This window comes from Rhizobium sp. CIAT894 (genome assembly GCF_000172795.2).
GTDB lineage: Bacteria > Pseudomonadota > Alphaproteobacteria > Rhizobiales > Rhizobiaceae > Rhizobium.
In genome coordinates, this window is the sequence record NZ_CP020947.1 from 1,799,509 (window position 1) to 2,248,786 (window position 449,278).

The 449,278-nt window shown below is 61.5% G+C and carries 430 protein-coding genes, 10 tRNA genes and 7 pseudogenes (2 of these 447 running past the window's edge); 222 read left to right on the forward strand and 225 right to left on the reverse strand.

Annotated elements, in window-relative coordinates; all coding sequences use genetic code 11:
• The 7 genes from RHEC894_RS08915 to RHEC894_RS32940 all read right to left on the reverse strand — a co-directional run.
• Positions 1–766, reverse strand: the 5' end (the start) of a protein-coding gene (locus RHEC894_RS08915; protein WP_085736991.1) for a nitrate reductase. Its footprint begins 1,892 nt before the window's first position; the window shows 766 of its 2,658 coding nt (coding positions 1–766); its start codon is at positions 764–766; the stop codon falls past the left edge of the window.
• On the reverse strand, positions 766–1,116 hold the full coding sequence (gene nirD / locus RHEC894_RS08920; RefSeq protein ID WP_085736992.1) for a nitrite reductase small subunit NirD: 351 nt from the start codon (positions 1,114–1,116) through the stop codon (positions 766–768). The genes RHEC894_RS08915 and nirD overlap by 1 nt, the downstream gene beginning before the upstream one ends.
• Positions 1,117–1,120: 4 nt before the next feature.
• Entirely contained in the window at positions 1,121–3,571 is a 2,451-nt protein-coding gene (gene nirB, locus RHEC894_RS08925) for a nitrite reductase large subunit NirB (RefSeq protein ID WP_085736993.1), read from the reverse strand.
• A 17-nt stretch (positions 3,572–3,588) separates the two neighbouring features.
• The gene (locus tag RHEC894_RS08930) at positions 3,589–4,830 is read right to left on the reverse strand and encodes a nitrate/nitrite transporter (protein WP_085736994.1); all 1,242 of its coding nucleotides are present in this window, start codon (positions 4,828–4,830) and stop codon (positions 3,589–3,591) included.
• Positions 4,831–5,222: 392 nt separating this feature from the next.
• Positions 5,223–6,506 carry a CmpA/NrtA family ABC transporter substrate-binding protein gene (locus RHEC894_RS08935; RefSeq protein WP_206427905.1) on the reverse strand — a complete coding sequence of 428 codons (1,284 nt, stop codon included), beginning with the start codon at positions 6,504–6,506 and terminating at the stop codon, positions 5,223–5,225.
• Between the two features lie 34 nt (positions 6,507–6,540).
• The gene (locus tag RHEC894_RS08940; RefSeq protein ID WP_037092785.1) at positions 6,541–7,128 is read right to left on the reverse strand and encodes an ANTAR domain-containing response regulator; all 588 of its coding nucleotides are present in this window, start codon (positions 7,126–7,128) and stop codon (positions 6,541–6,543) included.
• Between the two features lie 155 nt (positions 7,129–7,283).
• Positions 7,284–7,505: a hypothetical protein gene (locus RHEC894_RS32940; RefSeq protein ID WP_010068783.1), complete on the reverse strand. Its 222-nt coding sequence runs from the start codon at positions 7,503–7,505 to the stop codon at positions 7,284–7,286.
• A gap of 171 nt (positions 7,506–7,676) precedes the next feature.
• Here RHEC894_RS32940 and RHEC894_RS08950 point away from each other — a divergent pair, with 171 nt between their 5' ends.
• On the forward strand, positions 7,677–8,336 hold the full coding sequence (locus tag RHEC894_RS08950) for a peroxiredoxin (protein ID WP_012483577.1): 660 nt from the start codon (positions 7,677–7,679) through the stop codon (positions 8,334–8,336).
• A gap of 59 nt (positions 8,337–8,395) precedes the next feature.
• Here RHEC894_RS08950 and RHEC894_RS08955 read toward each other — a convergent pair whose 3' ends face one another.
• On the reverse strand, positions 8,396–8,965 hold the full coding sequence (locus tag RHEC894_RS08955) for a hypothetical protein (RefSeq protein ID WP_085736997.1): 570 nt from the start codon (positions 8,963–8,965) through the stop codon (positions 8,396–8,398).
• A gap of 182 nt (positions 8,966–9,147) precedes the next feature.
• Here RHEC894_RS08955 and RHEC894_RS08960 point away from each other — a divergent pair, with 182 nt between their 5' ends.
• Both RHEC894_RS08960 and RHEC894_RS08965 read left to right on the forward strand, forming a co-directional pair.
• Positions 9,148–10,104 (forward strand): lytic transglycosylase domain-containing protein, encoded by a 957-nt coding sequence (locus RHEC894_RS08960; protein WP_085736998.1) that lies wholly within the window; start codon positions 9,148–9,150, stop codon positions 10,102–10,104.
• Between the two features lie 97 nt (positions 10,105–10,201).
• A complete protein-coding gene (locus RHEC894_RS08965) occupies positions 10,202–11,155 on the forward strand; it encodes an NAD-dependent epimerase/dehydratase family protein (RefSeq protein WP_085736999.1) in 954 nt (317 codons plus the stop codon).
• A gap of 9 nt (positions 11,156–11,164) precedes the next feature.
• Here the strand turns inward: RHEC894_RS08965 and RHEC894_RS08970 are convergent, their stop codons facing one another.
• Complete coding sequence (locus tag RHEC894_RS08970) at positions 11,165–12,430, reverse strand: glycerate kinase (RefSeq protein ID WP_085737000.1); 1,266 nt, start codon at positions 12,428–12,430, stop codon at positions 11,165–11,167.
• A gap of 194 nt (positions 12,431–12,624) precedes the next feature.
• Between RHEC894_RS08970 and RHEC894_RS08975 the strand changes: the two genes are divergently transcribed.
• Positions 12,625–12,924 (forward strand): DUF6074 family protein, encoded by a 300-nt coding sequence (locus RHEC894_RS08975; protein ID WP_085737001.1) that lies wholly within the window; start codon positions 12,625–12,627, stop codon positions 12,922–12,924.
• A gap of 14 nt (positions 12,925–12,938) precedes the next feature.
• Here RHEC894_RS08975 and RHEC894_RS08980 read toward each other — a convergent pair.
• Both RHEC894_RS08980 and RHEC894_RS32945 read right to left on the reverse strand, forming a co-directional pair.
• Positions 12,939–14,031, reverse strand: a pseudogene (locus tag RHEC894_RS08980) (PHB depolymerase family esterase).
• Positions 14,032–14,045: 14 nt separating this feature from the next.
• Positions 14,046–14,210, reverse strand: a complete 165-nt coding sequence (locus RHEC894_RS32945) for a hypothetical protein (protein WP_164517678.1) — start codon at positions 14,208–14,210, stop codon at positions 14,046–14,048.
• A 29-nt stretch (positions 14,211–14,239) separates the two neighbouring features.
• On the opposite strand from RHEC894_RS32945, the gene RHEC894_RS08985 reads away from it, so the two are divergent.
• Entirely contained in the window at positions 14,240–14,647 is a 408-nt protein-coding gene (locus RHEC894_RS08985; protein ID WP_085738911.1) for a low affinity iron permease family protein, read from the forward strand.
• A 27-nt stretch (positions 14,648–14,674) separates the two neighbouring features.
• On the opposite strand, the gene RHEC894_RS08990 is transcribed toward RHEC894_RS08985, so the two are convergent.
• The 5 genes from RHEC894_RS08990 to RHEC894_RS33335 all read right to left on the reverse strand — a co-directional run bounded on the left by RHEC894_RS08990 (position 14,675) and on the right by RHEC894_RS33335 (position 19,059).
• On the reverse strand, positions 14,675–15,034 hold the full coding sequence (locus tag RHEC894_RS08990) for a low affinity iron permease family protein (RefSeq protein WP_010065992.1): 360 nt from the start codon (positions 15,032–15,034) through the stop codon (positions 14,675–14,677).
• A gap of 140 nt (positions 15,035–15,174) precedes the next feature.
• On the reverse strand, positions 15,175–17,289 hold the full coding sequence (locus RHEC894_RS08995; protein WP_085737002.1) for a catalase: 2,115 nt from the start codon (positions 17,287–17,289) through the stop codon (positions 15,175–15,177).
• Between the two features lie 164 nt (positions 17,290–17,453).
• Complete coding sequence (locus RHEC894_RS09000; RefSeq protein ID WP_085737003.1) at positions 17,454–18,365, reverse strand: hypothetical protein; 912 nt, start codon at positions 18,363–18,365, stop codon at positions 17,454–17,456.
• A gap of 215 nt (positions 18,366–18,580) precedes the next feature.
• Entirely contained in the window at positions 18,581–18,844 is a 264-nt protein-coding gene (locus RHEC894_RS09005) for a hypothetical protein (RefSeq protein WP_010068200.1), read from the reverse strand.
• Complete coding sequence (locus RHEC894_RS33335; RefSeq protein WP_245339514.1) at positions 18,841–19,059, reverse strand: hypothetical protein; 219 nt, start codon at positions 19,057–19,059, stop codon at positions 18,841–18,843. Before RHEC894_RS33335 ends, RHEC894_RS09005 begins: the two co-directional genes overlap by 4 nt.
• A gap of 359 nt (positions 19,060–19,418) precedes the next feature.
• Here RHEC894_RS33335 and RHEC894_RS33340 point away from each other — a divergent pair, with 359 nt between their 5' ends.
• Complete coding sequence (locus RHEC894_RS33340) at positions 19,419–19,598, forward strand: hypothetical protein (protein WP_085737005.1); 180 nt, start codon at positions 19,419–19,421, stop codon at positions 19,596–19,598.
• A gap of 540 nt (positions 19,599–20,138) precedes the next feature.
• The gene (locus RHEC894_RS09025; protein WP_085737007.1) at positions 20,139–20,453 is read left to right on the forward strand and encodes a hypothetical protein; all 315 of its coding nucleotides are present in this window, start codon (positions 20,139–20,141) and stop codon (positions 20,451–20,453) included.
• A 669-nt stretch (positions 20,454–21,122) separates the two neighbouring features.
• Here RHEC894_RS09025 and RHEC894_RS09030 read toward each other — a convergent pair.
• Complete coding sequence (locus tag RHEC894_RS09030) at positions 21,123–21,875, reverse strand: hypothetical protein (protein WP_085737008.1); 753 nt, start codon at positions 21,873–21,875, stop codon at positions 21,123–21,125.
• A gap of 286 nt (positions 21,876–22,161) precedes the next feature.
• Here RHEC894_RS09030 and RHEC894_RS09035 point away from each other — a divergent pair, with 286 nt between their 5' ends.
• Positions 22,162–22,782, forward strand: a complete 621-nt coding sequence (locus RHEC894_RS09035) for a hypothetical protein (protein ID WP_010067611.1) — start codon at positions 22,162–22,164, stop codon at positions 22,780–22,782.
• 147 nt (positions 22,783–22,929) lie between these two features.
• Entirely contained in the window at positions 22,930–23,193 is a 264-nt protein-coding gene (locus RHEC894_RS33765; RefSeq protein ID WP_085737009.1) for a type IV toxin-antitoxin system AbiEi family antitoxin domain-containing protein, read from the forward strand.
• 367 nt (positions 23,194–23,560) lie between these two features.
• Here the strand turns inward: RHEC894_RS33765 and RHEC894_RS09050 are convergent, their stop codons facing one another.
• The 5 genes from RHEC894_RS09050 to RHEC894_RS09070 are packed head-to-tail and all read right to left on the reverse strand — an operon-like array spanning position 23,561 to position 31,995.
• Positions 23,561–24,475, reverse strand: coding sequence for a restriction endonuclease (locus RHEC894_RS09050; RefSeq protein WP_085737010.1), 915 nt, complete (start codon positions 24,473–24,475; stop codon positions 23,561–23,563).
• Positions 24,475–27,480, reverse strand: coding sequence for a type I restriction endonuclease (locus tag RHEC894_RS09055; RefSeq protein WP_085737011.1), 3,006 nt, complete (start codon positions 27,478–27,480; stop codon positions 24,475–24,477). The genes RHEC894_RS09050 and RHEC894_RS09055 overlap by 1 nt, the downstream gene beginning before the upstream one ends.
• The gene (locus tag RHEC894_RS09060) at positions 27,477–28,067 is read right to left on the reverse strand and encodes a hypothetical protein (protein WP_085737012.1); all 591 of its coding nucleotides are present in this window, start codon (positions 28,065–28,067) and stop codon (positions 27,477–27,479) included. The genes RHEC894_RS09055 and RHEC894_RS09060 overlap by 4 nt, the downstream gene beginning before the upstream one ends.
• On the reverse strand, positions 28,064–29,968 hold the full coding sequence (locus tag RHEC894_RS09065; RefSeq protein ID WP_085737013.1) for a restriction endonuclease subunit S: 1,905 nt from the start codon (positions 29,966–29,968) through the stop codon (positions 28,064–28,066). The genes RHEC894_RS09060 and RHEC894_RS09065 overlap by 4 nt, the downstream gene beginning before the upstream one ends.
• Complete coding sequence (locus tag RHEC894_RS09070) at positions 29,965–31,995, reverse strand: class I SAM-dependent DNA methyltransferase (protein WP_245339506.1); 2,031 nt, start codon at positions 31,993–31,995, stop codon at positions 29,965–29,967. The genes RHEC894_RS09065 and RHEC894_RS09070 overlap by 4 nt, the downstream gene beginning before the upstream one ends.
• Positions 31,996–32,344: 349 nt before the next feature.
• Here RHEC894_RS09070 and RHEC894_RS09075 point away from each other — a divergent pair, with 349 nt between their 5' ends.
• Positions 32,345–32,617: a type IV toxin-antitoxin system AbiEi family antitoxin domain-containing protein gene (locus tag RHEC894_RS09075; RefSeq protein ID WP_085737014.1), complete on the forward strand. Its 273-nt coding sequence runs from the start codon at positions 32,345–32,347 to the stop codon at positions 32,615–32,617.
• A 12-nt stretch (positions 32,618–32,629) separates the two neighbouring features.
• Here RHEC894_RS09075 and RHEC894_RS09080 read toward each other — a convergent pair whose 3' ends face one another.
• From RHEC894_RS09080 to RHEC894_RS09110, 7 genes are all read right to left on the reverse strand, one after another.
• Positions 32,630–33,577 (reverse strand): LysR family transcriptional regulator, encoded by a 948-nt coding sequence (locus RHEC894_RS09080; protein WP_164517679.1) that lies wholly within the window; start codon positions 33,575–33,577, stop codon positions 32,630–32,632.
• 208 nt (positions 33,578–33,785) lie between these two features.
• Positions 33,786–34,499 (reverse strand): DJ-1/PfpI family protein, encoded by a 714-nt coding sequence (locus RHEC894_RS09085; protein WP_085737016.1) that lies wholly within the window; start codon positions 34,497–34,499, stop codon positions 33,786–33,788.
• A gap of 142 nt (positions 34,500–34,641) precedes the next feature.
• Entirely contained in the window at positions 34,642–35,535 is an 894-nt protein-coding gene (locus tag RHEC894_RS09090) for an NAD(P)H-binding protein (RefSeq protein WP_085737017.1), read from the reverse strand.
• A gap of 103 nt (positions 35,536–35,638) precedes the next feature.
• Positions 35,639–36,067, reverse strand: a complete 429-nt coding sequence (locus RHEC894_RS09095) for a limonene-1,2-epoxide hydrolase family protein (RefSeq protein WP_085737018.1) — start codon at positions 36,065–36,067, stop codon at positions 35,639–35,641.
• 111 nt (positions 36,068–36,178) lie between these two features.
• On the reverse strand, positions 36,179–37,018 hold the full coding sequence (locus RHEC894_RS09100) for an SDR family oxidoreductase (protein WP_085737019.1): 840 nt from the start codon (positions 37,016–37,018) through the stop codon (positions 36,179–36,181).
• A gap of 415 nt (positions 37,019–37,433) precedes the next feature.
• Entirely contained in the window at positions 37,434–38,333 is a 900-nt protein-coding gene (locus RHEC894_RS09105; RefSeq protein WP_085738914.1) for an AraC family transcriptional regulator, read from the reverse strand.
• Between the two features lie 168 nt (positions 38,334–38,501).
• Positions 38,502–38,942 (reverse strand): limonene-1,2-epoxide hydrolase family protein, encoded by a 441-nt coding sequence (locus RHEC894_RS09110; protein WP_085737020.1) that lies wholly within the window; start codon positions 38,940–38,942, stop codon positions 38,502–38,504.
• A 165-nt stretch (positions 38,943–39,107) separates the two neighbouring features.
• Between RHEC894_RS09110 and RHEC894_RS09115 the strand changes: the two genes are divergently transcribed.
• Positions 39,108–39,515, forward strand: coding sequence for a helix-turn-helix domain-containing protein (locus RHEC894_RS09115; protein ID WP_085737021.1), 408 nt, complete (start codon positions 39,108–39,110; stop codon positions 39,513–39,515).
• Between the two features lie 13 nt (positions 39,516–39,528).
• Here the strand turns inward: RHEC894_RS09115 and RHEC894_RS09120 are convergent, their stop codons facing one another.
• A complete protein-coding gene (locus RHEC894_RS09120) occupies positions 39,529–40,407 on the reverse strand; it encodes an NmrA/HSCARG family protein (RefSeq protein ID WP_085737022.1) in 879 nt (292 codons plus the stop codon).
• A gap of 40 nt (positions 40,408–40,447) precedes the next feature.
• Between RHEC894_RS09120 and RHEC894_RS09125 the strand changes: the two genes are divergently transcribed.
• Entirely contained in the window at positions 40,448–40,843 is a 396-nt protein-coding gene (locus RHEC894_RS09125; RefSeq protein ID WP_010069279.1) for a helix-turn-helix domain-containing protein, read from the forward strand.
• Here the strand turns inward: RHEC894_RS09125 and RHEC894_RS09130 are convergent.
• The 33 genes from RHEC894_RS09130 to RHEC894_RS09285 form a co-directional block, all read right to left on the reverse strand.
• The gene (locus RHEC894_RS09130) at positions 40,818–41,036 is read right to left on the reverse strand and encodes a DUF2274 domain-containing protein (RefSeq protein WP_010069280.1); all 219 of its coding nucleotides are present in this window, start codon (positions 41,034–41,036) and stop codon (positions 40,818–40,820) included. The genes RHEC894_RS09125 and RHEC894_RS09130 overlap by 26 nt on opposite strands.
• 1 nt (position 41,037) lies before the next feature.
• Positions 41,038–42,258 (reverse strand): TrbI/VirB10 family protein, encoded by a 1,221-nt coding sequence (locus RHEC894_RS09135; protein WP_010069281.1) that lies wholly within the window; start codon positions 42,256–42,258, stop codon positions 41,038–41,040.
• The gene (trbG, locus tag RHEC894_RS09140) at positions 42,255–43,304 is read right to left on the reverse strand and encodes a P-type conjugative transfer protein TrbG (protein ID WP_085737023.1); all 1,050 of its coding nucleotides are present in this window, start codon (positions 43,302–43,304) and stop codon (positions 42,255–42,257) included. Before trbG ends, RHEC894_RS09135 begins: the two co-directional genes overlap by 4 nt.
• Positions 43,301–43,984: a conjugal transfer protein TrbF gene (gene trbF, locus RHEC894_RS09145; RefSeq protein ID WP_085737024.1), complete on the reverse strand. Its 684-nt coding sequence runs from the start codon at positions 43,982–43,984 to the stop codon at positions 43,301–43,303. Before trbF ends, trbG begins: the two co-directional genes overlap by 4 nt.
• Positions 43,984–45,348, reverse strand: coding sequence for a P-type conjugative transfer protein TrbL (gene trbL, locus RHEC894_RS09150; protein ID WP_085737025.1), 1,365 nt, complete (start codon positions 45,346–45,348; stop codon positions 43,984–43,986). Before trbL ends, trbF begins: the two co-directional genes overlap by 1 nt.
• Positions 45,349–45,352: 4 nt before the next feature.
• Positions 45,353–45,742, reverse strand: a complete 390-nt coding sequence (trbK-alt, locus tag RHEC894_RS09155; protein ID WP_085737026.1) for a putative entry exclusion protein TrbK-alt — start codon at positions 45,740–45,742, stop codon at positions 45,353–45,355.
• A gap of 10 nt (positions 45,743–45,752) precedes the next feature.
• Positions 45,753–46,529, reverse strand: a complete 777-nt coding sequence (gene trbJ, locus RHEC894_RS09160; RefSeq protein ID WP_085737027.1) for a P-type conjugative transfer protein TrbJ — start codon at positions 46,527–46,529, stop codon at positions 45,753–45,755.
• Positions 46,526–48,982, reverse strand: coding sequence for a conjugal transfer protein TrbE (gene trbE, locus RHEC894_RS09165; RefSeq protein WP_085737028.1), 2,457 nt, complete (start codon positions 48,980–48,982; stop codon positions 46,526–46,528). The genes trbJ and trbE overlap by 4 nt, the downstream gene beginning before the upstream one ends.
• Before the next feature lie 12 nt (positions 48,983–48,994).
• Positions 48,995–49,276: a VirB3 family type IV secretion system protein gene (locus RHEC894_RS09170; RefSeq protein WP_085737029.1), complete on the reverse strand. Its 282-nt coding sequence runs from the start codon at positions 49,274–49,276 to the stop codon at positions 48,995–48,997.
• The gene (locus RHEC894_RS09175) at positions 49,276–49,608 is read right to left on the reverse strand and encodes a TrbC/VirB2 family protein (protein WP_085737030.1); all 333 of its coding nucleotides are present in this window, start codon (positions 49,606–49,608) and stop codon (positions 49,276–49,278) included. Before RHEC894_RS09175 ends, RHEC894_RS09170 begins: the two co-directional genes overlap by 1 nt.
• Positions 49,605–50,588, reverse strand: coding sequence for a P-type conjugative transfer ATPase TrbB (gene trbB / locus RHEC894_RS09180; RefSeq protein ID WP_085737031.1), 984 nt, complete (start codon positions 50,586–50,588; stop codon positions 49,605–49,607). The genes RHEC894_RS09175 and trbB overlap by 4 nt, the downstream gene beginning before the upstream one ends.
• Positions 50,589–50,758: 170 nt before the next feature.
• A complete protein-coding gene (locus RHEC894_RS09185; protein ID WP_010069303.1) occupies positions 50,759–51,193 on the reverse strand; it encodes a ribbon-helix-helix protein, CopG family in 435 nt (144 codons plus the stop codon).
• An 8-nt stretch (positions 51,194–51,201) separates the two neighbouring features.
• Complete coding sequence (locus RHEC894_RS09190; RefSeq protein WP_085737032.1) at positions 51,202–53,187, reverse strand: conjugal transfer protein TraG; 1,986 nt, start codon at positions 53,185–53,187, stop codon at positions 51,202–51,204.
• Between the two features lie 25 nt (positions 53,188–53,212).
• Positions 53,213–54,952, reverse strand: a complete 1,740-nt coding sequence (locus RHEC894_RS09195) for a VirD2 family relaxase/mobilization nuclease (RefSeq protein ID WP_085737033.1) — start codon at positions 54,950–54,952, stop codon at positions 53,213–53,215.
• A gap of 244 nt (positions 54,953–55,196) precedes the next feature.
• Positions 55,197–55,958, reverse strand: a complete 762-nt coding sequence (locus tag RHEC894_RS09200; RefSeq protein ID WP_085737034.1) for a lytic transglycosylase domain-containing protein — start codon at positions 55,956–55,958, stop codon at positions 55,197–55,199.
• Between the two features lie 3 nt (positions 55,959–55,961).
• Entirely contained in the window at positions 55,962–56,309 is a 348-nt protein-coding gene (locus RHEC894_RS09205) for a DUF736 domain-containing protein (RefSeq protein ID WP_010065862.1), read from the reverse strand.
• A gap of 46 nt (positions 56,310–56,355) precedes the next feature.
• Positions 56,356–56,901, reverse strand: a complete 546-nt coding sequence (locus RHEC894_RS09210) for a S26 family signal peptidase (RefSeq protein WP_085737035.1) — start codon at positions 56,899–56,901, stop codon at positions 56,356–56,358.
• Positions 56,898–57,416 carry a DUF2840 domain-containing protein gene (locus RHEC894_RS09215; RefSeq protein WP_085737036.1) on the reverse strand — a complete coding sequence of 173 codons (519 nt, stop codon included), beginning with the start codon at positions 57,414–57,416 and terminating at the stop codon, positions 56,898–56,900. Before RHEC894_RS09215 ends, RHEC894_RS09210 begins: the two co-directional genes overlap by 4 nt.
• A complete protein-coding gene (locus tag RHEC894_RS09220) occupies positions 57,413–57,667 on the reverse strand; it encodes a hypothetical protein (protein WP_010068358.1) in 255 nt (84 codons plus the stop codon). The genes RHEC894_RS09215 and RHEC894_RS09220 overlap by 4 nt, the downstream gene beginning before the upstream one ends.
• Positions 57,664–58,302 (reverse strand): ParA family partition ATPase, encoded by a 639-nt coding sequence (parA, locus tag RHEC894_RS09225; RefSeq protein WP_010068359.1) that lies wholly within the window; start codon positions 58,300–58,302, stop codon positions 57,664–57,666. Before parA ends, RHEC894_RS09220 begins: the two co-directional genes overlap by 4 nt.
• Before the next feature lie 208 nt (positions 58,303–58,510).
• Positions 58,511–59,395, reverse strand: a complete 885-nt coding sequence (locus RHEC894_RS09230) for a replication initiator protein A (protein WP_085737037.1) — start codon at positions 59,393–59,395, stop codon at positions 58,511–58,513.
• An 11-nt stretch (positions 59,396–59,406) separates the two neighbouring features.
• Entirely contained in the window at positions 59,407–59,688 is a 282-nt protein-coding gene (locus tag RHEC894_RS09235; RefSeq protein WP_085737038.1) for a helix-turn-helix domain-containing protein, read from the reverse strand.
• Between the two features lie 133 nt (positions 59,689–59,821).
• On the reverse strand, positions 59,822–60,310 hold the full coding sequence (locus RHEC894_RS09240; protein ID WP_089152728.1) for a DUF2285 domain-containing protein: 489 nt from the start codon (positions 60,308–60,310) through the stop codon (positions 59,822–59,824).
• On the reverse strand, positions 60,264–60,575 hold the full coding sequence (locus RHEC894_RS33350; protein WP_245339507.1) for a DUF6499 domain-containing protein: 312 nt from the start codon (positions 60,573–60,575) through the stop codon (positions 60,264–60,266). The genes RHEC894_RS09240 and RHEC894_RS33350 overlap by 47 nt, the downstream gene beginning before the upstream one ends.
• A gap of 131 nt (positions 60,576–60,706) precedes the next feature.
• Complete coding sequence (locus RHEC894_RS09250; RefSeq protein WP_085737040.1) at positions 60,707–60,970, reverse strand: DUF2285 domain-containing protein; 264 nt, start codon at positions 60,968–60,970, stop codon at positions 60,707–60,709.
• 92 nt (positions 60,971–61,062) lie between these two features.
• Complete coding sequence (locus RHEC894_RS09255) at positions 61,063–61,320, reverse strand: hypothetical protein (protein ID WP_085737041.1); 258 nt, start codon at positions 61,318–61,320, stop codon at positions 61,063–61,065.
• Positions 61,321–61,506: 186 nt separating this feature from the next.
• On the reverse strand, positions 61,507–61,833 hold the full coding sequence (locus RHEC894_RS09260) for a DUF736 domain-containing protein (protein WP_085737042.1): 327 nt from the start codon (positions 61,831–61,833) through the stop codon (positions 61,507–61,509).
• 562 nt (positions 61,834–62,395) lie between these two features.
• Positions 62,396–62,839: a hypothetical protein gene (locus tag RHEC894_RS09265; protein ID WP_085737043.1), complete on the reverse strand. Its 444-nt coding sequence runs from the start codon at positions 62,837–62,839 to the stop codon at positions 62,396–62,398.
• 141 nt (positions 62,840–62,980) lie between these two features.
• On the reverse strand, positions 62,981–63,145 hold the full coding sequence (locus RHEC894_RS32950) for a hypothetical protein (RefSeq protein ID WP_164517680.1): 165 nt from the start codon (positions 63,143–63,145) through the stop codon (positions 62,981–62,983).
• 218 nt (positions 63,146–63,363) lie between these two features.
• Positions 63,364–63,882, reverse strand: coding sequence for a hypothetical protein (locus tag RHEC894_RS09270; RefSeq protein ID WP_245339508.1), 519 nt, complete (start codon positions 63,880–63,882; stop codon positions 63,364–63,366).
• Between the two features lie 139 nt (positions 63,883–64,021).
• Positions 64,022–64,945, reverse strand: coding sequence for a DUF2493 domain-containing protein (locus tag RHEC894_RS09275; RefSeq protein ID WP_085738916.1), 924 nt, complete (start codon positions 64,943–64,945; stop codon positions 64,022–64,024).
• A gap of 307 nt (positions 64,946–65,252) precedes the next feature.
• The gene (locus RHEC894_RS09280; protein WP_085737044.1) at positions 65,253–66,287 is read right to left on the reverse strand and encodes a toprim domain-containing protein; all 1,035 of its coding nucleotides are present in this window, start codon (positions 66,285–66,287) and stop codon (positions 65,253–65,255) included.
• Positions 66,287–70,612, reverse strand: coding sequence for a strawberry notch family protein (locus RHEC894_RS09285; RefSeq protein ID WP_085737045.1), 4,326 nt, complete (start codon positions 70,610–70,612; stop codon positions 66,287–66,289). The genes RHEC894_RS09280 and RHEC894_RS09285 overlap by 1 nt, the downstream gene beginning before the upstream one ends.
• 323 nt (positions 70,613–70,935) lie before the next feature.
• On the opposite strand from RHEC894_RS09285, the gene RHEC894_RS09290 reads away from it, so the two are divergent.
• Positions 70,936–71,274, forward strand: a complete 339-nt coding sequence (locus RHEC894_RS09290; protein WP_085737046.1) for a hypothetical protein — start codon at positions 70,936–70,938, stop codon at positions 71,272–71,274.
• Between the two features lie 38 nt (positions 71,275–71,312).
• Here the strand turns inward: RHEC894_RS09290 and RHEC894_RS09295 are convergent, their stop codons facing one another.
• The 3 genes from RHEC894_RS09295 to RHEC894_RS09310 form a co-directional block, all read right to left on the reverse strand.
• Positions 71,313–73,451: a ParB/RepB/Spo0J family partition protein gene (locus RHEC894_RS09295; RefSeq protein ID WP_085737047.1), complete on the reverse strand. Its 2,139-nt coding sequence runs from the start codon at positions 73,449–73,451 to the stop codon at positions 71,313–71,315.
• 173 nt (positions 73,452–73,624) lie between these two features.
• On the reverse strand, positions 73,625–74,818 hold the full coding sequence (locus RHEC894_RS09300; protein WP_085737048.1) for a DUF932 domain-containing protein: 1,194 nt from the start codon (positions 74,816–74,818) through the stop codon (positions 73,625–73,627).
• Between the two features lie 195 nt (positions 74,819–75,013).
• Positions 75,014–75,517 carry an SOS response-associated peptidase gene (locus RHEC894_RS09310; protein ID WP_206427920.1) on the reverse strand — a complete coding sequence of 168 codons (504 nt, stop codon included), beginning with the start codon at positions 75,515–75,517 and terminating at the stop codon, positions 75,014–75,016.
• Between the two features lie 57 nt (positions 75,518–75,574).
• Between RHEC894_RS09310 and RHEC894_RS09315 the strand changes: the two genes are divergently transcribed.
• The 3 genes from RHEC894_RS09315 to RHEC894_RS09325 are packed head-to-tail and all read left to right on the forward strand — an operon-like array spanning position 75,575 to position 77,251.
• A complete protein-coding gene (locus RHEC894_RS09315) occupies positions 75,575–76,165 on the forward strand; it encodes an SOS response-associated peptidase (protein WP_085737051.1) in 591 nt (196 codons plus the stop codon).
• A 32-nt stretch (positions 76,166–76,197) separates the two neighbouring features.
• Positions 76,198–76,842 carry a hypothetical protein gene (locus RHEC894_RS09320; RefSeq protein WP_085738917.1) on the forward strand — a complete coding sequence of 215 codons (645 nt, stop codon included), beginning with the start codon at positions 76,198–76,200 and terminating at the stop codon, positions 76,840–76,842.
• Between the two features lie 52 nt (positions 76,843–76,894).
• Complete coding sequence (locus RHEC894_RS09325) at positions 76,895–77,251, forward strand: hypothetical protein (protein ID WP_010065373.1); 357 nt, start codon at positions 76,895–76,897, stop codon at positions 77,249–77,251.
• 5 nt (positions 77,252–77,256) lie between these two features.
• Here RHEC894_RS09325 and RHEC894_RS09330 read toward each other — a convergent pair whose 3' ends face one another.
• The 11 genes from RHEC894_RS09330 to RHEC894_RS09380 form a co-directional block, all read right to left on the reverse strand.
• Positions 77,257–77,757 carry a hypothetical protein gene (locus RHEC894_RS09330; RefSeq protein WP_245339509.1) on the reverse strand — a complete coding sequence of 167 codons (501 nt, stop codon included), beginning with the start codon at positions 77,755–77,757 and terminating at the stop codon, positions 77,257–77,259.
• Positions 77,758–77,792: 35 nt separating this feature from the next.
• Positions 77,793–78,299, reverse strand: coding sequence for a GIY-YIG nuclease family protein (locus RHEC894_RS09335; RefSeq protein ID WP_085737052.1), 507 nt, complete (start codon positions 78,297–78,299; stop codon positions 77,793–77,795).
• Positions 78,300–78,334: 35 nt separating this feature from the next.
• Complete coding sequence (locus RHEC894_RS09340) at positions 78,335–79,273, reverse strand: hypothetical protein (RefSeq protein WP_085737053.1); 939 nt, start codon at positions 79,271–79,273, stop codon at positions 78,335–78,337.
• Complete coding sequence (locus RHEC894_RS09345) at positions 79,266–79,952, reverse strand: TauD/TfdA family dioxygenase (protein ID WP_085737054.1); 687 nt, start codon at positions 79,950–79,952, stop codon at positions 79,266–79,268. Before RHEC894_RS09345 ends, RHEC894_RS09340 begins: the two co-directional genes overlap by 8 nt.
• Before the next feature lie 9 nt (positions 79,953–79,961).
• Positions 79,962–82,937: a TrlF family AAA-like ATPase gene (locus RHEC894_RS09350; protein WP_085737055.1), complete on the reverse strand. Its 2,976-nt coding sequence runs from the start codon at positions 82,935–82,937 to the stop codon at positions 79,962–79,964.
• A gap of 204 nt (positions 82,938–83,141) precedes the next feature.
• Complete coding sequence (locus RHEC894_RS09355; RefSeq protein WP_085737056.1) at positions 83,142–86,411, reverse strand: error-prone DNA polymerase; 3,270 nt, start codon at positions 86,409–86,411, stop codon at positions 83,142–83,144.
• On the reverse strand, positions 86,408–87,931 hold the full coding sequence (locus RHEC894_RS09360; RefSeq protein WP_085737057.1) for a DUF6504 family protein: 1,524 nt from the start codon (positions 87,929–87,931) through the stop codon (positions 86,408–86,410). Before RHEC894_RS09360 ends, RHEC894_RS09355 begins: the two co-directional genes overlap by 4 nt.
• Positions 87,846–88,598, reverse strand: a complete 753-nt coding sequence (locus RHEC894_RS09365) for an ImuA family protein (protein ID WP_085737058.1) — start codon at positions 88,596–88,598, stop codon at positions 87,846–87,848. Before RHEC894_RS09365 ends, RHEC894_RS09360 begins: the two co-directional genes overlap by 86 nt.
• A 119-nt stretch (positions 88,599–88,717) precedes the next feature.
• Positions 88,718–89,746, reverse strand: a complete 1,029-nt coding sequence (locus RHEC894_RS09370; protein WP_085737059.1) for an SMEK domain-containing protein — start codon at positions 89,744–89,746, stop codon at positions 88,718–88,720.
• Between the two features lie 25 nt (positions 89,747–89,771).
• A complete protein-coding gene (locus tag RHEC894_RS09375; protein ID WP_206427906.1) occupies positions 89,772–90,200 on the reverse strand; it encodes a PIN domain-containing protein in 429 nt (142 codons plus the stop codon).
• A complete protein-coding gene (locus tag RHEC894_RS09380) occupies positions 90,200–90,502 on the reverse strand; it encodes a hypothetical protein (protein WP_085737061.1) in 303 nt (100 codons plus the stop codon). The genes RHEC894_RS09375 and RHEC894_RS09380 overlap by 1 nt, the downstream gene beginning before the upstream one ends.
• A gap of 292 nt (positions 90,503–90,794) precedes the next feature.
• On the opposite strand from RHEC894_RS09380, the gene RHEC894_RS09385 reads away from it, so the two are divergent.
• Both RHEC894_RS09385 and RHEC894_RS09390 read left to right on the forward strand, forming a co-directional pair.
• Positions 90,795–91,028: a hypothetical protein gene (locus tag RHEC894_RS09385; protein WP_085737062.1), complete on the forward strand. Its 234-nt coding sequence runs from the start codon at positions 90,795–90,797 to the stop codon at positions 91,026–91,028.
• Between the two features lie 51 nt (positions 91,029–91,079).
• Positions 91,080–92,726, forward strand: a complete 1,647-nt coding sequence (locus RHEC894_RS09390) for a recombinase family protein (RefSeq protein WP_245339515.1) — start codon at positions 91,080–91,082, stop codon at positions 92,724–92,726.
• Here the strand turns inward: RHEC894_RS09390 and RHEC894_RS09395 are convergent.
• Positions 92,685–92,759 (reverse strand) — tRNA-Asn (locus tag RHEC894_RS09395). The two genes, RHEC894_RS09390 and RHEC894_RS09395, sit on opposite strands and share 42 nt — an antisense overlap.
• Positions 92,760–92,876: 117 nt before the next feature.
• Between RHEC894_RS09395 and RHEC894_RS09400 the strand changes: the two genes are divergently transcribed.
• Together RHEC894_RS09400 and RHEC894_RS09405 are read left to right on the forward strand one after the other, a co-directional pair.
• The gene (locus RHEC894_RS09400; RefSeq protein ID WP_085737063.1) at positions 92,877–93,194 is read left to right on the forward strand and encodes a hypothetical protein; all 318 of its coding nucleotides are present in this window, start codon (positions 92,877–92,879) and stop codon (positions 93,192–93,194) included.
• Between the two features lie 101 nt (positions 93,195–93,295).
• Positions 93,296–93,595: a hypothetical protein gene (locus RHEC894_RS09405; RefSeq protein WP_085737064.1), complete on the forward strand. Its 300-nt coding sequence runs from the start codon at positions 93,296–93,298 to the stop codon at positions 93,593–93,595.
• 10 nt (positions 93,596–93,605) lie between these two features.
• On the opposite strand, the gene RHEC894_RS09410 is transcribed toward RHEC894_RS09405, so the two are convergent.
• Positions 93,606–93,941, reverse strand: coding sequence for a KTSC domain-containing protein (locus RHEC894_RS09410; protein WP_010068981.1), 336 nt, complete (start codon positions 93,939–93,941; stop codon positions 93,606–93,608).
• A 187-nt stretch (positions 93,942–94,128) separates the two neighbouring features.
• Between RHEC894_RS09410 and RHEC894_RS09415 the strand changes: the two genes are divergently transcribed.
• The gene (locus tag RHEC894_RS09415; RefSeq protein ID WP_010068980.1) at positions 94,129–94,431 is read left to right on the forward strand and encodes a hypothetical protein; all 303 of its coding nucleotides are present in this window, start codon (positions 94,129–94,131) and stop codon (positions 94,429–94,431) included.
• A 76-nt stretch (positions 94,432–94,507) separates the two neighbouring features.
• On the opposite strand, the gene RHEC894_RS09420 is transcribed toward RHEC894_RS09415, so the two are convergent.
• Positions 94,508–94,581 (reverse strand) — tRNA-Cys (locus tag RHEC894_RS09420).
• A 536-nt stretch (positions 94,582–95,117) separates the two neighbouring features.
• Between RHEC894_RS09420 and RHEC894_RS09425 the strand changes: the two genes are divergently transcribed.
• The 6 genes from RHEC894_RS09425 to exoR all read left to right on the forward strand — a co-directional run bounded on the left by RHEC894_RS09425 (position 95,118) and on the right by exoR (position 103,062).
• On the forward strand, positions 95,118–95,783 hold the full coding sequence (locus tag RHEC894_RS09425) for a protein-L-isoaspartate O-methyltransferase (protein WP_206427907.1): 666 nt from the start codon (positions 95,118–95,120) through the stop codon (positions 95,781–95,783).
• Positions 95,784–96,038: 255 nt separating this feature from the next.
• Complete coding sequence (locus RHEC894_RS09430; protein WP_085737065.1) at positions 96,039–96,920, forward strand: DUF2497 domain-containing protein; 882 nt, start codon at positions 96,039–96,041, stop codon at positions 96,918–96,920.
• Between the two features lie 115 nt (positions 96,921–97,035).
• Positions 97,036–99,879, forward strand: a complete 2,844-nt coding sequence (locus RHEC894_RS09435; protein ID WP_085737066.1) for a valine--tRNA ligase — start codon at positions 97,036–97,038, stop codon at positions 99,877–99,879.
• 398 nt (positions 99,880–100,277) lie between these two features.
• A complete protein-coding gene (locus RHEC894_RS09440; protein ID WP_085737067.1) occupies positions 100,278–101,540 on the forward strand; it encodes an OmpP1/FadL family transporter in 1,263 nt (420 codons plus the stop codon).
• Between the two features lie 267 nt (positions 101,541–101,807).
• On the forward strand, positions 101,808–102,239 hold the full coding sequence (locus tag RHEC894_RS09445; RefSeq protein WP_010068082.1) for a hypothetical protein: 432 nt from the start codon (positions 101,808–101,810) through the stop codon (positions 102,237–102,239).
• A 19-nt stretch (positions 102,240–102,258) separates the two neighbouring features.
• A complete protein-coding gene (gene exoR / locus RHEC894_RS09450; protein ID WP_085737069.1) occupies positions 102,259–103,062 on the forward strand; it encodes an exopolysaccharide production regulator ExoR in 804 nt (267 codons plus the stop codon).
• Between the two features lie 15 nt (positions 103,063–103,077).
• Here exoR and xth read toward each other — a convergent pair whose 3' ends face one another.
• Together xth and erpA are read right to left on the reverse strand one after the other, a co-directional pair.
• Complete coding sequence (gene xth, locus RHEC894_RS09455) at positions 103,078–103,869, reverse strand: exodeoxyribonuclease III (RefSeq protein ID WP_085737070.1); 792 nt, start codon at positions 103,867–103,869, stop codon at positions 103,078–103,080.
• Between the two features lie 190 nt (positions 103,870–104,059).
• On the reverse strand, positions 104,060–104,392 hold the full coding sequence (erpA, locus tag RHEC894_RS09460; RefSeq protein WP_010068483.1) for an iron-sulfur cluster insertion protein ErpA: 333 nt from the start codon (positions 104,390–104,392) through the stop codon (positions 104,060–104,062).
• A 222-nt stretch (positions 104,393–104,614) separates the two neighbouring features.
• Between erpA and RHEC894_RS09465 the strand changes: the two genes are divergently transcribed.
• From RHEC894_RS09465 to RHEC894_RS09530, 14 genes are all read left to right on the forward strand, one after another.
• The gene (locus RHEC894_RS09465) at positions 104,615–105,832 is read left to right on the forward strand and encodes a deoxyguanosinetriphosphate triphosphohydrolase (protein ID WP_085737071.1); all 1,218 of its coding nucleotides are present in this window, start codon (positions 104,615–104,617) and stop codon (positions 105,830–105,832) included.
• A gap of 62 nt (positions 105,833–105,894) precedes the next feature.
• The gene (gene argS, locus RHEC894_RS09470; protein ID WP_085737072.1) at positions 105,895–107,652 is read left to right on the forward strand and encodes an arginine--tRNA ligase; all 1,758 of its coding nucleotides are present in this window, start codon (positions 105,895–105,897) and stop codon (positions 107,650–107,652) included.
• Positions 107,653–107,713: 61 nt separating this feature from the next.
• Positions 107,714–110,989 (forward strand): SPOR domain-containing protein, encoded by a 3,276-nt coding sequence (locus RHEC894_RS09475; RefSeq protein ID WP_085737073.1) that lies wholly within the window; start codon positions 107,714–107,716, stop codon positions 110,987–110,989.
• A gap of 114 nt (positions 110,990–111,103) precedes the next feature.
• Complete coding sequence (gene nagZ, locus RHEC894_RS09480; protein WP_085737074.1) at positions 111,104–112,117, forward strand: beta-N-acetylhexosaminidase; 1,014 nt, start codon at positions 111,104–111,106, stop codon at positions 112,115–112,117.
• Positions 112,118–112,135: 18 nt separating this feature from the next.
• Positions 112,136–112,993 carry a ScpA family protein gene (locus RHEC894_RS09485; RefSeq protein ID WP_085737075.1) on the forward strand — a complete coding sequence of 286 codons (858 nt, stop codon included), beginning with the start codon at positions 112,136–112,138 and terminating at the stop codon, positions 112,991–112,993.
• Positions 112,990–113,706, forward strand: coding sequence for an SMC-Scp complex subunit ScpB (gene scpB / locus RHEC894_RS09490; protein ID WP_085737076.1), 717 nt, complete (start codon positions 112,990–112,992; stop codon positions 113,704–113,706). Before RHEC894_RS09485 ends, scpB begins: the two co-directional genes overlap by 4 nt.
• 181 nt (positions 113,707–113,887) lie before the next feature.
• The gene (locus RHEC894_RS09495) at positions 113,888–114,079 is read left to right on the forward strand and encodes a twin-arginine translocase TatA/TatE family subunit (protein WP_085737077.1); all 192 of its coding nucleotides are present in this window, start codon (positions 113,888–113,890) and stop codon (positions 114,077–114,079) included.
• A gap of 51 nt (positions 114,080–114,130) precedes the next feature.
• Positions 114,131–114,757 carry a Sec-independent protein translocase protein TatB gene (gene tatB / locus RHEC894_RS09500; protein ID WP_085737078.1) on the forward strand — a complete coding sequence of 209 codons (627 nt, stop codon included), beginning with the start codon at positions 114,131–114,133 and terminating at the stop codon, positions 114,755–114,757.
• Positions 114,754–115,581, forward strand: a complete 828-nt coding sequence (gene tatC / locus RHEC894_RS09505) for a twin-arginine translocase subunit TatC (protein ID WP_085737079.1) — start codon at positions 114,754–114,756, stop codon at positions 115,579–115,581. The genes tatB and tatC overlap by 4 nt, the downstream gene beginning before the upstream one ends.
• Before the next feature lie 97 nt (positions 115,582–115,678).
• Complete coding sequence (gene serS, locus RHEC894_RS09510) at positions 115,679–116,962, forward strand: serine--tRNA ligase (protein WP_085737080.1); 1,284 nt, start codon at positions 115,679–115,681, stop codon at positions 116,960–116,962.
• 4 nt (positions 116,963–116,966) lie between these two features.
• Positions 116,967–117,740 carry a 5'/3'-nucleotidase SurE gene (surE, locus tag RHEC894_RS09515; protein ID WP_017964058.1) on the forward strand — a complete coding sequence of 258 codons (774 nt, stop codon included), beginning with the start codon at positions 116,967–116,969 and terminating at the stop codon, positions 117,738–117,740.
• Positions 117,737–118,390, forward strand: coding sequence for a protein-L-isoaspartate(D-aspartate) O-methyltransferase (locus RHEC894_RS09520; protein WP_085737081.1), 654 nt, complete (start codon positions 117,737–117,739; stop codon positions 118,388–118,390). The genes surE and RHEC894_RS09520 overlap by 4 nt, the downstream gene beginning before the upstream one ends.
• A 252-nt stretch (positions 118,391–118,642) precedes the next feature.
• Entirely contained in the window at positions 118,643–120,238 is a 1,596-nt protein-coding gene (locus RHEC894_RS09525) for a peptidoglycan DD-metalloendopeptidase family protein (protein WP_085737082.1), read from the forward strand.
• A 276-nt stretch (positions 120,239–120,514) separates the two neighbouring features.
• The gene (locus RHEC894_RS09530; RefSeq protein ID WP_085738921.1) at positions 120,515–123,490 is read left to right on the forward strand and encodes an NAD(P)-dependent oxidoreductase; all 2,976 of its coding nucleotides are present in this window, start codon (positions 120,515–120,517) and stop codon (positions 123,488–123,490) included.
• A gap of 124 nt (positions 123,491–123,614) precedes the next feature.
• Here RHEC894_RS09530 and RHEC894_RS09535 read toward each other — a convergent pair whose 3' ends face one another.
• Positions 123,615–124,487: an ATP-binding protein gene (locus RHEC894_RS09535; RefSeq protein ID WP_085737083.1), complete on the reverse strand. Its 873-nt coding sequence runs from the start codon at positions 124,485–124,487 to the stop codon at positions 123,615–123,617.
• Between the two features lie 177 nt (positions 124,488–124,664).
• Between RHEC894_RS09535 and yajC the strand changes: the two genes are divergently transcribed.
• From yajC to RHEC894_RS09560, 5 genes are all read left to right on the forward strand, one after another.
• On the forward strand, positions 124,665–125,012 hold the full coding sequence (yajC, locus tag RHEC894_RS09540) for a preprotein translocase subunit YajC (protein WP_085737084.1): 348 nt from the start codon (positions 124,665–124,667) through the stop codon (positions 125,010–125,012).
• Positions 125,013–125,060: 48 nt separating this feature from the next.
• Positions 125,061–127,601: a protein translocase subunit SecDF gene (gene secDF, locus RHEC894_RS09545; protein ID WP_085737085.1), complete on the forward strand. Its 2,541-nt coding sequence runs from the start codon at positions 125,061–125,063 to the stop codon at positions 127,599–127,601.
• A 4-nt stretch (positions 127,602–127,605) separates the two neighbouring features.
• On the forward strand, positions 127,606–127,992 hold the full coding sequence (locus RHEC894_RS09550) for an Mth938-like domain-containing protein (RefSeq protein WP_010068245.1): 387 nt from the start codon (positions 127,606–127,608) through the stop codon (positions 127,990–127,992).
• Positions 127,993–127,994: 2 nt separating this feature from the next.
• Positions 127,995–128,852 carry a phytoene/squalene synthase family protein gene (locus RHEC894_RS09555; protein WP_085737086.1) on the forward strand — a complete coding sequence of 286 codons (858 nt, stop codon included), beginning with the start codon at positions 127,995–127,997 and terminating at the stop codon, positions 128,850–128,852.
• Positions 128,853–128,926: 74 nt separating this feature from the next.
• Positions 128,927–129,394 carry a hypothetical protein gene (locus RHEC894_RS09560; protein WP_085738922.1) on the forward strand — a complete coding sequence of 156 codons (468 nt, stop codon included), beginning with the start codon at positions 128,927–128,929 and terminating at the stop codon, positions 129,392–129,394.
• Between the two features lie 76 nt (positions 129,395–129,470).
• Here RHEC894_RS09560 and trmFO read toward each other — a convergent pair whose 3' ends face one another.
• The 3 genes from trmFO to RHEC894_RS09575 form a co-directional block, all read right to left on the reverse strand.
• The gene (gene trmFO / locus RHEC894_RS09565) at positions 129,471–130,883 is read right to left on the reverse strand and encodes a methylenetetrahydrofolate--tRNA-(uracil(54)-C(5))-methyltransferase (FADH(2)-oxidizing) TrmFO (protein WP_085737087.1); all 1,413 of its coding nucleotides are present in this window, start codon (positions 130,881–130,883) and stop codon (positions 129,471–129,473) included.
• A 119-nt stretch (positions 130,884–131,002) separates the two neighbouring features.
• The gene (locus tag RHEC894_RS09570; RefSeq protein WP_003573524.1) at positions 131,003–131,146 is read right to left on the reverse strand and encodes a DUF1127 domain-containing protein; all 144 of its coding nucleotides are present in this window, start codon (positions 131,144–131,146) and stop codon (positions 131,003–131,005) included.
• A 302-nt stretch (positions 131,147–131,448) separates the two neighbouring features.
• A complete protein-coding gene (locus RHEC894_RS09575; RefSeq protein WP_010067591.1) occupies positions 131,449–131,595 on the reverse strand; it encodes a DUF1127 domain-containing protein in 147 nt (48 codons plus the stop codon).
• 872 nt (positions 131,596–132,467) lie between these two features.
• On the opposite strand from RHEC894_RS09575, the gene RHEC894_RS09580 reads away from it, so the two are divergent.
• The 5 genes from RHEC894_RS09580 (at position 132,468) to RHEC894_RS09600 (ending at position 136,664) form a co-directional block, all read left to right on the forward strand.
• Positions 132,468–133,571, forward strand: coding sequence for a DUF2157 domain-containing protein (locus tag RHEC894_RS09580; protein WP_085737088.1), 1,104 nt, complete (start codon positions 132,468–132,470; stop codon positions 133,569–133,571).
• Positions 133,568–134,158: a GDYXXLXY domain-containing protein gene (locus RHEC894_RS09585; protein ID WP_085737089.1), complete on the forward strand. Its 591-nt coding sequence runs from the start codon at positions 133,568–133,570 to the stop codon at positions 134,156–134,158. The genes RHEC894_RS09580 and RHEC894_RS09585 overlap by 4 nt, the downstream gene beginning before the upstream one ends.
• A 152-nt stretch (positions 134,159–134,310) precedes the next feature.
• Positions 134,311–134,395: transfer RNA gene (locus tag RHEC894_RS09590), tRNA-Leu, on the forward strand.
• Positions 134,396–134,572: 177 nt separating this feature from the next.
• Positions 134,573–136,057: a trigger factor gene (gene tig / locus RHEC894_RS09595; protein WP_085737090.1), complete on the forward strand. Its 1,485-nt coding sequence runs from the start codon at positions 134,573–134,575 to the stop codon at positions 136,055–136,057.
• 178 nt (positions 136,058–136,235) lie between these two features.
• Positions 136,236–136,664, forward strand: a complete 429-nt coding sequence (locus tag RHEC894_RS09600) for a nuclear transport factor 2 family protein (RefSeq protein ID WP_010066844.1) — start codon at positions 136,236–136,238, stop codon at positions 136,662–136,664.
• Between the two features lie 53 nt (positions 136,665–136,717).
• On the opposite strand, the gene RHEC894_RS09605 is transcribed toward RHEC894_RS09600, so the two are convergent.
• The 8 genes and pseudogenes from RHEC894_RS09605 to map all read right to left on the reverse strand — a co-directional run bounded on the left by RHEC894_RS09605 (position 136,718) and on the right by map (position 145,797).
• Positions 136,718–138,487 carry a radical SAM protein gene (locus tag RHEC894_RS09605; protein WP_085737091.1) on the reverse strand — a complete coding sequence of 590 codons (1,770 nt, stop codon included), beginning with the start codon at positions 138,485–138,487 and terminating at the stop codon, positions 136,718–136,720.
• A gap of 151 nt (positions 138,488–138,638) precedes the next feature.
• Positions 138,639–139,442 carry an endonuclease/exonuclease/phosphatase family protein gene (locus RHEC894_RS09610; protein ID WP_085737092.1) on the reverse strand — a complete coding sequence of 268 codons (804 nt, stop codon included), beginning with the start codon at positions 139,440–139,442 and terminating at the stop codon, positions 138,639–138,641.
• Between the two features lie 62 nt (positions 139,443–139,504).
• Positions 139,505–140,911, reverse strand: coding sequence for a Si-specific NAD(P)(+) transhydrogenase (gene sthA, locus RHEC894_RS09615; protein WP_085738923.1), 1,407 nt, complete (start codon positions 140,909–140,911; stop codon positions 139,505–139,507).
• An 85-nt stretch (positions 140,912–140,996) separates the two neighbouring features.
• A pseudogene (locus tag RHEC894_RS09620) lies at positions 140,997–141,176 on the reverse strand (JAB domain-containing protein); the annotation flags it as partial.
• A 143-nt stretch (positions 141,177–141,319) separates the two neighbouring features.
• Positions 141,320–142,507, reverse strand: coding sequence for an alpha-hydroxy acid oxidase (locus tag RHEC894_RS09625; protein WP_085737093.1), 1,188 nt, complete (start codon positions 142,505–142,507; stop codon positions 141,320–141,322).
• Between the two features lie 190 nt (positions 142,508–142,697).
• Complete coding sequence (locus RHEC894_RS09630; protein WP_010069375.1) at positions 142,698–144,059, reverse strand: hypothetical protein; 1,362 nt, start codon at positions 144,057–144,059, stop codon at positions 142,698–142,700.
• A 75-nt stretch (positions 144,060–144,134) separates the two neighbouring features.
• Positions 144,135–144,953: a DNA repair protein RadC gene (radC, locus tag RHEC894_RS09635; protein WP_085737094.1), complete on the reverse strand. Its 819-nt coding sequence runs from the start codon at positions 144,951–144,953 to the stop codon at positions 144,135–144,137.
• Positions 144,954–144,960: 7 nt separating this feature from the next.
• Positions 144,961–145,797 carry a type I methionyl aminopeptidase gene (gene map, locus RHEC894_RS09640; protein WP_085737095.1) on the reverse strand — a complete coding sequence of 279 codons (837 nt, stop codon included), beginning with the start codon at positions 145,795–145,797 and terminating at the stop codon, positions 144,961–144,963.
• Positions 145,798–146,045: 248 nt separating this feature from the next.
• On the opposite strand from map, the gene RHEC894_RS09645 reads away from it, so the two are divergent.
• The 3 genes from RHEC894_RS09645 to RHEC894_RS09650 all read left to right on the forward strand — a co-directional run bounded on the left by RHEC894_RS09645 (position 146,046) and on the right by RHEC894_RS09650 (position 147,337).
• Positions 146,046–146,705, forward strand: coding sequence for a TetR/AcrR family transcriptional regulator (locus RHEC894_RS09645; protein WP_085737096.1), 660 nt, complete (start codon positions 146,046–146,048; stop codon positions 146,703–146,705).
• 132 nt (positions 146,706–146,837) lie between these two features.
• Positions 146,838–147,011, forward strand: coding sequence for a hypothetical protein (locus tag RHEC894_RS32955; RefSeq protein WP_164517681.1), 174 nt, complete (start codon positions 146,838–146,840; stop codon positions 147,009–147,011).
• Positions 147,008–147,337 carry a DUF6105 family protein gene (locus RHEC894_RS09650; protein WP_085737097.1) on the forward strand — a complete coding sequence of 110 codons (330 nt, stop codon included), beginning with the start codon at positions 147,008–147,010 and terminating at the stop codon, positions 147,335–147,337. The genes RHEC894_RS32955 and RHEC894_RS09650 overlap by 4 nt, the downstream gene beginning before the upstream one ends.
• Here RHEC894_RS09650 and ruvX read toward each other — a convergent pair.
• Entirely contained in the window at positions 147,277–147,768 is a 492-nt protein-coding gene (gene ruvX / locus RHEC894_RS09655; RefSeq protein ID WP_085737098.1) for a Holliday junction resolvase RuvX, read from the reverse strand. The two genes, RHEC894_RS09650 and ruvX, sit on opposite strands and share 61 nt — an antisense overlap.
• Before the next feature lie 227 nt (positions 147,769–147,995).
• On the opposite strand from ruvX, the gene RHEC894_RS09660 reads away from it, so the two are divergent.
• The 4 genes from RHEC894_RS09660 to RHEC894_RS09680 all read left to right on the forward strand — a co-directional run bounded on the left by RHEC894_RS09660 (position 147,996) and on the right by RHEC894_RS09680 (position 151,315).
• Positions 147,996–148,700 (forward strand): metal-dependent hydrolase, encoded by a 705-nt coding sequence (locus RHEC894_RS09660; RefSeq protein WP_010067898.1) that lies wholly within the window; start codon positions 147,996–147,998, stop codon positions 148,698–148,700.
• A 69-nt stretch (positions 148,701–148,769) separates the two neighbouring features.
• Entirely contained in the window at positions 148,770–149,057 is a 288-nt protein-coding gene (gene gatC / locus RHEC894_RS09665; protein ID WP_010067897.1) for an Asp-tRNA(Asn)/Glu-tRNA(Gln) amidotransferase subunit GatC, read from the forward strand.
• A 58-nt stretch (positions 149,058–149,115) separates the two neighbouring features.
• Complete coding sequence (gene gatA, locus RHEC894_RS09670; protein WP_085737099.1) at positions 149,116–150,597, forward strand: Asp-tRNA(Asn)/Glu-tRNA(Gln) amidotransferase subunit GatA; 1,482 nt, start codon at positions 149,116–149,118, stop codon at positions 150,595–150,597.
• Positions 150,598–150,928: 331 nt separating this feature from the next.
• Complete coding sequence (locus RHEC894_RS09680) at positions 150,929–151,315, forward strand: response regulator (protein ID WP_085737100.1); 387 nt, start codon at positions 150,929–150,931, stop codon at positions 151,313–151,315.
• Between the two features lie 27 nt (positions 151,316–151,342).
• On the opposite strand, the gene RHEC894_RS09685 is transcribed toward RHEC894_RS09680, so the two are convergent.
• Positions 151,343–151,840 (reverse strand): sigma-70 family RNA polymerase sigma factor, encoded by a 498-nt coding sequence (locus tag RHEC894_RS09685; protein ID WP_085737101.1) that lies wholly within the window; start codon positions 151,838–151,840, stop codon positions 151,343–151,345.
• Between the two features lie 139 nt (positions 151,841–151,979).
• On the opposite strand from RHEC894_RS09685, the gene RHEC894_RS09690 reads away from it, so the two are divergent.
• The gene (locus RHEC894_RS09690; RefSeq protein WP_010066836.1) at positions 151,980–152,255 is read left to right on the forward strand and encodes a hypothetical protein; all 276 of its coding nucleotides are present in this window, start codon (positions 151,980–151,982) and stop codon (positions 152,253–152,255) included.
• 49 nt (positions 152,256–152,304) lie between these two features.
• Here the strand turns inward: RHEC894_RS09690 and RHEC894_RS09695 are convergent, their stop codons facing one another.
• Positions 152,305–152,562 (reverse strand): YjhX family toxin, encoded by a 258-nt coding sequence (locus RHEC894_RS09695; RefSeq protein WP_085737102.1) that lies wholly within the window; start codon positions 152,560–152,562, stop codon positions 152,305–152,307.
• 307 nt (positions 152,563–152,869) lie between these two features.
• Between RHEC894_RS09695 and RHEC894_RS09700 the strand changes: the two genes are divergently transcribed.
• Positions 152,870–153,379, forward strand: coding sequence for a GNAT family N-acetyltransferase (locus tag RHEC894_RS09700; RefSeq protein WP_010066465.1), 510 nt, complete (start codon positions 152,870–152,872; stop codon positions 153,377–153,379).
• 4 nt (positions 153,380–153,383) lie between these two features.
• Here RHEC894_RS09700 and RHEC894_RS09705 read toward each other — a convergent pair whose 3' ends face one another.
• Positions 153,384–153,695: a DUF1294 domain-containing protein gene (locus RHEC894_RS09705; RefSeq protein ID WP_085737103.1), complete on the reverse strand. Its 312-nt coding sequence runs from the start codon at positions 153,693–153,695 to the stop codon at positions 153,384–153,386.
• Between the two features lie 147 nt (positions 153,696–153,842).
• On the opposite strand from RHEC894_RS09705, the gene gatB reads away from it, so the two are divergent.
• The 5 genes from gatB to RHEC894_RS09730 all read left to right on the forward strand — a co-directional run bounded on the left by gatB (position 153,843) and on the right by RHEC894_RS09730 (position 157,384).
• Entirely contained in the window at positions 153,843–155,345 is a 1,503-nt protein-coding gene (gene gatB / locus RHEC894_RS09710) for an Asp-tRNA(Asn)/Glu-tRNA(Gln) amidotransferase subunit GatB (protein WP_085737104.1), read from the forward strand.
• 3 nt (positions 155,346–155,348) lie between these two features.
• The gene (locus tag RHEC894_RS09715; RefSeq protein ID WP_085737105.1) at positions 155,349–155,852 is read left to right on the forward strand and encodes a GNAT family N-acetyltransferase; all 504 of its coding nucleotides are present in this window, start codon (positions 155,349–155,351) and stop codon (positions 155,850–155,852) included.
• A 3-nt stretch (positions 155,853–155,855) separates the two neighbouring features.
• On the forward strand, positions 155,856–156,326 hold the full coding sequence (locus RHEC894_RS09720) for a GNAT family N-acetyltransferase (RefSeq protein WP_010065787.1): 471 nt from the start codon (positions 155,856–155,858) through the stop codon (positions 156,324–156,326).
• A gap of 103 nt (positions 156,327–156,429) precedes the next feature.
• Positions 156,430–156,828: an NADH:ubiquinone oxidoreductase subunit NDUFA12 gene (locus RHEC894_RS09725; protein WP_085737106.1), complete on the forward strand. Its 399-nt coding sequence runs from the start codon at positions 156,430–156,432 to the stop codon at positions 156,826–156,828.
• 115 nt (positions 156,829–156,943) lie between these two features.
• A complete protein-coding gene (locus RHEC894_RS09730; protein WP_085737107.1) occupies positions 156,944–157,384 on the forward strand; it encodes a DUF2155 domain-containing protein in 441 nt (146 codons plus the stop codon).
• 180 nt (positions 157,385–157,564) lie between these two features.
• Here RHEC894_RS09730 and RHEC894_RS09735 read toward each other — a convergent pair whose 3' ends face one another.
• The 7 genes from RHEC894_RS09735 to RHEC894_RS09765 all read right to left on the reverse strand — a co-directional run bounded on the left by RHEC894_RS09735 (position 157,565) and on the right by RHEC894_RS09765 (position 163,320).
• Positions 157,565–158,230 (reverse strand): GNAT family protein, encoded by a 666-nt coding sequence (locus RHEC894_RS09735; RefSeq protein ID WP_010066999.1) that lies wholly within the window; start codon positions 158,228–158,230, stop codon positions 157,565–157,567.
• A 250-nt stretch (positions 158,231–158,480) separates the two neighbouring features.
• Positions 158,481–159,410: a DUF2167 domain-containing protein gene (locus tag RHEC894_RS09740; protein WP_085737108.1), complete on the reverse strand. Its 930-nt coding sequence runs from the start codon at positions 159,408–159,410 to the stop codon at positions 158,481–158,483.
• Positions 159,411–159,486: 76 nt separating this feature from the next.
• Positions 159,487–160,101: a leucyl/phenylalanyl-tRNA--protein transferase gene (aat, locus tag RHEC894_RS09745; RefSeq protein ID WP_085737109.1), complete on the reverse strand. Its 615-nt coding sequence runs from the start codon at positions 160,099–160,101 to the stop codon at positions 159,487–159,489.
• Between the two features lie 7 nt (positions 160,102–160,108).
• Positions 160,109–161,464 carry an acetyl-CoA carboxylase biotin carboxylase subunit gene (gene accC / locus RHEC894_RS09750; protein WP_206427908.1) on the reverse strand — a complete coding sequence of 452 codons (1,356 nt, stop codon included), beginning with the start codon at positions 161,462–161,464 and terminating at the stop codon, positions 160,109–160,111.
• Between the two features lie 4 nt (positions 161,465–161,468).
• Positions 161,469–161,942, reverse strand: coding sequence for an acetyl-CoA carboxylase biotin carboxyl carrier protein (accB, locus tag RHEC894_RS09755; protein ID WP_085737110.1), 474 nt, complete (start codon positions 161,940–161,942; stop codon positions 161,469–161,471).
• Between the two features lie 20 nt (positions 161,943–161,962).
• A complete protein-coding gene (gene aroQ, locus RHEC894_RS09760) occupies positions 161,963–162,400 on the reverse strand; it encodes a type II 3-dehydroquinate dehydratase (RefSeq protein WP_085737111.1) in 438 nt (145 codons plus the stop codon).
• A 161-nt stretch (positions 162,401–162,561) separates the two neighbouring features.
• A complete protein-coding gene (locus RHEC894_RS09765) occupies positions 162,562–163,320 on the reverse strand; it encodes a DsbA family protein (protein WP_085737112.1) in 759 nt (252 codons plus the stop codon).
• A 204-nt stretch (positions 163,321–163,524) separates the two neighbouring features.
• Between RHEC894_RS09765 and RHEC894_RS09770 the strand changes: the two genes are divergently transcribed.
• Positions 163,525–164,682 (forward strand): aminotransferase class I/II-fold pyridoxal phosphate-dependent enzyme, encoded by a 1,158-nt coding sequence (locus tag RHEC894_RS09770; RefSeq protein WP_085737113.1) that lies wholly within the window; start codon positions 163,525–163,527, stop codon positions 164,680–164,682.
• Positions 164,683–164,721: 39 nt separating this feature from the next.
• Here RHEC894_RS09770 and RHEC894_RS09775 read toward each other — a convergent pair whose 3' ends face one another.
• Together RHEC894_RS09775 and phaC are read right to left on the reverse strand one after the other, a co-directional pair.
• A complete protein-coding gene (locus RHEC894_RS09775; RefSeq protein ID WP_085737114.1) occupies positions 164,722–166,083 on the reverse strand; it encodes a tlde1 domain-containing protein in 1,362 nt (453 codons plus the stop codon).
• A 207-nt stretch (positions 166,084–166,290) separates the two neighbouring features.
• The gene (phaC, locus tag RHEC894_RS09780; protein ID WP_085737115.1) at positions 166,291–168,141 is read right to left on the reverse strand and encodes a class I poly(R)-hydroxyalkanoic acid synthase; all 1,851 of its coding nucleotides are present in this window, start codon (positions 168,139–168,141) and stop codon (positions 166,291–166,293) included.
• Between the two features lie 147 nt (positions 168,142–168,288).
• On the opposite strand from phaC, the gene RHEC894_RS09785 reads away from it, so the two are divergent.
• From RHEC894_RS09785 to recJ, 5 genes are all read left to right on the forward strand, one after another.
• On the forward strand, positions 168,289–168,702 hold the full coding sequence (locus RHEC894_RS09785) for a hypothetical protein (RefSeq protein WP_085737116.1): 414 nt from the start codon (positions 168,289–168,291) through the stop codon (positions 168,700–168,702).
• A 221-nt stretch (positions 168,703–168,923) separates the two neighbouring features.
• Positions 168,924–170,141, forward strand: coding sequence for an LL-diaminopimelate aminotransferase (locus RHEC894_RS09790; RefSeq protein ID WP_085738927.1), 1,218 nt, complete (start codon positions 168,924–168,926; stop codon positions 170,139–170,141).
• A 60-nt stretch (positions 170,142–170,201) separates the two neighbouring features.
• Positions 170,202–171,527 (forward strand): homoserine dehydrogenase, encoded by a 1,326-nt coding sequence (locus RHEC894_RS09795; RefSeq protein ID WP_085737117.1) that lies wholly within the window; start codon positions 170,202–170,204, stop codon positions 171,525–171,527.
• A gap of 156 nt (positions 171,528–171,683) precedes the next feature.
• Positions 171,684–171,932 (forward strand): hypothetical protein, encoded by a 249-nt coding sequence (locus RHEC894_RS09800; RefSeq protein WP_085737118.1) that lies wholly within the window; start codon positions 171,684–171,686, stop codon positions 171,930–171,932.
• Positions 171,933–172,012: 80 nt separating this feature from the next.
• The gene (gene recJ / locus RHEC894_RS09805) at positions 172,013–173,815 is read left to right on the forward strand and encodes a single-stranded-DNA-specific exonuclease RecJ (RefSeq protein ID WP_085737119.1); all 1,803 of its coding nucleotides are present in this window, start codon (positions 172,013–172,015) and stop codon (positions 173,813–173,815) included.
• Between the two features lie 46 nt (positions 173,816–173,861).
• Here recJ and RHEC894_RS09810 read toward each other — a convergent pair.
• The 5 genes from RHEC894_RS09810 to gloA all read right to left on the reverse strand — a co-directional run bounded on the left by RHEC894_RS09810 (position 173,862) and on the right by gloA (position 176,847).
• Positions 173,862–173,936, reverse strand: a tRNA-Glu gene (locus RHEC894_RS09810).
• Between the two features lie 806 nt (positions 173,937–174,742).
• Positions 174,743–174,817, reverse strand: a tRNA-Glu gene (locus RHEC894_RS09820).
• 82 nt (positions 174,818–174,899) lie between these two features.
• Positions 174,900–174,974: transfer RNA gene (locus RHEC894_RS09825), tRNA-Glu, on the reverse strand.
• 198 nt (positions 174,975–175,172) lie between these two features.
• Entirely contained in the window at positions 175,173–176,240 is a 1,068-nt protein-coding gene (locus RHEC894_RS09830; RefSeq protein WP_089152709.1) for a D-Ala-D-Ala carboxypeptidase family metallohydrolase, read from the reverse strand.
• A gap of 166 nt (positions 176,241–176,406) precedes the next feature.
• Positions 176,407–176,847 carry a lactoylglutathione lyase gene (gene gloA, locus RHEC894_RS09835; protein WP_089152710.1) on the reverse strand — a complete coding sequence of 147 codons (441 nt, stop codon included), beginning with the start codon at positions 176,845–176,847 and terminating at the stop codon, positions 176,407–176,409.
• Between the two features lie 195 nt (positions 176,848–177,042).
• Here gloA and RHEC894_RS09840 point away from each other — a divergent pair, with 195 nt between their 5' ends.
• Positions 177,043–177,621 carry a cold-shock protein gene (locus RHEC894_RS09840; RefSeq protein WP_010067665.1) on the forward strand — a complete coding sequence of 193 codons (579 nt, stop codon included), beginning with the start codon at positions 177,043–177,045 and terminating at the stop codon, positions 177,619–177,621.
• A gap of 1 nt (position 177,622) precedes the next feature.
• Positions 177,623–178,111 (forward strand): DUF192 domain-containing protein, encoded by a 489-nt coding sequence (locus tag RHEC894_RS09845; protein WP_085737123.1) that lies wholly within the window; start codon positions 177,623–177,625, stop codon positions 178,109–178,111.
• A 66-nt stretch (positions 178,112–178,177) separates the two neighbouring features.
• Here the strand turns inward: RHEC894_RS09845 and RHEC894_RS09850 are convergent.
• Together RHEC894_RS09850 and RHEC894_RS09855 are read right to left on the reverse strand one after the other, a co-directional pair.
• Positions 178,178–178,254: transfer RNA gene (locus RHEC894_RS09850), tRNA-Arg, on the reverse strand.
• A 57-nt stretch (positions 178,255–178,311) separates the two neighbouring features.
• Positions 178,312–178,617, reverse strand: a complete 306-nt coding sequence (locus RHEC894_RS09855; protein WP_085737124.1) for an ETC complex I subunit — start codon at positions 178,615–178,617, stop codon at positions 178,312–178,314.
• 654 nt (positions 178,618–179,271) lie between these two features.
• On the opposite strand from RHEC894_RS09855, the gene RHEC894_RS09860 reads away from it, so the two are divergent.
• Together RHEC894_RS09860 and RHEC894_RS09870 are read left to right on the forward strand one after the other, a co-directional pair.
• Positions 179,272–179,348, forward strand: a tRNA-Pro gene (locus RHEC894_RS09860).
• Between the two features lie 720 nt (positions 179,349–180,068).
• Positions 180,069–180,644 (forward strand): AAA family ATPase, encoded by a 576-nt coding sequence (locus RHEC894_RS09870; protein WP_085737125.1) that lies wholly within the window; start codon positions 180,069–180,071, stop codon positions 180,642–180,644.
• A gap of 227 nt (positions 180,645–180,871) precedes the next feature.
• On the opposite strand, the gene RHEC894_RS09875 is transcribed toward RHEC894_RS09870, so the two are convergent.
• Positions 180,872–182,935 carry a right-handed parallel beta-helix repeat-containing protein gene (locus tag RHEC894_RS09875; protein ID WP_085737126.1) on the reverse strand — a complete coding sequence of 688 codons (2,064 nt, stop codon included), beginning with the start codon at positions 182,933–182,935 and terminating at the stop codon, positions 180,872–180,874.
• 477 nt (positions 182,936–183,412) lie between these two features.
• On the opposite strand from RHEC894_RS09875, the gene RHEC894_RS09880 reads away from it, so the two are divergent.
• Both RHEC894_RS09880 and RHEC894_RS09885 read left to right on the forward strand, forming a co-directional pair.
• Positions 183,413–183,991: a shikimate kinase gene (locus RHEC894_RS09880; protein ID WP_010069458.1), complete on the forward strand. Its 579-nt coding sequence runs from the start codon at positions 183,413–183,415 to the stop codon at positions 183,989–183,991.
• Positions 183,992–184,175: 184 nt separating this feature from the next.
• Positions 184,176–184,571: a hypothetical protein gene (locus RHEC894_RS09885; RefSeq protein WP_085737128.1), complete on the forward strand. Its 396-nt coding sequence runs from the start codon at positions 184,176–184,178 to the stop codon at positions 184,569–184,571.
• Positions 184,572–184,707: 136 nt separating this feature from the next.
• Here RHEC894_RS09885 and RHEC894_RS09890 read toward each other — a convergent pair whose 3' ends face one another.
• Both RHEC894_RS09890 and RHEC894_RS09895 read right to left on the reverse strand, forming a co-directional pair.
• On the reverse strand, positions 184,708–185,019 hold the full coding sequence (locus RHEC894_RS09890; RefSeq protein ID WP_085737129.1) for a hypothetical protein: 312 nt from the start codon (positions 185,017–185,019) through the stop codon (positions 184,708–184,710).
• A gap of 210 nt (positions 185,020–185,229) precedes the next feature.
• The gene (locus RHEC894_RS09895) at positions 185,230–185,664 is read right to left on the reverse strand and encodes a DUF3597 domain-containing protein (protein WP_085737130.1); all 435 of its coding nucleotides are present in this window, start codon (positions 185,662–185,664) and stop codon (positions 185,230–185,232) included.
• A 504-nt stretch (positions 185,665–186,168) separates the two neighbouring features.
• Here RHEC894_RS09895 and RHEC894_RS09900 point away from each other — a divergent pair.
• Positions 186,169–186,738, forward strand: a complete 570-nt coding sequence (locus tag RHEC894_RS09900; RefSeq protein ID WP_085738928.1) for a hypothetical protein — start codon at positions 186,169–186,171, stop codon at positions 186,736–186,738.
• A 58-nt stretch (positions 186,739–186,796) separates the two neighbouring features.
• Here RHEC894_RS09900 and RHEC894_RS09905 read toward each other — a convergent pair whose 3' ends face one another.
• From RHEC894_RS09905 to RHEC894_RS09920, 4 genes are all read right to left on the reverse strand, one after another.
• Positions 186,797–187,570: an amino acid ABC transporter ATP-binding protein gene (locus RHEC894_RS09905; RefSeq protein ID WP_085737131.1), complete on the reverse strand. Its 774-nt coding sequence runs from the start codon at positions 187,568–187,570 to the stop codon at positions 186,797–186,799.
• 15 nt (positions 187,571–187,585) lie between these two features.
• Positions 187,586–188,731 carry an amino acid ABC transporter permease gene (locus RHEC894_RS09910; RefSeq protein ID WP_085737132.1) on the reverse strand — a complete coding sequence of 382 codons (1,146 nt, stop codon included), beginning with the start codon at positions 188,729–188,731 and terminating at the stop codon, positions 187,586–187,588.
• A 1-nt stretch (position 188,732) separates the two neighbouring features.
• Complete coding sequence (locus RHEC894_RS09915) at positions 188,733–189,935, reverse strand: amino acid ABC transporter permease (RefSeq protein ID WP_085737133.1); 1,203 nt, start codon at positions 189,933–189,935, stop codon at positions 188,733–188,735.
• Positions 189,936–190,030: 95 nt separating this feature from the next.
• Positions 190,031–191,056 (reverse strand): amino acid ABC transporter substrate-binding protein, encoded by a 1,026-nt coding sequence (locus tag RHEC894_RS09920; RefSeq protein WP_085737134.1) that lies wholly within the window; start codon positions 191,054–191,056, stop codon positions 190,031–190,033.
• A 362-nt stretch (positions 191,057–191,418) separates the two neighbouring features.
• Between RHEC894_RS09920 and RHEC894_RS09925 the strand changes: the two genes are divergently transcribed.
• Positions 191,419–192,609: a cystathionine beta-lyase gene (locus RHEC894_RS09925; protein WP_085737135.1), complete on the forward strand. Its 1,191-nt coding sequence runs from the start codon at positions 191,419–191,421 to the stop codon at positions 192,607–192,609.
• A 44-nt stretch (positions 192,610–192,653) separates the two neighbouring features.
• Here RHEC894_RS09925 and RHEC894_RS09930 read toward each other — a convergent pair whose 3' ends face one another.
• On the reverse strand, positions 192,654–193,805 hold the full coding sequence (locus RHEC894_RS09930) for an FAD-dependent monooxygenase (RefSeq protein ID WP_085737136.1): 1,152 nt from the start codon (positions 193,803–193,805) through the stop codon (positions 192,654–192,656).
• A gap of 27 nt (positions 193,806–193,832) precedes the next feature.
• The gene (locus tag RHEC894_RS09935) at positions 193,833–194,078 is read right to left on the reverse strand and encodes a zinc-finger domain-containing protein (protein WP_085737137.1); all 246 of its coding nucleotides are present in this window, start codon (positions 194,076–194,078) and stop codon (positions 193,833–193,835) included.
• Positions 194,079–194,235: 157 nt separating this feature from the next.
• On the opposite strand from RHEC894_RS09935, the gene RHEC894_RS09940 reads away from it, so the two are divergent.
• The 6 genes from RHEC894_RS09940 (at position 194,236) to clpA (ending at position 200,096) form a co-directional block, all read left to right on the forward strand.
• Positions 194,236–195,021, forward strand: a complete 786-nt coding sequence (locus RHEC894_RS09940; protein WP_085737138.1) for an alpha/beta hydrolase — start codon at positions 194,236–194,238, stop codon at positions 195,019–195,021.
• A gap of 129 nt (positions 195,022–195,150) precedes the next feature.
• Entirely contained in the window at positions 195,151–195,984 is an 834-nt protein-coding gene (gene cysE / locus RHEC894_RS09945) for a serine O-acetyltransferase (RefSeq protein WP_085737139.1), read from the forward strand.
• A gap of 135 nt (positions 195,985–196,119) precedes the next feature.
• Positions 196,120–196,323 carry a DUF3126 family protein gene (locus RHEC894_RS09950; RefSeq protein ID WP_085737140.1) on the forward strand — a complete coding sequence of 68 codons (204 nt, stop codon included), beginning with the start codon at positions 196,120–196,122 and terminating at the stop codon, positions 196,321–196,323.
• Positions 196,324–196,594: 271 nt separating this feature from the next.
• Positions 196,595–196,966 (forward strand): phasin family protein, encoded by a 372-nt coding sequence (locus RHEC894_RS09955; RefSeq protein WP_085737141.1) that lies wholly within the window; start codon positions 196,595–196,597, stop codon positions 196,964–196,966.
• Between the two features lie 276 nt (positions 196,967–197,242).
• Positions 197,243–197,593, forward strand: a complete 351-nt coding sequence (gene clpS, locus RHEC894_RS09960) for an ATP-dependent Clp protease adapter ClpS (RefSeq protein ID WP_037094677.1) — start codon at positions 197,243–197,245, stop codon at positions 197,591–197,593.
• 10 nt (positions 197,594–197,603) lie between these two features.
• Positions 197,604–200,096, forward strand: coding sequence for an ATP-dependent Clp protease ATP-binding subunit ClpA (gene clpA, locus RHEC894_RS09965; protein WP_085737142.1), 2,493 nt, complete (start codon positions 197,604–197,606; stop codon positions 200,094–200,096).
• 71 nt (positions 200,097–200,167) lie between these two features.
• Here the strand turns inward: clpA and RHEC894_RS09970 are convergent, their stop codons facing one another.
• The 4 genes from RHEC894_RS09970 to RHEC894_RS09985 all read right to left on the reverse strand — a co-directional run bounded on the left by RHEC894_RS09970 (position 200,168) and on the right by RHEC894_RS09985 (position 203,103).
• Positions 200,168–200,593: an HIT family protein gene (locus tag RHEC894_RS09970; RefSeq protein WP_010068625.1), complete on the reverse strand. Its 426-nt coding sequence runs from the start codon at positions 200,591–200,593 to the stop codon at positions 200,168–200,170.
• A gap of 57 nt (positions 200,594–200,650) precedes the next feature.
• A complete protein-coding gene (locus RHEC894_RS09975; RefSeq protein ID WP_085737143.1) occupies positions 200,651–201,841 on the reverse strand; it encodes a GNAT family N-acetyltransferase in 1,191 nt (396 codons plus the stop codon).
• 78 nt (positions 201,842–201,919) lie between these two features.
• Complete coding sequence (locus RHEC894_RS09980; RefSeq protein ID WP_085737144.1) at positions 201,920–202,636, reverse strand: glycerophosphodiester phosphodiesterase; 717 nt, start codon at positions 202,634–202,636, stop codon at positions 201,920–201,922.
• Positions 202,633–203,103, reverse strand: coding sequence for a RidA family protein (locus RHEC894_RS09985; protein ID WP_085737145.1), 471 nt, complete (start codon positions 203,101–203,103; stop codon positions 202,633–202,635). The genes RHEC894_RS09980 and RHEC894_RS09985 overlap by 4 nt, the downstream gene beginning before the upstream one ends.
• Positions 203,104–203,239: 136 nt before the next feature.
• On the opposite strand from RHEC894_RS09985, the gene RHEC894_RS09990 reads away from it, so the two are divergent.
• The 18 genes from RHEC894_RS09990 (at position 203,240) to lpxB (ending at position 221,974) form a co-directional block, all read left to right on the forward strand.
• Positions 203,240–204,076, forward strand: coding sequence for a cell envelope integrity EipB family protein (locus tag RHEC894_RS09990; protein WP_085737146.1), 837 nt, complete (start codon positions 203,240–203,242; stop codon positions 204,074–204,076).
• 201 nt (positions 204,077–204,277) lie between these two features.
• Positions 204,278–205,354 (forward strand): toxic anion resistance protein, encoded by a 1,077-nt coding sequence (locus RHEC894_RS09995; protein ID WP_085737147.1) that lies wholly within the window; start codon positions 204,278–204,280, stop codon positions 205,352–205,354.
• Positions 205,355–205,368: 14 nt separating this feature from the next.
• Entirely contained in the window at positions 205,369–206,937 is a 1,569-nt protein-coding gene (locus RHEC894_RS10000; protein ID WP_085738929.1) for a substrate-binding domain-containing protein, read from the forward strand.
• Between the two features lie 7 nt (positions 206,938–206,944).
• Positions 206,945–207,562 carry a 5-bromo-4-chloroindolyl phosphate hydrolysis family protein gene (locus RHEC894_RS10005; protein WP_085737148.1) on the forward strand — a complete coding sequence of 206 codons (618 nt, stop codon included), beginning with the start codon at positions 206,945–206,947 and terminating at the stop codon, positions 207,560–207,562.
• Positions 207,562–208,668 carry a substrate-binding domain-containing protein gene (locus RHEC894_RS10010; protein ID WP_085737149.1) on the forward strand — a complete coding sequence of 369 codons (1,107 nt, stop codon included), beginning with the start codon at positions 207,562–207,564 and terminating at the stop codon, positions 208,666–208,668. Before RHEC894_RS10005 ends, RHEC894_RS10010 begins: the two co-directional genes overlap by 1 nt.
• Before the next feature lie 186 nt (positions 208,669–208,854).
• Positions 208,855–209,622, forward strand: a complete 768-nt coding sequence (gene rpsB, locus RHEC894_RS10015; protein WP_003573382.1) for a 30S ribosomal protein S2 — start codon at positions 208,855–208,857, stop codon at positions 209,620–209,622.
• A 242-nt stretch (positions 209,623–209,864) separates the two neighbouring features.
• Complete coding sequence (gene tsf / locus RHEC894_RS10020; protein WP_085737150.1) at positions 209,865–210,791, forward strand: translation elongation factor Ts; 927 nt, start codon at positions 209,865–209,867, stop codon at positions 210,789–210,791.
• 96 nt (positions 210,792–210,887) lie between these two features.
• The gene (gene pyrH, locus RHEC894_RS10025) at positions 210,888–211,610 is read left to right on the forward strand and encodes a UMP kinase (RefSeq protein ID WP_085737151.1); all 723 of its coding nucleotides are present in this window, start codon (positions 210,888–210,890) and stop codon (positions 211,608–211,610) included.
• 50 nt (positions 211,611–211,660) lie between these two features.
• Entirely contained in the window at positions 211,661–212,221 is a 561-nt protein-coding gene (gene frr, locus RHEC894_RS10030) for a ribosome recycling factor (RefSeq protein ID WP_010066125.1), read from the forward strand.
• A 37-nt stretch (positions 212,222–212,258) separates the two neighbouring features.
• Positions 212,259–213,002 (forward strand): isoprenyl transferase, encoded by a 744-nt coding sequence (locus RHEC894_RS10035; protein ID WP_085737152.1) that lies wholly within the window; start codon positions 212,259–212,261, stop codon positions 213,000–213,002.
• Positions 213,002–213,832: a phosphatidate cytidylyltransferase gene (locus tag RHEC894_RS10040; RefSeq protein WP_010069543.1), complete on the forward strand. Its 831-nt coding sequence runs from the start codon at positions 213,002–213,004 to the stop codon at positions 213,830–213,832. Before RHEC894_RS10035 ends, RHEC894_RS10040 begins: the two co-directional genes overlap by 1 nt.
• 28 nt (positions 213,833–213,860) lie before the next feature.
• A complete protein-coding gene (gene rseP, locus RHEC894_RS10045; protein ID WP_010069544.1) occupies positions 213,861–214,994 on the forward strand; it encodes an RIP metalloprotease RseP in 1,134 nt (377 codons plus the stop codon).
• Positions 214,995–215,190: 196 nt separating this feature from the next.
• Complete coding sequence (bamA, locus tag RHEC894_RS10050) at positions 215,191–217,530, forward strand: outer membrane protein assembly factor BamA (protein WP_085737153.1); 2,340 nt, start codon at positions 215,191–215,193, stop codon at positions 217,528–217,530.
• A 50-nt stretch (positions 217,531–217,580) separates the two neighbouring features.
• The gene (lpxD, locus tag RHEC894_RS10055; protein WP_085737154.1) at positions 217,581–218,648 is read left to right on the forward strand and encodes a UDP-3-O-(3-hydroxymyristoyl)glucosamine N-acyltransferase; all 1,068 of its coding nucleotides are present in this window, start codon (positions 217,581–217,583) and stop codon (positions 218,646–218,648) included.
• Positions 218,641–219,108 (forward strand): 3-hydroxyacyl-ACP dehydratase FabZ, encoded by a 468-nt coding sequence (gene fabZ, locus RHEC894_RS10060; RefSeq protein WP_085737155.1) that lies wholly within the window; start codon positions 218,641–218,643, stop codon positions 219,106–219,108. Before lpxD ends, fabZ begins: the two co-directional genes overlap by 8 nt.
• On the forward strand, positions 219,105–219,923 hold the full coding sequence (gene lpxA / locus RHEC894_RS10065; RefSeq protein WP_085737156.1) for an acyl-ACP--UDP-N-acetylglucosamine O-acyltransferase: 819 nt from the start codon (positions 219,105–219,107) through the stop codon (positions 219,921–219,923). Before fabZ ends, lpxA begins: the two co-directional genes overlap by 4 nt.
• A gap of 3 nt (positions 219,924–219,926) precedes the next feature.
• The gene (locus RHEC894_RS10070; protein WP_085737157.1) at positions 219,927–220,808 is read left to right on the forward strand and encodes an LpxI family protein; all 882 of its coding nucleotides are present in this window, start codon (positions 219,927–219,929) and stop codon (positions 220,806–220,808) included.
• Positions 220,805–221,974 carry a lipid-A-disaccharide synthase gene (gene lpxB / locus RHEC894_RS10075; protein ID WP_085737158.1) on the forward strand — a complete coding sequence of 390 codons (1,170 nt, stop codon included), beginning with the start codon at positions 220,805–220,807 and terminating at the stop codon, positions 221,972–221,974. Before RHEC894_RS10070 ends, lpxB begins: the two co-directional genes overlap by 4 nt.
• A gap of 28 nt (positions 221,975–222,002) precedes the next feature.
• Here lpxB and gltA read toward each other — a convergent pair whose 3' ends face one another.
• Complete coding sequence (gene gltA, locus RHEC894_RS10080) at positions 222,003–223,292, reverse strand: citrate synthase (RefSeq protein WP_085737159.1); 1,290 nt, start codon at positions 223,290–223,292, stop codon at positions 222,003–222,005.
• Positions 223,293–223,582: 290 nt separating this feature from the next.
• Between gltA and RHEC894_RS10085 the strand changes: the two genes are divergently transcribed.
• Positions 223,583–226,015: a ComEC/Rec2 family competence protein gene (locus tag RHEC894_RS10085; protein WP_085737160.1), complete on the forward strand. Its 2,433-nt coding sequence runs from the start codon at positions 223,583–223,585 to the stop codon at positions 226,013–226,015.
• On the opposite strand, the gene lexA is transcribed toward RHEC894_RS10085, so the two are convergent.
• The gene (gene lexA, locus RHEC894_RS10090) at positions 225,996–226,715 is read right to left on the reverse strand and encodes a transcriptional repressor LexA (protein WP_029873161.1); all 720 of its coding nucleotides are present in this window, start codon (positions 226,713–226,715) and stop codon (positions 225,996–225,998) included. The genes RHEC894_RS10085 and lexA overlap by 20 nt on opposite strands.
• A 196-nt stretch (positions 226,716–226,911) precedes the next feature.
• On the opposite strand from lexA, the gene RHEC894_RS10095 reads away from it, so the two are divergent.
• The 16 genes from RHEC894_RS10095 (at position 226,912) to RHEC894_RS10170 (ending at position 241,364) form a co-directional block, all read left to right on the forward strand.
• Positions 226,912–227,808, forward strand: coding sequence for a VOC family protein (locus RHEC894_RS10095; RefSeq protein ID WP_085737161.1), 897 nt, complete (start codon positions 226,912–226,914; stop codon positions 227,806–227,808).
• Positions 227,805–228,650 (forward strand): 3-deoxy-8-phosphooctulonate synthase, encoded by an 846-nt coding sequence (gene kdsA, locus RHEC894_RS10100; RefSeq protein WP_085737162.1) that lies wholly within the window; start codon positions 227,805–227,807, stop codon positions 228,648–228,650. Before RHEC894_RS10095 ends, kdsA begins: the two co-directional genes overlap by 4 nt.
• Before the next feature lie 142 nt (positions 228,651–228,792).
• On the forward strand, positions 228,793–230,067 hold the full coding sequence (gene eno, locus RHEC894_RS10105; RefSeq protein WP_085737163.1) for a phosphopyruvate hydratase: 1,275 nt from the start codon (positions 228,793–228,795) through the stop codon (positions 230,065–230,067).
• Positions 230,068–230,201: 134 nt separating this feature from the next.
• Positions 230,202–230,522, forward strand: coding sequence for a septum formation initiator family protein (locus RHEC894_RS10110; protein ID WP_010065356.1), 321 nt, complete (start codon positions 230,202–230,204; stop codon positions 230,520–230,522).
• Positions 230,523–230,666: 144 nt separating this feature from the next.
• Positions 230,667–231,713 carry a pyruvate dehydrogenase (acetyl-transferring) E1 component subunit alpha gene (gene pdhA, locus RHEC894_RS10115; protein ID WP_064838360.1) on the forward strand — a complete coding sequence of 349 codons (1,047 nt, stop codon included), beginning with the start codon at positions 230,667–230,669 and terminating at the stop codon, positions 231,711–231,713.
• Positions 231,714–231,729: 16 nt separating this feature from the next.
• Positions 231,730–233,115 (forward strand): pyruvate dehydrogenase complex E1 component subunit beta, encoded by a 1,386-nt coding sequence (locus RHEC894_RS10120; protein ID WP_085737164.1) that lies wholly within the window; start codon positions 231,730–231,732, stop codon positions 233,113–233,115.
• A 15-nt stretch (positions 233,116–233,130) separates the two neighbouring features.
• The gene (locus RHEC894_RS10125; protein ID WP_085737165.1) at positions 233,131–234,483 is read left to right on the forward strand and encodes a pyruvate dehydrogenase complex dihydrolipoamide acetyltransferase; all 1,353 of its coding nucleotides are present in this window, start codon (positions 233,131–233,133) and stop codon (positions 234,481–234,483) included.
• A gap of 19 nt (positions 234,484–234,502) precedes the next feature.
• Positions 234,503–235,144, forward strand: a complete 642-nt coding sequence (locus RHEC894_RS10130) for an SGNH/GDSL hydrolase family protein (RefSeq protein ID WP_025416111.1) — start codon at positions 234,503–234,505, stop codon at positions 235,142–235,144.
• The gene (locus RHEC894_RS10135) at positions 235,145–235,726 is read left to right on the forward strand and encodes a GNAT family N-acetyltransferase (RefSeq protein ID WP_085737166.1); all 582 of its coding nucleotides are present in this window, start codon (positions 235,145–235,147) and stop codon (positions 235,724–235,726) included.
• Positions 235,727–235,744: 18 nt separating this feature from the next.
• Positions 235,745–237,190: a dihydrolipoyl dehydrogenase gene (gene lpdA / locus RHEC894_RS10140; protein ID WP_085737167.1), complete on the forward strand. Its 1,446-nt coding sequence runs from the start codon at positions 235,745–235,747 to the stop codon at positions 237,188–237,190.
• Between the two features lie 75 nt (positions 237,191–237,265).
• Complete coding sequence (locus RHEC894_RS10145) at positions 237,266–237,520, forward strand: GlsB/YeaQ/YmgE family stress response membrane protein (protein WP_085737168.1); 255 nt, start codon at positions 237,266–237,268, stop codon at positions 237,518–237,520.
• A gap of 37 nt (positions 237,521–237,557) precedes the next feature.
• Positions 237,558–237,806 carry a GlsB/YeaQ/YmgE family stress response membrane protein gene (locus RHEC894_RS10150; protein WP_085737169.1) on the forward strand — a complete coding sequence of 83 codons (249 nt, stop codon included), beginning with the start codon at positions 237,558–237,560 and terminating at the stop codon, positions 237,804–237,806.
• A gap of 46 nt (positions 237,807–237,852) precedes the next feature.
• On the forward strand, positions 237,853–238,824 hold the full coding sequence (lipA, locus tag RHEC894_RS10155) for a lipoyl synthase (protein ID WP_085737170.1): 972 nt from the start codon (positions 237,853–237,855) through the stop codon (positions 238,822–238,824).
• Between the two features lie 209 nt (positions 238,825–239,033).
• A complete protein-coding gene (locus RHEC894_RS10160; protein WP_010069540.1) occupies positions 239,034–240,179 on the forward strand; it encodes an IS4 family transposase in 1,146 nt (381 codons plus the stop codon).
• 168 nt (positions 240,180–240,347) lie between these two features.
• Complete coding sequence (locus RHEC894_RS10165; RefSeq protein WP_085737171.1) at positions 240,348–240,902, forward strand: AAA family ATPase; 555 nt, start codon at positions 240,348–240,350, stop codon at positions 240,900–240,902.
• 9 nt (positions 240,903–240,911) lie between these two features.
• Positions 240,912–241,364, forward strand: coding sequence for a type II toxin-antitoxin system RatA family toxin (locus RHEC894_RS10170; RefSeq protein WP_085737172.1), 453 nt, complete (start codon positions 240,912–240,914; stop codon positions 241,362–241,364).
• Positions 241,365–241,383: 19 nt separating this feature from the next.
• Here the strand turns inward: RHEC894_RS10170 and RHEC894_RS10175 are convergent, their stop codons facing one another.
• Together RHEC894_RS10175 and RHEC894_RS10180 are read right to left on the reverse strand one after the other, a co-directional pair.
• Complete coding sequence (locus tag RHEC894_RS10175; protein WP_085737173.1) at positions 241,384–241,884, reverse strand: CinA family protein; 501 nt, start codon at positions 241,882–241,884, stop codon at positions 241,384–241,386.
• Positions 241,884–243,101: a bifunctional 2-C-methyl-D-erythritol 4-phosphate cytidylyltransferase/2-C-methyl-D-erythritol 2,4-cyclodiphosphate synthase gene (locus RHEC894_RS10180; RefSeq protein ID WP_085737174.1), complete on the reverse strand. Its 1,218-nt coding sequence runs from the start codon at positions 243,099–243,101 to the stop codon at positions 241,884–241,886. Before RHEC894_RS10180 ends, RHEC894_RS10175 begins: the two co-directional genes overlap by 1 nt.
• A 142-nt stretch (positions 243,102–243,243) precedes the next feature.
• Here RHEC894_RS10180 and dusB point away from each other — a divergent pair, with 142 nt between their 5' ends.
• From dusB to ntrC, 3 genes are read left to right on the forward strand one after another with little or no spacing between them, the layout of a single operon-like run.
• Positions 243,244–244,263 carry a tRNA dihydrouridine synthase DusB gene (gene dusB, locus RHEC894_RS10185; protein ID WP_085737175.1) on the forward strand — a complete coding sequence of 340 codons (1,020 nt, stop codon included), beginning with the start codon at positions 243,244–243,246 and terminating at the stop codon, positions 244,261–244,263.
• A complete protein-coding gene (locus RHEC894_RS10190) occupies positions 244,260–245,414 on the forward strand; it encodes a nitrogen regulation protein NR(II) (RefSeq protein ID WP_085737176.1) in 1,155 nt (384 codons plus the stop codon). Before dusB ends, RHEC894_RS10190 begins: the two co-directional genes overlap by 4 nt.
• A complete protein-coding gene (ntrC, locus tag RHEC894_RS10195; RefSeq protein WP_085737177.1) occupies positions 245,411–246,862 on the forward strand; it encodes a nitrogen regulation protein NR(I) in 1,452 nt (483 codons plus the stop codon). The genes RHEC894_RS10190 and ntrC overlap by 4 nt, the downstream gene beginning before the upstream one ends.
• 429 nt (positions 246,863–247,291) lie before the next feature.
• Here the strand turns inward: ntrC and RHEC894_RS10200 are convergent, their stop codons facing one another.
• Positions 247,292–248,242, reverse strand: a complete 951-nt coding sequence (locus RHEC894_RS10200) for a formylglycine-generating enzyme family protein (protein WP_164517682.1) — start codon at positions 248,240–248,242, stop codon at positions 247,292–247,294.
• Positions 248,243–248,857: 615 nt separating this feature from the next.
• Here RHEC894_RS10200 and RHEC894_RS10205 point away from each other — a divergent pair.
• Positions 248,858–249,607, forward strand: a complete 750-nt coding sequence (locus RHEC894_RS10205) for a hypothetical protein (RefSeq protein ID WP_085738931.1) — start codon at positions 248,858–248,860, stop codon at positions 249,605–249,607.
• 63 nt (positions 249,608–249,670) lie between these two features.
• On the opposite strand, the gene RHEC894_RS10210 is transcribed toward RHEC894_RS10205, so the two are convergent.
• Positions 249,671–251,155 carry a DUF1254 domain-containing protein gene (locus tag RHEC894_RS10210; protein ID WP_085737178.1) on the reverse strand — a complete coding sequence of 495 codons (1,485 nt, stop codon included), beginning with the start codon at positions 251,153–251,155 and terminating at the stop codon, positions 249,671–249,673.
• 598 nt (positions 251,156–251,753) lie between these two features.
• Here RHEC894_RS10210 and RHEC894_RS10215 point away from each other — a divergent pair.
• Together RHEC894_RS10215 and RHEC894_RS10225 are read left to right on the forward strand one after the other, a co-directional pair.
• A complete protein-coding gene (locus tag RHEC894_RS10215; protein ID WP_085737179.1) occupies positions 251,754–253,253 on the forward strand; it encodes an arylsulfatase in 1,500 nt (499 codons plus the stop codon).
• Between the two features lie 386 nt (positions 253,254–253,639).
• Positions 253,640–254,629 carry an aldo/keto reductase gene (locus tag RHEC894_RS10225; protein WP_085737180.1) on the forward strand — a complete coding sequence of 330 codons (990 nt, stop codon included), beginning with the start codon at positions 253,640–253,642 and terminating at the stop codon, positions 254,627–254,629.
• A gap of 122 nt (positions 254,630–254,751) precedes the next feature.
• Here RHEC894_RS10225 and RHEC894_RS10230 read toward each other — a convergent pair whose 3' ends face one another.
• From RHEC894_RS10230 to RHEC894_RS10255, 6 genes are all read right to left on the reverse strand, one after another.
• The gene (locus RHEC894_RS10230; RefSeq protein ID WP_085737181.1) at positions 254,752–256,074 is read right to left on the reverse strand and encodes a D-serine ammonia-lyase; all 1,323 of its coding nucleotides are present in this window, start codon (positions 256,072–256,074) and stop codon (positions 254,752–254,754) included.
• 28 nt (positions 256,075–256,102) lie between these two features.
• Positions 256,103–256,861 carry an amino acid ABC transporter ATP-binding protein gene (locus tag RHEC894_RS10235; protein WP_049735604.1) on the reverse strand — a complete coding sequence of 253 codons (759 nt, stop codon included), beginning with the start codon at positions 256,859–256,861 and terminating at the stop codon, positions 256,103–256,105.
• Between the two features lie 25 nt (positions 256,862–256,886).
• Positions 256,887–258,014 (reverse strand): amino acid ABC transporter permease, encoded by a 1,128-nt coding sequence (locus tag RHEC894_RS10240; RefSeq protein ID WP_071086602.1) that lies wholly within the window; start codon positions 258,012–258,014, stop codon positions 256,887–256,889.
• Positions 258,011–259,225, reverse strand: coding sequence for an ABC transporter permease subunit (locus RHEC894_RS10245; protein WP_085737182.1), 1,215 nt, complete (start codon positions 259,223–259,225; stop codon positions 258,011–258,013). Before RHEC894_RS10245 ends, RHEC894_RS10240 begins: the two co-directional genes overlap by 4 nt.
• Before the next feature lie 56 nt (positions 259,226–259,281).
• Positions 259,282–260,313: a transporter substrate-binding domain-containing protein gene (locus RHEC894_RS10250; protein ID WP_071086606.1), complete on the reverse strand. Its 1,032-nt coding sequence runs from the start codon at positions 260,311–260,313 to the stop codon at positions 259,282–259,284.
• A gap of 305 nt (positions 260,314–260,618) precedes the next feature.
• Complete coding sequence (locus tag RHEC894_RS10255; RefSeq protein ID WP_071086608.1) at positions 260,619–261,515, reverse strand: LysR family transcriptional regulator; 897 nt, start codon at positions 261,513–261,515, stop codon at positions 260,619–260,621.
• A gap of 126 nt (positions 261,516–261,641) precedes the next feature.
• On the opposite strand from RHEC894_RS10255, the gene glyA reads away from it, so the two are divergent.
• The 8 genes from glyA (at position 261,642) to hflX (ending at position 271,401) form a co-directional block, all read left to right on the forward strand.
• Positions 261,642–262,919: a serine hydroxymethyltransferase gene (gene glyA, locus RHEC894_RS10260; protein WP_085737183.1), complete on the forward strand. Its 1,278-nt coding sequence runs from the start codon at positions 261,642–261,644 to the stop codon at positions 262,917–262,919.
• An 86-nt stretch (positions 262,920–263,005) separates the two neighbouring features.
• On the forward strand, positions 263,006–263,902 hold the full coding sequence (gene folD, locus RHEC894_RS10265) for a bifunctional methylenetetrahydrofolate dehydrogenase/methenyltetrahydrofolate cyclohydrolase FolD (protein ID WP_085737184.1): 897 nt from the start codon (positions 263,006–263,008) through the stop codon (positions 263,900–263,902).
• 22 nt (positions 263,903–263,924) lie between these two features.
• Positions 263,925–264,821, forward strand: a complete 897-nt coding sequence (gene purU, locus RHEC894_RS10270; protein WP_071086614.1) for a formyltetrahydrofolate deformylase — start codon at positions 263,925–263,927, stop codon at positions 264,819–264,821.
• Positions 264,822–265,087: 266 nt separating this feature from the next.
• A complete protein-coding gene (locus RHEC894_RS10275) occupies positions 265,088–267,358 on the forward strand; it encodes a PAS domain-containing sensor histidine kinase (RefSeq protein ID WP_085737185.1) in 2,271 nt (756 codons plus the stop codon).
• The gene (locus tag RHEC894_RS10280) at positions 267,348–268,712 is read left to right on the forward strand and encodes a sigma-54 dependent transcriptional regulator (RefSeq protein WP_085737186.1); all 1,365 of its coding nucleotides are present in this window, start codon (positions 267,348–267,350) and stop codon (positions 268,710–268,712) included. The genes RHEC894_RS10275 and RHEC894_RS10280 overlap by 11 nt, the downstream gene beginning before the upstream one ends.
• Positions 268,713–268,780: 68 nt before the next feature.
• A complete protein-coding gene (locus tag RHEC894_RS10285) occupies positions 268,781–269,644 on the forward strand; it encodes a D-amino-acid transaminase (RefSeq protein WP_010068528.1) in 864 nt (287 codons plus the stop codon).
• Positions 269,645–269,755: 111 nt separating this feature from the next.
• Entirely contained in the window at positions 269,756–269,998 is a 243-nt protein-coding gene (gene hfq / locus RHEC894_RS10290; protein ID WP_003539403.1) for an RNA chaperone Hfq, read from the forward strand.
• 77 nt (positions 269,999–270,075) lie between these two features.
• On the forward strand, positions 270,076–271,401 hold the full coding sequence (gene hflX / locus RHEC894_RS10295) for a GTPase HflX (RefSeq protein ID WP_085737187.1): 1,326 nt from the start codon (positions 270,076–270,078) through the stop codon (positions 271,399–271,401).
• A 254-nt stretch (positions 271,402–271,655) separates the two neighbouring features.
• On the opposite strand, the gene mazG is transcribed toward hflX, so the two are convergent.
• Both mazG and RHEC894_RS10305 read right to left on the reverse strand, forming a co-directional pair.
• A complete protein-coding gene (mazG, locus tag RHEC894_RS10300; protein WP_085737188.1) occupies positions 271,656–272,495 on the reverse strand; it encodes a nucleoside triphosphate pyrophosphohydrolase in 840 nt (279 codons plus the stop codon).
• Between the two features lie 6 nt (positions 272,496–272,501).
• Positions 272,502–273,089, reverse strand: a complete 588-nt coding sequence (locus RHEC894_RS10305; protein WP_085737189.1) for a nucleoside deaminase — start codon at positions 273,087–273,089, stop codon at positions 272,502–272,504.
• Positions 273,090–273,139: 50 nt separating this feature from the next.
• On the opposite strand from RHEC894_RS10305, the gene RHEC894_RS32355 reads away from it, so the two are divergent.
• The 6 genes from RHEC894_RS32355 to RHEC894_RS10330 are packed head-to-tail and all read left to right on the forward strand — an operon-like array spanning position 273,140 to position 278,563.
• Positions 273,140–273,373, forward strand: coding sequence for a hypothetical protein (locus RHEC894_RS32355; protein WP_125460954.1), 234 nt, complete (start codon positions 273,140–273,142; stop codon positions 273,371–273,373).
• On the forward strand, positions 273,357–274,793 hold the full coding sequence (gene cysG, locus RHEC894_RS10310) for a siroheme synthase CysG (RefSeq protein ID WP_085738932.1): 1,437 nt from the start codon (positions 273,357–273,359) through the stop codon (positions 274,791–274,793). The genes RHEC894_RS32355 and cysG overlap by 17 nt, the downstream gene beginning before the upstream one ends.
• Before the next feature lie 2 nt (positions 274,794–274,795).
• The gene (locus RHEC894_RS10315; RefSeq protein WP_010014500.1) at positions 274,796–275,110 is read left to right on the forward strand and encodes a DUF2849 domain-containing protein; all 315 of its coding nucleotides are present in this window, start codon (positions 274,796–274,798) and stop codon (positions 275,108–275,110) included.
• A gap of 8 nt (positions 275,111–275,118) precedes the next feature.
• A complete protein-coding gene (locus RHEC894_RS10320) occupies positions 275,119–276,789 on the forward strand; it encodes a nitrite/sulfite reductase (RefSeq protein ID WP_085737190.1) in 1,671 nt (556 codons plus the stop codon).
• 10 nt (positions 276,790–276,799) lie between these two features.
• Positions 276,800–277,312 (forward strand): DUF934 domain-containing protein, encoded by a 513-nt coding sequence (locus RHEC894_RS10325; RefSeq protein WP_010066564.1) that lies wholly within the window; start codon positions 276,800–276,802, stop codon positions 277,310–277,312.
• A 39-nt stretch (positions 277,313–277,351) separates the two neighbouring features.
• Positions 277,352–278,563, forward strand: a complete 1,212-nt coding sequence (locus tag RHEC894_RS10330; protein WP_085737191.1) for a UbiH/UbiF family hydroxylase — start codon at positions 277,352–277,354, stop codon at positions 278,561–278,563.
• Here RHEC894_RS10330 and RHEC894_RS10335 read toward each other — a convergent pair.
• Both RHEC894_RS10335 and RHEC894_RS10340 read right to left on the reverse strand, forming a co-directional pair.
• Positions 278,531–279,493 carry an AEC family transporter gene (locus RHEC894_RS10335; RefSeq protein ID WP_085737192.1) on the reverse strand — a complete coding sequence of 321 codons (963 nt, stop codon included), beginning with the start codon at positions 279,491–279,493 and terminating at the stop codon, positions 278,531–278,533. The genes RHEC894_RS10330 and RHEC894_RS10335 overlap by 33 nt on opposite strands.
• Positions 279,494–279,537: 44 nt before the next feature.
• Entirely contained in the window at positions 279,538–280,287 is a 750-nt protein-coding gene (locus tag RHEC894_RS10340) for a cytochrome c biogenesis CcdA family protein (protein WP_085737193.1), read from the reverse strand.
• A gap of 252 nt (positions 280,288–280,539) precedes the next feature.
• Between RHEC894_RS10340 and RHEC894_RS10345 the strand changes: the two genes are divergently transcribed.
• From RHEC894_RS10345 to RHEC894_RS10365, 6 genes are all read left to right on the forward strand, one after another.
• A tRNA-Lys gene (locus RHEC894_RS10345) sits at positions 280,540–280,615 on the forward strand.
• A gap of 259 nt (positions 280,616–280,874) precedes the next feature.
• Positions 280,875–281,165, forward strand: coding sequence for a ribbon-helix-helix domain-containing protein (locus tag RHEC894_RS10350; protein WP_010068084.1), 291 nt, complete (start codon positions 280,875–280,877; stop codon positions 281,163–281,165).
• Positions 281,152–281,478: a type II toxin-antitoxin system RelE/ParE family toxin gene (locus tag RHEC894_RS10355; RefSeq protein ID WP_010068083.1), complete on the forward strand. Its 327-nt coding sequence runs from the start codon at positions 281,152–281,154 to the stop codon at positions 281,476–281,478. The genes RHEC894_RS10350 and RHEC894_RS10355 overlap by 14 nt, the downstream gene beginning before the upstream one ends.
• A gap of 145 nt (positions 281,479–281,623) precedes the next feature.
• Positions 281,624–281,827, forward strand: a complete 204-nt coding sequence (locus RHEC894_RS10360; protein WP_010065472.1) for a CsbD family protein — start codon at positions 281,624–281,626, stop codon at positions 281,825–281,827.
• A 289-nt stretch (positions 281,828–282,116) separates the two neighbouring features.
• Positions 282,117–282,290 (forward strand): hypothetical protein, encoded by a 174-nt coding sequence (locus RHEC894_RS32960; protein WP_164517683.1) that lies wholly within the window; start codon positions 282,117–282,119, stop codon positions 282,288–282,290.
• Positions 282,291–282,581: 291 nt separating this feature from the next.
• Complete coding sequence (locus RHEC894_RS10365) at positions 282,582–284,075, forward strand: FAD-dependent monooxygenase (protein ID WP_085737194.1); 1,494 nt, start codon at positions 282,582–282,584, stop codon at positions 284,073–284,075.
• Between the two features lie 121 nt (positions 284,076–284,196).
• Here RHEC894_RS10365 and RHEC894_RS32965 read toward each other — a convergent pair.
• Positions 284,197–284,930, reverse strand: a pseudogene (locus RHEC894_RS32965) (hypothetical protein).
• A gap of 574 nt (positions 284,931–285,504) precedes the next feature.
• Positions 285,505–285,687: a hypothetical protein gene (locus RHEC894_RS10375; protein ID WP_085737195.1), complete on the reverse strand. Its 183-nt coding sequence runs from the start codon at positions 285,685–285,687 to the stop codon at positions 285,505–285,507.
• A 340-nt stretch (positions 285,688–286,027) separates the two neighbouring features.
• On the opposite strand from RHEC894_RS10375, the gene RHEC894_RS10380 reads away from it, so the two are divergent.
• A complete protein-coding gene (locus RHEC894_RS10380) occupies positions 286,028–286,321 on the forward strand; it encodes a DUF982 domain-containing protein (protein WP_010068704.1) in 294 nt (97 codons plus the stop codon).
• A 256-nt stretch (positions 286,322–286,577) separates the two neighbouring features.
• Here the strand turns inward: RHEC894_RS10380 and RHEC894_RS10385 are convergent, their stop codons facing one another.
• The gene (locus RHEC894_RS10385; RefSeq protein WP_085737196.1) at positions 286,578–287,402 is read right to left on the reverse strand and encodes a nickel-binding protein; all 825 of its coding nucleotides are present in this window, start codon (positions 287,400–287,402) and stop codon (positions 286,578–286,580) included.
• A 431-nt stretch (positions 287,403–287,833) separates the two neighbouring features.
• Here RHEC894_RS10385 and RHEC894_RS10390 point away from each other — a divergent pair, with 431 nt between their 5' ends.
• From RHEC894_RS10390 to RHEC894_RS10400, 4 genes and pseudogenes are all read left to right on the forward strand, one after another.
• Positions 287,834–288,091: a DUF982 domain-containing protein gene (locus RHEC894_RS10390; protein WP_010069036.1), complete on the forward strand. Its 258-nt coding sequence runs from the start codon at positions 287,834–287,836 to the stop codon at positions 288,089–288,091.
• A gap of 133 nt (positions 288,092–288,224) precedes the next feature.
• Complete coding sequence (locus RHEC894_RS32115; RefSeq protein WP_010069037.1) at positions 288,225–288,395, forward strand: hypothetical protein; 171 nt, start codon at positions 288,225–288,227, stop codon at positions 288,393–288,395.
• Complete coding sequence (locus RHEC894_RS10395) at positions 288,395–288,658, forward strand: hypothetical protein (RefSeq protein ID WP_010069038.1); 264 nt, start codon at positions 288,395–288,397, stop codon at positions 288,656–288,658. Before RHEC894_RS32115 ends, RHEC894_RS10395 begins: the two co-directional genes overlap by 1 nt.
• Before the next feature lie 189 nt (positions 288,659–288,847).
• A pseudogene (locus RHEC894_RS10400) lies at positions 288,848–289,066 on the forward strand (MarR family winged helix-turn-helix transcriptional regulator); the annotation flags it as partial.
• 23 nt (positions 289,067–289,089) lie between these two features.
• Here RHEC894_RS10400 and RHEC894_RS10405 read toward each other — a convergent pair.
• The 7 genes from RHEC894_RS10405 to RHEC894_RS10435 all read right to left on the reverse strand — a co-directional run bounded on the left by RHEC894_RS10405 (position 289,090) and on the right by RHEC894_RS10435 (position 295,545).
• Complete coding sequence (locus RHEC894_RS10405) at positions 289,090–289,482, reverse strand: RidA family protein (protein ID WP_085737197.1); 393 nt, start codon at positions 289,480–289,482, stop codon at positions 289,090–289,092.
• 39 nt (positions 289,483–289,521) lie between these two features.
• A complete protein-coding gene (locus RHEC894_RS10410; RefSeq protein ID WP_085737198.1) occupies positions 289,522–290,103 on the reverse strand; it encodes an NAD(P)H-dependent oxidoreductase in 582 nt (193 codons plus the stop codon).
• A complete protein-coding gene (locus RHEC894_RS10415; protein ID WP_085737199.1) occupies positions 290,103–291,509 on the reverse strand; it encodes an FAD-binding oxidoreductase in 1,407 nt (468 codons plus the stop codon). The genes RHEC894_RS10410 and RHEC894_RS10415 overlap by 1 nt, the downstream gene beginning before the upstream one ends.
• Position 291,510: 1 nt before the next feature.
• Positions 291,511–292,824, reverse strand: coding sequence for a cytosine deaminase (locus RHEC894_RS10420; protein WP_085737200.1), 1,314 nt, complete (start codon positions 292,822–292,824; stop codon positions 291,511–291,513).
• Entirely contained in the window at positions 292,824–293,672 is an 849-nt protein-coding gene (locus RHEC894_RS10425) for an ABC transporter permease (RefSeq protein WP_085737201.1), read from the reverse strand. Before RHEC894_RS10425 ends, RHEC894_RS10420 begins: the two co-directional genes overlap by 1 nt.
• The gene (locus tag RHEC894_RS10430) at positions 293,672–294,496 is read right to left on the reverse strand and encodes an ABC transporter ATP-binding protein (RefSeq protein WP_085737202.1); all 825 of its coding nucleotides are present in this window, start codon (positions 294,494–294,496) and stop codon (positions 293,672–293,674) included. The genes RHEC894_RS10425 and RHEC894_RS10430 overlap by 1 nt, the downstream gene beginning before the upstream one ends.
• A 71-nt stretch (positions 294,497–294,567) precedes the next feature.
• Positions 294,568–295,545: an ABC transporter substrate-binding protein gene (locus tag RHEC894_RS10435; protein ID WP_245339516.1), complete on the reverse strand. Its 978-nt coding sequence runs from the start codon at positions 295,543–295,545 to the stop codon at positions 294,568–294,570.
• A 220-nt stretch (positions 295,546–295,765) separates the two neighbouring features.
• Here RHEC894_RS10435 and RHEC894_RS10440 point away from each other — a divergent pair, with 220 nt between their 5' ends.
• The gene (locus RHEC894_RS10440) at positions 295,766–296,716 is read left to right on the forward strand and encodes a LysR family transcriptional regulator (RefSeq protein WP_085737203.1); all 951 of its coding nucleotides are present in this window, start codon (positions 295,766–295,768) and stop codon (positions 296,714–296,716) included.
• 15 nt (positions 296,717–296,731) lie between these two features.
• Here the strand turns inward: RHEC894_RS10440 and RHEC894_RS10445 are convergent, their stop codons facing one another.
• On the reverse strand, positions 296,732–297,529 hold the full coding sequence (locus RHEC894_RS10445) for a creatininase family protein (RefSeq protein WP_085737204.1): 798 nt from the start codon (positions 297,527–297,529) through the stop codon (positions 296,732–296,734).
• Positions 297,530–297,771: 242 nt separating this feature from the next.
• Between RHEC894_RS10445 and RHEC894_RS10450 the strand changes: the two genes are divergently transcribed.
• On the forward strand, positions 297,772–298,251 hold the full coding sequence (locus tag RHEC894_RS10450) for a DUF2938 domain-containing protein (RefSeq protein WP_085737205.1): 480 nt from the start codon (positions 297,772–297,774) through the stop codon (positions 298,249–298,251).
• 173 nt (positions 298,252–298,424) lie between these two features.
• Here the strand turns inward: RHEC894_RS10450 and RHEC894_RS10455 are convergent, their stop codons facing one another.
• The 4 genes from RHEC894_RS10455 to RHEC894_RS10470 all read right to left on the reverse strand — a co-directional run bounded on the left by RHEC894_RS10455 (position 298,425) and on the right by RHEC894_RS10470 (position 302,631).
• Positions 298,425–299,501, reverse strand: a complete 1,077-nt coding sequence (locus tag RHEC894_RS10455; protein ID WP_010069694.1) for an ISAs1 family transposase — start codon at positions 299,499–299,501, stop codon at positions 298,425–298,427.
• Between the two features lie 136 nt (positions 299,502–299,637).
• Entirely contained in the window at positions 299,638–300,279 is a 642-nt protein-coding gene (locus tag RHEC894_RS10460; protein WP_010065671.1) for a ThuA domain-containing protein, read from the reverse strand.
• Between the two features lie 17 nt (positions 300,280–300,296).
• Positions 300,297–301,397 carry a Gfo/Idh/MocA family oxidoreductase gene (locus RHEC894_RS10465; protein ID WP_085737206.1) on the reverse strand — a complete coding sequence of 367 codons (1,101 nt, stop codon included), beginning with the start codon at positions 301,395–301,397 and terminating at the stop codon, positions 300,297–300,299.
• A gap of 34 nt (positions 301,398–301,431) precedes the next feature.
• On the reverse strand, positions 301,432–302,631 hold the full coding sequence (locus RHEC894_RS10470; RefSeq protein ID WP_085737207.1) for an ROK family transcriptional regulator: 1,200 nt from the start codon (positions 302,629–302,631) through the stop codon (positions 301,432–301,434).
• 199 nt (positions 302,632–302,830) lie between these two features.
• On the opposite strand from RHEC894_RS10470, the gene RHEC894_RS10475 reads away from it, so the two are divergent.
• From RHEC894_RS10475 to ugpC, 4 genes are all read left to right on the forward strand, one after another.
• Positions 302,831–304,135: an extracellular solute-binding protein gene (locus RHEC894_RS10475; protein ID WP_085737208.1), complete on the forward strand. Its 1,305-nt coding sequence runs from the start codon at positions 302,831–302,833 to the stop codon at positions 304,133–304,135.
• Between the two features lie 78 nt (positions 304,136–304,213).
• Positions 304,214–305,152: a sugar ABC transporter permease gene (locus tag RHEC894_RS10480; protein WP_085737209.1), complete on the forward strand. Its 939-nt coding sequence runs from the start codon at positions 304,214–304,216 to the stop codon at positions 305,150–305,152.
• The gene (locus RHEC894_RS10485; RefSeq protein ID WP_085737210.1) at positions 305,145–305,993 is read left to right on the forward strand and encodes a carbohydrate ABC transporter permease; all 849 of its coding nucleotides are present in this window, start codon (positions 305,145–305,147) and stop codon (positions 305,991–305,993) included. Before RHEC894_RS10480 ends, RHEC894_RS10485 begins: the two co-directional genes overlap by 8 nt.
• A gap of 23 nt (positions 305,994–306,016) precedes the next feature.
• Positions 306,017–307,090 carry a sn-glycerol-3-phosphate ABC transporter ATP-binding protein UgpC gene (gene ugpC, locus RHEC894_RS10490; protein WP_010068257.1) on the forward strand — a complete coding sequence of 358 codons (1,074 nt, stop codon included), beginning with the start codon at positions 306,017–306,019 and terminating at the stop codon, positions 307,088–307,090.
• 238 nt (positions 307,091–307,328) lie between these two features.
• Here the strand turns inward: ugpC and kdgD are convergent, their stop codons facing one another.
• The 3 genes from kdgD to RHEC894_RS10505 all read right to left on the reverse strand — a co-directional run bounded on the left by kdgD (position 307,329) and on the right by RHEC894_RS10505 (position 310,037).
• Entirely contained in the window at positions 307,329–308,255 is a 927-nt protein-coding gene (gene kdgD / locus RHEC894_RS10495; RefSeq protein WP_085737211.1) for a 5-dehydro-4-deoxyglucarate dehydratase, read from the reverse strand.
• A gap of 31 nt (positions 308,256–308,286) precedes the next feature.
• Positions 308,287–309,261, reverse strand: a complete 975-nt coding sequence (locus RHEC894_RS10500) for a mannonate dehydratase (RefSeq protein ID WP_010069456.1) — start codon at positions 309,259–309,261, stop codon at positions 308,287–308,289.
• 65 nt (positions 309,262–309,326) lie between these two features.
• Entirely contained in the window at positions 309,327–310,037 is a 711-nt protein-coding gene (locus RHEC894_RS10505; protein WP_085737212.1) for a FadR/GntR family transcriptional regulator, read from the reverse strand.
• 135 nt (positions 310,038–310,172) lie between these two features.
• Between RHEC894_RS10505 and RHEC894_RS10510 the strand changes: the two genes are divergently transcribed.
• The 5 genes from RHEC894_RS10510 to RHEC894_RS10530 are packed head-to-tail and all read left to right on the forward strand — an operon-like array spanning position 310,173 to position 315,303.
• On the forward strand, positions 310,173–311,768 hold the full coding sequence (locus tag RHEC894_RS10510; protein WP_085737213.1) for an ABC transporter substrate-binding protein: 1,596 nt from the start codon (positions 310,173–310,175) through the stop codon (positions 311,766–311,768).
• Between the two features lie 20 nt (positions 311,769–311,788).
• A complete protein-coding gene (locus tag RHEC894_RS10515) occupies positions 311,789–312,817 on the forward strand; it encodes an ABC transporter permease (RefSeq protein ID WP_085737214.1) in 1,029 nt (342 codons plus the stop codon).
• Positions 312,814–313,716 carry an ABC transporter permease gene (locus RHEC894_RS10520; protein WP_085737215.1) on the forward strand — a complete coding sequence of 301 codons (903 nt, stop codon included), beginning with the start codon at positions 312,814–312,816 and terminating at the stop codon, positions 313,714–313,716. The genes RHEC894_RS10515 and RHEC894_RS10520 overlap by 4 nt, the downstream gene beginning before the upstream one ends.
• Before the next feature lies 1 nt (position 313,717).
• A complete protein-coding gene (locus tag RHEC894_RS10525) occupies positions 313,718–314,563 on the forward strand; it encodes an ABC transporter ATP-binding protein (RefSeq protein WP_085738934.1) in 846 nt (281 codons plus the stop codon).
• Positions 314,560–315,303 carry an ABC transporter ATP-binding protein gene (locus RHEC894_RS10530; RefSeq protein ID WP_010068810.1) on the forward strand — a complete coding sequence of 248 codons (744 nt, stop codon included), beginning with the start codon at positions 314,560–314,562 and terminating at the stop codon, positions 315,301–315,303. Before RHEC894_RS10525 ends, RHEC894_RS10530 begins: the two co-directional genes overlap by 4 nt.
• 104 nt (positions 315,304–315,407) lie before the next feature.
• Here RHEC894_RS10530 and RHEC894_RS10535 read toward each other — a convergent pair whose 3' ends face one another.
• The gene (locus RHEC894_RS10535; RefSeq protein ID WP_085737216.1) at positions 315,408–315,590 is read right to left on the reverse strand and encodes a hypothetical protein; all 183 of its coding nucleotides are present in this window, start codon (positions 315,588–315,590) and stop codon (positions 315,408–315,410) included.
• Between the two features lie 372 nt (positions 315,591–315,962).
• Between RHEC894_RS10535 and RHEC894_RS10540 the strand changes: the two genes are divergently transcribed.
• From RHEC894_RS10540 to RHEC894_RS10565, 6 genes are all read left to right on the forward strand, one after another.
• Positions 315,963–316,172, forward strand: a complete 210-nt coding sequence (locus RHEC894_RS10540) for a hypothetical protein (protein ID WP_085737217.1) — start codon at positions 315,963–315,965, stop codon at positions 316,170–316,172.
• 9 nt (positions 316,173–316,181) lie between these two features.
• Positions 316,182–316,556 carry a GFA family protein gene (locus RHEC894_RS10545; protein WP_010068808.1) on the forward strand — a complete coding sequence of 125 codons (375 nt, stop codon included), beginning with the start codon at positions 316,182–316,184 and terminating at the stop codon, positions 316,554–316,556.
• Positions 316,557–316,756: 200 nt separating this feature from the next.
• A complete protein-coding gene (locus RHEC894_RS10550) occupies positions 316,757–318,049 on the forward strand; it encodes an efflux RND transporter periplasmic adaptor subunit (RefSeq protein ID WP_085737218.1) in 1,293 nt (430 codons plus the stop codon).
• Between the two features lie 12 nt (positions 318,050–318,061).
• Positions 318,062–318,778 carry an ABC transporter ATP-binding protein gene (locus tag RHEC894_RS10555; RefSeq protein ID WP_010065033.1) on the forward strand — a complete coding sequence of 239 codons (717 nt, stop codon included), beginning with the start codon at positions 318,062–318,064 and terminating at the stop codon, positions 318,776–318,778.
• Entirely contained in the window at positions 318,768–319,970 is a 1,203-nt protein-coding gene (locus RHEC894_RS10560) for an ABC transporter permease (protein WP_085737219.1), read from the forward strand. The genes RHEC894_RS10555 and RHEC894_RS10560 overlap by 11 nt, the downstream gene beginning before the upstream one ends.
• Positions 319,971–320,310: 340 nt before the next feature.
• Positions 320,311–320,925 (forward strand): GntR family transcriptional regulator, encoded by a 615-nt coding sequence (locus tag RHEC894_RS10565; RefSeq protein WP_085737220.1) that lies wholly within the window; start codon positions 320,311–320,313, stop codon positions 320,923–320,925.
• Between the two features lie 50 nt (positions 320,926–320,975).
• On the opposite strand, the gene RHEC894_RS10570 is transcribed toward RHEC894_RS10565, so the two are convergent.
• A complete protein-coding gene (locus RHEC894_RS10570; protein ID WP_085737221.1) occupies positions 320,976–321,788 on the reverse strand; it encodes a ferredoxin--NADP reductase in 813 nt (270 codons plus the stop codon).
• 360 nt (positions 321,789–322,148) lie between these two features.
• Between RHEC894_RS10570 and pcsA the strand changes: the two genes are divergently transcribed.
• From pcsA to RHEC894_RS10645, 14 genes are all read left to right on the forward strand, one after another.
• A complete protein-coding gene (pcsA, locus tag RHEC894_RS10580; RefSeq protein WP_085737223.1) occupies positions 322,149–322,877 on the forward strand; it encodes a phosphatidylcholine synthase in 729 nt (242 codons plus the stop codon).
• A 9-nt stretch (positions 322,878–322,886) separates the two neighbouring features.
• A complete protein-coding gene (locus RHEC894_RS10585) occupies positions 322,887–323,867 on the forward strand; it encodes a quinone oxidoreductase (RefSeq protein ID WP_085737224.1) in 981 nt (326 codons plus the stop codon).
• 39 nt (positions 323,868–323,906) lie between these two features.
• On the forward strand, positions 323,907–325,475 hold the full coding sequence (locus RHEC894_RS10590; protein ID WP_085737225.1) for an ABC transporter ATP-binding protein: 1,569 nt from the start codon (positions 323,907–323,909) through the stop codon (positions 325,473–325,475).
• Between the two features lie 11 nt (positions 325,476–325,486).
• On the forward strand, positions 325,487–326,572 hold the full coding sequence (locus RHEC894_RS10595) for an ABC transporter permease (RefSeq protein WP_085737226.1): 1,086 nt from the start codon (positions 325,487–325,489) through the stop codon (positions 326,570–326,572).
• Positions 326,569–327,489 carry an ABC transporter permease gene (locus tag RHEC894_RS10600; protein WP_085737227.1) on the forward strand — a complete coding sequence of 307 codons (921 nt, stop codon included), beginning with the start codon at positions 326,569–326,571 and terminating at the stop codon, positions 327,487–327,489. The genes RHEC894_RS10595 and RHEC894_RS10600 overlap by 4 nt, the downstream gene beginning before the upstream one ends.
• A 48-nt stretch (positions 327,490–327,537) precedes the next feature.
• Positions 327,538–328,614: a BMP family ABC transporter substrate-binding protein gene (locus RHEC894_RS10605; protein WP_085737228.1), complete on the forward strand. Its 1,077-nt coding sequence runs from the start codon at positions 327,538–327,540 to the stop codon at positions 328,612–328,614.
• A 143-nt stretch (positions 328,615–328,757) separates the two neighbouring features.
• On the forward strand, positions 328,758–329,720 hold the full coding sequence (gene ytfQ, locus RHEC894_RS10610) for a galactofuranose ABC transporter, galactofuranose-binding protein YtfQ (RefSeq protein ID WP_085737229.1): 963 nt from the start codon (positions 328,758–328,760) through the stop codon (positions 329,718–329,720).
• 215 nt (positions 329,721–329,935) lie between these two features.
• Positions 329,936–331,459 (forward strand): galactofuranose ABC transporter, ATP-binding protein YtfR, encoded by a 1,524-nt coding sequence (gene ytfR, locus RHEC894_RS10615; protein WP_085737230.1) that lies wholly within the window; start codon positions 329,936–329,938, stop codon positions 331,457–331,459.
• Positions 331,456–332,469 carry an ABC transporter permease gene (locus tag RHEC894_RS10620; RefSeq protein WP_085737231.1) on the forward strand — a complete coding sequence of 338 codons (1,014 nt, stop codon included), beginning with the start codon at positions 331,456–331,458 and terminating at the stop codon, positions 332,467–332,469. The genes ytfR and RHEC894_RS10620 overlap by 4 nt, the downstream gene beginning before the upstream one ends.
• Positions 332,466–333,434: a galactofuranose ABC transporter, permease protein YjfF gene (gene yjfF / locus RHEC894_RS10625; protein ID WP_085737232.1), complete on the forward strand. Its 969-nt coding sequence runs from the start codon at positions 332,466–332,468 to the stop codon at positions 333,432–333,434. Before RHEC894_RS10620 ends, yjfF begins: the two co-directional genes overlap by 4 nt.
• Before the next feature lie 16 nt (positions 333,435–333,450).
• On the forward strand, positions 333,451–334,227 hold the full coding sequence (locus RHEC894_RS10630) for a FadR/GntR family transcriptional regulator (protein ID WP_085737233.1): 777 nt from the start codon (positions 333,451–333,453) through the stop codon (positions 334,225–334,227).
• Between the two features lie 174 nt (positions 334,228–334,401).
• Complete coding sequence (glmU, locus tag RHEC894_RS10635; protein ID WP_085737234.1) at positions 334,402–335,763, forward strand: bifunctional UDP-N-acetylglucosamine diphosphorylase/glucosamine-1-phosphate N-acetyltransferase GlmU; 1,362 nt, start codon at positions 334,402–334,404, stop codon at positions 335,761–335,763.
• Between the two features lie 111 nt (positions 335,764–335,874).
• Complete coding sequence (gene glmS, locus RHEC894_RS10640; RefSeq protein ID WP_085737235.1) at positions 335,875–337,701, forward strand: glutamine--fructose-6-phosphate transaminase (isomerizing); 1,827 nt, start codon at positions 335,875–335,877, stop codon at positions 337,699–337,701.
• A gap of 134 nt (positions 337,702–337,835) precedes the next feature.
• The gene (locus RHEC894_RS10645) at positions 337,836–338,543 is read left to right on the forward strand and encodes a DUF502 domain-containing protein (protein WP_085737236.1); all 708 of its coding nucleotides are present in this window, start codon (positions 337,836–337,838) and stop codon (positions 338,541–338,543) included.
• Positions 338,544–338,608: 65 nt separating this feature from the next.
• Here the strand turns inward: RHEC894_RS10645 and recG are convergent, their stop codons facing one another.
• Entirely contained in the window at positions 338,609–340,714 is a 2,106-nt protein-coding gene (recG, locus tag RHEC894_RS10650) for an ATP-dependent DNA helicase RecG (protein WP_085737237.1), read from the reverse strand.
• A gap of 92 nt (positions 340,715–340,806) precedes the next feature.
• On the opposite strand from recG, the gene RHEC894_RS10655 reads away from it, so the two are divergent.
• Genes RHEC894_RS10655 through RHEC894_RS10665 form a run of 3 tightly spaced genes read left to right on the forward strand, consistent with a single transcriptional unit; the run spans position 340,807 to position 345,093 of the window.
• Positions 340,807–341,112, forward strand: a complete 306-nt coding sequence (locus RHEC894_RS10655) for a succinate dehydrogenase assembly factor 2 (protein WP_004680228.1) — start codon at positions 340,807–340,809, stop codon at positions 341,110–341,112.
• Positions 341,109–344,609 carry a transcription-repair coupling factor gene (mfd, locus tag RHEC894_RS10660; RefSeq protein WP_085737238.1) on the forward strand — a complete coding sequence of 1,167 codons (3,501 nt, stop codon included), beginning with the start codon at positions 341,109–341,111 and terminating at the stop codon, positions 344,607–344,609. The genes RHEC894_RS10655 and mfd overlap by 4 nt, the downstream gene beginning before the upstream one ends.
• Positions 344,610–344,625: 16 nt before the next feature.
• Complete coding sequence (locus RHEC894_RS10665) at positions 344,626–345,093, forward strand: OsmC family protein (RefSeq protein ID WP_085737239.1); 468 nt, start codon at positions 344,626–344,628, stop codon at positions 345,091–345,093.
• A 1-nt stretch (position 345,094) separates the two neighbouring features.
• On the opposite strand, the gene RHEC894_RS10670 is transcribed toward RHEC894_RS10665, so the two are convergent.
• The 4 genes from RHEC894_RS10670 to RHEC894_RS10680 all read right to left on the reverse strand — a co-directional run bounded on the left by RHEC894_RS10670 (position 345,095) and on the right by RHEC894_RS10680 (position 348,768).
• Positions 345,095–345,895 (reverse strand): DUF4261 domain-containing protein, encoded by an 801-nt coding sequence (locus RHEC894_RS10670; protein WP_085737240.1) that lies wholly within the window; start codon positions 345,893–345,895, stop codon positions 345,095–345,097.
• 169 nt (positions 345,896–346,064) lie between these two features.
• Positions 346,065–346,223 (reverse strand): hypothetical protein, encoded by a 159-nt coding sequence (locus RHEC894_RS32970; protein WP_164517656.1) that lies wholly within the window; start codon positions 346,221–346,223, stop codon positions 346,065–346,067.
• Positions 346,224–346,231: 8 nt separating this feature from the next.
• Positions 346,232–346,903, reverse strand: coding sequence for a DsbA family oxidoreductase (locus RHEC894_RS10675; RefSeq protein WP_085737241.1), 672 nt, complete (start codon positions 346,901–346,903; stop codon positions 346,232–346,234).
• A 62-nt stretch (positions 346,904–346,965) separates the two neighbouring features.
• Positions 346,966–348,768 carry an extracellular solute-binding protein gene (locus RHEC894_RS10680; protein WP_085737242.1) on the reverse strand — a complete coding sequence of 601 codons (1,803 nt, stop codon included), beginning with the start codon at positions 348,766–348,768 and terminating at the stop codon, positions 346,966–346,968.
• Positions 348,769–349,053: 285 nt separating this feature from the next.
• Here RHEC894_RS10680 and RHEC894_RS10685 point away from each other — a divergent pair, with 285 nt between their 5' ends.
• The gene (locus RHEC894_RS10685; RefSeq protein ID WP_085737243.1) at positions 349,054–349,716 is read left to right on the forward strand and encodes an invasion associated locus B family protein; all 663 of its coding nucleotides are present in this window, start codon (positions 349,054–349,056) and stop codon (positions 349,714–349,716) included.
• A gap of 385 nt (positions 349,717–350,101) precedes the next feature.
• Here the strand turns inward: RHEC894_RS10685 and hspQ are convergent, their stop codons facing one another.
• From hspQ to RHEC894_RS10700, 3 genes are all read right to left on the reverse strand, one after another.
• Positions 350,102–350,431 (reverse strand): heat shock protein HspQ, encoded by a 330-nt coding sequence (gene hspQ, locus RHEC894_RS10690; RefSeq protein ID WP_003539613.1) that lies wholly within the window; start codon positions 350,429–350,431, stop codon positions 350,102–350,104.
• A 157-nt stretch (positions 350,432–350,588) separates the two neighbouring features.
• Positions 350,589–351,998, reverse strand: a complete 1,410-nt coding sequence (gene glnA / locus RHEC894_RS10695) for a type I glutamate--ammonia ligase (protein ID WP_028756888.1) — start codon at positions 351,996–351,998, stop codon at positions 350,589–350,591.
• Between the two features lie 79 nt (positions 351,999–352,077).
• Positions 352,078–352,416 (reverse strand): P-II family nitrogen regulator, encoded by a 339-nt coding sequence (locus RHEC894_RS10700; protein WP_003539626.1) that lies wholly within the window; start codon positions 352,414–352,416, stop codon positions 352,078–352,080.
• Positions 352,417–352,760: 344 nt separating this feature from the next.
• On the opposite strand from RHEC894_RS10700, the gene RHEC894_RS10705 reads away from it, so the two are divergent.
• Positions 352,761–354,233 (forward strand): NAD(P)H-hydrate dehydratase, encoded by a 1,473-nt coding sequence (locus RHEC894_RS10705; RefSeq protein ID WP_085737244.1) that lies wholly within the window; start codon positions 352,761–352,763, stop codon positions 354,231–354,233.
• A 69-nt stretch (positions 354,234–354,302) separates the two neighbouring features.
• Here RHEC894_RS10705 and RHEC894_RS10710 read toward each other — a convergent pair whose 3' ends face one another.
• Genes RHEC894_RS10710 through uvrA form a run of 3 tightly spaced genes read right to left on the reverse strand, consistent with a single transcriptional unit; the run spans position 354,303 to position 358,513 of the window.
• Positions 354,303–355,109 (reverse strand): DUF72 domain-containing protein, encoded by an 807-nt coding sequence (locus RHEC894_RS10710; protein WP_085737245.1) that lies wholly within the window; start codon positions 355,107–355,109, stop codon positions 354,303–354,305.
• A 24-nt stretch (positions 355,110–355,133) separates the two neighbouring features.
• Positions 355,134–355,595, reverse strand: coding sequence for a GNAT family N-acetyltransferase (locus RHEC894_RS10715; RefSeq protein WP_085737246.1), 462 nt, complete (start codon positions 355,593–355,595; stop codon positions 355,134–355,136).
• Complete coding sequence (gene uvrA / locus RHEC894_RS10720; RefSeq protein WP_085737247.1) at positions 355,592–358,513, reverse strand: excinuclease ABC subunit UvrA; 2,922 nt, start codon at positions 358,511–358,513, stop codon at positions 355,592–355,594. Before uvrA ends, RHEC894_RS10715 begins: the two co-directional genes overlap by 4 nt.
• A 282-nt stretch (positions 358,514–358,795) precedes the next feature.
• Here uvrA and RHEC894_RS10725 point away from each other — a divergent pair, with 282 nt between their 5' ends.
• From RHEC894_RS10725 to RHEC894_RS10740, 4 genes are all read left to right on the forward strand, one after another.
• A complete protein-coding gene (locus tag RHEC894_RS10725) occupies positions 358,796–359,311 on the forward strand; it encodes a single-stranded DNA-binding protein (protein WP_004671899.1) in 516 nt (171 codons plus the stop codon).
• Positions 359,312–359,472: 161 nt separating this feature from the next.
• Entirely contained in the window at positions 359,473–359,748 is a 276-nt protein-coding gene (locus RHEC894_RS10730) for a hypothetical protein (protein WP_085737248.1), read from the forward strand.
• Positions 359,749–359,782: 34 nt separating this feature from the next.
• A complete protein-coding gene (locus tag RHEC894_RS10735; RefSeq protein ID WP_085737249.1) occupies positions 359,783–361,054 on the forward strand; it encodes an abortive infection family protein in 1,272 nt (423 codons plus the stop codon).
• Between the two features lie 345 nt (positions 361,055–361,399).
• Positions 361,400–361,795 (forward strand): hypothetical protein, encoded by a 396-nt coding sequence (locus RHEC894_RS10740; protein WP_085737250.1) that lies wholly within the window; start codon positions 361,400–361,402, stop codon positions 361,793–361,795.
• 172 nt (positions 361,796–361,967) lie between these two features.
• On the opposite strand, the gene RHEC894_RS10745 is transcribed toward RHEC894_RS10740, so the two are convergent.
• Positions 361,968–362,615, reverse strand: a complete 648-nt coding sequence (locus tag RHEC894_RS10745) for a MarC family protein (RefSeq protein ID WP_085737251.1) — start codon at positions 362,613–362,615, stop codon at positions 361,968–361,970.
• A gap of 236 nt (positions 362,616–362,851) precedes the next feature.
• Between RHEC894_RS10745 and gyrA the strand changes: the two genes are divergently transcribed.
• Positions 362,852–365,674, forward strand: a complete 2,823-nt coding sequence (gyrA, locus tag RHEC894_RS10750; protein ID WP_085737252.1) for a DNA gyrase subunit A — start codon at positions 362,852–362,854, stop codon at positions 365,672–365,674.
• Positions 365,675–365,855: 181 nt separating this feature from the next.
• On the opposite strand, the gene RHEC894_RS33770 is transcribed toward gyrA, so the two are convergent.
• From RHEC894_RS33770 to RHEC894_RS10755, 3 genes are all read right to left on the reverse strand, one after another.
• Positions 365,856–365,990 (reverse strand): hypothetical protein, encoded by a 135-nt coding sequence (locus RHEC894_RS33770; protein WP_259671381.1) that lies wholly within the window; start codon positions 365,988–365,990, stop codon positions 365,856–365,858.
• A 36-nt stretch (positions 365,991–366,026) separates the two neighbouring features.
• On the reverse strand, positions 366,027–366,182 hold the full coding sequence (locus RHEC894_RS32975) for a hypothetical protein (RefSeq protein WP_003539654.1): 156 nt from the start codon (positions 366,180–366,182) through the stop codon (positions 366,027–366,029).
• A 131-nt stretch (positions 366,183–366,313) separates the two neighbouring features.
• Positions 366,314–366,604 carry a hypothetical protein gene (locus tag RHEC894_RS10755; RefSeq protein ID WP_085737253.1) on the reverse strand — a complete coding sequence of 97 codons (291 nt, stop codon included), beginning with the start codon at positions 366,602–366,604 and terminating at the stop codon, positions 366,314–366,316.
• A 90-nt stretch (positions 366,605–366,694) separates the two neighbouring features.
• Between RHEC894_RS10755 and coaD the strand changes: the two genes are divergently transcribed.
• From coaD to tgt, 5 genes are all read left to right on the forward strand, one after another.
• Entirely contained in the window at positions 366,695–367,189 is a 495-nt protein-coding gene (coaD, locus tag RHEC894_RS10760) for a pantetheine-phosphate adenylyltransferase (RefSeq protein ID WP_085737254.1), read from the forward strand.
• A gap of 73 nt (positions 367,190–367,262) precedes the next feature.
• On the forward strand, positions 367,263–367,835 hold the full coding sequence (locus RHEC894_RS10765) for a peptidylprolyl isomerase (protein ID WP_085737255.1): 573 nt from the start codon (positions 367,263–367,265) through the stop codon (positions 367,833–367,835).
• Between the two features lie 28 nt (positions 367,836–367,863).
• On the forward strand, positions 367,864–368,373 hold the full coding sequence (locus RHEC894_RS10770; protein ID WP_085737256.1) for a peptidylprolyl isomerase: 510 nt from the start codon (positions 367,864–367,866) through the stop codon (positions 368,371–368,373).
• 69 nt (positions 368,374–368,442) lie between these two features.
• A complete protein-coding gene (queA, locus tag RHEC894_RS10775) occupies positions 368,443–369,528 on the forward strand; it encodes a tRNA preQ1(34) S-adenosylmethionine ribosyltransferase-isomerase QueA (RefSeq protein ID WP_085737257.1) in 1,086 nt (361 codons plus the stop codon).
• The gene (gene tgt, locus RHEC894_RS10780) at positions 369,525–370,655 is read left to right on the forward strand and encodes a tRNA guanosine(34) transglycosylase Tgt (RefSeq protein WP_085737258.1); all 1,131 of its coding nucleotides are present in this window, start codon (positions 369,525–369,527) and stop codon (positions 370,653–370,655) included. The genes queA and tgt overlap by 4 nt, the downstream gene beginning before the upstream one ends.
• A gap of 106 nt (positions 370,656–370,761) precedes the next feature.
• On the opposite strand, the gene RHEC894_RS10785 is transcribed toward tgt, so the two are convergent.
• The 10 genes from RHEC894_RS10785 to RHEC894_RS10830 all read right to left on the reverse strand — a co-directional run bounded on the left by RHEC894_RS10785 (position 370,762) and on the right by RHEC894_RS10830 (position 381,351).
• Positions 370,762–371,847: an acyltransferase gene (locus RHEC894_RS10785; RefSeq protein WP_085737259.1), complete on the reverse strand. Its 1,086-nt coding sequence runs from the start codon at positions 371,845–371,847 to the stop codon at positions 370,762–370,764.
• Positions 371,848–371,955: 108 nt separating this feature from the next.
• Positions 371,956–372,384, reverse strand: coding sequence for a DUF4864 domain-containing protein (locus RHEC894_RS10790; RefSeq protein ID WP_010069016.1), 429 nt, complete (start codon positions 372,382–372,384; stop codon positions 371,956–371,958).
• Positions 372,385–372,465: 81 nt separating this feature from the next.
• Positions 372,466–373,731 (reverse strand): beta-ketoacyl-ACP synthase II, encoded by a 1,266-nt coding sequence (gene fabF, locus RHEC894_RS10795; RefSeq protein ID WP_085737260.1) that lies wholly within the window; start codon positions 373,729–373,731, stop codon positions 372,466–372,468.
• 12 nt (positions 373,732–373,743) lie between these two features.
• The gene (locus RHEC894_RS10800) at positions 373,744–374,247 is read right to left on the reverse strand and encodes a helix-turn-helix domain-containing protein (RefSeq protein WP_010066091.1); all 504 of its coding nucleotides are present in this window, start codon (positions 374,245–374,247) and stop codon (positions 373,744–373,746) included.
• A 37-nt stretch (positions 374,248–374,284) separates the two neighbouring features.
• Positions 374,285–374,839 (reverse strand): NUDIX hydrolase, encoded by a 555-nt coding sequence (locus RHEC894_RS10805; RefSeq protein WP_085737261.1) that lies wholly within the window; start codon positions 374,837–374,839, stop codon positions 374,285–374,287.
• Between the two features lie 130 nt (positions 374,840–374,969).
• Entirely contained in the window at positions 374,970–375,791 is an 822-nt protein-coding gene (locus tag RHEC894_RS10810; RefSeq protein WP_085737262.1) for an inositol monophosphatase family protein, read from the reverse strand.
• Positions 375,792–375,837: 46 nt separating this feature from the next.
• On the reverse strand, positions 375,838–376,899 hold the full coding sequence (locus RHEC894_RS10815; RefSeq protein WP_085737263.1) for an ABC transporter ATP-binding protein: 1,062 nt from the start codon (positions 376,897–376,899) through the stop codon (positions 375,838–375,840).
• Positions 376,896–379,127: an iron ABC transporter permease gene (locus RHEC894_RS10820; protein WP_085737264.1), complete on the reverse strand. Its 2,232-nt coding sequence runs from the start codon at positions 379,125–379,127 to the stop codon at positions 376,896–376,898. The genes RHEC894_RS10815 and RHEC894_RS10820 overlap by 4 nt, the downstream gene beginning before the upstream one ends.
• 88 nt (positions 379,128–379,215) lie before the next feature.
• On the reverse strand, positions 379,216–380,241 hold the full coding sequence (locus RHEC894_RS10825) for an ABC transporter substrate-binding protein (RefSeq protein ID WP_085737265.1): 1,026 nt from the start codon (positions 380,239–380,241) through the stop codon (positions 379,216–379,218).
• A gap of 117 nt (positions 380,242–380,358) precedes the next feature.
• Positions 380,359–381,351 (reverse strand): ABC transporter substrate-binding protein, encoded by a 993-nt coding sequence (locus RHEC894_RS10830; protein WP_085737266.1) that lies wholly within the window; start codon positions 381,349–381,351, stop codon positions 380,359–380,361.
• A 235-nt stretch (positions 381,352–381,586) separates the two neighbouring features.
• On the opposite strand from RHEC894_RS10830, the gene RHEC894_RS10835 reads away from it, so the two are divergent.
• Together RHEC894_RS10835 and RHEC894_RS10840 are read left to right on the forward strand one after the other, a co-directional pair.
• Positions 381,587–382,327 carry a response regulator transcription factor gene (locus RHEC894_RS10835; RefSeq protein ID WP_085737267.1) on the forward strand — a complete coding sequence of 247 codons (741 nt, stop codon included), beginning with the start codon at positions 381,587–381,589 and terminating at the stop codon, positions 382,325–382,327.
• Positions 382,324–384,405, forward strand: coding sequence for an ATP-binding protein (locus RHEC894_RS10840; RefSeq protein WP_085737268.1), 2,082 nt, complete (start codon positions 382,324–382,326; stop codon positions 384,403–384,405). Before RHEC894_RS10835 ends, RHEC894_RS10840 begins: the two co-directional genes overlap by 4 nt.
• 25 nt (positions 384,406–384,430) lie before the next feature.
• Here the strand turns inward: RHEC894_RS10840 and RHEC894_RS10845 are convergent, their stop codons facing one another.
• The 3 genes and pseudogenes from RHEC894_RS10845 to RHEC894_RS10855 all read right to left on the reverse strand — a co-directional run bounded on the left by RHEC894_RS10845 (position 384,431) and on the right by RHEC894_RS10855 (position 385,682).
• Positions 384,431–384,724, reverse strand: a complete 294-nt coding sequence (locus tag RHEC894_RS10845) for a hypothetical protein (RefSeq protein WP_085737269.1) — start codon at positions 384,722–384,724, stop codon at positions 384,431–384,433.
• A 127-nt stretch (positions 384,725–384,851) separates the two neighbouring features.
• A pseudogene (locus tag RHEC894_RS10850) lies at positions 384,852–385,100 on the reverse strand (calcium-binding protein); the annotation flags it as partial.
• A 393-nt stretch (positions 385,101–385,493) separates the two neighbouring features.
• Entirely contained in the window at positions 385,494–385,682 is a 189-nt protein-coding gene (locus RHEC894_RS10855) for a hypothetical protein (RefSeq protein ID WP_010068214.1), read from the reverse strand.
• 189 nt (positions 385,683–385,871) lie between these two features.
• Here RHEC894_RS10855 and RHEC894_RS10860 point away from each other — a divergent pair, with 189 nt between their 5' ends.
• The 6 genes and pseudogenes from RHEC894_RS10860 (at position 385,872) to RHEC894_RS10885 (ending at position 391,538) form a co-directional block, all read left to right on the forward strand.
• Positions 385,872–386,267: a hypothetical protein gene (locus RHEC894_RS10860; RefSeq protein ID WP_010068213.1), complete on the forward strand. Its 396-nt coding sequence runs from the start codon at positions 385,872–385,874 to the stop codon at positions 386,265–386,267.
• 202 nt (positions 386,268–386,469) lie between these two features.
• Complete coding sequence (locus RHEC894_RS10865; protein ID WP_085737270.1) at positions 386,470–387,300, forward strand: metallophosphoesterase; 831 nt, start codon at positions 386,470–386,472, stop codon at positions 387,298–387,300.
• Positions 387,297–388,526, forward strand: a complete 1,230-nt coding sequence (locus RHEC894_RS10870; RefSeq protein WP_085737271.1) for an ABC transporter ATP-binding protein — start codon at positions 387,297–387,299, stop codon at positions 388,524–388,526. The genes RHEC894_RS10865 and RHEC894_RS10870 overlap by 4 nt, the downstream gene beginning before the upstream one ends.
• The gene (locus RHEC894_RS10875; protein WP_085737272.1) at positions 388,519–389,442 is read left to right on the forward strand and encodes a sugar ABC transporter permease; all 924 of its coding nucleotides are present in this window, start codon (positions 388,519–388,521) and stop codon (positions 389,440–389,442) included. The genes RHEC894_RS10870 and RHEC894_RS10875 overlap by 8 nt, the downstream gene beginning before the upstream one ends.
• A pseudogene (locus RHEC894_RS10880) lies at positions 389,439–390,274 on the forward strand (carbohydrate ABC transporter permease). Before RHEC894_RS10875 ends, RHEC894_RS10880 begins: the two are co-directional and overlap by 4 nt.
• 40 nt (positions 390,275–390,314) lie before the next feature.
• Complete coding sequence (locus RHEC894_RS10885; RefSeq protein WP_085737273.1) at positions 390,315–391,538, forward strand: ABC transporter substrate-binding protein; 1,224 nt, start codon at positions 390,315–390,317, stop codon at positions 391,536–391,538.
• Positions 391,539–391,607: 69 nt separating this feature from the next.
• On the opposite strand, the gene RHEC894_RS10890 is transcribed toward RHEC894_RS10885, so the two are convergent.
• The gene (locus RHEC894_RS10890; RefSeq protein ID WP_010069672.1) at positions 391,608–392,576 is read right to left on the reverse strand and encodes a substrate-binding domain-containing protein; all 969 of its coding nucleotides are present in this window, start codon (positions 392,574–392,576) and stop codon (positions 391,608–391,610) included.
• A gap of 313 nt (positions 392,577–392,889) precedes the next feature.
• Here RHEC894_RS10890 and RHEC894_RS10895 point away from each other — a divergent pair, with 313 nt between their 5' ends.
• Positions 392,890–395,733, forward strand: a complete 2,844-nt coding sequence (locus RHEC894_RS10895; protein WP_085737274.1) for a M16 family metallopeptidase — start codon at positions 392,890–392,892, stop codon at positions 395,731–395,733.
• A gap of 359 nt (positions 395,734–396,092) precedes the next feature.
• Here the strand turns inward: RHEC894_RS10895 and RHEC894_RS10900 are convergent, their stop codons facing one another.
• The 3 genes from RHEC894_RS10900 to RHEC894_RS10910 all read right to left on the reverse strand — a co-directional run bounded on the left by RHEC894_RS10900 (position 396,093) and on the right by RHEC894_RS10910 (position 400,453).
• A complete protein-coding gene (locus RHEC894_RS10900) occupies positions 396,093–396,773 on the reverse strand; it encodes a peroxiredoxin-like family protein (RefSeq protein WP_010069676.1) in 681 nt (226 codons plus the stop codon).
• A gap of 73 nt (positions 396,774–396,846) precedes the next feature.
• On the reverse strand, positions 396,847–400,092 hold the full coding sequence (locus RHEC894_RS10905; RefSeq protein ID WP_085737275.1) for an adenylate/guanylate cyclase domain-containing protein: 3,246 nt from the start codon (positions 400,090–400,092) through the stop codon (positions 396,847–396,849).
• A 106-nt stretch (positions 400,093–400,198) separates the two neighbouring features.
• Complete coding sequence (locus RHEC894_RS10910; RefSeq protein WP_085737276.1) at positions 400,199–400,453, reverse strand: hypothetical protein; 255 nt, start codon at positions 400,451–400,453, stop codon at positions 400,199–400,201.
• Between the two features lie 368 nt (positions 400,454–400,821).
• On the opposite strand from RHEC894_RS10910, the gene RHEC894_RS10915 reads away from it, so the two are divergent.
• A complete protein-coding gene (locus RHEC894_RS10915) occupies positions 400,822–401,313 on the forward strand; it encodes a GAF domain-containing protein (RefSeq protein ID WP_085737277.1) in 492 nt (163 codons plus the stop codon).
• A 4-nt stretch (positions 401,314–401,317) separates the two neighbouring features.
• On the opposite strand, the gene RHEC894_RS10920 is transcribed toward RHEC894_RS10915, so the two are convergent.
• From RHEC894_RS10920 to RHEC894_RS10945, 5 genes are all read right to left on the reverse strand, one after another.
• Entirely contained in the window at positions 401,318–401,527 is a 210-nt protein-coding gene (locus RHEC894_RS10920; protein WP_085737278.1) for a molybdopterin-binding protein, read from the reverse strand.
• A 330-nt stretch (positions 401,528–401,857) separates the two neighbouring features.
• Positions 401,858–403,285 (reverse strand): ISNCY family transposase, encoded by a 1,428-nt coding sequence (locus RHEC894_RS10925; protein WP_085737279.1) that lies wholly within the window; start codon positions 403,283–403,285, stop codon positions 401,858–401,860.
• Between the two features lie 325 nt (positions 403,286–403,610).
• Positions 403,611–405,761: a mechanosensitive ion channel family protein gene (locus tag RHEC894_RS10935; RefSeq protein ID WP_085737281.1), complete on the reverse strand. Its 2,151-nt coding sequence runs from the start codon at positions 405,759–405,761 to the stop codon at positions 403,611–403,613.
• Positions 405,762–405,894: 133 nt separating this feature from the next.
• The gene (locus tag RHEC894_RS10940) at positions 405,895–407,205 is read right to left on the reverse strand and encodes an epoxide hydrolase family protein (RefSeq protein WP_085737282.1); all 1,311 of its coding nucleotides are present in this window, start codon (positions 407,203–407,205) and stop codon (positions 405,895–405,897) included.
• Between the two features lie 65 nt (positions 407,206–407,270).
• Positions 407,271–407,714 (reverse strand): VOC family protein, encoded by a 444-nt coding sequence (locus tag RHEC894_RS10945; protein WP_085737283.1) that lies wholly within the window; start codon positions 407,712–407,714, stop codon positions 407,271–407,273.
• 239 nt (positions 407,715–407,953) lie between these two features.
• Between RHEC894_RS10945 and RHEC894_RS10950 the strand changes: the two genes are divergently transcribed.
• A complete protein-coding gene (locus RHEC894_RS10950; RefSeq protein WP_010069123.1) occupies positions 407,954–408,889 on the forward strand; it encodes an alpha/beta hydrolase in 936 nt (311 codons plus the stop codon).
• Positions 408,890–408,902: 13 nt separating this feature from the next.
• Here RHEC894_RS10950 and RHEC894_RS10955 read toward each other — a convergent pair whose 3' ends face one another.
• Positions 408,903–409,793 carry a LysR family transcriptional regulator gene (locus RHEC894_RS10955; RefSeq protein WP_085737284.1) on the reverse strand — a complete coding sequence of 297 codons (891 nt, stop codon included), beginning with the start codon at positions 409,791–409,793 and terminating at the stop codon, positions 408,903–408,905.
• Positions 409,794–409,854: 61 nt separating this feature from the next.
• Positions 409,855–410,547: a DUF599 family protein gene (locus tag RHEC894_RS10960; protein WP_085738935.1), complete on the reverse strand. Its 693-nt coding sequence runs from the start codon at positions 410,545–410,547 to the stop codon at positions 409,855–409,857.
• Positions 410,548–410,776: 229 nt separating this feature from the next.
• Between RHEC894_RS10960 and RHEC894_RS10965 the strand changes: the two genes are divergently transcribed.
• Entirely contained in the window at positions 410,777–411,301 is a 525-nt protein-coding gene (locus tag RHEC894_RS10965; RefSeq protein ID WP_085738936.1) for a PAS domain-containing protein, read from the forward strand.
• A 59-nt stretch (positions 411,302–411,360) separates the two neighbouring features.
• Here the strand turns inward: RHEC894_RS10965 and RHEC894_RS10970 are convergent, their stop codons facing one another.
• On the reverse strand, positions 411,361–411,738 hold the full coding sequence (locus tag RHEC894_RS10970; protein WP_085737285.1) for a hypothetical protein: 378 nt from the start codon (positions 411,736–411,738) through the stop codon (positions 411,361–411,363).
• Between the two features lie 76 nt (positions 411,739–411,814).
• The gene (locus tag RHEC894_RS10975) at positions 411,815–412,522 is read right to left on the reverse strand and encodes a hypothetical protein (protein ID WP_085737286.1); all 708 of its coding nucleotides are present in this window, start codon (positions 412,520–412,522) and stop codon (positions 411,815–411,817) included.
• Positions 412,523–412,793: 271 nt separating this feature from the next.
• Between RHEC894_RS10975 and RHEC894_RS10980 the strand changes: the two genes are divergently transcribed.
• Positions 412,794–413,402, forward strand: coding sequence for a TerC family protein (locus tag RHEC894_RS10980; RefSeq protein WP_010065724.1), 609 nt, complete (start codon positions 412,794–412,796; stop codon positions 413,400–413,402).
• Positions 413,403–413,417: 15 nt separating this feature from the next.
• On the opposite strand, the gene RHEC894_RS10985 is transcribed toward RHEC894_RS10980, so the two are convergent.
• The 3 genes from RHEC894_RS10985 to metG are packed head-to-tail and all read right to left on the reverse strand — an operon-like array spanning position 413,418 to position 416,584.
• Positions 413,418–414,242, reverse strand: coding sequence for an MBL fold metallo-hydrolase (locus tag RHEC894_RS10985; protein WP_085737287.1), 825 nt, complete (start codon positions 414,240–414,242; stop codon positions 413,418–413,420).
• Positions 414,243–414,246: 4 nt separating this feature from the next.
• Positions 414,247–415,029: a TatD family hydrolase gene (locus tag RHEC894_RS10990; protein ID WP_085737288.1), complete on the reverse strand. Its 783-nt coding sequence runs from the start codon at positions 415,027–415,029 to the stop codon at positions 414,247–414,249.
• 4 nt (positions 415,030–415,033) lie between these two features.
• Positions 415,034–416,584 (reverse strand): methionine--tRNA ligase, encoded by a 1,551-nt coding sequence (gene metG / locus RHEC894_RS10995; RefSeq protein ID WP_085737289.1) that lies wholly within the window; start codon positions 416,582–416,584, stop codon positions 415,034–415,036.
• Positions 416,585–416,818: 234 nt separating this feature from the next.
• Between metG and RHEC894_RS11000 the strand changes: the two genes are divergently transcribed.
• Positions 416,819–417,607, forward strand: a complete 789-nt coding sequence (locus tag RHEC894_RS11000) for a sulfite exporter TauE/SafE family protein (RefSeq protein WP_085737290.1) — start codon at positions 416,819–416,821, stop codon at positions 417,605–417,607.
• Between the two features lie 14 nt (positions 417,608–417,621).
• Here the strand turns inward: RHEC894_RS11000 and RHEC894_RS11005 are convergent, their stop codons facing one another.
• The 4 genes from RHEC894_RS11005 to RHEC894_RS11020 all read right to left on the reverse strand — a co-directional run bounded on the left by RHEC894_RS11005 (position 417,622) and on the right by RHEC894_RS11020 (position 421,876).
• Complete coding sequence (locus tag RHEC894_RS11005; protein ID WP_085737291.1) at positions 417,622–418,647, reverse strand: DNA polymerase III subunit delta'; 1,026 nt, start codon at positions 418,645–418,647, stop codon at positions 417,622–417,624.
• Between the two features lie 8 nt (positions 418,648–418,655).
• Complete coding sequence (tmk, locus tag RHEC894_RS11010) at positions 418,656–419,336, reverse strand: dTMP kinase (RefSeq protein WP_010068953.1); 681 nt, start codon at positions 419,334–419,336, stop codon at positions 418,656–418,658.
• 135 nt (positions 419,337–419,471) lie between these two features.
• On the reverse strand, positions 419,472–420,698 hold the full coding sequence (locus tag RHEC894_RS11015; RefSeq protein WP_010068954.1) for a D-alanyl-D-alanine carboxypeptidase family protein: 1,227 nt from the start codon (positions 420,696–420,698) through the stop codon (positions 419,472–419,474).
• 74 nt (positions 420,699–420,772) lie between these two features.
• Positions 420,773–421,876, reverse strand: a complete 1,104-nt coding sequence (locus RHEC894_RS11020; protein WP_085737292.1) for a septal ring lytic transglycosylase RlpA family protein — start codon at positions 421,874–421,876, stop codon at positions 420,773–420,775.
• Positions 421,877–422,516: 640 nt separating this feature from the next.
• Between RHEC894_RS11020 and RHEC894_RS33775 the strand changes: the two genes are divergently transcribed.
• Entirely contained in the window at positions 422,517–422,642 is a 126-nt protein-coding gene (locus tag RHEC894_RS33775; RefSeq protein ID WP_280955287.1) for a hypothetical protein, read from the forward strand.
• A gap of 169 nt (positions 422,643–422,811) precedes the next feature.
• Positions 422,812–422,901, forward strand: a tRNA-Ser gene (locus RHEC894_RS11025).
• Positions 422,902–423,268: 367 nt separating this feature from the next.
• Here RHEC894_RS11025 and RHEC894_RS11030 read toward each other — a convergent pair.
• A pseudogene (locus RHEC894_RS11030) lies at positions 423,269–424,445 on the reverse strand (hypothetical protein).
• 201 nt (positions 424,446–424,646) lie between these two features.
• Here RHEC894_RS11030 and RHEC894_RS11035 point away from each other — a divergent pair.
• Positions 424,647–424,871 carry an alkylphosphonate utilization protein gene (locus RHEC894_RS11035; protein WP_010035073.1) on the forward strand — a complete coding sequence of 75 codons (225 nt, stop codon included), beginning with the start codon at positions 424,647–424,649 and terminating at the stop codon, positions 424,869–424,871.
• Positions 424,872–424,885: 14 nt separating this feature from the next.
• On the opposite strand, the gene RHEC894_RS11040 is transcribed toward RHEC894_RS11035, so the two are convergent.
• The 3 genes from RHEC894_RS11040 to RHEC894_RS11050 form a co-directional block, all read right to left on the reverse strand.
• Complete coding sequence (locus tag RHEC894_RS11040; RefSeq protein WP_085737293.1) at positions 424,886–425,704, reverse strand: transglutaminase family protein; 819 nt, start codon at positions 425,702–425,704, stop codon at positions 424,886–424,888.
• Positions 425,705–425,807: 103 nt separating this feature from the next.
• A complete protein-coding gene (locus RHEC894_RS11045; RefSeq protein WP_085737294.1) occupies positions 425,808–426,680 on the reverse strand; it encodes a transglutaminase family protein in 873 nt (290 codons plus the stop codon).
• A 504-nt stretch (positions 426,681–427,184) separates the two neighbouring features.
• Positions 427,185–427,340, reverse strand: coding sequence for a hypothetical protein (locus tag RHEC894_RS11050; RefSeq protein WP_010067617.1), 156 nt, complete (start codon positions 427,338–427,340; stop codon positions 427,185–427,187).
• 557 nt (positions 427,341–427,897) lie between these two features.
• On the opposite strand from RHEC894_RS11050, the gene RHEC894_RS11055 reads away from it, so the two are divergent.
• Entirely contained in the window at positions 427,898–428,152 is a 255-nt protein-coding gene (locus RHEC894_RS11055; protein ID WP_010067678.1) for a GlsB/YeaQ/YmgE family stress response membrane protein, read from the forward strand.
• Positions 428,153–428,285: 133 nt separating this feature from the next.
• Here RHEC894_RS11055 and RHEC894_RS11060 read toward each other — a convergent pair whose 3' ends face one another.
• Positions 428,286–428,567, reverse strand: coding sequence for a hypothetical protein (locus tag RHEC894_RS11060; protein ID WP_085738937.1), 282 nt, complete (start codon positions 428,565–428,567; stop codon positions 428,286–428,288).
• Between the two features lie 219 nt (positions 428,568–428,786).
• Between RHEC894_RS11060 and RHEC894_RS11065 the strand changes: the two genes are divergently transcribed.
• The 5 genes from RHEC894_RS11065 to glp are packed head-to-tail and all read left to right on the forward strand — an operon-like array spanning position 428,787 to position 434,245.
• Positions 428,787–430,679: a peptidylprolyl isomerase gene (locus RHEC894_RS11065; protein WP_085737295.1), complete on the forward strand. Its 1,893-nt coding sequence runs from the start codon at positions 428,787–428,789 to the stop codon at positions 430,677–430,679.
• A gap of 8 nt (positions 430,680–430,687) precedes the next feature.
• Entirely contained in the window at positions 430,688–431,704 is a 1,017-nt protein-coding gene (gene trpD, locus RHEC894_RS11070) for an anthranilate phosphoribosyltransferase (RefSeq protein WP_085737296.1), read from the forward strand.
• Between the two features lie 9 nt (positions 431,705–431,713).
• Complete coding sequence (gene trpC / locus RHEC894_RS11075; RefSeq protein ID WP_010066987.1) at positions 431,714–432,526, forward strand: indole-3-glycerol phosphate synthase TrpC; 813 nt, start codon at positions 431,714–431,716, stop codon at positions 432,524–432,526.
• Position 432,527: 1 nt separating this feature from the next.
• A complete protein-coding gene (gene moaC / locus RHEC894_RS11080) occupies positions 432,528–433,025 on the forward strand; it encodes a cyclic pyranopterin monophosphate synthase MoaC (protein WP_085737297.1) in 498 nt (165 codons plus the stop codon).
• Positions 433,022–434,245, forward strand: coding sequence for a gephyrin-like molybdotransferase Glp (gene glp, locus RHEC894_RS11085; protein WP_085737298.1), 1,224 nt, complete (start codon positions 433,022–433,024; stop codon positions 434,243–434,245). Before moaC ends, glp begins: the two co-directional genes overlap by 4 nt.
• Before the next feature lie 18 nt (positions 434,246–434,263).
• Here glp and RHEC894_RS11090 read toward each other — a convergent pair whose 3' ends face one another.
• From RHEC894_RS11090 to RHEC894_RS11110, 5 genes are all read right to left on the reverse strand, one after another.
• A complete protein-coding gene (locus RHEC894_RS11090; protein WP_085738938.1) occupies positions 434,264–434,923 on the reverse strand; it encodes a 50S ribosomal protein L11 methyltransferase in 660 nt (219 codons plus the stop codon).
• Positions 434,924–435,072: 149 nt separating this feature from the next.
• Positions 435,073–437,058, reverse strand: coding sequence for a DEAD/DEAH box helicase (locus tag RHEC894_RS11095; protein ID WP_085737299.1), 1,986 nt, complete (start codon positions 437,056–437,058; stop codon positions 435,073–435,075).
• Positions 437,059–437,156: 98 nt separating this feature from the next.
• Positions 437,157–439,013 (reverse strand): adenylate/guanylate cyclase domain-containing protein, encoded by a 1,857-nt coding sequence (locus tag RHEC894_RS11100; protein ID WP_085737300.1) that lies wholly within the window; start codon positions 439,011–439,013, stop codon positions 437,157–437,159.
• Positions 439,014–439,016: 3 nt separating this feature from the next.
• Positions 439,017–439,535, reverse strand: coding sequence for a FecR family protein (locus RHEC894_RS11105; RefSeq protein WP_085738939.1), 519 nt, complete (start codon positions 439,533–439,535; stop codon positions 439,017–439,019).
• Positions 439,536–439,672: 137 nt separating this feature from the next.
• Complete coding sequence (locus tag RHEC894_RS11110) at positions 439,673–440,818, reverse strand: citrate synthase (protein ID WP_085737301.1); 1,146 nt, start codon at positions 440,816–440,818, stop codon at positions 439,673–439,675.
• Between the two features lie 83 nt (positions 440,819–440,901).
• Here RHEC894_RS11110 and RHEC894_RS11115 point away from each other — a divergent pair, with 83 nt between their 5' ends.
• Positions 440,902–441,990, forward strand: coding sequence for a citrate synthase/methylcitrate synthase (locus tag RHEC894_RS11115; RefSeq protein WP_085737302.1), 1,089 nt, complete (start codon positions 440,902–440,904; stop codon positions 441,988–441,990).
• Positions 441,991–442,106: 116 nt separating this feature from the next.
• Here RHEC894_RS11115 and RHEC894_RS11120 read toward each other — a convergent pair whose 3' ends face one another.
• From RHEC894_RS11120 to RHEC894_RS11130, 3 genes are all read right to left on the reverse strand, one after another.
• On the reverse strand, positions 442,107–443,024 hold the full coding sequence (locus RHEC894_RS11120) for a formylglycine-generating enzyme family protein (RefSeq protein WP_085737303.1): 918 nt from the start codon (positions 443,022–443,024) through the stop codon (positions 442,107–442,109).
• Between the two features lie 164 nt (positions 443,025–443,188).
• Complete coding sequence (locus RHEC894_RS11125) at positions 443,189–444,133, reverse strand: HAD family hydrolase (RefSeq protein ID WP_348630124.1); 945 nt, start codon at positions 444,131–444,133, stop codon at positions 443,189–443,191.
• A gap of 165 nt (positions 444,134–444,298) precedes the next feature.
• On the reverse strand, positions 444,299–445,933 hold the full coding sequence (locus RHEC894_RS11130) for an arylsulfatase (RefSeq protein WP_085737305.1): 1,635 nt from the start codon (positions 445,931–445,933) through the stop codon (positions 444,299–444,301).
• A gap of 504 nt (positions 445,934–446,437) precedes the next feature.
• On the opposite strand from RHEC894_RS11130, the gene RHEC894_RS11135 reads away from it, so the two are divergent.
• Positions 446,438–447,415 (forward strand): AraC family transcriptional regulator, encoded by a 978-nt coding sequence (locus RHEC894_RS11135; protein WP_164517684.1) that lies wholly within the window; start codon positions 446,438–446,440, stop codon positions 447,413–447,415.
• A 248-nt stretch (positions 447,416–447,663) separates the two neighbouring features.
• On the opposite strand, the gene RHEC894_RS11140 is transcribed toward RHEC894_RS11135, so the two are convergent.
• Positions 447,664–449,278, reverse strand: partial view of a CTP synthase gene (locus tag RHEC894_RS11140; RefSeq protein ID WP_085738940.1) — the 3' portion only. It continues 14 nt past the right edge of the window; 1,615 of the gene's 1,629 nt are visible here — the last part of the coding sequence; its start codon lies beyond the right edge, outside the window; the stop codon is at positions 447,664–447,666.

The window sequence follows — 449,278 nt, forward strand, 5'->3', positions numbered from 1 at the left end:
CAAGTGCTGCGGCGGCCGCAAAGGCACCCGCGAAACCTTCGGTGTGCGAGGCAATATAATTCTGGTCGATCGCGGGGCTTGTGGCCAGATGGGCGAGCAGTCCCATGAACAGCGCCACGTCGCCGTCCGGGCGGATGGCCAGATGCAGGTCGGCGATATCGCATGTCATCGTCCGGCGCGGATCGATCACAACGATCCGCATGTTCGGCCGCGCCGCCTTGGCGGCGGCAAGGCGCTGGTAGATGACGGGATGACACCAGGCGAGGTTGGAGCCGGTGAGCACCACCAGATCCGCAAGTTCGATATCCTCATAGGTCCCCGGCACGGTATCGGCGCCGAAGGCGCGGCGATGGCCGGCCACGGATGAGGACATGCAGAGCCTGGAGTTGGTGTCGATATTGGCCGAACCGATGAAGCCCTTCATCAGCTTGTTGGCGAGGTAGTAATCTTCGGTCAGCAACTGGCCGGAGACGTAGAAGGCCACGGAATCAGGCCCGTGTTCGGCGATCGTTTCGGAAAAACGCCGGGCGACCAGATCGAGCGCCTCGTCCCAGCCGCTGCGTGCGCCTGCGATTTCGGGATAAAGAAGCCGGCCGTCGAGATCGATGGTTTCGGCAAGCGCCGAACCCTTCGAGCAGAGCCGGCCGAAATTCGACGGATGCTCAGGATCTCCCTTGACGCTGACGGCGCCTGCCTCGTCGACTGTCGCGATAACGCCGCAGCCGACGCCGCAATAGGGGCAGGTGGTCTTGACCTCAGCCGCCATTATTCAGCCGCCATGAGGAGGCTTTCGAGGGCGATGAACAGGGCGCCGTCCTCATTGCGGACCGGAATGGTCCGCACCTCGCCCTGATCGGCGCCGAGCGCCTTGCCGGTTTCCAGCGAGATCACCCAGTTGTGCAGCGGGCAGGTAACGGCCTTGGCGTGCACGATGCCCTGGGAGAGCGGGCCGCCCTTGTGCGGGCAGTGGTCCTCAATGGCAAAGACCTCGTTTTCGGCGGTGCGGAAGACGGCGATCTTGCCCTGCGGCGTCTTCACGCAGCGTGCACCACGCAAGGGAATGTCGGAGATGTCGCCGATCGGATGCCAGTTTTCTTGGGGCCAGGTCATGTCCATCTCCTTATTCAGCTGCCTGCGGATAGCCGATCGTCGCCATCGGCTTGAACTCATGCTTGTCCTTGCCGGAAACACGCTCCGACCAGGGATCGACCTGGGCAAATTTCTGGCTGAAGACGAAACGCTCGTAATAGGCCGTGCGCTTCTCGGCATCACCCATGATCTGGCGGCGGATTTCCTCCAGGCCGACGCGCTTGGCCCATTTGTAGATGCGCTCGAGATAGCGGGCCTGCTCGCGGTACATTTGCGTCAGCGCCACGATATGCTCCAGCGCCTCGTCCTCGGTCTTCACGAGGCCGAGCACTTCGGTGCCCTTGATGTCGAGACCGGCCGCACCGGCAAAATGGATCTCGAAACCGGAATCCACGCAGATCACGCCGATATCCTTGCAGGTCGCTTCCGCGCAGTTGCGCGGGCAGCCGGACACCGCCAGTTTCAGCTTGGCCGGTGTCCAGGAGCCCCACATGAATTTCTCGATGCGGATGCCGAGACCGGTGGAATCCTGCGTGCCGAAGCGGCACCAGTCCGAGCCGACGCAGGTCTTCACCGTGCGCAGGCCCTTGGCATAGGCCTGGCCGGAGACGAATCCGGCCTTGCCGAGATCGGCCCAGACGGCGGGCAGATCTTCCTTCTCGATGCCGAGCAGGTCGATGCGCTGGCCGCCCGTTACCTTCACCATTGGAATCTCGAACTTGTCGACGACATCGGCGATGGCGCGCAGCTCGTTCGAATTGGTGACGCCGCCCCACATGCGCGGCACGACCGAATAGGTGCCGTCCTTCTGGATATTGGCATGGACGCGCTCATTGATGAAGCGCGACTGATAGTCGTCGGCATATTCGTCCGGCCAGTCGCAGACCAGGTAGTAGTTGAGCGCCGGCCGACACTTGGCGCAGCCGCAGGAGGTTTTCCATTCGAGTTCCTGCATGACGGCAGGGATGCTCTTCAGGCCCTTGGCCTTGATCAGGCGACGAACATCGTCATGGCCGAGTTCGGTGCAGGTGCACATAGGCTGCACGGCGGCCGGATTGTAGCTGTCTCCGAGCGTCAGTGCCATCAGCTGCTCGACAAGGCCGGTGCAGGAGCCGCACGAGGCCGATGCCTTGGTGTGGGCGCGCACGTCGTCAAGCGACGTCAGCCCTTTGCTCGTGATCGTCGAGGTGATCTTGCCCTTGCATACGCCGTTGCAGCCACAGATTTCCGCGTCATCCGGCAAGGCTGCAACGGCCGCCATAGGGTCCAGCGGCGACCCTCCCTGATAGGCCTGACCGAAGATCAGCGTCTCGCGCATCTCCGAAATATCGGTCGCTTTCTTTTTCAGATCATTGAACCAGGCGCCGTCGGCGGTCTCGCCGTACAGCACGGTGCCGATGATCTTGTTGTCCTTCAGCACCAGGCGCTTGTAGACGCCTGCGCTGGCATCGCGCAGCACGATCTCCTCGCGATCGTCGCCGTCGGCGAAATCGCCGAGCGAATAGAGTTCGATGCCGGTGACCTTCAGCTTGGTCGGCGTATCGGCGTGAACGAAAGCCGGCGAGCGGTCATCCGACAGATGCGCTGCGGCGATCCGGGCCATCTCGTAGAGCGGAGCGACGAGGCCGTAGACCATGCCGCCCACCTCGGCGCATTCGCCGAGCGCGAAGATATCGCCGTCCGAGGTCTGCATGCCGGCATCGACGACGATGCCGCGATTGACCGCCAGGCCGGCGTCCTTCGCCAGGCCGACGCTCGGACGAATGCCGACGGCCATCACGACGAGGGTTGCCGGGATGATGCGGCCGTCGTCGAGCTCGATGCCCTCGACCTTGCCGTTGCCGATAATCGCCTTGGTATTGGCCTTGCAGATGACCTTGATACCGCGTTCCTCGACCGCCTTCTGCAAGAGGTAACCGGCGGCAGGATCGAGCTGGCGCTCCATCAGCGTCGGCATGACGTGCAGGACCGTGACGTCCATGCCGCGCTGGGCAAGGCCGGCAGCCGCTTCGAGGCCCAAAAGACCGCCGCCGATGACGACGGCCTTTTCGCGCGACTGGGCGGCAAGCAGCATGGCCTGCACGTCGTCGAGATCGCGATAGGTGATGACGCCGGGCAAATCCTTGCCGGGAACAGGGATGATGAAGGGCACCGAACCGGTTGCGATCACCAGCTTGTCGTAGCTTTCGGTGACGCCGTGATCGGAGGTGACGGTCTTGGCGACACGATCGATATTGACGATCTTGTGGCCCTTGTAGAGCATGATGCCGTGTTTGATGTACCAGCCATCACCGTGAATGATGATCTGCTCGTAGTCCTTTTCGCCGGAGAGAACCGGCGACAGCATGATGCGGTCGTAATTGACGCGCGGCTCGGCATTGAAGATCGTAACTTCATAGCGTCCGGGCGCCCGTTCGAGAAGGTGCTCCAGCATGCGCCCGGGCGCCATGCCATTGCCGATGATGACGAGTTTTTCTGTCATATTTCCAAATCCTTAGATCAGGTTGCAGCCACGGGCGCCGAGTGCCCTTGGCGCGACAATTGCTTCACGGACAGGTGCATCCAGACGAGCGAGATCGCGACGATTGCGAAGAGCAGCAGGAAGCAGCTGGACCAAAGGCCGGTCATGTCCTTGAGAAGGCCGAAGGCGATCGGCAGGATGAAGCCGCCGAGACCGCCCATCATCCCGACGATGCCGCCGACGGCGCCGACGCTTTCGGGATAGTAGGCAGGAATGTGCTTGAAGACGGCGGCCTTGCCGAGGCTCATGAAGAAGCCGAGCACGAAGATGACGACGATGAAGATTACAGGCGTAATGGTCGTAGCCGGCAGCGACAGAATGAGCGTGGCCACGGCGGACACGGCCAGCATCGCATACATCACGCTGCGTGCACCTTTCTTGTCCGACAGCACGCCGCCGAAGGCTCGGAAGATGCTGCCAGGGATGGAGTAGGCGGCTGCGACCATGCCGGCAGTTTCGAGGTTGAAGCCGTAGACGCCGACTAGATAGCGCGGCAGCCACAGCGACAGGGCGACGAAGCCGCCGAAGGCGAAGAAATAGTAGAGCGAGAAGCGCCAGACCTGGACGTTCTGCAGCGGTGCGAATTCCTGGGCGAGGCTCTTGGAGGCGACGCCGCGCTCGCGGCGAAGACGGAAGGCCGGATCGTCTGTGGTCGTGAACCAGAAGACGATAGCCATCAGCGCCAGACAGACGGCCCAGATTTCCGCGACCGCCTGCCAGCCCCAGGCGAGCAGCACGAAGGGAGCGGCGAATTTGGTGACGGCCGCGCCGACATTGCCGGCACCGAAGATGCCGAGCGCCGTTCCCTGCTTCTCCGCGGGGAAGAAGGGCGAGACATAGGCGACGCCGACCGCGAAGGAGCCGCCGGCAAGCCCGACGCCGAGGCCGGCGATCAGCATCTGCGTATAGGTGTGGGCGTAGGAGAGCAGGAAGGTCGCCACTGCGGCGGCAAGCATTGTCAGCGTGTAAACGAGACGGCCGCCGTAACGCCCCGTCCAGATGCCGAGGACGATGCGCACGAGCGAACCGGTCAGAACCGGTGTGCCGACCAGCAATCCGAACTCGGCCTCGTTGAGGTTGAGCTCCTGCTTGATGCGGATGCCGATGATCGCAAAGATCGTCCAGACGGCGAAACAGAGGGTGAAGGCAACCGTGGAGATCCACAATGCTTTGGCTGGTTCGCCTGCGGACATGGGCTGCGTTTTCTCGATGACAGACATGGCTTCTCCGTGGCCCGACAAGGTCGCGCCGATCCATCGCTGGGGGTTAAAAACAAAAAGCCGCTGGTCAGGCTGCGCTGCACGAGGTGCGCGAAATATCCTGATCAGCGGCTTTGCTGGGGCGCCCGCCGTTGGACGCCGAATTTATGGTCTTCTGCGAGCGCCTAGCGGGCCCTCATACTGCGCTGATCGCCATTGATCTGTGCGATAGTATCCCTGCAAACTGCATGCCAGTTTGGTGTTTTTATTTTAAATTGTTGAATTTAAAAGGTATTTCAAAAATAAGGCCATCTGCTCGTTTTTGCGGCTGCCAAAAATCGTGCAAATCTTTTGTGCGTTGCGGTGATGTTGGGCGTCGAATTTTGCTGGCGTTTTGTGCAGGCCGGCAGGGATCAGGTCTCATCGCTGTGGGAAGCGAAGGGCAGGGCGCTTTTGACGGCAAAGCTCGCGACGTAGTCCGGCAATTGCCCCGGATCGAAGACGTGGCCGTCCATGAAGCGGTCGCCCTCGTCATTGCCTTCGATGCGGATATCGGCGTCATCGGGCGCGTTTTCGTCGCCGAGCGCCGTGCGATAGAGATCCGGGCGGTAGGCGGATGCGGCGGCGCGCGCCTTGTTGAGGCTGGCCTCGGCCTGTCCCCAGCGGACCATCTGGCTGTAGATCCAAAGCGCATGGCTCGGCCGGGGGTAGTTGGCGAAGCCGGAATGAAACTGGAAATAATCGGCGATGATGCGCCGGTTTCCTCTGGCGTCGAGGCTGAATTCGCCGGCGAGAACGCGGCGAATGATCTCGACGGGCGCGGCGATATAGCGGGGATCGGCAAGAACTGCTGCAAGTGCGTCGTGATTGTCCGGCAGGTCGCACCAGCGGGCTGCCGCATCGAGCGCTAGGATCAGCCGGGAAACGGTCTCTGGATGGCTTTCCGCCCAATCCGGCCGCATGCCGATCACCTTTTCCGGGGCCGACGGCCAGATATCCTGTTTCGCAGCGACGATCCGGCCGAGGCCACGCTCCGAAGCGACCATGTTCCACGGCGCACCGACGCAAAAACCGTCGATCGCCCCGGCCGCCAGTGCGTCCGACGTCATTGGCGGCGGCACGACGACGAGCCTGACGTCTTGGTCGGGATCGATGCCGCCGGCCGCCAGCCAGTAGCGGAATTCGTAATTGTGCGAGGAGAAGGGGTAGGTGACCCCGAAGGTCGGCAGCGGCTCGCCGCGCGCCTTCATCGCCGCGATCGTTTTTGCGAGCGCGTGCGCACTATCCAGCGCGCTTGCCGTTTCCGGCAATCCCGCTTCATCCCGCATCCTGTCGAAGAGCCGCGTCGCCAGCGTGATCGCATTGCCGCCGCGCCCCAGCGAAAACGGTGTGATCGTCGGCGAGGGATTGGAGCCGAGGCCGAGCATGGAGGCGATGGGCATCGGCGACAGCATGTGGGCGATATCGAACTGGCGGAATGCCAGGCGGTCGCGCACATTCGCCCAGGAGACGTCCTTGACGAGATCGAGCGTCAGGCCTTCCTTCTGCGCGAATCCGAATTCCGCTGCCGCAATCAGCACCGATGCATCGACGAGCGGAATGAAGCCGGCCCGCAGCACTTTCGGCCCTTCATTGTTGATATGCGCGGGCGAGGGCAGCCCGCCGCTGGAACTGGCGGTCTTCATCATCATATTCACTCCGGTTTCCTCCGGAAATTGAGGAGGCCCGCCATCACATCAAAAGTCCCGCGGCGGTGACAACGCTCTGGGCGATTTCCGACATCTTCTTTTTTTCGTTCATCGCCGTCTGGCGCAGCAGGGCGAAGGCCTCTTCCTCGGACAGTCCGCGCATCTTCATGAGTATGCCCTTGGCGCGCTCGATGAGCTTGCGTTCCTCGAGCGCCGAACGGGCATCGGCAAGTTCCCGCCGCAGCCGGTTGAAGGCATTGAAGCGGCTGACGGCCATGTCGAGGATCGGTTTGACGCGTTCCTTCTTCAATCCGTCGACGATATAGGCCGAGACGCCAGCATCGACCGCAGCCTCGATCGAGGCCGTGTCGGAGCGATCGACGAACATGGCGATCGGCCGGCTGACCGTGCGCGTCAGCTGGAACAGATGCTCCATCATGTCGCGGTTGGGGTTTTCGATATCGATGATGATCACATCGGGCATCAGCGTTTCGATGGTGCGCGCGATGCCGTTGACCTCATGCACCACGGTGACGCGCGCATGCCCTGCCTCGCGCAGCCCTTCTTCGATGATCGAGGCGCGAATGGCATTTTCGTCGATGACCAGAATCGTCAGATCGAGATGCGTCATTGCTATATTCATGACGCACTGCAGCAATTTTGGCAAGCGCGCCCGCCTGAAAAGTGTGCATAAATAGATATGCACAAAAAATGATCAAACTGCCGCTTTCTGGCGCAGTATAGCCACACGCATTCTAAGCCTATCCAAGGCTGGCGTCGATACGGTCATCTTTGGAAGTAGTCGATGAGACGGTGGAAGTTTTCGAGGAACGGCAGAAGGGTGCTCAAAGCGTCCAGGACGATTTCGCCCGCTGTCAGCGGCATCGACAGGATCAAATCATCCAGGCTGCCTGAGCGCGGGCGGCGGTTGCGCCTGCTTTTGACCCCTTTCATTGTGCGCCCGCGGGAAAAAATAATGCGGCGCCGGGCCGGAAATCGAAAGAGCATGCCTTCGGTTATCGTGATATATAACCTAGTTAAAATCCTGGGATGGGAAGCTGTTACTGTGGGCGGGCGCGATCCTGATCATCGTAATCTCGCGACCGCTTCCGGCGGACGGGTTCCATACCCTCGATTTGAGATGAACGACATTTAACACAAGGCTTTGGAGGGCCGACCATGAGCTTGCGTATCAACGATATTGCCCCCGATTTTACTGCCGACACCACGCAGGGACCGATCAGCTTCCATGAGTGGATCGGCAATGGCTGGGCGGTTCTGTTCTCGCATCCGAAGAATTTCACGCCCGTCTGCACCACCGAGCTCGGCGCCATGGCCGGCTTGGCGGGCGAATTTTCCAAGCGTGGCGCCAAGATCATCGGTATCTCCGTCGATCCTGTGGAAAGCCATGCCAAGTGGAAGGGCGACATCAAGACGGCCACCGGCTTTGACGTCGAATATCCGCTGATCGGCGACAAGGATCTCAAGGTCGCCAAGCTCTACGACATGCTGCCGGCCGGCGCCGGCGAGAGCTCGGAAGGCCGCACGCCCGCCGACAACGCGACGGTGCGTTCGGTTTTCATCATCGGCCCTGACAAGAAGATCAAGCTGATCCTGACCTACCCGATGACGACCGGCCGGAATTTCAACGAGATCCTGCGCGCCATCGATTCCATCCAACTGACGGCAAAGCACCAGGTGGCGACGCCGGCGAACTGGAATCAGGGCGAGGACGTCATCATCACCGCCGCGGTGTCCAACGAAGACGCGATCACGCGCTTCGGCTCCTTCGATACGGTGCTGCCGTATCTGAGAAAGACGAAGCAGCCGTCGGCCTGATCGCTGCTGTGAAGCCCGCCGCCGTGGCCATTGGCCCGGCGGCTTTTTTGTGATCAGGGCTATTCAGGTTTCGCTGGCGCATCCAACAACTGGACCAGAACGCCATTGCTCCCCCTGAGATCTGTGAAATCGAGAAATGTGTGAGGGCCGTAAACATCGTCCCACGTTGTCAGCGGATTGCCATTTAGGCTGGTTCGTGTGGAGCCGCTCTGGCTCAGGTGAAGAGTTCTGACCATGTCATCAAAAAATGCGCGTTTGTCCTGTGTATTTGATGCCACTCCGCAGTTTGTGGCGTTGATAGCGGGACCGCTGATCTTCTCGAGAAGCAAGCTGAAGCGACCAGTGGTGAGAGTTCCTTCAAAGACTTCGACATGACGCGTGATGTCTGCAGTTTGCTTTTCCGTCTTATCCGTTGACTTCCGCATGGACATCGCCTGCGCTGTGGCGCTGATACGTTCAAAATTTTCGGGCTCAAGCGTGCACATCACCCGAAACGTATTGATCACCGCATCGTCATGATTCGCTAGAAGACCCGCTGCCGTGGCGTGTTCGGCGTTTGCTGCAAAAGCTGAAACGGGATGAATGGTGCCCAGCAGTATTGCGCCTATAGCGATCTTGGTCACACGCATGTTTAGTCTCCACTCTGGTGGCCGGGGCGTCTAATAGATCGTCGTCGCCTGCGAGCGCTTTTTCGCATGAAAGACGAAAATTGGAAAGCTCAGACCGTCCGCGCCAAATGGGGAAGCGTCGCGCCTGGATTGATGGTATCTAAGATCGGCGTCGCGATGGAAGTCGAACCTGCCGAGATCCGATGATAGGGCGAAAGCGTCAGTCCGACATGGGGGGAAGCCTGGCGAAGGCCCTGCTTTCGCTCTGTTTTCTGTTTTGTGCGATAGGCACGCCGAAGGCGCAACCGGAAGGGAGTGCCGCCGAGCCTGCCTGCCTTTATTCTGGGCCGTCGGCGGCGGGACCGGATGAGACGCTCTGCATCCGCAAGGGCAGTTTCAATCGCGATCTCTGCGTCGCGATCGAGCATTTCGCCGGCGCCAATCGACTGCCGCCGGATTATTTCGCCCGTCTCATCTGGCGCGAGAGCACCTTTCGCCCCGATGCCGTCAGCTTCAAGGGAGCGCAGGGGATTGCGCAGTTCATGCCCGGAACGGCGAAACTGCGCGGCCTCGAAGACAGCTATCAGGTATTGGAAGCGCTCAGGAAATCGGCGCAATATCTCGATGAATTGCGCAATCGTTTCGGCAATCTCGGTCTTGCCGCCGCCGCCTACAATGCCGGCGAAAACGGTCTTGCCTCTTATCTCCAGTCAGGCAGGTTACCTTACGAGACGCGGGGTTATGTCCTGGCGATCACCGCCCATACGGTCGAGGAATGGAAGGATAATCCGCCGGAAAGTGCTGCAGCCCCGCTCGACAAGGATAAGTCCTTTCTCGATGGCTGCGTGGCGCTTGCCGAACGGCGGACGTTGAAGGACGCGCCCTGGCGCCCGGAGGGCAACTGGGCTCCCTGGGGCGTGCAGCTTGCGGCGAATGCGGATGTCGCGGTGACCCGGCGCCTGTTTCTCGACGCCGTGCAGGATCTGCCTGCGCCGCTCAATGCCGAGCAGCCGCTGATCCTGCGTCAGCGCGATCGCAGCTTCGGCTTCCGCCCGCGATATGCTGCCCGCATCGGCCGGCAGACGCGTATGGAAGCCAATAATCTCTGCAGCCAGATCCGCAAGCACGGCGGCACCTGCCTTGTTTTCAAAAATCCATAGTCGGCCGGCTTGCCCATTCTCGGTGAAAAGTCTGCTTGCAGGATCGCAGCACGGCGCAGCATAGTCGGCGCCGATCATGCCAAAGGGAGGAACGGCAATGCGGGTTTTGGTCATCGGAGCGACGGGCCATGTCGGGACCTACCTCGTTCCCCGTCTGGTGGAGGCGGGCTACGACGTCGTCACCATCAGCCGCGGCGCGGCAAAGCCCTATACTGCAAACCATGCCTGGGCTTTCGTCGATCAGCGCCAGATGGATCGGGCCGAGATGGAGCGGACAGGCGACTTCGGCCCGGCCGTGCGGGCAGTGAAAGCCGATATCGTCATCGACATGATCTGCTTCACTTTGGAAAGTGCCGAGCAGTTGGTGACGGCCCTGTCCGGGCATGTCGGCCACTTCCTGCATACCGGCACGATCTGGACCCATGGCTACCCCAGCGCCGTGCCGACACGGGAGGAGGCGCCGAAGTCTCCTTTCGGTGACTATGGTATTCAGAAGGCGACGATAGAAACCTGTCTGCTGCAGCAGGCAAGGCTTCGCGGATTTCCGGCGACCATCATCCATCCCGGCCACATTGTCGGCCCCGGATGGGCGCCGCTCAACCCTGCCGGCAATTTCAATCTGCAGGTCTTTTCGACCCTTGCCCGTGGCGAAGCCCTGGCATTGCCCAATTTCGGCCTGGAGACCGTCCATCACGTCCATGCCGACGACGTGGCGGCGATGTTCATGGATGCGATCGCCAATTGGAATGCGTCGATCGGCGAAAGTTTTCACGCGGTTTCGGAGCAGGCGCTGACGCTTCGCGGCTATGCGGAAGCCATGTCGCGCTGGTTCGGGCGGCAGCCGAACCTCACCTTTGCGCCGTTCGACGCCTGGGCCACAGGCCAGATGGCCGAAGATGCGGAGGCGACATGGGAGCATATCGCCCGCAGCCCGAATTGCTCGATCGCCAAAGCCAGACGCCTGCTTGGATATGCCCCGAGATACACCTCGCTGCAGGCAGTGCAGGAGGCGGTGGGATGGCTGGTCGGGCAGGGGCGGATCGAGACCTGATCCGCCACTTTAACGGATCAGGATCGCCCTGAAATCATTGACGTTGGTACCTGTCGGCCCGGTTTCGAAGAGGTCGCCGACGCTCGCAAAGCCCGAATAGCTGTCATTGCCGTCGAGCAGCCGGCGCGGATCGAGGCCGGCGGCGCGAAGGCGCCTCACCGTGCCGCCATCGGCAAAGGCGCCGGCATTGTCTTCGGAGCCGTCGATGCCGTCGGTGTCGGCCGCCAGGACATGAATGCCCTCCTGTCCGTCGATCGCAAGCGACATGGCAAGCGCGAATTCACCGTTGCGCCCGCCTTTGCCGCCCTTGGCTCTCAGCGTCACCGTCGTCTCGCCGCCGGAAAGGATGACGACCGGTTTGGAAAACGGTCTGTTCCGGCCAAACACCTCGCGGGCGATTGCCGCATGTACCAGTGCCACGTCGCGCGATTCTCCCTCGATCGCATCCGAGAGGATGGCGGGCTCGATCCCTTGCGATTTTGCCAGGGCAGCGGCAGCCTCCAGCGATACGCCGGCCGAGGCGATGACGTGGTGCGCGTGCCGTAAGAAGACCGGATCGTCCGGCCGCGGTGCATCGGCCTTCGGCGAATTCAGATGGTTGAGTGCCGCCTGCGGCAGCTTGAGCCCGTATTGGCGGACGATCTCCAGCGCCTCGTGCCGTGTCGAACCGTCCGGCACAGTCGGCCCGGAGGCGACATGGGCGGGGTTGTCGCCGGGAATGTCGGAGACGATCAGGCTGACGACCCTTGCTCTGGTTGCCGCCGCAAGTCTTCCGCCCTTGATGGTGGAGAGATGTTTGCGCACGACATTCATCGCCGAAATCGGCGCGCCCGAGGCAAGCAGCATTTCGTTGAGCGCAATCTCGTCTTCGAGGGTCAACCCCTCCGGCGGGGCAGGCAACAGGGCCGAGCCGCCGCCGCAGATCAGCGCGATCACCAGATCGTCTTCCGTCAGTCCGTTCACCGTCCCCATCAGCCGTTTTGCCGCGGCAAATCCTGCCGCATCGGGAACAGGATGGGCGGCCTCGATGATCTCGATGTCGCGCGTTTCGCAGCCATAGCCGTAGCGTGTGACCACCAGGCCCTCGAGCGGTCCGTTCCAGACGCTTTCGAGCGCCCGAGCCATCTGCGCAGCACCCTTGCCGGCGCCGATCACCACGGTTCGTCCCTTAGGCCTGTCAGGAAGGTTCGCCTTGATGCCGGTCAGCGGGTCGGCGGCGCGAACCGCCGCGTCGAACAGGCTTTTCAGGAAATCGCGGGGAGCGGATATCGTCATGAGTGTCTCTGCCTGGAGTGTCGATCGTGATGCGGACTGTGCCCATCGCCGCGCCGGCGTCAAGGTCGAAGGCGCGGCGGCGTGACGGCCGTAGACTGCAAATTTTGCTTCCTCGAAAGGAACGGATACGAAGGATAGAAAGCATTAACCATAGTCCCGTAGACAACGAACAGGATCAAAGGAACCCGTGTTCGATGGCTACTGAAATGACCGGCCGCCCCGTCGCCCCTCGTGAAGGCGTGGTGATTGCTTTTCCCTCCGGAACTGGAACTGCCAATATCGAGCGCTGCGCCCGTGAGCTCGGCCGGCGGCACGGCGCCGAGGCGATAGAATTCTGGAGGGCCGAATGCCGCAGGATCGCCGATCAGCTTCTGGCAGCCGGGATGCCGGAGAGTGATGTCGGCGAGCGGGTGCTGCAGTTTCAGCAGGATGTCCAGATCGAACTCGTCCTCAGCCATCAAAACGGTCCGCTGCCGAAGTCTCAGAACCGATAGCGGCAATTCGCCGACTACCGCAACAGCCCGGCGGAGCGGAGGGCGTCTTCGATGACCTTCTGAATGCCGCCGCGGTCGCTGGCCGCGGTGAATGGACCCACGGCGTTTTCAGCTTGCGCAGCAGAGGGTTTTGCGTTGCTGCGCTTTTCAAACGAGGCAACGAGACCCCAGGACCTGGCAATTTCGACGGTCGAGGAAATTCCGACGTCAAGCATGAAGGGGCCGCTTGTCCCATAGCCGGTGCCGACATCGAGCGGCGTGCCGTGATCCATACCCGGCAATCATGTAGAGTTCGATCACCTCGACACCGTGTGCATCCGTCCAGACCCTTCGCTGATGCCGCCCGAAATCGTCGACGCGCGACGGCGATACATTGACGCCGTGGACATGTCTCCATTGCTCGACGATCGCATTCGCATTGGATGGCAGGACGGTTCTGTCTGCGCTTCCCTGCCAGAGGGACAATGTCGGCCAGGGACCTTTGTGCCCTGAAGCGTTTCTCAACCGTAGCTGAAGCTCTCCGGCGCTCGGCCCGCCGTGACCGCGCATCCGGTCGAAGGCCTCGGGGATGGTCGCGGCACTGGCATAGGGCAGGCCGGCAATAATCGCGCCGCCGGCAAAAACCTCCGGATAGGTGGCAAGCATGGCGGCGGCCATGGCGCCGCCGGCCGAAAGTCCGGTGACGAAAACGCGCCTGCTGTCGATATCGTATTCCCCCACGACCTTTGCGATCATCTGGCGAATGGAAAAGACCTCGCCGTGATCCCGTCTTATGTCCCCCGGGTTAAACCAGTTGAAGCAGAGGTTGGGATTGTTTGCCCGTCGTTGCTCGGGAAACAGCAGCGCAAAACCATAATCCTCTGCCAATCGCGACCACCCTGACCCGATATCATAGCCTGATGCAGTCTGGGTGCAGCCGTGCAGGACGACGACCAAGGCCATGTTTTTCGCGCGTTTCGACGGCAGGTAAGTGTAGCCTCCCAATGCACCCGGGTTTGCACCAAATGCGTCCAAGGCGACAAGATCGGGATTTTCCTGCGTGGGGCGGGGGCGAAGCGTTCCTCGCAGCGCGGCAAGGCGTGCGATCGTGTCTGACATAGATCTCATAAAAGTCTCCGCCATCAGCTGCCGGGATGGCGGTGATGCCTGCCTAAACGTGTCAGTCGGCGGAAAGTTGCTGCGCTGCACAATATTTTCTGAATCACGGGTTTGCCGGCGCGCGGGCAGCTCGGCAGCGCGAGGAACTTCGGCCCGGAAATGGCGTTGATGTTGTCGATTGACGGCATGAATGCTGCGATCCAGCGAGGCTTTTCAAATGTCGAACAAACCCAACTTCTTCTCTTCCTTTGCAACCGTCGTCGCCGATTTCTCGGGAAAGCCGTTCACCTTTGTCGCGGCTCTGACGCTGGTGATTGCCTGGGGGGTATCCGGCCCCTTTTTCGGCTATTCTGAAACCTGGCAACTGGTGATCAATACGACCACGACCATTATCACTTTCCTGATGGTCTTTGTGTTGCAGAACAGCCAGAACCGTGACGGCAAAGCGGTTCAGGCCAAGCTGGACGAACTCATCCTGACAAGCCAGGCCGCCAACAAGTTCGTCGGCATCGAGAAGTTGGACGAGGGTGAACTCAGAGAAATGAGCAAGACGCTTGCCGCGCAAGCCGAATGCGTCGAGGAAAAAGCGGATGAGAAATCTGCCGCGGAGGCAGCCTCCACCTGATGATGCATGTCGCCTCGATGCGACTTTTCAGTTCATCGTCTCTGACATCTGGTCGTGGTGTTGCTGGCGCATTTCCTCAATGGCCTCGACTTCTTTCTTCTCAGCCGCAATCCAGTGATTTCCAGCCTTGCTTGATCGGATCAGTTCGTCGAGCTTGGTTTGGAGTGCCACCATATCCCGATTTTGGGAGTGCTGCACGAGCAGAAGAATAAAAAATATGATGAGCGTCCCTCCCATGTTGGTCAGCAGAAACCATTGCCGTGGGAAAGAAAAACTGACGCCCGCCGCCGCCCATATGGCGACAAACGCGACCAGCGTGACAGGGACCACGCGATGCCCCGCCCACAAGACGGCGAAGTCGGAAATCTGTCGAAAACGCCAGCGCATGCGGTTCTCCACAGCCCCTAAACGAAAGATGGAGCAGATGTTTCCATCATCCAAGCTCAATACATTAAGTGCTGCGAACAGTCCAAAACCCGCATTTCCGCGGGTTTTGGACGACGAGCTGTTCCCATGGCCATCGACATTCAATTCAGTTTGCCCGACGGTTCGCGGCCCCAGACACGCAGTTTGCCAAGCGCTTTGACAAAGGCCGCGACATCTCCAGCCGCTCTAAGCGCAAGCACGCCCTCATCCAGGGAATCGGCAATTCCGGCTTTTTGCATGAGGGGCCGCGCTGTTTCCACATAGCCGATGAACTTGCAATGCACGAAGGCATCCGACACGAAGTCATGGGCCGTGGCCTCCTTCAGCAGATCGCTACTTCCCGCCGACGAGGGCAGCAGCGCGACGGCGTCGTAAAGCACCGAAGGTCCGCCGTCGATCATCTGATGCGCCTCGATCCAATTGCCGTCCGAGAGCGTCACGCCGCCGATCTTTGGCGCGATCACTTCGAATGTTGCCTTCTGCTCGGTGACCTCGGCAAGCAGCGACTTGAAGATCGCGGCGTCGCTGCCGTCGGTGACAAGAATACCGAGCTTGCGTCCTTCGAACCGCTTCGGACCGCGCTCGACAATGCTGAGCGCCGGTGACGGCTCGAGATCCTGGCGCGTCGGCATGGCGGCATCGGCAGGCTTCGGCATCGATTTGAGGCCGAGAGCGTGGCCAACCTTGCTGGCCAGAGTCTCATCGATGTTCATGAGATGCGAGACCATGCGCTCGCGAATGACCGGTGTTTCGACCTTGCTCAATTCGAAGATCAGCGCTGCCGCAATATGGCGTTGCTCCGGCGGAGTCTGACTGATGAAGAACTGCCTGGCCTGGCTGTAATGATCGGCAAAGCTTTCCGGCCGCAACCGGACTTTGGCACCCTGCTCCTCGGCCGGGAAGTGACGATAGCCCTGATCCAGCGACTCTCGCGGTCCCTGATTCCAGGAGTTCGGTTGGTAATTGACCCGTCCGACAGGATTGCGCATCGCCATGTGGCCATCCTGCTGGAAATTGTGGAAGGGACATTTCGGAGCGTTGATCGGCAGATGGGTGAAGTTCGGGCCGCCCAGACGTTTCAGCTGCGTATCGAGATAGGAGAAGTTCCGTCCTTGCAGAAGCGGGTCGTTGCTGAAATCGATGCCGGGCGGAACGTTCTGCGTCATGAACGCGACTTGCTCGGTCTCGGCGAAAAAGTTCTCGGGCATTCGGTCGAGCACCAGACGGCCGACCGGTTTGACCGGCAGAACCTCCTCGGGAATGATCTTTGTCGGATCGAGGATATCGAAGTCGAACGCGTCGGCGAAATCCTGATCGAAAAGCTGCACGCAAAGTTCCCACTCCGGAAAGTTTCCTGACTGGATCGACTGCCAGAGGTCGCGGCGATGGAAATCCGGATCCGCACCATTGATCTTGACCGCCTCGTTCCAGGCCACGGATTGCAGGCCGAGTTTCGGTTTCCAGTGGAATTTGACGAAGGTCGATTCATCGGCCGCGTTGACGAAGCGGAAGGTGTGAACGCCAAACCCCTCCATGAAACGGAAAGAGCGCGGGATGGCGCGGTCCGACATGACCCACATGATCATGTGCATGCTTTCCGGGGTGAGGGAGATGAAGTCCCAGAAATTGTCGTGCGCCGACTGCGCCTGCGGAAATTGCCTGTCGGGTTCCGGCTTTACGGCATGGATGATGTCCGGAAATTTGATCGCGTCCTGAATGAAGAAGACGGGAATGTTATTGCCGACCAGATCCCAATTACCCTGCTGCGTGTAGAGCTTCACCGCGAAACCGCGCACGTCGCGCGCCAGATCGAAGGACCCCTTGCTGCCGGCGACTGTCGAAAACCGCACGAAGGCCGGCGTCTTTTCGCCGGGCCGCTGGAAAAGATCGGCCCGGGTGTAGGCGGCTAGCGATTCATAGGTTTCGAAATAGCCGTGGGCGCCGTAGCCGCGCGCATGCACGACCCGCTCGGGGATGCGCTCGTGGTCGAAATGAAAGATCTTCTCGCGAAAATGGAAGTCATCGATGAGGGCGGGGCCGCGAGCGCCGAGACGAAGCGTATTCTGATCGTCGGAAACGGGGCCGCCCTGTGCTGTGGTCAGCACTGGCATGCCGTCCTCGGCAAACTGATGCAGCTCACCGCCTGCACCGCGGTGCAGTTTCTGATCATGAATCGTCGCGTTGTCCGAGGGCGAGGTCTTCGTCTTCTTGGCCATCTATCTTCTCCGGAAAGGGTGTGACCTAACCGAAGCTCAAAAATGACGACATGTTCCGCTCACCGCGAAATAAACTGCAACCTGGCGAAGGGCTGCGTCTAAACAAGACTGCATAAAATAGGGCGCGGGGCCTTTCGACCCCGCGCCCCCGTTTCCGCCGGTTTTCAGAGCCGGCGTGCAACGATGAGATCCTCCTCTTCGTCGCGTTGCGATCCGCCAAACGCTGCGGCGGCAGAGGCGATGAAAGCCCCGATCAGAAGCGACAGCGAGCCGAGCAGGGCCGTCGTGGAGGCCGCCTTGCGTGCCTCGTCGGCAGCTTTCTGAGCGGCGACCTTGGCGTCGTCGATCCGCTTCAGCACCGTGTCGACGCGGGTGCGTGCATCGGCTTCGGAAAGGCCGGTTCGGGACGATACGATGGTGGCAAGATAGGCCTTGTCGTCATCGGGAATCTGGCCCTCTGCCGCGCCGTTGAGGAGGATGCGGGACACCTCGGATGTCGCCGCGGCATCATTGGACGTCGCCGCGGCGCGAGCCTGGTCAGGGCGCAGCAATGCGTCGGTAAAATAGGAGGTGGAAAGATCCACTGGCGAGGTTGCCGACGAAGCTGCTGCCGTGCCGGCGGCCGTGGCAGTCGATCCCACGACCGAGCCCGCGGCTTGTGCACCCGCGCCGGCCAGCGAGGTGAGCGATGATGCGAGAAACCCGGCGACGAAGACAGTAGCCAGAGCCCAGCTTAGGAAACCATGCGCCGTGTCACGGAAGAAAACCTCATCCGTGTGAACAGCCGCCCATTTCGTCCGCAGCCGGCCGGTAATATAGCCTCCGAGCGCCGAAGAGAGCCATTGCACGAGAACGAGCCAGATTGCCGCCGTCACGCCGAGTGTCCCGAGCGAACTGCTCTGCCCCGACCAGGGCGACACCATCGTCAACCCGAGGCCTGATCCGAGAAGCAAAAGGATCAGGGTCACGCCGATGGCCGCCGCGGCGCCCCCGAAGATAGGCCCCCAGGTCATGGCCGATTTGGAGGATTCGACCGGAGTGGCAACCTCTCCGGAACCTGTCATTGAAACCGACATGATCCATTCCTATCGCATAAACAGAGCCAGAAGAATGATGATAGGCAGTGGAACACCGAGCAGCCAAAGTAGAATACCGCGACCCATGAGAGACCTCCTGTCAGGGCTGACGTTACGTTGTTGATGCCACTCAACTTTTAATCACAGCGTTTGTTCCCGGCCGGCTTGGCATTGGCAGGAGGACTTTTCCAACGCCAACCGATGCGCGGTTTCAGTCAATCGCGCGGCAGCTTTTCCAGCAGCAGCAGATTGTCGAGGTTGCCGCATTCTCGGCATTTGAGGCGCTTGGCCAGTCCGGCGAGAGACAGGTCAAAGCCGCAGCGCCGGGCAATGCTCCGCCGCTCGAGAGGTGTTTGGTGACCGCACGCGCCGCAGCGGGCGTGGATGACGAACCACTGCGGCAAGGTCGCCAGGGTTTGCTTTTCCTCGAGGCCATAGCCCTCAGGGGGCGTAAGCTCGATACTGCGGCGATGTTTCATGACCGTCGGTAAGTCGCTCGCGATCCCGCCGCCGGACTGCGGCCTGTCATCTCTTCCGTGAGGGCAAGCTGAAGCCGCAAGTGACGGCAATCCAGCAACAACGTCGTGATGGCGGCACGGACGTTCCCATCATGAAAGGCGACAACCGCGTCGACCTCTTCCCTCAGTGTTTCTTCTGCCAGTGTCTCGGCGATTTGCGGACGCACGGTCTCGATCTCTTTCGGAGTTATCCAAATGCAGGTTTTCAGATGGGCGGCCGCTTCGCCGATGTTCTTATTATGTTCTCCGCAGCAAACGAGTCAAGAGCGAGATATTCCGCGCAGCCCATCCCGGTGGCTTCCGTGAACGGGCGATAGGATGACCCGCCGAAACGGACGACCTGCGGTAAGGATAGGCGATTGCGCAATATGGACGGGAAATCTTGCGCTTCGGTGCTGACGCCGACCGCGGAGAGTACATATATGTTTTCAGGCAGGGTGCTCTGGACGGAAATGAATGCGGGAAATTTCTCCTGTCATTTCCTGCTGGAGAGGCACCGATCGTTTTGGCCACAGCCTGAATTGGAGAAGCATCGATGAACGGATTACGGGCATTTCTAGCAGCCGGAGCCATCAGTCTTGCCGCCATTGCCTCGGCCTGCTCGACTGCGCCGAATTCATACGGTTCGGCATCGGGATATCAACCGGGAGATTCGATGAACCCGGCCTGCGCGGATGGATTTCGTCCCGGCGACGGCCGTTCGTGCAGCTATTAGGGTGGTCGGCTGAGCCTGCTGAGGCTTCTCCTCTTCGTTAGCGGTCGCGAGGCTGGCCGGCAGCCTCGCGATTGATTCCAGAACTCATTTCCATTTGGCGACGGCGCCAAAGCGCCCGCCGCGACATCATAGAACAACATCGGGCCGACCGCGGTGCTGCACCGAGGGCTATGGCTGACGCTATCTGATTGCTGCGGCGATGGATGCGTTCGAAGGAGCCGGCATCCAAGCTCCAATGATCGAGACAGAACGGCCACGTGATCTCGTGGCAGCGACGTGACGTCAATCTGCCGCCCGACCCCATTCTTAAGTTAATGGCAGTCGCGTCCTGCGGCAGTCTGTATACCATCAAACCGGCAACGCAAAGATGGCCGATCAGAACGGCAATTGTCCGCGACACACGTTGAAGCAATAGGGCGCGGCGCGGTCACCACCTGCGCCAACACCAGCAACGCGTCGGCCAGTGTTCCTTCAAGCGCGCAGCGTTCATCGGAGGTTAATGCCTATTAACCCAGAATCGCAGCCTGAAAGGATGCGCCGATGAAGATGCTTTTTTCCTCACTTGCAGCCATGGTCTTGTCTGCATCTTTCGCCCTGCCGCTAAATGCCACGCCGATCGTCGTGCCGAAAGCGGTTGCAATACACGCCGCCGACGTGGAGCAGGTCAAACACCGTCGCCACGGTAATGGACATGCATATGGTCACTGGAAGAAAAGCCGATACGCTTACCGCGACTGCCGGTACTACGGCTCGTGCTACCGTTCTCGGCACTATGGCTATCGCGACTATTACGGCTATCGCGACGATTACCCCTATCGTCGCCGGTCAGGTGTGACCGTGTATTTCAATTTTTAGTCGGCAGTGCTCCGGCCCCTTGAAGCCGTCGGCCTGACTTCCCCACGCCACCACAGCAGCCCGTCGACCTCCCAACTCGGCGGGCGTTTTGTTTCCGGCGCCTGAACAAAGAAAAGGTCGGGGCGAATGCTCGCGCCGACCCTTCTTTGATTGCATCAGCCCGGTGCCAGTACATCCGTGGTCACCAGCAAAAGCTATCCGGTAGATTGAATTTATGCGCCTCGTGAATTTTCGCAAGGATTAGGGAGTGCTGATTTAGGGCTAGGCGAGGGGGCGCCAGCCTGTTTGTCGCCTCACCTGCCGACGGCTTTTCCGTTTCTCGCCATTATAGTAAAAGAGGGAAAATGAACAGCACATCCGCCCACCCCCGAAAGAAACGCGTGCGCCATTGGGGCGCACCGACTTTGTTCGGAGATGGATATGCACCACAAGAGAAAGCGCCCGCGCAAAGCCGCCTGTGGGTTGTGCAAGCCATATAAAACTAACGGCAACTGCCCTCGGCATAAAAACATGCAGTGGGGTAACCTGCGCCGATATCTGTCTGGATCTGACCAGCTGCGGTGCGAGGCGATCAAGGTGTCGGACAGGGATGGGAGATAACAGCGTTAGTCCGGTTATTGGGAATTGACGTTAGCCTCGCCTTTGGGCGGGGCCTCTGACACTCTCCCGTCAAAATGGAATATCATCAAGCTCTGATGACTTCCGACTTGGCGAGGGCTCCAGAACCTCCGAAGGCCTCGGTGGAAGCACGGCCGCCGGCGGCTCAATCCGTTGAGCGCGTTCTCCTTCGGTGCCCTTTTCTTGTGCAACGGTCTGAACGACATTTGAAAGCAGTTTGGTGGCAATGTCATAGGAGCCACCCAAGGCGCCTGGAACCGCCAATATCTCTACAGTCAAGCGAGCGACAGCCAGCAAGCTCAATCTCCGTTTATCGAGGGACTCCTCAAACGTCGAAAGCTTATCGAGAAGATCTTTCCGCTTTGACTGGGGCATGTCCTCCTTGCCTATTTGCTCGCGCAAATGATGGAGGTGAGTGCGGATTCTGGTTTTAGCGGTTTCTGAAAGCGCGACGGAGTCACGACGTGACCGAGTGCCATCGTTCAATAAGAGTTGTGTCATATAATGGTCGAGGTCGGCGGTGAACTGGCGATGCTCGTCATTTGCAAATTGACCTATGCGCGGTACGTTCATTGAAGCGAATGGCTCCACTTCGTATCTTCGAGCGGCCGCCGTCACTATGTTCATGAACCCATGACGCGCATCGTTCAACTCATTCCATTGCAGTTCGTCACTGGCGTCCAGGCGTGAAGTCGCGTCGGCAAGTCTGCGGCGCGAAATTTTAACGAACGCGAGGAACGCTGCCTGATTATCTTCTGGCAGCTCGTCAATCTCTTCTTCTGTAATGAAGTCGTAAATTTGCATACTTTTTTCTCCGGCCCGTCGTGACGATATGGCGAGCGGCTCGCCGCGGCAATAACAGCCGCTAAGTGCTCCCCAGAGATTTTGCAACTAGTTTGGTCCCAGTACGACGAGAAGTACAACACCAGCTCTGAATGTGCTTTATTTGCGGCCGATCTGCCCAATCGATCATCGGCGCCTGAATATCGGGCGAGGCGGGTTGCGCAGCAGACGGCAGTTGCTTTCTCTGCTCTAACATTCATAAAAATGATCTAACGGAATTGAAACTGTGAAATTATCAAAGCTTAGAATGCATCTTGATCAGGCGCTGCAAGCAAATGCTGAAGCTATCGGCGCCCACATCGACAGCGTCCTCCAGCAGGGAAGGACAACAGGGATCGAAGCCGCGTTCGCCGGCGCGTTTCATAAGCAACTCGACAGCAAACGAATTGATTGGAAGCCGGAGCTTCCGCTCAACGTTGTTGGGGTCGATCAACGGTACCACAATCGGACACGGGGAAGGGTAGATTGCCTGATAGCCGGCAGCGCGACTGCTTTGGAATACAAAGCTGTGCGAATGCCGCGCACTCAACCGAGTCCCAAATTCGACCTTGGTCAGATCCTGGCCGATTACATGAGGCTCTCATCGGGGGCACGCCTTGAGTACGCATACCTTGTCATATTCTTCTACGGACCAATCGTCTCCGACTGCTCGTCGCCGGGTTCGCTTTATCGCCGCTTCCATAACCAGATGTTCGTGGACCAAGAGCTGTCGAGGCAGACAGATCAACTATCGGCCGCCGAAGAGGAAGCGATAGTACACCTCGGTTGGGAGAAGGCTTGGGGTGAGTCCCAGCCGCCGGAATTCGCCGCCGCCGCGTTGCGGGGAGAAATCGGAGTGGTTTGCGTTAGCGCGTTGGATCAATGGTAGCCGAGCCAGCGGGTATAGGCTGATAGCGAAATTGCAGAGGGAAAGCGGGGAAGTAAGCGCCTGTTTTCGGATTTCTCAACAAAAACAGGCGCTTATTTCTAAAAATGGCTCCCCGAGCCGGAGCAAACTGCGAACTATACGCTGCCGATTGCCGTCGAACCTACGCCAGAGCCCCCCAAGCGTCGGAAGCGCGACCGCGATCGAGAGGAGCGCGTTCGACTCGCCGGCGGCCCGCAACCTTCACTACGGGAAAAAGCATACGCTTTCGCCTCCAAACGCACCACCGTGAGGACGTGCGATTTTACCGCCATCGGTATCCCAAGGCACTATCTGACCTGGATGTGCGAGGAGGGTCTGTTGGTGAAGGTCGGCTACGGCGTCTATCGCGCAGCGGATCGCGAAGCGGCGTGATCTGGCTGGGCCTAAAGGTCAAGGTCGCGCGGAAGTTCGCGGTCGCGTGTCAGGTCGATGCCCGCTCCAACCAACGGCGATCGTAGAAGCGTTGCGACGATGCCGCCTTTGCCATCGAGTGCTTCTCCGATTTTGATTCGGGTGCGATCAGCGTCAGAGTCTCCTTCTGCGCGTCGCTTTGCCGGGGATCGGATCATGTCGCTATCGCGCTCCAATCCTGTGCGACCTCGTGGCGGACGATCTCGGTTTGTAATGTCGTGCTCGCCGCTGATCTCCCTTCCATACTCACGATCGACACCGACCAGGCTAGGTCGCGGCTTACGGTCCTTCTAGGACGCCGCTGAAATCCAGCTTATGGCGATCGATATCACTCTTCCGCGAAGAAATCCTCATCCAAGCGTTTGAACTCCAGCAAGCGGCTGGACCGTACCCCGACGCCATGCTCGAGCATGAGATCGGTTAGGCGGCGCCCATCGATCAAAACTACACGTTGTGGAATGCGAGATACAAACTCAACAGCCTGGGCGGAAAAGGTTGAGGTCGTTACGAACACTCCTTTCGACGCGCCGAGACCGACTAGACTTCCGGTGAATGCCTGGATTTCAGGCCGCCCGACTGCGCTTCCCGGGGCATAGCGCTTTGCTTGGATGTAAACGCGGTCGAGGCCGAGAACATCTTCATTGATCACGCCATCAACGCCGCCGTCGCCCGTCCTGCCAAGCTGCTCTGACGCATTCCGATGAGATCCCCCGTAGCCCATCGCTACCAGAAGCTCGATGATGACCTGTTCAAAGAAACTCGGGCTATTTTGCAGAATGCGTTCGAGGAGATCTGCCTTAAGTGCGGTATGGACAGCTTTGTACGCAGCTTCAACGACCTCCTCTGGCGTTGCGGACTGAGGGTTCACGTCGGCAGGTGTGGCAACCACCTGAGATTCCTCCCCGGCACGGTAGAAGTCGCGGAACGAGGGAATTGTAAGCAAAAATTTGGTGTCGAGAGTAGCGGGGGGATTAGCCAGTACACGCTGTCCGGCCGGGGTTATCGTAAACCGCCCGCGCTTGGGACTTTCCAGCAGTCCGGCCTTCGTAAGATAGAACTTTGCCCAATGAACTCGATTGTGAAGGACGCGCTGTTTGCCGCTCGGCAGCATCTGTTCACGCTCTGCATTCGAAAGTTCGAATTTCGTGGCAATTTCTGTTTCGGCAAAGGGTACGGAAGTCTCGGCCTTGGCTGCCACTTGCAAAACCGGGAGCATGAGGGACTGATAGTCAGGAATCGCCATTACACGGCACCCATCTCGCGCACCTCGCGCAAGGCCCGACTGAAAAGGTGGTTGAAGATGCGATCGCGGTCTTCGGCGTTGGTCATGATGATGCTTTGTAGGGTGCTGTCACGCTGATACTGCTTGATCGTCTCTTCAAGTAGACGGCGCACGAAGGTCGGGCGGGAAACATCCGGCGGATTGTTCCGCAAAACCGCCGCCATTTCGTCATCGAGCGCCTTCCGCTTTACCTGTTCAAGTCGGATGAAATCCTCTTCTGTAAACTGCGTCCCGTGCCGGTCATTGAAGGAACGGACGATCTCCGAAAGCGCCTTGGCTTCGTCCTCAGTATAGGGTTTGGCACCAAATTCACTGATTGCGGTGAGCGGGACGGTCTCGCCCGCCGCAAGCGACGCAGAGCCAGCTTCTTTCTGCTGAACGCGGAAGGCGCGCAGGCGCAACATCTCGTCCGTGATCTCCACTTCCGGCGGCTGCTCGCGGTTGGGCAACATGCGGTCCAGCCAATCGGTGTAGGCATAAAGTTTTTCCAAGCTGGTATCTCCCAGCCGGACGATTTGCGCGACGAAGCTGTAGAAGCGCTTGTAGCTTCTCAGTAGCTGCCGGAACTCTTCTTGTCGGCCTTCGTCATCCTCGGCTTCAAAGCGCGCCACGGCGTTGCGAACCAGGGATTCAAGCGTTACGCGGTCCTGTGTGGACAGCGTTCCCTTGAAGAAGGTCGTGGCGAACCGCTCGATCTCACTGCTGTCGAGATAGCCGAATGTGCGGATGCGTGTTTCCAACTGGTAGATCTGGTTCTTGTCGGAAACGGCTTCGAGGCTGGACACCTCATAGAAGGGGCGAAATGCTTCCTTGATGTCATCCGTCGTGTTCTGGAAATCGAGGATGAAGGTTCGTTCCTTGCCCTGGTAAATCCTGTTCAGCCGCGACAGGGTTTGGACGGCCTGCAACCCCGCCAGCTTCTTGTCGATATACATCCCGGACAATTTCGGCTGGTCAAAGCCGGTCTGATATTTTTCCGCGACGATGAGGATTTGGTATTCGGGGGTATCGAAGCGCTTGGGCAACTCGCCTTCGCCGAAGCCGTTCAACTCTGCCTCGGTGTAGGTATTGCCATCGACGTGCAATTCGCCGGAAAAGGCGACGAGCGCCTTGAGGTCGCGATATCCCTTGTCCTCAATGTAGGTTTTGAGCGCGAAATAATAGCGCAGGGCGCTTTCCCGACTTGAGGTCACGATCATTGCCTTCGCCTGACCGTCCAGCTCCGGTCTGACATGGCGCTGGAAATGCTCGACCATCACCTCGACCTTCTGGCTAAGGGCGGTCGGATGCAGGGCGGCGAACCGCGCGACCTTCCGTTGTGCGCGCCGCGTGTCCAGTTCCGGGTCGTTGTCGATCGTCTTTTCCAGGGCGTAATACGCCTTGTAGGTCATGTAGTTCTGAAGCACGTCGAGGATGAATCCCTCCTCGATCGCCTGCCGCATGGAATAGAGGTGAAACGGATGCGGGAGGCCATCGGCGCCCACCGTGCCGAAACGCTCAAGCGTGACGTTGCGGGGCGTCGCCGTGAAGGCGAAGTAGCTGATGTTCGCCTGCGGGCCGCGCTGGCGCTGGTATTCCGCGATCAGGTCTTCAATCTCGTCGGGCGTCCCGGCCTCCTCGTCGCGGCTGAGGGCGTCGCTCAACGCCTGGGCGCTCTTACCGGACTGAGAGCCGTGCGCCTCGTCGATCAGCACGGCGAACCGCCGTGTTCCTTGTCCGCTGATGACGCGGAGATGGTCGGTAGAAAACTTCTGGATCGTGGTGATGATGATCTTCGCCTGCGCCTCGATCGCCGCCTTCAACTGCCGTGAGGTTCCCTCGATCTTGCGGACGACGCCGGGTGTCTGCTCGAACTGGGCAATGGTGTTCTGAAGCTGGCGGTCGAGGACGACGCGATCCGTCACAACGATCGCGGTGTCGAAAATCGGCTGTTCGGACGGATCGTGCAACGTCACCAGCCGATGCGCGGTCCAGGCGATCGTGTTGGACTTTCCCGATCCAGCCGAATGCTGGATAAGATAGTTGTTGCCGCTGCCGTTGGCGCGAGCATGGGCCAGAATCTTCAGAACCGCGTCGATCTGATGGAAACGCGGAAAAATCAGCGATTCCTTACCGTTCGTGCCGTCGAGGTGGAGAAACCGCCCGATGATGTCGAGAAGGATATCGCGAGAGAAAATCGCCCGACCTTCCGGCTGATCCGCCCAGAGATAGGCGACACGAAACTCCCCGCCGATGTCCGGGTTGCCCGCGCCTCCGTCATGCCCACGATTGAAGGGCAGGAACCGGGTCTTGCCGTTCTGGAGGCGGGTGGTCATGGACACATTGTCCTGATCCACCGCGAAATGGACCAGGGCTCCTCGCTTGAACGTTAGCAGCGGCTCATTGGCGGGCGCCCGATCATGGCGATACTGGCGCTCAGCATGACGGAAATTCTGGCCGGTCAGGGTATTCTTCAGTTCCAGCGTGGCCACGGGTAGACCGTTGACGAACAGCCCCACGTCGATAGCGTTCTCGTTTTTCGCGCTGTAGCGAAGCTGATTGATGACGCTGAGGATATTGCTCTCGAAAAGCGTGACCAAAGCCGGGTTGACGCCGGACGCCGGCTTGAAGGCTGCGAGAAAGAACTTGAGGTTCGGGACCAGTTTGAGCCCGTTGCGCAGCACATCCAGCGTGCCGCGCTGCTTCAATCCCTGCTCAAGCTGCTTGAAAAACTCGGCTTCGGCGGAAGGACCATAGTGACCTTCCAGCTTCGCCCATTCGTCGGGTTGCGTCGTTTTGATGAACTCGATCGCCAGCGCCTTGTCGAGCGCTGAGACGCGATCATAGTCCTCGGAACGGCGGGGACGATAACCTTGTTCCACCAGCGCCTTGCACAGATGGACCTCCAGCACCTCTTCCCGGTGAACGGTATCTTCTGAGAAGCCCTTGGCGTAGGGGTGCGAGGTCGATAGCTGTTCGTAATTCATGGCCGATCCCCCCGCGCCATCCTGATTTCGTCGACCGCCGACACCAGTGCCGTGTTGAGCGCCAGCATCGCCGCTTGCAGGTGTGGCAGGCTGACATAAGCTTCGAATCCGATTGGCTGGTCGGCCGCGTCGATCGGTGTCCCATAAGCGCCATATCGGAACGCGGTCGAGCCGGGGTCGATCGCGGCGAGCTCCTTCATGCGCCGCACGATCCAGGAGGGAACAGCCTGACCGTAGCGCTCCTTTACCATCGCTACGAATCTGTCAGTGAGGGCGATCAGGTCGTGAACCCGCTTCGCGTCGGGCATCGCGGCCTTGAGAATGAGTTCGCAGGAATGGCGATAGAGAAACAGCGCCGCATTGCCGATCCGGTAGTCAGCGATGCGCTTATCTTTGATCGCGTCCACCAGCTCGTTGGCAGCGGCGAAATATTCCTCCGCAAGGGATGCGGCATTGGCCTGCATCATCCCGCCAAGGGCAAAGCCGTGAGGCCCGGACCATTCGTCCTCGCGCGCATGTTCGCCGGTAAGTTCCTCGAAGAGGGGCCGGGTCATGGTCTCTTCGGTGAAGATATCGGCGCGCGTCATGCGAACATATCCCGCGTCATGGTTTGGGCTGTGCGGGGGCCTTGGCCGCGCGGGGTGAGGCCATTGCGCTTCATCCAGTCTAGCCAACGGCGAAGGTCGCTGTCCTTGAACTTCTTGCCCTTCTCCTCGTGCCATTCCGTCAGGACGCCGTTGACTACCATGGAGTCGTCTGGCTGTCGGCCGTCCATCAGGGCGTCATTCCACACGGCGTAGAGAGTGGCGATGGCCTCGACCGCCTCGGTGCCGAAATCGCGCAGGAGACCGATGAGACCGTCCAGCGTATCGGCGCGCGGCCCCAGCAGGCTTTTGAGTTCAGCGTTGTGCCCCCCGGCGTTTGACAGTGGAGCATAGGTGACGATCGTACCCACCCCGTCCGCCTGGCGCGCCCTGTAGAAGCTTGCAACCTCCACCGCGCGCTCTGTCTCCTCGATCAAGGCGCGATCGAGCGGCCCCGCGGCCTGACGGAAGTAGTTACCCTGGAGTTCGCTGATGCCAAGATGGGCTTCAGCGAGATAGAGTTCCTTTTGCAGTTTCACTCGTCCGAACTTCGGATTGCTCCGATGCTGGTGGATGATCTCCGCTCCGACGAGGAGGCGGAATCTGTCTCGGTCTGACGTGGATATGGCGGCCGGCAGATTTTCGCGGATGTCGATATGGCCCGCGACAGCCGCGGTGATGAGGGCGGCGCGGTGTTCTCTCAGCAACTCTATGCTATCGGAGACCGACTTGACGATCCGCTCGATTCTCGAAGTCCGGGCGTCGATTGCTGCTGCAATCTCGGCCTGCTCATCAAGTGATGGAAGCCATGCGACAACGTCCATGAACTTGGCATGTTCGAGACGCCATTGATCGATCCTTATACCATTTGATATTGTCAAGAATAGCGAAGGCATGGGCCGAGTGCGCAGTAGATAGTGCATGTAGCGTCCGTTCATTGGCGCTACGGGTCGATAAACAAGGTAATCGGGGCTAGTTATCCCTCTGAGTTCTGAGATCCCAAGGGACCCTTGCCACGCCTTCATCTTGTTGACGACCAAATCTCCTGGTTCAACAAGCTGATACGAAGATAGGTCTTCGGGTGTCTTGTTGATGTTGTCGTCTCGAGACGATTTCAGAATGACCCCGAAATCCCGGTAGACGGACAGCACGTCGAGATCAGGCATGCCTTGCCGCTTCGCTGCGCGGAACAAAAATCGCATGCGGCGGGGTTGCCAGCCCTGTGGTATGAGAGGGAACCACGAGTTTTGGGTAGCTACACGCTCTCTACCCGCATGAAGCCCGCTATGGATGTATTCCTTGGTGATTGCGGATTTTTGCTCACGAAGAACCTCGACCTGGCGTTCCTTCGTCTCGATCAGCTTGTCGATGCGGGTGGTTTCGCGATCGAGGAAGGCGGCGATGGCTCTTTGGGCGTCGAGATCAGGAACAGGGATATTGACCGATCCTATGCCGTTCAGTGTCAGACCGTAGCGAGTTACCCCTTGGGCAGTGAGACCGAAGGATTCGCGAGTCGGCTTTGCCTTCAGGCTCCAAAATAGAAATGGACCAATGATTTCAGAGGGATTGGGCCTCAATATTGCGAGATGATATCCGCAGACAATTCCTTCCGCGCTTGAATCTACAAGTGCGGGAACTGCGATATCATCCGGCGTTTCGCTGTCCTTCGTTATGACAACGTCACCGGCGCGAAGCCCGAATTTCGTGATTTCCTGAGGCTTTGCCGAACCTTCGCTGAACTCGATGTGGCTGGCAATCCGATCATTGTAGTAAACATCGACATAGTTGCAGAGGCGGACGATTTCCTCGCCCTCATCCATAATCTTGTCGACGTTGCTGGACCTGATTGTCACCAATCGGCGCAGGGCCTTCATCGGCCAGAGGGTCGGTGCGGAAGTCGTCATCCCGCCACCTCTTTCAGGAGGTCTGCGATATCTGTCTCCAGCGTCTTCAGCTCCGCGTCGATCTCGGCCAGCGGACGCGGCGCGACATAACGATAGAAGTAGCGGTTGAAGTTGATCTCGTAACCGACGCGGCCAACGCCCTTGTCCGCGTCATCCCTGTAGGTCTCGTCTACCCATGCGTCGGGCACGAAAGGCGTCACCTCACGGGCAACATAGCTCTTCCAATCCTCCTTGAGCGGCACAAGCTCATGGTCGCGCAGTTCGGGGTCTGGTTCTGGCCTGCCGTCGCCGTCGAGGCAGATGGCGGCGGACTCGTCCCGCTCCGACAGCGCGGAAAGGATCGCCTTCCTGACCGGCGCGCCGATCTTCATGCCCGCGCCCTTGAGCGCCTTGGTCAAGGTGGCCTCGAAGGCGGGGCGGTCCTTGAACAAGGTGGTCGGCAGGCGATCGACGACTACGTTCAACACGTCATCCTGCTCGGCAGGGTCCAGCTTCAGGAACGGCTTGGCGAGCTTTAGCCGCGCTATGCGCTCGGGGCTGGATTGGAAATTCAGCCGGAGTGGACGCTCCACCCTGATCTCGCGATAGCCGAAATCGCTGGCGTCGAAAATCTTCGACACCGCGCTCCACGGCCCGCCACCGTTCGCCGTCTCGTGGAAGATATGCGTGATGGTCTCTCGGCCGTCGTCGCGGATTTCCCGACGCTTGGAGCCGAGGTTCTTGCGCATGGGCGCCCAAAAGCGTTCGCCCGATGCATCGATGAGCTGGACCTTACCGCGACGTTTCCGTTCCTTGCGGTTGGTCAGCAGCCAAACATAGGTTTGGATCCCGGTGTTGTAGAAAAGGTCGGTCGGCAGCGCGACGATGGCCTCGATCCAGTCGCTTTCCAGCATCCAGCGGCGGATTTCGCTCTCGCCCGATCCGGCCCCGCCGGTGAAGAGCGGTGAGCCGTTCATGACGATGCCGATGCGCGAACCAATCTCGTCGGTTCGCATCTTGGAAATCATGTGCTGGAGAAAGAGAAGCTGGCCATCCGAGATGCGCGGCAGGCCCGCGCCGAAGCGGCCGTCCTTGCCCTGGGTCGCCGCTTCGTCTCTGATCGGCTCCTGATACTTTTTCCAATCCACGCCATAGGGGGGATTGGACAGCATGTAGTGAAAGCGCCGGTCCTTGTGGGCGTCCTGGGTCAGCGTGTTGCCAAAGGCGATATTTTCCGGGTCATGGCCTGTTACCAGCATGTCGGACTTGCAGATGCCGAAGGACTCGCCGTTAAGCTCCTGACCGAAAAGCTCGACACGAATATCGGGGTTAAACTCCTTCAGGGCTTCTTCGGCGAGCGCGAGCATCCCGCCGGTGCCACACGCCGGGTCGTAAATCTGCCGGATAATCCCCTGACCCCGGAGCTTTTCATCATCGTTGACGATGATGAGGTCCACGATCAGCCGGATCACCTCGCGCGGTGTGAAGTGCTCGCCGGCGGTTTCGTTGGAGATTTCCGAGAAGCGGCGGATCAGATCTTCAAACAGATAACCCATCGCCAGCGTCGAGACGGCTTCCGGTCGAAGGTCGAGCGCGGCGAACTGCTCGAACACCTTCCATAGAATATTGGCGTCGGCGAGCCTCTTCAGTTGGTCCGTGAAAAGGAACTTGTCGAGAAAGACATCCCGAACCGAGTCCGAGAAGGCCGTGATGTAGGCGATGAGATTTTTGTGAACGTCGCTCGGATTCTGCGCCCTTATTTTGGCGAATGTCAGCGTGCTTGTATTGTGAACGCGGATGCCGCCGCCGATCGCGCCATATAGCATCATGTCGCGTGTCTGCTCGTCTATGCCCGGCGGTAGTCCGGCATAGGCCTTCAGTACTGCATCTTTGGTGGGCTCAAGGATGCAATCAAGGCGGCGAAGAACTACAAACGGCAAGATAACCTTGCCATATTCCGACTGCTTGAAGTCGCCGCGAAGCGTTTCGGCAATCTGCCAAACGAAGTTTGATTGAATTTTAGCTTTTGATACTACACCCTGATCCACGCAAACCACCCACTTTGGCCGATTCGCGCACATGAGCATCGGGTCGATGTTCGCTTCCGCCCGAGCCGGCATTTTTGCCGCAGCATAGTAGCCGATACGTCGTTAATAAAGTTCAAAGATGTCAGGCGTAGCGGATTCCCGGCGGCATATGCGTTCGCGCCGTGAGTCGAGGTGACATCGGAAGGTTGAAGCCCAACGCCCGCCCTTGGCGCTGAGTCACCAAGATCAGCAGCTCAAGTTGCCTTCCGAGCCGGCATCCCATCGCACTTTCGGCGGCCTTCGGCGGCTCTAGCGCGCCGTAGCGTACGAAAGACGGTGGCTCGCCGAGCAGGAGCAAACTGCGAACTTCATGCTGCCGATCGTGCGCGAATCTACGCCACAGCTTCCAAAGCGGAGAAAGCGCGATCGCGACCGTGAGGAACGCGTGCGTAATGCGGGCGGACCTAAGCCATCCCTGCGCGATCGAGCGTATGCCCTGGCCTTGGAGCGTGGGAATGTGAAAACTCGGGAGTTCACCGATATCGGCATTCCCCGGCATTACCTCACGCGGATGTGCGAAGAAGGTCTCTTGGTGAAGATCGGCTATGGCGTCTACCGCGCTGTCGAGCGCAAGGCCGCGTAGACTCAGATGCGTCTAGCGTGCGGCGGCTGTGGCCACTCTTGATGCGCGCGGTGCGCGGCGCTTCTCTCGTGAGACGCCGCCAGTGATTGACATCAGGTGCTTTAGGGCTGGGTTCGAATTCGTCGGGGACCAAACCGCGCCGACGGGTAGGTCACCTTCCGGACAGAACATCTGCTTGAACACGACGCCAGGCCACTCGATTCCAAGTGTCGATTCACTGGAGACCGTGAGCCCGTATCCCATAGCGACCAAATTCATCAGACTGTCACGGCCGACCTCGTGGATGTCGATCGTCGGGCTGAACCCCAGCCCAGCCAACCTTTGAATCAGGTAGTCGCGAACCTCTGGTCCAGCACCTTCGCTGCTGACCACAAAGGGCTCGTTCCGGGTGTCGGTCCAGACAAGGTCGTCGCGGCCCGCCAAGTCGTGCGCTTCAGGCAGAGCGAGGAATACCCCCTCGGACCAGAGGACAATCGACTCATAGCCCGGAATTGAGTGTGATCCCGTGATGAAAACCACATCGACCTCTCCGCTCGTCAGTCGCTGGAGGTTCTCCTTGGATGTCCCTTCACGGATACGGACCTTCACGCCTGGATGGCTTTGACGGAACTGACGGAAAATGCGGTTCAGCGGTTCCGCAGTGAGTGCCGTCAACATTCCAACTTTGATCTCACCTCGTTCTCCGCGCTCCGTAGAAGCGGCAAACTTGATTGCCTGCTCGAAATGACTCACACCCATCGCCGCTTGCTTCAAAAATTCCGACCCGGCTTTGGTGACCCGGATTCCGCGGTAATCTCGCTCGAAGAGACTGAAGCCGATCTTGTGCTCTAGGATTAGAATGCGTCGGCTTACCGTTGACTGCGGGACGCCGAGCACCTGAGCGACCCGACGAAAGCTCCCGTGCTCAGCGGCGATCATCGCATAGCGAAGGTAGCGGAGGTCGAGGGTCATATTTGGCATGCATCGGCATCCTAGTGTTGCTCGCGCTTTGCCAACCGGCTCGCCTGTGGTCACATTCGCCACATCAGCGTTCCGGGCGGTTGCGTATTTTCGTGGGATTGAGAGAAATTGGAGGCGATCGCCTGCAGGCTGCGCCATGCAAGGAAGTGCGCCGTTTCCGCCGTAGATCGCGTGGCGATCGCTCCAACGTGCTGGTGTCGCTCGGTGCCTAGATCCAGGCGACTGCCGAAGTCTCTGCCAGGGCCGATTCCACGAACTGCTGATTCATCTCGGACGTTGCCATTCGGGCGGCTTGAACGACCAGAGGGTCCGCCGTTCGGGGATGACCATCCGTGAAAGGTGGCTGGGGGTCATATTCCATGGCCAGTTGCGTGAATTTGGCAGTCGCTTCACCTTTAAGAGCTGCCAAGAGGGTAAGTCCGAAATCGATGCCTGCAGTGACGCCGCCACCCGTATAGCGGTTTCCATCTACGACAACGCGATCGTGGCTTGCCTCGATACCCATTGCCTCCAAGGCGTCGTAGAAAGCCCAATGCGTTGCCGCACGGTGGCCCTTCAGAAGGCCGGCCTTGGCGAGCAAGAGCGATCCAGTGCAGACCGACGTTATGAATCGGGCCGACCATCCGGCCTGCGCGAGGAACTCCAGGATGTCCTGATCCCTCATTGCGTCGCCCGTCCCATGGCCGCCAGGTACGAAAATTACGTCCAAATCAGCCGGGGCGTCCGCGAACGTGGTGGTCGGGTTGATGGAAATGCCGGTATCGGTCCAGACGGGGTCCAGGGTCTTCCAGAGAAGATGGGTCTTTCCATGCATGCCGAGAGCGGCATGCGGACCTGCGAGATCGAGGAGCGTGAAGTTGGGATACAAGACCATCCCGACATTCAAAACTTTGCTTTGGTCGAACGCGTTACTGTCGGCCATAAGGCCTCCTTACTAAATGAAATTTCCAAATGCTGTGAGATTTAGGCCGCAGGATCTTGGGGTGAGAGCCTGCGGCCATAGACCGAGTCACACATCCAGCCGGTTCGTTCTGTTAAACTTGGACCGCTGGAGGGACGCAGCCTCAGGCGGGTTCGACGCCACCTGTAGCGGGTGCGAGCGGGCGCAGCGCCTCGACCAAATCGGTGGTTCCATTGAAGACTTCGCCACCGGGCTGCACGTCGACAAGGCCACCTTTGTTGTGGGCGTCGTAAAGGTCGATCAGGAGCTTCGTCGTGCTGGGGCTCAACACTTTTTCCAGGCTTTCCTGCCACTGGTCACGAGGCAGTGCCATCGCTGCGACCTGGCGGCCGAGCAATTCGCCCATCGCCGCGGCGACGTCGGCAGCGCTGTAGCGGCGGGGACCTTCGGCATGGAGGATACGTTCGATGCCCCAAGTGCCTTCGTCCAGCAGGAGGCGCGCCGAGATCACGCCAAGATCGGGCGCTGAGATCGTGGGAAACTGCGCGTCGATCGGATGGTGCAGGCTCGGAAGCACACCCGCGCCGGCCGCGACTGGGAAGAATGCGGCCCATCCCTGCATGTGCTCAGCGGAGCGAAGGATGATTTTCGGTATCGAGAGCTGGCGAAGGCGATCCTCGAGGAGCCGGAAGGCGCTCGGCATGCCAATCCATTCGTCGATGTGAGCGCCATAGTCCGAAACGATGAGAACTCGCTTTGGCTGCGCCGTTTCTAAGGCAGCGTAAAGGCTTTCGATCGCTGCCTTCATCTCCCCAACGGCATCTTCAGCCTGAGTCGGGGGTGGAAGGATGATCTGCGCGGTGTCGGCGCCCCCGAGAGCTGTTGCCAACGCGGCTGTGTCGTGGAGATCGGCGATCGCCACATCGCAGCCGATCGAGCGCAGCCGATCAGCTTTTCCTTCATCCCGCAGGATTGCCCGGACAGGCACACCTGCCTCGCGCAGTTTCGTTGATGTTGCGAAGCCGACGTTGCCGGCTGCTCCTAGTATTGCGATCATTGTTCAGTTCCTTTTTGAAGCGCGCGGGAGCGAGTGCCCGATCAGCGGACTGACCGGGCGCTTTCTCACAGCGCTTGGATTGGGTGTGGCGTGGTAGCCCGGTTTAATGCTGGCTTTGCTCGCCTACGACGGTCATGAAGCCGGCCGTGTCGAAGTAGTCGCGCCAGCGAACGATCTTGCCGCCTTCGATCTCTAGCACGCCCAGCGCGCGGATCGTTGCGATGATGGTGCCGTCGCTTCTGCAGAAGTGGTCGAACCGTTCGGCATAGACCCGAGTGCCGGTGCCCGACAAAACCAGGCCATCGATCCGCATGTGGTCGAACTTGATCGGAAACGCCTTTGCGAAATTTTCCGCTTCCTCGGGACCGATCGTCTGCGCGACACCCACATTTTCCCAAAGCGTATCCGCGTTGAAATAGGCCGCGAACGACTTCCAGAAGCCATCGGGTGTCGCAACCGTTGCGTCAAAGAATTCCCTGACCAGCGCGACCTCCGCCGACTCGGCTACGCCTTCTCCAGTTTGTGAGGACATTTCACTAACTCCTTTCTTTCATGGACATTCCACCCTCCAAGAACCAGCCTCTTCCTCTAAGATTTCAGACGAACCAGAGGGCTGATCCTCGTTTCGGGGCGAACATCACCGTCAGGCCGCGAACTCGGCTCTGTGATCTTGCGCGTAGCTACGGAATGAATGGGGAGGCCTTCCGGTGATGCGTTCCACATCACTGGTCACGACCTCAGTCCAGCCCTCGCGAACCGGGTAATAGATGGTCGCCAGAAACTCGGCGTAATCCTCCGAGACCCCGGCATTGATCAGAAGATCGATGAAGGTTGCGTCGTCGACCGGCGTGTAGGTAATGGTTCGGCCGAGGACGTCCGACAAAATCGCCGCAGCATCGCTATATGACAGCGCCTCCGGGCCGGTCAGATTGAAGGACTGACCGTCAAAGACGCTGCTTGTCAGTACGGTAGCGGCGGCAAGCGCGATGTCGCGAGCGTCGATGAATGACGACTTGCCGTCGTCCGCGGGCACGGCGATTTGGCCAAACTTGATCGCGTCCTTCCACGAAGCATGGAAGTTGTCCGCGAACCAATTCGGCCGCAGGATGACAAAAGAATTCCCGGATTGCTCCAAGGTGGTCTCGATCACCCGGTAAGGGTTCGTCTCGTCAGCTTCCACGCCGAACACGCTGTGGAACACAACTTTGACTTTGCGAGCTATCGCAGCCTCGATGAACGGAAGGGCGAGAGAGAGTGGATCGACCGATCCAGCCGGAAGGAGAACGAACACGCGATCGACGCCGTCGAGTGCCGGGCCGAACGTATTCGGATCGCCATATTCAAACTTAACGCCTTCGGCACCATCGACTGAATCACCGATGCGCGATGCGGCTTTTACCGTGACGCCTTTGGAGATTAGCGCGCGAACAGTCGGCCTACCGACGTTACCCGTGGCGCCGAGAACAAGTATCTTGTCACTCATGCGTTGACCAAAGCTTTCCAGCGATGGTTCGACGGCACGAGACCGTTGATTTCAATTGCTTGTTTGGAGGGGAACACGATCCATTTCCTTGCTGTTGACAGTGCAAGGAGTATGGAGCTGCATGCCCGGCGTCGCTCAGATTCAGACGCCCATTTGCATGTTCGGTCGCAAATCGTACCTGGGCGTTGTCTCCGCGCAAGAAAATGCCCCGGCAGCGTGGCCGAGGCGGAAGCTAAAATCGCAGACCTTCAGATCGTTGAGATCACCAGAACGGGATAATCGACCAGATCGGCAGCATTGTTTCAGAAACAGCGGAGATGAGCGAGAGCGTCATTTTCAAGTCCTTTGGGTATAAGATTGAGCGATCAACGACGCCTATCGGTGTAGATCAGTTATCTTCCCCACGCGCTCACAATCAGGCGGTGGTTTGCAGTTTTGGTCGAAAATCACTCGACTGACGCGCGATCTCGCTTGGTGTCTGGCCGAGAACGCGGCGCATCGTCGATGTCATGTGACTCTGATGAGCGAAACCTGCAGCGAGGGCGATCTCGCTTGCCGGTATCGACGACGTCTCCATCATCGCCCGTGCGTACTCGACGCGGCGGCGGATAACATACTGATGCACCGGAGCGCCCGTGCTGTTGCGGAAGAGTGTTTTAAGTCGAGTGACGCCGACTCCTGCTACGGCAGCCAAGTCCGCAAGGTGGAGCTTTTGATCCAAATTGCTCTCTATGAAATCCGTGAGCAGTTTCAGTTGCCTCGCCGACAGCTTCGGAGCGTTCCCGTTGGCGGCATTCTCCGCGCTCCCGCTGCCGATTTCGATCAGCCGAACGGCAAGTGCATTTGCCAGAAGCTCTATATAGAGCGGATCTGAAGGCGTATCCGCTTCAAGATCCGCCTTTATCGCCCAGGCTATGCCTTCAATGCGTGCGTCCCTGACTTGGAACTGCGGCAGCAGTTCGATCGTGCTTGGATCGCGTTCCAGCTCCTCCGCCACCTGATTGAGCAGCCAAGGAAATATGCGCAGGCTCAGGATGCGAGCGTCTGCCTCATCCTCCCAGGTCCCACCGACACCAGCGGGCACGATATCAATATCGCCGGGCTTCTGGAGCCGATGCATCTTTCGTCCCCCGCAGCGGCAATACGCATTTACCGGCGGGCCGTAGTGCATTCCAAGGCTATGCATATCACTGCCTGCCACGTCCGCCACGCCGCTCGGGAACAATAGGAAGTCCGCTGCGAGACCATTCCAGCCTCTACCATTGCTGGTCAGCAAGATCTCGGGAGCGCGCGGCGGTTCGGGTTGTGGCGTCATTGCGATGATCTCTGCCTCTACTTTGTAGTCCAACCAATACTACTCTAACACCGTCCGGACAACGCTGCGGACCGAAGCGCAGCGCCGGCCCGAGCGGATCGGCTGGTGAGGATCGCGATCAACCGAGATCGCGATCCGAATTCGTCTCCGGCGAGCAGCCAGGCGGACTCAGGCTGCCAGCTTCTGGATGGCAGCGTTCGCCCCCGCGGTGTCGAAGTAGTCGCGATACTTGGCGATCGTCGTGCCTTCGATTTCAAACACACCGCTTGCCCGCACGGTAAGCACGATGGTCCCGTCTGCGGCGCAAAAATGATCGAGCCGCTCCGCGTGGACTCGGTTTCCAGCGCCGGTCAGCACAAGATCCTCGATCCGCATGCGCTCGAATTTCACCGGAAATCCCTTCGCGAATGCGATTGCCTCTTCTTGGCCCACCGTCGTTCCAAGGCCAATAGTTTCCCAGACTGAGGAACTATCGAAATAGATTTCGAAGCACCGCCAATACCCCTCCGGCGTGGCATCGATTGTATCGAAGAACCCCTGCACAATCGACAGGGCGTGATCTGTTTCGTTCTTTTCTGTTCCAGACGACATTCTTTCAACTCCTAGCATTTTGAATTGCCGGTTTTTATGCCTCCAACCGCAGAGGCATCCCGGGCTGCCCTCTCAGGCTAGGATGATGTAAGAACGACACGAACTGATCGTAAAGTACGTACATTTTTGTTAGTGTCGAGTTTTCGACGATTCCTCGTCGAAAGCTGTGATTGGAGACTGCGCATGAAGGAAACCGTGGCCGCATCATCGAGTGTCACCGAAAAGCTCGAACGAGGAGATCTACTCGATCCCCACTGCGCGTCTCGCGATATCCTGCAGCACGTAACGAGCAGGTGGGGCACGCTTATCCTCTTGGTTCTGTTGCGAGACACGATGCGTTTCGGGCAACTCCGTCGCGCGATTGGTGATGTGAGCGAGAGAATGCTTGCACAGACCCTGCAGGTGCTGGAGGCGGACGGTATCGTCGTCCGGAGGGCGTTGGACGTGATCCCGCCGCACGTAGAGTACAGCCTTTCGGCCCTTGGACGCGAAGCAGCCGTCAATGTTAGGGCCTTGGCTGACTGGGTCGAGCTTAACGCTGCCGACATTGAAGCACAGCGGCCCAATCAAGGAGTGATCCTTCAAGAGTAACGGGGCGACGGGGTCAGGACGCGCTCGACGCTTCACGGTAGTCGGAGACCCACGCCCTAAAGGTCATCAGGCCTGGCTGATCGATGCGGAGCTGAGCAAGGTCAGCTCTATAGCCAGCCTGCGAAAACCACTCGAACATTCTGCGAATGTCGACAGGTATCACTCCTAGGGCGAACCGCGGAATAGGAAAGGGAAGCGCAGCGCTATAGCCCTCTGCACGGAGGGCAGCGACGATCTCCTTCCGCGTCAGTTCATCGCCGGCGATCTCCTCTGCACGACCAATGAAGCTCTCCGGCGCAGCAAATGCGCGGGCCGCCCACTCTCCAATGTCATCGACCGCGATCATCTGCAGCGGCTTCGCATCTGGCACGTAACTCCGCATCAGCGCGATCAGGACCCAGCGGGGCACCGTGCGTGCGAAGTTGTCCATGAAGAATGTCGGCCGGACGATTGTCGCGGGGAGGCCAATGCTTCGGACATGCTCCTCGATCCGCCACTTGCTCTCAAAGTGTGGGACCGATGAGGCGCGGTCGGCCCCGCCGACTGAAGCGTAGATAAAATGCGCGACGCCTGCCTCTTTGGCAGCGTCAGCCACTGCGATGCCGCGTCGCACCTCTGCTTCTGCGCCTCCTTCGGTTCCCTGGACCGAATAGACCCCGTAGGCGCTTTCGAAAGCTTCTCGAAGTGAGGAAGGTTGGTCCAGGTTTCCAGCGCGAACATCGATCCCTTGCCGGAGAAGTCCTGCGGCTGCTGGCGAGTCCGGATCGCGAGAGATGGTCCGCAGGCTCCAGCGGTTGGTAGCCAACAGTGAGCGCGCAACGCCGCCACCTTGCTGGCCTGTGGCGCCGAGGACCACGATCGTCTTTTTGTCTGTGATGTCGCTCTTTTCCATAGTATGAAAATCAACTGTAATATCGATCTGGGCAAGTAGGATGAAAAACCAGACTGACCAAATTGATGCCTGCGACGCTCAAGTCTGTGCGCCGACGCCTGCCGAACTTGAGGAATTCCGGCACGCGGTCGGCACGATCATCGGCAAGTGGAAGATCGAGATATTGTGGGTGCTTCTTCCCGGCGCGCGTCGCTTTGGAGAGCTCCGGCGTGCGTTGCCCGGCGTTACGCAGCACATGCTCACCGCGCAGCTTCGCGCGCTTGAGGCAGACCAACTCGTCACGCGGACTGCTTACGCTGAGATTCCACCGCGCGTGGACTACGAGCTGACTCCACGCGCGCTCGCACTCAAGCCAATCTTTCTTGCCCTGATGGAGTGGGCTCAGACTACGGGCGAGCCCTCAGCTTTCCTCAGTTCGCGCGCCGTGCACGAGTAAATCCCCGGTCGGACGCCATGAAGCGTTCGACCATGGGAACGATTAATTTCGATGGTTCGGCGACCCCTTGACCGGTCTGTTGAGCAAGCGCTTCGGCGTAGGCGACCAGATCGCGATGAACAGTCGCGGGAAGTTCGATCGTCACTCGCACTGGCTTTTCCTCGGCAATCACACCGAGCTTGAGCTTGGCCATTTCAGCCTCCATAGGGTTCGAGGATCAGGTCGCGCGTCACGATCACACGCACCGGAAATCCGGGGCGGATCGTCAGTGTGGGCGCGATGTTCAACTGCCTGCGCACAATCTGCTGGCCGGCATCGTTGATTGTATCCTGACCGCCATTGCGGATTGCCTGGATCAAACGGTCGTCATCATTGGCGGCGAGCTCGGCACCGACGCTGAGCAGCGTCGATAGGCCGGCCGCCTTGGCGAGATCCCACCAATGGTAGTCGACGCCATCCTGCAAGCCGGCGTAGCCCTCGGCGTCAGCACCTGGCTGACGCTCGAGCACGATGGAGCGTCCATTCGGAAAGATCAGCCGGTTCCAGACCAACAGCACGCGGCTCTGACCGAACTGCACATTGTTGTCATATTGGCCAATGACGCGCGTACCTTGGGGCACCAGCAGGATGCGGCCGGTCGGGCTGTCATAGATGTTTTCCGTGACCTGTGCTGTGATCTGACCCGGCAGATCTGAACGGATTCCGGTGATCAACGCTGCCGAAATCACTGCGCCGGCCTGGAGAATGTTGGGCGATGCCGGCGCTGCGACGCGATCGGGCGCCACTGTCCTGCGATCGGCTGCCGCGTTGAGGAATGCGCTCTGGCGGTCCTGCGCCGATGGCGTAGCTGGCTGCGGTGCTAGCCCGAGACTTGCCAGGTCTGGCGCGGGCGGGAGCGCCGCGGCAGCTCCCGCCGCGGCGGGTGCGCCCCTGCTTTCTGAGCCCGAGAAAAGGCGGCTGGTACGGGCGGTCTCGATCTCCTGAAGCCGGCGCTGCTCCTCCGGACTGATACCGGGATTGGGCGTGGCGACGCCCGGTGTGGGCACCGGCCGGCCGCGATCTTGATTGCTGAGTATCGGTCGTCCGAGATCGCCGGGCAGCGGAGGGCCGAGTTGCGGAACGCCGCTATAGTCTCGTGGCAGCCCGGCAAGGCCATCGGCGGTCGAGCGGTTCTCTGTGGAATAGAGTTCCTCGTTCGACCGACCGCCATCGCGGGTCTGGAGCGCGTAGATGAGCGCGCCACCCAGCCCGACGCTGGCCACCAGGCCCACGCCGGCGAGAACCTTCCGCGACAACCGGGTGACGCGCGGCGGCTCGGCACGTAGGCGCATGGGCGCAGGCCCGACCGGCTCGCCGGTCAGCGGCTGCGTCTCATCATCCGGCACTTCCTCATTCCGGGGATCGGGTTCGCTCACGACGCCGGCCTCCCATCAGTGCGCGTGATGCGAACGCGCCTCTGGCGATCGCCGGAACCGAAGCGCAGTTCGGCCGCAGCAAACAGCCGGTCGACAATCATGTGGTGTCCGCGAACGCGGTAATTCACCAGTTCGGAGGTGTTGCCCTCGGGACCGACGACGAAGAGCGGCGGCATCTCACCCTGTCCGATACCGCGCGGGAATTCGATGAAGACCTGGCGGCCGTCGTCGAAGGCGCGCAGGGGCCGCCAGGGTGCGCGGTCGCCTTCGATTGCATAGCGGAAGTTGACGTTGGCGAGATCGACGCCACTCGCCACCGGCTGGGCGGCTTGGGCCTCGGCGTTCTGGCGACGCAGGGCGATGAGCTGATCCTGCGGATACTGCCAGGAGACCGACGCCATGTAGGTGCGCTCGGTGGAGCGCAGTTCCATGTGATAGGTGCGCATGTTGGTGTTGATGACGAGGTTGGTCATCAGTTCGGCGCGCGTGGGCTTTACGAGGATGTGGATCTGGCGCGTTGCGCCCGATCCGCTTTCGGTATCGCCGATGATCCAGCGCACCGTGTCGCCGGCTGCCACGGGGCCTGCGCCGACGAGCTGTTCGCCGGGTTGCAGCGCGATGTCGGTAATCTGCCCGACGGCGGTATAGACCTGATACAGCGCCCCTTGCGTCCAGGGATAGACCTGCATCGAATTGATGAAACCGTCTCGCACCGGCTGGACACGGGCTGCCTCGTTGGCCTGGTTGACGCGAGCGGTCGGATTGGCGGGCTCGGGAGCGCGGCGCGTCGTTTCAACACGTTGCAACTGGCCAGGCAGCGGCAGCGGGCGCGGCAGTTCGACCACGGTAACGGGCGCAGGCGGATCGACGGTCCGCACGGCCGGCGCTGCGTTGTCATAGGAAATCTCCGGCGGCGGATTGGTGGTCGCGCAGCCGGCGAGCGTTGTCGTCGCCAGCAGGACCATGGGGATTGCGGCTCTGCGTAGAGCCGGGAATAGGAGTATGTGTGAAGCCGGGTTTCCGGCTTTACGGAAAGACGGCTTCATTGCCCAAGCTCCCGTGACCAGTTGATGGCGTTGACGTAGATGCCGAGCGGGTTCGCCCGCAGCCGATCGGCATTGCGTGGAATCTGAACGACGATCGTCAGGATCGCGGTCCAGCGCGTGGTGTCGGCGAGCTGCCCGTTCTCGTAGCGGCGTTCGACCCAGGCGACGCGGAAACTGTCGGGCGAGGCGCGGATGACGCTTGAGACATCGATGGCGATCTGCTGCCGGCCGACTTTTGCGAACGGGTCGTTCGCGCGGGCATAGTCGTTCAGGGACATGGCGCCACGATCGGTCGTGAAATCGTATGCGCGCAGCCAGTTCTGGCGGACGATGATGGCGTCGGCGGGAATACTGCGGACCTGCTCGATGAAGCGCGCCAGATGGAAAGCGATCTGCGGATCGGTCGGACGATAGTCCGCCTCGGCAGGCGCAACGGCCTGAGCCTGTCCAAGGCGATCGACCTGCACCACCCATGGCACGATCGTTCCCCGCGCCGATTGCACCACGAGCGCGGTGGCGAACCCGGCCGACAGGATGAGTGAACCGAAGGCCATGAGCCGCCAGTTGCGCGCCTGGACGCGCGAGGCGCCTATACGCTCGTCCCAGACCTGGGCGGCGCGCTGATACGGCGTCTCGGGCTCGGGTGCCTTGCCGTAGTGGGTGGAGGGTCTTTTGAACATCAGCGATCACCTTCGGATAGATTGACGGAGGAGCCGCCGCCGTGAGCGTCACCGGATCGGACGGCATGCGCGGTGGCCTGAACGGCATGGGTCATGCGCTGGGAGCGGCGCATCCGTTGCGCCCAGGCGGGCGGCCCGCCAGCATTTGCGGGACCGGCCGGACTGGCGCCGTCGCCGGCGGAGTCACCGCCGATCGAGCCCATGGTGGAAGTGCCGCCAGTCGCCTCGAACGCGGCTTTTCCCCCGGCGTCGAAGCTGGACTGCATGCTTTCGGCGGCACGCGATGCGGCGCGACGAAGCGGAGAGACGGCGGCGCTGCCGCCAGCGCGGGCAACGCCGCCGAGCCCTGATGCGACGCCAGCGGCGCCGGATTGACCGGCTGCGCCGAGGCTGTAGGCGGTGGACGCCCCACCGGCGATAGCCGCGCCGCCGCGAGCGGCAGCCGCTGCACCACCGGCCAGTGCAGCACCACCGGATGCGGCAGCGCCAACGGCGCCGACGCCGGCGGCGACCATGCCTCCTGCGGCCAGGCCCGTACCGACGGCAGCACCGGCGCTGAGCTGCGGGCCGCCGGAGACGAGACCGCTGGCGATGCCGGGACCGAAAATACCGAGACCGAGCAGCGACAGCGCGGCGAGCACGATCGCCATGGCCTCGTCGATGGTGGGGGTTGCACCGCCGAAACCGGAGGTGAACTCGGAGAAGAGTGTCGAGCCGATGCCGATGATGACGGCCAGCACGAGCACCTTGATGCCCGAGGAAATGACGTTGCCAAGCACGCGCTCAGCCATGAAGGCAGATTTGCCGAACAGGCCGAACGGGATCAGGACGAAGCCGGCGAGCGTCGTCAGCTTGAATTCGATGAGTGTGACGAAGAGCTGGATGGCGAGGATGAAGAAGGCAAGCAGCACCAACGCCCAGGCAAGGAACATGCAGGCGATCTGGATGAAGTTTTCAAAGAAGGACCAGTAGCCCATCAGGCTGGAGATTGAATCGAGCAGCGGTCGACCGGCATCGAGGCCGGTCTGCGCGACCCTGCCGGGGCGCATGAGGTCGGCGGTCGAGAAGCTGGTGCCGCTGGCCCGCAGGCCGAGACCGGCGAAGCTCTCGAAGATGATGCGGGCCAGGTTGTTCCAGTTGCCGATGATGTAGGCGAAGACGCCGACGAAGAGCGTCTTCTTCACCAGGCGGGCGATGATGTCGTCGTCGGCGCCCCAGCTCCAGAACAGCGCCGCGAGCGTCACGTCTATGACGATCAGCGTCGTAGCGATGAAGGCGACTTCGCCGCTGAGCAGCCCAAAGCCGCTGTCGATGTAGCGGGTGAAGACCTCGAGGAAGTGGTCGATGACGCCGGTGCCGCCCATGATGCTATCTCGCCTCGTCGAGCTGCGGCGGCGCGATCGGTGCGGCGGGCTCCAAGGCCGGCTGATCGATGCGGCCCGGTTGGGGAGTGACGTCGTTTCGTGGGGCTGGTGGCATCTCCGGCAATCGCTCGGCGGGTCGCGAGCCGGGCGCGAGGAAGCGGTTGCGGTTCTCCGCCCATGCACGAAGGCAGGCGGTGTCGCGGGGGCCGGCCTCGCCGAGCGTCTGGCAGCGGACCAGCTCGTCCCGAAGAGGATCGGCCTGCGCCTGCGTGGCGCGGCCGGACGGCCATGCCTCCGGCGCTTCCTCTTTCCGGGTCATTTCGATCGCGGTTGCGGTGATCGCGACCGCGACGAACACGACAGCACCCAGCCGGGCGAGCATCTTCCCATCCATCACCGTGCCCTCAGTTGCCATTCGGGAACATGCGGGCGTTGCCGGGTTGATAGCCGCTGCCCGGCGTCAGGAAGCGGCGGCGCTGCTCGCGTCCTTGCTCTGCTGCCGCCGAGCGTTCCGCCTCGGACAGGCTCTGCGCGCGGCCGTTGGCGGCGACGACCGCGGTGAGATCGGCAAGCTGCTGTGCCTGCAAGGCGAGGAGCTGATTGCCGGCCTGCGTCGCCTGAAGCGCGCCGGTGGCGCCCTGACTCTGGCCGACCAGCGCCGACATCTGGGTGCGGTTCGTGTCGATGTTGCCAACGACGCCGGCTTGGACACGCATCGCATCCTGAAGGCCACCGACGGTATTCTGCCAGCGCTCGCGTGCATCGGTGACGAGCTGCTGATCCGAGGCGGACATCGAGGCGTTGCCGTAGGTCGTGCGAAACGCCTGGTCGATGTTCTGCACATTGTAGGCAATGCGCTGTGCTTCACCCAAAAGCTGCTGGGTGCGTTGGACGGACTGCTGGAGCTGCTGGAGAGACGAAAACGGCAGGCTCGTGAGGTTGCGGGCCTGGTTGATCAGCGAGGTCGCCTCGTTCTGAAGCGAGGTGATCTGGTTGTTGATCTGCTGGAGCGACCGCGTGGCGGTCAGAAGATTCTGCGCATAGTTGGTGGGGTCATAGACGATCCGACCGAACTGCGCGTGCGCTGGCGTCGCCACGAACAGAATGCTGGAAACAGACGCGGCGAAGAGCGCGGCGGTCATGCGCAGTGCGCGCGAGCGGGTGCGAACGGAACTGGTCATGGGTGTGCCTCCGGATTGGTTTGGGGGGTGACGTTGGTAAGGTCGGCGATGAGATCGGCGGCCCAGGCGAGCCGGTTTTCAGCAAGCCACGCTGCGAGGAATCCGTCCGTGCCGCTGCGGGCGTGGACGTCAGCGATCAGTGCCTGGTGCTGCTTTGAAGAGGCGGCGCAAAGCGCCAACGCCACGTCTGACAGACCCAGCTCGAACAGGCGATTTCCTCGGCGCGACTGGCAGTAATAGTCGCGTTTGGGCATCGCCCGCGCGAGGATCTCGATCTGACGGTCGTTGAGGCCGAAGCGGCGATAGATGGCGGTGATCTGCGGCTCGATCGCACGTTCGTTGGGTAAGAGGATGCGCGTCTGGCAGCTCTCGATGATGGCGGGTGCGATTGCCGAACCGTCGATGTCGGAGAGCGACTGGGTGGCGAAGATGACGCTCGCGTTCTTCTTGCGCAGCGTCTTCAGCCATTCACGAAGCTGGCCGGCGAAGCCCTCATCGTCGAGCGCGAGCCAGCCTTCATCGACGATCAGCAGCGTCGGCCGACCGTCGAGGCGGTCCTCGATGCGATGGAAGAGATAGGCGAGCACGGCGGCGGCCGCCCCGGTCCCGATCAAGCCTTCGGTCTCGAAGGCCTGAACGGAGGCTTCGCCGAGATGTTCGGTCTCGGCGTCGAGCAGCCTGCCGTAGGGACCGCCGACGCAATAAGGGCGCAGCGCCTGTTTCAGGTCGTTGGATTGGAGCAAGACGGACAGACCCGTCAGGGTTCGCTCGCTGATCGGTGCGGAAGCCAATGAAGAAAGCGCGGACCAGAGGTGTTCCTTCACCTCGGGCGTGACGGGCACGCTCTCGCGGCCCAGGATCGCGATCAGCCAGTCGGACGCCCATGCGCGCTCGGCGACGTCGTCGATGCGCGACAGCGGCTGAAGCGACACGCTGTCCTCGGCGCCTTCGGTCAGGCCGCCGCCGAGATCGTGCCAATCGCCACGCATGGCGAGCGCGGCGGCACGGATCGATCCGCCGAAATCGAAGGCGAAGACCTGGCTCGCGGGGTAGCGGCGGAATTGCAGCGCCATGAGCGCCAGCAACACCGACTTGCCCGCGCCGGTAGGCCCGACGATCAGGGTATGACCGACATCGCCGACGTGAATGGAAAGCCGGAACGGGGTCGAGCCTTCGGTTTTGCCGAACAGCAGTGGGGGTGCTGCGAAATGCTCGTCCCGTTCCGGTCCCGCCCACACCGCCGACAGCGGGATCATGTGGGCGAGATTCAATGTGCTGATGGGAGGTTGCCGGACATTGGCATAGACATGCCCCGGCAAGCTTCCGAGCCAGGCATCCACCGCGTTGATGGTCTCGGACATCGCGGTGAAGTCGCGGCCCTGGATGACCTTTTCGACCAGCCGAAGCTTCTCGGCAGCGATGCGGGGATCATCGTCCCAGACGGTGATCGTCGCGGTGACATAGGCCTGGCCGGCATAGTCCGCACCCAATTCCTGCAACGCCATGTCGGCGTCAGCCGCCTTGTTGGCTGCGTCGGTGTCGACCAGCGCCGAGGCCTCGTTGGTCATCACCTCCTTGAGGATGGCGGCGATCGACTTGCGCTTGGCGAACCATTGTCGCCGGATCTTGGTCAGCAGCTTGGTGGCGTCGGTCTTGTCGAGCAGTACGGCGCGCGTCGACCAGCGGTAGGGAAAGGCCAGCCGGTTCAGCTCATCGAGAATGCCGGGCGTGGTCGCGGTCGGGAAGCCGACGACGGTGAGGATGCGCAGATGGGCATTGCCAAGCCGGGGCTCGAGGCCGCCGGTGAGCGGCTGATCGGCCAGCAGCGCGTCGAGATACATCGGCGTCTCGGGAACACGGACGCGATGCCATTTCGTCGAGACGGTCGAATGGAGGTAGGTCAGCGTCTGGGAATCATCGAGCCATGCGCATTCCGGCATGAAAGCGTCGATGAGGTTGAGGATGCGATCGGTGCGATCGGCGAAGCCGCGCACGATCTCATGTGCGTCAACGCCGGTATGTTCGCGGCCCTCGTAGAGCCAGGTTTCGGCGCGCGCCGCATCCTCGGCCGGGGGCAGATAGAGAAAGGTGAGGAAGTAGCTGGACTCGAAATGCGCGCCGGCTTCCTCGAAATCGGCCTTGCGTTCGGCGTCGACCAGCGCCGAGGCGCTGTCGGCGAACATGCTGGCCGGATAGGTCGCAGCGCCGTGCCGCTGTGCCTCGACGAAGATGGCCCAGCCGGAGCCGAGGCGGCGAAAGGCGTTGTTTAGGCGGCCGGCGACCGCGACCAGCTCGGCCGATACGGCGCTGTCGAGGTCGGGTCCGCGAAAGCGGGCGGTGCGTTGTAGGCTGCCGTCCTTGTTTAGCACGACGCCTTCGCCGACCAGCGCGACCCAGGGAAGGAAGTCGGCGAGCCGGGTGTTACGATTGCGATATTCGGCAAGGTTCATCATCGGTGTCGCTCCTCAGACCGACAGGTGGCTGGGGATGCGCAGATGCTTGCGCACGACGTCGACGAACTGCGGATCGCGCTTCGCTGCCCAGACGGCCGCGAAGTGCCCCACCGCCCAAAGGGCGAGACCCACCAGCCAGAGGCGGAGGCCGAGACCGAGCGCGGCCGCCAGTGTGCCGTTGAGGATGGCGAGCGAACGCGGGGCGCCGCCGAGCAGGATGTGCTCGGTCAGCGCCCGGTGGACCGGAACGGAGAAGCCCGGCAGTTCGCCACCATGATCCGCGCCGTCCGTCATCAGACAAGCGCCCCGCCGCCGAACGAGAAGAACGACAGGAAGAAGCTGGACGCGGCGAATGCGATCGACAGGCCGAACACGATCTGGATGAGGCGCCGGGCGCCGCCTGACGTGTCGCCGAAGGCGAGCGTCAGGCCGGTGATGATGATGATCATCACGGCAATGATCTTGGCGACAGGCCCCTCGATCGATTCGAGGATTGACTGGAGCGGCGCTTCCCAGGGCATCGACGAGCCGGAGGCATGGGCGGCCGGCGCCAGCGCGAGCGTGAAGAAGGTGACGGACACCGCCGTTGCGATATGGCGGCGAAAGCGCATTGCATGCTGGATCATGACGGGTCTCCTGTGAGGGGCTGGGTTGCGGGGGTGACGCGGTAGTCGCCGTCGGGGCCGTGGCCTTCGACGCGAGCGAGTTCGGCCAGGCGACGCGACGCGCCGCGGCCGGAAAGGACGGCGACCAGATCGATCGTCTCGGCGATCAGGGCGCGCGGAACCGTGACGACAGCCTCCTGGATGAGCTGTTCCATGCGGCGCAACGCGCCGATGGCGGTGCCGGCGTGGATGGTTCCGACGCCGCCGGGGTGGCCGGTGCCCCAGGCCTTCAACAGGTCGAGGGCTTCGGAGCCGCGGACCTCGCCGATCGGGATGCGATCAGGACGCAGGCGAAGCGAGGAGCGCACGAGATCCGAGAGAGAGGCGACGCCGTCTTTCGTCCGCATCGCGACCAGATTGGGCGCTGCGCATTGCAGCTCGCGCGTATCCTCGATCAGCACGACGCGATCCGAGGTTTTCGAGACCTCAGCGAGCAGCGCATTGGTGAGCGTCGTCTTGCCGGTCGAGGTGCCGCCGGCGACGAGGATGTTGCGGCGATCGGCAACCGCCTGGCGCAGCGTCTCGGCCTGAGCTGCCACCATGATCCCGGCGGCGACGTAATCGTCGAGCGTGAAGACGGCGACGGCGGGCTTGCGGATCGCGAAAGCCGGCGCGGACACGACGGGAGGCAGCAGCCCCTCGAACCGCTCTCCCGTTTCGGGCAGCTCGGCCGAGACACGCGGAGCGCCTGGATGAACCTCGGCGCCGACATGATGAGCGACCAGACGAATGATGCGCTCACCATCCGCTGGCGATAGTCGCTCACCCGTATCGGAGAGCCCCTCTGATAGCCGGTCGACCCAGAGCCGCCCATCGGGGTTGAGCATCACCTCGACGATCGCGGGGTCTTCCAGAAACCGGGCGATTGCGGACCCGAGGGCTGTGCGCAACATGCGCGCACCACGAAGGATCGCCTCTGATTTCTGGTGAGTTGCCGCCACGTCGTCCCCGTTCTCTTGCGGGTCCGCGAAGGGCGGCCCTGGATCGGGGATGATTAAGGGAGCCAGTTTTCGGGCTTCCGCAACAGTATCGTGGGCGTAGTAGTGCTATGGCGTATGAATACTGACGATCGGCGGGATCGGCCTCGACTTGCGATCGCTGGAACCAGTGCCTATTCCGCGTCGTGCGCGGGCGCGAGGTCTTCGGAGATTTCTTGCCGAAGCTTCGGCCCTTGTGCGAGTCGGCGGCCGAGTGCGGTCACGAAAGCCTCATACCGTTCACCCGCCTTGGCGCGCGCGGCGACCTGCGCGGGTTCTGGCAGCGGCGGATTGGTCGTCAGCCAGAAGCGGACAAAGACGGCCAGCGTTTCGACCGAAATCCCGAGGTCGCGCTCCATGCGCGCCATGCGGCGGTCGAGCTGGTCGAGCCGCTTCGTGGTGGCGGCTTCCTGTCGCTCGGCGGCATCGGGCGACAGGAAGGAGGCAATGCCAGCCTCGGCGATCAGCGATAGAGATTGATCGCGGCGCGCAGCATGGGCGGTGAGCGCCTTCATGACATCGGGATCAAGATAGACGGAAAGCCGCTGCTTCTTGGGAGCCTTCACCATGATATCTCCTACAGCTCGATGCCATCGCCTGGATCGAGCGAGGCTTGGCGAGCGACCTGACGCATGGTCTGGGTCGCGCGGCTGAGCCGAGCGGCGTCCTCTTCGATATCGTCGCGAGGGTCGATCTCGAACTCGTTCTCAATGACGTCCTTGCGTTCGATGGTCCTGGTCCGGCTCAATTCGGGCTGATGCCGGCGTTCGGATTCCGTCGGATCTTCGTCCGCAGCCGCTTCGGCCGCGATCGGCACGGTCAATATCGGCACCTGTGGCAGCTCGAGCTTGCTCCAGTCGTCGGCCTCTCCGGTCTTTGGCTTGGTCAAGGTGGGCGGCGTCAGTATGCGTTCCTGAAGGCGGCGATCCTCGTAGTAGCGGGCTTTCTTGGCCCGGATCGGCGGGATGCCGGCGACCATGACGATCTCGTCGGACGGCGGAAGTTGCATGATTTCGCCGGGCGTCAGCAACTGCCGCGCCGTCTCGGACCGCGACACCATCAGATGGCCCAGCCAAGGCGAGAGCCTGTGACCGGCATAGTTCCGCATGGCTTTCATCTCCGTCGCGGTGCCAAGCGCATCGGAAACCCGCTTGGCGGTGCGTTCGTCATTGGTCGCGAAGCTGACGCGGACGTGGCAGTTGTCGAGGATCGAATTGTTCGGGCCATAGGCTTTTTCGATCTGGTTCAGCGATTGCGCGATCAGGAAGGCTTTCAGCCCGTAGCCGGCCATGAAGGCGAGCGCGCTCTCGAAGAAGTCGAGCCGGCCGAGCGCTGGAAACTCGTCGAGCATGAGCAGCAGGCGATGCCGGTTGCCCTTGGCCTGGAGGTCTTCCGTGAGACGACGCCCGACCTGATTGAGGATCAGGCGGATCAGCGGCTTGGTGCGGTTGATGTCGGAAGGCGGCACCACGAGGTAGAGCGTCGTCGGATGCTTGCCGCCGACGATATCGGTAATGCGCCAGTCGCAGCGGCGCGTGACTTCGGCGACGACCGGATCGCGATACAGGCCAAGGAACGACATGGCGGTCGACAGCACGCCGGAGCGTTCGTTGTCGGACTTGTTCAGCAGCTCGCGGGCAGCAGACGCGATGACGGGATGAGGTCCGGCGTCACCGAGATGGGCGGTCTTCATCATCGCGGCGAGTGTCGATTCGATCGGGCGCTTGGGATCGGAGAGGAAGGCGGCGACGCCCGCCAAGGTCTTGTCGGCCTCGGCATAGAGGACATGAAGGATGGCGCCGACCAGCAGCGCGTGGCTGGTCTTCTCCCAGTGATTTCGCTTTTCCAGCGATCCTTCGGGATCGACGAGGATGTCCGCGATGTTCTGGACGTCCCGAACTTCCCATTCACCCTTTCGAACTTCCAGCAGCGGATTGTAGGCGGCCGACTTCGCATTTGTCGGATCGAACAGCAGCACGCGACCGTGCCGGGACCGGAAACCTGCCGTCAGCGTCCAGTTCTCCCCCTTGATATCGTGAACGATGGCGGAGCCCGGCCAGGTCAGCAGCGAGGGCACGACCAGGCCGACACCCTTGCCGGACCGTGTCGGAGCAAAGCACAGCACATGCTCGGGGCCGTCGTGGCGGAGATAGTCGCGATCATGCCTGCCGAGTACGACGCCGTCGGGTCCAAGTAGGCCCGCGGCTTTCACTTCATCGGCCCGAGCCCAGCGAGCGGAGCCATAGGTCTCGACATTCTTGGCCTCACGCGCCCTCCAGACCGACATGCCTATGGCCACGGCGATGGCGATGAAACCGCCAGAGGCGGCGATATAGGCGCCTTCCACGAAGATCGGCGGCGCGTAGCTATCGTAGAAGTACCACCACCAGAAGAAGGCCGGCGGATAGTAGATAGGCCATCCGGCGAGCTCGAACCAAGGCTGCCCGAGCTGAGGTTGGAAGCCGAGCCGGTAAGCCGTCCATTGCGTCGCCGCCCACGTCGTCATCACCACGATGAGGCAGACGGTGATGAGTTGGCCCCAGAGGATTTTGGTCGCCGACATGGCGGGTACTCCTTTCTTGATCGGGTTACATGCCGAGCCCGCGTTTGCGGCCAAAGCTCCAGTCGACGCCCCCGTCGCCGCGCGAGACGCCGGAGACATGCTGGCCGAGTTTCCGTTCGAGGGATGGCGACCACGGCACGAGCTGGAAGCCGAGGCCATCGTCGATCATGGCGAAGCGACCGGATGCGAGCGCGAAGCGTTGCCGATAGCTGCCGGCGACATATTCGCCGGTCCCGGCTTTCGTGAACGGTCGTCCGGTCTCGGCTGCAAGCTTCTCGCCGAGGGCGTCGATCTCGCGCTGGCGGAGCGTATCGATCAGGCCGCGCGAAAAGCTGACCCCGCGAGATTGGCGTTCCGCGAGCCCCTGACCAACGAGATGCTCGGCTCGTCTGTCCATCGCCTGGCGGACCTCGGCGCCGAAGCCGCCGGCGCCGAGCGCTACCGGATCGCGGGCAATGGCTTGCCGATCGAGCCAGGTCGCGCCCGTCGCCGTGACCTGTCGTTCGACGTCGAGATCAGAGCGGACCGCGAGGGCGGCGCGCCGTCGGCCTTGGGCATCATCGAATCTGCGCAGTTCGACGATCGATCCCGGCGCGCTATCGCCAGCCGCGTCGAGGTCGGGCAGCTTGATATGATGGGTACGGCCATCCGTGCCGTCGACAACGGCATAGGCCGTTCCTTTCAATTCGTCGTCGAGACCGCGATCGACCAGCCGGCCGATGACCGGGTCGTCAAGGCTCTCACCGGCGAGCACATAGCTGGCCGCGCCGCGCTCGATGCCGCGTTCGGTCAGGCCACGATGGATGCGCTTGATGATGTCGCCGCGTTCACCCAGTTCGCGCAGCGTGCCTTCGGCATTTTCCGACATGACCCATTGGCCGGGGCCGACCTGATCCGCGAGGCCAAGCGTCTCCAGCTTGCGCAGCCGACCGACCTTCATGGCGTGGAACTCATCGGGCTGGCGATCGGGACTGGGCGCGAGATCGATTACGCCTGTCCTGTAGGCGTCGCGTGAAAGCTGGCGGTCGAGGTTCGTCCAGCGCTCGGCTTCGACCTGGCGTTCGAGATTGCGACGGATTTCGTGATCGGTTCGCGGGCCAAGCTCCAGCGTGACGAGATCCTGCGCGCGGGCGCGCATACCTTCCTTGATGTAGTCCCGCGAGATGACGAGGTCCTGGCCGTCGTCGGTGCGGCCACGCAAAATGATATGGACATGGGGATTGTCGGTGTTCCAGTGGTCGACGCCGACCCAGTCCAGCTTGGTGCCGAGGTCTTTCTCCATCTGGCCCATGAGATCGCGGGCGTAGGTCTTGAGGTCCGACATCTCGACCGCGTCCTCCGGCGAGACGATGAACCGGAAATGATGCCGATCGTCCTGGGTCCGCTCGGCGAAGGCCTTCGGGTCCGCATCCTCAGTTTCGGGTCCGAACAGCCGGGCCTTCTCCCCATCCCGGGTGACGCCTTCGCGCCGCAGGTAGCTGAGGTGGGCCGCGAGCGGCGCTGAGCGCGCAGTGTGGCGAACGACGCGCGTCTTGATGACAGTGTTGCGCGAACGGCTGGTGAGCAGCCGATTGGCTTGCACGGTAGCGCGCTGGCCGCGCCCGAAACGCGAGCGGTTGCCCGAGGTGACTTTGCCGGAGCGTGAGACTCGCCCCCCGGCACGCTGGGCGGCGGCGAGCGCCTGGGCGATGAAGGGGCGTGCCTGCTGCGCGCGGGTCGCGCGGATGCGGCCGGGCCGGATGCGGAAATCGTCCTCGCCGCTCATGGCCGAGGCCCTGCACATCGCGCAACGGAGCGGAAAACATTGGTGAAATGGCGAATGCGCAGGCTGCGCCGATCAGGCGCACATCGCGCAGATGCGCCATAAGTCTCTGAAAATACACAACCGAACCAAGGCGCACATCGCCCGCTTTTATCTCGCCATCGTTCGGTTGTGCTGCATGCTCCTCCCGTCCTGACCGCCCATCGCCCGCCAGAGCACGCTATTCCACGACAGGGCGCGAACATGGTCATCGCGGTCCCCCATCACCATTGCGGGCCACGAACAGGCCAGCAGATTGCGGAGCGGTGGTCGTAACGTCGCGCACCGGAGTTGCAGCCGGAGCCTCGCTCGATGCGCCATCATTTGCCGTAGGATCGGCATTGGCGGCGCGCTCGGATTGCGCGACGAAGAGCGGTGAGCGCGTCCAGGCATTGGGATCGGCGGTTGCGACCGTAACGGGAGCAAGGGCGTCCGAGCTGCCGATGATCGGTGCGAGCGTGGCAACGTAGGCGCGGGTTTCGGCCGGGAGTGGGCGGCCGGAGAGATATTCTTCATAGCGACCGGGACCGGCATTGTAGGCCGCAAGAAAGCCCGGCGAGCCGTAACGATCGTGCATTTCACGCAGATAGGCTGTGCCCGCCAGAATGTTGTCGCGCGGATCGTAGGGGTTCGAGCCGAGCCGATGACGGGCACTCAGATCGGTCCAGGTGGCGGGCATGATCTGCATCAGTCCCATTGCGCCGGCCGAGGAGACCGCGCGGACGTCGCCAGCACTTTCGACGCGCATGACCGCGCGAATCCAATGCTCCGGGACACCGAACCGTTGCGCGGCCTCGGTGATGAAGGTGGCATAGGGATCGACGCGCACCGGTCGTTCTGTCGGCGCGGTCTGCGCCTTTGCGGTGGCGCTCAGGGGCTCGGCAAGCAGAAGGCCGGAAAGGAGAAAGAGGGCTGCACGTCGGAGGGCGATCCTCCCTCCGACGACAGGCTGGATGCGCGCGGCGGGCATCGTTCAGTCCCGCTCGCCGCGCTTAGGCGGGCGATTCCAGTGCAGGCCCCAGGCGGACTTGTCGTCGGTCGACTGGAACAGGTTGGCGCGGATCGGATGATCGAAGGTCGGATCGTCGAGTTGCAGCGAGACGTAGTCGCCGGCCTTCTCGCCGGTGCGCTTCCAGCCCGCGCCGACCTCCGCGCCGGTTTCGTTGCTCATGGTGTCGAGCACATGGACGCGGAAGTCCGGTGCGTTCTCTGCATCGGACGGTTCGGCCGCGACGATAATGATGTCCTGATGCAATGACAGCGTCGTCAGGTGGCCGATGAAGCCATCATTCTCGCGCGTGAATTGACCGATCACGGGCATTGGTCGTCTCCTTCAAGTTGCGGTGGACAGGGTCATGGGCGTGCCGTCACCGCGTCGGCGCGCGCCAGACGAAGCGGCCATCGCCGTCCTCGTCGGTGTAGAGAGGGGTGGCCCGGCCGATCACGGCGGCGGCCGGAAGCGGCCCGAAGTAGCGACCGTCCAGGCTGTCGCGGACCTGCCAGTTCATCAGGAACAACTCGCCGCCCGCGACCAGTCGGCAGCCCTGCCACACGGGGAGCGGGCGACCACGACGATCGCGGTCGAGGGCGTCGCCCAACGGCACGCCGTCGACAGTGATGGCGAGCCCGGTCCGGCAAACGCGCTGTCCCGGGAGCGCGGCGACGCGCTTCAAAAGCGGCACGCCGCGCGGCAGGTAGCCGCCATCGGATAGGAAGGTTGCGAGCGGCTCGGGCGCGTCGAGCGCCACCAGGTCGGTCGCTTCGAAAGTGTCGCTTGGGCTGATCGCATAGAGGCCGATCGGCGTGCTGGCGGAGGCGTTCCAGATGAGTTTTTTCGGGACATCGACGAACGATGCGATCGCGATCCCCATGGTCACGAAATAGGTGACCATCACATAGGCGAAGCGGCTCATGGCATGATCCTCCGGCGCAGGAGGAAGGCGCGATGCTGCTGCTCGGAGTAAGTCCGCGGCGGTTCACCGATGGTCAGGCGGTTTTGGACGTGCCGCCAGTGATCCGGCGAGACGTCGGTTGCCTCGATGCCGCGCGCCTCGATGGCGTCGATGTGGTGGAGCACGCGCTCGACCTTCGGCCAGCCATCGGCGCGCAACAGGATGTCACCGCCTGGGCTCACGAACGGCAGCGACTGGCAGCGCTCACCGGGATGGATACTGCGCACGATGTCGAGGCGCGAGAGCACGGTGCCGTAGTCGTTCGACGTCCAGCGAACGAAGGCGAAGACGCTACCCGGAGCGAAAGACACGACGCGCCGACGCCGGTCGAGGATCTGTTCGGCGGTCTCGTGGCCGAACCTGATCCAGAACTCGATCTTCTTTTCGATCCACGTCAGTTCGACATGAGTGAGGACATCGGCCGCAAATGCGCGCGGCAAGCCGCTGCGCTGCGACGTGTCGGCGGCGCCGATCATCGCGGTTCTCCTTCGTTGCTGGCGAATTCGCGCTCGAACAGGGCGCGCAGCATGTCGGCGACCGTCTGCCCGCGCTGGAAGGCGGCGATCTTGATCCGGCCGCGCATATCGGCCGTCACATCGATCGTGAGCCGGGCGATGAAGTCGGCGCCGGCCTCCGCGCGCGGCGCTGGCCGGTCCGGGGCCTTGATCCAGCTCTCGGGATCGACCGGGCGGGATGCGAAGCTGTGTTTCGGGGACCGCTCGCTCATGCTCCGAGCCTCGCGACTTCGGCAGCGAGCGCGGTTATCTCCCGCGCGGCAGGCGATGTATCGTCCTGTTCGGCCGCAAGCTGACCGCGCTGCACCACATCTGCGAAGGCGATGCGCTGGCCTATGGTGGTCGCCAGCAGTGGCGGATCATGATCGGCGAGCGTTTCGGCGGTCTCTCTTGCGAGCACGGTGCGCGCAGCGCAGCGGTTGAGCACGAACCGCGCCTTGAGGTCCGGCCGGTAGATTCGCGCTTCGCCAAGCAGCGTGAGCATCTCGGCCGACGCCCAGCCGTCGAGTGGCGATGGCTGCACGGGGATCAGAACTAGGTCGGAAGCGAGCAGCGCCGAGCGCATCAGCCCGGCGACCCGCGGCGGCCCGTCGATGATGACGTGGTCGACATCGCGGGCGATCTCGGGCGCCTCGCGATGCAGCGTATCGCGCGCTAGGCCGACGACACCGAACAATCGTGGCAGGCTTTCGCGCGCCCGCTGCTGGGACCAGTCGAGCGCAGACCCCTGTGGATCGGCGTCGATCAGGGTGACGCGATGGCCTTGCCGAGCCCACTCGCCGGCGAGATGGAGCGCGATCGTCGTCTTGCCGACACCGCCCTTCTGGTTGAGCAGCGCGACGATCATGACGGTCTCCCGGCGATCGGGGACTCGTCCACAGCGGCCGAAAATGGCCGTTGCGTTAGAAAGATTCCGAAGGAATCTAGGTTAGAGAAGTTACAGGGCTCGCAAGTTGCTGATTTAGCAAGCGGATTCGACGATTCCGGTCCCCGATAGCACGAGGATCGGGTCCTCGATGGCACGATGGGTCCGGTCCCTGATAGCACGAGACGATTCACAGCTTATCCCCAGAGCGGGCGAGCGCGCGGCGACGCTGGCGCGGGATGCCGAGCGCGTGCGGGTCGTTGGGTTTGAAGGAGAGGATTTCGGGACCGCCGAGGCATTGCTCGATGGTCAGGCGATAGCCGGGCAGCGGCTGGCGACGGACGATGTCGCGCAGGTCGTAGGCGAAGTGCTTGAGTGGCGAGAGCGAGCCGGACTTGGCGTGGAGATGCGGAAAATCGAAGCTCCAGCCGAACTCCTGCTTTCCGCCGTGCTTGCGCACGAGCCGGTATAGCCAGCGTTCAAGGCCGCCCGTCAGACCGAAATAATCGCGGTCGATCGTCAGCACGAGCGCGTCGTCGAGGACGGCGGCGTAGAACCAGTCCGGCAGGATCAATTCGAGCCCGAGCGGCCGTCCGCGCGCATCGGCGCGCTCTTTCCACTCGTTGATCCAAGAGAAGCGGTGCAGCCGCCGTTCGGTCGGCTGGCGGATCGATGTCGCCACCGTGGTCGACTGGAGGCGGTCGAGCGCGGCCTTCAGCCGGTCGTAGTCGCGTAAGGATACGCCTCGTCCGACGAATTGCAGAATCTCGTAGGGCGTGGTCGCCATCAGGCGCGACGGCCGCAAGCCGTGGTCGCGCGCCTCGACGATCTGGGACGCAGCCCAGATCAGCACGTCGGCATCCCAGATGGTGGCCATGCCATGCTCGGGCACGGCCTCGACGCGGATGACGACGGAGCCGGCCTTGAAGTCGATCGGAGCGATCCGCTTCGACTTGCCGAGCGCGAAGAACGGGTACGCCATCAGGTCCTGCGCATCGCGCGGCGCGAGATCGCCGGGCAGCGCCCGGAAGAGATCGAGCTGCTCGCGTTCGCTGCTGTGATGGCGCGCCGACATCCGCAGATCGCTCAGCGCTGGGGCGCGTGGCTGCGTGCCGCGCCTGCCGGTTCGTGACGCTTTGCCGGCAGGATCGTGTCGGTATCCGCGGTCGAATTCTTGGTGCCACGATTGGCCCAGGCCTGCAGATCCGCGATCGCATAGACCACTCGACCACCGAGCTTTTTGAAAGCCGGTCCCGTGCCGTAGGTCCGATGCTTTTCCAGCGTGCGGCCCGACAGGCCGAGGAAGCGAGCCGCCTCCGGTGTACGCAGGAAGCGAGGGGGAACGTGGACTGTCGCGCTCTCGGCCATGATCGAAGCTCCGTGTGGTGCTGGGGTGCTGCCGGATGACGGCGGCGGTTCCAGCGCACGGTCGATCGATCGAAGGCGATCCGCGATGTCGAAGATTTCGAGAGATAATCGACACCCTGGAGGGGCGTCGTTGCTATGATTTCCGCGGGCGCCGGAGCAGGTCGCGATAGCCACCGCGCACCAGCTTCATTCCGTCGCGAGCGAGGCGTATGGTCGTCTCGCGAAGCGCGTCTCCCGCCCACGAGGCTGCGTCGATCTTGTGATTTGGGAAGAGAGCGATGGCGATCGCGCGATAGGTCTGACGCTCTAGGCGCGCGTCGACTGCTCGGAGCATTTGTCTAAGGCGCTGCCTACGCTGCGTGGTCAATCGCGGGTCTGGCGACGTCGGCGGTGACCGCAGGCCGCGCCAGTATCGCGCGATCGCCTCGAGACGATCGGGCGTCGCGTCATCGAGAATGACGATTGCTGCGATTGGGCGCCCTCCGGTCTCGGGGTCGATCAGCCGCGCCCAAATGTCCCCGCCGACGGCCTCAATCCGCTCGGAAGTAGGATTTGCAGAAGGTATGCCTGGGACGTCATCGTCCGAAGCAGGTGCTGCCCATGTGGGAGCAGCCTGAAGGATTAGCGTCCACGGGTCGGCTTCGGGCGTCCAGCTCGTGTTTGCTGACGGCGCAGGGACGTCTGGGTTGGCTGCGAAAAGACAACCCCCATTTGTCGGACAACGCCTTGAGTGCGGACGCGGAGTCGTGCCCTTCACTGCGAAGCAACGCGTAGTCCCGCTGATACTCCGGATTTCGCCTCAGGAATTCCCAGGCCAAATCTGGAGCGTCAAGCTCATCAATGTAATCATAGGCGGTTGAGATCCGCCATCTGCCTTGCTCCGGCATCGTATGGCCTCCCACCCCTCGCTAAGCACGAGGACTGCAAGCTCTAACGATGCTCGGTAGAGTCGCAATTTGGGAAGCCCGAAGACCAGAGCGGGTGATGCGATTATTGCATCACCCGCCGGCTCAAATCGTTAATGAAAGCAGGTGCGGATCAGGTCGCGAAATCCGTTCTGGGTCATCCAATGCGCACGGGCCAGATGGTTCCTATAGACCTCTTCAGCGCGGGACTTCTCGCATTTTGCGTCGATTCCGAAGATGACTTCCGCCACTTCTTCCCAAGGCGCGCCGTCCGTTTCTGCGTCGAGCAGGCGCAGATATGTCTTCAGATGCGCCCGATCGTAATCGGTCAGCCTAGCCTCCGTCGGAGGTTGGTCGAGATATTCGATTCCAGTCATCGTTAACGCCCCTCCCGGTTCATAACCGAAACGGATGGAGTTTGCACGGCGGTGATAGCGTATCGACGGCGGTGTTCGACGGTTTGCGCCACTTAGGGCCTTCGTCGTGCTCGCTCACTGTTTTGCCGGACAATCATCACTCCTTCGCCCTGGTCGGAGTTGAGGAACACGATGCCGTTTTCCTCCAGCGCCCGCCGGACCTGATCGCGCGTCGACTCGTGAACGGCGAGCCCGCTTTCGGACTCAACGCGCTTCAGAGCGGTCAGCGATACCAGGGCCTTGTCAGCGAGCGTCTCCTGATTCCATCCCAGTAACGCGCGTGCGGCCCGAGACTGTCGGGCGGTGATCATGCATGACCACCTCCTACATCCGGGACTGCGCACGCCACGAAAACGACTATAATAGTCGCCTTGGGATGGAATGGCGAGCTTAAATCACGCCTTCGCGCTGGTTTCCAAAGAACGCTGCGGCAAACCGATTCGGTCGCCTTGCATCGCTCAGGCCCCGACCTCTCGGCCGGGGCCTTGCGCAGCGCCTCAGTCGCCGCGCCGACCGTTGGGGCGGGACCAGATCAGCGAGAAAGTGTCGCCATCCTCGTCGTCGAAAAGGTTGGCGTAGATCGGGGCGTTGAAGCTCGGATCGTCGAGCTTGAGGCCCAGATAGTCGCGTCCCTCGGTGGAGCGCTTGGACCAGGCTGCACCGATCTCGGCGCGGCCGACCAGGACCCGGTGGCTGGGGGCGTTGTCACCGGTGGCGCGCTGGTCGGGGACGATACGCACGTTCTTGGCCTGGACGCTGAGGGTGACGATTTCGCCGGTGAACTCGTTCGAGCCGGTCTTCTTGAAAGTGCCGATGGTCGCCATTGTAAATCTCCTTTTTCGTTCCCGAGCCGCTCCATTGCGGCCTCGATGGCGATCGGTTGGCCGGAGGCGATCGACGGCGCACCCCGAAGGGGCCTGACAGCTAAGGAGGGCTTTCCTGTCTCGCGAGGAATGACGGCGCAGCCGGTAGGGGAAGAAAGTTCGACGCGGCTGTTGCGTCATAGGCGATCGCGGCGAAGCCGGCCTTCGGCCAGATCAAGCCATTGCAGAGGCCGTTTGGAGCGCTCGAGTGGCGGGCAGAAAGGGAGAGATGGCGGCCGCCACTTCCGCCAAGATGACATCGAAATGAACCTTACAGGCGAGCTCGTCCCTTGTCCGGGCCAATCATGGCATCACGACCAGCCGGTCTCCCGGGGGACGTCCCCGCATCACCGGATTTCGGCGCAAGCTCGGACGGCTGAAGCTGCGCCTGCGCGCGCCGTGGGTCGCTCTCAGTGCCGAACGACGGTCCGCATTCTAAGCCCCGCAACCGCCCACACTCCTGACGGAGACGCACGCCTTGATCGTCGTCCTGGGCCGTACCGCGACGGTTAGATGCGTGATCTCAGGCCCGCGCGAGGTGCCGGCCGGTGGGGCCGCCGGCCGTAGCCATTCCCGCGACCCGCACGAAGGCCGTGATGCCGACGGCGATCGCCCCGATGACGGAGAATGTGATCTGCCAGGCGTCCGACGGCATCAGGTGCTTCACGATACCATGGGTGGCGTGAAAGCCCGCGACGGCTGCAGGTGCGACGAAGATGACGGCGACGGCGAGCTTCAGCCACATCGGCCGTGCGAAGGTGATGAGTAGTTGACCGAACGCGAAGGTGACGGCCGCGGCGATCACGCCGATCAGGATTGCGCCGGGAATGCCGGCCCCGGTGCCGTGGGCCCAGGCGCCTGCTGCAAACCCCACGAAGGCCGGCAGCGCGAAGACTGCCAGCGTGAACAGCAGCCAGCAAAGCAAGCCTATTGCTGCGATGGATGCGAGTATAGCGAGAATGATCATAGTGGTGGCCTCCGTTCCAAAAGGTCTGACGGTTGCGCCTGCCACCACCACCACGGCGCGACCGGACTATAGCTCAAGATCGACCGCGCCGGGAGCGGAAATCGCGTGGGATTTCCGCTTCGGCGGACCGGGTTTCCCCGGTCAGGCGAAAGGATCGATCTCATGGACTATCGCTGCGGTGTCGCCGTCATACTCGTTGGCCGGCATGACGGAGTGGGTGCCGTCGCCGGCCTGGAAGATGACGATGGCGGCCATCAGCGAGGTGGCGAGGCTGAAGGCGAAGGCTTGCGCTTGCTTGAGGGACATCGATCCGGCTCCTGTTTAGAGCGGAGGACCATCCCCCGCTGACAGGCGCCCGAAGTGTCGGACTGGTCGCTGCAATCATCGCGAAGGCGCAGCCGTAGCGGCGGCATGCTCGCATAGCCGACCCTTTACGGGTTGATGGCGCCAAGCGGCCAGTCTGGCCAAGGATCAGCGCAGAAAAGCGGGTGTGGTGCTCGGCATCGGTAGCCGGCCCTGTCCCGTCAGTCGGGAAGCATCTGCATTCGCCATGCCGGGGCGTTGGCGATGTAGTCGCGGTAGGCATAGTTGATCAGGTCGCGCACCAGCTCGAGCAGCCCGCCGACCGGCAGACCGTCGAACGGATCGCCATGCGCCATGCCGTTGCGCCGCTGGCTGAGGCTGGGCTTCGCCTCGCCGGTGACGAACCCGATCGCCGTGCCGCCAGTGCGGACGATCATCGGGATGTGCGCGTCAGTCAGGCCGTCGACTTCCACCATGTGCTTCAGCATCGTCGCGAAGGTGCGGCCCTTCTTCGGGATCTGGCCGCCGTATCGGTCCATCGTGGCAAGTTCGAGGGCGATCAGCGCTGCGAGTTCGCCGGCCTTCACTACGTCGAGGTCGACCCAGCCCAGAAGGTAGAGCGTCTGCGCACGCGCGAATTTCGCGCGCACTATGTCAGGGATGCGCTCGTCGATGCCGAGGCCGACGATGAATCTCCGCCATGCCTGCGGATCGTCGAACTGAAGGAAACCACCGGGCATTCCCGGCGACGGCCAGGGGATGATGAGCGGATCGGTACGCGGCGGAAGGTCCAGGTCGAGATTCAGAGGCTTTTCCTTTCTGATATTCGGCTGTGCAACAATACTCGCGATCGACAAGTATTGCGAAGTCTGACGGCGCTTACGCGCCGCCGAACTTCCAGACCGGGATGCCGAGCTTCTTGGCCTTGTCGGCGAGGTTGTCGCTAATGCCCGTGCCCGGGAAATGCATCACGCCCTTCGGCACGATCTCCAGCATCTCGTCATTGCGCTTGAACGGTGCGGCACGGCCGTGCTTCGTCCAGTCGGGTGCGAAGCCGATTTGCGGGACATTGCGATTCTTCGCCCAGAGCGAGGCAATTTTCTCTGCGCCCTTCGGCGACTTGCCGTGGACGAGGACCATATTGGGGTGCTTTTGATGCACCTGATCGAGCTTGGCCCAGATGAGCCGGTGATCGTTAAAGTCGAGCCCGCCGGTGACGGCGATCTTCGGGCCTGGAGGAAGTAGGACCTCCTGATCGGCACGCTTTTTCGCCATCAGGAAGTCGCGGCTGTCGATCATCGCCGAGGTAAGATTGCGATGGTTGACCTTCGATCCGCTGCGCGGGAGCCACGGCTTGCCGACATGGCGTTCGTAGTGTTCGGCGGCCTGGTCGCGCATCAGTTCGAAGGCCGCCTGGCGTTCGAGGAGCGTCTGGCCCTCGGCGATCTGGCGCTCGAGTTCGACCGACTTCACCTCGCTGCCATCCTGTTCCCGCTGCGAGCGCTTCTGGGCCTGCTCGTTGTCGTCGAGTTCGCGTGTGATCCGTTCGGTGGCGCGGTGGAAGACATTGACGGTCGACCAGAGGAGATCGTCGAGGTCGGGTTCGAGGCGTGTGTCCTCCAGCGTGACGATCAGGGCGTCGAAGATGTCGGCGACGGCACCGGCGACTGAATTGCCGTCCGGGAGGAGCCGTTGATCCGGTTCATCGGCGAAGGGCCGGTAGCCGTGGAGCTGAAGTTCGTTGAGGACGTGATCGGTGGGTGAGGATTCGTGGTGCGGTTCGAAGTCGTCGTGCGCGTTCATGGGATGCTCCGTCGGTAGGACCGCGACCGTCGCGGCCTTCATGGCGACGAAGCCCACCGGCGGGACGGCCTTGCACCCGGAGCGCAGCGCAGGGCCGAAGCGCAGCGGAGGATGGCGAAGGACGGCTATTTTGCCTCGCGATGGAAAGGCGCGGTACGCGCCGCCGGAAAATAGTCGACCGCCGCCATTGCCGGGCCGGCCCGACTGTGGGCCGATCGCCCTCTCGAAGGCCGAGGCGCGGTCCTCTCAGGCGACTTGGGGCATCCGGACGGGCGTGGCGTCACCGCCGCCACCTTCCTCCTGCCGGCTAGGCCGCCAGCGCCATGAAACGCTCCACGTCCTGCGGTCCGATCTGCATCCGGGTTTGGCTTCTGACCGCGTCGATGCCGAGGGTGCGGAGATCCTCGTTGAAGTCGCCGAGCTGGGGCGAGATCACGATCGCCTCGATCCCGGCCGCATTCGCCCGTTCAACTAGGCTGTCGCGCGCACCATCACCGGCCGGATCGTCGTCGCGCAGGATGTAGAGCCGCCGCAGCGTGTCCGGGAACAGGATGGCAGCGAGATGGGCTGCGGAGAGCGCCGCCAGCATCGGCATGTCGGGCAAGACCTGCCTGACCGACAGCACGGTCTCGATGCCTTCGCCGGCCGCCATGACTTCGCCGCCCGTGCCGAAGCGCACCGCGTTGCCGAGAAGATCGCCCATCGCCCGCCTTGGCGTGTCGAGTGGCGCCTTGTCGCGGCGTCGCGGGTCGAGCCAGGTCCGATGCGCCCCGGTGACCCTGTCGGTGAGGTCGGTGACGGCGGCGATCATGGCGGGCCAGGTCTCGGTCGGAGAATGCTCGTCGGGTCGATAGTAGCAGCGCGGGTGGAAGCGCAGATTGCCGGTTCCGCGTAAATCAGTAATGCAGCGTTCCCGTAGATATGACTGTACGAGCGTGCCCGTAATCGGCTGCGACATGCCGATCAGACGGCGGGCCGCCTCGGGCGACCCGTGTGGAGCGGGTGCCTGACGAGGATGTTCTGGCACGGGTTCGGGCTGCGGCATGCTGAGGAAGGTCCGCGCCTCGTCCGCGACGTCCTTGAAGTCGATAAGGCCGCAGCTCTCCCGGATCACGTCGAGGAGATCGCCGTGCTCGCCTGTCGCAGCGTCGGTCCATTTGCCGGCCGGACCCTTGGGCGAGTCCTTGAGCCGCACATACATCGAGCGGCCGGGCGTGTTGCGCACGTCGCCAACCAGCCAGTAGCGGCCCTCGCGCCGCCCGCTGGAGAGGTAGTGTCGGCACACCGCCTCGGCCTGCCGGCCGAGACGGTGCGCAAGAGCGGAAGCATCGTGACGAGACATCACGCGGCCTCCCGCTCGGAGATGCGCGCTACCGGATAGGTGTCGAGCAGCTTGGTGAGGATGCTCACGCCATTGGTGTCGGCTGGCACGAAGAAGCGCAGCTTCCAGGAGATGATCTCGCTGAACAGGCCATAGGCTCGCAGCCGCTCGCGCATCGCCTCGGTGAAGCCGTTCAGCTCCAGGCGATAGGCGCTCATGACGCGGGCGCGGCGAAGCTGGAGGCCCTCGGCCAAGTCGAGGATCGTGCGGCCTTCCATCAGCGCGGCGAAGGCATGTTCCGGCGTCAGCGTGCTCGCCCCCTGAGAGGCGGCGTTCGCAGCCCAGGTCGGCGAGACGCGGCGGCCGATGATCCGCTCGCCCGCATCGGTCTGGAGCCGGTACACTCTGGTCGACTCGTCCGGCAGGCGCTTCCAGATCGGCAGCAGCAGGCCGGCAACGATATGGATCGTGCTGTCGGAGAACTCCGGCACGTCGGCAAGCTCGGCCTCCCAGGCGGCGGAGAAGCGCTCGCGGTCGGCTTCCTCCCAATGGCTCTCATCCATTATGCGCAGCGGCGCATAGTGCTGCTCCATCGGCCGGATCAGGCACACGCGGCGTTCGATCTCGCCATCGTCGAGCATCATCGACGGGGCCGTCATCTGCACGGCGGCGCGGCCGGAGCGCCCGTTGACCAGCAGCCGCGCGCGCGGATCGGCAAGGTGGTCGAGCGCGGTGGCCAGTGTGACGGGGCGATTACGCTCCCGGCGCGTGATGGTCAGCAGTCGCGTCTCCGCGCCGGTGCCGGGATGGACATGGATCACCTGGCTGTCGGTGACCACGAAGCTCTCGGCCTGCAGCGTCTCCAGCCCGACGTCATAGTGGCCGCTGCGAATCGCACCCTCGATCTTCGCAGTCAGGAGCTGCTCGAACGCGGTGAACAGGATGCCCTGCAGCTCGATGGTCAGCGCCAGCAGCCGGTTGAGGAAGGTGGTGATCGGCGGCAGCTCGTCCTTGATGCCATTGTCGTCCATCAGCTTCAGGCCGGTGGCGGTCTCGAACCGATCGAGCGAGCATCCCTCGACCTTGCCGCGCACGAGTAGCAGGTAGAGTTGGCGGAGCGCATCGCGCGCATAGTGGGATTCGAGATTGTCCTCCGGCCGGAACAGGCCCTGACCGCCGGTCTGGCGCTGGCCGCGCGTGATGGCGCCGAGCGTGTCGAGCCGCCGTGCGATCGTGGAGAGGAAGCGCTTCTCGGCTTTCACGTCGGTGGCGATCGGCCGGAAGAGCGGCGGCTGCGCCTGATTGGTCCGGTTGGTGCGCCCGAGCCCCTGAATCGCCGCATCGGCCTTCCAGCCGGGCTCCAGAAGATAGTGGATGCGCAGGCGCTGGTTTCGGACAGCAAGGTCCGCGTGATAGCTGCGGCCTGTGCCGCCGGCTTCGCTAAAGATGAGGACGCGCTTGTCGTCGTCCATGAACGACGCGGCTTCGGCGAGATTGGCGGAGGCCGCCCGGTTCTCCACGGCAAGCCGGTCGCCCTTGCGCACGACGCGGCGCGAGCGGTCGGTCACCTCGGCGACGACTTCGGTGCCGAAACGCTGGACGATCTGATCGAGCGCGCCGGGGACCGGCGGCAGCGATGCCAGGCGTTCGATCAGCTCGTCGCGCCGCGCGACGGCCTCGCGGCTCTCGACGGGCTGGCCGTCGCGATAGACCGGCCGCGACGACAGATTGCCCTCGCTGTCGGAGAACGGCTCGTAGAGCTGCACCGGGAAGGAATGGGCGAGATAGTCGAGGACATATTCGCGCGGCGTCATGTCGACGCGGACGTCATTCCATTCCTCGGTCGGGATCTCGGCCAGCCGGCGCTCCATCAGGGCTTCGCCGGTCGAGACGATCTGGATCACGGCGGAATGGCCGGCCGCCAGGTCCTGCTCGATCGAGCGGACGAGCGTCGGCGTCTTCATGCTGGTGAGGAGATGGCCGAAGAAGCGCTGCTTGGCGCTCTCGAAGGCCGAGCGCGCGGCCGACTTCGCCTGACGGTTCAGTGTGCCGGTGTCGCCTGTGATGTTGGCGGCCTGCATCGCCGCATCGAGATGATTATGAATGATGGCGAAGGCGCCGGCATAGGCATCATAGATGCGGGTCTGCTCAGGCGTGAGCGGATGTTCGACCAGTTCATATTCGACACCGTCATAGGAGAGCGATCTGGCCGTGTAGAGGCCGAGCGCGCGGAGATCGCGGGCGAGCACCTCCATCGCTGCGACGCCGCCATTCTCCACCGCCTCGACGAATTCGGCGCGGTTGGCGAAGGGAAAATCCTCGCCGCCCCACAGGCCGAGGCGCTGGGCATAGGCGAGATTGTGGACGGTGGTCGCGCCGGTCGCCGAGACGTAGACGACCCGGGCGTTTGGCAGCGCGTGCTGGAGCCGGAGGCCCGCACGGCCTTGCTGCGACGGGGCCACGTCACCCCGTTCTCCCTTGCCGCCGCCGGCGTTCTGCATCGCGTGGCTCTCGTCGAAAATGATCACTCCGTCGAAATCGGAGCCCAACCATTCGACGATCTGTTTGACGCGCGAAAGCTTCTCCCCACGGTCGTCGGACCGTAGCGTAGCGTAGGTGGTGAATAGGACGCCTTCGGGAAGCCGGATCGCCTTGCCCTGCGGGAAGCGCGAAAGAGGTGTGACCAGCAACCGCTCCATGCGAAGGGCTGACCAATCACGCTGGGCGTCTTCAAGCAGCTTGTCTGACTTGGAGATCCACACGGCTTTGCGGCGACCCTGAAGCCAGTTGTCGAGGATGATGCCGGCCGACTGGCGGCCTTTGCCGGCGCCGGTGCCGTCGCCGAGCATGAAACCGCGGCGGAAGCGAACCGCGTTCGGCGCATCATCCGGCGCGGCGGTGACGAGATCGCCGGTCTCGTCGACGGTCCAGGCCCCGGCGAGATATTCTCCATGAGCCTCGCCAGCATAGATCACCGTCTCGAGCTGGGCGTCGGAGAGGATGCCGTCGGCGACGATCGGCGCCGGCAGCGTCGGCCGATAGCTTGGCTTCGGCGGCGCGACCGAGGCCATGGCGGCGGACTGCACGAGCTTGGTCGGATGCGGATGCGCTCCACCGATGCGGATCGACTGGAGGGCGTAAGCCTCATAGATCGAGTCCGACAGGCGGCTGCTCTCCGGCGGCGTCCAGTCGATCGTCTCATAGGCAAGCGGTGCGCCTTCGACATGGGCGATGCGGCGGGCGGGCTGAGCTGTCGCTGCGCGAGCGAGATAGCCCCGCACTGTGCGCGGCGTGGCCGCAGGTATCGCGGCGGGACGCGCGATCGAAACCGGCAGGCGCGCGGGAAGCTGCGTGTCGATCCAGTCGAGCAACGTCGCGACATCGGGCGCGATTCCGGCGGAGTCTGAAAAATGCTCGGGGTCCTCGGCCGGCGCCTTATCGATCACCGTCAGGCGGGTCTCGATGGTCGTGCCATGCTTGGCATAGACCGAGCCGGCGATCGCGGCGGTGAAGACAACGCGGCCGTGATCCTGCAGCCGGACGAACGCATCCCGCCAGGCCGGAGACTCAGGCGAGAAGTTCGCGTCTGTGATAGCGACAAGCCGTCCGCCGTCGGCCAGACGGGCGAGCGCCGAGGCGACATGCCGATAGGCTGCGTCGGCGACGCGCCCAGTGACTTTCGCCATCACCGAAAATGGCGGGTTCATGATGACGACGCTCGGCACGGCGGCCGGATCGAGATGGTCGTCGATCTGGGCGGCGTCGAAGCGCGTCACGGGCACGGCCGGAAAGAGAGAGGCGAGAAGATCGGCGCGGGTCTCCGCCAACTCATTGAAGATGAGCGATGCACCCGCGGTCTCAGCTAGGACGCCGAGCAGGCCGGTGCCTGCGGACGGCTCCAAGACACGATCGGCCGGGGTCAATGTTGCCGCCGTCAACGCGGCAAGGCCCAGCGGGATCGGCGTGGAAAATTGTTGGAAGGCTTGCGCCTCTTCGGATCGGCGCGTCTGCGTCGGCAGCAGTCCGACGATCTTGGTCAGTGCGGAGAGCCGTGAAGCCGGCAATGTGGCTTTGCGGAAAAGCGGCTTTCCGTATTTACGCAGAAACAGGACGATCGCCGCCTCGCAAGCGTCATAGGCGGCTTTCCAATCCCAGGCACCGGATGCGTCGGACGCGCCGAAGGCGTCCTCCATGGCGCTGCGCAGCGTGGCGGCATCGACGGCGCGGCCCTGTTCGAGGTGGGGGAGGATGCGCTCGGCGGCGGCGAGAATGGCGGCGGCCGGCGGCGCGGCCGGGCCGAGCGGAAGCGAAGCCGCCTTGGCGGCGGGGATCGGAGCATGAAGCATGGAGGGGAACCTCGGAGAGCAGGACAGGGGCGAGCCGGCCCGGCGCTCTCTCTCGACCGGACGGGCTCAAACCCGTCCCGGCAGCCCTCGAACTCTCTCGATGGAGACGCTTGAAACTCGCCGCGCGAGACCTAATTTGATCATGTCAGGGTCGCTGTGCGCGAAGCACGGCAAGAACCGCTTGCGGCAATAGTCGCAATAGCTGAACTGCCCGAACCAACGGGCCGCCGCTGACCTGCCAACGCGATTTTCGCGGGCGGGTCTCGGCTGTGCGGTTCACCGAATCCCGTCTCCTCTCAAAGCCGCTGAAGATGGAGAAACTAGTGGGAAAGCTTCTAACATTCCCAAAGCAGTCGATAGCGCCGATCACGGTGCGAAATGGATCAAAACATCGCATCAGCGTGGAGGTCCTTGATGAAGTGCGGCCGCGGCGCACGCGGTGGGCGGTGCAATTTGAGATCCAAGAGGCGTCCGGTTACGCCGCGCTCGACGGATTTACCGACGCGGCAGTAGCGGCGGGTTACAGGCATCGATTCTTTGTCGGCACCACTCGAGCCGTTCGGCGGTTTGTCGCCGAAACCTCGGACCTCGTCGCCGATGGCCGGATTGCCCTTTGGATCGACGGCGAGCGGGTCCAGCCTCAGATTAGGAAGCTGGCATGAAAAAAGGGCCGGAGCGTCTTTACGCTCCGGCCCCTTCGTTATTCAGCCGCGACGAGGTGGCATTCCTCGTCTTCGGCAGCGGCTGTGGTTTCCTCGTCGTCGTCGCCGTCGAGGAATGCTGGCAGCGCCGCACCATCATCGTCATTGCTGTCCGCGCCCGCCCTGAGTGCTTCGGCATCGTCGATCAGCCGCAGCGGTTCGGGCAGCCAGCCGGTCTCGGCGAGCAGCCGCTCGGCCTCCTTGGCCATGTCGCCCTTCTTCAGGTGATCGATGAGCTGCGCGGCCTGTTCGCCGACGCCCTCGCGAACCGCCTGCAGGATGCGGGGCTTGGTGACGCGGTTGAGGTAGTTGCCGAAGGTCGGGCGCCAGCCGGCCTCCACCAGGTCGAGCCCGGTCGCCTTCGTCAGGCGGTCAGCCTGGGCGAGCCGCATGTCGAGTGTGTGCTGCGATACGCCGCCGGAGCTGTGCGGGTTCGGTCGCTCAAATAGCGCGTTGACGCCGTAGCTGATGCAATGCGCCAGCAGCGCCATCCGGCTGGCATCGTCGAGAGCCGCGAGCCAGTCCCACAAGGCATCGTCGTCTTTCGGGATGTCGCCCGCCCAGGCCGCGTGCCGGTCCTGCACTGCGCGGGCCGACGGGCTGTCCTTCAGCCCATCGTCCTGCGCCGGGAAGAAGACGTGCTTCACGCCGGCCTCCATGGCGCCCGTATACATGCGGGTCATGAAGGTGTCCGAGACCAGCTTGTGGAGCAGCGCGGTCATGGCTACGTGCGGGTTCTCGGCGACGGCGTTGCGCAGCGCCAGCGTGCGATAGGCCGTCAGCTCGATGACCAGGCGCTCGGGAAGCGGCTTGATCGCATCGTCCTCGTCGTCCTCCGCCTCGACCGGCTGGCCGCCGATCGTGATAACGGCGCGCTGCGCGGCCGGCGCACCGGGCTCGCGAGGCTGATGCTCGGTCTCGTTCCCATCGGCTTCGGTGCCGTGTTCGGAAACTTCGTCCTCCGGCCGGACATAGCCGCGATCGATGGCGATGCTGCCGTCATGGGCGATGCTGATGAACACGCCCGCGCGGGCGATGTCGTCGGCCTCGAAGCGGACCGGACGGGTCTCGAATGCCGACAGCGCCGTCTCGATCTCGCCGAGCCGCTGGTCGACCTCATCGGGCAGCTCGTCGGCGCCTTCATATTCGGCCTCGAGCTTCTGGTATTCGGCGTTGAGCGCCTCGATCGTCGCCCGTTCCTCGGTGGTCAGGTCGAGCGGATCGCCCTGCAGCTCGCGCAGGCCGCGCGTCGCGTCATAAGGGAAGCTGACGGCGACCTCGATCCACTTCCAGCCCTCGGCGGCGATCGTCTCGGCCGTCGCCTTCAGCTTCTCTCCCACCAGCCGATCGAGCAGCGCCGCATCCTGCAGCCAGCCGCCATCGTCGGACTGGAACAGGTCGCGCATGACGATGCCGCCGGCGGCCTCATAAGCCTCGATGCCGACGAAGACGGCGCGCTTGTCAGAGGCGCGCACCGTCGTCTCGGTGAGCATGCGGCGGATCTGATATGGCTCTTTCGACCAGGCGTCCTTGATCGCCTCCCAGACCTGCTCCTGGCGGGCATGGTCATCGGAGACGGTGAAGGCCATGAGCTGGTCGAGCGTCATGCCGTCCTCGGCATAGACCTCGTGCAAGGTGGGCGATGCGGCCGCGAGGCGGAGGCGCTGCTTGACCACCTGGACCGGCACGAAGAGCGCCGCGGCGATCTCCTCCTCGGTCTTGCCCTTCACCCGCATGTCCTGGAAGGCGCGGAACTGGTCCAGCGGATGAAGCGGGGCGCGGTCGATGTTCTCGACCAGCGAGACTTCCTCGGCCAGGACCTCGTCGTCGCGTTTGCGCACGACGCACGGCACCGGCGCGATCTTGGCGAGGCGCTTCTGCTTGACGAGCAGCTCCAGCGCGCGGAAGCGGCGGCCGCCGGCGGGCACCTCGAACATGCCGGTCTCCTGGCCTTCGGCGTCGACCACAGGCACGACGCTCAGGCTCTGGATCAGGCCGCGTCGCGCGATCGAGGCCGCCAGGTCGTCGATCGAGACGCCGGCCTTCACGCGGCGGACGTTGGACTGGCTGAGCACCAGCTTATTGAAGGGAATGTCGCGCGAAGACGACAGGACGATCTTCTGAATTGCAGTAGCCATCGGGATTTACTCCGCGACGGGTGCCGAGAGCCTCTCTCTCGACCCTAAACCCGTCACGAAGCGAAGCGCCGCCCTCTTCCTCTAAAGGGGGGCAGCGCCGGGGACCGGAATTGAGGGCACGAGGAAGCGCAAAGCCGGAGACACGGACAACCGCATCTCCGGCTTTGCGGATGTCAGGCAGCTCGATCGAGCAGCTTCTTCGCCTTTGCCTCCATGTCGAGACGGGCATCCTGATGGGGCTTGTCGCGCGCGACGGCGGTGATGCCCTGGACGAAATCGAAGATGCTCTCCGGCGGGCGGCCTTCTTCGGCCAGCACCGAGTCGATGATCTTGCCGGTCTCGGCCTTGGAGAAGCCACGGCGACGTAGGAAGTCGGTGCGATCCTCGTCGGTCTTGGCGATGATCCGTTCGCGCGCGGCCTTGATCCCGTTGACGAAAGGGAGCGGGGAGGAATTGGCGAAATTCTGTAGGGCAGGAGCGGCTTCGTGGGCGAAGCGGTTGGCTGCATATTTGGAGTGGCGGATGGAGATTTCCTCGAAATCCTCCACGCCCCACAAATTGCGATTTTGGCAAACCGCGCGGAGATAGAAGCTCGCCATGCCGAGCGTCTTGGCGCCAACCTCGGAATTCCAGCAGTAGAACCCGCGGAAATAGAGATCCGGTGAGCCGTCAGGGAGGCGACCAGCCTCGATCGGGTTCAGGTCATCGACCAGGAACAGAAAGACGTCGCGGTCGGAGGCATAGAGCGTCGTCGTATCCTTGGTGATATCTACGCGCGGATTGTAGATGCCAGTTGACCAATCCAGCACGCCGGGCACTTTCCAGCGCGTGTCGCCGGTGCCGTTGCCGGCGATGCGCTGCACCGCCTCGACCAGCTCGTGGTCATAGATGCGGCCGTAATCCGGCCCTGTAACGGCGCGCAGTTCGACCCGCCCGCTGTCGGTTTCAAGCGTCTTGATCTGCTCGGCCCGATTGGACGTCAGGCCATATTGGAGGTTGATCGCGGCGAGCGGCGCGGGGAGTTGGCGTAGATAAGCGGCCGGGGCACCGACCAGGCTGGCCAGTTGGCCGAAGCTCCAATGGGTTGGGGCGATGGGGGTATCCATGCCCGGCAAGACGAGCGCCAGTCGCTCGGCATCGCCGCGGTTCGCCTCCACATGGATGAGCGCGCTCTCCACCACCCGCGTCCGGCTACGATCGGCGCGGTCACGAACCGAGCGCGCCAGCTCGTTGAGCGACAGGTAGCGCTCGTCGGCGGGGCGCGAGAACCACTCGGAAGATACGCGACTGACCTGCGCGCCACGGCTGACATCGACCTTATAGCCGCCGACTGCGTCACGGCGCGCTTCGAGAACCTGCATGTTCATGGGACTGATCTCCATGACGGTCGTGAGAGCCTCTCTCCCACTGTTCACCCGTCACGGAAAAACCGTCCCCACTCTCACTCTCAGGGGGCGTTGCGGGGTCTCCCCGCAGAAGGGGTCGGGCGAGACGGCAGGCTCGGCCGCAGGGGAAGGCTTTCCCCTCCAAATCGCAATTCCATAGAAGCGGGTTTCAGTATGTCAGAACGCGAGCGCCGCCTGGGTTTCACGCAGCCGCGACACACGGAAACTCCCCGTCGGCAAGGGGCGCAGTATCTCCTCTTCCGGGCGGGTCAGGTCGAGCCAGTCCATGCGCTGATCCCGGCGCAGCACAGCCATCTGCCGGTCGTGATAGGGCTCGACGTCGTTGTTGGCCGCGATCGTCAGGATCGCATAGGCCTCCGGCCAGTCGAGCGTTGCCGGCCGCCAGATGCCCGCGAAATAGAACCAGTCGCCGTCCGCGAGGGAGAAGCTGTAGTGCTTGCCGTGGCTGCGGTGGCGGAATTCGGAAGCCGGTATAAGGCAGCGATAGGCGGGGAAGGTGCGGCCCTCAGCGCGCACGACGGTGAACCGCCGGCCGTCGCGCTCGCGAGGCTGAAGGCCCCACGGCAGCTCCACCATCTCAACATCGCCGCCGTCACGCCTTATGATCACACGGCGTTCGTCGAGCGATGCGTCGGAATCGAAAACCTTCGCGCTCATGATCCGCGAACATAACAAGAACAAGGCCGCAAAGGCAATGGCGATCGATACGGAGGACCGATGTGTAATGACTATAGACTGAAGGTGGATGTCGCCTCGATCATAGAGGACTTCGCCGACCTGAAGATCAAGATCCGCTTCGGCGGAGGCACCCCGAACATCGAGGCGCGGGACGACATCAAGATCACGGATGTCGCGCCGATCATCCGCACGGTCGACGGCGTGCGCGGTGAAGGCGACCTGGTCCAGCGCCGGTGGAGCTGGCCGGGTCAGAACAAGCGCCCGGTCTACAATTTCCGCTCGGATGGGCGCGAGTTTACCTCGAACCGCTGCCTGATCGTCGCCGACGGCTTCTACGAGTTCACCGATCCCACCGAGAAGGGAAAGAAGCGGAAGGACAAGTGGCTCTTCACCAAGCGCGACGAGCCGATCTTCTGCATCGCCGGCATCTGGCGCGAGACGAAGGATGTCGGCGAGGCCTTCACCATGCTGACGATGGAGCCCGGGCCTGACATAGCATCGTACCATGACCGGCAGATCGTCATTCTCGAACGCGACGCCTGGGCCGACTGGCTCGATCCGTCGGTGTCAGCGCAGTCGCTGATCCGGCCGCTTCGAGCGGGAGCCTTGCAGGTTGCTCAGGTTGGATAATATCTGCATCGACAACGGGGCTAATGATTCTGATGCAGCAAGAAGAAATCGAAAAACAGCTTGAGCAGATGCGCAAATTGGGTAGCGTCAGCTCTTCCGACTGGCAGGCCTATACATGGAAGAACGAGCTGGCCGAACAAAAACGGCGGATCGATTTGCATCTTGCTGAGGCGCTGACGGACGCAGAGACAGAACACAATCCTTATCATATGCTCGAACGGGCGATCGGGGTTGCGGCAGTCTGCATGCGACGGCTGATCGAATGTCGGCTGGTGACAGATCGCTTCCGCAACACGGCTCTTGAGGTTCACGAGGTGCTTGCGAAGGCAGACGTGGATTGGCGCGAACCGTTCGTGAGCCGCACTGCCAGCGAAATCTTCAACAACTATGATCTGACGGTCCGGCACGCGGAGAAGCGGACACCGAAGGTCATATCCGACAAGATGCTGCACGCGCGCGTCATCGGCGTGCTGTCCGGAAATGTATTTATGCCCGATGGCCTTCTCATCGCGTCGGACACGCAAAGCAAGACCCAGCTTTTTCATTTCACGCCGACCGAGATTGCATCGATCTTCGATGCTTTTCTCGACGATCAGGTTCGATCCGCGACGGACGGATACTTAGATAAGGATGGTGACTTCAAGGGAACGCGCAAGGTGTTCGCGACCAGGGATTAGTCGTCGCCTGTGTGCAGCGGAGGGCCGATAGCCCCCGAACGAGAGGATTGCCGTGCCAGACCGTAAGCTTTCGCCATGCGCCCGTCAGACCGAGGCCGAGATCGAAGACTACTACCGCAATCAGCCCGAGGGATCGGCGGCCGTTGTTCGCCGGACCCACGGAGGCATCCTGACGTACCAGATCACGGCCTTCGGCTTGCGGCGCACGCGCACCGGCCGGATCAACGTGGAGGGTGTCGGAGACTTCTACATGAAGTCCGGCAAGAACTGCTGGGAGCCGACCGGCCAGACCAGACTGGTCGTCCCGACCGAGGATGTGCTGGCTTGGGCGGCCGAAAATCCGCGCGGACAGATGGGTGTCAGCATCTATGCGGACGAACCATTCTGGCGGAAGCCGCGGAGCACCTGACGCCGTCAGGCTGCCAACTGCCCATGCCGTTCGAGGAGCCGCATCAACACGGCATTGGCGTGCGTGAAATTCGCGAGCTGGCCCTGAAGCTGGTACGCCCATTTCTCGCCGTGGAACAGATTGTTGCGAAAGCGCCAGACGATCATCATCACGGTCAGCAGCCGATCGCGCGGTTCGTTGTTGCTCCCGTCGAGGACCGCTCGAACGAGGTCGGGCTGATCGGCGGGACGCAGATGAAGGTGCGCGAAGTGGTGTGTAAACACGCCGTTCGCAAAGTAGCGCTGCCGAAAATAGGCCAGCTCTCCATCATACTGGTCGGCGTCGAGCGTGCCTGCATCGCGCCACTCGTCGGCTTTCGCGCAAATGAGATCGGCGCGCGCAAAATTGCCCATGACCTGGGCCTCGAACAGGCTCCAGAGGAAGGTGAAGTTGAAGATCGCTGCGCGGTCTTCTTCGGGCAGCGCCTGGAATCCCGGTGCGCGCGCCAACAGCCATTGCATGCTCATGTTATGCCCCCGTTCGTTGTTGGTCTTGAGGCCAGTCAGTCTCCTGGCCCCTCGCGGTCATCCGGGGACAGTTCCGAGAAGTCGGTAAGCGTGTCGCACTGGATGCAGTAGTACATCTGAGAGGCCTCCTGAAAATGCATGCCGCATAGGCATCCGCAGAAGGGACAGCATTCGTCGATTTCGAGGTCGGCCCACTCCCAAACGCCGAGATATTCGGGGATGGCGTCGCGGTCGTAACCGGTGATCTCGAAGGCATCGGCGTTCTTCGCGACGAATCCGCGCTGTCCGACCTCCATTAGGAAAGGCAGGACGTCGGCCGGCTCGACGTAGAACCACTCGCCGCGGCCGCGGCGGGATGCGAGGCGACGATGCAGATCGCGCTCGGTCTCGAAATCGTCGGCCGACATGATCCAGCCGAGGAGTTTGAGTTCGAGCGGATTGCCGGTCTGCAGGTCGCTCTTTCGCCGGCCAATATCCTTGGCAACGCCGACCTTGATCGGCGAGCACCCGTTTTCATCCTCGCCTATGAAGTAAACCGGCATAGGCCTTGCCCCATTGCGTCTGTCTGCATTTGCGATCAGTCATTCCCGTAGTCCGGCTCGTATTCCATTTCACGTTCTTGCTGGTCCTCGTGGATGTAGTTCAGTCCAGAGGCGTCGATTTCGTCGCTTCCCATCAGCGTCAAATCGCATGTTGGGCAGCGAAACTCTTCACCGACGAACTCGCGGTCGACGACTTCCCAGATCGCATGCTCATCGCGCTCCTCGCTGATGTCTTCGCCGGTTTGCTCGCCAGTCATGAAGGCGCGGCATTTGCAGGCCGGGCAGCTCTCCGACCAGATCTCGTCGTAGCGGCCCTTGAAGATGCCGACCTGGTGCTGCGGTTCGCGCAATTCGGCTTCGCCGGTCAGGCGCTCTCGCTCTGCCTTCTTCAACGCCTCGAATTGCTCCCGGGCGGCCTCGACGCGCAGCTTGACGGCGGCCGCGAGGGCCTTGGCCGCTTCATCGAGAAGCTGGCGGGGCGCTTTTGCATCGGCCGCGCCGAGCCATTGCTCCAGCGATGAACCCATCTGGTGCAAGATCGTGTCGCACGCATGCCAATAGCGTGCCTCCCAGGCGTCGAGACGCATCGTCCGGAAGGGAAGATCGGCCGAATGCAGTTCGGCGTTTCGACGTTCGGCGATGTCCTGGCAGAATTTCTGGACCGTCTTATCGAAGCGAGGGACAAGATGGGCCAAGCGCTCGAACAGGGTCTTGGCGGCGATCGTCTTCACGTCCGTGGTGACGTTGATGCCGGCGGCGACGAACATAGACTGCCAGTGCGTCGGATCGACCACGAGGCTCGGGTGCTTACGGGCGAGTGCGGCCTTGCCAAGCAGCTCAAGCGCGAGAGATGCCCAGAGCTGATACTCGTCGAGATCGCTGGCGCCTTTGCGGGCCAACGCTCGGCCGATATAGACCTTCGATTTTGCATGGAGCGCGTCGCCGTTTATGGCGATGAAGACGTCTTCAGGCATCGATGAGAATCCTTGCGAGGCGTCGGCCGGACCCTGGGTCCGACGGACTGCGCCCGTGAAGGACGCGCCAGTTGTCGATAATAAGGATGTCGCCCTTGCGCCATTGATGGGCTTGCGGCGACGCCGCGGCAATTCGATTCTCGATGAGCGCCAGGGCTACGCGGCCGCGCTGGTCGACGGCTTCAAGACAACCTGGATCGTATCGCAGGAAGGCTCCACCCGGCGCGAGGATCGTCGTGTAGAAGGAACGCCGGCCGCTACGAACTAGCACCGGTGTTTCTTCGAGAAGGTCACGCTCTTCCGACGAAAAGCCGAGGTTTCGCCAGTCGAGGAGCATCGTCGCCGCTGCGGGCGATCCTGGGTCGATACACCCGAGTAGAAGATAGCGGCATGGTCTGGTGCGATGGCTGAGTTCGGTATGGAACGGCAGGACGCCCAGGCCGTAGCTAGCGCTCAAGGATCGCGGATGCGCATCGCCGGCGCTGTGAGGTTCGATGACCTCTTCGAGCGCGCCGGCGCGGCCGCCAACACGAGTGCCTATGCGATCGCCGAGCTTGCCCAGCTCACTCATTGTCGCGTCGGCGTCCGCGCCTTCACTGCGATGAAGAGACCAGCCGCGCTCCGACAGCGGGTCGAGTGGCTGTCGCGTATCGGAGACGGCGATGTCGGGCGCAGCCATCTCGCCGTCCTATCGCTCGAGGCGGACGCGAAGACGCCGGGCGCGCTCACGGAAGGCGGCTTCGCCGCCTTCGAGGATGTCGCAGACTGCCTTCCGGATTTCCGCATTTTCAAGTCCGCCCGCCACGTAGCTGATTGGTGGCAAGCCGCCTGATGGATGCGGTCCTGCTTCGGCGACGATGATCTGATCCGCGTCGGTATTAATCACCAGATTGGCGTTGTGCGTGACCATGATCACCTGGCGCTTGGCCTTCGCCGCAATGAAGAGCGCGACCAACTCGTCGAAGACAGATTTCGGATCGAGGTTCTCCTCGGGTTGGTCGATGATCAGCGGCCGATCATCGGAATCGTCGAGCGCCAGATAGAGTAACAGCAGCACGATGCCGCGCGTGCCGGGCGATAGCTTGCGGATGTCGACGCCGTCATAAGAGATCTCATACCGGACGGTGATGTGATCGGTGCCGAAAAGCCAGTGCGCGAACTGCTTCGACCAGGCACGGAAATCGGCCTGCTGCGTCGGCGCGAAAGGCGCATGGGACAGCAGGTCTCGCAGGTATTTTGCCATGAACGCCGTCATGGCGGCCTGAACCTCGGCTGCCGATCCGGTTTCCCACGCCGGCTTGAGTGCTTCTGTGGCTGCGCCGATAAGCGAACCGCGCCCATAAAAGGGTCCGGTTTTGCGACGGTCGAGAAGCTCTTCCTCCGCGAAGTTTCCCCAGGTCTGAACGTCGGCGATCCGGCGAACGGAGAAGCTGAGCTTCTTCAGGGTCCCCGACGAAGCGGCAAGGCGCGCCATCAGGGGCGCGTAAAGTCCGGCGAGCGCGTCCTGCTCGTTGATGATCGCCTCAAAAACCCGTCCGTAGGTATCATCGCGCTCGGTTTGGAGATCCTTGCGCCTCGCGGCGGCACCCTGCGCATCTGTAAGGCGCGTTTCGAGGGTCTGAAGCGCCGAATTCTCCTGCGCGATGCGGTTGGTGAGCGCCGAGTATTGATCGCGCACCAGCTTGTCGGCGCTGAATAGTGCCTCCAACCGAGTCATCTCGGCGGCGATCGGCGCCAGCGCCAATTTCGAGACATCGGCGGTATCGGCAATCAGCGCGACGTTGGGATCGCCGGGCGGCGGCGGGACGCCCTGGAGCTTCCGGATCTCGCCATCCGCCCAGGTCACGTATGCCGTAAGGCTCTTGTCGACGTCGCCCTTATAGATCAGCAGGAACTCGTCCCACTGCGTGGCATTTAGCCCGCTATTGGTGTGACGCGCCTGGGCCTGCCGCAGCATCTCCGGCGAGCCGGTTGCCCGCATGGAGCGTACCTCGTCCTGCAGGGCTACGAAGGTGCGGCGCTGGTTCCCGAAATTCTGGATGGTACTGCGGAGCTTCTGCGCGGCTTCGCTAAGCTGCGTATGGCGGGCGACCTGGGCTTCAGTCCCTCTCACAACGAGCCTGGCACGATCGGCGGTATAGTCGGCTATCAGCTTCTTCTTCTCGCCGACCTGCTTAGTCAGCGAGGCAACGAGGCTCTCCTTTTCGAACTCAGTGGCAATGCGGTCCGAGATGTCCGCTATCGCTTGGACCTCACGTTCGCGCGCCTGCTGGAACCGGGAGGTCTGCTGCTCGCGCAGCTCAGCGAAGTCGAGTGCCCATTCGCGATCGTCCTGCGAATGCGATTCGAAGATCACACGCTCGATCTCGTCGACCAAGCCGTCGGACACGCCTTTGGCCGAGCAAAGCTCCTCGACAAACTGCTGGGACAGGTAGCGGGCCCGCGGAAACGACATATGGCCGTTGGCGTCGCTGCCATCGAGGGCGCGGGTAACCGTCGCGCCGCCGCCCCACGTCAGCGTGGTCGCCGCGTCGCCGATCAACCGGCGCGCACGCGCCAGGAATGATGGGCTAATGTTTTCGTCCGCGTCCCATCCGGATGGGGTGATCGCATCGCAGCCGGCCGCGATCACGTCGGCCAAGGCGGTCTTGCCCGAACCCCGAGCGCCGATGATGGCGACAAGGCCGGGGTTGAGCGGGATGTCCGGCGTGGTCGCCCAATCCGCATCGTCGATCCTGACGTGCGAGATCACCTGGGATGGCATCGCCGAGCTCGGCGGGTGTTCGCCGACATAGGCACGGCCCTCGGGGTCGATGCAGGCTTGGCGCAGGGCATCGAACTCAAGGGCGCCCTTGATCCACGAATAGCGGTTGTCGGTGGGTTGGCCCACGGATTTCTGGTCATGGGAATCGCTGCCGTGAAGGCAGGGTTTGCAGCCGTCATATCGAGTGCGCAGCTCCTCGATCGTCACGCCACGTTGGCCGATCCAGAACTCGCGCTGCGCCGCGCTGCTCGAAAAGATTATGTGCGCGAACTTCTCGATCTCCTGCCGCACGGTCGCGTCGGCGGCCTGCCGGACGCCGGAGGTGCCGTCTCCAGCCGCGCCAGCGACCGCGATGAGGATGTTCTTGGTCGCCCATTCGCTTTCGCCGATGACCTTGCGCAGCTGATCGAAGTTGACCTTGAACTGCGTCGCGCCGTGCCGAAGCGCCGCGCCGTCGTCGGTGATCGACTGATCGGCGCGCTTTCCAAGTTTGATCAGCTCCTCGCGCGTGCAATCGAAGCGGTCGTTAAACGCGTGGAACTGGAGGCGCTTGAGGATACGCTTCACCTCCGAGAGGTGATCAGGATCTTCCGGGCTGACGAGAAGATGGACGTTCACGAAACCCGACTTCGCCGCTACGTCCAGGCGCAGCTCGATGTTCGGGAAGACCAGCTTCACTTCTGGCAAGCGACCGGCGGCAATATGCTTAAGGAACTCCTCGTAGGTTTCGGTGACGTAGTAGTCGGTGACCGCGATTGCCTCGACCTTCGGCGTCAGACCCTCGAGCGACGTGAGGTATGCACCCCAGGGATCGGCTGCACCGAACTGGTTGTTGAGGATGGTGCCAGGGGCATGAATATGCGGCTCCCAGCGGTGCCATTCCGAACCTCGACTGATCATACGCCCCCCTGGTGCCCTTTCTTCTGTTGTCCTGCTCCGTCGCCGGTGATGCAACTGCACGGTAGCGCAGCATCGCGCATTCTATCGTAGGAATATTTCCTGAAACTAGCGCCGCGCAATATAATGTCGCTTCGTCCACTGCCTTGTTCGCGGAAAACAACAGGGCGGCTGGCGTAAGTATAAGCGAGCGGTGGAAATGCGCGGCTAATGAAAATTCCGCGCCTTCACCTTGATCGTGTCGATATGCAGGTCAGGAATGTAGATGTCGCGCGTACGCAGCCCCTTGGGCGGCAGCTCGCGCGGGTCGGGACCGGAGCCGCCGGTGCGGGCCTCGTCTCCGCGGCCGTGAGGCAGCGGGAACGCCCCGTCGCGGCTGCCGACGCTGGCAAGATCGGCCGAGAGGTCGGTGATGCGCTGTGCGACCAGGTGGACAACGTCGCCCTCGCGCTGGATGCGGCCGCGTACCGCCATCATGCTGGCCGAGAGGACGGCGCGGCGGTTTGCCTCGAACACCTTTGCCCAGACCACCAGGTTGGCGATGCCCGTCTCATCTTCCAGAGTAATGAACATCACGCCCTTGGCGCTGCCGGGACGTTGGCGGACGAGGACGATGCCGGCCGCTTCGAGCCAGCGCCCGTCACGGGTCGCCATGGCCTCCGCACAGGAGACGATCCGCCGACGGCGGAGATCCTCGCGCAGAAAGCTCAAAGGATGGGCTCGGAGCGTCAGCCCGACATGGCCGTAATCCTCGACCACCTCGCTGCCCGCCGTCATCGGCCGCAGCTCGATGGCGGGTTCGTTCACCTCGGGCACGACCGCCTCCTCGCGGGCGGATGCGGCCGCGAACAGTGGGAGCGGCTCGTCGCGGAGCGCCTTGATTGCCCACAGCGCCTCGCGGCGGGCGAGCCCTAGCGCGGGGCGGAAGGCATCCGCCTCGGCGAGTTGTACCAGCGCGGCGGATGGCACGCCGGCGCGACGCCAGAGATCATCAATCGAGGCGAAGGGCTGGTCGGCCCGCGCTCCGACGATCGTGGCTCCGTGGGCGTTTGCGAGGCCCTTGACCATGCGCAGTCCGAGCCGGACGGCAAAGCGACTATCATCGTCCGTCGGCTCCAGCGTGCAGTCCCAGCGTGAGGCATTGGCGCAGACGGGCCGGATGTCGATGCCATGCTCCAACGCATCGCGGACGATTTGCGCCGGGGCATAGAAGCCCATGGGCTGGGCGTTGAGCAACGCGGCGCAGAAGACATCGGGATGCCAGCATTTCAGCCAGGCGCTGGCATAGGCGATCAGCGCAAAAGAGGCTGCGTGCGATTCCGGAAATCCGTAAGAACCGAAGCCTTCGAGCTGCTTGAACGTCGCTTCCGCGAAATCGCGTTGATAGCCGTTGTCGACCATTCCCTTGATCAGCTTCTCCTTGAAGCTGGAAACGCCGCCCGTAAATTTGAAGGTGGCCATTGACTTGCGCAGCATGTCGGCTTCGCCGGGCGTGAAGCCGGCGCACTCTATAGCGACGCGCATGGCCTGCTCCTGAAAGAGCGGTACGCCCAAGGTCTTGCCCAGCACCTTTTCCAGCTCGGGCTTCGGGAACACGACGGGCTCCAGGCCTTCGCGCCGACGCAGATACGGATGCACCATATCGCCCTGGATCGGCCCGGGCCTGACAATCGCGACCTGCACCACCAGATCATAAAAGGTGCGCGGCTTCAGCCTCGGCAGCATCGACATCTGGGCGCGGGATTCGATCTGAAAGGTGCCGAGCGTATCGGCCCGCCTGATCATCGCGTAGGTGCGCGGGTCCTCAGCCGGGATCGTGGCGAGGTCGAGATTGATGCCCTTGTGGTCCGCGAGCATGTCGAGGCCGCGCTTCATGCAGCTCAACATCCCCAAGGCCAAAACGTCGACCTTCATGAAGCGCAAGGCGTCGATGTCGTCCTTGTCCCATTCGATCACCTGGCGGTCCGCCATCGCAGCAGGCTCGATCGGCACCAACTCGTCGAGCCGGTCGTGTGTGAGAACAAATCCACCCGGATGCTGCGACAGATGGCGCGGCGCGCCCATGAGCTGGCGCGCGAGATCGAGCGCCAGCCGCAGGCGCCGGTCGCTGAGATTGAGGTTTAGCGCCTCGACGTGCTTTTCCTCGACGCCTTCCGACCAGCCCCAAACCTGGCCAGAGAGCGTCTTGATCAGATCCTCGGTCAGGCCGAGCGCCTTGCCGACATCGCGCATCGCGCCCTTGGTGCGATAGCGTATGACCGTCGAGCACAGCGCGGCGTGGTCACGGCCGTAGGTGTCGAACACCCACTGCATGACGATCTCGCGCCTTTCGTGTTCAAAATCGACGTCGATGTCGGGCGGCTCGCGGCGTTCCTCGCTCACGAACCTCTCGAATAGAAGGTCGTTGCGGCCGGGATCGATCGAGGTGATGCCGAGCACATAGCAGACGGCGGAATTGGCGGCCGAGCCGCGCCCCTGGCAGAGGATGTCCTTCGAGCGGGCGAAGCGGACGATGCTGTTCACCGTCAGGAAGTACGGCGCATATTGCAGCTTCTCGATCAGGCCGAGCTCGTGCTTCAGCGACGCCCGCACGCTATCGGGAACGCCCTCGGGGTAGCGCGCTTCAGCGCCTTCCCAGGTCAGGTTCTCCAGGGTCTCCTGCGGAGTGAGCGTCGGGTCGTCGCGCTCCTCCGGATACTGGTAGGCCAGCTCTTTCAGATCGAAGCGGCAACGCGCCGCGATCTCGATAGTTCGGGTGACGGCCTCGGGATTGCGCGGAAACAGCCGGTACATTTCCTCCGGCGGCTTCAGGTAGCGGTCGCCGTACTCTCGCCGGTCGCCCAGCTCGTCGATCGTAATGCCGTGCCGTATGCAGGTCACCACATCCTGCAGAATGCGGCGGTCGGGTGCGTGATAGAGCACGTCGTTGGTGGCGACGGTCGGCACGCGCATCTGCGCAGCCAGGTTAGACAGCTTGTGGACGCGGAGCTGGTCATTGGGCCGCCGGCGCAGCGTCAGCGCCAGGTAGGCCCGGTCGCCTAACGTATCGCGAAGCCGGCGCAGGCGCAGGCCGCAGGTTTCATCGGCCTCGTCGGGAACGAGAATGCCGATCAGGCCGTCGCTGTAGGCGACGAGATCGGCCCATTCGAGGATGCACTTGGCTTTACCGCCACGCTTCTTGCCGAGGGAGAGCAACCGGCAAAGCCGGCCATAGGCGGCGCGATCGGTCGGATAGACCAGGATCGACGCGCCGTCGGCGAGATCGAGACGACAGCCCACAATGAGCCGCACGCCAGTCGTCTTAGCGGCCTCGAAGGCGCGCACGATACCCGCGAGCGAGTTGCGATCGACGACGGCGACCGCCTCGATGCCCTGGATCGCAGCCTGAGCGAACATCTCCTCGCAAGACGACGCGCCGCGCAGAAATGAGAAATGCGAGGTGACCTGAAGTTCGGCGTAGCGGGCTGGGCTGGTCATCCGAACACTCCGTGCAGAAACCAGTGCTGGGAGCCGCTGTTGGGGTCCTCGCCATCGCCCGAGCGGAAAATCCAATAGCGCTCGCCGGCATCGTCCTCGACGCGGAAATAGTCGCGCACGGCGGTTAGCTCGGCATCGCGGCGCCACCATTCACCCCGGATGCGTTCGGGCCCGTCCGCGTGACGGACGCGCCGCCGGATGCCGCGCCAGGTGAAGGCGACCGGCGGATGATCCGGCAGGAGCGCCATCGTCTCGATGGGCTCCGGCGATGCGAGCAGGCGCGACGGCCGTGGCCAATGGCCCGGCCAAGTCGCGCCTGTGTCCGGCGCCATGGGCGCAATCCGGCGCACCGAGCGCTCCGGCACCTCGGTCGCGATCGGTGCCGCCCGGTAGAGGCTGCGCTCGCCGACCCGGTTGATGAGCGTGTCGACCAGGTCTGAGACATCAGGCGCGCCGTCTTCGACCATGGACGTCAGGGTCTGCTTTTCGCAGAGCGGTTCGGCCAGCGTGGCGGTCAAGCTGAGGATCTCGATGCCGAAGCCGGGCTCGATCGTCTCGATCTTGTCGGTCAGAAGCCGCGTCAGGCGCTTCACGTCGCGCACGGGCATGGCGGTGCCGACGCGGACGGCCTGCAGCCGATTGTCGACGCGGTGGCAGATCAGATCGAGGCGCTTGGCGCCGAGGCCCTTTGCCTCCAACTCGGCACAGAGCTGCACGACCAGCTTGCCAATGTAGCGAGCGATGGTCTCGGCTGCGCCGATGGGTTCGGCGAAATTGCGCTTCACCTGGATCAGCTCGTCGGGCCGGATCGGGTCGATCGGCTCGCTGAGCGCCCCAAGCGCCTGATCGATGCGGCGGCCGAGCTGCGGCCCGAAGCGCAGGGTGAGCGGCGCGCGCGGTTGAGCGAGGAGATCGCCGATGCGCTCGAAGCCAAGGACATGGAGCGCTGCGATCATGTCGACGGGCAAACGAAGGGCCGCCAGCGGCAGGCCTGCCAGGACCGCGCTGCTATGGCCTACCGGCGCGACCAGCGCGGGCTTGGCGGCGTAGCGAGCCAAGGCATGCGCCGCTCCCCAGGTGTCGGCAATCGCCGCTCGCGCCTGCACGCCGGATGCGGCAAGCCGATCGATCAGGCCCGCGAGCATGGCGTCCTCGCCTCCATGGAGGTGATCGGCGCCGGTGGAGTCGATCACGAGGCCGTCCGGAGGGTCGGCGGTGACGATCGGTGCGTAGCGCTGGAGCATCCACAGCGCGAGGCGGTCGAGCGCCTGGGCGTCGGCGACCGCGTCATGATCGTGAACGATGAGGCCCTGGACGAGAACACGCGCTTTCGTCGCCGGCATCCCCACGCGCACGCCGGCGGCCTGGGCCGCGGCGTCCAGCGCCAACACCACCTGCTTTCTCCCGTCACGGCCTATCAGAGCGAGCGGCGCCTCAGCCGGAGGCGCCGCGTCGCCAGCCTTCCGCCGAAGCCGGTCGGTGGACCAGCTCGGCAGGAAGAGCGAGACGACCCGAGTCATCACACGCCTCCACTTCAAAATCTGCACTTTCGCCCGCCCGGGCGCGGATCAGCTCTAGGAGCCAGCGGTGGCGGCCGACGCCGGGAACGGGTAATGCCGCCGAGGGCATGACTGAGACGCGCCATCGGGTTGCGGCGGCCGTAGGCTGGCCGAAATCAGAGGCCTCGGTCTGGCGACGCCATCGGCGCAATGCGATGCCGATCGTACCGCTTCCCTCTGCGCAGAGCTGCAGCCTGCGCGATGCGGTCATGTCGAGCCGCGCTACTTCGCCGACAACAGCGCCGAGCCCTCCGTGACGAAGACCTTCCTCGATACACGCGAGGACGGTCTTGTCGTTGCCCGCTTCGACGTAGATCACGCGGTCCGGTGCGAGGCCTGCCTGCGCCAGCGCCGGCGCGAAGAGATCGGGTCGCGTGATGACCCAGAGGACCTTGCCTTTGGTTCGCGCGGCGACGCCGGCAGCGAAGAGTGCTGCCGCCGCACCGTCGACAGCGCCGTTACCGCCGCCTGCGATCTCGTGGAGTGCGCCGAGCATCAGGCCACCGCCTGGAAGGCGTGAGTCGATGTCGGAGATTCCGAATGGAAGCACCGATTTCACGCGCCGGGCTCTGCCTTCGATCTTCTCGATCTGCGCGCGCAATGACTCTATGGCGGGCTCGGGCCGCAAATTCCTCGTTGACCTCCGGGGACGGGTTCAGCATCATGTTCTCTATTTGTTCTATCTTTGGAGCTTCGGAGTCAAGGTCGATTCCGACCTTTGCCGTCGATGCCTTCGCGGTGGGCCGACTAGAAATCGCTGAAATCAAGCGCGACCAGGGGCCGGCTTAGCGGAATCCCGGTCGCCTCGACGTGTTCGAGCAGCACGAGGAAGCCTTCGAGCGTTAGGCCGGGGAGGAACACGCGCCAATAGGCACTTTCCCCATGTTCGTCCGGTTCGTCGAAGCGGACAAATCCATAGCTGTCGAGGACGCGCAACTCGCCGTCATTGTCTGGGTAGCGCGAAATTCTGATCAGCTTGTCGGCATTGATCTCGACGTAGTCGTTGCCGCCGAACCGCCGCCGCCGCTCGGTCTCCCGACGCTCGATGAGCATGACGAGAAATTCCCGCGTGATGCGAGGCAGCTTGGCCAGCGCCGCGGAGAGCGTCGCAAGGGATTTTTGGGTCTTGTCCAGATCCTCGCCGAGGCCTTGGTCTTCGAGCAGCTTGTTGAACTTGGTGAGGTCCGACATCTGCGGCTTGGGGATGGCTTCTATGAAGTCGGCAAGCGTCGTGGGGTACTTGCCGTCCGCGTCGGGAATCTCCAGCTCGATCTTGATGCGGGCGAGTTCGCTGCGGACGTGGTTATAGACGATCTGCAGCACGTCGACCGGCATGTCCATGCAGAGCTTGCCGAGATCGTGGATGTCCCAGATGTCGTCGTCGTCGAACGACGCGCGTGCGCTCAACGCGGCATCAAGAGTGTACGATGATTGCTTGCCAGCGATCATCAATACGCGAATTTTCGTGTAGGTCTTGATCTGTTCGTCGCTCAACGTCCCCAGCATGTCGTTGACTTTCGCCGACGTGCGGGTCGCGGTGATCTGGAAGGCGACCTTGTTAGTCTTGTCGCCGAGATCGAGCCCCGGCTCATTGCTGCGATCCGCGTTGAGATTCACAAGCGAGAGCGAAAGCAGGTGATTGAGGATCGTCTTGAAAAAATCCTCGGCGTGCTTGTTGAGGTCGGTAAGACCCAGGCGTCCGCGCGTGGACACCTGACCCGCCACATCGCTGAGCGCGTCGACGATCTCGCCGATGAAATAGCCCCTTGTCAGCATCGCTCAGTTCCTCCGTTCGGCCCGCTCACGGCGTGCCCCGCAACGGATTGATGATTTCGATGCCAGGGAAATCGCGCTCGTTGTCGGTGACGACAACGCAGTCGTTGGCGGCGGCGACCGCAGCGATGATCGTATCGAGCCCGCTGCGCGGCCGGCCCGCGGCTTTGCCTTCGGCCATCAGCTCCGCCCAGGCGATGCCGGCCCGCTCATCGAACGGGAGGATGCGACCGGCGAACAGCGCCTGCGGACCTTGAGGGCCGCTGAACCACACGTCGAGCTGATCGCGACGCTTGCCGGCGGGCTTCTCGAGCACGCCTCTGCGAAGCTCCGCCAACGTCAGCGAGGCGATGAAAAGGTCGTCGTCCGACTGGTCTGCCATCCACGCGACCAGCGATTCCGAAGGCGCCGGCTTCGTGAAATTGCTGAGGATGTTGGTATCGAGCAGATAGCGCATCAAAGATCGACCTTGCGCCCTTCCTCACGCGCACGGGTCAGGTCGAGTTCCGAGCCGATCAGGGGCGAAGCCAGGAGCGCCTTGAGGATGCCGCCTTTGCTCGGTGGTTCACCGCCCACGTTGTCCTTTACCGCAGCCCGCAGCCGATCGGATTCAGGGCCGCCCTCTGCAAGGCGGCGAGCGACGTTCCGCACCAGATCGCGGTCGGAATCCCGACCGGTCACCTCGAAGCGGACCAGCCCTTTTTCGGCCAGCCGATTGCGGAAATTGGCGATTGCGCGCTGCTGAGAAGGCTTGCTCATTTCGTGTCTCCGGCGTATATCCAGAATATATCCAGAATGCGCGGAACCTGCAAGGCCGGCGAGGCCGCGATTGCGGATTCCGACTACGACGGGGAGCGCTGATGTACTCCGATATGCCCGCCGAACCTGCGAAGGGCTACGTTTACACCGAAACGCGCAAGTATTTGCGCTACACGGCGTTATCCGGCTGCGCCCAGGAGCCGCCGGTCATTCTCCATGATCCCCAAACGGTACGGGATGCCGACGCGGGGAGGATACTGGATTTCGTGTCGATTGCGACGACTATAGACGCATGTCCGCACAGATTATCCCATTTCCCGAGCCCGGTGCTGGCGAAGACGATTTCCTGGATTTCTACCGGGCGCCGCTGCCGCGAAAAAGGCCTGCCAAGGCAACGAAGCCGAAATGGCAACCTACGATCGTCGATGACTGGCCGGACGAGGTCCCCGTCTTCGTCGAAGAGCTGGAGCTGTTCGAGCTGTACCTCGGCGACGACCTGGACAGGATTCTCGGCATTACGAAGTGATTTCAAACGTGGAGGTCTCGCATGAACGCCAACGCGACTCCCGCCTTGGCGATGCCGGGGCGAGCTGCGCTTTATCTCCGTGTCTCGACCGGAAGGCAGGCCGAGCAGGACCTGTCTATCCCTGATCAGCGGCGCCAGCTTCTCGGCTACTGCGAGGCCCGCGGCATCGAGGTCGTTGCGGAGTTTGTTGAGCCGGGCGCGACAGCGACCGACGATAAGCGCCCCGCGTTTCAGCGCATGATGGACGAGGCCTCTCAGAAGCCGTCACCGTTCGACACAATCATCGTCCACTCGTTCTCCCGCTTTTTTCGCGACCAGTTCCAACTTGAGTTCTACGTCCGACGACTTGCCAAGAATGGCATCCGGCTGACTTCCATCACCCAGGATCTCGGTGACGATCCGATGAGCGTGATGATGCGCCAGATCATGGCGCTGTTCGACGAGTATCAGTCGAAGGAAAACGCCAAGCACACCCTCCGGGCAATGCGCGAGAACGCCCGTCAGGGCTATTGGAACGGTTCCCGCCCGCCCTTTGGCTACAAGATCGTTGCCGCCGAGATGCGCGGAGCGCGGACCAAGAAGAAAATTGAGCCCGATCCCATCCATATCGAAACCGTGCGTTTGATCTTCCGACTGGCCCGGATCGGCGACGGGGACGGTCCGCTCGGTGTCCGCCAGATCGCAGGATATCTGAATGAACGCGGCCTCCGGACGCAGACCGGTGGCCGATGGGGTCTGGGAGCGGTCCACGAGCTGCTGACCCGCCGGACTTACATCGGGGTCCATCGCTTCAATGTTAGTGGCAAGCGCAAGGGCACCAAAAAGAACCCCGAGGACATCGTCGAGGTCGAGGTTCCGTCCATCATCGAGCCGGAAGAATTCGAGGCGGTTCAGGAGATGCTCAAATCGCGCGCTCCGCAACTCAAAGCGCCCCGTTTCGTCAATTCACCAACGCTCCTAGGAGGAGTGGTCTATTGCGCCGACTGCGGCGGTGCCATGACCTTGCGGACGTCCGGCAAGGGTGAGGAGTACAGGTACTATACCTGCTGCACTGCCGCACGGCAGGGAAGGACAGGCTGTAAGGGGCGTACTGTCCCGATGGCAGAGCTGGACTCGATCGTCGTCGAGCATATCGAGACCCGGCTGCTAGCGCCTGGCCGCTTGGAGAACATGCTGGGCGCGCTCGTAGAGCGCCGTTCGGACCACGCTGAGAAGGAGAAGGAGCGGATTACCGCGCTCAAACATCAAGCCTCTGACGCTGAGGAGAAACTAACCCGGCTTTATCGCGCCATCGAGAACGGTCTGGCTGATCTCGATGATTCGAATCTGAAGGGGAGGATCGCAGAGCTGAAGCGGATTAGGGATTCGGCTAGGGCCGACGTTGAACGCGCGGAAAGCCGGGATGCGCGGAGCGCCACCGTCACTATGGAATCGATTAACGAGTTCGCCCGAATGGCCAGACAGCGGTTGCGCCGGGAAGATGGAACCTTCCGGAGAAGCCACATCCAAAGTCTCGTACAGCGGGCTGAGGTGGGAGCGGATCAGATTGTGATCCGTGGTTCGGCCCTCAAGCTCCTCCAGACCCTCGCCGAGGTGTCTGGAGGAAAGCCTGGAGTGGAAACGGCGACGCTAGGCGTTCGCAGTTTCGTACCGAAATGGCTCCCCGGGCCGGATTCGAACCGGCGACCTGTCGATTAACAGTCGAATGCTCTACCGCTGAGCTACCAGGGATCACTGCTTGGCGCGGTGTGAGTGGGCTAATACAAATGCTTTCCCGATTTGCCAAGCAGTTTTTTCAAAAAAATGAAATGAACTTGTATTTGGGGTGCCCGTGCCCATCTCTGGGGAATGACGAATGGGAATGAACGCGAAGAGGCGAGGGGCGGCGATAGGCCCGGGAAGCGGGGGCGGCGCTTCGGTATCGATCACGCCAGCGGCAGGCTTATGCTCGGTGCCTTCAGCATCGGCATGCCGCGCTCGCGCGTTGCGCGGATGGCGATCGGCGTGGCCCTGATTCTTTGCGGGTTCCTTGGCTTCCTTCCGATCTTGGGCTTCTGGATGCTGCCGCTCGGCTTCCTCGTGCTTTCGCACGATCTGCCTGTTGCGCGCCGGCTTCGGCGGCGGCTGGCGGTCTGGTGGCACAGGCGTGGAAAACCGGCTGGCTGATTGCCGCCCGCAGCTGCTCGTGGAACGGTGGAGCGCATTTCGCATTCGTGGTTTATGAAATGTAAAACGCGAAAATGCGTCACAATGGTCCAGGTGAGGAAATGAAGGCATTTTTTGTTATCGCGCTGTCAGCGGCGACGATCCTCTCCGGCGTTCCCGCGGCGGCTCAAGCCGTCGACAATGGCGGTTTCGACGCCCGCGGCATTTGCCGCCGTCCCGAAGGCTGCGTGGTCGACCATGGCCAAGGCGGCAGCTACAACGGGCCTCGCAACTATCGCAATTTCAACGGCCGCAACGAGCGTGATGGCGGGAACGACCGCAACCGGGACGACCGCCGCTATCGCAATCAGAACAGAACGGACAATTTCGACGCTGCATCCAGCCGCATTGCCGCCCTGTGATTGAGCCGGCCTAATTCGATCTGATTTCGCTTTCCTCGAAAACGCCGCCATGGTCAGGATCAAGGCTGGTCGCCATCAACAGGCTGCAGGCGGCAAGGATGAGGACGAGCTTCATGGCGTAGGAGAGAGAAACCGCATGTCGGCGGCCCGATGCGACGCGGGAAGGCGCAACATAATAGTTGTAGTAGAAGTGCGGATCGCTCGTTGCCAGCAGGCTCTCGTAGACGTGCGGCGGAATGTCCGCATGTTTAACCGGTGGAGAACCCGGAAACTTTACATGGAGATCGCGGCTCTCGGCATCGTATGCCGCACGCGCGTGCTTCGATTTGAGGGCAGCCCAATTCATTGCAGCTCCTATCACCCTCCCGGGCCAATATGAGGCCGGTTGGACGATCGTCAAGCTGACGATTTGTTTCAAACTGCAATCATTGCCGCCTCGCAATTCACGGGGCAGCGCCTATTCTTTCCCTCGACAACCCTACGCGCATTAACGTTACGTCAACCATTTTGTTGCGGCGGCGTCACCTTCCGCTATGGGTGCGCGCATGCAAACCTTTTTGATCCAATCGCGCGACATAGAAGCGCTTCACTACAACGCCGATGCCCGCCTGCTGCTCGTCAAATACAGCAGCGGCGACATTCGCAGTTTTACCAGAATTTCGCCGGAGGCTATGCGACGGCTACTCGGCGTCGGCCCCGAAATCGACGAGACATCTGAGTTCAGCGATCTCGATTATCAGGCGGAGATCCGGAAAGGCGGGCTGAAGGCGCTCTACCTCCTCACGGGAATCAATCCGTCACAGTTCGATTTTTCGCCCGGCCGGCAGGTCTGGTAGCACCGCGCGCGAACGTCGATGCCGCACCCGCAGACGGGAACCGCATTCACATCGCTTATGTCATGTGGAAGAATTTTGGAGGCCTCGCCCGGAATTGAACCGGGGTACAAGGATTTGCAGTCCTCTGCGTCACCACTCCGCCACGAGGCCTCACGGGCTCGTTATCAGAGCCGTGGCGAGCGTTTAGAATGATCGTAAGGAAATCGCAAGAGGGCATTTCGGAAAAACGCCATCTGCGGCGGTTGAGAAAGTCATCCTCTATCGCAGACCGGAACGACTGCACGCTGGAGCTTCCAGGCCGGATCCGTCAGCGATAAGATCGCGGCAAGACGCCGCCAGCTCTATCCCGGAGCGCTTCGGGCCCTTGTCACTTCAGGGTCGTTTCGCCGTCCAGCAGCCCGCAGCAGAATATGCCGATGAGCGCTGCGACGATGAAAAAATCGAACAGCGTGAAATACGCCAAAATCGCAGACATGGCCTGCTCCTCCTCCTGTTTCCTCCGCTGTCAATCATAACATGAAGGGGCAGGGGATTCCACGCCGGAGTAGCAACGCTTCGGTCCCTGCTGTGGCACGGAAGAGGCGCCCGCCGGATTCTTTTCGCCGATGGCTGCCAAGCCTTGAAAGCATTCGTGGCGCGGATTAAGAGACGGGGGACAAGAACCGCTTTTCAAAGAGCGAGAGGACATGATGGATTTCGAAGCAGCGCGCGCAAAGATGGTCGACACCCAGGTTCGCACGACGGACGTTACCTCGCATTCCGTGCTGACGGCGCTTCTCACGGTGCCGCGTGAGGCATTCGTGCCTGAGAAGGCGAAGCTGCTGGCCTACATCGACAACGATGTCGAGATATCGGCCGCCGCATCCGGAAAACCGGCCCGGTTCCTGATGGAGGCGTCGCCGCTTGCCAAGCTGCTGCAGCTGGCGGCAGTCACCAAGGATGATTTCGTGCTCGAAGTCGGCTGCGGCACCGGTTACACATCGGCGCTGCTGTCGATCATCGCGGGCTCCGTCATCGCGCTCGAATGCGACGAGGCGCTCGCCGCCGAAGCGAAGGCAAAACTTGCCGACTATGCCAAGGTCGAGGTCGTCACCGGCCCGCTCGAAAAGGGTTATGCTGCCGGCGCTCCCTATGATCTCATCTTCGTCAACGGCGCAGTCGAGGAGGTTCCGGCTGCTCTTCTCGGTCAATTGCGCGATGGCGGTCGCCTGGTCACGGTCGAAGGTTACGGCAATGCCGCCCGCGCCAAGGTCTTCGTCGCCGAGCGTGGGGCCGTTTCGGAAAACGTCTTTTTCAACGCTTCGGTCAAGCCGCTGCCGGGTTTCGCCAAGGCGCGCGAATTCGTTTTCTGAGGCCGATTTCATTGATGAATTCAGCGACGGGCGCCATCGGCGCCCGTTTTTCTATGAGGGTCGCGTGAGAGCCTTCACAAACATGATTTATGCTGAACGCCGCCACGTCGGAAACATCAGGTAACAAAACTGTGCATGGCCGCATTCATTTGATTCGCGATGATTTTTTTCCCAGCTGGGGTATTCTAAGGTCGTGGTGATTCGGGTGAACGCTCCACATCATCCGATCGTTGTTTTTGGATAACGGGGATAGAAATGGCTCAGCCAAGCGTAGCGCGTGAACCGTCCATGGAAGAAATTCTGGCCTCCATCCGCCAGATCATCGAAAGCAATGAGCCCGGCGCCGGCAAGGCGATTTCCGCATCCCTGCCGCCGGTCTATGGCGCCGACGAGGATGAGAACGGCTCCGAGATCCATCTGACGGTGGATGACACCTATGCCGGCGTGGAGTTCCCCGAACCGGCCATGCGCTCCTCCGATCCGCGTTTCGTCGCCGCCAATTCGGCCGGCACCGCGCCTGAACCCGAAGTGCCGGCCCGCGCCCTGTCGCTTGCCGATGTCGCCGCCCGTGTGCGCGCCGCCTCCGAGCGCAGCGCCGTGCAGGCCGGTCAGGCGCTGCGTGAAATTCCGAGCGGCTTCCGCCAGCCCGAACCGCCGCCGGCCGTAATGCCGGAGCCGCCCCGCGCCGCAGCCCCGCAGCCGCAACCGCAAACGCATCAGACGCAGCCTGCCTTCACGGCTGCCCCGACACCCCCGCATGTTGGAATCCAGCAGCCGGCCCCCGAGCCGGTGTTTATGGAAGCACCTGAGGTGGCCGTCGCTGAGCCGGCGCCCGCCATCGAAACGGCGCCGCCGGCTTTGGAGCCTGCTCAGTCGTCGGCCGAGCGTTTCCTGCCGAGCGTTATGGAAGAGGTTCAGCCGACGCTGCTTTCGGAGGATGCCGGCCTGCAGATCAGCCGCTCTTTCGAAGAGCTCGCGGCTGCCATCGACGGGGCGGAGCGCCGCTCGCTGGACGAGATCGCAGAGGATATGCTGCGCCCGATGCTGCGCGAATGGCTTGATGATAATCTGCCGACACTGGTCGAGCGGCTGGTGCGCGAGGAAATCGAGCGCGTGGCGCGCGGCCCGCGCCGCTGATCGGATTGCTTTTTCCTGAAAAGCCGCTCCGGTCTCCGGGGCGGCTTTTTTATTGACTTGGCCGTGGCCATCCTATTTACAAACGCCACCCTCGAACCTCGAAACTGGTCAGAAAATGCTCGAAAAGACCTATGATTCTGCTGCCGTCGAACCGAAAATCGCCGCTAAATGGGATGACGCGGACGCTTTCCGCGCCGGCGCGAACGCCAAGCCCGGGGCCGAGACCTTCACCATCGTGATCCCGCCGCCGAATGTCACCGGCTCGCTGCACATGGGCCATGCGCTCAACAACACGCTGCAGGACATCATGGTGCGCTTCGAGCGCATGCGCGGCAAGGACGTGCTCTGGCAGCCGGGCATGGATCACGCCGGCATCGCCACGCAGATGGTCGTCGAGCGCAAGCTGATGGAACAGCAACTGCCCGGCCGCCGCGACATGGGCCGCGACGCCTTCATCGACAAGATCTGGGAGTGGAAGGCTGAATCGGGCGGGCTGATCTTCAATCAGCTGAAGCGTCTGGGCGCCTCATGCGACTGGTCGCGGGAACGCTTCACCATGGACGAGGGCCTGTCAAAAGCGGTCGTCGAGGTTTTCGTCACGCTCTACAAGGAAGGCCTGATCTACAAGGACAAGCGCCTCGTCAACTGGGATCCCAAGCTGCTGACGGCGATCTCCGACCTTGAAGTCGAACAGCATGAGATCAAAGGCAATCTTTGGCATCTTCGTTACCCACTGGAACCCGGCGTCACCTATCAATATCCGATCGCTTTCGACGAGGATGGCAAGGCGACCGAATGGGAAACACGCGACTATCTCGTCGTTGCAACCACTCGTCCGGAAACAATGCTGGGTGATACCGGTGTTGCGGTCAATCCGGAGGACGAGCGTTACAAGTCGATCATCGGCAAGCATGTCATCCTGCCGATCGTCGGTCGCCGTATTCCGATCGTTGCCGACGGCTATGCCGATCCGACGGCCGGTACCGGTGCCGTCAAGATCACGCCTGCGCATGACTTCAATGACTTTGATGTCGGCAAGCGGACCGGCCTGCGTGCGATCAACATCATGAATATCGATGGCACGATCGCCATTAAGGACAACGAGGACTTCCTCGAAGGTCTCGACCATCCGGCCGCCCTACACGGCGCCTGGGACCGCCTGGAAGGGCAGGACCGTTTCCATGCGCGCAAAGTCATTGTCGAAATTTTCGAGGAGGCCGGTCTTCTCGACAAGATCGAGCCGCACAAGCACATGGTTCCGCATGGCGACCGCGGCGGCGTGCCGATCGAGCCGCGGCTGACCGAACAATGGTATGTCGACGCCAAGACGCTTGCCGAACCGGCGATCGCTTCGGTGCGCGAAGGCCGCACCAGGATGGTGCCGAAGAGCTGGGACAAGACCTATTACGAATGGATGGAGAACATCCAGCCCTGGTGCGTTTCCCGCCAGCTCTGGTGGGGTCACCAGATTCCCGCCTGGTACGGCCCAGACGGTCAGGTCTTCGTCGAAAAGACCGAGGAAGAGGCGCTGCAGGCGGCGATCCAGCATTACCTTTCGCATGAGGGGCCGATGAAGGCCTATGTCGAGGACCTGCTGGAAAACTTCAAGCCGGGCGAAATCCTGACGCGCGACGAGGACGTGCTCGACACTTGGTTCTCCTCGGCACTCTGGCCGTTCTCGACGCTCGGCTGGCCGGATGAGACGCCGGAGCTTGCACGGTATTATCCGACCAACGTTCTGGTCACCGGCTTCGACATCATCTTCTTCTGGGTCGCCCGCATGATGATGATGGGCCTGCACTTCATGAAGGACGAAGACGGCCAGCCCGTCGAACCCTTCAATACCGTCTATGTCCACGCGCTGGTGCGCGACAAGAATGGGCAGAAGATGTCGAAGTCGAAGGGCAACGTCATCGACCCCCTGGAACTGATCGACGAATACGGCGCCGATGCGTTGCGCTTCACCCTGGCGATCATGGCCGCGCAGGGCCGCGACGTGAAACTCGATCCGGCCCGCATAGCCGGCTACCGCAATTTCGGCACCAAACTCTGGAACGCCACGCGCTTCGCCGAGATGAACGGCGCCAAGAGCGACCCGCATTTCGTGCCTGAAGCCGCCGAGCTCACCATCAACCGCTGGATCCTGACGGAACTTGCCCGTACGGAACGTGACGTAACGGAAGCACTCGAAGCCTTCCGCTTCAACGATGCTGCCGGCGCGCTCTACCGCTTCGTCTGGAACGAGGTCTGCGACTGGTATCTCGAACTGCTGAAGCCGGTCTTCAATGGCGAGGACGAAGGCGCCAAGGCCGAAGCCCAGGCCTGCAGCGCCTATATTCTCGAAGAGATTTACAAGCTGCTGCATCCCTTTATGCCGTTCATGACCGAGGAGCTCTGGGCGCATACGGCGGGCGAGGGCAAGGAGCGCGATACGCTGGTCTGCCATGCCGAATGGCCGGCACCTTCCTACGCCGATGACGCGGCCGCCGACGAGATCAACTGGCTGATCGACCTCGTCTCCGGCATCCGCTCGGTGCGCGCCGAAATGAACGTGCCGCCGTCGGCGACAGCCCCGCTCGTCGTCGTCAAGGCCAACAACCTGACGCGCGAAAGGCTGTTCCGCCACGACGCCGCCATCAAGCGGCTTGCGCGCGTCGAGGCGATATCGCTGGCCGACGATGCGCCGAAGGGCGCTGCTCAGATCGTCGTCGCCGAGGCCACCATCTGCCTGCCGCTCGGCAATCTGATCGATCTTTCTGCCGAAAAGGCCCGGCTCGAAAAGGCAATCGCCAAGATGGAGGCCGAAATCGCCCGCATCAACGGCAAGCTCTCCAACGAGAAGTTCGTTGCCAACGCCAATCCCGAAGTGGTCGAGGCCGAGCGTGAGCGCCTCGATGAACTGAAGGGGCAGATCACCAGCCTGAAGACCGCCCTTTCCAGGGTGAGCGAAGCCGGATAAGTTTCGCCGTCCATTTTGGTAAGTTATTTCAAAGACGCGCTCGCTTCGGGCGCGTCTTTTGTCATTCTGGGCATGCGTGATTCGGTCCCTAAAGCGGCGGGTTTCAGGCGCTGAGCCTGTGGATTGTGGCTTTACGGGTATCCGGTCGGCGAAAACTGCCACTGTTGTCGGATTGATACATCTTCCGCAATGTTTGGAATGAAAACCCAAAAGCCCATCTGAAAAACAAAAACTCTGGAATAAAATTTTATTAACCAGATTTTTTGACGTGTCCGTCAATTTCTTTACGTAAGTTAGTCGGTGCAATGCCCGGGAATGCCGCCGTGGGCCGCGTTGCCAGGTCGAGGGAACACTTACTAGAGTGGCGTGACATCAATTGCTGGAGTGGGGGAGACACAATGGCATCGCGTAGGTTTTCCAGGGGCGTAACGTCGCTCGTTCTTTTTTCGTCGCTTGCCTCGCCGTCCTTCGCCGGCGGTCTGGAGCGCGGCGGGTACAATATCGATCAGCTCTTCGATACGTCGCCTTTCTCGTTTCAGTCGGGCGTGACCTACGTCACGCCGCAGCGCAAGCTGAAGGACGTCCGAGACACGCAGACGTCGCTATCTTCGGGCGGCAATCTGAACAGCCGTCCAGACACAGCCGACGAGACCTCGAATTACACCATCCCCTATATTGGCTTTAAGGCTGGTTTCGGCGATGCGGTCGACTGCCTCGTTGACTATTCGGAGCCCTTCGGCGCGCATACCGACCCCGGTTCGAATTGGGCTGGCGCCAACAATAATATCGAGACAGAGATCAAAACCCGAAACTATGGCGGCACATGCTCCTATCGTTTTGATGTCGGCCCTGGACAGCTTCGCTTCATTGGCGGCGGTTTCTATCAGGAAGTCGAAGGCTTTAAAGAACGTCTGGTTTCAACGGTTCCGCTTCTGCTCGGCACCGGCACCGGCATTGGCCGCCTCGATCTCGACGATAGCGGCTGGGGCTGGCGCGCTGGTCTCGCTTACGAGATTCCGGAATATGCGATGCGCGCGAGTCTCGTCTACAACAGTCGCGTCAAGTACGATAATCTGACCGGCACTGTCGATCTCCGTCAGGTTCCGGTTGTCCCGACATTTGGAGGCCAGGTCACACCGGTTTTCGGTTCCGCCGAAGCGCCGGATTCGCTGGAGCTGAAGCTGCAAAGCGGTATCGCTCCTGATTGGCTCGCCTTCGGATCGGTCAAGTGGACGAACTGGAGTGTCCTCCAGTCCGTGGCTTTCTGCCCGAAATCGACAAAGGGCCTGGCCGCCTGCACAGCGGGTGGCGCTACGGAACTCACCTCGCTCGACCTTCTCTATCGTGACGGCTGGACCATCGCCGGCGGCGTGGGCCACAAGTTCAACGATCAGTGGGCCGGCGCAGTCAGCCTCACGTGGGATCGCGGCACCAGTCAGGGTTATGGTGCGCAGACCGACAGCTGGACGCTCGGTCTCGGCGCCGCCTATACGCCGACCGAAAATATCGAATGGCGTTTTGCCGGTGCCGTGGGCGTGTTGACGAGCGGTTCGTCCGGCCCCGTCGAGTATAATGGCCAGACCTATGGCGACGACGTCTCTTATTCCTTTGGTAACGATCTGGTCGCTGCACTGTCGACAAGCCTAAAGGTCAAGTTCTAATTCCCCGATTTGAAGAATTAGGAGCCCGGCACCGCCGGGCTTTTCTTTATTCGTGCCCGTTAACCATGCCATTCCCGGTCTCGTTTTGTGACGATTCAGCAACACTTTTTTACGACGGTTTGCATATGATGGTCGTGGGGCGAATTTGTCCATTTCCCGCCACAAATAGGGAGCACCGCTATTTGCAGGCGTCGAGATGGCAGACTTACGGTGCGTGTAATCAGTAGCATGGGTCGATTTTTTTCCGGTAACAACAGATCGCGCGATATGATTGGCGACAATCGTTTGTTGGCGGTCGTTTCGCTTTCCGCACAAGGCTGTTCCAGCCGCCGATCCGGTCTCGCGGCGATGCCGTCGAGCCGTTTATCGTCGCGGTTTTCGCTCCGCTTGAATGGGCAGATGGGGGTTGCCGAAGATGTCGATACCGGTTTCGTCACATTTGCTGTTTACGAATGCGATAAAGGCGGGAGGGCGGATGCCGCGCCTGCTGAAAGAGTGCCACGGAGATTGCAGTCGGGCCATGCCGGGAGCCGGGTGGTCCTGAACGATGCGCTGAAAATGATGCCTTTGAGAGAAGGCCAGTGGGCTGGATGCGACGCGGGCAAAGGAGCCATCGAGCTCGCCGCGGGATCGCTCGCCTCGACGAAATACATCCGCGGAATGCACGGCGCGAGCGCCGCTGCTTCCTGCCTGCGATGAGCGAAAGAAATCGGTTGAAATGGTGACGTCCGAGTTCAAACTGTTCAAATTCATGCTGATGGGCATGTCTATGGCCGTAGCGCTGGCACTGTGCGGTCCGGCCCGCGCCTTCGACATCAAGGCGCCCGTCAGCAAGGAATCCGGCCCCTTCGATCTCTTCAAGTTCGGCTTCAAAGCCTATAAGAACGGCCAGAAGGAAGAGGCGGTCGAAGCCTACAAATACGCCGCCGAAAAGGGGCATACCGGCTCGCGCTGGGCGCTTGCCAATATGTATGCCGATGGCGACGGCGTCGCGCAGGATGATTTCGAAGCCTTCAAGATTTACAGCGAGATCGCCCAGCAGGGCGTCGAGCCCGGTTCGGAAGATACCGGCTTCTTCGTCAATGCGCTGCTCTCGCTTGCCAATTATTACAAGCACGGCATTTCTGGCAGTCCAGTCCGGATCGACCTCAGCCAGGCGCGCCAGCTTTATTTTCAGGTGGCCTCCACCTTTGGCGTCCCCGAGGCGCAGTTCCAACTGGCGCAGATGATGCTGGCCGGCGAGGGCGGCAATGCCAGCCCGCAGCAGGCGAAGAAATGGCTGAACCAGGCCCGCAAGAGCGGTCATCCCGGCGCCATGGCGGTCTTCGGCAATATTCTTTTCGACGAAGGCCAGACGGCCCGCGGCCTGGCGCTGATGACGGCGGCGCTCGACCGCTGCAAGCCCAAGGATTGCAGCTGGATGGAAGCGCTGCAGGAGCAGGCGTTCTCGGTCGCCAACGAGGCCGACCGCCGCACGGCGGTATCCCTCTCGCACAGCATCGCCAGCGGCTCTGACGATTAAGGCTGAACGAAAACCTCAGGCCGCGAAATCGAAATAGGCGACGACCGGCACGTGGTCGGACGGCTTTTCCCACGCCCGCACATGTTTTTCGATTGCAGCCGACGTCATGCGATCGGCGGCCTCAGGCGACAGCAGCAGATGGTCGATGCGGATGCCGTTGTTCTTCGGCCATGCGCCGGCCTGGTAATCCCAGAAGGAATAGAACTGCGTCGCATCGGTCGTTGCGCGCACCGCATCCGTCAGCCCGAGATTTTCGAGCCGGCGGAACGCCCCCCGTGTCTGCGGCAGAAACAGCGCGTCGTTTTCCCAGACCTTGGGATCGAAGCAGTCGTGCGGCTCCGGAATGACATTGTAATCGCCGGCAAGCACCAGCATTTCTTCATAGGCCAACCGCTCGGCGGCAAACGTCCGCAGGCGCTCCATCCAGGCGAGCTTGTAGGGATATTTCTCCGTGTCGACGGGATTGCCGTTCGGCAGGTAGAGGCAGCAGACGCGAAGGATGCGCGTGTCGGGCAGCGTGAACACTGCCTCGAGGAAGCGTGACTGTTCGTCGAGCGGATCGCCGGGCAGACCGCGGTTCACTTCGGAAGGTGAACTCTTGGAGAGGATCGCCACGCCGTTGAAACCCTTCTGGCCGTGCGTCTCGACGTGATAGCCGAGCGCCTCGATCTCCAGCCTGGGAAAGCCTTCGTCGACTGTCTTGATCTCCTGGAGGCAGACGATATCCGGATCGGAATCCTTCAGCCACTGGGTGAGATTGTCGATGCGCGCCTTGACGCCGTTGATGTTCCAGGTCGCGATCTTCATGGCTCTGTCCCGTTCATGACGACATGCGTAAAAACAAAGAGCTGAAGCGCGCCCGCATGAATCAGCGTCGATGCGGTGCTCTTCAGTGCGCTTCTTGTATCGTGGTATTTCGCCGGGGGACAAGACGATAAACCGGCCGGAAGCAGTTCTTTGGCCGGTTCGATGGGGACAATGTCAAAGGTTCAGATCTTCAGATCGAGAAACTGGTGCCGCAACCGCAGCTTGCCACCGCATTCGGGTTCTTGATCTGGAAGGATTGGCCAAGCAGATTGTCGACGAAGTCGATCTCCGAGCCCGCCATATAGACTAGCGAAAGGCTGTCGATCAGCACTTTGGCATTGTTCTTTTCGACGACGACGTCGTCGTCGCCGGCGCCTTCGGCAAGATCGAACTTATAGGAAAATCCCGAACAGCCGCCGCCTTCGACGGAAACGCGCAGTGCGCTCTTGCCGGCCTCGGCGCCGACGATCGCAGCGATACGCTTTGCTGCGGCATCTGAAAGGGTTACACTCGTATCCGTCATGTTTCCTCCTGCCGGGGTCAAGATCCGGAGAGAATGGGTTTTGGCACTTAAATGTTCAAATGCCTGATATCAAACAAACTTATCATGATCTTCTCTAAAAGGCCACGTTGCGCCGAGGCGATTGGAAAAGCACCTCTTTGCCGTTTGATCGGGCTATAGGTATGAAGAGCGCAAAGCGGCGTCAATGGGCAGATGCGGCAACATGCAGGATGACGGTGAAGAATGACGATCGATAGGCGTGCTTTAGGTTTCGGCAGCGGTGAAAGGGCGGTCTATGCGGCCGACCCCTGGACGTCGCGCGGACGGCTCTATCAGGAGGATGGAAGCCCGACGCGCTCCGATTTCCAGCGCGACCGCGACCGTATCGTCCATACCACCGCCTTCCGCCGGCTGAAGCACAAGACCCAGGTCTTCATCGCCCAGGACGGCGATCACTACCGCACTCGGCTGACGCATACGATCGAGGTGGCGCAGATTGCCCGTGCGCTTGCCCGCGCCCTGAAGCTCGACGAGGACCTCGCCGAAGGCGTGGCGCTCGTGCATGATTTCGGCCACACCCCGTTCGGTCATACCGGCGAGGACGCGCTGCACGAGGTGCTGCTGCCCTATGGCGGCTTCGACCACAATGCCCAATCGCTGCGCATCGTGACCAAGCTGGAGCGGCGTTATGCCGAATTCGACGGCATCAACCTGACATGGGAAAGCCTCGAAGGTCTCGTCAAACACAATGGCCCGCTGCTGACGCCGGATGGTGTGGGCACGCGCGGCCCGGTTCCGCAGCCGATCCTCGATTATTGCGAACTGCACGATCTCGAACTCGCAACCTATGCCAGCCTCGAGGCCCAGGTCGCGGCGATCGCCGACGACATCGCCTATAACACCCATGACATCGACGATGGCCTGCGCTCCGGCTACCTGACTTTCGACATGCTGGAGGAAATACCGTTTCTGGCCGGGCTGATGGCCGAGGTGAGGGCGCGATACCCGCATCTGGAGCCGAGCCGCTTCACCCATGAAATCATGCGCCGGCAGATCACCCGCATGGTCGAAGACGTGATCGGCGTGGCGCAGGAGCGCCTTTCCCAGCTGCGTCCTGAGAGCGCGGCCGACATCCGCGGCGCCGACCGGGTCATCGCCACTTTCTCCGACGCGATGGCGGAAACCGACAGGCAGATCAAGGCGATGCTGTTCAAACGCATCTATCGCAATCCCGATATCATGCGCATCCGCGCCGGTGCCGCCCGGATCGTCACCGATCTCTTTGCCGCCTACATGGCCAATCCCAAGGAGATGCAGAGCCATTACTGGGTCGATCACATCGCCGGCCTCGCCGATGCGCCGAAAGCCCGCCATGTCGGCGACTATCTCGCCGGCATGACCGACACCTATGCGATCAGCGCCCACAGGCGGTTGTTTGACCACACTCCGGATTTGCGATAGGCAGCGGTCGCCCCGCCAAGGGCCGATTTGCCTTTGGCACAGCCTATGCATGGAAGAGTGCGATGAACCTTTTTACCGACTTCGAAGCCAGGATCAAAACCGCCCTTGAACAGATCGATCTGGTCAGGGAAAAGCGATCCGAGCTCGATTTCGGCCGCATTGCCGTCGAGCCGCCGCGTGACGCGAGCCACGGCGACGTTGCGACCAACGCCGCGATGGTGCTGGCAAAGCCGCTCGGAACCAATCCGCGCGCGCTGGCCGACATCATCATCGCCAAGCTCCGGGAAGATGCCGATGTCGCCGATGTTTCGGTCGCGGGTCCCGGTTTCATCAACATTCGTCTGTCTGTCGGTTACTGGCAGCGGCTGCTCGCTTCGATGATCGGCGCCGGCACCGATTACGGCCGCTCGACGCTCGGAGAGGGCCGGAAGGTCAACGTCGAATATGTCTCGGCCAATCCGACCGGCCCGATGCATGTCGGCCATTGCCGCGGCGCCGTCGTCGGCGATGCGCTCGCCAACCTGCTCGCCTTTGCCGGCTATGGCGTCGAGAAGGAATATTACATTAACGACGCTGGCTCGCAGATCGACGTGCTCGCCCGGTCCGTCTTCCTGCGCTATCGCGAAGCGCTCGGCGAAAAGATCGGCGAAATCCCCTCGGGTCTTTACCCGGGTGACTATCTCGTGCCGGTTGGCCAGTCGCTGGCAGCCGATTACGGCGTGCGGCTGCACAACATGCCGGAAGACCAATGGATGCCGATCGTCAAGGACCGCACGATCGACGCGATGATGGTGATGATCCGCGAAGATCTGGCGGCGCTGAACGTTCATCACGATATCTTCTTCTCCGAACGCACACTGCATGCCAATGGCGCGGCCGCCATCCGCACGGCGATCAACGACCTGACCTTCAAGGGTTATGTCTACAAGGGCACCTTGCCGCCGCCGAAGGGCCAGCTTCCCGAGGATTGGGAGGATCGCGAGCAGACGCTGTTCCGCTCGACCGAGGTGGGCGACGACATGGACCGGCCGCTGATCAAGTCGGACGGCTCCTACACCTATTTCGCCGCCGACGTCGCCTACTTCAAGAACAAGTTCGATCGTGGTTTCGACGAGATGATCTACGTGCTCGGCGCCGATCATGGCGGCTACGTCAAGCGCCTGGAAGCGGTTGCCCGCGGCGTTTCCGAAGGTAAGGCGAAGCTGACGGTGCTGCTCTGCCAGCTCGTCAAGCTCTATCGCAATGGCGAGCCGGTGAAGATGTCGAAACGTTCGGGCGATTTCGTCACGCTTCGGGACGTCGTCGAGGAAGTCGGCCGTGATTCGGTCCGGTTCATGATGCTTTACCGCAAGAATTCCGAGCCGCTCGACTTCGATTTCGCCAAAGTGACGGAACAGTCGAAAGATAATCCGGTTTTTTACGTGCAATATGCGCATGCCCGCTGCATGTCGGTCTTCCGGCAGGCGAGGGAGGCTTTTCCCGACCTCGATGTTTCCACAGTCGAGCTCGCGAAAACCGTTGCTGGCATTGGCGATCCGGCCGAATTGCAGCTCGTCGCCAAGCTTGCTGAATTCCCGCGTGTGGTCGAGGCGGCAGCCCAGTCGCAAGAGCCGCATCGCCTCGCTTTTTACCTCTACGACCTCGCCAGTTCCTTCCACGCGCACTGGAACAAAGGTAAAGATCAGCCGGAATTACGATTTGTTAATGATAAAAACCGAGAATCAAGTATTGCCAGACTTGGGCTGGTGTACGCCGTCGCGTCGGTTTTGAAGTCGGGACTTGCCATTACAGGCACTGCCGCACCGGACGAAATGCGATAACGTCACCATTTCCCCACAATGCGCTGGCATCTCAGAGTTGGCGTTTGCGAGTGGGATAGGTATGGCTGATAAACAACTTGCGTATGATACGCGCGGAAAAGACGTTCTGTTTGCCGACGATGATCCGTTGGCCGAACTTGCCCGTATCGTCGGCTTCGAGCCGCGTGTTGCAGCAAATACGGTGACCGAAGCACGGCGCGAACCCGCCCTCGATCTCGAAGACGAGCTTGGGCGCGAGTTCGACCGTTACGATTCGCCGCGTCCGCTCGCAGAGCTTGATCGCCCCGCCGAGCCGATCTCTGACGACGTCGCTCCTGAAGATTACATCGAGCCCGCGCTCGATGTCTCTCCCGTTGCCGAGAGGGCGGAGATTGCCGAGCCGGTTTCATCGGTTTCTGTCGAGGCTGAGGAAGCCGTTCTGCCTGCCGCAGGCAACTGGGATGCGCCAGCCGACGACCGGGCGGCCTGGCCACAGCAGCTTGCCGTCGAGCCCCCCGGGACGCCGGTGCAGTCGGCCTTCGGCGGTGCGCGCGACCTGATAGAGGAGCTTGAGCTGTCGATCGGCACTGCTCCGGTCTCGTCGCTGCCGCAGCCCGCCAAGGCGCCGCAATGGTCGGCCGCCAGCATCAGGCTGCCGCTCGCCAATTTCCATGCCGCAAAACGCGAGGAAGCGACTGTTCCGCCGGTGTCCGTGGCTGAAGCTGTCGCAGCAGCGCCGGTGGCTGAAGCGCCGCCCGTCGAGCTTGCCGTTGCAGAGCCGCAGCCGGTGATCGAACCGTCCGCCTCCGTCGTCGAGCAATTGGCCCCCATTGTCACCGTCGAGCCGTCCGAGGAATTCGAAACTGCATCTCCGTCGCTTGGCTTTCCTGCCGAGCTCGATCGCCACGACGAGGTGATCGCGTCGGAAGAACCGGCCGAGGCCGAAGGCTTCGTCGAAATCGAAGACGAGCTGGAAGATTTCGGATCCGACGCCGGTTTCGATCTGATTGCCGCCGCCGTCGAAGGCGAGATCCAGGCCGATGCCGCGCTGACCGAGGTCGTGCCGGAGGTTCCGCACACTGCCGGCACTTTCGATCTTGACGATCTGCTCGCCGATGTCTCGCGTTATCCGGTGCCGCAACGCGCCAATTCGGCGCCCGTTTCGCCGCAGGCCGAATTGGTGGAAGCAGCGCCGGTTGCCGCCGCCGTATTCGTCGAGCCGCAAGTGATTGCGCCCGCACCGGTCGCCGCAGCTTCCGTTCGGCCCGGGCCGGCCGAGCCGGCTCCGGTCTATGCTGCCGAAGCCGCAAGGCCGGTCGCGCCGCAGCTTGCCGAGGTCGTTGCGCCTCAGCCCTCCGCACCGGCATATTCGCGGGCGCAGCAACCCGTAGCGGAAGCCGCCGACGACCCCTTCGCCGGTCATGATTTCGAGCTGGATCTTGCCGGCATCGAACTGGAGCTTGCCGATCTCGATTTTTCCGAACCGCCCGAGTTGACGGCGGCTGAGCCTGCGCCGCAGCCGGAGCCGCCGGTCCGTGCTTCCCAGCAGGCCGCGGCCGCCGCGCCTCGCTCTGCCCCGGTTTTTGTGCCTGAGCCGCAAGTTCCGGCTTTCCAGCCGGCGGCTTCCGCCCCTGTGCGGCCTGCTCCGGCCTCTGCTGCCGCGCCGCAAGTTCCGACTCCCGCTTCGGCTCCGGCCTTCAACTGGGCGGCGCCAGTCTCGGATTCCACCGAGGACCTGCCGTTTGATCCGGCGATGATCTCTGATCCGGAGGAACGTCCTGAGGCGGTCGAGGACATGCATGTGCCGGCGCTGCCGCCGGTGGAGCAGCCCGCACCGGTCGCGAAAACTCAGGATCTGGATTTCGATCTCGATGCGGAGATTGCGAGTTTCTTCGAACCGGCCAAGCCACGGGAAAACCCGGCCCAGGCCAGGGATACGGCCGCAGCCGCGGCAAAGCCGGTCAAGCCCACCATCGCCGATGGCCTCGATGATTTCGAGCGGGCGCTGGAAGAGGATTTCCGCCGCAGCGTGCGCGAGCCCGTCGAGCGCCGCGAGACCTCCGAGGTCCGGATTGAATCGGCAAGCCAGGCGGCTGATTTCAGCCGGGCCCGGTCGATGCGCCGGCTGCTTGCCGGAGCCGTCGTGCTCGTGGTCTTTGCCGGCGTCGGTTATGGCGTCTATTCCTCCGTCTGGAACGGCGAGGGGCTCGGCATCGTCGCATCCGGCGAGCCGCGCGTGATCGTTGCCGACAAGGACCCGGTCAAGGTCGTTCCGGAAAATCCCGGCGGCAAGACCGTGCCGAACCAGGATAAGGCCGTCTACGACCGTGTGGCGGGTTCTGCCGAGGAGCCGAAGCAGAAGGCGCTGGTTTCTTCCGACGAGGCCCCGGTTGATGTCGTCCAGCGCACGCTGACACCGGAATCGCTGCCTGAGGACGACGAGAACGCCAACCCCGGCGATCAGGTCTCACCGACCGCGGTCGGTGAAACGGAGGATCCGCGTCTGCTGCCGAACCAGGGCAATGCCGACACCGCTTCCACAAGCGATGCCGACAAGACGCCGTCCGTTTCGCCGCGCAAGGTTCGCACGATGATCGTCAAGCCTGACGGCACCCTGGTCGCCCGTGAAGAACCGGAGCCCGTCGACCAGCCGACGCCTGCCCAGGCGACGCAGTCTGCCCCGGCGACGCAGTCTGCCTTGGCGACACCGTCTGCCCCGGCGACAACATCTGCCCAAGCGACGCCGCCGTTGACGGCCCGGTCGACCCCGTCCGTGCCTCCGGTCGCTGGAACGGCCGCAAGCTTCCCTGCAAATGCCGAGGTTGCTTCCGCCGATGCGCGTTCTGCAGCTCCTGCCCAGCCGCTTGCAGCTGACGCCGACGCGCAGGCTGCAAATCCCGTCCCGGTCGATCCGGCGGTGCGCCCGGTCAAGACCACGGCGATCACCGATACCGCTCCGATCCCGACCGCCCGGCCGGCCGACCAGCCCGTCAACGTTGTCGGCACCGTGACCGAGAAGGGCAATGTCCGCCCAACCGCGCAACAGCCGAAGACGACGGAGGTCGCAGCTGCAACGCCAGCCGCCGCCAAGCCGCAGCAGCAGGCCGCGTCCGCCGGCGGCTACGGCATCCAGATCGCCTCGCTGCCATCGGAAGACGAGGCGAACAAATCCTACGCCAGCCTGTCGAAGAAGTTTGCCGGCGTGCTGGGCGGCCGCGCTCATGAGATCCGCAGGGCCGATGTCGCCGGCAAGGGCACCTTCTACCGTGTCCGCATTCCGGCCGGCTCCAAGGACGAAGCCGCAGCGCTCTGCGAGCAGTATCGCGCGGCGGGTGGAAGCTGCTTGATCTCCAAGTAGCATCCAGTCTTTGAATGATTTAAAGAGCGGCGGGCCTGATCGGTCCGCCGCTCTTTTTTGTGCATCGCGCCTGGCCTCGCTCGCATTTGGCGGGCCGCCGTCTATGATTCTCATATGACCGAATCAAAAGCGATGATCCTTGGCTGCAGCGGCCTTGCTCTCACATCCGAAGAGAAAGCCTTCTATCGGGGCGAGCGGCCCTGGGGCTTCATTCTCTTCGGGCGCAACATATCCGAAGCAGGGCAGATCAGCGATCTTGTCGCCGAGCTGCGCGACAGCGTCGGCTGGCATGCGCCGGTGCTGATCGATCAGGAGGGCGGCCGCGTCCAGCGCATCCGTCCGCCGGTTTGTGCCCGTTATCCCTCGGGCCAGGTGCTTGGCGATCTTTATCGCCGCGATCCCGCGCTCGGCCTGCGCGCCGCCTGGGTGATGTCGCGGCTGCACGCCTTCGACCTCTCGCGCCTCGGCATCGATGTCGATTGCCTGCCGGTGCTCGATGTGCCGGTCGAGGGCAGCAGCAACGTCATCGGCGACCGCGCCTATGGCGGCGATCCGGAGACCGTCATCGCCATGGGCCGGGCGGCGGCTGAAGGGCTGAAGGCCGGCGGTCTGCTGCCTGTGATGAAACATATGCCCGGCCACGGCCGCGGCTTTGCCGATTCACATCTGGAACTGCCTGTCGTCACCGTTTCCCGTGATGAGCTGGAGGCCCACGATTTCCCGCCCTTCGTCGCGATGAAGGACGAGCTGATGGCGATGACCTGCCACGTCGTCTTCACCGCCATCGACCCGGACAATCCGGCCACCACCTCGCGCAAGGTGATCGACGGTGTCATCCGCGAGCATATCGGTTTTACCGGTCTGCTGCTTTCCGACGACAGCTCGATGAACGCCCTTTCCGGCACGATCGGTGAACGCGCGGCGAATATCATTGCAGGCGGATGCGATATCGTGCTGCATTGCAATGGCCATATGGACGAGATGCTGAATGTCGTGGCAAATGTTCCGCCGCTCAGCGGCGCGTCGCTTGCCCGCGCAAAAGCGGTGGAAGCAGGTTTTGCCGCGCCGGATGCCGCCGACGAAGCGGAATTGCGGGCGGAATTCGAGGCGATGTTTGCGATCGTGTGATCGCAGGGGAGCAGGGTGGTGAGCACGGTCAAGGGCACGGAGCGTCCACAGGCGGCAACGCCGATGGACAAGCTATGGCAGGATAACGGTGCCGAGCGCGCCAGCCATGAGCCGGCGCTGGTGATCGATGTCGCCGGTTTCGAAGGCCCGCTCGACCTGCTGCTCTATCTCGCCCGTAACCAGAAGGTCGACCTGTCGCGCATTTCCGTGCTGGCGCTCGCCGAGCAATATCTGCAGTTCGTCGAAAGCGCTCGGCGCATCCGCATCGAGCTTGCCGCCGACTATCTCGTCATGGCGGCCTGGCTTGCCTATCTCAAGTCGCGCCTGCTAATTCCCCAGCAGATCAAGGATGACGGTCCCTCGGGCGAGGAGATGGCCGCAACGCTCGCCTTCCGGCTGAAACGCCTCGAAGCCATGCGCCAGGCGGCAGAAGGCCTGGTCAACCGCAACCGCCTCGGCCGCGACATCTTCGTGCGCGGTGCGCCCGAGCATATTCCCGACCGGCAGCAATCCGCTTATGTGGCAAGCCTCTACGATCTTCTGACCGCCTATGCGGCGCTGCGCCAGCGCAATGCTGTCACCCAGGTGACGATCGAGAGACGCAACGTCTGGTCGCTGACCGATGCCCGCGAATTGCTGACCCAGATGATCGGCGAGGTCGGCGACTGGACAGCGATGGAACATTATCTGCTGCGTTATCTCGCAACGCCCGAGGAACGCGTCACGGCGATTGCCAGCGCTTTTGCCGCCTCGCTGGAGCTGGTGCGCGAGGGCAAGCTGGAAATCCGCCAGGACGGCGCCTTTCAGCCGATATATATGCGTCGCGGACCCAAACACGCCACGCTGCAGGTGGTGGAGCAGGAGCAGCCGGTTTGATCGATCCGCAGAGCGAAGAGGATTTCGAGGACGATTTCGAAGGCAGGAGCCGCGACCTGCAGGCGGAGATCGAGGCGGAACGCATCGCCGAAGCGCTGGTCTTCGCCTCCTCGCAGCCGGTCTCCGAGAGCTTCCTGGCTGAGCGTCTAGCTGAGAATACTGACGTGCGCGCCATCATGCAGCGCCTGAAAGCGCACTATGCGCCGCGGGGCGTCAACCTCGTGCAGATCGAGGGCGCCTGGGCTTTCCGCACCGCCGCCGATCTCTCCTTCGTCATCCGCCGCGACGACAACGAGGTGAAGAAGCTGTCGCGCGCAGCTCTGGAAGTGCTGTCGATCATCGCCTATCACCAGCCGGTGACGCGTGCCGAAATCGAGGATATCCGCGGCGTGCAGACTTCGCGCGGCACGCTCGACGTGCTGATGGAAGCGGGCTGGGTACGGTTTCGCGGTCGCCGTCGCACGCCGGGCCGGCCGGTGACATTGGGCACCACGCGCGATTTTCTCGACCATTTCGGCCTGGAAGAGTTGCGCGATCTGCCCGGTCTCGAAGAATTGAAGGGCGCGGGCTTGCTCTCGGGCCGCATTCCGGCGAATTTCAACATTCCCTCGCCATTGATGAACGACGAGCTGAGCGAGGACGAAGACCCCATTACCCAGATGGATCTCGAAGAACTTGGGTTGCTCGCCCCGCGTTCTACCTCCGAAGATTGAAGGACTTCGTCTTGCTTTTTCCATGCATGACGAAAACAATGGCGCTCACCATTTTTCGACGGCTCAATGGCTTGTCACAAAGGGCGATACCGTGACATTAAGCGCAGTTCAAAGGGCTTGATGTTGGAAACGGTGTGGGAAATCCTTACATCAGGGAACATCGCAACAGGGAGTTAGGGTAATGGGTTCATTTAGCATGTGGCACTGGTTGATCGTTCTGGTCATCGTGCTGTTGTTGTTCGGTCGCGGCAAGATCCCGGAACTGATGGGCGATGTCGCCAAGGGCATCAAGAGCTTCAAAAAAGGCATGTCTGACGAAGACGCGCCGGAAACCGCAAAGACCGTCGATCACAAGGCCGACGAAACCAAGTAATCGAGTGCGGGTAAGAGCGCAGCCCCCGCGCTTCCCGTCCAGGAGCCTTGCATGTTCGATATTGGCTGGACCGAGCTTTTGGTCATAGCGGTCGTCCTGATCGTCGTTGTCGGTCCCAAGGATTTGCCGCCGATGCTGCGCGCTTTCGGCAAGATGACGCAGCGCGCCCGCAAAGTGGCGGGTGAGTTCCGCGCGCAGTTCGACGAAGCGCTGCGCGAGGCCGAGCTCGATGATGTCCGCCAGACGCTCAGCGACGCGCAGAAGCTCAATCCGGTCAACAGCCTGCGCGAGGCGATGAACCCGCTTCGCCAGATGGGCAACGAGATCAAGGCCGACCTGCAGAAGGCGAGCGCGGCGCCTGACAACAAGACCGAGGTGCCGCCGGCTGCCGTTTCCGCCCCAACGCCGTCGACGGGCCTGCCGGAAACGCCGCCGTTGGTGCCGGCACCTGCGCCGACGCCGGAACCCGTTGCTGCCGCGGTCGCCTCGGCCGATATGGTAGCCGCCAAGCCGAAAGCGGTGCGCAAGCCGCGGGCCAAGGCTGCGGATAAGGCGGCCTTTGCCATCGCCGCGCCCGTGGAAAACGTGCCTGCGGAAAAGCCGAAGCGCACGACTGTTGCCAAAAAGCCCGCAGCGCCGAAGACGCCGGCGAAGATGAAGAAAAAGGACGAGGCATGAGCGGTGATATCGAAGACAAGCCGCAGCCGTTGATCGAGCACCTGATGGAGCTGCGCACGCGGCTGATCTGGTCGATCGGCGCGTTTTTCGTCGCCTTCATCGCATGCTTCTTTTTTGCCAAGCATCTCTTCAATTATCTGGTCATTCCCTACAAGACCGCCGTCGAGTGGGCGCATCTCGACGTCGAGAAGGCCCAGCTCATTTACACGGCGCCCCAGGAATTCTTCTTTACGCAGGTCAAGGTCGCCATGTTCGGCGGCCTGGTGGTCGCTTTTCCGATCATTGCCGCCCAGGTCTACAAGTTCGTCGCGCCCGGCCTTTACAAGAATGAGCGCCAGGCCTTCCTGCCGTTCCTGATCGCTTCGCCGGTCCTGTTTCTGATGGGCGCGGCGCTTGTCTATTTCTTCTTCACGCCGATGGTCATGTGGTTCTTCCTGTCGATGCAGCAGGCGCCGGGGCATGACGAGGTGGCGATCTCGCTGATGCCGAAGGTCTCGGAATATCTGAGCCTGATCATGACGCTGGTCTTCTCCTTCGGCCTCGTCTTCCAGCTGCCCGTCATCACCACGCTGCTTGCCCGTGTCGGCCTGCTGACATCGCAATGGCTCGCCGAAAAGCGTAAGTTCGCCATTGTGCTCGCCTTCATCGTCGCCGCCGTGCTGACGCCGCCGGACCCGATGTCCCAGATCGGCCTTGCGATACCGACGATCCTTCTCTACGAGATTTCCATTCATGCGGCGCGACTCGTGGAGCGCCAGCGTGCTCGGCAGGCGCTCGAAAAGGAAACCGAATCCGCGGACGTTGCCAAGACGGACAGCGTCTGAGGCGATCCTGGAAATCCCTTTGTGACGCCGTCTCATCCGGTCGAAGCCCGGTCAGGCTTTGACCGGGTCATTTCTGTTGCAACGACCTGGAACGACGATGCTCGATATCAAATGGATCCGTGAGAATCCCGAAGCGCTCGATGCCGCCCTTGCCAAGCGCGGTGCGGAGCCTCTGGCCCAAAGTCTCGTCGCCCTCGATGAAAAGCGCCGGTCTGCCGTGCAGAAGGCGCAGGATTTGCTCTCCCGTCGCAACGCCGCCTCTAAGGAGATCGGTGCGGCCATGGCGCAGAAGAACGCTGAGCTGGCCGAAAAGCTGAAGGCCGAGGTCGCCGACATCAAGGAGACGCTGCCCGCAGCCGAGGAGGAAGAGCGCACGCTGTCCGCCGAGCTCAACGACGCTCTCTCGCGCATCCCGAACGTGCCCTTCGACGACGTTCCCGTCGGTAAGGATGAGCACGATAATGCCGTCACGCGCATCGTCGGTGAAAAGCCGCGCTGGAACCATACGCCGAAGGAACACTTCGAGATCGGCGAAGCGCTCGGCTATATGGATTTCGAGCGCGCCGCCAAGCTCTCCGGCTCGCGCTTCACGGTTCTGACTGGGCCGCTCGCCAGGCTTGAGCGAGCGCTCGGCCAGTTCATGATCGATCTTCACACCCGCGAGCACGGCTATACCGAAGTCAGCTCGCCGCTGATGGTGCGCGCTGAGGCGCTGTTCGGCACCGGCAATCTGCCGAAATTCGAAGAGGATCTCTTCAAGACGACGGATGGCCGCTATCTCATTCCGACAGCCGAGGTGACGCTGACCAACCTGGTGCGCGAGGAAATCCTCGATCAGGAGAAACTGCCGCTGCGTTTCACCGCATTGACGCCGTCTTTCCGTTCGGAGGCGGGCTCAGCCGGCCGCGACACGCGCGGCATGCTGCGCCAGCACCAGTTCTGGAAATGCGAGCTCGTCTCGATCACCGATGCCGAAAGCTCGATTGCCGAGCATGAGCGCATGACCGCCTGCGCCGAAGAAGTGCTGAAGCGCCTCGGCCTGCATTTCCGCACGATGACCCTTTGCACCGGCGACATGGGTTTCGGCTCACGCAAGACCTACGACCTCGAAGTCTGGCTGCCGGGGCAGAATGCCTTCCGCGAAATTTCCTCCTGCTCGGTCTGCGGCGATTTCCAGGCCCGGCGCATGAATGCGCGCTATCGCGGCAAGGACGACAAGAGCAACAGGTTCGTCCACACGCTGAACGGTTCCGGCACTGCCGTCGGCCGCTGCCTGATCGCTGTCCTGGAAAATTATCTGAACGAGGACGGTTCCGTCACGATTCCGGACGTTTTGCTGCCCTATATGGGCGGATTGACCAAGATCGAACGGGCGGCCTGAGGCGATGCGCATCCTGCTTACGAATGACGACGGCATCCATGCTGAAGGCTTGGCTGCGCTGGAGCGGATTGCGCGCACGCTGTCCGACGATGTCTGGATCGTGGCGCCCGAGACCGACCAGAGCGGCCTTGCCCATTCGCTGAGCCTGTCCGAACCCCTGCGGCTGCGCAAGATTTCTGACAAGCATTTCGCGCTGCGCGGCACGCCGACCGATTGCGTCATCATGGGTATCAGGCAGGTGATGGACATCAAGCCCGATCTCGTTCTCTCCGGCGTCAATTCGGGCTCGAACGTTGCCGACGATGTGACCTATTCCGGCACCATCGCCGGCGCCATCGAAGGCACGATGCAGGGCGTGCGCTCCTTCGCGCTCAGCCAGGCCTATCTCTATGAAGACGGTGCGCGCATCGTACCCTGGGAAGTCTGCGAGACCCATGCGCCGGCTCTTCTGGAAAAACTGATGGTCCTGGATCTGCCGGAGGGCACGTTCCTCAATCTCAACTTTCCGAACTGCCGTCCCGATGAGGTCGATGGCGCCGAGGTGACCATGCAGGGCAAACTCGCCTTCAACCTGCAGGTCGACGCTCGTTCCGATGGGCGGGGTTTCCCTTATTATTGGCTGAAGTTCGGTGAACGCGCCGGCGCCTTCATCGAAGGCACCGACATTCACGCGCTGAAGCATAACAAGATTTCGGTAACGCCTTTGAAACTGGATCTGACCGATTATTCCGTAACGGACCGCGTGGCGCGGGCCTTGGGATACGGAGCACAGGTTTGACGGCAAGACTGGCGGAGAAGGAGGGCTTTGCGGCGCTCGTCCTCAGGTTGCGTGCCGCAGGCATCTCCGATCTTGATCTGCTGACGGCGGTCGAGCAGACGCAGCGCTCGCTCTTCGTGCCGCCGCAATTTGCAGATGACGCCTATTCGAGCCGGACGATCCCGATCGAATGCGGCTCCTTCCTTGAAGGCGTCGATTTTGTCGTCCGCATCCTGCATCACCTCAAGGTCAGACCAGGACAGCGCGTCCTCGAAATCGGCACCGGCAGCGGTTTTACCGCCGCCGTCATCGGCCGCATGGCCGAGCGTGTTCTGTCCATCGACCGCTACAGGACGCTGACGTCGGCCGCGCAGCGGCGCATGGAATCGCTTGGTCTGCGCAACGTCATCATCCGCCATGCCGATGGCAGTGCCGGCATGCAGGGAGAGGGCACCTTCGACCGCATCCTGGTGACCGCGGCCTTCAACGCCATGCCCCGCTTTTATACCGACCAGCTGGTTTCCGGCGGCTCGATGATCGCGCCGCTGATGATCTCCGAGAACGAATGTCGCATGGTGCGACTGACCAAAACCGGCAGCCGTTTCGAACGCGAGGAATTGTTCGAAGCACCCTATCTGCCGATCGTTCCGCGGCTTGCCTCGCTGCTGTAGACGCGGATGTTTCAGGCCGGATCGGGCCGAAATCTCAAATTCGCATCTGCATCGAAAAAAGAGAGGACGATGTCATCCGAAAACCGCTCGGACTTTTCCGTATCGTGTTCGAAGCACTGCAATTTTTCATCCATAAGCTATGGTTATCAACTTCTCAAAAATATCGTACTGATTCCAGCATCTTAACCGCGTGGTAATACTAACGCGTTTTAATAGACTCACAAATGGTTGCGTTCTCAGTGGGTCGAGTCAATGCGTTTCAGTCTTTCGCCGAAGTTCGGAAAGTCCGCCGGTAATCTTCTGGTTGTGGGCCTGCTTGCAAGTGCCGCAACGGGCTGCAGTTCCGATGTAACACGGTTCGGCGGCTTGTTTTCTTCCTCCTCAGGGCAGGATCAGATCACCACCAGTTCCATTCCGCGCAGGAGCGCCCCTCAGGGTGATCCGGTGCCGCGCGCCGATCTCGGCGGTTCTGCCGTTGCCAGCCAGTCGGGTTACGGTGGCGGCAATGGTGGGCTGAACCAGCCCTATCCGGCCAGCCCGAGCTACGATCCGGTCCGTACGTCGAGTGCACGCATGGCGTCCGCGCCGGTTTCGGTGCAGCGTTCCGAGCTGGCTGCGCCGACGGCGGCAGCACCTTCCCGGCAGCGGGAGAAGGAAGTCGCGCTCGCTCAGCCTTTCCCGGCCTCGCCCCAGGCTGAAAAGCACCGTTTGGTCGCTCCCGCCCAGCCGAAGGCAACGCCCGATCCTCTGACAACGGGCACGACGCCGAAGGTCTCCGGCTGGTCTGCAACCAATGCGCCTTCCGTGACGCTGCGTCCGGGTGAAAGTATCGCCACGCTCTCCCGGCGCTTCGGTGTTCCGGAAAATGAAATCCTGCGCGTTAACAGCCTGAAGACGGCATCGGCGGCCAAGCCCGGTCAGGCGATCCTGATCCCGACCTTCAATGGCGGCAATGCTGCCAAGGCGGCGTCGCAGACGGCCGATCTTTCCAAGCCCGGCAAGATGCCGGAGCCGGTGAAGGCGCCCGAGCAAAACGTCGCCGTCGTTCCCGGCGCCAATTCCGCCCGCGACAAGACCATGGCGAGCGCCGATTCGACCGGCAAGCTTCCGGCCGGCGCCGGCAAGGATCCGAAAGCGCCTGCCGGCAGCTATGTCGTCAAGCAGGGCGATTCGCTGGCCAGGATCGCCAAGGCGACCGGTTCCAATATCGACGATCTCAAGGCCGCCAACAATCTTTCGGCCAACTCGCTGCGCGTCGGCCAGGCCTTGAAGATCCCGAGCGGCACTGCCGACAATATCAAGACTGCATCGATCCCGGCCGAAAAGGCCGATCCGAAGCCGGCTCCGGCGGCGCCCGCCCAGCAGGTGGCCTCCGCTCAGCCAGCGCCCTACAAAGCGCCGGCCGCCACCCAGACGGTCGATGATGTCGAGAAGAAGTCTGACGTCAGCTCCGCCGCACCGGAATCGACCGGCATCGGCAAGTATCGCTGGCCGGTCCGCGGCCAGGTCATTGCTTCGTACGGCGCCAACGTCAACGGCAACCGCAATGACGGCATCGATATCTCGGTGCCGCAGGGCACGCCGATCAAGGCCGCCGAAAACGGCGTCGTCATCTATGCCGGCAACGGCCTGAAGGAACTCGGCAACACGGTTCTCGTCCGTCATGACGACGGCACCGTCACCGTCTACGGCAATGCCGATACGCTGAGCGTCACTCGCGGCCAGAAGATCCAGCGCGGCCAGACCGTCGCGGTCTCCGGCATGAGCGGCGACGTTAAGCAGCCACAGGTCCATTTCGAGGTGCGCAAGGACGCATCCCCGGTCAACCCGATGACTTTCCTGGAGTAGGTAGAGCGTACCAGGAAGCGCAAAAGCCCGGCCAACAGCCGGGCTTTTGTCATTTGGGGCATGTGCAGTTTCGGTCGCATGGATCTCCTGCCGGAAGGGTGAGTTGGCAGCACCTGCATTGGCGCAATTCGTCGTCAGAGATTATCTTTGTGCGCATTGCAGGCATTGGCAGAGGCCGATGACGCATTATGCCTGATGTTCGGCGCATATGATGTCTACATTCCCGAAAGTTCAATTCACTATGCCTGGACCCTTTTGAAGACGGATAGGCAGCCCATGACGAATATCGCCCAGATGCAGGAACAGCGTCTCGAAGCACTCCGACTGACGAATTCGGGCGCGCCTGAATTGCCGTCCAACCCGTTTTTCGGCGTCGGCCCGATCACGGATGCGACCACGGACGAAGTGGATAGCCGGCTGCGGCGCCTCGCCTTCGATGCGTGGATCGAAAAGACCTATCGCAAGTTCGACGACAAGGGCAACGATATCGGCGGCTTCACCACGGCCGAGATTTCCCGCAGCATGCACCGCGGCTATCCGGCGGATAAAATCCTGACCGACATGATGCGGGCGATCCACACCTACTTCCATTTCCCGAAGACGAACCGCATGGCGGTGGGACTTGGCGGTGGCCACAGCGGCTACACCGTCTGCGTCCAGCATCTGATGAATGCCAACGACGCCAACCAGCGCGTCTATGTCGATACGCCCCGCCCGGAAAGCGATCCATCCCGGTCGGCCGGCTTCTTCCGTCAGTCCTGGGCCACGCAGCTGATCGAGATGCAGCGCTTCGCCGAAAAAGGCTGCGAGAGCCGTATCCATTTCGCTGCCTCCGAAGGCGTGATCCCGACGGCCGCTGAGCTCTCCGACCTCGGCGTATCGATCTTCGTCGGCGTCGGCCACGAGACCACCGGCGCCAATGCTTATACGAGCCGCGAGATCCACGAACTCTTGAACTGGATCGACCGCGATCCGGCAAACCACCACGCGGTATTCGACGCCACGTCGATGCTCGGCGCCATGCCCTGGGAGCCAGAGCTGGTCGATGCGGTGATGGCAAAATGCTGCCTGTTCATGCCGTTCCAGAAGGCGATCGGCGGGATTTCCGGATATTTCGTTGCCTCCTTCACGCCGCATGCCCTGGCGCTTGTCGAGAAGAACCAGCAGGACCCTGCCTGGGCGATCCCGCGCCAGCTGAAGATCGCGCCGCCGATCGACGCGCGCCAGCCGCTTTCAGCCAAACGCTCCGTGGATGCCGGCCCGTTCTACGATGCCGGGGAAGACCGCATGCTCGGCGGCGTCATCAACACCTACAGCGCGCTCGCCTTTGCCGAAACCACCTTCGGCCTCCTGCAGTCCGAGGCGCGGGTCGGCTCGGTTGTCGAGCTCAATCGGCGCTCTGCGGCCAATCGGGCGGTGATTGACGAGTGGGTGAAGTCGCATCCGCTGCTGTCTTTGACCGTTACCGATGCCGAACGGCGCGGTGCTGCCGTGACGCTTCTGAAGATCGAGGATGCCGGCATCACCGATCCAGCCATCCACGCTCGCATCATTGCCCGCTCGAAGCAGTTGCTCGGCTACGAGGGCATCACCCATCCGAACGGCGAGTTTGAACCCGGTCTGGACGCGGCGCGCTACGTCAATGCGTTCCCCGGAACGCCTGGCGACTACCGTGCCTGGGTCGGCGGCATCCGCGAGCCGGCAGATGTCGTGGCCCTCTTGGAAAACCTGCAATATGCCTATCTGCGCGCCAAGATCGTCGTTCTCGAAGAAGAGCTGGCGAAAGAGGGCATCACATTTGACGCGCCCGGCAACGCCGGTACAGCGGTCCGCAAGGACGATCCGCAACGCGCCTACAAGGTGCTGATCGCCGATCTGGTCGGCCTGCGCCTCGGCGCGGACGGCAAACCCGATCACAGCGAAATCCGGGCCTATGTCGAGGAAAAGGGCGGTGTCTTCCATGTTGGCTCGGCCGGCGACGGTTCGGCCCTGGAGAAGGGCCGCATCCATTTCTTCTATCAGCCGAACCTCAGCACCGAGGCGGAAATCCTGCCGCAAACCGACAAGGGGCAGTATGACGCCTTGATCGCGGCGGCGACCTTCATCCCCAAGGCTTCCGTCTTCCCGCTTGGCGGCGTGCGCATCGGCGCGGGAACCGGCAACATGGGCTCGGCCTCCTGGGGCGGCGGCAACGGCGAAGGCGGTGAGGCGCCGCTGATGAATACCCCCGGCATCAACAGCCGGGCAACCGCTCAGATGGCTGTGAAGGCGATCCTCAAGGTCGTTCCCGATCTGCCGGTCGACAGGCTGCACCGGATGGTTGCCGCCGGCGATTTCGATACCGGGCGCCAGCTCAAGGATTTCCCGACGGCAAAGCTCGAGGGCCGGAAACTTGCCGTTCTCGGTTACGGCAATATCGGCCGTGAAGTCGCCAAGCTCGCCAAGGCTTTCGGCATGAAGGTGGCGATCTACGCCCGCCAGCACCACAGGCGCTGGATCGAGGCCGAAGGCTTCGACTATGCCGCAAGCCCGGTCGAAGCGGCAAGCGGCGCCGACGTACTCTCCGTGCATATCGGCCTTGGCCGCCTGGACGCATCGACCGGCATCTATTCCAATGCCGGCACCGTCGATGCGAAGGTTCTCGGTGCCATGAAGGACGGCGCCGTGCTGGTCAATTACGACCGCGGTGAAGTCGTCGATCCCTATGCGCTCGACGCAGCGCTTTCTTCCGGCAAGATCGCCCATGCCGCGATCGACGCCGACCTCTTCAAGGATGCTGCGACCGGCGCGCTCAGCGGACCGATGCTGCCGTACCTGCCGCTCGAAGAGCGTCATAAGGGCAAGCTGGAACTGCTGCCGCACGCCGCCGCCGATACCGATCATCCCTCGCGGGTGACCGGCGCCAAGCAGGCGGTCGACCAGATCTTCGACGTCATCCGCTTCAAGTCGGTCACCAATCTCAAGGGCGACCTGCCCGAGGGTTACGTCTCGGCGGGCGGCCGCACCCCGGTCGGAATCGGCAAGGTGACGAAGCGGGTGGTGGGCGAGATCGGCGACAAGTCTGAGCTGCTTGCCGAATTGCGGCAGACCTCGGAAAAGGTCGCGGCCATTATCGGTGCGCTCTCGGCCGTCTCAGACCCGAACCACCGCGATCGGATCGTCGACCGTTACACCGGTCTGCTGGTCGAAAGCGCCGGCCGGCAGCGTGTCCTTCTTGAGCGGCTCGCTCTCTACGGACCGGCGGGAGAGTAACCCATGACGGCGTTGGATAAACGCTGATCATTCCGGCCTTCGGGTGTTGCTTGCAATGCCCGAGGCCTTGAACCCGGCTAAAGCGCGTCGCACCGAACCTGGTTCACGCGGCGCGCTTTGGCTTTCAGGCCCTGTCGATGTGAACGCGCATGCGTCCGGCAAGATCCTGAATATATTGCCAGGCGACGCGGCCGGAGCGCGCGCCGCGCGTCGTCGCCCATTCCAGCGCCTCGGCATGCATCCTGTCGCGTTCGAGCCCGAGCTTGAAGTGATCGGCATAGCCGTCGATCATGCCGAGATAGTCTTCCTGGCTGCATTTGTGGAAGCCGAGCCAAAGGCCGAATCGGTCGGATAGCGAAACCTTCTCTTCGACCGCCTCAGACGGATTGATCGCCGTCGACTGCTCGTTTTCCATCATATGGCGCGGCAGGAGATGGCGCCGGTTGGATGTGGCATAGAAGAGGACATTGTCCGGCCGCCCCTCGACGCCGCCGTCGAGTGCCGCCTTCAGCGACTTGTAGGCGGTGTCGTCGTGGTCGAAGGAGAGGTCGTCGCAGAAGACGATGACGCGGTAGGGCGTGTCCTTCAGAAGATCGAGCAGGGTGGGGAGGCTCGCAATATCCTCGCGATGGACTTCGACCAGCTTCAGCGCGACGCCGCTTTCACCCCGGACATCCTCGTGCACGGCCTTAACAAGCGAGGATTTGCCCATGCCGCGTGCGCCCCAGAGCAGCACATTGTTGGCGGCATAACCCTCGGCGAAACGCACCGTATTTTCATGCAGGATATCGCGCACGTGATCGACACCGCGGATGAGCTTCAGCGCCACCCGGTTCGGCTTTTTCACAGGTTGCAGGTGCTGGCGCATCGGCGCCCAGACGAAACAGTCCGCCGCATCCCAGTCGTTGACGGCAGGCGCCGGCCCGGCAAGGCGCTGAACGGCATCGGCGAGCCGCTTCAGTTCGGCAAGCAGGGCGGTGTTGATTTCCTCGGTCATCGCAGGCCTCCTGTGTTTCGCTGCGGGGTACCATGGCGTTTTGTCGGCGGAAAGGTTATGAGGCAGCGGAATCGGTACTGTTTCCGGCTGTTTCTGTTGCATTCATCGAAGCGGCAATTATAGTCCGGCAACCTGAAAAAGAGGCGGAGTTCCGCCGCCAAGCCTGAGGAGTTTAGCATGTTCATCACCCCGGCATTCGCCCAGAGCGCGACCGACACCGCAACCGGTTTCGGCGGCTCTGGTTTCGAAATGATCATCCTGTTCGTGCCGCTGATGGTCGTCTGGTACTTCCTGCTGATCCGTCCGCAGCGAGCACAGGCAAAAAAGCGTGAGGAAACCCTGAAGGCAATCCGCCGCGGCGACCAGGTCGTCACCGGTGGTGGTCTCGTCGGCAAAGTCACCAAGGTCGTCGACGACAAGGAAGTCGAAGTCGAGATCGCCGACGGCGTTCGCGTTCGCATCGTCCGCAGCGGCATTTCGGACGTTCGCGTCAAGGGTGAACCAGTCAAGGCCGACGCAGCGTAACAAGCGATAACGGCAGGACAGCCGCCGGATCGGAAGATCGTCGAGAGAATGTTGCATTTTTCCCGCTGGAAAACACTTCTGATCTGGCTGGCCGCGTTTGCGGCCATCGTCATTGCTGCACCCAATCTGCTGAGCGAGGCGCAGCGCGCCTCGCTGCCCGGCTGGCTGCGGCACGACCGCATGACGCTCGGCCTCGATCTGCAGGGCGGCTCGCATGTCGTTCTGAAGCTCGAACGCTCCGATATCGTCAAGGACCGGCTGGAAGAAGTCGTCGCCAATGTGCGCAATGCGCTGCGTGGCGCCGGAATCCGCTATACCGGGCTGACCGGCAACGACCAGATCGTCACGGTGCGGATCACCGATCCGGCCGAGACGCAGAAAGCGGTCGATCTCCTGAAGCCTCTGACGGCACCTGACGGGCGTTCGGGACCTGAGGTCGCGCTGCAGCAGGGCGCGGAAGGGCAGCTCTCGCTGCAGATTTCCGACGCCGGCATAACTGCTGACGTCGCCTCCGCCCAGACCAGGTCGCTCGATATCGTCAGCCGCCGCATCGCGGGGTTCGGCTACGACAATTTCCTCGTCCGTCCCGATGGCGCCGACCGGATCGTCGTACAGGTGCTGGGATCGGTCGATGCCGAGCGGCTGAAAAACCTCCTGAACCAGCCGGCCAAGCTTTCCTTTCATCTGATCGACGAAAGCATGTCGGGGCAGGAGGCGTTGAACGGCCGCTGGCCGGTGACATCCGAGGTGCTCTATTCGCTGGACGATCCGCCGGTTCCCTATCTCGTCGACCGTACGGCTTTCGCCACGGCCGGCAACATGGTGCATATCGAGCCGCTCATCGACCCGCAGACGCAGGACGCGTCGATCGAGTATCGTCTCGATGCGGAGGGCACAGCGCGGCTGGCTGAGGCGACGGGCCGGAATGTCGGCAAACACCTTGCCATCGTCTTCGACGACCAGGTGATGTCGGCGCCTGTCATCGAGGCGCCGATCACCGGCGGCGAGGGGCGCATTTCGGCCAACTTCTCCGAGGACGGGGTTCGCGATCTTGCGGTGATGCTGCGTGCCGGTGCTTTGCCGGCGACGCTGACGAGCGTCGAGGAGCGCAGCGTCAGCCCGGGTTTCGGCGCCGAATCGATCTTCTCCGGTCTCATTGCCGGCCTTGTCGCCGTCGTGCTGGTGGCAGCACTGATGATCGCGCTCTACCGCACCCTCGGCGCCATCGCCGTCGTCTCGCTCTTCTTCAACCTGATCCTCATCGTCGCGGTGCTCAGCCTTGCCGGCGCGACGCTCACCTTGCCCGGGATTGCCGGCATCGTGCTCATCGTCGGCATGGCGGTCGATTCCAACGTGCTGATCTACGAGCGCATCCGCGAAGAGGAGAAAACCGCCCATTCCTTTGCGGAGGCGGTCGGCCGCGGTTTCTCGCGCGCATTCGCAACGATCGTCGACGCGAATGTCACGATCTTCATCGCCGCCGTCATCCTCTTCTTCCTCGGCAGCGAATCCATCCGCGGTTTCGCCGTGACGCTGGCGGTCGGCATTCTGACAACCGTCTTTACGGCGTTCACGCTGACACGCTCGATCGTCGCCGTCTGGCTGGGGGGGCGCCATCCCCGGCATTTGCCGAAGAGCGTCCTGACGCATCTGTTCGAACACGCCAATATCCGCTTCATGGGCATCCGCCGCTATGTCTTTACGACATCGGCTGTCATCTCCCTGATCGCCATGGCGGCCTTTGCCACCGTCGGACTGCATCTCGGCATCGATTTCACCGGCGGCTCGCTTATCGAGGTGACGGCAAAGCAGGGCAATGCCGATATTGCCGATCTCCAATCGCGCCTCAACGATCTCAATCTCGGCGAGGTCAGCGTCGAGCGCACCGGCGGCCCGTCGAATGCGCGGATCCGCATCGCCTCCCAAGGCGGCGGCGAGAATGCCGAGCAGTCGGCGGCGACGCTGGTGCGCGGCGAGCTCCAGGAGGATTATGATTTTCGCCGCGTCGAGGTCGTCGGCCCCGCCATATCGGGCGAATTGACGATGATGGCGACGCTCGGCGTGCTGGCGGCACTTGTGGCGATCCTCATCTATATCTGGATCCGCTTCGAATGGCAGTTTGCCGTCGGCGCCATCATTGCCACGCTGCACGACGTCATCATCATGCTCGGTCTCTTCGTGCTGACCGGCATCGAGTTCAACCTGACGAGCATAGCCGCCGTACTGACCATCGTCGGCTATTCGCTGAACGACACGGTGGTGGTCTATGACCGAATGCGCGAGAATCTGAAGCGATACCGGAAGATGCCGCTGCCGATCCTGATCGATGCTTCGATCAATCAGACGCTGTCGCGCACTATTCTGACCGCCGCGACGACGCTGCTCGCCTTGCTCGCGCTCTATCTTTTTGGGGGCGAAGTCATCCGCTCCTTCACCTTTACGATGCTCTTCGGCGTCGCTCTCGGCACCTTCTCTTCGATCTATATCGCAGCTCCTGTGCTGATCGTCTTCCGGCTGCGGCCGGAGAGCCCCGACGGGGAAGAGAGCAACAAAACGGATGCCGGTGTAAAATCCGGCACGGTGGTTTGAAAACATGGCAAAAGGCATAGAAATCCGCGCTGCCCACTTCCCCGGGCGCGCGCCGATCGATACTTACGGCAATGGCGGCTTCCGCTTTGCCGATATGTCGCATCGCGGCTCGATCCTTTGCCTGCCTTCCGGCATTCATGGCTGGGACATGGACATGTCGAAACCGCTGTCGCCCGAAAATTTCCGCCGGGTGCTGGATGAGGCTGCCGATATCGAGGTTCTGCTCGTCGGCACCGGAACCGAGCTTCGCCGCCTGCCGGAGGAATTGAAGCAGGCGCTGAAGGCGCGCGGCATTGCCTCCGATCCGATGAATACCGGGGCAGCGGTGCGCACCTTCAATATCATGCTTGCCGAGCAGCGCGCCGTCGCTGCGGCATTGATCGCGGTCTGACGATGGCTGAAGCGACTATGGCGAAGAACCAGGAGATCTGCCTGGCGATGCTGCGCGACAGCGATCGCGACCGTTACCTTGCATGTCTGCTGTCGCCGGAGGAAAAGCGCGGCGCGCTTGCGGCCCTGTATGCCTTCAATGCCGAGCTTGCCCGCATTCGTGATCTCGTGCACGAGCCGTTGCCCGGCGAGGTCAGGCTGCAATATTGGCGCGACCTGCTGGAAGGCAGCGCGCATGGTTCGACAGCCGCCAACCCCGTCGCCGCGGCACTTCTGACGGCGATCGAGACGCACCGCCTGCCGCGCCGGACGCTGATCGACATGATCGAGGCCCGCACCTTCGACCTTTATGACGATCCGATGGAAACGCGTCTGTCGCTCGAAGGTTATGCCGGCGAGACGGCATCAGCCCTGATTCAGCTTGCAAGCCTCGTGCTTTCGCCGGAAGAGGCGGCACGATCGGCTGATGTGGCCGGCCATGCCGGTGTTGCCCAGGCGGTTGCCGGCCTGTTGCTGCTGATGCCGTTGCATCGCCGCCGCGGCCAAGTCTATATTCCGCTACAGATCCTTTCCGCCACCGGTCTCGACCGTGATGTCTTCCTTGCCGGCGAAGATCGGCCGCGCATTTCTGCCGCCATCGAAGCCTTCGCCGGCCTTGGTCGCGAACATCTGGCAAAGGCGAGGGCGGCCGGACCGATTGCGCCCGCCGTCTTTCCGGCCTTTCTGCCGGCGACGCTTGCCGAACCGGTGCTCGTCAGAGCTCAGAAGCGCGGCGTCCTGCTGTTCGACCGGCCGCTGCAGCCGCCGCAATGGCGCCGCCAGCTGCAGATGGGATGGGCGGCAACGCGCAGAAAAATCTGACGCCGGTCAAACTCGCGCAAGTCTCAGGCGTTACAAGCCTTGAACCGCTACCCTTTTTGAACGGAGACTCGGGCGTGGGCATTATCGTCTGGTGCGTTCTTTTCGCCATCGTCATCTTCTTTGCCTTTGCAGCGACGCGCATGGCTGCGCAGAACAAGGAAGACGGCCTGCATGACACGGGTCTCGCCATCATCGAGTTCGGCCGCGCCTTTCCGAACGAGGCGATTCGCCAGTTGCAGGCGACGGAAAACGGCCAGGCCGTCTTCGTGCGCCTGCACGACAACAAGGCCGGCGTCATGCGCAACATGTCGCGTCACTTCGCCTGCCATCTCATCGAGCCGGGCCGCGTGCGCGTCGTCAGTTCGCAAACGGGCAGGGGACTGGTGATCGAGTTCCTGGATGCGCCGCATCATAACGGCGATTTCGAATTCGCTTCCGCCAAGGAGGCGTCGGAAGTCGCGCTCTGGCTGCTCGGCAACTATATCGCCGAGCCGGATAAGGACCTGCCAACCGATAATATTTCGGCGGCGAACAAACAGTAAGCGCTACACTGCCGCATAGTCTTACCCCTAAATCGGATCCGATTTAAGGAATTATCCAGGCGCTTTCGGCAAATGTTCAAGTCTGCCCAAGCCAGGCGGCGCAGTCTGCCAATGCGCGGCGTGCAATCAGCTGCCGTTTCATGATCGTCTTGTCCTTGCCGCGGAAACGCTTGACGCCTTCTGGCTTGACGATCGAACCCGGCTCGAGCTCCGGAAACAGCCCGAAATTGATGTTCATCGGCTGGAACGACCTCTTGCCCGGCTCCTCGTCGGTGACGATATGGCCGCCGGTGATATGACCGAGCAGCGAGCCGAGCGCCGTCGTCGCCGGCGGCAGCGAGATGGCTTCACCCTTGCGTTCGGCGGCAGCGAAACGCCCGGCCATCAGCCCGACGCTGGCGCTTTCCACATATCCCTCGCAGCCGGTGATCTGGCCGGCGAAACGCAGGCCGGGCCGAGATTTCAACGTTAGCGACGGGTCGAGCAGGGTGGGAGAGTTGATGTAGGTGTTGCGGTGCAGACCGCCGAGACGGGCAAATTCCGCATTTTCCAGACCCGGGATCATCCGGAAGATTTCCGACTGCGCGCCATATTTCAGCTTCGTCTGAAAGCCGACCATATTGTAGAGCGTGCCGAGCGCATTGTCCTGGCGTAGTTGCACGACGGCATAGGCTTTCACCGTCGGGTTATGCGCGTTGGTCAGCCCCATCGGCTTCATCGGCCCGTGGCGCAGCGTCTCGCGGCCGCGTTCGGCCATCACCTCGATCGGCAGGCAGCCGTCGAAATAGGGCGTGCCTTCCCATTCCTTGAAACCGACCGTGTCGCCCGCTATCAGCGCGTCGACGAAGGCATTGTATTGCGCCTCGTCCATCGGGCAGTTGATGTAATCCTTGCCGGTGCCGCCAGGACCGACCTTGTCGTAGCGAGACTGATACCAGCAGATATCCATGTCGATGCTCTCGCGGTAGACGATCGGCGCAATGGCGTCGAAGAAGGCGAGCGAATCTTCGCCGGTTTGCGCCTGGATGGCGCTGGCAAGCGACGGCGCCGTCAGCGGTCCGGTGGCGACGATGGCAAGATCCCAGTCCCGCGGCGGCAGGCCGGTAACCTCTTCGCGCACGACCGTGATGAGCGGGTGGTCGTGGATCGCTCTGGTCACCGCCTCGGAGAAGCCATCGCGATCGACGGCGAGCGCGCCGCCGGCCGGCACCTGATGCCGATCGGCAGTGGCCATGATCAGCGAGCCGGCCATGCGCATCTCGGCATGGATGACGCCGACGGCATTGCTGGTGGCATCGTCGGAACGGAAGGAATTGGAGCAGACCAGTTCGGCAAGGCCGTCTGTTTTATGTGCATCCGTGCCGCGTACCCCGCGCATTTCATGCAGGATGACGGGAACGCCGGAATTGGCGATCTGCCAGGCGGCTTCCGAGCCGGCAAGCCCGCCGCCGACGACGTGGATGGGGGAATAGGAAGAGATCGTGTTCATCCCGGGCTGATATCATGTCGGCAGGTGCGATCCAACACCCCGGAATCAAAAACGGCGCCCTGCGGCGCCGTCTTGGGAGCATCACGCTCGCTACTAGCGGGCCGTTAACGGCCGGCTAATTAGCGAAACGAGCGGGATGCGATATTGCGGATGTCGTAACGGCTGACGCCGATATCGGACAGGGTCTGGTTCGAAAGGCCGCCTAGTTCGTTGAGCGTACGGCGGTAGCTGAGCCAGCTTTTTGCAATGCGGATCGGGTTCATTGTCTTTTTCCTCAAACAAATGTCCGCTGGATGGCGGGATCGCCTATCTCTCTGCGGTTGATGTTTATATAGGCGATCTCCGTCTTATTGTGCAGTGCAAATAATTGGCGTCTGCCATGCAATTGTGCAGTGTGATGCTCGTCAATTAAGCGGTGAATATTTTTTAAGCGGGCTAACGACCGGGAAAAACATGCAACTGCCGCGGCGGTTGCATGAAGACAAAAGAAAACGCCCGCTGTGGGTACAGCGGGCGTTTCAACCGAGAACGATCCTGCTTGGGAGGAGCAGCGGATCGCCTGGAATTAGCGGGAAGAAGCCTCACGGGCAACGCGATGGATGTCCGAACGGTCGATGCCGAGGTCATGCAATTCGCGGTTGGTCATGCGGCCGAGTTCCGTGACGGTCTGACGATACTTGCGCCAATTGTTGAAAGAGCGAGAGAAGTTCATGGTAAGCCCCTTTCCGAGGGTTTCATCTGCCAGCAGCCACCGATCGGCGCTGACCTCTATTTGATGACCGGAATATATGTTGCGCCGCGAAAGACTAAAACAGCCAAGTTTTCAGATCACCTATGCGGTATTCGCAATGCTCATGGGATGTGTGACGCAGACTTACCATTTTTTGGTCAACGAATAGGCAGAATGGCGCCGGCGAAACCAACCCGGTTCGAGACTGTCGAGCGGGCGCTGCTGCCGAAAAACGCTGCGCCGTGGGCGAATGCACCCCTCCATCCGCTGCAGGGTGGGTGCTCCGTGTTGGATCGCAAGCTGCCCATTTGTGGGCGGCCTTGGTAGGCTGGGTGTGACCACAACGTGGCGGGCTGGTGCCATGCGACGGAAATCCTCGATCCGCCAATGATTTAATTTGGTTTTTGCCGAGCAAAAACGCCCGCCGGGGGAGGATCCGGCGGGCGCATTATGGTGACTGGCAACTGGGAGGAGGATTGTTGCCAGCCTATCGCAGCGCGCTGGGAGGAGGAGTGCGCAGCTGCGAATCTCGTCACGGACAAAGGATCCGCGGGCATCCGGCTGAGCCGGGCCGGGGCGCCATCCCCGTGCTTCGATGAAGATACAAATAGTATGACTATTTGAAATTTTGCAGTGCAATAATTTCATGAGGGGTATGCAAAATGCGCATGCCTCTCCGTCCATATGCTTATATATGCGCTTCCGGCGTTAGCGGCCGGTTAACACCCGGTACAAGTTCGACCAGTGAGGAACTTGTATATTTGTCGCAACAGCGTTTGCGAACACCCGTGCTGCGGCTATAACGGCATGAGCCGCAGCGCCGCAGTCGGCGTCGCGAACGCAAGGGGTGGAGCATGTATCGCGGCAGATTGGAGCGGGATCTCTCGCTTTGGGTGGGCAAGGGTCTGCTGGGCCAGGAAACGGCGGCCACGCTTCTCGCCGAATATGACAGTCGCCCGGCGAGCTTCAGCCTCGGCAGGGTGCTGATGGCGCTGGCGGCGGTGCTGCTTGCCGCCGCCATTCTGCTGGTCGTTGCCTCCAACTGGGAGGCCATCCCGCGCCTTGTCCGCGTCGGCGTCATCCTGGCGCTGATCTGGGTGGTGCACATCGGCGCCGCCCGGATGCTCGCCCGCGGTGCGACAGCGGCCGCAGGCGGCTTGCTGGTCATCGGCGCGATGAGTTTCGGCGGCGCCATCTCGTTGGTCGGGCAGATGTATCATCTCTCCGGCGACGAGCAGACGGTGATGTATCTCTGGTTCGCCATTGCCACCATCTCGGCAATCCTGTTCCGTTCGGGCGCAGTGACCGTTGTCGCCGGCTTTCTCTCCTGGGCGTCCTTTGCTGTCTATCTCCAGAATTACGACTCGCACTGGATCGGCCTCGATCCCTGGATGGCGCCCGTCATGGCGGCGATCACCATCGCCCTGGTGCGCTATACCGGCGCCGAGCGGGCCCGCCATCTCGCCTATCTGCTTTTGATCGGCTGGCTCACCTGGCTCTATACTCTTCATGAGGAGATCGCTGTTGCGCTCGCCTTCGCGGTCGGTGGCATGGCGGCCGTCGTCCTGACGGCGTTGCCGCTTGCGCGCATCGCTTCCCTGGTCAGGACCGCTGGTGCTGCCCCGGCCTTCTACAGCTTCCTCGTCGCGGCGATCGGCTTCCTCTTGCTGCATATCGAGATCGAGGATGGCTGGCGGCTGGTGGTGCTCGGGCTGGCGACGCTCGCCGCTTCCGTGCTGGCAATCGCTCTGCACGGCAGGGACAATGGTGCGGTGCGTTATCTCGCCTATACGAGTTTTGCCGCGGAGATGCTCTATCTCGCCTCCGTCACCGTCGGCTCCATCCTCGGCACGTCGAGCCTCTTCCTGTTCTCCGGTCTGGTGGTGGCGTTTGTCGCCTGGATCGTCATCCGTCTCGAGCGGCGGTTTTCGGCGAGTGCACAGGGGGAGCGGGCATGAATTCGTTGATGGCAAGACTGCAATCCGGCAAGTTCTATATGCTTTCGGCAATCATCGTCGCCGGCCTGCAGACCCTCATCCTCGGCACGATCATCCAGAGCCGGGCATCGATCCTCGAGAATGGCGCCGAGGTGTTGCTGAAGACCGCACCTGTCGATCCGCGCGATTTCCTGCGCGGCGATTATGTCGTCTTGAACTATGACATTTCCTCGGTGCCGGTGCAGACGGTTTCCGGCGGCATTCCGGCCGAGCCCGGCGAGCGCGTATTGTGGGTTCGGTTGAAGAAGCAGCCGGACGATTTCTGGACGGTGACCGAATCGTCCTTTCGTGAATTGCCGCCGCTGGCTGAGACGGTGGTCCTGCGCAGTCAGCCATTCTACAGCGGTGGGCTTGCCGCGGGCGACAGCATTCGCGTCGAATACGGCATCGAGCGCTACTATGTTCCGGAAGGCGAGGGCAAGCCGATCGAGGAGGCCCGCAATGGCGGCAACGTCGCCATATCAGTGCGTGTCTCGAAAGCCGGAAGCGCCCAGATCCGCAGCCTGCTCGTCGACGGCAAGCCGGTTTACGAAGAGCCGCTCTACTGATCCGACGGCACTTCGCAAGAGGACGGCTTGAGGGCCGCAAATCCCTGTCATTTGCCGTTCATTTTTCCTTTGCCTCGACCAAATCGGGTGATATAGAGACGCCGCGCTCCGGAAGGCCTCATGCGCAGGCATAGGCATGCGGTTTTGTGAACGCGGGTATGGTGAAATTGGTAGACACGCCAGATTTAGGTTCTGGTGCCGCAAGGCGTGGGAGTTCAAGTCTCTCTACCCGCACCAAGCTGTTTGCAGCGGGAGACTGAGATAGTTGTCCCGAATACCCGGAAGCGAGCGCCGTTCCTCTTTTGGGCGGAATGACAGAATTGGGAAAAGCCACGCGCGGCACGCTGCCGGCGTCGTGCTCATCGAAACGAACGGCGTCTGGGCACGGCCGCCACGACATGAAGGTAGGAAGACATGCAGGTTATCGAAACGCTCGCTGAAGGGCTGAAGCGCGAAATCAAGGTCGTTATCCCGGCCAAGGACATGCAGGACAAGATGGATGCGCGTCTTGCCGATGTGAAGGACAAGGTCCGCATCAACGGCTTCCGTCCGGGCAAGGTTCCCGCCGCTCACCTGAAGAAGGTTTACGGCAAGTCGATCATGGCCGAGCTCGTCAACGAGATCGTCCGCGAACAGCCGGCTGCCATCCTCTCCAGCCGCGGCGAAAAGTCGGCTACGCAGCCGGAAATCGCCATGACCGAGGACAAGGACGAAGCCGACAAGATCCTCGCCGCCGAGCAGGACTTCGAATTCACGCTCTCCTATGAAGTGCTGCCGCCGATCGAACTGAAGTCGGCCAAGGGCATCAAGGTCACGCGCGAAGTCATCGATATCTCGGACGACGAAGTCAACGAACAGGTCCTGAAGGTCGCCGAAAGCGCCCGCGCTTATGAGACCAAGACCGGCAAGTCCGCGAATGGCGACCGCATCACCATGGATTACGTCGGCAAGGTCGACGGCGAAGCCTTCGAAGGCGGCACCGATCAGGGCGCCGAACTGGTGCTCGGCTCCGGCCGCTTCATTCCGGGCTTCGAAGACCAGCTCGTCGGTGTCAAGGCCGGCGATGAGAAGACCATCACCGTGACCTTCCCGGCCGACTATCCGGCCAAGAACCTCGCCGGCAAGGAAGCGACCTTCGACGTCTCGGTCAAGGATGTTGCAGCCCCCGGTGCCGTCGAGATCAACGACGAACTCGCCTCCAAGCTCGGCATCGAATCCGCCGACCGCCTGAAGGAAATCGTCCGCGGCCAGATCGAATCGCAGTACGGCTCGCTGACCCGCCAGAAGCTGAAGCGCCAGATCCTCGACCAGCTCGACGAGATGTACAAGTTCGAGACCCCGAACTCGCTGGTCGACGCCGAATATAACGGCATCTGGAGCCAGGTGAACAACGACCTCGCTCAATCCGGCAAGACCTTCGAGGACGAAGACACGACCGAAGAAAAGGCACGTGAGGAATACAAGACGCTCGCCGAGCGTCGTGTCCGCCTCGGCCTCGTTCTCTCCGAAATCGGCGAAAAGGCCGGCGTCGAAGTCAGCGAAGACGAGATGCAGCGCGCCATCTTCGAACAGCTGCGCCAGTATCCTGGCCAGGAAAAGCAGATCCTCGATTTCTTCCGCAGCCAGCCGGGTGCGGCCGCTTCGATCCGTGCGCCGATCTTCGAAGAGAAGGTCATCGATCACCTGCTGACCGAAATCGACGTCACCGATAAGAAGGTGACGAAGGAAGAGCTGCTCGCCGAGGAAGAAGGCGAGGCAAAGGCCGAGACCAAGAAGGCTGCGCCGAAGAAGAAGGCTGCCGCAAAGGCCGAAGCTGCCGACGCCGGTGAAGGCGAAGAAGCCGCACCGAAGAAGAAGGCTGCACCGAAGAAGAAGGCCGCTGACGATAGCGCCGAATAATCGCTTCCCGGTTCTGAAGTCTGCAAGGCCCCGCCATCGTGCGGGGCCTTTTGCTATCTCCAGGGCCGTTCATTCTCAAGCGCCTTCTCCGTTATGAAGCTGCATCAACCGCAACAACAACGAGTTGCATTGACGTATAATTCGGTGCAAATTTGCTGGTGGGTGGAGGGACCTGAAAATGACTGCAAAGAACGACATGAAGAAGCTGGTAGAGGATATCTATGCTGTGCGTGGCCGCGGCGATATCGAGGGCACGCTGGCTCTGTTCGGGGAGGATTGCACCTTCCGGATGGCCGGCAATGCACAGATGGCGCCTCTTTCGACTGAATCCGGCGGGCCTGCCTTTCGCCAGGTGATAGAGCAGCTCATCACTGTGTGGGATCTATCCAAGATCGAGACAACCGGCATTTATGTGGACGAGGACGAGCATATGGTCTTCGCCCATCGCGAAGGTGAGGTCAGGCACATTCCATCGGGCGTGAGCTTCCATACGGAATTCGTCGACAAGATCCATTTCAGGGATGGGAAACCGGTCAAGATCGTCGAATTCGTCGACACGCTGCAAGTGGCTGAGATAATCCAGGTCGCTCAAACCTCAAGCCGCTGAAGCGTATCGTATCGAACGTGATTCGTGCGACAGGCTTTAGCAAGAATTGCCGCTCAATGTCCCGTCAGTTGCGCGACTTTCCTGACATGGCTGACGGCCGCGGCGCCGCCGGCGGTCTGGGTGAAGAGGTGGAGCGTTTCTTCCTCGTCGTCGGCGACGGGCGTCAGGGCCTGATCCATATAGGTCTTCGACTTTGCATCCCGTGAAATCAGGAAGGCTGAAATCGTCAGGCCGATGATCGTGCCGGCAAGCGAGGCATGTTTGCGGAAAGTTTCCCAGGCAAAACGCGGCCAGAAGACCAGCGGATGTTCGCGTGGCAGGTCCGGGCGCCGCTCCGACGGCGTCTTCAGGCGCAAGAGGCCGCTCTGCAGCGGATGCACGTTTTCCAGCGGTACGGTGGTCGCGAAGGAGACGAGGACCTTGACCAGCCTTGCAAGCGGCACACCGGTCGCCACAGCGCGGCGCAGCAGCGTCTTCATGTGGGCAGGTGAGTAATAGAGCGCCCAGGCCTCGTGGTAGATGTCTTCCCATTGCTGCTTGCTCATCTTCGGATGCGCGGTGCAGACATGCTCGACATCGTAGATGTTGAGATCGGCATCCATCTCGACGCCCTTCTTCCACAGCACCTGATGGTCCTCGGAGCCCGGCAGCGGCGTCAGGATGAAGAATTCGATGACGTCGAGCGGCAGCTCTTCCTGAATGATCGCGATGTCGCGGCGGATCGATTCCGGCGTATCAGCCGGGAAGCCCAGAATATAACCGGCGAGCGTCATGATGCCCTGCGCCTTCCAGGCGAGCAGCATCTTGCGATATTCGGTGATCTTGTTCTGGTTCTTCTTGGCGGCGGTTAGATTGTCCGGATTGACGTTTTCGAGGCCGATGAACACGCGGGTGACGCCGGCGCGCCGGGATTTCTCGATGAAGTTCGGGATCTTGTGGCAGAGCGTGTCGACCTGGATCATCAGGCCGAGCGGAATGCCGTCCCGTTCCTTGAGTTCGATCAGCCGGTCGAAGATCGCTTCCCAATCCTTGTTGCGGGCGAAATTGTCGTCGGTGATGAAGAATTTATGGATGCCCTGCGCCCAGTTCATCCGCACCAGCCGTTCGACATCGTCGGCCGAGCGGAAACGCGACTTGCGTCCCTGCACGTTGATGATGGTGCAGAACGAGCATTGATAGGGACAGCCGCGTCCGGCGTCGAAGCTGGTGCTGAGCCCGAGCGTGCGCTGGATATTGTCCTTCGGCAGGAAGGGAACCGGCGTGCCGCCGATGCCCGGAAGGTCGTTCATGAAATTATAGAGCGGCTTCAGCTCGCCGGCGGCGGCGTCGCGCAGCACCATCTCCAGCCGGCCCTCGGCCTCGCCGGCGAACATCGAGATGCCCATGTCGCGGCAGGCGTCGAGCCCGACCGCCTTGCCATCCAGCATCGACAAGCACCCGGAAACATGGAAGCCGCCGATCGAAACCGGCAGGCCGGCATCGCGGAAGGGCCGGGCGATATCGAGGGCGCGCGGATACTGGTTGGTCTGGACGCCGACGAGCGCGATCATGCCGAAATTGTCGTGGCGCTTGAACTGCGCGAGCAGTCCGGCGAAGTCGATCCGCGTATTGGTCTCGTCGATCACGGTGATGTCGATCGCCGTATCGGGCCCGAGCACCTTGCGCTCGGCGCATTCGGCGGCGATGCCATAGAGAGCCGCAAGCGAATTGGAAGGAATCATCGCCCGCCACCAGCGGATGACATAGCCGTCGTCATCATAATGCGACGGCTTGATCAGAATCAGCTGAAAACGTCGGCGCGTAGCTTCCAAGACATGGGACAAGAGTATCTATCTTTCTTCAGAAGCTTTTGCCGGAGGCAAAATGGAGTTGAAGGCATCTGTCAGACGTATCAATGCGATTCAGGCGGTCAAACTAAGGCGTAAAAAAACGGCGCTGCACGCAAAACGCTACACACGGCAATTCCTCAATATACTACCCGATATCGAGCAGCAATGCGCGATGGTCGGAGACCTCGGGTGTCTCGACCACCTCGAACCTGGCAATGTTCACTCCCGGCGTCACCAGCATGTAGTCCGCAAAGCGGCCCTGCTTCAGATAGTAGGAGGTGCGCGTGTCTACAAGGCCGTTGCCGGTGACAAGGTCGGAAAGTTCCAATCTGGCGAGAATCGGAAAGGTCGCGCTGTCAGGCAATATGTTGAAATCGCCGCAGACGACGAGCCCTTCGTTGCCCGGCCAGATGCGCTCGATAAGCGCAACCAACGCTGCGGCCTGCTCCTCACGCGCCGCCGTGTCGCTCTTGCCGGCGGGATCACGCAGGCCATGCATGTGGGCGATGGTCAGGCTGGAAGCGAGCTCACGGCTGAAGACACGGATGCAATGGGCGTTCCGCGGCCGCGGATGGTCGCCCCAGCCATTGGCGGAAAAACTGCCATGCACGAAGTCCAGCCCCTGGGCGATGACCGAATGCGATTTGCGCACGAAGGTCGCCAGTCCGAATTCGGCGGCAATGGCGGTTTCACCGTTAAACAACTCGCCCCTTGAGGTCGGGAAGAAGAAGCCGTCGTGGCCGGGCAGGGCGGCGCTGATCTCGGCAAAGAGATTGGCGCGCTGCGGCAGTTCCAGCCCCGCATCCCGATAGATCGCCCATCCGCAATCCGCACCCGGCGCCCGCAACACCTCCTGCAGGCACAGCACGTCCGGATTGGCCTGTCTGACATAGCCGATCAGGGCCTCATGCAGCCTGCCGCCCCATGCGTTCAGCGAAATGATGCGCAATGCCGTTCGGCTCCGTTTTGACTGCCGGATCTCATCCAGACGACAGGCGTGCCGCCAGGCGCTTAAAGTTCCGACTTGATGTCGCCCATCCGATTCCAGGCGTCGAGGCCGGCGATCTTGTAGGCTTCGGCGAGTGTCGGATAGTTGAAGGTGTTTTCGACGAAATATTCGACCGTGCCTTTGAGGTTGAGCACCGCCTGGCCGATATGCACCAGCTCGGTAGCGCCTTCGCCGACGATATGCACGCCGAGCAGGCGCCGTGTCTTCAGCGAGAAGATCAGCTTCAATAGCCCGGTGTCGAGGCCCATGATATGACCGCGCGAGGTCTCGCGGAAGCGGGCGATGCCGCATTCATAGGCAATGCCGCGCTCCTTCATCTCTTCTTCGGTCAGCCCGCAGGTGGAAATCTCCGGCACGGCATAGATGCCGTAGGGGAAATATTTCGGCGGCTCCTTGGCAACCGCGCCGATCGCGACGCGGGCGGCGATGCGGCCCTGTTCCATCGAGGTCGAGGCAAGGCTCGGAAAGCCGACGACATCGCCGGCGGCGTAGATGTTGGAGACCGATGTCTGGAAGGTTTCCGGATTGACCTTGAGACGGCCGCGGCTGTCGGCTTCGAGGCCGATGGCCGGAAGGTTCAGTGCGTCGGTTGCCCCCATGCGGCCGGCGGCGAAAAGCACCATGTCCGTGGTCAGGCGCCTGCCGCTGTCGAGCGTCAGCTCGACCTTGCCGTCTTCCAACGTCTCTACCTTGTCGGCCTTTTGGCCGAGCAGCAGCTTCATGTTGCGATCGCGCAGCTGGTAGGTGAAATCTTCGACGATTTCCCTGTCGATGAAGTCGAGCATCGTTGCCTTCGGGTCGATGACGGTGACGGCCGTGTCGAGTGCGCTGAAGATCGTCGCATATTCGATACCGATAACGCCGGCGCCGATGACGACCATCGAGCGCGGCAGCTCCTGGATATCGAGCAGTTCGTCGCTGTCGAGAACGGTCTTGCCGTCGAAGGGGATGTAATCGGGGCGGAATGGCTTTGTGCCGACGGCAAGCAGCACGCTGGCGGCGGTGACCTGCGTAATCTCGCCGTCTTCCTTGATCACTTGCAGCGTCGACGCATCGATGAAGCTCGCCTTGCCGCGAATATGCTGCACGCGGTTGCGGGCGAACTGGTGTTCCAGCACCTCGACCTCGTGGTTGAGGGTAATCAGCAGGCGCCGGCGCAGATCGTCTGCGCTGATCTCTTCCTTGACGCGGTAGGACCGGCCGTAAAAGCCGCGTTCACGCCAGCCGGAAAGATTGAGCGCGGTCTCGCGCAGCGTTTTGGAAGGGATGGTGCCGGTATGCACGGACACGCCGCCGACGCGTTTTCCCTGCTCGATGACAAGCACTTTCTTGCCGAGTTTTGCAGCCTGGATGGCGCCGCGGCGCCCTGCGGGGCCGCTGCCCACCACAACAAGATCGTACTGAAGCATCATCTGGCCCCGGATTGGAAATGGAATCATTTGCGACACAAAATGTCGCCCGTCTATCGGTAGCCGGTCAATGTTACAGATTGTTTTACGGCCGCCGATTCAGCCCGCCCTGTGCTTTTCGGATCAGCTTCAACCCCTTCAGTCTGAGATGGCCGGCCCAACCGATAATGACGTGGTCATGGACGATAATATCGAACGCCTTGGCGGCATCGATGATTGCCTTCGTCGTTTTAATGTCGGTACGCGACGGTGCCGGGTCGCCGGCAATGAGCTGTGTTGTCGGTGCAGTCTGTGATCGTCATCGGATCGCTCGAAGGGGTCAGGGAGGGGCAATTCCTGCTTTACGGATGACCGGACGGGGCCGTCATTCGATCACCAATCCCGTCTGCCGCCGGGCGTCCGATGGCTTCATGCCCGGGTGATGTAGTCAGTAGAAATATCGCTCACCTTGGTGACGCCGAGCAAAGCCATATTGCTATGCAGTTCCCTCTTCAGGATATCCGCTGCCTTCAGCACGCCAGGTAGGCCCGCGACGGCTGCAGCATAAAGGAACGGCCTGCCGACGAACACGAAACAGGCTCCGAGCGCCAGGGCCTTCATGATATCCGTTCCGCGCCTGAAGCCGCCGTCGACCATGACGGCGGTGCGGTCTCCAACACGCGCCGCAATCTCCGGAAGCACCTGAAGGGGAGATGCGGTGCCGTCGAGCTGGCGGCCGCCGTGATTGGAGACGATCACGCCATCCGCCCCGGTATCGACAGCCCGTGCCGCGTCGTCAGGATGCATGATCCCCTTGACCACGAGCGTGCCTGACCACCTCTTGCGTATCCGCTCCAGATGCTCCCAGTTGAGATGGTCACGCCTGCCGAAATCACGCGTGACGTTCGAGGAGATGATCGGCGCGCCTCGTGTGGCATAGGAATTCTCAAAATGGGGAATGCCGTGCCGGACGATCGTGCGCAGGAATGTGCCGGTTGTCCAGCGCGGGTGCGAAATGCCCTGCCAGGCCAGGCGGAGGCCGGGACGCAAAGGGGTCGAAAACCCGGCCCTTACATTGTTTTCGCGATTTGGCAGCGTCGCCGTGTCCACGGTCAGCAGAAGCGTGCGGATGCCGGCCGCCGCGACGCGATCGACGAGAGCGTCGATACGGTCGGGTTCGCCGGGCAGATAGGCCTGAAACCAGGCTTGTGGCGAAACCGCAGCGATCTCTTCCAGAGGGATGAGTGACGAACCGCTGATGATCATCGGCATTCCCGATTGGTCCGCTCCTTGCGCAAGCACGATGTCGCCTCGATAGGCCATCAACGCGCTGATCCCCATCGGCGCGATGCCGAACGGCACGGCATGGGTCTTGCCGAAGAGGCTCGTCTCGGTGCTGCGCCCCGAGACGTCCCGAAGGACACGGGGCCGGAAGGCATAGGCCTGGAAAGCCGCCGCGTTATGGCGCAGCGACGCATTGGTCTCGGTTGCGCCGGCGATATAACCGAACAGAGGCTTCGGCAGATGTCGCCGTGCCTTCATTTCAAAATCATCGAGGCAAAGCACGTCGCGGCAGAGCCGGGTTGATCGATCAGTGTTACCGCTGGAGATCGTCATGGAGTTTCATCTTCCCGGTATGTCTGGCGGGCATTGTCCAGAGATGGTGGTGCAGGATTGCATACAATCTCGCACCGCCGACGACTGTCAATCCAGCATTCCTCAGTCTTCTCGCGGGATGGACTGGGATCAGCGTGTTCGTTGAGAGTTCCCGCGCGCTTTGCCGCGATTTTTCTGAACAGGAATGTCGCTAGTTGTCTGTCAATAGAGCAAACCGACGTTTTTCGATCTGCTCGCGCGCCAATTGCCCCGCCGCCGCGCAAAGATCGGGCGCATAGAGCTGGCAAGTTCCTCGCTTTTCGATCCCCCTGTCGATCAGATCCAGAAGTCGTGTAGGTGCGATGTCGGGCGGCGCGGCAATGCGACCGATGACGACGTACTTTTCCATTTTCTCATGATCGGCGTGATCAATATCGGGGTTGCGCCAGCAATTTGCGCACATGATCTTAAGGTTCTCGGTGTGCGAATAGATAATGGCGTCACCATCCAATTCCTCACTCAGATCGATCAATTGGCGTGCTGTCTCTTGCGTGCCCGCGAAAGCAAAGAACTGATAGTTCTGGTGCACAAGCGTTGCCAGATGCGGGAAGACCGGGACCTGCTGTTCACCGTAAGTGTGGTACGTAATCGGAGCGCCGTCCATGAGGATGACATCGCCATAGTCGACGCTGAGATTGCCGTACAGCACGCTGCGAATAATGCCGTGACACGGACTTAAGCGCTCTATCCATACTGTCTCCTCCGCCCCTGGATCATCACAGTCCGCCGTCCGCTCAGCAAGAGGCCGCTGGGCAAGCCTCACCTTGCAGGCTGAATACCCACCTTCCGGTAACCCGAATCGTCCAAGCTCGATCTTCTGTCCCATCCGCTTCCATACGTCCAAGGCGGTCTCGGTGTCCCTTGCGCCGGTGGCGCAGATTCCAAGGTTCCACTCCGTACTGTCGCGAACCTCCTGCTGCAGGCTTGCAGCAGCCCGAGCTGCCGCTACGCCTTCTGCGAATCTGCCCCGCGTTTTGTAGAAAAGGCCCAAATTGTATTGATACGCGCTTTTCCGTGGATCGATTTCCGTCAGTTTCCGGAGGCTGTTCTCGGCGATTGCATCCATCTGGCGCGCCATCATTTGTGCCGACGTGGCGAGCCCTCGCAGTATCTGCTCATGTTCAGGCCCTCCCTCATGGAGCTTGGCCAAGCGGTCCAGCGTCGCGACCATTGATTGAAATATCGGGTGTTCAGGCGGTGACGCGTTCAGATCGTCGATGTCGCGGACGGCTTCTAGGCATAGCCCGAGCGCCGAAAGAATATCGATATTGTCGTCGTGAGCGTCTGCGATCTCGGAAAGAACGTCTGTCGCCTCTTCTCTCGTGAGGCTTTGTTGGTCGACTATCCATAACAATGCCATCGCCGCCTCAGTCTGGTGGCGCTGGGCTTTTCGAAATGGTTGGATTTTCTGCCATGCTATCTGCTTGCGGCCCGCCTGTCCTTCTGCAACGACGTCACGTGCAATCGCGTCGATCTCATCGGAAGTGAGAACCGCGCTGGGACCGTTCGACATGATCGTCTCCGTGGAGGGCTTCTGTATGGGCAAGAATGGGCGGTGATTGTGTAGTCGCGTCTCAACTTAGCGGGATTACATCAGCTTCAGCCCCTTCAGGCTGACATGGCCGTCCTTGCCGATAATGACGTGGTCGTGGACAGTGATGTCGAGCGCCTTGGCGGCATCGATGATCACCTTCGTCATGTCGATGTCGGCGCGTGATGGTGTCGGATCGCCGGAAGGGTGGTTGTGGACCAGGATCATCGCCGTTGCCGAAAGCTCCAGCGCGCGTTTGACCACCTCGCGCGGATAGACCGGTGTATGGTCGACGGTGCCGCGACCCTGCACCTCGTCGGCGATCAGCACGTTGCGCTTGTCGAGGAAGAGGATGCGGAATTGTTCGCGGGTCTCATGCGCCATGGCAGCATGGCAATACTGGATGACCGACGACCAGGAGGAGAGCACCTGCTTGCTCCGGAGCTCGCTCTTCAGGGTCCGGTGGGCGACGGTCGAGATCAGTTTCAGGTCGAGGGCGACGGCCTCGCCGACACCCTTCACCTCGGTCAGCAGCGCCGGCGGCGCGCCGAAGACGCCGGAAAGCGAGCCGAAGCGTTCGATCAGCGCCTTGGCGATCGGCTTGGTGTCGCGCCGCGGGATCAGCCGGAAAAGCAGGAGCTCGAGGATTTCGTAGTCGGCAAGCGCGGTATCGCCGAGTTCGCGGAAGCGATCGCGCAACCGCTCGCGATGGCCGTGATAATGCTCTTGCCCGGCAAGCGAAGCGGGCAGAGCGGTCCCGGCTTTCGGCCCGGACGGTTTCTGTTTGCCGAAGAAGGAGCGTTCGTCGGCCATGGGCTCTTGCGTTGGAAAAGGCAGTTCGTTGTCGGAAGATGTCGAAACAGGGCCTTTCGCCATCGCAGCGTCACCCGTTGTATGGCGGCAGACCGGGGCGGTCGAGGCCGCCGGGCGACAGCGTGAAGATCTCGCAGCCGTCGGAGGTGACGCCGACGGTGTGCTCGTACTGCGCCGAAAGCGAGCGGTCGCGGGTCACCGCCGTCCAGCCGTCGGCCAGCACCTTCACATGCGGCCGGCCGAGATTGATCATCGGCTCGATGGTGAAGATCATGCCTTCGCGCAGCTCCGGCCCCTCGTTGGCGCGGCCGTAATGCAGGATATTCGGCGAATCATGAAACAGCCGGCCGACGCCATGGCCGCAGAAATCGCGCACCACCGAGCAGCGCTCGGCCTCGGCAAAGGTCTGGATCGCCTCGCCGATCGCGCCGGTGCGCGCGCCCGGCCTGACGGCGGCAATGCCGCGCATCAGTGATTCGTAGGTAACTTCGAGCAGCCGCTCGGCGGCGCGCTTGATCGTGCCGACAGGATACATCCGGCTGGAATCGCCGTGCCAGCCGTCAAGCACGAAGGTGACGTCGATATTGACGATATCGCCTTCGCGCAGCGGCTTGTCGTTCGGAATGCCATGGCAGACGACGTGGTTGATCGAGGTGCAGGTCGATTTGGTGTAGCCGCGATAGTTCAGCGTCGCCGGGAGGGCGCCGTGATCCATGCCGAAATCGAAGACGAATCGGTCGATGTCATCGGTCACCAGCCCGGGCTTGACGATATCGGCGAGCGCATCGAGGCAGCGCGCCGTCAGCTGGCATGCCCTGCGCATGCCCTCGAATGCTTGCGCGTCATAAAGCCGAATGGCGCCCGTATTCTTCGAGGGCGCGGAAGAGGCTTCGATATAGTTCACCATTGCAGGGCCTTAGTGGAGAATATTAGAATTGTTCATAATGCAGCTATGCCGGGTTCGTCCATCGCGATCAACCGCAAGGACGAGATTTCTCAGCCGATCCGATCGGCCCGGCATGCGCCCCTCCACATGCCTTCGACGCCAATCATCGGTGCGGGACGGAATATCCACAATCTTCCCAAGGGCATAGGATTGATTGCAGGAGGCCTGCCCGCTACTCACCGATTGGTGACAGCGGGGAAGGGTCGGTCATGCTGAATGAAGCCGTAAATCTTGAAAATTCACTTGAGGCCGGCGTCGAGCCGGAACGGCGTGTGCGTGATCGCGGCGCCACCGAGCGCGCGATCCTTGCCGCCGCCAAGCGACTGTTGGCCGAGGAAGGATTCCAGAATTTCGGCATCAATGCGGTCGCCCGCCGCGCCGGCTGCGACAAGCAACTGATCTATCGCTATTATGGCGGCCTCGACGGCCTGGTGGAGGCGATCGGCGCCGATCTCGGCACATGGGTGAAGGATCGCATTCCGGAAGACACCGGCGGCATGTTCCTGCTCACCTATGGCGACCTGATGGAGCGGCTGTCGCTTCTCCTCCTCGACGCTTTGCGAAACGATCAACTGATGCGCCGCATCCTCGCCTGGGAAATATCGGAAAACACCGAGCAGGTGAGGCGGCTGTCGGAAGCGCGTTCGAAGGCGCTGGCTCTCTGGCTGGAACGCATGCGGGGCTCGCTGACGCCGCCGAAGGGCGTAGACACGGCAGCGGTCAACGCCATCGTCATCGCAGCGATCCAGCACCTCGTGCTTGCCGCCTCGGCCGGCGGGCAGTGCGCCGGCTTGTCGCTGAAGACGTCCAGGGACTGGGAGAAGGCGGCGACGGCGCTGAAGCGCATCGTGCGCGGCGTCTACGGCTGATCGCTTCCTTCATCCACAGGGAACCGGCGCCGCGTTAACCTTAATAAATGGTTTACGTTGCCTGGGCTGGGTTAACCCGACAGTGTGGGATCAGCAGAGATGGAATGAGTGAGAGTCTCCGAGTTGACATCCATGGGACCCAAGATCGGCAGAGCCACGTTTTTCGTAACGGCGATGATGTTTTTCGCAGTTCTGGCGCTGGATATCGCAATTCCCACCCTGGTGCTTTGCATCATGGCATTGTCGATCTGGTTGGTCTCCCTCGATCTGCCCGTCGCGCGCAAGCATGGAGGAGAGGCCGCATGAAGTGGTTTCTGATCTTCTGGGCCGGCCCTATCGTCTTTCTCGGCGGATGGTACTGGCTCTCCTATTACGACATGAATTTCGGCATCCTCATGCTGTCGCGCCAGGTCCATGACCTGACCTTTCAGCTTTACGGAAAGGCGCTCGGCATTCCGCCGGAGACGATCCCGCCGCTCGTGGCTCGCGCCATCGCGGTCGACAGCCTCGTCGTCTTCGCCATTCTCGGCTTCAGAAAGCGCAAGTCGATCATCGCCTGGTGGAAGGCGCGTCAGCTGAATTCGTCTCCATCGGATCTCGCCAACAAGGAAAGCCTGTCGAGGGCGCCCTGAAGGATGAAGCTTGCCGCGGCCGAATCGATACGTTCGGCCCGCTTGGCGCGCGAGACGTCCATTTCCAGCAGCGTCCGTTCCGCCGCCACCGTCGACAGCCGCTCGTCCCAATAGACGAAGGGCAGCGCCGTCTTCTGCTCCATGTTGCGCACGAAGGCCCGCGTCGCCTGCACGCGCGGCCCCGCCGATCCGTCCATATTCATCGGCAGGCCGATGATGAAGCCGGCGACCTTTTCGGCTGCCGCAAAATCCAATAGCGCCTGCGCATCTATGGTGAACTTGACGCGCCGGATCACCGGGCGTGGCGTGGCGAAACGCCGGCCGAGATCGGACATCGACAGCCCGATTGTCTTGGTGCCGAGATCGAGGCCGGCAATCGCCTGCCGCGGGGCAAGCGTCCCGGCCATTTCCTCGATCGTCAGCACCGTCATCGCCAATTCATCCCGTCAAAAGAAATTGAAGTCGCCGCCGCTTTCCTTTGGCGGCGCATGAGATATGTCCATAGAGCATGATGCCGAAAAGTGTGAGCGGTTTTCGGACGACATCATGCTCCAATTCTTTAATTGAGATACGGATTCAGATGTTAGGCAGATCCGGCCTAAAATCATCCGTATCTCCCCAAACAGGCTTTTGCATCACGTAATAAAGGAGAGATTTCATGAAGATCACCTGGCTCGGCCATTCCGCCTTCCGCATCGAGACCGGAAAGGCGAAGATCCTGCTCGATCCCTTTCTCAGCTACAACGCCTCCTTTTCCGGGCAGGATATCAAGGACGTTTCGGCGGGCATCACCCACATCCTGCTGACGCATGGCCATGGCGACCATGTCGGCGATACCGTGGCGCTTGCCAAGGAAACCGGCGCCGTCGTTCTTGCCAATGCCGATCTCGCCGCCTGGCTCGGCTCCAAGGGCGTCGATAAGATCGAGATGGGCAATACCGGCGGCACGATCGCGCTCGGCAGCTTTTCGGCGACCTTCACCAATGCGCTGCACTCGTCTGCCCAGATCACCGAGGACGGCGTTTCGCATGCGCTCGGCAATGCCAACGGCCTGATGCTGCATTTCGAGGATGAAGCCTCGATCCTGGCCATGGGCGATACCGACATCTTCGCCGACATGGCGCTGATCAACGAATTGCACCAGCCCGATATCGGCCTCGTGCCGATCGGCGACCGCTTCACCATGGGCGGCGCCGTGGCGGCTCTTGCCTGCCGGCGCTATTTCAATTTCAAGACGGCGATTCCCTGTCACTTCGGCACCTTCCCGATCATCGATCAGACGGCCGATAAATTCGTTGCCGGCATGGAGGGATCGAAGACTGATGTGAAGGCGCTGAAGCCCGCCGAGAGCCTGTCGATCTGACGAAATCCCGTTGCACCGGGCGGACATGGCCTTTATAGCGAGTAGGAAAAATCCCATCCGGAGAATGCCATGTCCGTCGACCTTGCCACCGTGAAGCGCGTTGCCCACCTTGCCCGTATTGCCGTCTCCGAGGACGAGGCAAATCGCATGGTTGGCGAGCTGAACGGCATCCTGGGCTTCGTCGAGCAGCTCTCCGAAGTCAATGTCGATGGCGTCGAAGCGATGACCTCAGTTACCCCGATGGCGATGAAGAAGCGGACGGATGCGGTGACGGACGGCAGCAAGGCCGCCGATGTCGTCGCCAACGCGCCTGTCACCGATCATAATTTCTTTCTGGTGCCGAAAGTCGTCGAATAAGGCTTCGAAGCCTCTTTCCGACCCTGTTGCCATTTTCAAGATCTGAAGCGAAAACACCATGAGCGAACTCACCAGCCTGACCATTGCCGAAGCCCGCCAGAAGCTGCGTGCCAAGGAAATCACCGCACTCGAACTGACCGAGGCCTATATTTCGGCAATCGATGCGGCCAATGGCCGGCTGAATGCCTATATCAAGGTGACGCCCGATCTCGCCCGCGTCATGGCGAAGAACTCCGACGAGCGCATCGTCGCCGGCAAGGCCGGCGAGCTCGAAGGCATTCCGCTCGGCATCAAGGATCTCTTTGCCACTGTCGGCGTGCATACCCAGGCCTGCAGCCATATTCTCGACGGTTTCGAGCCGCGTTATGAATCGACCGTGACGCAGAACCTCTGGGATGACGGCGCCGTCATGCTCGGCAAGCTGAACATGGACGAGTTCGCCATGGGCTCGTCCAACGAGACGTCCTATTACGGCCCGGTGATCAATCCCTGGCGTGCAGCAGGTTCCAACCAGCAGCTCGTTCCCGGCGGCTCCTCCGGCGGCTCGGCCGCCGCCGTTGCTGCGCATCTTTGCGCCGGCGCCACCGCGACCGATACCGGCGGCTCGATCCGCCAGCCGGCCGCCTTCACCGGCACCGTCGGTATCAAGCCGACCTATGGCCGCTGCTCGCGCTGGGGCACCGTCGCCTTCGCCTCTTCGCTCGACCAGGCAGGCCCGATCGCCCGCGACGTGCGCGATGCCGCCATCCTCTTGAAGTCGATGGCAAGCGTCGATGCCAAGGACACGACGTCGGTCGATCTGCCGGTGCCGGATTATGAGGCCGTCCTCGGCCAGTCGCTGAAGGGCATGAAGATCGGTATTCCCAACGAATACCGCGTCGACGGCATGCCCGAGGAGATCGAGGCCCTCTGGCGCCAGGGCATTGCCTGGTTGAAGGAAGCCGGCGCCGAAATCGTCGACATTTCGCTGCCGCACACCAAATACGCCCTTCCGGCCTATTATATCGTCGCTCCGGCCGAGGCGTCGTCGAATCTGGCGCGTTACGACGGCGTGCGCTACGGCCTGCGCGTCGACGGCAAGGACATCGTCGACATGTACGAGAAGACGCGTGCGGCCGGTTTCGGCCAGGAAGTCAAGCGTCGCATCATGATCGGCACCTATGTGCTGTCGGCCGGTTATTACGATGCCTATTACATCCGCGCCCAGAAGGTCCGCACGCTGATCAAGCGCGATTTCGAACTTGCCTTCGACGCCGGCGTCGACGCCATCCTGACGCCGGCGACACCGTCCTCCGCCTTCGGCATCGCCGATGAGGACCTCGCCGCCGATCCGGTGAAGATGTATCTGAACGACATCTTCACGGTGACGGTCAACATGGCTGGCCTGCCGGGCATCGCCGTGCCGGCCGGCCTCGACCAGAAAGGGCTGCCGCTCGGCCTGCAACTGATCGGCAAGCCCTTCGACGAGGAAACCCTCTTCAAAACCGCCCATGTCATCGAGCAGGCGGCCGGCCGGTTTACGCCGGCCAAGTGGTGGTAACGGACCTTGCGATCCGAAAGACAGCGGCGACCGACCACGAAGCGGCCGCCGTCCTCGGCTTCGCCGCATGGGCCGCAAGCGGCGCCTACGAAGACAGCTATCGCGATCCCGATGTGATTGTCAGTTGGCTGACCGATAACGGGAATCAGTCTGCCCGGTGTTTGCCGGTGTCGCCAATATTGGAAAGTTGACGCGCTTGACGCCTGGCCTTCTGGAGATGCCGGGAACATTCGCGGCTTCGGTATGTTGGTTGTTCAGCCGGATCAAAGACGATGGCACAGGATCGCGAAAAGCAGTCCGGCGGCTGCCGGTCGGTTAGAGGAGCGAGGCTTTGGAAAATTCGGCCATCGAGCTCTTTGCAGGAAAACGCGTACTGATTGTCGAAGATGAATATTTCCTGGCAGATGAGACACGGTGGAATCTTGAGAAAGCCGGTGCTGTCGTCGTCGGCCCGGTTGCCCGGGTGAGCGCAGCTCTGGAGCTTGTCGAGAACGAGGAGATCGACGCAGCAATCCTCGATGTTCATCTGGAGGGCGAGTTTGTCTTTCCGGTCGCCGAGGAACTTGAACGCCGCAATATCCCATTTGTATTTGCCACCGCCTTCGACCCGTCTGTAATTCCGGTGAGGTTCACAGGCTTTGCGCTGTGCGAGAAGCCGACGGAATTGGGAAAGATTGCGGAAGCTTTGTTCGGGCAGGGGCCTGCCGACTTCCACTAAGCGCATCATCGAACGACAGCTATCAAATCATTCGCTGTCGAGAGCCTTTGTCAGATGATGGCGGGCCCGGTTCACCCGGCTCTTGATGGTCCCGACCGGAACGCCGCACTGGTCTGCAGCGGCCTCGTAGCTGACGCCTTGAACGAACACCAGGTCAACGGCCGTCCGATAATTGTCGGGCAACGTTGAGATTGCGATCTCCAGCTCGCGCCCGCGCACCTCCCAGATCTGTGATGGTGGCGATGAAGCCAAATCGGCGGAATCATCGATCCCGCCGACATGCTCTCGCTTGGACATTTTAAACTTGGTGCAGAATGTGTTGCGCATGATTGTAAAAAGCCAGGAGCGAAGCTGAGTGCCGCGCTGGAAATTCCCAGAATGGGCGATCGCTTTGGCAAGCGTTTCCTGCACAAGGTCGTCGATATCGCTCGCTGAGCTGTGGAAGCGTCTGGCGAAACATCGCAGAGCGGCCATATTATCGAGCAGTTCCGCGTCCGTGAAGCCGGACCGATCATCACTGGGCATTGGCGATCTCCTATGATGAGGTCAACTTCGCCTCGCCTTTTACGTTCCACTCTGCCCGCTGATTCTTTTATAAATCTGCCGACGCCGAGAGCGGTGATGATGGTATTGCTGTCAAATGCCTTGTCGGAAGGGAGGTCTTATGTCGAAACAGGATCTTGGACAGTTGATCGAGGCAATTGATCGTCTTGCGGCCGGCGGCTTCACCATGGGTGTGGATTGGCAGGTGGTACACGAAATCTGCCAGCGCCACGAAGGCGAGCAGCCGTTCGACTGGGGCCATGCGCTTTGCCATCGCATCGAAGGCGACGACTGGAATGCCGATTACTGGTATCGCCGCGCAGGCAGGAATCGCGGCACGGGCGCGATGGCCGACGAGTGGTCGGCGATGCGCGCGGAGTTCGCTGCAAAGGCCTGAGCAGCACCCTGACCGCGCCGGGTTCGAACGCGGTCAGGGGTTGTCTGAACTACCTGTTGTTGAGCTGCGACCTCACCAGCCTCAGCCCTCTTTCGGTGATCCGGTAGGGCTGGCCGCTGGAGGACTTGATGGCTCTCAGCCGCTTCAGCCTGCGGAAAAGATCGAGGTCGACGCCGGGATAGAGCCAGCCGTCGCGGGTGAAGCAACTGACTGCCTCGATCTTCCTGTTGTCGTCGCGAGAAATTTCGATGCGGCCGCCTTGGGCCATGAGATGCAGGATGCGCTGCTCCGTGCGGGAAATGTCCATGTTGAGATCCGGTATCGCGCCCAGAGGCGCGCGCAAAAACGATCTGGCGCTCTTTCGAACGTCAGGGCTTCGTTTTTTCGGGCCCATGCGCGCAAGCGGACTTGCGGGCAGGGCCTTTACCAGGTCTGTGACAGGCTCAACATAAAACACCTCGATACGTTTTTTTATGCAGCGCGGAAAAGCCGGTCAAGTCCGCGCTTGCCGATCAAACCGGTCGAAAACCGCAGTTTCCTGCCATCATCCCGCTGCTGGTACTGGTAAATTCCGCGACTCAATGGTCTAGTTGCGGGGTAACGCGGAGGTGTCGTTGATCCACATTCGCAATGCCCGCGACGGCGAAGCGGAGCTATTGAGCGAGATCGGCCTGAGGGCCTGGCAAAAGGCGATGGCGTCGATCGGTGAATCGGACGCGATGATGGATGCAGCTCGCAACGCCTTTCGCAACTTCGTGGAAAACCGCTGGCTGACCATCACCGTCGTCGAGCGGAACAGCCAGATCGCGGGCTGGGCGGCGCGCGAGGGATTGGATGAGACCATCTCGGATTTCTGGATCGATCCCGTTTTCACCCGCCAGGGGCTTGGTTCGGCGCTTCTCGAGCGCATCGAGAAGAATATCGCCGATCAGGGCTTCGAAAGGGCGGCGATGCAGACCCATTCCGGCAATGGCGAGGCGATCGGCTTCTTCCGGAAACACGGCTACAGCATCCATTGGCTCTCGGTCGCCTATAATCCGAAGCTCGACCGCGACGTGCCTTCGGTCGGACTGACGAAAATGCTCACCTCGGATGGCGAAGCGGGATACGGGCAGGAATTCTGAGGTTTCAAAAATTCGGAAGAAGGTGAGGGGCCCATAGCGGCGCCGAGGTCAGCGCTGTGGCCAATATGCCGTGGAGTATCAGGATCGCCGCCAGGATCGACCGGAACGGTTCCTTTCTCGTCTTGTGCCGCAGGATTTGCTGCGCCGCCACCGCGCCGAGGCTGCCGCCGATCAGCGCAAGGGTCAGAAGCGTCCGCTCGCTGATGCGCCACCCGCCCTGGCGCGCAGCCCGCTTGTCGAGGTAATAGACCGAAAAGACGATGAGGTTCAGCGCCAGCAACAGTGCGGCCATTTGAGTGATGTCGATCATCGTCATGCGGCGACACTATCATGCGTGGGTTAACCCGCGGCAAATGCACCGCCATTCGTCGAACCGCGTTGCACGCTATGGCGAAAGCCTTGCACCGGCACGCCATTTCCTTTACCTCACCAATGGAAAAGAACAGCCTGCAAAGAGTATCAGATGACCCTTGTCGACGTCCGCACGCCTGATCCGAAACGCTTCATCCCCGGCGCCACCGGCGACTGGGAAGTCATCGTCGGCATGGAAGTCCATGCCCAGGTGCTGTCCAATTCGAAGCTCTTCTCCGGCGCCTCGACAGAATTCGGCAAGCCGCAGAATTCGAACGTGTCGCTGGTCGATGCCGCCATGCCCGGCATGCTGCCCGTGATCAACGAGGAATGCGTCAGGCAGGCCGTGCGCACCGGTCTCGGCCTGAAGGCTCAGATCAACAAGCGCTCGCTCTTCGACCGCAAGAACTATTTCTATCCCGACCTGCCGCAGGGCTATCAGATTTCGCAGTTCAAGGATCCGATCGTCGGCGAGGGCAAAATCGTCATTTCGCTCGGGCCGGACCGACAGGGCCAGTTTGAGGATATCGAGATCGGCATCGAGCGCCTACACTTGGAGCAGGATGCCGGCAAGTCGCTGCACGACCAGCATGCGACCATGTCCTATGTCGACCTCAACCGTTCCGGTGTCGCGCTGATGGAGATCGTCTCCAAGCCCGACATGCGCTCGTCCGATGAGGCCAAGGCCTATATGACCAAGCTGCGGTCGATCGTGCGCTATCTCGGCACCTGCGACGGCAACATGGACGAGGGCTCGATGCGCGCCGACGTCAACGTCTCCGTTCGCCGCCCGGGCGAAGGTTTCGGCACACGCTGCGAAATCAAGAACGTCAACTCCATTCGCTTCATCGGCCAGGCGATCGAATACGAAGCCCGCCGCCAGATCGGCATCCTGGAGGATGGCGGGACGATCGAGCAGGAGACGCGCCTCTTCGACCCGAACAAGGGCGAGACGCGCTCCATGCGCTCCAAGGAAGATGCGCACGATTATCGTTATTTCCCCGATCCGGACCTGCTGCCGCTCGAATTCGACGATGCCTTCGTGAACGCGCTCGCAGCCGATCTACCGGAACTGCCTGACGACAAGAAGGAGCGCTTCGTGCGCGAACTCGGCCTGTCGATCTACGACGCCTCCGTGCTCGTCTCCGAAAAGGCGATCGCCGATTATTTCGAGGCCGTGGCTGCGGGCCGCGACGGCAAGATGGCGGCGAACTGGGTGATTAACGACCTACTCGGCGCTCTGAACCGCATCGGCAAGGACATCGAGCAGACGCCGGTTTCGCCGGCCCAGCTCGGCGCCATCATCGATCTCATCAAGGCCGGCACCATCTCCGGCAAGATCGCCAAGGATCTCTTCGAGATCGTACTGACCGAAGGCGGCGATCCCACCGCAATCGTCGAAGCGCGTGGCATGAAGCAGGTGACGGATACCGGTGCGATCGAGAAGGCCGTGGACGAGATCATCGCCGCCAATCCCGATCAGGTGGAAAAGGTCAAGGCGAAGCCGACCTTGGCCGCATGGTTTGTCGGCCAGGTGATGAAGGCGACCGGCGGCAAGGCCAATCCGCAGGCCGTGCAGGCGCTCGTCAAGGCGAAGCTCGGCATCGAGGAATAAGCGGTGTATTTCGTCCGCACCGCCGGCGAGCGCGACCTGGAGAAGGTCCGCGCCCTGCTGGTGGAGAGCTTTCACGCCACCTATGACGGCCTGCATGGCAAAGCCAAGGTGGACGAGCTGATCGCCCATCTCTTTACGCCGGCGGCGCTGAAGGCCCGCCTGGTGCGCAGGGATGCCGAATTCCTCGTCGCCGACGATGGCCGCACTATCGGCGGCATGGGCTACGCGGCGATGTCGCAGGCGTTGACGAAGACGGTCATGCTGCATCTCCTCTATGTCAGCCCGGCGCTGCAGCGGCAGGGCATCGGCCGCGATCTCTTCGCCGAACTCGAAACCTGCTTTCCCGATGCGGAAATCATGCGTCTCGAAGTCGAACCGCAGAATGCGGCGGCGATCGCTTTCTATCAGGTGCACGGCTTCTCCGAAGTCGGCCGCAACGAGAATAACGCACCCGGGCAATCCGGCATTCCCTCGCTCATCCTCGAAAAGCCGCTCGAGGGGCATTGAGGCGTGACGGTCGAAACCGCCATTCTCATTCGCCAGGCGCGCCGGGAGGATCTTTCGGCCCTGGTGGCAATATTTGCCGCCGACGCCGTCGGCGGTCATGGTGACACCACCAATCCGGAGGCTCTTGCCGATTATGCCAGGGCCTTCGCAATCATCGAGGCTTCGCCCGACCAGACGCTTTATGTCGCGGAGTGCGGCGGCGAGGTGGTCGGCACGTTCCAGACGATGGTGACGACCACCCTGACCGGCCGCGGTTCCTCGGCGATGATCATCGAGGCGGTGCAGACGCGTGCCGACAGGCGCGGGCAGGGGATCGGCGCACGGATGATCGAATTCGCCATTGCCGAGGCAAAAGGCCGCGGGATCGGGCGGGCAGCGTTGACCTCGAATGCAATCCGCAAGGATGCTCATCGTTTCTATGAAAGGCTGGGATTCAAGCCCTCGCATCTGGGCTTCAAGATGGCCTTGAAATGACCCGTGGCTCTCGTGGAATCGCTGGACAATTCGGCTTGGCGACGGCATAAGCGAGGAAATGAGTTCTGGTTTGGCTCGCATCTGGCGGGCACAAGGAAAAGACATGTGGAATCTTCTGGTTCAAACCTTTACCTGGTGGAACGGTCAGACGATGGGCACGCGTTTTGCGACCTGGCGTTTCGGCAAGCGCGTCGGCGAGGATGAATTCGGCAACGTCTATTACGAAGGCGGCATGTCGTCCTATGGCTTGCCGAAGCGTTGGGTGATCTACAAGGGTTATGCCGACGCCTCCGCCATTCCTCCGGGCTGGCATGGCTGGATGCATCATCGCACCGATGTTCCTCCGTCCAAGGAAAATTACGTCGCCAAGGAATGGCAGAAGGCGCATCGCCCGAACTTTACCGGTTCTCCCCAGGCTTACCGTCCGCCGGGCTCCATTGCCGCTCCAGGCGAACGGCCGCGGGTTACCGGCGATTACGATGCCTGGACGCCGGGCAACTGAGACGGCTCGACCGGGCGACCCTCAGGCCCGGCTTTTGGCCACAATTGACCTTTACCCGCAGGTTGGCCGCGCTTGACCGCGGTCTTGAACTGAAAATGTCTGGAGACGGGTACATATGAAGCTCTTCACGCGGAACATGGTCCTGCGTGCCGCCGGATCGCTGCTGGCGCTCTCGGCCCTGCTTCCACCAGTTGCGGCCAATGCCGCACGCATCGAAAATCCGGTCGCCGTCTTCTCCGGTCTCGACAAGATCACCGGCCGCATCACGACCTTCGACGTCTATGTCAACGAGACGGTGCAGTTCGGCGCGCTGCAGGTGACGCCGAAGGCCTGTTATTCGCGCGACCAGGCGGAAGCGCAGAAGATCGACGGTTTCGTCGAGGTCGACGAGATCACCCTCGACCGCAAGATCCGCCGCATCTTCACCGGCTGGATGTTTGCCGCCAGCCCCGGCCTCAACGCCGTCGAGCACCCGATCTACGACGTCTGGCTGAAGGACTGCAAGACGAACTCGGACGTCCCGGCTCCCGATAGCGCCAAGGCGACAGCCCGCTAACCTGTTTCGCGTCGCGGTCTCCCCGACCATACAGAGCAACGAAGCGCCTTGAATTGCTCGAACTTGCTTTGTTGATCTGGCATCGGTCTCTCCTTGAATTCACGCAGAAACGCGCCTGGAAGCAGCGCGGCTCTGCCTTCAAAAGGATCGGCATGCCAATCGGCGGTCGGTTGCCGGCGCTCAGAGATCGAAAGTCAGCTTGCTCAACTGGCTTCCTGCCGCGTCGAAATTACCGGCTCTCAACCAGCGCTCGTAGCCGGCGCGCAATTGCGGCCATTCGCTGTCGAGGATTGAGAACCATGCCGTGTCGCGATTGAGGCCCTTGACCACCATATGCTGCCGGAAGAGGCCTTCAAAACGGAACCCGAACCGTTCGGCCGCCCTCTTCGACGGCAGATTGAGATCGTGGCATTTCCATTCGAAACGCCGGTAACCCAGGCCGAAGGCGTAGTCGGCAAACAGGAACAGCGCTTCTGTCGCCACGCGCGAGCGGGTAATCGCTGGTCCCCACATGATGCTGCCGATCTCAATTACACCATGCGTCCTGTCGATACGCATGAGCGCCTGTCGCCCCTCGGCCCGGCCGGTCTTCTTGTCGATGACAGCGAAGAACAATGGATCGGTGCTCGCCGACGCTTTTTGCGCCCATTGTACAAGTTCCGCCAAGCCGGATGGCGCTTGTTCGAAGAGATATCGAAACCGGTCATCGGCACCTGGCGCCGATGCTGCCTCGTACAGCGAGGCTGAATGCTGGTCAGGGTCGAGCGGTTCCAGCCGCACATAGGACCCATTCAATGTTTTGCGCTCTGGCGCTGGAGCGCCCTTCCAATTGGTAAGATTCACCAATGCACCTCCTGAACAAGCCGACCATTGCGATCATCGTGTAAAATCGAGTCCCTCAATGCCACAATTTTGGTACGGCCGACCCGTCCATTTTTCACAATCTGCCCAGACCAATTTCGGCACGTCTATGCGCCGACTGCCTCAACCATTGAGCCAGAAGAGGCCGCTCGCTTCGGCGGGGATGTTGCCACAATGGTAGCGTTTGACCGTGTCGAACAGCTCTGACAGCAGTCCATCTTGACGCGCGCAAGCCTTATGCAGTGGGTGTCTTGTTCCTCGTGAAAAGACCCTTGGCAAAGCGAAGCGCGCCGCCAGCCACGACGACGATGAGGATGCCGGCTTTTTTGAGGAAGACGGCCGCAAGCGCCAGCAGCCCCACCTTTGCGGCGATCTTGGCGCCCGCGCCGGCGGCGATCATTCCCGCCATTCCGTAGGCAGCGATCTTGTCGCCTTCGACGTAGTCGGTATAGGCCATTCCCGTGTCGAACTGCACGAGCGTCGTGACGGTCGGAATAACCGCCTCGATCTCCTTCAACTGGTTCAGGCCGGCAACGAAGTCGAACTCAAATACGCCCTGGCGGCCGAGGGTCCGCACGGAATAGTTCAGGGTGTGGGGCGCCCGCATGTCATCGCCGAACAACAGATCGCGCGCCCAGTGCATCGCATGCGCGGATTTGTCGTAATGCGGCGTCGAGGCCCACCCGATAAGCGTGATCTTTTGAAAACCCTGCTTCTCGCGCTCGACGTTGTTTTCCCGGATGGAATCTTTGATGTTCTGCAGCAGTTCGTCGTAATTGGTCGTCGCGGCATCGGCGTCGGAGACATAGCCGTCGGCGCTGTATTGCACGACGGAACCCCAGGCCTCGATATCGGTCGGCGCGTATTTCGCCGGGAAGATCATCCCCATCGTTCCCTCCGCCGCCTGCGGGGGATTTCCCCAGATGTCGACAAGCACCGTCTTCGTGTCGGCGGGATTGAGATAATAGAAGCCTTGCGGCACGTTCAGCGTCGCCTTCGCGGCAGGCAGCTTGATTGCTCCCTGCTGAAAATCGAGCTTTTCCAGCAACGGCTTTTCCGCGTCGGAAAAGTCGCTCCTGTCCGGGAACATCTCCTGGTAAGGGCGGGCGCCGGCCTGAGCTGTGAACAAGGCGAAAAGGATCGCGGCTGCAAAATATCGTTTCAAAATTCTATCCCCCGTTGCAGGCGCCGAACCTATTCAAATCGGCTCGAAAATCAACGCTGGGATGAAAGGATCGCGCTTAAAACTTGAGGTGTGGCGATTCCATCGCGGCTGCAAGCATCAGGGCATAATCGGCCTTCGGAACATCGATCGCTCCGAACGTCTTCAGGTGCTCGGTGGTGAACTGCGTGTCGAGCAGGGTGAAGCCCTTTTCCCTGAGCCGTTCGACCAGATGCACGAGGCAGATTTTCGAGGCATCCGTCCGGCGCGAAAACATGCTTTCGCCGAAGAAGGCCGAGCCGAGCGAGACGCCGTAGAGGCCGCCGACCAGTTCGTCGCCGTCCCAGGCTTCGACGGTGTGGGCATGCCCCATGTCGAAGAGTGTCGCGTAAAGCGATCGGATCGTTTTGTTGATCCAGGTGCTCGGGCGACCGGATGTTTCCTCCGCGCAAGCCGCGATCACCTGGTCGAAAGCGTGATCGAAACGGATCTCGAAGGGTTTCCTGCGCACCGTCTTGGCAAGGCTCTTCGACACGTGGAAATGGTCGAGCGGCAGCACGCCACGCAGCTCCGGCTCGACCCAGAAAATCTCCGGGTCGTCGGCGGATTCGGCCATCGGGAAGAGGCCGATGGAATAGGCGCGCAGGAGAATGTCAGGGGTGATGCCTGGTGACTTCCTGCGCGATCCTGCCATTCCTGTCCTATGCCGCCGGTGCGTTGGCGAGGTAGTGTTCCAGCCAGTGGATGTCGTAATCGCCGTTGGCGATGTCCTGGTTGGAGACGAGATCCTGGAACAGCGGCAGCGTCGTATTGATGCCGTCGACGACGAATTCGTCGAGTGCGCGACGCAGTCGCATCATGCATTCGACGCGGGTACGGCCGTGAACGATCAGCTTGCCGATCAGGCTGTCGTAATAAGGCGGAATCTTGTAGCCCTGATAGGCGCCCGAATCGATGCGCACGCCAAGGCCGCCCGGTGCATGGAAATGCGTGATCGTGCCGGGCGAGGGCACGAAGGTGCGCGGATGCTCGGCATTGATGCGGCACTCGATGGCGTGGCCGGAAAAATGCACCTCATCCTGCGTCACCGACAGACCGCCGCCGGAGGCGACGCGGATCTGTTCGTGCACGAGGTCGATGCCGGTGATCGCTTCGGTGATCGGATGCTCCACCTGCAGGCGGGTGTTCATTTCGATGAAATAGAACTCGCCGTTCTCGTAGAGGAATTCGATCGTGCCGGCGCCGCGATATTTCAGCTTCTTCATGGCGTCGGCGCAGATCTGGCCGATCTTCATGCGCTGCTCGACGTTGAGCGCCGGCGAATTCGCCTCTTCCCAGACCTTCTGGTGGCGGCGCTGCAGCGAGCAGTCGCGTTCGCCAAGATGGATGGCATTGCCTTCGCCATCACCGAACACCTGGATTTCGATGTGGCGCGGCTTGCCGAGATATTTTTCCATATAGACGGCATCGTTGCCGAAGGCGGCTGCCGCTTCCGTGCGCGCCGTCGACCAGGCCTCGATCAGGTCGGCCTCGCTCTTGGCGACCTTCATGCCGCGTCCGCCGCCGCCGGCGGTTGCCTTGATCAGCACGGGATAGCCGATTTCGGCGGCCGTCTTCAGCGCATCCTCTTCGGTCTTCACTTCGCCGTCCGAACCAGGAACGACCGGAATGCCGAGTTCCAGCGCCGTTGTTTTGGCGGTGATCTTGTCGCCCATGATGCGGATATGGTCCGCCGTCGGCCCGATGAAGGTGATGCCGTGGGCTTCGAGGATATCGGCGAACTTGGCATTTTCCGACAGAAAGCCGTAGCCCGGATGCACGGCATCGGCGCCGGTGATCTCGCAGGCGGCGACGATCTGGTGGATATTGAGATAGCTCTCGCGCGAAGACGGCGGGCCGATGCAAACACTTTCGTCGGCAAGGCGCACATGCATGGCATCGGCATCGGCGGTGGAATGAACCACGACGCAGGCAATGCCGAGTTCCTTGCAGGCCCGGAGCACGCGAAGGGCGATTTCCCCGCGATTGGCGATGAGGATTTTCGAAATCATGGGCATGGGCCTATTCGATGACGACGAGGGCTTGGCCGTATTCGACGGGATGTCCGTCATCGACGAGGATTTCCGTCACCTTGCCCGACTTCGGCGAGGGGATCTGGTTCATCGTCTTCATCGCTTCGATGATGATCAGCGTCTGGCCTTCCTTGACGGTCGCGCCGATTTCGATGAAGGGACGCGCGCCCGGAGCGGGCGCCATGTAGACGGTGCCGACCATCGGTGCATTGACGACGTTCGCCGGATTGCGGGAGGGAGCCGCGGCCGGTGCGGCGGCTGCTGCTGCCGGTGCGGCAGCTGCGGGCGCGGCATAGGCAGGTGCTGCGATCGGCGCCTGGACATATTGCTGGGTGCCGGCGCGCGAAACGCGAATGCGCAGGTCGTCCTGCTCGACCTCGATCTCCGTCAGATCCGTTTCGTTGAGAATGTTGGCGAGATCGCGGATCAGTGCCTGATCGATACCCGATTTCTTTTCAGCCATGGTGTTGCCCTGTCTTATTCTTATGCCGTGATGTTCTTCAGCGCGTGGAGCGCCAGGATGTAGCTGTAAGGCCCGAAGCCGCAGATCACGCCCTTGCATGCGGGCGCGATCATCGACTTGTGGCGGAATTCTTCCCGTGCATGCACGTTGGATATGTGGAGCTCGATGACGGGAATGGATATAGCGCGGATCGCATCATGCAGCGCGACCGATGTATGCGTATAGGCGCCCGCATTGATGGCAACGCCGGCCGCCTTTTCGTCCGCCTCATGGAACCAGTCGACCAGTGCGCCTTCGTGGTTGCTCTGGCGGAAATCGATATCGAAGCCGAGTTCGCGGCCGGCAGCCTTGCAGTCCGCCTCGATGTCCTTCAGCGTCTTGCCGCCATAAATGCCGGGCTCTCTTTTACCCAGCATATTCAGGTTGGGGCCGTTCAGGACAAAAATCGTTTGCGTCATCGAATGTTCCGAAAAATGTACGACGGCAACCTATAGACTCCGCGAAGGCCGATTGAAAGCCCTTACGGATTGGGCAGCGGGAATCGTGCCACATTTGTCCACATGGTTGAAACGCTTCGATTTTGGCGATTTGATGGGCGGCCGATCGGCGATTGCTTTGCTCAGCAGGTGGTCTTGCCGCAGCTGCGCATGTTCTTGACCTTGCCTTCCAGATCGTCGAGCCCGACGGCGCCCGGCACCAGTTCTTTACCGATCACATAGGAGGGCGTGCCGCTGATGCCGAGGCTGGAGGCGAGCTGGTAGGTCGCCTGGACGATGCTGTCATTCGGGCTCTTTGCCATCTCGGCGCGGATCTTGTCCTCGCTGACGCCGAGCGAGGCGGCGACTGCGACCGCCGTTTCGTCGGAGGCGCGGCCCTCGCTGCCGAGAAGGGCGACGTGGAAATCGGCGTATTTCTCCGGCGCCAGCTTGCGGAAGGCGTCGGCCACCTTGTGGGCGGCGACCGAATCCGGCCCGAGGATCGGAAATTCCTTGAGCACGAAGCGGACGTTCTTGTCCTTCTTCAGCATCGCCTGCATGTCGGGAAGCGCGTGCCGGCAGTAGCTGCAATTATAATCGAAGAATTCGACGACGGTTACATCGCCCTTGGGGTTGCCGAGCGTGACGTCGTTCTTCGAATCGAAGATGTCGGCGGTGTTCTCATCGATTGCCATATTGGCCTTCACCAGCCGCTGGGCTTCCTGCTTCTTCTGCAGCGCATCCTGGACATCGAGCATGATCTCGGGATTTTCGATCAGGTATTGCTTGATGAATTCGCCGAACTCCTTCTTCTGCTGGTCGTCGAGCGCTGCCGCCGGAAACGGAAGAGCGATCGATGCGGCAAGCGCCAGTGCGGTGAAGCTTTTCGAGAAGAAGGCCATGATATCCTCGTCATCGGCAATGTGGTCTTGGTCGGGAAGACCGTCGCCGGGTTATGGACTTGAACGCGTCGCGTCAAGGTACGGTGCGTCGAGTTCTGTTCAAACAGGAATTTTCACCCTCGCGCCGCCCTCGCGGGATTGTGATGAGCCGATTAATGCGGCAATTGTCTGGCCACCATCGAATAAGTCGAGCGAGAAGCGATCTTGTTTTCCATATCGAAACGCAGCGAAGTCGAGCCCTTTCATGCCATGGACGTCCTGGCCGAGGCGACGAAGCGGCGTGCGGCCGGCAATCCGGTCATCTCGATGGCCGTCGGCCAGCCCTCGCATCCCGCCCCTCAGGCGGCCCTCGAAGCGGCGCGTGAAGCTCTTGCCGAAGGCCGGATCGGCTATACCGATGCGCTGGGAACGGCGCGGCTGAAATCGGCGCTTGCCCGGCACTATAAGGATCGCCACGGCCTGGAGATCGATCCCGCGCGCATCGCCATCACCACCGGATCCTCGGCCGGCTTCAATCTCGCCTTCCTCACGCTCTTCGATGCCGGCGATGCTGTGGCGATCGCAAGACCCGGTTATCCCGCCTATCGCAATATTCTGGGCGCACTCGGCCTGAAGGTGGTCGAGGTGCCGGTAACGGCCGAAACCCACTTCACGCTCACACCTGAGAGCCTTGAGGCGGCGCAGAAGGAAAGCGGCCTGACGCTGAAGGGCGTGCTGCTTGCAAGCCCCGCCAACCCGACCGGCACGGTGACCGGCCGCAATGGGCTGAAGGCGCTTGCGGATTACTGCGCGGCCCATTCCATCGCCTTCATCTCCGATGAGATCTATCACGGGCTGACCTTTGCCGGCGAGGAGGCGAGCGCGCTTGAGCTGACCGACGAGGCGATCGTCATCAACTCTTTCTCCAAATATTATTGCATGACCGGCTGGCGGATAGGCTGGATGGTGCTGCCGGAGCGCCTGGTGCGGCCGATCGAGCGGGTGGCGCAGAGCCTCTATATCTCCCCGCCCGAACTCTCGCAGATCGCCGCCACCGCCGCGCTTGGCGCCGGCGCCGAGCTCGATCGTTATAAGGCGAGTTATGCCGCCAACCGCGAGCTGCTGATGCGGCGCCTGCCGCAGATCGGCCTTTCGATCGCCTCGCCGATGGATGGCGCCTTCTACGCCTATCTCGACGTCACCCGCTTCACCAATGACAGCATGGGTTTTGCCAAACGCATGCTCGCCGAAATCGACGTCGCCGCCACACCCGGCCTCGACTTCGATCCGCTGGAGGGACATCGAACCCTGCGCCTGTCCTATGCTGGCTCAGAGGCCGAGATCGCCGAGGCAGTGGAGCGAATCGCAGCCTGGTTGAAGTAACCCTTCAACAGGGCAGGTGGCTGCTCTTTGTCCTGTCCGTCAGCTGCGCGACGAAAACAGCGAGGCGAGCGTTGAAGACGGTTTGTTGTTCAGCCTCGGCACGACCACGAGCTGCCTGATGTCGCCGCGCTTGTAGGCGGCGAGGAAGCGCTTGTAATCCTTGAAGGAGACGCAGCCGTTGGAATCGCCGTTCTTGCCGAGCATGTAGGTGTGGGCAAGCAGGCCGACACGGTCATAGATGGCATCCGAGCCCTGGAGTGGCGTCAGCCGCAGCGCCTCGACACCGTGGAAGAGGCTTTCGCGCATGGTCAGCGCGTAGGTGTGCGGCGGCGTCGGGCCGCGCATCTTCTTGTCTACGTAACGCGGGTTGTCGCGCATTTTGCCGAGGCCGGAATGGGCTTCCAGCCTCTCGCCGTTCGGCAGATAGACCGTGCTGTTCTCGATGTCGTAGATCGCCACACCGGCGCGCAGCTTCGGCGAGAAGACCGGCTTGTCGTAGCGCGGCACGGCATCGTCCTGCTCATCCTGGATCGGCGAGTTCGGCTGAGCATAGGCAAGCGCAGGCTCGGCAGGGCGCTGCGCCCCTCTGCCGGCGGGTGCCGGTTTGCCGATGAGGCCATCGGGACGCGCCATCGGCAGCGGCACGGAGCCTTCGTCCGGCGCCAGCACCAGATCGAAGGGCTGCTGCTCTCCGGCCTCGGCGACTTCCACGGGCGCAGATTTTTCCTGCGGCAGCGACACCGTTTTGAGGGCTGGTGCCGCCGGCTCGACTCGAGCGGGCTCGACCGGGGCCGGCGCGATCTGCTGCGGTCCGGCATCTGCAAGTGCGAGCAGGGCAGGGAGTTCGACGGCCGCGACAGTTTCCTTGGAAGGAATGATGATGCGGTCATCACTCTCTGCTTCCGTCTCCGCCTGGGCGAGCTCGACCGGCGGCGTGGCGGCGTCGTCCCTGGCGAATTTCGCGGTATCGGACGGCGTTACGGCGGCGACGGCGACCGGCGGTTCGGCAGGCGCGGCCAGACGATTGTTCTTTGCAAGCGCCAGCGATGCCGTTGCGGCGGCATTGGTCTTTTGCGCATGCGACTGGATGAGGTGCGCCGTCAGGGCGACGACCGGCTTGGCATCGAAGGCGGCCAGCCGGTCAGCCTTGCCGACATGGATCAGTCGTTCGTGCTGCGTTGCCGGCTTCAGCTTCGGCATCGATGCGACCTGCGTGAAGCTCTCGGGCTGAGAAGCCGGAGCGCCGACGGAATGCATCGTCGCGAAGGTCGCGATCAACCATGTGGAGGTCAGAAATCCGGCGCCGACGACACCGTAAAGGAAACCGCGAGATCTGCGCAAACGAAAAGCAGATCCGCCAAGAGGGGTGACGTTATTGAACGTCCCAACCGCAAACGCCATACTACACTCGTCTTTCAAACTCGCTACGCAGGCCGGCGGCACTGACTGACTAAACTTCGCCGGGGCCGGTAAAGGCGCAAGTGGGCCGAATTTAGACCACTCGCGACTTCCGACTGTTTCGCAAGGATGACGAATTATGGTTTCTAATTTGTTTACGCCGCGTCGTTCTTTCTCGCGGCGTCTCAAAAAGAGATGCGCAGGGCCTTCTCAGGCGCGTTCCATCACGTAGCTTCCCGGCGCTTCCTCGATCGCGTTCAGCGCATCGCCGCCGGGTTTGCGCGCCGGCACACGCCTGTCATCATGCGTCTCGATCCAGGCCTGCCAGTGCGGCCACCAGGATCCCGGCGTCTCGGTCGCCTTCTCGATCCAGGTCTCGTAGTCCCCCTTGGCGGGGCCGCCGGTCCAGTATTGATACTTCTTCTTGTCGGGCGGGTTGACGACGCCGGCAATATGTCCCGAGCCGGTGACAACGAAGTCCACCTTGCCGCCGAAGAACCGGCTGCCGACGAAGACGGACTTGGCAGGCGCGATGTGATCCTCGCGCGTGGCGAGATTATAGATCGGGATCTTCACGTCTTTCAGCGACACGGGCTTGCCGTCGAGGATCATCTCGTTTTTCGTCAGCGCATTCTTCAGATAGCAATTGCGCAGGTAGAAGGCATGGTTTGCCGCCGCCATGCGGGTCGAATCGGCGTTCCAGAACAACAGGTCGAAGGGCAGGGGCTCCTGGCCCTTGAGATAGCTGTTGACGAAATAAGGCCAGATCAGCTCGGATGCGCGCAGCATGTTGAAAGCCATCGACATCTTCGAACCGTCGAGATAGCCGGCCGCCTGCATATGCTCTTCGAGCGCGGCAAGCTGCTCCTCGTCGACGAAGACCTTGAGGTCGCCGGCATGGGTGAAGTCGACCTGGGTGGTGAATAGGGTCGCGGTCTTGATGCGCTTGTTCTTTTCCCTGGCATGCAGCGCCAGTGTCGCCGCCAGCAGCGTGCCGCCGACGCAGTAGCCGACAGCGTTGACCTCCTTCTCGCCCGTCGCCTTCTCGATCGTCTCGAGCGCGAAATCGATGCCCTCGCGGGCATAGGCCGCCCAGTCTTTCTCGGCGTGGCGGGCATCCGGGTTGACCCAGGAAATGACGAAGACTGTCTGCCCCTGGTCGACGCACCATTTGATGAAGGATTTCTGCGGGTTGAGGTCGAGAATATAGAATTTGTTGATCCAGGGCGGGCAGATCAGCAGCGGCCGTTTCAGCACCGTTTCCGTCGAAGCCTCGTACTGGATGATCTGGCAGATATCGTTCTGGGCGATCACCTTGCCCGGCGTCAGCGCCATGTCGCGGCCGACGGCGAATTTCGTCATGTCGGTCTGGCGCAGGCGAAGATCGCCGTTTCCGGCAGCGATGTCCTCGGCCAGCATCTTCATTCCCCGCACCAGGTTCTCGCCGCTGGTTGCGATCGTTTCGCGGTAGAGTTGCGGATTGGTGGCGACAAAATTGCTCGGCGAAAGGGCGGCCGTGATCTGCTTCACGTAGAAGCCGGCCTTGTGCTTGGTGTGCTCGTCGAGACCATCGGTCTCCGACACCAGCTTCTCCACCCAATCCGATGTGACGAAATAAACCTGGCGGAGAAAATCGAAGAAAGGGTTCTTCTGCCAGTCCTCGTCGGAGAAGCGCTTGTCCTTGCGGGTGTCTGGTTCAGGAGGCGCCTGCATGCTTTGCACGCGCTGCATCGAACGCATCCAGATGCCGAAGAACGACGACATTAGCTGCGTCTGCGCCTCGAAGGTGCGGCGCGGATCGGTAATCCAGTATTCGCTGACCTTGGAAAGCGTCTTGACCATGTCGGTCATCGGATCGACGGCGGTTTGGGTGATCTCGCCGCGTTCGCGCGGCGCAAGCCAGGCCGAGGCAGCCTGCCCGAGATTTTCGAGCGCCCGGGCGAAATTCATCGCCATGGCCTCTGGATCCTTCAATACATAGGGATCGAGATCGGTCGCGTCGAAACCGGCCTTGCCGCCATTCTTCTGGCCGCCATTTTCCTGCTTGCTGTCGGTCACCATTTCCTCCCGGCGGCAGCACTGTTTTTATCCATTCGTTGTACATCGTGATCGAACGAGAAAACAAGTTCCACGCGCGCCGGCTCATGCTATTGCTTTGTGGCTGCGACAAATTTAACAGTCGACGCAATCAGAACTGGATTTTGAGGCATGACGAAAAACGGCATTCGGCGCATCGCGACCTTCAACCGCACCGCATTGATCTGCGTCGCTGCGGCGATGGCCCTTGCCGGATGCAATCTGACGGCGGAAGAGAAAGCCGCGGCCGCCGCCAAGCGAGCGGCGCCGACCGCCGTCGTCATGCCGGCCACCAAGGGCGATGCGGTCGAAGGCGGCCTGGCAAAGTCGCCGGACGGCTATCCGAATTTCGGCGCGCCGCTGACGGCCGCCAATGTTCAGATGAGCGACGAGCAGGCGGCCGACCTGCAGCATCAGTTGACGGCACTTGCTGCCCGCCGCAAGGCCGGTACGCTCTCGGAGGCCGAATATCAGGCCAAGGTCGCCGAAATGCGCCGCCTCGCCGCCGAACACGGCACGGATACGCTCTCCGAAATCTCCAAATAGACCTTGCCTTTCAGGCAATTTGGACGCAAAGCCTTCCGGATGGATCGGAAGATACGATTTTCCCGATAATGCGCGTTGCGCGGCCTTTCCGTCAAAGATTTGCCGCGTGGCTTAGGTCTGATGAATACGGCGTTGCGATTCTGAAGTTCGTGTCGCAGCCGCCGGGAGACGGAACGAACTTCGACTGCGGCCCGAAATGCCGCCTTTCCATGGGGAATGAAATGGAAGAGTTTCACAAAGTCCGGCGTTTGCCGCCTTATGTTTTCGAACAGGTCAACCGTTTGAAAGCAAGCGCGCGAGCGGGCGGCGCCGATATCATCGATCTCGGCATGGGAAACCCCGACCTTCCCACTCCCCAGGCGATCGTCGATAAGCTGTGTGAGGTCGTGCAGGATCCGCGCACCCACCGTTATTCCTCCTCCAAGGGCATTCCGGGGCTGCGCCGCGCCCAGGCCGCCTATTATGCCCGCCGTTTCGGCGTCAAGCTCAACCCGGATACGCAGGTGGTCGCCACCCTCGGCTCCAAGGAAGGCTTCGCCAATATGGCGCAGGCGATTACCGCGCCCGGCGACGTCATTCTCTGCCCGAACCCGACCTATCCGATTCACGCCTTCGGCTTCCTGATGGCAGGCGGCGTCATCCGCTCGATGTCGGTGGAGCCGGACGAGACCTTCTTTCCGCCGCTCGAGCGCGCGGTCAGGCATTCGATCCCGAAGCCCCTGGCGCTGATCCTCAACTATCCCTCGAACCCGACGGCCTTTGTCGCGACGCTCGATTTCTACAAGGACGTCATTGCCTTCGCCAAGAAGCACGACATCATCGTGCTGTCCGACCTTGCCTATTCGGAGATCTATTTCGACGAGGCGCCGCCGCCGTCGGTTCTCGAAGTGCCGGGCGCCATGGATGTGACGGTGGAGTTCACCTCGATGTCGAAGACCTTCTCCATGCCCGGCTGGCGCATGGGCTTTGCCGTCGGTAACGAGCGGCTGATCGCGGCGCTCACCCGCGTAAAGTCTTACCTCGATTATGGCGCCTTCACGCCGATCCAGGTTGCGGCGACACATGCCCTGAACGGCGACGGCTCCGATATTGCGGAAGTCCGCAACGTCTATAAACGTCGCCGTGACGTCATGGTTGAAAGCTTCGGCAAGGCCGGATTCGACGTGCCGCCACCGGCCGCCACCATGTTTGCCTGGGCGAAGATCCCGGAAAAGTTCCGCCATCTCGGTTCGCTGGAATTTTCCAAGCTGCTGGTCGAGAAGGCCGACGTCGCCGTTGCCCCGGGCATCGGCTTCGGCGAGATGGGCGACGACTATGTCCGTCTGGCGCTGGTCGAGAACGAACACCGCATCCGCCAGGCTGCCCGCAACATCAAGAAGTTCATGTCGACGGCAGACGAAACGATGCATAACGTCATTTCGCTGAACGCGCACCGTTAATCCAACCCTTCGGCAGCCGCGCCCCGCGGCTGCCGCCACACAGACATTCAGGATCGATCCATGGCAGATGCCCTCAAAATCGGCATTGCGGGCTTGGGCACCGTTGGCGCCTCGCTAGTCCGCATCATTCAGCAGAAGAGCAACGAGCTTGCCGTCACCTGCGGGCGTCCGATCACCATCACCGCGGTCTCCGCGCGTGACAGGACGCGGGACCGCGGCGTCGATCTTTCCGCGGTTACCTGGTTCGACCGGCCGGAAGAGCTTGCCGAAAAGGGCGATATCGACGTCTTCGTCGAGCTGATGGGCGGCGCCGAAGGCGCTGCCAACACCTCGGTGCGCGCCGCACTCCAGCGTGGTCTCCATGTGGTGACAGCCAACAAGGCGCTGCTTGCCTATCACGGCGTCGAGCTTGCGACGATTGCCGAGGAGAAGGGCGCGTTGCTGAATTTCGAGGCGGCGGTCGCCGGCGGCATCCCCGTCATCAAGGCGCTGCGCGAATCGCTGACCGGCAATGCCGTCTCGCGCATCTACGGCATCATGAACGGCACCTGCAATTACATCCTGACCAAGATGGAGAAGGAGGGGCTTTCCTTCGCCGAATGCCTCAAGGAAGCGCAGCGGCTGGGTTATGCCGAGGCCGATCCCGCCTTCGATATCGAGGGCAACGACACGGCCCACAAGCTTGCTATCCTGACGACGCTCGCCTTCGGCAATAAGATCGCGGCAGACGACATCTATCTCGAAGGCATCACCAACATCTCGATCGAGGATATCCACGCCGCCGCCGAGCTCGGTTATCGCATCAAGCTGCTCGGCGTTGCCCAGCGCACCGATACCGGCATCGAGCAGCGCGTGCACCCGACCATGGTGCCGGTCGATTCGGTCATTGCCCAGGTCGACGGCGTTACCAATGCGGTGGCGATCGAATCCGACGTGCTCGGCGAACTGCTGATGGTCGGCCCTGGCGCCGGCGGCAACGCGACGGCCTCGTCCGTGCTCGGCGATATCGCCGATATCGCCAAGAGCCAGCCCGGCGCCCAGCGCGTGCCGGTTCTCGGTCATCCCGCAACGGCGCTGGAGCCCTACCGCAAGGCGCAAATGCAGAGCCATGAGGGCGGCTATTTCATCCGCCTGACCGTGCTCGACCGCACCGGCGTCTTTGCCAGCGTCGCAACCCGCATGGCTGAAAACAACATATCGCTGGAATCGATCGTCCAGCGCTCCAAACAGCATCTGGCGCCGTCGCACCACCAGACGATTATTCTCGTCACGCACGCAACGATGGAAGAGTCGGTCCGCAAGGCGGTCGCTTCGATCAAGTCGGAAGGTTATCTCTTCGGCGAGCCGCAGGTGATTCGCATCGAGCGGCCGAAAGAAGAAGCTTAAGTTTTTCCCGCTTGGGGACGATGAACCGCTCTGTCTCTGGCAGGGCGGTTTTTTGTTGATCGGTCAGGCTCCCCGTACGGAAGTCTATATTAACAAATACCGAAATATTGATATAAATAAAACCATAGATGGTGAGTCGCCGGCGTGGAGAATTTCATGAGCAAGGACAGCCATGCCGGGAAGGGGTATGGCCGCCCGAGCGACGAGCCGCCCAACCCTCCTGATATGCTTGAGCAAATCCTCAAGCCAATGCACCGTGACATCAGTCATGAGGTCCATGACGAGGCTGACGGCGATGACGACAATCCGGAAGGCCGCAACTGGGCCATTCTGCTGACGCTGTTTTCGTTTCTGCTGGTGCAGTTTGCCGGCATTGCCATGCTGATCTGGACAGTATTCTGGTAAAAATCCGTGTCTGCAAATCCCCCGCTATGTTATCTCCGCTGCTCCTGTAAAAAGAGCAGATGAAGTCAGCGGAGTGTGGCATGGCAGATCCCGTCGATCCGGTACAGCGCGCCTTTCTCGGCGTGGAGAAATCCGCGCTCGACAATCGTTGGGTGGCGCGGCTCGACCAGGCCGGGCAGAATCGCGCGCTCGCCATGTCACAGATCCACGGCCTGCCGGATCTGATCGCTCGCGTGCTGGCCGGGCGCGGCGTGCCGGTGGACGATGCGATCGAATTTCTCGATCCGACCATCCGCAGCCTGATGCCCGATCCCCATAGCCTGACCGATTGCGAAAAGGCCGCGGCCCGTCTGGTGCGGGCGATCGAGCGCGGCGAGAGCGTCGCGATCTTCGGCGACTACGATGTCGACGGCGCGGCCTCCTCGGCGCTGATGTTCCGCTTCCTCAGCCATTTCGGCGTCAAGGCGACCATCTATATCCCCGACCGCGTCTTCGAAGGTTACGGCCCCAATCCGGCGGCGATCAACCAGTTGATCGACAACGGTGCCCAACTGATCGTTACCGTCGATTGCGGCTCCACCAGTCACGACGCGCTGGCGGCGGCTGCCGCGCGCGACATCGATGTTGTCGTCATCGATCACCATCAGGTGACACATGAGCTGCCGCGCTGCCATGCGCTTGTTAATCCGAACCGTGAGGACGATCTGTCGGGGCAGGGGCATCTTTGCGCCGCCGGCGTCGTCTTCATGGTGTTGGTCGCGACGCTGCGCCTGCTGCGCGCGGCCGGCAACAAGCGCATCCTGGCGATCGACCTCTTGCAATGGCTTGACATCGTTGCATTGGCGACGGTTTGCGATGTCGTGCCGTTGAAGGGCCTCAACCGCGCCTATGTGGTGAAGGGCCTGGTTGCTGCCCGCCACCAGAGCAATGCCGGGCTTGCGGCACTCTTCCGCAAAGCCGGGCTTTCAGGCCCGGTCACACCCTATCATTTCGGCTTCCTGATCGGCCCGCGCATCAATGCCGGCGGGCGGATCGGCGACGCGGCCCTCGGAAGCCGGCTGCTGACGCTTGACGATGCCGGTGAGGCTGAGGTGATCGCCCAGCGCCTCGACGAACTCAACCGCGAACGCCAGGCGATGGAGGCCGTCATGCTGCAGGAGGCGGAAGCCGAGGCGCTCGCCGAATATGGCGACGGCGAGGGCGCCTCCGTCATCGTCACCGCCCATGAGAAATGGCATCCCGGCATCGTCGGGCTGATTGCGGCGCGGCTGAAGGAGAAGTTCAAACGCCCGGCCTTCGCGATCGCCTTCGATGCCTCCGGTCGCGGCACCGGCTCGGGCCGCTCGATCAACGGCTTCGACATGGGCAGGATGGTGCGCGCCGCGGTCGACGAGGGGCTGCTCGTCAAGGGCGGCGGCCACGCCATGGCCGCGGGGCTGACCGTCGAGCGCGCCGATCTCGGCAGGTTGAGGACCTTCTTCACCGAAAAGGCGGCAAGGACGGTGGCGAACCTCGTCGCCAACGAGACCTTGAAGATCGACGGGGCGATCGGCGCCAGCGGCGCCACGCTCGAACTCATCGATCGCCTGGAGGCGGCCGGCCCCTATGGCTCCGGCCATTCGCAACCGCTCTTTGCCGTGCCGGCCCATCGTGTGCGCGATGCGCGCCTCGTCGGCGAGAAGCATGTGAAGGTGACGATGGAGGCAATGGATGGATCGCGGCTCGACGGCATCGCCTTCCGCGCCGCCGATACGGCGCTGGGCAACCTGCTGCTCAATTCGCGCGGCGCGAGCCTGCATGTCGCGGGTTCGCTCGGCGCCGAGCATTACCAGGGTGCGCGCCGCATCCAACTGCGCGTCTGCGACGCAGCGCCGGCAAAATAGCACTGTCGCGCAAGCGATCGAACCCATGTCATTGAGAGAGAAGAAGTGGCACGCCCTAGGGGAGTCGAACCCCTCTTCCCAGAATGAAAATCTGGTGTCCTAACCGATAGACGAAGGGCGCTTCCTTCGTGGTGGCGCCCTTATAGTCAGCACCTTCGAAAGCCGCAAGCGCCAAGACGCGAAAAAATCATCGTTTTCGCCGATTTTTTTCGGCTGTGGAAAACAGCGCTGCGGTGGCAAGGCGAAGTCGGAGAAGGATCGGTGTTGGGGATGGCTTCGACCTGATTACAAGCTGGTACGCCAACCTGTCCTCTTTCCGTTCCTCGGCCACCGCCTCTTTTTGCAGGAACTTCATCCCCTTCGTAGCCATCTTTTTACGGTGGCTTTCTGAGTAGTAGGCGGCTTGCTCCATCGTCGTCCGACCACAGATATCAGCTTGGGCATAAACAACCTTAGGACCGGAGGAGCGGCAATGGCGGCCACCAGGGCACGATCATCACCGGGGCGAGCGACGGCGCCGAAGGTGCCGGGCCGCGCGGAGCGTCGCTTGGGAGCAGACCGAAAACTTTCCTCCGCACGACCCAACTTTGCGATAACCTTAATGTGCCCCTGCGGTTCCCGTACGCTGCCGGACAAAAAATGCCCCGCCTAGGCGGGGCAAGTCCTGACAAAGACGGATCGCACAGGAGGAACACCCGTGCTTTCCTACTGGTACAACGAGATGGGATCGGTAAGGTTCCGCATACCGCCTCGTACTCAGGATCTAGCCAGCGCTCACGCGAAGTTGAGGGCGGCTTCCTGGCCCCTCTCGCGGTAGATTTTCAAAACAGCTCATTGCCTTTCCCTCCTAAATGGTGTGACAAACGAGGGAAAAGATATAATGATGTCAGCGACACTTTTATCTAAGTGTCTGATTTTGTGATATTTTGGTACGCCCTAGGGGAGTCGAACCCCTCTTTACAGAATGAGAATCTGTCGTCCTAACCGATAGACGAAGGGCGCAGGCCAACTTCGTTAAAATAGGAAAGCGCGGTGACATCTGCAAGCAGATCACGAATTGCTTTGACAATTGAGAAAGAAGAAGTGGCACGCCCTAGGGGAGTCGAACCCCTCTTCCCAGAATGAAAATCTGGTGTCCTAACCGATAGACGAAGGGCGCTTCCTTCGTGGTGGCGCCCTTATAGTCAGCACCTTCGAAAGCCGCAAGCGCCAAATTCGATTTTTTGCAAAAAAATGACAGATATTTCGGCTGGTGTATTTTTGAGGATTAGGTTAGCCGAATCAAAGGTTTGTGGGAATTGCCGCAAACTCGCGGGATAGAGCTGACCTGGCGTGACGCCGATCCGCGCTTGTGGGATCAGATGGCTCTTGCGGTGGTTATTGGCGCGCGTTTGCCGCCGCAACCCCAGTTCCAGTCACGGCTCTTGCCGGTGTCGAGATGGACCGAATCCGTGTGGCAATAGGTGCCGACGCCACCGCGGTTCGGTAGCGAGCGGATATAGGCGGCGATATCCCATTTCGTGACGCCGTCGATCTGGATGTCGGCCGCCTCGCAGCTCTTGTGCATCGATTCGTCAGCGCCGCCGACCTGGCGGTTATGCTCTTCGTCGCGGTAGCCTGACGTGACGATAACAGGCCGGCCGAAATGGTTTTCGACCGTCTTGATCACGTTCAGCAAGTCGGGCTTGAAGCAGCCGACCTCGACCTTGTCGTTCTGAAGATGCAGCCCGTTCGGCGCGATACGCGTCATGCCGGGCAGGGATGCCTTCTGCAGCAGGCCGGAGAGGCTGCCGAGCAGGTTCTGCTTCGGGGCGCTGTAGAGCGCATTGACAGTCGAAGTCGGAATACTGCCGGTCGCGAGCGACGCTGTCTGAACCGGCGCAGGCTGTGTGCTGCCATTCTGCGAGGACTGCTGCGGCAGCACCGGCTCCGCCGGCTGTGCCGATGTGGGCTGCTGGCTGTAAACGCTGCTTCTCGCCGGCACGACACCTTCCACCGGCGCATAGGCCTGCGGCTGGATGACGGTGGATGTGCTGTTGTTCTGCGGCCCCGGCTGGTGATCGGAAAAGATGCTCATTGCCTGTGCATTGATCCGGGTCGACTGCATGACGAGCCCGCCGATATTGGCAGGTGCCGATGCCGCCGGATTGGCGGGCGGGACAGCGGCGTTCGGATCCACCACCGCGGCCTGAGGTGCTGCTTGAGCGCCGGAGACATTGACGAGCCGGGGATCCGTATAGACCGAACGCGGGGCAGGGCTTGCAGGCGCTGCTGCGGCAAGCTGGGGGGGCGCGACTTGGGCCGCCGGAACCGCCGCTGCGGAATCGAGCGCCTTCTTGTCCGATGTGCAGCCGGACAGCGCCAGCACCGAGGTGGCGATCAGCAAAGCGCCCGTCACGGGCATCCGCATCTGCATGTTAGGCAAGCGACAGTCTCCGGTGGATGCGGAATTAGGGGCGAAAAACGCCACCATCCGCTTCGAGTCACCGGGAGATTGCCTGCGGCGCCGGATCGCGGCAAGCGCTAAGGCGCCGGCCGGACCCGAAATCGAAAAAGCCGCAAGCCTCGCAAAAGCCTTGCGGAAAAAAGCCTTACCAGGCGCCGGTATTGCCCATCGAGGTCCAGGGCTCGGCGGCGGCGAGCGGGCTGCCCTTCTGCAGGATTTCGATCGAAATGCCGTCGGGCGAGCGCACGAAGGCCATGTTCCCGTCGCGCGGCGGCCGGTTGATGGTGATGCCATTGTCCATCAGATGCTGGCAGGTTGCGTAGATATCGTCGACCTCGTAGGCGAGGTGGCCGAAATTGCGTCCTCCGCTATAATCTTCCGTGTCCCAGTTATAGGTAAGCTCGAGGCAGGGAGCCTTTTCGCTGCGCGCACGGTCGAGATCGTCGCGGGCGGCGAGGAAAACCAGGGTGAATCGGCCCTTCTCATTTTCGTGGCGGCGGATCTCCTTCAGCCCGAACAGGGTGGTGTAAAAGGCGAGTGAGGCGTCCAGGTCTTTGACGCGAACCATTGTATGGAGATAACGCATTCTATTTACTCCTTTATTGGGGCTAGCTTTTTTCGGCGATGCGAGGTCAGCTTCGGGCAAGTCATCTTTATAAAATGTGCAGCTGGGAATAACCGAAAACTAGGACTTGCGCTTATCCGTTACCAAGATGTTAATCTTGATTTCAAGAATCAGTTAACCGTAACAGTGTGACGCGTATTCGAGGGGCTGGCGACAATGGCTGATAGGATTTCATCGAACGAATACTCCGATCTTGACGAGCTATCGGCGGAGGCGGTCGATCTTGTGGAAATCACCGGCGTCGTCAAGTGGTTCGACGTCGCCAAGGGTTTCGGTTTCATCGTGCCAGACAATGGTATGCAGGATGTTCTCCTGCATGTGACCTGCCTGCGCCGCGACGGTTACCAGACGATCCTGGAGGGAACGCGCATCGTCGCCCTCATCCAGCGCCGCGAACGCGGCTACCAGGCTTTCAAGATCCTCTCGATGGACCAGTCGACGGCGGTTCATCCCTCGCAGATGCCGCCGGTGCGCACCCATGTGCAGGTCACCGCGACGAGCGGGCTCGAGCGGGCGCTCGTCAAGTGGTTCAACCGCACCAAGGGCTTCGGCTTCCTGACACGCGGCGAGGGCACCGAAGACATCTTCGTGCACATGGAAACGCTCCGCCGGTTCGGCCTGACGGAATTGCGCCCCGGCCAGGTCGTGCTCGTTCGCTTCGGCGACGGCGAGAAGGGCCTGATGGCCGCGGAGATCCATCCCGATGTTCCGAGCCCCGCCAGCCGGTCGCACTGATATGCGCGGCCCAATCCTGTTTCATGCGATCAGAAGCGCCATCCTGGCGCTTTTTTTCATGGTTGCCCTGCCGGCTCTGGGCGAAGAGCAGATGCGGTTCGACAAGGAGCCGCTGCTCATCCAGACAGCTGCGGGCAAGGTGCTGCATTTCACTGTCGAGATTGCCTCAACTCCCGATCAGCGCGCTCACGGACTGATGTTTCGCAAAGTGATGGCCGATGATGCCGGCATGATCTTCGATTTCGACGAGCCGCGGCGCGTCACTATGTGGATGGAAAACACCATCCTGCCGCTCGACATGCTTTTTTCCGACGACACCGGCACGATCCGCCACATCAAGGAAAACGCAACGCCCTATTCGCGCGACATCATCGATTCGATGAGCCCGGTGAAATACGTCGTCGAACTCAATGCCGGCATCGTCGCCAAACTCGGAATCAAACCGGGCGACCGGATCGTCAGCGCCACGACGACGAAGAAGGCGAAGTGACGGCGCGCACGCCCGGACAATGCGGGCCGTGATGCGGCTGTCGAAGATTCAAGATCAGTTGAATGGTGGCGACCCCTGCAGGAATCGAACCTGCGACAACCTGCTTAGAAGGCAGGTGCTCTATCCAGCTGAGCTAAGGGGCCGTCCGGCGGTCGCGTTCAGGGGGCGCGACCGGATGCGGCAGTTCTGGACGAGAAATCTCAATGCGTCCAGGGCTGTGTACGGGTATAGCGGAAATTATCCGGATAGGCGACAACCTGACGGATCGGGTCCTTGGGGGCGATGACGCGATATTCGATGCCATTGCGCTGGGCGTAGGCTTCGGCCAGTTCCTGCGTTTCGAAGGTGAGCTTCACCTGCTGACGTGTATCGCCCGAGGAGGTGTAGCCCATCATGGGATCGATCTTGCGCGGCGACTCCTGATCGAATTCGAGCACCCAGAGATGGGTCTTGGCCTTGCCGGACTGCATGGCGGTCTTGGCTGGACGATAGATCTTGGCAGACATGACTGCGGCGTCTCCGACTATGCGGGCTGCGCCCGCCTTCCATGGTCTCAATCCCCGTCGCCGGGGCTTTGCTTCGTCGCTAGAGATAGCACGAAGAGATGAATTTTGCTTATCCGCGAATCCTTGGCTTTTCAAGAAAAAAGGCGGCGCACGCGCGCCGTCGATCCCATCCCGATGACGAGGTGAAGCTGCGAAACACGGATATCGGCGGACAGGCCGGCCGCGGATATTCCTCCCCGTGTCCGACCGCAGCTTGAAGCCTGAGGGTTCTCGCCGGTTGCGCGATATTACCGCTTGTCTCATGTTGTGATAACAACCCGATTGCCGCAGCCAGCCCTCGGCACTAGTTTACGGCTCAGCTAATTTCAGTGGATTTGCACTCATGATAAGACGTTCGGCGGAGTTCAATGCCATCGTGATAGGGGCTGTCATTACGGCTTTCTTTTACGTTGCCATCAGCTACGCCCAATATATCGGCCTGCTCGAACACGGCTGAGGCAGCCTTCTCCCGACGGCCAGTCGCTCGGCAGAGGCAGACCGGCGGCCCATCACGATTTTTCTGTATGCATCAAATATCAGGCGGGAATCTGCGGCCAGGGCGGGATTTATGGGTTGCGACGGCGAAGTGAACCGTGTATCTCCCCGCCCACGGCACGGAGTGTAGCGCAGTCTGGTAGCGCATCTGGTTTGGGACCAGAGGGTCGGGAGTTCGAATCTCTCCACTCCGACCATTCAATTGAGCTTCACACCCAGGCAGAATGACCGTTTGGTTGTGCCGGGTAGGCTTCTGCGGGCCGATAAGCACGCGCACTCAGCAGCTCCATGTTTTGGATCTTGATCATTCGAAAGCGGGCGGCGTAGGCTCTGTGGCAGACGCCCAATGCACCCACACACGGACCCCGCGATCCTTCAATGTATCGAAGATACGCCTGGCGGGCGTGCCTGCCTTTGTCACTCCATCTAAATCTCGTTGTCGAGAACTCTCACTTCCTTCAGCGTGGGCAAGTCGAGCAGAGCTTCGCGACCTTCTCCATCGGCATTCCCGGCCTCAGGGTTGCAAGCGCCGCAACATCCACCTTCTCGTTCGCTTCCGCCATTCCCTGTCCTCTATAAATGCCTGCGAGCACAACAGCGGCCGCACCGACGATCAATTGCCGCTTCCGCATCACAACGTCAGCATCCTCTGTGTCCTCGGTCCGCACCGCCGTCGAACATATGTGCCGGCCTTTCGGATTTTCAATGCGGGGAAAGGCGGCGGAGCCCGCAAGCTCGACATGAACCGCGCATGTCGGTCTCGGGCACGTATCGACGAGTACCGCTGGTGAAGTCCCATTCACTTCAATAGGATGGAAGCGGCCCTGTGCCACGAGCTATCCGATCCAATGGAAGGTGCGTGTATAGCTGTTTCTCAACCGAGTTTACTGACCGGGACTGAATAGGTGTCGCTAGAGATGGGTGTCCGCATCGTGCTCATAGGCTTCCCGGGCGTTGGGAAGTTGACTGTCGCGAAAGAGTTGAGCGCGATGGTTTCGGCAAAAATCGTCGACAACCACTGGATCAACAACCCGATCCTCCGCTTGCTGGATGAGGATGGAACGGCGTCGCTTCCAAAGGGAATATGGGAGTTCACAGGTCGGGTTCGGCAAACCGTCCTTGATGCAATCACCGCTTACGCGCCGTCCGCCAATTTCATTTTCACGCATGCCGGTCTCGAGGGTGATGAGCGGAGCCTTCGTACCTTTCAGCAGATCGCCGGTGCTGCCGAAGCCTGCGGCGCGGTTCTGGTGCCGGTGCGGTTGCTGTGTGATGAAGAGGAGCTGGCTCGCCGGGTTTCGAGCCCCGGGCGGCGCGAAAGGTTGAAATCCACTGACGTGGCAGCCTCGAGGGATCGCAGCCGGAGGGCAGGGGTTTTCGATCCACACCACCCAAACACATTGGTCCTCGACGTCACTTCCGTGCCACCTGAAAAAACGGCCAGCGCGATCCGGGATCATATTCTGAAGGTTCTTGGCAACCTGTCAGCCTGAAATTCGTCGGAGTTGATTGTCTTCGCGTTGATCGTCGATACGCCTGGCGGCGGGAGGTGGGGCGTTCTGACGACCTGTCGGTTGACGCAAAGCCGGCCCGAAAGGCCGGCTGACGCCCGTCGAAAAATCGCAGCGCGCGGATGGGTCCCCTCATCCGCGCGCCGAAGTAGCCGATTTTTTTCGGCCCGCGTGTTGTGGCGACCGGACGACCGCCACAACGGGGACAGTTACAGGAGAAAATCGCCTGCCCCCAGGTGGACGAGGCCCTTCAACTGAACCTCGAAGTCATGAACACCGTCGCCGTTCGTGTCGGCCTGGATAACGGTCACATCGTTCGAGGATCCGGCGTGGTCTTCATAGTGCCAGGCGAGCGCGCCAGCCTTGTGGTCGAACAAGGCATTCTCCTGTGCCTGGAAATGGAAGGTTCCATCGCCCGCCGCAGAGCCATTCGCATCGATCGCCGACAAGTCGATCTTATCGACGCCGTGCTGGAAGTCGGTGATGACGTCGCGGTTCGAGCCGGACCCGGTTTCCGTCGGCGCCTTCAAGATAAACGTATCCTCGCCGATGCCACCGGTCATAATGTCCTTCCCGGCACCACCGATGAGGAAATCATTGCCGGCGCCGCCGTCCAGTTTGTCCGCGCCAGCCCCGCCGATGAGAACGTTACCGCCGTTGTTGCCACCGGTCAGTACGTCGTCATAGCTTGAGCCAGTCAGGTTTTCGATGCTGGCGATCTTGTCACCGGCCGCCTGGCCGCCCGATGCGGCTCCAGTCGCCAGGTTGACGTTGACCGCGGCAGAGCCCGCATAGCTGGCCGTGTCGTTGCCAGTGCCGCCGTCGAGCACGTCCGCGCCGGCCCCGCCCTTCAACACGTCACTACCGCCGAGACCCTTGAAGGTTTCATTGCCGCCGTTGGACTGACCGGTGTGCGGCAGGATGTCGTTGCCGCTGGTGCCGATGAATTCCTTTGTCGACGTGGTTGGCGTTGTCGGTTGCGTCGGCGTGGTTGGGGTTGTCGGTTCCGTCGGCGTGGTCGGAGTTGTCGGCGTGGTAGGTGTGGTCGGCGTTGTCGGTGTGGTTGGGGTTGTCGGGGTCGAGCTGGAGCCTGATTCGTAAGCACCCATATCGACAGTTCCAACGACGCGGGTGTGGCCGTCCAGGTCGACCGAGCCGACGCCGTACTTGGCAGTTCCGCCGTCGATCGCTGCCGAGCCCGAGGCGAGATGGAAGTCGTCGCTCGCTGCCCCCACGAAATGCGGGTCGATGCCGAGCTTGTTGCCGTTCGCCGTGCTCGGCATAGCGTTGCCGCCGTCGGTCCTGACCGAGGCCTGGCCGGCCGTGCCGTTGTAGGTGTTGTTGTTGGCCCAGACGACGTTGGCGTTGGTATAGCCGCCGTACGACGTGTTATCGACCGCAGTGTTGTTCTTGTTCACCGACGGGTCGGCGACGGCGATGTTGTTGGTCCAGGTGTTGTTGCTCGACTGTGCGTTGCTGAGTTCGCCGCGCCAGGTGCCGTCGTTCAGCGGGTCCTGATTGTTGTGGTATGCGGTGTTGTTCTGCACCGTGACGGAGTCGCTCCAGGCAACTTGGATGCCTTTGCCGCCGTTCTCATAGACCAAGTTGTTATCGACCAGGGTCTTGAACGTATAGTTCGGATGACCATCCGTCTGCGTGCTCTGAAAATCGTCGATGATGATGCCGTTGCCATCGGTGTGCGCACCGGTCTTGGTGATGTTGTCGTGCGAGATGTTGTTCTGCACGATATTCCGGTAGCCGGTCGTCGATGTGTCGCCGGTGATGTTCCTGTTCTCGTAGAGCGAGATGCCAGAGTACCAGCCCGTCGAGGCGTTGTTGTAGGTCTCGTTGCCTATGACCTTGACGAAGTCGGAATAGTTGAACTGAATGCCCGACTCGCCGCTGTCGTGGACCTTGTTGTTGAGAATGGAGACGTGATGGACGTTGTTCGCTTCGATGCCGTCACCGTTGCCGCCCTTGATGTCGAAACCGTCGATGGTCACGTAGTTGGCGTTGACGCTGATCCCGGTATACGAGCCCGCGGGCGGGCGGATCAGTGCCGCACCTGGCACTTCCGAGCGCAGCGTGATGTCGGCTGCCGCCGAGCCGTCCTTGTCGAAGTTGATGCTCTCATTGTAGGTCCCCGGCTTCACCACGACCTCGTCGCCGGGCTTCAGGTTCGCCGCCATTGCCTCGCTGATCGTGTGAAAAGGAGACGAGGCACTGCCGTTGCCACCGCTGCTGCCAGTCGTCGCTACGTAGTATGTCGTCATGGTCTTGTTCCTCAACCTTAGCGTTGTCTTTGCCGGTTACTATTTATAGTTAATCAGGCGTTACGGCGGGGGGTTATAGGGCGACATCCCGGATGGCGCAACAGCATTACATCAGTAAGTGCTTGAGAAACATAGCCATATTGCTGCCACAATACCAAAGTCGATCATTAGTTACTTTTTGAAATATTTGGTGAAATTCGAGTCGCCCAAATTAGGACAATATATATGTCTCGTACGCCGCGAATTATTCTTTCTGCAACTATGGCGACATGCGTCCATTGAAAACATTAGAAAAACCTGACGGATGTGGCTGGATTCCTCCCGCCAGAGCGGAATCGACATTTTTTTTCTGAATTCAGCAATTTTGGGCGGTTTCGCCTTAAATATCGGGACCGATCGACATTGAAAACGGTAGGGTGAGTCGTTTCTCACAGGTGATTCTGCTGTCTGGAACGGCTGCGAATGAGGTCATGGTCGATGGCAAAAATCCACATCGAGGTTCGCCGGCCGTGGCGGCCGGGCGAGACCATTTTTCTTCTGGGACCGGGCGGCGTCGGAAAATCGACGCTCGGCCGTCAGCTCGCAGAAAAGCTTGGTTGGGGGCTCGTCGACCTCGATCTGGAGTTCTGCGAGCGCCTGGAGACAATCGGGACCTTCATTGCTGCCCACGGCTATGAGCGTTACCGCGCGGAAAACCTGGCGCTCGCGAAACGTCTGGTGATGACAAATCCGACGCCGCATATTTTTGTCACGCCATCCGGGTTCCTGGCGGCACAAGCAGGCACTAATGACTATGACGAGGCTCGGAGATTGGTTTCCACGGGCTATGGCATCGTCTTGCTGCCGTCTTTGGATATCGAGGCCGCGACCGCGGTTGTTGTCGAACGCCAACTGAAACGGGGATTTGGCTTTCAACAGGCGACGGAAGATCGGAAGTTCAGGGAGCGCTTTCCCATCTATCTCAAGGAGGGGAACGCGCTGGTGGCATCCATGGAGCATCCCACCGATGTCGCAGATGCCGTTATTCGATCTGCTGCCGTCTACCGGCAGGCGTAGCTCACACAGCCTGTCTGCACCTGATATCCTGACGCCGTTGCGGGGACCTGAATGACGACCTCGTGCAGAACGAGTTTGTCGGGCGCGCCCGACCCGACCGCTTATTGCCCCTAATCATAATAGGCGGGATTTCGTTCCGGCCGATGGGGTGTAATTTGACCATCCATCTTCTGGGGGCGGAAACATGAGAACGATCCTTTCAAGCGTCGCAACGGTGGTATTTTTGCTGTCGGCTGCCACCACCTATGCCGTCGACCTTCCGGCTGGAGCCAAGAAGGTCACGATGGAAGAGTTCAAAGCATTTGCTGACGGCAAGCGTGTGAAGGTGGAGATTGTCGATATGGGAAAGCCCGTGACCGCTGATCTGGTCTGGAACTGGAAAAAGGGCACCATCACCGGCAAGGCCGACGTTGGCGGCAAAATGATCGACGTAAAAACCAAACTCACGTTCCAGGGCGATAAAGCTTGCTCCAACGGCAAAGGCGAAAAGCCAAGCTGCCATTTTATCTATATCGACGGCGACAAGTTCTATGAAGTTCGCGATGATATGAAAGTTCATGCGGTCTCGACCGTCGGGTGAGGCTTGCGGTCTGCCTGCTACTCCGGCCGCTGCTCGATTCGAGAAACTCGCTGAATCGATACGCCCCGCCAATAGGGCGGGGTTTCTGTTTTTTGACTTCGAATGTCTACGGCGGATCGGCGCCGTTCGGCCCATCTCAGCGATCCAGAAAATGCTCGAAGTAAACTTCGGGGATAGGGTAGGCGTAGACGCCTCTGTCGATGAAGCTGTGCCTGGAGAGGCAACTTCTCAGCGCCGCGTTGTAGTGCAGGCTGCGCGAATCCTGCGAGCCGCGTTGCCAAGAGCCTGCCTCCGGCCCGCACCAGCGGAGCGCTTTGTCGTAGCGAGCCAGAAGGACCGGGTCGGTATCGACCCGAACGCCGCTGTAAGATCGATAGTTTGAAGGGGATTCCGCGGCCGAAATACAGCCCAAACCAAGTGCAACGCCGACGACTGCCATCAATCTCATTGGATTTATTCTCCCCTGATCGATTATCGAAGTAATCAAGCGGAACGTTATTGGTTCCAGTGCCTGTGGGCAAGGGGACTTGTGGTCTCAGGATCGGCGGATGCCCCTGGATTGCCGAGCTTCCGTGAGTGAGCCACTATCGCGAAGTGCCGGCGGCCGGATAGCCGCCGCAAAGTGGCGGCAGCTATCGGTTGTTGATCAAGCGAGGGATCAATCCAGCAGATCGGCAGGTACTTTGCCGCCATTTTCCGAAAGCCGCTTCATCAGCGCCTTGTGCAGCCACATATTCATTTTTGCGGAATCGCCGCTGTCGCCGGTATAACCGAGCTCGGCGGCAAGTTCCTTGCGCTCGGCCATGCTGGCATCCATCCCGACCGCTTTCATCAAGTCAACGATCGAGTGGCGCCAATCGAGTTTCTGGCCGCTCTTTTTCACGGCCGCGTCAAGGATCGGGACGATATCGACATTTGCTGCGGCCGTGGCCGGCTTGCTCGGAGCGGGAGCGGCCGCGGGTGCGGGACTGGGCGCTGCGGACGGCGAGACGGGAGCCGGGGCGGGCTGCGTCTTCGCCGCGCCGGCTGCCACGGGTTCGGTTGCTTTCGCTTCTCCGAAGATTGCATGTTTGATCTTGTCGAAAATGCCCATTCTTGAACCTCCAGTTCCATCAAATGAGAACATGCTGAAATATGGAATTCCCGCTTGATATATCCAGGCGGAAGAGGAGTTATTTTGGGCCGCCTCAATTAATGGTGGAAATCCGGTTCCGAAGCAAAATGCAGGCGATCTGCGCGGCAACGCTCTCAATGGATCAACCGCCGGCAATCGTATCGAGAACCGAGCTTTGCTTGGCGGGTCTGAAGATGTTTGATGTTACTGGGAAGAAATACTGCGCCGGTGCTCCAGTCACTGCCAGACATGTTGAATTTTGGCACAATCGGCCTGGCAATTCGTAATTCGATAACCGTGAAAGATCATTGTACGCGACTGAGCCGGCTTACCGTGCCGTATTGCGAAACATTCCTCATGCCTTCACGTTGCCTTGCCGTGGACGCCCTGCAGTTGCAGGAGATCCAGACGATCGAAGGCACGCGCGTTCCTCGATTTTCGACTGCCGGGCAGAGCGTCCGGCGAATGGAAACGGAGGAAAACATGAACCATAATCATAAAAGACTATCCCTGACGGTGCTTGCATGCACCGGCGCCCTGCTTGCCATGCCGGCAAGCGATGCGCGCGCTATCGATGTCGGCGTATCGGTGAATGCCGGCAACGCCGTCAGCGCCGATGCCAATGCTTCCGTCGGCGGTTCGAGCGGCGTCAACGCCGATGCGAGCGCCAATGCCGGCGGCGGCGACAATGGTCTCGATGCCAATGCCAATGCCAGGCTCGGTGGCGGGCGCGGCGTCGATGCCGGTCTCAATGCACGCATCGGCGGTTCCGATGGGCTCGATGCCAACGCCACGGCCTCGGTCCGACGCGGCAGCGGTGTCGATGCCAATTTCGCCATCGGTCGAGCGGATCGGGCAGGCGGCAGCAACAGGTCCGCACCTGACGGCACCCTCAGCGCATCGCAGGCTCGTGTTCTGGAGGACTTCCGGGCGAGACCCGTCAATGAGCAGCGCAAGATGCTTGTCCGCTGCGCGGATATCTCCGCTTCAAGCGGCTCCGATTCCGGTCTTGCCGGTCTCTGCAGTCTGCTGCAGGCCTCAGTATCCCGCTGAATGTGAAGACCCGCCGAACCGGAAGGCGCGGCGGGTCCTTTAAGACGCTTTCAGTCCCTTAATGCAGGATCTGGCTGAGGAACAGCTTGGTGCGTTCGTGCTGCGGATTGTCGAAGAACTCGGCCGGCGAATTCTGCTCGACGATCTGGCCCTGGTCCATGAAGATGACGCGGTTGGCGACCTGGCGGGCAAAGCCCATTTCGTGCGTCACGCAAAGCATGGTCATGCCTTCCTCGGCAAGACCCACCATGGTGTCCAGCACTTCCTTGATCATTTCAGGATCGAGCGCCGAGGTCGGCTCATCGAACAGCATGATCTTCGGGTTCATGCAGAGCGAGCGGGCGATTGCCACGCGCTGCTGCTGACCGCCGGAAAGCTGGCCCGGATATTTGTTGGCCTGTTCCGGGATTTTGACGCGCTTCAGGAAGTGCATGGCGATCTCTTCCGCCTGCTTCTTCGGCATCTTGCGCACCCAGATCGGCGCCAGCGTGCAGTTTTCGAGGATCGTCAGGTGCGGGAAGAGGTTGAAGTGCTGGAACACCATGCCGACTTCGCGCCTGACCTCGTCGATCTTCTTCAGATCGTTGGTGAGCTCGGTGCCATCGACGATGATCTTGCCCTTCTGATGTTCTTCCAGGCGGTTGATGCAGCGGATCATCGTCGACTTGCCGGATCCAGACGGACCGGCAATGACGATGCGCTCACCGCGCATGACCTTCAGGTTGATGTCGCGCAGCACGTGGAAATCACCGTACCACTTGTTCATGTTGATGATCTCAATGGCGACCTCGGTCGCCGACACGGCCATCTTTTTTGTTTGAGCTTCTGCCATTTGGGGGACCCCTTTTTATCGTTTGTAGCCGGTGTCGAGGTGACGTTCTATGAATGCTGAATAGCGCGACATGCCGAAGCAGAAAAGCCAGAAGGCGAAGCCGGCGAAAATCAATCCCGTCAGCGGCGTTACCGCGCTTGCCCAGTTCGGATCGGTGAAGAGGAAACGAACGATGCCGAGCAGGTCGTACATGCTGATGATCGACACGAGCGAGGTATCCTTGAACATGCCGATGCAGGTGTTGACGATACCGGGGATCACCAGCTTGATCGCCTGCGGCAGGATGATCAGCCGCATTTTCTGCCAGTAGCCGAGGCCGAGTGAATCGGCGCCCTCGAATTGCCCCTTCGGGATCGCCTGCAGACCGCCACGAATAACCTCGGCCATATAGGCCGAGGCGAAGATCGACACGCCGACGATCGCGCGCAGCAGCTTGTCCACCGTCCAGCCTGCCGGCAGGAACAGCGGCAGCATGACGCTCGCCATGAAGAGCACCGTGATCAGCGGTACGCCGCGGACGACTTCGATGAAGATGACGCAGATCGTGCGGATAACCGGCATATGCGAGCGCCTGCCGAGCGCCAGGACGATGCCGAGCGGGAAGGAGACCGCAATGCCGACGAAGGAGAGCACCAGCGTCACCATCAGCCCGCCCCAACGGGGGGTCTCGACGATTTCGAGGCCAAATCCGCCGTAAAGCAGAACGATGGAAACGATCGGCAGCGCGATGAAAAGCAGGAGGGCATTCAGGCCCTTGCGCGGTGCGGAAGGGATGAGCATCGGCACGAGCAGGAGGACGAAGAGAATGCCGACCAGCGTCGGCCGCCAGCGCTCATCGAGGGGATAGCTCCCGAAGATGATCTGGTCGAACTTTGCGTTGATGAAGGCCCAGCAGGCGCCGCTCCAGCCGTCTGGCTGGATGCCGCCCTGAACTGTCGTGGCGCAGAACGTGCGGTCCGGACCGCTCCAGACCGCCTGCACGAAGAGCCAGTCGATCGCGTGGAACAAGGCCCAGGCGAGAAAGACCAGCGCCAGGACGGTAAGGATTATGTCCTTCGGCGTAGCCAGCAGATTACGGCGAAGCCAAGCTACTGCGCCTTTTTCCCCTGAGGGAGCCGGCTCCGGCGCCAGTATGGCGGTTCTGACGAAACTGTTGCTCATCTTATCTCTCCACCAGCGCCATCTTGGCATTGAACCAGTTCATGAACAGCGAGGTCACGATACTGAGGCTGAGGTAGATGACCATCCAGATGAGGATCACCTCGACGGACTGACCGGTCTGGTTCAGCGTCGTGCTGCCGACAGCGACGAGATCGGCAAAACCGATGGCGATCGCCAGCGACGAGTTCTTGGTCAGATTGAGATACTGGCTGCTCAGCGGTGGAATGATGATGCGGAAGGCCTGCGGAATGACGACCAGACGAGTGATCGACGAGGGATGAAGCCCAAGAGCGGCGGCAGCTTCCGTCTGTCCCTTCGGCACGCCGCGAATACCCGCACGCACGATCTCGGCGATGAAGGCTGCGGTATAGAAGGAAAGCGCCAGGAAGAGCGACATGAACTCGGGGCCGACGACGGAGCCGCCGGTGAGGTTGAATTTGCCCGCGATCGGATAATCGAAGGAAAGCGGCGCGCCGGCGAGCAGGAAGGCGACAAGCGGCAAGCCGATCAGCAGCCCGATCGAAGCCCAGATCGTGTGAAACGGCTTACCTGTCGCCGCCTGCCGGCGATGCGCCCATCGGGCCGTCGCAAAGACGGCGATGATGGCGATGACGACGGCGATGCCGACGAGCCAGAAACCCTCACCGAAAATCGGCTTGGGGAAGGAAAGGCCGCGATTGTTCAAATAGGATCCAAGCGGCAGATGCAGCGACTCGCGCGCATTCGGCAGAACCGCCAGAACGCCCGAATACCAGAAGAAGATCACAAGCAGTGGCGGGATGTTGCGGAAGACTTCGACATACACCGTGCACAGCTTGGCAATCAGCCAGTTCCGCGACAGGCGGCCTATGCCGATGATGAAGCCGATGATGGTGGCGGTGATGATGCCGGTAACGGCGATCAGGATCGTATTCAGAAAGCCGACCAGTAGCGCGCGACCGTAGGTCGAATCGCTGGAATAGGCGATCAGTGACTGACCGACCTCGAAGCCGGCGCGGCCGTTCAGAAAGCCGAAACCCGATGCGATGTTGGCGCGCGCCAGATTGACGGCAGTGTTGTGTGCCACCCACCATACGAAGGCAACCAGCAATACGATGGTAAGAATTTGGAAGAAAATGCCCCGAATTGTCGGGTCGTAGAGGGCGGACTGGAAGCTCCAGCCGCTCCTGGATACACGTGTTGAATCCAAAGCCTGATGCGTCATGCCTGGCCAATTCCCCATTACGCTCCTTTTCGGAGCTTTTTTATTGGAGGGGGAAAGGCGGTTGCCCGCCTTTCCGGCTTCATGCGTGATGCCGCTCAGCGAACCGGCGGAGCGTACTGGATGCCACCCTTGTTCCACAGGGCGTTGAGGCCGCGAGCAATCTTGAGGGGGCTGCCCTGGCCGATATTGCGCTCGAACACTTCGCCGTAATTGCCGACGTTCTTGACGATGTTGTAAGCCCAGTCGTTGGTCAGGCCGAGATCGGTGCCGATCTTGGTATCGGCCTCGACGCCAAGGAAGCGCTTGATGTCAGGGTTCGGCGAGTTCTTCATGTCATCGACATTCGCCTGAGTGATGCCGAATTCTTCAGCATTGATCATGGCATAGCCAACCCAGCTGACGATATCGAACCACTGGTCGTCACCCTGGCGAACGGCCGGGGCGAGCGGCTCCTTGGAGATGATTTCCGGCAGGATCGTATGTTCGTCCGGGTTCTTCAGCGTCAGGCGCAGCGAATAGAGGCCGGACTGGTCGGTGGTGTAGACATCGCAACGGCCGGCATCATAGGCGGCATTGACCTCGTCCAGCTTTTCGAAGACGACCGGATTGTACTGAAGGTTGTTTGCCTTGAAGTAGTCGGCGAGGTTCAGCTCGGTGGTCGTGCCCGACTGGACGCAGACCGACGCGCCGGAGAGTTCCAGTGCCGACTTCACGTTCAGGCTCTTGCGAACCATGAAGCCCTGGCCGTCATAGTAGTTGACGAAACGGAAGTTCAGGCCGAGAGCGGTGTCGCGGTTGATCGACCAGGTCGTATTGCGGGCGAGCACGTCGATTTCACCGGACTGAAGGGCCGGGAAGCGATTGGCGGCGCTGAGGGGGGTAAATTTCACCTTGGTGGGGTCGCCGAAGACAGCCGAAGCGACAGCCTTGCAGAAATCCACATCGAAGCCGGCCCAATTGCCGGAAGCGTCAGGCGCGGCAAAACCGGCAAGACCGGTATTGACGCCGCACTGAATGAAACCCTTTGCCTTTACGTCTCCGAGAGTGGTGGCCGAGGCGGCCGAGGCGCCAAGTGCCAAAACTGCTGCGCCGAGAACGGCGGACAGAAGCTTGTTCTTCATTTTTTCCCAACCTTTTCTGTTGTCTTATATTTTCTTGTGAGGATTGCCGGCGGAAAAATCTGCCGCCCCCATGTGTCTCGCCAACCTCCCGGCGCGAGTGGGGCCTATCTCAGTCGCAAATGTCACTATGGTCAAGTGTCGCCATCAATAATTGCGGCAAAATTCAGAATTTTGGCAGATTGCGCTGAATTCGAAGGCGATTGGCTAGGAAATAGGCGTCCGATCGCGGAAAAATAACGCGAAAATCGAAAATTTCATCGTCCCGGGACATTATCCGCAAGCGAACGTCAAGGGTTGACCGGAAACGGCGGGGCGTCCAAAAGTCTGCCTTCGCGTCCCTTCGCCAAAAGGCTATTTCCGACATGAAAGACAAAGACAGCGTGCTGCAGAATGCCGGGATCAATACCCGCCTGACCCATATCGGCAACGACCCTTTCGATTATCACGGCTTCGTCAATCCGCCGGTCGTGCACGCCTCGACGGTGTTGTTTCCGAATGCGAGGACGATGGAGACGCGCTCGCAGAAATACACCTATGGAACGCGCGGCACCCCGACGACGGATGCGCTCTGCGAGGCGATCGATGCCCTGGAAGGCTCGGCCGGCACGATCCTCGTGCCCTCGGGCCTTGCGGCCGTCACCATTCCGTTTCTGGGTTTCGTCGCCGCCGGCGATCATGCGCTGGTCGTCGATTCAGTTTACGGCCCGACCCGCCACTTCTGCGACACGATGCTGAAGCGCCTCGGCGTCGAGGTGGAATATTACGACCCGGCGATCGGCGCCGGCATCGAGACGCTGTTCCGGCCGAACACCAAGCTCGTCCACACCGAGGCTCCCGGCTCCAACACCTTCGAGATGCAGGATATTCCGGCGATTTCGGCGGTGGCGCACCGCCATGGCGCCGTCGTCATGATGGACAATACCTGGGCAACGCCGCTCTATTTCAGGCCGCTCGATCACGGCGTCGACATCTCCATCCACGCGGCGACGAAATACCCGTCCGGCCATTCCGATATCCTGCTCGGAACGGTGTCGGCCAATTCAGAGCATTGGGAACGGCTGAAGGAGGCGAATGGGGTGCTCGGCATCTGCGGCGCTCCCGATGACGCCTATCAGATCCTGCGCGGTTTGCGCACCATGGGCCTGCGCCTCGAGCGGCATTATCAAAGTGCACTTGATATAGCAGAATGGCTGGAGGGCAGGGAGGACGTCGCCCGCGTGCTGCATCCGGCGCTGCCGAGTTTCCCCTCTCACCATCTCTGGAAACGCGATTTCAAGGGCGCCAGCGGCATCTTTTCCTTCGTGCTTGCCGCCGATGGTCCCGAGAAGTCCAGAGCCAAGGCGCATGCCTTCCTCGATGCGCTCAGGATTTTCGGTCTCGGCTATTCCTGGGGCGGCTTTGAAAGCCTCGCCCTGCACGCCTACCTCAACGATCGCAAGGTCGCCAAGGCGCCGACGGACGGTGCGGTCATCCGCCTGCAGATCGGCATCGAGGATGTGGCCGACCTCAAGGCCGATATCGAACGGGGTTTTGCGGCCGCAAGTGCCGTCTGATAGGAGCCGTTTGATCATAGCCGGAGTGCTGGCGCCTGCCGCGCTTATGGCTGGCGCACAGCCTGGTATCCGTAGATCCAGTCGAGGTCGGCCGCCAGGCTTTGCGGCGGCTTGAGCCCGAGCACCAGATCGCGGCCGATCCGGATCGGCCCCTTTGCATGATAGGCGAACCGGTTGAAGGCACCGCGCTGGCGAAGCTTCGCAATGCGCGGCACGCGATGTTTTTCGAAGAGCGCCAGGGCCTCGGCCGCCGGATGGTTCGACAGAAACGCCGCGAGTTCATAGGCATCTTCGATCGCCATGGCCGCTCCCTGCGCGGCAAAAGGCATCATCGCATGTGCGGCGTCGCCGATCAGAACCGTTGCGCGGCCATCCTGCCATGCGCCTGCGGTGGTTTCGAACAGCGGCCAGAACGTCAGCTTCCGGTTTTCGAAGAGCGAGACGATCGCGGCGTTCCAGCCGGAAAAGCGTGTCCTGAGCTGGGCGCGCTGCTCTTCCGTCGCCTCACTTTGCCAGGCTTGCGGCGCGCTGTTGCCGGCGGTGATCGCCACCATGTTGAAGCTGCCGGTCTCCTTCAGCGGATAGCAGACGAGATGCACCGATCCGCCGAGGAAGGCGCAAACGCTCGACCGGTCGAGAAACCCCGGCGCTTCCGCTTCGGCAATGGTGAACCGGTAGGCGATATTGCCGGAAAAACGCGGCGAGGGACTGTCGGCAACGGATGGCCGCAGCTTCGACCAGACGCCGTCCGCACCGATGACGACATCGGCGGCCCGCTCGAAAGACGGCAGGGCTGATTCCATCCGCACGCCAAGATGAAGCCGGCAGAGCGGATCGGACTCGACCGCCGCCAGAAGGACTTTCTGCAATGTGGTGCGATGCAGGACGCCATAGGGAGCGCCCCAGCGCTGCCGCGCGAATTTTCCCGCCGGCACCGCCGCGAGCTGACGCAGCGAACTGCCCGATATCAGCCGGATCGTCTCCGGCTCGAGCCAGACCTTCGAGAGCTCTTCAAGAACGCCGAGTTCGGCAAGGATGCGGGAGGCGTTGGGGGAAACCTGCAATCCGGCGCCGATTTCGGTGAGTTCACCCGCCTGCTCGAAAATCTCAGAGCTGATGCCGCGCCGCGAAAGCGAAAGGGCCGCAGTCAGCCCTGATATCCCGGCGCCGATGATGGCGGCATGTTCGACCGGCATTGTCCGTCCGATCCCGACCTGGGCTGATTACGCCGCCTTCACGTGGAAAACGCAGCCGGCCGGATTGGTCTGGCTGGGCTTGAGCGCCGAGTTGAAGCGATAGAGCGTCGAGCAGTAGGAGCAGACCTTCTCGTTGTCGTCGCCCATGTCGATGAAGATATGCGGATGGTCGTAGGGGGCCGAAGCGCCGGTGCACATGAATTCCTTGACACCGACCTCGATAACGCGGTGACCGCCGTCGTTCTGGAAGTGGGGAATGTTGTGGCCGGCCATGTCGCTCTCCGAATACTTTGAAATCTGCGCGGACCTTATAAGCCTTCGCCGTAAATGTGTAGAGCCAAAGCGCCGCGCCGAGCACAGTTTTCAGCCGCAGTTTTTGGCTTCACCCTGAAAGGTGGCTCGATTATGGTCGCGCCAAAAGGAAGACCCGATGAACCTGAATACGCCCACATTTTCAAGCTTCACACATGACGGATTGAAACTCGCCTTTTTCGACGAAGGCGATCCTTCCGGCGTGCCCGTCTTGTTGATCCACGGTTTTGCCTCGACGGCAAACGTCAACTGGGTGCATCCCGGCTGGCTGAAGACGCTGGGTGACGCCGGATACCGGGTGATCGCCATCGACAACCGCGGCCACGGCGCCAGCGACAAGCCGCATGATGCCGAAGCCTATCGTCCCTGGGTGATGGCGGGCGATGCGATCGCGTTGCTGGATCATCTCGGCATTCCGGAAGCCAATGTCATGGGCTATTCCATGGGCGCGCGCATTTCCGTCTTTGCCGCCCTTGCCAATCCGCATCGGGTCCGCTCGCTGGTGCTCGGCGGCCTCGGTATCGGCATGACCGACGGCGTCGGCGATTGGGACCCGATCGCCGATGCGCTGCTGGCTCCCTCGTTGGATGCGGTGACGCATGACCGCGGCCGCATGTTCCGCGCCTTTGCCGAGCAGACGAAAAGCGACCGTGTCGCCCTTGCCCAATGCATCCGCGGCTCGCGTGATCTCGTGCCCCGCTCGGATATGGGAAAGCTCGACATGCCGACACTGATAGGCGTCGGCACCAAGGATGATATTGCCGGCTCGCCGCAGGAACTGGCGGCGCTGATGCCCAATGCCGAAGCGCTCGATATTCCGGGCCGCGATCATATGCTCGCCGTCGGCGACAAGGTTTTCAAGCAGGCGGTTCTGGCCTTCTACGTGGGCGTCGCCGAGCAGTGACATCGTCGTGATGCCGTAAAATCTCACCTAAAAAACCATGGCGACGGCACCCATTTATGTTATTGGCGTTTTCCTCTATATATTGGCATTCCGAAAACGGCCTTCCTGATGGCAACGAGGAGAGCGGCGATGGTCGCAAAGACTGACATCCGTGCTTTTGAGACAGGCCATCCGCTGAAGGTGATGGATCCCATCTGGGATAGCCTGCGCGAGGAAGCCCGGCTTGCCGCCGAACAGGACCCGGTTCTCGCCGCCTTTCTCTATTCGACCGTGATCAACTATCATTCGCTCGAGGAATGCGTCATCCACCGCATCTGCGAACGTCTCGATCATCCCGACATGCAGGCGAACCTGCTTCGCCAGACCTTCGAGGAAATGCTTCTCGATTGGCCGGAATGGAGCTCCATCCTGCGTGTCGACATCCAGGCGATCTACGACCGCGATCCCGCCTGCCTGCGTTTCATGGAAGCGGTACTTTATTTCAAGGGCTTTCATGCGTTGCAGACGCATCGCTTGGCCCATTGGCTGCTGAACCGCGGCCGGCGTGATTTCGCGCTTTATCTGCAGAGCCGCTCCTCCAGCGTCTTCCAGACCGACATCAATCCGGCCGCCCGGATCGGCAAGGGCATATTTCTCGATCATGCCACTGGCCTCGTCGTCGGCGAGACGGCTGTCATCGGCGACAACGTCTCCATCCTGCATGGCGTCACACTCGGCGGCACCGGCAAGGAGGGCGCCGACCGCCATCCGAAGATCGGCAGCGGCGTCATGATCGGCGCCGGCGCCAAGATCCTCGGCAATATCGAGATCGGCTACTGCTCACGCATCGCAGCCGGCTCGGTCGTCCTGAAGGCGGTGCCGCCGAAGAAGACGGTCGCCGGCGTGCCGGCCAAGGTCGTCGGCGAAGCCGGTTGTTCCGAGCCGTCGCGCAGCATGGACCAGGTAATCGGCGCCGATATCTGAGCGCCTGTTGAAAAAGACAGAAAAGTCGGCGGGCCGGTGCGGGGATAGAAATTGCCGAGCGGCAGGTCCGCCTTTACACCGCTGCTTTTCCTGTGCAAGAAGCGGCCAATCAAGACCGTTTACGGAGATGACAGAGTGAAGCCAGAAGAAATCAAGAAGCTCGACGCCTATTTCAAACGCATGTTGAACCCGCAGATCGTCGTCAAGGCGCGTCCGCGCAAGAATGATTCTGCGGAAGTCTATCTTGGCGAAGAATTTCTGGGCGTCGTCTATGTCGATGACGAGGACGGCGACCGCTCCTACAACTTTTCGATGGCGATCCTCGACGTCGATCTTTGATCGCATTCGAAAGCTTCAAGACGACCGGGCGGCACGTTCCGCCCGGTTTTTTTATTTTTTTGCCGCCGGACAAAATTTCTTTTAAAGCTTCCGGTTGTGGCATTGTGATATATATTAGCAAAATCAGTTAAAGACGTACGTGCCCCGGCGCGCATTCACTGTTTTATTATTGAAGCACAACTTTTGGATGTTTTGCAACGCACAAGACTACTTGACTATTTGTGCGTTGCAGCTACCCTGCCGCCATCCCACAGCCCAACGGAGGACGGTCATGTTCAACTTTGACGATGCAAACAGGAAGAGCAAGGAAGCTGTCGATACGGCGCTGAAAACCTATTCCGACACGACCAGGGGATTCCAGGCGATCGCCGCCGAAGCCGCTGACTATTCGAAGAAATCCTTTCAGGATGCGGTGACGCATTTCGAAACGCTGGCCGGCGTCAAGAGCTTCGAGGCTGCTTTCGAATTGCAGACCAACTACGTCAAGGCGTATTTCGAAGGCCTGGTCTCCGAGACGACGAAGCTCGGTGAAATGTATGCCGATCTCGCCAAATCCGCTTACAAGCCCTATGAGGCGCCGATCGCTGCTGCCGTCACCAAGGCAACCCGCCAGGCACCGCCGGCGACGCCTGCCGCCGCATGATTTGATTTTAATAGCGCAACCTGCGCTATATGTTGAAATACCGGGACCGGCTACGCATCTGTAGCCGGTCTTTTTTGTTTCCACTTTCGCCGCAGCGTCTGCATGGATCGGCCGGGGACTTTTTTAGTCTTTCCCGTGCATGCCGGCCATTTCTTGATTGCAGTGACTGACAGGGGGCTTAAAATCGGCCTATTATGAACTAAGTTAGTGTTTCAGATATTCGGCGGGAAAAGCACCCTCCCATGCTCCGCCGGATTGCTTGAGGAATGAATGACAATGATCGCAAAGCCGATCCGGATGCAGAACGACAGTGAAAGGAACGGGGAGAACGGAAATCGAACCTCGGTCATCACGCGCACCAAGCCGAAGACCAAGAAGCCCAATCTCTACCGCGTGCTGCTTTTGAATGACGACTACACGCCCATGGAATTCGTCATCCATATTCTGGAGCGTTTTTTTCAAAAGGATCGTGAAAGTGCCACCCGCATCATGCTCCATGTCCATAACCACGGCGTCGGCGAATGCGGAATATTCACATACGAGGTAGCGGAAACGAAGGTCAGCCAGGTGATGGACTTCGCCCGGCAGCACCAGCATCCGCTGCAATGCGTCATGGAAAAGAAGTGAGGATCTGAACGTGCCAACATTTTCGCCTAGCTTAGAGAAGGCGCTCCATCAGGCACTGACCTTTGCCAACGAGCGGCACCACGAATATGCGACGCTCGAGCATCTGCTGCTCGCCCTGATCGACGATGCCGATGCTGCCGCGGTCATGGGGGCCTGCAATGTCGATCTCGACGCTCTGCGCAAGACGCTCGTCGAATATGTCGATAACGAACTGTCCAACCTGATCACCGGTTATGATGAGGATTCGAAGCCGACCTCTGGCTTCCAGCGTGTTATCCAGCGTGCCGTCATCCATGTGCAATCGTCCGGCCGCGAAGAGGTGACCGGCGCCAACGTGCTCGTCGCGATCTTTGCCGAGCGCGAAAGCCATGCCGCCTATTTCCTGCAGGAGCAGGAGATGACCCGCTACGACGCCGTCAACTATATCTCGCACGGCATCGGCAAGCGCCCGGGCGCTTCGGAAGCGCGCCCCCCGCGCGGCGCCGAGGAGGAAGCCGAAAGCAGCAAGCCGACGGCGCGCGGCGGCGAGGAAGAGGGCGGCCCCAAGAAGCAGCAGGATGCGCTCAAGGCCTATTGCGTCAATCTCAACGAGAAGGCCAAGGGCGGCAAGATCGACCCGCTGATCGGTCGCCACGCCGAGGTAAGCCGTACCATCCAGATCCTGTGCCGTCGTTCGAAGAACAATCCGCTCTACGTCGGCGATCCCGGCGTCGGCAAGACGGCGATCGCCGAAGGCCTTGCCAAGCGCATCGTCGAAGGCAAGGTTCCCGAAGCGCTGGCCGATGCGACGATTTTCTCGCTCGACATGGGCACGCTGCTTGCCGGCACGCGCTACCGCGGCGATTTCGAGGAGCGCCTGAAGCAGGTCGTCAAGGAATTGGAAGAATATCCGGGCGCCGTGCTGTTCATCGACGAGATCCATACGGTGATCGGCGCCGGCGCCACCTCCGGCGGCGCGATGGATGCATCGAACCTCTTGAAGCCGGCCCTGTCGTCAGGCGCAATCCGTTGCATCGGTTCGACCACCTACAAGGAATACCGCCAGTTCTTCGAGAAGGATCGGGCGCTGGTGCGTCGTTTTCAGAAGATCGACGTCAGCGAGCCGTCGATCGATGATGCGATCGAGATCATGAAGGGCCTGAAGCCCTATTTCGAAGAGTATCACCACCTGCGCTATTCGAACGATGCCATCAAGTCGGCCGTCGAACTCTCGGCCCGCTACATCTCCGACCGCAAGCTGCCCGATAAGGCGATCGACGTGATCGACGAAACCGGTGCGGCCCAGATGCTGCTGCCGCCGTCGAAGCGCCGCAAGCTGATCACCGAAAAGGAGATCGAGGCAACGGTCGCCACGATGGCGCGCATTCCGCCGAAGACCGTCTCCAAGGACGACGAAGCGGTGCTTGCCAATCTCGAGCAGGAACTGCGTTCGGTCGTCTACGGCCAGGATATCGCGATCGAAGCCCTTTCGACCTCGATCAAGCTGGCGCGTGCCGGCCTTCGCGAGCCGAACAAGCCGATCGGCGCCTATGTCTTCTCCGGCCCGACCGGTGTGGGCAAGACCGAGGTGGCAAAGCAACTGGCATCGTCGCTCGGCGTCGAGCTTCTGCGCTTCGACATGTCGGAATATATGGAGCGGCACACGGTGTCGCGTCTGCTCGGAGCGCCTCCCGGCTATGTCGGTTTCGACCAGGGCGGTCTTCTGACGGATGGCGTCGACCAGCACCCGCATTGCGTCGTCCTGCTCGACGAAATCGAGAAGGCGCATCCGGATATCTACAATATCCTGCTGCAGGTCATGGACCACGGCACGCTGACCGACCATAACGGCAAGAAGATCGACTTCCGCAACGTCATCCTGATCATGACGACGAATGCGGGCGCGTCCGAAATGGCCAAGGCGGCGATCGGCTTCGGCTCGTCCAAGCGTACAGGCGAGGACGAGGAGGCGCTCACCCGCCTGTTCACGCCGGAGTTCCGCAACCGTCTCGATGCGATCATCCCGTTCGCGGCGCTGCCGACGGCCGTCATCCACAAGGTCGTGCAGAAGTTCATCATGCAACTGGAGGCGCAGCTTTCCGAAAGGAACGTTACCTTCGACCTGCATGAGGATGCGATCGCCTGGCTTTCGGAAAAGGGTTACGACGAGAAGATGGGTGCCCGCCCGCTTGCCCGCGTCATCCAGGACACGATCAAGAAGCCGCTGGCCAACGAAATCCTCTTCGGCAAGCTGAAGAAGGGCGGCGTCGTCAACGTCACGGTCGGTCCGAAAGAAGACGGCAAGCCCGGCATCGTGCTGGAGGCCATCCCGGATACGGCGCCGATCAAGCCGAAGCCGGAAGCCGAAGTCGCCCATCCCGAAGCGGACGAAGAGGGCGATGGCGAGTTGAAGACCAAGGCAGCGCCCAAGACCCGCGCCAAGACGGTGCCGCAGGCCGAGCCTGAAGTCCGCGACGCGCCCAAGAAGGGCAGCACGGTTCCGAAGGTTCCACGCAAGAAGTGAGTTTTTGGAGCAGAATAAAAAAGGCCGCGTCGCGGCCTTTTTGGTTTTTGGCTGAAACGGACAGGTCGACCTTACGCCAGTGCCGCCCTGATCTTTTCGGCATTGGCGGCAAGCACGGCGCCATCCTCCATCTTGCCGGAGTGCGGCTTGAGTGCGGCGCCCTCGTGGCGCGGGATGACGTGGAAATGCAGATGAAAGACCGTCTGTCCTGCCGCCGGCTCGTTGAACTGGGCGATGAACACGCCATCGGCGTCGAAGACGTCCTTGACCGCCTTGGCGACCTTTTGGACGACTGAAATGGCATGGGTGAGGGTGGCTGGATCGGCATCGAGGATATTGCGCGACGCCGCCTTTGGAACGACGAGCACATGGCCTGGCGCCTGCGGCATCACATCCATGAAGGCGACCGTGTGTTGGTCCTCGTAAATGCGGTGCGAAGGGATTTCGCCGCGCAGAATCTTGGCGAAGATGTTGTTGTCGTCATAGGCGCTGGTCATCGCGAAATCTCCTCTTCACGCAGTCGTTGATCGGGTAGCGCGGCCGGCAGGGCGGCGTCAATCCTCCTGCTGGCGCTCGCCCTTGCGGAACGGGCTGTGCTCGGTCAGCACCTCGCTCATCTGTTCGACATCGGCGCGCTCGCGCGCGAGATAGTCGCCGATCGCCCGGCGAAGGCCGGCATGGGCGACGTAATGGGCCGAATGCGTCGTCACCGGCAGGTAACCGCGGGCGAGCTTGTGTTCACCCTGGGCGCCGGCCTCGACCCGTTTCAGCCCTTTCGCAAGCGCAAAGTCGATCGCCTGGTGATAACAGACCTCGAAATGCAGGAAGGGATGATCCTCGATGCAGCCCCAATGACGGCCATAGAGCGTGTCGCCGCCGATGAAATTGATCGCGCCGGCGATATAACGCCCATCGCGTTTGGCCATGACCAGCAGGATGTCGTCGGCCATGCGTTCGCCGATCAGCGAATAGAATTTGCGGGTGAGGTAGGGGCGGCCCCATTTGCGCCCGCCGGTATCCATGTAGAATTTGAAGAATTGGTCCCAGATGCGTTCCGTCAGGTCGCTGCCGGTCAGCCAGTCGATGCTGATGCCGTTTTCGAGTGCGGCGCGGCGCTCCTTGCGCAACGCCTTGCGCTTGCGCGAAGCCAGTGTTTCCAGAAACTCGTCGTGATTGGCATAACCGTCATTGATGAAATGGAACTGCTGGTCGGTACGGTGCAGATAGCCGTCCATTTCGAAGACGCCGATCTCATCATCCGGCACGAAGGTGATATGGGCAGACGAGATGCCCAGCCGGCGCACGACCTCCTTCAGGCTTTCGGCGATCGCGCTTTGGATCGGCAGCCGTTGCAGCCCCGCAGTGACAAGAAGACGCGGGCCTGTTGCCGGCGTGAACGGAATAGAGCATTGAAGTTTGGGATAATAACGCCCGCCGGCCCGCTCGAAGGCATCGGCCCAGCCATGGTCGAAGACATATTCCCCCTGGCTGTGGTTCTTGAGATAGCCGGGCAGGGCGCCGATCAGCTCGCCGCGATCGGTCTCGAGCAGCAGGTGGTGGCCGAGCCAGCCGGTCTCGGCGCTGGCCGAACCGGATTCTTCCAGCGACGACAAAAAGGCATGCGAAACGAAGGGGTTGTAGGCAAGCGTGGCGCCACTCTTCGACGCCCCGGAAAGCCTGGACCAGCTCTCCGGGGAAATCGCGGTGAAGGAGCGTTCTACGCGAATGGATAATTCGTCGGTCATGCGGCAGATACGAAGCCTGTGGGAGGATGGTCTCGGCTTTGTTTCAGTCTGCGCATGATCTTGGCCAAAAAGCGAGCGTCAAACCGCACGCGGGTCGAAACCTTCGAAGGTCATCTGATCTGCATTGGCGAAGGTCCGCCGGCGTGCCTCTTCGTCCCGCACCGTCCAGGTAATGACGGGAATGCCCTTGTCGCGTTCGCCTGATATGAAGGCGTTCGGCAGCTCGTCATAATAGTAGGAGATGAAATCGAGACCGATCTCCATTGCATTCGCATGCGTCGCGAACGCCTCCGGCGTGCTGCCCTCGGCGGTCAGCCCGAGCGGGTAGGGTGAGCCAAGCGCCTTCAGATCGCGCAGCAGCCAGTGGTCGAAGCTCATCAGCGCCACCTTGCCCTGATAGCCTTCGAGCACTTCGAGAACGGCTTCGGCAAAACCTTCGTCATCGGTCTCCCGACCCTTGAGCTCCAACACCAGCGGCACCTTGCCCTGGACGAGATCGAGAAGCTGACGCAGCGTCGGCACCTTGTCGCTCGTGCCGCCGACGGCGATCAGTCCGAGTTCCCTGGAGGTGCGCTCGCGCACATCGCCGTTGAGATTGCACAGGCGCTGCAGGTCCTCGTCATGAAAGACGACCGGCACGCCGTCGGAGGCGTAATGCAGATCGCATTCGATCGCAAAGCCGGCTTCGACGGCGCGCGAAAAGGCCGAAAGCGTGTTTTCCCAGACGTCTCGGTTGAGGTCGTGATAGCCGCGATGGGCGACCGGCAGGTCCCTGATCCAAGCTGCGTTGGTCATTCTTCGATTTCCATGATAGCATCGATTTCGACTGCGGCATTCAGCGGCAGGGCGGCCATGCCGACGGCGGCACGTGCATGTTTGCCGGCCTCGCCGAGCACGCCGGCAATCAGGTTCGAAGCGCCGTTGATGACGAGATGCTGCTCGACGAAGTCGGGCGCCGAGGCGACGAAGCCATTCAGCTTGATGACGCGCCGGATGCGGCCGAGATCGCCGCCAAGTGCCGCCTTCGCCTGAGCAAGGATGTTGATGGCGCAGAGTTCGGCGCCGCGCTGGCCGCCTGCCACGTCGATGGTCTTGCCGAGATGGCCCGACACAGCGATCTTACCGCCTTCGAGCGGCAGCTGGCCGGAGATATACAGAAGATTGCCGCTGATGACGTAGGGAACGTAATTTGCAGCAGGTGCTGCGGCTTCGGACAGGGTTATCCCCATCTCAGTCAGGCGTGATGCAATTTCATCGGACATTTTCGTCTCCGCTTTTGTTGTCAATTCTTCAAAAATTATGGATCAAGACTGGAATCTTTAATATGACAGTTTCGAGCCTCGATTTGGCCGAAAGCGTTCTTATAACATCGCGGCCGAGTCCAACAGGAGTTAATGAATGTTCCGATCAGGTCTTGTCGCTTTGCTTCTCGCCAGCGTTTCCGCCAATGCATGGGCGGCTGCGCCCGCGGTAAGCGCTGCGATCGCGACCGGCCTCGTCGCACATCGCGCGGTCTACGATCTGGAACTGAAGGACGCCTCGGATCGCTCCGGCATCGCCGGCATGTATGGTCGCATGGTCTATGAGTTCGACGGCAGCTATTGCCAAGGCTTCACCACCAATTTCCGCTTCGTGACCCAGATCGACACCGGCGACAGCGTACGCGTCAGCGACCAGCAGACGAAGACCTTCGAGAATCTCAAGGACGGCAAGTTCACCTTCGACACCAAATCCTTCACCGATGACCAGCTCGACAAGGAGGTCAACGGTGCCGCTCTGGATCAGCCGGATGGCGTCAAGGTCGATCTCATGCAGCCGTCGAGCCGCGAACTGCAGCTGGCCGAAAGCCGTTTTCCCACGGAACATATGCTCGACGTGATCCAGAACGCCAAGGACGGCAAGCGCTTCTTCGAGGCGCGCGTCTTCGACGGTTCCGACGACGGCGACAAATCGCTGGTGACGACGACGATCGTCGGCAAGCAGCAGACGCCGGTTGTCGACGAGGCCGATGCCGGCAATGCCGGCGCTTTCTCAAAGACGGCCTTCTGGCCGGTGACGATCGCCTATTTCAACGAGAATGCGAAATCGGATGCCTTGCCGGTCTACCGCATGTCCTTCAAGCTCTATGAGAACGGCATCACCCGCGACCTGACGATGGATTACGGCGATTTCGTCCTGACCGGCAAGCTCGCCAAGCTGGAGCTGCTTGATCGCAACGCCGAGGCTTGCAAGTAGGCGTTCAGGGTTTTCGACTGTCATAAAACTGTATCATAAAGCTCACTATTGTGCGGCGACCAGCGATGATTGAGTCGCCTTTTGTCGTCCTGTTCTTCGTGTCGGTGCGATCCTAGCGGCCAGTCCATCGCGATGGGGCCTGTTTATTGCGAAAATGGGCTTCCAGACGATTATGCCCCGCAAGCCTGGAAAACCCTAGCGATGGCCGATACCGATCTCGCGACTGTTCAAAACCCCGCCCTGCCGGTTGTCGCCGCCGACCCGGCGGAAATTGCCCGCATTTCCGACAGCATCGATATCTCCGACCGCGCCGGCATCTCGGTCTATGGCGACCGCGCCCAGCAGTCGGTCAGCGATTATGCCGACAGGATCCTGCGCGAGGTCCGCAACAAGGATCTCGGCGAAGTCGGCCGGCTCTTGACCGACATCATCCTCAAGTCGAAGAGCCTCGATCCGGCGTCATTGAAGGATAAGGGTTTTCTCAGCCGCATATTTCTCTCCGCCAAGGCCCGGCTCGAACGGTTCAAGGCGGAGTTCGAGGACGTGGCCGGCCAGATCGACCGGATCGGCCTGGAGCTCGACCGTCACAAGGATACGCTCAGGCGCGACATCGCGCTGCTCAACGACCTGCATGAGGAAACCCGGCAGTCGATCATGCGGCTCGAGGCCTATGTGCAGGCCGGCAAGACGTTTGCCGAACGGTTTCGCAGCGTCGAGCTGCCGAAGCTGAAGGCGCAAGCCGAGGCGGCTGCGACCGGCCCCGGCGGCGGCATGCTGGAGGCGCAGACCTATCAGGACAGCCTGCAGGCGCTCGACCGGCTGGAAAAGCGGGTCTTCTACCTGCAGCAGGCCCGCCAGCTCGGCATTCAGCAATTGCCGCAGATCCGCATCGTCCAGGCAGGTGACGAAACGCTGATCGAGAACCTGCAGGCGATTTCGGCACTGACGGTGCCGGCCTGGAAGCAGAAGATGGTGATCCTGCTCGGGCTGACGCGGCAAAAGTCGGCGCTCGAGCTGCAGAAGGTGGTGACCGACGCCACCAATGACATGATCCGCCAGGCATCGGAGATGATGAAGGACCAGGCGATATCAATCGAGCAGCAGTCGCAGCGCGGCATCGTCGATATCGATACGCTCGCCAAGGCGAACAGGGATCTGATCGATACCATATCCCGCGTGCTGCAGGTTCAGGAGGAGGGGCGCCGCAAGCGGGGGCTCGCCGAGCAGCAGATGGAGCAGATGACGATCGAACTCAAAAAGGCGATGACTGGGGCGTGATCGGCAAGATGGCGATGCGAACACTGCTCTCAGGCCTGGCGCTTCTTGCCGTTCTGCCCCTTGCCGGCTGCAATCCCTTCGGCCAGGGGCCGGAGTTCTCGATCGTCTCGGGATCGGAGAATATTGTTCTGCAGCCGATCGTCGAGGAATTCTGCAAAGAGAAGAATGCGACCTGCACTTTCAAATACGAAGGCACGCTCGATATCGGCCTGGCGCTGCAGCGCGATGAGGGGGTCGAGCAGGATGCGGTCTGGCCGGCATCGAGCGTCTGGGTCGACATGTTCGACACCAAACGCAGGGTCAAGAGCCTGACCTCGATCGCCCAGACGCCGGTGGTGCTCGGTGTGCGCAAGTCGAAGGCTGAGCAACTCGGCTGGATCGGCAGGGACGTGTTCATGAAGGACATTCTCGCCGCCGTCGAAAACGGATCGCTGAAATTCCTGATGACCTCGGCGACGCAATCCAACTCGGGCGCCAGCGCCTATCTCGCAATGCTGTCGAGCGCGCTCGGCAACAAGCCGGTGATCGAACCTGGCGATCTCGACGACAAAAACGTTCAGGAGAGCGTCCGCTCGCTGCTTTCAGGTGTGGTGCGTTCTTCCGGCTCTTCCGGCTGGCTTGCCGATCTCTATGTCGATTCCGTCGGCAAGGGCACGGTCTACGATGCCATGTGGAACTACGAGGCGGTGCTGAAGGAGACCAACGACAAGCTGGCCGCCCTGTCGCAGGAGCCGCTTTACGCGGTCTATCCGGCCGATGGCGTGGCGATGGCGGATTCGCCGCTCGGCTTTGTCGATCATGGCCGTGGGGCCGAAGTCCAGACCTTCTTCAACGATCTGCTCGCCTATCTCCGTTCGGCTCCCGTGCAGCAGCGCATCGCCGATACCGGCCGGCGCATCCCGCTGACTGGCGTTGCCGCAAAGCCGGAACCGGGCTGGAATTTCGATCCGACCCGGCTGGTGACGGCGATCCGCATGCCGGAGCCGGGCGTCATCCGCCAGGCGCTCACGCTTTATCAGGCCGCTTTGCGCAAACCCTCGCTGACGGCGCTCTGTCTGGATTTTTCCGGTTCGATGCAGGGCAATGGCGAGGACCAGCTGCAGAAGGCGATGCGTTTCCTGCTGACACCTGATGAAGCCAGCAAGGTGCTGGTACAATGGTCTCCCGCCGACCGGATCATCGTCATTCCTTTCGACGGCAGCGTACGCAACACCTTCATGGCAAGCGGAAATCCGCTGGAGCAGGAAGGGCTGCTGAACGAGATTTCGCTGCAAAGGGCCGGCGGCGGCACGGATATGTATGCCTGCGCCGAACGGGCTTTGCAGCAGATCGCTGGAACCAACAGGCTCTCGACCTATCTGCCTGCCATCGTCATCATGACCGACGGCAAGTCCGACGATCGAAGCCAGGCCTTCATGAACGATTGGAACGCGACCGAGCCGCATGTGCCGATCTTCGGCATCACATTCGGCGATGCCGACAGGACCCAGCTTGACAGCCTTGCCAAGCTCACCTTGGCGCGCGTGTTCGACGGCGGTTCGGATCTCGCGACCGCTTTCCGCACCGCGCGCGGCTATAATTAGGACGGGCATGCGCAACTGGCTCGGCAATGACGGCAACTGGATCGTGGCGGGAGTGGCGGCTGCCATCACTATGCCGCTCTTGAGCCTTGTCGCCGGCATGCCCTTCTGGATCGCTGCCATCATCGCCCTTCTGATCTTTGCCGGCCTCGTCATTCTGTTGGCGCCACGCCGGCTGTTCGAAGGGCTCGATATCAAAAGCATCGGCAGCGGGCGCATCGCCTTTGCCCGCGACCTGCTGGAAGCCGCCATTCCCTCTGCTGAGAGGCTGGAGGCAGCCGCCGACACGATCAGCGATCGGAAGATGGCAACCGCAGTCCGCCATCTTGCCGAAATCGCCGCCGATGTCTTTCGCAAGGTCGAGGCCAAGCCGGAGAGCGCCAATGCCGTGCGGCGGTTCCTCTCTTATTATTTGCCGCGTGCGGCCGAGGTGGCGGAAGGTTTTGCCGTCATCGAGGCCAAACGCGTCCCCGACCCCAGGCAGTTGGAGGAGGTCCGCACCGTGCTGGTCAAGCTCGAAGAGGCCTTCGTCCATTATGCCGACAGCCTGGTCGACGAGGCGCTCGGCACGCTCGACACCGATCTGCGCCTTATTCAGGCATCGCTCAAAGAGGATATCGGACGCTGATGGCCCTTTCTCGTCGCGCCTTTGGAGTGGGACTGCTCGGAGCCGGTGTCGTCGGCACCGGCGGTTATTTCGCTGTCCGGGATCGGCCGGAATTGCAGGGTCTGCTCGGCGCCCGCACGACACTGTTCGGCTTCGTCGGCGGCGAGAAAGAGCCTTTTCTCGCCGACCCGGACGTTATCAAGGCGCTCGGCGCCTACGGATTGACTTTGGATAGCCGCGTCGCCGGCTCCGTCGAGATGGTGCGCGAACAGGCATTGCTGTCGCAGCATCCGCAATTCCTCTGGCCGTCCTCCTCGATCATGGTCGATCTCGCCAGGCAGAACGGCATCGGCATCCGCAACGACCGCGTCGTGCTGAATACGCCGCTGGTCGTCTATTCCTGGCAGCCCGTGGTCGACGGACTGATGAAAGCCGGATTGGTGACGATGACCAGCGAAGGCCATCATCAGCTTGATCTCAAGGCGCTGCTCGATGCGATCCTTGCCGGCGCCGACTGGTCGAAACTCGGCGTCAACTCGCTCTATGGCCGAGCCCGGATCGTCGCGACCGATCCCAACCGCTCCAATTCCGGCTTCATGTTCTCAGGGCTCGTGCTCAGCCTTTTCAGCGGCAATGTCGCGACGGTAGGCGACCTTGCGACGTTTGGCGGCAAGGTGCAGGCGATCTTCCGCAACATGGGCTTCAAGTCGCCGTCGTCGGGCAAGCTGTTCGACCAGTATCTGGCCGGCGGCCTCGGCGGCGAGCCGATGATCGTCGGCTATGAGAATCAGCTGGTCGAGTGGATCCTCGCCGATCCCGCGCGCTGGGACCGCATCAAGACGAGTGCCGGGGCAAAGCCGGTGGTGCTCTATCCGCGTCCGACCGTCTATTCCGCGCATCCGCTGATCGCCGTCGACGAGAACGCCAATCGGCTGATCGAGGCGCTGGCAAGCCCGAGGCTGCAGGAGCTCGCCTGGACGAGGCACGGGTTCCGCGGTCCGCTGGGAGCCGTCACCGGCAATGCCGACGGCGCTATATCGGGTCTGCTGCCGACCGAGGTCGACGCCGTCCTGCCGATGCCCGACGCCGGCGTCATGCTGTCGCTCCTGTCGATGTTGGCAGGCTGAAGCGAATGAAGTCGGATTTTTTGGCATAAGCCTTGCTTTTACGCCAAATCGAATGTATGGGCACCACCATTCCACACGTAAGGCATGGGATCGTCCGGGAGAAATCCGGGCTGTTCCGCCCGGTGGCATCCTCGAAGAGGGTGCTGTTCGCCTTGCGGAGGTTCAACCGGAAAAGGATAAAAAGGCATGGCATTGCCCGATTTCTCTATGCGCCAGCTTCTCGAAGCAGGCGTCCACTTCGGCCACCAGACGCACCGCTGGAACCCGAAGATGAAGCCGTACATCTTCGGCGATCGCAACAACATCCACATCATCGATCTGGCCCAGACCGTTCCGATGCTGTCGCGCGCCCTTCAGGTCGTCAGCGACACCGTTGCCCGCGGCGGCCGCGTTCTCTTCGTCGGCACCAAGCGCCAGGCGTCGGAGATCATTGCCGACAGCGCCAAGCGTTCGGCCCAGTACTACGTCAACTCGCGCTGGCTCGGCGGCATGATGACGAACTGGAAGACGATCTCCAACTCGATCCAGCGCCTGCGCAAGCTCGATGAGATCCTCAATGGCGAAGCCCAGGGCTTCACCAAGAAGGAACGCCTGAACCTCGAGCGCGAGCGCGAAAAGCTCGATAAGGCTCTCGGCGGTATCCGTGATATGGGCGGCACGCCGGACCTGATGTTCATCATCGACACCAACAAGGAAAAGATCGCGATCGACGAAGCCAAGCGCCTCGGCATCCCGGTCGTTGCGATCATCGATTCGAACTGCGATCCGGACCTGATCGACTATCCGATCCCGGGTAACGACGACGCATCGCGCGCCATCGCTCTTTACTGCGAGCTGATCTCCCGCGCCGCCATCGACGGCATCGCGCGTCAGCAGAGCTCTTCCGGCCGCGATCTCGGCGCATCCTCCGAAGTTCCGGTCGAGCCGGCTCTCGAGGAAGCAGCCGAAGGCTGATGAAAGCGGGCGGATCGAAAGCTCCGCCAAAGCTTACAGAGACTGGGGAAAAGGCCGCTCGCGACTCATCGAAGTTCGGCGGCCTTGCCTGTTTCAGGGCGAAGGCGTCAGGCTCTTTGCCAGATAAGTTTCGTTATGGCGCGTCTTCATCACGCTGTCATACATACAGGTACATTTCGTGCCTCAATCCGGTGCCGAGCCGCGCTTTGCGGTCCACCGTATGAACCGACAAGAGGAAGCTAATGAGCGAGATTACGGCTGCAATGGTGAAGGAACTGCGCGAAAAGACCGGCGCAGGCATGATGGACTGCAAGAAGGCTCTTGCTGAAACCGGCGGCGACATGGAAGCGGCGATCGACTGGCTGCGCGCCAAGGGCATCGCCAAGGCCGACAAGAAGTCGGGCCGCACCGCTGCCGAAGGCCTCGTCGGCGTTTCGAGCCAGGGCACCAAGGCCGTTGTAGTCGAAGTCAATTCCGAAACCGACTTCGTCGCCCGTAACGATGCCTTCCAGGATCTCGTCCGCGGTATCGCCAAGGTCGCCGTCTCCACGAGCGGCACCGTCGACGCTGTTGCGGCTGCGGCCTACCCGGCATCCGGCAAGTCTGTTTCCGACACGATCAAGGACGCGATCGCAACCATCGGCGAGAACATGAATCTCCGCCGCTCGGTCGCGCTCTCCGTCGAGGACGGCGTTGTCGCCACCTATATCCACAATGCTGTTTCCGACGGTCTCGGCAAGCTCGGCGTTCTCGTTGCCCTGAAGTCGACCGGCGACAAGGAAGCCCTGAATGCAATCGGCCGCCAGGTCGCCATGCATATCGCCGCCACCGCGCCGCTGGCGATCCGCCCTGAGGAAGTCGATGCCGCCGTCGCCGAGCGCGAGCGCAACGTCTTCATCGAGCAGTCGCGCGCTTCCGGCAAGCCTGACAACATCATCGAGAAGATGGTCGACGGCCGCATGCGCAAGTTCTTCGAGGAAGTCGCTCTTCTCTCGCAGGCTTTCGTCATCAATCCCGACCTGACCGTTGCAGCCGCCATCAAGGAAGCTGAAAAGGCCGTCGGCGCCCCGATCGAAGTCGCCGGCATGGCCCGTCTCCTGCTCGGCGAAGGCGTCGAGAAGGAAGAGACCGATTTCGCAGCCGAAGTTGCGGCTGCCGTCAAGGGTTGATCTTCCAGCCATAATTGGGAAAACAACAGGGGCATCGCGTGACAACGCGGTGCCCTTCGTGTATCGGGCATTCACGGCAATTTACGAGGAGCCAAGATGTCTTTAGAGCCTGTCTATAAACGCGTTCTACTCAAGGCTTCCGGCGAAGCGCTCATGGGTAGCCAGGGTTTCGGGATCGATGTTGCGGTGGCGGACCGCATTGCATCCGATATCGCCGCGGCAAGGCACATGGGCGTGGAAGTCGGCGTCGTCGTCGGTGGCGGCAATATTTTCCGTGGTGTCGCGGTGGCGTCCAAGGGTGGTGACCGGGTCACCGGCGACCATATGGGCATGCTCGGCACCATCATCAATGCGCTGGCGCTGGCGACTTCGCTGCGTAAGCTGAACATCGATACGGTGGTGCTTTCGGCCATCTCCATGCCGGAGATCTGCGAGAGCTTCTCGCAGCGCGCAACCCTTTACCATCTGTCGATGGGACGCGTGGTGATCTTTGCCGGCGGCACCGGCAACCCCTTCTTCACCACCGATTCGGCCGCCGCACTGCGCGCCGCCGAAATGGGCGCGCAAGCGATCTTCAAGGGCACGCAGGTGGACGGTATCTACAGTGCCGACCCGAAGAAGTATCCCGATGCGACCCGCTTCGACCGCCTGACGCACCAGGAGGTGCTGGACAGGGGGCTTGCGGTGATGGACGTTGCTGCCGTCGCGCTCGCCAGAGAGAATTCCATTCCGATCATCGTCTTCTCGATCCACGAGAAGGGCGGTTTTACCGAAATCTTGACGGGCGGTGGCCTCAAGACCATCGTCTCCGACAACTGATATAAGCTGCGCTGCCTTTCCGGCGCGGTCCTTTATACGGGAGCATCGACATGAGTGAAGGTATCGATATCAAGGAACTGAAGCGCCGCATGGACGGCGCGGTTTCCGCATTCAAAAGCGACATCGCCTCGCTGCGCACCGGCCGTGCTTCGGCCAACATCCTCGATCCGGTCACGATCGAGGCCTATGGTTCGCGTATGCCGCTGAACCAGGTCGCCAACATCACTGTGCCCGAGCCGCGCATGCTGTCGGTCTCCGTCTGGGACAAGTCGATGGTCGGCGCCGTCGACCGCGGCATCCGCGAATCCAATCTCGGCCTCAACCCGATCGTCGACGGCCAGAATCTGCGTATTCCGCTGCCGGAGCTGAACGAGGAGCGCCGCAAGTCGCTCGTCAAGGTGGCTCATGATTATGCCGAAAAGAGCAAGGTCGCGATTCGCCATGTTCGCCGCGATGGCATGGACGGCCTTAAGAAAGCCGAAAAGGATGGCGTAATCGGCCAGGACGAGGGCAGGGCGCAGTCGGAACGTGTACAGAAGATGACCGACGAGACGATTTCCGAAATCGACCGCTTGCTTGCCGAGAAGGAAAAGGAAATCATGCAGGTCTAGTGGATCTGTGCCTTTGCCTGGAAAGACCGGACGGGAAATGTCGGAATCTGTATTTGTGACTGTGCCAGAGCATGTTGCCATCATCATGGACGGCAATGGCCGTTGGGCCAAGCAGCGCGGCCTGCCGCGCACGATGGGCCATCGCAAGGGCGTCGAGGCGGTCCGCGAGACAGTCCGCGCCGCCGGCGCGGCCGGTATAAAATATCTGACCCTCTTTGCCTTCTCCTCGGAGAACTGGCGTCGGCCGGAGGCCGAAGTCTCCGATCTGCTCGGTCTGCTCAAGGCTTTCATTCGGCGTGACCTTGCCGAACTTCATCGCCAGAATGTGCGCATCAAGGTGATAGGCGACCGCCACAGCCTGCGCAGCGATATCCTCGGCCTGTTGCTCGAGGCGGAGGAAACGACCAAGGACAATACGGCGCTGACGCTCGTCATCGCCTTCAATTACGGTTCGCGCGACGAGATTTCCCGCGCTGTGGTGAGCCTGGCGAGGGACGTCGAGGCTGGCCGCCTGAGGGCGCAGGACATCACGTCATCGCTGATCAACGCCCGTCTGGACACGGCAGGCATCCCTGATCCCGATCTCATCATCCGCACCAGCGGCGAGGAGCGGCTGTCCAATTTCCTCCTCTGGCAAGCCGCTTATTCGGAATTCATCTTCCTTCCGGAATACTGGCCGGATTTCAGCCCCGAGATTTTCCGCCAGGCGCTCGAGAAATTCGCCTCCCGCGATCGGCGTTTCGGCGGCCTGTCGTCGCAGGCAGCCGCGGTCGGCACCTGATGCAAAGGGAATTGAAGCTCCGCATCGTTTCAGGACTTATTCTGGCGGCCATCGTTCTTGCCGCCACCTGGTACGGCGGGTTTGCCTTCCGCATCCTGGCGGCCGTGATCGGCCTGCTGATCTATTACGAATGGTCCAAGATAACGGGTATCGTGCGTGATTGGGTCTCCAATACCGTTGGCTGGATCGGCCAGGCGGCAATCGCCTCCCTCGTGCTCGTCGGCCATTTCGAATTTGCCGCCGGCATGCTGGTCGGCGTCACGGCCGTCGGCATAGCGCTGATCATCCTGCACGGCACCAGCCGCTGGTTGCCGGTGGGGTTGTTTTATGCCGGCGCCACCGGTCTGGCGCTCGCCGCTATCAGAAGCGATGATCAGCCCGGCCTTTACGCCATGCTCTTCATCTTTGCCGTCGTCTGGGCAACCGACATCCTCGCCTATTTCGTCGGCAGGGCGCTTGGCGGACCGAAGCTCGCCCCTTCGATCTCGCCGGGAAAAACATGGTCGGGCGCCATCGGCGGCGCCGTTTCGGCGGTCGCAGCCGGCGTCGTTCTTATCCACTTTCTCATTCCGGGCGCCGAAATCATTGCCGCCGGTGCAGCGCTCGTTCTCTCGGTTTGCAGCCAGTCCGGAGATCTGTTCGAATCCTTCATCAAGCGAAAATTCGGCGTCAAGGATTCAAGCCGCCTCATTCCGGGTCATGGCGGCGTCATGGACCGTGTCGACGGACTGATTTTTGCCTGTTTCTCGGCGTTCTTGCTTGCTGGAGCTTTTTCCTTGATAAAGGGGGCCGAAATGACGTCGCTCGGTGCGGCATTGTTCGGTCTCTGATGACGCGGCAGCCCGACGGAAGGAACTCATGGACGTGATGGCTGGTATATACGCATTCCTGATGGGGAATATCGTCACCTTCATCCTCGTGCTCTCGCTGCTCGTCTTCGTGCATGAGATGGGTCATTACCTCGTCGGGCGCTGGAGCGGCATCCGCATCCTTGCTTTTTCCGTCGGCTTCGGCCCGGAGCTATTCGGCTTCACAGACCGCCATGGAACGCGCTGGAAGATTTCGGTGGTCCCGCTTGGCGGCTACGTCCGTTTCTTCGGCGACGAGGATGCGTCCAGCAAGCCCGACAACGAGGGGATCGCCGCCATGTCCGAGGAGGACAGGGCGCGCTCCTTTGCCGGCGCCAAACTGTGGAAACGCGCTGCGACCGTTGCGGCGGGCCCGATCGCCAATTTTCTGCTGGCGATCGCCATCTTCACCATCCTTTTCTCCGTCTATGGCCGCACGATCGCCGATCCTGTCGTCGCCGAGGTCACGCCGGAGGGTGCGGCTGCCGCCGCCGGCGTCCTTCCAGGCGATCTCCTGGTCGCCATCGACGGCAACAAGGTCGAGACCTTCGACGACGTGCGCCGCTATGTCGGCATCCGCCCGAGCCAGAACATCGTCGTGACGATCGAGCGCGCCGGCCAGAAGCTCGACCTGCCGATGGTGCCGAAGCGCGTAGACCAGACGGACCAGTTCGGCAACAAGATCGAGATGGGCCAGATCGGCATCATCACCAACCAGCAGGCCGGCAATTTCCGCCTGCAGACCTACACGCCGCTCCAGGCGCTGCGGGAGGGCGTGATCCAGACCCGGGATATCGTCACCGGCACCTTCAAATATATCGGCAATATCTTCGCCGGAACGATGCGGGCCGACCAGCTGGGCGGGCCGATCCGCGTGGCGCAAGCTTCGGGCCAGATGGCCACGCTTGGTATAGGGGCAGTGTTGCAGCTTGCCGCCATGCTGTCGGTTTCGATAGGATTGCTTAACCTGATGCCGGTACCGGTACTTGATGGCGGCCATCTGATGTTCTATGCGGTGGAGGCGGTGAGGGGCAAACCCCTGGGCTCCGCGGCCCAGGAAATTGCATTTCGCATCGGCCTGGCGATGATACTGACATTGATGGTCTTCACGACCTGGAACGACATTGGCTCATGGATAGGGTAAACGAGCAAGGCGAGCGAATTACTATTTATTTACGATGTTTCAAGGCTGTAGTGGCGAATGGGTCACGCTTGCAAATGAAGTAAACAGAAATTAACGGCCTCGCTTGCTTGTATGTCAAAAGCGGGTAAAACGACACACGTGACCGGAATCGGGTTCTCCCGTGGATGGGACGAGGGAAACAAAGGTAATAGGTGAAATGAAGGCTGGTTCAAAGTTTTTGAACGCAGTATCGGCGGTTGCGCTGTCTGCTAGTGTTGTTGCTTCGGGCGCAGGTGCTTTGACGTTCGTTTCCGCTACGGCCGCCGAGGCCGCGGTCATTCAGCGCATCGATGTGCGCGGCGCCAGCCGCGTCGGCGCGGAAGCTGTCCGTTCGAACCTCACCATCGCTCCCGGAAAGAGTTTTTCGAACACCGATATCGATGCCTCGGTCAAGCAGCTTTATGGGACGGGTTATTTTTCCGACGTCAAGATCTCGGTCTCCGGCAGCACGCTCGTCGTCAATGTCCAGGAAGCCCAGCTGGTCAACCAGGTCGTCTTCAACGGCAACCGCAAGATCAAGGACGACAAGCTCGCGACGATCGTCCAGACCCACGCTGCCGGCCCCTACAGCGACACCCAGATCCAGGCCGACATTCAGTCGATCAAGGAAGCTTATGCTGCCACCGGCCGCAGCGAGGTCGAAGTGACGACGCAAGTGGTGCCGCTCGGCGAAGGCCGCGTCAACCTTGCTTTCGTCATCAACGAGGGCGACCGCACCAAGATCGATTCGATCAACTTCGTCGGCAACAATGCCTACAGCGCCGGCCGCCTGGCTGCCGTCATTCAGACCAAGCGGTCGAACTTCCTGTCGTTCCTCACCCGCAAGGACGTCTATAACGAAGACAAGCTGCATGCCGACGAGGAAGCGCTGCGTCAGTTCTATTACAATCGCGGCTACGCCGACATGCGCATCGTTTCTTCCGATGCCACGTTTGACGACGCGACCAACAAGTACACGCTTACCTTCAACATCGAGGAAGGCCAGCGTTACGACTTCGGCCCGGTAACCGTCCAGTCCACGGTCGAAGGCGTCGGCTCCGAGCAACTGCAGCCGCTCGTGCGCACGAAGGAGGGGCACCTCTACAGCGCCAAGGAAGTGCAGAAGTCGATCGAGGCGATCTCCGATCAGGTGGCCTCTGCCGGTTATCCCTTTGCGCGTGTCACGCCGCGCGGTAACCGCGACCTCAACAACAACACGATCGGTGTCGAATACCTGGTCGACCAGGGCGAGCGCGCCTATGTCGAGCGCATCGAGATCCGTGGCAACAGCCGCACGCGCGACTACGTGATCCGCCGCGAATTCGACATGAGCGAAGGCGACGCCTTCAACCAGCAGATGATCACCAAGGCCAAGCGCCGCCTCGAAGCGCTCGGTTACTTCTCTTCCGTCAACATCTCCACCCAGCCCGGCAGCTCGCCGGATCGCGTCGTGGTGGTCGTCGACGTGCAGGATCAGTCCACAGGTTCGTTCGGTGTCGGCGCGGGTTATGCTGCCGGCGGCGACGGTCTGCTGCTTGAGGCATCGATCGAAGAAAAGAACTTCCTCGGCCGCGGTCAGTACATCCGCATCTCGGCCGGCGGCGGTCAGGAAGGTTCGCGCGCCTACGGCGTCAGCTTCACCGAGCCCTATTTCCTTGGTTACCGCTTGGCGGCAGGCTTCGACGTCAACCACAGCGAAACGTCGAGCAACGACCACTACGATTATGAGGAAACCAGCGTCGTCCTGCGCGTCACTGCGCCGATCACCGAGGATCTGGCGACGACCTTCCGTTACAACTACAAGCAGATGAAGTACGACGCTGATAGCAGCGATCTTTCCGATCTGTCTGCGCCGTATCAGCACCTCGTCGAGGACAGCCCCTGGACGCGTTCGTCCATCTCGCAGACGCTGACCTATAACACGCTCGACGATACGGTCCTGCCGCGCGAAGGCATCTACGCGACGGCGACGCAGGAAATTGCCGGTCTCGGCGGCGACTCGCAGTTCTACAAGATCTACGGCAAGGCCCGTTACTACCACCTGCTCGCCGACGATGCCGATATCATCGGCTCGGTTTCGGCCTCGGCGGGTTATGTCGTCGGCTTCGGAGAGCATCTGAATGTCTTCGACCAGTTCACCCTGACCAACGGCGATATTCGCGGCTTCGAAAACAAGGGTATCGGCCCGCGCGTTTCCGGCACTAACGACGATCCGCTGGGTGGCACGACTTACTTCACGGCATCGGCCGAAGCGACCTTCCCGATGCCGGGCTTCCCGCGTGACTTCAACCTGCGCGGCGCAGTCTTCGCCGACGCCGGCACGTTGTTCGGCAATGATGTTGACCTGAGGGGCGACGGCATCGAAGGCGAAGACGCCTCCCTGCGCGCTTCCGTCGGTGTCGGCGTTGTCTGGCAGTCTCCCTTCGGTTCATTGCGCCTGGATTACGCGATCCCGGTTCTCAAGGAAGACTTCGACAAGACGCAGAACTTCAAGTTTGGCATCAACAACCAATTCTGATATCGGCAGTCCGGAACTGTAAGACTCAATTCCGTTCTGGAGCATTGCCGATGGAGCAAAACGTTTTTTTTCTGCCCCATGAAGGTCTGAAGCTCGCTGAGCTTGCAGAGTTTCTTGGGGCGGAACTCGCCAATTCCGATCATTCAGATGTTGTCGTCAGGTCCGTAGCGCCCGTCAACCGGGCGCGGGCGGGCGATCTCTGTTATATCCTGTCGCGCCGCAACCGCGATGAACTGATGACATGCGAAGCCTCGGCGGTGATCTGCGACAAGGCGCTCGCCGATCTCGTTCCCGAGCATATCCCGGTCATCCTGACCTCCAATCCGCATGCGGCCTTCGCCATGGCGGGCGGTCTGCTTTATCCCGCTGCATTGCGCCCGGTCGTTTTTCCGTCGGGCGAAAGCGAAATCGCACCCAGCGCGGTGATCGACCCGAGCGCGAAACTCGAAAAGGGCGTGATCGTCGAGCCGCTGGCCGTTATCGGCCCGCATGCCGAGATCGGCGAAGGGACTCGGATCGGCGCACACAGCATTATTGGTCCGGGCGTCAAGATCGGCCGCGATTGTTCGATCGCAGCCGGTGCGAGCATTCTCTGCGCGCTGATCGGCAATGGCGTCATCATCCACAACGGTGTGCGCATCGGCCAGGATGGTTTCGGTTATGCACCGGGTCCGCGCGGCATGATCAAGATCGTCCAGATCGGCCGGGTGATCATCCAGGACAAGGTCGAGATCGGCGCCAATACCACGGTCGACCGCGGCGCCATGGACGACACGGTCATCGGCGAAGGCACCAAGATCGATAACCAGGTCCAGATCGGCCACAACGTTCAGATCGGCCGCCATTGCGCCATCGTTTCGCAGGTGGGCATCGCCGGTAGCACGAAGATCGGCAACGGCGTGCAGATCGGCGGCCAGGCCGGGATCAAGGGTCACGTGACGATCGGTGACGGCGTGCAGATCGCCGCCAAAAGCGGTATCATGACCGATCTTCCCGCCGGCGGACAATATGGCGGTGTCCCGGCACGGCCGCTAAAAGACTATCTGAGAGAGGCCGCACTGCAGGTGTCGAAAAGCAAGCTGCGCGGAAAGAACCCTGGAGGCAAGCAAAATGACTGAGGAAGCCACGACAACGCTTTCTTCGGCTGACATCATTGAGATCATGAAGCTGCTGCCGCACCGGTATCCGTTTCTCATGGTCGACAAGATTATCGAGATCGACGGCGACAACAGCGCGATCGGCATCAAGAACGTCACGGTGAACGAACCGCATTTCACCGGCCATTTTCCGGAAGCGCCGATCATGCCCGGCGTTTTGTTGATCGAGGGCATGGCGCAGACCGCCGGTGCGATCTGTGCCAAGAAGGAAGGCCAGCCCGGCAACCTCGTCTACTTCATGACCATCGAGAATGCGCGTTTTCGCAAGCCTGTGGTCCCCGGCGATCGCGTCGAATTCCATGTCAAGAAGCACAAGCAGCGCGGCAATATCTGGAAATTCCATTGCGACGCCAAGGTTGACGGCGCGCTTGTCGCCGAAGCCGATATCGGCGCGATGATCGTTCGTAAGGATCAGGCATGAGCAATATCGCCGAAAGCGCCCATATTCATCCGATGGCCGTCGTCGAAGACGGCGCTGTTATCGGTGAGGGCGTCAAAATCGGTCCCTTCTGCTATGTCGGCCCGCATGTCGTGCTCCATGCCGATGTCGAGCTCCTGGCGCATGCGGTCGTCACCGGCCGCACCGTGATCGGCAAGGGCACGCGCATCTTTCCGATGGCCGTCGTCGGCGGCGATCCCCAGAGCGTGCATCACGGCGGCGAGGACACGACGCTGACGGTCGGCGCCAATTGCACGATCCGCGAAGGTGTCACGATGAACACCGGCACGGCCGATTTCGGCGGCCAGACGATCGTCGGCGACAACAACCTGTTCCTTGCCAATTCCCATGTCGCGCATGATTGCCGTGTCGGCAACCACGTGATCATGTCGAATAACGTCATGCTTGCCGGCCACGTCGTCATCGAGGATCGCGTCATCCTGGGGGGCGGCTCGGCCGTTCACCAGTTCACCCGCGTCGGCCGTCAGGCCTTCGTCGGCGGGCTTTCTGCGGTGAGTTACGATGTCATTCCCTACGGCATGCTGAACGGCAATCCCGGGCTGCTGAGCGGCCTCAACGTCGTCGGCATGACGCGCGCCGGCGTCGATCGCGCCGTCATCCATCGGGTGCGTCGCGCCTATAAATCGATCTTCGAGGGAACGGCCTCCGTCCGCGAAAACGCCGCCGCCATCCGCGACGAATATGCCGATTGCGAGCAGGTGGTCCAAATCCTCGATTTCATTGCTGCCGACAGCGACCGCGCCTTGTCCTCGCCGACCCGGGGGCAGAAGGGCTAGTCCGTGGATTTGTCAGGCGACACTGCTGCGGGCCGGCTGGCGATCATCGCCGGCGGTGGTCTTCTGCCTTCCTATGTCGCCGAAGCTGCGCGCGCGGCGGGTGAAAATCCCGTCATCGTCGCGCTGAAGGACGAGAGCGATCGGCGCTGGGAAGGTTATGACCACGCCGTCGTCGGCATCGGTGATTTCGCCGCCCTCGATGGCCTCTTCAACCGCTACGGCGTCAGCCGCGTCGTCATGTCCGGCAGCGTACGCCGCCGGCCGGAGTGGCGCGAGGTGCGCCCGACACTGCGTATCCTGATGAAGGTGCCGGCCGCCATCCGCACGCTGCTCTCCGGCGGCGACGACACGGTTCTGCAGATGGTGATCCGGCTGATCGAGGGAAACGGCCGCCGCGTCGTCGGCGCCCATGAAATCGCTCCTGATCTGCTTGCCTCCATCGGCCCCCTTGGCGCGGTCGCGCCCGGTGAGGAAGATCGCCGCGATATTGCCCGCGCTGCCGAAGCCGCCGAAACGCTCGGCCGGCTCGATATCGGGCAGGGCGCCGTCAGCATCGGCGGGCGCGTCGTTGCCCTGGAGGGGCTGGAGGGCACGGATGAGATGCTGGAACGTGTTGCAGGCCTCAGAGCCGCCGGGCGCATCTCGCCGCGGCGCCGCGGCGCGCTCGTCAAGCTCTGCAAGCCGCAACAGGATATTCGCGCCGACTTGCCGGCGATCGGTGTCTCGACGATCCTGAACGCAAAAAGAGCCGGTCTCGGCGGTATTGCCGTCGAGGCGGGCCGCTCGCTGGTGCTCGATCGCGCCGCCGTCATCAAGGTTGCCGATGAGGCCGGACTTTTTGTCTGCGGCATCGATCGGGGATTGCCGACATGGGGGCTCGAATGAACGGGACGCCGCTGAAGATCGCCGTCATTGCCGGCGAGGTCTCGGGTGATCTGCTCGGCGCCGATCTCATCGCCGCCCTGAAGCGAATTCACGGCGGGCCGGTGGAACTCGTGGGCGTCGGCGGCGAGGGGCTGCAGGCCGAAGGCTTGACATCCCTATTCGATTTTTCCGAGCTTTCGATCATGGGCATCACCCAGGTGCTGAGCCGGCTGCCAAGGCTCTATACGCTGATCCGCCAGACGACCGCCGCCATTATCGCCGCACGGCCCGACATTCTGCTGATCATCGACAGCCCGGATTTCACCCATCGCGTCGCGAAGCGAGTCCGCAGCGCGCTGCCCGATCTGCCTGTCGTCAATTATGTCTGTCCGAGTGTGTGGGCCTGGAAGGAATATCGCGCCACGCGCATGCTTGCCTATGTCGATCACGTGCTCGCCATCCTGCCCTTCGAGCCGGCAACGATGCGCGCACTCGGCGGGCCGCCGACGACCTATGTCGGGCATCGCCTGACGGCCGACCCCGCGCTGCTGGAAACCCGGAGCCTGCGCGCCGGCAGACAAGCCGGCAACGGTACAGTCCTTCTTCTTCCCGGATCGCGCGCCTCCGAGATCAAGAAACTCCTGCCTTACTTCGAGGTCGCAACGCAGGAGCTCGTCGCCCGCAACGGCTCGATGCGCTTCGTTCTGCCGACCGTGCCGCACAGGCAAGCGCTTGTTCGCGAAATGACGGCGAAATGGGCGGTACAGCCGGAGATCGTCGTTGGCGCGGAAGCCAAATGGAAAGCCTTCACGCAGGCCGATGCAGCCATGGCTGCGTCCGGAACCGTTATTCTTGAGCTTGCACTTGCCGACGTTCCCGTCGTCTCCGCCTACAAGGTCGACTGGATCATGCGCATGCTGACGGCGAGCATCAAGACCTGGACCGGCGCGCTGCCGAACCTGATTGCCGATTATGCGGTCGTACCGGAATATCTGAACGATGTCGTTCGTGGCGCAAGCCTGGCGCGCTGGATGGAAAGGCTGTCGGCCGACACCTACCAGCTCAAGGCAATGAAGGAAGGCTACCAACTTATCTGGCAGCGAATGCAGACGGAAATACCGCCTGGAGAACATTCCGCGCAGATCGTGCTTGCTGTTTTAGCCAACAAAAAACCCGGCCATTCCTGACCGGGTTTTCTTTTAGAGCTCGAAGCGATCAGCGCTTCGAAACCGGCACGTAATCGCGCTTCGGTTCGCCGACATAGAGCTGGCGCGGACGGCCGATGCGCTGTTCCGGATCTTCGATCATCTCGTTCCACTGGGCGATCCAGCCGACGGTGCGGGCGAGCGCGAACAGCACGGTGAACATGGTCGTGGGGAAGCCCAGCGCTTTCAGCGTGATGCCGGAATAGAAGTCGATGTTCGGATAGAGCTTCTTCTCGATGAAATATTCGTCGGTGAGAGCGATGCGCTCCAGCTCCATCGCCACTTCGAGCAGCGGATCGTCCTTGATACCAAGTTCGCCGAGCACTTCATGCGTCGTCTTCTGCATGATCTTGGCGCGCGGATCGTAGTTCTTGTAGACGCGGTGACCGAAGCCCATCAGGCGGAACGGATCGTTCTTGTCCTTGGCGCGGGCGACATATTCCGGAATGCGGTCAACGGTGCCGATTTCCGTCAGCATGTTGAGAGCCGCTTCGTTGGCGCCGCCATGGGCAGGGCCCCACAGGCAGGCGATGCCGGCGGCGATGCAGGCGAACGGGTTGGCGCCCGACGAGCCGGCGAGGCGGACCGTCGAGGTCGAAGCGTTCTGCTCATGGTCGGCATGCAGGATGAAGATGCGGTCCATGGCGCGGGCAAGCACCGGATTGACCACATATTCCTCGCAGGGCACGGCAAAGCACATGCGCAGGAAGTTCGAGGCGTAGTCGAGGTCGTTCTTCGGGTAAACGAAGGGCTGGCCGATATGGTACTTGTAGGCCATGGCGGCAAGCGTCGGCATCTTGGCGATCATGCGCAGGCTGGCGACCATGCGCTGGTGCGGATCGGTGATGTCGGTGGAGTCATGATAGAAGGCCGACAGCGCGCCGACGCAGCCGCACATGACGGCCATCGGATGTGCGTCGCGGCGGAAGCCGGTGAAGAAGCGGCTCATCTGCTCGTGCACCATGGTGTGGTGCGTGACGCGATAATCGAAATCCTTCTTCTGCGCGGTGGTCGGCAATTCTCCGTAGAGAAGCAGGTAGCAGACCTCGAGGAAGTCGCCGTGCTCGGCCAGCTGCTCGATCGGATAGCCGCGGTGCAGCAAAACACCTTCGTCGCCGTCGATGTAGGTGATTTTCGATTCACAGGATGCGGTCGACGTAAAACCCGGATCGTAGGTGAAGGAAGCCGTGTTCTTGTAGAGGGCACCGATATCGATGACGCTCGGGCCGATCGTGCCGCTTTTGACGGCGAGGTCGACTGATTTGTCACCGATTTTTATTGTTGCGCTTTGATCCGTCATGCTGATCCTCCGAACTGGCGGTGGCGCCATAAAAGCGCCATAGGGGTTAAGCGTCCTCAGCGATAGCTATATGATCGCGAAGCTAATGCCAAGTTACCGTGACGGCTTTTTGTGCATTGCGGCATCACCTTTTAGGCACTGCAGCGATGAGCCGCACGCATAGCGGAAGCCAATGATTCGACTGGTCTTTTGGCGCTCTCGATTTTCCCTCACATTTCAATCGATTATTCTTGCTCGTTTTGATTGAAGGTTGCATTCTGGCCGCTGGTGCGGGTGACCTTGGGCGGCACATGCAGGAATTGACGACAGTCGAATTGCGGCCGGAAGCGGGCAGCGGCCTTGCCGACCCGCCGGGTCTTCTCGCGCCTGGTGTGGTGAGCCAACCGGCAAGGACGCAGTCGCAGATCCCATTGCGCCATCGGCTGCCGGCTGCCGCCCGGCAATCGCTGCGTGCCGGAACCCGTATGCTGGGCGAGGAGGCCGATCATGGCCGGCTGCTGCTGTTCTCCCCGGTCTTCTTCGGCGCCGGCTCGGCCTTCTGGTTTCTCGGCGCATCGGATTTTCCCCTCGTTGCATCGCTGCTCTGCCTGCTGGTGTCGGCGGCCGCGGTTTTCCTCGCCGGTCCCAGCCGGCCGGCCTTGCGCGCAACATTCCTGGCGCTGGCGCTTTTCGCCGGCGGCATGCTGTCGGCCCAGTTCGAGAGCTGGCGGGCTTCGACTGTCATCCTGGATTCATCCGTGACGACGACGGTGAGCGGCCGTGTCGAACGGCGGGAAGGCGACGGCCGCGGGCGCTGGCGCTATATTCTTGCCGTCACCGGTACTGAGGCGCCGGAGTTGAAGCGGCCGCCGGGACGTATCACCGCGATCGTCCGGGGCGCCGATGTGCCTTTCGAGATCGGCGACATCATCACCGGCAGGGCACGGCTGACGCCGCCGGCAGGCCCGGCACTTCCCGCGCTCAACGACTTCTCCTTCGGCGCCTATTTCGACGGCATCGGCGCCAACGGTTTCTTCTATGGTGCACCGGAGAAACTCGACGCGCAGGCAGGTCCACAGGCGGCGAGGTCGACGTCGGACGCGCTGCTCGAATGGCTCTACCGGCTGCGCAGCAGCATCGGCGACCGCATAAGGTCGATCCTGCCCGGCGACACCGGCGCTTTTGCCGCTGCCCTGGTGACGGATGAACGGCGCGCCATCTCGAAGACGACGACGGAGGCGCTGCGCCAATCCGGCCTTGCCCATATCGTCGCTATATCGGGCCTCAACATGGCGCTGTCGGCTGGCATCTTCTTCGTCGGCTTCCGGATGCTGCTTAGCCTCTTTCCCGGCGTCGCCCAAGCTTATCCGACAAAGAAGATCGCCGCATCAGGTGCGCTTATCGCCGTCACCGCCTATTACCTGATCTCTGGTTTCGGGGTTTCGGCCGAGCGCGCTTTTATCATGATGGCCATCATGCTGATTGCCGTCTTCTTCGATCGGCCGTCGATCAGCCTGCGCAATGTCGTTCTCTCCGCGCTCATCATCATCGCCATTTCACCCTCGGAAGTATTGGGCCCGAGCTTCCAGATGTCCTTTGCCGCGACATTGGCGTTGGTATCGGGTTATCAGCTATGGAAGGACCGGCGTGTCCGCGAAAACGCCTTCCTGAAGCTGCCGATCGTCAGGCCGGTGGTTGCCGTCGCCGGTTTCTTCGGCGGCGTCTTTCTGACCTCGCTGATCGGCGGCTTTTCCACCGCGCTGTTTTCGATCGAGCATTTTCATCGCCTGACGGCTTACGGCCTGCCGGCAAACCTCGCGACGATGCCGATCATCTCCTTCATCGTCATGCCGGCCGGGCTGCTGGCGATGTTGCTCATGCCTTTCGGGCTGGATGCTCCGCTGTGGAAGGTGGTCGGATTCGGCCTCGATCTGGTGATCGCGGTTGCCGAGACGGTGTCCGGCTGGGGCGGCGATATCGGCATCGGCCGCTTGCCCGCCTGGTATTTCGCTGTGGCAGTGGCAGGCTTTCTGCTGCTGACGCTGCTGCGCACCCGGCTGCGCCATGCCGGCACATCGATCGTCGCCATCTCGACACTCACCGTATTGCTGCTGCCGGCTCCCCGGCCGCCGGATCTGGTGATTTCGGAGGATGGCAGTCTGGTTGCGGTTGTCGCGGCTGAGGCAATCGCGTCCAACCGCGAAAATCCGCCGGATTTCATCTTCGACCAGTGGCAGCGAGCACTGGTCCTGCCGACGCATGATCCGCCGAAGATGCTGGATGGTCCGGCTATCCCGCCGGAAGGAGAAGACCGCCGTGTCCGGCTTTCCCGCGATCAGCAGAACGAAGCGAGCGCAGCGATGCGGGCAGCCGCAGCAGGCGGTGAAGCAAACCGCTTTTCCTGCGTCAAGAAGGCCTGGTGCACATCAAGACTCGGCAATGGCCATATCGTCACCGTCATCGACAATGCCGCCTATCTCGGTCCGGCCTGCGATACGGCCGATATCGTCGTGACCTCGGTCCGCCTACGTTTCAACAACTGCCGTTCAGGCGGGGCGCTTTTCACCGGCGAGACGTTGCGCAGGACCGGCTCCGTCGAATTGCGTTTCGCCGATGCCGGCCTGGAGGTCGCAACCGCATTCGAGACGCTGTCGCGACCATGGATGCGTCAGCGCGCCTATGACTGGCGCAAAGACAGTTTTACCGAAACCGGTCCGTCTGTTGTCAGTGATAGCGGCGAATGAGGCCGACGAGTTTGCCCTGTACCTTGACGCGATCGGGCCCGAAGATCCGGGTCTCGTAAGCCGGGTTAGCGGCTTCCAGCGCGATCGAGGCGCCTTTGCGGCGGAAGCGCTTCAGCGTCGCTTCCTCGTCATCGACGAGGGCAACGACGATGTCGCCGGGACTTGCGGTGCTGCCGTTGCGGATGATTACGGTGTCGCCGTCGAAGATGCCGGCGTCGATCATCGAATCACCCTTGACCTCCAGCGCGTAGTGTTCGCCGGAGCCGAGCATGTCGGCGGGGACGACGATGTCGTGGGTGTTGTTCTGGATCGCCGAGATCGGCACGCCGGCGGCGATCCGGCCCATGACCGGCACGGAGACCGAGTTGCCGTTGTCGGCAACGGGTTTCGCAGGAGCGGGAGCGGCGACCGGCTGGGGCTTGCCGAGGCTGCCCTCGATGACGCTCGGCGAAAAGCCGCGCCGGGGCTGTATGCTGGGGCTGTAGGCCTCCGGAAGCTTGATGACTTCGAGCGCCCGGGCGCGATTCGGTAGGCGGCGAATGAAGCCGCGCTCCTCGAGTGCTGTAATCAGCCGATGAATGCCGGATTTCGAGGCGAGATCCAGGGCATCCTTCATTTCGTCGAAAGACGGCGGAACGCCGGATTCCTTCATGCGCTCATGAATGAAAAGGAGAAGCTCCTGTTGTTTGCGCGTGAGCATCGACGTCAGACCCCTGATTGAAACAAATCCAGAACAGACACTATATGTTCCATATGTGTTCCGCAAGTAGCTAAATTTCCGTAAAACTTGCCGCCAACTCGTTGAGATTTTTATTTTCATTCGCCGGATTGGCAGGCAGGTCTTGAATTGGGAGTGCGCTGTCGCACATCTCTTGCCATTTCAGGGAGAGGAACCGATGAGCGAGCATCTCGCCAAGCCGCACCCGCTGGATCACGTCGTGCTGCCCGTCGTCAATATCGATCTGGCGCGCGAGAGGCTCGGCAAGCTCGGCTTCACCGTTGCCGCGGATGCGCGCCATCCCTTCGGAACGGAGAATGCCTGCGTCTTCTTCGCCGACAAGACCTATCTGGAGCCGCTCGGCGTTGCGAGTGTCGCCGAGAGCGAGGCATCGGCGCGGCGGGGCAATGTCTTCACCGCCCGCAACCAGGCTTTCCGCTTCCGCTGCGGCGAGGAGGGGCTCTCGGCGGTAGCTTTCGGCACCAGTGATGCCGGCCGCGATCATCGGAATTTTGTCGGTCACGGATCGAGTGCCGGCGACATGCTGCAGTTCAGCCGGCCGATGAAGATGCCGGATGGTTCCGAGACTGTGGCGGGCTTCAAGCTGGCCTTTGCTACCGATCCGCGCGCGCCGGATTTCTTCCTTTTCAGTGTCGAGCGTATCAACCCGCTGCCTGCCGACCGCGGCACGCTGGAAACGCATGCCAATGGCGTGACGCGGATTGCCGAGATCGCGCTCTGTGCGCCCGATGCCAGCGCATTCGCTGCCTTCGTCGGCCTTGCCGCGGCGCAGTCGGCCGTCGAAAAAACCGGTTTCGGCGTCAATGTCGCCGCGTCGAATGCGAAGATCAGCCTGATGACGCCGGAAGGGCTTGAGGCCTATTTCGAGATCGCCGTCTCATCCGCCGACCGCGGCCTGCGCGGCCGGGCAATCCTCTTCAATGTCGCCGATCTTGCCGTGACAGAAGCGCATTTGACTGCTAACGGGGTGACCTACACGCGCAAGAACAATCGCATTCTGGTGAAGCCCGCGCCCGGGCAGGGCACGCTCTTCGCCTTCGAGGAACCACGATGAGCACCGATACGAATTCCGAAGTCAAGGTCGGCGAAGGCCAGACCCAGGTCACCTTTTCCAATAGCAGGCGCCTGTCGCTGATTGCCGGCCCCTGCCAGATGGAGAGCCGCGACCACGCCTTCATGGTTGCCGGCACGCTGAAGGAGCTTTGCGCAAAGCTCGGCATCGACCTCGTCTACAAGAGTTCCTTCGACAAGGCGAACCGGACCTCGCTTTCGGCCGAACGCGGCATCGGGATTGAAAAGGGCATGGAGGTCTTTGCCGACCTGAAGAAGGAGTTCGGTTTTCCTGTCCTGACCGACGTCCATACCGCCGAGCAATGTGCCGAGGTCGCAAAGGTGGTCGATGTTCTGCAGATTCCGGCCTTCCTCTGCCGCCAGACCGACCTTCTGATCGCCGCCGCCAAGACCGGCCGTGTCGTCAATGTCAAAAAGGGCCAGTTCCTCGCGCCCTGGGACATGAAGAACGTGCTGAAGAAACTCAATGCCAGCGGCAATCCGAACGTGCTCCTGTGCGAGCGCGGCGCTTCCTTCGGTTACAACACGCTGGTTTCCGACATGCGTTCGCTGCCGATCATGGCGGCGATGGGTGCGCCCGTCATCTTCGATGCGACCCATTCGGTGGCGCAGCCGGGCGGGCAGGGCGAATCTTCCGGCGGTCAGCGGGAATTTGTCGAAACGCTGGCGCGCGCCGCGGTCGCCACCGGCATTGCCGGCGTCTTCCTTGAAACCCACCAGGACCCGGACAACGCGCCGTCCGACGGCCCGAACATGGTCTATCTCAAGGACATGCCGCGGTTGCTGGAAAAGCTGCTCGCCTTCGATGCGGTCGCCAAGACCTGACGTTCAACAGTCTGACATGATCGTGCTATAGGCGAGATCGGATACGCTGGTTCGAAGGCTGAAAACTGCGCCATTGTAATTTGCACGCCTTCGATTATGACAGGCTTCGAACGATTGATCACCCACCGAGCAGGAAGAACCCATGACTGCAATCACCGATATCATCGCCCGCGAGATTCTCGATAGCCGTGGCAATCCCACCGTCGAAGTCGATATCTATCTCGAAGACGGCAGCATGGGCCGCGCGGCCGTTCCCTCGGGCGCCTCGACGGGCGCGCATGAGGCGGTCGAGCTGCGCGACGGCGGCAAGCGCTACCTCGGCAAGGGCGTCCAGAAGGCGGTCGATGCCGCCAATACCGAGATCTTCGACGCGATCGGCGGCATCGACGCCGAAAACCAGATCCAGATCGACAACATCATGATCGAGCTCGACGGCACGCCGAACAAGTCGCGCCTCGGCGCCAACGCCATCCTCGGCGTCTCGCTCGCCGTCGCCAAGGCTGCCGCCCAGGCCTCCGGCCTGCCGCTCTACCGTTACGTCGGCGGCGCTTCCGCAAGTCTGCTGCCGGTACCGATGATGAACATCATCAACGGCGGCGCCCATGCCGACAACCCGATCGATTTCCAGGAATTCATGATCCTGCCGGTCGGCGCCGATACGATCGCCGAAGCCGTACGCATGGGCTCGGAAGTCTTCCACACGCTCCGCAAGGAACTGGCCGCCCAGGGCCACAACACCAATGTCGGCGACGAAGGCGGTTTCGCGCCGGGCCTGAAGAGCGCTTCGGAAGCCCTCGATTTCATCATGAAGTCGGTCGAGAAAGCCGGCTACAGGCCGGGTGAGGACATCTACCTCGGCCTCGATTGCGCCTCGACGGAATTCTTCAAGGACGGCAAATACGTCCTCGAAGGTGAAGGCCGCACGCTCGAATCGGGTGCCATGGCCGAATATCTGGCCGAACTCGCCGCCAAGTACCCGATCATCTCGATCGAAGACGGCATGGCCGAAGACGATTGGGACGGCTGGAAGACGCTGACCGACCTGACCGGCAAGAAGACCCAGCTCGTCGGCGACGATCTTTTCGTCACCAACTCCGCCCGTCTTCGCGATGGTATCCGCATGGGCGTCGCCAATTCGATCCTCGTCAAGGTCAACCAGATCGGCTCGCTGACGGAAACCCTCGATGCCGTCAACACGGCGCACAAGGCAGCTTATACCGCCGTCATGTCGCACCGCTCCGGCGAAACCGAAGATTCGACCATCGCCGATCTCGCGGTTGCCACCAACTGCGGCCAGATCAAGACCGGCTCGCTGTCGCGTTCCGACCGTCTTGCCAAGTACAACCAGCTGATCCGCATCGAGGAAGGCCTTGGGCCCCAGGCTCAGTATGCCGGCCGCTCGATCATCCGCGGCTGATCGGATCCGATTTGCAATGCTCGACCCGCGCCTCCCGGCGCGGGTTTTTTCTTGCCGGCGGTTACGGTCAATGAACGGTTAATCTCTGCGCGTTATGCTGAACGAATTGGTAATGCGTTCAAGAGCATGCGCGTATGTGGACAAAGCATCATAAGAAGAGAAAGCTCGGCCGCTTCGTCATTCCGGCAATGACGGTCGCCTTCCTTTCCTATTTCGGATATCATTGCATTCACGGCGATTATGGCCTGCGCGCAACGGAGACGTTCGAGCATCAGCGTGTCGTGCGTGAAAAAGAGCTTGCGATCTTGAAGGCGAAGCGCGAACATCTGGAAAATCAGGTCGCGCTGCTCAGTGACGGTTCGCTCGACAGGGATATGCTGGACGAAAAGGCGCGCTATCAGCTGAATATGTCGCGCGCCGACGAGATCGTCATATTCAACCATTATTCCAATTAACCGGAATTTGGTTAATTGGAATTTCTATTGTATTTCCAATAATTTAGTGCCGAATACGAGCCATGCAATTATGGCATTGCTGTGGTCATGTTTCTTCCCTATGGTACGCGGCACCGAGAACCGACAAACCATAGGGAGGGTTGAATGGCGCCGCGAAAGACCGCGACGGTTTCCAGCCGGAAAACATCAGCAAAACCTGCAGCGAAAGCATCGAACGGAGGCCCTGTCGCCGACTTCGATCGCGACGAGGAGCTCAAGGCCTATCGCGAGATGCTGCTGATCCGCCGCTTCGAGGAGAAGGCCGGTCAGCTCTACGGTATGGGCTTCATCGGCGGCTTTTGCCACCTCTACATCGGTCAGGAAGCTGTCGTCGTCGGCATGCAGATGGCACAGAAGGAAGGTGACCAGGTTATCACCGCCTATCGCGACCACGGTCATATGCTGGCAACCGGCATGGAAGCGCGCGGCGTCATGGCCGAGCTGACCGGCCGCCGCAGCGGCTATTCCCACGGGAAGGGCGGCTCGATGCACATGTTCTCGAAAGAGAAGCATTTCTACGGCGGCCACGGCATCGTCGGCGCCCAGGTTTCGCTCGGAACGGGCCTTGCCTTTGCAAACCACTACCGCGGCAACGGCAATGTCTCGATCGCCTATTTCGGCGATGGCGCCGCCAACCAGGGCCAGGTCTACGAGAGCTTCAACATGGCGGCTCTCTGGAAGCTGCCGATCGTCTATATCGTCGAGAACAACCGCTACGCCATGGGCACCTCGACCGCCCGTGCGACGGCTCAGTCGAACTACTCGCTGCGCGGATCCGGCTTCGGCATCCCCGGCATTCAGGTCGACGGCATGGATGTTCGCGCCGTCAAGGCCGCGGCCGACGAGGCGCTCGAACATTGCCGCTCCGGCAAGGGCCCGATCATCCTCGAAATGCTGACCTATCGCTATCGCGGTCACTCCATGTCCGACCCGGCGAAGTATCGCTCCAAGGAGGAAGTGCAGAAGATGCGCTCCGAGCAGGATCCGATCGAGCAGGTCAAGGCACGCCTCATCGAAAAGGGCTGGGCTTCCGAAGACGATCTGAAGGCGATCGACAAGGATGTCCGCGACATCGTCGCCGACAGCGCCGATTTCGCCCAGGCCGATCCGGAGCCGGATGCATCCGAGCTCTACACCGACATTCTGCTCTAATCGGGGGAGGGAACCCATGCCTATCGATATCCTCATGCCCGCCCTCTCTCCGACCATGGAAGAAGGCACGCTGTCCAAATGGCTGAAGCAGGAAGGTGACAAGGTCACTTCAGGCGACGTCATTGCCGAAATCGAAACCGACAAGGCGACGATGGAAGTCGAAGCCGTCGACGAAGGCGTCATCGGCAAGCTGCTCGTCGATGCCGGCACCGAAGGCGTCAAGGTCAACACCAAGATCGCCGTGCTGCTGCAGGACGGCGAATCCGCTTCGGATATATCTGCCGCCAAGCCGGCAGCCGCCGCTGCTCCGCAGGTTGCCCAGGAAGAGAAACCGACCAATGCCGGTTCTGCTTCCGCGCCGCTTCCGGCCGAGCCGAAGGCCGTCGTTCCGAACGACCCGGAAATTCCGGCCGGCACCGAAATGGTGTCGATGACCGTGCGCGAAGCGCTGCGCGACGCCATGGCCGAAGAAATGCGCGCCAGCGACGACGTCTTCGTCATGGGCGAGGAAGTCGCCGAATATCAGGGCGCCTACAAGGTCACGCAAGGGTTGCTGCAGGAATTCGGCCCGCGCCGTGTCATCGATACACCGATTACCGAGCACGGCTTTGCCGGCGTCGGCGTCGGTGCCGCAATGGCCGGCCTTCGCCCGATCGTCGAATTCATGACCTTCAATTTTGCCATGCAGGCGATCGACCACATCATCAACTCGGCCGCCAAGACGCTCTATATGTCCGGCGGCCAGATGGGCGCGCCGATCGTCTTCCGCGGCCCGAACGGCGCTGCCGCTCGCGTCGGCGCTCAGCACAGCCAGGATTACGCTGCCTGGTACAGCGCAATCCCCGGCCTCAAGGTCGTCATGCCCTATACGGCGTCCGACGCAAAGGGTCTGCTCAAGGCTGCGATCCGCGATCCGAACCCGGTCATCTTCCTCGAAAACGAAATTCTCTACGGCCAGCACTTCGACGTGCCGAAGCTCGACAATTTCGTGCTGCCGATCGGCAAGGCCCGCATCCACCGTCCGGGGAAGGATGTCACGGTCGTCTCCTTCGGCATCGGCATGACCTATGCGACGAAGGCCGCCGCCGAACTCGAAAAGATCGGCATCGATGTCGAGCTGATCGACCTTCGCACCATCCGCCCGATGGATCTGCCGACGATCATCGAATCGGTCAAGAAGACCGGCCGTCTGGTCACCGTCGAGGAAGGTTACCCGCAGTCGTCGGTCGGCACCGAAATCGCCACCCGCGTCATGCAGCAGGCCTTCGACTATCTCGATGCGCCGGTGCTGACGATCGCGGGCAAGGACGTTCCGATGCCTTACGCCGCCAATCTCGAAAAGCTGGCGCTTCCGAACGTCGGCGAAGTCGTCGATGCGGTGAAGGCTGTTTGCTACAAATAAGGGGAGGGTATTTCGATGCCGATCAATATCACGATGCCCGCCCTCTCTCCGACCATGGAAGAAGGCAATCTGGCCAAGTGGCTGGTCAAGGAAGGCGACACGGTCAAGTCTGGCGATGTGATCGCCGAGATCGAGACCGACAAGGCGACGATGGAAGTCGAAGCCGTCGATGAAGGCACGGTCGCCAAGCTTGTCGTTCCGGCCGGCACCGAAGGCGTCAAGGTCAACGCGCTGATCGCCGTTCTCGCCGCCGATGGCGAGGATGTCGCCGCAGCCGCAAGCGGTGCCGGTTCCGCCGCTCCGGCCAAGGCTGAAGCCGCACCCGCGCCGAAGGCCGAGGCTGCACCGGCGAAGGCTGAGTCCGCTCCGGCTCCCGCCGCTGCACCGGCATCGGTTTCGGCAGGCGGCAACCGCACTTTCTCTTCGCCGCTCGCCCGTCGTCTGGCCAAGGAAGCCGGTATCGATCTTGCTAATGTCGCAGGCTCCGGCCCGCATGGCCGCGTCATCAAGAGCGACGTCGAAGCCGCCGTTGCCGGCGGTGGCGCCAAGGCTGCGCCGGCTCCGGCCGCTGCTGCTTCAGCTCCGCAGGCTGCCGCCGCTCCGGCCCCGGCCGCCGCAGCGCCGAAGGGCGCTTCCGAGGAAGCCGTGCTCAAGCTCTTCGAACCGGGTTCTTACGAGCTCGTGCCGCATGACGGCATGCGCAAGACTATCGCCCGGCGCCTAGTCGAATCCAAGCAGACGATCCCGCATTTCTACGTCAGCGTCGATTGCGAGCTCGATGCTCTGATGGCGCTGCGCGCCCAGCTGAACGATGCGGCGCCGCGCAAGGACAATGCCCCGGCCTACAAGCTTTCGGTCAACGACATGGTCATCAAGGCCATGGCGCTGGCGCTGCGCGACGTTCCGGATGCAAACGTCTCCTGGACCGACAGCAACATGGTCAAGCACAAGCACGCCGATGTCGGCGTTGCCGTCTCGATCCCCGGCGGCCTGATCACGCCGATCATCCGCAAGGCCGAGCAGAAGACGCTGTCTGTTATCTCCAACGAGATGCGCGATCTCGGCAAGCGGGCCAAGGACCGCAAGCTGAAGCCCGAGGAATATCAGGGCGGAACCAGCTCGGTCTCGAACATGGGCATGATGGGCGTGAAGAACTTCGCCGCCGTCGTCAACCCGCCGCATGCGACGATCCTCGCGGTCGGCGCCGGCGAACAGCGGGTCGTCGTCAAGAACGGCGAAATGGCGATCGCCACCGTGATGTCGGTCACGCTGTCGACCGACCATCGCTGCGTCGACGGCGCGCTCGGCGCCGAGCTGCTCCAGGCCTTCAAGGGCTACATCGAAAACCCGATGGGCATGCTTGTCTGATCGCTGGGCGGAGGCGGAAATGACCAAGACCGTTCTTTGCTATGGTGACTCGCTGACCTGGGGGTATGACGCCGATACGATCGGCCGTCATGAGTACAAAAATCGTTGGCCGAGCGTGCTTCAGGCAGCGCTCGGCAGCGAGGCGCGCGTCATCGCCGAAGGCCTCAACGGTCGCACGACCGCTTTTGACGACCATCTCGCCGATTGCGACCGCAACGGCGCGCGCGTGCTGCCGACGATCCTGCAGACGCATGCGCCGCTCGATCTCGTCATCCTGCTGCTCGGCACCAACGACATGAAGCCGGTCGTGGCGGGTTCGGCCTTTGCCGCCTGCCAGGGCATCAGCCGGCTGGTGCGGCTGATCCGCAATCATGCCTGGCCCTTCGAATTCGACGGGCCGGAGATCCTGATCGTGGCGCCGCCGGCGATCTGCGCGACGGGCAATGTGCCCTTCGCCGCATCCTTTCCCGGCGGCATCGAGGAATCGGCTAAGCTTGCAACGCTTTATCGTGATCTTGCCGACGAACTCGGCTGTGGCTTTTTCGACGGCAATTCCGTCGCCAGGACCACGCCGATCGATGGCATTCATCTCGATGCGGAAAATACGCGGGCGCTCGGGCGCGGGCTGGAATCGATCGTGCGGATGATGCTGGGGATCTGAATGACCGCCTTCATCGCCCTGCGGCAGGCCTCACGGCGCGATGCCTCGGAGCTGGCGATCCTGGCGGATATCGCATCGCATGGGTTTGCCTCCTGGCTCTGGTTTGCCGACGTTGCGAACGGTGTCAGCGACACGCCTTTGGAGCGGGGGCGGCTGAAAATGAGCGAGGAAGAGGCTGTCGGCGGCTGGCGGGATGCCGTCATCGCCGAAGCCTATGGCGAGGTCGCCGGTGTAGCGATCGGCCATGCGCTTGACGAAGGCATAGGCGATATCGAGGCGAGCATCCCGGCGACCACGCCGATGCTCGCCTTGCAGAAAACGGTTGTGGGAAGCTGGTTTATCGGCAGTCTCGGCGTTTACCGCCATCTGCGCGGCATCGGCATCGGGCAGAGGCTGCTGGACGATCAGATCGAAAGGGCGGATTGCCGCCCGGTCAGTCTCATCACCGCAAGTGATAACGAGGCGGCTCTGTCGCTTTATGGAAGAAACGGATTCCTGGAGGCTGCGCGCGCCGATGCCGTGCCGCTCTTCGAAAACAGCAAGAGACACGCGTGGGTGCTCATGACCCGCAGCGCAGCGTAACAAAAGGGCAGGAAACACATGGCTGAATCCTACGACGTCATCATCATCGGCTCCGGTCCCGGCGGCTATGTCGCCGCCATCCGCGCCAGCCAGCTCGGCCTGAAGACAGCGATCGTCGAGCGCGAGCATATGGGCGGCATCTGCCTGAACTGGGGCTGCATCCCCACCAAGGCGCTGCTGCGCTCGGCCGAGGTCCTCGACCATGCCAATCACTTCAAGGATTTCGGCCTGGTTCTCGAGGGCACGGTCAAGCCGGACGCCAAGGCCGTCGTCGGCCGCTCGCGCGCCGTCTCCGCCCGTCTCAACGCCGGCGTCGGCTTCCTGATGAAGAAGAACAAGATCGACATCATCTGGGGCGAAGCGAAGCTTTCAAAGCCCGGCGAGATCGTCGTCGGCAAGTCGTCGAAGCCGGTGGTCGAGCCGCAGCACCCGCTGCCGAAGAACGTCAAGGGCGAGGGCACCTATACTGCCAAGCACATCATCATCGCGACCGGCGCCCGCCCGCGCGCACTGCCCGGCATCGAGCCGGATGGCAAGCTGATCTGGACCTATTTCGAGGCGCTGAAGCCCGACGCGCTGCCGAAGTCGCTGATCGTCATGGGTTCGGGCGCGATCGGCATCGAATTCGCCAGCTTCTATCGTTCGATGGGCGTCGACGTCACGGTCGTCGAAGTGATGCCGACCATCATGCCGGTCGAGGATGCCGAAATCACCGCCGTCGCCCGCAAGCAGCTGGAAAAGCGCGGCCTCAAGATCTTCACCAGCGCCAAGGTCACGAAAGTCGAAAAAGGCGCGGGCAGCATCACCGCCCATGTCGAGACGTCAGACGGCAAGGTGCAGCAGATCACCGCCGATCGGATGATTTCGGCCGTCGGCGTTCAGGGCAACATCGAAAATCTCGGCCTCGAGGCGCTCGGCATCAAGACCGACCGCGGCTGCGTCGTCACCGATGGTTACGGCAAGACCAATGTCGCCGGCATCTATGCAATCGGCGATGTCGCCGGCCCGCCGATGCTGGCGCACAAGGCCGAGCATGAAGGTGTCGTCTGCGTCGAAAAGATCGCCGGCCTGCCGAACGTCCATCCCACCGACAAGGGCAAGGTCCCGGGCTGCACCTATTGCAACCCGCAGGTCGCCTCCGTCGGCCTCACCGAAGCCAAGGCCAAGGAACTGGGCCGTGACATTCGCGTCGGCCGCTTCTCCTTCGCCGCCAACGGCAAGGCGATCGCGCTCGGCGAAGACCAGGGCATGGTGAAAGTGATCTTCGACAAGAAGACCGGCGAACTACTCGGCGCTCATATGGTCGGCGCCGAAGTCACCGAGCTCATCCAGGGCTTCGTCGTCGCGATGAACCTGGAAACGACCGAAGAAGAGCTGATGCACACCATCTTCCCGCATCCGACGGTCTCCGAAACGATGAAGGAAGCGGTGCTCGATGCCTATGGCCGCGTGCTGAACGCTTGATAATTTCCGGGGCTTCCCATTTGCCCGGAGTGGAAAGCCACTCCGGTCGGGTGGAAAAAACGAAAGGAAATTATCATGTCTATGGAGACGCAAGCGTTGTTGGTATTTTTGTTGATCGGCCTGGTTGCAGGCTTCCTTGCTAGTTTGGTCGTTGGCGGCGGCGGTTTGATAAGATGCCTGCTGAGCGGCATCATCGGCGCCTTCGTTGGCGGCTATCTGTTCAGTGCGCTCGGCATTTCGCTGGGCATTGAAAACGCGCTGGTCGTGCAGATCATCCACGCCACGGTCGGCGCCATCGTCGTGGTGCTGATCGCCAGGGCGGTGGCCTGAGGCGCAACAGAAGGTTAAGTTGAGGGTAGGGGCAGGCATGGAAGGCGTAGGCTGGATTTCGGCAATCATCATCGGCGGACTTGCGGGCTGGCTCGCCGGCAAGCTGATGGAAGCGCGATACGGGATTTTCCTGAACATCGTGCTCGGCATCGTCGGCTCCGTCGTCGCCAGCGCCATCCTCGCGCAGTTTCATGTCGCTGTGGTCGGCGGGCGGCTCGGCTACTTCGTGACGGGTTTCCTCGGCGCCTGCCTGCTGATATTCCTTGTGCGGCTGGTGCGGCGCTAGGTTCTGATGATTTGCCGCATAGGGGCGATAGAAAGCTGAAATTGCAATGGTGACCATCCTCGACACGATCAATCCTGACGCCAAGCGCGTGCGCCATCCGGAAAAGGCGCATCGGCCCGATACCGAGGTCATGCGCAAGCCGGACTGGATCCGCGTCAAGGCGCCGACCTCCAAGGGCTATGCCGAGACGCGCGCGATCGTGAAGGAGCACAAGCTCGTCACCGTCTGCGAGGAGGCCGGCTGCCCGAATATCGGCGAGTGCTGGGACAAGAAGCACGCCACCTTCATGATCATGGGCGAGATCTGTACCCGCGCCTGCGCCTTCTGCAATGTCGCCACCGGCAAGCCGAACGCGCTCGATATGGCCGAGCCGGAGAACGTCGCCAAGGCGGTCAAGGAGATGGGCCTGTCCCACGTCGTCATCACCTCGGTCGACCGCGACGATCTGGAGGACGGCGGCGCCGAGCACTTCGAAAAGGTGATCTGGGCAATCCGTGCGGCCTCGCCGGCAACGACGATCGAAATCCTGACGCCGGACTTCCTGAAGAAGCCGGGCGCCTTGGAGCGCGTCGTCGCCGCCAAGCCCGATGTCTTCAACCACAATATGGAAACGGTTCCCGGCAATTACCTCACAGTTCGCCCCGGCGCCCGCTATTTCCATTCCATCCGCCTGCTGCAGCGGGTGAAGGAACTCGATCCCACCATGTTCACCAAGTCGGGCATCATGGTCGGCCTCGGCGAGGAGCGCAACGAGGTGCTGCAGCTGATGGACGATTTGCGCACCGCCGATGTCGACTTCCTGACGATCGGCCAGTACCTGCAGCCGACCCGCAAGCATCACAAGGTCGAAAGCTTCGTCACCCCGGACGAGTTCAAATCCTACGAGACGGTCGCCTACAGCAAGGGCTTCCTGATGGTCGCCTCCAGCCCGCTGACCCGCTCTTCACACCATGCCGGCGATGATTTTGCCCGGTTGCGGGCGGCGCGGGAGAAGAAGCTGCTGGCCGCCGCCGAGTAAGGTTGGGCGCTTGCTTATGGAAGCGGCTCTGGCGATCTTTCGCTGCGGTCAGACCGCTGGTAGACAATGGCTGCCAACCTCTCTTTCGTCATGCTCGGGCTTGTCCCACTGCTGTCCGGTTTAAATTTAGTGGACATGGTGCACGGTGTTGATTCTACTCGTATTCGAGCGTTTCGCGACGATCTCGGACACGAAATAGGAGCAACACCGTGCGGCATGACAATAGCGTCTTTCATGATCTGTTGAAGCGGATTCCGTGGACGATCTTCGAAAGACTTGTGGAGGAGCATCAGGCCGACAAGCATGTTCGGCGGCTGTCGACGAAGAGCCAGTTGATCGCCCTGCTTTACGGCCAGCTTGCCGGTGCCGTCAGCCTGCGCGAGATCGTCGGGTCCCTGGAAAGCCATAGTGCCCGCCTTTACCATCTCGGCGCTCGCCCGGTGTCGCGCTCGACTTTCGCCGATGCCAACGGCCTGCGTCCGAGCGCCGTTTTTACCGAGTTGTTTACGCAGATGCTGGCCCGCGCCGGGCGCGGCCTCAAGCGGGCCATCGGCGAGGCGGTCTATCTGATCGACGGCAGCAGTCTGCCACTTTCCGGGGCGGGATCGCAGTGGGCCCGCTTTTCCGATCAGGCCTGCGGCGCCAAGATGCACGTCGTCTATGATGCCAATGCCGAACGGCCGATCTATGCGGCCGTCACCGCGGCCAATGTCAACGACATCACCGCCGCCAAGGAGATGCCGATCGAGGCGGGCGCCACCTATGTCTTCGATCTCGGCTATTACGATTTCGGCTGGTGGGCGAAGCTGGATGCCGCCGGCTGCCGCATCGTCACCCGCCTCAAGTCCCATACGAAACTGACAGCGAGCGCCGAGCAGGCGGTCAACGAGGATGCCGGCATCCTGTTCGACCGCATCGGCCTGTTGCCGCAGCGCCAGGCCAGGAGCCGCCGCAATCCGATGAACCGGCCGGTGCGCGAGATCGGCGTGCGGATCGAAACCGGCAAGATATTGCGCATCTTCTCCAACGATCTTACCGCCCCGGCCGAGGAGATCGCCGCACTTTACAAGCGCCGCTGGGCGATCGAACTGTTCTTCCGCTGGGTCAAGCAGACGCTGAAAATCCGCCATTTCCTCGGCAACAGCGAAAATGCAGTGCGCATCCAGGTGGCCGTCGCTCTGATCGCCTATCTGCTGCTGCAGATGGCAAAGGCCGACCAGGCCACCATCATAAGCCCGCTGGCCTTCGCCCGCCTGGTGCGCACCAACCTGATGCACCGCAAAAGGATCGACCGCCTGCTAAAACCACGCAACAACCCTCCCGGAAATCCCGGCCAGATGAGCCTCCAATGGTGACACAATTTAAACCGGACAGCAGTGGGCTTGTCCCGAGCATCTGCCTCGGGTCGATAGGGCAGCAGATCCTCGGCACAAGGCCGAGGAAGACGCTCGAGTAGGGAGCGAGGTTAGTTTACAGACTGACCGCGGCGGTTTTCATCGCGGTTTTTCCTTGGGCTGCCGCCGATGAAGGACACATCCGGTTTGAAAGCGACACTGACCGGAGCCGACCGTATCCTGGTGATCGGCTGCCCCGGCAGCGGCAAGAGCACGCTCGCAAAGCGGCTTTCCCGAGCGCTCGAGCTTGACTACATCTCCATGGACCGCGACTTTTATTGGCTGCCGGGCTGGAGAAAAAGGGCGCGCGACGAGATCGATCGCCTAATCGCCACGGCCGTAGCGGAGGAACGCTGGATCATGGATGGGACCGGCCTCAGTTCCTTCCATCTCCGCCTGCCGCGGGCCAATGCTGTTATTTGGCTTCGGCTGCCCAGATATGCATGCCTCCACGGTGTCGTCTCAAGAGCGTTTCGTTATTTCGGCCGCAACCGTCCCGAGCTCCCTGTCGGCTGTCCCGAGCGCCTCTCGCTGGGCATACTTGCCTATATCTGGAATTTCGAGCGGGATGCCGTCCCCCTGATCGAGGCGGTACTTCGGGACGTCGCCGGTAAGCCGGTTCTTCAACTAAAATCCCGCCGACAGATGCGCGCGCTTCTTGATCTTCTCCGCGCGCCCGCTTAAGTGCCGCCTATGCCGCAATTCGAAACGCACCGTCCTGTCCCGCACACGCCCGATCAGATGTTCGACCTCGTTGCCGATGTCGAGCGCTATCCCGAATTCCTGCCGCTCTGCGAAGCGCTGGCTATCAGGAGCCGCAAGGAGCGCGATGGCAGGATCCTGCTCGTTGCCGATATGACTGTGGGATACAAGGCGATCCGCGAGACCTTCACCACCCAGGTGCTGCTGAACCGGGCCGAGCATGTCATCGAGGTCAAATATATCGACGGCCCGTTCAAATATCTCGACAATCGCTGGCATTTCGCCGAAACACCGGCTGGCGGCTGTACCGTCGATTTCTTCATCGACTACGAATTCAAGAGCCGCATCCTGGGCGCGCTGATGGGCTCGATGTTCGACCGCGCCTTCCGCATGTTCACCGAAGCCTTCGAGACGAGGGCGGGCAAGATCTACGCCGCGGCTTGACGATGGGCCGCGGGCGACGTCAGCCTGTCAGCAGTGAATGCACCATTTCCAGCGCCGTCCGGACCGTCGCCAGCCGAACCTCGCTGCGGCCAATATCGCCATAGAGCATCTTTCGGTGGATGAGCGCGCCGGAGCGCGATTTAGCGGCGAGATGCACGAGGCCGACGGGCTTTTCCGCCGATCCGCCGCCGGGGCCGGCAATGCCGGTGACGGCAACGGCGATATCGGCGCGCGAGCGGAAGAGGGCGCCGTGCGCCATCTGCCGGGCGGTTTCTTCGGAGACCGCTCCGAAACGCAGCAATGTTTGTTCCTGCACTCCGAGCAGCTCGACTTTGGCTGTATTCGTATAGGTGACGAAGCCGCGGTCGACCACGGCGGACGAACCGGATATCTCGGTCAGCGCCCCTGATATCAGCCCGCCGGTGCAGGATTCGGCGGTCGAGACCATCTGCCCCGCCGCCGTGAAATCGCGGATGATCGCCTCAGCCGCCGAAATTATATCCGGGGGAAAAAGGCTCATCATTTCCTCCCGCGATAGACGACGGTCGCCGTGGCGATCGCCGCGATGCCTTCGCGCCGGCCGACGAAGCCGATCGTCTCGTTGGTCGTCGCCTTGACCGAGCAGCGCTCGATATCGATGCCGAGATATTCCGACAGGTTCGCCCGCATAGTCTGGCGGTGCGGGCCGACCTTCGGCGCCTCGGCGATCAGCGAGACGTCGGCATTCATGATCGTGCCGCCATGCTCGCGCACGATCCGGGCGGCATGCTCGATGAAGATCTTCGAGGCGGCGCCCTTCCATTGCGGGTCGGAGGGCGGAAAATGATCGCCGATATCACCGGCGCCGCAGGTGGCAAGCAGCGCGTCCGTCAGCGCATGCAGCGCGACATCGGCATCCGAGTGGCCTTTCAGCTTCTGATCATGCGGAATGAACACGCCGCAGAGCGTGACGCCGTCGCCCGCTTCGAGCTGGTGCACGTCATAACCGTTGCCGGTGCGCACGTCCGGAAGCAGCGCGGCCGAGAGTTTGTCGTCGGCCATGGTGATATCGCTCTTAACAGTCAGCTTGACGTTGTCGGGCGTGCCCTCGACGATCGTCACCGGAATGCCCGCCCATTCCGCGATCGAAGCGTCGTCGGTGAAATCGCTTCGCCCGCTCGCCGCCGCCTTCTCATGCGCATCGAGAATCGTTTCGAAAGCGAAGGATTGCGGCGTCTGCGCCGCGTAGAGCTGCTCGCGTGAAACCGTCGTCAGCACGGTGCCGGCGCTGTCGGCGCGTTTCAGAGTGTCGGTCACAGGCGTTGCCGGCAGCACCGCCTGCGCGCCGTCACTGAGGCTCTCGGCAATGCGGTCAAGCAACACATGGTCGAAGAACGGCCGCACGGCATCGTGGATCAGCACATGGCTGATTTGCTTGTCCTTGAGATATCGGAGACCGGCCAGCACCGATTGCTGCCGGGTCGGCCCGCCATGCACCGTTTCGATCGGCGTTGCCGAAATGATGTGGCGGAAGGCTTTGGCAAACAGCGCCTCGTCGTCGGGGTGAATGACGACGACGATCTGAGTTGCCGGCCCCCATGTCATGAAATTTTCAAGCGTATGGACGATAACCGGCTTGCCGCCGATCATGCGATACTGCTTTGGGCCTTCCTTGGAAGCGCCGGCGCGCTCGCCGCGGCCGGCGGCAACGATGACAATTCCAGCCGATATCGGTTGCTTGGACGGCATTTGCAGCATAAATCCCCTAAAATATGCGGAATTGACCGGAGTGCTCTAACCCCTTGCTTTGGCCTTTTCCAGCATCTGCCCGAAAAATATCGATTCTTTGCCGAGCCCCCTTGGCAAGACATGGATCTATGGCTAAAAATAATGCAGTTCCATGGTGTGCCTGAAAGATAATCAATTGATTTCCAAGGACCTCGCAGCGCCTTTCCGAATCGGAGATGTATCCGTGCGGAACCGTGTTGTGCTGGCGCCGATGTCCGGCGTCACGGACATGCCTTTCCGCGAGCTTGCCTGGCGCTTCGGCGCCGGCCTCGTCGTCACCGAAATGGTGGCGAGCCGCGAACTGGTCAACGACACGGCCGAATCCTGGTCGCGGCTCAAGGCGGCGGGCTTCCGGCCGCATATGGTGCAGCTTGCCGGCCGCGAGGCGCACTGGATGGCGGAGGCGGCCAAGATCGCTGCCGATCACGGCGCCGATATCATCGACATCAACATGGGCTGCCCCGCCAAGAAGGTGATCGGCGGTTATTCCGGCTCGGCGCTGATGCGCGATCCCGATCACGCGCTCGGCCTCATCGAGGCGACGGTCAAGGCCGTCGATATTCCGGTGACGCTGAAGATGCGCCTCGGCTGGGACGAGAATTCGATCAATGCGCCCGAGATTGCCCGCCGCGCCGAGGCGGCCGGTATTCAATTGGTGACCATCCATGGGCGCACCCGCATGCAATTCTACGAAGGCCGCGCCGATTGGGATGCGATCCGTCCCGTCCGCGAGGTGATCTCGATCCCGCTGATTGCCAATGGCGATGTCGAGACTGCGGAAGATGCGCAGGAAATCCTGCGTCGTTCCGGTGCCGATGCCGTGATGATCGGCCGGGGTTGCCAGGGCAGGCCGTGGCATGCCGGCGTCATAGCGGGCGCCGCCGCGCCACGATCACAGGAGATCGCCGATATCGCCGTCGAACACTACGCAATGATGCTGGATTTCTATGGCGAAGCGGTGGCGATCCGCCATGCCCGCAAGCATCTCGGCTGGTATCTCCAGCGTTTCGCCCCGGATCTCGCCGGCGACGAAAAGGCCGGCATCATCACCTCGCGCGATCCGCGCGAGGTGATCGCGCGCTTTTACGATGCGTTGTCGGCCGGTGTTGACGACAGCCGGGAGGCCGCATGACGAAGGATATGACCTCTCCGCCCGATCAGGCCGGCGGAACTGTTGCCATGGCTGTGCTCAATGCCATCCAGAACCCCGTCATCATGGTCGACGAATCCGGCTTCGTCGTTTTCGCCAATTGGGAGGCAGAGGCTTTCTTCGGCGCCAGCGCCTCGCATCTGGCGCGTTACCGCATCTCGACCTTCATTCCCTTCGGCAGCCCGCTGCTCGCTCTGATCGATCAGGTGCGCGAGCGCAGGGGGCCGGTCAACGAATATCGCGTCGACCTGAGTTCGCCCCGACTCGGCCAGGACAAGCTCGTCGATCTCTACGTCGCCCCCGTGGTGAGCGAGCCCGGCGCGGTCGTCATCGTCTTCCAGGAACGCTCGATGGCCGACAAGATCGATCGGCAGTTGACGCATCGCGCCGCCGCCCGCTCGGTGACCGGTCTCGCCTCGATGCTGGCGCATGAGATCAAGAATCCGCTTTCCGGCATCCGCGGCGCTGCCCAGCTGCTCGAACAATCGGCGGTCGACGACGACCGGGCGTTGACCCGGCTGATCTGTGACGAAACCGACCGCATCGTCTCGCTGGTCGATCGCATGGAAGTCTTTTCCGACGAACGCCCTGTCGATCGCATGCCGGTCAACATCCATTCCGTGCTCGATCATGTGAAGGCGGTCGCCAAAGCGGGTTTTGCCCGCAACATCCGCGTCACCGAGAGCTACGACCCGTCGCTGCCGGCCGTCTATGCCAATCGCGACCAGCTCGTCCAGGTCTTCCTCAATCTGGTCAAGAATGCCGCCGAAGCGGTCGGTGACCGGCCGGATGGCGAGATCATGCTGACCACGGCCTATCGCCCCGGCATCCGCCTTTCGGTCGCCGGCACGCGCGAAAAAATCTCGCTGCCGCTGGAATTCTGCGTCCACGACAATGGCCCAGGCGTTCCCACCGATCTGTTGCCGCATCTCTTCGATCCCTTCATCACCACCAAGACGAACGGCAGCGGCCTCGGCCTGGCGCTGGTCGCCAAGATCATCGGCGATCATGGCGGCATCATCGAATGCGACAGCCAGAACAGCCGCACGACATTCCGCGTCCTCATGCCGGCGTCGAAGGACGCCTCGCTCGAAGACGCCTCTTCCGCAAGCTCGACAGGACCTTCTCGATGACAGCCACGATCCTCGTTGCAGATGATGATGCGGCCATCCGGACCGTGCTCAACCAGGCTTTGAGCCGCGCCGGCTATGACGTTCGCATCACCTCCAACGCCGCTACCCTCTGGCGCTGGATTTCGGCGGGCGAGGGCGATCTTGTCGTCACCGATGTGGTGATGCCCGACGAAAACGCCTTCGACCTCCTGCCGCGCATCAAGAAGGCGCGCCCCGAACTGCCGGTCCTGGTCATGAGTGCGCAAAACACCTTCATGACCGCCATCAAGGCCTCCGAGAAGGGCGCCTACGACTACCTGCCGAAGCCTTTCGACCTCACCGAATTGATCGGCATCATCGGCCGCGCGCTCGCCGAGCCGAAGCGCAAGCCCGCCAAGCTCGAGGAGGACGTGCAGGACGGCATGCCGCTCGTCGGCCGGTCGGCGGCGATGCAGGAAATCTACCGCGTGCTCGCCCGCCTGATGCAGACGGATCTGACACTGATGATCACCGGCGAATCCGGCACCGGCAAGGAGCTCGTTGCCCGTGCCCTGCATGATTACGGCAAGCGCCGCAACGGCCCATTCGTGGCGATCAACATGGCGGCGATCCCGCGCGACCTGATCGAATCGGAACTGTTCGGCCATGAGAAGGGCGCCTTTACCGGCGCCCAGACCCGCTCGACCGGCCGCTTCGAGCAGGCCGAAGGCGGAACGCTCTTCCTCGACGAGATCGGCGACATGCCGATGGATGCCCAGACCCGGCTTCTGCGCGTGCTGCAGCAGGGCGAATACACCACCGTCGGCGGCCGCACCCCGATCCGCACCGATGTCCGCATCGTCGCCGCCACCAACAAGGACCTGAAGCAGGCGATCAACCAGGGCCTTTTCCGCGAGGATCTCTATTACCGCCTCAACGTCGTGCCGCTTCGCCTGCCGCCGCTGCGCGACCGCGCCGAGGATATTCCCGATCTCGTGCGCCATTTCATCCAGCAGGCCGAAAAGGAAGGCCTCGGTTCCAAACGCTTCGATCAGGAAGCGCTTGAGTTGATGAAGGCCTATGCCTGGCCGGGCAACGTCCGCGAGCTGGAAAACCTCATTCGCCGCCTGATGGCGCTTTATCCGCAGGATGTCATCACCCGCGAGATCATCGATGCCGAACTGCGCTCCGACGTGCCCGACAGCCCAATCGACAAGGGGCCGATCCGCAGCGGCTCGATGACGATCGCGCAAGCCGTCGAGGAGAACATGCGCACCTATTTCTCCGGCTTCGGCGAAAACCTGCCGCCGCCCGGTCTCTATGACCGGGTGCTGACCGAAATGGAATATCCGCTGATCCTCGCGGCGCTCACGGCAACGCGCGGCAACCAGATCAAGGCGGCGGATCTCCTCGGTCTCAACCGCAACACCTTGCGCAAGAAGATCAGGGAGCTCGGCGTTTCTGTTTATAGAAGCTCCCGCACCGCGTGAAAGCAGGCGGTGGGCTCCTCGTGTCCGCCCACCGCCTCTTCCCCCAGTATCCGCCGCCACGGTCGGGAACAAAACTAAATCTATCCCAGCCCCGTCACGGTTTGTATCTGCGCCTGCAAACAAAGGCGCAGTGTCATTTGATGGTCACATAGTATTTGCGAGCTGTTGTTTGCTGTCGGGCAAATGTCATTGAAGTTGCTGTGGTCGCCGCCACCGCGCCTGTGGATAAACTGTGGATAACAGGTGGATGGCACGCGGTGGTCGGTGGGTGATAGCGTCCCGCTTCCGCTCGGATGTTGCTAATCCGTTCTAAGTCGCGTGATCGGCCGTTGCTTCTGTCGACTTAATGGCAGGGTGCCATTTAGGGTTCCGATACCAAGCATCGAGATAGGAAATATTGCTACGGCCTCGCAAGTGACCAGCGCCTCGTCAGCCATTGGAATTAACGCCTTCAGTCACCTCGGTTTCTGAGTTTCGCACAATGCATCGAAAACCCAGGTGGCTCGTCGACGTGTCGACCGGCTCAGGATGTCGTGCGGCGGGACGATAACGGCGGCAATAGTTGGGCGCGCAAAGGTGCGATCCGCCCTTGATGACTTTCCGGGGAATTCTGATTTCGGGCATGCAGGGATCATAGCTGTCACTTTCAGATGCACCGCGCGGATTTTGTGGAATGCAGCAGGCTTTGGACGCGTCGCCCTTATTCCGTGGTGAATACCAATCGGTTGTCCATTCCCACACATTGCCGATCATGTCGTACACGCCATAGCCATTCGCCGGAAATGCCCTGACTGGAGACGTCCGCTCGAAGCCGTCGTCCGCACTATTTTCGTGTGGGAATTGTCCTTGCCAGGTGTTTGCCATGTGTCTGCCTCCAGCGGTGAGTTCGTCACCCCAGGCATATTCGGCACCATCAAGGCCGCCACGCGCCGCGAATTCCCATTCAGCTTCCGTCGGAAGCGATTTGCCGGCCCAGGCCGCATAGGCTGCGGCGTCCTGATACGCGACATGCACGACAGGGTGATCGTCCAGTTTACGGATCGAACTGCCCTTTCCATACGGATGACGCCAGTTCGCGCCGAAAGTGAATGTCCACCACTGCGAAATGTCACGAAGGTTGACCGGATGGTTCGGAGGCAAGAATACTGCGGAACCGGCCTTGAGAAGATGTGGGGGTGCACCAGGATAATCTCTTGGATCAGGAGCGATCTCGGCAAAAGTCACGTAACCGGTGGCTTCGACGAATTCTCGAAATTGGCGGTTTGTGACCGGTGTCCGATCCACCCAAAAGCCATCGACGGTCACGCGATGCATGGGCGCTTCCTCAGGATAATACTTGTCTGAGCCCATCCGAAATGTGCCGCCAGGAATGTAGGCCATCGTCAATTCCCGGGGATGCGCAGCCCTCACGGCTGGCTTGCTCAAGGGCGTCTCGCCTCGTTGAAGCAGCGAAGCCTTGGATCTTTTTTGCCTTGGAAACTCGTGCTTTGTTGCTCGCAGCACCGCGACCTCCAATTGTCCGCCGATTGCTCCTTGGCCTTTGGTGCCGGCGCATACTGCCGCCGGAGCCGAAAGGCCGACTTGAGCATCCATTCACAGCCACTGCGGAAAGTCTCGGGCGAAGATCTCGCGCAGCCTTGGATTGTTGATTCGAAACCGCGAAATCAATCAGAGGTCACGGCTCTCACGCCTTGACCGAGATTTGTTTTCGAATCATACCATTGAATGGTAAGGTGATGCTAATATAATTATCGGCGACCGGCCGCGGCGGGGGGCTCGTATTATCTCGGTTAAGTACCTGATCAGCATATATTTCCGAACTACAGCTGTCGCGGCCGCCGGCCGTGCTGGATGGCTTTGCGCTCCGCGATATTCGCTGAGCGAACGAAAGGTCTATGCAGCATGATCTGAATCGCCGCGAAGGGGCGGCGAATCTCTTGGGGGGATAAGAACTTGAAATACTACATTGGATATGCCGCCATCTTTCTAGGCGCAATGACCGCTTGTGGCTCACTCGAGGCGGCGGATATGACGTCGCTTTTGAACCCGGAGGCAAAACCTATAGAGACCCAGAGTGGATGGACTTTTACGTTTGCCCCTTATTTCTGGGGTGCGAGCATGTCCGGAGACATGGCGCAGTTTGGCCTTCCTCAGGTTCATGTCGACGCAAGCTTCGGCGATATCTTTGAGAACCTCGATTTTGCGATGATGGCCATTGGCGAAGCGCGCTACGATCGCTTCAGCATCTTCGGCGACATCATGTACACCAAGCTCTCCAATGACGCCGACACGCCAAGGGGTCTCATCGTGAACAACGTCGAGGTTACCTCCAAGACTTTTGCCGGACTGCTCGGCGTGGGCTATTCGGTCCTTGACGGTCCCAACGGCCGTCTCGATGTCGTGGGCGGTGCCAGGCTCTGGTCCGTTGACACCAACATATCTTTCAACGGCGGCATTCTTGACGGGGTTTCCGAGGACGACAGCGCCACATGGGTGGACGCCCTGGCCGGCATCAAGGGTGACTACTTTTTCACACCGAAAGTCTTCCTGACGGGCTGGGGACTTGTCGGCGGCGGCGGTGCAGATATCGATTGGGATGTTATGGCAGGGCTCGGCTACAAGTTTAACGAAACCATCTCCGCCGTCGCGGGCTACCGCGCCCTCGGCGTCGATTATCGCAATGACGGCTTCGTATTCGATGCCGTCCAGCAAGGCCCGATTCTGGGCCTTGCGATCCGGTTCTAGCGGGTTTCCTCCGACAGAAGAGTTCTATCCGGATTTCTTTGGCGCAGTTTTCGAATCAGTCGGCTATTGCGCCGCCAGAGGAGATGCTGTGCTTGCCTTGGTGACCGGTGGGGGAGTCCATCTGCCCGTCAGAGCATCGGGCTTTGGTGCATAGAGCCGCATTGTCAGGTTGTACCGCCCTTGAGGTGCTGGCAACCAGTTCCATTCCATGTCCTTGCCGGGGCTCTCGTTTTGGAAATAGAGATCGAGTGAACCGTCGGCGTTGTACTTGAACGGCATCCAGCTGCTGACTGCGAAGCGGTTGAGGGAATTGGCAACCTGGAATCCTTCGTCGTCATATAACGTCACAGACCAGAAGGCTTGGACCGGTGGAATTTGATCCTTGTCAAAGTGGATCGCGTAGTTGTTTCCGCCATCAAGCGGCTGGCCGTTTTCGTCGGCAAGATTAAGCGGATAGATGGCGTCTTCGGGCAGGTTGGCGCCGAGACCTTGTTGGGCAATGATGGCGCGCTTTAGATAGTAATTGCCATATACGCCCATCGTGTCGGTATTCATCGACCAACCGTTGGCGACGCGTGCCAGCGTCTTCACCTTCCAAGCCATCAGCGCCTGAGCGTCCTGTGGAACTGTCTCGAGCGCCTTTTGGACGACCGCATCTGCTTTGGAAAGATCGAAACTCTTGCCTGATTCAATGCCGATCCTCTGCATTCGGGCAAGCAAGGGCTGATCGGTAATGTGCGGCGGATGAAGTTTCAGGAGCTCGGCAGCATAGGCGAAATAAGCTCCTGCCGAGGCGGTATCGACCTGGGTCTTGGGTGGGGTCTTCATATCCACCGACGGGTCGATTTTCACCGGTGCCGGTTTTGCCTCCTTTCCCCACTCCGAAAGCAATGTGACGGTGTAACCGTCCTGGACCTTATGAACGGCGTCATAGTCAGGCGGTCCATCGGTCTTTGTCCGTCCGATGACCCATACATAGGGTGTCGGTGCATTGATCCGTTGGGTTCCCGCCGGCAGCTTGAACTCATCGAACCCTTCACTGAGATCAGGCCGCCAGCCAGGAGGGGCAATCAGGAAATGGCCGGCCGCAGTTCCGGTGGTCCGCCAGCCGGGTGCCGCGAACACGTCCGTCCACATATCCAGCATGGGCAGCAGGTAGAAACGTCCGCCGGTGTCGGGCGCCGAAACAACGACCGGTTCTTTCGTCAAATCAAGCCAGGCGCTCGAATATAGAGTGTCGAAATTCGGTCGGACCACGACTTTCATGTCCGCCGGAGGAAACTCGAGGATGTTGTTAAACTGATTTGACGGGCCGCCGATCGCACCCTTCTTGGCTTCGACGTTGGTCAATTGCTTCCGGGTGATGTCCATAGATAGTAGTGGATAGAAATAAACGTACGCTTCCACGCCTATCGCATGCGCCTCTTCTTCGCTGATGGAGTTCGCATCTGCCGCGCCGATCGAAAAAGCCGCGAGGCCAAGAGCGAGAAAAGCTGCAGGTCTTAATTTGCAGAGTAGGTTTCCGTCATCATTCGTCAGTGCACGCATTGCTTCCTCCTGTTGTTAAGATCAGGTGAAATGCGAATGGATCTATTGATGTATCCCCTGGGCACATAGCTGCTTTGTGGCTGCGTGCCGGGTGGAATTATAAATAGAAAGCTAAACTAGGGATAGTTACACCAATACCGGAGGCAACTAACTCATACGGGTGCAACCAGTAATTGGGGGTGATTGAGACAACCATGGAACGAAGATCGCAGCTTGCGACCGGACGGGGAAGGCCATCATGCATCAGCATTTTCGCTGATGTCGTGCTCGCGAAATCTTTGGCACACCAAGGGACATCCCCGTCATCCTAAAAGACTAATTGAAACGGTGCGTCATTGAGACGACCATGATGACAAGGAAGCAGATCGTCGCGCGCTCGGACATGACAATTGATTGCGATTACATCGACCGCACATTGGTATGCGTCAGGCTACATCAGAAAGTTGCGCGTCGACAGCTTTGCCGATCTATCCTGAGATCCGGAAGCCTGAGCGTTCATGCACTCGCTTTATCCCTGCCGGTGGAGGCTTGATCATCAACGGACTGTTCTTGCGCAAAATGCCGGACAAACCGGTGGGCAAAGGGGAGGCAGAAACTGATGGACGAGGACGCTGATAACAAGATCGGTCCAAAAAAGTTTACGCGCCGGACAATGCTTACGACTGGCGGTTCGCTGGCGGCGGCGCAAATCGCTGGCAGGATTGGCGTGCGCGGATTGGCCGCCACGCTTGCTTCCGGAACGGCGACTTTGGCACAGTCGACCAAGCCGAACATTGTTTTTATCCTCGCCGACGATTTGGGTTGGAAGGATGTCGGGTTTCATGGCTCTGACATAAAGACGCCAAACATCGACCAACTGGCGGAAAAGGGGGGGCGGCTTGAGCAATTCTACGCCCAGCCGATGTGCACACCGACCCGGGCGGCGTTCATGACGGGGCGTTATCCGTTCCGCTACGGCATGCAGACCGCCGTCATTCCCCAGGGCGGCACCTACGGCTTGGCGCTCGATGACTATCTCTTGCCGGAAATGCTGAAGGAAGCAGGCTACGCCACCGCTGCCAGCGGCAAATGGCATCTCGGCCACGCCAAAACGGCATTCTGGCCGCGCCAGCGCGGCTTCGATTCATTCTATGGCGCTCTGCTTGGCGAGATCGATCACTTCACGCACAAGTCGGCAAACGGCAATGCTGATTGGTACCGGAATAACGAAGCCATCGAGGAGGAAGGATTCGACAATATCCTGTTCGCTACCGAAGCCGTGCGAGTGATCAATGAACACGATCAGTCGAAACCTTTGTTCCTGTATCTGGCCTTCACGTCGCCGCATACGCCCTTCCAGGCGCCAAAGGAATATCTTGAACGTAACAGCCACATCGCCGACGAGAGCCGTCGAGGCTATGCAGCGATGATCTCGGTGATGGATGATGGCATTGGCAGGGTCGTCGAAGCTCTCGAAACGCGCGGCATGCGCGAGAATACGCTCATTGTCTTTCACAGCGACAACGGCGGCGTGGTCGATGCCTTCTTTGCGGGTGAAAGCGATGTCAAGGGCAAGCTTCCGGCCGACAACGGTCCTTACCGGCAGGGAAAGGGGACGACCTATGAAGGAGGCACCCGCGTCGCCGGCCTGATCAACTGGCCGGGAAAGATCGTGCCTGGCTCGGCCGACGGAATGATGCACGTCGTCGACATGTATCCGACCTTGGCGGCGCTCGCCGGCGCTAGGCTCGGCAAAAACAAGCCGCTCGACGGGATGGACATGTGGCCGATGCTTGGCGAAGGAAAGCCATCGCCACGCACGGAGATCGTCTACAACATCGAACCAATGACTGCCGCCGTCCGCCAGGGCGATTGGAAGCTTGTGTGGAAGACGACGTTGCCGCCGAAAGTCGAGCTCTTCGATCTTTCGAAAGATAGGTCCGAGACCACAAACCTTGCCGATCAAAACCCCGAGATGGTCAAGAAACTGCAAGCGCGAGTGATCGAGTTCGCCTCACAGATGTCTCCCCCCTTAATCATGCAGGACGCCGTGCGATTGCTCTTGCATTCGGACACGGTGCTGCCCGACGCGGCCGAAATGTTTAATGTTGGCGATTGAGTGATTTGGCGGCTCATCCCGAGGACGAGCGGCTTGGAATTTTGTCGGCCGGGCTCTCTCGTTCCAAAGCTCGCACCAGCGCCGCCGAACCGCCGGTCAGTCGAAGCGATTTTCCCCGCTGTTCGACAGGGCGATACCTTTACGGTCCTTCCCGCGACATTCGCTCGAATGTCACATCGCCATCATTGTTTTGCGAGAACGACGGGAGCCCCAGTTCCAAAACGAGCTCGGCTGTCTTTCTCTGGGCTGGTTTCAGCAGCTTGTTGCGCCGAGGCTCGTATATCGTCGTTCATGCCATAGATTAAGCCGATCGGTCGTTGATCGATCGTGTGATGTCAAGGCCGGTTACCGGCCGGCACATGTTCATAATTTGCAGGAGCTACATGATGGAATATCGTCGTTTGGGAAAGTCGGGCCTGCAGGTGAGCGAGTTCTCCTTCGGCTCATGGGTGACATTCGGCAAGCAGGTCCATGGAGGCGACGCCGTCGACCTCATGAAGCTTGCCTATGACAATGGGGTGAACTTCTTCGACAATGCCGAAGGATACGAAAGCGGCAAGTCCGAGATCGTCATGGGCGAGGCGCTGAAATCGCTTGGCTGGAGCCGTGACAGCTTCGTCGTCTCGAGCAAGGTCTTCTGGGGTGGCCAGAAGCCGACGCAGCGCGGCCTGTCGCGCAAGCATGTGACCGATGCCTGCCATGCCGCGCTGAAGCGGCTTCAGGTCGATTACCTCGATCTCTATTTCTGCCACCGCCCGGATATCGACACGCCGGTCGAGGAAACGGTCCGGGCGATGCACGATCTCGTCGCCCAGGGCAAGGTGCTCTATTGGGGCACGTCGGAATGGTCGGCGCAGCAATTGACGGAAGCCTATGCCGTGGCCCGCGACCTGCGCATCACGCCGCCGACCATGGAACAGCCGCAGTACAACATCTTCGAACGCCAGAAGGTCGAATCCGATTATCTGCCGCTCTACGACCTCATCGGCCTCGGCACCACCATCTGGTCGCCGCTCGCCTCGGGCGTCCTGACCGGCAAATACAATGACGGCGTGCCGGCCGACAGCCGCATGAACTTGCCCGGCTATGAATGGCTGAAAGAGAAGTGGTCGAGCGACGCCGGCCGCGCCCAGCTCAAACAGGTTGGCGAACTTGCGAAACTCGCGGACGAGATTGGCCTGTCGATCACCCATCTCGCCTTGTTATGGTGCCTCGCCAATCGCAACGTCTCCACAGTCATTCTCGGCGCCTCGCGCGCCAGCCAGCTACAGGACAATCTCGCGGCCCTTTCACACAGACAGAAGATGACGCCTGAGGTGCTGGACCGGATCGACGGGATCGTCGGAAACAAACCGGAAGGCCCGCGCCGATTCTGAAGCCGTCGCGCGCGACTTCGCGCTGACGACCTGCATGAAAACAGAAACCTGAAGGCTGCGGCATCAGGTCGACAGGCGCGGATCGTTCCCGACCCGCGCCTGTGGCACCATTCGGCATGCGACTACGCGAGGGCTTCCGCCTGACGGAGGAAGTTCTGGAACTGCTCCTCCGGGACGAATGAACCGCCTGTTGTCCAGAGCACATGCGTCGCCCGCGACATCTTCTTCTCGATGCCGTGCACCGTTTGGAAACGCCGACCTTCCCTATGACGCAAAAGGAAGTCGGGCCCGAGCAAGGCGGCGGCGGCCGAAGGCTCCAGCTTCTGCCTTTGGGTAATCCACGCCATGCGAAGCAGCTTGAACAGATCGTTGTCGGCGGCCGTGTAGACGCCGGCGAGCATCTCGCGCATCACCTTGGCCACGAAGGCCGACATGCGGGCGACGGCCATGCCGTCGGCTTCGGTCTTGTTGGTCAGGCCGACGTCGTAGACCGACACCAGCTCCTGCGAACCCGACATCATGTGGACGAGGGCGCAGGGCGACTGAACCGGCTCGACGAAGAAGGCGTGCACGTTGTCGCCGAAGATCGCCTTGGCGCCGAAGGCGACGCCACCCGGTGCGCCGCCGATGCCGCAGGGCAGGTAGAGGAAAAGCGGATTTTCCTCATCGATCGTGATCCCACGCTCGTCGAGTTGCGATGCCAGCTCCGACGCCGCTGCGCTGTACCCGAGGAACAGGTGCCGCGATTGTTCGTCGTCGACGAAATAGATCGTCGGATCGGCGTCGGCGATGTCGCGGGCGTTTTCGACGGCGGTCGTATAGTCCGCCTCGTGCTGGATGACATCGACGCCGAGCTTCCGCAGGCGCTCGACCTTCCAGGCCTTGGCGTCGGACGACATGTGAACCGTGGCTTTGAAGCCGAGCGCGCGCGCGGCGATGCCGACGCTCAAGCCGAGATTTCCGGTGCTGCCCACCGCCACGGTATAGGCTGAAAATAACGAGCGGGCCTCTTCGGTTGCCAGCTTCCGGATATCCTCGCCGTCAGCGAGCAGTTCGTTCTGACGGGCGAGGCCTTCGGCAAAGAGGAAAACCTCGTAGACGCCGCCGCGCGCCTTGATGGAGCCGGCAACCGGCAGGTGGCTGTCGGCCTTGATGAAGACGTTGCCGAACTCTCTCGTTCGATAGCCGAGCGCCTCGCGGAGTTCCTTGAGTTCGACCAGTTCGGAGCGGATCTCGCCGCCCGTATCCTTCAGTTCCGGAAAGCATTCGGCAAGAAGCGGCGCCAAGCGCTGCCAGTTCTGGCGCGCGCTCTGCACATCGGCCGGTGAAACCGGCAGGTCCGAGGTATCGATCGCCTGTTTCCGGTAGGACGGATTGAGCCAGAGGGTCGGTCGGCCCGCGAGAACATCATCGCGAGCGGGATCACTGGGCAGTATCGTGTTCATGGACATTTCCATTCGTGAGCCGGGCTGGTCAGTGTCTTAGGACGCGGGCGAGGAAAGAGCGAGCCCGGTCGTTTTTCGGATTGTCGAAGAACTCGTCCGGCTTCCCGATCTCGATGATCGAGCCTTGGTCGATGTAGACGACGCGGTCGGCGACCTCTCTTGCGAACCCCATTTCATGGGTCACCACCATCATCGTCATGCCCTCGGTGGCCAGTTCCCGCATGACGTCGAGGACTTCGCCGACCATTTCGGGATCAAGCGCGCTCGTGGGCTCGTCGAACAGCATCAGATGCGGTTCCATGGCGAGCGAGCGGGCGATGGCCACGCGCTGCTGCTGGCCGCCGGACAGCTGGCCCGGATATTTGTGCGCATGCGCCTTGAGGCCGACGCGGTCGAGGAGCTTCATGGCGGTGGCTTCGGCCTCTTCCCGCGACTTTTTGCGGACCCGCATCGGCGCGATGGTGATATTGTCCAGCACTGTTTTGTGCGGGAACAGGCCGAATTGCTGGAAGACCATGCCGACGCCCTTGCGGATCGCCGCGAGTTCGCGTTCGCCGCCAAGCTTCCGGTCGGCCTCGACGGGCATTTCATAGCCGTCCACGACGAGGCTGCCGTTCTGGTACATTTCGAGGCCGTTGACGCAGCGGATGAGGGTCGACTTTCCTGAGCCGCTGGCCCCGAGAATGACCATGACTTCGCCGCGTGTGACGGCGAGATCGATGTCCTTGAGCACATGGTGGGCGCCGTAGAACTTGTTCATGCTTTTCATTTCGACGATGGCGTTCATCGTGATCTCTCCGTGTTGGAACAGCTCAGCGGGCACTCGTTGCCATATGGTCTTCGAGCTTTCTGGCGGCATAGGTGATCATCGAGCCGACCAGAAAATAGGTGACGAGCAGGAACGAGAGGACTTCGAAAGTCCGGTCGCCATATTGTGGGTTCGCCAGGATCATCTGCCCCGCGCGGAGAAAATCCGTCAGTCCGATGATGAAGACGAGCGGCGCGGAGTTGAAGATGTCGAGCACGTTGCCGACCAGCGGCGCCACCACGACCCGGAGCGCTTGTGGCAGAACGATCGAGCGGTTGATGTCGAATTCGCTGATGCCGAGAGACCTTGCCGCCTCGGTCTGGGCGCGCGGAACTGCCTGAAGCCCGCTTCGGACATATTCGGCGACATAGGCGGAGTAGAAGATCGTGAAGCCGATCATGCCGCGCGCGACGTCGGCCAGTCCCCACTGCGGCGCAAGGACCGGCATGAGGATCCAGATCCAGTAGACGACGAGGATGAGCGGCACCGAGCGCATGACCTCGATGTACCAGGTGCAGATGATCCTGAGACTTGAGAGCCGGCTCTGCCGTCCGAAGGCGAGCAGGATGCCGATCGGCAGAGACAGGACCGACGTCACCAGCGTCAGCAGGACGCTGAGAAGAAGTCCGCCCCAGAGCCCCACGCCCGGAGGGGCCATGACCGCCACGACGACGATGAAGCCCGTAAACGCCGCAGCCGGCATCGCCTTCCTGGACAATGGCACATACGACGTCAGCGCCCATCCCAGCGCGGTTGCGGCCACGACGCCTGCCGCAGACAGGGCGTTCTGCGGATCGCCATGATCGGCGATCAAAATCAACAAGGGGACGAGGACGAGAACCAGCCCATGGTGAGGCTTGAACGAAAACACGCAGCCGAGACCGGCGCCGAGGATCGCTGCGATGATCGCTGACGCCGTCCATGCGCGCCACGCCTGATCGGCTGGAAAAACGCCGATCATCAGCACCCGCAGGCTCTGCACGATGATATCCCACCTTGCCGTGGTGAGCGCCCAGTCAAGGATCGAATAGGCGAGCCAGAGCGCGCCAGGAATGACCAGCAGCGACAGGGCGACGTCGAAAGGCTTTCCGAACAGGTTGTGGCGGGTCCACTTTATTGAGGTGGCGATCATTGCGACACTCCCATGGGGTTAAGACGGCGGTTCGCCCAGTACACGGACGAACTGATGATCCAGCTGAGGATCAGGTAGGACGCCATGACGATGATGATGCCTTCAAGGCTGTGGCCGGTCTGATTGGCGATCGTCCCGTAAATGTTGAAGAGATCCGGATATCCGACCGCGATCCCGAGCGCGGTGTTCTTGGTCAGACTGATATACTGATTGCCGAAGGAGGGGAGAACGACGCGGAACACTTGCGGAAGGATGATGTCGTTGACGGTGTCGCGCCGGCTGAGCCCCAGCGACCCCGCGGCTTCCCATTGGGCCTTCGGAAGAGCGTCGATCGCGCCGCGGACGGTTTCGGCGATGAAGGAAGCGCTGCTCACGACGATGGCAAGCAGAAGGGCTGCCATCTCCGGGCTGATGCTGGTTCCCCCGCTGGCCTTGAACTTGTTGGCGACGGGGAAATTTACGGTCATCCCGCCGGTCGCGACCAGCAGCCCGAGGCAGACGACCGCCGCGCCGACGCATATCCGCCGCGCTCCACGGATGGGGTCGAATATTGCGCCGAGCGCCGACACTCCTGTGGCGGTGACCAGGATCAGCGAAAGGGTGGATGCGTCGCCGGTCCAGGACAGCGTGGGGACGTATATGCCTTGCTGGCTGACGATAAGGCCGCCGTAGAGCTTTGCTGCAGACGCCATGGGAGGAAAGTGCAGGACGACCGCGAAATACCAGAAGACGAGCTGTATGAGCAGCGGCGTGTTGCGGACGAACTCGACGATCCAGAAACAGAGGTTTCTCACCACCCAGTTCGTGGAGAGACGGCCGACGCCGAGCATCGTTCCGAGGATCGTGCTGAGGATGATTGCCAGCAGTGCGATCTTGGCGGTGTTGAAGATGCCTGTGACGAAAGCCGACGCGATCGACATCTCCGAAGAGAACTGGGTGAGGTTGGGGACGAAGCCTTCACCAGATGTCAGCGTCCATCCTTCGCTGATATCGAAGCCGGCGGTGTTGGCAAGAAACGAGAAGCTGAACCGTATGCCTTTCTCGGCAAGGCCAGCCTTGACCGCATATGCCAGCATGCCGAGCAGCACGACGACCAGAGCGACGATTCCGAGCTGGATCGCTTCGTGCCGGATGCGATTGCGCAGGCGCCGCGACCTCAGTCTATCACTCTCTGCCATGCCGCGGATCGCACTCGTTTCGTGGATTGTCATGTTCAGGCTCCAAGAGCTTGGGGGGCGAAACGTGTGGTTCCGACCCCCGGAAGGCATCAGTTCCAGAGCGGCGAGTAGATTGCGCCACCCTGCGTCCACAAGGCGTTCGGCGTGCCCTTGCGGTCGAGATACATCTTGGTCTTCGGACCGAGGTTACGATCGTAGGCCTCGCCGTAGTTGCCGACGGCCTTGATCGCCTGAGCAATGAAATCGTCGGAGAGGCCGAAGTCCTTGCCGTAGCCACCGCCGACGCCGAGGAACTTCTGAATGAAGGGATCTTCGCTCTTCAGCTTTTCGGCCAGATTGGCTTGGGTGATCTCGGACTCCTCGGCCTGGAAGAGGCCGTATTCGATCCAGCGCAGCGCGTTGCGCCACTTGGAGTCGTTGGCAGCCACGAAGCCGCCGAACGGGGACTTGTCCAGCGTATCCGGGAGGATCAGATAGTCGGCTGGCTTCGGTGCATTCCCCGCCCAGGCGGCAAGGGCTGATTTGTCGGTGCTCATCGCATTGCAACGACCCGAGTTGAGAGCGGAGAAAAGCTTCTCGAGGTTTTCATAGGTCAGAACCTTGGAGTCCTTCCAGCCACGCGCCTTGAAGGCAGCAGCCAGAACGGTCTCGGTGGCCGATCCCTGCGTGGTGCAGATCGTTGCGCCATCGAGGTCTGCGAATTCCTTGATCCCGGCATCGGTTTTCACCATGAGGCCGGTGCCGTCGTAGAAGTTGATTGGCAGAAAATCGATCGCGATCGACGATTCGCGCGCCGGTTTGATCGTGGTGTGGGCGAAGACGACATCGACCTGGCCGGTGAGGACTGCGTCAAAGCGGCTCTTGTCGGTCACCGTGATGAACTTGACCTTGGAGGCGTCGCCGAGAACGCCGGCGGCAACCGCTTTGCAGAAGTCGACGTCGAGCCCTTCCATCTGTCCGGTCGTAGTATTGAGATAGCCGAAGCCGGGAGCGGTGTTGTCGGTGCCGCAGTTGAGCACACCGCGCTGCTTGACCGTGTCGAGAACGGAGGCGGAAGCATTGGCCGCCGTGAACGCAACGCCTGCGAAAACGCCGGCAGTCAGGATTTTGAGTAGTTTCATCGAAGTTCCCCTTTCGGATCGCGTAGTGACGGTGACGCCAAATCAATGAGCGATGGCTCGATCGAAAGTCCGGTAAGACGCTGGAGGCGTTATCGCCTTTCTGACTGCGTCGTTCCCACTATTGGCCAAGGTCTGCGCGCGATCCTCGCTCCCAGTCCCATCAATTGGCAGATGGAGAGTAGGAGCGGGGTCTCTTCAAATCTACTTAATTCTCCTGAGGTGATACATTAGGAAATTTGTTGTTTTGTTGCCTCGGAATGATGGAGGTTTTGTCAGCATGGGGTCTGTTGCGTCGGCCCCGGGCGTCAAGACAGGGGCGGCTTCTCGGCCATTCGGTCAAGGAACACCTGAAGGGCCGGACTGCGCTTTTCCTCTTTGCGGAAGGCGATAAATATCCTCCGGCGGATTTCCGGAACGAGCCTGCAGACCCAGACGTCTTCGAGATCATAGCTGGCGCGCAGGCCAGGCAGGATCGAGATGCCGTAATTCTGCCGGATCAGCGCAATGGTCACTTCGAATCCCTTGCACCTCGCCACGATGTTGGGCTTGAATCCCTCTTCCTGACAGGCCTCCACCAGCATCCTCGTATAGGTGTCGGAAGCGGTGTCGATCGCCCACCGGTCCTCCCGAAGCTCATGCAGGCCAACGGTTGGCCGCTCCGACAGCCTGTGATCCTTGGAGACCATGACGTTGAACACGTCCTCCATCAGGAAGATCGTCTCGATATTGGGATCGAGCGCGCCGGTCGATATATTCAAGTCATCGATAATCGCGACATCCGTCTGCCAGCTTCGCAGCGCGGCAACGCTTTCGCCCGGCTCCATTTCTTCGAACTGGACGGTGAGGTGAGGGTGCCGTTCGGCAAGGTCGTAGACGACCTTCGGAATGACGGCGGCCGCCACGGAAGGAAACGCCGCTACCCGAAGTTCGCCGGAAACGACGCTTTTCAATTCGGCAATGTCGGCTTTCGCCGATTCGATTTCGATCAGGATCTTCTCTGCCCGCAGCACCAGCTGCTGGCCGGCGGGCGTCATGACAACGCCCCGCCCGCGTCGCTCGACGAGCCGTATGCCCACCTCTTCTTCAAGAAGCGCAATTTGCTGCGACACGGCCGACGGCGAGACGTGTAAGGCTTCTGCCACCGCCGCCATGGTCTTGCGGATCGACAGTTCGCGCAGTGCCCGCAGACGTCCGACATCCATAACGACCTCCTCGCAGCCCCGAAATCATTAGCATATCTGAACGTATAAGCAAATATTATTAACTTTTTCTGGCGTTTCGATCGATCTAGGGTCCGCCTCACGAATTCGAGGAATTGGAGAACTCAGATGACCAACGCTGCAAGGGTGCATTTCAACACCACCGTCCAGGAGGCTGATCCACTCGTCGCCGATGCCCTCGCGTCCGAGCGGGCCCGCCAGCAGAACCAGATTGAGCTCATCGCTTCAGAGAATATCGTCAGCCGTGCGGTTCTCGACGCCTTGGGGCACGAGATCACCAATAAGACACTCGAAGGCTATCCGGGCAATCGTTTTCACGGTGGCGGGCAGTTCGTCGACATTGCCGAGCAGGCCGCGATCGACCGCGCCAAGCAGCTGTTCAATTGCGGCTACGCCAACGTTCAGCCGCACTCGGGGACGCAGGCCAACCTGGCCGTCTTCTTCCTGCTTCTCAAGCCAGGCGAAAAGGTGCTTTCGCTCGACCTCGCGGCCGGCGGCCACCTGTCGCACGGCATGAAGGCGAACCTGTCGGGCCGCTGGTTCGACGCCAACAATTACAGCGTCAACCCGCAGAACGAGGTCATCGACCTTGATGAGATGGAACGCATCGCCGAAGAAATCCGCCCGAAGCTGCTGATAACAGGTGGTTCGGCATATCCGCGCGAACTCGACTTCGAGCGCATGTCGAAGATCGCAAAGAAGGTCGGCGCCCACTTCCTGGTGGATATGGCCCATATCGCCGGCCTCGTTGCCGGCGGCGTCCATCCTTCGCCGTTCCCGCATGCCGACATCGTGACCTGCACCACCACCAAGACGCTACGCGGTCCGCGTGGCGGCCTGATCCTCACCAACAACGAGGAATGGTACAAGAAGCTGCAGGCGGCAGTGTTTCCCGGCGTCCAGGGATCGCTGCACAGCAACGTCCTGGCCGCCAAGGCGATCTGCCTGGGTGAAGCCCTCCGCGACGATTTCAAGCTCTATGCCCGCCAGGTCGTTGAAAACGCGAAGGTTCTCGCCGAAACGCTGGCGGATCGTGGCGTTCGCATCGTTTCCGGCGGCACCGATACCCACATCATCCTGCTCGATCTGTCGAGCAAGGGACTGCTTGGAAAACAGGCTGAGACGCTGCTCGCCAGGGCGAATATCACATCCAACAAGAACCCGATCCCCGGCGACAGCCCTCGTCCTCCGGAGTGGGTCGGCATGCGCCTTGGCTCCTCCGCTGCGACGACACGTGGCTTGAAGGAGGAGGAATTCCGGGTTCTCGGCCATGTCATCGCGGATCTCATTGACGCCGAGACAGAGGGCAGGACCGACGAGATCGTCGGAACTGCCAGAGCGAAGATCGCGGAATTGACCGAGAAGTTCCCGGTCTACGGCCACTAAGGCAACGTACCCATGCGGAAATGCCCCGCCCACATCTCCGGGCGCGGCATTTTGCTGGTTCGAGCTTGGATGCAATGGAGCACCCCATGGGAATGGACAGATTCACACGCGCCGCAAACATCGATGGCAAAGAGTACGCAGCAGGGCTCTTGCAGCGCATCAAGGCCGATGTCGAAACGCTGGAGGCAACGACTGGGGCCGTTCCCGGTCTGGCCGTCGTTCTGGTGGGGCACGACCCGGCAAGCGCAATTTATGTGGCTTCAAAGCACCGTCAGACGGTTGCCGCCGGAATGAAGTCCTTCGAATACCGGCTTGCTCAGGAAACCACGCAGGGCGAACTTCTAGACCTAGTGCATCACCTTAACAACGATTCAGAAGTGCATGGAATTCTTGTTCAGTTGCCGCTGCCGGCGCATTTGGATCCGAACGCCGTGATCCAGGCCATCAATCCCGACAAGGATGTCGACGGCTTCCATGTGTCGAATGCGGGCCGCCTTGCAACGGGCAACCCGGCTTTGGTTCCCTGCACCCCTCTCGGCTGCATGATGCTCATCAAGGATACGCTCGGCGAGAGCCTCTCCGGCCTTCATGCCGTCATCGTCGGCAAGTCCAACATCGTCGGAAAACCGATGGCGCAGATGCTGATGAATGCCCACTGTACCGTCACGGTCGTTCACTCGCAGACGAGGAACGCGGCAGAACTTTGCCGGGCGGCCGACATTCTTGTCGTCGCGGCCGGTCGGGCGGGCCTGGTTCGGGGTGACTGGATCAAGCCCGGCGCCGTCGTGATCGACGTCGGCATCAACCGGATACAGGACGGCGAAAAATCGCGGATCGTCGGCGACGTGGCATATGGCGAAGCCGGCCACGCGCGCGCCATCACGCCGGTGCCGGGCGGCGTCGGCCCGATGACGATCGCATGCCTGCTGTCCAACACGCTCACCGCATTCCGCCGCCACCACGCGATGATCGCCGCGGCCTGAGACGACGAACAAGGAGATAGACATGACCATCACGGCCCCTCGCTACGCTCTGCGTGTCGCATGCCCGTCGATCCGCGGCGTGACGGCCGCCATCGCCGGCTATCTCTCCCAGAACGGCTGCAACATCTCCGACAGCGCGCAATTCGACGACGCTGACACCGGACGCTATTTCATGCGGATCAGTTTCCAGCCGTACGACGGCCATACGCTTGACCAGCTTCGTCAAGGCTTCGAGCCGATCGCCGACAAGTTCGAGGCGAAGGCCGAATTTTTCGATGAGACCGAAAAGAAGAAGGTGATCCTGATGGTGAGCCGCTTCGGACACTGCCTGAACGATCTCCTCTATCGCTGGCGCATCGGGGCGCTGCCGATCGACATCGTCGGCGTGATCTCCAACCATACGGATTACCAGCGGGTCGTCGTGAACCACGACATCCCGTTCCACTGCATCAAGGTGACTAGGGAAAACAAGCCGGAGGCCGAGGCGAAGCAGATGCAGATCGTCGAGGAGTCAGGCGCCGAACTCATCGTGCTGGCCCGCTACATGCAGGTCCTGTCCGACGACATGTGCCGCAGGATGTCCGGCAGGATCATCAACATCCACCATTCGTTCCTGCCGAGCTTCAAGGGCGCCAATCCCTATAAGCAGGCATTCGAACGGGGCGTGAAGCTCATCGGCGCGACCTCGCACTACGTCACCGCAGACCTCGACGAAGGCCCGATCATCGAGCAGGACATCGTCCGCGTGACACATGCGCAGAGCGGCGAGGACTATGTGAGCCTCGGCCGTGACGTTGAAAGCCAGGTGCTCGCCCGAGCCATCCACGCCCACATCCATGGCCGGGTATTCATCAACGGCAACAAGACCGTCGTATTCCCGGCTTCCCCCGGTTCATACGCGTCGGAGCGCATGGGTTGAGCGCTGCTTAGCCCACGCTCATGTCACGATGCGGGATTGCCCATATTCGTGGGCAACTCTCCTTAGTGACGGAACGCGATCCTGCGCGGCTTGACAATGTGACGGAGTGCGTTGCATTTTCGCCACATTGCGTTGCTTAAAGGTCACGCAAGGGTTTTGGACATTCGCTCCCGATCGAGTCGTTGCAGCGCTGGCTTTCTTGAGCCGGCGTTCTTTGGTTTCGATCGGATGGCGAGGGCGGCGGGTGCCGTCTGAAGAGAGGCCGAATGACGCAGGATGGGGTATCGCCGGCGGCGGCGGGCGAGGCGGTGACCACGGTGACCGATCGTCGCGCCCTTTTCGCCGTGCCTGGCCTGGTGCTCGCCGGCGGCGCGCTCCTCTGCGCCACGGCCACACTTTTCGTGCTGCTCGGCCTGACCCCGATCGCGCCGAGTTCGCATGTCGTCATCACCTCGGTCATCGTCAATTCCTTCTTCGTGCTGACGCTGCTGGCGCTGATCGCCCGCGAGGTGGCAAGGCTGCTCAAGGCGCGCACCCGGGGCAGGGCGGCGGCACGCCTGCATATCCGCATCGTCGTGCTTTTCTCGATCGTCGCGATCACGCCGGCGATTCTCGTCGCCATCTTCGCGAGCATCACGCTGAATGCCGGCCTCGACCGCTGGTTTGCGCTGCGCACCCAGTCGATCGTCAGCTCGTCGCGCAATATCGGCCAGGCCTATATGATGGAGAATGCCAGCTATCTGCAGGGGCAGACGGTCTCCATGGCCAACGATCTGGAGCGCAATCGCGCACTCTACAGCCTCGACAGAACGGGTTTCGCCGACCTGATGACGCGCCAGGCGAGGGGCCGCGGCCTGCTCGGTTCCTTCCTCGTCGAGCGCGACGGCTCGGTGATCGTCCAGGCCGATATTTCCACCGAAAAACCTCTGCCGGCGATCCCGCAGGATGCGCTGGAAAAGGCCGCTGCCGGCCAGCCGACGCTGATTCCGCCCGGTGTTACCAACCTCGTCGGCGCCATCATCAAGCTCGATGCCATCCAGGGCACCTTCCTCTATACGGTGCGCGCCGTCGATCCGAAGGTCATGGGCGCCATGCGGATGATGGAGGAGAACGCCACCGAATACCGCTCGATGGAGGCCAACCGCTTCTCGTTGCAGGTCGCCTTCGCCGTGCTCTATATCGGCTTCGCGCTGATCGTGCTGCTTGCGGCGATCTGGACGGCGATCGCCGTTGCCGACCGCATCGTCCGGCCGATCCGCCTGCTGATCACCGCGGCCGACAGCGTCGCATCGGGCAATATGGATATCGTCGTGCCGGTGCACGCCGTCGATGGCGACGTCGCCAACCTGTCGCGCACCTTCAACAAGATGATCTCGGAAATCCGCACCCAACGCGACGAGATCCTCGAAGCCAAGGACGAGGTCGACGACCGTCGCCGCTTCATCGAAGCGGTGCTTTCGGGCGTGACCGCTGCCGTCATCGGCGTCGAGCAGGATCGCCGCATCGCCATCGTCAACAGTTCGGCCGAGACGCTGATGTCGCTGTCTGCCGACGAGATGCTCGGCAAGCAGCTGGCCGATATTGCGCCTGAGGTCGATCAGGTGCTGACCGAAGCGGCGGCGCGTCATCGCGGCGATTTCCGCAAGCAGATCGCGCTGGTGCGCGGCGGCACGGTGCGCACACTGAGCGTGCAGGTCACCCGCGAGGAAGTGCGCGACATGAGCGAATCCTACGTGATCACGCTCGACGACATCACCGACCTCGTCATCGCCCAGCGCTCGACCGCCTGGGGGGATGTGGCAAGGCGCATCGCCCACGAGATCAAGAACCCACTGACGCCGATCCAGCTTTCGGCCGAGCGCATCCAGCGCCGCTACGGCAAGCAGATCGACCCGGACGACCGCACCGTCTTCGACCAGTGCACCGATACGATCATCCGCCAGGTCGGCGATATCGGCCGTATGGTCGACGAATTCTCCGCCTTCGCCCGCATGCCGAAGCCGACCAAGGAACCGAGCGACCTGCGCGATATCCTTCGCGACGCGATCTTCCTGCGCGAGATGGGCAATCATCACGTCAGCTTTGCGCAGGATTTCGGCGAGCAGCCGCTGGAGGGCCTGTTCGATAGCCGCATGCTCGGCCAGGCTTTCGGAAATCTGATCAAGAATGCCGTGGAGGCGATCGAAGCCGTCCCGAGCGACGAACGCGACGAACGCAAGATCCTCGTTCGCGCCGCCTTCGATGCCGGCCGCGACCGCTTCACCGTCGATGTCATCGACAATGGCCGCGGCCTGCCCGTGGAGAACCGCCACAGCATTCTGGAACCCTATATGACGATGCGCGAGAAGGGCACCGGCCTCGGTCTCGCCATCGTCAAGAAGATCATCGAGGAACATGGCGGGCAGCTCGAGCTGCACGATGCGCCCGCCGATTTCGACCGGGGAAGAGGGGCCATGATCCGCGTGCATCTGCCGCGCCGGGATCCGACGCCCGCTGCTCCCGCAGCCAATGACAAGGAAAGCGTTTATGGCCTCTGATATTCTCGTCGTCGACGACGAGCACGATATTCGCGAGATCGTTTCCGGCATTCTCTCGGACGAGGGACACGAAACGCGCACGGCCCATGACAGCGACAGTGCGCTGGCGGCAATATCCGACCGCGTGCCGCGGCTGATCTTCCTCGATATCTGGATGCAGGGCAGCAAGCTCGACGGTCTGTCGCTGCTCGACGAGATCCGCACCCGCCATCCGGACTTGCCCGTGGTGATGATATCAGGTCATGGCAACATCGAGACCGCCGTTTCGGCGATCAAGCGCGGCGCGTTCGATTTCATCGAGAAACCCTTCAAGGCCGACCGGCTGATCCTGATTGCCGAGCGGGCGCTGGAAAATTCGAAGTTGAAGCGCGAGGTCTCCGAGCTGAAGCGGCGCACCGGCGATGCGCTGGAGCTGATCGGCACCTCGGTCGCCGTTTCGCAGCTGCGCCAGACGATCGAGAAGGTCGCGCCGACCAACAGCCGCATCATGATCCTCGGCGCCTCCGGTTCCGGCAAGGAGCTGGTTGCGCGGATGATCCACAAGAAGTCGGCCCGTGCTAACGGCCCATTCGTGGCCATCAACGCTGCCAACATCACGCCCGATCGCATGGAGGTGGCGCTGTTCGGCACGGAGGGGACGCCCGGCCAGGCGCGCAAGATCGGCGCGCTCGAGGAAGCCCATCGCGGCATCCTCTATCTTGACGAAGTCGGCGAGATGCCGCGCGAGACGCAGAACAAGATCCTCCGCGTGCTGGTCGATCAGCAGTTCGAGCGTGTCGGCGGCTCCAAACGCGTCAAGGTCGATGTCCGGATCATCTCCTCGACCGCCTATAATCTCGAAAGCCGCATCACCGAGGGATGGTTCCGCGAGGATCTCTATCATCGCCTCGCCGTCGTGCCGGTGCGTGTGCCGCAGCTTGCCGAGCGCCGCGAAGATATTCCCTTCCTCGTCGACCAGCTGATGCGCCAGATTTCCGAGCAAGCCGGCATTCGTCCGCGCCGCATCGGCGACGACGCCATGGCCGTGCTGCAGGCGCATGACTGGCCGGGCAACATCCGTCAGCTGCGCAACAACATCGAGCGGCTGATGATCCTTGCCCGCACCGACGGGCCGGATGCGCCGATCACCGCCGACATGCTGCCGACCGATCTCGGCGACATGCTGCCGAAGGTGTCGGCCAAGAACGATTATCACATCATGACGCTGCCGCTGCGCGAAGCCCGCGAGATGTTCGAGAAGGATTACCTGATCGCCCAGATCAACCGCTTCGGCGGCAATATCTCGCGCACCGCCGAATTCGTCGGCATGGAACGTTCGGCGCTGCACCGCAAGCTGAAGTCGCTCGGCGTCTGATTCCTTCCGGCGCGGCCGAGGTCGCGCCGCGCCCTTATATATTGCCCTCCCGGAAGACCAGGTTTCCTATGCCGAGAATTGCCTATGTGAACGGCCGTTACGTCAAGCATTCCGATGCGAGCGTCCATATCGAGGATCGCGGTTACCAGTTCGCCGACGGCGTCTATGAGGTCTGCGAGGTCCGCCACGGCTATATCGTCGATCTCACCCGCCATCTGAACCGCCTCGACCGTTCGCTCGGTGAACTCGCCATCGCTTGGCCGATGAGCCGGGCGGCGCTGACGCAGGTCATTCGCCAGACGTTGCGCCGCAACCATGTCCGCAACGGGCTCTTTTACATGCAGGTGACGCGTGGCGTCGCGCGGCGCGATCACGTCTTCCCGGCCGTGGGCACGTCGCCGTCGCTCGTCATCACTGCCAAGAGCACCGATCCCAAAATCATCGCCGCCAAGAACGCTAACGGCATCCGGGCGATCACCGTTACCGACAATCGCTGGGACCGCGTCGACATCAAATCCGTCGGCCTGCTGCCGAACGCCATGGCCCGCCAGCAGGCCAAGGAGGCCGGCGCCCAGGAGGCGATCTATGTCGACGGCGACGGCATGGTGAAGGAGGGGGCGGCGACCAATATCTGGATCGTCGATTCCGAGGGAATGCTGGTGACGCGGCCGGCCGAACACGGCATCCTGCGCGGCATTACCCGCACCACGCTGATCGATGTCGCAGCCAAGTTGGGCCTCAAGATCGCTGAGCGAAACTTCTCGGTTTCCGAGATGCTCGCGGCCCGCGAGGTCTTCCTGACCGCAGCCACAAGTATTTGTTTTCCGGTCGTTTCCGTCGATGGCCAGGCAATCGCCAACGGCCATCCCGGCAGTGTTTCGCAGAAAATCCGCGAGGCCTTTTTCGACGTTGCGGAAAAGATTGCGATTTGATACCAAGATTTGCTGGACAGGTGGAATGAGGGTGCCGCCGGTCTTGCATGGAGAGATTGATTGATAGTCTACCGGCCAGATCGGGTCGGCAATAAAGAAAGAAGCGGCGCGATGGCGGAACGTTCTCAGAATCTGCAGGACTTATTTCTCAATACTGTTCGCAAGCAAAAGATTTCCCTGACAATCTTTTTGATCAACGGCGTGAAACTCACGGGCGTTGTTACGTCTTTTGACAATTTCTGTGTTCTTCTTCGCCGTGACGGCCATTCGCAGCTCGTGTATAAGCATGCGATCTCGACGATCATGCCGGGCCAGCCCATGCAGATGTTCGAGAGCGAAGAAGCAGCGTCCTAACAGGATCAGCCGTCATTTCGACACGCGATACCAAGAACGATTCGATCATCCCTGAGGCCGCCAAGCACAGGGACGACATGCGCGCGACTGTCGTCGTGCCGGTCCTGAAGTCGCGCAGTCGCGGCGGCCAGACCGAATCGGCCTCGACCCGCACGCCGGAAAGCCGGCTGGAAGAGGCGACCGGCCTTGCCCAGGCGATCGATCTCGATGTCGTCAACGGCCAGGTCGTGCCGGTGAATGATCCCAGGCCGGCAACGCTGCTCGGCACCGGCAAGATCGAGGAGATCAAGGCGCTGCTCAATGAGCGCGATTCCGGTCTCGTCATCGTCGATCATCCGCTGACACCGGTGCAGCAGCGCAATCTCGAAAAGGAATGGAACGCCAAGGTCATCGACCGGACGGGCCTGATCCTCGAAATCTTCGGCCGCCGCGCCTCCACCAAGGAAGGCACGCTGCAGGTCGATCTCGCCCATCTGAATTACCAGAAGGGCCGGCTGGTCAGAAGCTGGACCCACCTTGAACGCCAGCGCGGCGGCGGCGGCTTCATGGGCGGCCCCGGCGAAACCCAGATCGAAGCCGACCGGCGGCTGCTACAGGACCGCATCATCAAGCTCGAACGCGAGCTGGAGCAGGTCGTGCGCACTCGCCAGTTGCATCGCGCCAAGCGCCGCAAGGTCCCGCACCCGATCGTGGCGCTGGTCGGCTATACCAATGCCGGCAAATCGACGCTGTTCAACCGCATCACCGGCGCCGGCGTGCTGGCCGAAGACATGCTCTTTGCCACGCTCGACCCGACGCTTCGCCGCATGAAGCTGCCGCATGGCCGCACCGTCATTCTGTCCGACACCGTCGGCTTCATCTCCGACCTGCCGACCCATCTGGTCGCCGCCTTCCGCGCAACGCTGGAAGAGGTGCTGGAAGCCGATCTGATCCTGCATGTCCGCGACATGTCCGATGCCGACAACCAGGCGCAGAGCTCCGACGTGATGCGCATCCTGAACGACCTCGGCATCGACGAGGCCGAAGCGGAGAAGCGGCTGATCGAGGTCTGGAACAAGATCGACCGGCTGGAGCCCGAAGTGCACGACGCCATGGTGCAGAAATCATCAGGCGCCAGCAACGTCGTGGCGGTTTCCGCCGTCAGCGGCGAGGGCGTCGACACGCTGATGGACGAGATCAGCCGCCGCCTCTCCGGGGTGATGACCGAAACCACCATCCGCCTTCCCGTCGACAAGCTGGCGCTGCTGCCCTGGCTCTACGACCACGCGATCGTCGATGGTCGCGAGGACAACGAAGACGGCTCGGTCACCCTCGATCTGCGCCTGTCGGAAACCGAAGCCACCGAACTCGAACGCCGCATCGGCAATGGACCGAAGCCGCCGCGTGAGGATTGGGAGCGGTGACGCATTCCCTTCTCCCCAGCGGGGAGAAGGTGGCCCGAAGGGTCGGATGAGGGGGCCACACGGTTCGCCCTTCATGCTATTCTTCGCTCGCGCTCAGGGTGAGCTATCTCCGGCGACTTTAACCCCACTCTCCGTCATGCTCGGCCTTGAGCCGAGCATCCACGCCGCATCCGCCAGCAGTCGTGGCATGGGTCCTCGGCTCAAGGCCGAGGACGACGGAGAGTGGGGATTGCTTCGCGCCAAAATCGGCCGGCCTATCCAGCCGTCACAGCCCGCTCGATCGCCTTGGCCGCCTGCCAGATCTCCTCCATCCGCTCCAGGCTGGCTGCCTCCAGCGTCTCACCTTTTGCTTCAAGAACCGTCTCTATATGACTGAACCGTCGGCGGAATTTCGTATTCGTTCCGCGCAGCGCCTGTTCCGGATCGGTCTCCACATGCCGGCCGATATTGACGACCGCGAAGATCAGGTCGCCGAGCTCGTCGCTGACCTTTGCGCGGTCGCCATCTCCGAGCGCCACCCGCAATTCGCCGATCTCCTCCTCGATCTTGTCGAGGATCGGCTCGGGGGCCGACCAGTCGAAGCCGACTTTGGCGGCGCGTTCCTGCAGCTTCAGCGCTTCCGTCAAAGCCGGGAAGCTGCGCTGCACGGAGCCGAGGAACCCGCCCTTGAAATCCTCGGTGATCCCCCGCCGCGCCCGGCGCTCGGTGCGCTCGCGTTTCTCGGCCTGCTTGATCTCGTCCCACTGGATCTTCACCGCATCGGGCGTATCGGCTTCCGAGCGGGCAAAAACATGCGGGTGGCGGCGGATCATCTTGGTGGTGATGGCGTTGACGACGTCGCCGAAGGAGAATTCCCCGGCCTCCTCGGCCATGCGGGCATGAAAGACCACCTGCAGTAAGAGGTCGCCAAGCTCGTCGCAGAGATCGTCCATATCGCCACGCTCGATCGCGTCGGAGACCTCATAGGCCTCCTCGATCGTATAGGGCTTGATCGTTTCGAAGTTCTGCTCGATGTCCCAGGGGCAGCCCGTCTCGGGATGGCGCAGCGCCGCCATGATCTCGATCAGCCGTGAAATGTCTTTGGAAGGTTCCATGGTGCCTCAGTTGAGCGGTATATCGTTGGCGCTCTTCGATGACTGGTAACTGGAAGACAGCGCATCGTAGCGCGCCTTGATGCGGGCGGTCTGCGCCTTCAGCGCCGTTTTCAGGGAAGGCTCTTCGGTCTCGACGAGATCGGCGATGGCAAAACTGTTCCAGAAGGCGTTTTGCCTGCGATAACCGCCCGGTTCAAGCCCGAAGACCTCCTTCAGGATCTTGAGGTCGTGCGGAATGGCGAAGGCATCGCGAGAATCCTCGTGACTGAAGAAATAGTAGAAATTATCGAAGCCCGCCCAAGTGATCGCCGACATGCACATGGTGCAGGGTTCGTGCGTCGACAGGAAGATCAGATCCTTGGTTTGCGGCTTGTCGCCAAGCTCGTAGAACCGCTTCAGCGTATGCACCTCGCCGTGCCAGAGTGGGTTCTCGAGCTCGTTGTTGGTCTCGGCGACGACGAGCGATAGATCGGATTTCCTCAAGATCGCCGCACCGAACACCTTATTCCCCAGCGAAACGCCATGCTCGGTCAGCGGCAGGATATCGTCTTCAATAACCGAAAGCAGGCGGGAGGCGATGGTCTTGTCAGGCATTGGCATCTCCGGTTTTCCCCGCACTCTATCGTCTTGGCGGTGCGAGTGAAATGCGCCAAACGCCGGTGGACGCCGTTTGTCACAGGCTTTACAGTGCGCTGCAGCAAATGCGCTCACCTGTGCTGTTTCGGTCAGTATGGGTGACTTTTCTCAAATCATTGATGACGCGAGCAAAAGAATACGCGCATGCTGGGGCTTTCGAATTTCTGTTCCTTCAATCGCTTGTCGATCAAGGGCATATTCTGGCAACTTCGAAGTGGATTGATGATGCCTTCCAAGACTGAACAGCTTTCGGTATTTCCCGCCTTCTTTCGCGTGGAAGGCCAGAAGACGGCTGTCTTCGGCAATGGCGACGAAGCTTTCGCCAAGGTGCGGCTGCTGCTCAACACGCGGGCGCGGATTGTCGCCTATGCCGACCGGCCGCAAGCCGATTACCACGCCTTCCTGATCGCCAATCGCATGGAAACCGTGCGCGCCGGCTTTTCCGCCGAGCAGGTCGCGGGGGCAGCGCTCGTCTTTGCCGCCACCGGCAATGAAGCCGACGACCGCGAGATCGTCGATGCCGCCCGCGCCGCGAGCATCCCGGCCAATGCCGTCGATCAGCCCGATTACTGCGATTTCTTCACGCCGGCGCTGGTCAATCGTGCGCCTGTCGCTGTCGCGATCGGCACCGAAGGGGCGGGACCGGTTCTGGCCCAGATGATCCGCGCGCAGATCGATCAGCTGCTTTCGCCCTCGCTCGGACGGCTTGCCGGTCTGGCGACGAGCTACCGCAAATCAGTCGAGCAACTGGTTCCCCGCGGTGTTTCCCGCCGCGTCTTCTGGCGTCGCTTTTTTTCGGGCCCCGTCGCCGATGCGGTCGCCAACGGCAACCTGCCGCAGGCCCAGCACGCCGCCGACCGGCTGCTGCATTCCATGGATCGGGTCGCCGGCCATGTCTGGCTCGTTGGTGCCGGTCCGGGTGCCGAGGATCTGCTGACGCTGCGCGCCCAGCGCGTGATGATGGAGGCCGACGTCATTGTTTATGACGCTCTCGTGCCGCAAGCGATCGTCGATATGGGCCGCCGCGATGCCGAACGGCTTTCCGTCGGCAAACGTAAGGGCTGTCATTCCAAGTCCCAGGAAGAGATCAACGAGCTGCTCGTCGATCTCGGCCGCCAGGGCAAACGCGTCGTCCGGCTCAAGTCAGGCGATCCGCTGGTCTATGGCCGGGCAGGGGAAGAAATGGCGGCCTTGCGCGCGGCTGGCATCACCTATGAGGTCGTGCCCGGCATCACCTCGGCTTTCGCCGCCGCTGCCGATTTCGAGCTGCCGCTGACGCTGCGCGGCGTTGCCTCCTCCCTGGTCTTCACCACGGGCCATGATCTCACCGGCGACGTTCTGCCCGATTGGGCAAGTCTTGCCGTCTCCGGCGCGACGATCGCCGTCTATATGGGGCGCACGGTTGCCGCCTCCGTCGCCGAGCGGCTGATGCAGGCCGGCATTCCCGCCGAAACCACCGTCGCCGTCATCGAAAATGCCAGCCGCGCCGAGCGCCGCCTGTTGCATGGCACGCTTGCCGATCTGCCCGATCTGCAGCACCGCGATGAGTTGACCGGGCCTGTCATGGTCATTATCGGCGATGCGGTCGCCGGCGCCAATTTCGAACTGTCCGAGCCGCTGGTGCGTGCGAACGCCCGGCTCGAGGAACTTGCAAGGAGCTGAATATGGGTGACAAGGTTCTGACGGCCAACCGGCTGACGGACGGCATTGCTGTCTGGCTGGATGCGAACGGGAAATGGTCCACCTCGCTGCAGGAGGCGCTTGTCGCCCGTCATAACGAAGCCGTCGAAGCGCTTGAGGCGATCGGCAAGAAATCCTATGCCGACAACGAGGTCGTTGACGTCGCCGTCGTCGACGTTCAGGAAACCAACGGCATTCTCTGGCCGCTGCGTCTTCGCGAGCGCATCCGCGCTCAGGGCCCGACCATGGAATACGCACCGGGCTACGCTCCCGCCGATCCCGAATTCATTGCAGTCTGAGGAAGACGATGTACCGTTACGACGAATTTGACCATGCTTTTGTCACCGAGCGCGTCGAGCAGTTTCGCGATCAGGTTCAGCGCCGCCTTGCCGGCGAGCTGGCCGAGGATGCATTCAAGCCGCTGCGCCTGATGAACGGCGTCTACCTGCAGCTCCATGCCTATATGCTGCGTATCGCCATTCCCTATGGAACGCTGAGTGCGCGCCAGATGCGCATGCTTGCCCATATCGCCCGCACCTATGATCGCGGTTACGGTCACTTCACCACGCGCCAGAACCTGCAGTTCAACTGGCCGAAACTGTCTGACATTCCCGATGCGCTTGCCGACCTCGCAAGCGTCGAGATGCATGCGCTGCAAACTTCGGGCAACTGCATCAGAAACGTGACGGCTGATCATTTTGCGGGTGCAGCCGCCGACGAAGTCGCTGATCCCAGACCCTATGCCGAAATCCTGCGCCAGTGGTCGTCGGTTCACCCGGAATTCTCCTTCCTGCCGCGCAAGTTCAAGATCGCCGTGACCGGCGCCGAGCGCGACCGCGCTGCGATCCAGGTCCATGATATCGGCCTGCACCTGAAGACGAACGACAAGGGCGAGATCGGTTTTGCCGTCTATGTCGGCGGCGGTCAGGGCCGTACGCCGATGATCGCCAAGCTGATCCGCGACTTCCTGCCCGAGGAAGACCTGCTTTCATACACCACCGCAATCGTGCGCGTGTACAATCTGCACGGCCGCCGCGACAACAAGTACAAGGCGCGCATCAAGATCCTCGTGCACGAAACCGGCGCCGAGGAACTGACGCGCCAGGTGGAAGCCGAATTTGCTGCGCTGAAGAATACCGAACTCAAGCTGCCGGCCGCCGATGTCGAGGCGATCTCTTCCTATTTCGCGCTGCCGGCTCTGCCTCAGCGCGCCGAGGGCTGGCAAAACCTCGCCCGCTGGAAGAAGGCCGATGCCGGCTTCGCCCGCTGGGTGCAGCAGAACGTGCAACCGCACAAGAACCCCGATTACGGCATGGTGACGATCTCGCTGAAGCCGATCGGCGGCATTCCGGGCGACGCCACCGATGCGCAGATGGATGCGATCGCCGATCTCGCCGAAGAATATGCCTTCGACGAAATCCGCGTCAGCCATGAGCAGAACCTGATCCTGCCGCATGTGGCGCTGGCCGATCTCGAAGCGGTCTATCGCGGCCTCGTCGCTATCAATCTGGCCGAAGCGAATGCCGGCCTGATCACCGATATCATTGCCTGTCCGGGGCTGGATTATTGCGCGCTCGCCAATGCGCGCTCCATTCCGTTGGCGCAGGAAATCTCCCGCCGCTTCGGCGCTGCCGAACGCCAGGCCGAGATCGGCGAGCTGAAGATCAAGATCTCCGGCTGCATCAATGCCTGCGGTCACCACCATGTCGGCCATATCGGCCTGCTCGGTGTGGAGAAGAAGGGCGCCGAACTCTACCAGATCACCCTCGGCGGTTCCGGCGACGAACATACCTCAATCGGCGAGATCATCGGCCGCGGCTTCGAGCCGGACCGGGTGACGGATGCGATCGAGACGATCGTCGACACCTATCTCGGCCTGCGCTTCGATCAATCCGAAACCTTCCTTGCCGCCTATCGCCGTGTCGGACCGCAGCCTTTCAAGACCGCGCTCTACGGCTCGGCTGCCGAAGCGGCATAAGGAGGGGATGATGACCAAGATCTGGAGAGAAACCGGTTTTGTCGAAAACGATCCCTGGGTGATCGAGACGGACGAGGTGAAGGCGACCGGCGCGCAGAAGCCGCTGCTCAGCCTCGACGAACTGATCGCCAAGGCCGATGGAAGCAACGATGTCGGCCTCGGCGTGCTGATCAAGCCGGCCGATGACGTGCGCCGGCTGGAGCCTTATCTCGATCGCCTTGAAATCGTTGCTGTCGCCTTTCCGGCCTTCAACGACGGCCGCGCCTTCAGCCATGCCTCGCTGCTGCGCCAGCGCCTGGGTTATGCCAATGAGCTGCGCGCGGTCGGCGACGTGCTGATCGATCAAGTGCCGCTGATGCTGCGTGTCGGCATCGACAGCTTTTCCGTGACCAACGCCACGGCGCTGAAGCGGCTGGCGGAAAACCGTCTTCCGGCGATTCCGCATCATTATCAGCCGGCGGTGCGTGACGCCGAAGCCGGCAAGGGCTATAGTTGGCGCCGTCAGGCGAAGCCGGCCGCATAAGCGGCCGGTCCGCCTTTTTACGATGGCGGAATGGGTAGCATGAAGACATTCGAAGTGGCGGTGATCGGTGGTGGTCTCGCCGGCATGATCGCCGCAATCGCGCTGGCGCGCGGCGGCCGCAACGTGGCGCTAGTGGCGCCCGTTGCTGCGAAGGAAGACCGGCGCACCACAGCGCTGATGGATCAGTCTATCCGCTTTCTCGATCGCCTGACGCTCTGGGAAAAGCTGCGCCCGGCCGCAGCACCCCTGACCAGCATGCGCATCATCGACGGCACCGACCGGCTGCTGCGCGCGCCGACGACCACTTTTCGCGCCGCCGAAGTCGGCCTCGATGCCTTCGGCTACAATTTCCCCAACAAGGCGCTGACCGAGATCCTCGAAGCGGCGGCGGCCAACGAGGGCAATATCACCCGATTCACTGATATGGCCGAATCGATCGAGATATCGGCCGAAGCGGTTTCGATCGCCCTTGCTGGCGGTGAAGCGCTCTCGGCCGATTTTGCCGTCGGCGCCGACGGCCGCGGCTCGAAGCTGCGCGAGACGGCTGGCATCGACACCCGCAAATGGTCCTATCCGCAATCGGCCATGGTGCTGAACTTCGCCCATTCCCTGCCGCATCAGAATATCTCGACCGAGTTCCACACCAAACACGGCCCCTTCACCCAGGTGCCGCTGCCGGGCGGCCGTTCCAGCTTGGTCTGGGTGCAGGATCCCACGGAAGCAGGGAGCCGCATGGAATTGCCGCTGCCTGAACTTGGGATTCTCGTTGAGGCCCAGATGCAGTCCATGCTCGGCAAGGTTGATGTGGAGGAGGGCGTTCAGGTCTGGCCGCTCTCCGGCATGATGGCGCATCGTTTCGGCAAGGGGCGAATCGCGCTGATCGGCGAGGCCGCCCATGTGTTCCCGCCGATCGGGGCACAGGGGCTGAATCTTAGCCTGCGCGATATCATGGCGCTTGCCGACATCCTCTGTGACCGGGCGGAATTGCCGGTGCCGGCCGATGCCGGAGACAGCTTCGACCGCAAGCGCCGCGCCGATATCATGACACGCACGGCGAGCGTCGATCTTCTCAACCGCTCGCTGCTCTCCGATTTCCTGCCGGTGCAGATGCTGCGGGCTGCCGGCCTGCATATCCTCTCGGCCATTCCGCCGCTGCGCAGCATCGTCATGCGCGAGGGCATCGAGCCCGGCCGCGGCTTGCGCGATATTCCCGATGCGCTACGGGAAAAGCTGAAGCGGAAGAAGGCCTGAGCGGATCGCGATCAGCCAGAGCGAAACGCTCGCCACCGAAAGCACAGTCGTGATCAGGATCGTCGCCGAGGCGCGCTCCTGCCACACGCCATATTGCTGGCCGATGACGAAGACATTGGTTGCCGTCGGCAGTGAGGCGAGCAGCACGGCCGCCTGGATCCACACCGGCTCGAAACCGCCGACAACGGTTAGCGCCAGGAAAACCGCGATCGGATGCAGGATCAGCTTCGCCGGCACGATGTAGCCGATCTCGGCCGGCACCCGTTTCAGCGGCCGGAGCGCCAGCGTCACGCCCATGGCGAAAAGGGCACAGGGAGCGGCGGCCTGGGCGAGATAGTCGACGAGACGCTGGAACGCCAGCGGCTGATCGATATCAAGGGCGGCGACCGCAAAGCCTGCCGCCGTCGATAGAATGAAGGGATGCAGCGCCACCTTCCGGGCGATATCGGCGGCAAGCCGTCCGGCCGAGCGCTTGTCGTCACCGGCCGCCGCCATCAGCGCCGGCGCGACGATGAAATGCAGGGCATTCTCGAAGCAGATGATCAGCGCCACCGGCACGGCAGCACCTTCGCCGAGTGCCAGCAGTGCCAGGCCCGGTCCCATATAGCCGATATTGCCGTAGGCGCCGGCAAAGGACTGGATGGTGCAGTCGGCAAGCGAATTGCCGCGCAGCACGCGGCCGATGACGAACAGCAGGATGAAGACCGCATAGGTCGCCGCGATATCGGTGACGATGAAGTCAACGCGCGTCAGCTCTTCGATCGGTGTGCGCGAGACGAGCTTGAAGAACAGAGCGGGCAGGGCGGCATAGATGATGAAGGTATTCAGCCAGCCGAGCGCTTCGGCCGGCTGCTTCGTCGCCTTGGCGGCGATGAAACCGATCAGGATCAGGCCGAAGAACGGCAGGAGCAGGCTGACGATATCGGCCAAAGGTCTTCCAATGCGCGGGAATGGTCGGCGGGGTAAGAGCTGGTTTAGCCGATCTGCATGAGGATAGGAAAGGTTTGCTGGAACCAGATCGCCACATCGCTGACCCAGCCGAACAGGAAGGCGAGACCGGTGAGGATGAGGAAGACGCCCATCACCTTTTCCACAGTGCCGAGATGGCGGCGGAAGCGCGACAGGAAGCGCATGAAGGCGCCGGAAAAGCCGGCGGCGATCCAGAAGGGGATCGCAAGGCCGAGCGAATAGACGGCGAGCAGCCCGGCGCCGGAGCCGACCGTCTCACGCGAGGCGGCGACACCGAGAATCGCGCCGAGCACCGGGCCGATGCAGGGCGTCCAGCCGAAGGCGAAGGCAAGACCCATGACGTAGGCCCCCGTCAGCGTCGCCGGCTTGCCGCCGCCCTGGAAGCGCGCCTCGCGGGCCAGCAGGCCGATCCGGAAGAGGCCGAGGAAATTCAGCCCCATGACGATGATGATCAGCCCGCCGAGCTTGGAGAGAAGATCGAGATGCTGGCGAAGCGCCATGCCGATGCTGGAGGCGCCGGCGCCGAGCGCCACGAAGACGGTGGCAAAGCCGAGCGTGAAGAGCAGCGCTGAGAACAGCACGCCGCGCCTGACATCGGGCGCCACCGCAACCGCGGAGCCGCCGCGGAACTGCTCGACCGAGATGCCGGCCATATAACAGAGATAGGGCGGGACGAGGGGAAGCACGCAGGGCGAAAGAAAGGAAAGCGCCCCTGCTATGAGAGCGCTCCACAGGGAAATATCGGCAATCGACACGCATTCTCTCCGGCTGCAATCTGCGCCCTTTTCCTAGCTTTGCAGGCCCCTGATTGCCAATCACCTTTTTGCGCTTGGCAGCAATATGCCTTGCGCCCGCAAAAGATATGCCCCACGCGCAGGCGATTTGCTTTGCGCCCGCAAGAAATGTGCCGATCGCCGAAAAAAGCCGAATTTTTCGGTTGACCGCAATGGGTCGCCTGCCTATGTTCCGCCCACTTCCAGCCGGGGTGCTTCACACTCGCGGAGAGGGAGAGCGTAGCTCAGCCGGTAGAGCAACTGACTTTTAATCAGTAGGTCTCGGGTTCGAACCCCGACGCTCTCACCATAAAATCAATAACTTACCGGAATTTCGTGCGACTTTTGCGACCACCAAAAGTCGCACGGTCGCACGGCCGTTTTTAGTTGGTCGACCGCTTCTGCGTCGCCTCGATCCGCTGCAGGATCTCTTTCACCACGCGAAGGTCGCCGCTCTGCACGTTGAATGTTGACTGCATTTCCCTGAGGGCGTTGCCATCGCTCCTGTTTTCTCTGGTGTGAGGTATGATTTTATCATACTTTATAAGAGGCCATGGAGGTATGCGACGATGCGAAATGCGGAAAAGGTAACGATTACCCTCACTGCGGATCTGCTCCGGAGCGTCCGCGATACGGTCGAAGCTGGCGAGTTTGCGACGACGAGCGAAGCGATGCGTGATGCGGTACGGGTATGGCAGCGCCAGCGGCTTCAGGATGCCGAGCGCCTCAACGCGATGCGCGCCCGCATCCGGCTTTCTTTGGAAGACCCTCGCCCGAGCTTGACGGCGGAAGAAGCCGAAGCTGATATGGATCGCTTCATGAAAGACCAGGAAAAAGCGTCCCGTAATGCGGCGCGCTAAGGTCGTCTACCGGCCTGAGGCGCTTGGCGACCTTCGCCAAATCTATATCACCGTTGCCGATATGAGTCAGAGCAACGTCATCGCCAATCGCTTCGTGAAGCGCATCATGGCGAGGTGCAGCAAGATCGGAGATGCGCCAAACGGCGGACGTCCGCGAGATGATTTGGCGCCAGGCTTGCGAACCGTGCCGTTTGAGCGTTCCGCTGTGATTGCCTATCACGTCAGCGACGCGGTTGAGATCGTCAACGTCTTTTATGGTGGCAGAGACTATGAGGCTCTCTTTCGGTTGGATGATGACGAGGATAAGTCGTGACCGTCTTCGGATGCGTCCCCCCAATGCTCCTTCATTGCCGGCTGCGCAAGGCGCAGATATGCGGCGGTTATGAAATCAGCCAAGCCGCAGGAACCAACTTCCACGACACTTCGTTTTCGCCTCATGAACATAGGAGAAATCGATCATGGATTGGAATCGTGTCGAAGGAAACTGGAAGCAGGCGAAGGGCAAGATCAAAGAGCAGTGGGGCAAACTCACGGACGATGATCTCGACCAGATCGCCGGCAAGCGCGACCAGCTGGAAGGCAAGATCCAGGAGCGCTATGGCATCGAGAGGGATCGCATTAGACGCGACGTCGATGACTGGTACGGTCGCCAGCCTTGGTAATGCCCTAAGCAAAATCCCGGTGAAAGCCGGGATTTTGAAATCCTTAGCGGTCAAATGCTGTCGGATGTCATGAATATCCACCAAAAGCCAAGATAAACGCCCCGAATACGATCAGGGCGAGGGCGGGCCAGTTTGACGCCTTCCGTGCACCTCGGACGCATTTCAGATCTCCAGCGTCTTTGTGGTCGACCGCACAATTTCGGACTGACGACTGCCTTCCACGGAGTTCCGTTTCGGAACTAAGAGCACTCGGATTGAATTTGACTGCTGAGGCATCTTGGAGATCCTGATGGACAAGACACCGAAGACGGCAATCCGCGGAATGATGGTGTACGTGCTGGCTCTTCTCGTCCTGGGCATTCTGGCGGGCGCTGTGTACACAATCTACGGCCATCCCGGCGATCCGTCCGAGCGGCCCGCGGCTGAGACGATTCCGGATAAGGCTGTGGCTCCGCAGCAATAGCTCGGCTCAGTCGATTCACCGGTCGCCCTTCGAGAACAAATGATGATCGGGGAAAGCGTCTGCCAGATCCGGCGCCCACCCGGTCAGGTCGTGTTGAAGAGCCTGCGTTGATTGCAAAAGACCAGCAAGCGGCAACGAACATGGCTTTGGAAAGCAAGGCGGGAATCCTGTCGCAAGTCCTTCCAACCAGTAGAGAGCTCTAATTATAGGGGGAACGACCTGCGACACCGAAATCGGTGCCGGGGTAACTCTGGAATATTGCGCAGGGCAGTCGGAGCAAAGGATTTACGGATGAAAGAACATGCGGTCGTGATTTCAGGAGGAGGTCCGACGGGGATGATGCTGGCGGGCGAGCTGGCCTTGGCGGGCATCGACGTCGCGATCGTCGAACGCCGGCCGGACCAGGAGATTGTCGGTTCGCGGGCCGGCGGCCTGAGCGCCCGGACGCTCGAGATCCTTGACCAGCGCGGCATCGTCGACCGGTTCCTCAGGCGAGGGCAGATCGCCCAGGTCACCGGATTTGCGGTGACGCGGCTTGATATCAGCGATTTTCCGACCCGGCACAATTATGGGCTGGCGCTGAGGCAGAAACATATCGAGCGCATTCTCGCCGGATGGATCGACGAACTGCCGGTGCCGCTCTATCGCGGCCGTGAATTGGCGGGTTTTGCGCAGGACGAGACAGGTATCACCATCGAACTCTCCGACGGCGTCTCGCTCAGGGCAGGCTATCTCGTCGGCTGCGATGGCGGCCGCAGCCTGGTTCGCAAGATTGCCGGCATCGAGTTTCCGGGATGGGACGCGACGACCAGCAACATTCTCGCCGAGGCCGAGATGGAGGAGGAGCCGCCGCTCGGTGTCCATCGCACCGCACTCGGCACGCATGCCTTCGGCCGGGAGGAATACGAAATTCGCGACGGCAAAGTGATCTTTGCCAGTGAAGGCCCGATCAACGTCATGGTGACGGAAAAGATTGCCGGCGGAGCCGGCGAGCCGACGCTCGGCGATCTCAGGCAAGCGCTTATCGCCGCATGTGGAACGGATTATGGCATCCATGGCCTCAAGTGGATTTCGAGGTTCACCGACATGTCGCGCCAGGCGGCAGCCTATCGCAAGGGCAGGGTGCTCCTCGCCGGCGATGCCGCCCATGTGCATTCTCCAGTCGGCGGGCAGGGCCTCAATACCGGTGTGCAGGATGCGGTGAATCTCGGCTGGAAGCTGGCTCAGGTGGTGAAAGGAATATCGCCGGAGAGCTTGCTCGACACCTATCACGCCGAGCGCCATCCCGTGGCCGCCCGCGTGTTGCGCACGACGATGGCGCAGGTTGCCTTGCAGCGTACCGACGCTCGCACCGAAGCCCTGAGAGACATCGTGTTGGAGCTGCTCGGCATGGAGGAGCCGCGCAAAAAGATTGCCGCCGAAATGTCCGGACTGGCGATCCACTACGACCTCGGCGACGGGCATCCGCTGCTCGGCCGCCGTATGCCCGACCTTGAACTGGTCACATCGGATGGTTGCCTGCGTGTCTATAGGCTGCTGAAAAATGCGCAGCCGGCGCTCCTCAATCTCGGCGCGCCCGGCAGCCTCGACATCACCCCGTGGTCAGGCCGTATCCGGTCGGTTGACGCCAGCTACGGCGGGCCATGGGAGCTGCCGGCGATCGGTGCGGTCTCGGCGCCCACCGCCGTCCTGATCCGGCCAGACGGTTATGTCGCGTGGGTGGGTGATGGCTCGCAGGACGGTCTGCGCGAGGCGATGACGACCTGGTTCGGGCCGCCCGGCTAAAAGCCGAAAAACTTAATTCTAGAGCATGTCGCGCAAAAGTGTGCAGCGCTTTTGCGATAACGACATGCGTAAAACAAAGACCTAAAGCACGGGAAGCGAATCTGAAAGATCGCGACGCGTTTTAGGCGGCAAGCGAAATCGAACCGCAATCCAAAACCGCTTCGGCCTCCGGCATCGGTTTACCGCGGCGTTCCCACGTCCGGCGGCTGATGCCGAATGCCTCCCATGGGCGCGCCGTGCTGAAGGAATTGGCGAGATACTCGGCTCTGGAAATCGCGCCTGCGGCGCGGCGTTGCTCCTCCTTCCGGCTTCGGTCCCGCTGCCGCCGCTTTTCCTTTTGCAGTTGCGCTCTTTTCCGCTTCGGCACGTCGAAGGCGCCAATCGTGCGGATATCGAGGGCGCATCGTTCAGCATAGCTCACATGCAGAGCGTGACCGAGCGCGTCGGCCGACAAGGGAGAAAAACGCACCTTCGTCCGCTCGTAGATGATTTCCTCTATGCAGGCTTTGCCGGCCCATGGGAGCCATCGCGCCGACCAGCCGAGAACCACCTCTGCAAACTCTTGCCTGAACTCTACAAGCGCGAGGCCGGCGATCACCTCGACATAGATCAATGCGTCATCGGCCTCGGGCACGATGGCCCCGTGACGATGCCTGATCAGTCTTTCGATCTCGCGCATCCGCCCGTGGAAATGGCTCCAGCGGCCGCCCGCGCGCGGCGCTGAACGGCCTTGTAACCCAGCAGACAGTCGCCGAGCTTGATTGCCGTCACATCCCGGGAAAATCCCTCCGGCCGCTCTGCTTTTGCAGCCTCATTCCTGGTTTGAGTGGCTTTCGTTGCGCCAAGACGTTCCATCGATTTCCCTCGCAATCGGCCCCGGGAGAAGCCGAAACGCGTGACTATAAAGGACGTCGAGGGGGGGGGATGTAGGTCATCCGCACGTCATTTTGTGGATTGTCGACGAAACGGATCTCAGCTGGAGGCGGACGCTATCTCCATAGGTCAGAGAGCGGGCGAAGATTCTTGTCCGCGACGACGGACTGAGCTCCGCAAATGCTTCGCCGGTGCAGAGCATTCATGACCCGTACGGTCGTTCTTCGCCGCCAGCTGCAGCAGCCTATGGCCGGGCCATTCGATCCGCCGGCGTTGAGAGGCTCGTCCCGCTGCTTGCGGCAGGGAGGAAGGATCGGTCGAGCCGCCACGATTTACATCAGCAGTGTCTTTGCTCAGCGAAAGCCGAAGAAACTCAAAATCGCGAGCACGATAACGACAGCGCCGACAAGCCAGATCAAATTGTTCATTGGGAACCGTTCTCCTATTTGAATCGAGCCAACTGTGACCCGTTGACTCAACGGCGGCGCAGGCTTGCGGTTCCCTGCGGCCCGGCCTTCTCAGCCAAGGCTGAACGAATATCGGGCGCCTGCGCCCATCAGTAACTGCAGGAGCGAGCGTTGCCGGGTCTGAATCCACCAGCACATGCCGGGTTTATCGATGTATCCCGCTGATATTGAAAATCTTCGCGATCGGGCTTGTCGGGCGTGGTGCAGGAAGACGTGATCGCAGACACACCGATCAGCGCCCCGGCAGCGATAAATGTCAGAAATCGGTTCATCTGGGCGCTCCCTTGCGAGGTTATCTGAATCGCAATCTACCATGCCGTCACCAGCCTAAAAGAAAACTTCCGGCACGCTTGATTACCCTAAAATGGAAGCCTTCCGGGCGATATGCATCGGCTGATCCGAACACGTGTGCAATTGACCAGCCAATCTCGGCTGCAGAGGGTTGAGCCGCGATCGCTGACTGATTCACTCAAGATAATCTGATCGAGCTATTCTGTCATTATGGAAGTAGTGTCGCAGGTGTTCGGTCAGATATAACCGATTTTGCCTTGAATGAATCTAGGTTTTTTAGTAATGTTATCCCATAAAAAGTAATATAAATGGGAGGATACTATGTCGGAAACTCGGTTTGATCCGGTTTTGCTTCATCGTCAACATTTCATCGCTGAGATCACGTGTCTCGATGAAATCTTCGATTTTCTGGATGAGTGGCCGCAGGACAAACGGGGGCTGGCATATGACACGCTGTTGAAGGCTTGCCGAGATACGGCCAGCGGCCGTTTCCCGCTGAGCGCTGCGCGCGAGAATTTCCGGCGTTTCCTGAAAATGTCGGGGGTGCTTGCCAAGGTCGAGGGCGCTCCCAAATTCGAGCAACTGATGGGCGATCGAAATATCGGCAATGCTTGATCAAGGCGGGTCGTTACCGCAAAATTGTGCAGCGTTTTTTGCGGTAACGACATGCTGGACAAGAAAGACCTGAGGCGCGAGGGCGAATGCGAAAGATTGCGACGCCCTTGAGATGGAAATAGGCAAGAACGCGCCGTCACATTCTGTGCGGCGCGTTCTGGTTTTATGCCGCTTGCCCGCCCTACGCCTGTTTCTTCGCCACAGCCCGCGCGGCAAACCTTCTGTCGGAGGCGGATGTCGATCCCACCGGCGCATTTCAGGCAAGGCCACCATTCCAGTCGCATCGAAACACCAGCACCGGCTTCGCAAAGCCCTTGAGGCGTCGGCGTGAGGCGTGACCGAAAAGATCGGCGGCGCCATATTCCCGAAAGATATTCTCCGAAACGAGGATCTGGTCGCTGGCGGCGGCAGCGCAAAGGCGCGCCGCGAGCTGCACGGTCGAGCCGAAAAGGTCGTTGCTGCCCTCGACCGGCTCGCCGCAATCCAGCCCGATGCGGATATGGATCGGCTCGGCGTTTCCGCCGTTGTAACGCTTGAATTCCTGCTGGATCGTCATGGCGCATTCGACGGCGGCCGTTGTGGCGGAAAAGGCGGCCATGATGCCGTCGCCGGTATGCTTCACCTCCCGGCCTGACGTTTGCCCGAGACATCGGCGCACGATCGCATCATGAGCCCGCACCATTTCGGTTCCGATGCGGTCGCCGAGCCGTGCCGTCATCTCCGTCGATCCGACGATGTCGGTAAAGAGTATTGCCCGATGACCGGGATCCACGTCGGCCGAGGATTGCCCAGGCGCCGGCTCGGGATCATGAATTCGGCCGAGAAAAGCTTCGACCGCAGACAAGGCGACCTCGACGATCTCGCCGGCAACAAAGCCGTGCGCCTCGCGATGCACGCATTGGGCGGTTTCCATGTCGGGCGCATCCACGAGACAGAAGGCGGTCCCGCGCCGCTGGTCGAACCAATAAGTGAGAAACTTGACGCCGTAGCGATCCTGAATGTCGAGATCCATGCGATGCGCCCGGGCAACATCGGCCGCCGACGTTCCCTCGAGAAAGTGCCGGTCCATGAAGATAGGCATCGCGCGCCCCCAGATCCGCCCGTGCAAGAGGCGGCATTCTACGATCTGGATGCGGCTTCGTCCACCTTTGAGACAATCAAGAGGTGATCATTAAGGCTGTTGCATTGAGAAAATCCTATGCGTTGCTGTAGATCCCATAGAATACGAAAGGAATGGTTGTGTTTTAATCAGTGTGATTTGCATATAAGCCCGATATTTACCATAATCGGCCGTTTAAAGACTAGCCATGGGTGTCGTGCCTATTCGGGAAGCTTCAGGCGTTCCACCGTCTCAAGCACCTGTCGGAATCTGGAGGGATGAAGAGCTGCGTCTGTCATGGTCCATCTCAGCCAGGATCAAAGCCGCAGGCCGGCAGGCGAGGCGGCCCGCCGACGGCACAAATATTGCATCGCACCCCATAAGCCCACCAACACTGGAAAAGCTGTAGCAAAGTGAAACAGACGGCAAACTTTCGACCGGTCGGTTTGGCCTCCATAGGGCTCGGCCATTATGCCGTCGTTAACTCTGTTTGGGATGCTGCGCGCACGTTGCTGCACGACTGGCCGGTCGATGACGGCGAAGAATATTTCGAAGCCGTAAAGTCATGCCTGGATGCGATTATCGGCGATCTCCGGCCGGAAGAGGTGCGGGCATCCTTTATCAGGGCCGCACAGGAAGCCGGCATTGCCGTCATAGAAGCCGCGGATTGAGTGAACGCCGCCCTTCGACGAAAATCTCCAGCCTGTCGATCAAGTCCGACCATCCATCCCGGGCCGATCACCCATCTTGACATTTCCGACTGACGGTCTAAATTAGAACAAAACATGAACATTGGAGATGGTCATGACGCATACGGAACAAGTGATCGCCAACGCCCTAGCCCTTGTCGAAGCGTCTCGTGCCGCACGCGAGCGGGATCAGTTGCGGCGTGCCGCCTGGCAGAGAAAGGTCGAACTCAGCCGGCCGCTGCCGCCCTTGCCGCGTCCGGTTCAATTGCCGTTGGCGCTGAACTGATGCAGCCGGCAAAAACCTCACCCGATCCGTCTCGGCCCGATGACGTGTTGCCCGATCAAACGTGGCTCGACGAAGCTTGGCCCGATGAAGCTTGGGAAGTCGAAGCCGTGCTGGCCTGGCATGACGACAATGCCAAGGCGACGATCCGCGCGCTGCTCGATGACTGCAAACATCTGCGCCAACAGCTGGCGCTGGCCGAATGCGCGATGAGCCGGGGGATGACACGTGGTTGGACGCCACGTTATGAGCGCGACGCCCTTTGAACCGGACACGCCTGAAATCAAGCATCTTGGGATGCTGATCGGGGCTTCGGGGCGGCAAAAGACCTCAGCTGCCAAGGCCAATATTGGCGAAATAGGCCTCCAGTACCGAAGCTTCGCCGGAGGCGACGATGGCACCGACATAACCGTCCGGGCGCACCAGCACCCAGTCGCCCGGTGTCAGGGCGTAGGCGTCGCGGAAGTGCCGCCGACCGCCGCGTGCGCGAGGCGGTCATCAGCCCGAAAGGCAAGGCGATGACCGACCGCATCGACGTGGCGCGCGAAAGGATCGGCCGCGCCATCTTCGAGCGCTGGGACGAGCACGACTTCAATGAGCTGGTGCGGCTGATGCGGAAGTTTGCAGAGGATATCGGCGGCGGCGTGGGAGAATCCAAGGCAGAGGGCGGCTGACGAGGGCGCGTCTCAGGCTCGCTTCAGCAAAACAGTTTGGCGGCCGTGACTTCGACTTCCACGAGGAATTCGGGGCGGGTGAAGCCGCTGACGATGATCAGCGTCGAGGCCGGCTTCGGATCGAGCGTATAGCGATCCCGTATGGCCATATAAGCAGGGAAATCCTCGCGCTTCGTCACAAAGCCCGAGATGCGGATGACATCGGCAAAACTCATTTCCGCTTCGGCGAGAATTGCCTTGATGGCCTCGAAGCAAAGTTCTGCCTGCGAGCCGATATCCTCCGGCGCTTTCTCGTCGAGACCGATGCCGAGCTGGCCGGAGGTCACGAGCAGCGAAGCGCCCGGCGGCACCAGCAGCCCGTGATTGTAATTTCCGAACGGACGGCGGACGGACGGGGGATTGAAAATCGTCTTCATAGGTCTTTCCTAGGGTAGCAACGAGGAAGATGCGGGCTCTCAAAACCGCTCCATCGCCGTCTTCACCTTCTCCAAAAACCTGGCCCGGCTTTCCGGCGTGCAATTGTTCATGTCGTAATGAGCAAGAAAGGTGACCGGCCGCAGCGGATTGATCTGCGCTCTCAGCACACGCTTGACGATCTTCTTCGGCGGGTTGCCGGCGACGAAGGCGCGAAACGGCGTGGCGCCATATGTCAGCACGGCCGCGAGTTTCCTGATGTGGCGCAGGCGCGATTCCACCTTGCCGTCGACCAGTTCGAAGGAGACGCCGGGAAGCCAGACGCGGTCAAAATAGCCCTTCAGGATCGCCGGGAAACCGAAATTCCAGATCGGCGTCACCAGCACCAGCGCTTCGGCCCACTTCAGCCGCTCGACATGGGATTTCACCAGCGCGGTATTGCCGGGATAATCGTGATAGGCGAGCCGGTCGTGTCGGGAGAGCACCGGATCGAAATTCTCTGCATAGAGATCGCACCCATCTACCTCGTGACCGGCCTTTTGCAGGCTTTCCAGCGTCTGTTTGTAGAGCGCCTTGCCGTAGCTTTCCTCGACCGGATGCGAGTGAAGAACGAGAACTTTCATCAGGCCTCCATGACGCTCGCGAGCCCCGGGAAGAGATAATTCTTGCCGGCATTGAAATCGAAATCGGGATTTTCCCAGGCGATCATCTTGCCGGGGTTCAACAGCCCCCTCGGGTCCGTTTCCTGCTTGAAGGCGAGCTGTATTTTGTCGGTGCGCTTCATGCCGCCTTCTTCAAGCGTATAACGATGCGGATTGAAGATCGGGCAGCCGTGATCCTGGTGGATCTTGATGATCTCCTCGAGGCGCTCCTCCGTGCTATAGCGCACCAGCGGCAGGCCGGAGCATTGGATCTGCCCGTCGAACCTGATGAATTCGAGATGGCCCGGCACTTCGTCGCCGAAGATCTCGACCATCTTGGCGACCTTGGCGACGTGATCCGGGCCTGGATACTGAACCTGCAGATAGGTGAAGCCGGGATCGACCTTCAAAGCACGCAGCGTCGTGTGGTTCCACGCAAGTTCATAGGCATGCGGAATACCTTTCATGCTTTCGACCGTGTCGGAGCGGAAGATGATCTCGCCTTTATGGGCGGCTGAAAAGGCGAGGAAGGCGTCCATCGAATGCGGCGCGATCATCAGCACCACCACCGACTGGCCCTTGCGGATATAGGGTTTGTGGCGGGTGAAATAGTCGTGCGGGATCGGTGCCGCGATCGGCGCGATTTCCTTGACGAGGATGCCGTTGCATTTGGCCAGCGCATCCGAGAAGCGCACCGATGCCATGAAGTCATCATGGCCGACAAGCACGTCGACCCAATCATAAGCAGGCGCGAGCGGCATTTCGATTTCGGTGATGATCCCGTTGGTGCCGTAGGCATGGCTCACCTTCTGCAGGTCCCAGCCGGTCAGGTCGAGCACGCGCGGCTCGGCCTCCATGGTGACGACGCGCAGACGCAGAATATTACCGAGATCGCGCAGTCCGCCCCAGGTGATCGAACCGACGCCGCCGGAGCCGCCGGCGACGAAGCCGCCGACCGTTGCCGTCTGCGCCGTCGACGGGTGGAAACGCAGTTCCTGGCCGGAATGCGCCTTGGTCTGCTTGTCGAGCTGAGCAATGACGATGCCCGGTTCGCAGACCACCCGGCCGGGATGGATCTCCTTGATCCTGTCCATGGCGGCAAGGTTCAGCACGATCCCGCCGGAAAGCGGCATCGCCTGGCCGTAATTGCCGGTGCCGGCGCCGCGCGGCGTCACCGGCACGCCATGCGCGAAGGCGACCTTCAGCGTCCGGATGACCTCTTCCTCGTTTTTCGGCGTGACGACGAGATCGGCCGTCACATTGTCGAGCTGCGCCTTCAGGATCGGCGAATACCAGTAAAAATCACGGCTCTTCTGGCGCACCAGCGCCGGATTGTCCTCGACGGCGATGCCCTCGAGTTCCTTTTTGATCGTCTGATAATCCGGCATGTCAGGCTCCAACGATGTTATCGAGTTCACGATAGTCCGGTAGGCTGCGGTCGATCACCTTGCCGCGGCGAAGCACGACGCGGTCGGACTGTGGACGGGAGAGAAATTCACTCCAGCGGCGGGCGCTGAAGAGCACGAGATCGGCCAGGGCGCCGGCGGCAATGCGACCCTTGTCGGGCCGGCCGAGAATATCGGCAGGCGAGGTGGTGACGACGCGGGCCACTGTGTCCAGCGGGTGATCGAGATGCAGGATCCGGACCGCTTCACGCAACACCTCGACCGGGTCGAGATCGCCATAGGCATAGAAGGGATCGCGGGTATTGTCGGAGGCAACCGCCGTCGCAACGCTGGCCGCCGCCAGTTCCTTGAACAGGGTGACGCCGCGCCAGTGAGGGGTCCGGCCGGGATATCGGTCCTGCAGATAGAGGTTGCACATCGGCAGCGAGACGATGGAGAGGCCGGCTTTTGCGACGATGTCGACCGTGCGTTTTGCCGTCTCCTCGTCCTGCCTGGCGAGCGAGCAGCAATGGCCTGCGGTCACCTTGCCGTCGAACCGGTTGCGCAGCACGGCTTGCGCGATCGCCTTCAGCGTCTCGGCGGCAGGATCGTCACTTTCGTCGACATGAAGATCGACGTCGAGGCCGTTATCGGCGGCAGCTCTGAAAAGCAGATCGAGCTGGCTGTCGAGATCGGCATTCATCCGGGTGACGCCGCCGATCAGCCCGCCTTTTTCTCGCACGACGGCGACCAGCTCGGCGAAATAGGCCGCGTCCACCATGTTTTCCAGCGGAAAGAGCGCCACCGCCTGCAGCGCGATCCTGTCTTTCCAGGCCTCGCGCATCTCGGCAAAAACCTCGAAGGAAATGCGGTGCTGCGGCGCCAGCGAATCGAGATGCGTGCGGATCAGGCTGGTGCCGTGCGCATAGGCCGAACGCAGTGAGAATTCCATGCGTTTGCCGACATCCGCCGTCGACCAGTACGCCTCCCGGTCCGCCCGCACGGCGTCCAGGGCGCCGATGAAGGTGCCGTCGGGATTGGCGTTGCGCGGCCAGATATGCCCCTTGTCGAGATGGGTGTGCATATCGGTGAAGCAGGGCCAGACCATGCCGTCCTTCAGATCGGACCGCGGCAATTCCACTGGTGCTGCACCTGCCGGCAGCAGCGCGGAGATGACACCATCGGCGATGACGATATCCGCCTTGACCAGCCCCTCGATCGCCGGCGCGTCAAATCCCTCGACGGCGACGGCAGGCAGCGTCGCATTGCTCAGCACGAAGCGGCCGGCATTGGGCGGCGAAATGAAGGAATAGGTCATCAGTTTTCCCGCTTCAGGCTGCTCTCATGCCAACGGTGCAGGGCGAGCCAGGAAATGAACGAGGTGACGGCGAAGATCGCCACGCCAAGCAGGGAGAGCATCAGCAGCGCGGCGAAGAGGCGCGGAATGTTGAGCCGGTACTGTGCTTCGAGCAGCCGGAAGGCAAGGCCGGAGCCGGCGCCCGCCGAGCCGGCCGCAAATTCTGCGACGACGGCGGCAATCAGCGCCAGGCCGCCGCCGATCCTGAGGCCCGTCATGAAATAGGGCTGGGCGGCAGGCAGCTTGAGGAAGAGCAGCGTCTGCCAGCGCGAGGCGCCGTAAAGCTCGAAGAGATTGATGAGATTGTGGTCGACGCTCTTCAGCCCCTGAACCATATTCGAAAGGATCGGGAAGAAGGCGACGAGGAAGGCGCAGATCAGCAGCGCCACCTGGGTCGACGGCGCATAGATCAGGATCAGCGGCGAGATCGCCACCACAGGCGTTACCTGCAGGATGACGGCAAGCGGATAGAAGGCGAGCTCGATCCAACGCGACTGCACCAGGAAGATCGCAAAGCCGACGCCGCCGACAAGGGCCAGCATCAGCGACAGCAAGGTGATCTTGGTGGTGACCCAAAGCGCTGGGGCAAGCGTATCCCAGTCCGTCACGAAAGCGTTTGCGACTGCTGCTGGACCCGGCAGGATATAGGGCGGCACGCCTGAGAGCTTCACATAGGCATACCAGATCAGAACCAGCAGGCCGATAACGAGGAAGGGGATGGCGATGCGCAGCGCGAGATCGCGGTGTCTTGCGCCTGTGGCATTTACAGAAAGATGAAGGATCTGCGGCGTATCCGTTTCGTCACGCATCAATGCTCTCCCGCCGCGTTGATTGCCCCGATCAGCGAAAGGGAGACCGTCTCGCACGCCTTCCGGTATTCTTCCGAGGTGCGGTAATGCTCGTCGCGTTCCAGGCTGGTGGTCAGCGGAACATCGGCATGCACACGGCCGGGCCTTGCCTTCATCACCACGATGCGGTTCGAAAGATAGGCGGACTCATAGACCGAATGGGTGACGAAGATGACGGTGATGCCTGTCGTCTTCCAGAGCCGCAGCACGTCGTCGTTCAGCTTCTGGCGGGTGATTTCGTCAAGTGCGGCGAAGGGCTCATCCATCAAAAGCAGCTTCGGTTTGGTCACCAGCGCGCGGGCGATCGAGACGCGCATCTTCATGCCGCCGGAAAGTTCGCGTGGATAGGCTTTGGCGAAATCCTGGAGGCCGACAGTGGTCAGCGCCTGCATGATCCCTTCATGCGCTGCCGCCTTCGAAACCCGCCTCAATCTCAGCGGCAGGTGGACATTGTCGAACACGTTCTTCCACGGCATCAGCGTCGGCTCCTGGAAGACGAAGCCGATATCGCCCTCCGGCAGGCCCCTGGAGTTGATGCGCGAACTCGGCCAGTCGATCGCCCCCGACGTCACGTCGCCAAGGCCGGCGATGATGCGCAGCGCCGTCGACTTGCCGCAGCCCGAAGGGCCGAGCAGGCTGACGAACTCGCCGCTTTCGACGGTAAGCGACATGTCGGAAAGGGCGACGGTGCCGCTGGAAAAGACCTTCGAGACCGACTGCATCACGACCAGCGGCCGCTTGCGCGTCTCTTGCGGGGATAAGGCCTGGACTTCTGCTAGCGGCATTGCTTGTCTCATTCACCAGGGAGGATGTGGTCCGCCGCCTCAGGCGGACCATCGGACGACGTCGGAGGGGCTTACTTCTTCATCGCCATTCCGGTGCTCTTGCAGACGAATTTCGTCGTGAAGGCCTTGCTGTAGTCTGTCTCCGGCTTGAACACCTTGATATCAACCATCTCGTCGAAGAACGCTTTGTAATGCGCGTCGGTGATGCACCCGATGCCCTTGTCCAGGCTGTCGCCGGATTCGATGATGCCGTATTCCTTCATCTTGGCGATCGAGTAGGCGATCTGGCCATCCGTCATTTCAGGATTGTCCTTCTTGATCAGCTCGTTCGCCTTGCTGTTGTCGCCGTAGAGGTAGTTGTACCAGCCCTCGATGGAGGCATCGACGAAGCGCTGGACGACGTCCGGTTTGCTGTCGATCATCGTCTGCGTGGTGGTGATCATCGTCGAATAGGGCGAATAGCCGTTATCGGCGAGCAGGAAGACCTTCGGTTCGAAGCCGGCCTGCTTCTGGATCTCGTAGGGTTCGGAAGTGAGGTAGCCCTGCTGGGCGGATTGCTTGTCGGCAAGGAAGGGCGCGGGGCTGAAATTATAGGGCTTGTACTGCTCGTCCTTGAAGCCCTTGAAGTTCGCCTTCATCCATTCGAAATAGGTGAGGTAACCGTCCTTGCCGAGAAACAGCGTCTTGAGCTTGGCAAGATCTTCGAATTTGTCGATCCCTGCGTCGGGGTGTGCGATCAGGACCTGCGGATCCTTCTGGAAGATCGCCGCGACATCGACGAGCGGGATGCCCTGTTCGACAGCCGAGATCTCACCCTGCGGCCCACCCATGTAGAAATCGATCTTGCCGGAGATCAGCAGCGCGCTGTTGGCCGCGTTCGGGCCACCCTGCACGATCGTGACGTCGAGGCCGTGTTTCGCATAGGTGCCGTCGGCGACCGCCTGGTAGAAGCCGCCGTGCTCGGCCTGCGCCAGCCAGTTCGTTCCGTAGCTGACCTTGTCGGCCGCATGCGCCGCGACGGCAGCGGCGAGCGCGCCACCAAAACCCATAAGGGCGGAAAAGACCGTATTCTTCATTGCATTGGGCATGATCAGCGTTCCCCTTTTGAGTTCGCAACGCCTGTGATGACGTCCGATTTTCTTCATTGGAGCGATTGCTTTGCTCTTTGAAAAGCATCAAATTTCGTGCGCAACGATGCCTTTTTGGCATCTCAGCGGCAGCCTGTGCCTAATTTGTGCGTCTGCTTTATTTTCATGCAACGAGGTTGCGATGCTGCATTCCAGAAAGCTCATCTACATCAATGAGATCGCCCGCACCGGTTCGATCCGCAAGGCGGCCGCGCGGCTGAATGTGGCGTCATCGGCGATCAACCGCCAGATTCTCGCGCTGGAGGAGGAGATGGGTGCGCCGCTTTTCGAGCGGCTGCCGCGCGGCCTGCGGCTGACGGCAGCCGGCGAACTCTGCATCGAACATATTCGCGAGGTGCTGAAGAATTACGAGCGGCTGGAAGGGCGTATTCGCAGCCTCAAGATGCAGCAGGCCGGCAAGGTCCGCATCGTTACCACGGTTGGGCTTGCCGCCGGCCCGCTGCCTGACATCATCGCTCGGTTCCAGGCGGAGCATCCGCGCGTCTTCATGCAACTGCGCAATGACGCGGGCACGACGACGGTCAATCCAGTGCTGTCGGGCGAGGTGGATATAGGCCTCGGCTTCAACATTCCGGCGACACCGGGCATCCGAACGCTTGGCAGTTTCGACATCCCGATCGGCGGGGTGCTGCCGCCCGGCCATCACCTGATCGGTTCAGGCCCGATCAATCTGGCGGATATCGTCCAGGAGCGCCTGGTGCTGGCCCAGCAGGGCACCAGCCTGCGTGATGTGATCAATCTGGCCTTGGCGCGCCTCGACGTGCATGTCGAGCCGGTGCTTGAAACCAATGCTTCGGAGATGCTGAAGAAGCTGGTCAAATCGGGGGCGGGGCTGACGATACTGAACCCGCTCGACGTCATCACCGAGTGCCGGCAGGGCGAACTCGTCTTCCGGCCGATCGCCGAGCCGCATGCGCGCCACCAGCCGATGAAGCTTTTTGCCCGCGCCCGTGCGCCGCTCGATTCCGCCACCAGCCTGTTCGTCGAATATCTGCTCGCCGAACTTGCCGGCCTCGTGCAGGAACTGCAGGCCAAGGGTCATATCGCGATGGAAAAGCCTGTCGCCCCTTAGGTGCTCTCGCCGGCGTTATTGTGAATAGAGGCTGGAAAGCGGATAGCGCTTCAGGTCGGACAGCAACTCGATGAAGCCCTTAACCTGATGGCGGCAGATCGCTTCGCCTTTCTCCGCCGTTCCGCGCGAGGCGTCGCCGACGACGCCGTGCGGATTGAGGTCATGGGCGATCCAGGCAAGCGAATGCGGCGGCAGCGGCTGGATATATCTCGATTGTCCGCGCATCCATTCGGCCTTGGAGGTGAAATTCTGCGCCTTGTCCATCCGCACCAGATCGGGGCGGAAATAGAGCATCAGCGAGGTCTCGACCTCGCCGCCATGGATGCCGTATTTCAACTCGTCTTCGCCGATCATGCCGTCGGGATGACCGAAGCGGCCCCATTGCGTCGAGATCACGGCCATCTGATAGCGGACGCGCAACTCGCGCGCGACGATGCTCATAATGTCGACATTGCCGCCATGCGAATTGACGATGACCATCTTGCGGATGCCGGCTTCGGCAACCTTGGCGCCGATTGCCGTCCAGACGGGAATGAGCAGCTCAGCACCGAGCGACAGCGTTCCCGGCCCGTAGATATGTTCGTTCGCCTTGCCGATCTCCTGCGTCGGCAGAACCAGGAAATCGAGGTCGTCGGGCTTCTGTTTCCGCAGTTCGGCCAGCATGCCGTTGGCGATCGCCACATCGGTCGCGATCGGCAGGTGCGGGCCGTGCTGTTCGGTCGAGGCGATCGGCAGGATGGCAATGGTCGTGTCGGGCGAAAGTCCGGCGAAATCGGAGCTGTTCAGTTCGTTCCAGTAAAATGGCATCGCCATCGCCGCGCCTCTCATTGCCGTTTCGACAGTGAGTAGGAAATATCGCTGCACGCGAAAAGCATCAATTTGCGCCCGCACCGATGCCTTTTTGCGGATGATGCCGCAGCGACGGTCGCCCAGAGGGCAGGCGGCACTGTCGCATGATCCCTGGATGCGGGCGGAATTCACTGAAGCCATTGCGCTGACGCGTCTGCAATGGTTTGCTGGCGTCTCTGCAAGTCAGCGCTCTTCGGTGATTCCCAATGTTCGATATTCTGTGGCGCGGCCTGGCGATTGGCGCCGGCGCAACCATCCTTATGGACCTTTGGGCGATCGTGCTCACCAAGGTCTTCGGCCAGACGCCGCCCAACTGGGCGCCGGTCGGCCGCTGGTTCTGGCATCTTCGCCGCGGCAAGGTTTTTCACGACAGCATCGCCGATGCCGAGCTCTATGAGCATGAACTGGCGCTCGGCTGGATCAGCCACTACGCCGTCGGCATTCTCTATGGCGTGATCTTTGCGCTCATCATGGGGCAGGGCTGGCTCGCCGCCCCGACATTTCTGCCTGCCTGGATCTTCGGCATCATCACCGTCGGGGCAGGGTGGTTCCTGCTGCAGCCGGGCCTCGGCACCGGCTGGGCCGCGTCCAAACATCCGACACCGAACAAGGTCCGGTGCTTCAATCTGTTGGCGCATACGGTGTTTGCATTGGGGCTTTACGGGACCGCGTTGATCCTGCGCTGAGATTGCCAAAAACCCCTCCCCAACCCCTCCCCACAGGGGGGAGGGACTAAGCTGTGGTTTCCGGCGGCGACCAAAAGCAGAAGTCTTGCTGGTTGTTACCGTTCGACGGATTGATACGATAGAGTTTATGTGAAGCGGTGCAGCATCTTAGTCCCTCCCCCTTGTGGGCAGGGCTATCGCATATGAGCGATGAGGGAGATAAGGAACTGATCGTCCCATCCCGCCTTTTTGATTTTGCGTCGGATGGATGCCTTATCTGGGTGGGATCGGATGAGGTTGAGGGCGATCTTGCGCAGCAGTGCGATGTTTGCCGGCCCGTGATCCTTTCTGTTTCTGGCGGCATCCTCGCGGAACTGGACGTCGAGCACCCAATGCAGTTTGTTTTCGATCTCCCAATGGGTTCGGGTCACCTCGATGAGGGCGGCGGCCGACATGACCGTGGAGAGCAGGAAGTAGCGGACATGGCTGGTCAGGCGGCCATCGGCATGGCGGCTGGTGGCCTCGACGGAGCCGATGGCTTGCAGGCCGGGAAAGTCAATATCATCGACGGCGACGATGCTGGCGCGGCGGCTGTCGATGCGATCATGGTCGTTCTCGGCGGCGGTCTGGATGCTGTCGAGCGGCTCGATATCGTCAAGGCGGGCAATCGCCTGGGCCAGCAGGCCGGGTTGGTTGCCTTTCAGCGCCAGGGCATAGTCGCCGCCGGTGGCCAGGATGGCGCGGGCCGTGTCGGCGCGGCAATGCAGAGCATCGGCCGTGACGATGGCGCCTTCGAGCGACAGAAGCGCAAGCGCCTTGAGCACGCCTTGCACCTCGTTGCGGCGCGGTGCGGTCTGTTGGCCGATGACCAGGCCGCAACCGGCGGCCCAGACGTTGACGAGGTGCAGCGGCGTCGCCTTGGCACCGCGCTTATAGGCGCCGCGCACCGCTTTGCCGTCGACCGCCACCACGCCTTCGATGCCTTTTGCAAAGGCTTCGGTAAAGCGGCGGAAGGCGGCTTCGAAGGCATCCGGATTGAGGCAGCGGAATACGGTGGAGAACGTGTCATGGCTGGGAATGCCGTAGGGCAGCGGCACGATCGTCTTGAGCCACCTCTTCTTGGAGATGCCGAAGTCGGCCATGTCGGCACAGCTTTCGGCGCCGCAGACGATCGCGGCAATGGCAATGAACAGGATCGACATCAGCGGATGGCGCGTATTGCGCCCCCGAGGGTCGGGCAAAGCTTTAAAACAGGCGGCAAATCGATCCATCCGACCCTCCAAATCAACAGAGAGCCTTTGAATCGATCTGCCTCAATAAAACAACTGCTTACCGCCTATATGCGATTCCCCTGCCCTTGTGGGGAGGGGTTGGGGAGGGGTCTTTTGGTTCCCCGAAAGCCCTATCTCATCGCGCCGCCCAATTCGCTCCGCGGCGGAAGATCGTCTTCATCTCGGGCACGTCGAACTCCTTGGCCTGATGGCCGAGCGAGGAATAGAAAACCCGGCCCTTGCCGTATTTGCGCTTCCAGACGACGGGCATGACGACGCCGTCGATCCAGTAGGCGTGCTCGCCGGTGAATTTGGTCGTCGCCAGAACCTCGTTCGAGGGGTCGACATGCATGTAATATTGCTCCGACGTATAGGGGAAATCGGCAATCCCCTCCATCAGCGGATCGTCGGGCCGGGTGATGTTGACGGTGTAATCGATGATGTTGCCGGGATGGGCCACCCACTGGCCGCCGATGATGAACTGGTAGTCGACGGAGTCGCGGAAGGCATCGCCCGCGCCGCCATGATAGCCTGATATGCCGACGCCGCTCTCGATCGCGGCGGCGAGGTTCTTGACCTCCTCCTTCTCGATCTTCGACATCGTCATGATCGGTACGACCAGGCTGAGATCATGGACCGAAGGATCGGCGAGCGCCTCGGTGCCATGTTCGAGATAGACCTTGAAGCCGTCCTCTTCGAGCATGGTCTTGATGATTTCGGCGCATTCCTGCGGCTCGTGGCCGCTCCAGCCGCCCCAGACGATCAGTGCTTCACGCATTCTCTTTCCTCCTGAAATTATTTCGCCAGCCGTCCGTCGACGATGGATTGGGACAGCGGGGCAGGGCGCTCCACCGCCGTTGATATCGCCACTGTCCGGCCGGTCGCAGACGCGGTGTGGAACGCTTCCATGACTTCGAGCACATGCAGTGCCAGATCGCCATTGGCGCGATGCGGCCGGTTGGAGCGGATCGCATGCGCCATGTCGGCGACGCCGAGCGAGCGATAGTTGCCGTCGGCATAGGGTGCGGCGAGCGGCTGCTCCTCGAAGGCGCCGCCCTTCTTCAGATATTCGACCGGGCCTTCGAATTTGTTGGGATCGGGCACAATAAGCGTGCCCTCGGTGCCGTAGACCTCGATCGGCACATGCTTGTGGCCGGCGACGTCGAAGCTCATGGCGATCTGCACGACGGCGCCGTTGGCAAAGGCCATCATGCCGACGACATGGGTCGGCACCTGCACAGGAATGCGCTCGCCGTTGCGCGGCTCGCTGGTAACAAGCCGTTCGGCGCGCGGCGTCGTCGCAAAGCCCGCCACTTGCGCAACCGGCCCGAGAAGATTGACGAGGTCGGTGATGTAATAGGGACCCATGTCGAGCATCGGACCGCCGCCGACCTCGTAGAAGAAGGCGGGGTTCGGGTGCCAGCGTTCATGGCCGGGGCACATGAAGCTCGCCGAGCCGCCGACCGGCTGGCCGATGACGCCCTGGTCGATCAGAGCACGCGCAGTCTGGTGGCCGCCGCCGAGGAAGGTGTCGGGCGCCGCACCGATGCGGAGATGCCTGGCCTTGGCGGCCTCGGCCAATTTTTTCCCTTCCGCGAAATTAATCCCCAGCGGCTTTTCCGAATAGGTATGTTTGCCGGCTTCGAGTGCCCGTAGCGCAACGGCGACATGGGCCTTGGGGATCGTCAGATTGACGATGATCTCGACCTTAGGGTCGGAAAACAGCTCCTCAACCGTTTTTGCCGGAACGTTGAACTCCTTGGCCTTGGCTTCTGCCAGCTCGCGGTTGAGGTCAGCGACGCCGCGGATGTCGAGAATGGGAAAGGATGCCATCGCTTTGAGATAGGCGCCCGAAATATTGCCGCATCCGATGATGCCGATACCGACTCTTTCCATGAATTCCTCCATCTGATCGTGATTGTGACGCCCGTCAGAGCGCCGGCCCGGTCGTGCTCCAGGGCGATTCGTAGAGTTCGTAGAGCGCCACGGCAGCCGCGCCCTGCGCCCAGAAATCATCGCTCGAATCGTCGAAGACGAGTTCGCTCACCCCCTTCAGCGAGGGCGGAATGGCGAGCGCATAGGCATCGCGCAGGCTGTTCAAAAAGGGTTCGCCAAGTGCGAGACTCGATCCCACCAGGATGACCCGCGGCGGCGCAAACAGCGTGACGATGTTGGCGATGGTCAATCCCACCGCTTCGCCGGCGCGGATGGCGGCGCCGATCAGCCGGTCGTCATCGGCCTTGATCAGCGCCTGGGCATGGGTCATGCCGCGCCCGAGCCGGATGGCTTCGGCAAAACGCCCGTCGGCCTGCTGTTCGCCGAGGATCGCGCTTTCGCCGGCCTGGCTGAAAAGCCGCACCACGCCGTTCGGTCCCATGCCGAGCACGAGATCGCCGAGATTGTGGCTGAGGCCACCGGCGCCGCGGAACAGGCGATTGCCGTGCAACACGCCGAGCCCCAGCGTTTGTTCCAGTGAAATCAACACCATATCCTCGAGATCCCTGGCTCTTCCGAACCAGTGATGGCCGAGCGTGATGGCATGGGCGTCGCTCTCGACGATGGTCGGGGTCGATAGCCGCGTCGACATTTCGGCGGCGAAATCGACATTGGTGTCGCGGAAGATCGGGCTGCTTCTGATGTAGCCGGTGCGGTGCTCGATGACGCCGGGAAAGCCGAGGCAGACGCTGTCGACATCTTCGAGCGACAGTCCGGCATCGACGACGCAGCGCCTGACCCCGTCCTCGACGAGATCGGCGATGACGCCGATCGGCTGCCGGTCGATACGGATCGGCAAAGCGAGCTTCGACAATACGTCGCCGCGGAAATTGGTGACCACGAACACCATTCTATTGGCGGCGATCTTGCCGCCGACGACGCGGGCGGCATCCGGATTGAGTTCCAGCGCCACACGCGGCCGCCCCCGCACCGCCTCATTGCGGATATCGCCTTCATGGCGCGGCAGGATCAATCCGTCGTCGAGCAGCGAGGCGGTAATGGCCGAGACGGTCGTGGTGGAAAGCTCGGTCCGTTCGCTGATCTCTATCCGCGAGATCGGACCATGGCGCCGGATAGTATCGAGCACGTTCAAGCGGTTGATCGCTCGCATCAATTCTGGATCTGCGGTCTTCATGAAAAACTAGCCGGCATTGTTTGTTGGGCGGAAGCCAATATTTTTAACGGGTTACGAAATAAATAGCAGGCAATTCCGTGGGGCTGTCAAGCGCATTTGCTAAAAATAGCCGCAGTTGGGTTGACATCTGGCGCAAGCTCCGTTGAATTATTCCGCATAGGGGAAAAATTATGAGGATAGGTCCCCTGGGAGGAAAATCATGAATTTTATGTTGAAGAACGCCGCTTTCGGCGGCAGGCGCATCGTATCCATGGCTGCGGCAGCCGGCATGTTGCTGGCCGGCGCAGGGGCGGCTTCCGCAACGACGGTGGTCAAGTGGCTGCATCTCGAGCTCGACCCGAAAAACGTCGCGGCCTGGGAAGAGATCGTCAAGAAATACGAGGCCCAGCATCCCGACGTCGACATCCAAATGCAGTTCCTCGAAAACGAGGCCTTCAAGGCCAAGCTTCCCACGCTACTGCAATCCGACGACGTGCCGGATTTCTTTTTCAGCTGGGGCGGCGGCGTGTTGAAGCAGCAGTCCGAGACCGGCGCCCTGCAGGATGTGACGGCAGCCCTTGATGCCGATGGCGGCAAGCTGCGCAAGGCCTATACCCCGGCCTCGGTCGACGGCCTGACCTTCGAGGGCAAGACCTGGGCGATCCCCTACAAGGTCGGCCTGGTCAGCTTTTTCTACAACAAGGCGCTGTTTGCCAAGGCTGACGTCAAGGCCGAGGACATCAAGAGCTGGACTGATTTCCTCGCTGCGGTGAAGAAGATCAAGGCGGCCGGCATCGTGCCGATTGCCGGCGGTGGCGGTGAGAAATGGCCGATCCATTTCTACTGGAGCTATCTCGTCATGCGCGAGGGCGGCCAGAAGGTCTTCGAAGCGGCCAAGAAGGGCGAGGGCGAAGGTTTCCTCGATCCGGCAATCATCAAGGCCGGCGATGATCTTGCCGAGCTCGGCAAGCTCGAACCTTTCCAGCCCGGCTATCTCGGCGCCACCTGGCCGCAGACGCTCGGCGTTTTCGGCGACGGCAAGGCAGCGATGATCCTCGGCTTTGAAGCGACCGAGGCCAACCAGCGCAAGAATGCCGGTGACGGCAAGGGGCTTTCCTCAGACAATATCGGCCGTTTCGTCTTCCCGACAGTCGAGGGCGGCGCCGGCAAACCGACCGATACGCTCGGCGGCCTGAACGGCTGGGCCGTCACCAAGAAGGCCTCCAAGGAAGCGATCGATTTCCTCGCCTTCCTGACGAATGCGGACAATGAGCGGGCGATGGCAAAATCAGGCATGCTCCTGCCCGTTGCCGTCGGCGCCGATGACGGCGTCGTCAACCCGCTGCTGGCCGAATCGGCCAAGCAGCTGGCGGGTTCGACCTGGCACCAGAACTTCTTCGACCAGGATCTCGGTGCGGCCGTCGGCCGTGTCGTCAACGACGTCTCGGTGGAAATCGTCTCCGGACAGATGAAGTCCAAGGACGGCGCCCAGATGATCCAGGACGCTTTCGAACTGGAACAATAACCAGCGCCCGCAGAGCTTCCCGGCGCTCCCGATCAAGCGGAGCGCCGGCATTGCTGCCGACGAACGAAAGCAGGATCCATGGCCAATATTTCAGTCCCCTCGATAACGACTGCCGCAAGGCCGGCACGCAGAGCCGCAAACAGCAGGAGTTCGGTCGCCCACGACCGCTTGACGGTGCTCTTACTCTTTCTGCCGCCGGCGCTGTTGCTCTTCACGCTCTTCGTCATCATGCCGATGGGCGAGGCGGCCTGGTACAGCCTCTACAAATGGAATGGCTACGGCACGCCGACTGAGTTCATCGCGCTCCGCAATTTCCAGGTGCTGTTCCGCAACGCGGCCTTCACCCAGGCGCTGGTCAATAATGGTCTGATCATCGTCATCTCGATCTGCATCCAGGTGCCGCTCGCCATCTGGCTTGCCACCATGCTCGCCCACCGCATCCCGGGCGTCGTCGGCTACCGGCTGATCTTCTTCCTGCCCTATGTGCTGGCGGATGTTGCCGCCGGCCTGATCTGGCGCTTTGTCTATGACGGCGATTACGGCCTGTTTGCCGCCATTTCCAACTTCTTCGGCTTCGCCAACCCTTACGTGCTCGCCGATAAGGATGCGGCGATCTATGCCGTGCTCGGCGTCATCGTCTGGAAATATTTCGGCTTTCACATGATGCTGTTCATCGCCGGCCTGCAATCGGTCGACAAGAGCGTGCTCGAAGCGGCCGAAATCGACGGCGCCACCGGCTGGCAGAAATTCCGCTATGTCACGCTGCCGCTGCTCGGTTCGACCCTGCGCCTGTCGATCTTCTTCGCCGTCGTCGGCTCGCTGCAGCTCTTCGACATGATCATGCCGCTCACCGGCGGCGGCCCGTCCAACTCCACCCAGACAATGGTCACCTTTCTCTACACCTATGGCGTCATGCGCATGCAGGTGGGTCTCGGCAGCGCCGTCGGCGTCGTGCTCTTCATCATCTGCGTGACGCTCGCTTTCGGTTACAAAAGGATCTTCATGCGCCATGACTGATATGAGCTCTTCCATCCGCATGCGCGCGTCGACCCGCATCTATCTCTACGTGTCGCTGACCCTGATTGCCGCCATCGTGCTGATCCCGCTGCTGACGACGGCGCTTGGCGGCTTCAAGACGCTGGGCGACCTGCGCACCAATCCCTTCGGCCTGCCGACGGAATGGCAGTGGGCGAATTACACCGACATTCTCTTCGGCGAGCGCTACTGGCTGCAGATCGGCAATTCGCTGATCATTGCAGCGCTCACCGTGCTGCTGACGCTGATCGTCTCGTCGATGGCGGCCTTCGCCTTTGCCCATGTGCGCTTCTTCGGTTCGTCCTTCCTGCTCAATTATTTCCTGCTCGGGCTGATGTTTCCGGCAGCGACCGCGATCCTGCCGCTGTTCATCCGCATCCGCGATCTCGGCTTGCTGAATACCTATTGGGGTGTGGTGCTGCCGCAGGTCGCCTTCGGCCTCGGCATGAGCATCCTGTTGTTCCGGAACTATTTCCGCAACCTTCCGGAAGAATTGTTTCAGGCGGCCTTTGTCGATGGCTGCGGTTATATGAGATTCTTCTGGCATATCTCGCTGCCGCTCTCCCGGCCAATCGTCGCCACCGTCAGCATCATCTCCTTCGTCGGCAGCTGGAACAGCTACATCCTGCCGCTGATCATGCTGAACTCGGAATCGAAATATCCCTGGCCGCTCGGCATCATGGTCTATCGCGGCGAATACGGCACGGAATGGCAATTGGTACTGGCCTTCATCACCCTGACCATCCTTCCCACGATCATCGTCTTCTTCGTCGCCCAGCGGCACATCATCGCCGGCCTGACCGCCGGCGCCGTCAAGTCCTGAGCCGAACTATTGGAGCTGCAATCATGGCATCCGTTTCACTGCACGATGTAACCAAGGCCTATGGCGCCGTCGACGTCATCCACGGCATTTCGCTTCATATCGAGGATGGCGAATTCGTCGCCCTGGTCGGGCCGTCCGGCTGCGGAAAATCGACGCTGCTGCGGATGATCGCCGGCCTCGAAGAGATTACCGACGGCGAGATCGCCATCGGCGGCAATATCGTCAACGCCATGACGCCGCGCGAGCGCAACATCGCCATGGTCTTCCAGTCCTATGCGCTCTATCCGCATATGACGGTCGCCGAAAACATGGGCTTCAACCTGAAGCTCGCCGGCGTCGCCAAACCCCAGATCGAGGCCCGCGTTGCCGAGGCTGCCCGCATGCTGGATCTTGCCGCGCTGCTCGACCGCAAGCCGGCACAGCTTTCCGGCGGCCAGCGCCAGCGCGTCGCAATGGGCCGCGCCGTCGTGCGCAATCCGGCCGTCTTCCTGTTCGACGAGCCGCTCTCCAATCTCGATGCGAAACTGCGCGTGCAGATGCGCTCGGAGATCAAGACGCTGCACCAGAAGGTGAAGACGACCTCGATCTATGTCACCCATGACCAGATCGAAGCGATGACGCTCGCCGACCGCATCGTCGTGCTCAATCAGGGCAGGGTGGAGCAGTCGGGCACGCCGCTCGAACTTTACAAGAAGCCGGCCAACCTCTTCGTTGCCGCCTTCATCGGCTCGCCGGCGATGAACATGCTCGACGGCACGGTGGAGGGTCAAAACGGCGCGCCCGCCGCCCGTCTCGAAGACGGCACGGCAATCCGCCTCGCGCCCGAGCGTCGGGTCAGACCCGGCCAGGCCATTACCATCGGCCTGCGCCCCGAACATCTCGTTCCCGGCCTGTCGGCCGGCACAACGCTTGCCGGCCGCACCATGCTGGTGGAGCCAACCGGCGCCCAGACCCATGTCGTCTTCGATCTCGCCGGACAGCAGGTCACGGCCATCGTCGACGGCGAATACCCCGCCCGCTACGGCGCCGTGTTCGAAGCAAGCTTTGCCAGCGATCAGGTGCATGTCTTCGACCGCGGCAGCGGCGTGGCGCTGTAAGTAGGACTTGTTGGGGAATACGATATTCTTGGCCTGGGAGGTCGGCGAGATCAGCCCCTCATCCGGCTGCCGCCACCTTCTCCCCGCTTGCGGGGAGAAGGGCAAATGCCTCGACCTCTCCGTCCCCATCCACACCTCGTAGGGCACGTTCCCTCTCCCCGTTTTTACGAGGAGAGGGTTAGGGTGAGGGCGAGTCTCGGCGTCTGAACAACCTAGGAGCGTCCTCAATCGTCGACGATTATTCTGCCGCGACCTGCGAGACGCCGTTGGCCCGGACGATCTTGTCCAGCAGCGTCAGTTCCTCCTGAGTGAGATCCGTCAGCGGTGGGCGCACCGGGCCGGGGTTCTGGCCGAGGACGCGCAGGCCCGCCTTGATGATCGAGACGGCGTAGCCCTTCTTGCGATTGCGCAGCGCGACGAAGGGGAAGAAGAAGCTCTTCAGGATCTCGTCGACGGTCGCCTGGTCGCCGGTGCGCAAGGCGCCGTAGAAGCGCTGGGCGAGCGCCGGGACGAAGTTGAAGACGGCCGAGGAATAGGTCGTCACGCCGGCGGCGAAATAGGCCTGCGCGTAGACCTCGTGGGTCGGCATGCCGCCGACATAGACGAGGCGGTCGCCAAGCCGCGTGGTGATCTCGATCACCTTGTCGACGTCGCCGACGCCGTCCTTGAAGCCGATCAGGTTCGGGCATTCCTCCGTGAGGCGCGCAATGCTGTCGGCCGTTAGAATGGCGTTATCGCGGTTATAGACGATGACGCCGATGCCGACCGATTGGCAGACCGCCTTAACGTGGGCGATCAGGCCGGCCTGCTCGGCAAACATCAGATAGGGCGGCAACAGCAACAGACCGTCGGCGCCGGCCTTTTCCGCCGCCTTTGCGATCTCGATGGCGAGCGACGTGCCGTAGCCCGTTCCCGAAATGATCGGCGTCTTGCCGGCCGAGGCCTTGGCGGCCTTGACGACCTCAGGGATCTCGCTCGGATTGAGGGAGAAGAATTCGCCGGTGCCGCCGGCGGCAAACAGAGCCGCGGCATCATAACCGGCAAGCCACTCGACATGGCGGCGGTACTTCGCCTCGTCGAATTTCAGCTGATCGTCGAAATGCGTGACCGGAAACGAGAGGAGACCACTGCCGACGGCCTTCTTCAGTTCAATTGGGTTCATCATGAAGTCCTGTTCTTATGTGTTGAAGACCGTGTCAGGCGCTTTCGAGCACCTGCAGAAGTGCGGCGATATAGCCGTAGCAAAAGGCAAAGGCGGTGGCGGTTGGATCCTTGCCGCTCACGGTTGGCACGTGGTCGGGCATCAGCATGTATTTGAAGCCGACTTCCTTGTAGATCCTGGCCGAGCGGAACATGTCCATGTCGCCTTCTTCGGGGAAGGTTTCCATGAAGGAGAGCTTGCCGCCGCGAATGTTGCGGAAGTGAACATTGAAGATCTTGCCGCGCTCTCCGAACCAGCGAATGATGTCGTCGATCTCCTTGCCGGGATTTTCGAGCATCTCGCCGATCGAGCCCTGGCAGAAATTGAGGCCGTGATACGGGTTTTCGCGCATCAGCACGAACTTCTTCAAGCCTTCGACGGTGCCGAGCACCCGCGTGACACCGCGATAACCGGGCGGCGTATAGGGATCGTGCGGATGGCAGGCGAGCCGGACGCGATTGCTTTCGGCGACCGGAACGACGCGTTCGAGGAAATAGTCGATCCGCTCCCAGTTTTCATCCTCGGACAAAACGCCGGCAAGGCCGGGTGCTGCCTGCTGGTCCGTCTTGTCCCAGCGGAAGCTGGCGTTCAGCGAGCCGCCGCGCCCCGGTTCATCGGGCGTGCGGGGAATGCCGATCAGGTTGAGATTATATTTGACGGCCGGAATGCCGGCGGCCGCGACATTTTCGATCATCTTGCAGACGGCGTCGATCTGCCTGTCGCGCTCGGGACCGGCGAGCAGGATATCGGGATAGGAAGCCTTCTCGATCGGCTGCGAGGGCAGGGGCAGCTGGATCATATCAAGGATCAGGCCGAAGCTTTCGACCTTGTCGCGATGACGCTCGATGTCGGAAAGCGTCCAACTGCTCGGCTTGCCCGGCGGATCGGCGCTGATATGCTTCACACCCAGTTGCGCGAAAATACGATAATCGTCGTCATCCCGCGCTGCGACCTGTGTTCCCAGATACATTCGAGGCTCTTTCCAAATTCAACAATGTCATATGACATAATATGAATTTTGGAGAGAGTCGAGCCCTATTGCTGCTCGGCGAGCATCCGGTAACGGCGTTGGCTGGCCATCATATGCGCCCGCATCGCCTGGCGGGCGCGTTCCGGATCCTGGTCGGCGATCGCCGACAGGATTTCCACATGTTCGGCATAGACTTTCTGCAGATAGTCGCGGTCATTGGCCTCGGGCAGCGTCGGAAACTGGCCCCGGGGAATGGCCTTGGGGCCGAAATGACGGAGAACATCGACATAGAATCGGTTGTTCGTGGCGGCGGCAATCGCCATGTGGAAGGCGTAATCGGCCTCCACTGTCTGCTGTCCGGCCTCGATCATCTGCGCCATTCTGCGATTGGCCTCGCGGATGGCCGCCTCCTGCTCGGCGGTGCGGCGATAGGCGGCGATCGCCGCCGCTTCACCTTCTGCCGCCATACGAAACTCCAGCAATTCCAAGGTTTCCGGGATGCTTTTAATTTCCACCGGCGTCAGCGACAGGGCGGAATGAGCCTTCGGATCGGCGACGAAGACGCCTTTGCCCTGGATCGGTTTGACGAAGCCGGCTGCCCTCAGATCGGCAATTGCCTCGCGCACCACGGTGCGGCTGACGCCGAAGGTGGCTTCCAGTTGCGGTTCGGTCGGCAACTGGTCGCCGATCCGCAGCTTGCCGGTCTCGATTTGCGCCCGCAGCTGATCGATGACCTGCTGTGCCAGTCTTTGCCGACCGCGGCTGAGTGTCGTCATGTCCCGTTCCCCAATTCCCTCTGCATCACGTCTTCCGCTCGGCTCTTGCAAATCATATTCGATTTCGTTAAATCATAATACGACATACGGACGACATAATATGTCTCTCTTATAGTAATCCAGGGAGGAGTTACAATGAAGCATTTTTCCAAGGGCCTGTTCGTCGGCGCCGTTATCGGCGCTCTGACGATCGCAGCGCCTCAGCTCCATGCCGCCACGCCGAAGGATCAGCTGGTGATCGGCACGTCGCTGGCACAGGTCCTGTCCCTCGATCCGCATCAGGCGACGGAGGGAAAAGCGGTCGAGATCATGTCGAATCTCTACGACCGGCTGGTCAACAGCACGCCGGATGGCAAGATCGTGCCGCAACTGGCCGAAAACTGGAAGGTCGATGACAAGGGCATCACCTTCACGCTGCGCCAAGCCAATTTCGCCTCCGGCAATCCGGTGACATCGAAGGACGTCGTCTATTCGATTGGGCGGCTTCTGAAGCTCGACCAGGCCGCCGCCGCCAATCTCAAGCGGGTCGGCTATGACAAGACCAATGTCGATAAGCTCGTGACGGCGGTCGACGACAAGACCGTGCGCATCGATTTTTCCGGTCAGGTGACAGCCGAGATGCTGCTCTACCGGCTCGCGGCCTCGACCACCAGTGTGGTCGACAGTGTCGAAGTGCAGAAGCATGTTGCCGACAACGACTGGGGGAATGCCTGGATGCGCACGCATTCGGCCGGCTCCGGTCCGTTCACCCTCAATCGCTGGTCTCCGAACGAACTCGTCATTCTTGACGCCAACAAGGATTATATGACCGGCGCTCCGAAGATGAAGCGCGTCATCGTCCGCCATGTGCCTGAAAGCCAGGTCGAGCGGCTGATGCTCGAACGTGGCGATATCGATATCGCCAGCGCGCTGACGGCAGCCGATCTCGCGACCTTCAAGGACAAGCAGGGCTTTACCATTCAGCGTATTCCGACAGGCGGGTTTTACGTGCTGTCGATGAATGCCGGCAACCAGTACCTGTCCAACCCGAAGGTCCGTGAGGCCATTGCCTACGGAATCGATTACAAGGGCATCGAGAAGACGATCATGGGTCCTTACGGGCGGGCGAGAAACGTTCCCGTTCCGGAGAATTTCGAATATGCGATCCCGAATCCCGATTGGCATCTCGACGTCGAAAAGTCCAAGCAGCTGTTGGCCGAGGCGGGTTATAAGGATGGCTTCTCGCTGACGCTGAAGACCATCGCCCAGACGCCGCGCATCGATCTTGCCACCGCCATTCAGGCATCGCTTGCCCAGGTCGGCATCAAGATCGACATCCAGCAGGGCAACGGCTCGGAAATCATCGCCGCCCATCGCGCCAGGGATTTCGATCTGCTGATCCCGCAGACCAGCGCCTACATGCCGAACGTGCTCGGCTCGATGGAGCAGTTCTCCTCCAACCCCGACAATTCGAAGGAAGCCAATAATGCCGGCAACTTCGTCTGGCGTTCGGCCTGGGACATTCCCGAACTCACGGCCCTGACGGCGAAGGCTTCCATGGAGCCGGACGCCAAGAAGCGCGGTGAACTCTACGTTCAGATGCAGAAGATGTTCGTCGAACAGAAGCCGGCTGTACTTCCTATGTTCGAGCGCTTCGAGCCGATCGTCCTGTCGAGCAAGGTGGAGGGATATATCGGTCATCCGACCCAGCTGACGCGTCTCGAGAGCGTCACCAAGTCTGAAACCCAGTAATACTCCCGAGGCAGCCGATCATGAAGGAACTCTCTGTAGCCGAATTTGGCCGACGCCTGGCGCATTTGCTGGTCAGCCTGTTCATCCTCCTCTGCGTCACCTTCGTGATCGGCCGCGTCTTGCCCAACGATCCGGTCGGCGCAATCGTCGGCGAGCTTGCCGATCCTGCCGCCTATGCGGCGATGCGGACGCGTCTGGGCCTCGATCTGCCGATCTACCAGCAGTTTTTTCTCTATCTGAACGGGCTGGCCCATGGTGATTTCGGCACGGCCGTACTCACCGGCAATCCCGTCTCTTCCGACCTTGCCCAGGCCTTTCCGGCGACATTCGAACTGGCGACGCTGGCGGTGATCATTTCGACCTTCGTCGGCGTCCCGCTCGGGCTCACCGCCGCCCTGTTTCGCGACAGCTGGATCGACAAGGTCGCGCGCGTGGTGGCACTCGTCGGCCATTCGATCCCGGTCTTCTGGTTCGGCATCGTCGGGCTGGTCATCTTCTATGCCGGCCTCAACTGGGTCGGCGGCCCGGGCCGGATCGATGTCTTCTACGAAGGCCTCGTCACGCCGCGGACCGGCCTGTTGCTGATCGACAGCCTGCTGCAGGGCGAGACCGAAATCTTCTGGAATGCGCTTGGCCATATCATTCTTCCCGCCGTCATCCTTGCCTATGCGGCGATGGCTTACATCACCCGCATGACCCGCAGCTTCACCCTGGAGCAGCTGAGCCAGGATTACGTCATTGCGGCGCGGGCCAAGGGCGTCAGCCCGAGCGGCACAATCTTGCGCCATGTCCTGCCGAACATTGCCGTGCAGCTGATCACCATCCTCGCCATCTCCTATGGCGGGCTTCTCGAAGGCGCCGTCGTGACCGAGATCGTCTTCTCCTGGCCGGGCATCGGCCAGTACATGACGAATGCGCTGATGATCGGCGATATGAACGCCATCGTGGCCGGCACCATCATTGTGGGATTCATTTTCATGCTGTTGAACTTCCTGGCCGACGTAGCCTACGCCATCTTCGATCCGCGGATGCGGGAGGTGGCCCGATGAGTGATGTTGTCCGCAGCGAGCTTCGGATCCGTCCTCCGAGCGTGCCGAGCCGCATGGCGGCGTCGCTTGCGCGCGCCGGCCGCAAACTGGCTGCCGAGCCGCTTGGCCTTGCCGGCTTCGTCATCCTCGGCCTGCTTTGCATCGTCGCGATCTTCGCGCCGCTTCTGGCGCCTTACGATCCGGTCGTGCAGGCGCTCGGCGATGCCCTGCAGCCGCCGAGCCTCGCACATTGGGCCGGCACCGACGAATTCGGCCGCGACATTCTGAGCCGCCTGATCTTCGGCACGCGCATCACCATTCAGACCGTGCTGTCGATCTCGCTGATCGTCGGGCCGATCGGCCTTCTGATCGGTGTGGTTGCCGGCTTCTTCGGCGGTCGCACCGATGCGCTCTTGATGCGCGCCACCGATATCGTCCTGTCCTTCCCGTCGCTGATCCTGGCGCTCGCCTTTGCCGCCGCACTCGGCGCCGGCCTGACCACGGCCATCATCGCCATCTCGCTGACGGCATGGCCGCCGATTGCGAGACTTGCGCGCGCCGAGGCGCTGGTCGTCAGAAATGCCGACTATGTGGTCGCCGCCCGCCTTTACGGCGCCTCGCCGATCCGCATTCTTCTTCTTTATATCGCGCCGATGTGCGTGCCGTCGGTGATCGTTCGCCTGACCCTCAACATGGCCGGCATCATCCTGACGGCGGCCTCGCTCGGCTTTCTCGGCCTCGGCGCTCAGCCGCCGGCACCCGAATGGGGAGCGATGATCTCCAACGGCCGCAAGTTCATGCTCGATTATTGGTGGGTCGCCGTCATGCCGGGTATCGCCATCCTGCTGACCAGCCTTGCCTTCAACATCGCCGGAGATGCTCTGCGCGACATTCTGGATCCCCGCCATGCCAGATCTTGAAATGAAAGATCATGATTTGCAGCCCGTTCTGTCCGTCAAGGGATTGAGCGTCCGCTTCGGGCGAGGGGCCGTGCCCGCCGTCTCCAATGTCAGTTTCGACGTCGGGCGCGAACGTGTCGGCATCGTCGGAGAATCAGGCTCCGGCAAATCGACGACCGGTCGCGCCATCATGCGGCTGCTGCCGCCGGCCGCGGTTGTCACCGCCGAACGTCTGGATCTCGGCGGCGATCCGTTGCTGTCGAAGAGCGAGCGGCAGATGGGCGTGCTTCGCGGCAAGGATATCGCGCTGATCATGCAGGATCCGCGGTATTCGCTGAACCCGGTGCTCTCGATCGGCAAGCAGATCGCCGAAGCCGCACGCCTTCACCTTGGCCTCGGCAAGAGCCAGGCGTTGGACGCGGCCCGGGCCATGCTGGAGCGCGTGCGCATCAGCGATCCCGACCGGGTCATGGCGCTTTATCCTCACCAGATATCGGGCGGCATGGGCCAGCGCGTGATGATCGCCATGATGCTGCTGGCCCGGCCGAAGCTTGTCATTGCCGACGAGCCGACCTCGGCCCTTGACGTCAGCGTCCGCAAGGACGTGCTGCTGCTGCTCGACGAGCTGGTGCGCGAGAACAATTCGGGCCTGCTGTTGATCAGCCACGATATTCGCATGGTCGCTGCCTTCTGCGAGCGCATCATCGTCATGTATGCCGGCCGCATCGTCGAAACGCTGACCGGTCTCGAAGAGGCCCGCCATCCCTATACGCGCGGGCTGATAGCAGCGCTGCCGGACCCGAAGCATCCGGTTCGCCGGCTTGCGGTTCTCGATAGGGCAAAACTCGATCTGGAGACGGCGCAATGATCAATGTCCGCGACCTCGATGTCGTCTTTGCCTCCGGCAAATCACGCAACCATGTCGTCCGGGGCATCAGCTTTCAGGTCAATCGGGGCGAGACGCTCGGCATTGTCGGCGAATCCGGCTGCGGCAAATCGACGGTGCTGCGCTGCCTCGCTGGCATGGAGGCGGGTTGGACCGGGCAGATCGCGCTTGGCGGCAAGCCGATCGGCAAGAAGCGCTCCCGCGAGGAACTGAAATTTGCCCAGATGGTGTTTCAGGATCCTTACGGATCGCTGCATCCGCGCCATCGCATTGGCACCGCGCTCGCCGAGCCGCTGCGCGCCATGGGCCATTCCGAGATCTGGGCGAAGGTCGAAAAGGCCTTAATCCAGGTGGGACTGTCGGCAGGCTTCGCCAATCGCTTCCCCCATGAGCTTTCCGGCGGCCAGAGGCAGCGCGTGGCGATCGCCCGGGCGCTCATTCTGTCGCCGCCGATCCTGCTGCTCGATGAGCCGACATCGGCGCTTGATGTCTCCGTCCAGGCCGAAATCCTCAACCTGCTTGCCGATCAGCGTGAGGAAAAGGGGCTGACCTATCTGCTCGTCAGCCACGACCTCGCGGTCATTGCTCATATGTGCGACCGGGTGCTGATCATGAAGAACGGTTGCTTCGTCGACGAACTCACCAAACAGGATCTGCAGGCCGGCACCACCCATGATGCCTATGCGCGGGAGTTGTTCGAAGCGAGCTTTATCGAGGCCTGATATATCGCGCTGTTGTGCCACTAACGGCTGCGACGCTGCCCCTTTTCAAGAAAAAGCCCGCGCCGGAATGGAGGCGCGGGCCGAATTTTCACATCAAGACAGCCTTAGTGGCTGTTCTTGTGGCTTTGTTGACCAGCCTTTACATGCTGTTCATGGCTGCCGCCGCGGGTTCCGCTGGACTGCGCATCGCGACCGCCTGAAGAGGCGCTACGGTCCTTGGAGTCGTTCTTGTGACTCTGCTGACCGGCCTTGACGTGCTGTTCATGGGTTCCACCTTGGTTTGCCATTCGGTTCTCCTTGGGTTTGAACGAGGCCACGTCGACCTCGATGGGGGAACCTCGCCCCGGCACATGTGTTCCCCATTTTAATATTTCGTGATCTCGGCTCGAAAGAAGGGATGAGGAAGCGGACCGGGCGGGTAGGGAGTTCGCCTGCCGTTTCGTTGGCCATCGGAAGAAAGCGGAAAAATCCCGATGTTCTCCGGCACCGCCGCGTCCGCCTGGCGCGGCCCGCAACCTCGATTCGACAATGCGTCTGGTGGTTGGAAGTTCCCGCAATAATCCGCCCCGCCATGCCGGAAGAGCCGGTTTAGCCCGATCGCTCTTTCCTATTCAACTCATCGCTCTAGCTTAAAAGGTATGGAAAGAAAGGAGAAAACCATGACCAACGCACCGAATACGGCGACCCCGGCGCGAAGAGTGTTGCGGGGCCGCCCCTACAGCATCGGCGAATTCGCCAGGAAATACCGGCTCGATGACAAGGAGGCGAAACGCCTCTATGAAAAGTTCGGCCCGTCTGCCACCGAACTCGACCTGTTGATGGCGGCAAAGCGGCGCCCGCCGGGGCTGCCTACCAGTCTCGATGCCTGACGGCCCGCCATGAAAATCCGAACGGGACGCTGCCTTTGCGGGGCGGTCGCCTATTGCGTGGAGGGCGAGCCGCTTCGCGTCGGCCTTTGCCACTGCGCCGATTGCCGCAAATCGAGCGGCTCGGCCTTCGTTTTCTTCGCGGTCTGGCCGCGGCAGGCTTTTTCCCATAGCGGCGAGATCGCGACCTTCGCCGGCCGCAGCTTCTGTCCTGTCTGCGGCGGCAGGCTTTTCTGCGTCAGGGACGATGAGGCGGAAATCCGTGTCGGCTCGCTCGACAATGCGCCGACCGACCTTACGCCGGACTATGAAGTCTGGATCAAGCGGCGTGAAACCTGGCTGCATCCGCTGCCCGGCGCCGGCCAATATGCCGAGGATGCGGATTGACGGACGCTGAAGCGTGTCGCGATCGAGATCACTTGTGCGCGCCATGCCCAAGCGCACCAAAACTTGACTTTCATTACCAATTTTTCATTTCCCCCATCCGCAATTCCGTGCCAGTTCGGCGGCAACGCTAATGCCCGGTTCATCTGCGCTGTGCTTATTTCGCTGCGGGCCGAGACGGCCGCTGACTGATCGAGGATGACATGAACGATACCGGAACCGGCAAGAAGACCGGGGCGCAGACAAACGGCGCGTCCGACCTCGCAGCCGTCCTTGCCGCTTCGGGCAGGCAGGGCAAGCGCGGCCGCTGGCGCGGACGTCTGCTCATCCTGCTGATCTTCATCGCCGCCGCAGCCGGCGCCGCCTATGTCTATATGGGGCGCGGGCAAAGCGAAGTGAGCTACGCCACCCAGCCGGTCAAGCGCGGCGGCCTGACGGTGCTCGTCACCGCCACCGGCTCGGTGCAGCCGACCGAGCAGGTGGATATATCGAGCGAACTTTCCGGAACGGTCCGCGACGTCAATGTCGACTACAACAGCACTGTCAAGGCGGGCGAGGTGCTGGCTCTCCTCGACACCAACAAGCTCGAGGCGGATGTGAAGAGTTCGCGCGCCAAGCTCAATTCGGCCAAGGCGAATGTCGTCAAGGCCGATGCCGATATGCAATCGGCAGGCACCTCGCTCGAGCGGCTGAAGAGCCTGGTCAAGAGCAACGTCTCCACGCAACAGAGCCTCGACGACGCCACCTACAAATATGATTCGGCCGTCGCCGCCAAACAGATCAACGAAGCCGAGGTGCTTGCCTCGGAGGCCGACCTGCAGCTCGCCGAGGTCAATCTCGCCAAGGCGAAGATCGTCTCGCCGATCGACGGCGTGATCCTCACCCGCGCCGTCAATCCGGGCGCCACCGTCGCAGCCTCGCTTTCGGCGCCGATCCTTTTCACCATCGCCGGCGACCTGAAGAAGATGGAGCTGCAGGTCGATGTCGACGAAGCCGATGTCGGCCAGATCGCCGTCGGCCAGAAGGCGAAGTTTTCAGTCGACGCCTATCCCGACCGGACCTTTCCCGCCGAGATCGAGCAGATCCGCTTCGCTTCCGAAGTGGTCAACAATGTCGTGACCTATAAGGCGGTGCTCTCGGTCGACAACGCCGATCTTTTGCTTCGCCCGGGCATGACGGCAACCGCCGACGTCACGGTCGAGGCCGTCAAGGATACGCTGATGGTGCCGAATGCCGCGCTGCGTTATGCGCCGGCCCAGGCCGAAAGGCGCGGCCGCGGCATTTTCGGCATCTTCGGCCCGCCGCGCCAGCGCGGCGGCAATGCCGGCTCGGCGTTGACGGGCGCCGAGCGGCGCGTCTGGGTGCTGCGCAATGGCCGCCCGGCGCCCGTCGTCATCCAGGTCGGTTCGTCCGACGGCCAGTTTACCCAGGTCGTCTCCGGCGACATTAAGGAAAACGACGCACTGGTGACCGACGCCACGACGCGCGCAAACTAGGCGGAGAGACGGATGGCAACCCCGCCGCTCATCGAATTCAGGCAGGTCTCGAAAATCTACGGCGAGGGCGAGGCGGCGATCCGCGCGCTCGACCGCGTCGATCTGGCGATCAACGCCCATGAATTCGTCGCCATCATGGGTCCGTCAGGCTCCGGCAAGTCGACGGCGATGAATATCCTCGGCTGTCTGGATGTGCCGACGGCAGGCGACTACATCTTCCAGGGCATCCCGACCAGCGGCTTCGACCGCAGCCAGCTGACGCTGTTGCGCCGCCACATGCTCGGCTTCGTCTTTCAGGGTTTCAACCTTTTGTCGCGCACTTCGGCGGTCGAAAATGTCGAACTGCCGCTGATCTATCGCGGCATGGCGGTGCGCGAGCGGCGCGAACGGGCGCGCGAAGCCCTGGCGCTGGTCGGCCTCTCCGGTCGCGAACATCACAAGACGCAGGAACTGTCCGGCGGCCAGCAGCAGCGTGTCGCCATCGCCCGCGCCATCGTCACCGAGCCGGCGCTGCTTTTGGCTGACGAGCCCACCGGCAATCTGGACACGAAGACCAGCGTCGAGATCATGGATCTGATGACGCGGCTCAACCGCGAGCAGGGCATTACCATCGTCATGGTGACGCACGAACCCGATATTGCCGCCTATGCGCAGCGGCTGTTGCGTTTCGTCGACGGCAAGCTGGAGACCGAGGTCGAGCATCGCAGGAGGGCGGATCATGTTCTTTGAGACGCTGAAGCTCGCCTTGCGTGCCATCAGCCGCAACATGCTGCGTTCCTTCCTGACCGTGCTCGGCGTCGTCATCGGCGTTGCCGCCGTCATCGCCCTCGTAACGATCGGCAACGGCACCACCGCTCAGGTCTCGACCGAGCTGTCGCGGCTCGGCACCAATATGCTGTTCGTCCGCCCCGGCCAGTTCGGCCCCGGCCGGGCGAGCTCCGAGGCCAAACGCTTCAGCATCAAGGATGTCGCCGCCATCCGCGACCAGATCGGCGGCTTGAGGGCCGTGGCACCGCTCAATCAATCCACAGCGACCGTGATATCGGGTGGCCAGAACCATTCGACCAGCGTCTCCGGCACCACCAACGACTATTTCATCGCGCAGGACTGGAACCTGGCGCTCGGCCGCACGTTCACCCCGGCCGAGGAACGCGGCCAGTCCCGCTGCATCATCGGCGAGACGGTGCGCTCGCAGCTTTTCGGCGCCGCCGATCCCACCGGCCAGCAGATCCGCGTCGGCAAGGTCTCATGCCCTGTCATCGGCGTGCTTGCCAAGCGCGGCCAGTCCGGCATGGGCACCGATCAGGACGATGTCGTCATCATGCCGGTCAAGGTGTTTCAGCGGCGCATCAGCGGCAGCAGCAACGTGCCGCAGATCATCATTTCCGCCCGCGACGGCGTCTCCACCGCCAAGGTGCAGGCCGACGTCGAAAATCTTTTGCGCGAGCGCCGCAAGATCATCCCCGGCCGGCAGGACGATTTCAACGTCAACGACATGACGCAGATCGCCGAGGCGATGACCGGCACGACGACGCTGCTCACCGGCCTGCTCGGCGCGGTTGCCGCCATCAGCCTGCTCGTCGGCGGCATCGGCATCATGAACATCATGCTGGTCTCCGTCACCGAAAGGACCCGCGAAATCGGCATCCGCCTGGCGATCGGCGCGCTTGAGAACCAGGTGCTCACCCAGTTCCTGGTCGAAGCGGTGGCGCTCTCGCTCTTCGGCGGCATCACCGGCATCATCCTCGGCCTCAGCCTCGGCTTCGGCGCGGTGACCCTGATGAAGGTCCCCTTCGTCTTAAGCCCCCTGATGGTCGCCGTCGCCTTCCTCTTCTCCGCCGCAATCGGCATGATCTTCGGCTATTTCCCGGCAAGACGGGCGGCACAGCTGAACCCGATCGAGGCGCTGCGGCATGAGTGACGCCTGATCGCGAGGGGTGATCGAGGGCAGGGGGCCGTTTGGCGAGCGCCGTGCTCGGCGAGTTTGGGAGGGACCTCAACCCCGTTTTCCGTCCTCCTTGGCCTTGCCGAGGGCCCAAACCGCATCCACCAGCGGTAGTGGCATGGACCCTCGGCTCAAGGCCGAGGAGGGCGGAGGGTGGGGCGGCGAAATGAGTTCTTTCGCGGCGTAGACGCCTGAGTCCCCGAAACTCACGTCGCTGTTATCTATTTGTCTCTATTTTGATATTTCAATGCCGACTTGTCTTCGGCTTTTCGCCGTGCGACAAGGTGATATATCAGATCGGCAGCGGATTTTCAGCATGCAGACCTCACAGAGCCATCTTGCCTATCTTGCGCTGGAACACCTGATCGTCACACTGGCGGTGAAGCCCGGAGCACTCGTCACCGAAAAGCAGCTGATCGATATGGCCGGCCATGGGCGGACGCCGGTGCGCGAGGCCATTCAGAAGCTCGCCTGGCAGGGGCTGATCTTGGTAAAGCCGCGCGTCGGGCTGCAGATTGCCGAGATCGCGCCGGAGGATCATGGCAATGTCATGCAGGTGCGCCGTGAACTGGAGCCGATCGCGGCAAGCCTCGTTGCCGAGCATGCCACGGACGAGCAGCGCGGGCGCCTCGGCGACTGCGCCCGGGCGATGGACAAATGCGCCGCCACGGGCGATCTCGCCGGCTTCTTTGCCGCCGACAAGGCCTTCGACGAAATCCTCGAAGAGGCCTGCCCGAATGGTTTTATCACCGCGGCGCTCGGCCCGGTGCAGACGCATTCGCGTCGCCTCTGGTACTCCACCGCAAACCCGGAGCGAATGGATCGCGCCATCGCATTGCATGTCGCTGTCATCCAGGCCATCCACCGAGGCAGGCCGGATGGGGCGCGCGCCGCCATGGCGGTGCTGATCGACTATCTCGCCCAGACATAAAAACGGCCCCGTTTCCGGAGCCGTTGTCAGGTCTGATTGTCGGAAAAACCTCAGCCGACGAAAGCGCGCTCGATGACGAATTCGGCGGGTTTACTGTTGGCGCCTTCGTTGAGGCCGGCCTTTTCGAGCAGTTCCTTGGTGTCCTTCAGCATGGCCGAGGAGCCGCAGATCATGCCGCGGTCGATCGCCGGGTCGAGCGGCGGTACGCCGAGATCGGTAAACAGCTTGCCCGACGAGATCAGGTCGGTGATGCGGCCGCGATATTCGAAATCCTCGCGCGTGACGGTCGCATAATGGCGCAGCTTGTCGCCGACCACTTCCTTCAGCAGCTCGTCATTCTGGATCTCGTTGACGAGGTCGAAGCCGTATTGCAGCTCGGCGACATCGCGGGTGGTATGGGTGAGGATGACTTCCTCGAACTTCTCATAGGTCTCGGGATCGCGGATCAGGCTGGCGAAAGGCGCAACGCCCGTTCCCGTCGAGAACATGTAGAGACGACGGCCTGGTGTCAGCGCATCGAGCACCAGCGTGCCGGTCGGCTTTTTGCGCATCAGCACCTGATCGCCCGGCTTGATCGCCTGCAGATGCGAGGTCAGCGGGCCATCCGGCACCTTGATCGAGAAGAATTCGAGCTCTTCAGCCCAGGCGGGGCTGGCGATCGAATAGGCGCGGAACACCGGCTTGCCTTCGACCATCAGGCCGATCATCGCGAATTCGCCGGAACGGAAACGGAAGCCCTGCGGCCGGGTCATCGTGAAGCGGAAGAGCCGGTCGGTGTAATGTGTGACATCAATCACCGTCTCGGCATAGACGCCGGCAGGGATGGACGAGGCGAAGTCTTCGGTCTTTGCAGGCGCGTTCATTTCGGTAGCGGATCCCGTATTCGTCGGATGAGCTGTCGGATTGTGAGCGAGATATTACAAATCCGGCCGGAATTAAAGGCATTCCATTCCACGCGACGGTTCAGAAGGGAAATATGCATGCCATTGTCAGGATTCAATGGGGAGCAGGGGGCAGGCGGGGAATGTCGTATTTCCCGCTGGCGAAGCCCGGCAAAGGATGCATATTAGAGCGGCGCGCCTGACCTGGAGACCGGTTTTCGGCAAAAACGGTGCGACAACAAAGACCTACGGCGTCGGGACCCGATTCAGGATCAGTGTCCGGCGCTATGTGGCGAATAACGATGCTTGCCGGGGCGAGCGCGATAGGGCGGTCGGGGGAATATGAAGATTTTCAACTACAAGCGCGTTCCTTACGCGGAGATGCGCGCCTTCTCAGTCCATATCCTTACGGCCTCCGGCTCCTTCCTTGCCTTTCTCGGTGTCGTTGCCGCCGCCGAGCACCGCTTTATCGACATGTTCTGGTGGCTGGGCCTTGCCCTTCTGGTCGACGGCATAGACGGGCCGATCGCCCGCAAGGTGCGCGTCAAGGAAGTGCTGCCGAACTGGTCGGGCGATACGCTCGACAATATCATCGATTACGTCACCTATGTGCTCTTGCCGGCCTTCGCGCTCTATCAGAGCGGCATGATCGGCGAGCCCTGGTCCTTCGCAGCCGCCGGCATGATCGTCGTTTCCAGCGCCATCTATTATGCCGATATGGGCATGAAGACGGACGAGTATTTTTTCTCCGGCTTCCCGGTCGTCTGGAACATGATCGTCTTCACCCTGTTCGTCATCGATGCCAGCGCCACGACCGCGCTTGCCGTCGTCATCGTCTCGGTGGTGCTGACCTTCCTGCCGATCAATTTTCTGCACCCGGTCCGGGTCAAGAGGCTGCGCCCGCTCAATCTCGGCGTCTTCTTGCTGTGGTCGGCGCTCGGCATTCTTTCGCTGCTGATGCATTTCGACACGCCCGAATGGGCGCTCATTCTCTTTATCGTGACCGGGATCTATCTTTACGTCATCGGCGCGGTGCTGCAATTTTTCCCCGCTCTTGGACGCCAAGCTTAGGATAGGCAGATGACCAAAACGCAGGCGGTTTCATTTTCGAGGACGGGCGGGCCGGAGGTTTTCGACCATGTCGAGGTCGATCTTCCCCCGCCGGCGGCCGGTGAGGTGCAGATCAGGCAGACGGCGGTCGGCCTCAACTTCATCGACGTCTATTTCCGCAACGGCACCTACAAGGCGCCGCATCTGCCCTTCGTCACCGGCAAGGAGGGCGCCGGCACCGTGACGGCCGTCGGCCCCGCTGTCACGGATTTCAAGCTCGGCGATCGTGTCGCCTATGCCAGCGCCGACGGCGCTTACAGCACTGAGCGCAATATCGAGGTCCGGCATCTCGTGCATGTGCCTGACGGCATAGAGCTCGAAACGGCAGCGGCGATGATGCTGAAGGGCATGACGGCGGAATATCTGCTCAATCGCACCTTCAAGGTAGGTCCTGAGACCGTGCTGCTGTTCCATGCTGCCGCCGGCGGCGTCGGGCTGATTGCCGGCCAATGGGCAAAGGCGCTCGGCGCCACCGTCATCGGCACGGCGGGCTCTGAGGAAAAGGTCGAACTGGCGCTCGCCCATGGCTATGACCATGTGATCAATTACAAGACCGATGATTTCGTTCAGCGGGTCCGCGAGATAACGAGCGGCAAGGGCGTCGATGTCGTCTATGATTCGATCGGTCGCGATACTTTTCCACAGTCGCTCGATTGCCTGAAGCCGCGCGGCCTGTTTGCCTCTTTCGGCCAATCCTCAGGGCCGATCGAGAATTTCACCCTCGCGGCGCTGGCCCAGAAGGGGTCGCTGTTTGCGACACGGCCGACGCTCTTCACCTATATCGCCGCGCGCCAGGAACTGATCGACAGCGCCAAAGCGCTATTTGATATTGTGCAAAGCAACAAAGTGCGTATCAATATCAATCAAACCTATCCGTTACGTGAGGTTGGGCAGGCTCACGCGGATCTGGAAACAAGAAAAACAACAGGAACGACGCTGCTGATTCCATGAGATCCGAACGGACCGGTTGGCAGAAGAAATGAGGGGAACGTGTCGCCATTGAATGTGCCGGATTCCGGTGCGTTATTATCCGTCCAGAAGCTGACGAAGTTTTTCGGTGGCTTTGCCGCCTGCAATGAAATCGATCTGGATATTGCGCCGGGCGAAATTCACGCGCTTCTCGGCGAAAACGGTGCAGGCAAATCCACACTGGTGAAAATGCTGTTCGGCGTTCTGGAGCCGACCAACGGACATATCCTCTGGCAGGGCCAGCCGGTTGCGATCACCTCGCCGGGGGAAGCGCGCAAGCACGGCATCGGCATGGTCTTCCAGCATTTTTCGCTGTTCGAGGCGCTGACGGTTGCCGAAAACATCGCATTGTCGCTCGATGACGCAATCCCGATCGACAGGATCGCCGAAGAGGCGAGGGCGCTGTCGCAAGCCTACGGCCTGCCGCTCGATCCGCATGCCCATGTCGCCGATCTCTCGGTCGGCGAGCGCCAGCGCATCGAAATCGTCCGTGCGCTGCTGCAGAACCCGAAGCTGATCATCCTCGACGAGCCGACCTCGGTGCTGACGCCGCAGGAGGCCGACAGGCTGTTCGAAACGCTGTTCAAGCTGCGCGCCGAAGGGCGTTCGGTCCTCTATATCAGTCACCGCCTGGAAGAGGTGCAGCGCATCTGCGATCGCGCCACGGTGCTGCGCCACGGCCGCGTCACCGGCGCCTGCGATCCGAAACAGGAAACGCCGGCCTCACTCGCCCGTATGATGGTTGGCAGCGAGGTGGCGGCCGTCACACATCCCGAGCGCAGCGACAAGGGCGAGGTGCAGCTTGCCGTCGCCAATCTCTCCGTCGCCGCCCGCACTCCTTTCGCCATGCCGCTGCGCGATGTCTCGATGACGGTGCGCTCCGGCGAGATCCTCGCCATCGCCGGCGTTGCCGGCAACGGCCAGAGCGAACTTTTCGATGCTTTGTCCGGCGAATATCCCGTTGCTTCGGCCGAGGCGATCGTCATCCGCAAGAAGCCTGTAGGCACCGAGGGCATCACCGCCCGCCGTCTGCTCGGCGCCGGTTTCGTGCCGGAGGAACGGCACGGCCATGCCGCCGTCTCCGCCATGAAACTGTCCGACAATCTGGTGCTGGCCCGCAGCCAGTCCGACCGCAAGGCCTTTCTCGGCCTGCTCGGCATCATCCGCCAGGGTGCTGTGAAATCCGCGGCGCGGCGCATTTCCGAAGCGATGGATGTCCGCAAGAGCGGCGATGATCCGGCCGCCGGCTCGCTTTCCGGCGGCAATCTGCAAAAATTCATCGTCGGCCGCGAGCTGGACCGCCAGCCGGCGGTGCTCGTCGTCAACCAGCCGACCTGGGGTGTGGATGCCGGGGCTGCAAGCCGCATTCGCCAAGCCCTCGTCGATCTTGCCAGAAACGGTTCGGCCGTCGTCGTCATCAGCCAGGATCTCGACGAGATCTTCGAAGTGGCGACCGATATTGCCGTGATCTCCGAAGGCCGTCTTTCCCGCCCGTTCCCATCAGGCGAACTGACACGGGAGAAGATCGGCCTGCTGATGGGCGGCCTGCATGAGAGCAGCTCTGCCCCGGAGGCGCCTCATGCTCATTAAAGAGGCGCCTCATGCGCATTGAACTCGAAAAACGTCCCGACGTCTCGAAGCTCTACGCTTTCGTCTCGCCGCTCCTGGCCCTCGTCCTGACGCTCGCCTTCGGCGCCATCATGTTTGCCATGCTCGGCAAGGACCCGGTCGAGGCGCTCGATGCATTCTTCGTCGAGCCGCTGCTCGAGGTCTGGTCACTGCACGAACTGGCGATCAAGGCGGCACCCCTGATCCTGATCGCCGTCGGTCTGGCCGTCTGTTATCGTTCGAACAACTGGAATATCGGCGCCGAAGGCCAGTTCACCATCGGCGCCATCACCGGCTCCTATATCCCGATCGTCTTCTACGACTGGCATTCGCCGCTGGTGCTGCCGCTGATGCTGCTTCTCGGGGCGCTCGGCGGTGCGCTGTTCGCCGCCATTCCGGCGCTGCTCAAGGCGCATTTCAACACCAATGAAATCCTGACATCGCTGATGCTGGTCTATATCGCCCAGCTCTTCCTCGACTGGTTGATTCGCGGCGCCTGGCGAGACCCGAAAGGCTTCAACTTTCCGGTCTCGCGCGATTTCGCACCGGAAGCGGTGCTGCCGGCGATCTGGGAAGAGTCGGGCCGCGCCCATTGGGCCTTCATCTTCGCCATTGCCGCGGCGATCGGCGTCTGGTTCATGCTGCGTTACACGCTGAAAGGCTTCGAGATCGTCGTGCTCGGCCAGTCGGAGCGGGCAGGGCGCTTTGCCGGCTTCTCGTCGAAGAAGATGATCTGGTTCAGCTTTCTCTTTTCGGGCGCGCTTGCCGGTCTTGCCGGGATATCGGAGGTCTCCGGCTCGATCGGCCACCTGCAGCCGGCGATCTCGCCGGGCTATGGCTTCACCGCCATCATCGTCGCCTTTCTCGGCCGCCTCAATCCGCTCGGCATCATCGCATCGGGCCTGGTGCTGGCGCTCACCTATCTCGGCGGTGAGGCGGCACAGCTGTCGCTCGGCGTTTCCGACAAGGTCACCCGCGTCTTCCAGGGCCTGCTGCTCTTCTTCGTGCTCTCCTGCGATACGCTGATCTATTACAAAATCCGCATCGTGTGGTCGCGGCTGAGAGGTGGGGCCGCATGAGCATCTTCGAAGCCATTCTGCTGACTGTCATCACCGCCTCGACGCCACTCGTCATCGCCGCCCTCGGCGAACTCGTGACCGAGCGCTCCGGCGTTCTGAACCTTGGTGTCGAAGGCATGATGATCATGGGCGCGGTCGCCGCCTTTGCCGGCGCGCAGATGTCGGGTTCGCCCTATGTCGGCATCGTCTGCGGCATTGCCTCAGGCGCGCTTTTCTCGCTGCTGTTTGCCTTCCTGACCTTGACGCTGGTGGCGAACCAGGTGGCGACGGGACTGGCGCTCACCCTTCTCGGCCTCGGTGTGTCGGGCATGCTCGGCGAAGCCTATGTCAGCGTTCCCGGCATCCGGCTGGAAGAGATCGTCATTCCCTTGCTGTCGGACATTCCCGTGATCGGCCACGTGCTCTTCAGGCAGGATCTGATCTTCTACCTGTCGATTGCGCTTGTCGTCGGCGTCAGCTGGTTCCTGTTCCGCAGCCGGAGCGGGCTGAAGCTGAGAGCGATCGGCGACAATCACGGCTCGGCCCATGCGCTCGGCATTAACGTCATCCGCACGCGCTACCTGGCGGTGATGTTCGGCGGCGCCTGCGCCGGTCTTGCCGGGGCGCAGCTTTCGCTCGTCTACACGCCGCAATGGGCAGAGAACATGTCGGCCGGCCGCGGCTGGATCACGCTGGCGCTTGTCGTTTTCGCCTCCTGGCGGCCCTGGCGGGTCTTTGCCGGCGGTTATCTCTTCGGCGCAGTCACCATCCTGCAGCTGCACGCGCAGGCCTTCGGCCTCGGCATTCCCGCGCAGTTCCTTTCGATGCTGCCCTATGCCGCGACTATTGTGGTTCTCATCATCATTTCTCATAATCGGCGTACGACGTTGATCAACACGCCCGCGTCGCTCGGAAAAGCCTTCGTACCGGAGCGATGAAGCAACAACAAAGACGGGTTTCCCAACTTCAAACCAACAGGGGTTACTATGAAGAAGTTAGCACTTACACTCGCCGCCTCGGCTGCCGCCGTGATCGGCATCTCGTCTGCCGCACAGGCCGCTGACAAGACGAAGGTCTGCTTCGTCTATGTCGGTTCGCACACCGATGGCGGTTATTCGCAGGCCCACGATCTCGGCCGCCAGCAGGTCCAGGCCGAATTCGGCGACAAGATCGAAACGCCTTACCTCGAAAACGTGCCGGAAGGCCCGGATGCCGAGCGCGCCATCGAACGCCTTGCCCGCTCCGGTTGCAAGTTGATCTTCACCACATCCTTCGGCTTCATGGATGCGACCGTCAAGGTCGCCGCCAAATTCCCGAAGGTCAAGTTCGAGCACGGCACCGGCTATAAGGCCGGCCCCAATCTCGCCACCTACAATTCGCGCTTCTATGAAGGCCGCTACATCCTCGGCCAGATCGCTGCGAAGACTTCGAAGAATCATGGTGCCGCCTACATCGCCTCCTTCCCGATTCCGGAAGTTGTGATGGGCATCAACTCCTTCGAGCAGGGCGCCAAGTCGATCGATCCGAGCTTCAAGCTGAAGGTCATCTGGGTCAACACCTGGTTCGACCCGGGCAAGGAAGCCGATGCCGCCAAGGCCATGGTCGACCAGGGCGTCGACGTCTTGACCCAGCACACCGACACGACAGCGCCGATGCAGGTTGCCGAAGAACGCGGCATCCATGCCTTCGGTCAAGCATCCGACATGATCGCGGCCGGCCCGAAGGCGCAGCTGACGGCGATCGTCGACACCTGGGGCAACTACTACTCCAAGCGCGTGCACGCGCTTCTCGACGGCACCTGGAAGTCCGAGCAGAGCTGGGACGGCCTGAAGGACGGCATCCTGAAGATGGCGCCCTATACCAACATGCCTGACGACGTGAAGAAAATGGCCGAGGAAACCGAAGCCAAGATCAAGTCTGGCGAGCTGCATCCCTTCACCGGCCCGATCAACAAGCAGGACGGCACGCCCTGGCTGAAGGCCGGCGAGAAGGCCGATGACGGCACGCTGCTCGGCATGAATTTCTATGTCGAAGGCGTCGACGACAAGCTGCCGGCGCAATAAGTCGTCTTCAATTCGCGAGTGCGAAGGGCGCCCCTTGTGGGCGCTCTTTTTTTGCTGCGGTGCATCCGAAGATTCTGATTTACAAAAGTAATACTATATGATTTTTTGACCCTGCGCCGCGAGATGCGGCTTGGGAGGAAATCATGAAATTGAAGACTGCACTTATGAGTGCCACGATCCTTGCTGCCTGCATGTTCGGTTCGGCTTCGGCCGCCGGGCTGACCGTCGGCTTCTCGCAGATCGGCTCGGAATCGGGCTGGCGTGCGGCTGAAACGACCGTCACCAAGGAACAGGCCAAGAAGCGCGGCATCGATCTGAAATTTGCCGATGCACAGCAGAAGCAGGAAAACCAGATCAAGGCTTTGCGCTCCTTCATTGCTCAGGGCGTCGACGCCATTCTCATTGCACCGGTCGTCGAAACCGGCTGGGACGACGTTCTCAAGGAAGCCAAGGAAGCCAAGATTCCGGTCATCCTTCTCGACCGCACCATCAAGGCTCCGGACGATCTCTACCTGACCGCTGTTACCTCCGACCTCGTCCATGAAGGCAAGGTCGCCGGTGATTTCCTGGTCAAGACTGTCGGCGACAAGAAGTGCAACGTCGTCGAACTGCAGGGCACCACTGGTTCGTCGCCGGCCATCGCCCGCAAGAAGGGCTTCGAAGAGGCTCTTGCCGGTCACGACAACCTCAAGATCGTTCGCAGCCAGACCGGTGACTTCACCCGCACCAAGGGCAAGGAAGTCATGGAAAGCTTCCTGAAGGCCGAGAACGGCGGCAAGGATATCTGCGCGCTCTACGCCCACAACGACGACATGGCCGTCGGCGCCATCCAGGCGATCAAGGAAGCCGGCCTGAAGCCCGGCAAGGATATCCTCGTCGTCTCCATCGACGCCGTTCCCGATATCTTCAAGGCTATGTCCGAAGGCGAATCCAACGCCACGGTCGAGCTGACGCCGAATATGGCAGGTCCGGCCTTCGATGCGCTCGATGCCTACCTGAAGGACAAGAAGGCTCCGCCGAAGTGGATCCAGACCGAATCCAAGCTCTACACGCCTGCCGACGAGCCGATGAAGGTCTACGAAGAGAAGAAGGGTCAGGGTTACTGATCTGATTTGACGCTTCTGCCTAATTCCACAATCGCAATCGAGAAGGGAATTGGGCAGAATCAAAGCGCTGCAGCGTCCCGTGCTGAAATGACACGGCGGCGCTGTAGAACCGCACCGGCCCGTCATGGACCGGTGCGGAACTGCCTTGCCGCCTTGGGACGTCATGTCCGGCCGCGGCGCGGCTTTTGCTGTCAATATCAGGAAAACAGACCCCTATGACTCACGATTTCGAGAACGTTCTCGCGGCTTCCGGAATATCGAAATTCTTTCCCGGCGCAGTGGCGTTGGACAAGGTCGATTTCACGCTGCGTAAGGGCGAGGTGCATGCGCTGCTTGGTGAGAATGGCGCCGGCAAGTCGACGCTGATCAAATGCATCACCGGCGCCTATCATCGTGACGAGGGCAGCCTGACGCTCGACGGTCATGAAATCAATCCGGCCAATACGCTCGCCGCCCAGAATCTCGGCATCGGCACCGTCTACCAGGAGGTCAACCTGCTGGCCAATCTGAGCGTTGCCGAAAACCTCTTTCTCGGACGCCAGCCAAGGCGTTTCGGCATGACCGATGTCCGCGCGATGAACCGCAAGGCGCGCGAATTGCTCACCGGCTACGGCATCGATATCGACGTCACCGCCGAGCTTGGCCGCTTCTCCGTTGCCGTCCAGCAGGTGGTTGCCATCGCCCGCGCCGTGGATCTCTCCGGCAAGGTGCTGATATTGGACGAGCCGACGGCAAGCCTCGACAATCAGGAAGTGGCGCTGCTCTTCCGTATCATCGAGGACCTGAAGAAGCGCGGCCTGGGCATCGTCTTCATCACCCATTTCCTCGAGCAGGTCTATGCGATCAGCGACCGCATCACCGTGCTGCGCAACGGAAAACTCGTCGGCACCCGCGACGCCGCCGAGCTGCCGCGCCAGGGCTTGATCGCCATGATGCTCGGCCGCGAACTGGCGCATGCCGAGGAGACGGCGAAGGAGAGGAGTGTCGCCGCCGGCGACGTCCGTTACCGCTTCGCAGGCTACGGCAAGCGCGGCAAGATCCAGCCGTTCGACCTCGATGTGCGCGCCGGCGAGGTGGTCGGCGTTGCCGGGCTGCTCGGCTCCGGCCGCACCGAAACCGCCGAGCTGCTCTTCGGCATCGAACATGCCGACAGCGGCAGCGTCACGATCGACGGCCAGCCGGTGACCCTTTCCAGCCCACGCGCTGCCATCGAAAAAGGCTTCGGCTTCTGCCCCGAGGATCGCAAGACCGACGGCATCGTCGGCGACCTGTCGATCAGGGAGAACATCGCGCTTGCGCTGCAGGCCCGCCGCGGCTGGACGCGGCCGCTGTCGCGCGCAGAGCAGAATGCGCTTGCCGACCGTTACATCGAGGCGCTCGATATCCGCACCACCGACCGCGAGAAGCCGATCCGGCTGCTTTCCGGCGGCAACCAGCAGAAGGCGATCCTCGCCCGCTGGCTGGCGACCAATCCGAAGTTTCTCATCCTCGACGAGCCGACCCGCGGTATCGATGTCGGCGCCCATGCCGAGATCATCCGGCTGATCGAGCAGCTCTGCGGCGAAGGCATGTCGCTGATCGTGATTTCCTCGGAACTTGAAGAGCTTGTCGCCTATAGTTCACGTGTCATCGTGCTTCGCGACAGACAGCATATCGCCGAACTCACGGGCGAACGGATCACGGCCGCCGGCATCGTCGATGCCATCGCCGCGGCCGAGCATAAGATGGAGGAGGCATGAGGTCCTCGCTGAACGCGCTGGCTTATCGCCTGGCGCCGCAATTGATTGCGCTTGTTGTCATTCTTTTGTTGAATTTCATCACGTCACCGCAGTTTTTTAATGTCGTGGTTCAAAACGACCGCCTCTATGGCAGCCTGATTGACGTGCTGAACCGCGGCGCGCCGGTGGCGTTGCTGGCGATCGGCATGACGCTGGTCATCGCCACCAAGGGCATCGATCTGTCCGTCGGCGCTGTTATCGCCATCTGCGGTGCCGTTGCCGCATCGTCGATTGTCTCAGGAAATTCAGTGGCCTACACCATTATCCTGACGTTGGTGATCGGCATTGCCTGTGGCGTCTGGAACGGTTTCCTGGTGGCTGTCCTCAATATCCAGCCGATCATCGCCACGCTGGTGCTGATGGTCGCCGGTCGCGGCATCGCCCAACTCATCACCGAAGGCGCCATTTTGACCTTCAACGATGACGGGCTGACCTTCTTCGGCAGTGGCTCCATGGCCCTCCTGCCGATGCCTGTCGTCATCTGGCTTCTCGTCGGCCTGCTCGTCATCCTGCTCGTCCGCCGGACTGCGCTCGGCATGCTGATCGAGGCCGTCGGCATCAATCGCCGTGCCAGCACGCTTTCGGGCATTCAAACGCCGGTGCTGCTGATGGCGGTCTATATGCTGAGCGGGCTCTGCGCCTCGATCGCCGGTATCATCGTCGCCGCCGACATCAAGGGCGCCGATGCCAACAATGCCGGCCTGTGGCTCGAACTCGACGCCATCCTCGCCGTCGTCGTCGGCGGCAATTCACTGCTCGGCGGCCGCTTCAGCATTCTTGGATCGCTGATCGGAGCGATGATCATCCAGGCGGTGAATACCGGCATCCTGTCTTCCGGCTTCCCGCCGGAGTTCAACCTGATCATCAAGGCCATCATCATTATCGTCATCCTCGTCATCCAGTCGCCGGCGGTGCAGTCGCTCGCCATCTTCGCCAGCCGCCGGCCGGGCGGAAGGGAGCAGCCGAAATGAATTCCAAATACCTGCCGCTGCTTGCGACCATCGTCATCTTCGTGCTCGCCTATGCCGGCTGCACGCTGCAATATCCGAACATGCTGTCGACACGCGTGATCGGCAATCTTCTGACCGACAACGCCTTTCTCGGCATTGCCGCCGTCGGCATGACCTTCGTGATCATCTCCGGCGGCATCGATCTGTCGATCGGATCGGTCATCGCCTTCACCGGCGTCTTCCTTGCAGTGATCTTGCAGAAGACCTCGATCCACCCGCTGCTCGCCTTTGCGATCGTGCTTGTGATCACCACCGCTTTCGGCGCCATCATGGGCGCCATCATCCACTATCTCGAAATGCCGGCCTTCATCGTCACGCTTGCCGGCATGTTCCTGGCGCGCGGCATGGCCTTCGTGCTCTCGATCGACAGCATTCCGATCGACCACGAATATTATTCGACGCTGACGAGCCTCTATTGGCGGCTGCCCGGCGGTGGGCGGCTGACGCTGATCGGCGCCATCATGCTTCTGGTCTTTGCCGCCGGCATTTTCATCGCCCAGCGCACCCGCTTCGGCACCAATGTCTATGCGCTCGGCGGCGGCCCGCAGACGGCGCGGCTGATGGGCGTGCCTGTGGGACGCACGACAATTCAGATCTATGCGCTGTCGGGCTTTCTGGCAGGCCTATCCGGGATCGTTTTTTCGCTGTACACCTCTGCCGGATATTCTCTTGCAGCAGTCGGCGTCGAACTCGATGCCATCGCGGCGGTTGTCATTGGGGGGACGCTGCTGACCGGAGGAGCGGGATTCGTGGCGGGAACCTTGATCGGTATCCTGATCCAGGGGCTCATTCAGACCTACATCACCTTCGACGGCACGCTGTCGAGCTGGTGGACCAAGATCCTGATTGGGCTTCTGCTGTTTGCATTCATCCTGATGCAGAAAGCCATCCTGTTCGTTTCCAGTCTGAACAAGAGGTACGCCTGAAGGGGAGAGGGATCGCTTGCGCAACACATTGGAAGAGACACGTAAGACGGGGCGCAGAACCCGGACGAGCCACGCGCAGGTGGTCGACGAACTTGGCAAGGCTATCGTCGCCGGCACCTATCCCGTCGGCTCGATCCTGCCTGGCGATACCGAACTGGCGCAGCGCTTCAAGGTGTCCCGCACCGTCTTGCGCGAGACGATGAAGACGCTCGCCGCCAAGGGCATGGTCGTCGCCAAGGCGCGGGTCGGCACGCGTGTGACCGGGAAGAACCTCTGGAACATGTTCGACAGCGAGATCATCGCCTGGCACTTCGACAATGGCGTGACGGAAGAATTCTTGCTGCAGCTCTACGATATCCGTCTCGCCGTCGAACCCTTCGCCGCCGGTCTCGTCGCCGAACGGGCGAATGCCGAGGATATCGAGACGCTGCGCGCATTGGCGCTCGATATGGCGGCGAGCGGCCATACTGCCGACAGCCTGGCGCTTGCCGACCTTCGCTTTCACCTGGCGATCGCCGAAGCCTCGCACAATCCCTTCATGCGCACCTTGGGCAGCCTGATTGAGGCGGCCCTCGTCGGCATGTTCCGCATGAGCACGCCGCCCACCGAAAACGGCTTCGCCAATATCGCCGACACCCATATGCGCATCGTCGATGCGATCGTTTCCGGTGACAGCCTTGCTGCGCGCCGCGCCATGGAGCTTGTCATCCTGGACGGCCGCCACCATGTGCACGAGGCCTTCGCCGCCGTCGGTTCGCAGACCGTCATCGTGTCGATTTCGACCGAAATTTAACACCCGTAAAGGCTTTGCTGATCTGAGGCTATCGCGCGGCTTTTCAGGCGCGCAAAGCACGCTGCAAGACTTTCAATCCACCCAACGTGCTTTCCGAAAATCGATTCCGATTTCAGGAATTATGCAGTATGAGGCAACAAAGCCGCCTCACGGCGCGGATTCGCGGAGCAGATCATGGAACGTACTTGTCTTGCCGTCATCCTTGCCGCCGGTGACAGCACGCGGATGAAATCCTCGAAATCGAAAGTGCTGCATCCGGTCGCTGGACGGCCGATGATCGCCCATGTGGTCGAGGCGGTCGCCTCTGCCGGGATCGCCTCCGTCGCCCTCGTCGTCGGCCGCGATGCCGAGGATGTGGCAAAGGCGGCGGCGATCGACGGCGTCGGTATCGAATCCTATCTGCAGAAGGAGCGTCTTGGCACCGGCCATGCGGTGCTGGCTGCGCGCGAAGCAATCGCCAAGGGCTATGACGATATCCTCGTTACCTATGGCGACGTGCCGCTGCAGACCGACGCGCCGCTAAAGGCCGCCCGCCAGGGACTTGCCGACGGTAGTGATGTCGTCGTTATCGGTTTCCATACCGACCGGCCGACCGGCTACGGCCGCGTGCTCGTCAAGGACGGCGAACTGATCGCCATCCGCGAGGAGAAGGACGCGACCGATGCCGAGCGCACCGTCACCTGGTGCAACAGCGGGCTGATGGCGATCAACGGCCGCAAGGCGCTCGATCTTCTCTCGCGGATCGGCAACGCCAATGCCAAGGGCGAATTCTATCTGACCGATCTCGTCGAGATCGCCCGTTCGCTCGGCGGCCGCGTTACCGCCGTCGATGCTCCTGAAATCGAGATGACCGGCTGCAACAACCGCGCCGAACTCGCCGTCATCGAGCGCTTCTGGCAGGAGCGCCGCCGCCACCAGATGATGCTGGCGGGCGTCACCATGATAGCGCCGGAAACGGTCTTTCTGTCTTATGACACCGTCATCGGCCAGGACGCGCTGATCGAGCCGAATGTCGTCTTCGGTGCCGGCGCGGTCATCGACAGCGGCGCAGTCATCCATGCCTTCTCGCATATCGAGGGTGCCCATGTCAGCCAGGGTGCGACCGTCGGCCCCTTCGCGCGCCTGCGCCCGGGTGCCGATCTCGCCGACGGTTCGAAGGTCGGCAATTTCTGCGAGGTCAAGAACGGCCGGATCGGCGAGGGCGCCAAGGTCAACCATCTCACCTATATCGGCGATGCGGTCATCGGCGCCGGCAGCAATATCGGCGCTGGGACGATCACCTGCAACTATGACGGCGTCAACAAGAGCGAGACGGTGATCGGCGAAAACGCCTTCATCGGTTCCAACTCCTCGCTGGTCGCGCCGGTGACGATCGGCGACGGCGCCTATATCGCCTCCGGCAGCGTCATCACCGCCGACGTGCCGGCCGACGCGCTGGCGCTCGGCCGGGCCCGCCAGGAGATCAAGCCCGGCCGCGCATCGCTGCTGCGCGAGCGCGCGCTCGCCATCAAGGCGGCGAAAAAGGCGAAGAGCTGAGCGGCCTTGCGTAACCGGCGGAAATTGAAAGTGACCGCCGAGGTAATTGAGAAATAAGCAGGAATCGTTAGGACTGGCCTCGTCATCGAAGCCTTATGGGGAATATATTGCATGTGCGGTATTGTGGGGATTGTGGGAAGTCAGCCTGTTGCCGGGCGCCTGGTCGATGCGCTGAAGCGTCTCGAATATCGCGGCTATGACTCCGCCGGCGTCGCCACCATCCATGAAGGGGTGATGGATCGCCGCCGCGCCGAAGGCAAACTGTTCAATCTGGAAAAGCGCCTCGATGCCGAACCGCTGCCGGGCGTGGTCGGCATTGCCCATACCCGCTGGGCGACCCACGGCGTGCCGAATGAGACCAACGCCCATCCGCATTTCGTCGAAGGTGTCGCTGTCGTCCACAACGGCATCATCGAGAATTTTTCCGAGCTTCGCGACGAATTGACCGAGGCGGGCGCTGTCTTCGAAACCCAGACCGACACCGAGGTCGTCGCCCAGTTGATGGCGAAATACCTGCGCGAGGGCCTCGAGCCGCGCGCCGCCATGCTGCAGATGCTGAACCGGCTGACCGGCGCCTATGCGCTCGCCGTCATGCTCAAGGCCGATCCCGGCACGATCATGGCCGCCCGCTCCGGACCGCCGCTTGCCGTCGGCTACGGCCGCGGCGAAATGTTCCTCGGCTCGGACGCGATTGCGCTGTCGCCCTTCACCAACGAGATCACCTATCTCGTCGACGGCGATTGCGCCGTCCTCACCCGTGACAGTGTCGCCGTCATCGATTTTACCGGCAAGCCGGTCAAGCGCGCCCGCCAGATTTCACAGGCGACCGCCTATGTCGTCGACAAGGGCAACCACCGCCATTTCATGGAAAAGGAAATCTACGAGCAGCCCGAGGTCATCTCCCACGCGCTCAGCCACTATGTCGATTTCGCCGAAAACACGATCGGCGCCAATGCCGCGGCAATCGACTTCAAGGCGGCGACCGGCCTTGCGATCTCGGCCTGCGGCACCGCTTATCTCGCCGGTCTCGTCGGCAAATACTGGTTCGAGCGTTATGCCCGCCTTCCGGTCGAGATCGACGTCGCCTCCGAATTCCGTTACCGCGAAATGCCGCTGTCGTCGTCGCAGGCCGCACTCTTCATCTCGCAGTCGGGCGAAACCGCCGATACGCTGGCATCGCTGCGTTATTGCCGTGACAACGGCCTGAAGATCGGCGCGGTCGTCAATGTCCGCGAATCGACGATCGCCCGCGAATCCGACGCCGTCTTCCCGATCATGGCCGGCCCCGAAATCGGCGTCGCCTCGACCAAGGCCTTCACCTGCCAGCTCGCCGTGCTGGCGTCGCTCGCGATCGGCGCCGGCAAGGCGCGCGGCACGGTGAGTGCGGAGGAGGAGAGGGCGCTGGTGCGCCATCTCGCCGAAATGCCGCGCGTCATGAGCCGGGTGCTGAACCTCATCCAGCCGCAGATGGAAAGCCTGTCGCGCGAACTGTCGAAGTGCAAGGACGTGCTCTATCTCGGCCGCGGCACCAGCTTCCCGCTTGCCATGGAAGGCGCGCTGAAACTCAAGGAAATTTCCTATATCCACGCCGAAGGTTATGCCGCCGGCGAATTGAAGCACGGGCCGATCGCGCTGATCGATGAGAATATGCCCGTTATCGTTATCGCTCCCTACGACCGTTTCTTCGAAAAGACCGTTTCGAACATGCAGGAGGTCGCAGCCCGCGGCGGTCGAATCATCTTCATCACCGACGAGGCGGGTGCTGCGGCCTCGAAACTGCCGACCATGGCGACGATCATCCTGCCCGTTGTCGACGAAATCATCGCGCCGATGATCTTCTCGCTGCCGATCCAGCTGCTCGCCTATCACACCGCCGTCTTCATGGGCACCGACGTCGATCAGCCGCGCAATCTGGCGAAATCCGTGACCGTGGAATAAGCCCGCGACGCCCCGATCTTCGCGCCGAAACATATTGTGTGACGCCCCGAATTCTGGCAGTTTTACCAGGCGGACAAGGGGGAAGGGCCGGCGTTCCGGCCTGTCCAGGACCGAGATGGAGCTCATCAGGAGAGATGACCGACAACACCCCCAGAATGCCGGTCGCGACCCGGCTGAGGAATAATTTTCTCGCGGGCCTGATCATCTGCGCGCCGATCGCGATCACCATCTGGCTGACCTGGACCTTCATCCACTGGTCCGACAGCTGGGTCAGGCCCTATATTCCGGCGCGCTGGAATCCGGAAAGCTATCTCAATTTCGCCATTCCCGGTTTCGGCCTGCTGACGGCCGTCGTGCTGATCACCGTTGTCGGTTTTCTCGGCAAGAACCTGATCGGCCAGAGCATCGTCGGTTTCGGCGAATCGGTCGTTCAGCGCATGCCGCTGGTGCGCACGATCTACAGAAGCGTGAAGCAGATTTTCGAAACGGTGCTGAAGGAGCAGTCGAACTCCTTTAAGAAAGTCGGCCTCATCGAATATCCCAGTCCCGGCCTCTGGGCGCTGGTTTTCGTGGCCACCGACGCCAAGGGCGAGATCGCTTCGAAGTTCAACGCCATGGGCCAGGATATGGTTGCGGTCTTCCTGCCGCCGACGCCGGTGCCGACCGCCGGTTTCCTCGTCTTCGTACCGCGCGAGAAGATTGTGCTGCTCGACATGTCGCCGGAAGATGCCGCCAAGTTCCTGATCTCAGGCGGGCTCGTGGCTCCTGAAATCCCTCAGTCCGAGCCGAAGCCGAAGCATTTGCCGCGGCCGAAGCCGGTGGCCGTTTCCAAGGTTGAATGACGCATGTCGCCCAAAAGTGTTTAGCGGTTTTGGGATAACAACATGCACGGCGCGTGTGGCGCGCTTTATCCTGCTCTGAGGAACCGGATCGCCTCGTCGCGGCGGAAAAGATAAAGCAGGGTGCGGATCGCCTGTCCTCTTTCGCTGGTCAGTTCCGGATCGCGCTCGATCAGATAGGCCGCATCCTTGCGGGCAATCTCGAGCAGATCGGCATGCGCCTCGAGGCTGGCAATGCGGAAGCCCGGTGTGCCGGATTGCCTTGTGCCGAGCAATTCGCCTTCGCCGCGCAGCTTCAGGTCCTCTTCGGCGATGCGAAAACCGTCCTCCGTCTCCCGCATGATCGAAAGCCGGGAATGGCCGGTTTCGCCGAGCGGCCCCTTATAGAGCAGGATGCAGGTCGAAGCCTCATCGCCGCGACCGACGCGGCCGCGCAGCTGATGCAATTGCGCCAGGCCGAAGCGTTCGGCATGTTCGATCACCATGATCGTCGCATCCGGCACGTCGACGCCGACCTCGACGACTGTCGTGGCGACGAGCAGCCGGGTCTCGCCGTTCTTGAATGCCATCATCGCTGCATCCTTCTCCGGCCCGCTCATGCGGCCGTGGATGAGGCCGATATCGGGACCGAGTGCCGCGACCAGCGTCGCATGCCGCTCCTCGGCCGACATCAGGTCGAGCTCTTCGGATTCTTCGACCAGCGGGCAGATCCAGTAGGCCTTCTTGCCCTCGGCTATCGCGCTCTGCAGCCGCCCAACGATTTCGCCTGTTCGCTCCATCGGCACTGTGATCGTCTGGATCGGCTTGCGGCCGGCCGGTTTCTCGGTGAGTTTGGAGACGTCCATGTCGCCGAAGGCGGCAAGCACCAAAGTGCGCGGGATCGGCGTTGCCGTCATCACCAACATATGCGGCGAGATGCCTTTGGCGGTCAGCCGCAGCCGCTGATGCACGCCGAAACGATGCTGCTCGTCGACGACGGCAAGCATGAGGTTGGCGTAGGTGACGCTGTCCTGGAACAGCGCATGCGTGCCGATGACGATCTGGGCGGCGCCGGAGGCAATGCGCTCCAGGATGTCCTCGCGTTCACGGCCCTTGGTGCGCCCGGTCAGCACCTCGATGCCGAGCCCTGATGAGGCGGCGAATTTCGAGATCGTCGCATGGTGCTGGCGTGCCAGGATTTCGGTCGGCGCCATCAGCACGGCCTGACCGCCGCTCTCGATCACCGCCGCCATCGCCATCAGCGCCACCAGCGTCTTGCCGGCGCCGACATCGCCCTGCAGCAGCCGCAGCATGCGTTCCGTTCCGGCCATGTCCTTCAGAATGTCGGCGATCGCCTCGGTCTGGCTTGATGTGAGTTGGAAAGGCAATGTCTTCAAAATTTTGCCGCTGATTTCGCCGGTCGCATGCACCGGCTGACCCGCCACTTTGCGCAGCCTCTGGCGCACCAGGCTCAGCGACAGCTGGCCGGCGAGGAATTCGTCATAGGCAAGCCGGCGCCGGGCAGGGGCCTGCGGATCGATATCTCCGGGGTCGCGCGGCTCATGCAGCATGTGGAAGCTGTCGCGGATCGACGGCAGGCCCTGCTTCTCAGTCAAGGCGAGATCGATCCATTCCGGCAGTTCGGGAAAGCGCGGCAACGCGCCGTCGATGATCTTGCGCAATGTCTTCGGCGAGAGCCCCGCCGTCAGCGGGTAGATCGGCTCCACGAGCGGCAGGTTCTCCGCTTCGTCTGCTTTGACGATATGGTCGGGATGCACCATCGAGGCGCGGCCGTTGAACCAGTCGACCTTGCCGCTGACCGTCACCTCGGCGTCAACGGGCAGCTGTTTTTCCAGCCACGCCGCCTGTCCGCGGAAGAACACCAGCGTCAACTCGCCGGTCTCGTCATGTAGGAAGACGCGGTAGGGCACATTGCTTTTGCCGCGCGGCGGCACCTGGTGCCGGTCGACCCGCGCTGTGATCGTCACGATCGCGCCCTGTGGCGCGCGGGCGATCCCCGGCTGGTTACGCCGGTCGATCAGCGAAAAGGGCGCGTGGAAGAGGAGGTCGATGACCCGGCAATCCTCCGGCGTGTCGCGCCCGAGCAGTTTCACCAGCAGTTCGGCGATCTTCGGGCCGACGCCCGGAAGGCCCGAAATGGGAGAAAACAGCGGATCGAGAATGGCGGGGCGCATGCGGCCAAAATGCGATGAACAATGCGGCCTTGGCAAGGCTGACAAGCCGCTTTCCAGGGTCTATAGAGGCGCATCAACAGGAAGGTAATACCATGACAGGTGTCACGCTCACGAGTGCCGGTCTCGACCCGCGCCGCCGCCGGATCCTTTTCCGTTGCTGGCATCGCGGCATTCGCGAGATGGATCTGGTTTTCGGCCAGTTTGCCGAAGCCGAGATCGCGACGCTGTCGGATGCCGAACTCGACGAGTTCGAGACGATCATGGCGGAAGAGGACAATGATCTGGTTCGCTGGATCATGGGAACATGGCCGGTGCCTGAACGTTTCCAGACGCCGATGTTTGCCCGCCTGGCCGCTTACACGCCCGATTTCGACAAGCCCCTCAGGACGCCGGAATGATCCCTGGTTTTGATGCGAAGAAGCTTGCGGCCATTGCCGAGCCGCTGACGATCGGCAATGTGCCCGCCGGCCTTGAAACGCTGCTGCTCGCCGAGCTCGCCCGCGCGGGAGAGCCGGTCGCCTATGTCATATCCGACGGCCACCGCATGGCCGATCTCGAGCAGATGCTGGGCTTCGTCGCCCCCGACATTCCGGTTCTCACCCTGCCGGCCTGGGACTGTCTGCCCTATGACCGCGTCTCGCCGAGCGCCGATACCTCGGCCCGCCGGCTTGCCGCGCTCGGCGGCCTGATTGCCCACCGCAAAAAGCCGCATGCGGCGATCGTGCTCGTCACCGCCAATGCCATGCTGCAGAAGGTGGCGCCCCAGGATGTGATCGAGAGCCTCAGCTTTTCGGCCCGTCCCGGCAACCAGCTGCGCATGGACGATCTCGCCGGCCGCCTGGAGCGCAACGGCTTCGACCGTGTTGCGACCGTTCGCGAGGTCGGCGAATATGCCGTGCGCGGCGGCATCCTCGACGTCTTCGTGCCGGGGTCGGAAGAGCCGGTCCGCCTCGATTTCTTCGGCGATACGCTGGAATCGATCCGCAGTTTCGATCCGGCGAGCCAGCGCACCACAGGCCAGGTGCGCTCGCTCGATCTCAATCCGATGAGCGAGGTGACGCTGACGCCGGATACGATCAGCCGCTTCCGCAAGAATTATCTCTCGGCTTTCGGCGCGTCGACGCGTGATGACGCGCTCTATCTCGCCGTCTCCGAAGGCCGCCGTTATCCCGGCATGGAGCATTGGCTGCCGCTCTTCTACGAAAAGCTCGATACCGTCTTCGATTATCTCAGCGGCTTCCGTATCGTCACCGACCATACGGTGCGTGAAGCGGCCGAAGAGCGCTCCAAGCTCGTTTTCGATTATTACGACGCCCGCCTGAATTCCGGCCAGCCGGCCAAGAATCAGATGGCCCAGGGCACACCCTACAAGCCGGTGACGCCGGGCCAGCTCTATCTCGACAGCAAGCTTTTCGCAAAAACTCTGGATGCGCTCGGTGCGATCCGCATCAGCCCCTTCAACGAAATCGAAGGCGAGGCGAGGCGGGTCGTCAATATCGATGCCCGCCAGGGCCAGCGCTGGGCCCGTTCGAATGCCGAGGGCGGCGATGCCGAACGCATCAACATCTTCGACATCGTCGTCAAGCATATTGCCGACCGCCGCGCCGGCGGCGCGAAAGTGCTCGTCACCGCCTGGACCGAAGGCTCGCTGGAACGTCTGCTACAGGTGCTGAACGAGCACGGCCTGGAAAAGGTCAAGCCGATCGAGGCGCTGAAGGATGTCGCTTCGTTGGCGCGGGGCGAAGCGGCGGCTGCCGTGCTCAGCCTCGAATCCGGCTTCGAGGCTGGCGATCTCGTCGTCATCGGCGAGCAGGATATATTAGGCGACCGCATGGTGCGCCGCTCGAAGCGCCGCAAGCGTGCGGCCGATTTCATTGCCGAGGTCGCCGGCCTCGACGAAGGCTCGATCGTCGTCCATGCAGAACATGGCATCGGCCGTTTCATCGGCCTGCGGACCATCGAGGCGGCAGGCGCCCCGCATGCCTGCCTCGAGCTGCAATATGCCGACGAGGCCAAGCTCTTCCTGCCGGTCGAAAACATCGATCTTCTCTCGCGTTATGGCGGCGAGGGCACCGAAGCCCAGCTCGACAAGCTCGGCGGCGGCGCCTGGCAGATGCGCAAGGCCAAGCTGAAGAGGCGCCTGCTCGATATGGCCGATGCGCTGATCCGCATCGCCGCCGAGCGCCTGACGCGCCACGCGCCGATGCTGACGACGCCCGAAGGTCTTTACGACGAATTCGCCGCCCGCTTCCCCTATGATGAGACCGAAGACCAGGACAACGCCATCGAGGCGGTCCGCTCCGATCTCGGCGCCGGCCGGCCGATGGACCGTCTGGTCTGCGGCGACGTCGGTTTCGGCAAGACCGAAGTGGCGCTGCGCGCCGCTTTCGTCGCGGCGATGAACGGCGTTCAGGTTGCCGTCGTCGTGCCGACTACGCTGCTGGCCCGCCAGCATTTCAAGACCTTTTCCGAGCGTTTCCGCGGCCTGCCGGTGCGCATCCAACAAGCCTCGCGCCTGGTCGGCGCCAAGGAGCTGGCGCTGACCAAGAAGGAAGTGGCCGACGGCAAGACCGACATCGTCGTCGGCACGCATGCGCTGCTCGGCGCCGGCATCAAATTCGCCAATCTCGGCCTGCTCGTCATCGACGAGGAGCAGCATTTCGGCGTCAAGCACAAGGAGCGGCTGAAGGAGCTGAAGAGCGACGTGCATGTGCTGACGCTGTCGGCAACGCCGATCCCGCGCACGCTGCAGCTCGCCATGACCGGCGTGCGCGAACTGTCGCTGATCACCACGCCGCCGGTCGACCGCATGGCGGTGCGCACGTTCATCTCGCCCTTCGACAGCCTGGTCATCCGCGAGACACTGATGCGCGAGCATTATCGCGGCGGCCAGAGTTTTTACGTCTGCCCAAGGCTTGCCGACCTCGCCGACGTGCACGCCTTCCTCCAGTCGGATGTGCCGGAGCTGAAGGTTGCCGTCGCCCATGGCCAGATGCCGGCCGGCGAACTGGAAGACATCATGAACGCCTTCTATGAAGGCCGCTATGACGTGCTGCTGTCCACAACCATCGTCGAATCCGGCCTCGATGTGCCGACAGCCAACACGCTGATCGTCCACCGCGCCGATATGTTCGGCCTCGCCCAGCTCTATCAGCTGCGCGGCCGCGTCGGCCGCTCGAAGGTGCGCGCTTTCGCGCTCTTCACCCTGCCTGTCAATAAGGTGCTGACGGCAACCGCCGACCGCCGGCTGAAGGTGCTGCAGTCGCTCGACACGCTTGGCGCCGGCTTCCAGCTGGCAAGCCACGATCTCGATATTCGCGGCGCCGGCAACCTGCTCGGCGAAGAGCAGTCGGGCCACATCAAGGAAGTCGGCTTCGAACTTTATCAGCAGATGCTGGAAGAGGCGGTCGCCGAGGTCAAGGGCGTCGACGAGATCCATGACACCGGCTGGTCGCCGCAAATCTCTGTCGGCACGACGGTGATGATCCCTGAGGGTTACGTGCCAGATCTGCATCTGCGCATGGCGCTTTATCGCCGCCTCGGCGAAATCACCGAACTCAAGGAGATCGACGGCTTCGGCGCCGAGATGATCGACCGTTTCGGGCCGATGCCGATCGAAGTGCAGCATCTGCTGAAGATCGTCTACATCAAGTCGCTCTGCCGCACTGCCAATGTCGAAAAGCTCGATGCCGGCCCGAAGGGCGTGGTCGTGCAGTTCCGCAACAAGGAATTCCCTAACCCGGCAAACCTCGTCGGTTATATCGGCAGGCAGGGCACGATGGCGAAGATCCGCCCCGATCACAGCCTGTTCCTGACCCGCGACCTGCCGACCCCGGAAAAGCGCCTGCAGGGTGCGGCTGTTGTCATGACGCAGCTGGCGGAGATGGCGAAGTAAACAGAGGAAGATGCAGATGGCGACATATGGCGCGACGATCGCCTGGGAGCGAAACGGCGAGACCTTCACCGACAATCGCTACAGCCGCGTCCACCGCTGGACCTTCGATGGCGGCATCGAGGTGAGGGCGTCTTCTTCCGCGCATGTCGTCCCGATGCCCTATTCAGCCGAGGACGCAGTCGATCCGGAAGAGGCTTTCGTCGCTTCGCTCTCCAGCTGCCATATGCTCTGGTTCCTGTCGATCGCCGCCAAACGGGGATTCTGCGTCGACAGCTACATCGATGCCGCCGAGGGCATCATGGAGAAGAATGCCGAAGGCCGCCTCGCCATGACCGTCGTGACGCTGAGGCCGCATGTGGTTTTCTCCGGCGACAAACAGCCCTTTCTGAGCGAGCTCGAAGCCCTGCATCATCGCGCCCACGACGAATGCTTCATCGCCAATTCGGTTAAGACCGAGGTGCAATGCGTTCCTGTGCTGGGTTGAGCTAAGGCCGGTTGCCAAATAGAAAGGCGCACAGTTTCGTTCTCCAAGTCATTTTCTGGAAATAGAGACTGTATACTTGGTTTTTGCGAAAAAGTGACTTCTCGATCTTAACGATAATTTTTTGCTCTCCTGGGCCGACCGTGTCGCCATCCTTCACTTCTGCCCGATGCTCGATCAGGTATGTCGCGAAGGCAAGCATGAACTCATGCAAATCGCGACGGGTGCCGGGAAAGCCTCGCGCTTCAACGTTCTTCAAGCCGAAGTTCCCAAATCCCTCTGTGGAGCAAAAGATTGAAGGCGTGGGAAAACGCGACATATTCTCTTTCGCAAAGAAGCAGGAAATAAAAAGCGGAACAGCGATTTCAGATTTGTTATCAAGTACCGGCAGCGCCATCGAAGTCGGCAACAACGTTCCTGAGGAAGGGAATGCGACGCCGATCGCAGAAGTGACACTTGTGAGAATTGAGCGCAGCGTCCTTTGCAAGGTCAGAGCTTTTTGCTTTGCACTGCCTTTGCCAAAAATGGTGACAATAATATGAGATCGATGCTGACTAATTTCCTCCCAGGCGGTCGGCCAAAACCACACATTTCTGATTTCTGGGTCGGCTTCATGCAAAGGAGCCGGAAGATCCATGAACATCACGCTGCCGATCAAGGTAGAATCTTGAAAAATGAAAAGGGGTTTCTCTTCGTCGTTTTCCAGGATCTCGATCGTTGAGTTGGGGCAGCTCTGCTGTAGCGCAAGTGAAATAGGCGCAAGACAGTTTGAATCATCGTCCCCCAAAAATGTGATCGCGATCATTGATTCAGAATTCGAAGCAAGTTCACCCGAAGATAGCAATGGAGCACTCACTTGAAGGTCCTTCTAAAATACTAAGGCAGATGAAATAAATTGGCCGCAGTAGGAGTACTTCAAATGAAGCTACGCCGTCTGTCGTGTCGTTATCGGTGCCTCATCGCAAAAACTGGACCTAGTCGGCCGGTGGTTCCCACCAGCCGATCAGCGTTGCCCATTCATCGGCGCCATCCATTATGGTGTCGAATAGCGGATCCTTGATGTTTGGCGGCGCGCTTGAGTGCTGCGAAATCCTCCACTCAACTTTGCCGCGGCTCTGGATCTCGATCCGCATCGATAGCCTCAGTTGAGCCCCGATCGCGCCTCGGCTTTCGCCTTGGCGATATCGCGTAGAGCGCCTGCCAGCACATCCGGCGTCTGTGCGCCGCTGACCGCATATTGCTGATCGAAAATGAAGAAGGGCACGCCGTTGACGCCCATCTCCTGTGCCGCCTTGATCTCGGCGACGATCAGGTCGCGATCGGCATCGGAGGCAAGCAGCGAGGCGATGACCGAGCGGTCGAGGCCGGCCTTTTCGGCAATATCGAGCAGCACTTGATGGTCGCCGACATTGCGGCCTTCCTCGAAATTCCCCTTGAACAGTGCCGTGACGACCTTGTCCTGCTTCTCGCGGCCTTCGATCATCGCCCAGTGGATCAGCCGATGGGCGTCCAGCGTGTTCGGGCCGATCTTGATCGCTTCGAAATCGAAGGCGATGCCGACGCCGCGGCCGAGGTCAGTGAGCATCTTGTGGGCCTGGGCCACGCGCTCCTCGCCGCCGAGCTTCTCGGCCAGCGCCTTCTTCTGGTCGACGCCTTCCTTGGGATAGTCTGGATTGAGCCGGTACGGCCGCCAGTTGATGTCGACGCCGATCTCGTCCTGCACTTCGGCGATGGCGAGCTCCAGCCGCGCCTTGCCGAGATAACACCAGGGGCAGACGACATCCGAGACGACGTCGATGGTGATGCGTTCCATGAGGGTCTTCCTTATTCTATGCGTCTCCTGGGAGACATTGGGCGGCGGCAGTTCGGCGCGTTCTACTGCACGCTCGCATCCCACCATACCGGCAGCTGATAACCATTGAGGGGCACGCTGTCGGGACGACCGATGCGCTTGCTGTGCGCCACCCATTGCTGGTCGATATGATAGAGCGGCAGCACGTAATGGCCGGAGAGCAGCAGCCGATCATAGGAGCGCACCGCCGCGGTGAAATCCTCTGCCGAGCGCGCCCTGAGCAGATGGTCGATCAGTGTGTCCAGATCGGGATCGTTGGCACCGGCGAAGCTGTCCGTCCCTTCGCGCGTGCGTGCGGCGGAAGACCAGCGGCCGAGCTGTTCGTTACCCGGCGACAGCGACGAGGTGTAGGATTTCATGATCATGTCGTAATCGAAGCTGTTCGTCCGGCTCTGATATTGCGAATCGTCGACCGTGCGAATCGAGGCGGCAATGCCGATCGCCTGCAGTGACCGCTGGTAGGCGATGGCAAGCTTTTCCTGGTCGGCATTCTGCGTCATGATTTCGAAGGCGAGCTGGCGGCCTGAAGCATCAGCCATCTTGCCGCCCTGGATCGTATAGCCGCCCTGTTTCAACAGCTCGACCGCCTGCTTCAGCACATTGCGGTCGCGGCCCGAGCCATCGGTCACCGGCAGCTTGTAGGTGCCGTCGAGAATACTGGGCGCGATTTTGTCCTTGATTGGCCCGAGCAGAGCAAGCTCTGACGCATTGGCCGGAACGCCGAAACTCGAAAGTTCGGAATTCTGCCAGAAGCTCTGCGTGCGCTTATAGGCACTGGAATAGAGGTTCTTGTTTGCCCACTCGAAATCGAACACCAGCGACAGGCCTTCGCGCACTTTGGGATCGGTAAAGATCGGCCGGCGCGTATTGAACACGAAGCCGAGCATGCCGCTCGGCAGTTTCGGCGTGTACACCTCCTTGACGACAGCGCCCGAGGTGACGGCGGGGAAATCATAGGCATTGGCCCAATGGCCGGGATTGCCATCAGGATAGACATCGATATCGCCCTTCTTGAAGGCCTCGAACAGCGTCGTGTCCTGCAGGAAATATTGCACGGTGATCTGGTCGTAATTGTCGGTGCCGACTTTGGAGGGAATGTCCTTGCCCCAGTAGTTCGGATCACGCTCATAGGTGATGCTCTCGCCGGGCTTCACCGTCTTGACCTTGTAGGGACCGGAGCCGACTGGCGGGGTCAGCGACGAACGGTCGAAGGTTTCCGGATCAATCGCATGTTTCGGCAGCACCGGGAAAAGACCGAAAATCAGCGGCGTCTCGCGGTCGGCCTTGTCGTTGAAGGTGAAACGCACACTGTGTTCGCCGACCTTTTCCATCTTGGCGACGACGTTGAGGCGGTTGGCGAAGGGCACGCGGCCCTTGTCGCGCATCAGCTCGAAGGTGAACATCACGTCTTCGGGCGTCACCGGCTGGCCATCGGCCCATTTCGCCTTCGGATTGAGGTTGAACTGGATGAAGCTCCTGTCCTCGTCCCATTCCACCGTCTCGGCCAGCAGGCCGTAGAGCGTGAAGGGCTCGTCCCTGGAGCGCTGCATCAGCGATTCGTAGACGAGATTGCCATATTCCGGATCCCACATGCCGCGTGCCGTTGTGCGCATGCTCTTCAGAATGAACGGGTTGAGGCTGTCGAAGGTGCCGACGACGCCGTAGGTGATCTTGCCGCCCTTCTTCACATCGGGATTGACGTAAGGGAAGTGTTTGTAATCAGCCGGCAAGGCCGGTTCGCCATGCATCGCGATTCCGTGCAGCGGTTCGGCGGCAACAGCGCCGCACAGCAGCGAGAGGACGAGGGGGACGACGATCCGGAGCATTCGGCAATCCTTGCGACCACGAAAACGGGCATGATTCACCGCGGAGATTAGCATGGGGTCGCTCGATTCCAACACGGAGCGGCGATTTCTTCGGCATCGCGACGAAATTGCGCCTCGAATTGCCAAAGAAATGCTGGATATCTTGAACGCTGCGATGTAACAGGTGAACCCGAAGTTTGGGGTCATGCATTTGCCTTATTTTTTTAAGAGGTGAGTGCCGAACGACCCGATGGTTGGGGCGGCAAAGACGCGGCCCCGAACGGATATCAGGAGACGGAATTCGTTATGATGTTCAAGTCTGAAAAGAAAATGCGGGCAGCACTGTCCGTTCTGGCAGTGGTGTTCGGCGCTTCGGCACCGGTCTCCTCCTTCGCACAGGATGCGGCGGCGCAGGCTCCGGCCGATGGCCAGGCGCAGGCCGCCGGCGCGCCGAAGCTCGGCTGGTACAAGACCTGCAGCAAGCAGGAAGACAACGACATCTGTGTTGTCCAGAACCTGATTCTCGCCAATGGCGGCCAGCTCGTCACGGCCGTCGGCCTGATCTCCGTCACTGGCAAGATCAACCGCAAGCTCCTGCAGGTCTCGGTTCCCACGGCACGCCTGATTCCCCCGGGCATCATCATGCAGATCGACGGCGGCAAGGGCCAGAAGCTCGACTACGCCGTCTGCCTGCCGGACAAGTGCACGGCCGAAATTCCGTTGACCGACGCGATGATCGCCAGCCTCAAGAAGGGCAGCGACGTGATCTTCACCTCGATCAACTTCCGTCGCGCTCCGAACCCGATCAAGATTTCGCTCGAAGGCTTCACCGGCGCTTATGACGGCGAACCGGTTTCCGAATCCAAGCTCGCCGAAAGCCAGCGCAGCCTGCAGGAAGGCATGCAGAAGAAGGCTGAAGAGGCCCGCAAGAAGCTGGAAGACGCCCAGAAGGCAGCCAAGGCTCAGTAATCCTGCCGCCGCCATATTGAATAGAAACCCGGCTTCAAGCCGGGTTTTTTGTTGATCGACTGCTGGCGCCATGGCTGCTCGGTTCGAACCTGAAGCTGCCCCTCTCCCCGTGAAAAACGGGGAGAGGGGACGTGCTTTGCGAGAGGTGTGCGGGGACCGAGAGCTTGCGGCTTGGTCCCTTCGCCCCGCGAGCGGGGGTCCGAAGGACGGGTCGAAACCCGTGGCTCGGCCCCGGTCGGTGGCGGCAGCCGGATGAGGGGCTTCCCCGTGGAAGGAAATAGAGAAATGGCCGTATTATCAGCGGCCGCGCAAGCCGCATTTGTTACCAACAGAAAAGGCCTCGCTGGGAGAGGCGAGGCCTTGTTCATGCTGTGGATCAACCGATCTAGTGGGCGAAGCTCATCTTGGGTTTGAACTGCCCGGACGGGGCCTGATCGAAAATCTGGTAGATCTGCGGGTTGCGAAGCGGCGTGCCGCTTTCATCGTTCATCAGGTTCTGCTCGGAGACATAAGCGACATATTCGCTTTCGTCATTTTCGGCGAGCAGGTGATAGAAGGGCTGATCTCTGCTCGGGCGCACCTCGGCCGGAATGGAATTCCACCATTCCTCCGTATTCGCGAACTCCGGATCAACGTCGAAGATGACGCCGCGAAACGGGAAAACCTTGTGCCGGACCACTTCGCCGATACTGAACTTTGCTACTCTTTCTTTCATGGTACGACTTCCTTTCATCACCAAATTTGGTGATTGGTGCCGCGCAAATCAAGATTTTTGCGCAAGCGCGTCACATGAACGTCATATCCTCCTGCTGGCGTCCATGACCCTGGGAGGGGAAAGCCCCGGAGACCGGGACTTTCCGTGTTCAGGCCAATCAGGCCGAATAGTACATGTCGTATTCGACTGGATGCGGCGTCATTTCGAAACGCATCACCTCTGCCATTTTCAGCTCGATGAAGGCATCGATCTGGTCGTCGTCGAACACGCCGCCGGCGGTCAGGAACTTGCGGTCCTTGTCGAGGCTTTCGAGCGCTTCGCGCAGGCTGCCGCAGACGGTCGGGATCTTCTTCAGTTCCTTCGGCGGCAGATCGTAGAGATCCTTGTCCATCGCCTTGCCCGGATGGATCTTGTTCTTGATGCCGTCGAGGCCGGCCATCAGCATGGCGGCGAAAGCGAGATAGGGGTTGGCGGTCGGATCCGGGAAGCGGACTTCGACGCGCTTGGCCTTCGGGTTGGAGCCGAACGGAATGCGGCAGGATGCCGAGCGGTTGCGGGCCGAATAGGCGAGCAGCACCGGCGCTTCATAACCCGGGACGAGACGCTTGTAGGAGTTCGTCGACGGATTGGTGAACGCGTTGATCGCCTTGGCATGCTTGATGATGCCACCGATGTAGAACAGGCAGCTTTCGGAAAGGCCTGCATATTCGTCGCCGGCGAAGGTCGGCTTGCCGCCCTTCCAGATCGACTGATGCACGTGCATGCCCGAGCCGTTGTCGCCGAAGATCGGCTTCGGCATGAAGGTCGCCGTCTTGCCGTAGGCGTTTGCCACCTGGTGCACGACGTATTTGTAGATCTGCATCTTGTCGGCGTTGCGCACCAGCGTGTCGAACTTGATGCCGAGTTCGTGCTGGGCGGCGGCGACTTCATGGTGATGCTTTTCGACGACGACGCCCATTTCGGAGAGCACCGTCAGCATTTCCGAGCGCATGTCCTGGGCACTGTCGACCGGGGGAACCGGGAAATAGCCGCCCTTGACGCGCGGGCGATGGCCGAGGTTGCCGGTTTCGTAATCGGTGTCGTCGTTCGACGGCAGTTCCGTCGAGTCGAGCTTGAAGCCCGTATTGTAGGGGTCGGCCTTGTACTTGACGTCGTCGAAGACGAAGAATTCGGCTTCGGGGCCGACGAAGATCGTGTCGCCGATGCCGGATGCCTTGAGATAGGCTTCGGCCTTCTTGGCGGTGCCGCGCGGATCGCGGTTATAGGCCTCGCCGGAAACCGGATCGAGGATATCGCACATGATGACCATGGTCGACTGAGCGAAGAACGGGTCCATATGCACCGTCTCGGTATCGGGCATCAGCACCATGTCGGACTCGTTGATGGCCTTCCAGCCGCCGATCGAGGAGCCGTCGAACATCACGCCGTCAGCGAACATGTCTTCGTCGACGCAGACGACGTCCATCGTCACATGCTGCAGCTTGCCCTTCGGGTCGGTGAACCGCAGATCGACGAACTTCACGTCGTTCTCTTTGATCTGCTTCAGAATTTCGCTTGCGGTCGCCATTAAATACCTTCCTCCGATTTGCAATGACAATAGGTGGCCGCGCTGACCGTATCGAACTTTGCGCGGTTGGCAAAGTGGGTCAGATGGCGTCGATGCCGGTCTCGCCGGTACGGATGCGGATTACCTCTTCGACATTGGAGACGAAGATTTTTCCGTCGCCGATGCGGCCGGTCTGCGCCGCCTTGCGGATCGCATCGATGACGGCCTCGGCGTTCTCGTCGGCCAGCACCACCTCGACCTTTACCTTCGGCAGGAAATCGACGACGTATTCGGCGCCGCGGTAGAGTTCCGTGTGGCCCTTCTGACGGCCGAAGCCCTTGGCTTCCGTGACCGTAATACCTTGCAGGCCGACTTCCTGAAGAGCTTCCTTCACTTCGTCCAGCTTGAAAGGCTTAATGATCGCTTCGATCTTTTTCATGAGAAAATATCTCTCCGCTTCTCCCGTTATGGCAGGAATGTTCCCGCTCGCCGGATATGATGCAGATATCGTGCCAGTTTGAAATCCATCTTATCGAAAAAAGACGTCAATTCCGTCAAAACCGGCGCGTTTGCGGGAGATTTCATGTCGTTTTGGTGACGGAGAAGTGGAAAAACATTGCCTCAGGGCCAGAATCACATCCAAAACCGAAAAAATCTCGAATATCAGCAACTGTGAAAGCATAACGATGCGAGATTAAAATATGGGCAAATGCACAAATAAAGCGCTCTTCTTTATCCTCTCAGGCGGTTGTTTTTTAGGCGTTTATTGAATTGAATGGGCCGATGAGCCAACATCTGTCCGACCTTCTTCTGACGCCCGCCGAAATGGCCGCCGTCGATGCGGCCGCTGCCGCATCCGGTATCGATTCCTTCGGCCTGATGGAAAGGGCAGGGGCTGCGGTTGCGGCGGCCGCGCTGCGGCTTCATCCGGATGCGCTGCGTTTCGTCCTGCTTTGTGGTCCGGGCAACAATGGCGGCGACGCCTATGTCGCGGCAAGACATCTGCAGGAGTGCGGGGCGACGGTGGCGCTCTTCCATCTCGGTGATCCCTCAAGGCTGAAGGGCGATCCCGCCCGCGCCCGCTCCGGCTGCGCGCGCCAGGGACAGGAGCTTCGCCTTTACCAGCCCGAAACCGGTGACGTCGTCATCGATGGCCTGTTCGGCGCCGGGCTCGGCCGCGAGGTGCCGGCCGATGTCGGCGCGCTGATCGGGCGCGTCGCCGAGGCCGGTGTCCCGGTCATTGCCATCGATCTGCCCTCCGGCCTCGATGGCCGTACCGGCAAGGTGCTGGGTGCGGCCTTCCGGGCGCAGAACACCATCACCTTCATGACGCGAAAGCCCGGCCATCTGCTGATGCCGGGCAGAGAGCTTTGCGGTGAACTGGAGGTCTTCGACATCGGTATCCCCGCCCGCATCGTCAGGGCCACAGCAGGCGGCGTTATCGCCGAGAACAGGCCGGACGCCTGGAAGAGCGTGCTGCCGGCCGAGCAGATGGAAACCCACAAATACCAGCGCGGCCATCTGGTGGTCTTCTCAGGCGAGGCCGACAAGACGGGGGCTGCGCGCATGTCGGCGATATCGGGCCTGAAGGCCGGCGCCGGCCTGGTGACGATCGCTGCCCCTCATGCGGCGATGGCCGCCAATGCCGCGCATCTCACAGCCGTCATGCTGCGTGCGATCGACGACGAGGCCGACCTCGAAAACTGGCTCGCCGACAAGCGGCTGCAGACATTCGTGCTGGGTCCCGGTTTCGGCATCGGCGCCAGGGCACGCGGCTTCGTCACCGCCCTTGCCGATCGCCATCTCGTGCTCGATGCCGACGGCATCTCCTCGTTCAAGGACGATCCGCAGCAGCTTTTCGATCTCTTCCGGGGCAAGCCACGCCTGGTGCTGACGCCACACGAAGGTGAGTTCTCGCGGCTCTTTCCCGATATCGGTAGCGACGATGCACTGGGGAAGGTGGATAAAGCAGTGGCTGCGGCCCGCCGCGCCAATGCCGCGATCGTCTATAAGGGCGCCGATACTGTCATTGCTGCGCCGGACGGGCGGGCGCTGATCAATACCAATGCTCCCGTCTGGCTTGCCACCGCCGGTTCCGGTGATGTGCTCGCCGGTATCATCGGCGCATTGCTCGCCCAGGGCCTGCCGGCCTTCGAAGCCGCCGCCGCCGGCGTCTGGCTGCACGCGGAGGCCGGCCATCGCGCCGGAAAGGGCCTGACGGCGGAAGACCTCGCAACCCACGTCCGGCCTCTTTAACCCACCCGATGCTTCAGCTTCGGGTTGCGATGCTTCAGCTTCGCGCCGCCCGATGCGTGAGCCCTTGGCCTATTTCGCCAGCACCTGCTGCAGGGCGATCGCTCCATGCGGCGCGTTCACCTTGCCCTCATGGATCATGAAAGCGAAGACGTCGCGCGGCTCGGCCTTGACCTTGCGATCCGGATCGATCAGCGGCAGGTCGTCGGGGATCTTGCCCTCGGCCCAGACCTCCAGCCGGTTCGCCCAGGCCTTCAGTTCCTTGTCCGGATAGCAGGTCGCAATATCGTCCGAGCCCTTCTGCAGCCTGGCATAGACGAAATCGGCGGTGACGTCGGCGATCATCGGATATTCGAAATGCTCGGCGCAGACCGGCGCCACCCCGTACTTCGCAAGCAGCGCCACAAATTCCGGCACCTTGAAGGAATCGTGCCGGACCTCGACCACGTGGCGAAGCGCCAGCCCGTCCTGTTTTGCCGGCAGCAGCTTCAGGAAGGCCTCGAAATCGTCCGGATCGAACTTCTTCGTCGGCGCGAACTGCCAGAGCAGCGGCCCGAGATGATCGCCGAGTTCGCTGATTCCAGATGACAGGAACCGCTCCATCGATTCACCGGCTTCGGCCAGCACCCGCCGATTGGTGACGAACCGCGTCGCCTTCAGCGAGAAGATGAAACCATCGGGCACGTCAGCCGCCCACTTGGCGAAGACCGCAGGCTTTTGCGTGCTGTAATAGGTGCCGTTGACCTCGATGACCTTCAACTGGCGGCTGGCATAATTCAGCTCGTCCTTCTGTTTCAGGTCATCGGGAAAGAAATGCCCGCGCCAGGGCTCGAAGGTCCAGCCGCCGATGCCGGTGCGGATAGTGCCGGATTTCGTCATGTCGTCCTCCCTTTTGACAGCCGTTCAGGCTGCATCGATCTCTTTCATCATGTCGACGAGCGTCCACCCTGGCCGATAAGGGCTCGGCCGGCGACCCGTTTCCTGAAATCCGAAGGCGCGATAAAGCGCGATATTCCGCCCCATCCGCGCATTGGTGTAGAGCCGGATCTCCGACACGGCCCATTCCTGCGCCTTGCCCTCCAGCCAGCGCAGCATCGCAAGCCCATGTCCGGCGCCCTGAAAGGCCGGTGAGACCGCGATGCTGAACAGCATGAGGTGATCGGAATGCCGCTCGATGACCACGAGGCTCGCCGCTTCGCCACCGATCTCGCGCAGCCAGACCTCGCCGCGGTCGATCCGCGGCGCATAATCTTCCGTCACCGGGACCGGTGGAGCGCCGAAGAGCTCGGTATAGGGCCGATAGGCGGCTGCCGTCAGCGCCGCGATCGTTTGCAGATCATCGGGCGACGCCAGCCTCATCGTCATTCCGCCGCAACCGCCTTCTTCGCCGGCCGCCGCTCCAGCAGTTCCTTGAGGAAATGTCCGGTATAGGAGCGCTTCTCCTTGACGATCGCTTCGGGCGTGCCGACCGCCACGATCTCACCGCCGCCATCGCCGCCCTCGGGACCGAAATCGAGCACCCAGTCGGCCGTCTTGATGACTTCGAGATTGTGCTCGATCACCACCACCGAATTGCCCTGGTTGACCAGCTCGTGCAGCATTTCCAGCAGTTTGGCGACGTCGTGGAAATGCAGGCCGGTCGTCGGCTCGTCGAGAATATAGAGCGTGCGGCCGGTCGAGCGTTTCGACAGCTCCTTGGCGAGCTTGACGCGCTGCGCCTCGCCGCCCGAGAGCGTATTGGCCTGCTGGCCGACCTTGATATAACCGAGGCCGACATCCTTCAGCGATTGCAGCTTGTCTCGCACGGCAGGCACCGCCGCGAAGAAATCGACGCCTTCCTCCACCGTCATGTCGAGCACGTCGGCGATCGACTTCTGCTTGAAGGTGACGTCGAGCGTCTCTCTGTTGTAGCGCTTGCCGTGGCAGACGTCGCAGGTGACGTAGACATCGGGCAGGAAGTGCATCTCGATCTTGATGACGCCGTCACCCTGGCAGGCTTCGCAGCGTCCGCCCTTGACGTTGAACGAGAAGCGGCCGGGCTGGTAGCCGCGGGCCTTTGCCTCCGGCAGGCCGGCGAACCAGTCGCGGATCGGCGTGAAGGCGCCGGTATAGGTCGCCGGGTTCGAACGCGGCGTGCGGCCGATCGGCGATTGATCGATATCGATCACCTTGTCGATATGTTCGAAGCCGTCGATGCGGTCGTGATCGGCCGGATTTTCACGCGCGCCCATGACGCGGCGCGCTGCCGATTTATACAGCGTCTCGATCAGGAAGGTGGATTTGCCGCCGCCGGAAACGCCGGTCACCGCCGTGAACACGCCGAGCGGGATCGACGCCGTGACATTCTTCAGATTGTTGCCGCGCGCCCCGACCACCTTGATCTCGCGGCCCTTCTTCGGCTTGCGGCGCTCGTTGGGAACGGGAACGCCGAGTTCGCCCGAGAGATATTTGCCGGTCAGCGACTTCGGATTGTCCATGATGTCCTGCGGCGTGCCGTGGGCGATAACCTCTCCGCCGTGAATGCCGGCGGCGGGGCCGATATCGACCACGTCGTCGGCCGTCATGATCGCATCCTCGTCGTGTTCGACGACGATAACCGTGTTGCCGATGTCGCGCAGGTGTTTCAGCGTATCGAGCAGCCGGGCATTGTCGCGCTGATGCAGGCCGATCGACGGTTCGTCGAGCACGTAGAGCACGCCGGTCAGTCCCGAGCCGATCTGCGAGGCGAGCCGGATGCGCTGGCTCTCGCCGCCCGACAGCGTGCCCGAGTTGCGCGACAGGCTGAGATATTCCAGGCCGACATCGTTGAGGAAGCGCAGCCGGTCGCGGATTTCCTTGAGGATGCGTACCGCAATCTCGTTCTGCTTGGCGTTGAAGCTTGCCGGCAGCGTCTCGAACCAGTCGCGGGCGACGCGGATCGACATGCCTGTGACTTCGCCGATATGCAGCGTGCCGATCTTCACTGCCAGGGCCTCCGGCTTCAGGCGGAAGCCATTGCAGGAAGGGCAGGGAGCGGCCGACATGAAGCGCTCGATATCCTCGCGCGCCCAGGCGGAATCCGTCTCCTTCCAGCGGCGCTCGAGATTGGTGATGATGCCTTCGAAATTCTTGTGGGTCGTATAGGAGCGGGCGCCATCGGCGTAATGGAATTCGATCTTGTCGTCGGTGCCATTGAGAATGACGTCCTTGGCCTCGTCGGAGAGATCGTTCCAGCGGGTGCCGAGCTTGAAGCCGTAATGTTTGCCGAGTGCTTCCAGCGTCTGGTTGTAGTAGGGCGAGGTCGACTTGGCCCAGGGCGCGATCGCCCCGTCGCGCAGCGTCCGCTCGGGCTCGGGCACGATCAGGTCCGGATCGATCTTCTGCTGGGCCCCGAGGCCGTCGCAGGTCGGGCAGGCGCCGAAGGGATTGTTGAAGGAAAACAGCCTGGGCTCGATCTCGGGAATGGTGAAGCCGGAAACCGGGCAAGCGAATTTTTCCGAAAACAGCACGCGCTCATGCGTCTCGTTCAGCGACTTGTTGGCCGAGCCGCCGGCCGAGGTCTCTTCCGGCGGTAGCGGCTTGTCGGCGAATTCGGCAATCGCCAGCCCGTCGGCGAGCTTCAGGCAGGTTTCCAGGCTGTCCGCCAGACGGGCCGACACATCCGAGCGCACGACGATACGGTCGACCACCACGTCGATGTCATGCTTGTATTTCTTGTCGAGAACAGGCGCCTCGGCGATCTCGTAGAACTGGCCGTCGACCTTGACGCGCTGGAAGCCCTTCTTCATCAGTTCGGCGAGTTCTTTCTTGTATTCGCCCTTGCGGCCGCGCACGAGCGGCGCGAGAATATAAAGACGGGTGCCTTCGCCGAAATCGAGGACGCGGTCGACCATCTGGCTCACCGTCTGGCTCTCGATCGGCAGGCCGGTCGCCGGCGAATAGGGAACGCCGACGCGGGCAAAGAGCAGGCGCATGTAGTCGTAGATCTCGGTGACGGTGCCAACCGTCGAGCGCGGATTGCGCGAGGTGGTCTTCTGTTCTATCGAAATGGCAGGCGACAGTCCGTCGATCTGGTCGACATCGGGCTTCTGCATCATTTCGAGGAACTGGCGGGCATAGGCCGACAGGCTCTCGACATAACGGCGCTGGCCCTCGGCATAGATCGTGTCGAAGGCAAGCGAGGATTTGCCGGAACCCGAAAGACCGGTCATCACGATCAGCTTGTTGCGCGGCAGGTCGAGATCGATGCCCTTGAGATTGTGCTCGCGCGCGCCGCGGATGGAGATCGTCTTCAGTTCGCTCATCGTCTCAGCTTTGGTCCTTTGGGATAACAGCCCTTATTTAGTGATGCCGACGGGCGAGTCGAGGCTGAATGTCCGCTACAGTCAAGGTTTTCGATTCTGTTGACAGGATCATACGGATAAACTAGAACAAAGAAAGAACAAAATTCCTGATGAATGCATGCGGCCTTCTGATGGATAAACATGTGGATGAACGACCGTTTACGCGCATCGACGGTCCGCGATGGTTTAAGGTGCGCTGATCGATTAACGCCGCCGGGCAGGGCGGCAGGCAGGGTGAGAAGCATGGCTGGTAGCGTGAATAAGGTAATTCTGGTTGGAAACGTGGGTGCAGACCCCGAAATCCGCCGTACTCAGGATGGCCGGCCGATCGCCAATCTTCGCATCGCGACCTCGGAGACCTGGCGCGACCGAAATTCCGGCGAGCGCCGTGAAAAGACCGAATGGCACACCGTCGTCGTCTTCAACGAAGGCCTCTGCAAGGTCGTCGAGCAATATGTGAAGAAGGGCGCCAAGCTCTATATCGAAGGCCAGTTGCAGACCCGCAAGTGGCAGGACCAGCAGGGCCAGGACCGCTACTCGACAGAAGTGGTGCTGCAGGGCTTCAGCTCGACGCTGACGATGCTCGACGGCCGCGGCGATGGCGGCGGCGCAAGCTCCGGCTTCGGCGGCGGCCGTGGCGGCAGCAGCAACAATGACTACGGCGACGATTACGGCGCCCCGGCTCCCTCCTCATCGCCGAGCCGCGGCGGTGGCGGCGGCAACTTCTCGCGCGATCTCGACGACGACATCCCGTTCTGATCGGCTGCCGATCCTGGTTTGAATAAGAATTGAGAGCATGATGCCCTGGACGGTGTCATGCTCTTTTTCTTTGGTCGTGACGAAGGCATTTCCCACCGCAACTGAAGCCATGGATGGGACAGCATTGCAAAATGCTCCTGGGGAATTCTGAATGATTTGCCATGTCTTTGAGAAAACAGTTCAGATTGGCGGGTGCCCAGGACGTCGCGCTGATGAATTTAAGCACCGATTCCGCGGTGGCGATGACGGACGAAGTTGAGGAGCGGCACGCCTCGGAAGACTTGGACGATTTCGACCTCAATGCTCTCATTGGTCTAAAGGCGGTTACCAAGGATGCAGAAAAGGCGTTCGTCAAACTTCTCAACCCTTCCCACGATGATGTGAAGTGTATTACGTGTCTGCGTTGCAGAGGTAGTCTCGATGTCAGTCACCAATAGATTGCATGGAAGACAGCAACTTGGTTCTATTGTTATGAGTTACATCGCCGAGGGTTACGAAGAATACCTCTCCACCGTCGCCGAGCTCCTGATTGCGGAGGGAATGACCGAGGCTGCCAGTGTGCTGCGTTTGTCCACCCCAAAGGTCGAGGAAACGGGCTACGACAACTGGAACGGCGGAACGAGCATATGGACGATCTACCTTCGAGTTGAGCCTGTATCTTATGCGCAGCTAGGTGCCAGCCGCGAAGCGCTCGAGGAGCAGATCAATAATCGTCTGAAGTCTGTTTTGGAGCAATTCTCAGATGGCTGGGTCAGCATAAAGATCGTGCCGCTAGTAAAGCCCCGGGCCGATTGGCCGGAAATCGAAGGTGGGATATCGCGGGTAATCCGGCAGAATATCTTCGACGGACTTAGGATCGACAATGTGGTTTGGAGCGGCCGACTGGAGGAGGTGGAGTTTCTTGAAAGGCTCTTCGACCTGAAAACTTTGCCATCCACCGACAGCCGCTACAGCGACGCGTCGGGAGATATCTGGCAACATCGCGTCAACAATCCGCAGGACTGGGACGACGACTGGATCTATGCCGATCAGAGGTTCAACTTACTGCAATGCCCTGCGGACCAGTTTCTCCGGTTCCTATCTGAGATCGTGCATCCTGTCGTTCGCCCAGACCGCAATGAAAGCTTGAAGATCGTGCAGCAGTTCAACGATCAGCTTCGGCTGGAAGGATGGCATTTGGTCGAGGACGAGAAGATCGCGGGTCGCCCGAGGTTCATCGGTCGCCGTATTCGCAACTCCAATCACAGGTCGGTCACCCGTGCTCGGTCAGCCGCCGATGCGCTTGACGCCGGTTGGATGCAGAAGGAGATTGAGAGGCTGGAGAACGCAGTCGAGCGTGACCCTGCCCTCGCGATCGGAACTGCAAAGGAACTGGTCGAGACCTGCTGCAAGACTATCCTCGGCAAGCGTGGTGTTGAAATCTCGCGTGGTGATGATCTCCCCAAGTTGACGAAGGCGCTCGCCAAGGAGCTGAAGCTTGTACCGGAAGGGATATCCGACGAAGCCAAGGGCGCGAACTCAATAAGATTGATCCTGCAAAACCTGTCTTCGATGACTCAGAATCTGGCTGAGCTTCGTGGTCTCTATGGATCAGGACATGGCCGGGACGGAAAGCATAGGGGCCTTGAGCCACGACATGCGCGTCTGGCTGTGGGCGCGGCGGCAGCGTTTATCGATTTTGTCACCGAAACTTACCACAGGCGGACCGAAATAGAGAAACAAGAGACGAGCCGCGACGTTTGAGCCGCGGCGAGATTCGGCGTGTGATAAGGACAGCTGGCAAAACTCGAGACTTTCGATTGGAACTGTTACGCAGACAACAGGTGGATGTAGATGTATTCCATCACCGATTTCAGAGTCCGTTAATACATATGGACGCCCTGGGTGGCTTACTATCGTAAGGCGTCGAAGGTCTTCAATGGTCCAGGTCACCGTTACAGACGATGAGGTGTAGTGCGCAAATCGAACGGCGAGGAGGCCCTGAGGACTTTCGCCGATGCGCTATAACCGAACACAACAAGCTGATGATGACGTGTAGTTTGATTATAGCGGCGTGATAAACCGCTGAAGAAGGGCTGGGGGCAATAAATGAGGATTTGGATTAAACGAATTAGTGGCGCAGTCGTTTTAGCGTTCGCGGGCTACGGCGCTTACGATTACTATCAAGCGGGCTTCTGGACGCGACCGGAGATGCCCGAAGGAGCGTTCTCGCTTTCATACCAGAATGGCCTGCGCGGCGTATTGGTAGGTGTCCCCAACGAGAAGGAAACTCGTCGCTATTTCGGGCATCCGCAAGACGTTCCGTTCTATCTCAAAGACGCTTGGTCCTTCTGCGCACCGCCTGAAGGGGCGGAAAAAGCCCAAGCTGCGGCATTTATCAAGGATAGAAACCAGCCCGGTGAACGTTTCGAGGTCGTCTGCAAGATCAAAGCAGATAATGACGTCGTCATTCGGGGACTGATCACGTCGGTTCCCAGATTGTAGATGTTCTCACCCAAGGAAGAACATTGGACATGGATCCTATGGATATCCTCACCGAGATCGAAGACGTGATCCGAACGGCTCCCGACATCTATTATGCATGGGACGCTCCGGAGCACTTGATTGGTTAGGTAGGGCGTGAGCCAGCGCGCTACGCACTCCCGAGCGACATGCATTAATGCGGCGTCGCACTGATCAGGTTGAGTGCGGCTTTCGCGCCGTCGACGACGAATTGCACCGCCAGCGCGGCAAGGATGACGCCGAGGAGCCGTGTCAGGATCGCCCGGCCGGTGACGCCGAGGAAGCGGTCGAGCCTGTCGGCGATCAGCAGCATCAGCAGCGTCAGCAACAGATTGGCGGCAATCACGGCGATGAGTTGGGCTTTTCCGACGGAGGTCGCCAGCGTGCCGGCAAGCAGGATTGTCGCCGAGATCGCGCCGGGGCCTGCGATCAGCGGCAAGGCGAGGGGGAAGACGGCGATATTTTCGATGTGATCCTTGGTGACGGCGGCCTCGCTGGCTTTCTCCTTGCGCTCCTGCCGCCGCTCGAACACCATTTCGAAGGCGATCCAGAAGAGCAGCAGCCCGCCGGCGATGCGGAAGGCGCCGATCGAGATGCCGAGCACGCCGAGCACGCTGGCGCCGAACAGGGCGAAGACGGCGAGGATGATGAAGGCGATGGTCGAGCCGCGCAGCGCCACCTGCGTGCGCTCGGTCCGGCTCATGCCCGCCGTCAGCCCCAGGAAGATCGGGGCGAGCCCCGGCGGATCGATGGTGACGAGCAGCGTCGTGAAGGCATTGATCAATTGGTCGGCGCTTGCCATCGTCTCTCCGGAAGCCCATATGGTGCCATGGTTTTTATGATTGTGAAGCGGGGATTCCGATTTGGCAAATATCCCGCGGCCACCCGCGACGGATTTGTCCGCTCAGGCCGCGCATCTTGCATGTTTTACCGTCTTTAAGCCGCAAAAGCCTGTTCAAAACGCCCCGTGAAATTGGCGCGGGAACGGGCTTTCCGCTATAAATCTTCAAGTGATTCTAGAAGAGATCGTGATCTGTTTTGACTGAGCAAACACCCCCCGGCGGCGGGAAGCTCCCGCCAGGCATCGAGCCCATCTCCATCATGGAGGAAATGCAGCGGTCGTATCTCGATTACGCCATGAGCGTCATCGTCAGCCGCGCGCTGCCCGACGTGCGCGACGGCCTGAAGCCCGTGCACCGGCGCATCCTCTACGGCATGTCCGAGCTCGGCATCGACTGGAACAAGAAATACGTCAAATGCGCCCGCGTCACCGGTGACGTGATGGGTAAATACCACCCGCACGGCAACACCGCGATCTATGATGCGCTGGCACGCATGGCCCAGCCCTGGTCGCTGCGTCTGCCGCTGATCGACGGTCAGGGCAATTTCGGCTCGGTCGACGGCGATCCGCCGGCGGCCGAGCGTTACACCGAATGCCGCCTGGAAAAGGCTGCCCATTCGCTGCTCGACGATCTCGACAAGGAAACCGTCGATTTCCGCGACAACTATGACGGCACGCTCTCCGAGCCGGTCGTGGTGCCCGCCAAGTTCCCGAACCTGCTCGTCAATGGCGCCGGCGGCATCGCCGTCGGCATGGCGACGAACATCCCGCCGCACAATCTTTCCGAAGTCATCGACGGCTGCATCGCGCTGATCAACGATCCGGCCATCGAGCTGCCGGAACTGATGCAGATCATTCCGGGACCCGATTTCCCGACGGGTGCGAAGATCCTCGGCCGTGCCGGCATCCGCTCGGCCTACGAGACCGGCCGCGGCTCGGTCATCATGCGCGGCGTTGCCGCCATCGAGCCGATGCGCGGCGACCGCGAGCAGATCATCATCACCGAGATTCCCTACCAGGTGAACAAGGCGACGATGATCGAGAAGATGGCCGAGCTGGTGCGCGACAAGCGCATCGAAGGCATCTCCGACCTGCGCGACGAATCCGACCGTCAGGGCTACCGCGTCGTCGTCGAGCTGAAGCGCGACGCCAATGCCGAGGTCATCCTCAACCAGCTCTATCGCTATACGCCGCTGCAGACCTCCTTCGGCTGCAACATGGTGGCGCTGAACGGCGGCAAGCCCGAGCAGTTGGCGCTGCTCGACATGCTGCGCGCTTTCGTCTCCTTCCGCGAGGAAGTCGTTAGCCGGAGAACGAAATTCCTGCTGCGCAAGGCGCGTGACCGCGCCCATGTGTTGGTCGGTCTTGCGATTGCCGTCGCCAATATCGATGAAGTCATCCGCGTCATCCGCCAGGCGCCCGATCCGCAGTCGGCCCGCGAGGAACTGATGACCCGCCGCTGGCCGGCCGAAGATGTCGAGAGCCTGATCCGTCTGATCGACGATCCGCGCCATCGCATCAACGAGGATCTGACCTACAATCTCTCCGAGGAGCAGGCGCGCGCCATCCTCGAACTGCGTCTCGCCCGCCTGACGGCGCTTGGCCGCGACGAAATCGGCGACGAACTCAACAAAATCGGCGAAGAGATCAAGGATTACCTCGATATTCTCTCCTCGCGCGTCCGCATCCAGACGATTGTCAAGGATGAGCTTATTGCTGTTCGCGATGAATTCGGCACGCCGCGCCGCACCGAGATCGTCGATGGCGGCCTCGAAATGGACGACGAGGATCTGATCGCCCGCGAGGACATGGTCGTCACCGTCTCGCATCTCGGTTATATCAAGCGCGTGCCGTTGACCACCTATCGCGCCCAGCGCCGCGGCGGCAAGGGCCGCTCCGGCATGACCACCCGCGACGAAGATTTCGTTAGCCGGCTATTCGTGGTCAATACCCATACGCCTGTTCTGTTCTTCTCCTCGCGCGGCATCGTCTACAAGGAGAAGGTCTGGCGCCTGCCGATCGGCACGCCGACCTCGCGCGGCAAGGCGCTGATCAACATGCTGCCGCTCGAACCCGGCGAACGCATCACCACCATCCTGCCCTTGCCCGAGGACGAGGCGAGCTGGGACAATCTCGACGTCATGTTCTCGACGACGCGCGGCACGGTTCGCCGCAACAAGCTGTCGGACTTCGTCCAGGTCAACCGCAATGGCAAGATCGCCATGAAGCTTGAAGAGGAGGGCGACGAAATCCTCTCCGTCGAGACCTGCACGGAAAATGACGATGTGCTGCTCACCACGGCGCTCGGCCAGTGCATTCGCTTCTCCGTCGACGACGTTCGCGTCTTTGCCGGCCGCAACTCGATCGGTGTGCGCGGCATCAATCTCGGCGAAGGCGACCGCATCATCTCGATGACGATCGTCGGCCATGTCGATGCCGAGCCGTGGGAGCGCGCCGCCTATCTGAAGCGCTCCGCCGCCGAACGGCGTGCAACGGGCGTTGATGAAGAGGACATCGCGCTGGTCGGTGAAGAAGTCACCGAAGAGGGACAGCTCTCCGACGAGCGCTATGAGGTGTTGAGAAACCGCGAACAATTCGTGCTCACCGTCTCGGAAAAGGGCTTCGGCAAGCGTTCGTCTTCCTACGACTTCCGCATCTCCGGCCGCGGCGGCAAGGGCATCCGCGCCACCGACACGTCGAAGACCGGCGAGATCGGCGAACTGGTTGCGGCCTTCCCCGTCGACGACGGCGACCAGATCATGCTGGTTTCCGATGGCGGCCAGCTGATCCGCGTACCGGTCGGCGGTATCCGCATTGCCAGCCGCGCCACCAAGGGTGTCACCATCTTCTCGACGCACAAGGACGAAAAGGTCGTCTCGGTCGAGCGGATCAGTGAACCGGAGGACGACGAGGCGGAGGAGGCTGTCGAGGTTGCCGAAGGCGCCGCTGCTGCCGAGGATGGTGCTGCCGGCGAAGCGCCGATTGCCGAGGGTGATCCGGCCGGACCTGCCGAGGAATGATCAGGTCAACGGGGCGGCTTCGGGCCGCCCTTTTCTTTTCAGCTCGCCCTTTGCTTTCAAGCCGGGGATGGTTCAGGCCACGCCAAAGAAAAAGCCGGACGCTGGGTGCATCCGGCTTTGAAAGGCTTTGGGCAGCGGAAGGGTGCCGCTCAAGGTGGGGAAGCGGTTGGAAAGAGGAAAGTCAGAACGCTCTATGTTTTTCGTTCAGCGCCTTTACCTCTTCGCCTTCGCGCCGGAGCGCCGAGATCGTCGAGGTTACGGACACGATGAACATGACGCTGATAAGGGCCGTGAGCACTGTCAAGATCGTGAACATGGGCATTCCTTTCCTGGGGAGTTGCGTTCTCGCCCCTCAGTACTGGCCCAGTACGGCCGTCCGGGCCGAAGCATAGGGACCATAAACCTTGGACGTATCAACCTTCTGATCATAGAGAGCGACAGTTGCGGTCAGCATGCCCGTGACCATTACCATCCAGAGCACGTTAATCATCGTAATCTTGCCGGGCATCTTTAGTCCTTCCTGCCGCGATAATCGCATCTATATGTCGGTTGAATGAACGCATTCGTCTTAGAATGGTTCCATCGGATATTGAGGGGGTGTTTACCAATGCCGATCTGAAGCCTCCTTGAATGTCTCGTTCATCTGGCGTTCAGATTCGAAGCCCGGTTTTCCCCACGCAGGCGACCTTGGGCGCGCACGATCGCCGCATGTTCGGCAAGTTCCGGCCGCACCCAGCTCACCTCGTAGCGATCGGCGAAATAGCCATAAGCCAACTCGGCAACGAGGGAGGAGACGACGGCAAGTGCAACGAGCACGATCAGCATGAATCTGGTCTTTCGGGGAGCGCCGGATGCCGGAATGGCATCGGCTGCGTTGATGGTTTGAGTTAAGCAGATCCTGTCTGAAACCGCCTTGAACGGGTCATTCATCCGCCGTTCAACCGTCCGGGACGATCGGCCAAATCACTTGCGGCAAAGCGGCATCCATGACAAAAGGCGTCAAACCAACGGTCGGGCCAGATGACGACAGCTTTTTATCCGGGGTCTTTCGACCCGATCACCAATGGGCATGTGGATGTTCTGGTCCAGGCGCTGAACGTCGCCGAAAAGGTGATCGTCGCGATCGGCATCCATCCAGGCAAGGCGCCGCTGTTTTCCTTCGAGGAGAGAGCCGAGCTGATCCGTCGTTCTCTGGCTGAAGCGCTGCCCGGCAAGGCCGGCGATATCACGGTCGTCGCCTTCGACAATCTGGTCGTCGATGCCGCCCGCACCCATGGCGCCACGCTTTTGATCCGCGGTCTTCGCGACGGCACCGATCTTGATTATGAAATGCAGATGGCCGGCATGAACAGGACGATGGCGCCTGATATCCAGACCATCTTTTTGCCGGCGGGCACGGCCTCCCGGCCCATTACCGCCACATTGGTCCGCCAGATCGCCGCCATGGGTGGCGATGTCAGCGCCTTCGTGCCGTCCGCTGTCCTACAAGCCCTCACATCCAAGCGCCAAAATTAACAACTACAAAGACTTGCAGGCACGAGACCGGCAAGCGCAAAGACCAGGCGGAACCCGCCGCAATGGAGCCCATATGAAACTCTTTTATCTCGCATTTGCCGGCGTGTTGTATCTCGCCTCCTTCGCAGGCGATGCCTTCGCCCAGTCTGCCGATCATTACCTCACCATACAGCTGAAGAACGGCCCCGTCGTCATCCAGCTCATGCCTGATGTGGCGCCGAAGCATGTCGCCCAGATCGAGGCGCTGGCCAAGAAGGGCGAATACGACAACGTCGCCTTCCATCGCGTCATCGAGGGTTTCATGGCCCAGACCGGCGACGTTAAATACGGCAACATGGAAAAGAACTTTGATGCGAGCCTGGCCGGCACCGGCGGCTCCGACCTTCCGGACCTTCCGGCTGAATTCTCCAAGACCCCGTTCGTGCGCGGCACGGTCGGCATGGCCCGTTCGCAGGATCCGAATTCCGCCAACTCGCAGTTCTTCATCATGTTCGCCGACGGCTCCTTCCTGAACGGTCAGTACACCGTCGTCGGCAAGGTCGTGTCCGGCATGGAGAATGTCGACAAGATCAAGCGCGGCGAAGGCCAGAACGGCGAAGTCAAAAGTCCCGACCGGATGATCAAGGTCACCCTGGGCAAGAAGTAAGTTACGAGACAAACAAGAGGAGAAGACAATGGCCGAGATCAAGGATCCCGAAAACACCATCATTCTGGAAACCACCAAGGGCAAGGTTGTCATTCAACTTCTGCCGCAGGTCGCCCCCGAGCATGTCGCTCGTATCAAGGAACTCGCTCGCGAGAAGGCCTATGACGGCGTCGTCTTCCACCGCGTCATCCAGGATTTCATGGCCCAGACGGGCGATGTCGAATATGGCAAGAAGGGTTCGGAAACCTTCAATCCCGGTCGGGCCGGCATGGGCGGCTCCTCCAAGCCGGATCTGAAGGCTGAATTCTCCGCGACGACGCATACGCGCGGCACCTGCTCGATGGCCCGTTCGCAGAACCCGAACTCCGCCAATTCGCAGTTCTTCATCTGCTTTACCGACGCGCCCTGGCTGAACAAGCAGTATTCCGTCTGGGGCCAGGTCATCGAAGGCATGGAGAACGTCGACAAGATCAAGCGCGGCGAGCCGGTTTCCGATCCGGACTCGATCGTCTCGATGCGGGTTGCCGCCGACGTCTGATTGTGATTTCTGCTGAAACCCGCCCTTGCGTCACTGCGCGAGGGCGGGTTTCGCTTTGAAAGTACCCCAATGCGCGTAGACCTTTTCGATTTCGATCTGCCCGATGAACGCATCGCCTTGCGGCCCGCCGAGCCGCGCGACAGTGCGCGCCTGCTCGTTGTCGATCCCAATGCGGCGAACCTGCTCTCCGATCATCGTGTCGGCGATCTCGCCTCCTTCCTGCGGGCGGGCGATGCGCTTGTTTTCAACGATACCAAGGTCATTCCAGCCCAGCTCGAGGGCATCCGCCACCGCGACGGCGCCGGCGGCCAGCAGGTATCGGCGACGCTGCACATGCGCATCGGCCCCAGCCGCTGGAAGGCCTTTGCCAAGCCCGGCAAACGCATCAAACAGGGCGACCGCATTTCCTTCGGCCATTCCGGCGAAAGCTGCTATCTCGGCGCGCTCGATGCCACCGTCGAGGAAAAGGGTGAGGCCGGCGAGGTGACGCTGCTCTTCGATCTTTCAGGCCCGGCGCTCGACGAGGCGATCGCCGCCGTCGGCCATATTCCGCTGCCGCCCTATATTGCTGCCAAGCGCCCGGAAGACGAGCGCGACCGCGCGGATTACCAGACGATCTATGCCCGGGAGGAGGGCGCCGTCGCCGCGCCCACCGCCGGCCTGCATTTCACCCCTGCGCTGTTCGAGGCACTCGACAAGGCCGGCATCGAACGCCATTTCGTCACGCTGCATGTCGGTGCCGGCACCTTCCTGCCTGTTAAGGCCGACGATACCGACGATCACAAGATGCATCTGGAAAGCGGCTATGTCAGCGCCGAAATCGCCGCCCGGCTGAATGCCGTCAAGGCAAGGGGCGGCCGCATCGTCTGCGTCGGCACCACGTCGCTGCGTCTGATCGAAAGTGCAACCGCGGAAAGTGGCGAGATCAAGCCCTGGGCCGGCGCCACCGGCATCTTCATCACGCCCGGCTACCGCTTCAAGGTCGTGGACATTCTGATGACCAATTTCCATCTGCCGCGCTCGACGCTGTTCATGCTGGTCTCGGCCTTTTCGGGCTTCGAGGCCATGCATGCCGCCTATAAACACGCCATTTCGACAGGCTACCGCTTCTATTCCTACGGCGACGCGAGCCTTCTTTTCCGGAAAGACAAATGACAGAGAACTTCCAATTCACGCTTGAAAAGACCGACGCCGGCGCCCGCCTCGGCAAAATCTCCATGCCGCGCGGCGAAATCCGCACGCCTGCCTTCATGCCGGTCGGCACTGTCGGCACTGTGAAGGCCATGTATCTCGACCAGGTGCGCGAAACCGGTGCCGACATCATCCTCGGCAATACCTATCACCTGATGCTGCGCCCGACGGCCGAGCGCGTCGCCCGCCTCGGCGGCCTGCACAAGCTGATCCGCTGGGAGCATCCGATCCTGACGGATTCCGGCGGTTTCCAGGTCATGTCGCTGTCCGGCCTGCGCAAGCTCGACGAGCAGGGCGTCACCTTCAAGTCGCATGTCGACGGCAGCCTGCACCACATGTCGCCGGAGCGCTCCATCGAAATCCAGGGCCTGCTCGGTTCCGACATCCAGATGCAGCTCGATGAATGCGTGGCGCTGCCGGCCGAGCCGCGGGAGATCGAGCGCGCTATGGAAATGTCGCTGCGCTGGGCCGAGCGCTGCCGGGTCGCCTTCGGCGAGCAGCCGGGAAAGGCGATGTTCGGCATCGTCCAGGGCGGCGATATTCCGGCGCTGCGCGTTCGTTCGGCGCAGGCGCTGAGCGAGCTCGACCTCAAGGGTTATGCCATCGGCGGCCTTGCCGTCGGCGAGCCGCAGGATGTCATGCTGCAGATGCTGGACACGACGCTGCCGGTGCTGCCCGGACAAAAGCCGCGTTACCTCATGGGCGTCGGCACGCCGGATGATATCCTGAAATCGGTCGCCCGCGGCATCGATATGTTCGACTGCGTCATGCCGACCCGTTCCGGCCGCCACGGTCTCGCCTTTACCCGCCGCGGCAAGGTCAATATCCGCAATGCCCGCCATGCCGAGGATATGCGCCCGCTCGACGAACAGTCGAACTGCCCGGCCTCGCGCGATTATTCACGCGCCTATCTGCACCATCTCGTCCGCTCCAACGAGGCGCTCGGCGGCATGCTGCTCTCCTGGAATAATCTCGCCTATTACCAGGAACTGATGCAGGGCATCCGTAAGGCGATCGCCGAAGGCCGCTTCGCCGATTTCATGGCGGAAACGCAGGAGGAATGGGCGAGGGGCGATCTCCAGCCGGTGTAAAGGCTAAAGCGCGTCGCGATCTTTCAGATTCGCTCTTCGCGCTTCAGGTCTTTGTGTTCCGCATGTCGTTGTCGCAAAACCGCCGCACACTTTTGCGCGACATGCTCTAATTCGTTCCGGCGTTGCCGACGGATGGGACCACAGATATCCGACTTGGCGCAACCATCTTTTGGAGCTTTTTGCGCACAGGCTCGTCGAAGCGAATGGTGACGATGCCAGCCGCAATGAAAATCGCTATCACGACGGCCATGCCGGCTGCCGGGGAGGCCGGAAGATCAAAGCCCATTTGCCGCAGTGTCTGCAGCACACTGAAGATCGGCGCATGGAGAATATAAATCGGATAGGAAAGTCTCCCGAGCCAACGGAACAGCAGCTCGACCAGCCCGGTCTGCCTTGTGTGCATCCCAATCCAGACGATGGCCGGAAAAACCACGAGGCATATAAAGAAATCAAAATACGGGAAACCGAAGAACGCGCGGGCCGAAATGCCTGTGATGGAGATCAGGCATCCACACAGGAGAAGGCCGATCCTATTCCCGTTATCGGCTGTCGTCGGCCTCTGGATGTCATATAGCCTGTAAAGGCAGATCCCGAGCGAGAATGAAAACAGCACTCTTGAAAAGCCAAAGATGAAGTAGCTCGGCTGGTGACCGATGTCGAGGTTGCCTCCGGCCAATGCCCCATACATGGTCATGCCCGCAGTCCCCAAGGCGATGGCGAGCAAACTTCTGAGTGATAGTCGTATCAGAAGCACCGAGAACAGCATCCCCGCCCAAAGCTCGAAGAAGAGCGACCAGGTCGGTCCGTTGAGAGGAAAGAGACTTTCCAAATTTGTGCTTGGAATGAACAGGATCGCCTTTAGCAGAAGCCCTGCCAGCGTGGAGTAGTCCAAGCCGTTTTGAAGTGCAAAGCTGAAAACGCCGATCGGAAGCGAAAGAAGATAAAGAGGATAAAGCCGAATGATACGCTGCAACAGAAATCCGGCAGGCGAAATCTGTCCCGTTATCAGTGGCTTTTCGTATGAATGTGCAAGAACGACGCCGCTCAGCAGAAAGAAGAGGTCAACGGCCAGGTAACTGATATTCGCCGGCATCGGACCGAGCGTGCCGCCGGTATGAAGGAACATGACCATGATAGCCGCAATGCCTCGCAAGCCCTCAAGAGCTGTGAAAAATTGCTTGCCAGTGTTCACCGTAACAACCCTCCATTGGTATTTTGTTACTGCAGGAGGATTTAGAAATCATTAGCACAACGACACCGCGCACTCTGTTGGTGTCTGGCCGAGAAAGGAAACAGCGCGTCAAATGCCCTTGCTGTCCGCATCCGGCATGATCTGCACGCCGTTGATCCTGTAGCTACCATCAGGCTGGCGGGTGAGCTGGTAGATCGCTGTCCAGTCCTTGCCGTCGCGGCCTGAAATCAGCACCTCGTGATAGATCAGCGCGCCGTTGTCGATCGAGCGGCTGCGGCCGAAGGCATAGTTGCCGGGGTGATAGACCGGTTCGTAGCTCTTCTTCACCATGGCGAAAAACAGGTTCTTGTCGGGATACATCGCCTTGATGCCGGGAGCGGCGAAGGAATAGGCGGTCTCGGCATCGTCCTTGAGGAAGGCTTTGATCTGTTCCTCGATCATCGTCCGTGTCGTGTCGATCGGATCTTCGGCGCGGGCTGCGAGAGGAGAGAGGACGGACGCGGCACACAGAATGAGAACTGCGAGAAAGGCGCGCATGGATTGATCTCCGGCTCCGTCGGGGAGCGAGCCCCGATAGAGCGGAAGTGTAAGCGAATTTCAGCGCAAGGAAAGCGGACTTTACGACCAGCGGCGGAAGAGGGCGCTGGCATTCACCCCGCCGAAGCCGAAACCGTTGGTGATCGCATAGTCCGTCGCCAGCGGCCGCGCCATCTTGCCGACGATATCGATGCCGTCGGCGGCGGCATCTGCTTCGTCCAGATTGCGGGTCGGCGGCGCGGTCTGGTCGCGCAGCGCAAGGATGGTGAAGATCGCCTCGAGCCCGCCGGCCGCTCCGAGCAGATGGCCGGTCGCCGATTTCGTGGCGCTGACGGCAATGCCGCCATTGCGGCCGAAGATCGTGGCGATCGCCGCGATCTCGCCTTTGTCGCCGACCGGCGTCGAGGTGGCGTGTGCGTTGAGGTGCCTGACCTCGGATGCCGGGATCTCAGCCTGCCGGAGGGCTGCCGCCATCGCCCGGCGCGCGCCGTCGCCGTCTTCCGGACCCGAGGTCATGTGGTAGGCGTCCGCCGCCGTGCCGTAGCCGACGAGTTCGGCAAGCGGCGTCGCCCCGCGGGCCAGCGCATGCTCCAGTCTTTCGATGACCAATATGCCGGCGCCTTCGCCCATGACGAAGCCGTCGCGCGCTGTGTCGAAAGGCCTGGAGGCAAGATCCGGCGTCTCGTTGAAACCGGTGGAAAGCGCCCGCGCAGCGGCAAAGCCGCCGAGGCTCACCTTGTCGATGCAGGCCTCGGCGCCGCCGCAGATCGCCACGTCGGCTTCACCGGAGCGGATCAGCCGCGCCGCATCGCCGATCGCCTGGACGCTTGCCGCACAGGCCGTTACCGGCGCGCCGAGCGGCCCCTTGAAGCCGTAGCGGATGCTGACCTGGCCGGCAGCGAGATTGACGAGGAAGGATGGCACGGTGAAGGGCGACAGCCGCCGCACGCCGCGCGCCTCGCCGATGCGCACCGCTTCGGCGATGGCCGGAAAGCCGCCGACCCCTGAGGCGATGATCGTCGCAGTGCGCTCTCGCGCCGCTTCGTCGGTCGGCATCCAGCCGGCCTGTTTCACTGCTTCCTCCGTCGCCGCCATGGCGAACTGGATGAAGCGGTCCATCTTCTTCTGGTCCTTGGGCGGGATGTAACGGTCGGGATCGAAGCCGGCCTGGGCGTCCTCGGCGATGCCGGGAACGACACCGCCGACCTTGGCCGATAGCTCACCGACGACATCGTCGGTCAGCACTCTAAGACCCGAGGCGCCGTCGAGGAGGCGTTTCCAGGCCGGCTCGACGCCGGTGCCGAGTGGGCAGACAAGTCCCATGCCAGTGACGACGATACGATCCATTCTCTTCTCCTTCTAGGCGTCGATGCCGAGATACCAGGCGCGCATACGGGCGATCCGCGCGTGCACCTCGTCGTCGGCTGCAGGGCCTGCAAGCAGGCGGGTGTTTTCGGGCGTCACTTCTTCGCCGGTCCGTTCGTCCACGAGCATCGTTCTGCGCGCTTTGCCTGCGGCATCGCCGAGCAGAAAGGCGAGGTCTTCTTCCGGAATATGCCGGCTTCCCCAGGAAAACAGCGTCATCAGCACCGGAAAGAAATCGCGGCCCTTGTCCGTCAGCACATATTCGTAGCGGGCAGGGCGCTGATGATAGAGACGCCGTTCGAACAGCCCCTGATCCGTCAGATGTTTCAACCGCCGCGTCAGGATATTCGGCGCCACACCAAGGCTCTTCTGAAAATCGTCGAAGCGCGACAGCCCTTGAAAGGCGTCGCGCAGGATCAGGATGCTCCACCAATCGCCGACGCTGTCGAGCGCACGCGCCGCCGGGCATTTGAATTGACTGAAGCTTGTCCGTTGCATGGGAATGTCACTACAGCAGTGACTATCATCATGCAAGTTACTTGATGGAGGTGACGGCCTTCAGCGAGGATCGCGCTTTGCGCCCGCGGACTTCAAACTCGACGAGCAGCGACTTGAGTTCGACCTCGCGAACGCGCCGCGCCGCTTCATCGGGGCTGACCCATTCCAGAATGCGCTGGCCGTGCTCCTTGAAGTCGTTGCCGATCTCGATGACTTCAACCTGAAACAAATCGACGATGCAGGGGGCGACGTCGCCATTGTCGAGTTCTTTCAGGTAGGTGTAGCGGCCGACCGGTTTTTTCCTCACCGCCCCGCGTACGCCAGCTTCCTCCCAGGCTTCGATCGCCGCCGCTTCAAACGGCTTCTTCCCTTTCATCGGCCATCCTTTAGGAATGACCCAGCGCGCGCTCTCGCGCGATGTGATCACCAGGATTTCGATCCCCGGTCCGTCGTTGGCGTAGCGGAAGCAAATCGCGCCGTATTGTTGGCGGAATGCACCAGAAAACAGCTTGGCAGGAACGGCGGCGAGCTGCCGCAGCAATGACTGAGACTTGTCTGGTCGAGGCTTGCTGCGCTTTCTCGGAGTCTTCATGGCGATCGAAGGTTATTGAATTCGCTTGTTCTTCACCTGCCTGAGCTTGTTCATGACAGATTCTGACAATCAGTTGTAAGCGCAACCATCCGCCGTTGTCAGCCCTGCGCTTGCCGCCACTTAGCCTGCTCTATGGTGCGGTCCTATCGCCGTTGCGCAGATTGTGAATCGCCAACAATTCTTGATACGCGGAAGGGTTGCTCGCAAGGACGGGATGCCCCTTGAACAAATCTTCCCCCTCGGTCGGGAAGGGCAGGTATTCGCCTCCAGCTTCTTTGACCAGGCAATAGCCCGCCATGCAGTCCCAGGCCCGCATGTGAGGTTCGTAGTAGCCGACGAGACGCCCTGCAGCGACATAGGCAAGCATGAGCGCTCCGGAGCCGTTGCGAATGAACGTGCCGCCGCTGGCGAGCAAGGCTGTTATGATGGAGCCGACAACTTCCGGAACGACGTGCGTATTGCATCCGATACCGGTCATGGCGTTCTGTATCGTGCGGGAGCGATCGAGCAAAAGCATCTCACCATTCAAGCTCGCTCCAAGGCCCGTGGCTGCGGCATAAAGCTCGTTCGCACAGGGCGCGTGGATCACGCCGATGACCGGGACACCTTGGTGCAGGACAGCGATCGAAACGCACCAGGTGGGCATGCCATTGACGAAGGGCGCGGTGCCGTCGATTGGATCGACAACCCAGGTGTAGCCTGAACTCCCCGCTTGATGGCCAAACTCCTCGCCGAGGAAACCGTCCTCGGGAATTGCTGCCGCAACCCGCTCACGCAGGAAGGTCTCGACGTTTCGATCCGCGATCGACACGACATCCTGAAGATCGCGCTTTGTCTCGATCACGAGAGTCTTGCGCTTATTGAAATAGTCGAGCGCCATAGCACCAGCTTCCGCAGCAAGGGATTTGGCCAGGGTGAAGCGCCGCTCCAGGTCGGTGTCATGCATAGTCATATTGCTATCCTTTATTCGCATTCCAAATGTTTCAGGCCCAAATGTTTCAGGCATTGATCAGCGCAATGCCACGGTTCTCGAAGCCGAGTGTGACATCGCTCGAAGGCGGAAGATTTCTCTCGACGGCATGGTCGATGATGAAGAGCGTGCCGACATCGGTTTCGATCTCATATTCGACATGCCCGCCGAGATATGCACTGTGGAGCACGCGTCCCGGCAGGCCCTGCTGACCGGCGGCCGCTATGGTGATCGATCCGGGCCTGACAGCGAGTTTTGCCATGCCGGGCTTTGCGCTACGGCTTGGCAAACGATGGTCCACACCGGCCACGCGGATAAGCGCCTCCGTACCTTCGACGCCGATCACCTCGCAAGGGATGACATTGGCCTCGCCCATGAAATCGGCGATGAAGGACGATGCCGGTGTTTCATAGAGCTCGCGCGGCGTCCCGGACTGGGCGATTTCGCCATCCTTCATGACGATGATGCGGTCCGACACCGCCAGAGCCTCATCCTGGTCATGGGTGACATAAACGGCGGTGAAGCCGAGCCGCTGCTGCAGTTCGCGGATTTCCGTGCGCACCCGGCGGCGCAGGCGTGCATCGAGGTTGGAGAGCGGTTCGTCGAGCAGCAGCACCTGCGGCTCGAGCACAAGCGCGCGGGCAACCGCGACGCGTTGCTGCTGGCCGCCGGAAAGCTCGGCCGGCAGGCGATAGCCCATGCCCGCAAGGCCGACGAGCTTCAATCCCTCCTCGGCCTTTTCCCGCGCTTCCTTCTTGCCGAGGCCTGACGACTGGAGGCCATAGGCGACGTTATCGAGCGACGTCATATGCGGAAACAAGGCATAGGACTGAAACACCATCGAGACATCGCGTTCGTTGGCGGGCAGCATGGTAACGTCAGCGCCGCCGATCAGAATGCGTCCGGAGGTCGGATGCTCGAGCCCGGCCAGCATGCGTAGCGTGGTGGTTTTGCCGCAGCCGGATGGGCCGAGCAAGGTTACCAGCGTGCCTGGCTCGATGGAGAGAGAAAGGTCCGGAATGGCCGTGAATGCACCGAAAGACTTGCGGACATTCTGGAAGGTGACAGAACCGGGTTTGACGGTGATCATGCGGTTTTCTCCTGACCGAGAGGAACAGAGGGAGCTGAGCTGGTGCCGGCGACGCGATTTTCGCGGCGTAGGCGGCGCTCGCCGACGACGAGCTGGAAGCCGGCGATGACAATGCTCATCACCACGATCAGCATCGACGAATAGGCGATCGCCACACCGTACTCGCCATTCTCGACGAGGCCGACGATGTAGGACGTGGCCATGTTGTATTCCGCGCTGACGAGGAAGATGACGGCGCTGATCGAGGTTATGGCGCGAACGAAGGAATAGACCAGCGCAGCGGTGATGGCCGGCCGCAGCAGCGGAAGGATCACCTTGCGGATCGTGCGGAAACTGTCCGCACGCAAAGTCAGCGATGCCTCGTCCAGGCTCTTATCGAGCTGGCTCATCGCCGCGATCCCGCCGCGTACGCCGACCGGCATATTGCGGAAGACGAAACAGAGGATGAGGATCAGCGCCGAGCCGGTCATCTCGATCGGAGGCAGGTTGAAAGCCATGATATAGCTGACGCCGATGACCGTTCCGGGGATGGCGAAGCTCATCATCAGCGCGAATTCGAAGACGTTCCGCCCGACGAATTTCTGCCGTACGATGATGTAGGCCGTGAGCAGGCCCACCGCAGCGGTCAGGGGTGCTGAGACGAGCGCGATTTCCATCGTCGTCCAGAAGGAATTCCACGCCACGCCGGTCCAGGCGATCCCGCCATTGCCGAAACCGATCGAGAAGGCGCGAACGTAGTGGTCGAGCGTCAGCGAGTTGTCGAGGCCCCAGGTTTTCACGAAGCCGCCGATCAGGATCATTCCATAAACGACGACGGTGAAGATCATCCACGGAACGACCACCGCATGCACGGCAATGGAAAGGCCGCGCGGCAAGGCGATATGAGCGCCGCTGTCGCCCTTGCCGGTGACCGTGGCAAAGCTCTTGCCCGATAGCCAAAGACGCTGAGCGAGGAATGCCGAGAGCGTGAAGCAGAGGAGCACGATGGCCAGAACGGCGGCGCGCGACGGATCGTTCTGCGAGCCCACGACCGCAAAGAAGATTTCCGTCGAAAGCACGCCATGCGTACCGCCGAGCACCAGCGGATTGCCGAAATCGGCCATGCTCTCGATGAACCCGATCAGGAAGGCGTTGGCGAGACCTGGCTTCATCAGCGGCAGGGAGACGCGCCAGAAAGTGCGCCAGCGACCGGCGCGCAGGGTCTGCGATGCCTCCTCCATCGAGGGGCTGACGCCTTCGACGACGCCGATGAGGACGAGGAAGGCGATCGGCGTAAAGGACAGGACCTGTGCGATCCAGATGCCGGTGAGCCCATAGAGCCACCGGCCCGGCTCGATACCCAACAGGCTGGACAAGGCCTCGGTGATGACCCCGGCGCGGCCGAACAGCAGCGTCAGCGCCAGGCCGATGACGAAGGGCGGTGTGATGATCGGCAGCACCGTCAGCAGGCGCAATCCCTTCTTGAACGGAAAACGCGTACGCGTCGCCACCAGCGCAAAGCCGAGGCCGAGCAGGGTCGAACCGGAAGCGGTCATGACGGCGAGAAGGAGCGTGCGCCAGGCAACGCCGCAACGTTCTTCGCCCGCTATGCAGCCCAGGCTCCAAATGCCGGGGTCCTGAATGTTGCGTATAAGGCCATCCGGATTGAAGGAGCCGTCGAAGTCCTGCACCGAAGCGATGAACATGCTGCCGATCGGATAGAAAACGAAGACGGTGACCAAAAACGCGAGAATGCAAATCGAGCCGACGATGAAGGCGTCTCCCTTCATCACCCCGCGTTCGGCCAGTCCGAACGCAAAAAGGAGAACGAAGACCAGCGCCAAAAGGACCGAGCCGGCACCCATCGAAGGCTGTCCCTCGGGCAACATGCCGAACAGGTTTTCACTGATTGCCCAGGTCCAACCGGAAAAGCCGATCGCCAGTCCCTGCAGAGACAGGAAGACGAGGCCGACGGCACCGAGCGAGGCGAGCAGGGTTCCGCGCCGCATCGGATCGCGCACCAGACGCGCCGAACAGCCGAGCAGAAAAAGCAGAACCACGCCGGCAAGCCAACTTCTTCCATGCTGCAGGATTTGCAGCAGCCCTGGCGCCGTCTCGGCGGAGAACGGGAAGGCAGACAGCCACTTGAATCCGAAGAAGCCGCCCTCGATGCGATACCACGGGACCAGGGTGAGGGCAGCCGCCCCCAGGCCAAGGACGATGTCCAATCGGCGATTGCCACGTCTCATGGCATACCTCGCTTATTTCACGTTGATGAAATGGGAGAATGGAGCGGCAACCCGGATCCGTCCGGGATGCCGCGTCATTCATCGATCTTCAGTTGGCAACGGCGCCGACTTCCCGGTCCCAGCGCTCCAGCAGGGCCTTGCGCTTTGCCGGATCGCCATAGGTCTTGAAGTCGTAGTCGATCAGCTTGATGTCCTCGAACTTCGGCGCTTCCTTCGGCACCTCCGCCGATTTGTTCGACGGTAGCTGGAAGGACTTGGCATCCTTCATGCGCGACTGAACTTCGGGCCGCAGCGCCCAGTCGTACCAGATCTTGGCATTGTCGAGATTGCGGGCGCCTTTGATGATCGACATGGAGCCGATTTCATAGCCGGTACCCTCGCATGGCGCGACCGACTTGACCGGAAAACCTTCGGCGGTCTGGGCGACGGCATCATGCATGAACACGATGCCGAGCGCCGTTTCGCCCCGCGCCGCCGCCTTGACAGGAGCCGATCCGGACTTGGTGTATTGCGAGACGTTGGCGTTCAGCTTTTTCAGATAGTCGATGGCCTGGTCTTCACCCATGATCTGCACCAGCGAAGCGAGTGCCGTATAGGCAGTGCCCGACGAGTTCGGATTGGCGATCTGGATTTCGCCCTTCAATTCCGGTGCCAGGAGATCGGCCCAGCAGCGGGGCTCCTTGTAACCCCTGGTCTTGAAGATCTCGGTGTTGTAACCCCAGCCGAGCGCACCGGCGTAGACGCCGACCGTCTTGAAACCGGTGCTCTCCGCCTGCTTTTTGGCCCAATCCTGCAACTGGTCGAGCATTGGCGACTTGTATTCCAGCGTCAGGTTTTCTGATGCTGCCTGGACATGCGGATCCCCCGTGCCGGCCCACCAGATGTCGGTCTTCGGGTTGCGAGCCTCGGCGCGTATCTTGGCATAGGTCTCGCCCGACGACAGGCGCACCATATTGACCTTGATGTCGTGAGCCTTTTCGAAGTCGCCCTGCATCTGCTCGCAGATGACGACATCGGCCGAGCAGATGAGGTTGAGCTCGCCGGCGGCCTGGACCGAACCGGCAGCCAGCGCCGTTCCGGCAAAGAGAAGGGTGGAAAGAACTGTCAGTCGCATGGGTATCCTCCTGTTGCTTGCGTCTGAGAGGGTGTTGGGTCAGCGACACAAGCGCTGCCCGTCGCGGCGCGTCGATCGCACCGTGTTGTCAGGGGTCGATGGAAGTTGGATCCCGACCTATTGGGTCGGGGAGATCTCGGTGTCGAAACGGGTCAACAGCCGACTTCGCTCATCGGACAAGCCGAATGTTGCAAAGTCATAATCCACCATCTTGATCATGGTGATGTCGGGCGCGGCCGGTGGCAGAGCCGCTTTGGCGTTCGACGGAACCTGGTTCTGGCCGGCCGCGGCACCTGTCGCCTGGCCTTCGGGACTGAGGGCGAAATCGACGAATGCCTGGGCGGCCCTGGTATTGCGGCTGCCCTTGACGATGCTGACCGCGCCGATTTCGTAGCCCGTTCCTTCGCAGGGAGCGACGATGACCAGCGGCGCGCCCGATTCCTTCAGAGTCACCGCGTCATGCATGAACGAGATGCCGATCAGGATTTCACCCCGGGCGGCAGCCTTCACCGGCGCCGAGCCGGACCGGGTATACTCGACAATATTGCGGTTGAGGGCGGCCATGTACCGGAACGCCTCCTCTTCGCCGAGGAGCTGCACGAGCGTGGCCAGCATCGTGAAAGCCGTTCCGGAGGAATTCGGATTGCCGGCCTGGATATGGCCGCGATAGGCCTCTTTCGTCAGGTCCTGCCAGCAGGTCGGGGCCGGAAGCTTCAGCGTGGCGAGCAGATCGGAATTATAGGCGAAACCCAAAGCCCCCGCATATATGGCGGCCGAACGGGAGCCGGACATAGCAAAGAAGTTCTGCGCCCAGGGCAGCAGATCGTGTTCGTGGTCGGGCTGATATCGATCGAGCAGATCCTCAGAGGCAGCCTGCAGATGGGCGTCACCGGTTCCACCCCACCAGACATCCACTGTCGGATGTGATTTTTCGGCCCGGATCTGATCGAGTATGTCACCGGTGCTCTTGCGAACCATCGAGATACCGATACCCGCGCGGGCTTCGAACGCTTTTTCCATGGTCATGCACCAGGCTTCGTCGACGCCACACAGGACGTTCAATCGCGCCTCGCTCATGCCTTGGCTTGCGCCGCACAGCCAGAAAGCCATGCCCGCAGCAAAAGCGGTCAATATCCTCACGCAAGCCTCCCTTGGAACCTCCCGTTCCAATCTCCACAGCCAGCATGTCAGATCTTCGCGTCACCGCAATCGAAGAATGGTTACCGATTTTTCATCGCTGGGCGGAGCGACGTTACATTCATTACAAATGTGACAAACCTCATCATCAGCAAGTCTTTGAACATTGACGGCGGCATGCCTATGATGGCGCCGGGAGGATCAAGCGGTGCTGAATCAGAAGGTTCGAATTCTGATCGTCGAGGACGATCCGGATATGGCGGAACTTATCTCCGATCTCGTCGAGGCCGAGGGGTGGATTCCGACCTGCGCGGGATCCGCCGAGGAGGCGACCGATATTCTGGCACGAGAGCAGATGCATCTGGTGCTGGTCGATCATAACCTGCCGCGGACATCCGGCCGAGCTTTCGCCCAAAAACTGAGGTCGGAGGCCAATATCGGTATCGTCATGGTGACGGCAGCCGGCAGTGCCGCCGATCGTGTCCTCGGCCTGGAAACCGCTGCGGATGACTATGTCGTCAAGCCGTTCGAACCGATCGAACTGACGGCCCGCATCAAAGCTGTCTTGCGGCGAACCGTGCCGTCGCTGAAACAGGAAAAGGAGAGCGAGCGGGAGCACGAACGTCCCTCTCTGCTGCTTGGCGATTGGGCCATCGACCTGATGGGCCGGCAAGCCGTGTGCGTCGCCGACCGCAGCAAAACGCTGACGACGGCCGAGTTCGCTCTGCTTGAAATCCTTGCGCAGACCCCCAACCAGCCGGTGAGCCGGGCGCATATCCTCGATCGGCTTGGCTCGGAAAGCGATCGCTACATCGACCGCAACGTCGACGTCCTCGTTCTGCGTCTCCGGCGGAAAATCGAACGCAATCCTGATCTCCCGCGCCATATCAAGACACGACGCGGAAAGGGCTATGTCCTGCACACCGGCGACGGCGAGCCGTCCACGTGATCAGCCGCTCCTTTCTGTCGTCGATTGCCTTTCGCTTGCCGTTCGCGATCGCCTTCATCTGCTTCCTGGTCTTCAGCCTGTCGGCGATCGCGATCTACGGGCTGCAGCGCGCCCGTGACGAAATGGCGGCCTACGGCCTGCAGGCCTTCACGAGCCTCGCCAAGGCCTCGCTCATTTCCCGACAAGTCTCCGATCTGGTGTCGAGCGCGCCCTTCCTGATGAACGCGACGTCGCCTTACCGGGTGGCGAGCGAGAGCCGCGCTGTGGTGCTGCAGGTTGACAGCTTGCTGAAGACGGCTGAGCCTCAGGGCGGAGACCAGGCTGTGCGCGGCTTTGCGAGCACGAGGATGGTTGAGCTTCTCGATCTTATCAGGACACAGACGCTTGTGCTTGCCAGGGATGCCGACGCTGCCCAGAATCACAAGGCCGAAGCTGCCGCGGCGCTAGGAGAGGTGGCGACCGGCAAAGGCATCGTCGATCAGGATCTGCGCCGCCAAGTAAATGGAATCGTGCAAGCGGCTTCCACGTCCGACAGTCTTTTCCAGCTCGGTGAACTTCGCAGACGATACGTGGCGGACACGACGCAGGGGAGAGCTGAGCCTGCCGAGCTTCAGCCGTATGAGCGTGTGTTCGAAGCTCAGACACGATACCTGTTGAACATGTTCGCGATCCGGGCGGCGGTCGCAAAACTGCATGCCGTCTCCCGTGACCTCTCGCATGCAACGGAGACGCAAAGTGATGCAGTTGCACGCCAGCTGAACGACGATCTGCTTTCGACCTCCGATGCTTTGAGCCGGCTGCTGGTAACCGTAGGCTTGGCTTTCCTGCTCGTGCTCGTCATGGCAATTTTCTCCATCCGATCGGTCATGCGCGTGTCACGGGGCATCGTGGCGCTGTCGAACGGCATGAATGCGCTCGCCAAGGGCGAAAACGAAGTGGGTCCGCCAGCCTATCGTGGAAATGAAACCGAGCTTGTGCGTCTGCTGGACGCCTTCCGCGCCTTCAAGGACAGCGTGGATCGTGTGTCTCGATTGAGACGCACGGCAGAAGCCGCCGCTCGCACTATCCGTTCAACCTTTCGCAATATGAACGAGGGGATTGCGCTTTTCGACAGGATGGGGCGACCGATCACCATGAACAGGCGGATCATCGAACTGTTCGGCCATTCGGGTTCCGCGCGCAAATTGCCGCTGCGCCGTTTTGTCGAGCCGGTGCCGGAGATCGATCCCGCCTTGCTGCCCTCCGATCCGGAGCGCGGCACCCTGTTGGAACGTGCAGTCGTCCGCCATCGCACCGGCGACCAGCGGGTGATCGAGATCTCCATGTCACGACAGCCGGAGGGCGGCATTGTTCTTCTGGCACGCGACGTCACGCTGATGGATCGACAGGAGGCGGAAGCGGCAAAGGTTCAGCGACTGGACGGCATCATGCGCATGACGCATCAGGTGAGTCACGAAGTGGGCAACATGATCGGCATCATCACCGGCAGCCTCGGCCTTCTCGAGCGTGAAACCGGCTTCAACGATCGGCAGAAACGCAACATTGCGCGAATTCGTAAGGCTGCCGAGCGAGGACGGTCGCTGGCCGGCAGCATGCTGTCGATCGGCAGCCAGCAGCCGTTCCATCCAAGCCCCGTGGATGTCGCCAGCCTCCTTCGCGGGATGGCCGATATCCTGGAGATCGCTGTTGGTGCAAAATGTCATATCAAGCTGGAGCTGGATGCTGACATGCCGGTCATATCGCTCGACGCAGCCCTCTTGGAACAGTCCGTTCTGAACCTCTGTCTCAACGCGTCGGCAGCGATGCCGGCGGGAGGCATCATCGTTATCGGCGCAACCGCAACCAGAGAAATATTGATGATATCGGTGACCGACAGCGGCATAGGCATGAGCCCGGAGGTGGTAGACAAAGCCTTCGAGCCTTATTTCACCACACGAGGCGTACAGGGTGGGGCAGGGCTTGGCCTGGCCATGGTTTACGGCTTTGTCCGTCAGAGCGGCGGGGAGGCATCCATCTATTCCTCTCCCGGACACGGAACGACCGTTAGGCTTGGCTTCCCGACCGGTTTGCGCTCGTAATCAGCGGTCAGGAGGTGCCACCAGATTAACACTCACTGCGCTCGAAAAACCACGCGAGCAGGATGCCGGTGACGAGCATGCCGGCCGCGACGAAGATCGTATCACCCGGCGTGCCGATATAGAGCGGCCCGATATTGGCAAACAGCAGGAAGGCCATCAGGAAATTCGCCCAGCCCCAGACGACATTCGCCGTCGGCGAACCGGGATTTGCGAAAGGAGTGCGAAAACGCCGGCCGCTGACGCCGTTGACAAAATGCGGGATGCCGTTGGTCAGAAATGCAGCGGCGATGAAATGGACGATATAGGCGATCCAGGGCAAGGGCTTCTCCAGTGATGAGGGGCGTCAATGGAGAGGAATTTGGCCGGCAATGCGATGCCGGCAAGGGGAGCCTGGAAAAGCGCGTGGTGCGGCCGCACGCCGCCGAATAGCGGCGGGCCTGGCCGGGTCAGATCAGCATGAAATCTTTGAAGTGAAGTGCCGCGTAATTGTCGAGATCCGCGACAGGGATCGCCGTGCCCGCCGCACTCCCATCCGCGTCAAAGGAGAGAATGCCGCTCGCCTGATCGTAGATCAGCTTGTCATCCGCCTCGAGCGCTTTCATGCCGAGAACGAAATTCTCATCCGAAAATGCGGATAGGCTAAGCGCGGCAAAAATTGATTGGTCGAGCAGCAGCTTGTCGCCCGCCGCGGAGGAAATATGCGTGTCAATTCCGAAGGAGTGAATAATATCGTTTATTCCAACGGCTTTATCCATGGTTTTCTCCCGGTTCTCGAGGAATCGACCGTGGGAATACATCCCCATCTGCTGTCGCCAATTCGATTCACTACACGATGATGGCCATGCAGTGTTTGCCGGTTAACCATGATATGTTGTTCCGAATGTGACCCGTATCGGGCGACATTTCGCGCAATAAGATCATCAATCTTTGCTTGCATTTTTCCTGTCGGCCGCCAGCCGGCCAATATGGCGGCTAGAACATCGGCAGTCGCGGCTATAAGATCAGACCACGGCAGGAGCGCTGAACGCCGTATTGCCTGCGTCAGGCGTGTTGATCTTCCGCAGGCGATAAGGGAAAGCGGGAGGCCTTCAGGCGAAGCCAAGCGGCAGTTTGTCCAGTTTCCTGTCGGCGCCGTAGTCGCGCTCGTGCGGCGAACGGCGGCGGCCGTCGTGGCGGCTGGAAAGGTCGATCCGGTTTTCGGCGAAGATCCCATCGGGATAGGTGCCGGTATCATGGCAATCGGCGTCGATCTTCGGGGCAAGGATTTTCAGGATCATCGGTTTTCCTCCGCGGCGCACCATCAACATTCGGAAAGGCTGCTTCGTGCCATTTATAAATCCTGAATTATTAATAAATTAACCATAAGTGCCCACCGAGGCGCGGACGGCCGCCTGCGCTGAAATCGCGTTGCCGTGGAACTCCTGATCCCGATTGCAGTTGATCCGGCATGAACACAGGAGGTTTCCATGCAGTTGATCGATACTCGGGTGACGCAGGCCGGCGACTTCTTTACCGTCGAATTCCTGGGCGAGGGAGGCGAATCGGTTTCCGTCAAAATCGATAATTCCCACGGCGAGCTCGATGGCTCGGCGGCGTTCGACCGCGCCAGGGTGATGATGGTTCAGCTGACCGCCTTTGCCGGCAGTGAACCAGACGGCAGCATCAATCGTTACGATGCTTTGAGCAACGGCAATTTCGACCAAGGCAGCAAGGGGTTGATCGCCCAGCCGAGCGCACGTTCGAGCCATGACAGCCAAACGCTGGAGGAGGAACTCAACGAAGGTCTTGAGGACTCGTTTCCGGCAAGCGACCCCGTCTCGGCAACGGTGTCTTCCATTCCCGCCAACGCGCCGCGGCACTGATCACCATATAATCGTGAAGACTGGATAATCGTGAAGACTGGCCGGCCCCATTTCGGCGGCCGGCCTTCGCCTATGTGACAAATCAATGTCGATACTGAGAAACAGCTGAAAACCGCGGATGTCTGATTGACATGGGAGCCTTCTAGAGAGGGCCCGGGAAGGGAGCGTCCATGACGCGCTTCCAGGTCGGAGACGCGCCCTCATGAAAATCATTCAGATCACCGACACGCATTTCAGCCCGAGCAAGCCGCATTTCAACGGCAACTGGGCGCCGCTTCTGAGTTGGATCGAAGCGACCGGCGCCGACCTGATCGTCCATACCGGTGATCTTACCGTCGACGGCGCCGACAAGGACGAGGATATTACCTTCTCGATGGATCTGATGCGCCAGGTGTCGATCCCGATGCTGATCGTCCCCGGCAATCACGATGTCGGCCATCTCAAGGGATCCGACCAGCCCGTCAATGCCGAGCGGCTGGCCCGCTGGCGCAGCCTTGCCGGTGACGATCGCTGGCTGGAGGACGCGGCCGGCTGGCGCTTCATCGGCTTGAATTCGCTGCTTCTCGGTCATGAGGATGACGAGGAAGAGGCCCAGTTCGAATGGCTCGCCAAGGCGCTCGAAGACAGGGCAGGGCGGCGGGTGGCTCTGTTCGCGCATAAGCCTCTGTTCGTTGATGCACCCGATGAAGGCGATACCGGCTACTGGAGCGTTCGCCCGGCTCAGCGCCGGCGGCTTTATGATCTGATATTGGCCCATGACGTGGCGCTGTTTGCCAGCGGCCACCTTCACTGGGCCTGGCAGGGTCGTTTCGACGATACCCAGCTGACCTGGGGCCCGTCGGCTGCCTTCGTCATCGACAAGATGGAGCGCGAGATGCCGGGCGAGCGCCTGATCGGCGCCGTCGTCCACGAGTTCGATACGTCGGTCGAAAGCGAGATTGTCGCCGTTCCCGGCATGACCGCGCATGTGCTCGACGATGTCGTGCTCGAAGTCTATCCGCAGGCGGTCAAGCAGCGGGAGCCTGTCGAATGAGCGCCCTCTCGCTTCGCGGCATCACCAAGGCCTTCGGCGGCAACCAGATCCTTAACGGCGTCAGCCTCGATGTCGGCGCCGGCGAATTCATCGCCCTGGTCGGCCCCTCCGGCTGCGGTAAGAGCACGCTGCTGCGCGTCCTTGCCGGCCTCGACCATGCCGATCGCGGTGAGATCCTGATCGGCGGACGAGATATGTCAGGCGTGGCGGCAGCCGAGCGCAACATCGCCATGGTCTTTCAGTCCTACGCGCTCTATCCGCATTTGACGGCGTCTCAGAATATCGCCGTGCCGCTGGCGATGCGCCGGCTGTCGAGAATGGAGCGGCTGCCTTTCGTGGGATCGCTCATTCCAGGCCAGCGCGCCACCCGTGCGGCGATCGCCCGCGATGTCAGGGAAATGGCGACCTCGCTGAAGATCGACCACCTGCTCGACCGCAAGCCCGGCCAGATGTCGGGCGGTCAGCGTCAGCGTGTGGCGCTCGCCCGCGCTATGGTGCGTCAGCCGAGCATCTTCCTGATGGATGAGCCGCTGTCCAACCTCGACGCCAACCTGCGTGTCCACGCCCGCGGCGAGATCGTCGACCTGCATCGGCGCGCCGGCGTGCCGACGCTTTATGTCACCCATGACCAGGCAGAAGCGCTGTCGATGGCCGACCGCGTCGCCGTGATGATCGGCGGCCGATTGCTGCAGATCGCAAGTCCTCAAGCCATCTACGACGATCCGGCCCATATCGAGGTCGCCCTCTTCATCGGCCAGCCACGCATCAACCTGCTTCCAGCCTTTGCCGAAGGCGGCGTCGTTCTCTGCGGCGGCCTGCGGCTGACGCTTGAAAATGCCCCCGCCGGGAAGATGCCGGTCACGATCGCCATTCGTCCCGAATTCGTCTTTCTCGCCAAGAGCCGGCATGACGGCCTTGCCGCCCGGATCGAACGCGTCGAGTTCCTGGGCTCCGAAGTCATCCTCCATTGCCGGCTCGATGCGATCGGCGAGACCGTCATCGCCAAGGTACAGCCGTCCGAAGCCTCCGGGCTTGCGGCGGGCGATGCCGTGGGGCTTCGATTGTCGCCCGGCCGCACACTGGTCTTTGCCGAGGACGGCAACCGGTTGGCCGGAGTCGTCGCCGGCGGTGATGCCGGGCTCAGCTCCGCTGATGCCGGGCTCAGCTCTGCTGATGCCGGGCTCAGCGGCGATTCCGATGCCCAGTGGGAGAGGGCGCATGGCTAGCCTCGCCTCCATGGCCATCGCCGATCATTTCGCCCTTGCCCATCGCCGCAGCGAGGCCCGCATCGCCTGGATGCTTGTGCTCCCGGCCATCGTCCTGCTTTTTCTCTTCGTGCTGTTGCCGGTGGCGGCTGTCATCGTGCTCGGCTTTACCGATTTCGAACTGGGCTACGGCAAGCTCCGTTTCGTCGGCTTCGAGAATTACGCTCACCTGATCACCGACCGAACCTTTCGCAAGTCGCTATGGAACACGACGGTCTATACGGCGATCGTCGCGCCGGTCTCGATCCTGCTCGGCCTCGGCATCGCCTTGCTGATCGAGAGCGAGACCGCGGCCCGCAGCTTCTTCCGCACCGCCTATTTCCTGCCGGTCGCCTCGCTGATCGTCGCCATGGCGACCGTTTGGCAATATATGTTCCACCCGACGATCGGACCGATCAATGCGCTGCTGTCGCTTGCGGGGGTGCCGGGCCCGAACTGGCTGGGCAGCTCCGGCACGGTGCTGTACAGCCTGTCGATCATCGGCGTCTGGCAATCGGCCGGCTTCAATATGGTGCTGTTCCTCGCCGGGCTGACGGCGATCCCGCGTGAGCTTTACGCGGCAGCTGAAGTGGACGGCGCCAAATCTTCCTTCGATCGCTTCCTGCTGGTGACCTGGCCGATGCTCGGGCCGACGACGCTCTTCGTCATCACCATCAGCATCACCAATGCGGTCAAGGTCTTCGAGACTGTGAAGACGCTGACCGAGGGCGGCCCGAACAAGGCGTCGGAAGTGCTGCTCTTCACGATCTACCAGGAAGGCTTCGTCTATCTGCGCGTCGGCTATGCCTCGGCGATGACCGTGGTCTTCCTGCTGATCCTCGTGGTGCTGATGTTCCTGCAGTACCGCATTCTCGACCGCCGGGTGCATTACACATGACGACAAGCGCTTTTTCCCTCGGCAGGGTGATCCGTCTCAGCCTGCTTTCCCTCGGCGCGATCGTCTTCCTCTCGCCCTACGTCTTCATGATCTCGGCGGCCGGCAAGACGCAGAGCGACATTTTCACCGCGTCGCTGTCGCTCATCCCCACGCATCTCGCCTATATCGAGAATTTCGCCAAGGCCTTGAGCCGGGTGCCGATGGCGCGGCTGTTGTGGAACGGCGTCGTCGTCTGTGGACTGATCTTCTTCTTCCAGTGCTGGTGGCCATCCCCTGTGCCTACGCCATGGCAAAGCTGCGCTTCGCCGCCGCCCGCGCCATGATGGTGCTTATTATGCTCGGCCTTCTTGTGCCGATCCATGCGACCGCGCTCCCGATTTATGTCGTTTTCGACCGCGCCTCGCTGCTCAACAGCTATGCTGCTCTCGTCACGCCTTTCACCATCTCGGTCTTCGCGATCTTCATGTTCCTGCAGTTCTTCCGCGCCATGCCGGATGATCTCATCCATGCCGCCCGTCTCGACGGCATGTCGGAGCTCGGCATCGTTGCCCGCGTCATCGTGCCGAATGCTTGGCCGGCGGTTACCGCCTTCGCCATCTTCTCGGTCGTCGCCCATTGGAACGATCTCTACTGGCCGCTGATCGTCATCAGCAAGCAGGACTATGCCACGCCGCCGCTCGGGCTGATGTATTTCCGCGCCGCCGAGGCCGGCGACGACTACGGCGCGCTGATGGCGGCGACCCTCATCATTACCCTTCCCCTCGTCGCCGCGTTCCTGCTTGCGCAGAAGCGTTTCGTCGAGGGCATCACCATGACCGGTCTCAAAGGCTGACCGGCTTCAACCCAGGCTTCTCGCCGCAGCGGCCGTTTCGATGGCAATCGCGCTTCCCGCGCATGCCGAGACGACGCTGACGGTTCACTACCCGATGCCGGGCTTTTTCAAGGACGTGATGGACACGATCTCGAAGAAGTTCATGGCGGAAAATCCCGATATCAAGATTCAGTTCGCCAGCCCCTCGGCCACCTATGAAGAAGGCATCCAGACGATCCTTCGCCAGGTCGGCACCAGCGAAATGCCCGATATCACCTTCATCGGCCTGAACCGCCTGCGCATGCTCGACGAACGCGATGTCGCCGTCGACCTCGGCCCGCTCGTCATGAAAGACGGCAACATGGCCGAACAGGGCTTCTCCGACACCATCCTCAAGCTCGCCCAGGTCAAGGGCAAGCAGGTCGGCCTCGCTTTCGCGACCTCCAATCCGATCATGTATTACAACGCCGATCTGGTGAAGGCGGCAGGCGGCGATCCCGACAATCCGCCGAAGACCTGGGACGAGGTCATCGCGCTCGGCGGCAAGATCAAAGCGCTCGGCAATGGCGTCGACGGCATCGATTTCCGCTGGCAGGGCGACGACTGGATGTTTTCGGCTCTGCTCTTCGGCGCCGGCGGCAAGATGCTGAGCGACGACGAAAGCAAGGTTGCCTTCAACGGCCCGGAAGGCCAGAAGGCCGTCGAGGTCCTGCATCGCCTCGTCACCGAAGGCGGCATGCCCGTCTTCACCAAGCCCGCCGGCGAACAGGCATTTGCAGCCGGCAAGGTCGGATTCGAGTTCCAGACCACCGGCGCGCTGCGCAACACGATCAAGAATGTCGGCGACAAGTTCGACCTGCGCACCGCCAAGATCCCGCTGATCGATCCAGTGAACGGCCGTCTTCCCACAGGCGGCAACGCCGTCGTCATCCTGACCCATGACGCCGCCAAGCAGGATGCCGCCTGGAAATTCGCCAAATTCGCCGCCGGCCCTTATGGCGCCTCGGTCGTCGTGCCCGGCACCGGCTATGTCCCGAACAACGAGCTTGCCGCGAAGTCAGCCGACTATCTCGGCGACTTCTACAAGCAGAACCCGCTGTTCCAGGCAGGTCTCAGCCAGATGCCTGTCATGATCCCCTGGTATGCCTTCCCCGGCTCGAACGGCGTCAAGGTCACCCAGACGATCGTCGACAACCTCTCGCGCATCGTCGACCAGTCGGCCGAGCCGAAGGAAGCGCTCGACGACGCCGCCGCCGATGTCGAAGGCATGCTGCCGCGCAGCTGATCGCCTTTCACATTAGGAACGGGGAGGCAGCCACGCCGAGCGCGTGGCGGCTTTCTTGTTTCGCAAGCGTCAGATGGCGCGCACGGTGCCGCCACGGCGCAGCGTATAGGCGACGTCGAGATGGCGGGCAGGGGCGGCATTCTCCGCCATGTCGAGCAGCAGCGATGCGGCCGTCGCCCCCATGCTGGCATCCGGCATTTCGATCGTCGTCAGCGGCGGATCGATCAGCCGGCCGATGGCGATGCCGTCGAAGCCGGCGACCGAAACATCCCCCGGTACCGAGAGCCCCTCGCGCTTCAGCGCGCCGATGACGCCGAGCGCCAGAAGATCGTTGGAGGCGATGATCGCCGTCGGCGAAAGCAAGGTCATGACGGTGCTGAGATCGAGCTGGTCGTAACTGCCGATGAAAGGGATCTCTACGACATCCAGTGGTGCCAGCCCGGCCTCGGCCATCGCCTCGAGATAACCCTGGTAGCGAAGCCGCGCCCTGTCGGAGGCGGCGAAATTGCCGGAGAGGAAGAGAATGCGGCGATGGCCCATGCCGATCAGGAAGGTGGCGATCTCTCGGCCGGCGCCGCGATTGTCGGCGGTGACCGCCGCCGGAAACTGCGCCGTCGGCAGGTTATGGAGCAGCACGGTCGGCGGCAGCCGGGCAAGCAGCGCCGCGCTGCTCGATGGATCGCAGACGGTCAGGATCAACCCTGTCGGCCGGTCGTTGAGCAGCACCGCGACGGCATCGGCTTCACGGGCCGGATCGTAATTCGACTGGGCGATCAAGACACCATGGCCGGCTACCAGCATGCGGTTCTGGATACTCGACAGCGACGAGGCAAAGACCGGATTGGTGATGCTCGGAATCAGCACGCCGACCACCGGCCTGCGTCCGAGCCGTCCGACGGCGTGATAACCGAGTTCGGCGGCGGCGCGGCGCACCTTGCGCACCATCAGGTCGCTGGCCGGTCCATTGCGGTTGAGAACGCGGCTTGCTGTCGCCAGCGAGCATCCCGCCCGGAACGCGACCTGCTGCAATGTCGCCATCGAAAACGCCTCCAGGTGACAGGGTCAAAGCGCAAGCCTTTAGGCGTGCTCGATGACAGTGATCTGACACTTGAACGAAGACCGGGAGGCGCTGATCGATGAGACGCAGCTCAGCTTCGCTTGGCTGAAATTATAAAAACCAAGCTATTTTAATAGCTTATATAAAAATTCTGAGATTTATGTCGGTTTCCGCAGTCTCGCCTGAATTATCTGCTTCTTATCCATTCACAAACAGGAAGGTTGAAGCGATATGCAACCTGTGGAATAGTCCGATCAACGCCATTTCCCCCTTTATGCTCATTGCCTGGATAAGATGTCTTCCAAACAAACGGAACGTGCCGCCGCTTGGTGGTTTCTCGCGACGGTCTCCCTTGTCGTAAACTTCGCGTCGCCTGCCTATTCGGACACACCGTCCGTGGCTTGGCCGCAAACGCAAAGCGACCTCCAAGCCGACTCCGATGTCCATTTCGGCATGCTCGCCAACGGTATGCGGTTTGCGATCATGCGTAACGCCACGCCGCCCGGACAGGCATCGATCCGCTTTCGCATCGGCTCCGGCTCGCTTGAGGAAAACGACAACCAGCAGGGGCTGGCGCATTTTCTCGAGCACATGGCCTTCAAGGGTTCGACCCATGTCGCCGAAGGCGAGATGATCCGTATCCTGCAGCGCAAGGGCTTGGCCTTCGGACCGGACACCAACGCCCATACCTCTTATGACGAAACCGTCTATGCACTCGATCTTCCCGAGGTCGATGCAGACACGGTTTCGACGGGCCTGATGCTGATGCGGGAGACGGCGAGCGAGTTGACGCTCGATGCCGGCGCCTTCGATCGAGAACGCGGCGTCATCCTGTCGGAGGAGCGGCTGCGCGATACGCCGCAGTACCGCGCCGGGCTCGGAATCATGAATTCGCTGCTCGCCGGCCGGCGCGCGACCATCCGCACGCCGATCGGCAAAGCCGACATCATCAGCAATGCGCCGGTGGATCTCGTCCGCGATTATTATCGGGCCAATTACCGGCCCGATCGGGCAACGCTGATGGTGGTGGGCGATATCGACCCGGCCGCCATGGAAAAGGAAATCCGGCAGCGCTTCGGCGACTGGAAGCCCGTGGGTCCGGCGCCGGCAAAAGCGGATCTTGGCACGCTGGAGACGAAAGCTGAGAGCGCCGACGTCCTCGTTGTTCCCGGCGGTATGACGAGCGTTCAGATCGCCTGGACGCGCCCCTATGACGCCGCGGCCGACACCTCTGCCAAGCGCCGCACTCAGCTTGTTGAAGATCTCGGCCTTTTGGTGCTCAAGCGTCGGCTGAGCAGCATCGCCAGCAAGGCGGATGCCCCTTTCATCACTGCGATCGCCGGCTCACAGGATCTGCTCGATTCCGCTCATGTCGTCTTGATCACGGCAAATTCAGAGACCGACAAATGGCAGGCGGCGCTGACGACCATTGATCAGGAACAGCGGCGCATCCAGGAGTTCGGCGTTGCGCAGGCTGAACTCGATCGCGAAATTCTCGAATATCGCTCGTTCCTCCAGGCTGCTGCGGCCGGAGCCGCGACGCGCACGACCACCGACATTGCTTCCTCGCTGGCGAGCAGCGTCGATGACAATCAGGTCTTCACCTCGCCTGCCGAAGATCTCTCGCTGTTCGAAACGATCACAAAGGACGTCACTGCGGCCGAGCTCAATCAGGCCCTGCAACAGGCTTTCTCCGGCAACGGCCCGCAGGTCGTGCTGCAGACGGCCCAATCGTCGCAGGGCGGGGCCGACACGGTTCGGCAAGTCTATGATGCCTCGAAAGCCATTGCCGTTTCGGCGCCGTCCGGTGCAGCAGACGTCGTCTGGCCCTACACCCATTTCGGCGAAGCGGGCGCTGTGGTCGAACGCCGCGTGGTCGAGGATCTCGGTTTGACCATGGTGCGCTTTTCCAACGGCGTGCGCCTTACCGTCAAGCCGACCAAGCTGCGTGCCAACGAAGTGCTGGTGCGCGAGGATATCGGCCGCGGTCGGCTGGACCTGCCGCAGGACCGTTCCGCCCCGATCTGGGCATCTCCGGCCGTCGCGCTGTCCGGCCTGAAGGCCATGGATTACCAGGATATACAGAAGGCGCTGGCGGCCAATATCGTCGGCGTCGATTTCTCGATCGGCGACAGCTCCTTCAAGTTCGACGGCCGCACACGGCCTGAAGATCTCGCCACGCAACTGCAGCTGATGACGGCTTATACCTCTGATCCTGCCTACCGTTCCGAGGCGTTCAAGCGTGTGCAGCAAGCCTATTTGAGCGGCCTCGATCAATATGAATCGACCCCCGGTGGCGTTATCAGCCGCGATTTCGCGAGCCTCGCGCATTCCGGCGACCCGCGCTGGACCTTCCCCGATCGCCAGCAATTGTCAGCCGCCAAGCCGGATAGTTTCGAGGCACTGTTCCGGCCGATGGTTTCCGACGGCCCGATCGATATTACCATCGTCGGCGATGTAGCCGTGGACGACGCAATCCGGCTGACGGCTGAAACCTTCGGTGCCTTGCCGCCACGCCCGGAGGCGGCGCCGGGCAACAATTCGGACGAGGTGCGTTTTCCCACGACCAAGACGCCCGTTTTGCAGACCCACAACGGAAGATCGGATAGTGCCGGCGCCGTAGCCGGGGCTCCCATTGGCGATTTGCTCTCCGATCTGCCGCGGTCCTTCACCGCCAACATTGCCACCCAGATTTTTCAGAACAGGTTGATCGACCAGTTTCGTATCGCGGAAGGAGCAAGTTATGCCCTGCAGGGCGACGTCGACCTGTCAGGGGAAATTCCCGGCTACGGCTACGCCTATTTCTACGTCGAGACGGAGCCGGAAAAGGTCGCGCGCTTCTACGCGCTTGTCGACGAGATCGCCAATGATCTCAGCGCTCATGATGTCTCTCCGGATGAGCTCGCGCGTGCCCGGGAACCCATCATTGAGACACTGAAGCACCAGCGGCAGGGCAACGAATATTGGATTGAATACCTGCATCACGCTCAGGCAGATTCGCGCCGTTTAGACCGGATACGCGACAATCTCAGCGGCTACGGCAAGGTCACCGCCGAGGATATCCGCAAGTTCGCCACGACCTATTTCAGTCCGGAAAAATTCTGGAAATTCGAAGTGCTGCCGGCGGCAGTAAGATAGCGGGCGAGGCGCGGTTGCGATCAGGGGCGGCGTTTGATCGCGCGCATGTTCATTTCCGAGCAAACAGCCTTGCCGTCTCCAGCACGCAGCTGAGCGGGCCAAAGGAGATTGGCGGCCCCTGATGTCCGATCATCTGCATTGTCGGTCCCGCCGCCGGCAATCAGGATCTGGTCTGCTTGCCGAGCCGGGTCAGCATCAGGGTGTAGATTCCGACCGAAATCCCGCCCCAGGCAGCAGCCAGATCGAAGTGGGCGCACGACATTGCCGCCGCGCCGAGAGCGCTGCGCCCGCGGGAGATCGCAGCCGTTCAGGGGTGGCTGGCTTCCCGTCCTGAATCAGGATGATTTCAGGCCTTCGTCTCAAACAGCCATATTCGACGCTGCCGACATCACCTCCCGGGGGGCGGGACCGCCGAACATATGACGGCCGCCGTCCTCGACTTCGGTGAAACACCAGCGCACGACGCCATCGCGATCGAGCAGGAATTCGCCGACCAGCTGGCCATGGCCGGTGGCGATCATCTGGGTGTCATCCTCGGTGAATTCATAGCCATCCGCCTTGTCGAGATATTCCACCGCCGCCATCACGTCCATGGGCTCGGGAAGCTCGCCCGGCATGTCGATACGCATCGAGGTCACTGTGCTCATGCTGACTTTGTGCGGCCAGTCGTTCTCCTCTTCCGTGAACTGAAGATTCGGCAAGCCGAAGGCCCTGTGCGAAACCCGTTCCGGGTCGGAGGCCGCCAGCAGATTCGGAAGCGGATGATAGCGGAAATAGAGGCGGGCGCGGTCGATCGGCGTATTGACGACCGTCAGGCTGTCGATGCCTTTCTCCTGTAATGCATCGGTGAGTTCGGCCATGGCGGCGATCTGCCGGCGGCAGAAGGGGCAATGCAGCCCGCGGAACAAGCCGACGAGCACCGGCTTCTGGCCGCGAAAATCGTCGATGGCGATTTTGCCCTGGCGGGTGATTGCATCCAGCACCACGTTGGGCGCGCGATCTCCAGGCTGCAACGGTCGTTCCGAGTGGTTCTCCTGCATGATTATTTCCTCCCTATATGCATCTGAATCGATTTGCTTAATCGATCTCCAGCAATCCTCCGAACGAGGACGTTCAGTCGAGAAACGGCAAAACGACGAGTGTGCCGGGATCGAGGTTGTGGCGGATGCACACATCCTGTGCCAGCGTGAAATACCGTTCCGCCTCGTCCATATCGTCATGTTCGAGGCTCAGTGTCGCCAAGCCATCATAACACGGAAAGAGCAGCTGCGGCTCGTCAATTTCCTGTGCAACCTCAAGGGCTTCCTCGTAATACTTACGGGCTAGCTTTGGCTGCCCGTGGCATTGATGAATTTGCCCGAGGACGATCAGCGGTACGGAGAGATGGTCGCGCTGGTCGAGCGCCCGGTCGATTTCGACGGCCTTTTCCGCTGCCGGCACACCTTCGGCGGCGCAGCGATCGGTGAAGGTGCAGCAGGAAACCGCAAGATTGGCGAGAAGGCGCGCCTGAAAGCCGAGATCGCCGATACGGGTCGCGACCTCAAGCCCGCGCCGGCAGATCTTGATGGCATTGGCCGGATCGACGATCGTGTAGAGCACGCCGAGATTGGAATAGGCGCGACAGGCGGCACTTTGCAGATCGGCCTTTTCGGCCACCGAGAGGCTGTGCTCCACTTCCTGCACGGCATCGCGGCGGCGTCCAAGCCGCGCAAGAGCTGCCCCCTTGGTATTCAGCGCCTCCGCCATTGCGCGCGCCGCCTCCCGTCCGACCTCGGTCGTTCCGTCGATCGGCAAGGTTTGCAGGCATTGCAGCGCCTGCGTCGCCCACTCGGCGGCGGCAGCCTGATCGCCCATGCGGAAGGCCAGATGGCCGCGCTCCTGCAAGAGATGCGCATGTTCGACCGGCGCATCGATCGCCGCGATCATCACCTCGGCTGCGGCGCAATGTGTCTCCGCCTGGTCGCGCCGCCCTGCATCGAGATGCAGGCGCCCGATCTTCCGCAATATCCTCGCCGCGGCGATCCGGTCGTCTCTGGCGCGATGGATCGCAAGCGCCTGCTGATAGTGGTTCAAGGCATCGTCGCGGCGGCCGGCAGGAGCGCAGAGATCGGCAAGGCGCTCGAGCAGCGCCAATTGCTCCGTCGTCGCCTCCGGCTCGTTTGCGAAGGTCGCAAGGGCCTGGCGGTAGAGACGCATGGCATCGTCATTGGCGTAGGTCTTGCGCGCCAGATCGCCCGCCGCCATCAGATAGCTGGCGCCCTTGGCCTTTTCGGCGGTTAGGCTGAAGTGATGGCCGAGTTGGGCCAGATGCTCGGGCCGCTCGGGTGCCAGGCCATATTGGCGTTCCAGAACCCGGCCGATCCGAAGATGCAGCTCCATGCGCCGTTGCAGCAGAAGATTGTGGTAGACGACATCGTGCATCAGCGTCTGGCTGAAGCGGTAGCCCGGCGATGTCGCGGCATCGGGCCCGCGCAATTCCTCGGTGATATTGGCATCGCAGAGATAATCCAGCGCCGCATCGACGGCGGACGGGTCGGCAGCGATGGTGCGGAGCAGGGCGGTATCGAACTTCGGGCCGACCACCGCTGCCTCTTGGGCCAGGCGTCTGATCTCCTGCGGCAGACGATCGACACGGGCAAGCAACAGGGCTTGCAGGTTGACCGGTATATCGACGTCCGTGTCGTCGGCGGCGAGGTGCCAGCGATGCCCATCATTGTGCAATGTGCCCATATCGATCAGCGCCCGAAGGATTTCTTCGATGAAAAGCGGGTTGCCGCCGGCCCGGTCGAGAATGTGTTTGCGCATGGCGACCGGCAACTTGCCATGACCCTCGCCGAAAAAGGCGGCAAGCAGCCTCTGCCCATCGGCTGCGGCGAGGGCGCCGAGACGTTGGACAGTGACGTTGACGCGATTGGAATCCAGCGGGTCGGTCTGCGATGTCGGCCGGTAGACCGCAAGCAGCATCAGCCGGCTGCGTTCCAGCCGATCCATCATGAAGCGCAGCACCTCGAGCGAGGCAGCGTCCGCCCAGTGCAGATCCTCGATGACGAGCAGCAGCGGACTTTGCGCCAGCCGCCGCTCGAAGACGGTGCGGACCGCATAGAAGATCTGCCGCCGCAACTGCTCCGGCTCGATGTGGCGCAACGCGCCATCGGGATCACCGAGGCCGAGGACATGCTGAAACAGTGGCAACAGTCCCTCGACGTCCTCCTGGGTGAGATCGAGCGCACGGAACCCCGTTGTCAGCAGCTGCCGTGTCCGGTCGAGATCATCCCGCTCGCCGATGCCGTAAGCGCTGCGCACGACCGCAGCGAGCGTGCCATAGGATTGTTCGCCGAGCGGAGAGCAGGTCGCCTTGCGGATGGCTAGACCCGGGAAACGGGTCGCAGTGCCGGCGATCGCGATGAATTCGTTGGCGAGCCGCGACTTGCCGATACCGGCTTCACCGATCAGGCGGACGAGCTGTGCCGCACCGCTGCAGGCAAGGTCGAGGCATGTCAGGAGCCGCGACAGCTCCGCATCCCGTCCGATCATCGGCGCCTGAAGGCCGAAACTTTCCAGCCCGCGCGCCGTATGCGGTGCTTCCAGCAGCCCTGTCAGCCTGTGAACGAGGACGTTTCCGCTTTTGCCGCGCAAGGTCTGCGCGCCGAGACTGTCGAAGGCAAAGGCATGGCGGGTGAGGCGATAAGTCAGCGGCCCGACCAGGATATCGTTTTCACCGGCCATGGATTGCAGGCGTTGGGCGGTGTTCACCGTGTCGCCGGTGACCGAATAGGACTTTGCACTGACCGCGCCGAAACCGCCGGTGACCACCGGTCCGCTATTGATGCCGATATGCAGACGCAACGGCACGCCGGCGCGTGCGTGCCAGCGCTCGCCGACCTCGGTGGCCCGGCGGATCATATCGAGGGCGGCACTGAGCGCCCGGACCGGATCGTCCTCATGGGCGACCGGCGCGCCGAACAGCGCCAGCAGCGCATCGCCGACGAATTTGTCGACGAAGCCGCCATAGGCCTCGACCGCCTGCGTCATCTCTTCGAACAATTCGTTCTGCAGCACCCGCATGACTTCAGGATCGATCTGCTCGCTCAACGCCGTGAAGCCGCAGAGATCGGCAAACAGCACCGTCACCGGCCGCCGGTCGGCATCGCCCTCCGATTTGGATGGCACCGCCTCGATGCCGGGCTTCGATACGGATTTGACCTTACCGGATATCGATGCGCCGCATTGGGGGCAGAAGGCAAAGTTGGGCTGGCAAGGGTAGCCGCAGGCGGCACACGAGACAGGCTGCCTTGCGCCGCATTGCGGACAGAAAGCAAAACCGCTCTGAATATCCAAACCGCAGCCGGCGCACTCCATCGCACGCGTCTCACGAAGACCCGAGGTACAACGGCTATTCCAGCAGCCGGCGGGCTTCAACAGGGAACCAGCATGAACCTGCTGCGAGAGGCCCGCAAGCAGGATTTCAGTTGGTGTGAAGGATCGTCAACCCGACGGCGCTCATGCATGCCAGCGCCAGCATCGACAGCACCCCGTTCCGGAACACGTTCGGTGCTCGAGCAGTCGTTGCGCGAGCTTCACGTCGACCCTTCCACTCGCTGGTGCTCCCGTCAAACGAAGCCGTGCTTTCAGCCGGGCGAAGCTGCGGCTGCGCCACGGCGCTTTCCGAGGCGGTCGTCATGCCCTTCATCGAGAACGGGCAATTGCGAATGCTCGACATCGAGCTTCCGCCGCGACGGTTCACCCCACTCAGACACAAAGAGCGCCATCGGACCGCACCCGCGCGGGAATTCGAGGTATTCTGCCGCGCCTACGCCTGATACTCCTGTCCGCTTGCATACGATGGGAAATCCATTAGAGCTAATCAATGCAGCGAGAACCTTCCGGTGAAGGCGGTCATGTCAAATGCTATCTCAGGTAGCTGTAATCTGAGGGCAGTTGATGGCGCACAATATCGTTGCGGTCGGTGGATCGTCTTCCGCCGTGGCTATGATCGTCGAGGCAGGGAACTGCCTCGAAGCCACCGCACACGATGCATTTGCAGAAAGGTTAGCCGCCAAAACTTCGGATCAGCCGTTGAGGTCATACATGTACGCCACAAAGAGCATAGGGCAGGGCGACAAGCGCGCCTTTTATCGCGAACTCGCAGGTCAGCTTCAGGGGCTTCTCGAAGGCGAACGGGATGCCGTTGCCAATGCCGCAAACCTCTCGGCACTTGTCTTCGACCTTGTTCCCGATCTGAACTGGGCGGGATTCTATTTCCTGAGATCGGAAAACGAATTGGTTCTCGGTCCGTTCCAGGGCAGGGTCGCCTGCGTGCGCATTGCTGTCGGCAAGGGCGTCTGCGGGACAGCGGTTGCAGAAACACGCTCCGTGCTGGTTCCGGACGTCCACGAATTTCCCGGACATATCGCCTGTGACGCCGCCTCCCGATCGGAGTTGGTGATCCCATTGGTCAAGGATGGCGCAATTGTCGGTGTGCTCGATCTCGACAGCCCCACCGCCCATCGTTTCGATGCCGAGGATCAAGCCGGGTTCGAGGCGCTTGCCGCAATCTATGTTGCAGCAAGCGCGCTTTAGAGGATCAGTCGACCGCGACCATCACGTCGGAGGCCTTGACGACTGCATAGGCATTTCCGCCAACGGAGAGACCGAGTTCGTCCACGGCTTCGTTGGTGATAGAGGAAGTGACGATGACGCCATCGCCGATGTCGATGCGGACATGCGCGGTTGTCGCGCCCTTGGTGACTTCGACAATCCTGCCTTTCAGGCGATTGCGGGCGCTGATTTTCATGACGCTTCTCCGCGGGTTCATGCCATTCGGACGGCTGCCATACCATGGGATCTGAGGATAGGACAGGGCTCGACCCGATCCGCAACCTCCGACGTCATCAAACGCGGGGAGAGTGACATTCCAACTTTGCAGAAACAGGACATTCTAACTTTGCGGCTACAGACAATGTCAAAGCTGGTTAGAGGTGCGGCGGCGCCAGCCAGTTAGAAACGCGACACTGGCCCTGGCGATCAGCCCCCGACCGAACCGGCTGGTCCGGGTTGCAAGGGTAGGGAGGGGGCGGGTGAGATGCACCCCTCGGCTTTAGCTTTGAGACTATGCCGACACCATTCATTCCGCAGCCTCCATCCGCGCCAGCGCCTTCTGCCGTTTGGCAATGACTTCCGGATCGTTCATGAAGTCCGTCCGCCGGCCGGGCTTGCGACCACGCTTCTGATAACCATTGCCCTGGCTGCCATCCGGTATCCCAAACATATGATCCGTCTGACCGGTGCGGCGCGGGCCGCTCTTACTGCGCTGCAGTTCACGTCCAGCCTGCAGCTCAGCGACGATCGAAAGCATGTCGTCCAAACGCTTGTTCTCGACGACTTCGGGTCTATGTATCGATCGCAACTTATCGAAGGTTCTGTAGGGCAGGGCAAAACTCTCGTGCATGATCTCGAGGCGACCGTCCGGATAGTCGCAGACGACGACCTTCTTGCCCGCCAGCGCCTTGGCCTGTTCCGTCGGATCGAGGATGAACAGGACCTTGTCGTAGCGTAGCGTCAGGGACTGCGACAGCGTGCGGACCTCCTTCCGGCACATGGCGGCATCGAGGTTCTCATGTGCGGCCAGCGGCCGATGCATGTCCTTCGGATTGCGCGGCGGCTTGCCGAAACGAGCATTGAAATCCGCAATGAACGCCGGTGCATAGAGATTTGCCGCATCGATCGTGTCGATGCCGCGCAGCCGTAGTTCCTTGACCAATCGATCCTGCAGCGTCTGGTTGGCGCGTTCCACGCGACCTTTGGCCTGCGGGGTGTTGGCGCAGATGATGTCGATGTTGAGCTCGTAGAGCGCACGACCGAACTGCGTCAGGCCGCTCGTCCGGTCTTTCTCCGATGCATGGACCGGGCGGAAGACACCGTGCTTGTCGCTGTAGAATGCCAGAGGTTTGCCCCATTGCTGCAGATAGGCCTTCGTCGCATGCAGGTAGTCGAAGGTGTTCTCCGATCCGGCGAACCGCAGATGTAAGAGCTTGCCGGTCGCATCATCGATGTAGACGAGCAGGGCGCATTTGGGACCGCGGTTCTCAAACCACCAGTGATGCGAACCGTCGATCTGGACGAGCTCGCCGAGACAATCCCGCCGGCCGCGCGGCTGGAAAACCCGCTTCTTGCGTTCGCGTCGCGAGATCCAGATGCCGGCCTCGGTCATCCATTGGCGTAACGTCTCCTTGGCGACCGAAATCTGATGCAGTTCGATCAGTTTCTCGCGTGCTAACGTCGGACCGAAATCCGGATAGCGTTCGCGGATCAGATCCAGCGCCGCATTGCGAAACTCCTCGCTGTGGCGCCGATTGCTCGGCCGTGATCGCTTCTTCGAAACAAGACCGGCTTCACCGCAACGATCATAAGCCTGCAGCAGCCTATGAACCTGACTGCGGCTGAGATCGAGCACCTCAGCCGCCTGGACGACGCTCAGGCGTCGATCACGGATCTTCTGAACAACTTCGAGGCGATGCAATTCTTTCTGCGACATGGTGATCAAACAGGACATGACGACTCCGACCGCTCATGGTCTCGACCAGGCTGAAGGTCGTCATCCTTGCTCCCAACGTTGGCATTGACCAGCACGTCGAGAGGCGAGACTGTCGCATCTCTAACTGGCCCAACTGTCGCATTACTAAATAGCCGCTACAGACAAAAATCGCATAATACAGATTATGGAACGCATGAATGCCATTTGATTACAATGACATATCTTGGTGATGCATCAGATGGCCTCCCTCATTGAAATCGACCCATTGGAATTTGCGTCTTGACGACCTGGCACATCGAACCCTGTCGAATGCTTTGCGGTTCTCGCCGAAGCGCGCCTGTGGCTATTCCTGAAGTGTTGGGATGATTTTTGCTGGCCTCTGCAGCTCCGAGGCGGCTGCGGACGCCGCTGCATCGGCCGGTCCGCCGGAAACGTGAACCGTCGGAGTTGCAAACTGGATCCCTTTTTCCGCGAATGTCTTCTTGAGCATGGCGAGTGCCTTTCGGCGAACGCCGAATTGTTCGCCGGGTTTGGCCATGAACTTCAGGCGAATCTGCACGCCATAGTCCGCCATCTGCTCAATTCCCTGCATTTTCAGGGGCTCGATGATGTTTGGCCCGAGCTCGGCGTCCTCCATAAGCTCGACGCCGATGCGCTTGATGGTCTTGCGGACCTCCTCGAGATCGCTGTCGTAATTCAGGGTAAGCGTGATGATGTCGATCACCCAGTCGCGGCTGAGGTTTTGCACCGCGCCGAGTTCGCCGAACGGAACGATGGTGACCGGGCCGCGGTGGTGTCGCAGACGGATCGATCGCAGCGAGAACCCCTCCACCGTCCCTTTATATTTCGCCGCCTGAATATATTCGCCAATGCGAAAGGCGTCGTCGAACAGATAAAAGACGCCGGATATGATGTCCTTGACGAGTGTTTGTGCGCCGAAGCCGACGGCTATGCCGACGACGCCGGCGCCGGCCAGCAGCGGTCCGATCTGAATGCCGACGGCATCGAGGATCATCAGGAAGCCGACAGCCCCGATCGCCAGGAACAGGACATTGCGAAGGATGGGAAGCAGAGTATTCAAGCGCTGACGCCGGCGCGCTTCGGGGCCGTCGTGATGCCCTGCCTCAGCGCTTCTCGCCGCCGCCGCCATCTGACTGTCGATCAGCGTGCTGGCGAGCTTCCAGATGACGTCGGTCACCAGCAATACGATAACGATGCGGATTCCGGCGCGGACCAAACGCGTCGTCACCGTTTCGGCTGCGGCGAGGTCGCTGAGATTGACGTTCCACGAGCGGGCAATGAGCAGCGCGGCGACCACGATGAGGCCGTTGCGCAGGGTTTGCATGATGACGACAGACCATCCGACGATGGCCGGATTTTCCACGGCGTGCTCGCCGCCGGATTGTATGATGCGACGAATGATATCACGCGCCACGGAAACGGTAAGCGGCAGAAGCGCGATGACGACCACCGTCCAGAAAGCAGCGCGGAGCCCGGATACCCATAACAGCCACGATAGCACGATGCTCGCACTGAAGCCGACACAGACCAGCCGGTTCACCGGCGGGCCATCGGAGCGAAACTGCCGCAGCCAGATCATTGCGATCAGCGCGATCGAAACGACGGCAAGCCACGCCGCGGTAAAGAGGTCGACCAAGATGGGTGAAGCCCCGATCGTCTCTATCACTTCGATGGTGGCCCAGCCGGCCGCCAGCACCGAGACGATTCCGAGGAGCCAGTAATACCAGAACCAGGCAAGCGACGTGACAAGCGTCAGAAGTCGCATATGCGGCAGGCGGGCGCCCGGCGCGATGACGATGCGGCCGACAAGCACGCCGAGGCGCACCATCAGCGCTGCTGACAGCAGGATGAGTGCGACATCGCGAAACACGGCAGGCCATGGAAAGAGAATAAATGCGCCGAGGCTTCCGATCAGGTAACCGATCAAGGCGAGAACACCCATCGAAAGCCGGGCCGCATGCAGCTTGATCCGCTGCCGGACGGTCTCGGCAGGCGCGGTCATCACGAAATGGAGAAGCCCTCGCCCCGACCACCAGGCAAGCCGCTGCGCGATGAATCCGCCTGCGACGAAGAGTGCGACCGCCAAGATCAGGCCGACAGGGTCGATATGATTATCCGTCTGGAAGGTGCGAACCGCCGCCTGGATCTGCCCCGGGAGGGTCGGCACTGCATTGACGAGTGCGAGCAGCCTCTGGCGCAAATCCTGGAGTGAGGTGGCAATCGACGGCGGTGGCGCCTCTTGCGGGGCCGCTGCCGGCTGCGCCAGTTCCTGATTGCCGGGAACGATCCGGTTGACCAGCGCGCGTCCGGCATCGTCATTCGGCAATTCGATGATAACCCGGATCGGCGCCGAAGAATTGGTCGCTTCGGCCGCCGGCACGGGGTTTGCGCCGGCGAGCAGAAGCGTTGACAATACTATCGTCAGGAATGTGGACACTCTGCCGAAGAAATGACGGTCGTCGTTGATGCGCATATAGCCGTGATCCCCGCGAAGTTGTCGTCGCGTCTGCTTGGTTGTTGGCAGCTTCGGACTTTGTGAAGCGTTGCACAATCAACGTCAATCGACGAACTTATCGGGCGGAGGCAAAGCTGGCTGTTGCCCCTGCTTATGACCGCATTGTCTTGAACCCTGCCCTGATCTCCTGACTGAAGAGTTCCGGCTCTTCCCAGGCCGCGAAGTGGCCGCCCTTGGCGACGCGGTTGTAGTAGATGAGCTTCGGATAGGCCCTCGACAACCAGTGCTGTGGCGGCTTGTAGACCTCTCCGGGGAATATCGTCACGGCGACCGGCACTTTGACGGCGGTGAGCTTGGCGCCGGCCATGGCGTTTTCCCAATAGATGCGGCCGCTTGAGGGGCCGGTGTTCGTCAGCCAGTAGAGCGTGATGTTGTCGAGAATGGCATCCTTGCCAAGCGCCTGTTCGGGATCGCCTGGGGTGAACACCCAGTCGGCGATCTTGTCGTAAAGCCAGGCGGCGAGGCCGACCGGAGAATCCGCAATGCCGTAACCGACCGTCTCGGGGCGCGTGCTCATCATCGCGGCATAGCCGAAGCCATTGTTGAGAAAGTCCCGCGCCTCATCGAAGACGACCTTCTCATCCGCAGACAGGCCATCGGGAGCCGGCCCTCCGGTTTTAAGAGCCTGGGCTGCGTCCGGTGGGAACGTCGTGGCCCGCTCGATCCTGTTGACGTGGATCGCTAGCAGTCCATCGGGCGCCTGGCGGCCCAGGGCGTCGCTGATGATCGCGCCCCAGTCGCCGCCTTGCGCGACATAGCTGTTGTAGCCCAGCCGCTTCATCAGCACGTCCCAGGCAGCCGCTATCCGTTGCGGGCTCCAACCCGCCGCCGGCGGTTTCCCGGAGAAACCGAATCCCGGGATCGACGGGATCACCAGGTGGAAGGCATCGTCAGCCGTGCCGCCATGCGCCGTCGGGTCGGTGAGCGGCCCGACGACATCGAGCAGTTCGAACACCGAACCCGGCCAGCCATGGGTCATGATCAGCGGCAGCGCCTTTTGATGGCGGGAACGAACATGGATGAAATGGATGTCCAGTCCATCGATATTGGTGAGAAACTGCGGAAAACTGTTCAGCCTGCTCTCGGCCTTGCGCCAGTCGTAGGACGACTGCCAGTAGCCCACCAGTTCCTTCAGCCTCTCGGGCTGGACGCCCTGCGAACGATCCATGACGGTTTCGCCGTCGGGCCATCGGGTCTCGGCAAGACGCCGCCTGAGGTCAACAAGCGCAGCCTCGGAGACCGCAACCTTGAACGCTCGGATCTCCTCGGATGCGCCGCCGCCGATATCAGCGGCCTCTGCCGCGCGTGGAAGCAGCATGGCGGATAGGCCGGCTGCGGCAATCCCCGACATAAGCGTGCGTCGGGACATAGACGTGTGTTTCAAAGAGCTCAGCAATGCCATGACATGTGTCCTTTCATGACGCAGACGGGCAACAATGGCCCTGCCCCGCTTCAATGGCGAAAACCTCAGACCTCATCCGCGCCGGAACGAAAGATCAGGAGCTTGTTGCCTTCGGGGTCGCGAAAATATGCACAGTAAGGACCTGTGCCGTTCTCGCCGCGCGGACCGGGATCCCCTTCGTCCGAGCCACCCGCTGCCAATGCCGTTGCATGGGCTTCGTCGACCTTGGAACGGGATGGAGCTTCGAAAGCAATCATTCCGCCGTTGCCGACGGTGGCAGGGCGGCCGTCGAACGGCCTGGTGATACCGAATTCAAGCGTGCGATGACCGTAGTAGATAGCCCGGTTTGGCTGGACGAGGACGCGTCCGATCCCGAGTACGGCCAGAAGCTTGTCATAAAAGACCGAGGCGGCATCCAGGTCGTTGGTGCCGACGGTGGCGTGGCCTGTGAGGTTTCGGACCTTGTCGTGGGCTGCCGCAACCTGTCTGCTTGGGGTAATGTCAGTCATATCAGTTCTTCCTTATGTTGTCGCGGCCCAAGCTTTGCCGGCCGCAAATACCCGCAAATGAGCACTCTCGAATCGCGGCTGGAGAGTATTTGGGTGGAGCAATGGACGGCCGGCACCTCGGGAAAGTGAGAGGCTTCCTCTCACTTCCTGCGGCTACTCCGCGCCGACGCCCGAGTTCATCTATGTCAGGCGGCGGCGGCGTTTGAACCTTGCCGACCGCCGTTCAGAAAGGACAGCCCATGTCTAAGGACAAAATCGCCGATAGGCCCGCATCCATTGCGGCAACCCCACTCGCTCCCGCGCCTGCAGACGCTCCGCGCGAGGCGGTCGATTTCATCGAGATCGACGCGATCCTCACATTGAGGAGGATGATTGTCCTCGCCGCGGCGCCGAAAGGCACTGTGCTTTTCCTGCATGGATTTCCGGAGACGCTGACCGTCTGGAAGGGCATCGCGGCAACGCTTGCGCGCGACTACGACGTCCACGCCTTCGATTGGCCGGGTTACGGGCAATCGTCGCGCCCGGCTCTGGAACGGTTTTCTTATGCGCCGCGGGCGTATGCCCAGGTGTTGAAGGCCTATATCGAACGGGCAGCCGTCGACCGGGAAAACCTCCTGATCTACGCGACCGATATCGCCGCCCTCCCCGTTCTGCTGCTTGCTCTCGATGCGCCGGCGATCGCCAGGCAGATCATCGTTGGCGACTTCGCGCCATTCGACCGGCCGCAACATATGTGGGAAAACCTGCAGAACCTCAAAGCCGAGCCGACCGCCTCGCCGACCCGCGCTTACATGAACGAAACCAGCGACGAGATCCTTCGCAACGTGCACCGGCGCGGCCTCTCGCCCGCCGAGCAATTCGATCTGCCGATCGACGTCCAGCAAGACATGACCCGTTCGTGGAGCGTCGACAGCATCACCTCGGCGGACGCCTTTGCCCATTACTACGCGAATTTCACCCGCGATCAGAACCTCCTCGAGGCCGGCCTCAAGCGGTTGACGACGCCGATCAAGCTGATCTGGGGCGAAAAGGACCTGTATATCAAAAAGGAAATGGGCATTGAACTCGCCGCCAGGATCGGTGCGAAAATCGATATCCTGGCGGGTCTCGGCCACTTTCCGCATCTTCAGAATCCGGAATATATGGTTGAAGAGATCCGCGCATCATTCAGATAATGTTCGAATATTATTATTTGCATAATGAGGCGCGCAATCTTGGCAGAGCCCAGTCGACAAAAGCACGTGTCTTCAACGCCAGAAGCCCCTGGCGCGCGTAGACGATATGAATGGGCTGTGGCTGGCCGTCAAAATCGCGGAGAATGGGAACGAGCGCGCCAGACGCCAGTTCGTCTGGAATCTGGTAATCGAACAGCCGGGCGATCCCAGCCCCGGCGACGGCAGCCGCAACGCAGTTCGCCGCGGTATTCACTTCCAGCCGGGCGCGGGGAATTGCTTCCATCGGCGCGCCGGCCACATCGAAGGTCCAGAAGAATGCCCGCTTGTTGAAGAAGATCCCGTCGTAATCGACGAGATCGCCGGGATGCTGAGGTTCGCCATGCCGCTCGATATAGGCAGGGCTCGCGCAGGTCAGCAGGTGGAATTCTCCGGTCTTGGCGGCATGGAGAGAGCTGTCGGCGAGGTTGCCGAGGCGGATGGCGATATCCACCTGCTCGGAGACGAGATCGACTGTGTGGTCGAGCGATAGAAGGTTTAGCGACACCTCCGGATATTCTTCCATGAAGCTGAGCACAACGGGCAGGACGTAGCGGTTGCCGTATTCGATCGGCATCGTCACCGTCAGCAGGCCTCTCGGCGTTTGGTATTCGCCGGATGCTCTCCGCTCCGCCTCCTCGAGATCCGCCATGATCCTTCTGGCGGCATCGACATAGTCGCGCCCGGCATCGGTGAGCTGAAGATTGCGGCTGGTGCGGACGATGAGGTTTGCCCCGAGATGGCGTTCGAGGTCTGCCACCTTGCGGCTGACGCTGGGCAATGGCGCGTTCAGCCGCCTGCTGCCGGCTGAGATGCTCCCGGCATCGACGACGGCCAGCAATATGCGCATCGCTTCGAGACGATCCATCGGACACCGCCCATAAGATACCGCTTCTGTCTTGCCGTTCGGCCCGACTGAAGGCTCGATTCTAGTCGAGCAGCTTGCGTATGGCCATGATCCCTTTTGCAGCATCCGACCAGGATTGACGCCAGATCAACATGCCGATGCTGAGGACGGTCGCCACAGCAAAGGGGATCGGCCCGAGAAACCAGAAGGCGGCTGCGAAGGTGAAGTAGTAAGACCGGACACCGACGCTGAATGATCGAAGAGCAGGGTTCAAAACCAGGGTCAGCGCATTTGTCCAACTGACGATGTCCCTGTCTTCATCGCGCGAGGGGCTCGCCCCGATCGCTGCCAGGCAATAGTTGATCTGACGGACCGCCCATATGAAATCGGATAGGCCCCGCAGCAGCGTGGCCATGACCAGCAGCACCTTGCATTGGAAAAACCAGGCGGGATCCGCACCCGCAAACATCGCGATCAGCCCACCACCCGACCCATAGTTCGGTTCCATGAACAGCGCGCCGCTGAGCCCGACGATGACGATGAGGTTGGCCGATCCGAAGAAGGATGCCGAATTGATCGTGTGCCCGAGGATCGCGGCGTCGCCGATGAAATTATTGTCGCGCGTCAGCACCTCACGCATCCAGGCTGCGCGAATCCGCACCATGTCGACGGAAAGACTGTCGTTCCGCCGCGGCCATCCCATTGCCATCAAAGGCTCGAGCGCCACCCAGACGAAAAGGAAGAAAACGATTGCCGCGACGTTCAGAAAATCCATGGTGCCCCCGAACTGAATCTGGATTTTCTGAAACACTACTTCGAGGTGGCGGCGGCTCCAAGCGAGATCACCGTCTCGGCGCGGTTCCGAATGCGTTCAGTTGCGTCCGATGGAAACGGGGGTATGATTGGGGGGCGAAATGGTCGCCCCTCCTGTCCTTGATCGAGCGTTGCGGTCGCTCAAGAGCCGGGCTGGCGTGATCATCGGCGCGCAGACTGGGGGATGCGGAATGAACCTCGTCAAAGGAGCCTTTGGAACGCCCGAATTTCCTCTTTCCGAAGAGCCTGGCATCTTTACATGGGATTTGGCGACCGACACGGTTTATGCGGATTCGGCGCTGGCAATCCTGTTTGGGCTCGATCCGAAACAGACCATCTCGGGACTGCCGGTCATAAAATACCTCGACCGTATTCATCCCGACGACAAGCCATCCGTGGCCAAGGCGATTTCAGATGCGGTGATTACAGGCGATCCGTACCGCTGCGACTATCGGGTGTTTGATCGAAGCGGGAAAATAGTAACCGTGGCTGCCTTCGGTCGGTGCTTCAGGAATGAAACCGGCAACCCATCGCATTATGCGGGCATCGTCTTTCAGACGACGGATCACGCCCAGCCGGACGACTTGACTGCTCACTGCCGGGAGGCGCTGAAAATCGCGCAGTCGTCCGGCCTGCAAGCGACGGCCGATGCGCTTGAAGCAATTCTAAAAGAGCTTGCCAAGCCGACAGCTTCCGGCCCCATGGCGGTTCATTGATTTCACCACGCAGCAGTGCCGATGATCTGAACCCCGTTGCCCGCTTTCCGGGCCTTCCGTCACAGCCGTCTTGCCTCCGAGAGATGACCGGCAAATCCGGTGAGCATGACCGCGAACGGAATGCTTCGAACAACTCTGGCAGCAACGAAGGTTGCAGTGATCGCCGCAGCAAGTTTCAGCCAGGGATAGTCGCCGAGCTGAACGTGGGCGTCGGAATCGACCGATCTTGCCTTGGCTTTCAGCGCCGCCTCGGCGTCCTCGCGTAATACGCCAATCCGGGCCTTCAGCAGCCTTAACTCCTGCTGCAGGGCGGTCAGATCCTGATCGGCTTTTTCACGCGCGGTCGGCACGGCGGCATCGGCAAAAGGCGGCTCGCCTTCTGCGATCAGTTCGTCGGGATCAGGAAGGCGGCCGTCGCGGTTGACAGATGACTGCATGGACATATCCTCGAATAGAAATGCGCGTTGAGATGAGGCCCGGCATTCCAACCGAGCCTGAGCTTGCTTCGCTGCATCAGTGGTCGCGTCGGAACCCCTGGCTCTGGTGAGATCCGCCTTGCGACTGAGTTTGCGATTGGCCTTGAGATGGGCGATTGGCGTCGGTCGCTGATGCGGGATCACTGCTGAAGGTGTAGGCGCGCACCTTGGCGCTTCCATGCGTGCTGTCTCGCATCGCCATCGGACGCATGCCGCCGGACGCCACGCTGCCCGACGATGGCCGCTCGTCGAGCGCGTTCTCCGAGACGGCAAGATCATCCGACGCTTTGCCGCCAGAGATCTGGCCGGCAAAACTGCTGTTGGATCCGCTATCAGCGCCGTCTTCCATCGACCAGAGATCCGCCCGCTCATCCATGTCGATGCTGCCCTCATCGTCCAGAATATCGTGGACCGTCTCATAAAGCGCGTCATCGATATCGTTGACCTGGACGAGGAAGCCGCCTCGCCTCAGCCCTTCTGCATAGACCGCCCGATCCTCGTCGGGGAAGAAGAAGTCTGCCAGCGCGTCGAAAAAGCCGCTGCGGTCATCGCTCATGGTCCCGGCATTTTTTCCATCCGCCTCATATCCCGGCATCAGCCTTATTCTCGCAACCGGCACGCCGGCGTCCTCCAGACGGGAGACGGCGGATTCGGCTTCCGATCGGCTGTCGAAAAATGCGGTGAGGCTGCTGCCGCCTGCCGCGCCTGAGAAGGCCGGATGGGTATCGCTGTGAATGTTGCTCATGGGAATCTCCTCTCGATGCATAGAGCCAGGCCGTCGACCCGACGTCTGGTTCCCTGACCGGAAAACCGGCGGACAGGAGGAATGTTCCACGCGAATACGAGACAGAGACTCGGGCATCGGCGGCACTGCCCGCCCGCGCCTTCGGTAGCTCGTTGATATCGAATTGAGGAACGGTTTGGCCCCATGGATCGTTGTCCGGCGGCACCGCCGGCGGTTGACGTCAAACCGTCGAGACGTTAGCACGGCTCTTGACGCATTGGGGATATTTCATATGGACATCTTTACGGCAGCCGGCCTGACGGCTTTGCTGCAGGTCATTGCTATCGACCTCGTTCTCGCCGGCGACAACGCCGTGGTTATCGGTCTTGCAGCTGCCGGTCTCGAGGCCACGCAGCGCCGCAAGGCGATCATCGTCGGCATTGCGGCCGCGACCGTCCTGCGCATTCTCTTTGCCAGCGTTGCGGTCTATCTGCTGGCGATCGTCGGTCTGCTGCTGGCCGGCGGACTTCTGCTGCTGTGGGTCTGCTGGAAGATGTGGCGTGAGCTTCGTGCCGGCCACGGCGAAAGCCACGACGCGGCGGGCGCCGAACACGCGCCGAAGAAGACCTTCTTCCAGGCGGCGACCCAGATCGTCATCGCCGACGTCTCCATGTCGCTCGACAACGTGCTGGCCGTTGCCGGCGCCGCGCGCGAACATCCGAGCGTGCTGATGGTCGGTCTTGCCCTGTCGATCGCGCTGATGGGCATCGCCGCCAACCTGATCGCCCGCTTGCTCAACAACCATCGCTGGATCGCCTATGTCGGTCTGCTGATCATCCTCTACGTCTCACTCGACATGATCTATCGCGGCGCCGTCGAGGTTATGCCCTACGTAAAGTAACCGTGGGATCGGGGCTCAGGCCTCGATCCTGACCTCGGTTTCGAAGCTCATCTGGTCATAGGCCGGCACCACATGGTCCGGCGTCTCGGCCATCACCACGTCGTAATCGAGCGGCGTGTGCATATGGGTGAGGATCGCCCGTTTCGGCTTCAGCCGGCCGATCCAGTCGAGCGACTGTTCGAGCGACAGATGGCTCGGATGATAGCTATATTGCAGCGCGTCGATAATCAGCACATCGAGATTTTGAAGCTTGTCGACGGTCTGGGGCGGAAAATCGCTGATATCGCTGCAATAAGCCACATCGCCGATCCGAAAGCCGAGCGAGTGGATATCGCCGTGCTGCTGAATATGCGGATAAAACTGTATTTTCCCGCCGGGGCCGCGGATTTCGACCGGTTCGTCGAGGTTTTCGATGACGACAGGCAGCACGATCGGCGGATAATTGCTGCCCGGCGGCGTTTCCAGGCAATAGCCGAAGGCGTCACGCAGCCTGTCCATCGTAAATTGGTCGGCAAAGATCGGCACCCGGCGGCGCGTATTGTGAAAATAGCCGCGCAGATCGTCGATGCCATGGATATGGTCCGCATGCGGATGGCTGTAGAGCACGGCATCGACATGGTCGGCCCGTGCCCTGATCATCTGCTCGCGAAAATCTGGTCCGGTGTCGATGACGACGGTGGTAACACCGCCATCCGGCGCAAATTGCTGCACCATGAAGGCGGCGCGCGTGCGCCGGTTCTTCGGATTGTCGGGATTGCAGGCGCCCCAGTCGCCGGTAATGCGCGGTACGCCGGGTGACGACGAACAGCCGAGAATGGTGAAGCGCCGCCGGTAGAGCACGCTCTCAGACCCTCGGCATCTTCGTAAACAGCCGCAAAGCGTTCTCGGTCGTGATCCGGGCGATCTCCGCGTAGGAAAGGCCGATCGTCTCGGCAAGCACCTCGGCGGTGTTGACGACATAGGAGGGCTCGTTGCGCTTGCCGCGCCAGCGCTTCGGCGCGAGATACGGCGCGTCCGTTTCCACCAGCAGCCGATCCCGAGAGATCGTCTTGGCGATCTCGCGCAGCTCCTCCGACTTCGGAAAGGTCAGAATGCCCGAGAAAGAAACGTAACCGCCGAGCGCGACGCCGGTCTGCGCCAGTTCCGGGCCTGCCGAGAAGCAGTGCAGGATGAAGGGGAAGGCGCCCTTCCCCGTTTCCTCGGTCAGGATCGCCGCCATGTCCTCATCGGCGCTGCGGCTGTGGATGACGAGCGGCAGCCGGGTCTCGCGCGCCGCGGCGATATGGCGGCGGAAGCCGGTCTGCTGGTCCTCGGGCTTCTGCGTGTCGTAGAAATAGTCGAGGCCGGCCTCGCCGATGGCGACGACCTTCTCATGGGCGTTCGCCAAGCGGACCAGATCTTCCGTCTGGACGTCCAGTTCTTCGTCGGCATTGTTCGGATGCGTGCCGACCGAGCAGAACACCGAAGGATATTTCTCGGTGATCGCCAGAAGGGCATCGAGCTTGCGCACCCGCGTCGAGATCGTCACCATCTGCCTGACGCCGGCCTGATGGGCGCGCGCGACGATCTCGTCGCGCTCCGCCTCGAAATCGGCGAAATCCAGATGGCAATGCGTATCGATCAGCACGGCCTCAAGCCTCCGGAGCCACGTGGCGCGGGAAGACCGGCGTCGGCGCCTCGAGCGGCGTTCCGGCAACGAGACGGCCGGCTTGCCCGAGAGCGGCGAAGTCGCGTTTGTCTTTCGGTGCCGCGACCAGGTCGAGCAGCTTGCCGGATGATTCCGGCATGAAGGGCTGCAGCAGGATGGCGATCTGGCGCACGACTTCGGCAGTGACATAGAGCACCGTGCCCATCCGCTCCGGATCGGTCTTCTTCAGCGCCCACGGCGCCTGGCCGGCGAAATAACGGTCGGTCTCGGAAACCACCGCGATAATCGAGGCGAGCGCCCGGTGGATCTGCTGTTTGCCCATGTCCTCGCACGTCGAGGCATGCAGCGCGTCGGCCTGCGCCAGCATCGCCTTATCCTCGTCGCTGAGCGGCCCGCATTCCGGGATCTTGCCGTCGCAGTTCTTGACGATCATCGACAGCGAGCGGCTGGCGAGATTGCCGATGCCGTTGGCAAGGTCGGAGTTGATGCGGATGCCGATCGCCTCTTCGCTATAGCTGCCGTCCTGGCCGAAGGAGACTTCGCGCAGGAAGAAGTAGCGCACCTGGTCGAGGCCGAAATGGTTCACCAGATTGACCGGATCGACGACGTTGCCGAGCGACTTCGACATCTTCTCGCCCTTGTTGAGCAGAAAGCCATGGGCAAACACCCGCTTCGGCAGCGGCAGCTTTGCCGACATCAGGAAGGCCGGCCAATAGACGGCATGGAAGCGGATGATGTCCTTGCCGATGATATGCACGTCGGCCGGCCAATATTTCGCCCGCGGGCCGTTCTTGTCCTCGATATAGCCTGTCGCGGTAATGTAGTTGGTCAGCGCGTCGACCCAGACATACATTACATGGGCGGGATCGTTCGGCACCTTGATGCCCCAGTCGAAGGTCGTGCGCGAGACCGACAGATCCTTGAGGCCCGACTTGACGAAGGAGATCACCTCGTTGCGGCGCTCGGCCGGACCGATGAAATCGGGGTTCGCCTCGTAATGGGCAAGCAGCTTCTCCTGATATTCGGAGAGCTTGAAGAAATAGCTCGCCTCTTCCACCCACTCGACGGGCGTGCCTTGCGGCCCGTAGCGCACGCCGTCGGCGCGCAGCTCCGTCTCGCTTTCCTGATAATAGGCCTCATCGCGCACCGAGTACCAGCCGGCATAGCTGTCCTTGTAGATGTCGCCGTTGTCGGCCATCAGGTTCCAGATGTTGCGCGATGTCTCGTGATGACGCTCCTGCGTGGTGCGGATGAAGTCGTCATTCGAAGCGTTGAGCAGCTTGGCCATCGCCTGGAATTCGCCGGAGTTGCGATCGGCAAGCGCCTGCGCGGTGATCCCCTCGCCGCGCGCCGTCTGCTGCATCTTCTGGCCGTGTTCGTCGGTGCCGGTCAGGAAGAACACGTCCTTGCCGTCAAGGCGCTGGTAGCGCGCCATCGCATCCGTCGCAATCAGCTCATAGGCATGGCCGATATGCGGCTTGCCGTTGGGATAGGAAATCGCGGTGGTGATGTAGAAGGGTGTCTTGTCTGTCATGGCGGCCAATGTCCGGCTAACTCTATAAAAATGGTCAGCCGCTCTTAGCGCATGTCACCGTCAAGCGAAACATCAAGTTTTACCGTCGCCAATGATTTCCGGGAGGTTGGCATGGTGAACTTGACTCAGCTTGTGCCGCAATCTACCCCTCATGAAAAAGAGGGCGGAACAGAAGCAAGTGCCAGTTTTCATCTATCGGGATAGTCGTGGCCGCGCGCCGTCGGAGGCGCTTGCTTGACATTCGAGCCTCTCTATTCGCTTTCGGGCCTGTTCGTCGGCGCGCTCGTCGGCATCACCGGCGTTGGTGGTGGGTCGCTGATGACCCCGCTGCTGGTGCTGCTCTTCGGTGTCCATCCCGCCACCGCGGTCGGCACCGATCTTCTCTACGCGGCAATCACCAAGACCGCCGGCACCGCGGTTCACGGCGTGCATGGGCGCATCAACTGGAAGATCGTCGGCGGCCTCGCCGTCGGCAGCGTGCCCGCCGCCCTGCTGATGCTCTGGCTGCTGGCTGGCGTCGACCGCAAGAGCATCGGCGTGACCAACACGATCACGACAGCTCTCGGCTGGCTTCTCGTCATGACCGCAATCATGCTGGTCTTCCGGGGCCCGATCCTCGAATTGGCGCGCCGCGCCATCGGCGATCGCACCCCGCCGCGGCCGGCGGTCATCCTCACCCTCACCGTCGTACTCGGGTTCCTGCTCGGCGTCCTCGTCACCCTTACCTCGGTCGGCGCCGGCGCGCTGGGCGTGACGATCCTGCTCGTCCTTTATCCCAGGCTCGATGTGCGCGAGATCGTCGGTTCAGATATCGTCCACGCAGTGCCGCTGACACTGATCGGCGGCATGGGTTACTGGCTGATCGGCGAGATCGACTGGCCGATGCTGTTTGCCCTGCTTGTCGGCTCTATCCCCGGCATCATCATCGGCAGCCTTTTGGCGCCGAAACTGCACGAACGCACCATCCGCATCGTCCTTGCCGTTACCCTTGCCGTCGTCGCTTGGAAGTTGCTGGCCAGCTGACCTGAGCAACCAGATTACAGGCCCGGCTGTTTGATGTCGGCGAGAATGCCGATGATCGTCTGCTTGCGGTCGAGATTATAGGCATCGGAGATGGTCAGCCGCTCGGTGATCTCGGAATAGAGCCGCGCCAGCCGTTCCGCCGCGGTGATCCGCCCCTCTCCTGCCGCTGCGCGCGCCCGGTTCATGATGTCGTCGCCGACATGGTTGACGAAGAAATCGAAGATCGTGTCGCTTTCCCGGCCCGAAAGCGCGTCGGCCAGCCGATGCATCGCCTTGCGGGCCGTCGGCCCTTCGGCGGCAAGCATCTCGTCATAGGCGGCGATGATCTCACCGCCGCCGTAGTTCAACAGTTTCAGCGCCTCGCCGACGCTGCCCTTGGCAGCGGAAAGCACCGCACCGCCCTCGCCCGACAGGCCGAGATGGGCAAGGGCCGCCACCAGCGCGTCGTCGGCAAGCGGCGCCAGTTTCAGCGGCAGGCAGCGCGAACGGATGGTCGGCAGCAGCCGCCCGGGCGCATGCGACAGCACCAGAAACAGCGCCCGCTTCGGCGGTTCCTCGAGGATTTTCAGGATGGCGTTGGCCGCATTGCGGTTCATGTCATCAGCAGGGTCGATGATGACGATCCGCCAGTTGCCGGTGCCTGACGTCTGCGAGAAGAACTTGCCGGCCCGGCGCACCTCGTCGACTGTTATCGCCGATTTCACTTTGCCGGTCTTTTCGTCCACCGGCCGGGCGAGATGCAGCAGATTGTGCGAGGCGCCGGAGGCGATCTGCCGGCTGACTGATGAGGCCGGATCCGGGTCGCCGATGGTTTCCGGCGCGGTGGCGGGATCGGGATGCGAGAGCACGTGATTGGCGAAGCGGAAGGCGAGCGTCGCCTTGCCGATGCCTTCCGGCCCCTCGATCAGAATGGCGTGGTGACCCTTGCCGGAGCGGTAGGAGTGCGCAAGGAAGGCCTCCGCCTCCGCATGGCCGAACAGCCTGGTGTTTTCGCCCGGCCAGATGGCGCCCTCGAGCAGTCCGGGCCTCTCTTCACTCATAATGGGCATCACTCATGATGGGCGGCTTCCGGCATTCGGGCACGGTCTGAAGGCGACAGCAGCTGTTTGACGATCGCCAGGATTTCAGCGGCAATCGCCTCCTCGCTCTGCATGGCATTGACCACGTGGCAGCGCTCGGGCTCGCGAGCGGCGATATCGAGAAAGGCCTCGCGCCGTTTCTCATGCGTTTCGAGCCGCTCCTTCTCGAAGCGATCGGGCGCATCGGCGGCAGCACGCTTCTGCGCCCGCTCCAGCCCGATCTTGGCGGGAATGTCGAGGATCACCGTGCAATCCGGCGTGACGCCATTGATGGCGACGCGCTGCAGAGTCTCGATGAAATCCGGATCGAGACTTCCGGTGATGCCCTGGTAGACGCGCGAGGAATCCATGAAGCGGTCGCAAAGCACGATCTTGCCGGCGGTCAGCGCCGGCCGGATCACCTCTTCGACATGGTCGTTGCGCGCCGCAGCAAAGAGGATCGCTTCCATCCGCGTACCGTATGCTTCGGCAGCACCCGACAGCAGCACATGGCGCACGGCCTCCGCCCCCGGAGATCCGCCCGGTTCGCGCGTCATCAGCACGTCTTGGCCTTCGCCCTTCAGCGCTGCGGCGAGGCGGCGAATCTGCGTGGACTTGCCAGCGCCTTCCCCGCCTTCAAACGTAACGAACAATCCCGTACCGGATGACAATGCCAATTTCCCGCATTCCAGGCGCCGCACATGCGCCCCACCTCTTCTATCTATCCGAAGATGTCAGGGAGGAAAACCTTTCGCCGCGGCGACATATTCACCTTTCCCAGCAAAACGCATGGGAAGGCCTGCCGTTCAGCCGGGCGCGGACTTGTCCCAGAGCCAGGAGAAGAACAGCGATTCGCCGAGTTCGAGCATGGCGTCGACCGCCCGGCTGCTGAGCGAGCCCTCGCCGACCGCCTGCACGGTATAGAGCGGCACTTCCCTGAGCAGCCGCGACCCTGCGAAAATCCTCAGCGTGCCTGCCTGGGTATCCGCCTCTACCGGTGCCGTCAGCGGCCAGCGATAGACGATGCGCGCCGACAGCCGGTCGGGATTGCTGATCGGAATATAGACGCTGACCGGCGCCTTGGCGATCAGATCGACGGTACGCGCGGTGCCGCCATAGACGCTGGCTGCGCCGATCACTTCCTTTTCGGCAAAGATCTGCCGGCTCTCGAAGGCGGTCAGTCCCCATTCGAGCACGCGCTTGGCTTCCTCCGTCCGCTCCTTGTCGGAAGCAATGCCCGCCAGCGCCAGAAACAGCCGCCTGCCGTCGCGCTCAACCGACGCGACGATCGAATAGCCCTCGCCCTCGGTAAAACCGGTCGCCAGCCCGTCGGCGCCGAGATCGAGCCCGAGCAGCGGGTTGCGGTTGCGCTGGAAGATCTTGTTCCACTCGAAATCCGGCTGGGCGAAATAGGGATAGAGGTTGGGGTAGGACTGCTGCAGGGCCGTGGCCAGCGTCACCATCTCACGCGCCGTCACCTTGCTCTTTCCATCGGGCAGGCCGGTGGAATTGCCGAACTCGGCCTTCTCCATGCCGAGCTCGCGGGCCCGCCGCGTCATCGACTCGGCAAATTGCTGCTCGGTTCCGGCCATACCCTCGGCAAGGATGATGCAGCTGTCATTGGCGCCCTGGATGGCGACGCCCTTGATCAGGTCCTCGACGCGCACGCGCGATTTGAGGCTGGCAAACATCGTCGCCGCCCGCGACGGTGCGCCGCCGGTTCTCCAGGCATATTCGGAAACCGGATATTCGGTATCCAAGGTGATTTGGCCCTTCGTCACCGCCTCGAAGACGAGATCCATCGTCATCAGCTTGGCCAGCGAAGCCGGCGAAAAGCCCTGGTCCTCGTTCTTGGCGAGAAGCACCGTGCCGGTGGCGGCCTCGATCATATAAGCCTGCTCCGCCTTGGTGGCGAAACCGGCAGCACCGCTATCGGCCGCAAGCGCCGCGGCGGTGAACGGCATTAGCCATGCCAGAGCAATTCCAGACAGGAAGCCGAACTGGTCTAAAAGGCGAAGCGCAGGCTTCAGCATCAAGAGCTTCCATCGATCGAGCGGCGTGTCGTCAGGAGGTTAGAGCGAGAGGAAATCCGATGCAATTGCCGTGCTCAGCGCGCAGCAAATTTGGTCTGATGACGCTTGGCCGAGGCAAGGATCGACTCCTGCGTCAGTCCGTCATTACGCACCATCACCGCATCGAAGGCGAGATTGACGGTCACCGTCTTCACGTCCTCGTTCTGATAACCGAGCGCGAGGGAGCCCAGCGGCCGTTCATAGGGCATGGGGCCAATCTCCGGCAGCACGATCATCTGGTCGAAGGCCTGCTGGGTATTGTTGGCGGAGGGTGCTGATGGCGCCACCAGGACATGGGCGGGCGCTGCCAGGGCGGGTGCAGCGGCGGCGGCATTGTAGCGCGCGCTCGGCGTCGAGCCGGCATAGGAAGTCGCCGACATCGGCACCGGCACGTTGGCGGGCGTCTCGTAATCTTCCGAACTCTGCAGCTGGTCGCGGGTGATCTTGCGGCTGTTGGACGCGACCATCACGCCGGTTGCGATCTGGCCCTCCGGATTGACGCCCGGAATGCGGCTGCCCTTCGGCACATAGGAGGCCATCAGATAGGGCATGTCGTGGCCGTCCATCCGAGCGCGGCCGACATATTGCACGCGCACCTTGCCGGTGCCGCTGTGCTGCAGATCCAGCATATCGGCCGTCTTGTTGGACAGGTCGATGATGCGGCCTTCATGATAGGGGCCGCGATCGTTGACGCGCACGATGACGGAGGAGCCGCTTTCGAGGTTGGTGACGCGCGCATAGCTCGGCAGCGGGAAGGTCGGATGGGCGGCAGACAGATGCATCTGGTCGTAGACTTCGCCGTTCGCCGTCAGGCGGCCATGAAAAGCCGAGCCATACCAGGAAGCGACGCCGACCTTGTTATAGGAAAAGTCTTCCTTCGGGTAATACCACTTGCCCTTCACTTCGTAGGGGTTGCCGACCATGTAGCGGCCGCCGCCCTTGGGGATATTGTTGCCGGTGGCGACACGCGGGCTCGCCTTCACGCCATATTCGGATTCGGAGAAATATTCTTTGCCGTGGGCTTTCTTCTTCGGCACCGCCTGCGTCGTGCCGCACGACGCAACCGTCGCACACATCGCCGAGATCGCCAGCCACCGTGCTGTCGTTGCGAAAGACGCCGCCCCGTATCCCAATTTCATATGCCCCACGCCGCTCAAGGATCGTTATGGTTAAGGAACTTTGCCCCATCCTGGGCCAATACGCCTTATCCCCGCCCGCCTAACGAGACTTTAATCTTGTTAAGTTCGTGGCAAATTTACGAGGGATTTCGCTGCGATAGCGACAATTCTAATGATTATGGTTTATAAATTGCTAACGCGGGACTTCCCGCCCTGCCCTTGCACCGCTGCAAGGGAGCCTGAAATCGTCGTGCCAAAGCGGAGCATATGGTAAACGCCAGGGCGCTTTCGACGCCGGAAAAGCTCCGAATTGAGACAGATCGGAACATGCCTTGCGAGCGGTGGCGTCCTTCTTGCCCACCCCGCTGAAGTCAAGCTATCACCCGTTGAGCAATTCTATTTCGACCGCCCCGCTTCACGCGCAGAAACGGAATCCCGAAATGACGAAAATTACAGCTGCGAAGCCGGCGAGCTGCGATCCTGGGAACAAGGTCGTATCAGGTTGCAAAAAAATTCAAATAGCATGCTAATTTTCACGATGCATTGATCCGTCTTCTGTCGCGGGCAGGTCCATAGCCTTTCCCGGAACGTTTCGCTTCGACATCTGTTGAGTCGCAAATAAGCGACGGGTGAGGTGCTGAGGCAAGCCATGAGGATGTTGATGGTAATCGTCATCGGGGTGATGGTAGCGTCTATCCTCGGTATTCTGATCATCAAACCATTTGATCGAGGCGGCGGGAAGAACGACACGCCCCCAGCTGTTATCCAGCAGCCGGAGCCGAAGTGAGGCCGTCTCAGATCTCCTTGCCTGTCATGGGAAACGCTGCAGAACAAGTTGACGCTGCGATCAAAGCTGCTAAAAAGCCAGCGGTCGAATGATTGGGTAGGAAATCGGGAATAAATGCCGATTTTCGAAAATCAACCATGTGTTGATTGTTAAACCTTTTCAGATAGATGGAAGAGTGTCCGAGTGGTTTAAGGAACCGGTCTTGAAAACCGGCGTGCGGGAAACCGTACCGTGGGTTCGAATCCCACCTCTTCCGCCATGCTGCCTTGATTGCGTGCGGAATTCGCTCGCCACACAACTGTCGCGTATATTGGCGGCAATCGCATTCCCGGTGTCGGGTCTTGGTGCCGCCGGACTAAAAGCTTTTGCCATGCAACAATCGTGATCGGGATCGAAAGCGCGTCGCGCCCGATCACGACAGCGTCGAATATATCAGGATGCCGACAGAACCCCAGAAGAGCACCGGCGTAACTATCATTCCCACAACGAAAATCTTCGTCACCGCAAAACTCCGCAACTCGACTCATGCCGCGAAACCTATTGCAATGAGGTGAGTTTGCTATGGGCATAAAGTCCGGGATAGATCGGACCTTGGTCTCAGTTTCGGTTGCCGGAGACCATCGCGATCAGCCTGGATTCAAGCCCACCGGCGCGACACGGCATGAGAGCCCAAACGAAGCGTTCAGTCGCTCGATGAAGCGCCCCTTCTGAGCGTGACGTTCGCGGATCGAATGCAGGCGGCGAGTAAAATCGGCGGTATCGCCGTTTTCGTCGGCGATCGTTTTCATGTCGATGAGGAGGCCGGTGGCGGCGTTGTAGCCGGAGGCATTGCGGCGTTCGATCTCGGTCTCGATTTCGCGCCAGACATGATTGCCCCGCTCGATGATCGCGTTCAGCCGCGCACGGCGAGCACGGGCCTCTTCCGCCTCTTTGCGTTTTCGTTCCGCCGCCAGCCGTTCGTCTTCCCTGCGCTTGCGCATGTCGCGGATCGCGCCGGCACGCGCTTGCAACTCGGCGACCGTTGGCGCTGGGTTGGCTGCGGAAATCGTGGCCGCGGAGAGGTTGCGGACGCGTTGCCGCAACTCGCTTGCCATATGCTGATCGCCCTCGATCAGACGGGTAAGAAGCGTCGTCTTCTCGCTGTCGGGCAAGGCGGCTGCGAAACGTCGCACGGCATCCGATGCCATAGAGGGGTCCGATGCCGCCTCGGCCGGGCGTTCGGCGGCCGCGACAACCAGGTCGGCATCGAGACAGAAGAACCGCGCAGGCTTCAAGTGCATCGTTCATCGGGCCGATCCCGGGCAAGGGCGACACCTCCCCCGGTCCGAACGCCCCGGCCTCGACGGCCATCAGCCACAGCAGATAAAAGATCCTGAGATCGCCGCCGAGCACATCGGCGCGCAGTGGCGTCAGAGACTCGAGCCAGCCCGATCCGTCTTCATCGTTATCGTATTCGGGTTCTTGCTCGCAGATTATATCGAGGATCAGATTTTCGCCTGAACTCGTCAGTCCGGCGCAATCGACCTCGCCGATAAATCCCTCGAGGCGTTGCCGATCGATCAGCCGCTCCGGGAAACGGATCATCAGCCGCCGCGTTCCCCAGTTCGCGAGATAGAGGTGCATATCGAACCAGCGTTCCATGAGTTCGGCCGGGTCACCCTTGAAGTCGCCCCACTCGTAGGAATTGGTGAAGCTTGTGGAGGTGATCCGCGCCCGCGTCGATAAACTCCGAAGAGCTTGGCGATCTGCGTCACCGAGGGGGCGGTCGATCGCTTGGAACTCGTAATATTGATATTCGCTCATGGCCGTGGTGCTTGAGATTGCATCGGGGACGAAGTGCCGGTCTGCGACCCCGTCTTGATCCGACGGGATGCAGCACGCCGGCAGTTTCGAGGATTCGCAGCGCCTCGGCAAGCGTCGTCCCATGCCGTCGATACGGGGCGTAATGGTTGACTATGCCGTGTCCCCATGATTTTCCGTCCGGGATCATCAAATGAGGACATCATGGCCGACGACATCATCGTAAAAGACAGCAACGGAAGCCAGCTTCACGACGGCGATTCCGTAACCCTGATCAAGGACCTCAAGGTCAAGGGGACTTCGGAGACGCTGAAGCGTGGAACGCTGGTGAAGGGCATTCGCCTGACCGACAATCCCGGTGAGATCGAGTGCAATACCAAGCAGGTCAAAGGCCTGGTGCTGAAAACCGAGTTTTTGAAGAAGGCGTAAGGCCGCATCGCCCGTCAATCGCCCTCCTGCGGCATCTCCTCGGTGATTACCTCGAAGCGGGCGAGCGTTGCCGGGCCGAAAGCCGTCGACATTGCCACATCGGTGGCGTCGCGGCCGGTTGCCATCAATATTCTGCCGATGCGCGGCGTGTTGTGGCGGGCATCGACCGTATGCCAATGGCCGCCGAGAAAGACCTCGAACCAGGCGCTGAAATCCATCGGATTGGGATCGATCGGAACGCCGATATCGCCGAGATAACCGGTGCAATATCGCGCCGGGATATTCATGCATCGGCAAAGCGCGATGGCGAGATGGGCAAAGTCGCGGCAGACGCCTGCCTTGTCGATGAAGCCGCCATGCGCGGTCCGCAGCAGGTCGGCCTTCAGGTAGTCGAAGGTGATGTGGTCATGGACGAAATCGCAGATCGCCTGGACGCGCGCCCAGCCGAGCGGCGTCGACGAGAAGGTTGCCCAGGCGAAATCGGCAAGCCTGTCGGTGTCGCAATATCGGCTGCCGAGCATGAAGACGAGCACCTCGTCCGGCAGGTCGTTGATCGCGTGCTGGACGGCATCTTCGGGAACGATGTCGGGTTGGCCGCTGTCGTAGATCTCGAACTCCGTGGAGATCGTCGTTACTCCCGCCGGGGCGACGATCCGGCTGCAGGCATTGCCGAAACCATCGGTATATTCCCAGGCCTCGATCGCCCGGTCGAAGGTCAGGACCTGCTCGCTGAGAAGATCCGCGCGGCGGGAAGGATGGATGTTGAGAACGAGCAGCATCGGTGTCGGCTGTATGCATTCATAGCCCAGATGAAACCCGGCGCGTATCTTCATGATGGCGTCCTCGCGTCCCGCATAGCTGCGTGACTATGCAACGTCAATCGCACGACCCGGTTCCCGCGGCTGCCGCCGCGTCCAAGCTCCGAAAAATCCAGGCTCACCTGGTGGTGACGTTAACCTGCACTGTCATGCTGTCGAAATCCGTACCATGCCCGTCATAGCTGCCGCTCAGCGGCACGGCCTGGCGCGGATCGCGGGCGACGGCGACACGGATGAGATCGCGGTTGCCGACGATCCCGTTGGTCGGATCGAACTCCGCCCAGCCGGCGCCGGGAAGATAAATCTGGCACCATGCATGGGTGGAGCCGCCGCCGAGCACGGTCGAGCCGTCTCGATCGGGAACATAGACATAGCCCGTGACAAAGCGCGCCGCGAGGCCGAGCACGCGTGCCGCCTCCATCATCAGAAGCGCGAAATCCCGGCAGGTGCCGGAGCGAAGCTGCAAGGTCTGCAGCGGCGTCTGCGTTCCGTGCTCCATCCGGCGCCGATAGACGAAGCTTTCCCGAATGGCGTAACACAGCGTCATCAGCAGATGCCCGGTCTCCGTCGGACGTCCCTGGCGCAGGAACTGCCGCGCCCAGCGTCCGACCTCGTCGTTGGGGTCGGGATAATGGCGCTGCATCGCCGGCGTCAGATCGGCAATCTCGTCCTTGTCGTAGGAGAAGGGATAGGTCAGGGCCTGGTCGTCCACCTTGAGATCCAGGGCAACCTGCGGCGTATGGTCGAGCGTGATCCAGGTTTCGAAACGAAGCTCGGATGCCGGCCGCGAAATATCGATGAGCGCCACGCAATTGCCGAAAACATCGTGGATCCAGCGCACATGACTTTCCTCGGGATAGGTCGTCAACGACGCTTCGATCAGCCGCTGGTCGAAACTGTCGCGCGGCCGGAACATCAGCCGATGCTCACCGAAATCGACCTCCCTGACGTAGCGATAGGACGTGATGTGGCGGACGGAGAAAATTGTCATCGGCCGCCGTCCGATAATCTGTTCACCGTGCTTCTCCAAGGCGGCGGCGCCGCCTCTCCTCTGCGAAAGCGCCCTGCCCGCTTCCCCGCTCATCCCGATTTCTTGTCATATAAGCACATCCGAAAGATTGCTATTGTACATCGACCGATCGACGGCAGAGCCGTCCAACCTAAGAGGATAACATGCATATCATCTGGGACGTTCTGACACTTCTGCTGACAATCGGCTCGCTCTATGGCGGTCGCGAATACCGGATTATTCGCGCCCGTGCCCGCGCTCAGAACTGGGGCAATTTCTGATTCGATTCCGATCGCATCCTCGCCGCCGGACCGGCGGCGATCGCGGATACGTCGAATGACGTAACGCCATGCGCTTCAGCAAGTGCTTTATTAGACGAGACGGCGTCGATCCGTCCATTCTCCCTGTTACTTCAAGCCCGCCTCACCCCAGGCGGGCTTTTTTCGTGGTGATTCTTCTGTCGCGCCTATTTTCCGGGCGCCCGACTCACTTCTTGGCGCCGGCGGAAAGAACCCGATGCGTGGCATTGTCCATTGCGTGGCTTGCCTCCTGTCCGTCCTTCTTTAGCCCATATGCGGTGTTGCCGCAGCCGGACAGGGCGAGCAGGCAGAGGCAGGCGATGGCGATTGCAGCTTTTGACATCAAATGTTCCCCTCGGATCGAATGGCTTCTGAATAAAATGATGCGCTTCGCAGCAAAATCAATCCGTCGTGGCCGCATGACCACGAAGTTATATGTGCGCCCATATAGCGCATTTCCAAGGTGTTGCTTGGTGTCGCGCTTTCGATCGCAACCTTCTCAAGATAAGAAGCATTCTCAAGTCATCTATCACAGACATTCACCCGTTATTCGAGTGTTTATTCTTCCGTCTCGTAAAAGAACAGGTGTGCCATTTCGGTATTTTAAGTTTTACTCAAATGCTGTACTTAACTATTTATTAGTAATAATCTTGCGCGGCGGCCGCTTCAGCTTATGCTTTCCTCAAAGGGGAGAGAAAAGAATGTTTAGCAAAAGCCTGATCATGCCTTTCGGCTTCGCACTGCTCGCCATATCAGGCCTCCTGTTCCAGTTGGCCGTTCACGCGCTGGAGACGCCGGTCACCCAACTGCAGCCGTAAGTGCTTTAAATTCTGCCAGGAGTGGAATTTCTTTCCGTTTCATGCATTGTTTGGAGTCGCTTTTACCAGGAGGGAGCTAACCATGGAAAACGCAGGTGTAGGTTGGATTGCAGCCATCATTATCGGTGGCATCGCCGGATGGCTGGCGGAAAAGGTCATGAGCAGCAACATGGGCTTGCTCATGAACATATTGCTCGGCATTGTCGGCGCCATTGTCGCCAACTGGATCCTGGGTCTGTTGCACATCCAGCCGCTTGCCGGTTGGCTGGGTTATCTGATCACCGGTTTCGTCGGCGCCTGTATCCTGATTTTCGTCGGCCGCCTCATCCGCCGCTGATCCCGGTCGCGCCAGCTGGCCAGTCGCGCCAGCTGACCCTGGACGCGTCAGCGGGCCGGTCGCGTTGCTGATTATCCAAACACCAAAAGCCGGGCAATCATGGCGCCCGGCTTTTCATTGTCCTGAAGTTTTTTCAGCGACGGCTCAGCAGGCCGAAGACATAGGCGATGCCTGCGGTCACGGCCAGGGCGACGAGCGGTTCTTCACGAACCTTGTCGCGCAGCTGTTCCGTCATCAGCGACGCCTCGTCTGTTACCGCCGACTTTGCCCCCTGCCCGAGCGCGACCACGCTTTCCGTCAGCCGGGAGAGATCGTTGCGAAGGGCTGCGACCTGCGCCGACAGGTCGTCTGCCGCCATATCGGCCTTGACGCGCGCAGCGGTGGATTCGGCGGAAGCGGATTTCAATTCTGCCATGGTCTGCTCCTGTTTCATCGGATGCCGCTTCAACGAAATGACGGCCCGAAAGGTTCCGCCGCAACCGATCTTTTGTTCGCCGCAAAGCCGCTTCGGCCGGGCGGCAGCCTTGTGCAGCTTTTCGCGTGACAAACCCTTCATTTCCTGTCGGGTTTGTTTTAAGGAACGTCGAATGTCCGCCCGCGCGCGGCTCAATGATACTGCGAGGTTTGCGTTTCTATGTTCCATATCCTGAGAAGAGCCGCTCAGACCTGGGTCGCCAAGCTGCTGATGCTTCTGCTGGTCGCGTCCTTCGGCATCTGGGGCGTCTCCCGGTCGCTGATAACGGGCGGCAACAGCACTACGGTCGTGACCGTCGGCGATCAGCATGTGGACGTCAACGAATTCCACCTCGCCTATCAGCGCCAGGTCGCAAGCCTCAGCCAGCAGTTCGGCATGCGCCTCACGCCGGAACAGGCCCGCGCCTTCGGCGTCGAACAGCAGGTGCTCGCCCAGCTCGTCGCCGGCGCCTCGCTCGACCAGCTCGCCGAAGACATGAACCTCGGCCTCTCCGAGGATCGCCTCGCCCAGCTGATCGCCGACGATCCGGCCTTCAAGGCTGTCAACGGCAAGTTCGACCGTGAACTCTTCATCTCGCGCCTGCGCAATGCCAATATCCGCCAGGACGACTACATCAAGGAGCGCAGCAAGGTCGCTGTCCGCAGCCAGGTCGTCGATGCCATTTCGAATGGTTTCACCGCCCCGAAGACGCTGGTCGACGCCCTGAAGCTCTATGGCGATGAAAGCCGCAGCATCGACTATCTGCTGCTCACCAACGCCAATATCGAGCCGATCAAGGCGCCTGCCGACGACGTGCTGGCGACCTGGTTCGAGGGCGTCAAGCAGCGCTACCAGGCGCCCGAATACCGCAAGCTCGTCTATCTCAAGCTGCAGCCCGCCGATATCGCCGATGCTGCGACCGTCACCGACGACCAGATTCACGAAGCTTTCGACAAGAGCAAAGATACTTACCGCACGCCGGAAAGCCGCACCATCGAACAGCTGACCTTTGCCAGCAAGGATCTTGCCGCCGCCGCCGAAACGGCGCTGAAGGGCGGCACCAGTTTCGACCAGCTGGTCTCCGACCAGGGCAAGACGGCAAGCGACGTGCTGCTTGGCGAATTCACCAAGGACAAGGTTCCCGACCAGGCCGTTGCCGATGCGGCCTTCGCAGTTTCGAAGGATGGCGGCACGACGCCTGTCGTCGAAGGCTCCTTCGGCTCCGTCATCCTGCGCATCACCAACATCAAGCCGGAAACGGTGAAGAATTTCGACGAGGTGAAGGAAGACATCCGCAAGCAGCTGGCGCTGTCCAATGCCTCTCAGGAAGTGATCAACGTTCACGACCGCATCGAGGATCTGCGCGCCGGCGGCGCCACGCTCGAGGATATCGCCGGCCAGCTGAAGCTCACCGCCGTAGCCGTCGATGCCGTCGATATGACCGGCGCCGACAAGGACGGCAAAGAGGTCAAGGATATCCCGGTCAAGCAGCAGCTGCTCGGCGAAGCCTTCAAGACCGAAGTTGGTGTCGATGCGCCGCCGCTGCCGATCGGCAATGACGGTTATGTCTGGTTCAATGTCCGCGAGATCACGCCGACCCGCGAGCGCCCGGTCACCGAGGTGCACGAAAAGGCGGTCGAGGACTGGACGGCGGAACAGCAGAAAGCCGAACTCGCCAAGAAGACCGACGAATTGAAGGCTGAGGCAGCCAAGGGCAAGGCGCTTGCCGATATCGCGACGCCGCTCGGCATCGCCGTCGAAAGCAAGAGCGGCGTCACCCGCTCCACCGATGATCCGGTGCTTGGCCGCGCCGGCGTCACCGCCGCCTTCTCCGGGCCGATCGATACGGTCGCGAGCGCTGTCGGCGCCGATCCCTCGACGCAGATCCTGATGAAGGTCACCGAGGTCAACAGCCAGCCGACCAGCGACGCGCTGAACAACCGCGACGCCCAGATCACCACCATGGCCAACGCCGCCGGCGACGACATTCTCGATCAGATGGTCAACCTGCTGCAGACGCAGTACGGCGCTCAGATCAACCAGAAGCTCGCCGAACAGGCAACGACCCGCTAGGAGGCTTTATGACCGATCTGAAGCCGTTCCTGGCCAAGGCCGCAAGCCGCGAGCCGCTGACGCGTGAGGAGGCTCGCGCCGCCTTCGACATCCTGATGTCGGGCCAGGCGACACCCTCGCAGATCGGCGGCTTCCTGATGGCGCTGCGCGTGCGCGGCGAAACCGTCGACGAGATCGTCGGCGCCGTCACCGCGATGCGCGCGAAGATGCTGACCGTCGAGGCGCCTGCCGATGCGATCGACATCGTCGGCACCGGCGGCGATGCCAGCGGCACCTACAATATCTCGACGCTGGCGGCGCTGATCGTCGCCGGCGCCGGCGTCCCCGTCGCCAAGCACGGCAACCGGGCGCTGAGTTCGAAATCGGGCGCGGCCGACAATCTGGCCGCCCTCGGGGTCAAGCTCGATGTCGGTCCCGAAATCATCTCCCGCTGCATCGCTGACGCCGGCGTCGGCTTCATGTTCGCGCAGATGCATCATTCCGCCATGCGCCACGTCAACCCGTCCCGGGTTGAGCTCGGCACGCGCACCATCTTCAATCTGCTGGGCCCCCTTTCCAATCCGGCCGGCGTTCGCCGCCAGCTGCTCGGCGTCTTCTCGCCGCAATGGCTGGTGCCGCTTGCCGAGGTCATGCGCGACCTCGGTTCCGAATGCGTCTGGGTGGTCCATGGCGACGGCCTCGACGAAATCACCACCACCGGCATCACCAAGGTCGCAGCCCTCGAAGACGGCAAGATCCGCACTTTCGAATTGTCGCCCGCCGATTTCGGCGTCAGCCCCTGCGTGCTCGCCGATATCAAGGGCGGTGATGGCGTCGCCAATGCCGCAGCGCTTCGCGAGGTGCTCAGCGGCGCGAAGAATGCCTATCGCGATGTCTCGCTCGCCAATGCCGCCGCCTCGCTTGTCATCGCAGGCAAGGCGGAGACGATCCGCGACGGCATGACGCTTGCCGCGCATTCGCTGGACAGCGGCGCCACCGCGCTCGCCCTCGACAAACTCATCGCCGTTTCCAACGATATCGACTAGGATTGGCCGATGACCGATATCCTGAAGAAGATCGAACTCTATAAGCGCGAGGAGATCGCCGCCGCCAAGGCTGCCGTGTCGCTTGCCGACCTCAAGGCGATGCAGGCCGGCCAGTCCGCCCCGCGCGGCTTTTACACGGCGCTCGTGTCCAAGCGGGAAGCCGGCCGTTTCGGTCTGATCGCCGAGATCAAGAAAGCAAGCCCGTCCAAGGGGCTGATCCGTCCGGATTTCGATCCGCCGGCGCTGGCAAAGGCCTATGAATCCGGTGGCGCGGCATGCCTTTCCGTGCTGACCGACACGCCGAGTTTCCAGGGCGCACCGGAATTTCTGACGGCGGCGCGGGCCGCCTGCGCCCTGCCCGCTTTGCGCAAGGATTTCATGTTCGAGACCTATCAGGTCCACGAGGCGCGCGCCTGGGGTGCCGACTGCATTCTGCTGATCATGGCGTCGCTGAGCGATGACGATGCGGAGCGTCTGCAGGACGAAGCTTTCTCGCTCGGCATGGATGTGCTGGTCGAGGTTCATGACGCGCCGGAAATGGAACGGGCGCTGAAGCTCTCCTCGCCGCTTATCGGCATCAACAACCGCAATCTGCGCACGTTCGACGTCAGCCTGACGGTCAGCGAGACGCTTGCCTCCATGGTGCCGGCAGAGCGGCTGCTCGTCGGCGAAAGCGGCATCTTCACCCATGCCGATTGCCAGCGCCTGCAGGTCGTCGACATCAACACCTTCCTTGTCGGCGAAAGCCTGATGCGCAAGGACGACGTGGCGGCCGCCACCCGCGCGCTGCTCTTTGGCGAAGCCGCCATCGCGGCCGAATGATATGAGCGGCGGAAAGCCCGGCCTCACCCATATCGATGCCTCCGGCGAGGCGCATATGGTCGACGTCTCAGACAAGGCCGAGACGGTGCGCATCGCCACGGCCGAGGGCCATGTGAAGATGGCGGCGGAAACGCTGGCGCTGATCCGCCAGGGCAATGCCAAGAAGGGCGATGTGATCGGCACGGCACGCCTTGCCGGGATCATGGCGGCCAAACGCACCGCCGATCTCATCCCGCTCTGCCATCCGCTGATGCTGACCAAGGTCACCGTCGAGATCGAGGAAGACGCCGCCCTGCCCGGCCTGCGCGTCATGGCAACCGCCAAGTTGACCGGCAAGACCGGTGTGGAGATGGAGGCGCTGACCGCGGTCTCGATCGCTTGTCTGACGATCTACGACATGGCCAAGGCAGCCGACAAGGCAATGGAGATCGGCGGCGTCAGGCTGCTCGAAAAATCCGGCGGCAAATCCGGCGATTTCCGTCATCCGGAGGCGAAATGAACCTTCTGCCGGTCGCCGAGGCCATGAACCGCTTGCTTTCCCGCGCAAAGCCCGTTGCTGCGTCCGAGACGCTGCCGCTCGCAGAAGCGGAAGGCCGCATTCTCGCCGTCGATCTCACTGCCGGCCTCACCCAGCCGCCCTTCAATGCGTCGGCCATGGATGGCTATGCGCTGCGCCGTGACGATGCGCCGGAGCCGGGCGCCGTGCTGAAGGTCATCGGCACGTCTTCCGCCGGCCATGCCTTTGAAGGAAGCGTCGGTCAAGGCGAGGCGGTCCGCATCTTCACCGGCGCACCCGTTCCGTTAGGCGCCGATAGCGTCCTGCTGCAGGAGGATGCCGAGAAGATCGAAGGCGGCATCCGAACCAATTTCCCGGTCCGGCAGGGCCAGCATGTGCGTCCCCGCGGCCAGGATTTTGCCGAAGGCGAAGCCGTGCTGTCCGCCGGCGCCGTGCTTGATTTCTCGCGGCTGACGGTCGCCGCCGGCATGAACCGGCCTGAGGTCGCGATTCTCAAGCGTCCGCTGATCGCCATCCTCGCAACCGGCGACGAACTGCTGCCGCCCGGAAGCACGCCCGGTCCTTCGCAGATCATCGCCTCCAATACGTTCGGTATTGCAGCCCTTGCCCGCAAAGCCGGCGCCGATGTGCTCGATCTCGGCATCGTGCCTGACGACAAGGCGAGGATCACCGCGGCGATCGATGCGGCGCGGGACGCCCAGGCCGATGTCATCGTCACGCTCGGCGGCGCGTCGGTCGGCGATCATGATCTGGTGCAGGCGACGCTGATCGAGGCCGGCATGCAGCTGGATTTCTGGCGCATCGCCATGCGCCCCGGCAAACCGCTGATGGTCGGCAGCTTCGGCGAGACCCATGTGCTCGGTCTGCCCGGCAATCCGGTCTCGAGTTTGGTCTGCTCGCTGCTCTTCCTCGAGCCGCTGATCCGCAAACTCGCCTCCCTGCCGCCGGTGCAACGCGAGGCAATGGTGGAGGCGGCCGTCACATTGCGCGCCAATGATCACCGGCAGGACTATATCAGGGCGAGGCTTTCGAAATCCACGACCGGAAACTGGCTGGCCGAACCGTTCGGCAAGCAGGATTCCTCGATGATGAAGGTCTTCGCGCAGGCCGACTGCCTCATCATCCGCCCGCCGCATGCGCCGGAGCTACCGGCCGGAGCGCCCTGCCCGGTCATGCTGTTGCGGCCGGATCTTCTGGTATAGTTTCGACTTTCAGCTGCTTCAGGAAAGGGAAAAAACGCCCGCCTGCACTGCCCCGTCGCTGGACCCCGCGCCGAAATCCGCAACCGCATGCGTCGCGATTCGCTGAAGTGCGCCCTGGGGCAGGTAGGCGCGATGGGGATCGCCGATCAGCACCTCGATGCCGGAGGCCTGGCAACGCTTGAGGAAAGCCATCACCCGCAAGGCAAGCGCGGAATCGTAAAACAGGTCGCCGACAACGAGGAGATCAGTCTCCTCTGGCGGCAGCGCCTCGATGATATCGGCGGCGACGGCGACGATGTTCACGCCGTTCACCGCCGCGTTGAGACCGATTGCGGCAATGGCGTTGGCATCGACATCGACCGCCGTCACCGCGGCAGCTCCGGCCTTGGCCGCCGCAATGGCGACGAGCCCGGAGCCGGCGCCGAGATCGACGACGCGGCGGCCGGCGACCACTCCCGGCCGATCGAGCAGATGGCGGGCAAGCACGGCGCCGCCGGCCCAAGGATAGGCCCAGTAAGGCGCCGGATCGGCTTCTCCGCGGCCGGCAAGCCGCCAGAGCCCGCTCGCAGGGCCCGCGGTATGGAGGAGGATTTCGGGAATGGCGGGAACGGGTGAAATCGGCAGATAGGCCTGGATGAAGGCGGCCGGATCGGGACGCGGCGGGCCGGAGCGTTTCATCGTCGTCATGCTCCCCATCCCGCTATAAAATCCAACGATTCAAGAGTTCTTCATGGCGAGATGCGGCATGCCGGTGTCGAGACATTCCGCTTGTCGGCCAATCGTCAGATGAAGCCCTCCGCCCGAACCGGCGAAGGGCTGCGGCGAAATCAGCCGGGTTTCTTCTTCGAGAACTTGTTCTTTGGCCCGGCGCCGCCCTTGCCCTCGTATTTCGAGCCTTCGGATTTCCCGCCTTCGAATTTTGGCTTGTCGTATTTAGGCTTGTCGAACTTCGGCTTATCTGATTTCGGACCATCGAATCCGGGCTTGCCGGGTTTCTTGCTCCAGGGCTTGCTATCCTGCCTTTGCTGGCCGCTATTGTCGGCTGCAGCATATCCGCCGCCCGAACCTTTGCCGAACTTGTTCTTCGGACGTTCGCCACGGGAGGCGTCGTCCGGCCGCTCGTCACGCGACGACTTGCCGGCATAAGATTTCGGCGACGGGGCGCGGCTGAAATCCGGCGTGCCGGAGAGCTTGGTCACGCGAATGCCGCGTTCGAGCGCCTTGTTCGGCCCGATCGCCGCCAGGAAGCTTTCGGCACTCGCCGCCGCGATCTCCACAAAGGTTTCCTCGGGCTGCATCTTGATCGCGCCGATCTCACGCTTGGTGACATTGCCGTTGCGGCAGAGCATCGGGATCAGCCAGCGCGGCTCGGCATTCTGCTTGCGACCGACCGAGACGGAGAACCAGACGCTGGCGCCGAAATCCTCGCGCGGTCCCTTCTGCGCCGGCTCGTAAGGCTCGGCATTGTCGCGGCGCTTGCGGCTGCCCCCGTCCTGCACGGTGACCTCGATCAGATCCTCCGGCGCCGAATGGTTGGTACGGTAAAGGCGCAGGAAGGCGGCGGCGAGCTTTTCGGCGCCGTGGCTGGAAAGCAGCTGCTGCACCAGCCCCTGTTCTTCCTCTTGCGGCGCTTCGCTGAAGATCGGATCGGCGAGCAGCCGTTCGTCGTCGCGCTCGTTCACTTCCTCGGCCGACGGCGGCCGCGCCCAGGCTGCCGAAATACCGGCATTGTCGAGCAGACGCTCTGCCTTGCGCCGCGCGTTCAGCGGCACGATCATGGCGCTGATGCCCTTGCGCCCGGCCCGGCCGGTGCGGCCGCTGCGGTGCAGCAGCGTTTCCGGATTGGTCGGCAAGTCGGCGTGGATGACGAGATCGAGGCCCGGCAGGTCGATGCCGCGGGCGGCGACGTCTGTCGCGATGCAGACGCGGGCGCGCCCGTCGCGCATGGCTTGCAGCGCATGGCTGCGTTCGTTCTGCGTCAGTTCGCCGGAGAGCGCCACGACGGAGAAATTGCGGTTGTTGAACCGCGACGTGAGATGATTGACGGCGGCGCGCGTCGAACAGAAGACGATGGCGTTGGTCGCCTCGTAATAGCGCAGCACGTTGATGATCGCGTTCTCGCGGTCGCTCGGAGCCACGACAAGCGCGCGATATTCGATATCGACATGCTGCTTTTCCTCGGCCGCGGTGCTGATGCGCACGGCATCGCGCTGGTAGCTCTTGGCAAGCTTGGCGATCGCCGCCGGGACGGTGGCCGAAAACATCAGCGTCCGACGCTCATCCGGCGCCGAATCGAGAATGAATTCGAGATCCTCGCGGAAACCGAGGTCGAGCATTTCGTCGGCCTCGTCGAGCACGGCCGCCTTCAGTTCCGACATGTCGAGCGCCCTGCGGCGGATATGGTCGCAGAGCCGGCCGGGCGTGCCGACGACGATATGGGCGCCGCGTTCGAGCGAACGGCGCTCGCTGCGGATATCCATGCCGCCGACGCAACTGGCGATCACCGCCCCCGTCATCTCATAGAGCCATTCGAGTTCACGTTTCACCTGCAGGGCAAGTTCGCGGGTCGGAGCGATGACGAGGGCGAGCGGGGCGCCTGCATTGCCGAAGCGTTCGCGGCCCTCAAGTAGCGTCGGCGCCAGCGCCAGGCCGAAGGCGACGGTCTTGCCGGAGCCGGTCTGGGCCGAGACCAGCGCGTCGGAAGCGGCAAGCGCCGGATCGAGCATCGATTTCTGCACCGGGGTGAGTTCGGCGTAACCGCGCTTCTGCAACGCCTTGGCGATCGCCGGAACGACGCCGTTGAATTCTGTCATGAGTTCGATCTTTCGGAGCTGTCAGGCGCGAAATGCGCCATGGCCGGAGCCAGCCGGCGGGGTATTTGCGCCGTTCCTAGCCGCTCCCGCGGCGATTGTCAAAGCGTGCGGCTGCGCCACAGCCAGGCGTCGATATGGCTTGCGCGGCCGCGCAGCGTGGTTTCCAGCGGACCCTCCATCCGGCCGGACTGCGCAAGCACGCCGTCAGGGCCTGCGGCGCGGACGATTTCGGCGCTCAGCGCCAGCTCGACGCCGTGGCGGGCGGCGACCTCCATCAGCCGGCTGCCGACATTGATGGTGTCGCCCGCGGCGGTGATCTGCTGCCGGTCGCCGGTGCCGAGACGCGAGGCGACGATCGGCCCGCAATGGGCGCCGACCTTGAAGCCGATCTTCTTTTGGGCAAAGCCGGCATGGGCGCCAAGCCAGGCCCGGGTGCGCTCGCAAAGGCTGACCGCGCAGGCGGCGGCCCGGGCGGCATCGTCCTCGGCGGGCTCCGGCAGGCCGAACAGGATCATCGCCCCGTCGCCCATGAAGCTGGTGATGGCGCCGCCATGGGTACGCGCCTCCTCGTCGATTATTTCGAAGAAGCCGCTCAGCACTTCGCTCACCCTGACCGGCCCAAGCGTTTCGCTGAGGCCTGTGAAGCCCGAGAGATCGATGAAGATGACGGCGGCGTTCTGGCGCACGGGCTCGGCCAGGAAATTCGGATCGCGCGCCAGCCACTCGCCAAGGCCGGGCGCCTCGATGCGCTGCAGCAGCGCGCTCTGCTCGGCGAAATGGCGGGCGCGGCCACGGTCGAGCCAGAGTTCGGCCGCGCCGAGGATCAGCACCGGCGGCAGCGCGGCGGCGATCGGCAGCGCCGCACTCAGCCAGTAGCCATGCGCGAAGGCCGACAGATTGAGCATCGCCCAAACGACCAGCGTCAGCACGATGATGACATAGCCTGCCGCACTCCGGCGCCAGGCGATCAGGCAAACCAGCACAAGCGTCAGACCGATGGCAATACCGGCATCGATCAGCCTGGTTCCGTGGTCGCGCACCATGCCGTCGCCGGCGACCAGATGGGTGATCGCCGTCGACATCACCTCGACACCGGGCATGACGGGGTCGAACGGCGTCGGGAAAACGTCGCCGCCGCCGGTGACCGTCGAACCGATGACGACGATGCGGTCGGCGACCGCATCAGCCGCCAGCTTGCCGTCAAGCGCATCGGCAGCGCTTGACGTGGCGATGCTGCCGTGCCCGCCATAGAAGGTCACCGGCAGCCGCTGGCCGATATCGGTGGGAATGCGCAGCTTGCCTAGCATGATGGCGCCGGGTTCGATTGTCGGGTCGATACCGAGCGCCACCGAAGCAGCCCGCAGCGGAAAAGCCGGATCCAGCCGGTCTGCCGCCCGCGAAATCAGCGGAATGAAGCGTGGTGTGCCGGTCTCATCGGTCGCGACATTGACGATGCCGACCGCAGCCGCCTTGGCAAAGCGGGGAAGCGGCAGGAGAAGCTGGCTCGCCTCGGGAATGGCGGCAAGCGGATCGTCCGCCGCATCGGTGACCTGCTGACGGCTTTGCGCGAAGGTGGCGGCCGCGGCAATCACGCTCGGCCCCTGGGCAAGGGCGGTTGCCAGCGCCGCATCGCCCTGCTCCGGCCCCGGATCGACCAGCAGAATATCGAGCGCCAGGGCCTTCGGCTTCAACGCGGTGATCGCGCCGACCAGCCGCGCAAGGGTTGCCCGATCCAGCGGATAGCCGTGGGCGGCCGCGGTGCGGTCGTCGATGGCGACGATCGACACGACCGGCGGCGGTGTCTTTGCTCCGATGACGGCGCTGCGAATATCGGCAAGCGAAGCCTCCATCCGATCGAGTAGGCCGCTTCCGCCATTGAGGTTGACGTAGCCGAGTGCTGTCGCCCAAAGACCGGCGAGCAGCAGCGCGATCACGGTCTGCAGGCGATGGTTCATGGATTATTGGCCGAGACGGGCAAGAAGAGCGGCAACGCGCGGCGCCGGCCAGCGACGCACGACAAGCGGCTCCGTTCCGCCCGAGATGTCGACGCCCTCGCCCGGCGACAGCACCACTTGGTCGCCGGCCGGCCGGCGCACCGCGACGCTGCCTCTGACGACCAGTACCGAGGTTTTGCCGCCGGCGACGTCGACCGCCCATTGCGTGCCGCGCACAGCGGCGATCGCCTGCGGCGTCACCACCTGGAAGCCGCCCGCATGCTGGCTGCTGTCGACATCGACGAGGATGGCCTTGCGCCGCAGCGATGCCGAATCGGGGCTGCCGTCACCATTGCGGTCGGCAAGGCGGAAGGAGGCACCGGCCTCCGCCGTCACCTTGACGCCGCCCGGACAAGTGAACACCTGGCGGCCGCCGGCCTCGCGCGACATCGTGCAGCCGGCAGACTGCGCAAAGGCCGCCCCTTCCGGAAACATGCCGACCGCGAGTATGCCGGCAAACAGGCAGCGAAGCGTGATATTCATGGAAAGCCCCCATGACCGTGCGGAGCGGCTCATGTCGAAAGCGCCCGCCAACCGTCTTCTTCCATGTCAGGCATGATAGCTGAATTCGGATATTTCCCTATGCGAAAAAGCAGACCGGCGTAATCGCAGGCGGATTCCTAAGGGGCGCTCCTTCTTTCGGGCGCCGGCCCGAGATAACGCGCCCGCGGCCGGATCAACTCTCCGCTCCCGATCTGCTCCATCGCATGTGCCAGCCAGCCGGCGGAACGGGCTAGCGAAAAAACAATGATCGGCGCCTCCCGCGGCAGATCGAAGGCGACCGCCATTGCGGCAAGCGCGAAATCCACGTTGACCTTTTCGCCGACCATCTCTTCGCCCGCCTCCCGGAGTTCGGCAAATTGCAGCGGCAGGCGAAAGTGCGAAAGCAGCGCCTGAGCCCTGATATCGCCATCGGGATAGAGCGGATGGCCGAAGGCTGAGAGGTGATTGCCCTGGACGAGCGAGCGGCGGATCGCCTGCTCGGCCCCGAGCGCTGAAGCCCTCTCGATCAGCGCATCGACGCCCTGCCAGGCAGCGCCATGCAGCGGCCCTGTCAGCGTTGCCAGACCGGACAGCACGGCGGCCGAAAGGGCAGCACCCGCCGATGCCGTCACCCGCGCCGCAAAGGCCGAGGCGTTGAGTTCGTGATCGGCAAGCAGCACCAGCGCCCGGCGCAGGCAATCGGCGGCATCCGGCCGCTGCCAGCTTGCGGCAAGCCTGAGATGCAGCGGCTGTTCCGAAGGCCCAGGCGCCAGCGCGTCGCCGACAGTGGAAAGGACCGCTTGCGCCTCGCGGCGAAGGGCCGCCTGCGAGCGGCCGAGCGACGGCAGATCCGATGTCACCCGCCCGGCAAGCGCAACGAACGCCGCCTGAAGCGACGGAGCGGCATGCCCGGCCTCAGCCTTGAAGGACAGTGCTTCGGCACCATTCCAGAGCAGTGCCGCCGTCTGCTCCAGCGTCGCCGCCTCGGCGAAATCGGCGGCGTCTCGTCCGCGATAGAAAAGCCGTCCATCAATGATGGTGGAGACTGCCGAAGAGAGAACCGGATCGCCCCAGCGGATGGCCTCGGCGGCAACGGTTTCCGTCTTGCGCCGGCCGGCATGGCGTTCGGCCAGCCGCTGCACGTCGGCAGACTGGTAGAGGCTGCGGCGCGGGTCGGCGGGGTCCGGCTTGGCGCGGATGCGTCCGCGGCTGACATTGGCGTAGAGCGTCTGCGGCTTGGTCTTCAGCGCCTGCAGCGCTTCCTCGGCAGTCAGCCACGGCATCGGAGCCTCATATTGATCAATTACATCAAGATTGACGTCAATGAGACTAGGTCGGATCATCGCCGCGGTAAAGGAGAAACAACATGAAAAATGGCTTGGAAGACGTCATTGCCGCCGAAACGCAGCTCTCGGATGTCGATGGCGAAGCGGGACGATTGATCATCCGCGGCGTATCGCTCGATCATCTCGTCGCAGACTGCAGCTATGAAGGTGTCGCAGCATTGCTGCTCGACGGGCTGATGGAACGAAGCTTCGGCGAAGCGGAGTTGCGCGACTGGCTGGCGAAAGTCCGAACGCAGGTGTTCGACCATATCGAGGCTGCCGACACCGCCCTGCTGGCCCTGCCTCCCGTCGATGCGCTGCGGGCGCTGATTGCCCGGCTGCCCGACGGCGACGATTTCGACACCGCGCTCAACCTGCTGGCCGCGCCCGCAGTGTTCCTGCCGGCGATTCTCAGGCTGCAGCGCGGTGAAGGGCCGATCGCGCCCGACGCCTCGCTGCCGCAAGCCGCCGACATCCTGCGCATGCTCACAGGAAAATTGCCGACCCGGGAGCAGGCGGCCGCACTCGACGCCTATCTCGTGACGATCTCCGATCACGGCCTCAACGCCTCGACCTTCGCATCGCGCGTCATCGCCTCGACGCAGGCCGGCCTCACCTCCTCGGTCCTGGCGGCGATCAGCGCACTGAAGGGACCGCTGCATGGCGGTGCGCCCGGTCCGGTGCTCGACATGCTGGATGCGATCGGAACCGCGGAGAATGCCGGGCCGTGGCTCGGCGAAGCGCTCGATCGCGGCGAAAGGCTGATGGGTTTCGGCCACCGTATCTACCGGGTCCGTGATCCCCGCGCCGATGCGCTGAAAGGCGCACTGAAGCCGCTAATCGCGTCAGGACAGGTGGACGGCGCCCGCGGCGCACTCGCCGAAGCCGTGGAGGCCGCCGCCCTGGCGATCCTCAAGCTGCGCAAGCCGGACCGGCCGCTCGACGTCAATGTCGAATTTTATACGGCGCTGCTGCTGGAAACGCTCGGCTTCCCACGCCAGGCCTTCACCGGCGTCTTTGCGATCGGCCGCACCGTCGGATGGCTGGCGCATGCCCGCGAACAGGCGCTCGACGGCCGGCTGATTCGCCCGCGCTCGGTCTATATCGGCCCGCTGCCGGCCGCGGCCTGAAGGCTGAAATGGGCGGTGGGCATGTCCTGCCGCCCGGACGTTGCTGCATGTCATCAGTGCCGATGCCGACCAGCAGCCGGCACCTCTTTGAATTCTGAATGCCGCTTGCACGGCGATCACTCTCGGCTCTCCGGCCGCACGATGCAGCGAAATCCAAGATGCGAGATAGAGGTATCGATGGCTTGCGCCATCCGTGCCGCGGGCCGGTAACGTCGGCAGTAGTTGGGCGCGCAAAGATGCGAACCGCCCTTGGTGACCTTGCGCGGAATCCTTACGTTCGGTTGGAGCTGGTCGTAGCTCCCCTCGCGCTCGCCACCGCGCGGATTGGCTGCGGTGCAGCAGGGGCTCTCGATCCGGCCGTGATCCTGGTACCAGTCGGTCGTCCATTGCCAGACATTGCCTGCCATGTCGTACAGTCCATAGCCGTTGGCCGGGAACGAGCCGACCGGCGCGGTATATTCGAAACCGTCTGCCAAGCTGTTCCGGTACGGGAAGTCTCCTTGCCAGGTATTGGCCATGTGCTTGCCTCCTGGATTGAACTCGTCGCCCCAGACGTATTCGGCGCCGTCAAGGCCGCCCCGAGCGGCAAACTCCCATTCCGCTTCGCTCGGCAGCTGCTTGCCTGCCCATTTGGCATAAGCTGCGACATCGTCATAGGCCACGTGCACGACGGGGTGGTCGCCAAGCTTCCTGATGGAACTCGCCGAACCACGTGGATGGCGCCAGTTGGCGCCGCGGACATAGACCCACCAGTTGTAGTGGTCGCGCATATCGACGGGCGCCGAAGGCTTCTTGAACATGATCGAAGAAGGCGCCAGCATCTCCGGCTTGGCGCCCGGATAGTTCGCTGGGTCGGCCGGTTTCTCGGCGAGCGTCACGTAGCCTGTCGCCGAAACGAAGCGCCCGAAGTCAAGGTTCGTGACGGTGAAGCGATCCATCCAGAAGCCGTCGACTCGCACCCGGTGCGCCGGCGCCTCCTCCGGATAGGCCCTGTCCGAGCCCATCAGAAACTCTCCGCCAGGAATCCATACCATGCCGGGAAACGGCGGTGTGCCGAGCGGCCGAGGAGCTGCCGTTGGGTTCGAGACCAACGTTTCGGTTCTCGTTACGCTACGCATCGCTCAGCTCTTGCGGCCTGCCGGCAGCGGACAAGATTCGCGTGTTTTCGAAGAAGCAACGCGTTGGATTGATCACCGCTTCATTTTTCAAAACCGAATACCTTTTTCCAATCCTTCTTCATATCGACGACCGTCCAGCCATTGGCGGCGGCCTGGTCCAGCCCTTCGTCAAGCCGACCAATGCTTGACTGGCGATCATAGGCCCATTCACGCTCGCCGTCGGTGTGGTGAACATAAAGACAGAAGCGGAGGCCGGCCCCTGTGCAGGTCCATTGCAGCATCTGGAGGTCGCCGTCCGAGTTGCCGAAGGCAGCGATCGGTCGGCGGCCGATATGGCTCTGGATGCCGACGGGCTTGCCGGCCTTGTCGCCGATAAAATCGACCCCCGGCTCCTTCATCAGCACCGGTCTGCCGTCACGGGTCTCGAATTTGGTCTTGCCGGCGCTGCCGACAACTTGCTCAGGCGGGACTCCATACGTGTCCTCCGCAAAGGCGCGGACAAATTCGATCCCGCCGCCCGTGACGATGAAGGTCTTGAAGCCACTCGATCGCAGGAACGCGAGCAGTTCCAGCATCGGCTGATAGGTCATTTCGGTATATTGACGCTGGGCTTTCGGGTGCCGCGCTCTAGCAAGCCAATCCTTCACGATGCTGTTGAACTCTTCCGTGGTCATATCTGAATGCGTTGCCGCAACCAATTCGACAATCGCATGCTCACCACCTGCGAGGGCACTCTTGACATCCCCCTTCAGAAGCGAGGCAAAGGGCTCCTTGTCTTTCCACTCCGGATGCTGCGGTGCGAGCGCCTTCGCGCGGTCAATGGCGAACAAAACCTGGAAATAGAACGGCTGTTCAGCCCAAAGGGTGCCGTCATTGTCGAACACCGCGATGCGCTCTGCGGGCACGACATAGTCTGGCCCACCTTCTGCCGTTACCCCTGCAACGAAATCGAGGATCGCCTGCTTCGATGCGCCGTCGTTCCATGATGGCAGCGGATCGGTCTGCGCCGCTGCCGGAGACGCCAAGGCCGCAATGCTGACCCAGATTGGCACCAGAAGCGCAAAAATATGGGGAGACGATTTCGTTGGACCTCTCCATCTTAAGAAAAAGAGACGACCGGCCCTGCCGGCTGGGCTATGGGCCGGCCGCCCCCTATGACGCAGGGTGCAGTGCTAAGATCGCGACGCGCTTTAGTTGCCGCCCCCCGCCGCTGCGCTCTGCATATGTTCCATCACCTGGTCGATCGAGAAACTTCCCGGCTTCTGTCTGGGGGGGTACTCCTTGAACGTTTCCAAGAACTTGGCGACATAGGCCTGCGCCGGCACCACGACAAACAGGTGCTCCACACGCCAGCGTTCATAATCCATGCCCTCATGGTCGGCCGTCTCGAATGGATCGGAGCGAAGATTGAAGAGCTTGGGAAGGCGCAGCGGCACAAAAGGCTCTTGCCAGACATTGAGGCCCTCTTCGCGTTGTTCGGCGAAAACGATCTTCCACTGCTGATAACGAAGGCCAACAAGCGAACCATCGTCAACGAAATAGATGAATTCCTTGCGCAGGTCCTCTCCTTTCCCGGAGAGGTAGTCGGTAATGTTGTAGCCGTCGAGGTGCACTTTGAAGGTCTTGGCGCCGGCCGTGTAACCCTTGAGGAGCTTCTCCTTGATCTCCGGTTCGCCGGCCGCGGCCAGAAGAGTGGGTATCCAATCTTCATGCGCCACGATGTCATTATAGACAGTCCCGGGCTGGATCACCCCCGGCCAGCGCACCATGGCTGGAACGCGGTAGCCGCCTTCCCAATTGGTGTTCTTTTCCCCGCGGAACGGTGATTGGCCACCATCCGGCCATGTGAACTTCTCGGCGCCGTTGTCGGTCGAGTACATGACGATCGTGTTTTCCGACAGGCCGAGATCATCAAGCGCCTTGAGCATCTCACCAACCAGGGCGTCGTGCTCGACCATCCCGTCTGGATATATCCCAAGGCCGGTCTTGCCCTGGCTCTCGGCCTTGAGCCGCGTCCAGATATGCATCCGGGTCGAGTTCCACCACAGGAAGAACGGCTTGTCCTGTTCCTTGGCGCGCTTCAGGAAACCAATCGCGGCATCGGTGACCTCCTGGTCGATCGTCTCCATGCGCTTTCTGGTGAGCGGGCCGGTATTCTCGATGCGGCCATCCGCATAGGAGTGGAGAACTCCCCGTGGGCCGAATTTTTCCCGGAAGGCCGGGTCTTTGGGATAGTCCGGATTCTCAGGTTCGTCCTCCGCATTGAGGTGGTAGAGGGAGCCGAAGAACTCGTCAAAGCCGTGGGCGGTCGGGAGATGTTCATCGAGGTCGCCGAGATGGTTCTTGCCGAACTGTCCGGTCATGTAGCCGAGCGGCTTGAGCAGATCGGCGAGTGACGGATCTTCCGCCTGCATTCCCTCCTTGGCCCCCGGCAGGCCGACCTTCAACAATCCCGTGCGGTATGGCGACTGACCGGTGATGAACGCCGCCCTTCCCGCGGTGCAGCTCTGTTGACCATAATAATCGGTGAAGAGCCCACCCTCGTTCGCGACCCTGTCGATATTCGGCGTCTTGTAGCCCATCATACCCTGGTTGTAGGCGCTGATGTTCCAATAGCCGATGTCGTCACCCCACAGGATCAGGATGTTCGGCGGTCTGGTTGCGGTCTGGGCCTTTGCCGGCGTACTCAGACTGCACAGCACACTCGAAGATAGTGCTGAAGCGCCAAGCAGCGAGACACCGCTCAGCAACAGATCGCGACGCCTCAACCCCGGTTGAGTTTGATGTTTCCGTCCTGTGATACCTGCTGGAACTTCCTTGCTCATGGCGCGCTCCTCCTTCGACGCGTTGAAATTCGTCGACGTGCGCCGGACGCGTCCAACGCAGCTACGTTCGATGCACACCTTGCCCGCCGCTTACCCGCCGGAGCTACTCAGGGAGTGCAATGCTCGGCCCTAAAACGCAAAAATTGCGTGAATTAATTGCCTGGCAATTGGGAACTCGGTCATAGAGGCAAGCGCACAGGTCTAGGATACATCTGTATGAAGCCAGGCTGCTGGGCGATTCAGACGAGGATTGTGAGCACTGCGCCAAGCGATCGATGCATCGCCTCCGGGAGCGGAAAACGCCCTATCTTCGAGACCGACCCAGTCCAACAAAAGCACTAGGTCGCCACGTCTGGGGAGGTCGACAACCATTCGCGCGCGAAGCATTGTTCCCGAAGCCGCAATGTTGCGCTACTCTGCCGGTGCAGAATTTAGCCCAAAACTGCAGGGCCGAAATTTGCTGTTGTGAGAGGCTGTGCTATGCCCCACGCTCGGAAAGATCCGTTGCGCCGATTTTCGGCTGTCCGAACCCGCGACGTTGGTGAGCTTCGCCAGCGTCTGTCGGGTATGTTCTCGGTCCGGTCACTCGATATAGGCCGCGCAGCGCAGCAGGATTTCGAGGGACACCTCAATCACTGCGAGCTGCACGATGTCGGGCTGAGCTTTGCTCGTTACGGTTCTTCGATTGAGGCATCCCTTTCGCATGGGGATTTTTATCTTCAAGGCTTTCCACTTCGAGGGGATGGCAGTTTTGTCGTCGACGGCTCAGAGACGACCGTCTCCCGCCGTCGTGGTTTGGTAACAGGGGTGGGCGCCGAGGTGCGACTTAGGTACTCACCGGACTTCGAGCATTTGATCGTGAGGATCAAGCCGCAAGCATTGATCAGGAAACTCAGCGCGTTAATCGGCCGCCCTGTCGATCCACCGTTGACGATGGTGACCGACATCGCACCGGATTCCCAGGCTTCTGCCGCCCAGTTCCGCCTGCTGGAGTTTGTGATCGGAGAGCTCGACCGCGAAGACGCTTCGCTTCCGCCGCTCGTCCTGGCCGAACTTGAGCAAGCGCTCCTCGTCGCCTTCCTTTGCAGCAACCACCATAATTATAGCCACCTGCTCAACAAGCAGCCCCTCGCATCGGCGCCGTGGCAAGTGCGCAGGGTGGAGGAATATATCCGGCAGAACTGGGATCAGCCGCTGACCATCGAGGCTCTGGCTCTGGTTGCAAACGCAAGCGTTCGCAGTCTCTTTTATGCTTTCAAGAAGGGTCGCGGTGTCTCTCCGATGACTTTCGTCAAGCAGGTTCGCATGCGCAACGCCAAGGCAATGCTGGCGAGCCCGAGTTCAGCAACGAGTGTAACTTCGGTCGCCTACGCCTGCGGGTTTAGCAATCTCGGGCACTTCGCCAGATACTATTACAGCACTTTCGGCGAGCACCCATCCGATACGCTCAGGAAGGCGTTCCGCGACTCAGGCTCCCATTAGGCGCGACCAGCTTTGGTGGCTTGGAACGACACTGTCGCACAGATGACCACACTCACCGGGAAAGTTTCGGGGATCCGTTTGCAGGGAGGCAGTGGATCAATGCACCGTCATTTCGCCGGAAAAACTCTCGTCTTCGGCATCGCAGACAGTGACCCAGACGATCCGTGGAGCCATGCCGGCAAAATAGAGCACCACAGGTGCTGGCCCAGATCGCGCGTGACATCGCGCGATCTGGATCGTCATTGCGGTTAGACGAGGCGGCTCTGTTCCGTTGCCGCTTCGATGAAGCTGGCAAACAGCGGATGGGGGTCGAGCGGCCGGCTCTTCAGTTCGGGGTGATACTGCACGCCGATGAACCAGGGATGATCGGGATATTCGATCGTCTCCGGCAGAACGCCGTCCGGCGACATGCCGGAGAAAACGAGGCCGCAGCTCTCGAGCCGGTCCTTGTAGTCGACATTGACCTCGTAGCGGTGGCGATGACGCTCGGAAATATCGGTCGAACCGTAGATTTCCGAGATCTTCGTGCCCTTCTTCAGCGCCGCCTTGTAGGCGCCGAGACGCATCGTGCCGCCGAGATCGCCGGCTGCCGTGCGCTTCTGCAGCTCGTTGCCCTTGACCCATTCGGTCATCAGGCCGACCACCGGTTCTTTCGTCGGGCCGAATTCGGTCGACGAAGCGGCCTGCACGTCGGCGAGATTGCGCGCCGCCTCGATGACAGCCATCTGCATGCCGAAGCAGATCCCGAAATACGGCACCTTGCGTTCGCGGGCGAAGCGGGCTGCATGGATCTTGCCCTCGGAGCCACGTTCGCCGAAGCCGCCAGGCACGAGAATGCCGTGCACCTTTTCGAGGTAGGGCGCCGGATCTTCCTTTTCGAAGACCTCGGACTCGATCCATTCGAGCTTGACCTTGACGCGATTGGCGATGCCGCCGTGATGCAGCGCCTCGATCAGCGATTTATAGGCATCCTTGAGGCCGGTATATTTGCCGACGATCGCAATCGTCACCTCGCCTTCCGGCGTGCGGATGCGGTTGCAGACTTCTTCCCAAGGGTCGAGACGCGGCTTCGGCGCCGGCTCTATGCCGAAGGCGGCCAGCACTTCGTCATCAAGCCCTTCCTTATGGTAGGCGATCGGCACATCGTAGATGTTGGCGACGTCGAGCGCCTGGATGACGGCGGACGGGCGCACGTTGCAGAACAGCGACAGCTTGCGGCGCTCGGCTTCCGGAATTTCGCGGTCGGCGCGTACCAGCAGGATATCCGGATGAATGCCGAGCGCCTGCAGTTCCTTGACCGAATGCTGCGTCGGCTTGGTCTTCAATTCGCCGGCCGCCGGAATGTAGGGCATCAGCGTCAGGTGGACGTAGACGGCGGTGCCGCGCGGCAGATCGTTGCCGAGCTGGCGAATCGCCTCCATGAACGGCATTGCCTCGATATCGCCGACCGTGCCGCCGATCTCGCAGATGACGAAGTCGTAGTCGTCATTGCCCTCGATAACGAAATCCTTGATCTCGTTGGTGACGTGCGGAATGACCTGCACCGTCGCGCCGAGATAGTCGCCGCGCCGTTCCTTGTCGATGATGTTTTTGTAGATGCGGCCGGTGGTGATGTTGTCGGTCTTGGTTGCCGAACGCCCCGTGAAGCGTTCGTAGTGACCGAGATCGAGATCGGTTTCCGCGCCGTCGTCGGTCACGAAGACCTCGCCGTGCTGGGTCGGGCTCATCGTGCCCGGGTCCACGTTCAGGTAGGGATCGAGCTTGCGAAGCCGGACCCGATATCCACGGGCCTGCAGCAACGCTCCGAGAGCCGCGGCCGCAATTCCTTTTCCAAGAGAGGAAACCACGCCGCCAGTGATGAAT

What these genes read in the sequence shown, in the direction of transcription:
- nirD (WP_085736992.1), bottom strand. Translation starts at nt 1,116, where the DNA reads ATGGACATGACCTGGCCCCAAGAAAACTGGCATCCGATCGGCGACATC.
- nirB (WP_085736993.1), bottom strand. Translation starts at nt 3,571, where the DNA reads ATGACAGAAAAACTCGTCATCATCGGCAATGGCATGGCGCCCGGGCGC.
- RHEC894_RS08930 (WP_085736994.1), bottom strand. Translation starts at nt 4,830, where the DNA reads ATGTCTGTCATCGAGAAAACGCAGCCCATGTCCGCAGGCGAACCAGCC.
- RHEC894_RS08940 (WP_037092785.1), bottom strand. Translation starts at nt 7,128, where the DNA reads ATGACGCATCTCGATCTGACGATTCTGGTCATCGACGAAAATGCCATT.
- RHEC894_RS32940 (WP_010068783.1), bottom strand. Translation starts at nt 7,505, where the DNA reads ATGCTCTTTCGATTTCCGGCCCGGCGCCGCATTATTTTTTCCCGCGGG.
- RHEC894_RS08950 (WP_012483577.1), top strand. Translation starts at nt 7,677, where the DNA reads ATGAGCTTGCGTATCAACGATATTGCCCCCGATTTTACTGCCGACACC.
- RHEC894_RS08955 (WP_085736997.1), bottom strand. Translation starts at nt 8,965, where the DNA reads ATGCGTGTGACCAAGATCGCTATAGGCGCAATACTGCTGGGCACCATT.
- RHEC894_RS08960 (WP_085736998.1), top strand. Translation starts at nt 9,148, where the DNA reads ATGATAGGGCGAAAGCGTCAGTCCGACATGGGGGGAAGCCTGGCGAAG.
- RHEC894_RS08965 (WP_085736999.1), top strand. Translation starts at nt 10,202, where the DNA reads ATGCGGGTTTTGGTCATCGGAGCGACGGGCCATGTCGGGACCTACCTC.
- RHEC894_RS08970 (WP_085737000.1), bottom strand. Translation starts at nt 12,430, where the DNA reads ATGACGATATCCGCTCCCCGCGATTTCCTGAAAAGCCTGTTCGACGCG.
- RHEC894_RS08975 (WP_085737001.1), top strand. Translation starts at nt 12,625, where the DNA reads ATGGCTACTGAAATGACCGGCCGCCCCGTCGCCCCTCGTGAAGGCGTG.
- RHEC894_RS32945 (WP_164517678.1), bottom strand. Translation starts at nt 14,210, where the DNA reads ATGCCGTCAATCGACAACATCAACGCCATTTCCGGGCCGAAGTTCCTC.
- RHEC894_RS08985 (WP_085738911.1), top strand. Translation starts at nt 14,240, where the DNA reads ATGTCGAACAAACCCAACTTCTTCTCTTCCTTTGCAACCGTCGTCGCC.
- RHEC894_RS08990 (WP_010065992.1), bottom strand. Translation starts at nt 15,034, where the DNA reads ATGCGCTGGCGTTTTCGACAGATTTCCGACTTCGCCGTCTTGTGGGCG.
- RHEC894_RS08995 (WP_085737002.1), bottom strand. Translation starts at nt 17,289, where the DNA reads ATGGCCAAGAAGACGAAGACCTCGCCCTCGGACAACGCGACGATTCAT.
- RHEC894_RS09000 (WP_085737003.1), bottom strand. Translation starts at nt 18,365, where the DNA reads ATGTCGGTTTCAATGACAGGTTCCGGAGAGGTTGCCACTCCGGTCGAA.
- RHEC894_RS09005 (WP_010068200.1), bottom strand. Translation starts at nt 18,844, where the DNA reads ATGAAACATCGCCGCAGTATCGAGCTTACGCCCCCTGAGGGCTATGGC.
- RHEC894_RS33340 (WP_085737005.1), top strand. Translation starts at nt 19,419, where the DNA reads ATGAACGGATTACGGGCATTTCTAGCAGCCGGAGCCATCAGTCTTGCC.
- RHEC894_RS09025 (WP_085737007.1), top strand. Translation starts at nt 20,139, where the DNA reads ATGAAGATGCTTTTTTCCTCACTTGCAGCCATGGTCTTGTCTGCATCT.
- RHEC894_RS09030 (WP_085737008.1), bottom strand. Translation starts at nt 21,875, where the DNA reads ATGCAAATTTACGACTTCATTACAGAAGAAGAGATTGACGAGCTGCCA.
- RHEC894_RS09035 (WP_010067611.1), top strand. Translation starts at nt 22,162, where the DNA reads ATGCATCTTGATCAGGCGCTGCAAGCAAATGCTGAAGCTATCGGCGCC.
- RHEC894_RS09050 (WP_085737010.1), bottom strand. Translation starts at nt 24,475, where the DNA reads ATGGCGATTCCTGACTATCAGTCCCTCATGCTCCCGGTTTTGCAAGTG.
- RHEC894_RS09055 (WP_085737011.1), bottom strand. Translation starts at nt 27,480, where the DNA reads ATGAATTACGAACAGCTATCGACCTCGCACCCCTACGCCAAGGGCTTC.
- RHEC894_RS09060 (WP_085737012.1), bottom strand. Translation starts at nt 28,067, where the DNA reads ATGACGCGCGCCGATATCTTCACCGAAGAGACCATGACCCGGCCCCTC.
- RHEC894_RS09065 (WP_085737013.1), bottom strand. Translation starts at nt 29,968, where the DNA reads ATGACGACTTCCGCACCGACCCTCTGGCCGATGAAGGCCCTGCGCCGA.
- RHEC894_RS09075 (WP_085737014.1), top strand. Translation starts at nt 32,345, where the DNA reads ATGCTGCCGATCGTGCGCGAATCTACGCCACAGCTTCCAAAGCGGAGA.
- RHEC894_RS09080 (WP_164517679.1), bottom strand. Translation starts at nt 33,577, where the DNA reads ATGCCAAATATGACCCTCGACCTCCGCTACCTTCGCTATGCGATGATC.
- RHEC894_RS09085 (WP_085737016.1), bottom strand. Translation starts at nt 34,499, where the DNA reads ATGGCCGACAGTAACGCGTTCGACCAAAGCAAAGTTTTGAATGTCGGG.
- RHEC894_RS09090 (WP_085737017.1), bottom strand. Translation starts at nt 35,535, where the DNA reads ATGATCGCAATACTAGGAGCAGCCGGCAACGTCGGCTTCGCAACATCA.
- RHEC894_RS09095 (WP_085737018.1), bottom strand. Translation starts at nt 36,067, where the DNA reads ATGTCCTCACAAACTGGAGAAGGCGTAGCCGAGTCGGCGGAGGTCGCG.
- RHEC894_RS09100 (WP_085737019.1), bottom strand. Translation starts at nt 37,018, where the DNA reads ATGAGTGACAAGATACTTGTTCTCGGCGCCACGGGTAACGTCGGTAGG.
- RHEC894_RS09105 (WP_085738914.1), bottom strand. Translation starts at nt 38,333, where the DNA reads ATGACGCCACAACCCGAACCGCCGCGCGCTCCCGAGATCTTGCTGACC.
- RHEC894_RS09110 (WP_085737020.1), bottom strand. Translation starts at nt 38,942, where the DNA reads ATGCTAGGAGTTGAAAGAATGTCGTCTGGAACAGAAAAGAACGAAACA.
- RHEC894_RS09115 (WP_085737021.1), top strand. Translation starts at nt 39,108, where the DNA reads ATGAAGGAAACCGTGGCCGCATCATCGAGTGTCACCGAAAAGCTCGAA.
- RHEC894_RS09120 (WP_085737022.1), bottom strand. Translation starts at nt 40,407, where the DNA reads ATGGAAAAGAGCGACATCACAGACAAAAAGACGATCGTGGTCCTCGGC.
- RHEC894_RS09125 (WP_010069279.1), top strand. Translation starts at nt 40,448, where the DNA reads ATGAAAAACCAGACTGACCAAATTGATGCCTGCGACGCTCAAGTCTGT.
- RHEC894_RS09130 (WP_010069280.1), bottom strand. Translation starts at nt 41,036, where the DNA reads ATGGCCAAGCTCAAGCTCGGTGTGATTGCCGAGGAAAAGCCAGTGCGA.
- trbG (WP_085737023.1), bottom strand. Translation starts at nt 43,304, where the DNA reads ATGAAGCCGTCTTTCCGTAAAGCCGGAAACCCGGCTTCACACATACTC.
- trbF (WP_085737024.1), bottom strand. Translation starts at nt 43,984, where the DNA reads ATGTTCAAAAGACCCTCCACCCACTACGGCAAGGCACCCGAGCCCGAG.
- trbL (WP_085737025.1), bottom strand. Translation starts at nt 45,348, where the DNA reads ATGGGCGGCACCGGCGTCATCGACCACTTCCTCGAGGTCTTCACCCGC.
- trbK-alt (WP_085737026.1), bottom strand. Translation starts at nt 45,742, where the DNA reads ATGGATGGGAAGATGCTCGCCCGGCTGGGTGCTGTCGTGTTCGTCGCG.
- trbJ (WP_085737027.1), bottom strand. Translation starts at nt 46,529, where the DNA reads ATGACCAGTTCCGTTCGCACCCGCTCGCGCGCACTGCGCATGACCGCC.
- trbE (WP_085737028.1), bottom strand. Translation starts at nt 48,982, where the DNA reads ATGATGAACCTTGCCGAATATCGCAATCGTAACACCCGGCTCGCCGAC.
- RHEC894_RS09170 (WP_085737029.1), bottom strand. Translation starts at nt 49,276, where the DNA reads ATGACGGACGGCGCGGATCATGGTGGCGAACTGCCGGGCTTCTCCGTT.
- RHEC894_RS09175 (WP_085737030.1), bottom strand. Translation starts at nt 49,608, where the DNA reads ATGATCCAGCATGCAATGCGCTTTCGCCGCCATATCGCAACGGCGGTG.
- RHEC894_RS09185 (WP_010069303.1), bottom strand. Translation starts at nt 51,193, where the DNA reads ATGGTGAAGGCTCCCAAGAAGCAGCGGCTTTCCGTCTATCTTGATCCC.
- RHEC894_RS09190 (WP_085737032.1), bottom strand. Translation starts at nt 53,187, where the DNA reads ATGTCGGCGACCAAAATCCTCTGGGGCCAACTCATCACCGTCTGCCTC.
- RHEC894_RS09195 (WP_085737033.1), bottom strand. Translation starts at nt 54,952, where the DNA reads ATGAGCGGCGAGGACGATTTCCGCATCCGGCCCGGCCGCATCCGCGCG.
- RHEC894_RS09200 (WP_085737034.1), bottom strand. Translation starts at nt 55,958, where the DNA reads ATGCCCGCCGCGCGCATCCAGCCTGTCGTCGGAGGGAGGATCGCCCTC.
- RHEC894_RS09205 (WP_010065862.1), bottom strand. Translation starts at nt 56,309, where the DNA reads ATGCCCGTGATCGGTCAATTCACGCGCGAGAATGATGGCTTCATCGGC.
- RHEC894_RS09210 (WP_085737035.1), bottom strand. Translation starts at nt 56,901, where the DNA reads ATGAGCCGCTTCGCCTATGTGATGGTCACCTATTTCGTGACCATGGGG.
- RHEC894_RS09215 (WP_085737036.1), bottom strand. Translation starts at nt 57,416, where the DNA reads ATGATCGGCGCCGCCGACACGTCGCAGCGCAGCGGCTTGCCGCGCGCA.
- RHEC894_RS09220 (WP_010068358.1), bottom strand. Translation starts at nt 57,667, where the DNA reads ATGAGCGAGCGGTCCCCGAAACACAGCTTCGCATCCCGCCCGGTCGAT.
- parA (WP_010068359.1), bottom strand. Translation starts at nt 58,302, where the DNA reads ATGATCGTCGCGCTGCTCAACCAGAAGGGCGGTGTCGGCAAGACGACG.
- RHEC894_RS09230 (WP_085737037.1), bottom strand. Translation starts at nt 59,395, where the DNA reads ATGTCGGCGCGCCATCACAGCAGCGAACGCGAGCAGCTCGATCTCTTC.
- RHEC894_RS09235 (WP_085737038.1), bottom strand. Translation starts at nt 59,688, where the DNA reads ATGGCCGAGAGCGCGACAGTCCACGTTCCCCCTCGCTTCCTGCGTACA.
- RHEC894_RS33350 (WP_245339507.1), bottom strand. Translation starts at nt 60,575, where the DNA reads ATGCCGGAGCAAGGCAGATGGCGGATCTCAACCGCCTATGATTACATT.
- RHEC894_RS09250 (WP_085737040.1), bottom strand. Translation starts at nt 60,970, where the DNA reads ATGACTGGAATCGAATATCTCGACCAACCTCCGACGGAGGCTAGGCTG.
- RHEC894_RS09255 (WP_085737041.1), bottom strand. Translation starts at nt 61,320, where the DNA reads ATGATCACCGCCCGACAGTCTCGGGCCGCACGCGCGTTACTGGGATGG.
- RHEC894_RS09260 (WP_085737042.1), bottom strand. Translation starts at nt 61,833, where the DNA reads ATGGCGACCATCGGCACTTTCAAGAAGACCGGCTCGAACGAGTTCACC.
- RHEC894_RS09265 (WP_085737043.1), bottom strand. Translation starts at nt 62,839, where the DNA reads ATGATCATTCTCGCTATACTCGCATCCATCGCAGCAATAGGCTTGCTT.
- RHEC894_RS32950 (WP_164517680.1), bottom strand. Translation starts at nt 63,145, where the DNA reads ATGTCCCTCAAGCAAGCGCAAGCCTTCGCCTTCAGCCTCGCCACCTCG.
- RHEC894_RS09270 (WP_245339508.1), bottom strand. Translation starts at nt 63,882, where the DNA reads ATGCCCGGTGGTTTCCTTCAGTTCGACGATCCGCAGGCATGGCGGAGA.
- RHEC894_RS09275 (WP_085738916.1), bottom strand. Translation starts at nt 64,945, where the DNA reads ATGAACGCGCACGACGACTTCGAACCGCACCACGAATCCTCACCCACC.
- RHEC894_RS09280 (WP_085737044.1), bottom strand. Translation starts at nt 66,287, where the DNA reads ATGTCTCGTCACGATGCTTCCGCTCTTGCGCACCGTCTCGGCCGGCAG.
- RHEC894_RS09285 (WP_085737045.1), bottom strand. Translation starts at nt 70,612, where the DNA reads ATGCTTCATGCTCCGATCCCCGCCGCCAAGGCGGCTTCGCTTCCGCTC.
- RHEC894_RS09295 (WP_085737047.1), bottom strand. Translation starts at nt 73,451, where the DNA reads ATGGCTACTGCAATTCAGAAGATCGTCCTGTCGTCTTCGCGCGACATT.
- RHEC894_RS09300 (WP_085737048.1), bottom strand. Translation starts at nt 74,818, where the DNA reads ATGAACATGCAGGTTCTCGAAGCGCGCCGTGACGCAGTCGGCGGCTAT.
- RHEC894_RS09315 (WP_085737051.1), top strand. Translation starts at nt 75,575, where the DNA reads ATGTGTAATGACTATAGACTGAAGGTGGATGTCGCCTCGATCATAGAG.
- RHEC894_RS09320 (WP_085738917.1), top strand. Translation starts at nt 76,198, where the DNA reads ATGCAGCAAGAAGAAATCGAAAAACAGCTTGAGCAGATGCGCAAATTG.
- RHEC894_RS09330 (WP_245339509.1), bottom strand. Translation starts at nt 77,757, where the DNA reads ATGAGCATGCAATGGCTGTTGGCGCGCGCACCGGGATTCCAGGCGCTG.
- RHEC894_RS09335 (WP_085737052.1), bottom strand. Translation starts at nt 78,299, where the DNA reads ATGCCGGTTTACTTCATAGGCGAGGATGAAAACGGGTGCTCGCCGATC.
- RHEC894_RS09340 (WP_085737053.1), bottom strand. Translation starts at nt 79,273, where the DNA reads ATGCCTGAAGACGTCTTCATCGCCATAAACGGCGACGCGCTCCATGCA.
- RHEC894_RS09345 (WP_085737054.1), bottom strand. Translation starts at nt 79,952, where the DNA reads ATGGCTGCGCCCGACATCGCCGTCTCCGATACGCGACAGCCACTCGAC.
- RHEC894_RS09350 (WP_085737055.1), bottom strand. Translation starts at nt 82,937, where the DNA reads ATGATCAGTCGAGGTTCGGAATGGCACCGCTGGGAGCCGCATATTCAT.
- RHEC894_RS09355 (WP_085737056.1), bottom strand. Translation starts at nt 86,411, where the DNA reads ATGACCAGCCCAGCCCGCTACGCCGAACTTCAGGTCACCTCGCATTTC.
- RHEC894_RS09360 (WP_085737057.1), bottom strand. Translation starts at nt 87,931, where the DNA reads ATGACTCGGGTCGTCTCGCTCTTCCTGCCGAGCTGGTCCACCGACCGG.
- RHEC894_RS09370 (WP_085737059.1), bottom strand. Translation starts at nt 89,746, where the DNA reads ATGCTGACAAGGGGCTATTTCATCGGCGAGATCGTCGACGCGCTCAGC.
- RHEC894_RS09375 (WP_206427906.1), bottom strand. Translation starts at nt 90,200, where the DNA reads ATGCGCTATCTGCTCGATACCAACATCCTCAGCAATTTCACGAAGCCG.
- RHEC894_RS09380 (WP_085737061.1), bottom strand. Translation starts at nt 90,502, where the DNA reads ATGAGCAAGCCTTCTCAGCAGCGCGCAATCGCCAATTTCCGCAATCGG.
- RHEC894_RS09385 (WP_085737062.1), top strand. Translation starts at nt 90,795, where the DNA reads ATGTCCGCACAGATTATCCCATTTCCCGAGCCCGGTGCTGGCGAAGAC.
- RHEC894_RS09390 (WP_245339515.1), top strand. Translation starts at nt 91,080, where the DNA reads ATGCCGGGGCGAGCTGCGCTTTATCTCCGTGTCTCGACCGGAAGGCAG.
- RHEC894_RS09400 (WP_085737063.1), top strand. Translation starts at nt 92,877, where the DNA reads ATGACGAATGGGAATGAACGCGAAGAGGCGAGGGGCGGCGATAGGCCC.
- RHEC894_RS09405 (WP_085737064.1), top strand. Translation starts at nt 93,296, where the DNA reads ATGAAGGCATTTTTTGTTATCGCGCTGTCAGCGGCGACGATCCTCTCC.
- RHEC894_RS09410 (WP_010068981.1), bottom strand. Translation starts at nt 93,941, where the DNA reads ATGAATTGGGCTGCCCTCAAATCGAAGCACGCGCGTGCGGCATACGAT.
- RHEC894_RS09415 (WP_010068980.1), top strand. Translation starts at nt 94,129, where the DNA reads ATGGGTGCGCGCATGCAAACCTTTTTGATCCAATCGCGCGACATAGAA.
- RHEC894_RS09425 (WP_206427907.1), top strand. Translation starts at nt 95,118, where the DNA reads ATGATGGATTTCGAAGCAGCGCGCGCAAAGATGGTCGACACCCAGGTT.
- RHEC894_RS09430 (WP_085737065.1), top strand. Translation starts at nt 96,039, where the DNA reads ATGGCTCAGCCAAGCGTAGCGCGTGAACCGTCCATGGAAGAAATTCTG.
- RHEC894_RS09435 (WP_085737066.1), top strand. Translation starts at nt 97,036, where the DNA reads ATGCTCGAAAAGACCTATGATTCTGCTGCCGTCGAACCGAAAATCGCC.
- RHEC894_RS09440 (WP_085737067.1), top strand. Translation starts at nt 100,278, where the DNA reads ATGGCATCGCGTAGGTTTTCCAGGGGCGTAACGTCGCTCGTTCTTTTT.
- RHEC894_RS09445 (WP_010068082.1), top strand. Translation starts at nt 101,808, where the DNA reads ATGATTGGCGACAATCGTTTGTTGGCGGTCGTTTCGCTTTCCGCACAA.
- exoR (WP_085737069.1), top strand. Translation starts at nt 102,259, where the DNA reads ATGGTGACGTCCGAGTTCAAACTGTTCAAATTCATGCTGATGGGCATG.
- xth (WP_085737070.1), bottom strand. Translation starts at nt 103,869, where the DNA reads ATGAAGATCGCGACCTGGAACATCAACGGCGTCAAGGCGCGCATCGAC.
- erpA (WP_010068483.1), bottom strand. Translation starts at nt 104,392, where the DNA reads ATGACGGATACGAGTGTAACCCTTTCAGATGCCGCAGCAAAGCGTATC.
- RHEC894_RS09465 (WP_085737071.1), top strand. Translation starts at nt 104,615, where the DNA reads ATGACGATCGATAGGCGTGCTTTAGGTTTCGGCAGCGGTGAAAGGGCG.
- argS (WP_085737072.1), top strand. Translation starts at nt 105,895, where the DNA reads ATGAACCTTTTTACCGACTTCGAAGCCAGGATCAAAACCGCCCTTGAA.
- RHEC894_RS09475 (WP_085737073.1), top strand. Translation starts at nt 107,714, where the DNA reads ATGGCTGATAAACAACTTGCGTATGATACGCGCGGAAAAGACGTTCTG.
- nagZ (WP_085737074.1), top strand. Translation starts at nt 111,104, where the DNA reads ATGACCGAATCAAAAGCGATGATCCTTGGCTGCAGCGGCCTTGCTCTC.
- RHEC894_RS09495 (WP_085737077.1), top strand. Translation starts at nt 113,888, where the DNA reads ATGGGTTCATTTAGCATGTGGCACTGGTTGATCGTTCTGGTCATCGTG.
- tatB (WP_085737078.1), top strand. Translation starts at nt 114,131, where the DNA reads ATGTTCGATATTGGCTGGACCGAGCTTTTGGTCATAGCGGTCGTCCTG.
- tatC (WP_085737079.1), top strand. Translation starts at nt 114,754, where the DNA reads ATGAGCGGTGATATCGAAGACAAGCCGCAGCCGTTGATCGAGCACCTG.
- serS (WP_085737080.1), top strand. Translation starts at nt 115,679, where the DNA reads ATGCTCGATATCAAATGGATCCGTGAGAATCCCGAAGCGCTCGATGCC.
- surE (WP_017964058.1), top strand. Translation starts at nt 116,967, where the DNA reads ATGCGCATCCTGCTTACGAATGACGACGGCATCCATGCTGAAGGCTTG.
- RHEC894_RS09525 (WP_085737082.1), top strand. Translation starts at nt 118,643, where the DNA reads ATGCGTTTCAGTCTTTCGCCGAAGTTCGGAAAGTCCGCCGGTAATCTT.
- RHEC894_RS09530 (WP_085738921.1), top strand. Translation starts at nt 120,515, where the DNA reads ATGACGAATATCGCCCAGATGCAGGAACAGCGTCTCGAAGCACTCCGA.
- RHEC894_RS09535 (WP_085737083.1), bottom strand. Translation starts at nt 124,487, where the DNA reads ATGACCGAGGAAATCAACACCGCCCTGCTTGCCGAACTGAAGCGGCTC.
- yajC (WP_085737084.1), top strand. Translation starts at nt 124,665, where the DNA reads ATGTTCATCACCCCGGCATTCGCCCAGAGCGCGACCGACACCGCAACC.
- secDF (WP_085737085.1), top strand. Translation starts at nt 125,061, where the DNA reads ATGTTGCATTTTTCCCGCTGGAAAACACTTCTGATCTGGCTGGCCGCG.
- RHEC894_RS09550 (WP_010068245.1), top strand. Translation starts at nt 127,606, where the DNA reads ATGGCAAAAGGCATAGAAATCCGCGCTGCCCACTTCCCCGGGCGCGCG.
- RHEC894_RS09555 (WP_085737086.1), top strand. Translation starts at nt 127,995, where the DNA reads ATGGCTGAAGCGACTATGGCGAAGAACCAGGAGATCTGCCTGGCGATG.
- trmFO (WP_085737087.1), bottom strand. Translation starts at nt 130,883, where the DNA reads ATGAACACGATCTCTTCCTATTCCCCCATCCACGTCGTCGGCGGCGGG.
- RHEC894_RS09570 (WP_003573524.1), bottom strand. Translation starts at nt 131,146, where the DNA reads ATGAACCCGATCCGCATTGCAAAAAGCTGGCTCAGCTACCGCCGTACG.
- RHEC894_RS09575 (WP_010067591.1), bottom strand. Translation starts at nt 131,595, where the DNA reads ATGAACTTCTCTCGCTCTTTCAACAATTGGCGCAAGTATCGTCAGACC.
- RHEC894_RS09580 (WP_085737088.1), top strand. Translation starts at nt 132,468, where the DNA reads ATGTATCGCGGCAGATTGGAGCGGGATCTCTCGCTTTGGGTGGGCAAG.
- RHEC894_RS09585 (WP_085737089.1), top strand. Translation starts at nt 133,568, where the DNA reads ATGAATTCGTTGATGGCAAGACTGCAATCCGGCAAGTTCTATATGCTT.
- tig (WP_085737090.1), top strand. Translation starts at nt 134,573, where the DNA reads ATGCAGGTTATCGAAACGCTCGCTGAAGGGCTGAAGCGCGAAATCAAG.
- RHEC894_RS09600 (WP_010066844.1), top strand. Translation starts at nt 136,236, where the DNA reads ATGACTGCAAAGAACGACATGAAGAAGCTGGTAGAGGATATCTATGCT.
- sthA (WP_085738923.1), bottom strand. Translation starts at nt 140,911, where the DNA reads ATGCTTCAGTACGATCTTGTTGTGGTGGGCAGCGGCCCCGCAGGGCGC.
- RHEC894_RS09625 (WP_085737093.1), bottom strand. Translation starts at nt 142,507, where the DNA reads ATGACGATCTCCAGCGGTAACACTGATCGATCAACCCGGCTCTGCCGC.
- RHEC894_RS09630 (WP_010069375.1), bottom strand. Translation starts at nt 144,059, where the DNA reads ATGTCGAACGGTCCCAGCGCGGTTCTCACTTCCGATGAGATCGACGCG.
- radC (WP_085737094.1), bottom strand. Translation starts at nt 144,953, where the DNA reads ATGGCGAAAGGCCCTGTTTCGACATCTTCCGACAACGAACTGCCTTTT.
- map (WP_085737095.1), bottom strand. Translation starts at nt 145,797, where the DNA reads ATGGTGAACTATATCGAAGCCTCTTCCGCGCCCTCGAAGAATACGGGC.
- RHEC894_RS09645 (WP_085737096.1), top strand. Translation starts at nt 146,046, where the DNA reads ATGCTGAATGAAGCCGTAAATCTTGAAAATTCACTTGAGGCCGGCGTC.
- RHEC894_RS32955 (WP_164517681.1), top strand. Translation starts at nt 146,838, where the DNA reads ATGGGACCCAAGATCGGCAGAGCCACGTTTTTCGTAACGGCGATGATG.
- RHEC894_RS09650 (WP_085737097.1), top strand. Translation starts at nt 147,008, where the DNA reads ATGAAGTGGTTTCTGATCTTCTGGGCCGGCCCTATCGTCTTTCTCGGC.
- ruvX (WP_085737098.1), bottom strand. Translation starts at nt 147,768, where the DNA reads ATGACGGTGCTGACGATCGAGGAAATGGCCGGGACGCTTGCCCCGCGG.
- RHEC894_RS09660 (WP_010067898.1), top strand. Translation starts at nt 147,996, where the DNA reads ATGAAGATCACCTGGCTCGGCCATTCCGCCTTCCGCATCGAGACCGGA.
- gatC (WP_010067897.1), top strand. Translation starts at nt 148,770, where the DNA reads ATGTCCGTCGACCTTGCCACCGTGAAGCGCGTTGCCCACCTTGCCCGT.
- gatA (WP_085737099.1), top strand. Translation starts at nt 149,116, where the DNA reads ATGAGCGAACTCACCAGCCTGACCATTGCCGAAGCCCGCCAGAAGCTG.
- RHEC894_RS09685 (WP_085737101.1), bottom strand. Translation starts at nt 151,840, where the DNA reads ATGCCCAGTGATGATCGGTCCGGCTTCACGGACGCGGAACTGCTCGAT.
- RHEC894_RS09690 (WP_010066836.1), top strand. Translation starts at nt 151,980, where the DNA reads ATGTCGAAACAGGATCTTGGACAGTTGATCGAGGCAATTGATCGTCTT.
- RHEC894_RS09695 (WP_085737102.1), bottom strand. Translation starts at nt 152,562, where the DNA reads ATGGACATTTCCCGCACGGAGCAGCGCATCCTGCATCTCATGGCCCAA.
- RHEC894_RS09705 (WP_085737103.1), bottom strand. Translation starts at nt 153,695, where the DNA reads ATGACGATGATCGACATCACTCAAATGGCCGCACTGTTGCTGGCGCTG.
- gatB (WP_085737104.1), top strand. Translation starts at nt 153,843, where the DNA reads ATGACCCTTGTCGACGTCCGCACGCCTGATCCGAAACGCTTCATCCCC.
- RHEC894_RS09725 (WP_085737106.1), top strand. Translation starts at nt 156,430, where the DNA reads ATGTGGAATCTTCTGGTTCAAACCTTTACCTGGTGGAACGGTCAGACG.
- RHEC894_RS09730 (WP_085737107.1), top strand. Translation starts at nt 156,944, where the DNA reads ATGAAGCTCTTCACGCGGAACATGGTCCTGCGTGCCGCCGGATCGCTG.
- aat (WP_085737109.1), bottom strand. Translation starts at nt 160,101, where the DNA reads ATGGCAGGATCGCGCAGGAAGTCACCAGGCATCACCCCTGACATTCTC.
- accC (WP_206427908.1), bottom strand. Translation starts at nt 161,464, where the DNA reads ATGCCCATGATTTCGAAAATCCTCATCGCCAATCGCGGGGAAATCGCC.
- accB (WP_085737110.1), bottom strand. Translation starts at nt 161,942, where the DNA reads ATGGCTGAAAAGAAATCGGGTATCGATCAGGCACTGATCCGCGATCTC.
- aroQ (WP_085737111.1), bottom strand. Translation starts at nt 162,400, where the DNA reads ATGACGCAAACGATTTTTGTCCTGAACGGCCCCAACCTGAATATGCTG.
- RHEC894_RS09765 (WP_085737112.1), bottom strand. Translation starts at nt 163,320, where the DNA reads ATGGCCTTCTTCTCGAAAAGCTTCACCGCACTGGCGCTTGCCGCATCG.
- RHEC894_RS09775 (WP_085737114.1), bottom strand. Translation starts at nt 166,083, where the DNA reads ATGGCGTTTGCGGTTGGGACGTTCAATAACGTCACCCCTCTTGGCGGA.
- phaC (WP_085737115.1), bottom strand. Translation starts at nt 168,141, where the DNA reads ATGGTGACCGACAGCAAGCAGGAAAATGGCGGCCAGAAGAATGGCGGC.
- RHEC894_RS09785 (WP_085737116.1), top strand. Translation starts at nt 168,289, where the DNA reads ATGACGAAAAACGGCATTCGGCGCATCGCGACCTTCAACCGCACCGCA.
- RHEC894_RS09790 (WP_085738927.1), top strand. Translation starts at nt 168,924, where the DNA reads ATGGAAGAGTTTCACAAAGTCCGGCGTTTGCCGCCTTATGTTTTCGAA.
- RHEC894_RS09795 (WP_085737117.1), top strand. Translation starts at nt 170,202, where the DNA reads ATGGCAGATGCCCTCAAAATCGGCATTGCGGGCTTGGGCACCGTTGGC.
- RHEC894_RS09800 (WP_085737118.1), top strand. Translation starts at nt 171,684, where the DNA reads ATGAGCAAGGACAGCCATGCCGGGAAGGGGTATGGCCGCCCGAGCGAC.
- recJ (WP_085737119.1), top strand. Translation starts at nt 172,013, where the DNA reads ATGGCAGATCCCGTCGATCCGGTACAGCGCGCCTTTCTCGGCGTGGAG.
- gloA (WP_089152710.1), bottom strand. Translation starts at nt 176,847, where the DNA reads ATGCGTTATCTCCATACAATGGTTCGCGTCAAAGACCTGGACGCCTCA.
- RHEC894_RS09840 (WP_010067665.1), top strand. Translation starts at nt 177,043, where the DNA reads ATGGCTGATAGGATTTCATCGAACGAATACTCCGATCTTGACGAGCTA.
- RHEC894_RS09845 (WP_085737123.1), top strand. Translation starts at nt 177,623, where the DNA reads ATGCGCGGCCCAATCCTGTTTCATGCGATCAGAAGCGCCATCCTGGCG.
- RHEC894_RS09855 (WP_085737124.1), bottom strand. Translation starts at nt 178,617, where the DNA reads ATGTCTGCCAAGATCTATCGTCCAGCCAAGACCGCCATGCAGTCCGGC.
- RHEC894_RS09870 (WP_085737125.1), top strand. Translation starts at nt 180,069, where the DNA reads ATGGGTGTCCGCATCGTGCTCATAGGCTTCCCGGGCGTTGGGAAGTTG.
- RHEC894_RS09875 (WP_085737126.1), bottom strand. Translation starts at nt 182,935, where the DNA reads ATGACGACATACTACGTAGCGACGACTGGCAGCAGCGGTGGCAACGGC.
- RHEC894_RS09880 (WP_010069458.1), top strand. Translation starts at nt 183,413, where the DNA reads ATGGCAAAAATCCACATCGAGGTTCGCCGGCCGTGGCGGCCGGGCGAG.
- RHEC894_RS09885 (WP_085737128.1), top strand. Translation starts at nt 184,176, where the DNA reads ATGAGAACGATCCTTTCAAGCGTCGCAACGGTGGTATTTTTGCTGTCG.
- RHEC894_RS09890 (WP_085737129.1), bottom strand. Translation starts at nt 185,019, where the DNA reads ATGAGATTGATGGCAGTCGTCGGCGTTGCACTTGGTTTGGGCTGTATT.
- RHEC894_RS09895 (WP_085737130.1), bottom strand. Translation starts at nt 185,664, where the DNA reads ATGGGCATTTTCGACAAGATCAAACATGCAATCTTCGGAGAAGCGAAA.
- RHEC894_RS09900 (WP_085738928.1), top strand. Translation starts at nt 186,169, where the DNA reads ATGAACCATAATCATAAAAGACTATCCCTGACGGTGCTTGCATGCACC.
- RHEC894_RS09905 (WP_085737131.1), bottom strand. Translation starts at nt 187,570, where the DNA reads ATGGCAGAAGCTCAAACAAAAAAGATGGCCGTGTCGGCGACCGAGGTC.
- RHEC894_RS09910 (WP_085737132.1), bottom strand. Translation starts at nt 188,731, where the DNA reads ATGAGCAACAGTTTCGTCAGAACCGCCATACTGGCGCCGGAGCCGGCT.
- RHEC894_RS09915 (WP_085737133.1), bottom strand. Translation starts at nt 189,935, where the DNA reads ATGACGCATCAGGCTTTGGATTCAACACGTGTATCCAGGAGCGGCTGG.
- RHEC894_RS09920 (WP_085737134.1), bottom strand. Translation starts at nt 191,056, where the DNA reads ATGAAGAACAAGCTTCTGTCCGCCGTTCTCGGCGCAGCAGTTTTGGCA.
- RHEC894_RS09925 (WP_085737135.1), top strand. Translation starts at nt 191,419, where the DNA reads ATGAAAGACAAAGACAGCGTGCTGCAGAATGCCGGGATCAATACCCGC.
- RHEC894_RS09930 (WP_085737136.1), bottom strand. Translation starts at nt 193,805, where the DNA reads ATGCCGGTCGAACATGCCGCCATCATCGGCGCCGGGATATCAGGGCTG.
- RHEC894_RS09935 (WP_085737137.1), bottom strand. Translation starts at nt 194,078, where the DNA reads ATGGCCGGCCACAACATTCCCCACTTCCAGAACGACGGCGGTCACCGC.
- RHEC894_RS09940 (WP_085737138.1), top strand. Translation starts at nt 194,236, where the DNA reads ATGAACCTGAATACGCCCACATTTTCAAGCTTCACACATGACGGATTG.
- cysE (WP_085737139.1), top strand. Translation starts at nt 195,151, where the DNA reads ATGGTCGCAAAGACTGACATCCGTGCTTTTGAGACAGGCCATCCGCTG.
- RHEC894_RS09955 (WP_085737141.1), top strand. Translation starts at nt 196,595, where the DNA reads ATGTTCAACTTTGACGATGCAAACAGGAAGAGCAAGGAAGCTGTCGAT.
- clpS (WP_037094677.1), top strand. Translation starts at nt 197,243, where the DNA reads ATGATCGCAAAGCCGATCCGGATGCAGAACGACAGTGAAAGGAACGGG.
- RHEC894_RS09970 (WP_010068625.1), bottom strand. Translation starts at nt 200,593, where the DNA reads ATGACCAGCGCCTATGACGACAACAACATCTTCGCCAAGATTCTGCGC.
- RHEC894_RS09975 (WP_085737143.1), bottom strand. Translation starts at nt 201,841, where the DNA reads ATGACCGACGAATTATCCATTCGCGTAGAACGCTCCTTCACCGCGATT.
- RHEC894_RS09980 (WP_085737144.1), bottom strand. Translation starts at nt 202,636, where the DNA reads ATGACCAACGCAGCTTGGATCAGGGACCTGCCGGTCGCCCATCGCGGC.
- RHEC894_RS09985 (WP_085737145.1), bottom strand. Translation starts at nt 203,103, where the DNA reads ATGTCCGATGAAATTGCATCACGCCTGACTGAGATGGGGATAACCCTG.
- RHEC894_RS09990 (WP_085737146.1), top strand. Translation starts at nt 203,240, where the DNA reads ATGTTCCGATCAGGTCTTGTCGCTTTGCTTCTCGCCAGCGTTTCCGCC.
- RHEC894_RS09995 (WP_085737147.1), top strand. Translation starts at nt 204,278, where the DNA reads ATGGCCGATACCGATCTCGCGACTGTTCAAAACCCCGCCCTGCCGGTT.
- RHEC894_RS10000 (WP_085738929.1), top strand. Translation starts at nt 205,369, where the DNA reads ATGCGAACACTGCTCTCAGGCCTGGCGCTTCTTGCCGTTCTGCCCCTT.
- RHEC894_RS10005 (WP_085737148.1), top strand. Translation starts at nt 206,945, where the DNA reads ATGCGCAACTGGCTCGGCAATGACGGCAACTGGATCGTGGCGGGAGTG.
- RHEC894_RS10010 (WP_085737149.1), top strand. Translation starts at nt 207,562, where the DNA reads ATGGCCCTTTCTCGTCGCGCCTTTGGAGTGGGACTGCTCGGAGCCGGT.
- rpsB (WP_003573382.1), top strand. Translation starts at nt 208,855, where the DNA reads ATGGCATTGCCCGATTTCTCTATGCGCCAGCTTCTCGAAGCAGGCGTC.
- tsf (WP_085737150.1), top strand. Translation starts at nt 209,865, where the DNA reads ATGAGCGAGATTACGGCTGCAATGGTGAAGGAACTGCGCGAAAAGACC.
- pyrH (WP_085737151.1), top strand. Translation starts at nt 210,888, where the DNA reads ATGTCTTTAGAGCCTGTCTATAAACGCGTTCTACTCAAGGCTTCCGGC.
- frr (WP_010066125.1), top strand. Translation starts at nt 211,661, where the DNA reads ATGAGTGAAGGTATCGATATCAAGGAACTGAAGCGCCGCATGGACGGC.
- RHEC894_RS10035 (WP_085737152.1), top strand. Translation starts at nt 212,259, where the DNA reads ATGTCGGAATCTGTATTTGTGACTGTGCCAGAGCATGTTGCCATCATC.
- RHEC894_RS10040 (WP_010069543.1), top strand. Translation starts at nt 213,002, where the DNA reads ATGCAAAGGGAATTGAAGCTCCGCATCGTTTCAGGACTTATTCTGGCG.
- rseP (WP_010069544.1), top strand. Translation starts at nt 213,861, where the DNA reads ATGGACGTGATGGCTGGTATATACGCATTCCTGATGGGGAATATCGTC.
- bamA (WP_085737153.1), top strand. Translation starts at nt 215,191, where the DNA reads ATGAAGGCTGGTTCAAAGTTTTTGAACGCAGTATCGGCGGTTGCGCTG.
- lpxD (WP_085737154.1), top strand. Translation starts at nt 217,581, where the DNA reads ATGGAGCAAAACGTTTTTTTTCTGCCCCATGAAGGTCTGAAGCTCGCT.
- fabZ (WP_085737155.1), top strand. Translation starts at nt 218,641, where the DNA reads ATGACTGAGGAAGCCACGACAACGCTTTCTTCGGCTGACATCATTGAG.
- lpxA (WP_085737156.1), top strand. Translation starts at nt 219,105, where the DNA reads ATGAGCAATATCGCCGAAAGCGCCCATATTCATCCGATGGCCGTCGTC.
- lpxB (WP_085737158.1), top strand. Translation starts at nt 220,805, where the DNA reads ATGAACGGGACGCCGCTGAAGATCGCCGTCATTGCCGGCGAGGTCTCG.
- gltA (WP_085737159.1), bottom strand. Translation starts at nt 223,292, where the DNA reads ATGACGGATCAAAGCGCAACAATAAAAATCGGTGACAAATCAGTCGAC.
- RHEC894_RS10085 (WP_085737160.1), top strand. Translation starts at nt 223,583, where the DNA reads ATGCAGGAATTGACGACAGTCGAATTGCGGCCGGAAGCGGGCAGCGGC.
- lexA (WP_029873161.1), bottom strand. Translation starts at nt 226,715, where the DNA reads ATGCTCACGCGCAAACAACAGGAGCTTCTCCTTTTCATTCATGAGCGC.
- RHEC894_RS10095 (WP_085737161.1), top strand. Translation starts at nt 226,912, where the DNA reads ATGAGCGAGCATCTCGCCAAGCCGCACCCGCTGGATCACGTCGTGCTG.
- kdsA (WP_085737162.1), top strand. Translation starts at nt 227,805, where the DNA reads ATGAGCACCGATACGAATTCCGAAGTCAAGGTCGGCGAAGGCCAGACC.
- eno (WP_085737163.1), top strand. Translation starts at nt 228,793, where the DNA reads ATGACTGCAATCACCGATATCATCGCCCGCGAGATTCTCGATAGCCGT.
- RHEC894_RS10110 (WP_010065356.1), top strand. Translation starts at nt 230,202, where the DNA reads ATGTGGACAAAGCATCATAAGAAGAGAAAGCTCGGCCGCTTCGTCATT.
- pdhA (WP_064838360.1), top strand. Translation starts at nt 230,667, where the DNA reads ATGGCGCCGCGAAAGACCGCGACGGTTTCCAGCCGGAAAACATCAGCA.
- RHEC894_RS10120 (WP_085737164.1), top strand. Translation starts at nt 231,730, where the DNA reads ATGCCTATCGATATCCTCATGCCCGCCCTCTCTCCGACCATGGAAGAA.
- RHEC894_RS10125 (WP_085737165.1), top strand. Translation starts at nt 233,131, where the DNA reads ATGCCGATCAATATCACGATGCCCGCCCTCTCTCCGACCATGGAAGAA.
- RHEC894_RS10130 (WP_025416111.1), top strand. Translation starts at nt 234,503, where the DNA reads ATGACCAAGACCGTTCTTTGCTATGGTGACTCGCTGACCTGGGGGTAT.
- RHEC894_RS10135 (WP_085737166.1), top strand. Translation starts at nt 235,145, where the DNA reads ATGACCGCCTTCATCGCCCTGCGGCAGGCCTCACGGCGCGATGCCTCG.
- lpdA (WP_085737167.1), top strand. Translation starts at nt 235,745, where the DNA reads ATGGCTGAATCCTACGACGTCATCATCATCGGCTCCGGTCCCGGCGGC.
- RHEC894_RS10145 (WP_085737168.1), top strand. Translation starts at nt 237,266, where the DNA reads ATGTCTATGGAGACGCAAGCGTTGTTGGTATTTTTGTTGATCGGCCTG.
- RHEC894_RS10150 (WP_085737169.1), top strand. Translation starts at nt 237,558, where the DNA reads ATGGAAGGCGTAGGCTGGATTTCGGCAATCATCATCGGCGGACTTGCG.
- lipA (WP_085737170.1), top strand. Translation starts at nt 237,853, where the DNA reads ATGGTGACCATCCTCGACACGATCAATCCTGACGCCAAGCGCGTGCGC.
- RHEC894_RS10165 (WP_085737171.1), top strand. Translation starts at nt 240,348, where the DNA reads ATGAAGGACACATCCGGTTTGAAAGCGACACTGACCGGAGCCGACCGT.
- RHEC894_RS10170 (WP_085737172.1), top strand. Translation starts at nt 240,912, where the DNA reads ATGCCGCAATTCGAAACGCACCGTCCTGTCCCGCACACGCCCGATCAG.
- RHEC894_RS10175 (WP_085737173.1), bottom strand. Translation starts at nt 241,884, where the DNA reads ATGAGCCTTTTTCCCCCGGATATAATTTCGGCGGCTGAGGCGATCATC.
- RHEC894_RS10180 (WP_085737174.1), bottom strand. Translation starts at nt 243,101, where the DNA reads ATGCTGCAAATGCCGTCCAAGCAACCGATATCGGCTGGAATTGTCATC.
- dusB (WP_085737175.1), top strand. Translation starts at nt 243,244, where the DNA reads ATGGTGTGCCTGAAAGATAATCAATTGATTTCCAAGGACCTCGCAGCG.
- RHEC894_RS10190 (WP_085737176.1), top strand. Translation starts at nt 244,260, where the DNA reads ATGACGAAGGATATGACCTCTCCGCCCGATCAGGCCGGCGGAACTGTT.
- ntrC (WP_085737177.1), top strand. Translation starts at nt 245,411, where the DNA reads ATGACAGCCACGATCCTCGTTGCAGATGATGATGCGGCCATCCGGACC.
- RHEC894_RS10200 (WP_164517682.1), bottom strand. Translation starts at nt 248,242, where the DNA reads ATGGCCTACATTCCTGGCGGCACATTTCGGATGGGCTCAGACAAGTAT.
- RHEC894_RS10205 (WP_085738931.1), top strand. Translation starts at nt 248,858, where the DNA reads ATGACCGCTTGTGGCTCACTCGAGGCGGCGGATATGACGTCGCTTTTG.
- RHEC894_RS10210 (WP_085737178.1), bottom strand. Translation starts at nt 251,155, where the DNA reads ATGCGTGCACTGACGAATGATGACGGAAACCTACTCTGCAAATTAAGA.
- RHEC894_RS10215 (WP_085737179.1), top strand. Translation starts at nt 251,754, where the DNA reads ATGGACGAGGACGCTGATAACAAGATCGGTCCAAAAAAGTTTACGCGC.
- RHEC894_RS10225 (WP_085737180.1), top strand. Translation starts at nt 253,640, where the DNA reads ATGGAATATCGTCGTTTGGGAAAGTCGGGCCTGCAGGTGAGCGAGTTC.
- RHEC894_RS10230 (WP_085737181.1), bottom strand. Translation starts at nt 256,074, where the DNA reads ATGAACACGATACTGCCCAGTGATCCCGCTCGCGATGATGTTCTCGCG.
- RHEC894_RS10235 (WP_049735604.1), bottom strand. Translation starts at nt 256,861, where the DNA reads ATGAACGCCATCGTCGAAATGAAAAGCATGAACAAGTTCTACGGCGCC.
- RHEC894_RS10240 (WP_071086602.1), bottom strand. Translation starts at nt 258,014, where the DNA reads ATGATCGCCACCTCAATAAAGTGGACCCGCCACAACCTGTTCGGAAAG.
- RHEC894_RS10245 (WP_085737182.1), bottom strand. Translation starts at nt 259,225, where the DNA reads ATGACAATCCACGAAACGAGTGCGATCCGCGGCATGGCAGAGAGTGAT.
- RHEC894_RS10250 (WP_071086606.1), bottom strand. Translation starts at nt 260,313, where the DNA reads ATGAAACTACTCAAAATCCTGACTGCCGGCGTTTTCGCAGGCGTTGCG.
- RHEC894_RS10255 (WP_071086608.1), bottom strand. Translation starts at nt 261,515, where the DNA reads ATGGATGTCGGACGTCTGCGGGCACTGCGCGAACTGTCGATCCGCAAG.
- glyA (WP_085737183.1), top strand. Translation starts at nt 261,642, where the DNA reads ATGACCAACGCTGCAAGGGTGCATTTCAACACCACCGTCCAGGAGGCT.
- folD (WP_085737184.1), top strand. Translation starts at nt 263,006, where the DNA reads ATGGGAATGGACAGATTCACACGCGCCGCAAACATCGATGGCAAAGAG.
- purU (WP_071086614.1), top strand. Translation starts at nt 263,925, where the DNA reads ATGACCATCACGGCCCCTCGCTACGCTCTGCGTGTCGCATGCCCGTCG.
- RHEC894_RS10275 (WP_085737185.1), top strand. Translation starts at nt 265,088, where the DNA reads ATGACGCAGGATGGGGTATCGCCGGCGGCGGCGGGCGAGGCGGTGACC.
- RHEC894_RS10280 (WP_085737186.1), top strand. Translation starts at nt 267,348, where the DNA reads ATGGCCTCTGATATTCTCGTCGTCGACGACGAGCACGATATTCGCGAG.
- RHEC894_RS10285 (WP_010068528.1), top strand. Translation starts at nt 268,781, where the DNA reads ATGCCGAGAATTGCCTATGTGAACGGCCGTTACGTCAAGCATTCCGAT.
- hfq (WP_003539403.1), top strand. Translation starts at nt 269,756, where the DNA reads ATGGCGGAACGTTCTCAGAATCTGCAGGACTTATTTCTCAATACTGTT.
- hflX (WP_085737187.1), top strand. Translation starts at nt 270,076, where the DNA reads ATGCGCGCGACTGTCGTCGTGCCGGTCCTGAAGTCGCGCAGTCGCGGC.
- mazG (WP_085737188.1), bottom strand. Translation starts at nt 272,495, where the DNA reads ATGGAACCTTCCAAAGACATTTCACGGCTGATCGAGATCATGGCGGCG.
- RHEC894_RS10305 (WP_085737189.1), bottom strand. Translation starts at nt 273,089, where the DNA reads ATGCCTGACAAGACCATCGCCTCCCGCCTGCTTTCGGTTATTGAAGAC.
- RHEC894_RS32355 (WP_125460954.1), top strand. Translation starts at nt 273,140, where the DNA reads ATGCGCCAAACGCCGGTGGACGCCGTTTGTCACAGGCTTTACAGTGCG.
- cysG (WP_085738932.1), top strand. Translation starts at nt 273,357, where the DNA reads ATGCCTTCCAAGACTGAACAGCTTTCGGTATTTCCCGCCTTCTTTCGC.
- RHEC894_RS10315 (WP_010014500.1), top strand. Translation starts at nt 274,796, where the DNA reads ATGGGTGACAAGGTTCTGACGGCCAACCGGCTGACGGACGGCATTGCT.
- RHEC894_RS10320 (WP_085737190.1), top strand. Translation starts at nt 275,119, where the DNA reads ATGTACCGTTACGACGAATTTGACCATGCTTTTGTCACCGAGCGCGTC.
- RHEC894_RS10325 (WP_010066564.1), top strand. Translation starts at nt 276,800, where the DNA reads ATGACCAAGATCTGGAGAGAAACCGGTTTTGTCGAAAACGATCCCTGG.
- RHEC894_RS10330 (WP_085737191.1), top strand. Translation starts at nt 277,352, where the DNA reads ATGAAGACATTCGAAGTGGCGGTGATCGGTGGTGGTCTCGCCGGCATG.
- RHEC894_RS10350 (WP_010068084.1), top strand. Translation starts at nt 280,875, where the DNA reads ATGCGAAATGCGGAAAAGGTAACGATTACCCTCACTGCGGATCTGCTC.
- RHEC894_RS10355 (WP_010068083.1), top strand. Translation starts at nt 281,152, where the DNA reads ATGCGGCGCGCTAAGGTCGTCTACCGGCCTGAGGCGCTTGGCGACCTT.
- RHEC894_RS10360 (WP_010065472.1), top strand. Translation starts at nt 281,624, where the DNA reads ATGGATTGGAATCGTGTCGAAGGAAACTGGAAGCAGGCGAAGGGCAAG.
- RHEC894_RS32960 (WP_164517683.1), top strand. Translation starts at nt 282,117, where the DNA reads ATGGACAAGACACCGAAGACGGCAATCCGCGGAATGATGGTGTACGTG.
- RHEC894_RS10365 (WP_085737194.1), top strand. Translation starts at nt 282,582, where the DNA reads ATGAAAGAACATGCGGTCGTGATTTCAGGAGGAGGTCCGACGGGGATG.
- RHEC894_RS10375 (WP_085737195.1), bottom strand. Translation starts at nt 285,687, where the DNA reads ATGAACCGATTTCTGACATTTATCGCTGCCGGGGCGCTGATCGGTGTG.
- RHEC894_RS10380 (WP_010068704.1), top strand. Translation starts at nt 286,028, where the DNA reads ATGTCGGAAACTCGGTTTGATCCGGTTTTGCTTCATCGTCAACATTTC.
- RHEC894_RS10385 (WP_085737196.1), bottom strand. Translation starts at nt 287,402, where the DNA reads ATGCCTATCTTCATGGACCGGCACTTTCTCGAGGGAACGTCGGCGGCC.
- RHEC894_RS32115 (WP_010069037.1), top strand. Translation starts at nt 288,225, where the DNA reads ATGACGCATACGGAACAAGTGATCGCCAACGCCCTAGCCCTTGTCGAA.
- RHEC894_RS10395 (WP_010069038.1), top strand. Translation starts at nt 288,395, where the DNA reads ATGCAGCCGGCAAAAACCTCACCCGATCCGTCTCGGCCCGATGACGTG.
- RHEC894_RS10405 (WP_085737197.1), bottom strand. Translation starts at nt 289,482, where the DNA reads ATGAAGACGATTTTCAATCCCCCGTCCGTCCGCCGTCCGTTCGGAAAT.
- RHEC894_RS10410 (WP_085737198.1), bottom strand. Translation starts at nt 290,103, where the DNA reads ATGAAAGTTCTCGTTCTTCACTCGCATCCGGTCGAGGAAAGCTACGGC.
- RHEC894_RS10415 (WP_085737199.1), bottom strand. Translation starts at nt 291,509, where the DNA reads ATGCCGGATTATCAGACGATCAAAAAGGAACTCGAGGGCATCGCCGTC.
- RHEC894_RS10420 (WP_085737200.1), bottom strand. Translation starts at nt 292,824, where the DNA reads ATGACCTATTCCTTCATTTCGCCGCCCAATGCCGGCCGCTTCGTGCTG.
- RHEC894_RS10425 (WP_085737201.1), bottom strand. Translation starts at nt 293,672, where the DNA reads ATGCGTGACGAAACGGATACGCCGCAGATCCTTCATCTTTCTGTAAAT.
- RHEC894_RS10430 (WP_085737202.1), bottom strand. Translation starts at nt 294,496, where the DNA reads ATGCCGCTAGCAGAAGTCCAGGCCTTATCCCCGCAAGAGACGCGCAAG.
- RHEC894_RS10435 (WP_245339516.1), bottom strand. Translation starts at nt 295,545, where the DNA reads ATGGGTTTTGGTGGCGCGCTCGCCGCTGCCGTCGCGGCGCATGCGGCC.
- RHEC894_RS10440 (WP_085737203.1), top strand. Translation starts at nt 295,766, where the DNA reads ATGCTGCATTCCAGAAAGCTCATCTACATCAATGAGATCGCCCGCACC.
- RHEC894_RS10445 (WP_085737204.1), bottom strand. Translation starts at nt 297,529, where the DNA reads ATGGCGATGCCATTTTACTGGAACGAACTGAACAGCTCCGATTTCGCC.
- RHEC894_RS10450 (WP_085737205.1), top strand. Translation starts at nt 297,772, where the DNA reads ATGTTCGATATTCTGTGGCGCGGCCTGGCGATTGGCGCCGGCGCAACC.
- RHEC894_RS10455 (WP_010069694.1), bottom strand. Translation starts at nt 299,501, where the DNA reads ATGGATCGATTTGCCGCCTGTTTTAAAGCTTTGCCCGACCCTCGGGGG.
- RHEC894_RS10460 (WP_010065671.1), bottom strand. Translation starts at nt 300,279, where the DNA reads ATGCGTGAAGCACTGATCGTCTGGGGCGGCTGGAGCGGCCACGAGCCG.
- RHEC894_RS10465 (WP_085737206.1), bottom strand. Translation starts at nt 301,397, where the DNA reads ATGGAAAGAGTCGGTATCGGCATCATCGGATGCGGCAATATTTCGGGC.
- RHEC894_RS10470 (WP_085737207.1), bottom strand. Translation starts at nt 302,631, where the DNA reads ATGAAGACCGCAGATCCAGAATTGATGCGAGCGATCAACCGCTTGAAC.
- RHEC894_RS10475 (WP_085737208.1), top strand. Translation starts at nt 302,831, where the DNA reads ATGAATTTTATGTTGAAGAACGCCGCTTTCGGCGGCAGGCGCATCGTA.
- RHEC894_RS10480 (WP_085737209.1), top strand. Translation starts at nt 304,214, where the DNA reads ATGGCCAATATTTCAGTCCCCTCGATAACGACTGCCGCAAGGCCGGCA.
- RHEC894_RS10485 (WP_085737210.1), top strand. Translation starts at nt 305,145, where the DNA reads ATGACTGATATGAGCTCTTCCATCCGCATGCGCGCGTCGACCCGCATC.
- ugpC (WP_010068257.1), top strand. Translation starts at nt 306,017, where the DNA reads ATGGCATCCGTTTCACTGCACGATGTAACCAAGGCCTATGGCGCCGTC.
- kdgD (WP_085737211.1), bottom strand. Translation starts at nt 308,255, where the DNA reads ATGATGAACCCAATTGAACTGAAGAAGGCCGTCGGCAGTGGTCTCCTC.
- RHEC894_RS10500 (WP_010069456.1), bottom strand. Translation starts at nt 309,261, where the DNA reads ATGTATCTGGGAACACAGGTCGCAGCGCGGGATGACGACGATTATCGT.
- RHEC894_RS10505 (WP_085737212.1), bottom strand. Translation starts at nt 310,037, where the DNA reads ATGACGACACTCAGCCGCGGTCGGCAAAGACTGGCACAGCAGGTCATC.
- RHEC894_RS10510 (WP_085737213.1), top strand. Translation starts at nt 310,173, where the DNA reads ATGAAGCATTTTTCCAAGGGCCTGTTCGTCGGCGCCGTTATCGGCGCT.
- RHEC894_RS10515 (WP_085737214.1), top strand. Translation starts at nt 311,789, where the DNA reads ATGAAGGAACTCTCTGTAGCCGAATTTGGCCGACGCCTGGCGCATTTG.
- RHEC894_RS10520 (WP_085737215.1), top strand. Translation starts at nt 312,814, where the DNA reads ATGAGTGATGTTGTCCGCAGCGAGCTTCGGATCCGTCCTCCGAGCGTG.
- RHEC894_RS10525 (WP_085738934.1), top strand. Translation starts at nt 313,718, where the DNA reads ATGAAAGATCATGATTTGCAGCCCGTTCTGTCCGTCAAGGGATTGAGC.
- RHEC894_RS10530 (WP_010068810.1), top strand. Translation starts at nt 314,560, where the DNA reads ATGATCAATGTCCGCGACCTCGATGTCGTCTTTGCCTCCGGCAAATCA.
- RHEC894_RS10535 (WP_085737216.1), bottom strand. Translation starts at nt 315,590, where the DNA reads ATGGCAAACCAAGGTGGAACCCATGAACAGCACGTCAAGGCCGGTCAG.
- RHEC894_RS10540 (WP_085737217.1), top strand. Translation starts at nt 315,963, where the DNA reads ATGACCAACGCACCGAATACGGCGACCCCGGCGCGAAGAGTGTTGCGG.
- RHEC894_RS10545 (WP_010068808.1), top strand. Translation starts at nt 316,182, where the DNA reads ATGAAAATCCGAACGGGACGCTGCCTTTGCGGGGCGGTCGCCTATTGC.
- RHEC894_RS10550 (WP_085737218.1), top strand. Translation starts at nt 316,757, where the DNA reads ATGAACGATACCGGAACCGGCAAGAAGACCGGGGCGCAGACAAACGGC.
- RHEC894_RS10555 (WP_010065033.1), top strand. Translation starts at nt 318,062, where the DNA reads ATGGCAACCCCGCCGCTCATCGAATTCAGGCAGGTCTCGAAAATCTAC.
- RHEC894_RS10560 (WP_085737219.1), top strand. Translation starts at nt 318,768, where the DNA reads ATGTTCTTTGAGACGCTGAAGCTCGCCTTGCGTGCCATCAGCCGCAAC.
- RHEC894_RS10565 (WP_085737220.1), top strand. Translation starts at nt 320,311, where the DNA reads ATGCAGACCTCACAGAGCCATCTTGCCTATCTTGCGCTGGAACACCTG.
- RHEC894_RS10570 (WP_085737221.1), bottom strand. Translation starts at nt 321,788, where the DNA reads ATGAACGCGCCTGCAAAGACCGAAGACTTCGCCTCGTCCATCCCTGCC.
- pcsA (WP_085737223.1), top strand. Translation starts at nt 322,149, where the DNA reads ATGAAGATTTTCAACTACAAGCGCGTTCCTTACGCGGAGATGCGCGCC.
- RHEC894_RS10585 (WP_085737224.1), top strand. Translation starts at nt 322,887, where the DNA reads ATGACCAAAACGCAGGCGGTTTCATTTTCGAGGACGGGCGGGCCGGAG.
- RHEC894_RS10595 (WP_085737226.1), top strand. Translation starts at nt 325,487, where the DNA reads ATGCGCATTGAACTCGAAAAACGTCCCGACGTCTCGAAGCTCTACGCT.
- RHEC894_RS10600 (WP_085737227.1), top strand. Translation starts at nt 326,569, where the DNA reads ATGAGCATCTTCGAAGCCATTCTGCTGACTGTCATCACCGCCTCGACG.
- RHEC894_RS10605 (WP_085737228.1), top strand. Translation starts at nt 327,538, where the DNA reads ATGAAGAAGTTAGCACTTACACTCGCCGCCTCGGCTGCCGCCGTGATC.
- ytfQ (WP_085737229.1), top strand. Translation starts at nt 328,758, where the DNA reads ATGAAATTGAAGACTGCACTTATGAGTGCCACGATCCTTGCTGCCTGC.
- ytfR (WP_085737230.1), top strand. Translation starts at nt 329,936, where the DNA reads ATGACTCACGATTTCGAGAACGTTCTCGCGGCTTCCGGAATATCGAAA.
- RHEC894_RS10620 (WP_085737231.1), top strand. Translation starts at nt 331,456, where the DNA reads ATGAGGTCCTCGCTGAACGCGCTGGCTTATCGCCTGGCGCCGCAATTG.
- yjfF (WP_085737232.1), top strand. Translation starts at nt 332,466, where the DNA reads ATGAATTCCAAATACCTGCCGCTGCTTGCGACCATCGTCATCTTCGTG.
- glmU (WP_085737234.1), top strand. Translation starts at nt 334,402, where the DNA reads ATGGAACGTACTTGTCTTGCCGTCATCCTTGCCGCCGGTGACAGCACG.
- glmS (WP_085737235.1), top strand. Translation starts at nt 335,875, where the DNA reads ATGTGCGGTATTGTGGGGATTGTGGGAAGTCAGCCTGTTGCCGGGCGC.
- RHEC894_RS10645 (WP_085737236.1), top strand. Translation starts at nt 337,836, where the DNA reads ATGACCGACAACACCCCCAGAATGCCGGTCGCGACCCGGCTGAGGAAT.
- recG (WP_085737237.1), bottom strand. Translation starts at nt 340,714, where the DNA reads ATGCGCCCCGCCATTCTCGATCCGCTGTTTTCTCCCATTTCGGGCCTT.
- RHEC894_RS10655 (WP_004680228.1), top strand. Translation starts at nt 340,807, where the DNA reads ATGACAGGTGTCACGCTCACGAGTGCCGGTCTCGACCCGCGCCGCCGC.
- mfd (WP_085737238.1), top strand. Translation starts at nt 341,109, where the DNA reads ATGATCCCTGGTTTTGATGCGAAGAAGCTTGCGGCCATTGCCGAGCCG.
- RHEC894_RS10665 (WP_085737239.1), top strand. Translation starts at nt 344,626, where the DNA reads ATGGCGACATATGGCGCGACGATCGCCTGGGAGCGAAACGGCGAGACC.
- RHEC894_RS10670 (WP_085737240.1), bottom strand. Translation starts at nt 345,895, where the DNA reads ATGATCGCGATCACATTTTTGGGGGACGATGATTCAAACTGTCTTGCG.
- RHEC894_RS32970 (WP_164517656.1), bottom strand. Translation starts at nt 346,223, where the DNA reads ATGCGGATCGAGATCCAGAGCCGCGGCAAAGTTGAGTGGAGGATTTCG.
- RHEC894_RS10675 (WP_085737241.1), bottom strand. Translation starts at nt 346,903, where the DNA reads ATGGAACGCATCACCATCGACGTCGTCTCGGATGTCGTCTGCCCCTGG.
- RHEC894_RS10680 (WP_085737242.1), bottom strand. Translation starts at nt 348,768, where the DNA reads ATGCTCCGGATCGTCGTCCCCCTCGTCCTCTCGCTGCTGTGCGGCGCT.
- RHEC894_RS10685 (WP_085737243.1), top strand. Translation starts at nt 349,054, where the DNA reads ATGATGTTCAAGTCTGAAAAGAAAATGCGGGCAGCACTGTCCGTTCTG.
- hspQ (WP_003539613.1), bottom strand. Translation starts at nt 350,431, where the DNA reads ATGAAAGAAAGAGTAGCAAAGTTCAGTATCGGCGAAGTGGTCCGGCAC.
- glnA (WP_028756888.1), bottom strand. Translation starts at nt 351,998, where the DNA reads ATGGCGACCGCAAGCGAAATTCTGAAGCAGATCAAAGAGAACGACGTG.
- RHEC894_RS10700 (WP_003539626.1), bottom strand. Translation starts at nt 352,416, where the DNA reads ATGAAAAAGATCGAAGCGATCATTAAGCCTTTCAAGCTGGACGAAGTG.
- RHEC894_RS10705 (WP_085737244.1), top strand. Translation starts at nt 352,761, where the DNA reads ATGAGCCAACATCTGTCCGACCTTCTTCTGACGCCCGCCGAAATGGCC.
- RHEC894_RS10710 (WP_085737245.1), bottom strand. Translation starts at nt 355,109, where the DNA reads ATGACGAAATCCGGCACTATCCGCACCGGCATCGGCGGCTGGACCTTC.
- RHEC894_RS10715 (WP_085737246.1), bottom strand. Translation starts at nt 355,595, where the DNA reads ATGACGATGAGGCTGGCGTCGCCCGATGATCTGCAAACGATCGCGGCG.
- uvrA (WP_085737247.1), bottom strand. Translation starts at nt 358,513, where the DNA reads ATGAGCGAACTGAAGACGATCTCCATCCGCGGCGCGCGCGAGCACAAT.
- RHEC894_RS10725 (WP_004671899.1), top strand. Translation starts at nt 358,796, where the DNA reads ATGGCTGGTAGCGTGAATAAGGTAATTCTGGTTGGAAACGTGGGTGCA.
- RHEC894_RS10730 (WP_085737248.1), top strand. Translation starts at nt 359,473, where the DNA reads ATGTCTTTGAGAAAACAGTTCAGATTGGCGGGTGCCCAGGACGTCGCG.
- RHEC894_RS10735 (WP_085737249.1), top strand. Translation starts at nt 359,783, where the DNA reads ATGAGTTACATCGCCGAGGGTTACGAAGAATACCTCTCCACCGTCGCC.
- RHEC894_RS10740 (WP_085737250.1), top strand. Translation starts at nt 361,400, where the DNA reads ATGAGGATTTGGATTAAACGAATTAGTGGCGCAGTCGTTTTAGCGTTC.
- RHEC894_RS10745 (WP_085737251.1), bottom strand. Translation starts at nt 362,615, where the DNA reads ATGGCAAGCGCCGACCAATTGATCAATGCCTTCACGACGCTGCTCGTC.
- RHEC894_RS33770 (WP_259671381.1), bottom strand. Translation starts at nt 365,990, where the DNA reads ATGTTCACGATCTTGACAGTGCTCACGGCCCTTATCAGCGTCATGTTC.
- RHEC894_RS32975 (WP_003539654.1), bottom strand. Translation starts at nt 366,182, where the DNA reads ATGCCCGGCAAGATTACGATGATTAACGTGCTCTGGATGGTAATGGTC.
- RHEC894_RS10755 (WP_085737253.1), bottom strand. Translation starts at nt 366,604, where the DNA reads ATGAATGACCCGTTCAAGGCGGTTTCAGACAGGATCTGCTTAACTCAA.
- coaD (WP_085737254.1), top strand. Translation starts at nt 366,695, where the DNA reads ATGACGACAGCTTTTTATCCGGGGTCTTTCGACCCGATCACCAATGGG.
- RHEC894_RS10765 (WP_085737255.1), top strand. Translation starts at nt 367,263, where the DNA reads ATGAAACTCTTTTATCTCGCATTTGCCGGCGTGTTGTATCTCGCCTCC.
- RHEC894_RS10770 (WP_085737256.1), top strand. Translation starts at nt 367,864, where the DNA reads ATGGCCGAGATCAAGGATCCCGAAAACACCATCATTCTGGAAACCACC.
- queA (WP_085737257.1), top strand. Translation starts at nt 368,443, where the DNA reads ATGCGCGTAGACCTTTTCGATTTCGATCTGCCCGATGAACGCATCGCC.
- tgt (WP_085737258.1), top strand. Translation starts at nt 369,525, where the DNA reads ATGACAGAGAACTTCCAATTCACGCTTGAAAAGACCGACGCCGGCGCC.
- RHEC894_RS10790 (WP_010069016.1), bottom strand. Translation starts at nt 372,384, where the DNA reads ATGCGCGCCTTTCTCGCAGTTCTCATTCTGTGTGCCGCGTCCGTCCTC.
- fabF (WP_085737260.1), bottom strand. Translation starts at nt 373,731, where the DNA reads ATGGATCGTATCGTCGTCACTGGCATGGGACTTGTCTGCCCACTCGGC.
- RHEC894_RS10800 (WP_010066091.1), bottom strand. Translation starts at nt 374,247, where the DNA reads ATGCAACGGACAAGCTTCAGTCAATTCAAATGCCCGGCGGCGCGTGCG.
- RHEC894_RS10805 (WP_085737261.1), bottom strand. Translation starts at nt 374,839, where the DNA reads ATGAAGACTCCGAGAAAGCGCAGCAAGCCTCGACCAGACAAGTCTCAG.
- RHEC894_RS10810 (WP_085737262.1), bottom strand. Translation starts at nt 375,791, where the DNA reads ATGACTATGCATGACACCGACCTGGAGCGGCGCTTCACCCTGGCCAAA.
- RHEC894_RS10815 (WP_085737263.1), bottom strand. Translation starts at nt 376,899, where the DNA reads ATGATCACCGTCAAACCCGGTTCTGTCACCTTCCAGAATGTCCGCAAG.
- RHEC894_RS10820 (WP_085737264.1), bottom strand. Translation starts at nt 379,127, where the DNA reads ATGAGACGTGGCAATCGCCGATTGGACATCGTCCTTGGCCTGGGGGCG.
- RHEC894_RS10825 (WP_085737265.1), bottom strand. Translation starts at nt 380,241, where the DNA reads ATGCGACTGACAGTTCTTTCCACCCTTCTCTTTGCCGGAACGGCGCTG.
- RHEC894_RS10830 (WP_085737266.1), bottom strand. Translation starts at nt 381,351, where the DNA reads ATGGCTTTCTGGCTGTGCGGCGCAAGCCAAGGCATGAGCGAGGCGCGA.
- RHEC894_RS10855 (WP_010068214.1), bottom strand. Translation starts at nt 385,682, where the DNA reads ATGATCCTGAAAATCCTTGCCCCGAAGATCGACGCCGATTGCCATGAT.
- RHEC894_RS10860 (WP_010068213.1), top strand. Translation starts at nt 385,872, where the DNA reads ATGCAGTTGATCGATACTCGGGTGACGCAGGCCGGCGACTTCTTTACC.
- RHEC894_RS10865 (WP_085737270.1), top strand. Translation starts at nt 386,470, where the DNA reads ATGAAAATCATTCAGATCACCGACACGCATTTCAGCCCGAGCAAGCCG.
- RHEC894_RS10870 (WP_085737271.1), top strand. Translation starts at nt 387,297, where the DNA reads ATGAGCGCCCTCTCGCTTCGCGGCATCACCAAGGCCTTCGGCGGCAAC.
- RHEC894_RS10875 (WP_085737272.1), top strand. Translation starts at nt 388,519, where the DNA reads ATGGCTAGCCTCGCCTCCATGGCCATCGCCGATCATTTCGCCCTTGCC.
- RHEC894_RS10885 (WP_085737273.1), top strand. Translation starts at nt 390,315, where the DNA reads ATGGCAATCGCGCTTCCCGCGCATGCCGAGACGACGCTGACGGTTCAC.
- RHEC894_RS10890 (WP_010069672.1), bottom strand. Translation starts at nt 392,576, where the DNA reads ATGGCGACATTGCAGCAGGTCGCGTTCCGGGCGGGATGCTCGCTGGCG.
- RHEC894_RS10895 (WP_085737274.1), top strand. Translation starts at nt 392,890, where the DNA reads ATGTCTTCCAAACAAACGGAACGTGCCGCCGCTTGGTGGTTTCTCGCG.
- RHEC894_RS10900 (WP_010069676.1), bottom strand. Translation starts at nt 396,773, where the DNA reads ATGCAGGAGAACCACTCGGAACGACCGTTGCAGCCTGGAGATCGCGCG.
- RHEC894_RS10905 (WP_085737275.1), bottom strand. Translation starts at nt 400,092, where the DNA reads ATGGAGTGCGCCGGCTGCGGTTTGGATATTCAGAGCGGTTTTGCTTTC.
- RHEC894_RS10910 (WP_085737276.1), bottom strand. Translation starts at nt 400,453, where the DNA reads ATGTCGAGCATTCGCAATTGCCCGTTCTCGATGAAGGGCATGACGACC.
- RHEC894_RS10915 (WP_085737277.1), top strand. Translation starts at nt 400,822, where the DNA reads ATGTACGCCACAAAGAGCATAGGGCAGGGCGACAAGCGCGCCTTTTAT.
- RHEC894_RS10920 (WP_085737278.1), bottom strand. Translation starts at nt 401,527, where the DNA reads ATGAAAATCAGCGCCCGCAATCGCCTGAAAGGCAGGATTGTCGAAGTC.
- RHEC894_RS10925 (WP_085737279.1), bottom strand. Translation starts at nt 403,285, where the DNA reads ATGTCCTGTTTGATCACCATGTCGCAGAAAGAATTGCATCGCCTCGAA.
- RHEC894_RS10935 (WP_085737281.1), bottom strand. Translation starts at nt 405,761, where the DNA reads ATGCGCATCAACGACGACCGTCATTTCTTCGGCAGAGTGTCCACATTC.
- RHEC894_RS10940 (WP_085737282.1), bottom strand. Translation starts at nt 407,205, where the DNA reads ATGGCATTGCTGAGCTCTTTGAAACACACGTCTATGTCCCGACGCACG.
- RHEC894_RS10945 (WP_085737283.1), bottom strand. Translation starts at nt 407,714, where the DNA reads ATGACTGACATTACCCCAAGCAGACAGGTTGCGGCAGCCCACGACAAG.
- RHEC894_RS10950 (WP_010069123.1), top strand. Translation starts at nt 407,954, where the DNA reads ATGTCTAAGGACAAAATCGCCGATAGGCCCGCATCCATTGCGGCAACC.
- RHEC894_RS10955 (WP_085737284.1), bottom strand. Translation starts at nt 409,793, where the DNA reads ATGGATCGTCTCGAAGCGATGCGCATATTGCTGGCCGTCGTCGATGCC.
- RHEC894_RS10960 (WP_085738935.1), bottom strand. Translation starts at nt 410,547, where the DNA reads ATGGATTTTCTGAACGTCGCGGCAATCGTTTTCTTCCTTTTCGTCTGG.
- RHEC894_RS10965 (WP_085738936.1), top strand. Translation starts at nt 410,777, where the DNA reads ATGAACCTCGTCAAAGGAGCCTTTGGAACGCCCGAATTTCCTCTTTCC.
- RHEC894_RS10970 (WP_085737285.1), bottom strand. Translation starts at nt 411,738, where the DNA reads ATGCAGTCATCTGTCAACCGCGACGGCCGCCTTCCTGATCCCGACGAA.
- RHEC894_RS10975 (WP_085737286.1), bottom strand. Translation starts at nt 412,522, where the DNA reads ATGAGCAACATTCACAGCGATACCCATCCGGCCTTCTCAGGCGCGGCA.
- RHEC894_RS10980 (WP_010065724.1), top strand. Translation starts at nt 412,794, where the DNA reads ATGGACATCTTTACGGCAGCCGGCCTGACGGCTTTGCTGCAGGTCATT.
- metG (WP_085737289.1), bottom strand. Translation starts at nt 416,584, where the DNA reads ATGACAGACAAGACACCCTTCTACATCACCACCGCGATTTCCTATCCC.
- RHEC894_RS11005 (WP_085737291.1), bottom strand. Translation starts at nt 418,647, where the DNA reads ATGAGTGAAGAGAGGCCCGGACTGCTCGAGGGCGCCATCTGGCCGGGC.
- RHEC894_RS11015 (WP_010068954.1), bottom strand. Translation starts at nt 420,698, where the DNA reads ATGCTGAAGCCTGCGCTTCGCCTTTTAGACCAGTTCGGCTTCCTGTCT.
- RHEC894_RS11020 (WP_085737292.1), bottom strand. Translation starts at nt 421,876, where the DNA reads ATGAAATTGGGATACGGGGCGGCGTCTTTCGCAACGACAGCACGGTGG.
- RHEC894_RS33775 (WP_280955287.1), top strand. Translation starts at nt 422,517, where the DNA reads ATGGTAATCGTCATCGGGGTGATGGTAGCGTCTATCCTCGGTATTCTG.
- RHEC894_RS11035 (WP_010035073.1), top strand. Translation starts at nt 424,647, where the DNA reads ATGGCCGACGACATCATCGTAAAAGACAGCAACGGAAGCCAGCTTCAC.
- RHEC894_RS11040 (WP_085737293.1), bottom strand. Translation starts at nt 425,704, where the DNA reads ATGAAGATACGCGCCGGGTTTCATCTGGGCTATGAATGCATACAGCCG.
- RHEC894_RS11045 (WP_085737294.1), bottom strand. Translation starts at nt 426,680, where the DNA reads ATGACAATTTTCTCCGTCCGCCACATCACGTCCTATCGCTACGTCAGG.
- RHEC894_RS11050 (WP_010067617.1), bottom strand. Translation starts at nt 427,340, where the DNA reads ATGTCAAAAGCTGCAATCGCCATCGCCTGCCTCTGCCTGCTCGCCCTG.
- RHEC894_RS11055 (WP_010067678.1), top strand. Translation starts at nt 427,898, where the DNA reads ATGGAAAACGCAGGTGTAGGTTGGATTGCAGCCATCATTATCGGTGGC.
- RHEC894_RS11060 (WP_085738937.1), bottom strand. Translation starts at nt 428,567, where the DNA reads ATGGCAGAATTGAAATCCGCTTCCGCCGAATCCACCGCTGCGCGCGTC.
- RHEC894_RS11065 (WP_085737295.1), top strand. Translation starts at nt 428,787, where the DNA reads ATGTTCCATATCCTGAGAAGAGCCGCTCAGACCTGGGTCGCCAAGCTG.
- trpD (WP_085737296.1), top strand. Translation starts at nt 430,688, where the DNA reads ATGACCGATCTGAAGCCGTTCCTGGCCAAGGCCGCAAGCCGCGAGCCG.
- trpC (WP_010066987.1), top strand. Translation starts at nt 431,714, where the DNA reads ATGACCGATATCCTGAAGAAGATCGAACTCTATAAGCGCGAGGAGATC.
- moaC (WP_085737297.1), top strand. Translation starts at nt 432,528, where the DNA reads ATGAGCGGCGGAAAGCCCGGCCTCACCCATATCGATGCCTCCGGCGAG.
- glp (WP_085737298.1), top strand. Translation starts at nt 433,022, where the DNA reads ATGAACCTTCTGCCGGTCGCCGAGGCCATGAACCGCTTGCTTTCCCGC.
- RHEC894_RS11090 (WP_085738938.1), bottom strand. Translation starts at nt 434,923, where the DNA reads ATGAAACGCTCCGGCCCGCCGCGTCCCGATCCGGCCGCCTTCATCCAG.
- RHEC894_RS11095 (WP_085737299.1), bottom strand. Translation starts at nt 437,058, where the DNA reads ATGACAGAATTCAACGGCGTCGTTCCGGCGATCGCCAAGGCGTTGCAG.
- RHEC894_RS11100 (WP_085737300.1), bottom strand. Translation starts at nt 439,013, where the DNA reads ATGAACCATCGCCTGCAGACCGTGATCGCGCTGCTGCTCGCCGGTCTT.
- RHEC894_RS11105 (WP_085738939.1), bottom strand. Translation starts at nt 439,535, where the DNA reads ATGAATATCACGCTTCGCTGCCTGTTTGCCGGCATACTCGCGGTCGGC.
- RHEC894_RS11110 (WP_085737301.1), bottom strand. Translation starts at nt 440,818, where the DNA reads ATGCCGTGGCTGACTGCCGAGGAAGCGCTGCAGGCGCTGAAGACCAAG.
- RHEC894_RS11115 (WP_085737302.1), top strand. Translation starts at nt 440,902, where the DNA reads ATGAAAAATGGCTTGGAAGACGTCATTGCCGCCGAAACGCAGCTCTCG.
- RHEC894_RS11120 (WP_085737303.1), bottom strand. Translation starts at nt 443,024, where the DNA reads ATGGTATGGATTCCTGGCGGAGAGTTTCTGATGGGCTCGGACAGGGCC.
- RHEC894_RS11130 (WP_085737305.1), bottom strand. Translation starts at nt 445,933, where the DNA reads ATGAGCAAGGAAGTTCCAGCAGGTATCACAGGACGGAAACATCAAACT.